The organism is Sphingopyxis sp., assembly GCF_035998905.1.
Lineage (GTDB): Bacteria > Pseudomonadota > Alphaproteobacteria > Sphingomonadales > Sphingomonadaceae > Sphingopyxis.
In genome coordinates this window covers 55,187-380,239 of record NZ_DASYHG010000024.1, presented here as the reverse complement: position 1 = coordinate 380,239, position 325,053 = coordinate 55,187, and the positions used below count along the sequence as shown (strand labels likewise).

The following is a 325,053-nucleotide window of genomic DNA, read 5'->3' as shown; positions in this document are numbered from 1 at the left end:
GCTGCGCGCGCCTCCGGTCGGGCTACGCCCGCCCTCCGCCGCACGCAGCGCAAGGCCATCTTCAACAAACCAACATCATATCCGAAAAGGGGTCCCTCTTCGACGCCGATCGGGGGTCCCTTTTGAACGCCGTTTGACAATTATGTGCGAGATAGCGCGCCAGATGAATTTTCGTCTATTGTCAAATCGGCGGCGTCCGCCTCGTTTCCACGGAAAGAATTATCCATCGACGTGAAGGTTTCTTGCGAAAAAAATCTAAAAAATGTCGAAAAGAGTATCCTCAACCTGACGGCTGTCATGGTCGGGAAAAGGGATGATCAAATCGTCCAAGGAACTAGCGCAATACTGTATAAAATGGATGATAGCGATCCTAAAATTTACAAGGATGATTTGTTTGACGGAGTATTACCCAACGGATCAATTGATATGAATTTGGATCGATTGGGTATTTCTTCAAGTCCACTTCCTGAATATTTGAGTGTTAGGTTTGTGTTGGGAGCAAGCCCTCTGGAGGTCAAAATGGGCGACCTTGATCAACTGTCAAGTCTTCCAAAGATCGATCTGAGAATTCCGGTCAGAAGTTCGAATGTTGGAAAAATCGTCTCTGATTGTTTTCGGAGTTAGGATTTCTGATCCAATGTGTTGGTTTGTCCACCTTCACCACGATTATGGGCAACGGATAATCCGGAACCGCCTGGGGTCTTCACGCGCCGTCAAAAACAAGGACGGAAAGATTCGGAAAGGCAGGGCCGACTTGTCCAAGTTACGCCCTTGAGCCGGTAACGAAAATTGCGCGGTAAAAGCGCGCGATTCGTCTAACGCTGGACTATCGCACAACTGTGTGGCACGAATGGCCGTAGGCCGCAGAAAATCTTGGTTTTTCTGGACTTTGCAATCTCTGAAAAACTGGTCGGGGAGAGAGGATTCGAACCTCCGGCCCCTGCCTCCCGAAGACAGTGCTCTACCAGGCTGAGCTACTCCCCGACCGATCTTTGCACCGGCGGGCCGGTGCGAAGGCAGGGCGGTCCTCTAGACGCGCAATCTGTGAACTTCAAGCGGCAATCGGCACGTCTGATGCGATTGTCCGGGATACCGTCCGGGCTAGATCATTTGGGCCGTTCGAAAGCTGAAATGGCCATCGGTCACGAAAATCAGGTGATCGGCCAGCTCGATACCCATTGTGCGCAGGAAAAGCGCGGCGTCGTGCGTCGTGCGGATGTCGGCATCGCTGGGCCATGGCCTGCCCGAAGGGTGGTTGTGCGCCATCACGACCGCTGCGATGTCGCCGCCCAGCAGAGCGCGCCAGCAACGCGGCGGGATGACACAGCGCCCGGTCGCGTCGCCGTCGGCGCGTTCCAGCCGCACCAGCCGCTCGAACGCGTCGAATCCGGCAAGGAGCAAGGTTTCGCGCTCGTCACCGAAGAGTGGGCGCAGCAAATGGCGCGCGACAAGATCCTCGGCCTCGCGCGGCACGAATCCGGCCAGCGCCGACGGTTCCGGCGCTTTGCCGACGGGTTCGAACAGGGTCATTGCCGGGGCCATGCGCCGCGAGTGCGCGATTCCCAACGCAGGAATGACCCGCATCGGAGGCTTTGCGCGGGTGTTCGCGCGGGCTCCCGCTGCTCCCTTGTCCGCGCGGGGCGCGAGGCCTAGCAACGGAGGGAGAAAATCGGGAGTGTGTCTTGTCTGATTCCATCCATTATGAACTTCAATATCTCGACCTGATGCGCCGTATCTGGGTCGAAGGCGACGAGCGCGTTGACCGGACGGGCGTCGGGACGCGTTCGCTGTTCGGCGAGACGATGCGATTCTCGCTGCGCGACGATGCGATTCCGTTGCTCACGACCAAGCGCGTCTATTGGAAGACCGCGGTGCGCGAACTGCTGTGGTTCCTGACCGGCAACACGAACATCCGTCCCCTCGTCGCGCAGGGTGTCAAAATCTGGACCGACTGGCCGCTCGACAAATATCGGCGTGAAACGGGTGACGCGATGAGTGCCGCCGATTTCGAGGCGCGGATCGTCGCCGACGCGGATTTCGCCGCGCGCTGGGGCGACCTCGGCCCGGTCTACGGCCATCAATGGGTGAATTGGCCGCGCTACGAACCCGCGGGCGAGGGGCTTTATCGGCGCAGCGAGCAGGGGCACGACCAGATATCGGCGCTGATCGCGTCGCTCCGCAACAATCCGGGGTCGCGGCGGCACATCTTTACCGGCTGGAACGTCGCCGACCTCGACCGCATGGCACTGCCGCCCTGCCACATGACCTATCAGTTCCACGTCCGCAGCGATGGCGGCCTGTCGTGCCTCCTGTTCCAGCGTTCGTGCGACCTCGGCCTTGGTTTTGCCTTCAATGTTTTCGAGGCGGCGTTGCTCACCCGCCTAATTGCACAACAATGCGACCTTCATGCACACGAACTGGTGTGGACGGGCGGCGACGTGCATCTCTACCTCAACCACGCGGACCTGGTCGAAGAACAGCTGTCGCGCGTGCCGGACGGCAGCCCCCGGCTGCGGATCCTGCGGCGTCCTGACAGCATTTTCGACTATCGGTTCGAGGATTTCGCGGTCGAGAACTATGCGCCGCAAGCGCATATTTCGGCGCCCGTCGCGGTTTGACCACCGCCGTTGCATTCGTATGGCGACTGTAATATTATGTCGCCACGTTGAAATATAACTAGGCGCCGATTCGCGCCTCGAAGGACGAGGACATGCCCGAGACGCACCCCCCGAAGGATGAGGGGCGCGCGGCGAGCAATCTGCCGCCGCTGTCGCTTCATATCCCCGAACCGCGCTATCGCCCCGGCGATACCCCCGACTTTGGCGATATCGACGTCCCGGCAGTCGAAGCGGCCCCGCGCCCGAGCGAGGCGACGAAGCCCGACGCGATGCGCGAACTCAGCTATGGGCTGGTTCGCGTGCTCGATTTCGACGGGCAGGCGAAGGGGCAGTGGGATCCGAAACTGTCGCCCGAGCGGCTGCGCACGATGCTTCGCTACATGATGCTCACCCGCGCGTTCGACGACCGCATGTTCCGCGCGCAGCGGCAGGGCAAGACCAGCTTCTACATGAAGTGCACCGGCGAGGAGGCGACTTCGGTCGCCTCGACGATGGCGATCGGCCGCGAGGATATGTGTTTTCCGAGCTATCGCCAGCAAGGCATTCTGATCGCGCGTGATTATCCGCTCATCCAGATGATGAACCAGATATATTCGAACCGCGGCGACCACCTGCTCGGCCGCCAGCTGCCGATCATGTATTCGGCGCCAGAGCATGGTTTCTTCAGCGTGTCGGGCAACCTCGCGACGCAATATCCACAGGCAGTGGGCTGGGCGATGGCGTCGGCGTCGAAGGGCGACAGCCGCATCGCGACCGTCTGGTGCGGCGAGGGCTCGTCGGCGGAGGGCGACTTCCACTCGGCGCTGACCTTCGCGACCGTGTATAACGCGCCGGTCATCTTCAACGTCGTCAACAACCAGTGGGCGATCTCCAGCTTCTCGGGCTTTGCCGGCGGCGAACGCACGACCTTTGCCGCGCGCGCCGTGGGCTACGGCATCGCGGGGCTGCGCATCGACGGCAACGATCCGCTCGCGGTCTATGCCGCGACGCAGTGGGCGGCCGACCGCGCCCGCACGAACAATGGCCCGACGCTGATCGAGCATTTCACCTATCGCAGCGAAGGCCACAGTACCTCGGACGATCCGAGCGCCTATCGCGCCGCCGACGAGGCGACCGCCTGGCCGCTCGGCGATCCGATCGCGCGGCTGCGCCAGCATCTCGAAATACTTGGCGAATGGGATACCGAACGTCACGAGGCGCAGGCGAAGGAACTCGACGATCTGGTCAAGACGACCCAGAAGCAGTCGGAAAAGCTCGGCATTCTCGGCCACGGGATGCACCAGCCGTTCGAAACGATGTTCCAGGACGTGTTTGAAGAGATGCCCTGGCACCTCAAGGAACAATGCGATCAGATGCTCGCCGAGCAAGAGGCCAAGTTCGGCCCCAATTGGAAGCCCGAATAATGGCTGAAACCAAAACCATGAACATGATCGAGGCGATCAACAGCGCCATGGACGTCATGCTCGCGCGCGACCCGAACATGGTCGTGATGGGCGAGGACGTCGGCTTTTTCGGCGGCGTGTTCCGCGCGACTGCGGGCTTGCAGAAAAAGCATGGCAAGACCCGCGTCTTCGATACGCCGATCAACGAATGCGGCATCATCGGGGTTGCGGTCGGGATGGGGGCCTATGGCCTGCGCCCGGTCCCCGAAATCCAGTTCGCCGACTATATCTATCCGGGTCTCGACCAGCTGGTCAGCGAGGCAGCGCGGCTGCGCTACCGTTCGGCGAACGATTTCATCTGCCCGATGACGGTGCGCACCCCCTTCGGCGGCGGCATTTTTGGCGGCCAGACGCACAGCCAGTCGCCCGAAAGCATCATGACGCATATCTGCGGCGTGAAGACGGTGATCCCGTCGAACCCCTATGACGCCAAGGGACTGCTGATCGCGGCGATCGAGGATAACGATCCCGTCGTCTTCCTCGAACCCAAGCGTATCTACAACGGGCCGTTCAGCGGCTATTACGACCGCCCGGTCGAACCCTGGTCGAAGCATGACGCGAGCGCGGTTCCCGAGGATTATTACCGCATCGAACTCGGCAAGGCCGCGACGGTGCGTTCGGGCGAAGCGCTAACAATCCTCGCTTATGGTACGATGGTCCATGTGACAAAGACGATCGTCGAGGAAATGGGCGTCGATGCCGAAATCATCGATCTCCGCACGCTGCTCCCGCTCGATATCGACGCGATCGAGGCGTCGGTGAAAAAGACCGGCCGCTGCCTGATCATCCACGAAGCGACGCGCACTTCGGGCTTCGGCGCCGAACTCGCCGCGCTGGTGCAGGAACGCTGCTTCTATCACCTCGAGGCGCCGGTCGAGCGCGTCACCGGTTTCGACACGCCTTATCCGCATAGCCTCGAATGGGCCTATTTCCCCGGCCCGGTGCGCATTGCGACCGCGCTGACCAAGATTTTGAAGGACTGACGCCATGGCCCGTTATTCATTCCGTCTGCCCGACATCGGCGAAGGCATCGCCGAGGCCGAAATCGTCGCGTGGCACGTCAAGATCGGCGAGCGCGTCGAGGAAGACGCGCAGCTTGCCGACATGATGACCGACAAGGCGACCGTCGAAATGGAATCGCCCGTGTCGGGGATCGTCGTCGAACTGGCGGGCGAGGTCGGCGATCTGATCCCGATCGGCTCGACGCTCGCGGTCATCGAAACCGATGGTGACGGTAATGTCGAGGCGTCCCCCGCTGACACACCGGTCGAACAGGAAATCGTGGCGGAAACGCCGGGTGCCGAGGAAGTCTCGGTGGCCGAGGTCGCAGCGCCTGCGCCTGTTGCAGCTCCCGCGCCTACGCCCGCTCCGGTCCCGGCCCCTGCGTCGGTTACCGCGGTCGATCACAGCCGGGCCGTGCTGGCATCGCCGGCCGTGCGTGCGCGCGCCAAGGATCTCGGCGTCGACCTGTCGCAGGTTCAGGCCGAGGGCGACCGCATCCGCCACGCCGATCTCGACGCCTTCCTCCGATACAGCGGCGGGCAGGGCTATCATGCGCCGGGCGCGAGCCGCGCGCGCGCCGACGAGCCGATCAAGGTCATCGGCATGCGCCGCAAGATCGCCGAGAATATGGCGGCGTCGAAGCGCGCGATCCCGCACTTCACCTATGTCGAGGAAATGGACGTCACTGCGCTCGAAGAGATGCGTGCTGATTTGAACGCCAATCGCGGCGGGCGTCCGAAGCTGACGATGCTGCCCTTCCTGATCGTCGCGATCTGCCGCACGATCCCGCAATTCCCGATGATCAACGCGCGCTACGACGATGACGGCGGCGTGGTGACGCGCTATGGCGCCGTACATCTCGGCATGGCGACGCAGACCGACGCCGGGCTGATGGTCCCCGTGATCCGCGACGCGCAGGACAAGAATGTGTGGCAGCTCGCGAGCGAGATCACGCGCCTTGCCGAAGCCGCGCGCACCGGCAAGGCGAAGGTCGAGGAACTCACGGGCGGCACGCTGACCGTCACCTCGCTCGGCCCGCTCGGCGGCATTGCGACGACCCCGGTGATCAACCGGCCCGAGGTCGCGATCATCGGTCCGAACAAGATCGTCGAGCGTCCCGTCTTCGACGGCGACGAAATCCGCCGCGCGAAGCTGATGAACCTTTCGATCAGCTGCGACCACCGTGTGGTCGATGGCTGGGATGCCGCGAGCTATGTGCAGGCGCTCAAGAAGCTGATCGAGACACCGGTCTTGCTGTTCGCCGATTGATAGCGACGAAGCAATCCGGGGCAGTGGACGCGGCGCCCCGGATTGCTTCGCTATGCGCAGGGCGGATTTACAGCCCCAGCCCCGCGAAACTAGTCTGGTCGAACTTCAGCTTGAAGGTCACATAGGCGCCCGAGCGCGAGTAGCACGCATCCTCGAAATCGCGATCGTGGAAGCCGGCGAAATTATAGCCGAAGGTGATGTTCGCATTCTTCATCGGTGCGAGCGTCAACGTCGGGCCGCCGGTCCAGCTCACGGTATCGGCGTCGGTCCCGATGCGCACCGTGCCCGACGCGCCGACGTCGACATGCTCGCCGAGGTTGAAGCGGAAATCGCCGCCGATCAGGTTCGACCATCCCTTGACGTCGTCGGCGCCGAAGCGATCGAAATTATAGCGGGTTCCCCAGAAGACGCCGATTTCGGCGCGCTCGTACCACATGCCATCCGCACCGCGCTCGCCGAGCGGGGTCCAGTTCACCGACAGGCTGTTGAGCAGGCGGCGGCTCGTCGCGTCGCCGTCGATCGTCAGCGCGCCGCCGCCGATCGGGCCCGGCTGACCGGCGACGGCATCGCGGACCTTGTCCGACCGGAATTCGCTCTTGTTGAGCCATGAGATTCGCGAATCCGCGGGGCGGTGCGCCCAGCTCATTTCGAAATTGATCACCTCGGTCGTCGGGGTCGTGCCGCTGCCGCTCGCCTTGGCATAAGTGAACAGCGCGCCGAGTGCGCGGCCTTCGCCGAGCTGGCGGAGGCCGCCGAACGTCAGGCCGTAACGGTTGGCGAGTTTGCCATCGCGATATTCGGCACGGCCGGTGAGCGTCCAGCGGTCGGCGCGGTATGTGGCGCCGGTGCTGATCGCGAGGAAATCCTCGGTCAATGTCCCATTGCCGCCGAGGAAACCGCCCGATGCGACGGGATGTTCGCTGTTGAGAACATCCTTCGCGCGTACGCCGCCGATCGTGCGGTTGCCGTCGACCGACACATCGACCGACCAGCGTGCGCCGAGCTTCAGCGACTGCGACAGGCCATAAGCGGCGAAGCTGCGCGGGCCATATTCGCCGATCTCTTGCTGGTTCGCCGTCGCGAGCAGACGCGCGCCCGACCAGGGCGTCAGATCGAAGCCCAGCCGCGCGGTGCGCGCCTTGATCGTGTCGCCATCGGCGATTTCATAGCTGCCGACGAGATTGACGTCGCGGTTGATCGCAAAACGCGCGCCGAGGCGGTGGCGCGTCGGGAAATCGACGCTCGTGTCCTTGCCGCCGAGCGCAAATTCGGTCTGCGCGTCGAGTTCGAGCCGCTTGCCCATCAAGCGTTGCGTCGCGCCGAGCTGGACGATGTTCGAGCGATTGCGCGTGCCATCGGTCAGGCGATCGTCGGCGTGTGTGAGCCCGGCACGCGCGACGCTGGTGCCATTGTCATATTCGATCAGGGCGCGGGCGGCGCGACGACGTGCGCTCGTTTCGAGATAATCCTCCTGCCAGGCGCTGCCGGTGACCGACAGATTGCGGCTGGTTTTCACGCGCGCGTCGAAGCCGAATTTGCGCGTGCCATTTTCGCCGCTGTTGAGCTGGCCGGTACCGAAGCCCGCTTCGCGCTCGCGAACATATGCGAGGAAGTCGGCGTTGCTGCTGTGATGCTCGGCCTCGATCAGCCATGCCTTTGCGGTGCCGTTGGCGGTCGCACCGCCATTGCTTGACTTCGCATCGCTGACCGCAAGTTCGGCGCGAACCTCGGTTTCGAGCGAAGGGCGATAGCGTGCATCGACCCCGCCGAGATTGGTCTTTGCGTTGCCATCCTCGTCATGGACGAAGGTCGCGCCGACGCGCAATTTCTCGTCGCTCGACTGATAGCTGACGCGGCCGCCGGCGTTGAGCACGCGCTGGCCGACACCGTCGACTTCATATTCGGCGACGATGAACTGCGGATCGAGGTTCGACGTGCGGCTGAGCACCGGCTCGCGGAAACGAAGCGTGCCCGACAGATAGTCGATGTCGTAATCGACATGACGCGACAGACTGACGCTATCGACGATGCGCTCGCTGTGCAGCCGGTCGCGCGTTTCGATGACGATCCGCTCGCTGTTCGGCAGGATATCTTTCGAACCGAGCTGGTACGGGCCGGTCAGGCCATTGCCCTGAATCTCGTCGCGGCGGAAACGGTACGGCGTATCGGCGACGAACGCGGTCGCGGCGACATTACGGCCGCGATACTCGGCCTTGCCACCATTCAGCGCGCGCTGGTAGCGGGCGAGTTCGGGTTCCGAAATCCCCGTCTCGATGTCGCCGAACATCGCATAAAATTGCGGGCGTTCGAGACGGAGATAGAGCTTGCGCACCGATGCCGCGTCATAGCGCGTCTCGTTGCGGTCGGCGTATATGGTGTAATAGGCGCGCGGGTCGATCACGCCGCCGAACCGGGCGTCGTCCTTGTCCTTGTCGCTGTCATACGCCAGCGTCATCAGCCATTTGCCGAGCACGCGGCCTTTCGCGTACAAGGCGAGGCGGGCGTCGGCGTTGAGATCGTCGAGATTTTCCGCCACTGCTTCCATACGATCGTCGAGCGTATTGTAGCCGAGCGTGCCCGCGGCAAAGCCGACGAGGGTCCACGGGCGGTCGCCCGGGTCGAGCCAGGTTTCGATCGTCTGCTGGCGCGTCACCCTGTCGTCGCGGAAAGTGAATTCCATCGCCAGCGTGCCCGACGCCGTCGTCGGTTCGAGTTCGATATAGGCGATGCCGTCGTCGCCATCGATCTTCCACACCGGCTGCGCGCGTTCGAGGCCCGCAAGCTGGCGCGCCTGCTGTGCATCGGCTTCGACCGCGGGGTAATAGGGGGCGGGGACGCTAAAATCGCCCGTCAGTCCGGCGCGGATCGGCTTGCCGTCGCGATCGGTCAGGCGCACCGCGATCACCGGGCGCGTCACCCCGTCGGCGACCAGCACCGACTTTTCGCGGACCAGCGATGCGCGCATCGGGGTGATCGAATAATGGACCGTGCGTTCGAGCGTTGCGACCGTGACGCCGTTCGTGTCGGTCACTTCGGCAACCAGACGGTTTTCGCCTTCGCGGATTTCGAGTCCGCGCCAAAGGCTGACCGCGACGCCGCCGTCGGCCGACTTGCTCACGCCCTCGAACGTCAATGCGTCGGCGGGCTTGCCGTTGACGCGGAGCGTCACTTTCTGCCCCGGCGCGTGCTTGATCGCGGCGCGGATCGCTTTCGCGCGCGGGTTGTGGTCGGCGTCGGGAAAGAGCCAGCCGATGCCCGGCGCCTGACCCGCGGTCCAGTCGCGACCGGCGCCCGCGGCTTCGGGATCGCTCAGCACCTTCGGCGCTTCGATAGCCGCCTTGATCGGCGCGGCGCGCGGCGCGCTCGCGACGGCGCGGAAGTCGGCGCGCTTCAAGGCGCCGCCGCGACCTTCGACAAAGCGCGAGATCGCGCTGCCGGCACTTTGCGTCGAGCGCGCGCAGTCGATCGCTTCACGGTCGAGCGGCAAGGTCGACGGATCGATCTGCACGACGTGCAGGCCGGGGCGCACGCCCTCGAAGTGATAGCGGCCATCCTCGTCGGTGACGGTATAGCTGCCGTCCTGCAACATCACGCGCACGCCCATGATGCCATCGGCCTTCCCCGGATCGACGGCGCAGCTGCCGTCGGTAATCCGGCCAATGATCGTCATCCGGTCGCCGAGCTGGTCGCGTTTGATCGAAATCGTCGCTTCGGCGACGTTACTCGTCGAACCGCGGTTATCGGTCGCGGTGGCGCGGTTGAGCGCGTTACCCGGCTGCGCCGACACGATGACCTCGGCCAGATAGGTGAGCAGGACCGAGCGCGACGCAGCGATGCCGGGCAGGGTGACGGCAAACTCGCGGCCGTTGGTTTCGACAACGGGGGCTATAAGGGTGCCGTCGACACGCACCGTATCGGCGCGCAGACGCATGCCCGCGGGCAGGACGTCGCGTACGGTCACCGCGCCGGTGCTGCGGCGCGTGTCACGATTCGCGACCTCGATGCGATACTGGATCACGTCGCCGGGGACCGCGACCTGCGTCGAGGTCGTTTTGCGCAGGATCAGCGGCAGGCCCGGCTGGTCGACCGGAATGTCGACACGCACGGGGGCGGGGCTGCTCAGCGTGAAGGCGTTGCCATAGCTCGCGCCGGTGATCGTGAACGGCAGGCCATCGTCGGGGCGGCGGAGGCCCGCGAGATCAGCCGCGTTCGATTTCGACGGCGCGGTATAGGGTGCGGGCGGTGCGACGATCAGGCGATAGGTTCCCGGCGCGACAAAGGGGAAACGATAGTCGCCCGGCGGGAAATTATAGGTGGTGCCGCCGGCGTCGGTAACGCTCTGCCCGGTCACGACGCTCGACGGATAGGCCGAAACGCCGTCGTCGCCGAACACCTGCGCGGGCTGGCCGGTCGCGGCATCGACGATCGTCACGCGGCTGCCGGGGACGGGCGCGCCGTCGCCGCTGTCGAACACGATGCCGAAGGGATCGACGAGGAAGTTGATCGTCGCGAGCGCGACGAGATTCGCCGTCGCCTGATCGCTTACGCGCAGCGCCAGCGGTTCGCCGGGATTGACCGACAGACGGCAATCGCCTTGCGCGACCGCGGGCGGAACCCCGACGGTGTTGATGAAGCCGACGAATTCGCCGCTGTTGTTGGCCGTTTCGGTCAGGGTGATCGACTCGCGATCACCATTTTCCAGCTCGAGGATCACCGGCAGGGTATCGCGCTGCTGCGGATCGGCATTCGCCGATGCGAGCGTGACCCCGACGACCAGCACTTCGCCGGCACGAAAATTGTCGGTGCTTTGCAGCGATGCCGGGGCGGTCGAAATGCCTTCGTAGACGCCGCCGAGCGGGATTGTGCTGGTGGCGCTGCGCGCGGCCGGGCGGTTGCACTGGGTCGGTGCGAGCGGCACGGACTTATCGCCGCCGCCGCTCGTCAAGCGGTAGGTCGCGATTGTCGGCGGCGGCGCGGGGCGCGGCGTCACCGTCACGTCGACGCGGTTCGACAGCGCCTGACCGGCTTGCCCGTCATGCGTCCACTGCGCCGAAGCCGTGTTCGTGATCACCTGCGCGCGCGCCGGGGATATCGCAGGCAGCAGGGCTGCCGCGACCAGCGCGGTCATAAGGCCGGAAAATGGGAAGCGGAGTGCCATGCAAGCCCCGAAGGGAGCAGCGGGAGACGGTTTTTGGGCCGCACCCGCTGCTCCGTCCGTTACCCGATCAGTTGACGGTCGCGCGGAAGACGAGCGTGCTGGCGGCGCCCGCGGCGATCGAGGCGATTGTTCCCGACACGTTGGGCGCGGCATAGCTGCCGCCCGCGGCGCCGTTGAAATCGCACGTCCCGCTGGTGACCGTGCCGCCCAGCAGGATCGTCCCCGCGTTGAACGTCAGCTGGCCCGGCACCGGGTCGTTGATCAATACCGATGTCGCCGTCGCGCTGCCGGTGTTGGCAACCGCGATGCAATATTCGATGACCGCGCCCGGAATCAGTTTCGGATTGGTCGTCGAATTGATCGGGTCCGAGATGATGCGGCTGGTCTTGGTCACCGCCAACGTCGCCGTCTGCACGGTATAGTCGTCGTTATCGCTATGCGATCCGTCGCGCGCTGCGTCGCCCGCGACCCCCGGGGTGACGTCCGCGAAAACCGTGTCCTTCACAGCGGTGTTCGCCCCGGTCGTTTCGGTGATCGCAGCGCCTTGCGTACCCGCAAGGCCGCCTTCGCGCGCGGTTGCGCGAAGCGTCACCCCGGCGACGGCGCCGTTGACGACAGCAGGAACGGTGCCCGTCGTCGGGATGTCGGCGACGACGAACAGGCGGATCGCCGTATCGACGACAAGTTCGTCGATATAGTTGGTGATCAGCGTATCGCCGGCGTCCCAGCTGCCCACCGTGCCCGTCACCGTATTATCGCGATAGATACGGATATTGTTGACGTTGAACGTGTCGGTTCCGCCATGCGCAGCGGTGCCGCCCACGATCTGCGATGCCACGAGCGCAAAATCGAGCGTCTCGTTCGAGCTGTTCGTCAGCTGGAAAGTGGTGACGGCATTCGCCTGGCCCGGCACGACGGCGGTCGTGACGGTGCCGACTTCTTCGACGAGCAGGTTGATCTTGCGGTCGACGATGAAACTGTTCGCCGCCTGCTGCTGTCCCTGCGCGACGCCTCCGACCTGATAGTCGACGGTGGCGGTATTGGTGATCGTGGTGCCTGCGGTCGTCCCGGCGGCAAAAGCCGGCGCGGCAGCGACGCTCGAAAGAGCCGCCAGACCGATGGCACCCATATATGTCAGCTTGCTGGTCATAGCTGAGCTCCTGGGCTTTATGCTGGTTGCCGTTTCCCCACCGCTGGCAACCGTTAAGCGGCTTTATTTATTCAGTTATTTTACAACTCCCCGGAACATGAGCTTGCCAGTACCCCCGACCGGGATCGGGTTCTGGAAAGCCCAGCGGATGTGCGTGACGTCGGCCGCCTGCGCCGCGCGGCGCGTGCCGTCGGTCATCGGAACCGAAAGGTCGGCAAGCAGTCCCCACTGCTTGCCGCCATCGACCGAAAAGAGGGGCCGGGTATCGCCAGCGTCGGCGAAACGGACCGCGGCGGGCAACGGGTTGGTGATCACGAACTTGTCGGCCGGCTGCGCGCCGGCATTGCGATAGTTGAGCACGAAGACGAGCCGGTCGCCGGGAACGACCACTTTCGGTTCTTCGAGCAGGATCCGCTGCTTGCCTTGTGCATCGGTCGATACGCGTTCGACGAACACATGGTTGTCGAGTGCGACCTGGTTCGCGGCGAGCGCCTGCCCCGGCATCAGCGCGGCAAGCAAAAGGAAAAACAGGGTGCGCATGCGCATCTCCATCAATCGATCAGGGTCTGGAAGGTGACAGTACGGGTCTGGCCGCCGGCGACCGTGCCGAGCGCGACGTTGATCCGCGTGCCGTTGTAGTCGCCGGCATCGGCGTCGGCGGCGTCGGACAGCGTGCTGCCGCCGAGCCGGATCGAGCCGGGAACATAGCTGGTGTCGGCCGGGATATTGTCGGTGATGGCGAGGCCGCTGACCGAACCGCTGCCCGCGACGGTCGCGACGATCGTATAGGTAATCGTCGCGCCGGGGATCGGGTCGGCCGTGCCAAGCGAATTGGTAACGACCGCCGATTTGACGAGCGTCACCGTCGCGGCGGACACGATGAACGCCCCCACATCCTGCCCGTCGGCGCCGGTCGAGCCGACGACGGCGTCGCCGCCGCCTTCACCCTGTCCCGCGAAGCTGTCGCCCGGATCGCCCGTTCCGGTTTTCGCCGCGGCGACGAGGCTGACGATGCCGCGATTGCCGTCGACAACCGTTCCCGGCGTCGTTGCGAGGACGAAGACGGTGATACTCTGGTCGGGATTGAGCGACGGATCGTTCGCGCCCGGCGTATAAAGCGTGTCCGTACTGGCGTCGAAAAGGCCGTCGCCATTGTCGAGATAGATTTGCGTGACGGCGGGATCATAATTGTCGCCGCCGGCATTGGCGATCGTGCTGAGCCCGAAGGCTTCGACGCCATTGCCGTTATTGGTGACCGAGAAGGTCAGCACCTGGCCCGTTGCGCCCGGCGTGGTCGGCACGTCGGCGGGATTGCTCGAATCGACCGTGACGTCGAGCAATTCGTCGACGAGCAGGTCGACGCGGTTCGAATCGACCGTCGTCGTGCCGCCGCCCGTATCGAAGCTCGCGCTTGCGGTGTTGCTGATTGTCGAGCCGGCGCGTGTACCGGCGGCATGAGCCTGCATCGGCAGCGCGAGCGCAGCCAGCAAGGCGATGGTCGAACAAGAGGGAAGAAGCCGATGCTTCGCGCCCCCCACAGGCGCTATCATCATCACTTTGACTCCGAATAGGTTGGTCCTTGGAGCCTTCAGTCGCCGATAAAGGGTAATTTCTGGTTAAAAAGCAGGTAGAAAGACGTGTTTTGCTCCAAATGGGGACAGGACAGGGCATCGGTTCGTCGCAAAATGGGGCGGCTGGCGCGGCACGCCAAGCGCGCGTAAGGTGCGGCAATCGACGAGGAGAACAGGGGTGGCGGAGGACAGGGGCAGCAAGGAGGGACGGCCGCCGCGCGTCAATCCGCTGCACCAGATCGAGATCGACGATTTCCGCCGCGATCGGCTGCTCGCCGCGCTCGCGCTGATCCTTGGCGCCGCCTTCTGCCTCGGTCTGCCCTTTGCGTTGCAGGCGGGGGCCGAATTCTTCCTGCCGCTCACCGCCGCGATCGTCATCGCAATCGCGCTCGTCCCGCTGCTCGAATGGCTCGAGCGGCGCGGCGTGCCGTCCGCGCTGGCGGCTTTCCTCTCGCTCGCGGCCTTCCTCGCCATCATCAATGCCGCGCTGGCGATCATCGTCGTGCCCGCCACGGGCTGGTTCGCGCGGCTTCCTGATTCGATCCCGCGTATCCAGAGCAACCTTGCGCCGCTGATCGATTTTTATTCGACGCTGCAGCGCTTCGTCGACCGGACATTGATGTCGGTGGCGAGCGGGACCGAGGCGACGGCTCAGGCGGTGGCGGCGACCGCGCCGACCTCGGTCGTCGACTATTTCATCTCGTCGGCGCCCTCGGCGGCAATCCAGCTCTTTTTCGCGGTGCTCGTCATCTTCTTCTTCCTGTCGGGCTGGACGCGGCTGCGCAAAGGCACGATTCGGCGGCGCGGCAGCTTCGACGGCGCGATGCAGACCGCGCGCGTGATCCAGAATGTCGTCGACGCGACCGCCGACTATTTGGCGACGATCACGATGATCAACGCGATTCTCGGCCTGACGGTATCGCTCCTGCTGTGGGCACTCGGCATGCCGTCGCCGTTCATGTGGGGCGGGATCGTCAGCATCTGCAATTTCGTGCCCTATCTGGGGCCGATCGTCGCGGCGGTGCTGCTCGGGCTCGGCGGCTTGATGACCTTCGATGCGGTCGGGCTCGCGCTTCTGCCAGCACTGATCTTCATCGGCGTCCATCTGGTCGAGGCGAATCTGATCACCCCGCTGGTGCTGGGCAAGCGTCTGACGATCAACCCGCTGCTGATTCTCGTGTCGCTGAGCTTCTGGGGATGGGTGTGGGGGACGCCGGGCGCTTTGCTGGCGGTTCCGCTGCTGCTGATCCTGCAGACCGTGCTCGCATCCACCGGAACGCCCGATCTGGCGGGTTTCCTTTTCGAACATGGCACGCTGACCACGACCGACGAGGTGCGCGATCGATTAAATCGCACGCAGGATGAAAGCGACGGTTGACAGGTCGGGGCAGGGGCCATATTGGCGCGGCTCCCAAGCACACGCGGGTGTAGCTCAGTTGGTTAGAGTGCCGGCCTGTCACGCCGGAGGTCGCGGGTTCGAGCCCCGTCACTCGCGCCATTCCTTCCATTTTCGGACGGAATGGCCACCGCAGCTTGGGACCTTCCATCACTGGAAATCGGGAATATGGCGCGGCGCTTCAGCCGCGCCATCTCCCCAGTTCCATCCAGCGCAGCAGCGGCTTGAGCGGAAGGATCCAGACGATCCCCGCCGCCAGATAGAAGATCGCCTGCACCAGCACCGGCCATGTGCCGACCCATGGCGAGACGCTGACCACGATGGCCGTCCACACCGCGATCAGCGCGAGGATCAGGAACATGCCGGCGGGCTTGCGCCAGCTCGGCTGGGGGCCGGGGGGTATTTGGCTCACAAACGGTCTCCACAAAGGATGAATTCTTGTTCGGTCAGGATCGCATCGAGCGTGATGTCGGTCGATTCGCGCGGGACCGTGTCGATTTCCTGCACCGACCAGCCGACGCCGATTCGCAATGCGGCGGGGTGCGCGGCGAAATAGCGGTCATAATGGCCGCCGCCCTGGCCGATCCGGCCGCCACGGCGGTCAAAGCCGACCAGCGGGCAGAAAATGAGGTCGGGGACGGTCGTCGGCGCGCCGTCGGCGGGTTGCCGGGTGCTCCATGGCCCCTTTGCCAGCGATTCGCCCGGCCGCCAGCGGCGAAAGGTCATTTCATCGACCCGCCCGGCATGATGCGGCAGCACGAGCGCGCCGGCTTCGGCGAGGCTCGCGAACATCGGCATGATGTCGGGCTCGTCACCCCACGCGGCATAGGCGCCGACCATCGCGTGGTCGGCGAGGAGGTCGGAAAGCGGTGCGGGCAGGGCGCGAAACGCCGCGAGCTGCGCCATCCCGTCGAGATTCGCGGCAAAATGCTTGCGCCGGAAGCGCAATTTTTCGCGCAGTTTCTGCTTCTGCTGGGCCAGATCGGCGGACAAGTCGGTCATCGCCTCTCCCCGTGAGACCTGGGATATGGACTGGCTATAGGGTTGGCGGGACCGCCGAGGTCGTTTGCTGGAAGATCCTCTGACGCCAGTAACGTCAGGTGGGAACCATGTACGTCGGACCAGGGTCCGGGCAGGGACAGCTCCCTAGGATGATGTATCGCCTCAGGGATTTTCGCAAAAGCTCGTGCCGGGCAGTACCCGCCGCCCCCTATGTAGGGGCGCGGCCGTGCTTGCTCAAGGGAGTTGCTCCACTTTCGCAGCGAGAGCTTCGATCCGGTCGGCAATCTGCAAGAGCGCGCGATCGTGCGCGGGTTTTACGGAAGGCGCCGCGGCCGAGCTTGCCTGCCGCGCGGCCTCCAGTTCCTTGAGTGCCGCCTGTTCGCGCGTCATCGCGGCGCGCAGTTCGTCGCGGGCAGCGGCCTCGCGGCTTTCGGCGAGCGCGACGGCGGCGCGAAGCGAATCGGATTGCGGTTCGGATTTCTCGATCTTGCCCTTCGCGTCCTGCGCATCGTCGGCGAGCATCAGCGCGGCGAAAAGAAGCTGGCGAACCTCGGTCCCGCCTGCCATCGCGCGCGCCTTTTCGTCGACGACGGCGGCGAGCTGGAGCAGCTGCGCTTCCTGCCCGTCCTCGCAATGGAGGTCATAGGGGCGGCCTGCGATGGTCAGTTTGACGTCAGCCACGGTCGGCCTCCGCGATCAGCCGGTCGAGCTCGCCGATCACCGCAGCAACCTCGGCCTTGAGAGCCGACTGGTCGGCTGTCGGGGGCTGGACGGCTGCGGCGGGCCGGTTCGCGCGGTCGGTCAGGGCTTTTTCGATACGACTCAATGCGCGTTCGATACGGCCGATGGCCAGGCTGGATTCGTCGAGATCGAGTTCCATGTCCAAGGGTTAGCAGCGGCGGGGAGGCCGTGCAATTGTCCTCTCGGCCGAAAATGCGCGGATTTTCCGCTACGGGCGGTTGACTCCTGTCCCCGCCGCCGCAAAGGGCTGTCCGCATCCAGTCCGGGCCCCCAGAGTCTCTTCGGGTCCGGCACCAGCCCAGCCATTTCCGGGGGACAAATGACACTGCCCGAACGTCAGCTCGCCAATGCCATCCGCGCGCTCGCGATGGATGCCGTACAGGCCGCAAACAGCGGCCATCCGGGGATGCCGATGGGCATGGCCGACGTCGCCACTGTCCTTTATTCGGACTATCTGAAGTTCGATGCGACCGACCCGCATTGGGCCGATCGCGACCGATTCGTCCTGTCGGCGGGTCACGGCTCGATGCTTGCCTACGCGACGCTGCATCTTGCCGGTTATGCGCGCCCGACGCTCGACGATATCCGCAATTTCCGCCAGCTCCACAGTCCGTGTGCGGGCCACCCGGAAAATTTCGAGCTCGCGGGCGTCGAGACGACGACCGGCCCGCTGGGGCAGGGGCTTGCGACCTCGGTTGGCATGGCGATCGCCGAGCGCCACCTCAATGCACTCTATGGCGACGACCTCGTCGATCACCGCACTTGGGTGATCGCGGGCGACGGCTGCCTGATGGAAGGCATCAACCACGAAGCCATCGGGCTTGCCGGCCACCTCGGCCTCGGCCGCCTGACCGTGCTGTGGGACGATAACAAGATCACCATCGACGGGTCGACCGACCTGTCGACGAGCGAAGACATTCCGGCGCGCTATGCGGCGACCGGCTGGCATGTCGAAAGCTGCGATGGCCACGATCCCGCCGACATCCGCCGCGCGATCGACGCCGCGCTCGCCGATCCGCGCCCGTCGCTGATCGCGTGCCGGACGATCATCGGCTTCGGCGCACCGAACAAGCAGGGCACCTCTGCGACGCACGGCGCCCCGCTCGGCGCCGACGAGATCGCCGCGGCGCGTAAGGAACTGGGCTGGACCGCCGAACCCTTCATCATTCCCGCGGACATCGCATCGGCCTGGGCGGCGTTCGGCGAGAAGGGCAAGAAGCTTCATTCGGAATGGAATGATCGCCTTGCAAGCAGCGAAAAGAAAAAGGAATTTGAAGATCGCCTGAGCGGCAAGGTCGTTCCTGGCGATGCCTTCAAGGCCTATCTCGATGGCCTCGTTGCCGAACCCCCGAAGGTGGCAACGCGCAAGGCGTCGGAGAACACGCTCGGCGCACTCACGGCCGATATCGCATCGCTGATTGGCGGCAGCGCCGACCTTACGGGTTCGAACAACACGAAAACATCGTCGACCAAGCCGCTGACTAAAGACGATTATTCGGGCCGTTATATCTATTATGGCATCCGTGAATTCGGCATGGCCGCCGCGATGAACGGCATGGCGCTGCACGGCGGCGTCGTGCCCTACGGCGGCACCTTCCTCGTCTTTGCCGACTATTGCCGCGCCGCGATCCGCCTGTCGGCGCTCCAGCAGCAGCGCGTCGTCTATGTGATGACGCACGACAGTATCGGCCTCGGCGAAGACGGCCCGACGCACCAGCCGATCGAGCACCTCCAGTCGCTGCGCGCGATGCCGAACCTGCTCGTGATGCGTCCCGCCGACGCGGTCGAGACCGCCGAATGCTGGGCGCTCGCGCTCGCGCAGGAAGACCGGCCGTCGCTGCTCGCGCTCACCCGCCAGAACCTCCCGCCGCTGCGTCATGACGTCACCGAAAATCTTTGCGCGAAAGGCGGTTACCGCCTTCGCGATGCTTCGGCTGCGCGCAAGGTCGTCCTCGTTGCAACGGGTTCCGAAGTGTCGCTCGCGATGGAAGTCGCCGACAAGCTCGAGGCCGCCGGCCACGGCGCCGACGTCGTCTCGATGGTCTCGACCGAGCTTTTCGACGAACAGGCGGCAGCTTATCAGGCCGATATCCTGCCCGACGATGCGTTGATCGTATCGATCGAGGCGGGCACGACCTTCGGCTGGGAGCGTTATACGGGCCGCCACGGCCTGCGCTTCGGTATCGACAGCTTCGGCGCTTCGGCTCCGATCGAAGACCTATTCAAGCATTTCGGCCTGACCGCAGATGCTATCACCCCCCAGATCCTGGCACGGCTCGGCGCATAAGGACCGACGGCCCATTACGCAGAAAGGTTATTTCGACATGGCAGTGAAAGTCGCAATCAACGGTTTCGGACGCATCGGTCGCAATGTCGCGCGCGCCATCCTGGAGCGTACCGACCATGACCTCGAACTGGTGTCGATCAACGACCTTGGCGATGCGAAGGCGAATGCCCGCCTGCTCCGCCATGACTCGGTCCACGGCGCGTTCAACGGCACCGTCGAAATCGACGGCAGCGACCTGATCGTCAACGGCAAGCGCATCCAGGTTACTGCCGAGCGCGACCCCGCCGCACTGCCGCACGCCGCGAACGGCATCGACATCGTGATGGAATGCACCGGCTTCTTCACCAACAAGGCCGGCGGCCAGAAGCATCTCGACGCCGGCGCGAAGCGCGTGCTGATCTCGGCCCCCGCCAAGGAGGTCGACCTGACCGTCGTTTACGGCGTCAACGACGACCAGATCACCGCCGATCACCTGATCATCTCGAACGCGTCGTGCACGACCAACTGCCTCGCCCCCTTTGCCAAGGTGCTGCACGAGGCATTCGGTATCGAGCGCGGCCTGATGACGACGATCCACGCCTATACCAACGACCAGAAGATCCTCGACCAGATCCACGACGACCCGCGTCGCGCCCGCGCCGCCGCGATGTCGATGATCCCGACCTCGACCGGTGCGGCGGTGGCCGTCGGTCTCGTTCTGCCCGAACTCAAGGGCAAGCTCGACGGCTCGTCGATCCGCGTTCCGACCCCGAATGTCTCGGTCGTCGACCTGACCTTCACGCCGCTGCGCGAAACGACGAAGGAAGAGGTCAACGCCGTACTCAAGGCCGCAGCCGAAGGCCCGCTGAAGGGCGTGCTGGGCTATACCGAAGAACCGCTGGTTTCGATCGACTTCAACCATAATGCGGCGAGCTCGACGATCGACAGCCTCGAAACGGCGGTGATCGACGGCAAGCTGGTGCGCGTGCTCAGCTGGTACGACAATGAATGGGGCTTCTCGAACCGCATGATCGACACGGCTGGCGTGATCGCCAAGTTCCTTTAATTTGCCTGTGCCCCTGCGAAGGCAGGGGCCCATCTCCCGCCGTATCAATATCAAACTGGCGGCGGCGGAGACGGAGCGCATAGGAGATGGGCCCCTGCCTTCGCAGGGGCACACTCCGGGTACGGAGTGAAAAATATGACCGCGTTCAAAACCCTCGACGATATCGGTGACGTCACCGGCAAGCGCGTCCTCGTGCGCGTCGACCTCAACGTCCCGATGATCGATGGCGCGGTCAGCGACGCGACGCGGATCCAGGCGGCGATGCCGACGATCCGCGAACTGTCGGACAAGGGCGCGATCGTCCTGCTCCTCGCGCATTTCGGACGGCCGAAGGGCGCGAAGAACCCGACCCAGTCGCTGAGCCTCGTCATGGGCGGGGTCGAGGATGTGCTCGGCCATTCGGTCATGTTCATTCCCGAGGCTATTGGCGAGGGTGCGAAGGCGGGCGTCGCGGTGCTCGCCGCCGGCGACGTCGCAGTGCTTGAAAACACGCGCTTCTATCCCGGCGAAGAGAAAAATGATCCGGCCTTTGCCGACGCATTGGCCGAAATCGGCGACATCTATGTCAACGATGCCTTTTCGGCGGCGCACCGCGCGCATGGTTCGACCGAGGGTATCGCGCGCCGCTTGCCGGCCTATGCCGGCCGCGCGATGGAAGCCGAGCTCAAGGCGCTCGACGCCGCGCTCGGCAACCCGGCGCATCCGGTCGCTGCCGTGGTGGGCGGTGCGAAAGTGTCGAGCAAGATCGATGTGCTCCGCAACCTCGTCGGCAAGGTCGATCATCTGATCATCGGCGGCGGCATGGCGAACACTTTCCTCGCCGCGCGCGGGGTCGATGTCGGCAAATCGCTGTGCGAACATGACCTCGTCGATACCGCGAATGCGATTTTCGACGCCGCCGACGCCGCGGGCTGCACGATCCACCTGCCCTATGACGTCGTGGTGGCAAAGGAGTTCGCCCCGAACCCGCCGACGCGCACCGTCAATGTGCACGAGGTCGCTGCCGACGAGATGATCCTCGACGTCGGTCCCGCTGCGGTCGAAGCGCTCGCGGATGTGCTCAAAAATTGCCGCACGCTGGTGTGGAACGGCCCGCTCGGCGCGTTCGAGACCCCGCCGTTCGACACCGCAACCGTCGCGCTTGCCAAGACCGCTGCGGCGCTGACGCGCGAAGGTTCATTGATCTCGGTCGCGGGTGGCGGCGATACCGTCGCCGCGCTCAATCATGCCGGGGTCGGCAAGGATTTCACCTTCGTCTCCACCGCCGGCGGCGCCTTCCTCGAATGGATGGAAGGCAAGCCGCTGCCGGGCGTGGACGCGCTGAAGGCCTAGACTTTCCTGCCGCATTGCATCGCGGCCAAGGGGTCGCTATGCGCACCGCCACATACGTATGCAAACCACCGGAGATCCTATGACCACCGCCAATGCCGCCATGCTCGACCAGATCAAATCGGGGCAGGGCTTTATCGCCGCACTCGACCAGAGCGGCGGTTCGACGCCCAAGGCATTGAAGGGCTATGGCATCGAAGCCGACGCTTTCTCGAACGACGAGGAAATGTTCGGTCTGATCCACGACATGCGCAGCCGCATCGTCACCGCCCCCTGCTTCAATGGCGACAAGGTGATCGGCGCGATCCTGTTCGAGCGCACGATGGACGGCGAAGCCGGCGGCAAGCCGGTCCCGGCATTGCTTTGGGAGCGCGGCGTCGTGCCCTTCCTCAAGGTCGACAAGGGTCTCGAAGACGAAGCCGACGGCGTCCAGCTGATGAAGGCCAACCCCGGCCTCGACGAGCTGTGCGCGCGCGCGGTCGCCAAGGGCGTGTTCGGCACCAAGATGCGCAGCGTAGTCAATCTCGCCAACCCGGCGGGGATCAAAGCGATCGTCGAGCAGCAGTTCGCCGAAGCCGCGCGCATCGCGGCGCACGGCCTCGTCCCGATCATCGAACCCGAAGTGAACATCAAGAGCGCCGAGCGCGATGCGGCCGACCGCCTGCTGCTGAACGAACTGATCGCGGCGCTCGACGCGTGGACCGGCGCCCCGGTGATGCTGAAGCTGTCGCTGCCGACCGAAGCGGGCCTGTTCCAGCCGCTCGTCGATCATCCGAAGGTGCTGCGCGTCGTCGCCCTGTCGGGCGGCTTCGCGCGTCCCGAAGCCTGCGTCGAGCTGGCCAAGAACCCCGGTATCATCGCGAGCTTCAGCCGCGCCTTGCTTGAGGACCTGCGCCACCAGATGAGCGACGACGAGTTCAACAGCTCGCTCGGCGGCGCGATCAACGAAATTCACGCGGCCTCCGTGGCCTGATGTGATGGGAGAGCGGTGGCAAGCCGTCGACGACTATATCGCCGCCAGATTGCTTGGTGACGATGACGCGCTTGCCACCACCCTCGCGAACAACGCCGAACAGGGGCTGCCGCCGATCGACGTGTCGGCAGCGCAGGGCAAGATACTCTGCCTGCTCGCCCAGATGGCCGGCGCCAAACGCATCCTCGAAATCGGAACGCTCGGCGGCTATTCGACGATCTGGCTGGCGCGCGCGCTGCCTGATGACGGCGCACTCGTAACGCTCGAACTCGAAGCGCATCACGCGCGCGTCGCGCAAGCGAATCTGGAAAACGCCGGACTGGCGAGCAAGGTCGATATCCGTGTCGGACCCGCGGTCGACAGCCTTACCGCGATGGACGGCGAAGCGCCCTTCGATTTCGTCTTCATCGACGCCGACAAGCAAAGCAATACCGCATACGTCGAAGCGGCGATCCGCCTTGGCCGTCCCGGCACAACGATCATCGTCGACAATGTCGTGCGCGAAGGCAGCGTGCTCGACGCCGGCAGCACCGACGAACGCATCGTCGGCACACGCGCGCTGTTCGACATGCTTGGTGCGAACCCTCGCCTCGACGCAACCGCGATCCAGACGGTCGGCGCCAAGGGCTGGGACGGGTTCGTGCTGGCGCGGGTGCTCTAGAGCCCGCCCGCGAAGCGGAGCGAGAAGCGATAGTCGCCGGGCTTGATCGTCACATCGGTGCGCTTTTCAGGCCGGACCGATTCGAGCGTGAAATGCCCGTCGGCGAGCTGGACGGGTTCACCCAGTGTCGCCTCGAACGGCTGTTTCTCGCCATTGCCGCGAATCCACACCATCTTCACCCGTACGCGGCCCGCCCAGACGCAGCGCGCATTCATCGGGCAGCGGCTGTCCTCCAGCACCTCGACCGGCTGGACGATCGGGCCGTCGACATAGGCCCTCTGGCCGAGCGCGACGTCGCGGCCGTCGGCAAGCGGCGCGCCGGGCGTCGTGGCGCAGGCGGAAAGGGCCACTGCAGCGGGGAGGGCAAGGATCGCGAGGCGGCATATGTTCTGCATTTGCCCGTCTGTGACCTCGCCGCTATGAACGCGCCATGAAAGCACCAACCTGCCAACTTTACCTGATTTCACCGCTCGATGTCGGCGGCGATTTTCCGGCCCAGCTCGCCGAAGCGCTGGGCGCCGGACCCGTTGCGGCGTTCCAGTTTCGCGTCAAGGGTCTCGACCAGCATGAGGCGGCACGGCTTGCCGAACCGCTACAGGCGATCTGCACCGCGCACGACGTGGCGTTCATCGTCAACGACGATGTGGCGCTCGCGAAGCGCCTCGACGCCGACGGCGTGCATCTGGGGCAGGGCGACGGCGATCCCAAGGAGGCGCGGCGTGTCCTCGGTCCCGATGCGCAGATCGGGGTGACGTGTCATGCGAGTCGCCACCTCGCGATGGAGGCCGGCGAAGCGGGCGCGGATTACGTCGCCTTCGGCGCCTTTTTCCCGACCACGACCAAGACGGTCGAGCATCACGCCGATCCCGAGATCCTCACATGGTGGCAGGGCATGTTCGAGCTGCCCTGCGTTGCGATCGGCGGGATCACTGTCGATAACGCGCCGACGCTGATCGAGGCCGGAGCCGACTTCCTGGCCGTATCCGGCGGGGTTTGGGCGCACTCCGAAGGGCCGGGCGCAGCGGTGCGCGCCTTTGCCTCGCTCCTCGGCGATCAGCCCGCCGGATAATCGCGTCCCGGCATTTTCGGCGCATTTTGGGGCGCACGCGGCTCCGCGGCCGCATCCTTGCGCCAGCCAAAAAGGCCGGCGCAAGGCGCCCTGCGCGACGAAGGTGCTGCGTTACCGCGCGGGGACGGCGGGGTGAGGTCGGAAAGATCGATACTCATCATGGGCGCCGATTTCGCATCGATGTCCCGTCACTTATTGGATCGATGCGTCAAAAGAATATCGGCCCGTCGCTTTTGGCGTTTCGGTCCAACGGGCTTCGGTTCATGGCTTTTCTCTTGCGCTCGGCGCGGCGCCCCGCAAGACAGCGGGCGGGGAGATATTTTGATGACCGACACGACAAAGGCTACGCCCCGCGGGCGCGAACTCACCATCCGCGCGATCCTGCTCGGCGGCTTGCTGACTTTGATGTTCACCGCGGCGAACGTCTATCTGGGGCTGAAGGTCGGATTGACCTTTGCGACCTCGATCCCGGCGGCGGTCATCTCGATGGCGTTGCTGCGCTATATGGCCGGCTCGACGATCCTCGAGAATAATATCGTCCAGACGATCGCGAGCGCCGCGGGGACGCTGGCGGCGATCATCTTCGTCCTCCCCGGTCTCGTCATGGTCGGTTACTGGCAGGGCTTCCCGCTACTCGAAACCACCGCGATCACGATGCTCGGCGGCATATTGGGCGTGCTCTTTTCGGTGCCGCTGCGCCGTGCACTCGTCGTCGACTCGGACCTCCCCTATCCCGAAGGCCGCGCCGCCGCCGAGGTGCTGCAGGTCGGCGCGGCGAGCGCCGAGGGGGCTGTCGAAAACAAGGCGGGCCTGTCGGCGCTGCTGTGGAACAGCCTTGTCGCTGCGGGCTTTACCCTGCTCACACAGATGAAGCTCGCCGGAGCAGAGGTCGCGCGCTGGTTCACCGTCGGCAGCGGTGCCACCGGGATCTCGGGCGGGCTTGCCTTTGCCCTCTTCGGGGTCGGGCATCTCGTGGGTCTGTCGGTCGGCATGGCGCAGCTTGTCGGTATGGTGACGGGCTGGTGGGTGCTGCTGCCGATCCTGACGCAAGGCGGGGCAGGCGATGCCGAGACGCTGGCGAATACGGTATTCCGCGCCGACGTTCGTTTCTTTGGCGCGGGCGTGATCGCCATCGCCGCCATCTGGACGCTGATCAAGATTGCCGGCCCGGTCCTCGGAGGCATCCGTTCCGCTATGGCGGCGAGCCGCGCACGGCAGGGCGGGCATGTGCTCGCGGTCGAAGAACAGGATATGTCGATCAACTGGGTGTTCGGCGGATCGCTGGCACTCATGTTGCCGATCGGCTGGCTGCTCTGGTCCGAGCTTGCCGGCGGCCCCCTCGCGGGCGCGTCGTTCGCACTGATCGCCGGCGCGATCCTCTTTATCATCATCGTCGGGCTGATGATCGCCTCGGTCACCGGCTATATGGCGGGTCTGATCGGCGCATCGAATTCGCCTGTATCGGGCATCGGCATCCTCGCGATCATCGCCTCGTCGCTGCTGCTCCTCGGCCTGCTCGGCCGCGGCGGGGGAGAGGCCGAAGTCAATGCGATGGTCGCCTACGCGCTGATCGTCACGGGCCTCGTCTTCGGTATCGCGACGATTTCGAACGACAATTTGCAGGATCTCAAGACCGGCCAGTTGGTCGGCGCGACGCCGTGGAAGCAGCAGGTCGCGCTGATCATTGGCGTGATCTTCGGCTCGCTCGTCGTGCCGCCGGTGCTCAACGTGCTCAACGAAACGCTCGGCTTCGTCGGCGCACCGGGGGCGGGCCCGAACGCGCTTGCGGCGCCGCAGGCGGGGCTCATCTCGTCGCTCGCGCAGGGCGTGCTTGGCGGCGACCTCAACTGGACGATGCTGACCTATGGCGCGCTCGCGGGAGTGGGCTTCATCATCGTCGATGCGCTGCTCGGCCGCGCGGGCAAGCTGCGCCTGCCGCCGCTGGCGATCGGCATCGGCATCTATTTGCCGATGGCGGTGATCCTGCCGGTCGTCATTGGCGCGGTCGGTGGCTGGTTCTACGATCGCTGGGCCTCGAAACGCCCGAACGCGAGCTTTGCGCATCGCATGGGCGTGCTCACCGCGACGGGGATGATCGTCGGCGAAAGCCTGTTCGGGGTGCTCTATGCGGGTATCGTCGCGGGCAGCGGCAGCGATGCGCCGCTGGCGGTCGTCGGCGAGGGCTATGCACCCTATGCGCCGTGGGTCGGCCTGATCCTGTTCGTGGGTCTCGTCTGGCTCAGCTACAAGCGTACGCGCGCGATGGTCGTTGCGACGCCCTGACACGCGGCTTGCCCTTCGGCGCTGGCGCGGCTAAAGGCGCGCACCTGATACCGGTGCCCGCGGGGCGCCGGCCTGCTCTTTCCATCCTTGAACTGTGAGTGTGCGCGATGAAGATCACCGGCGTTGAAATCCGTCCCGGCAATATTATCGAATATGAAGGTGGCATCTGGAAGGTCACCAAGATCCAGCACACCCAGCCGGGCAAGGGCGGCGCCTATATGCAGGTCGAAGCCAAGAATCTGATCGACGGGCGCAAGCTCAACAACCGTTTCCGCAGCGCCGACACGGTCGAAAAGGTCCGCCTCGACACCAAGGATTTCCAGTTCCTCTATGCCGAGGGCGACGATCTGGTCTTCATGGACAAGGACACGTTCGAACAGATCAACATCGGCAAGGATGTCGTCGGCGAAGCGCATGAATTCCTGCAGGACGGCATGGACGTCGTGCTCGAGCTTTGGGAAGAGCGCCCGATCTCGGTCGAACTCCCCGAAACGATCGAAGCGACGATCGTCGAGGCCGACGCGGTTGTGAAGGGCCAGACGGCCTCGTCGTCGTACAAGCCCGCGATCCTCGACAATGGCGTGCGCGTGATGGTGCCGCCGCACATCACGAGCGGAACCAAGATCGTTGTGCATGTGTACGACCGCGAATATGTCCGCCGCGCCGACTGATTGAGCAGTTGTCCGGAGCGCCGCGCCCGTCAGAATTTGTCGACAGCTTTCTGAGTGGGGAGCTGTCGACAGAGAAGTTTGAGCGGAATTTTGTCGATGGCTGGCTCGATTTTGGCCCGGTTGGCAACGGATTTGAAGACCGCGCTATCGCGCTTCTAACGCGAGGCGAGGGCGGTGAGCGCTGGCACGACGGCGCGCTGCTTCGAGATTTGAAGAACTTGGCCAACGACATGGCCAACGCAGGATTGTAGACATGGCCGTATCTGGCATCATCACCGTCATGGAACGCGCCGCGCGCAAGGCCGGCACGAAGCTGCGCCGCGACTTCGGCGAGATCGAGCATCTGCAGGTCTCGCAAAAGGGACCCGCGGACTTCGTGTCGAAAGCCGACCAGGCGGCCGAGCGCACGCTGTACGACGAGCTCGGCCGCGACCGTCCGGGCTGGGGCTTTGTGCTCGAAGAGGGCGGTATCATCGAAGGCGAGCCCGGCAAGCCGCGCTTCATCATCGATCCGCTCGACGGCACCTCGAACTTCCTCCACGCGATCCCGCATTTCGCGATTTCGATCGCGGTGCAGGAACCGAAGCCCGGCGGCGGCTGGGGCGACGTCACCGCGGCGCTCGTCTATCAGCCGATCACCGACGAAAGCTATTGGGCCGAACGCGGCCGCGGGGCGTGGCTCCACGACCGGCGCCTGCGCGTCGCATCGCGCCGCCACCTCAACGAGTGCCTGATCTCGACCGGCATTCCGTATATGGGCCACGGCAATATGGCGCAGTGGAGCCGCATTTTCGGTGCGGTGGCGCCCGAAGTCGCCGGTATCCGCCGCTTCGGCGCCGCCAGCCTCGACCTCGCATGGGTCGCGGCGGGTCGCTACGACGGTTTCTGGGAAAGCGACCTGCAGGTCTGGGATGTCGCGGCGGGCATGTTGCTCGTGCGCGAGGCTGGCGGTTTCGTCAGCGATTTTCGCGGCGGCGATCGCGCGATCGAACGCAGCGAATTCATCGCCGGCAGCGCCGCGGTGCATTCGAAGCTGCAGAAGCTCGTCGCGGGCGCGCTCCGCAACGCCTGACAATCTTGCGCCCTCCCCGTGAAGGGGAGGGCGGCAAGACTATTTTTCGAAAACATACTCGCGAAAGCTGTCCATCAGCGACGACCAGGTGTTGAAGGTTTCGCCGACATTCTCGCGCGGGATGCCCGCGAAATCGAGGTCGACGTCCATTTCGAGTACCGGATCACCCTCGTCATCCTTGTAGGCGCGGGCGAAACGCTTGTCCTTGTTCCACTTGTTGAGCTTGTCGAGCGTGACGCCCTTCGCGTCGCTGAATCCCATATAATATTGCAGCGTCTTGCACTTCTTCCCCTCGTCGCAGTTCATGAACAGGACGAGGAACTTCAGGCCGTTGCGAGTGCTCTCGATATAGGGGTCATCGCCGTCCTTGGCCACGATTGTCGCGGGCCAGCCCTGCGACTCGACGATCGCCTTGATCGTTGCCGGATTCGCCGCGTTGATCAGTTCGGCGTGCGCCGGAGTCGCCGAAAAAAGCGCAGCGGCTCCCAGCGCCAGCGCGGCGCGAACGGTAATTGGTCCCATATATGCTCCCTTCGTCGAAACTGCGCCTGAAAAGCGCGGCACTGCGGCCCTTTTCGGCTGGCGTATCACAGCGATAGGCCCGCTCGCCAGCGCGCATTATGCTTTTGGTCACACGGGATACGAAAATCCTGCCCGCAGCGCTTGCGAGGCGCGGCGTGCTGGCCTAAAGCGCCCGCAACAAAGGGTGCAGGACACCCCAAAATATGAACCACTGAACTGCGAGCTCCCATGGTCGATCTGACGCAATATTTGCCGATTCTGATCTTTCTGGTCATCGCCGTCGGCCTGTCTTCCGCCTTCGTATTCCTTCCGATGGGCGTCGCGCGGCTGACCGGGGCGCACAAGCCCGATCCGGCGAAGCTGACCGAATATGAATGCGGCTTTCCGGCATTCGAGGACGCGCGCAGCCAGTTCGACGTGCGTTTCTACCTCGTCGCCATCCTCTTCATCATCTTCGATCTCGAAGCCGCCTTCCTGTTTCCCTGGGCCGTGAGCCTCGAGAATATCGGCTGGGCCGGCTGGGCGACGATGATGGTTTTCCTCGCCGAACTCACGCTCGGCCTTGTGTACGCGTGGAAAAAAGGCGCGTTGGATTGGGAATGAGCACTTCCAGCATCATCATGCCCGGCCAGATGCCGGTCGCCCCGGGGACGAACCCGGATCAGAGCTTTTTCGACGACCTCAACAGCGAAGTCGGCGACAAGGGCTTCCTCGTCACCTCGACCGAGGACCTGTTCAACTGGGCGCGTACGGGCTCGCTCTGGTGGATGACCTTCGGTCTCGCTTGCTGCGCGGTCGAGATGATCCACGTCAACATGCCGCGGTATGACATGGAACGCTTCGGTGCCGCACCGCGCGCATCCCCGCGCCAGTCCGACGTGATGATCGTCGCGGGTACGCTCTGCAACAAGATGGCGCCCGCGCTGCGCCGCGTCTACGACCAGATGTCGAACCCGAAGTACGTCATCTCGATGGGTAGCTGCGCCAATGGCGGCGGCTATTATCACTACAGCTATTCGGTCGTTCGCGGCTGCGATCGCATCGTGCCCGTCGACATCTATGTGCCGGGTTGCCCGCCGACCGCCGAAGCCTTGCTTTATGGCGTGATGCAATTGCAGCGGAAGATCCGCCGCACGGGGACGATCGAACGCTGATGGCCAGTCCCGCTCCCCTCGTTGCGCCGCAGCCGGCGCTGGCGGCCGCGCTCAAGAAATTGATCGGCACCGACCTTATCGCGCACGATTTCCTCGTCGGCGAAGACAGCATCACCGTGGCGCGCGAAGCCGTCGCCGGGGTGATGGTCAGCCTGCGCGACAATCTGGAATACCAGCAGCTGATGGAGATCGCCGGGGTCGATTATCCCGACCGCGCCGAGCGGTTCGAGGTCGTCTATCACCTGCTCAGCGTCACGAAGAACCACCGTCTGCGCGTGCGCGTTTCGACCGACGAAGCGACGCCGGTGCCGACGATCGTTCCGGTGTGGCCGAACGCCGGCTGGCTCGAACGCGAAGTGTTCGACATGTACGGCGTGCTGTTCGCCGGCAACACCGACCTGCGCCGCATCCTGACCGACTATGGTTTCCAGGGGCATCCGCAGCGCAAGGACTTCCCGCTGACCGGCTATACCGAGCTGCGCTATTCCGAAGAGGACAAGCGCGTCGTCTATGAACCGGTGCGGCTCGCGCAGGATTTCCGCAATTTCGACTTCCTCTCACCCTGGGAAGGCGCCGATTATGTGCTGCCCGGTGATGAAAAGGCCGGTGGCACGGGCGAAGGCCCGGGCAAGGGCGCTCCGTCGCCGATGACCGCGGAAGCAGTCAAGAAGGCCGACGATAAGGCGGAGAAAGACAAGGCGCCGCCGCCGCCGACCCCGAAGACGACCGAAAAGCCCGAGCAGACCGGCGCGGGCGCCAAGACCAATATCAAGGCTGCCAAGACGAGCCGCGACGGCGCGAAGGCGACTGCGACCGCAAAGGCGAAGACCCCGGCAACCAAGAAGGCCGAAAAGGCTCCCGCCAAGCCGCGCGCGCCGCGCAAACCTAAAGGAGGCGACGCATGACCGACTCCCCCCAGGTCAAGCACCATGGCAGCGACATGTTCGAAGGCTATCCGGTCGACACCGCCGATACTGCGGGCGATCAGGTCGTCACCAACTATACGATCAACTTCGGTCCGCAGCATCCCGCGGCGCACGGCGTGCTCCGCATGGTGATGGAGCTCGACGGCGAAATCATCGAGCGCGTCGATCCGCACGTCGGGCTGCTCCACCGCGGCACCGAAAAGCTGATCGAGTATAAGACCTATCTGCAGGCTTTGCCCTATTTCGACCGGCTCGACTATTGCTCGCCGCTTGGGATGGAGCACTCTTACGTGCTGGCCATCGAAAAGCTGCTTGATCTCGAAGTCCCGGCACGCGCGCAATATCTCCGCACGCTGTTCGCCGAGCTGACGCGCATCTGCAATCACATGCTCAACATCGGGTCGCACGTCATGGACGTCGGCGCGATGACGCCGAACCTCTGGGTGTTCGAGCTGCGCGAGGATTGCCTGAACTTCTTCGAGCGCGCGTCGGGCGCGCGCATGCACTCGGCCTATTTCCGTCCCGGTGGCGTCCATCAGGACGTCCCCGAACGGCTGCTCTACGACATCGGCGAATGGTGCGAAAAGCGCCTGCCGAAGCTGTTCGGCGACGCGATGAGCCTCGTCATCGACAACCGCATCTTCAAACAGCGCAACGTCGACATCGCGACGGTGTCGAAGGAAGACGCGCTGGCATGGGGCTTTTCGGGCCCGATGATCCGCGGCAGCGGCATCGCATGGGATTTGCGTAAGTCGCAGCCCTATGACGCCTATGCCAAGATGGAATTCGACATTCCCGTCGGCACGCGCGGTGACTGCTACGACCGCTTCATGGTCCGCGTGCAGGAAGTCTATCAGTCGGCGCGCATCATCCTCCAGTGTCTGCGCGACATGCCGACTGGCCCGATCGCCAGCCTCGACCGCAAGGTCGTGCCGCCGAAGCGCGGCGAGATGAAGCAGTCGATGGAATCGCTGATCCACCACTTCAAGCTCTATACCGAGGGTTTCCACGTCCCCGCGGGCGAAGTCTATGTCGCGACCGAAAGCCCCAAGGGCGAATTCGGCGTCTATCTGGTCAGCGACGGCACCAACAAGCCGTATCGCTGCAAGATCCGCCCGACGGCGTTTTCGCACCTGCAGGCAATGGACATGATGTCGAAGGGCCACATGCTCGCCGATACCACTGCGATCATCGGCGCGATCGACGTCGTGTTCGGGGAGTGCGACCGGTGATGCGGGAGCTTGCAATTCTCATACTCGCGCTCGCGGGATTTGCGTCCGCCGTTGCGGCCTATCTTGCCGCTTTTCATGGCGAAGCGCCGATAAAGGAAATCGTCTCTACGGCCGTTGCGGCGACGCTCGGCATGTATGTCGGACGATATATTGAACGAGGTTTGGCCCGTGGCTGACGCACCCCAAATTCCCGACGAAGCCGAAACCCGCGCGCGCTGGGGCGCTTTTGCGTGGACGGCGGAGAATGCCGAGAAGGCGAAAGCGGTCATCGCGCGCTATCCTGCGGGACGCCAGCGTTCGGCGGTGATGCCGCTGCTCGACCTTGCCCAGCGTCAGGTCGGCGCCGAGACGCAGACGCAGGGCTGGCTGCCGGTGCCGGTGATCGAATATGTCGCGGCCCAGCTCGATATGCCGTTCATCCGCGCCTATGAGGTCGCGACCTTCTACACGATGTACAATCTCGTTCCCGTCGGCCGCTATCATGTGCAGGTCTGCGGCACGACGCCGTGCCTGCTGCGCGGGTCGGACGATGTGATGGCCGCGTGCAAGAATCGCGGCATGGTCAAGGGCAAGACGACCCCTGACGGCCTGTTCACGCTGACCGAGGTCGAGTGCATGGGCACCTGCACCAACGCGCCGATGGTCCAGATCAACGACGATAATTATGAAGACCTCGATTTCGACAGCATGGCGCGCATTCTCGACGACCTTGCTGCGGGCAAGTCGCCCAAGGCGGGGACCCAGAATCCGAAGCGTCATACGAGCGAGCCCGAAGGCGGCCCGACGACGCTGAAGGACATGGTCAAGGCCAACCACGATTATCGGAAGGAGTGGTAAGCCATGCTCGCCGATAAGGATCGCATCTTTACCAACATCTACGGCTTCCAGCCGTGGAACCTCAAATCAGCGCAGATGCGCGGCGATTGGGACAATACCAAGGATCTGATGAAGCGCGGCCAGGACGCGATCATCGAGGAGATCAAGGCGTCGGGGCTGCGCGGCCGCGGCGGTGCGGGCTTCCCCACGGGGCTCAAATGGTCCTTCATGCCGAAGGAGCCGCGCGCCGACCGCCCGAGCTTCCTCGTCATCAACGCCGACGAATCCGAGCCCGGTTCGTGCAAGGACCGCGAAATCATCCGCCACGATCCGCACAAGCTGATCGAGGGCGCGCTGATCGCGGGCTTCGCGATGCGCGCACGCGCGGCCTACATCTATATCCGCGGTGAGTTCATCCGCGAGGCCGAGACGCTCTTCGCCGCGGTGCAGGAAGCGTATGACGCCGGCCTGCTCGGCAAGAATGCGGCGAAGTCGGGTTATGATTTCGACGTCTTCGTCCATCGCGGCGCCGGCGCGTACATCTGCGGCGAAGAGACCGCGATGATCGAAAGCCTCGAGGGTAAGAAGGGCCAGCCGCGCCTCAAGCCGCCGTTCCCGGCGGGTGCGGGCCTCTATGGCTGCCCGACGACGGTCAACAATGTCGAAAGCATCGCGGTTGTCCCGACGATCCTGCGCCGCGGCGCGACATGGTTTTCGTCTTTCGGGCGTGAAAATAACAAGGGTACCAAGCTCTTCCAGATCAGCGGCCATGTGAACACGCCGTGCGTCGTCGAGGAAGAGATGAGCATCCCGTTCCGCGAGCTGATCGACAAGCATTGCGGCGGCATCCGCGGCGGCTGGGACAACCTCCTCGCCGTGATCCCCGGCGGTTCGTCGGTTCCGCTGGTTCCGGCGGCCGAGATCATGGACTGCCCGATGGATTTCGACGGGCTGAAAGCCGTCGGATCGGGTCTCGGCACCGCCGCCGCGATCGTGATGGACAAGTCGACCGACGTCGTTCAGGCGATCAGCCGCATCAGCTATTTCTACAAGCATGAAAGCTGCGGCCAGTGCACGCCGTGCCGCGAAGGCACCGGCTGGATGTGGCGCGTGATGGAGCGGCTGCGCACCGGCGACGCCGACATCAGCGAGATCGACACGCTGTACGACGTGACGAAGCAGGTCGAAGGCCACACCATCTGCGCGCTCGGCGATGCCGCGGCGTGGCCGATCCAGGGCCTGATCAAGCATTTCCGCCCCGAAATCGAGCGCCGCATCCGCGAGAATGGCGGCGCGCTGGAGGCAGCCGAATAATGCCTAAAGTTACTGTAGATGGCGTAGAACTCGACGTCCCGCAGGGCGCGACCGTTCTGCAGGCGTGTGAGATGGCGGGGAAGGAAATTCCGCGCTTCTGCTACCACGAACGCCTGTCGATTGCCGGCAATTGCCGTATGTGCCTTGTCGAAGTGTCGCCCGGTCCGCCGAAGCCGCAGGCAAGCTGCGCGCTGCCGACCGCCGAGGGGCAGGTGATCAAGACTGACAGTCCGATGGTCAAGAAGGCCCGCGAAGGGGTGATGGAGTTCCTACTCATCAACCACCCGCTCGACTGCCCGATCTGCGACCAGGGCGGCGAATGCGACCTGCAGGACCAGTCGGTCGCCTATGGGCGCGGCGCGACGCGCTATGACGAGAACAAGCGCGCGGTCACCGAAAAATATATGGGCCCCATCGTCAAGACGGTGATGACCCGCTGCATCCAGTGCACGCGCTGCGTCCGCTTTGCGGAGGAAGTCGCGGGCGTGGAAGACATCGGCGCGATCTATCGCGGCGAGAATATGCAGATCACCTCGTATCTCGAACGCGCCGTCGCGAGCGAGCTGTCGGGCAATGTCGTCGACCTGTGCCCGGTCGGCGCGCTGACCAGCAAGCCCTACGCGTTCGAAGCGCGTCCGTGGGAACTGACCAAGACGCTCGGCATCGACATGATGGACGCGGTCGGCACCAATGTGCGCATCGACGCGCGCGGCCGTCAGGTCCTGCGCGTGCTGCCGCGCGTCAACGATGACGTGAACGAGGAATGGGCGAACGACAAGACGCGCCACCATGTCGACGGCCTGACCCGTCGTCGCCTCGACCAGCCTTATGTCCGCGTCAACGGCGCGCTTCAGCCCGCAAGCTGGGCCGAAGCCTTTGCGGCGATCAAGGCCGTCAATGCCGGTTCGTCGGTTGCCGCGATTGCGGGCGATCTTGCCGATTGCGAGACGATGTTCGCCGCGAAGGCGCTGGTGACTGCGCTCGGCGGCAGCCTGCTTGAAGGCCGCCAGACGGGGCTCGACTATGACGTCACCAGCCTGTCGGCGGTCAATTTCAACACCGGTATCGCCGAGGCCGAGAACGCCGACGTGATCCTGCTCGTCGGCACCAACCTTCGCTGGGAAGCGCCGCTGATCAACACGCGTATCCGCAAGGCGGTGTGGAAGAAGGGCGCGAAGGTTTTCGCCATCGGGCCCGAAACCGACCTCACCTACAAGACCGAGTGGCTCGGCGACGACGCGTCGCTCGTCACGAAGCTGCCGAAGCATGTCACCGACGCGCTGAAGGGCGCCGAACGGCCGATGCTGGTCTTCGGCGGCGGCGCGCTGTCGGTTCCCGGCGTCCACGGCGCGGGCCTTGCGCTAGCCAAGGCGGTCGACGCGGTCAAGGATGGCTGGAACGGCTACAACGTCGTGCATTTCTCGGCCGCGCGCATGGGCTCGCTCATGCTCGGCTACGGCCTGCCCGGCGGCATCAAGGACGTCATCGCGGCGAAGCCGAAGCTCGCGTTCTTCCTCGGCGCCGACGAGGTCGATTTCGCCGCGCTGCCCGATACGTTCAAAGTCTATGTCGGCCATCATGGCGACAAGGGCGCGCATGCGGCCGACGTCATCCTGCCCGCCGCGGCGTGGACCGAAAAGGACTTCACCACGGTCAACACCGAAGGCCGCGTCCAGCGCAGCGAGAAGGCGGTGTTCGCTCCCGGCGACGCGCGCGAGGACTGGAGCATTTTCCGCGCGCTCGCCGATGCGCTCGGTGTCTCGCTCGGCTTCGACAGCTTTGCGCAGTGCCGCGCGGCGATGATCGCTGCGGTGCCGGCGCTCGGCGTCGAAGGCCTCGCCGACTATGGCTGGACGGTGCCCAAGCTGCCCGCAAAGCCCGAGGCGCGCGCGATCCCGTCGCCGATCAAGGATTTCTACCTCACCAACGCCATCTGCCGCGCGTCGCCGACGATGCAGCGCTGCTCGGAAGAGCTGATCCATGGCGCAGACTTTGCGGAGGCCGCGGAATGACCCCGGTGCATGCGATTGCCAGCATCCTGCTGGTCGGGATGGGCTATTCGGTCTGGCGCGGGTTCAATCCCAAGAGCAAGGCGGACAAGCCCGGCCCGCATAATGGCTGGCGCAACCAGGACGGGACCGGAAAATGACCGAGACCTTCATCTCCTGGGGCATGGACCCGAACTGGGCGTGGGGCGTCGCGACGATTTGCGGCATCCTGCTCATCGCGCTGCCGCTGATGCTCGCGGTCGCTATGATCATCTATGCCGACCGCAAGATCTGGGCGGCGATCGCGCTGCGCCGCGGCCCGAACGTCGTCGGTCCCTTCGGCCTGCTCCAGTCGTTCGCCGACGGTCTGAAAGTGTTCCTGCAGGAAACGATCATCCCGTCGGGTGCCAATCGTGGCCTGTTCCTGATCGCGCCGATCATCACCTTCACCGTTGCGCTGCTCGCATGGGCTGTGATCCCGTTCAATTCGGGCGCGGTGCTCGCCGACATCAACGTTGGTCTGCTCTACATCCTCGCGATTTCGTCGCTCGGCGTGTACGGCGTGATCCTGTCGGGCTGGGCGTCGAACTCGAAATATCCCTTCTTCTCGGCGATGCGCGCTTCGGCGCAGATGATCTCCTACGAAGTCTCGATCGGGTTCATCCTGATCGGCGTCGTGCTCTTCGCCGACAGCTTCAACATGAACGAGATCGTCAAGGCGCAGCAGGGCCACGGGCTCGGTATCGTCAACGCCTTCGGCTTCAACCTGCTGCTCTTCCCGCTCGCGGTGATGTTCCTGATCTCGTCGCTCGCAGAAACCGCGCGCGCGCCGTTCGATCTGACCGAAGCGGAAAGCGAACTCGTCGCGGGTTACCAGACCGAATATTCGTCGATGAGCTTCGCGCTCTTCTGGCTTGGCGAATATGCCAACGTTCTGCTCATGTGCACGCTCAACGCCGTGCTCTTCTGGGGCGGCTGGTTGCCGCCGATCGACTGGGCGCCGCTCTATGCCGTTCCGGGCATTATCTGGCTGTTCGCGAAGATCCTGTTCTTCTTCTTCGTCTTCAGCTGGGTCAAGGCGACCGTCCCGCGCTACCGCTATGACCAGCTGATGCGGCTGGGCTGGAAAGTCTTCCTGCCGATCTCGCTTCTCTGGATCTTCCTGATCTCCGGCTATCTGATGCTGACGAGGTATTCATGAGTACCATTGCCCACCTCATCAAAAGCTTCACGCTGTGGGAGTTTGTGAAGGCGCACGCCCTCACGCTGAAATATTTCTTCAAGCCGAAGGCGACGATCAACTATCCGTTCGAGAAGAACCCGCTGTCGCCGCGCTTCCGCGGCGAGCATGCGCTGCGCCGTTATCCGAACGGCGAGGAACGCTGCATCGCGTGCAAGCTGTGCGAAGCGGTGTGCCCGGCGCAGGCGATCACGATCGAGGCCGAGCCGCGCGAAGACGGCTCGCGCCGCACGACGCGCTACGACATCGACATGACCAAGTGCATCTATTGCGGCTTCTGCCAGGAAGCGTGCCCGGTCGATGCCGTGGTCGAAGGGCCGAACTTCGAATTCGCGACCGAAACGCGCGAGGAACTGCTCTATGACAAGGCCAAGCTGCTCGCCAATGGCGACAAATGGGAACGCGCGATCGCGGCGAATCTTGCCGCCGACGCGCCCTATCGGTAAGGGCGCGCGCACATGATCCAGCTTATCGCCTTTTACCTGTTCGCGACGATCGTCATCGCCTCCGCGGCCATGGTGATTTTCGCGCGCAACCCGGTCCACAGCGTCATGTGGCTGATCCTCGCCTTCTTCAATGCGGCGGGTCTGATGCTGCTAGCAGGCGCCGAATTCATCGCGATGCTGCTCGTCATCGTCTATGTCGGCGCGGTCGCAGTTTTGTTTCTCTTCGTCGTGATGATGCTCGACATCGATTTTGCGGAATTGCGTGCGGGTTTCGTGCGCTACCTGCCGCTTGGTGCACTCGTCGCGATTATCCTCGCCGCCGAACTCGTATTCGCGGTCGGCGCATGGAGCGCGGGCGGGGTCGACCTTGCCGCGCGCGCTGCTCCGGTCGTCAGCGACAAGAGCAATATCCAGCAGATCGGTGAGCTGCTCTACACGAAGTATATCTTCCTGTTCGAAGCGGCGGGCATCGTCCTCCTCGTTGCGATGATCGGTGCGATCGTGCTGACGCATCGCCAGCGTGGCGGGGTGCGCACCCAGAATATTTCGGCGCAGAACCGGCGCCGTCCGCAGGATGCGACGCGTCTCGTCGATCCGGGCGTCGGGCAGGGGATGGAACTGTGATTTCGGTCGGCCATTATCTCGCCGTTTCGGCGGTGCTCTTCACGCTCGGCGTGCTCGGCATCTTCATCAACCGCAAGAATATCATCGTCATCCTGATGGCGATCGAACTCATCTTGCTGGCGGTGAACATCAACCTCGTCGCGTTCAGCGCCGCGCTCGGCGACCTCGTCGGGCAGGTCTTCTCGATGTTCGTGCTGACCGTTGCCGCTGGCGAAGCGGCGATCGGTCTTGCCATTCTCGTTATCTACTTCCGCGGCCGCGGCACCATTGCCGTCGACGATGCCAACCGGATGAAGGGGTGAACCGGTGATCCAGGCGATCGTTTTCCTGCCGCTCTTGGCGGCGCTTGTCGCAGGCCTCGGGCAGCGCGTGATCGGCAATGTGCCGTCGAAAATCATAACCACGGGCGCGCTGTTCATCAGCTGCGCGCTCAGCTGGCCGATCTTCCTGTCGTTCGTGACGGGCAGCGGCGAAGCGAGCGTTGTGCCCGTGCTGCACTGGGTTTCGTCGGGCGCGCTCCAGTTCAACTGGGAATTGCGCGTCGATACGCTGACCGCGGTGATGCTCGTCGTGATCACGACGGTGTCGGCGCTCGTCCACCTCTATAGCTGGGGCTATATGGAGGAGGACCCGGACCAGCCGCGCTTCTTCGCTTACCTGTCGCTCTTCACCTTCGCGATGCTGATGCTCGTGACCGCGAACAACCTCGTCCAGATGTTCTTCGGCTGGGAAGGCGTCGGTCTCGCATCCTATCTGCTCATCGGTTTCTGGTACAAGAAGCCGAGCGCCAATGCCGCGGCGATCAAGGCGTTCGTCGTCAACCGCGTCGGCGACCTTGGCTTCATGCTCGGCATCTTCGGCACCTTCCTCGTCTTCGGCACCGTCTCGATCCCCGAGATATTGGCCGCGGCCCCGGGAATGGCGGGCTCGACGATCAGCTTCATGGGCATGCGTCTCGATACGATGACGATCCTCTGCCTGCTGTTGTTCATCGGCGCGATGGGCAAGTCGGCGCAGCTTGGCCTGCACACCTGGCTTCCCGACGCGATGGAGGGCCCGACCCCGGTGTCGGCGCTGATCCACGCCGCGACGATGGTCACCGCGGGCGTCTTCATGGTCTGCCGCCTGTCGCCGATGTTCGAAACCTCGGACGTCGCACAGGGCGTCGTGATGTTCGTCGGCGCCGCGACCTGCTTCTTCGCCGCGACCGTCGCGACGACGCAGTGGGACATCAAGCGCGTCATCGCCTATTCGACCTGTTCGCAGCTCGGCTACATGTTCTTCGCCGCCGGCGCGGGCGCCTATGGCGCCGCGATGTTCCACCTGTTCACGCACGCCTTCTTCAAGGCTTTGCTGTTCCTCGGTGCCGGTTCGGTCATCCATGCGATGCACCATGAACAGGACATGCGCTATTACGGCAATCTGCGGAAATCGATCCCGATCACCTATTGGGCGATGATGCTCGGCACGCTGGCGATCACCGGTGTCGGTATTGCGGGCGTCGCGGGCTTTGCCGGCTTCTATTCGAAGGACGGCATCCTCGAGGCCGCTTATGCGAGCGGCGGCGGCGGTGTGATTGCCTTCTGGGTCGGCATTTTCGTGGCCTTCCTCACCAGCTTCTATTCGTGGCGCCTCGTCTTCCTGACCTTCTATGGCAAGCCGCGCTGGGAACAGAGCGAGCATATCCAGCACGCGGTCCACGACGAGCATGGCCATGGTCATGACGATCATGCGCACGCCGCGCACGACGATCACCACCACCATGATGCGCGCCATGGGGTTTCGGGCGACGGCACCGCGGGCTACCACCCGCACGAAAGCCCGCTTTCGATGCTCATCCCGCTGGTCGTGCTGTCGATCGGTGCGGTGTTCGCCGGCATCGCGTTCCACCACCAGTTCATCTACCCCGAAGAGGGCATGGCGTTCTGGAAGGGCAGCCTCGCGTTCGACGAGCATCTGATGCACGCCGCGCACGAAGTCCCGCTGTGGGTGAAATGGACGCCGTTCACGGTGATGGCGATCGGCCTGTTCCTCGCGTGGAACAGCTATATCCGCAACACCACGCTGCCGGCGCGTTTCGTGGCGCAGTTCAAGCTGCTCCACCAGTTCCTGTACAACAAATGGTATTTCGACGAGCTCTACAACATCGTCTTCGTGAAGCCTGCCTTCGCGATCGGCCGCTTCTTCTGGAAGCGCGGCGATGAGCAGACCATCGACCGCTTCGGTCCCGATGGTGCGGCGGCGCTCGTCGCTGGGGGGACCCGTCTCGCGGTCCGGCTGCAATCGGGTTATGTTTATGGATATGCGTTTGTGATGCTGCTCGGTCTTGTCGGCCTCGCCAGCTGGGCCATGGTGAATTTCCTGTGAGCGGCTTTCCCATCCTTTCGCTGATGCTGGCGGTCCCCGCGGTCGCCTCCATCCTCTGCCTGTTCACCGGCGACAAGACGGCGCGCTGGGTCGCGCTCGGCGCAACGCTGGTGACCTTCGTCCTCGGCTGCATCCTGTGGGCGAATTTCGATATCGGCGGTGCGCAGTGGCAGTTCACCGAACGCGCTGACCTGTTCGGCCGTTTCCAGTGGGCGCTGGGCATCGACGGAATGGCGCTGATGCTGATCATGCTCAGCGTGTTCCTGATGCCGCTGTGCATCCTCGCTAGCTGGGAATCGATCAAGCAGCGCGTCGGTCTCTACATGTCGATGTTCCTGATCATGGAAGTCGTGATGATCGGCGTCTTCATGGCGCAGGACCTGCTGCTCTTTTACATCTTCTTCGAAGCCGGCCTGATCCCAATGTATTTCATCATCGGCATCTGGGGCGGTGCGAACCGCAAATATGCGGCGTTCAAATTCTTCCTCTACACGCTGCTCGGCTCGGTGCTGATGCTGATCGCGATGATCGCGATGATCGCGGAGGCCGGAACCACCGACATCCCGACGCTGCTGGTCTATAATTTCCCGCCGGAAATGCAGACATGGCTGTGGCTCGCCTTCTTCGCCAGCCTTGCGGTCAAGATGCCGATGTGGCCCGTCCACACCTGGCTTCCCGATGCGCACGTGCAGGCGCCGACCGCGGGCTCGATGATCCTGGCCGGCGTGCTCTTGAAGCTCGGCGCCTATGGCTTCATCCGCTTCATGATGCCGATGTTCCCCGATGCCTCCGCGCAGCTGATGTGGATCGTGTTCGGCCTGTCGATGATCGCGGTGGTCTACACCAGCCTCGTCGCGCTGGTGCAGAGCGATATGAAGAAGCTGATCGCTTACTCGTCGGTCGCGCACATGGCGATCGTCACCGCGGGCCTGTTCGCGTTCAACCAGCAGGGTATCGAAGGCGCGCTGATCATCATGCTCAGCCATGGTGTCGTGTCCGCGGCGCTCTTCTTCTGCGTCGGGGTGATCTATGACCGGCTCCACACGCGCGAGATCGACCGTTACGGCGGCCTTGCGGTGAACATGCCGGCCTATGCGCTGTTCTTCATGCTGTTCACCATGGCCTCGATCGGCCTGCCGGGGACCAGCGGCTTCGTCGGCGAGTTCCTGAGCCTCGCGGGCATCTACGAAGCCTCGAGCTGGGTCGCCTTCGTGTGCACCACCGGGATCATCCTCGGCGCCGCCTATATGCTTTATCTCTACCGCCGGATCGTGTTCGGCGAACTCACCAAGGACGATGTGAAGGCGATGCCCGATCTCAACCCCCGCGAATGGGCGATCCTCGCACCGCTCGCTGCCGTGGCGCTGTGGATGGGTGTCTATCCCGAAAGCTTCCTCGCGCCGATGCGCGGCGATGTGACCACCGTGGTTGCGCGGCTTGCCCCGGCGAAGCCTGCGGGTGACGCACATCTCGCCGCCGGCAAGCCGAAGCCCGCGAAGGCGCACGGTGAAACCGCCCACGGCTCGGCGCATGCAGGAGGCGCCCAATGACCGCCGACCTGATGCTCATCTGGCCCGAACTGATCCTGACGATCGGCGGGCTGATCACCCTGATGCTCGGCACCTTCCTCGGTGACCGGCAGGTCGGCCTGTACCAGCTCAGCGCCTTGCTGACGCTCGCCGCCGCCGCGGCGGCCGTCGTCGCGCTGTTCGGTGTTGAGACGACAGTCTTTTCGGGCACGCTCTCGGTCGATGGTTTCGGCGGTTTTGCCAAGCTCCTGATCTATGCCGCGAGCTTTATCAGCATCCTCATCGCGCCGCGCTTTTTCAGCGGTACGATGCGCGCCGAATATCCGGTACTGATCCTGTTCGCCGCGCTCGGTATGGGCATCATGGCCTCGTCGCGCGACCTGATGACGCTTTATGTCGGGCTCGAGCTCAACAGCCTTGCCGCCTATGTGCTCGCAAGCTTCATGCGCACCGACGACCGGTCGAGCGAAGCCGGCCTCAAATATTTCGTTCTCGGCGCGCTCGCGTCGGGGATGCTGCTCTACGGCATTTCGCTGCTCTACGGCTTCACCGGGACGACCGACTTTGCTGGCATCGCAAAGGTGCTCGGCGGCGAGCTCAATATCGGGCTGATCTTCGGTATCGTCTTCGTGCTCGCCGGCCTTGGCTTCAAGGTCAGCGCCGTGCCGTTCCACATGTGGACGCCCGACGTCTATGAAGGCGCGCCGACCCCGGTGACGACCTTCTTCGCCAGCGCGCCCAAGGTCGCGGCGATGGCGCTGATGACGCGCGTCGTGATCGACGCGATGGGTCCGGCGGTGGGCGCGTGGCAGCAGATCATCATCTTCCTCGCGCTCGCATCGATCATCCTCGGTGCGGTCGGCGCGATCGGGCAGAAGAATATCAAGCGCCTGCTGGCCTATTCGTCGATCAACAATGTCGGCTTCATGCTGATCGGCCTCGCCGCGGGAACGCAGCAGGGCGTCGAGGGCGTGCTGACTTATCTGCTCGTCTATGTCGTGACGACGCTCGGTACCTTCCTCGTCGTGCTGCAACTGCGCGACGCGAGCGGCAACCAGATCGAGAGCATCCCGGCACTCGCCGGCCTGTCGCAGCGCCGCCCGGGCCTCGCTGCGGCGATGGCGGTGTTCATGTTCAGCCTCGCCGGCATCCCGCCGCTCTTCGGTTTCTGGCCGAAGTATCTGGTGTTCGAGGCCGCGGTGAACGCGAACCTCGTGCCGCTGGCGGTCGCGGGCATCGTCGCATCGGTGATCGGCGCGTTCTACTACATCGCGATCATCAAGATGATGTATTTCGATGACAAGTCGGACACCGAGATCCCCGGGGGCGGCGGCGTGATCGTCGAGGATGCGGTCATCACCGCGAGCGCGCTGTGGCTTTCGGTCATCGGTTACCTCTTCATCCCCGTGCTGGCGGTCGTTTCGGCCAGCGCCGCCGCGGTGCTGTTCTGATCCCGCCGATAGAGCGGATCGCGCAGACAGGTTCGACCAACGCCGACCTGCTGGCGCGGCTGGCAGGCGGCGAGCATGTCGGCGAAGGGCATTGGCTCGTCGCCGACCGGCAAACCGCCGGACGCGGACGCCTTGGCCGCGCATGGGGCGACGGGCTCGGCAATTTCATGGGATCGACCGTCGTTCACCTGACCGCGGGCGACCCGTCGCCGGCGGGCCTGTCGCTCGTCGCCGGTGTCGCGCTGGCAAGGGCCGTCGCGACCCTCGCGCCGGGTGTCGATGCGCGCCTTAAATGGCCGAACGACCTGCTGATCGAGGGCGTGAAATGCACCGGCATCCTGCTCGAACGCGCAGGGGACAGCATCGTCATCGGTATGGGGGTCAACCTGGTTTCGGCACCCGAGCTGCCCGACCGGCCCACCGTCGGCTTTGCCGACAAGGGCGTGACGATCGACCGCGACCGCTTTGCCGAGGTACTCGCGGTCGCGCTGACCGACGCGTTGTGGACCTGGCGGCACGAAGGCATCGACCGCATCACCGCCGCGTGGACCGCGCAGGCGCACCCGATCGGGACGCCGCTGCGCGTGTCCGAACAGGGTATCGACGGGACATTCGACGGCCTCGCGCCCGACGGGGCGCTGCGCTTGCGCCGTGCGAGCGGAGAGGTCATGCTGATCCATGCGGGCGATGTCGAATTGCAGCGCCCCGTGAAGGAGGGGAATTGACCGTGCTGCTCGCGATCGATGTCGGCAACACCAACGCCAAATTCGCGCTGTTCCGCGGCGCGGAGTTGCTTGCGCGCTGGCGCATTGCGACCGACGACCGCCGCACCGCGGACGAATATATGGTGTGGCTCGACCAGCTGATGCGGATCGAGGGGCATGATCGCGCCGATGTCGAGGCGGTGATCATCTCGACCGTCGTCCCGCGCGCGCTCCACAACCTCCAGCTGCTGGCGCACAAATATTTCGGCGTCGATGCGCTCGTCGCCGGGCGCGAGCCCGTGACCTGGGGCATCGCGCTCAAGGTCGACGAGCCGCAGTCGGTGGGCGCCGACCGCGCGGTCAACGCAATCTCGGCGCAGGCGGTCGAACCCGGCAAGGACAAGCTCGTCATCAGCTTCGGCACCGCGACGACGCTCGACCATATCGGCCCCGACGGTGCCTATCTGGGCGGGATCATCGCCCCCGGCGTCAACCTGTCATTGGAGGCATTGGTCGCCGCCGCGGCGAAGCTGCCGCGCATCGCGATCGAGGCGCCCGCCACGACGAGCGTGATCGGCCGCACAACCGAAAGCCAGATGCTCATCGGCGTCTATTGGGGCTATGTCTCGATGATGGAAGGGCTGATCGCGCGCATGAAGGCCGAGATCGGCAAGCCGCTCACCGTCATCGCAACCGGCGGCCTCGCAACACTTTTTCAGGAACAGGCGCACCTGTTCGATCGTATCGAACCCGACCTGACACTCAACGGGTTGATGCACCTCTATAATCAACGGAACCCAAATATATGACGACTCCGGGCAAGGAGCTGCTTTTCCTCGCATTGGGAGGATCGGGCGAGATCGGCATGAACGCCAATCTTTACGGCTGCGACGGCAAATGGATCATGGCCGACCTCGGCGTGACCTTTGGCAGCCACGATTATCCCGGCATCGACATCGTCATGCCCGACCTTGAATTCATCGAGGATCGCAAGAAGGACCTGCTCGGCATCATCCTCACGCACGGGCACGAGGATCATATCGGCGCGCTGCCCTATCTCGCCGCCGACCTCGGCGTGCCGCTCTATGCCAACCGCTTCACCGCGGGGCTGATCGCGCACAAGCTCGCCGAAGAGGGGCTGGAGAAGGACGTCGACCTGCGGACCGTCGATATCGACGACAATTTCCAGCTCGGCCCCTTCGGTATCCGGCTGATCCCGCTCGCGCACTCGATCCTCGAAATGAGCGCGGTGGTGATCGACACGCCTTACGGCCGCGTGTTCCACACCGGCGACTGGAAGCTCGACGAGGAACCGATCCTTGGGCAGCCCGCGACCGCCGCGGCGCTGACCGCGATCGGCGATGAAGGCGTCGACGTTCTCGTCTGCGATTCGACCAACGCCTTCAATCCGGAAGCCTCCGGCAGCGAGGGCGGATTGCGCAAGGGGCTGGAGCAGGCGGTCGGTGCGGCAAAGGGACGGGTGGTCGTCACGACCTTCGCGTCGAACGCTGCGCGCCTTGCCACATTGGGCGCGGTGGCGAAGGCGACCGGGCGCAGCCTGTGCGTCGCGGGCCGCTCGCTCGACCGCATCCTCGGCGTCGCACGCTCGGTCGGCTACCTCAAGGATTTCCCGCCGACGGTCGACTTCGACGAAGCGATGCGGCTGCCGCGCGACAAGGTGATGGTGATCGCGACGGGCGGGCAGGGCGAACCCCGCGCCGCGCTCGCGCGGATGGCGGCCGACATCCACCAGATCAAGCTCGAGGCGGACGACACCGTCGTCTTTTCGTCGAAACAGATCCCGGGGAACGAGGTCGCGATCGGACGGATCATGAACCAGCTCGCCGCCAAGGACGTGCTGACGGTCACCGAAAAGCAGGCGCATATCCACGTCAGCGGCCACCCGGGGCAGCCCGAACTCGCAGCGCTCTATGGCTGGCTGCGGCCGAAACTCGTCCTCCCAGTCCATGGCGAAATCCGCCACATGCACGAACAGGCCCGCTTTGCGCTCGAAACGGGCGTGCCGCACGCGCTGGTGCAGGAAAATGGCGACCTGGTGAAACTGGCGCCGGGCGCGGCGAAGATCGTCGAGCGCGTCCATGCGGGGCGGCTGATCCTCGACGGCGATGTCATCCTGCCCGCCGATGGCGAGACGATCAACGAACGCCGCAAGCTTTCGCTCAACGGCCACATCACCGTCGCGGTGATCTTCTCCGACAAGCGCTTCGTCGAAAGCGCGGTCAGCTATCGCGGTGTGCCGGTCGAGGATGAGCGCGAAGCCTTCATCGACGAGATGCGCGAAGCCGCCGAACAGGCCGCCACCGGACCCGCGCGCGACGAGGAGCGGCTGCGCGAGGCGATCCGTCTCGGCGTGCGCCGCGTCGCCACCGACTGGACGGGGAAAAAACCCGTCGTCGATGTGATGCTCGTCGAAATCTGATCGGGGAACGACTGCGATGAAATGGACTTCGGCGCTCGCCATCTACCTGCTGTTCTGGGCATTCAGCGCCTTTTTCGTGCTGCCCTTCCATGGCCGGCGCGCGAGCGATGATGCGACGCCGCTGGTGCGCGGACAGGAACCGGGTGCGCCCGCAACCTTTCGCCCCGGCCGCATCCTGCTGCAGATGACGATCGCCGCGACGGTCACCTTCGTCCTCTATTACGTCGCCTATGTGAACGGCTGGGCCGACCCTGACGTGCTGACCGGGCGGGCGTAGCGCCCCGCAACGGTCCTTTTCGTCTGCGTCGGGGTAAGTTTTCGGTGCCAATGTTGGAACAGATGCTCATGTCCGACCATTCTCCAGCCTCGATAGAATCTGCCATCCATGACTATCTTGCCCTGTTCAAGGACAAGCCTGACGAGGATGGCGTTAGGCTCTCCCGACTGTGCGAGGCTTTAGACCGCCTCGTGATCGAATATCACCGCTCGCCAGAAGTTGAACCTGGTACCGAAGATGAAGCTCCATCGGTGCCTTACGAGCCGTTGGCGGCGCGTGCTTCTGCTTCATTCCCGGAACTCGGCCTTTATGCGCACGCCGAACCGATGGAGGGCTTAGACCAACAACTTACCCAAGGCGATGCCATTGACGACCTTGCCGACATAGCGCGCGACCTGTCTGGCGTTCTTTGGCTAATCAAACACGGTGCAGTCGACGATGCCATTTGGGAGTTTCGCTTCGGCTACCAGTCCCACTGGGGAATGCATCTTCATCAGCTGAGACGTTACCTATATTCGGTTATGCACTGACCTGCGAGAATGTCCGCAATCGATTGATCCCGACCGTTCAACCGTCCACCAGCGCCACCGCACGGATCCAGCCCGCGCTCGCGCGCTCGATCTTCACGGGGAAGCAGCTGAAGGTGAACCCCGTCGCGGGGATCGCGGCAAGGTTGGTCAGCTTCTCGATCTGGTAATAGGGGCGGATGCGCCCGGCCTTGTGCCCTTCCCAGATGATCGACGGGTCGCGCGTCTCGGCCCAGCGCTTCGCGGTATGGCTGAACGGTGCGTCCCAGCTCCACGCGTCGGTGCCGACCACCTGCACGCCGCGCTCGGTCAGGTAGAGCGTCGCGTCGGCGCCCATGCCACAGCCCTGATCGGTGAAATTGTCGGTGCCATAGACCGCGCCCGACTGGACGAGCACGATGTCGAATGGCTGGAGGTCGTGCCCGATCCGCGCGAGTTCGGCCTCGACTTCGGCGCCGCTGATAACATGGCCGTGTGGCCGATCCGAAAAGTCGAGCTTGACGCCCGGACGAAAGAAGAGGTCGAGGGGCGCTTCGTCGATCGATGGGGCGGGCGATGCGCCGCTGTCGGTGGTCGAATGATAATGCCAGGGCGCGTCCATATGCGTGCCGTTATGCGTGCTCAGCGACAGCATCTCGACCGCCCAGCCTTCGCCGTCGGGCAAATCCACGCGCGTCAGTCCGGGGAAGAACATCGCGATCTGCTCCCACGTATTTTCGTGGGTCATATAGGTGATGTTCGGGCGCATCACCGGCGGGTCGGAGACGACGTCGTTGGTGATCGGGATCGAAAGGTCGATGAACTGCATGGGCGCCATCCTGCCACCGCTTTGACGCTACGCCAAGAAGGCTTGCGCGGTGGCGCTTGCCCGGTAGAGAAGGGCGAAAGCCCCATGCAAAAGGCGATGGGGCGGGGGAGAGTATATGACCGAAAGTGCCGCCGCCGGACCCGGCGCCGTTTACGAACCGACCGCGAAAGATATTCGCATGGTCATCGCCGCTTCGTCGGCGGGTACGGTGTTCGAATGGTATGATTTCTTCATCTACGGCACGCTCGCGGCGATCATCGGCAAGGCATTCTTTCCCAGCGACAATGCGACGCTCGAAACGCTGCTGGTGTGGGCCGGCTTCGCAGTCGGTTTCGGTTTTCGTCCCCTCGGCGCGGTCTTGTTCGGTTTCCTCGGCGACCGGTTAGGCCGCAAATATACTTTCCTCGTCACCGTCACATTGATGGGCATCGCCACCGCCGGTGTCGGGCTGATCCCGTCGGCCGCGACGATCGGGATCGCCGCGCCGATCATCGTGATCCTGCTCCGCGTGTTGCAGGGCCTCGCACTCGGCGGCGAATATGGCGGCGCTGCTGTCTATGTCGCCGAACATTCGCCGCCCGGAAAGCGGGGTTTTTATACCAGTTTCATCCAGGCGAGCGTCGTCGGCGGTTTCGTGCTCAGCCTGATCGTCGTGCTCGGCTGCAAGGCGCTGATGCCCGATGCCGTGTGGGAAAGCTGGGGCTGGCGCGTGCCCTTCCTGCTCTCGATCATCCTGCTCGCGATTTCGCTGTGGATGCGCCTCAAACTGTCCGAAAGCCCGGTGTTCCAGGCGATGAAGGCGGAGGGCGAGCTCGCGAAGAATCCGCTCAAGGAAAGCTTCACCTATCCGGGCAACCCGCGCCGCATCTTCATCGCGCTGTTCGGCATCGCCGCCGGGCTGACGGTGATTTGGTATACCGCGATGTTCTCGGGTCTCTCCTTCCTCAAAGGACCGATGAAGGTCGAGGATACCGCCGCCGAAATCATCGTCGGCTGTGCGGCTGCGGTCGGCATGGGCTTTTTCATCTGGGCTGGCCGCCTGTCCGATCGTGTCGGGCGCAAGAAACCGATCGTCTGGGGTTATGCCGCGACGCTCGTTCTGCTCTTCCCGCTCTTCTGGTGGATGGGCAGCGTCGGCAATCCCGCGCTGACCGCCGCCGCCGAACGCGCACCCGTGACGGTGACCGGGTCGCAGTGCAGCTTCGATCCGTTTGCGCAGAAGCAGGCAACGGCGTGCGGGCGCACGCTGGGCGAGCTGACCAAGCTCGGCGTGCCCTACACGGTGGTCGCGACCGACAGCGGTTTCGACAGCGTGAAGATCCGGATCGGCGACCGCGAGGTTGCAAGCGAGGATCCCGCGCTGTTGCAGCCCGCGCTCGAAGCGATGGGGTATGACTTCGCGAAGCAGGTCCCCGGCGCGGGCAGCATCGCGATCATCTTCCTCGCGCTGCTCGGCCTCAGCGCGCTGTCGGGTTTCACCTACGGCCCCGTCGCGGCGCTGCTGTCCGAAATGTTTCCGCCGCACGTCCGCTATTCGTCGCTGTCGATCCCTTACCACCTCGGCACCGGCTATTTTGGCGGGTTCCTGCCGCTGATCGCCAGCTTCATCATCGCAAAGACCGGCAATGCCTATGCGGGCCTGTGGTACACATGGGGCGTGGTGCTCGTCGCGTTCCTCGTGACGGCTTTCATGCTCAAGGACCCGGTCGAGGGGCAGTGGGACAAAGCGGCTCCGGGGACGACACCCGCGGCCTGATCACCCCATTGGCGCGGCCTGCGAACCCGTATAGTGGCGGGGGATGATCGAAGTATCGTCGCCCCTTCGCCTTCGCCTCGACCGCGAAGCCCTCGTCGCCAACTGGCGCTGGCTTGCCGCCCGAAGCGGTGCCGCGGCGTGCGGGGCGGCGGTGAAGGCCGATGGCTATGGTCTCGGTGCGCGGGCGGTGATGCACCATCTCGCGGCGGCGGGATGCCGCGACTTCTTCGTCGCAACCTGGGCCGAGGCCGCCGCGCTGATGCCCTTGCCCGAAGGCGTGTCGCTCTCGGTGCTCCACGGTGTTGGTGCGAGCGATATGGTCGCTGCACGCACGCTCCCCGTGCGCCCGGTGCTCGCCAGCCTCGCGCAGGTCGCGCGCTGGCGTGAGGCGGGGGAAGGGCGACCGTGCGACGTGATGGTCGATACCGGGATGAACCGCCTTGGGCTCCGTGTCGAAGAGGCGATGTCCGGCGCACTCGACGGCCTTCGCATCGAAACCTTGCTGAGCCATCTCGCTTCGGCCGATGAGGATAGCGACCAGAATGCCGGGCAACTCGCGGCCTTCCGTGCCGTTCGCGAAGCGGTTTCCGCGCGGCGCTACAGCCTCGCCAACAGCGCGGGGATCTGTCTCGGCGCCGATTATGCCTTCGACCTGACGCGTCCCGGCATTGCCCTTTATGGCGGTATGCCGCGGGTTGAGGCGGAGGGGCATATCCGCCAAGTCGCCTATCCCGAAACGCGCATATTGCAGGTACGGGACGTGCCCGCGGGCGAGGGCGTCGGTTATGGCGCGACATGGACCGCCCCGCGCGCCTCGCGCGTCGCCATTGCGAACATGGGCTATGCCGACGGCTTCCTGCGCTGCCACGCCGCGACGGGCGCCGGTGCAAGCTGGCAGGGGCATGTGCTGCCGTTGATCGGCCGCGTGTCGATGGATTTGATTGCGTTCGACGCGAGCGACGCGGGTGCGATCGGCGAAGGCGACTGGCTAACGCTCGACTACGACCTGCCGGGAACTGCCGTGCGTAGCGGACTGTCGCAATATGAATTGCTGACCGGGCTGGGCGCGCGGTTCGAGCGTATCTGGATCTAGCGCCCTGCCGCGCCGAACGGCGCCAAAACACCGACAATAGCTGTCTCTGGGCTGCTGCTAGCGACCTGCGCCGCGCGCTCGTTGCCTCTGGCGCGTCCAGCCAAAGAAAAGGGGGACGAGAGCAAGCTCTCGTCCCCCGAATTCTGTTAAAGGTTGTGCGATCAGAAGCGAGCGCGGGCACCTGCATAGAAGCTGCGACCACGGAAGCTGTAGATCGCGCTGCCAGCGCCGGTTGCGGTCGAGCCGTACGGCGGCATCTTGTCGAGGACGTTGTCGACACCAGCATAGAAGTTGATGTTCGGACCGCCCGACGACTTGTTGACGTCCCATTCGAAACGCAGGTCGTGGTAGAACACCCGCGGGTACTTATCGACATCGGCATAGTCGATGTTCTGCGGCGGAAGGCCGTTCAGCTCGTTAAGATCCTCATAGGTGTTGAGGTACATCGGGCCGATGTAGCGCATCCGGTAACCGAAGGTGAACGGACCGACGCCCAGGTCGACGTCCCAGCGGAACTCGTCCTTCGGATCGCCCAGTTCGCCGAGAATGCGGTTCTCGAAGTCGGGGTTGATCGAGTCCTGATAGTTGCTGATCTTCAGGTTGTGCGTGTAGATCAGGTTCGTGTTCAGGCTTACATCGTCGGTCAGGGCCGTGCGATACGACAGATTGACGTCGATGCCCTTGCGTTCGCGGCTAGCGAAGTTCAGCGGCGCCACGATCAGCGAGTTGGTCACAATACGACCAGGCTGATCGCCGTTGACCGGAGCGTTGGTCAGGTTGCGGCTGAACTGACGGCAGAACACGTTGTCGAGCGACGCCGAGTCATAGCAGCTGTTGAGGATCTGCTGCGCGGTCAGCGACGTGATGATGCCGTTCACCGTGATGTCGTAATAGTCGACCGACAGGTTCAGACCCGGAATGAAGCGGGGCTGGATGACCACGCCATAGGTGTAGGAATCCGAGGTTTCCGCGACCAGGTTCGGGTTGCTGCCGCTGACGATGCCGAGCGACTGGTTGACGTCGGTGAGCAGGCCAAGCTGCGCGCCCAGAGCGGTTGCGCAGTTCGTTGCACGGATGCCCGTACCGCGCTGCCCCGGGTTGCAGGGATCGGTGATCGTCTGGAAGTTCGGAACCAGCGGGAATGCCGTTTCCGAAACGTTCGGAGCGCGAACCGCGCGGCTGTAGTTGGCGCGGAAGCGAACGTCTTCGACCGGCGCATAGTCGATGCCGGCATTGTACGAATAAACCGTACCGACATTGCCCTGATACTTCGCGACACGACCTGCGCCGCTGAGCGTCAGTTCATATGCGAAAGGCACTTCCTTCAGCAGCGGAAGCTGGATTTCGCCATAGGCTTCCTTCACTTCGAACGGCTTCGGACGGAACGACGGGATCGAAACGCCATTGGTGTAGCCACCCGTGACGAACGGATCCTGTTCGTAGAACGCCCGCTCGTTGCGGTATTCGGCGCCGATCGCGAAGCGGACCGGACCGCCCGGCAGGTTGAAGAACCCGCTGGTGTCACCCGCGACAAAGCCCGACGCAATGAACTGCGACAGCCCCGACGAAGCGGTGAAGGTGCGGCTGAAATAATCGATCGCCGCGCTGTTATCCAGGCCGCCGAACGGATTATAGGGCACGCAAGCCGCGATATCGGCCGCAAGGCGGTTTTGGTTGACGGCCGGATCGCCGAAACCAGCGTTCTGGAACCGGACAGCCGAAGCGGGGTCGAACTGCGAACGGCACTGGATCGCGCCGGTGACCGGGTTACGGCCCGCGTCCAGCGAGAGCATGAACCGCTGGCGATCGATGAAGCCCGTGGTGGTCACGTCTTCACGGAACTTGCCGTAGTTCATCGACAGTTCGTAGTTCCAGTCATCGTTGAACGTCCCGCGCAGGCCGCCAACAACGCGCCAGGTGTCACGCTGGAACTTTTCGTCGCGAATGCCGACGTCGAGCAGCGAGCGTGCGACGACGAAGCGGTACGAGCCATCCGCGATCGCCGCGCGATCCGCTGCGGTCAGGTTCCCGCCGGCAGGGCAGGTGACCAGAAGGTCAGGCCGGCAGCCCGAGTTCAGGATCAGGTTGGAAAGCAGTGTGCGGTCCGCCGGATTCAGGAACGGGTTATCGATGCGCGTGCGCTCACGATAGTCGAACTGCTGCAGCGTACCCTGGATGCCTGCCGGACCGGCGTTGTTGCCGAGCGCGTTGACGCGGTTCCACTTGGCTTCGAGGAACAGTTCCGACTGCTCGTTGACTTCGAACCGCGCCAGCATGTTGAAGTTATAGCGTTCGGTGAACGGAAGCACCGAAAGCAGCTTGCCTTCACGGCCCGTCTGGCCGTTGCCTCCGGCGATGCCGCCGAGAATACCCGCACCGTAGCGCGAGCCCGTCTGCGGGACGAGGCGGCCTTCGTTGGTGAAGATATAGGTGCAGTTGTACGGCGTGCCGAGGCTGTTCGGGCCGCCGTTGTTGGCGAGCGTGCCGTTGCCGCAGGCAGCGCCCGCTGCGTTGCGCTGGTTGATCGGCACGAGACCGTTGAAGTGGATCGTCGAGCTGCGGATATCGCGGATGAAAACGCGATCCGGGAAGCCGTCGCCGCCATTGACGATTCCGGCGCCGGCGTCGCTGTCGATCACGCCAAAGGCATCCTGGCGCTGGAACGCCGGGATGTCCGACGCGAACACGCGATCCTGGCGCGAATATTCGCCATGCAGAGTGACGTTACCGCGGCCTTCGGCGAAATTCTTGCCGTACATGGCCGAGAAATACTGGTTGCCGCCAAAGCCTTCTTCGGTGATGCCGCCCTGGGCGCGAAGCTGGAGGCCGTCATAGTCACGGCGAAGGATGAAGTTGACGACGCCTGCGATCGCGTCCGAACCGTAAATCGCCGAGTTGCCGCCGGTGACGATGTCAACGCGTTCGATCAGGTCGTTCGGGATGGTGTTGATGTCGGGCGACACGGCGTTCGACAAGATGTCGGCAGGGACGTGACGACGGCCGTTGACCAGAACGAGCGTGCGCTGCGTGCCAAGGCCGCGAAGGTCGAGCAGGTTGAGGCCCGCGATACCGATGCCGAGGCCCGGGTTCTGCTGTGCAAAGGTGCTGCGCAGCTGCGGCAGGTCGTTCAGCGTATCGCCGATGTTCGTCTGACCCTGCTGGAAAAAGCTTTCGCCGGTGATCGACGTGATCGGCACGGTCGATTCGAGGTTCGGGCGGCGAATGCGCGAGCCGGTCACGACGATCGTGCCTTCGGCAGCTTCCGCTGCGTCGTCGGCCGGGACGCTGGCTTCCTGAGCCATCGTCGGCATTGCACTGAACAAAGCAAGCGTCAGGGCAGAGCCCCGCACTAGCAGGCTAGTTTTCTTCATGATGTATTCCCCGGTTAGCCGTTCAAAGAGTGGGATGAACGGATTACCCTCCAGAAAGACAGAAAATTTCGAAGGCACAAGCCCTTGATGAATTTTTTCTGACGGTCTTGAGACTCTGGTGCGGCGCTGTTGCAATTTCGCAACAGGTGCGGCGCGCCGATGTTCGGCCGCGCGTGGAATCAAAGTTCCGCCGCGCGAAAGGAACGGCCTTGCGCGGCGCTTTCACGCGATGGAAATACCAGAAATCTGATATCTTTTGAAACTAAGTTGCGTTGGTCGTCTTCCCGCTTTTTCCCGCTTGGCCTATGCCCACCGGGCTGGAGGTCGCCTCGACGAGCGGCATTGCAAAGTTGGCCGTGGCGAATCATCTCTTCGCGATGGCGGTCCGTGCGCGGCGTATGTTGCGACGCATCATGGATTGATGCTAATGCGGCGGCCATCAAATATCCGGCGCGACGGGTCGTCGAAACCGGAATGCAGGAGCGCGGGTCAAGATGGCGAAGTCCAAGGGGGCGACGGAGGATGACGTCGTCACGATCAAGAAATACGCCAACCGGCGGCTCTACGATACCGAGCGCAGCTGCTACATCACTCTCGAGGATCTTGGCACGATGGTCCGCGACGGCCGCGATTTCCGCGTCGTCGATGCCAAGAGCGGCGAGGATATCACGCACAATGTCCTCACCCAGATCATCATGGACGAGGAAACGCGCGGCGAAACCTTGCTTCCGGTCAATTTCCTGCGCCACCTGATCGGCATGTATGGCGACAAGATGCAGTCGATGGTGCCGCAATATCTCGAAGCCTCGATGACCGCGTTCCGCAAGAACCAGCAGGATGTCCGCTCGGCGCTCGAAGGCGCGCTCGGCTCCAACCCGCTTGCCGAACTGACGCGCCGCAACATGGAGATGTTCCAGCAAGCGGCGGGCGCTTTCATGCCAGGCGCCGGCAAAACGAAGGATGCCGAGATCGAGGCGCTCAAGGCCGAGATCGCCGAGCTCAAGTCCGAGCTCGCCAAAAAGAAATAATCGGGCCGCCACGGCGCCCCAGCTACGGAAAATACAAACTATCATGGTCAAACATGCGCTCAGCGTAACCCGGCAGGCCGACTTCGCGGCCTGGTATCAGGATGTCATTGCCGAAGCCGACCTCGCCGAGGAATCGGGCGTTCGCGGCTGCATGGTGATCAAGCCGTGGGGCTACGGCATCTGGGAACGCATCCAAAAGGTGATGGATACCGCGATAAAGGATGCGGGGGTCCAGAACGCCTATTTCCCGCTGTTTATTCCCTTGAGCTTCTTTGAGAAGGAAGCCGACCATGTCGATGGTTTTGCAAAGGAAATGGCGGTCGTCACTCATCACCGCCTGATCGCCGACGGCAAGGGCAAGCTCGTCCCCGATCCCGAGGCGAAGCTGGAAGAGCCGCTGATCGTTCGCCCGACGTCGGAAACGGTGATCGGCTCGGCGATGAGCCGCTGGGTGCAGAGCTGGCGCGACCTGCCTTTGAAGGTCAACCAGTGGGCGAACGTCGTGCGCTGGGAAATGCGTACGCGCATGTTCCTGCGCACCAGCGAATTTCTGTGGCAGGAAGGCCATACCGCGCACGCCGATCGCGACGACGCGATGGCCGAGACGCTGCGCGCGCTCGAAATGTACCGCGCCTTCGCCGAGGACGTCCTTGCGATGCCGGTGGTCGCGGGTGAAAAGCCCGAGCATGAGCGCTTTCCGGGCGCCGTCGCGACCTATTCGATCGAGGCGATGATGCAGGACGGCAAGGCCCTGCAGGCCGGCACCTCGCACTATCTCGGCACCGGCTTCGCCGAGGCGGCGAACATCCGCTACCAGGACAAGGACGGCGGTCACAGCCTGTGCCACACGACGAGTTGGGGTACGTCGACGCGGATGATCGGCGGCGTCATCATGACGCATGGCGACGACGACGGGCTGCGCTGTCCGCCGCGCATCGCGCCGCACCAGATCGTGATCGTGCCGATGCTGCGCGACAATGAGGAGGATCAGGCGATCCTCGATTATTGCCGCGATCTCGAAGCGCAGCTCAAGGCGCTCGACGCCTTCCGCGAGCCCGTCCGCGTGCTGCTCGATACCGGCGCGAACAAGGCGCAGACCAAGCGCTGGGGCTGGGTCAAGAAGGGCGCGCCGGTCATTGTCGAGGTCGGCCCGCGCGACGTCGCTGGCGGCAATGTCGCGGTGATCCGCCGTGATCGGCTGTACAAGGATGATGGCAAGCTCAATTCGGCGTTCATCGCCAAGGGCGACTTTGTGGCCGACGCGGTCGCGACCCTCACGGATATCCAGACGAGCCTTCATGGCGAGGCGCACGCGCGGCTCCACGCCAATATCCGCCGCGACGTCACCGACCTCAAGGCGCATTTCGCCGGCGACGACAAGTTCGTCGGCTGGGTCGAAGTGCAATGGTCGCGTCCGACCGGCGCTGCGCTCGACAAGGTCGTCGAACAATTGAAGGCGCTCAAACTGACGATGCGCAACACGCCGCTCGACGCGGCGCCCGCCGACGGCGCCTGCTTCTTTACCGGCGACCCCGCGGTCGAACGCGTGCTGATCGGGCGGACCTACTGACGAAAATTGCAGGCAGTCCGGCGACGAAACCGGTTCGGCCCCTGTCATAAATCTGATAGGATAGCACCCGCAAGGCACGGGCGATGCACCCGGCCGCGGTGGGGCGCATCTCTATTCCAGGCGTTTTGACAGGGGAAAAGGTCATGAAGAGACAAATTGCCGGTTCGACGATCATCGCAGCAATGCTTGTGGCAAGCATTGGCCCTGCCGCCGCGAAGCCGCCGTCGGACGTCTCCGACCTCGTCGGCGCCCGCGCAGCAGGGGCGGAAACCGCTATGGAATCGCGTGGCTACGAGATGGCGAAGACCAGCGGGGGTGCTCAATATTGGTGGAACCGCGGCACGAACACCTGCGTCAGCGTGGTCGTTTCCAACGGACGCTATGCCAGCGTCAACAAGGCCGATTCGAGCAGTTGCGGCCATGGCGGTGGCGGCGATGCCGCCGCAGCGGTCGGTGCGATCGCCGCCGTCGGCCTGATCGCTGCGCTCGCCAGCCATAAGAAGAAGCATGGCGACCATGGCGACGCTAATCATGATGGTGACTATTCGCGCGGCTATAACGACGGTCTCTACGGCGCCCAATATGATCGCAACGACAGCGAGGGTTATCACGACGGTTTCATGGCGGGCGAACAGGAAGCATCGAACCGCCGTATGGCAAATCGCAATTATGCGCGCGGTGGGCCCGATGCGGCCCGCGCAGCATGCGAACGCCGCGCCGATCAATATCAGAACGCTCCCTGGGGTAGCAGCGTCGCGGTCAGCCAGCGCACCACGGGCGGCGGCAACTATGAGTTCACGATGGCGACCGGCCATTACCGCTCGACCTGTAAGGCAAGCCCTTCGGGTCAGGTCATCGACATTTCGCCCTATTGATCCGGATGGGGGTGACGGGCCGCCCGTTACCCCCTATCCGCGGGTGATGGCCCGCAAACAACACACCGGATTGCCGACGCCCCAGCAGATCCTTCGCTTCATCGAAGAGAGCAAGGACGCGGTCGGTAAACGCGAGATCGCGAAGCATTTCGCGCTCCACGGCAACGACAAGATCGCGCTGAAGGCGCTGCTCAAGGACATGACCGACGAGGGGCTGGTCGACCTTGCCCCCGGCCGCGCGTTCCACAAACATGGCGGACTACCGCGCGTCACCGTGCTGCGCGTCGCGGCGATCGAGGGGAGTAATGTCTGGGCGGTGCCCGAACGCTGGGAAGCCGCCGGACCCGCACCGCGGCTGCGCGTGATGGAGCAGGGCCGAAAAGGTGCACTCGGCGTCGGCGACCGTATCCTCGCGCGCACCGAGGAGCGCGGCAACGGCCATGTCGCGCACCCGATGAAGCGCCTCGCGGCGAGCGCCGAGATGGTGATCGGGGTTCTCGTCGAAGATATGGGCCCCGGCGGCAAGCCGATGATCTGGCTGCGCCCCGCCGACAAGCGCGCGCGCTATGACTTTGCCGTCGCCGACAAGGGTAGCGCCGATATCGGCGATCTTGTGCGTGCGGAGCTGACGGGACGGGGACCCGCGATCAAGGCGAAGGTCGTCGACCGCATCGGCGACCCGTTCGCGCCCAAATCGCTGAGCATGATCGCGATCGCGCGACACGAAATCCCGCATGTCTTTGGCGCCGAAACGCTTGCCGAGGCCGAAAAGGCGGCGAAACTGCCGCTTACCGCCGACGGGCGCGAGGATCTGCGCGATGTGCCGATCGTTGCGATCGACCCGATCGACGCGCGCGACCATGACGATGCCGTCTGGGTGGTCCCCGACGACGAGCCGGGCAACAAGGGCGGTTTCCGCGCGATCGTCGCGATCGCCGACGTCAGCTATTATGTCCGCCCCGACGGCGAACTCGACCGCGAGGCGCGGCGGCGCGGCAACAGCGTCTATTTTCCCGACCAAGTTGTCCCGATGCTTCCCGAAACGCTGTCGGCGGGCGTTTGTTCGCTGAAAGCGGGGCAGGACCGTGCGGCGATGGCGTGCCATCTCGTGATCGACAAGCATGGCAAGGTGACGTCATGGCGCTTCAACCGCGCGCTGGTGCGGCTTCGCGCCAACATCGCCTATGAACATGCGCAGGCGGCCTATGACGCCGACGCGCCGCGCGACGAATGGGACGCCGATGTGCTCCCGACGCTCCGGAACCTGTGGGCCTGCTGGGCGCTCCTCGCCAAGGCGCGCGCCGCCCGCGCCCCGCTCGACCTCGACCTTCCTGAACGCCAGGTGATCCTCGACGAGGCGGGGAGCATCGCCGAAATCCGCGTCCGCGACCGGCTCGATTCGATGCGGTTGATCGAGGATTATATGATCGCGGCGAACGTCGCGGCGGCGAAGGCGCTCGAGGCGAAGAAGTCGCCCGTGATGTACCGCATCCACGAACCGCCGAGCCGCGAAAAGCTCGTTGGGCTGAAAGATTATCTTGAAACCTTCGAGCAGAGTTTTGCGCTGGGGCAGGTGATTACCCCCGCCGTGTTCAACCGCCTGATCGACGGTTTTTCCGAAGACGACCGGTTGCCCGAGATCATGCAGGCGATCCTGCGCAGCCAGACGCAGGCCTATTATGGTCCAGCCAACGCCGGGCATTTCGGCCTTGCGCTCGGCAGCTATGCGCATTTCACCTCGCCGATCCGCCGCTACGCCGACCTGATCGTGCATCGCGCGCTGGTCGATTCATACAAGCTCGAGGTACCCGGAAAGCCCAAGGACCTGCCGACGCGCACCGGGCTGGGTGAGGCCGACGCGAAAGGGCTGTCGCGGATCGGCGAGGCGATCAGCGCGCTCGAACGCCGCGCGATGGAGGCCGAGCGCGAGACGGTCGACCGCTATGTCGCGGCCTATCTTGCGAGCAAGGCCGGAGAGATTGTCGCGGCGCGGATCACCGGGGTTCAGCCCTTCGGCTTCTTCGCCACCGTCGACGGGCTTGGTGGAGACGGGCTGGTGCCGGTGTCGACCTTGGGCAGCGAACGCTTCTTCTATGACGAAGCCGCGCGCAGCCTCGACAGCGAGCATGGCCGCGTGAGCTACACCGTCGGGCAGCGGCTGGACCTCCGGCTGATGGATGCCAATCCGGTCAGCGGCGCGCTGCGCTTCGAACTGCCCGACGCCCCCGAAGGCGGCTTCCGCAACCGCCCGCCGCGCCGCGACGGGGTCAAAGGGAAGGCGATGGGGAAGGACAAGGCCGGGAAGCATATGGTCGGCAAACGCGGCCGCCCCGCGAACATCAAGCACAAGGGTAAGCGGCGCTAGGTTGGTTATTGCGTTGCGAGCGCCTGCAACAAGGCCGCGCTTTCGGCATCCGCCGGGAAAAATGCTTCGATCGCCAGTTCGGACAAAGTGATATCGACCGGCGTCCCGAAGATCGTCACCGTCGAAACGAAGCGAATTTGCCCCATCGGCGTCTCGAGGATCAGCGGTACCGCGATGCCGTTCGCTTCGCTTCCGTCGTGCGCGTCGGCGACGGCAGGATAGCCGGCCAATTCTTCGCGCAGCGCGATCAGCCCGGCGTCGGCACTCGCGTCGATCTGGTGGTCAAGCCGTTCGAGCAGGTGCGCGCGCCACTCGCCGCGGTTGACGATATGCGGGGCGAGTCCGTCGGGGTGCAGCGCGATCCGCAGCACATTGACCGGCGGCACGAACAGTTCGGGCGCCGCCAGCCGGACAAGGATTTCGACCGCGGCGTTCGCCGCGACCATGTTCCAGTGCCGGTCGACCGCGAGTGCGGGATAGGGTTCGTGCCCTTTGAGCACATGTTCGACGATCGCTTTCATTCCGGCCATTTCGGCGCTGTCGAGCGGTCGCTCCTGATAGTCGGGGGCATAGCCGCCCGCGAGCAGCAGTGCGTTGCGCGCGCGATGCGGAACCTCGAGGCAGTCGGCGATCCGCTGCAACATCGCCGCGCTCGGCCGCGAACGGCCGGTTTCGATAAAGCTCAGGTGCCGCGTCGAAATCTCGCTGTCGAGCGCGAGGTCCATCTGGCTCATCCGGCGCCGGACGCGCCATTCGCGGAGCTGTTCGCCAAGCGATGCGGGTTTCATCGTCATTCTCCTTCGTAACGCGAGCTATACCCCGGCTTTCGGTTTTTCCATTACCTCAGGCGTAATCGACGGCATTCCTTTTCGGGTTCAATTGGGGCGGGTCGAAAGGAGAACCAACATGTCGATCCTCAATCTCAAGAACATCCTCATCGCCGATGCCATCACCTGCACGGGTGTCTTTGCTATCGGCCTGCTCGCCGCCGCCCCCGTTGGCGCGCTGCTCGGCCTGCCCGCAAACGTCGTCGCCATCGGAGGCTGGATTTGCCTCGCCGCCGCGCTCCTGATGGTCGTTGCGGCGCGGCAGGCCATGCCGAGCGCCGCGCTGGTCAAGCTCATCGCGCTCGGAAACCTCGGCTGGGTGGCGGCGAGTTTTGCGGTCGTCGCGACTTTTGCCGAGCAGATGACCGGTCTCGGCATCGCGGTGGTTATCGCACAGGCTTTCGCCGTGCTTCTCTTCGCGATCCTCGAATGGAAAGACGCCGGCGTGCCGCGCACCCTCGTCGTCTGACGCGACGCGCTAACTCAGCGCGTCGAGGCGGGAGATATCGATCCCGCCCGGCACCAGCATCACCGGACAGGGGAGGGTTCCCGCATCCTGTCCGGTGAAATGCGCAACCAGCGGTCCCGGCGCACCCGAGGCCGCAGTTGCGAGCACCAGCGCCGCAATCTCGTCGCTCGCGCCGATCACTTCGCGCACGACTTCGGCGGGCTTGCCCGCCTTGATCAGGTTCTGCGGGGTGACGCCCTCCTGCATCACGGCATCGGCGGCGGTCGCCACCAGTTCCTCGGCATGTTCGCGCGCCTCGGCCTCGATCGTCGCCTGGACCCCGCCGAACGCGACAAAATCCTGTGGCGGGATGATCGCAAGGATAATCACGCCGCCGCCCGTCCGTGCCGCGCGCCGCGCCGCAAAACGCAGTGCCAGCGACGCCTCCGGACTGTCGTCGATCACCACCAGATATGTCCGCATCGCCCCGACCCCTCGTGTTTTTGCTTGGGGCCAAGACTGCGTCACATTCGTATGAAACGCAAGTTTGGCCCGCTGGACCTTGACCGAAGCAAGGCTTAAGGCGAGGGAACAATCCGTAGCGGCAGGCCGCGCCTGCAAGACTCGCCTTCAAGGTTCAAGAGGGACAAATCCGACGATGCCGATCGAACTCAAAATGCCCGCCCTTTCACCGACGATGGAGGAGGGGACCCTCGCCAAATGGCTGGTGAAGGAAGGCGATACGGTCAAATCGGGCGACTTGCTCGCCGAGATCGAGACCGACAAGGCGACGATGGAGTTCGAAGCGATCGACGAAGGCGTCGTCAGCCAGATTCTCGTCGCCGAAGGCACCGACAATGTGAAGGTCGGCACCGTGATCGCGGTGATCGCGGGCGAGGGTGAGGATGCGTCGAGCGCCAAGGCTGCGCCCGCACCGGCTCCTGCTCCTGCTGCGGAGGCCAAGGCCGAAACCCCGGCACCGGCCCCCGCCGCGGCCCCTGCGCCGACTCCGGCTCCCGCACCGGCTGCTGCGCCCACCGCGTCGGGCGACCGCATCAAGGCAAGCCCCCTCGCGAAGCGCCTTGCCGCCGAGCAGGGCATCGATCTCAAGACGCTGACCGGCACGGGCCCGGGCGGGCGGATCGTCAAGGCCGACCTCGAAGGCGCGGCCGCTGGCGCCGTTGCACCGGCTGCCGTCGCGCCCGCGGCCGCAGCGCCTGCTGCCGCACCAACCGCCGCCCCCGCACCGGCGGCCGCCGGCGCGATCCCCGATTTCGGTATCCCGCACGAGGACGAAAAGCTCAGCGGCATGCGCAAGACGATCGCGCGCCGCCTCAGCCAGTCGATGCAGGAATCGCCGCACATCTACCTCACCGTCGACATACGCCTCGACGCGCTGCTCAAGCTGCGCGGCGAACTCAACGCCAGCCTCGAAAGCCGCGGCGTCAAGCTCAGCGTCAACGACATGCTGATCAAGGCGCTCGCGGTCGCGCTCGAACGCGTTCCCGCGTGCAACGTCAGCTTCGGCGGCGATGTGATGCGCAAATACAGCCGCGCCGACATCTCGGTCGCGGTCAGCATCCCGGGCGGCCTCATCACCCCGATCATCGTCGACGCGGGCAGCAAGTCGATGTCGAAAATCTCGACCGAAATGTCCGAGCTCGCGGCGAAGGCGAAGGAAGGCAAGCTCCAGCCCAGCGAATATCAGGGCGGCACCGCCTCGATCTCGAACATGGGCATGATGGGGATCAAGCAGTTCACCGCGGTGATCAACCCGCCGCAGGCGATGATCATGGCGATCGGCGCGGGCGAAAAGCGTCCCTATGTGGTCGACGACGCGCTGGCGATCGCGACTGTCATGTCGGCGACGGGCAGCTTCGACCATCGCGCGATCGACGGCGCCGACGGTGCGCTGCTCATGAAGACCTTCAAGGAGCTTGTCGAAAGCCCGCTCGGACTGGTGGCGTAACATGGCTGACACCAACTACGACCTCATCGTCCTCGGCTCGGGCCCCGGCGGCTATGTCGCGGCGATCCGCGCGGCCCAATTGGGCCTGAAAACCGCGATCGTCGAGCGCGAGAATCTCGGCGGCATCTGTCTCAACTGGGGCTGTATCCCGACCAAGGCGCTGCTGCGTTCGGCCGAAATCTACCATTATATGCAACATGCCGGCGACTATGGCCTGATCGCGCAGCAGATCAGCGCCGACATCGACGCGGTCGTGAAGCGCAGCCGCGGCGTCGCGAAGCAGCTCAGTCAGGGCGTCGCTTTCCTGATGAAGAAGCACAAGATCACCGTCCATATGGGCGAGGGCAGGCTGACCGCGCCGGGCAAGCTCGAAGTGAAGGGCGAGAAGGGGACCGAAACCCTGACCGCCAAGAATATCATCGTCGCGACCGGCGCGCGCGCGCGCGACCTGCCGTTCGCGCCAGCCGACGGCAAGCGCATCTGGACCTACCGCCACGCGCTCGTCCCGCCCGAAATGCCGAAGAAATTGCTCGTCATCGGATCGGGTGCGATCGGGATCGAATTCGCGAGCTTCTACAAGGACATGGGGTGCGATGTGACCGTCGTCGAGATGCTCGACCGCCTCGTCCCCGTCGAGGATGCCGACGTGTCGGCCTTCCTCGAAAAGGCGCTCAAGAAGCAGGGCATGACGATCTTCACCGGCGCCGGCGTCGAGGAGCTGAAGGCGACCGCCACCGGCGTCACCGCGAAGATCAAGACGAAGGACGGCAAGACGGAAAGCGCCCAGTTCAGCCACGCCATCGTCGCGATCGGCATCGTCCCGAACACCGAGAATATCGGGCTCGAAGCCCTAGGCGTGAAGACGACCAAGGGCCATATCGACACCGACGCGATGTGCCGCACCAACGTCCCCGGCATCTGGGCGATCGGCGACGTCACCGCGCCGCCGTGGCTCGCGCACAAGGCGATGCATGAATCGGTGATTTCGGTCGAGGCGATCGCGGGCAATCACCCGCACGCGATGGACCCGCGCAACATTCCGGGCTGCACCTATTGCCGCCCGCAGATCGCCAGCGTGGGGCTGACCGAGGCCAAGGCCAAGGAACTCGGCTACGAGGTCAAGGCCGGCACCTTCCCCTTTATCGGCAACGGCAAGGCGATTGCGCTGGGCGAGGCCGAGGGCTTCACCAAGACCGTGTTTGACGCGAAGACGGGTGAACTGCTCGGCGCGCACATGATCGGCGCCGAGGTCACCGAGCTTATCCAGGGCTATACGATCGGCAAGACCGCCGAACTGGTCGAGGATGATTTCATCGGCACCGTCTTCCCGCATCCGACGCTGAGCGAAACGATGCACGAAGGCGTGCTCGCGGCATTCGGGCGGCCGCTGCATATCTAGGGCGGGTCGAGGCATCGCCGCTTGAATCCCTCGATCCTTCATTTCGCCAGAACGGGCAGCATCATCAAGATGCTGTTCTTTCTGGGAATGGCGGCGATCGCTTTTGCCGTGGCAGGCCTGATGCATGCTGAGGGCGAGGCGCAGCCCGAAACGCAATATCTGCCCGGCGGGGTCGAACTCCCGGCGCCGGCACCGCGCAAGGACCCGCTGGCGCCCTTCAAGATGCCCTTGCTGGTCGTCGCGGGGGGTGTGGCTCTTTTCTACGCCGGGCGGCACGGCTTGCGCGCGGCCACGCGCGCGGTGGCGGCAAGAACCGAAGGCGGCCGCCTCCATCTTCATTCGAGCTATGGCGGTGAGGTCGATCCGGTGCCGGTCGAGGCGATCACCGACGCTATCTTCGATCGCGCCGACCGTCTGCCGGGGGAAGCTTCCGGATCGGCAAAGCTCGGCGCCCGATTGCGGCACGGTCTCTACCTTCGCTATCGCGCCGGTAACGCAACCCGCGAAATGCGGCTGATCGACAATGATATCGAGGGCGGAACCGACCAGCTACGACGCTTTGCGGCCCATCTCGACGTCTGGCGCCACGCGCGGCGCGACCGGACGGTGGGCGAAGGATGACGGGAACCTCCCGGCTATTGTGGGTATCGGCCGCGTTGATCGTCGCGGTGATCCTGCTGGGCTTCGCAGTGGGCGCGGGCTGGACAGCAGCCGCCGACTGGCAAATCTCGCACATCCTCTCGCTCCGCATCGACGAAAGCGACCCCGCCTTCATCGCCTTCATGCAATGGGCGAGTTGGGTCGGCGGCGGCACGCCGCGCTGGATCATCGTCATCCTACTGTGCGGGCTCGTCTGGCATTGGTGCGGACCTCGCTGTTCGGTCGCGCTCGGCGGCGCATCGCTGCTCGCGAACCTTGCGTCGAGCCTGCTCAAACTCGGCTTCGGCCGCGCGCGCCCCGACCTGATCGAGCACCTCGACCATCAGACGAGCTTTTCCTATCCCAGCGGCCATGCGACGAGCGCGGCGGTTGTCTATCTGCTCCTCGCCTGGCTCGCGCCGCCGCGCTGGCGCTCCTTCGCCTGGGCGCTCGCGGCGGCGATGATTCTCCTCAACGGCTTCTCGCGCATCATGCTCGGTGTCCATTGGGCAAGCGACATAGTGGGCGGCACGATGCTGGGGACGGCTTTCGCCCTGCTCGGTGCATGGTGGGTCACGAAACAAAAGACCATGTCCTGACGCATTTTCCGCTGTCCTAATAAGTCCTGTTTTGCCATCCAGTTCATGGGCACCAACAACAGGCGGGTCAGACATGCAATCGCGAGTGAAGTTCGGCAGTTTTCTGCGGGGAATCGTTTTGGGTTCGACTGCGTTTTTCATCGCGTCGGTCGTCCCTGCGCAGGCGAAGGAAGCACCCGGACAGACGGTGATCACCGCCGCGCGCTATATCGACGTCCTCACCGGAAAGACGGTCGAGTTTCCCGCCATCTTCGTCGGCGCCGACGGCCGCATCACGAACATCGCCGATGCGCGCACGGTGCGCTGGGGATCGAACGTCAAACATGTCGACCTCGGCGACAAGACGCTCGTCCCGGGCCTCATCGACATGCACGTCCATCTCGATGGCCCCGCCGACATCGGCGGCTATCGCGGGCTCGAATTCACTGACAGTTTCTGGGGCATGACCGCGGTCAAAAATGCGAACGACATGCTAGGCGCGGGCTTCACCACGGTGCGCAACGTCGGGTCTGACAACCGCAACGACATCGGGCTCAAGCAGGCGATCGACGCCGGCTACGCGACGGGTCCGCGCATCGTCCCCGCAGGCTATGCGCTCGGCGCGACCGGCGGGCATTGCGACAGCACCTTCCTGCCGCCCAGCCTCGAAAAGAAGGACGGCAAGGAAGAGGGGATCGGCGACACGCCCGATGAGCTGCGCTTCCAGGTCCGCCGCCAGCGCAAATATGGCGCCGAGGTGATCAAGGTCTGCGCGACGGGCGGCGTCTTTTCGCGCAACACCGAACCGGGCCAGTTGCAAGTCTCCGAACGGGAACTTGCCGCGATCGCCGACGAGGCGCATCAATGGGGCCTGCGCGTCGCTGCGCACGCCCACGGCGCGGCGGGCATCCGCGCCGCCATCGCGGCCGGAATAGATACCATCGAGCATGTCAGCCTCGTCGACGACGAGGGCATCCGCATGGCGGTGGCGCGCAAGCAGCCGGTATGGTTCTCGATGGATATCTACAACACCGAATATACGCAGGCCGAAGGCGCCAAGAACGGCGTGCTCGAGGACAACCTTCGCAAGGACCGCGAGATTGCCCAGATCCAGCGCGACAATTTCCGCAAAGCCGTCAAGGCCGGGGTGCGTATGGTATTCGGTTCCGACGCCGGTGTAATGCCGCACGGGCAGGTCGGCGGCCAGTTCCGCGTCATGGTCGAATATGGCATGACCCCGCTGCAGGCGATCCAGGCCGCGACGAAGAACGCCGCCGAGGCGCTCGGCCGCGAGAAGGACGTCGGCGCGATCGCGGTCGGACGCTATGCCGACATCGTCGCGGTCGACGGCAACCCGCTGACCGATGTGCGCCAGCTCGAAAGCGTGGATGCGGTGGTGAAGGGCGGGGTGCTGGTGCGGGGCCAATAGGCCCTTACACCACCAGCCGGTCGACCAGTGCTTCGCGCATGCCGGGGGTGAAGTTCAGCACCGCTTCGGCATAGGTCGGGATGTCGCCATGGTCGCGGCACACCGTCGCGAGCGCCGCGTCGAGATAGGCGGGGTTGACCGACATCAGCGCACGGATTGCATCGTCGTGAATTTCGGCGCCGTATCGCGAGCGGATATGCGCCGCGCCCTGCGCGATCCGCTCCTCGATCTTGCCCGCGGTGTTGGTGAGCAGATAATCCTGCATCAGATCGTCCTCATGCACGCCGAGTAGCCGATGGACGATCGCGACCGCAAAGCCGGTGCGGTCCTTGCCCGCGACGCAATGGACCAGGCTCGGCGCGTCATATTCGGCGAGCGCGGCGAGGTAGAGCCGGAGCGTTGCGACGAGCGCCGGGCGATAGGGCATGCCGGCATAGGTATCGATCATCCGCTCGCGTGCGGTGTCGATGTCGATCGTCCCACCCGCCGCCTGCAGGTGCGGCGCGAGGCCCGCGGTCACGCCGCCCGCGAACAGCACGCGCGCCGAAAAATTGTCCGAGCGGCGGCACGGATGCAGCTCGCGCTCGTCGTCGCCGCGCAGGTCGATCACCGTCTCGAGCCCCAGCGCATCGAGCGCATCGAGATCGTCGTCGGTCGCCGCCTCATGATGCGCCGAACGCCACAGCATCCCGTCGCGCAGTCGCCCGTTACCGTCGACGGCATAGCCGCCATAATCGCGGAAATTGTGAACGCCGGCCAGTGGCAGGACACGCTCGGCAATCATCGTCATTCTCCCGTAAACACCGGCGGGCGCTTCTCGATAAAGGCGTCGATCGCCTCGCGATTGTCGGCCGTTTCGTGCACGATCGCCTGATAGGCGGCGCTGAGCTCCAATATGTCGCTCATCCGGCTGTGCTGCGCTTCGCGAAGCAATCGCTTGGTCAGTCGCAGCGCGCGCGGCGGATTGCACACGATCCGTTCGGCAATCGCGACGGCACGGTCCAGCAGGGCCGCGTCGGGGACGACCTCCGTGACCAGACCATATTCCTTTGCCTGCGCCGCGTCAAAACGGTCACCGGTCAGGAACAGTTCGGCTGCACGCGGATAGCCAAGGATTTTCTGGAGCAGCCACGCCCCACCGTCGCCGGGGACGATCCCGACCTTGACGAAGCTGCACGCGAATTTCGCGCTCTCTGCCGCGATACGGATGTCGCAGGTGCAGGCGAGGTCGGCGCCGAGGCCGATCGCATGGCCGTTGATCGCAGCGATCATCGGGATTTCGCAATCCATCAGCGCGCGGATCACCGCTTGCACCCCCTTGCGATAGTTCGACCGTGTGGAATCGGGCTGGTCGAGTACACCGATACCCGTGCGATCCTTCATGCCTTTCAAATTTCCGCCGGCGCTGAACGCGTTGCCGCTGCCGGTCAGGATGATCGCGCTGACACTCCGGTCTTCGCCAAGGGTGCGCAGCGTGTCGATGATGTCCTGACAATCCCCGTGGGTGCCGATCGCATTCATGCTTTCGGGCTTGATCATCGTCAGGATCGCGATCTTGCCCCGCCGCTCGACACTCAAAAATTCGCCCATCTTCAATAATCCTTTGCTGCCTAACCAAAGCTATTGCATGGCTGGTGCGACATGCAAGACTTTGCGCTCTATCCTTTCGATCCACCCGGCGACATTGCCGCACTGCGCGCCGATTTGCGGGGCTGGCTTGCGGTGAACCAGCCGCAGGGCGGCGTCGTGGCGCGGGCAAATTGCTGGGCAAGTTTCGATGCCGATTTCAGCCGTTCACTCGGCGCAGCCGGCTACGTCGGCATGACGCTGCCGGCGCGCTATGGCGGTGGCGACCGCCACCCGCTCGAACGTTATGTGGTGATCGAGGAACTGCTGGCGGCGGGCGCACCCGTCGGTGCGCACTGGATCGCTGACCGGCAGACCGGCCCGCTCATCCTGCGCTATGGCAGCGAGGAACAGCGCGAGCGTTACCTGCCGGGGATCGCGAAGGGCGAGCTCTATGCCTGTATCGGCCTGTCCGAGCCGGGCGCGGGGTCTGATCTCGCCGCCGTGCGAACGACGGCGCGCGAGACCGCCGAAGGCTGGCGCATCAACGGCCAGAAGATATGGACCACCGGCGCGCATTTCTCGCACATCATGCTCGCGCTCGTCCGCACAGAAGAGGGCAGCGAACGTAACGCGGGGCTCAGCCAGTTGCTGATCGATCTCGACACGCCGGGGATCACGATCCGCCCGATCATCGATATGGCGGGTCATCATGATTTCAACGAAGTCTTCTTCGACGATGTGCTCGTGCCGCATGGCACGCTCGTCGGCGAGCGCGGGCAGGGGTGGAAGCAGGTCACCGCCGAACTCGGTCTCGAACGCTCGGGCCCCGAACGCTATCTGTCGAGCCATGCGCTGCTTGTCGCGTTGATCGATGCGGCCGGCGCCAATCCCGAACCCGCGGTGGCAACGCTTGTCGGCGAACTCACGGCCGAGATGTGGACGCTACGCCAACTCTCGATGTCGACGGCGGCGAAGCTCGCGGCGGGCGAGGACCCTATGGTCGAGGCATCGGTGGTCAAGGAACTGGGTAATGCCTTCGAGCAGGATATGCCGCGCCGCGTGCAGGCGATCATCGACTGCAACTGGGACGATGACACCGATCTGGCGAAACTGCTCCGAGCACTGCTTATCGCATCGCCCAGCTTTTCACTGCGCGGCGGGACGCGCGAGGTGATCCGCGGGATCATCGCGCGCGGGCTAGGCCTCAGATGAGCGCGGCGCGCGACATGCTGTGCGATACGGCGCGCGCGGTCTTTGCCGAGGCGGCGAAGGCGGGGATTGCTCCGGTGGAGGAAGCGGGCTTCGGCTTGCTGCTGGTGCCCGAAGAACAGGGCGGGTTCGGCGGCGATTGGGGCGACGTCAACGCGGTGCTGCAGATCGCCGGGGTGGTCGTCCCCGATCTACCGGTAGCTGAGTTGATCGTCGACGAGGCGCTCCTGCCCGCGGCGACGGTCAGCCTGATGGCGGGCGCGATGGGGCAAGCGCTGGCTCTGTCGATCGACCATGTGAACATGCGCCAGCAGTTCGGCCGTCCGCTCGGCAAGTTCCAGGCGGTGCAGCAATCGCTGGCCGTGATGGCATGCGAGGTGCGCGCTGTCGAGGCCGCCGCGGCGGCGCTGGCGGCGCGGCTCGACGCCGTAGGCCTCGATACGTCGGCCGCCGATTTCGAGATTGCAGCCGCGAAGCTCCGTGCCAATCGCGCTGTCGGTGTCGTGACGTCGATCGCGCACCAGGTGCACGGCGCGATCGGCTTCACCGAGGAATATGACCTCCACCGCGTGACCGTCCCGCTGATGCGCTGGCGCGGCGCGCATGGAAACGATGCCTTTTGGGCGGCGCGGCTGGGCAGTCAGGTCGCTGGTTTCGGCGGGCGCGGCCTCTGGGAAGCAATGACCGCGCGCGGCGCCTGACCTCTTAGCGCAGCGCGCCGCCTTCGCGCAGCGCAGCGATCTTGTCTGCATCATAGCCCAGGCCCGACAGCACGGTATTGCCATCGGCGCCGACCGCGGGCGCCGGGCGCGGCGTGCCATTGACCGTCGCCGAATAGCGCGGTGCGGGAGCGGGCTGGACCGCGCCGCCCACCGTAAGGAAGGTTTCGCGTTCGACATTGTGCGGATGCTGCGGTGCTTCGCCCAGCGACAGGATCGGCGCGAAGCAGACGTCGGTCATTTCCATGATCGCACACCATTCGTCGCGCGTCTTCGTCTTGAACAAGGCGTTGAGCTTTTCTTTCAGCGCGCCCCATTTCGACGGGTCCAACTGCGCGTCGAAATCGGGATCGTCGGTCAGTCCCGTTTTCTCGCGCAGCAATGCATAGAATTGCGGCTCGATCGAGCCGATCGAGACGAACTTGCCATCGGCGCACTCATAGCTGTCATAGAAGTGCGCTGCGCCGTCGAGCATGTTGACCCCGGCTTCGTCCTTGAGCCGGCCTGCGGCGAGGAAACCCCAGGTCATGCCGGCGAGCAAGGCCGAGCCATCGGTCATCGCGCAGTCGATCACCTGGCCTTCGCCGGTTTTCGCGGCATGGACGAGCGCGCTCGACATGCCGAAGGCGAGCATCATGCCGCCGCCGCCGAAATCGCCGACATAGTTGACCGGCGGAACGGGCTTTTCGCCCGCGCGCCCGATACCGTGGAGGACGCCCGACAGCGCGATATAGTTGATGTCGTGCCCCGCCGCCTGTGCATAGGGGCCGAACTGGCCCCAGCCGGTCATGCGGCCGTAAACGAGCTTCGGATTGTCGGCGAGCAGTACATCGGGGCCGAGCCCGAGCCGCTCCATCACGCCGGGACGATAGCCCTCGATGATCCCGTCGGCGCTCTTGCACAGCTCGCGCGCGATGCGGACCGCGTCGGGGTTCTTCATATCGAGCGCGATCGATGTGCGATTGCGGCTCAGCGGGTCGCGCGGGTCCATGAAACCGCCGGGACGATCGATACGGATCACCTCGGCGCCATGGTCGGCGAGCATCATGCCGCAGAAAGGACCGGGACCGATGCCCGCAAATTCGATGATCCTGATTCCTTTCAGCGGCCCGGACATGATGCTCTCCTGTTTCTTCAGATACGTTCGATGATGATCGCGGGCGCCATGCCGCCGGCGGCGCACATGGTGACGAGGCCATAACGGCCACCCGAACGTTCGAGTTCGTCGAGCGCGGTCCCGATCAGGATCGAACCCGTCGCGCCGATCGGATGGCCGAGCGCCATCGCGCCGCCGTTGATGTTCACCTTTTCGCGGTCGAGATCGAGGTCGCGGATGAACTTTTCGGCGACGACCGAAAAGGCTTCGTTGATTTCCCAGACGTCGATGTCGTCCTTCGTCAGACCAGCCTTTTCGAGCACCTTCTTCGCCGCCGGAACCGGGGCGTTGAGCATCAGCGTCGGATCATCGCCGATATTGGCATAGGCGACGACGCGCGCGCGCGGTTTCAGACCATGCTTGTCGGCATAATCCTTCGATGTCAGCAGCAGAGCGGCCGCGCCGTCGACGACGCCCGAGCTGTTGCCGGCATGATGGAAATGCTGGATTTCGAGGTCGGGATAGCGGCGGTTGACCTGCTTGCGGAAGGTGAAGCCGCCACCCATGTCGAAATCGGCGAGGCCGGCAAAGCTGGGCTTCAACGCCGCGAGCCCCTCGGCAGTCGTTTCGGGGCGCGGGAACTCCTCGCGGTCGAGCGCGACGCTGCCGTCGGGATTATGCACAGGCACGACCGACTTGGCGAAGCGGCCTTCCTTGATAGCGCGGTCGGCGCGCTGCTGGCTGACGAGCGCGAGCGCGTCGAGCGCCTCGCGGCTGATGCCTTCGATCGTCGCGATCGCGTCGCCGCAAATGCCCTGGTGCGATTGCGGGTGCAGTTCGTCGAGCGCGTCATGGCCCGAACCCATCAGGCGCGGCGGCAGGCCGGCGTTCGCCTGCTCGGCGGCATAGGCGCTGGTGTAGCTCATCATTTCGGTGCCGCCCGCGATGACGCAATCTTCCATGCCGCTCATCACGCTGGCGGCGGCGAAGTTCACCGAGCTGATGCCGCCGCCGCAGAAACGGTCGAGCGTCGTGCCGCTGGCCTTGGTGTCATAACCCGCCGACAGCGCCGCCATGCGGCCGAGGTCGCCGCCCTGTTTGCCGTTCTGGCTCGACGTCGACCAGACGATGTCGTCGACGGTTGCAGTGTCGAGATTGTTACGGTCGCGGATCGCGGCGAGCACCGTCGCGGCAAGATGCTGCGGGTGGAGGTGCGACAGCGCGCCCTTGCCGGGTTTGCCAACCCCGCGCGGGGTGCGGACTGCGTCGATGATATAGGCTTCGGCCATGGGATTATCCTTTCGGGGAGAGATCAACGGGGGGCCATGCGGATCGCGCCGTCGAGGCGGACCGCCTGGCCATTGAAATAAGTGTTGCGGACCATTTCCATCGCGAGGCTCGCATATTCCTCGGCCTTGCCGAGGCGCTTGGGGAAGGGAACGGAGGCTTCGAGGCTTTCCTTCACCTTCGGGTTCATATTGTTGAGGAGCGGCGTACCGAACACGCCCGGCATGATCGAATTGACGCGAATGCCGAGGTCCATCAGATCGCGCGCCATCGGCAGGACGAGGCCGTTCACGCCGGCCTTTGCCGAACCGTAGATGACCTGGCCGATCTGGCCGTCCTGCGCCGCAACCGAGGCGGTCAGCACGATCGCGCCGCGCTCGCCATCCTCCATTTCGGGCAAGCTGGCCATGCCTTCGGCCGCGATCGACGCGACACGATAGCTCGCGGTCAATATGCCTTCGACGCCAAAGGCATAATCGGCGGTCGGCGTACGGCGATAGCCGCCGGATTCCTTGTCATAGGCCAGCGTCTTGCCGCGACGTGAGGTCATCGCGCAATGGACGCAGACGCGCTCTTGCCCATGCGCCGCGCGCGCCTTGGCGTAGCCGTCGAGCACCGATTGCTCGTCGGTGATGTCGACATGAACGAACAGGCCGCCGATCGACGCCGCGACCTCCTCGCCGAGTGCATCGTTGATGTCGAAGATCGCAACCTTCACGCCCGACGCGGCCAGCGCTTCGGCGGTGGCGCGGCCGAGGCCCGAGGCGCCGCCGGTGACGACGGCGGATATGCTGGAATCGATTTTCATGGGCGCGCCTCCTCAGGCCGGAATCTGGTTGAAGGGAATGCCCTTGTCTGGGCGATGGTCCTGCGGCAGGCCGAGCACCTTCTCCGCAATCGTGTTGAGCAACGTCTCGTCCGACCCGCCCGCGATGCGGCCCGTCGGCGCGTTGATCCAGCTCGACGCCCAGTCCTCCTTTTGCGAGGCATGTTCGTCGAAGAGGAAGGCGTCGCTCCCCTGAAGGTCGAGCGCAAGCTCCGACAATTTCTGGCGCGAACGCACGGCGACGAGCTTGTTGAGCGAGCCTTCGGGTCCCGGCATCATTCCCGCCTGCATCATCAGCCGCGCGCGGACATTGATCGAATCGAGCCCCGCGCGCATTGCATGATTGCGCGCGATCTGCTGGCGGATGCGGCCGTCCTCGATCGCGGGACGACCGTTCAGCTGAACATCCTTCGCCAGCTCGACGAACAGGTCGAGATGCGGGCCGAAGCCCGCGCTGTCGGTCGCGACATAACGTTCGATCATCAGCGTTGCGATGGCGACGGCAAAGCCGCCGCCAACGGGCGACATGCGATGATCGTCGGTGATCTTCACATCGTCGAAGAACACCTCGTTGACGTGGCTGTCGCCGCCCGCAAGCTTGATCGGCCGGACGGTGACGCCCGGCGCCTTCATGTCGACCCAGAAATAGGTGAGACCCTTGTGCTTAGCGACGGTCGGGTCGGTGCGCACGACGATGACGCCATAGTCGCTGTAGTGCGCCCAACTCGTCCAGACCTTCTGGCCGTTGATCTTCCATCCGTTGCCGTCGGGCTCGGCCTTCGTGCGCAGGCCCGCAAGGTCCGACCCGCCGGAGGGCTCGGAGAAAAGCTGGCACCAGATTTCCTCGCCCTGCAGCGCCTTCAGCACGCGTTCCTTGACGAACTCCTTGTCGCTGCCGAATTGCATCAGCACTGGCACGGGCATGCCGAGCGATATGCCGAAATAGAAGCTCGGGAAGCCGTGTTTCATTTCCTCGGCGTCAAAGGTGACCTTTTCGAGATGACCGAGCCCTTGGCCACCATATTCGACCGGCCAGTTGATCCCGGCATAGCCGGCGTCGAACTTGGCTTTCTGGTAACGGCGGCCGAGCGCGAGATCATCGGCTTCGGACAGGCCCTTGCGCGCGTCGCGGCCAAAGGTCGGTGCCACCGACTGAAGCCAGGCCGCGGCCTTGCTACGATAGGCTTCGAGATCGCTCATGCCGCTTCTCCCGCCAACTGGTCGACAAGCACATCTTCCCAGAACAGGCTGCTGCCCTGTTCGATCGCGAGGCTGCGCGCGCGGCGCATGTGGAGGTGGAGGCCGATTTCCCAAGTCACGCCGATGCCGCCATGGATCTGGATGCAATCGCGGGCGGCGGTGTCATAGGCCTCGGTCGCCGACAGGCGCGCGGCCGCGGCGGCGGTGAGGAAATCGGCGGCGCCTTCGCGCGCCGCCGCGTGGATGCAGTTTGCCCGCGCCAGCTCGACAAGGCCGTATAGTTCGGCGATGCGATGCTTCACCGACTGGAAGGCGCCGATCGGCTGGCCGAAGGCGCGGCGAGTGAGGGCATAATCGCGCGCGATTTCCATCAGCACCTCGGCGCCGCCGGTCTGCTCGTGCGCCGTAACGACGCCCTGCAACGCGAGGATATGAAGCGCGGCATCGCGCGCGGTGCTGCCAACTGCGAGCGTTTCGGCCGGCACGCCGGCAAAATGGAGGTCGGCGATCAGGCGGCTGTTGTCGAAGCTGGGAACGGCAGTGCGCTCGACCCCGGCCAGATCGATGAGTGCGAGCACCGGCATCCCCGGTCCGTTCGCAAAGACGATCGCGACATCCGCCGCGAGGCCCGCCGAAACACCGCGAACCGTGCCGTCGAGCCGGTCGCCGGTGAAAGTCACATCGGCGCGCGCGGGCAGCGCATCGGGTCCGGCCGCAAAAGCGATCGCACCGATCGTCTCGCCGCTTGCCAACCCCGGCAGCCAGCGCGCCTTTTGCGCGTCGGATCCGAAAAGCTCGATTGCCTTGGCTGCACCGAAGCTCGACGTCAGGAACGGTGCCCCGCTGATGCTACGCCCCGCCTGGTGCGCGATCAGGCCCAGTTCGATCAGGCCAAGACCTAGCCCGCCATCGGCTTCGGGAAGCGCCAGCGCGGTCCAGCCCTGCTCCTTCGCGGTGTCCCAGAAGGGGCGGTGATATTCGCCGACATTCTCGAGCAGCGGCAGCAGCGCGTCCTTGCCGACGCGCGCTTCCAATACGCGCCGCGACTCGGTCGCGATCGCCTGCTGGCCTTCGTCATAGAGGATCGTCATGCGCGCACCCGTCCTTCTCTCATTATCTTGTCCAGCCAGTGAACCGGACGTTGACGTAAACGTCAAGCGTTTTGACGTTACGCTTTCAGGCCCGCAACTGGCGGTCGTGTCAGGCCAGCGCGGCCTTCCAGTCGCGGCGAATCTTCTTGGCGAGGCTCCATTTGTGGACCTCGGTGGGGCCGTCGTAGATGCGGAAGGCGCGAACCTCGCGGAACACCTGCTCGACGATCGTCCGGTCTGTCACCCCGGTGCCGCCCATCACCTGCACACAGCGGTCAGCGATGCGCATCAGCGCTTCGGACACCGCGACCTTCGCCATCGAGCTTTCGACGGTACCGAGCGACCCGGTGTCGAGCACGCCCGCGCACCAGTCGATCATCAGTTCGGCTTGTTTCAGGTCGATCATATTTTCGGCGAGCATGAAGCCGACGCCTTCATGCTCGATCAGCGGCTTGCCGAACGCCTCGCGGCGGTTGGCGTAGTCGGTCGCGATCTCGTGTGCACGGATGCAGCAGCCAAGCCAGCGCATACAGTGCGACAGACGGGCAGGGGACAGGCGCACCTGCGCGTATCGGAAGCCCTCGCCCGCTTCGCCCAGCATCTGGTCGGCGGGGACGCGCAGATTGTCGATGGTCAGCGTCGCATGGCCTCCGGGCATCGAGCTGTCGATCGTATTGGGCACATGATCGATACGGATCGCGGCGTCGGGCAGGTCGATCAGGAACATGCACGCGCCCTGTTCGGCTTTCGCCATGACAATACCGACCCCCGCGCCCTGTGCGCCGGTGATGAAGGTCTTGCGGCCGTTGATCACCCAATGATTGCCGTCGAGGTGGCACGTTGTCTTCATCATCGACGGATCGGACCCGGCGCCGCCGTCCTCGGCGGGTTCGGTCATGAAGAAGGCCGAACGGACACGCCCCTCGACCATCGGCTTCAGGAACCGTTCCTTGAGCTCGGGGCTGCCCTCCTTGCCGAGAAGATACATATTACCCTCGTCGGGTGCCATCGTGTTGCACGCGAGCGGGCCGAGCGGCGAGAGGCCGCTCTTGATCAACACCACCGCGGTCTCGCGCTGGTTCAGGTGGCTGCCGTCGTCGAAAATATGCGGGGTGAGCACGCCCGCGGCGCGCGCATGCTCGCGCACCTCCATGACCAGCTCGTCGGTCGGTGCACCATGATGATCGCGGCGCGGATCGCTCTCGTAGGGGATGACCGTTTCGCGAACGAACGCTTCGACCTTTGCGGCGATCGCCCGCGCCCGATCCGATATGCCTTCGCCCGCCGTCATTTCGATTCCCTTCGCTATCTAACTATTTTCCTAGTCAACCCGACGTTGACGTAAGCGTCAAGTTATTTCATGGACCGGAACGAAGATGCCGTAAGGGCAGGACCGGACAGGAGAGATCGATATGGCTTTCAAGACACGCATCACCGAAATGCTGGGTATCGAGCATCCGATCGTCCAGGGCGGTATGCAGAGCGTCGGCTATGCCGAACTGGCGAGCGCGGTGTCGAACGCCGGCGGCCTTGGCATCATCACCGCGCTGACGCAGCCGAGCCCCGAAGCATTGCGCGAGGAAATCGAGCGCTGCCGCGCGATGACCGGCAAGCCCTTCGGCGTGAACATGACCGTCTTCCCGACGATCAACGCCCCCGATTACAAGGCCTATGCGCAGGCGATCATCGACGGCGGGGTCAAGATCGTTGAGACCGCGGGCACGCAGGCGGTGCGCGAGATCTGGGAGATGCTGAAACCCCATGGCGTCACGATCCTGCACAAATGCACCGCCGTGCGCCACGCGCTGTCGGCTGAGCGCGCGGGTTGCGACATCATCTCGATCGACGGCTTCGAATGCGCGGGTCATCCGGGCGAGGACGATATCCCCGGCCTGATCCTGATTCCCGCCGCCGCCGACAAGGTGAAAATCCCGATGCTCGCTTCGGGCGGCTTCGGTGACGGCCGCGGGCTCGTCGCAGCGCTGTCGCTCGGTGCCGAGGGCATCAACATGGGCACGCGCTTCTGCGCCACCGTCGAGGCACCGATCCACGACAATGTGAAGCAGGCCTATATCGACAATGACGAACGCGGCAGCTTCCTGATCTTCCGCAGCCTCAAGAACACCGCGCGCGTCGGCAAGAGCGAAGTGAGCGAAGAGGTCGTGCGCCGCCTCTCGGTGCCCGACGCCACCTTCGCCGATGTCGCCGAACTGGTGAACGGCAAGGCGGGCCGCGAACTGCTCGAAACCGGCGACCTCACCAAGGGCGTCTTCTGGGCAGGTATGGTGCAGGGGCTGATCCACGACATCCCGACGTGCCAGCAGTTGATCGACCGCATCATCGCAGAGGCCGACGCGATCGTCGACCAGCGGCTCGCGTCGATGCGCGCCTAATTGGCCCGGCGCGCTGGCGCGGCGCGGCAGCTTTCGATATGATCCGATTCTTCGTAATTTGGTCCTATCGAATGCCGCTGGCGCCCGCGCCCGCCGGCGCGGCAAGGGGGATGTTTGAGCCTCATCGAATATAAGGGTTTCGGCGGCGTTCTCCTGTCGGCCGACATGCTGGGTGACGAAAACGACCCTGCGGTACTGCTTGTTCCCGACCTCGGCCAGGACCGTGCTGCGTGGCGCGACGTGGCCGATGCGCTGGTGCTTTCGGGGCGCCGCGTCGTCAATCTCGACCTGCGCGAAGCCGGTGGAGCGGACGGACTTGCGCCGCATATCGAGGATATGCGTGCGGTCCTCGCGCAAATGGGTTCGCGCCCCGTCGTCGTGACCGCGGGGCGCGGCGGATGGATCGCGACGCGCGCGTTGTCGCTCGATGGCGCCCTGCTCGCGGCGGGCTTGGTCTTGGTCGACATGCCGGTCGACGAGGACGCGATCGCGAACGATGTGCCTGCGCGGCTGGCTGTCCCGGCGCTCGTCGTCCGCGGCGGCTTTTCTCCCGCGCAGTGCAGCGCGGTCAGCGACACCTTCAACGCCGCGCTGCCCATGGGCGAGAGCGCCGACATCAACGAATGCGACCTCGAACTCGCGTCCGACCGCAATGAAGCGCTGCTCGGCCAGTTGCTCGAATTCCTCGAACGGCGCCAGCCGCGCGAGGCGATGGAGTTCAAGGCGGGATCGGACCCGCGGACGCTGCGCGATGCGATGGGCTGTTTTGCGACCGGGATCACGATCGTCACCGCGCTCGATGCAGACGGAACTCCCGTCGGCCTCACCGCGAACAGTTTCACCTCGGTCTCGCTCGACCCGCCGCTGCTGCTCGTTTGCATCGCGAACACCGCGGGAACCGCCCCGGCACTGCGCAATGCCGCGCATTTCGGCGTGAACGTCCTGCAAATCGGCCAGCAGCCGACGTCGAACCGTTTCGCCGCGAAAGGCGAGGACCGCTTCGCGGGCCAGCCATGGGCACCGGGCCAGACCGGCGTGCCATTGCTCGGCAGTTCGCTCGTCTCGTTCGAATGCGAACGCGAATCGCTGCACGAGGCAGGCGACCACTTCATCCTCGTCGGCCGCGTCGTCCGCGCGCAGTTCGAACCGCACCGCGATCCGCTGCTCTATTTCCGCGGAAAATACCGGCGGTTGCATTTCGCCTGATCGTATTGGCGGACAGGGTGGGATTCGAACCCACGGTGAGCTTGCACCCACGGCGGTTTTCAAGACCGCTGCCTTAAACCACTCGGCCACCTGTCCTTGGCTCGCCGCCATAGCGTGCGCGTGCGGTGCGGCAAGCGAAACCTTGCCCGCTCGCTCCACCGCGCGAATGACTCGGCTCGTCCCGCCGCTGCCTAGCCAAGGCGCTCGCATCTATGCGAGACACGCCCTATGGGTGGGGACATCATGCACGCTATACGTTTCAAAATCGGACGCCTTTTCCAGTTTGCCGCTGCCTTTGTGTCGGCCTGGATGCTCACCGCCTCGGCACCGCTCCATGCGCAGAGCGGCGACCCCGGCTTCGACACCTATGTCCAGTCGCTGTGGCCGAAGGCGCAGGCGCGCGGCGTGTCGCGTGCGACCTTCGACCGCGTGACGTCGGGATTGCGCTATAACGCGCGCGTCGTCGCGCTCGATCGCGACAATCTCGGCAGCCCGCCCAGCCCCAACACGCCGATCCCGTCGTTCGCGCCCTATAAGGCCAAGCATGTCGATGCGGCGCGCATCGGTGGCGGGCGCCGCGTCCACGACCGGTTGCTTCCGCTCTTGTCGCGCATCGAACAACGGACCGGTGTTCCGACGAGCATCATGATCGCCATCTACGGCCACGAAACCGCCTATGGCCAGGTCACCGGCAATTTCGACCTGCCCGAAGCGCTCGCAACGCTCGCCTATGAGGGCCGCCGGCGCAGCCTGTTCGAACCCGAACTGATCGCGACGATGGTGATGGTCGAACAGGGCGTTCCGCGTAGCGCGCTCAAGGGCAGCTGGGCCGGAGCATTCGGCTATCCGCAATTCCTTCCGTCGGTCTATCTGCAAGTCGCCGAGGACGGTGACGGCGACGGCGTTGCGCGCATCTGGTCGAGCGAGGCCGACGCGATCGAATCGATCGGTTCCTACCTCCGCCGCGCCGGATGGCGCGCAGGGCAGCCGTGGGGCGTCGCGGTAACCGTGCCGGCGAGCTTCAATCGCGGCGCCGTCGCCAATCGCCTGACGCCGACCCGCTGCCCCCGCGTTTTCGATCGCCACAGCCGCTGGCGCTCGATGGCCGAATGGCGCGCGGCGGGGATCCAGCCGCTCAGCGGGCGCTGGCCCGAGGGCAATATTCAGGCGACCTTGCTCGAACCCGATGGCCCCGGACGGACCGCTTATTTGCTGACCGGTAACTATCGTGCGATATTGGACTATAATTGTTCCAACTTTTACGCACTGTCTGTGGGGTTGCTGGCGGATGAAATCGATCGTTAGATGCGGGGGCCTGATGGCCGGGGCAGCGCTCATGCTCTCCGGTTGCGGCAGTGTCGATGGCAAGCGCGAGGGGCGGCCGATGGCAAGCCCGGCACCCGCCGCGACCGAGACGGGCGTTTCCGACGTCCCGGTAAAGATCGGCGATCCCTACACGATCGGCGGGGTGACCTATACACCCGCCGACGTCCCCGATTATGACGATGTCGGCTATGCGAGCTGGTATGGCGAGGAACTCGCGGGGCAGCCGACCGCGAACGGCGAGACCTTCAATCCGGCCGCCATAAGCGCCGCGCACAAGACGCTGCCCCTGCCGAGCTATGTCGAGGTAACGGCGCTCGACACCGGGCGGACGATCCTCGTGCGCGTCAACGACCGTGGCCCGATGGCGGGTGACCGCTTGATCGACCTGTCGCGCGGCGCCGCGGAGCAATTGGGCCTCACCGAAGGCGTTTCCGCCGTACGCGTCCGCCGCACGAACCCGATCGCCGCCGAACGCGCACAGCTTCGCGCCGGAAAGCCGGTTCCCGAACGGCTCGGGACCCCCGACTCGCTGCTCGCCATCCTGCGCAACAAGGCGAAAAGCCTGCCGATTCCCAAGGGGGTTGCGGCTTCGGCGGTGGCAACCGCGCCGATCGCTTCGGGTGCCGCCAAGCCGGGTGATGATCGTTTCATCGTCGAAGGTCCCGGCACGGTGATGCCGCCGCCCAAACCGGCACCCGCGGCAAAGCCCGCACCGGTGACCAAGCCCGCCGCGACAGCGCCTGCTGGCAATTATGTCGTCCAGGTCGGTGCCTTCAGCACCGAAGCACGCGCCGGTGCCGCGGCGAAGTCGGTCGGAGGTCATGTTGCCAAGGCCGGTAAACTCTGGCGCGTGCGCGTCGGTCCGTTTGCCAGCGACGCCGATGCGCGCGGCGCGCTCGGCAAGGTGAAGGCCAAGGGCTTCCGCGACGCCGTGGTCCAGCGCGACCGTTGACGACACGGCGCGTGGCGAAACCAAGCATCCGGCTAAAGAGCTGCGCCGCGGCGCTCGCGGCCTTCGCGATCACATTGGCCTTTCCCGCCGCAGCCGCGAGCGACGCCCGTCCGAAGAGCGCGCAAACCAGCCGCACTCCCTATGTCACACAGGCGCCGATCGTGATGCTCAAGGATCTCGATTCGGGCGCGATCCTTTTCTCTCGCGGTGCCGAAAAGCGCTTTGCCCCGGCGTCGATGGCGAAGGTGATGACCGCCTATGTCGTGCTCGACCTGATCAAAAAGGGCGAGCTTGCACGCGACAGGCAATTCACCGTCAGCGAAGCGACATGGAAGAAATGGAATAGCAGCACCGGCGGCTCGACAATGTTCCTTAGTCCAAACGAGAAGGTGTCAGTCGACGACCTCCTCAAGGGGCTGATCACCGTTTCGGGCAACGATGCCGCGGCGGTGCTGGCCGTCGGGATCGACGGCAGCGAAGGGGCATTCGTAAAAAGAATGAACGAAGTAGCTAGCAAAATTGGCATGGCATCGAGCCGTTTTGGAACGCCCAGCGGCTGGCCCGATGGCGGAGTCACGCAGGTCAGCGCCGCCGACCTTGTCACGCTCGCCGACCGTCTGATCCGCGATCATCCGGGCGGCTATGCGCGCTATTTCTCTATCCCGAAGCTCCAGCACGGCAAATCGCCCGAGGGCAAGCCGATCATCCAGCCGAACCGCAACCCCATCCTCGGCCGTTTCGAGGGGGCCGACGGGTTGAAAACGGGGCATACTGCCGAGGCGGGCTACTGCTTCCTCGGCTCTGCAAAGCGCAACGGCCGCCGCCTCGTGATGGTCGTCGCCGGCATGGGTAGCGAAAAGGCCCGGCGCGAAGAGGCCGAGCGGTTGATGGAATGGGGCTTCGCGTCGGGCAATGCGCCCGCAATAACGCAAACCGCACCGAAAACCGGGCCAGCCGCTACGCGGAGATGACAAAAGCCATCCGCCGGGCTACCGCCGAACGATGCACGGGCGGCATCCCATCCTTTCGAATTGCACGATAGCGACATGACGCGCGGGCGCTTTATCACGCTCGAAGGCGGCGAAGGCGTCGGCAAATCGACGCAGATCCGCGCGCTCGCTGCCGCACTGGAAGCGTGCGGTGTCGAAGCCGTCGCGACGCGCGAGCCCGGCGGCAGCGCCGGCGCAGAGGCGATCCGCACGCTGCTGATGGAAGGCAGCGACGACCGCTGGGATGCGCGCAGCGAGGCCTTGCTCTTTGCCGCGGCGCGCGCCGATCATGTCGCGCGCCTGATCCGTCCGGCGCTCGAGCGCGGCGCGTGGGTGCTATGCGACCGTTTTGTCGATTCGAGCCGCGCCTATCAGGGCGGCGGCGGCGGGATCACCGACGCAAACCTTCTGACGCTCCATGGCTTTGGTTCGGAAGGACTGCTCCCGGATCGCACCTTCCTGCTCACGGTAAGCCCGGCCGAAACCGCTCGCCGCCTGGCCGAGCGCGGCGGCTCCGATCGCATGGGGAACAAGCCGGCCGACTATCAGGCGCGCCTTGCCGCGCGCTTCGTCGAAATGGCCGAGGCCGAGCCAGTCCGCTGGCGGATCGTCGATGCCGACGTTGCCGCGGGCGACGTCACGGCGGCAATCCTCGCCGATCTCGCGGAATGGCTGCCATGATCGGCCATCACGACGCGGAACAGGCCTTTCTCGAGGCGTGGCAAGGTGGGCGCCTTCACCACGCCTGGCTGCTCGCGGGTCCGCAAGGGATGGGGAAGGGGGCGTTTGCCGAGCGCGTCGCGCGCTTTCTCGTCGCCCACGGCCCGGGCGGTGCCGGCGAGCCACTGACGCTCGACGATCGCGGCGACGACGCGGCAGCGCGTCTTGTCGACGCTGGCAACCATCCCGAAATCCTTCGCCTCGCGCGCCAGCCGAAGGACAAGGCGAAGGAACTCGCGCGCAATATCACGATCGAACAGGTACGCCAGATGATCCGACGGCTGCACTTGTCGCTGTCGCTCGGCGAGTGGCGCGTGATCATCGTCGACGCCGTCGACGATCTCGAGACCGACGGCGCGAACGCGCTGCTCAAGACGCTCGAGGAGCCGCCCGCAAAGACGCTCTTCCTGCTCGTGAGCCACTCGCCTGGGCGGTTGTTGCCGACGATCCGTTCGCGGTGCAGAAGTCTGCGTTTCCAGCCGGTTGACCGTGACGTCATGACAACATGGCTGCACGAGCTGCGCCCGATGCTCGACGCCGCCGAGGTGCGCGCGATCGTCACCGCATCGGGCGGGGTGCCGGGCAAGGCGCTTGCGTTGATCGACAGCGACGTCGCCGTGATGGAGAAGAAGCTGCTCGCGATTGCGACGTCGGGCGACCCCGAGAACCGGCTCCGCGAGGCGCTCGCGCGCGAGGTCGGCGGAACGAGCAATCGCGCGCGGCTCGAACTGGTGATCGATATCGTGCCCGGCCTTCTCGCACGCATCGCGCGCGAGCGCCCGGTTGCCGAGATCGCGCCGATCCTTGCGCAATGGGACCGAGTCCAGCGCACCGTTCGCGATGCGATCCGCGGGTCGTACGACGGGTCCATGGTCGGGTTTGAAATCGGCAATTGCCTCGCCGAACTGGCGCCGCGGCACGGGCAGGCGGCACGCTGACGCTTTCCCTCGCGCGCGCCAGCCGCTAAGGCGCGCGCATGTCCAAAAATAACGAACCTTTCTATATCACCACCGCGATCAGCTATCCCAATGGCCGCCCGCATATCGGCCACGCCTATGAAGCGATCGCGACCGACGTCATGGCCCGCTTCCAGCGCGCGCGGGGCCGCGACGTGCGGCTGATCACCGGCACCGACGAACATGGGCTGAAGATGTTCCAGACCGCGCGCGACCAGGGCCGTGCGACGATCGACCTCGCCGACGAAATGTCGGGATATTTCCGTGAGATGTATGCCAAGCTGAATATCAGCTATGATAATTTCATGCGTACCTCCGACGCCGCGCATCATGCGGCGTCGCAGACGATCTGGAAAGCGATGGAGGCGAACGGCGACCTCTATCTCGACCGCTACGAAGGCTGGTACTCGGTTCGCGACGAGGCCTTCTACGACGAGAGCGAGCTCACCGACGGGGAAGGGGGCGTTCGCTTGTCGCCGCAGGGGACGCCGGTCGAATGGACCGTCGAGGAAAGCTGGTTCTTCCGCCTGTCGGCTTATCAGGACCGGCTGCTTGCGCTCTACAACGACAATCCCGATTTCATCCGCCCCGAAAGCCGCCGTAACGAGGTATTGCGCTTCGTCGAGGGCGGGCTCAAGGACCTCAGCGTTTCGCGCACCAGCTTCGACTGGGGGGTGCCGGTTCCGGGTTCGCCGGGGCATGTGATGTATGTCTGGGTAGACGCGCTGACCACCTATCTCTCGGGCCTCGGCTACCCCGACCCGGACAGCGATTTCGGCAAATTCTGGCCGGCGAATATCCATATGATCGGCAAGGATATCGTTCGTTTTCATACGGTTTACTGGCCGGCCTTTCTGATGAGCGCCAAGCTGCCGCTGCCGAAACAGGTGTTCGGTCACGGTTTCCTGCTCAATCGCGGCGAAAAGATGTCGAAGTCGCTCGGCAATGTCGTCGACCCGATGACGCTCGCCGAACAGTTCGGCGTCGACGCGCTGCGTTATTATCTGCTGCGCGAAGTCAGCTTTGGACAGGACGGCAGCTATTCGGCCGAGGCGATCGTTCGCACCGCGAACGCCGATCTCGCGAACAGCTTCGGCAATCTGGCGCAGCGCAGCTTGTCCATGATTTTCAAGAATTTGGACGGCAAGATTTCCGCGGACTATGTGCGATCGGACGAGGATGCGTCGTTGGAAGGCGATGTACTCGATATGGCACGCGTCCGCCTTCCTCGCGAATTCGAGCAACTCGCTTTCTCGATCGGCATCGACGACTGGATCCGCGCCGTCTTCGCCTGCAACCAATATGTCGACACGCAGGCCCCTTGGGCGCTGCGCAAGACCGATCCCGAACGCATGCGCGCGGTGCTGATGACCCTGTTCCAGGCGGTCCGCACGCTTGCGATCGCGATCCGCCCCGTGGTGCCCGCCGCGGCGGACAAGTTGCTCGACCAGATGGGCATTGCCGAAGATGCGCGCGATTTTGCGGCGCTCGCCGACAAGGACTGGTTCGCAAAACTCGCGGCGAGCGGCTTTGCCGTCGGTCAGCCGGTGCCGATCTTCCCGCGCCTCGAACTTCCTGAGGGAGAAGGGGAAGGGGAGGCCTGATGCTCGTCGATTCGCACTGCCACCTCAACTACAAGGGGCTCGCCGAGCGGCAGGGCGAGGTGCTGGCGCGCGCGCGAGCGAAAGGCGTTACCGCGATGCTCAACATCGCGACGCGCGAAAGCGAGTGGGACGATGTGCTCGCCGCGGCCGAGGCGAACGACGATATCTGGGCGAGCGTGGGCATTCATCCGCACGATGCCGACCATCATCCCGACGTCGATACCGCCAAATTAATAGAACGTGCCGCACATCCGCGCGTGATCGGTATCGGCGAAACGGGGCTCGACTATTATTACGACAAGAGCGATCGCACGCGGCAACAGGACAGTTTCCGTCGTCACATTCACGCGTCGCAGCAAACCGGCCTGCCGATCATCGTGCACACGCGCGATGCCGAGGAAGACACGCTGGCGTTGCTCGGCGAGGAAATGGGCAGGGCGATCTTCCCCGGCGTCATCCATTGCTTCACCGCGAGCGACGATTTCGCGCGCAAGGCGCTCGACCTCGGCCTCTATATCTCGATCTCGGGAATTGTGACGTTCAAGAACGCCGCCGACCTTCAGGCGACCGCAAAGTGGCTGCCGCAGGACCGGCTGCTGATCGAAACCGATTCGCCTTTCCTTGCCCCCGTCCCGCACCGCGGCAAACCCGGCGAGCCGGCTTTCGTCGCCGACACGCTGGCCTTCCTTGCCGATCTTCGCGGCGGAGACAGGGATGTGCTCGCGGCCGCGACAAGCGCCAATTTCTACGCGCTTTTCAACAAGGCGGCGCCATGACGTCACCCGCGCTATGAAGCTCCGGATCCTGGGTTGCGGGACGTCTTCGGGCGTGCCGCGGATCGGCAACGACTGGGGGCAGTGCGACCCCGACAATCCGCGCAATCTGCGCAGCCGTGCATCGATCATGGTGTCACTCGGGGGTTTCCGGATCCTCGTCGACACCAGCCCCGACATGCGCCTGCAACTGCTCGACGCCGGGGTCGGCGAGCTCGACGCCGTCATCTGGACGCACGAACACGCTGACCACACGCATGGTCTCGACGATTTGCGGCAGGTGATGCACCTGCGCCGCTCGGCGGTCCCGGTCTATGCCCGCGACCATGTGCTCGACATCCTCAAATGGCGTTTCACATATGCCTTTGCCGGAAATGCGGGTTATCCGGCGTCGGTCGATCCGATCGACCTGCACGATCATCAATCGATCGGCCCGATCGAAGTGTCGGCGATCGAAATGCCGCACGGCCCGATCAAGGCGACCGGCCTTATCTTCAGCGATGGTGCGCACAAGATTGCCTATGCAACTGATTTTTCTAAATTTACAGATGAGATGGTCGAGTTTTTCCAAGGTGTCGACCTGTTCGTGATCGACGCACTACGCCGCTATCCGCATCCAACGCATCCGCATCTGGCGATGACGCTCGAAGGGCTGGCCAAGGTCGGCAATCCGCGCGCCATCATTACCCATATGGACAATACGATGGATTATGACGACCTTGCGGCCGAATTGCCGCCGGGCATCGAGCCCGGATATGATGGATTGGAGGTTCAGCTATGACCGGTGACACGACCGTCCAGATCCTGTGGTTTGCCGGCGCTTTCGCGCTGGTGCTCAGTTCGTTGCTCGCACGGCGGTTGCCGATGGCCGACTGGATCAAGATGGCGCTCGCATGGGTGGCGATCTTCGGGCTGGTGTTCCTGGTGATCTGGACATGGCAGGCAGTGACGTAGCACCAAGGCTCCGCCTCGCTGCATCGCTAAATTTAACATAATATATATTATCGGATAATCATATGGCCGAAACCACGACGCAGCCCCCCATCGATCGCCTGCTCGCCATCATGCGCCAGCTACGCAATCCCGACGGCGGATGCGAATGGGATCTGGCGCAGAGCTTTACAACGATCGCCCCCTATACGATCGAGGAAGCCTATGAAGTTTCGGACGCCATTGCTGGCGGCGATCCGGCGGCGATTTGCGACGAGCTTGGCGACCTGCTGTTCCAGGTCGTCTTTCACAGCCAGATCGCAACCGACGACGGCCTGTTTGGCTTCGACGATGTCGCGAATGCGATCAGCGACAAGATGGAGCGTCGGCACCCGCACATCTTCGGCGACCGTAAGACCGACGACGTCCGTCAGCAATGGGAACAGATTAAGGCGGCCGAGCGCGCCGCCGACGGTCCGACGAGCGCGCTCGCCGGCGTGGCCTTGACCTTGCCCGCGTTGCTGCGCGCGCAAAAGCTGCAGGGCCGCGCCGCACGCGTCGGTTTCGACTGGCCCGATACTGACGCGCCGCGTGCAAAGATCGACGAAGAGCTGGCCGAGGTTGCCGCGGCGGCCGACGATGCCGAGCGGCACGAAGAAGTCGGCGACCTGCTGTTCGCGGTCGTCAACTATGCCCGCAAGCTCGGGGTCGACGCCGAGGGCGCGCTACGCGATGCCAATCTGAAATTCGCACGGCGCTTTGCCGCCATGGAAGATCGTGCCGGCGGGAGCCTCGCCGGGCTGTCGCTCGACGAGCAGGAAGATCACTGGGTCGCGGTCAAGGTTGCGGAACGTCTCTAGCCGGCCATAGCCGCTCGAACCGCGCGCTGTCGGCTGGATCGAGCCGGACGGTCAGCACATGCCCCTCCTCCTGAGGCTCGTCGGCGAGAACCTCTCCCCGCGCATGGAGCCATGCCGCAGCTTCGCCCTGGCTGTACGACAGGTAGATGCGCTGGACCTTGTGTAGCGCAGTCAATTGCGACGCCATGAGCATCCGTGCCGCCTCGACCCCCTCTCCCGTGACCGCCGAAATCACCGCGACGTCTGGACGCCGCGCCGCCATTTCCTCAATGTCCGCGCGGCGGTCGCTATCGGCCGTGTCAATCTTGTTCCAGATTTCAATCTGCTGGATTGCGGGCGGCGCATCGCCTTCCCCGCCGTCCTGTGGTCCGTTGACGCCGAGCGAGTCCAATATCGCGCGGACATCGTCATACTGGGCTTCGCTGTCGGGATGGACGATGTCGCGGACATGGACGATCAGGTCGGCGGTCGTCACCTCCTCCAACGTCGCGCGAAAGGCGGCGACCAGCTCGGTGGGGAGGTCGGAGACGAAGCCCACCGTGTCCGACAGGATCGCCTTGTCGATACCTGGTAGCCGGATTTCACGCATCGTCGGGTCGAGTGTCGCGAAGAGCATATCTTCCGCCATGACGTCACTGCCCGTCAACCGGTTGAAAAAGGTCGATTTCCCGGCGTTGGTATAGCCGACGAGCGCAACCACGGGCCAAGGCGCGCGCTGGCGCTTTGACCGCTGGAGCTGGCGCGTGCGGCGCGCATCCTCGAGGCTGCGTCGGATGCGCGCCATCCGGTTGCGGATCATCCGCCTGTCGGCCTCGATCTGCGTTTCGCCCGGGCCGCCGAGGAAACCGAAGCCGCCACGCTGGCGTTCGAGGTGGGTCCAGCTGCGCACGAGCCGCCCCGCCTGATAATCGAGATGCGCCAGTTCGACCTGGAGCCGCCCCTCGGCCGTTGCGGCGCGCTCGCCGAAGATTTCGAGGATCAGCCCGGTGCGATCGATGACCTTCGTCCCGAAGGCGGTTTCGAGGTTGCGCTGCTGGATCGGGCTGAGTGCAGCATCGACGACGACGAGTTGGACGCCTTTCGCGGCGATATCGGGCGTGATCGCGTCGATCTGCCCTACCCCGAGCAAGGTCGCGGCGCGGGTCTGGCGCAGGCGCAGCGTGTGCACCGCGACCACGTCGAGCCCGATCGCGAGGGCGAGCCCCTTCGCTTCCTCGGCGCGCGCGTCGAGGTCGCGCGCGAGGCGCTGGCTATGCCACTCGGGCACGACGATAAGCGCGGCGGCGCCGCGCGTTACCTCGTCTTCCGTGTCGATTATCGGGTCGATCAGGCGTCGTCCGCTTCGCCGTCAGCCTCGCCATTGTCGGTCAGGTTGATCGGCCCGTTCGGCTGAACGGTCGAAATGGCGTGCTTGTAAACAAGTTGCACCTGCCGCTCACGCTCGAGTAGCATGCAGAACAGGTCAAAAGCCACGATATCGCCCTGCAGCATCACGCCGTTGACGAGGAACATAGTCACCGATTCATCCGACTTGCGCACCGCGTTCAGGAACACGTCCTGCAGCGCCTTGCCCTTGCTCGCGGGTGCGTCGCGCAGATTGTCGCCGAGCAGCGACAGGTCGAAGTCGTGCGATGGCATGACGGTCGAAATCGCGTGCTTGTAGACGAGCTGCGACTGGCCATCGCGGCGGAGCAGCAACGAGAAATTGTCGAACCAGGTAATGATGCCCTGCAATTTGACGCCTTTGACCAGGAACATGGTCACCGGTGTCTTGCTGCGGCGGAGGGCGTTTAGGAAAATATCCTGGAGATTCTGGTTTTTATCGGACACATTTGCCTCCTGTTTTTGGCGGTAGAACCGCGGGTAAAATGCCGGTTTTCCGGCTCAAAAAAGACCTTCTTCTGATGCCAATATGCGGCAAAGCGCGGGCGAGGTCTAGCGCAAAGCCGCTATCCCTCGCCGTCCGAACTCTCGGTAAGCCCCAAAAGTTTCAGTTTGCGGTGCAATGCCGAGCGCTCCATGCCGATAAAGGTCGCAGTGCGCGAAATATTGCCCGAAAAACGGTTGATCTGGATGCGCAGATACTCGCGCTCGAAATTTTCGCGCGCTTCCTTCAGCGGGATCGCAGTGATCGATTCCGAATTGGGCAGGATATCGGTCCCGCCGCGCACCAGTTCGGCGGGCAGCATGTCGGCGTCGATCCTCGCCAGCCGGTCGCTGGGCGCGAGGATCATCACGCGTTCGATGACGTTGCGCAGTTCACGGACATTGCCGGGCCATTCATGCGCCTGCAGCGCTGCCATCGCTTCCGAGCTGATCTCCGGCGGCGGGACGCGGCGATCGGCGGCGTAGCGGCGGACATAATGGTCGCACAGGCTGGCGATATCGTCGCGGCGCTCGCGCAGCGGGGGGATATGCACGGGCACGACGTTAAGCCGATAATAGAGATCCTCGCGAAAGCGGCTTTCGGCGATTTCGGTCATCAGGTCGCGGGCGGAGCCCGAAATGATGCGCACGTCGACGCGGATCATCGTGCGCCCGCCGACCCGCGCGAAGCTCTGGTCGGTGAGGACGCGCAATATCTTGCCCTGCGTCGTGAGCGGCATGTCGGCGACCTCGTCGAGGAACAGGGTGCCGCCATGCGCCTGTTCGAGTAGCCCGACGCGGATCGAGCCATCTTCGGCTTCGGATCCGAACAATTCGGTTTCGACCGTTTCGGGGTCCATGCGCGCCGAGGAAATCACCCGGAAAGGCGCTGTGTGCCGCCCGCTCCAGCCGTGCAGGACGCGCGCGGCGACTTCCTTGCCGACGCCCGGCGCGCCGGTGATCAGCACGCGGCTCCCCGTCCCCGCCACACGCTTCAACGTCGCGCGGACATTGTTGATTGCGGCGCTTGTCCCCGTGAGTTCGTCCGACGGACCGGCCTTTTCGCGGAGTTGTTCATATTCGAACTTCAGCCGCTCGCTTTCGGTCGCGCGCGCAACGAGATGGAGGAGGCGCGAGGCCTCGAACGGCTTTTCGATGAAATCGAACGCGCCGCGGCGGATCGCCGCGACCGCGGTGTCGAGCCCGCCATGGCCCGAAATGACGATGATCGGCAGCGTCGGATCGAACGCCTTGATCGCCTCGACCAGCCCCAGCCCGTCGAGCCGCGATCCCTGCAACCAGACGTCGATCAGCGCGAGCGAGGGCCGCCGCTGGCGGATCGCTTCCAGCGCCGAATCGCTGTCGGAGGCGGTGCGCGCCTCATAACCTTCGTCTTCCATGACGCCGGCGACGAGGTCGCAGATGTCGCGTTCGTCGTCGACGATCAGAATATCAAGCGCCATGATCTTCTCTGTCCTGCCGGTTCCGCATCCGTCCCGGAACCGATTCTGCCTGCCCCATGCTGCCATCTCCGCCCTTGCCGACTAGCGGCCGCAGGCGGTCGGGGTGCAGCGTCAGCGTGACGCACGTCCCCTGCCCCGCCGGATTGTCGGAAAATTCCAGTTCGCCATAATGTTGCTCGACGATCTTCTTCACGATCGCGAGGCCGAGCCCTGTCCCGCCCTGCCGCGTCGTCATATAGGGTTCAGCGATCGCGTCGCGGGCTTCGGGCAAGCCGATCCCGTCGTCGGTGACGCGAATGACGATCACGCCATCGGCTTCGACCTCGAGTTCGGCCGCGATATGTCCGGTCGCGACGGAATCCGAATTTTTGAATTTCTCTTCAATCGCTTCGACGGCGTTTTTGACGATGTTGGTCAATGCTTGCGAGAGCAGGCGGCGGTCGCAGACGAGCGGATCGATCTCGCCCGGGGTTTTGACGGCGAAGGCGATATCGGGTTTGGCGACCTCGAACAGGAATACCGCCTGGCGGAGGATGTCGCGGACATCCTCGACGCCGAAGGTCGGCTTGGGCATTCGGGCGAAACTCGAAAATTCGTCGACCATCCGCCGCATGTCGTGGACTTGCCGGATGACCGTGTCGGTAAGCTTGCGGAAGGTCGCCGCGTCACCCTCTACCTTGTCACCGAAGCGCCGCTGCAGCCGCTCGGCCGCGAGCTGGATCGGGGTGAGCGGATTCTTGATTTCATGCGCGATCCGGCGCGCGACGTCGGACCAGGCGGCGCGGCGCTGGTCGAGCAATTGCTGGGTGATATCCTCGAAGCTCAGGACGAAGCCGTCGCCCTGTGCGACGGCTTTGGCGGCCAGCGTCGCGGGTTCGGCATCCTTGCGCGAAAGCTGCACGATCGCCTCGCGCTCTTCCCCGGTCAACAGCCGCGCCAGTTCGGGCGCCACATCCGCCAGCGGGCGCCCGGTCAAGCATTCCGCCGACTGGCAGATCAGGCGTTCGGCGGCGGCGTTGGCGAGCAGGATGCGGTGGTCGGCGTCGACCGACACGACCGCCGAGGATACGCCGCTAAGCACGGCTTCGATAAAGCTGCGCCGTGTTTCGAGCTGTTCGTTGACGCTGACCAGCGTTCCGGTCTGGAACTCGAGCTGCTCGGTCATACGGTTGAATGCACGTGTCAGCACCGCAATCTCGTCATCGCGAAGCGGTGGGGTGACGCGAACCGACAAATCGCCTTCGGCCGCAGTACGTGTTGCGCCGATCAGCGTACCCAGCGGGCGCACGATGCGGTCGGCGACGACGATCGCGGCGATCACCGCCAGTGCGAGCAGGAGAAGCGAACCGAGATAGAGCGCGCCGTTGAATTGCAACTGCAGGAGCTGCGACCGTTCGAACAGGCCATTATAGTCGGCAAGCACCGTCCGCGCGCGTTCGGACTGTTTGAACGCGGGGACATTGCCGTCGCGCGACGCATAGACATAGGCACGTCGCTGCCCCGGAAGCCGCGTCGCCGCCTCGATCCGGTCGGGTTGCACGATCACGACGACTTCCTCGCCGGCATCGAGCCGCTTCACCATCGCGGGCGACAGGCGATTTTCGGCCGCGCGGTTATCGGGGTCGATCATCGCCGCGGTGCGCGCGATCCCGTCGTTCCCGATCTCGATAATTGCCGATTCGTTGAGGTTGCGAACGACGACCTGCTGGAAATAATAGTTGGAGAAATCGGGCGCATCGATCGGAACGCGGGCAAGCAGGCCGCCAAGGTCGGTTGCCATTGCGACGGTGTTGGCCCCCACCTCGCGCTGATTGTCCTGGTAATAGCCCTCGGCGAGGCTCGCGGCATTTTCGAACATCCCGCGCGACCGGTCGGAAAACCAGAAATCGACGCCATATTGGAAAAGCAGCGAGGCGAAGATCACGACGAGCAATGTCGGCGCTGCTGCGATCAGCGAGAAGAGCGCGACCAGCCGGACGTGAAGGCGCCCGCGCCCGCCCGCCATCGAATGCACCGCGCGTGCGCGCGCCACGCGGCTGCCGACAAGAACGATCAGCGCCATGGCCGGCACGAGGTTGGCGACCATGATCGTCGCCACGAGCGCGGGGGTAAGCAGCCGTTCGCTCTGCGCATCGCCCGTGATGAAGATATAAGTCGCGATGGCGACGCTGATGATGACCGCCAACGTATAATATTCGGGCGCGGCAAAGCGCCAGATTCCCGAGCGCGCTTCCTCGCCGTCAGAGTCCGCGTCGAACGCCAGGGAGGACGATTGCGTCATTGTGGCCGTGTTACGACAATCCTGTTGCATAGAAAACACACAATTTGCCTGTGTGTCGCCCAATTGCCCCGATTTCGCGACTGTCGCAGCGTTTCAGGGATGCGCCGGGTCGATGTCGAGCTGGCCGAGGCGCTTGCGGAGCGTGTTGCGGTTGATGCCGAGACGGCGCGCCGCTTCGAGCTGGTTACCGCGAACGTCGCGCAAAATGCGCCGGAAGAGCGCAGCTTCGACGATCGCTTCGAGTTGGGCGTGGATTTCACCGTCGCTGCCCATATCTGCCATTTGTTCGCGCGCCCAGTCGTCGACCGCACGCGCGATGAGCGCCGCGGGCTCGACCGCGCCGCCGCCCTCGCCATTTTCGTGGAGCACCGTTTCGACGTCGCGCACGGTGACGACGGTGTCGCGCGACAGCACCGCGAGCCGCTGGACGACGTTGCCGAGTTCGCGGACGTTGCCCGGCCAGTCATAGCGTTCGAGCCATTGCATTGCGGCGGGGGCGAATTGCCGGTCGGGCAAGCCCGAGCTGCGTCCCGCATCGACGAAATGGCGAATGAGCGCGGCGATGTCGCTGCGCCGGTCGCGGAGCGGCGGCAAGGTCACGGGAATGACGTTGAGCCGGTAGAAAAGATCCTCGCGGAAGCGGCCATCGGCGACGAGGGTGCGCATGTCGCGGTGCGTCGCCGCGATAACGCGAACATCGGCGCGCAGTGCCTGATTGCCGCCGACGGTCGAATATTCGTTGCTCTGGAGGACGCGCAGCAGCCGCGTCTGCGCCTCGAGCGGCATGTCGCCGATCTCGTCGAGAAACAGCGTGCCGCCAGCGGCCTGCTCGAAACGCCCGGCGTTGCGGCTGTGTGCGCCGGTGAACGCGCCCTTTTCATGGCCGAACAGCTCGGCCTCAATCAATTCGCGCGGGATGGCGGCCATATTGATCGCAACGAACGGGCCGTTGCGGCGGAGGCCGGTCGCGTGGATCGCGCGCGCGACGACCTCCTTGCCGGTTCCCGACTCGCCAAGGATCAGCACCGCAAGGTCGTTCGACGCGAGCCGCGCGATCGTGCGGTACACCGCCTGCATCGCGGGGGCACGGCCGACGAGGCCATGGCTGTCGGCGGGCGCCGCCGCCTCCCCCGCTGCCGGTTCGGCGCGGCGCTCGAGCGCGGCCCGGACGCTCGCGGTCAACTCGTCGAGGTCGAAGGGCTTGGGCAGATAATCGTAGCTGCCGATCCCTGTCGCGCGCACCGCGGTATCCAGGGTGTTCTGTGCCGACAGCACGATCACCGGCGTCGCCGGATCGACTGTGGCTCGCGACAGCGAATCGATGCCGTCGCCATCGGGCAGGACGACATCGGTAATGATCAGGTCGGGTCGGTTGTCGGCCAGCCAGGCGTTGCGCTCGGCAAGACTCGCGACCGAGGCGAAATGGCCGCATTCGCCGACGAGCGTTTCGCGGATGATCATCGCAATCGCGGGATCGTCCTCGACCAGCAGGATCGTCTTGCCCTGGCTCATGCACCCCGTCCCTTTTGCGCGACCGGAAGGTGGACCCGAAAGCGCGTCCATTCGCCGTCGCGCATGTGCTGGACGGTGCCGCCCATGTCGCGCGCGAGCTTGGCGACGAGCGCGAGCCCGAGCCCCCGTCCCTCGCGCTTCGTCGTCACGAACGGATCGAACAGGTCGCCGCGGATGTCGGCGGGTACGCCGGGGCCGTTGTCGCTGACGCTGACCTCGATCGGTAGCGCGATGCGCCCGCGCCCGTCGCCATTGTCGATCGACAGGCCGTGGCGATAGGCGGTGGTCAGTCGCACGACGCCATCGTCGCGTCCGCCGAGCGCCTCGCAGCCGTTGGTGAGCAGGTTGAGCAATATCTGCACCATGGCGTCATGGTTTCCGTGCACCAGCGGCAGCGACGGGTCGAAATCCTCGGCGAAGCGGACGCCGGGGAACTGCCGCGCACGGGCGGTTTCCATCGCCTGGTGGATCGGCTGGTAGAGGTTAATCGGGCCGCAGGCGATCGGCTGCCCGCGCGAGAAATGCTCCATCTGGTCGATCAGCGTCGCGATCCGGTCGACCTCGGCGCAGATCAGCGTCGTGAAGCGCTCGCCGCCCGCGTCGGTCTTGCGCGCAAGCAATTGCGCCGCGCCCTTGATCCCCGCGAGCGGGTTCTTGATTTCGTGGGCGAGCATCGACGCCGCGGCCCCCGCCGCGCGGCCAGAACGGCCGATCGCGCCGCCCATCAGCTCGGCATCGCTTTGCGACGGCACGAGCGCGAGGATGCGATGGCCGCTGTGGCCATAGGGGACCATCTGCATGTCGACGAAGATCGACTTGCGCCCGCCGAGCGAGATTTCGGCGCGGTGCGCGAACAAGGCCGACGTCGAGGCGTCGTTCATTCGCTGGCGATAGCTGCGATCCATCTCGATGACGTCATAGATGACGCGGCCGACCATCGCCGAGCGGCTGACGTTGCAGAGCTGTTCGGCAGCCGCGTTGACGAACAGCACGACCCCGCCGCCGTCGATCAGCAGCGTGGGAACGGGGTGCGACTGGATCAGCTCGTCATGGTCGAAGCTCGGGATGCTCGACGTGAGCGCGGTCACGCGGCCGCCTTGCTCAGGAACGGCGTGTAGAAGCGTTCGAGCGCGTCGAGCACGTCGCGGCTGCTGGGTATCTGGTTGACCTTGTTGCGAAACTCGGCCGAGCCGTGGAGGCTTTTGACGTACCAGCCGAGATGCTTGCGCGCCATATTGACGCCGGTCACCTCGCCATAATGGTCGATCATCGCGCGGTAATGCGATGTAATGACGTCATATTGCTCGTCGATACCCGGATCGGGACGCTCGGCCTCGCCGCGCAGCGCCGCCATCACCTGCCCGAGCAGCCAGGGGCGACCGTAAGCGCCGCGGCCGATCATGACGCCATCGGCGCCGCTCTGGTCGAGCGCGCTGCGTGCGTCAGCGGCCGAGCAAATGTCGCCATTGACGATGACCGGGATCGACACCGCGTCCTTGACGCTGCGAACGAAGCCCCAGTCGGCCTCTCCGCGGTACATCTGGTTGCGCGTGCGGCCGTGGACGGTGACGAGCTTTGCGCCGAGATCCTCGGCGATATGCGCGAGTTCGGGGGCGTTGAGGCTGTCGTGGCACCAGCCCATGCGCATCTTGACCGTCACCGGCACCGATACCGCCTTCACGCAGCTGTCGATCAGCGCGGCGGCGAGCTTCAAATCGCGCATGAGCGCCGAGCCGGCATCGCCGTTGGTGACCTTGCGCACCGGGCAGCCCATATTGATGTCGATGATCGACGCGCCGCGGTCCTCGTTGAGCTTCGCTGCCTCGCCCATTTCATAAGGGGTGCAGCCGACGAGCTGCATCGACACCGGCTCTTCGACCGGATCCCATGCGGCTTTCTGGATCGACTGGCGCGTTTCGCGGATCGCGGCCTGGCTCGCGATCATTTCGGTAACATTGAGTCCCGAACCATAATAGCGAACGAGCTTGCGGAACGGCAGGTCGGTGACGCCCGTCATCGGCGCGAGGATCACGGGATCCGCGATGGTGATGTTGCCGATCTGGATGGGCCGCAGCGGCGCCATGGCGAAACCTTCGTCGATTGCCTAAAAAATAAGCAGCGCCCCTACACGCTAAGCGGCTTTCCCGCAAGCCGCGGCTGCGCTAACCGCGCGGATGATGAGCGAGTCCGCCCCTCCCCCTTTGCCGCGTGTCGCGGTCGTGCTGCTCGCGGGCGGCCAAGGGACGCGAGCGGGCTTCGACCGCCCGAAACAGTTGGCGATGCTGGGCGGCAAGCCAGTGCTGCGGTGGAGCCTCGACGCCCTTGCCACCCATCCGGCCGTTACGAGCGGCGTGCTGGTCGCCAATAGTGACGCCGTGGCGGCGATCGGTGGCCTTCCGGAAACCTGGATTTCGGCCGATCCCGGCGAGGAGCGCCAGCAATCGGTCGGCAATGCACTCGCGGCGTTGACCGATTGGGACGATGAGGCGCTCGTTCTCGTTCACGATGCGGCGCGACCGGGCGTGACCGTCGAGGTAGTCGACCGCCTGCTCGCAGCACTCGGCGATGCCGAAGCGGCGATCCCGACGCTTCCCGTCCCTGATACGCTTGTCGAACAAGCCGCCCATCTTGCCGGTGACGTGGTCGACCGCAGCGCGCTGGCGCGCGTCCAGACGCCGCAGGCGTTCCGGCTTGGCACATTGCGCCGCGCGCACGCCGAAGCCGTCGAGGCGGCCGCGACCGACGATGCGCAGCTCGTCCGGCGGCTTGGTTTGCCGGTCGTCGCGGTGGACGGCGACGCCCGTCTCCATAAACTGACATATGCCGAGGATATGGCGATCCTGAACGGCTTGCTGGGAATCGATCGAATGACGCGCACCGCCGTCGGCATGGGCTATGATGTTCACCGACTCGTGGCGGACAAGCCGTTGTGGGTCGGGGGAATAGAAATCGCGCATAGTCATGGACTTGAAGGACATAGCGATGCTGACGTCGGGCTTCATGCCCTGACCGATGCGATCCTCGGCGCGCTCGCCGACGGCGACATCGGCGATCATTTTCCGCCAAGCGATCCGCAATGGCGCGGCGCCGCATCACACCGCTTCCTTGCCTTCGCGGCCGATCGTGTCACGGCGCGCGGCGGTCGCATCGATCATGTCGATCTTACGATCATCGCCGAAGCCCCGAAAATCGGCCCGCACCGTGCCGCGATGCGCGCGCGGATCGCCGAAATCCTTGCGATTCCGGTCGAACGGGTTAGTGTGAAGGCAACAACGACCGAGCGGCTGGGTTTTACCGGCCGCCGCGAAGGGATCGCAGCGCAGGCTGCCGCGACCCTGCAACTTCCGGAGAATTGATATCGTGCCGACCGACGCTGAATCGCGCCTCACCGCGCGCGACGAACTTGCCACGAGCGTGCTGGCAGACAATCGCGCCGCGGGCCGCAAGGTCGCCGTTGCCGAAAGCTGCACCGGCGGGATGGTCAGCGCCGCGCTGACCGACATCGCCGGCAGTTCGGATGTGTTTTCGGCGGGCTTCATCACCTATTCGGCGCACGCAAAACGCACCCAGCTCGACGTCAGCAGCGAAATCATCGAAACCTTTGGCGAAGTCTCGCTCGCGACCGCCTGGGCGATGGCTGCGGGGGCGCTCGCGAACAGCGACGCCGATGTCGCGGTCGCGATCACGGGGATCGCTGGCCCGGGGGGCGGATCGGAGAAAAAGCCCGTTGGCCTGATCGTATTTGCCCGCGCGCTGCGGGGGCAGGATCCCGACGATTATTTCACCCAGCGCGTGCAGTTCGAATCGACCGATCGCGCTGCGATCCGCCAAGCGGCGACGCTGTTCGCGCTCGACCTGCTTCAACCCGCCAAGGACGAGCTGCGGCCGTCGGAGGATATCGTCCTTCCCGCCCCGTAAAGTTCGTCGGCGCGTGCTTCGAACGCCGCGATCATCTTGCGCAGCGCCTTGTCGAACATCTGTCCGGCAAGCGCCTCGAACATCCGGCTGCGGAACGAGAAATCGACGAGGAAATCGACGCGGCATCCCCCGCCCTCGGCCGGCTGGAAATGCCATTCGTTGTTCAGATGCTTCATCGGTCCGTCGATGTAGCTCACGCAAACCTCGTGCGGCCGCTCCTTGTGGACGCGGCACGAAAAGCTCTCGCGCAGCCCCTTGAAGCCGACGATCATGTCGGCAACGGCTTCATGCTCGCTGTCGCTCCGCACGCGCAGCGCGATCACCCACGGCAAAAACTCGGGATAGCGCACGATATCGGTGACGAGCGCAAACATCTGCTCGTCGCTATACGGCAGGACGCGGGTTTCGTGATGCCGTGGCAAAGGCTGGTCAGTCCGCCTTGACGCGTGCCAGCTGGGCTTCGCGCGCGGCGCGCATCCGCTCGAAATCGTCGCCAGCATGATAGCTCGAACGCGTGAGCGGTGACGATGCGACCTGCAGGAAGCCCTTAGCGCGCGCGATCTGTGCATAGGCGTCGAACGCCTGTGGCGTCACAAAATCGATCACCTTGGCATGCTTCGGTGTCGGTTGGAGATACTGGCCCATCGTCATGAAATCGATGTCCGCGCTGCGCATGTCGTCCATCACCTGATGGACCTCCATCCGTTCCTCGCCGAGCCCGAGCATGACGCCCGATTTGGTGAAGATCGACGGATCGCGGCGCTTCACGCTTTCGAGCAGGCGCAGCGACGCATAGTAGCGCGCACCCGGACGGATCGTCGGGTAGAGCCGCGGAACGGTTTCGAGATTATGGTTATAGACGTCGGGCCGCGCATCGACGATCGCCGCGACCGCGCTTTCGGGCTTGTTACGAAAGTCCGGCGTCAGGATCTCGATCGTCGTCTGCGGCGTTTCGCGACGCAGCGCGTTGATGACCTTCACGAACTGGCTCGCACCGCCGTCAGGCAGGTCGTCGCGGTCGACCGACGTGATGACGATATGGCTGAGCCCCATCTTCGCCGCCGCGATCGCCGTGTGTTCGGGTTCGAGCAGGTCGACGGGGCGCGGCATCCCGGTCTTGACGTTGCAGAAGGCGCAGGCGCGCGTGCAGGTGTCGCCGAGAATCATCACCGTCGCGTGCTTCTTGGTCCAGCATTCGCCAATGTTCGGGCACGCCGCCTCTTCGCACACCGTATGCAGGTTGAGCTCGCGCATCAGCTTGCGCGTTTCGGCATAGCCGGGGCTGGTCGGCGCCTTGACGCGGATCCAGTCGGGCTTGCGCGCGCGCTGGCTGGGGGTGGTTGCGGGCTGCTGGGCGGGCGATGCGGGAGCGTTCATGCCGCCCACATAGTCGTGCACGCGCCTCTTCTCAACCTCTCTACCTATGCTAAGGGCGGCGCATGACTCACTTTGCAGACATGATCGAGGGATATCGCCGTTTCCGTAACGGTGGTTGGGCGCAGCAACGCGAACGCTGGGAGCAACTCGCCGAGGGCCAATCGCCCAAGGTGATGGTCATCGCCTGTTCGGACAGCCGATCCGAACCGTCGCAGATTTTCGATACCAACCCGGGCGAAATCTTCGTCGTGCGCAACGTCGCCGCGCTCGTTCCGCCGTTCGAAACGACGCCCGGACGTCACGGCGTCTCGGCGGCGCTCGAATTCGCAGTCCAGTTCCTGAAGGTCGAGGAAATCGTCGTGATGGGACACGGCATGTGCGGCGGCTGCCACGCCGCGCTGCATCGTTCGATGGCAGGCGCCGAGCCGGGCCGCGGCGGCTTTATCGCCGACTGGATCGCCATGCTCGACGAGGCGAGCGAGCAGGTGCGCAGCGAACATCCCGCGATTGACAATCGCGAGGCAGGCCGCGCGATGGAGCTTGCGGCGGTGCGCGTAAGCCTTGACAATCTGATGACTTTTCCCTGCATTCAGGAAAAGGTCCGGCGCGGTACGCTGAGGTTGCGCGGCGCGTTCTTCGCGATCAGCGACGGCGTGCTGCATTTGATGGACGAGGCGACGGGAGAATTTTCCCCCGCCTGAGCAGGAGGGCGACATGAGCAAGAATACATTCTGGGTGACCATGATTTTTGTCGCGGCGATCGTCGGGGCATTCCTGGGACCCGCTCTTGCCCAATCGCTTTCCACCGGCGCGATGATGACCTTTTCGATCGTCACGCTGGTCGCGATCGTCGGGCTGATCGTCTGGTCGCTGTCGAGCAACAAGTCGGGCAAGAAAGCCGACACCGCCGCGCTGGCCGACGCCCGCACGATGCGCGCGCCCGAAGGGAAGGCGCGCATCTATGTGACGCGCCGCGGTTTCGTCGCTGCGCTGCAAGGCATGAACGTCACACTCGACGACACCGCCCGGGGCCAGATCAAGTCCGGACAGATGCTGATGGCCGACGTCGAGCCCGGCACCCACCGGCTCCACGCCGCGATGGCGAAGGGCATCATGGCGAACGCCGGGGCGATGGAGATCGCAGTTGCAGCCGGCGAAGTCGCGGTCATCGACGCGATGTTCGAGATGAGCGCGCTGAAAGGCGATGCCAAGCTGACCCGCCTCGATGGCGCGAAGGCGCGCGAGAATGTCGAAGCCACCAAATTGATCCTCTGGGAAGTCGCACCCGCCTGACCGGCGACGAAACGGGGCCTGGCTGCGGGCAGTGGTGAAAGACCGCTGCAACAATCATGCAAATCGCACGTTCTCCCGAAAAAGGAGAATTGGATGGCTCTTCGCCAGACCCTGCTGGCTGCGCCGGCGCTTGCTTCGCGCAGACATGCTTTCGCGTGCGAAGACGAATCATACACCAAAGCTCGCAAATCGCTGCTCGCCGAGGAAATCGACCTGCGCCGGCGGATCGCCCGTGTGGCAGCGCAGCGCCGGGCGCTGCCGCCGGGACCGCTGATGAAGGACTACCGGTTCAGACTGAACGACGGGATCGAACTCGGTCTCGCCGACCTGTTTGGCGGCCGCGATACGCTGGTTGCCTATTTCTGGATGTACGGACCCGAACGCGAACGGCCCTGCCCGATGTGCACCAATTGGCTCGGTTCGGTCGACGGCAATATCAACGACATCAGGCGCCGCGTTGCGTTCCACGTCTTCGGGCGCAGCCCGGTCGAACGCCAGCAGGCATTCGCGGCCGCGCGTGGATGGCAGGCGCTCGATTTCGTGCAACTGGTCGGCGATGACTATACAAGGGATTTCAGGCTTCTGAATACCGACGGGAGCGAAAATCCGATGCTGGCCGTCTTCCGGAAGGACGGCGACGAGGTCCGGCTGTTCTGGAAAAGCGAAATGACGCCCGAAATGGCCGATCCGGGGCAGGATCCGCGCGGCGCGCCCGATATCGCGAGCCTGTGGAATATCCTCGATCTGACGCCCGCAGGCCGCGGGACCGATTGGTATCCCTCGCTGGAATATTAGGGAATCGCGTAGGTCACATTGGCTTGGCCGACCGGCTTGTCGGCATCGTCGGTCCAGATACGCACGTCCATCACCGCAAGGCGTTTGCCGAGGCGCAGCATATAGGCGTCGGCGAACAGCGGCCCCGGGCGGCATGGGCGCAGGAACTGGTAGTTGAGCGCGCTCGTCACCGCCATCGCGACTGGGCCGATATGCGCGAGGACGAGCGCATAGGCCGCCATGTCGGCGAACCCCATCTGCGTCGGGCCCGAGATCAGCCCGCCGGGGCGGAGCGCATTCTCGGTCGGATCGAGCCGCGCCTGAATATGGCCGGGCGCGGCGGAGACGACGTGGCCGCGCGAACCCGGCGCCGAGTGGGGGAAGGCCTCAGCCATGAAGGCGTTGAGCGCGTCCGCGTCCAGGCGGATCGCGCCCGAAGAGATTGGCTCCGAAATCGGCGATTGCCCCTCCCCGCTCATGCCGGTCAGCGCGTCAGCTTCTTGTATGACGTTGCGTGCGGGCGCGTCGCATCGTCGCCGAGGCGGCGGATCTTGTCCTCTTCATAGGATTCGAAATTGCCTTCGAACCATTCGACATGGCTGTCGCCCTCGAACGCGAGGATGTGCGTCGCGAGGCGATCGAGGAAGAAGCGGTCGTGGCTGATGACTACGGCGCAACCCGCGAAATTTTCGAGGGCTTCTTCGAGTGCTGCGAGCGTTTCGGTGTCGAGATCGTTGGTCGGTTCGTCGAGTAGCAGCACGTTGCCGCCCTGCTTCAGCATCTTCGCCATATGGACGCGGTTGCGTTCGCCGCCCGAAAGCTGGCCGACCTTCTTCTGCTGGTCGACGCCCTTGAAGTTGAAGGCGCCGACATAGGCGCGCGTCTGCATTTCGTGCTTGCCGATGTTCATCAGCTCGTGCCCGCCGGAGATTTCCTGCCAGACATTGTTGTCGGGCTTGAGGTCGTCGCGGCTCTGGTCGACGAAGCCGAGGCGGACGGTGTCGCCGATCGTCACCTTGCCGCTGTCCGGGGTTTCCTGTCCGGTGATCAACTTGAACAGCGTCGATTTACCTGCGCCGTTCGGACCGATCACGCCGACGATGCCGCCCGGCGGCAGCGAGAAGCTCAGGTTTTCGAACAGCAGCTTGTCGCCATAGGCTTTCGAGATACCCTCGACCTCGATGACTTTGCCGCCAAGGCGTTCGGGGACCTGGATGACGATCTGCGCCTTGCCGGGGATGCGCTTTTCCTGCGCCTCGACGAGCTGGTCGAAGCTCTTGATACGCGCCTTCGATTTGGCCTGGCGGGCTTTCGGCGACTGGCGGATCCACTCGAGCTCGTCCTTGATCGCCTTCTGGCGACCGGCATCCTCGCGCGCTTCCTGTTCGAGGCGCTTGCCCTTCTTTTCGAGATAGGTCGAATAATTGCCTTCGTAGACAAAATAGCGGCCGCGATCGAGTTCGAGGATCCAGTTCACGACATTGTCGAGGAAGTAGCGATCGTGGGTGACGAGGATGACGTTGCCCGGATAATCGACGAGATGCTTTTCGAGCCAGGCGACGCTTTCGGCGTCCAAATGGTTGGTCGGTTCGTCGAGCAGCAGGATCGACGGCTTTTCGAGCAGCAGGCGGGTGAGCGCGATGCGGCGCTTTTCACCGCCCGACAGATTCTCGACGCTCCAGTCGCCCGGCGGGCAGCGGAGCGCTTCCATCGCGATTTCGAGCTGGTTGTCGAGCGTCCAGCCGTCGACCGCGTCGATCTTTTCCTGCAGGCTGCCCATTTCTTCCATGAGCGCGTCGAAATCGGCGTCGGCGGGCGGATCCGCCATCAGCGTGCTGATCTCGTTGAAGCGGTCCATCATGTCGGCGACGCCGCGCACGCCGTCCATGACGTTTTCCTTGACCGTCTTGGTCGGATCGAGCTCGGGCTCCTGCGCCAGATATCCGACGGTGATCCCCTCGCCCGGCCAGGCTTCGCCGGTGAATTCGGTATCGATGCCCGCCATGATCTTCATCAGCGTCGATTTACCCGTGCCGTTCGGGCCGACGATGCCGATCTTGGCATCGGGATAGAATTGCAGGCTCAGATCCTTGAGCGTCGGCTTTTGCGCGCCGGGATAGGTCTTGTTCAGACCCTTCATCACGAAACTATATTGGGCGGCCATGGGAATATGCTCCGAATGCTGGCTGGGCCGCGCGCGCGGCCGGGAGAGACGAGTTGCGCGCCGGTTAGCGAATGGGCGCGCCCTTGGCAATCATTGGGGCAATCGGCGCTTGCACGCGCGGGGCTCGCCGTTACGAAAGCGGTATGAAAATCCCCCGCACCTGTGCCGGCCTTGCCGGGATCGCCGCTTTCCTTCTCGCTACCTCCAGCGCGTCCGCATCGCCGTCCCCGGCACCGGACGCGGTCGACCTTGCCCAACAGGGTAACGACGTCGCCTGGGCTATTACCCGCGACCTCACGACCGATATAGGTCCGCGAATGGCGGGAACAGAGGCTGAAGCCGCAGCACGCCGCTGGGCCACGACACGCCTTCAGGCGCTCGGCTTTACCAAGGTGCGCGAGGAAGCGTTCGACATGCCCGTGTGGGTCCGCGGCGCCGAAGAGGCATGGCTGAGCGGTCAGCTTTTCAGGCCGCAAAAGCTGGCGATCACGGCGCTCGGCAACAGCGCATCGACCGGAGCCAATGGTATCGAAGGCGAAATCGCCTATTTCGAGAGCTTCGATGCGCTCGTCGCTGCGACCGACACACAGGTGAAGGGCAAGATCGTCTTCATCGATCACAAGATGCAGCCGACGCAGGACGGGAGCGGTTATGGCTATTATGGACGCGGCCGCTTTACGGGACCCAATGTCGCGGCAAAGAAAGGTGCGATAGCGATCGTCATCCGTTCGATCGGTACCGATAATCACCGCAATCCGCACACCGGCGTGACCAATTTCGAAGCCGGCGTGAAGCCGATCCCCGCAGGCGCGATCTCGAACCCCGACGCCGACCAACTCGTCCGGCTATGGCGGCGTCCCATGCCCGTGCGCCCCGACGCGCCGCCGCTGATCAAGATGAAGCTGACGCTGACCCCGCAAAATCTCGGAACGAAGCAATCTGGCAATGTCATCGCCGAAGTGCCGGGCAGCGACCCTGCGGCCAGCCCGATCATCGTCGCCTGCCACCTCGACAGCTGGGACCTCGGCACCGGCGCGATCGATGATGCCGCGGGATGCGGCATCGTCACCGCCGCCGCAAAGCATGTCATGACTGCGGGCCAGCCGCGCCGCACGATCCGCATCCTGTGGGCGGGCGCCGAAGAGGTCGGCGTGTTCGGCGGCAAGGCCTATTTCGACGCGCACGGGAAAGAGAAACATGCCGTCGCGCTCGAATCCGATTTCGGTGCCGACCGGGTGTGGCGGATCGACTTCAAATTGCCCGACAGTGCGAAAGAACTCTCCGACCGGATCGCCGCCGCCGTAATGCCCTTTGGTGTCGTACGCGGGAGGCAGCCGGCGAATGGCGGCGCCGATATTGGTGCGCTCGTGCAGGCGGGCGTTCCGGCGATCGACCTGGCACAGGATGGGACACGTTATTTCGATATCCATCACACCCCCGATGACACTCTGGACAAGGTGGACCCGGCGCAATTGCGGCAGAATGTCGTGGTTTGGACGGCGGTTCTGGCGATTCTCGCCAACAGCAGCGATACCGAGCTTCCATGACTGTTACGGAGAAATGACAGATTTCCGCGCGCGCCGACCATCTCAATTATTTTTGTTGACGATTCATGCGGAACGGCTAAATCCCGCGGCTCGCGGTACGGGAAGTTTTCCCGGACGCGTTAAGGCATTTTAGGGAGCCCACACATCATGAAGAAGTTTGCTGCTATCGCCGTTGCTGCCAGCATGTTCGCCCTCGCCGCTTGCGGTGAAAAGGCTGCTGAAGAAGCCACCACCGAAGCTCCGGCTGCTGAAGCTGTTGCTGAAGAAGGCGCTGACGCCGCTGCTGCTGGCGCCGACGCCGCTGCCGCTGGTGCCGACGCTGCCGCTGCTGGCGCTGAAGCCGCTGCTGCTCCGGCCGACGCCGCTGCTGCTCCGGCCGCTGCTGCTGCTCCGGCTGCTGACGCCAAGGCTGCTGCTGCTGCCCCGGCTGAAGAAAAGAAGTAAGTCGCAGCCCTTCGGGGCGTTGACTGAAACGAGAAACGGGCGGTCTTCCTTCGGGAGGGCCGCCTTTTTCTTTGCCCGCTGTCCGGGCGGGATAGACTTGGGCGCCCGCGCTGTCTAAGGCGCGGGTCCAGTAGTCGGGGAGTAGCGCAGCCCGGTAGCGCGCCTGCTTTGGGAGCAGGATGTCGCAGGTTCGAATCCTGTCTCCCCGACCACTATCTTCCCAACGCGATTACCCGGCCGAGGTCGCGATCAGCCGCGCATAAAAGTCGATCATCCGCTTGAAGCTGTCGATCGCCATATGCTCGTTGGTGCCGTGGATCATCGCCGTTTCCTTCAACGTGAAGTGCATCGGCATGAAGCGGTACACATCCTCGGAAATCGGCGCCATGCTGCGGCTGTCGGTCGCCCCGACGACGAGGAAGGGCGCAACGACGGCATCGGGCGCATCCGCGCGCGCCGCCGCGACGACATATTTCCAGCCTTGCGAACTGGTCGATGACACGGGCGACGGTTCGTTCGGCGGCTTGACCCAGCTGAGCTCGACCGGCGCATCGCCGACTGCAGCCTTCGCCCGCGCCATGACGTCAGCGGAGCTGTTCCATGGCGCGATACGATAGTTGATCAACGCACTCGCCGATTGCGGCAGCACATTTTCTTTCGGACTTCCCTCGAGCATTGTCGGCGCGATCGTTGTGTGAAAGGCCGCAGCCGACGAGGGCGATGCCGAAAGCTGCTTCTTGAGCACCGGGCCGAGCAGCCACTGGTTGGCGACCGCAAGTTTGGTCGTGCCGCCCTTGTGCGCCGCGAGCGCTTCGACCATCGCCGCGCCGGGACCGCGCATCTCGATCGGGAACGGGCTTTCGGTGATCGCAAGCACGGCGCGCGCGAGCGTCGTCACGCCGGTTTCGTCGGGCGGCATCGAACTGTGCCCGCCAGGCGCGTTGGCGGTGACCTTGAGCGTCGCATAGCCCTTTTCGGCGACGCCGATCAGGATCGCGGGGCCATTGATCACCGGGGTGTCGCGCAACACCACGCTGCCTTCGTCGAGCGTATAGAGCGCGCGCACGCCCTCGGCCTTCAGCTTCGCCGCCGCGGCCACGGCGCCCGACCCGCCGGCTTCTTCGTCATGCCCCGACACGAGATAGATGCCGCGCTTGGGCTGGAATCCCTGCACGGCGAGCGCCTCGAGCGCCTCGAACAGCCCGATCAGCGAGCCCTTGTCGTCGACGGTGCCGCGGCCCCATACCGCCTTTTCGGCGATCGTCCCGGCAAAGGGCGGATATTTCCAGTCCGTTTCGGTTCCCTCGGTGACCGGCACGACGTCCTGATGCGCCATGAGGATGATCGGCGCGAGCGAAACGTCGCTGCCCGGCCAGTGATAGATGAGCGTGCGGTTCGGCAGGATCGTCCGCGTCGTCGCGCGGTGCATCGCGGGATAGGTCGTGGCGAGCCAGGCATGGAGCCGGTCCCATTCGGCGACGTCGTTTTCGGCGGGATCCTGGTGCGAGATCGTCCTGATCTGCGCCGCAGCGCTCAGATGCGCGACCGCCGCATCGAGATCATAGGCCGGCGTACCGGCAAGCCGGATATCGCTGCCGTCGGCGATGTCGTCGGGTTCGAAGGTTGCTGTGCGGACCGCCGCCGTCGCTGCCACGATCGCTACAATTGCGAGCCCCCCGATCAGGATCGTCCGCCGTTTCCCCATGTCCCTCTCCTTCTCCGCGCGCAATGAACCGCTATCGGTTTCGATTTGCAAGGAGAATACTTGGAGGGAACGGCACGGAAAATGGTGGGCCCGGCAGGACTCGAACCCGCAACCTAGCCGTTATGAGCGGCCAGCTCTAACCATTGAGCTACAGGCCCCCCTTCCACCCGGCGGGGGATGTGCGGGCGATAGCGGAGGGTGCGCCGGATTGGCAAGCGCCAACGATCAGGAGGCGGGTGTCCGGAGCGCCTCGCGGTCGGCCATCGCGAGTATCTCCGCCGCCGTTGTCGCCTCGACGCCGCGCCGGGCGAGATGGTCGAGGACGATATCCCACCAGCGATAGAAAAGCGCGAGGTCGGCATCGCTGCGGACGTAGGGCGTGTTCCCCGGCTGCAGCGACGGCGAGTGGAAGGAAAAATTCAGCACGGGCAGGCCCTGCTCGATGGCGATGTCAATCGCCCTGCACGCGCGGCTGGCCGGAATGCCTTCGGGGGTCAGTGCGATGCGCTCGACAAGGCCCAGCCGCGCCAGCGCCGCTCCCGCGTGCGTGCCGCGCCGTGCGAGCCGGTGGTACAGGCTGCGTCCCGCCCCGCCGAGCGCGCCGCCGAAGACGGTCGTCACCGGCATTTCAAGGATCGCGCCCTTGGCAGTGTGAACCCACCAGGGGTGGAGCGGCGCCGCGCGATAGTCGGGACCATGCCCGGCGCGATAGTCGAACCCCGACCGGACCGACGTGTCGCAGCGGAACCCGAGTTCGGCGAGCATCGCCGCGGTATCGGGGCCGAGGCCGTAGCGGCCCGCGCGGTAGACGGTGGGCGCTGTGCCGAAACGGTCGCGAATCGCATCGCGCAGCTCCGTCATCTTCGCGCGCTGCAGATCGGCGGGCAGATTGCCCGTATAGCTGTTGTGCGCGTTCACATCCTCGTCGTGCGGCGGCGTGACCCATGGATGGAGCTGCGCGCCGATTTCGCAGGCCCCGGCGTCGTGCGCCGGGCCAAGGATGCCGACCGCGCGGTCATCGGCGACGATCGGCCAGTCGACGAGATAGATGGGCTTCACGCCCCCCTGCTCGAAATAGCGCTGGCAGTCGGCGAGCGCGGGCACCGAAGCCAGCCGGTATCCCGTGCGGGCGAAAGGCGCAGCCCAGTCGAAATCCTCCTCGGTGTCGATCGTGACCCAGAAGCGCGGGCGCGCGCCCGCTTCGAGCCCGATCAGCTCCGCTGCAGCCGGATATGCAAAGAAATTGCCCGCAGGCTGCACCATGTCCCCTTTGCCCCGCCCCCGGGTTATTCGCCTTGCTGGACTTCCAGCTCGACCTCGGCCTTGGAGTTGGCCGAGGGCAGGTGCAAGGTCAAGGCGTTATGCCCGATATCGAGCCGTCCGCCGCTACCACGTGCGAGGCTGTCGACGAGACGCAGCGAAAAGCCGAGGCTGAGCACCGCTGCGCCGGGCGCTTCGCCCTCGGGGCTGAAGCCCGGGTCGAGCAGGTCGGCAGCGGTCGCGAAACGGATCGTCGCCGGACGGACGATACGCAGTTGGAGCATGTCGTCATGGCGCGACTCGGTAACCAGTTGGCCGACCAGGATCGCGCCCGGTTCGGACACATCGATGAGCGCGGTCAACAGGCGGCCGACCATGCGGCGGATATCGGCATCGCTCGCCAGTCCAAGGAACGGCCCGCCAACACGCGAAATGCTGAGGTCGACGCGCTGGTCGGCAAGGAGCGCTGCAAGGTCGCTTTCGACCTGCGTCACGATCGCACCGATATCGACGACTTCCTCGTGCGGCTTCGCGACGACACCCGCGCTGCTTCGCGCCGCGGTCTCGAGGTCGTCGATGATCGACTGAACCGACGCTGCATCGGCAACGATCGTTTCGGCCATCGTGCGATAGCTGTGGCTTACGGGTCCGAACATCTGCCCGGAAATAATCTGGGCGAACCCCGAAATGGCGTTGAGCGGGCTGCGAAGTTCGTGGATCAACTGGCGGATCGAGTCGCCCGAATCTTCGGACACCGTCCGGCCATAGGGGGTTTCGTTGCGTTGCGGACGCCGCGCACTCGCGCGATAGCCGCGAAACTGTCCCGTCGCCGGATCGAACCACGGAAGCGCCGAGAAGCGCCATTCGCCGGCCTCGGCAGGAGTGCCTTCGAGCAACATGCGCGCGTTGATGATTTCGGCGCGCTGACGAAACGCGCCTGCTGCGACGCCGTCGGTGCCCGGTTCGCCGCCGAACGCTGCTTCGGCGATCGACAGGCCGATCACGGCGCCGCGAGTCACGCCATCGACCCAGTGGACGACGCCGTCGGGGCCAGTTTCGAACAGGAATGCGGCACGCGGCGCGCGCGGCGCCTCGGGCTGGCTGCGGGTCGACTGATATTTGTCGATCCGGCGCACGAGCTCGCTGATCTGGCTCGGGCCGCTCTCGGGAGCCGCATCGGGCACGACGGCCATTTCGGCCGCCGGGACGGGCTTTTCGTCGGCCAGCGCCTCGGGCTGCGGCAAGGCGACCGATGCGCTGCCGAGGCTCGCGAGCGCGCGGGTGACGGCCCGCGGCAGGTCGCCGCGCCCCGCAAGCACCGATCGCGCCATCGCGCCCGTCGCGGGCAGCAGTGCGAGCCAGTCGGCTTCGGCAAGCCGCGCCTCACGCAGCATGATCGCCGATACGGCCGGAACATCATTCGCATAGAGCGCAACGAGCGGTGCAAAGCGGCCGTGGCGGGCGATCGCGCGCGCGCAGTCGCGGCGGACGGATTCGGGGACGCGTGGCCGGAGCACAGCGAGTGCATGGAGGCTGCGCCGGATATCGTCATCGGCCAGTTGATTGCCGCGCTGAGCCAGAATATCGGTGAGTTGCCGCCACGCGACAATACTCGCGCGGCGATCCGCCGGCGCCTGACGCAAGATGGTCGCAATCATCGAGTCAGCAGTCACGCGAAGTCAGCCCCACACCTTCGGTCGTTGGTTAGCATATGCTTACCGGCTAGCGTGAATCATCCGGTCATGAAAGTGCCTTCACTCTTCGCGTCACATTGTGGGACAATTGCATTCGCCTGAAATAATATTATGGTCGCCGCAGTTTTGGAAAGCGGATGTTTCAATGATGGCGAGTCAGAAATTCGATCAGATTGATTTGCAGATACTGGGCGAACTGCAAAAAAACGGGCGGATGACGAATGTCGAACTGGCACAGATGGTGGGGCTGACGGCTCCGCCATGCCTCCGCCGCGTGCGGGCTCTGGAGGAGTCCGGGGTCATCCGGTCGTACCATGCCGACCTCGATGCCGCGAAGCTGGGCTATGGCATCACCGTCTTTGCGATGGTCAGCCTGCGCAGCCAGGCCGAATCGGATTTGAAGGCATTCGAGGATTATGTCGGCGGGCTCGCTGAAGTGCGCGAATGCTATATGCTGAACGGCGAGATCGACTTCCTGCTGAAGGTCGTCGCGCGCGACCTCCAGAGCTTCCAGTCCTTCCTGACCGCGCACCTCACCTCCGCGCCGAACGTCACGAGCGTGAAGACGTCGCTCACGATTCGCACCGCGAAGCAGCTTGCGGGAATCCCGGTCGAACCCTGACCTTCAGGGCCGGGTCCGATCCAACAAAAAGGGCGCCGTTCCCATCCGGAACGACGCCCTGATCTTGTGCGTGAACCGAAAGCTTAGCTGCCGGTAGCCGGAGCGGCTGCGGGTGCCGCTGCGGGAGCTGCGCCAGCCTTGGCGCGGATCGTCCAGAGCTGCGCGAGCCGCTGGCGATTACCCTGCACCTTGGCAAAGCTCGCGGCGGCGGCGTCGCCCTGCCCGGCCAGCGCCTGCGCGACGCCCAGGCGGAACTGGGCAAGATTGTCGCCCGGCGCCGCCTTCAGCGCGGCTTCGTAAAGCGGGATCGCCTTCGCCGCGTCGCCGTTGCCGACGAGCGCATCGCCGACCGACCGCGCGACTTTCGCATTGGCGAGCGTCGCCGGCTTGGCGGCGTCGGCCGCCACCGCAGCGGCGTCGGTCGCGGCGCGCGGCCCCTGCGATTCGAGGATCGAACCGAAATGGCTGTCATTCTTCGGGACCGCACCGCTGTTCTGGCCCTGCTTGATGACCGCGACGACTTCGCCCGGGAAACCGGCTTCGGTCGCAAGCGCCGCATATTCCAGATATTCGGGACGCTGGATCATCGAATTGGTCGCGCGCATCAGCCGCAGGATATCGAGATTGAGTTCCTTGTCACCGCCCGACTGCTGCAGCAGGATGTACAGCGTGTTGCGCCAGGTGGCGGCGGTGGGATAATCTTGGACGCGCATTGTCAGCACGTCGAGCATCTCGTTCGTGCGGTTTGCCTTCTGGAATGCCTGCGCCGGACGGACATACAGTTCTTCCGACGGCTTGGCTCCGGCGGCGCGTGCGGTATCGATGCCGGCCTTAGCGATTTCCCAGCCCTTGTCGATTTGTCCACCGTTCAGATAGGCATCCATCAGCATCGGGGCGAGCGCGGCTTCGGTCGAGCCGGCAGCCTTTGCAGCTTCGAGCCGCTGGATCGCCTTGGCGTAGTTCTTCGCGGCATAGGCGAAATTGCCCGAATAGAAATTATAGACGGCGACATTCTCGGGCGGCGTCAGGCCCGAATCGATCATCGCGTCGAGCCCTTGCCCCTGCAGCGCCTGGTCCTTGCCGAGGATGCCGGCTTGCAGCTGATAGAAGGCAACCAGATATTTGTCGTCGGGCGTCGTCGCGGTGGTCTGCCCTTCGGCCAGCGCCGCCTGCAACGCCGCTGCGTCCTTCGCGCCCGTCGCATCGGTCATCTTCTTGAGCGCGGGCGCGAAACCCTTGCTCGCGGACAGGCCCTTGCCCTTCGCCGCCTCTTCCTTTTTCGGCTTTTCTTTCTTTTGCGCGGCGGCCGGCGTCGCGGTCGTCATCAGCGCGCAGCCCAGCACGGCAGCCATCGCCGTTGCGGGCATCGAGCGGAAACGGTTGAACATCGAAATCTCTCCTTTGAACTCGGCCGGCTTCGAGCGCTCATCCAGTCTGGCGCGCGCAGGTCCGGCCGCGCTTCGGTAACGCGGCTAAACCCGTCGCGTTGCCAAGGCAAGACAGCGGATATCGATATTTCATTGGGGTCAAGCGGCTGAACGGGAATTGAACCCGGTTTGCCGGGTCAGGCGAGCGCGTCGATCGCCTTGTTGATCTCGCGCAGGACCGCCGGGTCGCCCGGGGCGCCGGCCATCGCCTCTTCGGCCAGCTCGATCAGCGGGATGATCCCGAAGGTCGCGGCCAGCCCCTTCAAACGCAGCGCCGCGACTTCCCAATTGGCGTCGCAGCGCGCTCGGCGCATCAGGTCGGCGAGGTCGCGCGCGCTGCCGGTAAAGGCCGAACGCAGGTCCATCGCCATCGCGGGATCGTCGCCGAACGCCGCGCTGAGATACCGGTCGAGGGGGCCGCTGTCGAAGGACATTCCACAGGGTTGGCACCCTTGTGGTTAAGTTTCCGTTTCATGGCGGGCATTTGATGCTAAGATGTCCGAATGACGGGGGAAAAGAAAATCGTCGGATTGTGGCGGGATTCCGCGGCAAACCAGGAAGCGGACAGCGCGGCGCCGGCAGAGGCGGCCGCGCCCGAAACCATGGTCACGCCCGAAGCGGCGGCACCTGCCGAACGGGATTGGCTCGACATGTCGTCGCTCAGCGATACCGAAACGATCGAGGATGTACCGCCTGCGCCGTCGGCGTGGCGCGAGCGTGCCGCCCCTGCCCTGCTCGTCTTCCTGGCGATCGGCTGGACCGGTTTTGCGCTCGCCGTCGCGACCGATGGCCTTTCGCGCGGCCCCTCCCTCGCCGACTGGCCTGCGCTGGTCGCGACCATCGCGATGCCGCTGACGCTGCTCGCGGTGCTGTGGATGGTGCTGATGCGCTCGGGGCGGTCCGAACAGGCGCGCTTCACGCGCATCACGGCGGCCCTTCGCGAAGAAAATCTGGCGCTCAACCAGTCGATGCACTCGCTGGGCCTGCATCTCGCCGACGCGCAAAGACAGCTTGGCGAGCAGGCGAAGATCGTCCAGCAGCTCGGTCTCGACACCGTGATGCGGCTCGGCGAAAGCAGCGACAAGCTCGCCAGCAACGCGTCGGTCATCGCCAACGCGCACGACCAGCTCGCACGTTCGGGCGACGTCGCGATGCAGCGGATGGACGGGCTGCTCGCCGGCCTGCCGCGGATCGACGATGTCGCGCAGCGACTGGCGGTCAATTTCCGCGAAGCCGGCCTTGTCGCGCACCAGCAGGGCGCCAACCTCGAAGCGAAACTCGCCGCGCTGGGCGAGGAAGCGTCGAAGACCGCGCACGCAGGTCAGGCGTCGACCGCCGCGATTCTCGAAGCGATCGTTGCGCTCCAGGAACAGACGAAGGAAACCGAAACCGAGCTGCTCGCCGCATCGGCGCAGGTCACCGACGCGCAAGGCGCGGCGCTGGCGCGGCTGACCGGCGTCGCCGCTTCCGCACGCGATGACATGGCGTCGACCGTTGCCGCGATGACGGGCCAGATCGAGGCAAGCTGGCGGCAGTTTCGCGAAGGCGTCGATACCGCCGCCACCGAAATGGACGGCAAGCTCGCCGCGGCGCGCGACGCCGGCGATGCGATGGGTGCGCAGCTTTCAGCGCACGCCGAAGCAAGCGATGCGCTGGCATCGCGGATCACCGCGCATGTCGCCGATGTCGGCCAGCAGCTCGAAATCCTCGATGTCAGTGTCAGCGCGAGCACCGGGGTCATCGGGCGCGCGATCGACGATACCAAGGCACAGCTCGGCGCGTTCATGCAGGAAGTGCAGAGCGGCAACGCATCGGCGCATCAGCTCATCACCCATGCCGAATCGCTGCTGCTAGCGCTCGACGCGGTGACGCGCGAACTCGACGAAACCGTGCCGCATGCGCTCGACCGGATCACCTCGCACGGCAAGACGACGCAGACTGCGCTGTCGCAGCTGCGCCCGATGCTCGAAGCGTCCGAACTCGTCGCGCAATCGACCGCGTCGCACGTCAACGCGGTGCAGGCGACGCTCAAGGCGAACGAGGAACAGATGGCGGGTCATGCAACCAGCCAGCAGGAACTGGTCGATCGCATCAACACCTCGCTCGCCGACGCCGAAGCCGCGCTCGCCAAGCTTCGCGACGGGGCCGACGAATTCGCCGAACAGGGCGGCGCGCGGATGATCGCGACGCTGGGCGAGGTTCGCGCGACCGCCGATTCGGCCGCCGCTGAAGCGCGTCTGACGCTGGAGAAGCTTGTCGCGAGCGCGCGCGAGACGATGCAGGCAACCGCCACCGATGCGATCGACGCCGCGTTCAAGAACGAGGTGATGGCGCAGCTGACCGCGATCGAGGATGCGTCGGCGCGCGCGGTTGCGGCCGCCAACGGCGCCGCCGACCGGCTGATGCGCCAGCTGATCACGATCATGGACACGAGCGCCAGCGTCGAGCAGCGCGTGAGCGAGGCCGAACAGGCGATCGCCGCGTCGGATCGCGATTCGCTTGCCAAGCAGGTTGGGCTACTGACCGAAGCGCTCAAATCGACCGCGATCGACGTGACGAAGATATTGTCGAGCGAAGTCAGCGATACCGCGTGGGACGCCTATCTGAAGGGCGACCGCGGCGTATTCGCCCGGCGCGCGGTGAAGCTGGTCGAGAATAGCGAAGCCAAGGAAATCCTGCGCCTCTATCAGGCCGACGACGGCTTCCACGCATCGGTCAACCAGTTCATCCACGATTTCGAAGCGATGCTGCGCCTGTTGATCGGCGCGCGCGACGGGTCGGCGATCAGCGTCACCCTGCTCTCGTCGGATATCGGCAAGCTCTATGTGGCGCTGGCGCAGGCGATCGACCGCCTGCGGAACTGACGGGGCCGTGAACGACGAACCTGACAAGGTTTCGGCTAGCGATCGAAAGCTGACGTTCGGGTACTTATAACTTCGTCTTTCCCGCGAAAGCGGGAACCCAGTGTGGGGTCAACCTACGCATGCTCTGGGTCCCCGCTTTCGCGGGGATGACGAATATTAGGTGTGGCAGCTTCCCACCTCTAAGCTGACATCGAATTTCCCTAAAACAGCCGCGAGCCGTCGGGGACCTTGCGGTCGGGCGCGAAGAGGATGACCGCGCCCGCCTCGTCGGCGAAGCCCAGGGTCAGCACTTCCGACATGAACTTGCCGATCTGGCGCGGCGGGAAGTTGACGACCGCGGCGACCTGCCGTCCCGCAAGCTCTTCGAGCGTATAGCGGTCAACGATCTGCGCGCTGCTCTTCTTCACCCCGATTGAAGGACCGAAGTCGATCTTCAGCTTGAACGCGGGCTTGCGCGCCTCGGGGAAGGACTCCGCCTCGACGATCGTGCCGATACGGATGTCGACGCGGAGGAAATCGTCGAAGCCGATCGCCTCCGCCGCCGGAGTGTCCTGATCGTGGTTGACGTGCATGGCGTCATTCCATCTCGAGGATCACCGCATCGACCGCGAGGCTGTCGCCTTGCGCCGCGTTGACCGTCTTCACGACCCCCGACTTCTCGGCGCGGAGGATGTTTTCCATCTTCATCGCCTCGACCGTCGCGAGCGGCTGGCCCGCCTCGACCTTGTCGCCTTCGCCGACGTGGAGCGTGACGAGCAGGCCGGGCATCGGGCAGATGAGGAACTTCGACAGATCGGGCGGGACCTTCTCGATCATGTGCGCCGACAGCGGCGCAACATGCCAGGGCAATACGTGTACGTCATGGATGCGGCCGCGCGTCGTCATGCGCCAGCCGGAGCGCGTCTTCGCGACCTTCACCGCGAGTTCGCTGTCGTCGATCTCGGCGACCACCAGCTTGTCGCCCGGCGTATATTCGAGCGCGATGTCGATCGCCTCGCCATCGACCTTGATATGCTTGTGGCCGAGCTTGACCTTGTGCGCGCTGCCGCCAACGGTCACCTGCCATTTGGCGGGCGGATCGAGCCGGTCGCCGAGCTGGCCGTCGGTGCGCCGCGCGCGGTCGGCCTCGGCGCTCGCCATGAAGCCCGCGATCGCGGCAAGTGCGCGAACGACCTCGTCGCCGGCGTCGGCGCCGTGGAAGCCTTCGGGGTATTCCTCGGCGATGAAGCCCGTCGTCAGCTCGCCCGAACGGAAGCGCGGGTGCTGCATGATCGCCGAGACGAAATCGATATTGTGGCCGAGTCCTTCGAGCTCGAAGCGGTCGAGCGCCGCGATCTGCAAATCGGCGGCTTCGTCGCGCGTCTTGCCCCACGTGACCAGCTTCGCGATCATCGGGTCGTAGAAGATCGAGACCTCGCCCCCCTCTTCGACCCCCGCATCGACGCGCACACCGTCGACGCCGCGCTCGTCGCCTTCCCACGCCGGAACGGGGGTGCGGTAACGGACGAGACGCCCGGTCGAGGGCAGGAAGCCGCGGTACGGATCTTCGGCATAGACGCGGTTCTCGATCGCCCAGCCGTCGATCTTGATATCGTCCTGCGTCATTTCGAGCTTTTCGCCCGCGGCGACGCGGATCATCTGCTCGACAAGATCGATGCCGGTGATCGCTTCGGTCACCGGATGTTCGACCTGAAGCCGCGTGTTCATTTCGAGGAAGTAGAAGCTCTCGCCCGTCGGATCGGCGCCCGACACGATCAGCTCGACCGTGCCGGCGCTGTAATAGCCGACCGCCTTCGACAGCGCGACGCATTGCTCGCCCATCGCCTTGCGCATCTTCTCGGTCACAAACGGCGACGGCGCTTCCTCGACGACCTTCTGGTGGCGGCGCTGGATGCTGCACTCGCGTTCGTTCAGATAGAGGACGTTGCCGTGCTGGTCCCCAAGGATCTGGATCTCGATATGGCGCGGGTTCAGGATGAATTTTTCGATGAAGACGCGGTCGTCGCCGAAGCTGTTGAGACCCTCGCGCTTGGTCGCCTCGAAGCCTTCGCGGACGTCCTTTTCGTCATAGGCAAGGCGCATGCCCTTGCCGCCGCCGCCGGCGGACGCCTTCATCATAACCGGATAACCGATCTCGTTCGAAATCTCGACCGCATGCTCGGTGTCGCGGATTTCGCCGACGAAGCCGGGGACGACGTTGACGCCCGCTTCCTTCGCAAGCTTTTTCGACTCGATCTTGTCGCCCATCGCGGCGATCGCGCCGACCGGCGGGCCGATAAAGGCGATATTTTCCTTGGCGAGCGCCTCGGCGAAGCTCGTGCGTTCGGACAGGAAGCCATAGCCCGGATGCACCGCCTCGGCGCCCGTCGCCTTGCACGCCGCGATGATCTTGTCGGCGATGAGATAGGATTCGGACGCGGGCGACGCACCAATATGAACCGCCTCGTCGGCCATCTGCACGAAAGGCGCGCGTGCGTCGGCATCCGAATAGACGGCGACGGTCGCAATGCCCATGCGGCGGGCGGTCTTGATGACGCGGCAGGCGATTTCGCCGCGGTTGGCGATCAGGATCTTCTTGAACATGGCCCTCAATATTCCTCGATCAAATCTTTGAGTTGCTTGGTACGCGCATCGGTCAGCTGGGTCTGGCAACCGCTGATCATCATCGGCTCGGCCGAGCCGCCACGCATCGTGTAGCCCTCGCCCGCGCAATGCTTGTCGCGATAGGTCAGCCAAGCGCGCTGCGCGGCGAGCAGCGTGTCGAAATAGCCGGGCCGGTTGTCCTGCGTGCGGTCGAAGTCGGCGTCGATGGCTTTCATCCGTGCGGCCGTCACCTTCCACTGCGCGTTCATCGCGGCGTCGGCGCGTTCGAACTCCTTGTAGGCACAGGCATTGAGCTCGAACTGCGCCATCGCATTGTCGCAATCGATCTCGGGTTCCTGCGCGGCGGCTGCCAGAGCCAAAAGGGCGGAGAGGATCATTCCGCTGCCTCCATCTGCGCGCTCTGGCGCATCGGCTCTTCGCCCTCCATCGGGCGCAGGCCCAGTTTGGCGAACAGTGCCGCGTCCTTGCTGTCGCCGGCGTTCGCGGTGGTGAGCAGCTTGTCGCCGGTGAAGATACTGTTCGCGCCCGCCATGAAGCAGAGCGCCTGCGTCGCCTCCGACATGCTCTCGCGGCCCGCCGACAGGCGGACCATGCTCATCGGCATGGTAATGCGCGCGACCGCTACCGTGCGAACGAACTCGATATCGTCGATCTTCGCGAGCGGCGTGTCGGCGAGCATGTCGCCGAGCACGGTGCCCTTCACCGGTACCAGCGCGTTTATCGGCACGCTGCCGGGATGTTCGGGCAGCGTTGCCAGCGCGTGAATGAAGCCGACGCGGTCGGCGCGGTTCTCGCCCAGCCCGACGATCCCGCCCGAGCAGACGTTGATCCCGGCGCTGCGCACTTCGTCGAGCGTGTCGAGGCGGTCCTGGAAGGTGCGGGTCGAAATGATATTTCCGTAATTCTCCGGGCTCGTATCGATGTTGTGGTTGTAATAATCGAGCCCCGCGGCACCGAGCTGCTGCGCCTGTTCCTTCGACAGCATCCCAAGCGTCATGCAGGTTTCCATGCCCATCTGGCGCACGCCTTCGATCATCTCGACGATCGCGGGCATGTCGCGGTCCTTGGGGTTGCGCCAGGCGGCGCCCATGCAGAAACGCTTCGAGCCCGAATCCTTCGCCTGCGCTGCCGCCTGCAGCACCGCGCGCACATCCATCAACTTGGTCGCCTTGAGCCCGCTGTCGGCGCTCTTCGACTGCGAGCAATAGCCGCAATCCTCGACGCAGCCGCCGGTCTTGATGCTGAGCAAGGTGCAGAGCTGGATCTCGCCGCGCGCGTGATGGCGGCGGTGGACGCCTTGCGCCTCCCACATCAGCTCGTCGAACGGCAGGTCGAACAATTCGGCGATTTCCTCGCGCGTCCAGTCGGTGCGCGGCTGATCGTCATTCATGGCGGTTTGGGAGAGGTTCATTCGGGTCGACCCTTTGTTGTTATCGGCAAAGCTGCGCGAAACGGCGTCACGCAGCATCCTCCAGCGGCGGCATATTGTGGCCAAGCAGGCGCAGCACATCGGCGGCGCATTCGACCACGTTGGAGCCGGGGCCATAGATGCCCTGCACGCCCGCGTCGCGAAGATATTGATAATCCTGTGGCGGGATCACCCCGCCCGCGATCACCTTGATATCGCCGCGCCCGGCTTCCTTCAATTTGCCGATCAGTTCGGGGATCAGCGTCTTGTGGCCCGCGGCAAGGCTCGATGCGCCGACGACGTCGACACCGCTTTCGAGCGCGAGCACAACGGTTTCATCGGGGGTCTGGAACAGCGGTCCCGAGACGACGTCGAAGCCCATGTCGCCGAACGCCGAGGCGATGACGTTGGCGCCGCGGTCGTGACCGTCCTGCCCCATTTTGGCGACGAGCAATTTGGGTTTGCGCCCCATGCGGCGTTCGACCGCCTTCACCCCGTCGAGCACCTGCTGCCAGCGGTCGTCGCCTTCATAGGGGGCGGCGTAGACGCCCTTCACCGGGGTCGGCTGGGTGCCGTAGCGGTCGAAGCTTTCCTCCATCGCCGACGAGATTTCGCCGAGCGTCGCGCGCGCGCGCGCGGCTTCGACCGCGAGCGCGAGGAGGTTGTTTTCGATGCTCGAGGGCTGCGCGGCGCCATCGCGCAGCGCCTTGAGGGCGGCGATGCATGCCGCCTCATCGCGCGAAGCCTTGATGCGGTTGATCCGTGCGATCTGCCCCTCGCGCACCTTCGCGTTGTCGACCTCGAGCGTTTCGAGCAGGTCCTCGTCCTTCAGGCGATATTTGTTCACGCCGACGATGACGTCGTCGCCGCGGTCGACGCGCGCCTGCCGCGCCGCGGCGGCGGTCTCGATCATCGCCTTGGGCCAGCCGGCTGCCACAGCCTTGGCCATGCCGCCTTCCTTCTCGACGCGCTCGATGATCTCCCACGCCTTGTCGACCAGCTCCTGCGTCAGCGCCTCAACATAATAGGAGCCTCCCAGCGGGTCGACGACCTTGGTCATCCCCGTCTCTTCCTGGATGACGATTTGCGTGTTGCGCGCGATGCGTGCCGAGAAATCGGTCGGCAGCGCGATCGCTTCATCGAGCGCATTGGTGTGGAGGCTCTGGGTCCCGCCGAGCATCGCCGCCATCGCCTCGATCGTCGTGCGCATGACATTGTTGTACGGGTCCTGCTCGGTGAGTGACACGCCCGATGTCTGGCAGTGGGTGCGCAGCATCTTCGACCGCTCGTCTTTCGCGCCGAGGTTGGTCATCACGCGGTGCCAAAGGACGCGCGCGGCGCGCAGCTTCGCGATCTCCATGAAGAAGTTCATGCCGATCGCGAAAAAGAAGGACAGGCGCCCGGCGAACTTGTCGATGTCGAGGCCCGACGCGACGCCGTAGCGCACATATTCGGCGCCATCGGCGATGGTGAACGCCAGCTCCTGCACCTGCGTCGCGCCGGCTTCCTGCATATGGTAGCCGGAAATCGAGATGCTGTTGAACTTCGGCATCTCGCGGCTCGTGTAGCCGAAGATGTCCGAGATGATCCGCATCGAGGGTTCGGGCGGATAGATATAGGTGTTGCGGACCATGAACTCCTTGAGGATGTCGTTCTGGATGGTGCCGTCGAGCAGCTTGCGATCGACCCCCTGCTCCTCGCCCGCGACGATGAAGAAGGCGAGGATCGGGATCACTGCGCCGTTCATCGTCATCGATACCGACATCTGGTCGAGCGGGATGCCGTCGAACAGGATCTTCATATCCTCGACGCTATCGATCGCGACGCCCGCCTTGCCCACGTCGCCGACGACGCGCGGGTGGTCGCTGTCATAGCCGCGGTGCGTCGCAAGGTCGAACGCGACGCTGAGGCCCTTCTGCCCCGCCGCGAGATTGCGGCGATAGAAGGCGTTCGATTCCTCGGCGGTCGAAAAACCCGCATATTGCCGGATCGTCCACGGGCGCCCCGCATACATCGAGGCACGCACGCCGCGGGTGAAGGGCGCGAAGCCGGGCAGACCCGGATCGGCCGTCACGTCTTCGGCGGTGTAGAGCGGCTTAACGTCGATCCCCTCGGGGGTCGCCCAAGTGAGGTCCTTGCCCTTCACTTCCTTGTCGGCGGCGGCAGCCCATTGGTCGATGGTCGGCTTGTCGGTCATATGCGGTCTCTAGGTTGTGATCCCCGGAAAAAGCCGGGGCCTCGTGCAGTCATGGGACCCGGCTTTCGCCGGGGTACACAAATCAATGATTGCCCTTCGGCGTTTCCATAATCTCGGTCAGCACCCCGCCCATATCCTTGGGGTGGAGGAAGAAGATCAGCGTGCCATGCGCGCCGATGCGCGGCTCGCCGAGGACGCGCTTGCCCATCGCCTCGAACTCGGTCTTGGCGGCATGGATGTCGGGCACTTCGTAGCACAGATGATGTTGCCCCCCTGCGGGGTTCTTTTGCAGGAAAGCCGCAATCGACGCATTGCCCGGCAAGGGTTCGATCAGCTCAATTTGTGTGCCGTTCAGGCCGCTGTCGGTCGGGGTGTCGACGAAGCAGACTTTGACCCCCTGTTCGGGCAGGTCGAACGGCTCGTGGATCTGCGTCGCCCCCATCACGTCGCGATAAAAGGCGATGCTGTCGGCGATCGACGGCGTCGCGACGCCGATGTGATTGAGGCGACCCAGTTTCATCTCATTCTCCTCAGCAGCCCGGGATCTGGTCTTTTCCGACCAGCTCGTACTTGCCGTTTTTCAACACATATTGCTGCTTGATTGCGCGCGTCCCCGCATAGGTGACGGTAAAGCTCTTGTCGGGTACGGCCGTGGTGATCTGCCCGTCGAAACCCTGTTCCTTCTGGTTCAGGCCGGCGCCCGAGCTCATACTGTCGGTAAAGCCGCCGCGATCGACGGGGCCGCCCGGTGCAAGCTCGGTTATCGTCGCGCTGCTGATCGCGCAGCCCTGCCACACGCCGCCACCCGACGTGACCAAATAGGGATTCTTGCCCAGTGCATCACTGAAAGCCCAGGCGGTCGCGGCATTGCCGACGCTGCCGACCGAACCCAGGTTCAGCCACTCGCCCTTGCTCTGCCAGCCCGACGGGCCGCCCTGCAAATAATGGATCGCGTTGATCCCGCCTTCGCTGTGCCCCGCGTCATCGAGGCTGCCGAGGCTGAGCAGCACGCCGACATTGTTCGGGAGCAGGTGGATGGCGGCGGGGCGAAAAGTGTAGGTGCGCCCATCGATTTCGCGCGTCGCAGTGGTCTCGGCGCCCTTGGCGAGGCCGAAGGCGGTCTGGAACGCGAGACCGATCGTCGTGTTTTCCTCGCTGCCCAGCGCCACGGGAAAAGCGGGCTGGGCGGCGCCGACCGGCGTATCGGGATCGAACGCCCATGCGGCGGGGGCTGCGGCCAGCAGCGGAAGGATCGACAGGGGGAGAAGAAGCTTACGCATTTTCAAACCTCATTTGGAATCAATGACATCGCGATCATATACTAACCGCCCCCTGTCCTTGCCTCCAGTCCGTTGCAGCAGATGTGCCGGACGTCACATATGGCGACAAAAAACCGCGCCTCCGATCAAAGCGGGATGTTGTCGTGCTTCTTCCACGGGTTTTCGAGTTGCTTGTTCCGCAGCTTCCGGAGCCCCAGTGCGATCCGCTTGCGCGTGTTGTGCGGGTGGATGACCTCGTCGATATAGCCGCGCGACGCCGCGACGAACGGGTTCGCGAAGCGATCCTCATATTCCTTGGTGCGCTGCGCGATCTTTTCGGGATCGCCGATATCACTGCGGAAGATGATCTCGACCGCGCCCTTCGCGCCCATCACCGCGATCTCGGCGGTCGGCCAGGCGTAGTTGAGGTCGCCGCGCAGATGCTTCGACGCCATCACATCGTATGCGCCACCATAGGCCTTGCGCGTGATCACCGTGATTTTCGGCACCGTCGCCTCGGCATAGGCGAAGAGCAGCTTCGCGCCATGCTTGATGATGCCGTTATATTCCTGCGCGGTGCCGGGCAGGAAGCCGGGGACGTCGACGAAGGTGATGATCGGGATCTCGAACGCATCGCAGAAGCGGACGAAGCGCGCGGCCTTCTTCGACGAATTGATGTCGAGCACGCCCGCGAGCACGAGCGGCTGGTTCGCCACGATACCGATCGTACGCCCCTCGATCCGCCCGAAGCCGCAGATGATGTTCGCGGCGTGCGCCGGCTGCACCTCCAAGAAGTCGCCCTCGTCGACGGTCTTCCGGATCAGCTCGTGCATGTCGTACGGCTGGTTCGCATTCGGCGGGATCAGCGTGTCGAGGCTCGGCTCGGCGCGGTCGTAGGGATCGCTCGTCGGACGAACAGGCACGCCGCTGCGGTTGTTCTCGGGCAAATAATCGAAGAAGTCGCGCGCCGCGAGCAGCGCTTCGATGTCATTTTCGAACGCCAGATCGGCGACCGAGCTTTTGGTCGTGTGCGTGATCGCGCCGCCAAGCTCTTCCTGCGTCACCACCTCGTTGGTGACGGTTTTCACGACGTCGGGGCCGGTGACGAACATGTAGCTCGAATCCTTCACCATGAAGATGAAGTCGGTCATCGCGGGGCTGTAGACTGCACCGCCCGCGCACGGCCCCATGATCAGGCTGATCTGCGGAACGACGCCCGAGGCGAGCACATTGCGCTGGAACACCTCGGCATAGCCGCCGAGCGACGCGACCCCCTCCTGGATGCGCGCACCCCCGCTGTCGTTCAGGCCGATGACCGGCGCGCCGACCTTCATCGCATTGTCCATGACCTTCATGATCTTTTCGGCATGGCGCTCGGACAGCGAGCCGCCGAAGACGGTGAAGTCCTGGCTGAAGACATAGACGAGGCGGCCGTTGATCGTGCCCGATCCGGTGACGACGCCGTCGCCAGGGACGATCTGGTCCTGCATGCCGAAATCGGTGCAATTATGTTCGACATAGGTGTCGAGTTCTTCGAACGAGCCTTCGTCGAGAAGCACGTCGAGCCGCTCGCGCGCGGTCAGCTTGCCCTTCGCGTGCTGCGCGTCGATACGCTTTTGCCCGCCCCCCATGGCGGCAGCGGCACGGCGGCGTTCCATTTCGGCGATATTGGCGGACACAGGCTTCTCCATCGATCGGGAGAGCGTCGTCTGCCCGCTTCGCCGCGCAGAGGCAAATGCGAATTTGCAAAGTTGCAAAGTCCAGTTTTGCAAACTAAGTTGTGCGCATGGCTCCTCGCCGCCTCTTTGCTGGCCGCCAGCTTCGCGAGTTGCGCGAAGCGCGCACGCTCAAGCAAGCCGACTTCGCGGCCCGGCTGGGCATATCCGCTTCCTATCTCAGCCAGATCGAGCATGACGATCGCCCGCTGACCCCGGCCTTGCTGGACCGGTTGCAATCCCTGTTCCCGCTCGAATGGGAAGAAGTGACGCATGACGCCGACGACCGCCGTCAGGGCGCGCTGCGCGAGGCGGCCGCCGATCCGCTGTTCGCCGCAACGCCGATCGCGCCCGACCAGCTCGAACGCGCGGCGCTGCAACAACCGCAGCTCGCCGACCAGTTCGTTGCGTTGCACGCCGCCTATCGCCGCGCAGGCCAGCGGCTCCAGATCATCGACGAGGCCCTGACCGGCGGCACTGCCGAGGGGAGCCGCCTGCCGTGGGAAGAGGTGCGCGACTGGTTTCATGACGCGGGCAATTATGTCGACAGCATCGACCGCGCTGCCGAAGCGCTTGCAGAACAGCTCCGGGGGCGCGATCCTTCCCCCCCGATCGAGGCGATCGAACGGCGGCTGCGCGACGCGCTCGGCATTTCGATCGTCTACCAGCAGGCGCAGGCGCTGCGCGATTTCGACGCGACGATGCGCCATCTGGTGATCGACCCGTCGCAGCCCGCCGAGACGCGTCGTTTCCAGCTCGCGCACCAACTGGCGGCGCTCGCGCTCGCCAGGGAAATCGCGACGGTGGTCGAAGCGTCGCCGCTACGCACCGCGGCGGCGCGCCAGCTTCTCCATGTCGGTCTCGCCAACTATGCTGCGGGCGCGGTGCTGATGCCCTATGCGCCCTTCCGCGCCAGCGCGCGCGCGGTGCGGCACGATATCGACCAGCTGCGCCTTGCATATGGGGTCAGCTTCGAACAGGCGTGCCATCGCCTCTCGACGCTCCAGCGCCCCGGTGCGCGCGGTATTCCGATGTTCTTTTGCCGCGTCGACATGGCGGGCAACATCACCAAACGGCACAGCGCAACACGGCTACAATTCGCCCGCTTCGGCGGTGCCTGTCCGCTTTGGATCGTCCACGAAGCTGCGGCGATCCCCGACCGCATATTGTTCCAGCTTGCCGAGACGCCCGACGGACTGCGCTATGTGTCGATGGCGAAGGGACTGGTGAAGCCGTCGGGCAGCTATGCGCGCAGTCCGCGCCGCTACGCGGTCGCGCTCGGGTGTGAGGCGCAATATGCCGCCGAGTTCGTCTATGCCGACGGGGTCGATGTCACCGCGCCGCAAGCCGCGACGCGCATCGGCCTGTCGTGTCGCATCTGCCCGCGCGACGATTGCGACCAGCGCGCCTTCCCGCCGAGCGACCGGCCGATACTCGTTGACCCCGACCGACGCGACGTCGTGCCGTACCGGATCGGCTAGCCTTCGATCACCAGTTCCTCGTCGAGGAAATCGAGGAAGGCGCGGATGCGCGCGGCCGCGCGGTCCTCGGGCGCGTAAAGTGCATGGATATCCTCGCCGTCGCCGGGATTGAAGTCGGGCAGCACTTCGACGAGCCGCCCGGCCGTTAGATCCTTTGCGACATGAAAGCGCCCGTGCCGCGCTATACCGCCGCCCGCGACCGCCATGCGGCGCACCACCTCGCCCGAATTGCCGAAGAAGCTGCCGTGGACGGGGCGCTGGACGATCTTGCCGCCGATGCGAAAAGGCCAGCTGTCGACCGAGCGGCGGAAGCTGAAGCGCAGGCAGTCATGTTTGTCGAGATCGTCGGGGTGATGCGGCGTTCCGCGCCGCGCGAGATAGTCGGGGCTTGCGACCAGTACCATGCGGCTATGGCCAAGCTTCTTGGCGCGCAGGCTCGTGTCGCGGAGCGGACCAATGCGGAACGCGATATCGGCGCGTTCCTCGACCAGATCGACGATAGTATCGGACAGCGCGAGGTCGACGGTGATGTCGGGATAGCGCGCGGTAAAGCGTGGCAGGATCGGCAACAGACCCATCGTGCCGATCGAGGGCGAGGCGTTGATGCGAAGCAGCCCGCGCGGTCCCTGTTGTTCCTGGCCCAATCCCGCTTCGACCGACTGGATATCGGCTAGCAGGACGCTCATCCGGTCGCGATAAGCTTCGCCGTCCGACGTCAGCGCGAGCGAGCGCGTCGTCCGGCGCATCAATGTGACGCCCAGCCGCTGCTCAAGCCGTGCTATGCTGCGGCTGACCGCCGAGGGCGTCAGCCGCAGCGCCTTTGCCGCGGACGCGAGGCTGCCGCCATTTGCCACTGCCAGAAAGGTTTCGATATCGCCAAACCGGTTGTCCATCGCCATTCCTGATTTTGAATCACCACTGAAATGATGAAGCGCATTCTAATCAACAATAGGTCGCGCCGCTATCTTCGGATCATCAAATTGCACCAAGGAAGGATTTCATCATGGACCTCAAACTCAAGGGAAAGACGGCCCTCGTCACCGGATCGACCGCCGGCATCGGTTTTGCGATTGCCAAGCGCCTCGCCGAAGAGGGTGTCGACGTTGTCATCACCGGCCGCAACCAGCAGAAGCTCGATGAGGCCGCGGCCGAATTGGCACGGTCGGGCACGATCCGCGCGGTCCTCGCCGATCCCGCGACGCCCGAAGGCGCCGATGCGTTGATTGCAGCGGTTCCTGCGGTCGATATTCTCGTCAACAATCTCGGCATCTATGAGGCGAAACCCTTTGCCGAAATCAGCGACGCCGACTGGCACAATATCTTTGAGGTCAATGTGGTGAGCGGCGCCCGCCTGTCGCGCCACTATTTCCCCAAGATGCTCGAGAAGGACTGGGGCCGTGTGATCTTCATCGCGAGCGAAAGCGGCCTGCTGCCGCCCGCCGAGATGATCCATTACGGCATGACTAAGACCGCACAGCTCACGATCGCGCGCGGGCTAGCCGAGCAGACCAAGGGCACCGGCGTGACGGTCAATAGCGTGCTGCCCGGGCCGACGCGGTCGGAAGGGATCACCGACTTCATCCGCTCGGTGGTGTCGAACCCCGATGCGCCCGAAGCCGAACGCGAAAAGGCCTTCTTCGAGGAGCTGCGCCCGCTGTCGCTGATCCGCCGCCTGATTGAGGCGGACGAGATCGGCGCGATGGTGACCTATCTGGCGAGCCCGCTCGCGGCGGTCACCAACGGCGCCGCGATCCGCGCCGAAGGCGGGATCGTTCCGACGATCGCTTAAGGGGTGAACCCCGGCGAAAGCCGGGGCTCACTTATTTCACGGCTTCACAATTCCCCGCTCTATCAAGCTATGCGCCGTCGCGAGGATCGCTTCCTCGGGCGTGCGCATCGTCCAGCCGAGCGTCTGCATTGCATGGCTGCTGTCGCCGCCGCGCACATTGCCGAGTTCGGCGACGAGTTGCTTGAGTTCGGGCCGGACGAGCGCGAACAATTTGAGCAGCCAGTCGGGCATCTTGCGCGTCGGCACCTTCTTCGCTTTGTCGCCGAGGTTCGTGGTCAGGACGTTCGCGACGTCTATCATCTTCAGGAACGGCCCCGAACAGGCGTATCGTTCGTCGTGGATGCTTTGTGCTGTCAGCGCACGGTAATGAAGATCGGCAACGTCGCGCACGTCGATGATCCCGAAGCCGATGTCGGGGCACATCGGCACCTTGCCCTCGAGCAATTGTTTCACCAGTTCGATCGAGGTCGAGAGATCATCGCTGAGCAACGGCCCGAACACCGCCGCCGGATTGACCGAGGCAAATTCCATATCGTCGCCCTCGGCCGCGGCCCAGTCGCGCGCCGCACGTTCGGCGACGGTCTTCGAGCGCGGATAGGGCATGACGTCGGGATTATCGAGATTGGTCCAGTCGGCTTCGTTGTAGAGTTCGCGGCCCTTGCCATGGCCATAGGCGATGGCGGCCATCGACGAGGTTAGGACGAAACGCCTGACCCCCGCGGCTTTCGCAAAGCGCAAGGCGCGAAGAGCGCCCTCGCGCGCGGGAATGATGAGTTCGTCGGGATGCTTTGGTACGCCCAGCGGAAACGGCGACGCGACATGCGCGACATGGCTGCACCCCGCCATCGCATCGGCCCAGCCGGCGTCATTTTCGAGGTCGGCGGCGAAGAAGCGCAGCTTGCCGTCATCGACGCCCAGCCAGCCGCGGACTTCGTCCTCGCGCTTCAGGCTGCGAACCGTCGTGTTCACGGTCCAGCCATTTGCGATGAGCTGCCGGATCAGGAAGCCCGCGATATAGCCGCTGCCCCCGGTGACCAGTGCCGTTCCCGCCATGCGCCCCTCCCCTCACTATTTGCAGCGAAGATAGCGCATGCGGGTTACAGGCCGAAACCCTATTTGAGGAGCACCAGTTCCTCGGCCATGCTCGGGTGCAGCGCGACGGTGTTGTCGAAATCGGCCTTGGTCAGCCCCGCTTTCACTGCGATCGCGGCGGCTTGAAGGATTTCGGGCGCGTCGGGGCCGATCATGTGAAGGCCGACGACCTGGTCGGTCGCAGCGTTCACGACCATCTTGTAGAGGGCGCGCTCGTTGCGGCCCGCGAGGACATTCTTCATCGCGCGGAAATCGCTGGTGTAGACGCGGATCGAGCCGAGCTTGTTGCGTGCCTCGGCCTCGGTCATGCCGACCGCGCCGATCGGCGGATGGCTGAACACCGCACTGGGGACATTGGCATAGTCGACCACCGTCGGCTTGTTACCGAAGAAGGTGTCGGCGAACGCCTGCCCCTCGCGGATCGCGACCGGCGTGAGCTGGATGCGGTTGGTCACGTCGCCGACCGCGAAGATGCTCGGCACCGACGACTGGTTGCGCTCGTCGACCTTGATCGCGCCATGCTCGTCGAGTTCGACCCCCGCCTCTTCGAGGCCGAGGCCCTTGCTGTTAGGAACGCGCCCCGCTGCGACGAGCACCGCGTCGGCCTGGATCGCGTCGCAATTTTCGAGATTCACGGTGAGCGACCCGTCGTCATTGCGCTCGATCGATTGGAACGGCGCGTTGAAGCGGAATTCGATGCCCTTGGTCATCGAAATCTGGAGCAGCCGGTCGCGGATCTGTTCGTCATAGCCGCGCAGGATCGTGTCGCCGCGATTGACGATCGTCACCTTGCTACCAAATTCGTTGAAGATTCCGGCAAATTCATTGGCGATATAGCCGCCGCCCGCGATCACGACGCGCTTCGGCAGTTTATCGAGATGAAACACCTCGTTCGAGGTGATCGTATGTTCGCTACCCGGAAATTCGGGGACGTGCGGCCAGCCGCCGGTCGCGATCAGGATCCGTTCGGCGCTGATTTCCTGCCCGTCGGCGAGCCGTACCTTCTGCGGTCCCACGACGGTGGCGCGGGTCTTGAAGACCGTAACCTTGTGATTCTCTAGCGTCTGACCATAGAGGCCTTCGAGCCGGGTGACTTCGGCAAGGACGTTGTCGCGCAGCCGGTCCCAGTCGAACTTGCAATCGGGAACGTCCCAGCCGAACTGGCGTGCATCCTTCAGGTCCTCGGCAAAATGGGCGCCGTAAACGAGAAGCTTCTTGGGGACGCAGCCGCGGATGACGCAGGTGCCGCCGACCCGATGCTCCTCGGCTACTGCCACGCGCGCACCGTGCGATGCGGCGATGCGCGAGGCGCGGACCCCGCCCGACCCGGCGCCGATGACAAACAGGTCGAAGTCGAAATTGCTCATGGGAACCCCTGCTCTGGACGGCCGCATGCTGTTCGCGGCGAGCGCCTATGTGGTTACGCCGCGCCGCGATGCCAATCGATTTTTGCGTTCACAGCAAGCGGCCCGGCCTCAATCTCCCAACGCTGCCTGCATCAGCGCGCGGGTCGCCGGGTCGAACTCGACCGTTCCTTCGGCGAGACCCTTGGCCATTTCCTTGCCCAGCTCGACCCCGAACTGGTCGAACGGGTTGATCCCGAGCAGCACGGCGTTGGCGAACACCCGGTGCTCGTAAAAGGCGATCAGCGCGCCGAGGCTATGCGGTGTCACCTGATCGAGCAGGATCGTCGTCGACGGGCGGTTGCCCGGATAGTTGCGTGCGCCGTCGTCGCTCGCGCGTCCCGTCATCAGCGCCGCACCCTGCGCGATGCAGTTGGAGACAAGCGTTTCGTGGTGGGCGTCGTCGAGCAGGTGATCGGGCTCGCGCGCGACGACGAATTCGACCGGGGTCAGGTGCGTGCCCTGATGGAGCAGCTGGAAAACAGCGTGCTGCGCGTCGGTGCCCACCCCGCCCCAGGTGATCGGCGCGGTCTGCTGCGCCAGCGGCTTGCCGTCGAAGGTCACCGACTTGCCGTTCGATTCCATCTCGAGCTGTTGCAGGTAGTCGGGGAGCAAGCGCAGCCGCTCGTCATAAGCGAACACCGCGCGCGTCTGGCAATCGAGGCGGTTCGCGTAAATCTGGTCGGCGAAGGCCGCAAGCAGGCAGACATTGTCGGCGCCGTCGGCGAGCCGGAAATGACGATCCATCTCGGCCGCGCCCTCCAGGAGGTCGGCAAAGGCGTCCCAGCCGAGCGCGAGCGCCGCCGGAAAGCCGATCGACGACCAGAGCGAATAGCGGCCGCCCACGGTTTCGTTGAACGGAAGGATGCGCGTTTCGTCGACGCCCCATTCGATCGCACGCTCGGGCATCGCCGTCAGCGCAATGACGCGGCCCAGCGGGTCGTCGACCCCGCCTTCCTCCAGCCATTGCAGCGCCGACGCGGCGTTCAGCAGCGTTTCGGTGGTGGTGAAAGTCTTCGACGCAACCGCGACCAGCGTATGTTCGGGGCTGAACTTGCGGAACGCCTCGTCGAGCGCCGCGCCGTCGACGTTCGAGACGACCGCGACATCGTAACGCGAACCTTGCCGACCGAGCGCATCGATGAGCAGGTCCGGGCCGAGCGCCGAACCGCCGATCCCGATGTGCAAAAGGTGCCGGATCTCGCCGAACGCGCCCGCTTCGATCGCGTCGACCAGCATCCGCATCCGCTGATGCAGCGCCTGTGCGGCATGGACCGACTCCGGTGCCCCGTCGCCGCGTTCGGCGCTATGTTCGGCGGCGCGTCCCTCGGTCGGGTTGGCGATACCGCCCGAAAACAGCGTCTTGCGGCGCCCGTCGAAGTCCTGCACCTCGGCAAGGCCCGAGAGAATTGCGATCGCGTCGCCGTCGAGATGCGTCTTGGCGAAATCGAAGCGGATATCGGCAACGTTGCGCACCAGCACCTGGAGCCGGGCTTCGGGATCGGCGGCGACAAGCTCGGTCAGCTTCCGGGGCTGCCATTCGGCGAGGGCTTGCCATGCGTGATCGGCTGTCGTCATCGGAACTTCCTTGGTTTCGGACCGCATCGAGCGGGAGCGGGATATCGGCTCTTCTCTAAGCCCGCCGCCCGCCGCGCGCCAGTGTCGTCCGCCGATATTTGCTTGACGTGGCAACCTATTCATCGCCAATGCCGCGACATGACCAACGCCAGCTTTGCCGCCGATGTGACGCCCCCGACCGGACCCGCACCGTCCGCCCCCACCCCCGCGCCGGTATCGGCGAAAGAAGAGGCGGTCGATAGCGTTCGCTTCCTCGCGCTACTCGCGATCGCGGTGCTGATTTTCCGCAGTTTTTTCCTGTCGCCGTTCAACATCCCTTCCGAATCGATGCAGCCGCGGCTGCTGATCGGCGACTATCTGCTCGTGAACAAGATGGCCTACGGCTATTCGAAATACAGCCTTCCGTTTAGCGTGCCGCTGATCCCGGGCCGTATTTTCGCGCGGACCCCCGAGCGCGGCGACGTTGTCGTGTTCAAGGCGCCGCCGGTTGCCGACAATGATTATATCAAGCGCGTGATCGGGCTGCCCGGCGACAGCGTACAGGTGAAGGACGGCATCGTCTGGCTGAACGGCAAGCCGCTGAAGCGCGAAACCATGCCCGATTTCGTCATTCCGGTGACGCCCAACATGGTCGAAGCGTCGCGCGCCACGGGTACCCTGCCCTGCTACTCGCCCGAGTTCGAGGAAATTGCCGCCGACGGTCAGCGCCAGTGCCGCTACAAGCAGTTCCGCGAGACGCTGCCGAGCGGCAAAAGCTATGCAATCCTCGACATCACGACGATCCCTGAGGACAACACGCCGCTCGTCGTCGTCCCCGAAGGCCATTTGTTCCTGATGGGCGACAACCGCGACCGCAGCGCCGACAGCCGTTTCCCCGCAATGGAAAATCAGGGCATCGGCCTCGTCCCCGAAGAAAATTTGGTCGGCCACGCGCTGGTCGGCATGTTCTCGACCGACGGATCGGCGAGCTGGCTCAATCCGATCAGCTGGTTCACCGCGGCGCGCTGGGAACGCATCGGGGAAGGTTTTTGAACGACCCCCTCGACACCGGGGCGCTCGCCGGGATTATCGGCTGCACCCCGGACGACCCGGCGCTCTACGATCTGGCGCTGACTCATGGCAGCACCGGGCGCGCCGATTACCAGCGGCTCGAGTTTCTCGGCGACCGCGTGCTCGGGCTCGTCATAGCGTCCGAACTCTACACGCGTTTTCCCACGGCGAGCGAAGGCGAGATGTCGTCGTGGCTGCACGTGCTCGCATCGGGCGCGACCTGTGCCGCGATCGCGCAGCGGCTCGACCTCCCCGCGCTGATCCGCTTCGGGGCGCAGGCGCGTAACGACGGCGGACGATACAGCGACAATATCGCCGCCGACGCGATCGAGGCGTTGATCGGCGCGCTCTGGCTCGATCAGGGCGCCGACGCCGCGCGCCGCTTTGTCCTGACCCATTGGGGCGAGATGATCGACGGGCAGCAAGCGGCGCCGAAACATCCGAAGGCCGCGCTGCAGGAATGGGCGCTCGCGCGCAAGCGCCGCCCGCCCGAATATGAAATCGTCGCGCGCGAAGGCCCCGACCATGCGCCGCGCTTTCGCGTCGCAGTGAGTATCGGCAAGCTTGCACGTGCCGAAGCCGAAGGCGCATCAAAACAGGCAGCGGAAAAGGCGGCAGCCGCCGCATTGCTCGCCGAACTCGAAGGATTAAAGGAATGACCCACCGTTGCGGATTTGTCGCCGTCGTCGGCGCGCCCAACGCGGGCAAATCGACGATCGTCAACGCGCTCGTCGGCCAGAAGGTCGCGATCGTCAGCCCGAAGGCGCAGACGACGCGCACGCGGCTGATGGGCGTCGCGATGGAGGGCGAAACGCAGATTGTCCTGATCGATACCCCCGGTATCTTTGCGCCGACGCGCCGGCTCGACCGCGCGATGGTCGCGGCGGCGTGGGGCAGCCTCGAGGAAGCCGAGGCGATCCTTGTGATGGTCGACGCCGCGGCGAAGCTGACGGGCCGCGTCGAGCGCGTTCTCGAAGGCATCGCAAACCGGCCCGAGAAGAAATATCTCGTCCTCAACAAGGTCGACCTGACCAAGAAAGACAAGCTGCTGACGATCGCGACCGAACTCAACGGGCGCGTCGCGTTCGACGAAACCTTCTTTATCTCGGCGAGCAGCGGCGACGGCGTTCCCGAGCTTAAGGCGCATCTCGCGAAGCTGATGCCGGAGGGGCCGTGGCACTTCCCCGAAGACGAGGTCAGCGACGCCCCCGAACGCATGCTAGCGGCCGAAATCACACGCGAGCAGCTCTATCGCCAGCTCCACGAAGAACTGCCGTACCAGTCGACGGTCGAGACCGAGAAGTTCACGAACCGTCCCGACGGCAGCGCCGAAATCCACCAGCAGATCCTCGTCGCGCGCGACAATCAGCGCGCGATCATCCTCGGCCACAAGGGCGAGCGGATCAAGGAAATCGGCAGCCGGGCGCGCGCCGAGTTGACCGAGCTATTGGGACGCAAGGTCCATCTGTTCCTGCACGTCAAGGTCAAGGCGAACTGGGACGAGGACCGCGGCGTCTATCGCGACATGGGGCTCGACTGGGTAGACTAAATCCGCCGGCAATCGTTCGGCGGCGCATTGCCGTCGAACCGCGCGGTGATCCAGCCGATCGTTTCCTGCGCGCTGTCCTTCGCGCTCGCGCCGTGATCGCCGGTCATGTCGATCCAGCGCGTCGGGGTGCCGCGTTTGCACACCGCCTTGGCGAACTTGCGCGTGACTGCCGGCGCGACGATCGTGTCCTTGTTGCTCTGCGCAATCAGCAGCGGCCCCGGGACGCGCGCCGGATTGACGCTGTTGGTCCGCTCGAACGAGGCGAAGGGTTCGATCTTCGCAATATCCTTGTTCTTCGTCGCGCGGGCGATAGTCAGGATGCCGAGGATCGTGCCGAGCTTCGGCTTCGCGTTGAAGCTGACGCAATTATTCTCGCATAGCCGGCGAATGACGCCCTGATTGGTCCGGTTTGTGATGCTGTCGAGCGAGAAGCCGTAGAGCGTCGACCAGCTGTGAAGCGCAAAGGATAGCAACAAAGCGCGCGCATTTTTGTCGCTGCCTTGGCTGAGGTTCGCGGCAAGATCGGTCGGCGGCGCAGCCGCCGCGGTGCCGACGAGCGTCAGGTCGGGGGCGTAGCTGCGCGCCGCGATTGCGGTCCATAGCGCGGCGTGGCCGCCTTGCGATTCTCCCCAGACGGCAAAGCGGCTTCCTGCCGCCGCGCCCGGAATTTCGCGCGCCGCGCGAACCGCGTCGAGAACCGCGTTTGCGGTATCTTGGCCGACAAGAAACGGATGCATCGTCGGGCTGGCAAGACCGATATAGTCGGGCGCAACCACGACATAACCATTGCGCACGGCGTTCATGCCGGCGGAATATTCGAAGAAGTTCGGGCTAAGCGACGGCGCGCATTTCTCCGCGACCCCCCACGCGCCATGCGTCCACGCGATAACGCGGCGCGGACGCGGCGGGATGGCTTCCATCGGCGCCGCGACGATGCCGGTGACCGCGAGACGCTGGCCGGCGCCGTTCGTCGTCCAATATTGCACGCGCCACGCCTGTGTGCCGGGCGGCGTGTCGGTCATCGGCTGCGCCGAGATCAGGTAGCGCGCCTGTTGCGCGGAAGCAGGCAAGGACAGCGCGGACAGGATGGCGAGCAGGATCACGGCATAGAAATGGCGCATCGAAAGACCTCCCGATGCGCCACCCTATCACGGCCCGCTTGCGGCGCAAACGCCGCCCTTAACGCTATTCGGCCGCGGTCTTCTTTTTCGCCGGAGCCTTTTTCTTCGTGGCAGGCTTTTTCGCAGCCGCCTTCTTCGGCGCAGCCTTCTTCTTGCCCTTCGCCGGCCCCTTCGCAGCGCGTGCGTCGATCAGCGCGATCGCCTCCTCGAGTGTCAGCGTCGCGGGATCGGCGCTCTTCGGCAGTGTCGCGTTGGTGGTGCCGTCAGTCACGTACGGACCGAAGCGCCCTTCCATCAGCTTCATCTCGCCGCCGCTCGTCGGATGCGGGCCGAAGGTGTTGAGCGGCTCGGCCTTGGTGCGCCCACGCCCGCCGCCTGCGGCGGCCTCGGCGATCCGCACGACCGCGGCATTCATGCCGATGTCGAAGATTTCGGCCGTGCCCGTCAGCTTGGCATATTTGCCGTCGTGGAGCAGATAGGGACCGTAACGCCCCAGCCCCGCCATGATCGGCTTGCCGCTTTCGGGATGCACGCCGATCTCACGCGGCAGGCTGAGCAGCCGCAGCGCATAATCGAGATCAAAATCCTCGCCCGGGATGTCCTTCGGGATCGACGAACGTTTGGCCTCCTTGCCGTCGCCGAGCTGGATATAGGGACCGAAACGCCCGCTGCGCTTCGTCACTTCCAGCCCGCTCTCGGGGTCGGTGCCCAGCGTCTCGGGCCCGGTGTCGGCTTCGCCATTGCCGCCCGGCTGCGCGAATTTGCGCGTAAATTTGCAGTCGGGATAGTTGCTGCACGCGATGAACGGCCCGAACTTGCCGCCGCGCAGCGCGAGCCGCCCGGTGCCGCAGTTGGGGCAGAGGCGCGGATCGCTGCCATCGCCCTTGTCGGGGAAGAGATAGGGGCCGAGGAACTCGTCGAGCGCCGCGGTGATTTCCGACGGCTTCTGTTCCATGACCTCGCCGGTGCGCGGCTTGAAGTCGCGCCAGAAGCGTTCGAGCACCGCCTGCCACTGCGCGCGGCCGCCCGATACGTCGTCGAGTTCTTCTTCGAGCCCCGCCGTATAGTCATATTCGACATAGCGTTCGAAAAAGCGTTCGAGGAAGGCGGTGAGGAGCCGCCCGCTCTCTTCGGGAATGAAGCGGTTCTTTTCGACCGTCACATAGGCGCGGTCCTTCAGAACCTGCAGGATCGCCGCCCAGGTCGACGGACGCCCGATCCCCAGCTCTTCCATCTTCTTGACCATGCTGGCTTCGGAATAGCGCGGCGGCGGTTGGGTTTCGTGGCTTTCGACCTCCACCCCCGTCTTGGCGGGCGCGTCGCCCTTCGCCATCGCGGGCAGCAGGCGCGCATCCTCATCGTCGTTGCTGTCATCGCGGCCTTCGTCATACAGCGCAAGAAAGCCGGGGAACTTGATCACCTGTCCGGTGGCGCGCATCACCGTCTTGCCGGTGCCGTCGGCGAGGTCGATGCTCGTCCGCTCGAGCCGAGCCGAGGCCATCTGGCTCGCCATCGCGCGCTTCCAGATCAGTTCGTAAAGCCGCGCATGGTCACCGCTGCCCGCCTTGTCCTTCGAAAAATCGGTCGGACGGATCGCTTCGTGCGCCTCCTGCGCGTTTTTGGCCTTGGTTTGATAAAGGCGCGGCTTGTCGGGAACATAGCCCCCGTCATAGCGGTTCGCGATTGCGGCGCGCGCGGCGCTGATCGCGGCGCCGTCCATCTGGACGCCGTCGGTACGCATGTAAGTGATCGCACCGTCCTCGTAGAGGCCCTGCGCGACGCGCATCGTATGGCTGGCCGAGAAGCCGAGCTTGCGCGCGGCTTCCTGTTGCAAGGTCGAGGTCGTGAAGGGCGGCGGGGGATTGCGCGTCAGCGGCTTGGTTTCGACAGCATCGACGGTGAAATGCCCCGCCTTCACATCGGCTTCGGCCGCGCGCGCGTCGGCTTCGCTGGTGATCGACAGCCGTTCTACCTTCTCGCCGCGCCACTGTGAAAGGCGTGCCTTGAAGGGCGTGCCCGACATTTCGAAAAGGCCCGTGATCGACCAATATTGCTGCGCAACAAAGGCTTCGATTTCGCGCTCGCGCTCCACGATCATGCGCAGCGTCACCGACTGGACGCGGCCCGCAGATTTCGCACCGGGCAGCTTGCGCCACAGCACCGGCGACAGGGTGAAGCCGACAAGGTAATCGAGCGCGCGGCGAGCGCGATAGGCGTCGATCAGATCGTCGTCGAGGGCGCGCGGGTGCGCCATTGCGGTGAGCACTGCATCCTTGGTGATCGCGTTGAAGGTCACCCGGTCGACTTCCGCCGGCAGCGCCTTTTTGCTGCGCAGCAATTCCTGCACGTGCCAGCTGATTGCCTCGCCCTCGCGATCAGGGTCGGTCGCGAGGATCAATCGATCGGCGCTCTTTGCCGCGTCCTGGATTTCCTTCATCCGCTTCGTCTTGTCGGGATACAGTTGCCACTGCATCGCAAAGCCGTCGTCGGGATCGACCGACCCGTCCTTGGGCGGCAGGTCGCGGACGTGGCCATAGCTGGCCAAAACCTTGAAATCGCGCCCCAGATATTTCTCGATCGTCTTCGCCTTCGCAGGCGATTCCACAATTACCAATTGCATTAAAAAACTATCCCCGTCACCGGCTCTCACATGTACGCGCGAGGGTGGCGGGGATAGCTTGATTCCGTCAAGCCGGATTTTTCGTTACCCATTCTGCCATTTGAAGTCGGCGGGCAGGACGCATTTCCCGGCGTCATATTTGCCGACGCTGCGGATGATCTCCTGATCCTCAGGCTCGATACGGCGGCCGCTGATCTGGCTGTCGATCACGCGGCGGACAAGCGCGTCGAGTTTGGTCACGAGGTAGCAATCGATCGCCGGCGGCGCGTGCGGATTGCCGACGCCGCTGTCGTCGGTGAGGAACAGGTAACGCGACTGCGTGGCCGCCGCCATCGCGCGCATCGCATATTCGGCCTTGTCGGCGACGCCGGAAGCCGCAACCGGAGTGACATGGATCCGCTTGGCGCGCGCGGCTTCGGCTGCAGCCCAGGTTCGGGCGAACTTGTCGTCATGCGGAGGCGCGTCGGCGACGAGGAGCAGCGACTTCACCGCATCGGGGCGCCAGTCCTGACCGACCGCGCGGATCATCGCCTGATCCATCGCCTCGGGATAGTCGCCGCCGCCATTGGCCTGTTGCTGCGCGAGCGCGCCCTGCACGCGCCCGATGTCGCGGTCGAAAGCGATCGTGCGCGTCACATAATCGTCGCCGAGATCGCGGTAGAAGACGAAGCCGATGCGGATATCGAGGTCGCGGTGCTTCGCGGTGATCGCGCCGATGATCGACCGCAGTTCGGCCTGAAGGTAATTGATCTCGTCGCCCATGCTGCCCGTCGTGTCGACGACAAGCATCAGGTCGAGCTTGGTCACCTTTGCCGCCGCCTGACTGGCCGTCAGGCCGACGAGTTGCCCGCCAGCGGCGTTGCTCACGAGCACGGGCCGCGCGTCGGCGATGGTCCGCCCCGCCTTCCGCGCCGACACGGTAATCCGTTCGCTCAGCCTGTCGAGGCCCGGGAAGAAGACCGCGCTGCCGTCGGCCTGCGTTGCCATCGTGATGCTGTTGCCGTCGCTGCATGTCACGACGACATCGGCAAAGGGGATCGGCTGCCCGCTGCGGTCATTGACCTTCACCGTCACGACCCGCGTCGTGTCGACGCGCGGCAGGCTCTGAACCTCCTGCCCCAGATTGCCGCTGCGGTTGACGTAGGAGGCGTAAAGTTCGGGGTTGAGCAGGTCGTCGTGCTCGCCCGCGGTCAATATGCCCGACTGTGGCTGCGGTTGCGGGCGAGGATAGGGTCGGGGCGGCGGCATCACGCGCGTGTCCGTGGACGTCGCCGAAGGCTCGGCGGATCGTTCTGCCGCCGCATCCTCGGCACCGACCGCCGTCACCGGGCTCGCCGCTTCGAGGTCGGGCCGCGAAATGCGCGACCCCGTGACGATCACCTCGGATGCCTCGCTCATGTCCACATAGGCCGGCGGCGGTGGCGCCATGGGTGCTGGCGGCGGCGGAGGCGGCGGGGGACCGCCATAACGACCGCCCTTGCCCGCCTGCTGCTGCTGCGGCCGAACCTCGGGATCGAGCTTTGGCAGGGGCGCCGCGTTGCGGCAGAAACCCTCGCGGGAAGCAGGCTTCGAATGCGCCATCGCGAGCGGGATCGGGATGGGCGCCGAGGCCAGCACCGCAAACATCGTGACACTCGTCAGCAACCGGCTTCGCATCATCCAAACTCCCCGTCATGTGATACAATATCATCAAACTGCGGGGTCGCCGCTGAACCGTGACTGAACCGCGATGAAGCGTTAGATGGCCGGCAATTGGCTCGCTGTGCGAGCGATCACACGAGCGAAATCTTCGCGCCGGCGTGGCGCTCGACACGGCCGGCGAGTTCGAGTTCGAGCAGCACCAGATGGACCGCCGCCGCCGCCTGTCCCGACTGCCGCACCAGTTCATCGACCGCGACCGGCGTCGGGCCGAGCAGGTCGATCAACGCGCGCCGTTCGCCATCGGTGGCATCCGCCGGCGCCGCGGGAGCCACCAAGCGCTGCGTCGGTTCGCGCACCATCCGGGCGTCGATCGGCCCCACCGCTTCGAGGACGTCGTCGATCGTCTGGATCAGCGTCGCGCCTTCGCGGATCAGCATATTGCAACCCTGCGCGCGCGGGTCGAGCGGCGACCCCGGCACAGCCATCACCTCGCGCCCATAATCCCCTGCGCGGCGCGCAGTAATCAGCGATCCCGATCTGGGCGCCGCCTCGATCACCACCGTTCCGTGCGCAAGTCCCGCAATGATCCGGTTGCGCGACGGAAAATGGCGCGCGAGCGGCTCGGTGCCCGGCGGCTGTTCGGCGACGAGCAACTGGTCGCTGGCGATCTTTTCCTGCAGCGCCGCGTTTTCGGGCGGAAAAGCGATGTCGATCCCGCTTGCAATCACGCCGACGGTTGCTCCGCCCAGCGCACCGACATGCGCGGCGGTGTCGACGCCGCGCGCCAGCCCGCTGACCACCGTCACGCCGCGCGCACCAAGGTCGGCGCCAAGCTGGCGTGCGAAGCGGCACGCAACGGCAGAAGCATTGCGCGCGCCGACGATCGCGACGCACGGCCGCCGCAGCATCGCTGCGTCGCCGCGCATCACGAGCACGGGCGGCGCGCCCTCGACTTCGCGGAGCAACGGCGAATAATCATCCTCATCGACGAAGACATGCCGGGCGCCGAGGCTTGCCACACGATCGAGCTCACGTTCGGCAACGTCGAGGGGCGCGATGCGCGCCTTCCCTGCCCCGCCGCGCAGCACGAGATCGGGCAGCGCCTCCAGCGCCGCCTCGCCCGATCCGAAGCGCAACATCAACTGGTGCCAGCTTACCGGTCCGACGTGCAGCGTGCGGATCAGCCGCAGCCGTGCCAGCCGTTCGGCGTGGGTCACGCGCTTTCTTTCTTTCCGCCGATGCGCGGCTCGGTGCCGGCGCGCAGCCGCGCGATATTCTCGCGGTGGCGCCACAGCACGATCACCGCCAGACCCGTGAGGCCGATCGCATAGACCGGATAGCCGAGCGCGAGCGCGGCGATGGGGGCTGACACCGCGCCCAGCATGCCGCCGAGCGACGAGATACGAAGCAGCAGCACGGCGCCGAGCCACACGACCGCAAAGACCAGCCCGATCGGCCAGGCGAGTGCGAGCGCGAGGCCGAGCAGCGTCGCGACGCCCTTGCCGCCCCGGAAGTTCAGCCAGACGGGATAGCAGTGACCGATCATCGCCGCGGCGCCCGCGATCATCGCGGCGTGGTCGCCGAGTTCGGGTGCGAAATGTCGTGCGAGCAGCACCGCGACGGCGCCCTTCGCACCGTCGAGGATCAGCGTTGCCGCGGCGAGGCCCTTGCGCCCGGTGCGCAGGACGTTGGTCGCGCCGATATTGCCCGACCCGATCTGGCGCAGGTCGCCCGCGCCGAACAGCCGTGTCAGGATGACGCCAAAGGGGATCGATCCGAGAAGATAGCCGGCAGCGACCAGGTAAAATATCGTCATGGCAATCCCCGCTTCGTTCCACGCCTATGTGGCGATGTTACGGGCAGCAATCAACGGATTCGGATGCGATGGGTATCAAAATGGATTTGATAGCGGTCGCTCCCGCCTGCTAGGCGGACGCGATGCACGCCCCATCGCCCGACGCCCCGATCCTTTTCTTCGACAGCGGCCTCGGCGGGCTTACCGTGCTTGGGCCGACGCGTGCGCTGCTGCCGACCGCGCCGATCGTCTATGCCGCCGACTATGCGGGGCTGCCCTATGGCAAGAAAAGCAACGAGGAGCTCGCCGCGCGCGTCCCGGCGCTGCTCGGCCGCCTCGTCGAGCGATATCAGCCGCGCCTCGCGGTGATCGCGTGCAACACCGCGTCGACGATCGCCTTGTCGCACGTCCGTGCCGCGCTCGACGTGCCGATCGTCGGTACCGTCCCCGCGATCAAGCCCGCCGCCGAGATGACGAAAACGGGCGTCATTGGCGTCCTCGGAACCGAAGCAACGGTGCGCCAGCCCTATGTCGACGACCTGAGCGAGCGTTTCGCGCGCGGCAAGACCGTTCTCCGCCACGGCAGCCCCGGCCTCGTCACCGGTGCCGAGGCAAAGCTGCGCGGCGAGAACGTCGATCCTGCGGTCATCACCCGCGCCGTCGCGGGGCTTCGCGACCAGCCGGGCGGAGACGCGATCGACGTCATCGTCCTCGCCTGCACGCACTTCCCGCTCCTGCACGATGAGTTGCAGGCGGCGGTTGGACCCGACGTCCGGTTGATCGACGGCGCCGAGGGCATCGCCCGCCGCGTCGCGCACCTGACCGAAGGCCAGCGCTGGCCCGAAACCGGGGCGCCCGGCCTCGCGGTATTCACGCGCAGCGAAGACCGCCCGCCGCCGCCGCTCGCGGCGCTGGCACCTTATGGCATCGGCGCGATCGAGACGATCTAGCGGCGCTATTCGTTGCCGGCGGCACACGCTGCCAGCCAGGCGCGCTCTTCGGGTTCGGGGCCTTGCTCGCCCAAATCGGCGACCTTCGGCATCCCGACGAGCCGGCTTGCCCCCGCGCAAGGATGGCGATTGCGGCTTCCGAACAGGCGTCCGCTGCACAGACCCAGTCTCCGGTCTGTGGCCTGCCAGCCCACCTTTTCGGCGCCCTCGGGCGCGCGCCCGCTGCAATGGGTGTCGGTTTCCGACCCCGGATCGCCGCAAATCTTCTCGATATGCGCGACATTCGCTTTCACCGTGCCGACGAAACGCTGCTCGTAATAGGCGTTGGTCGCGAAATAGCGCTGGACCCCGCACACGCGGTTCCCGCGCTGGGCAAGCATCTTATATTCGCAGATCTCTGCGCCCTGCCAGGTGTCGCAGGACATCCACGCGCCTTCGAACGGAGCTGGCGTCAACGCCGGCGCAGCGGTTGACGCGGCGATCCCCGCGGTGATCGTCAGGATGACGGCTGTGGCCAGGCGCATATCGATTATTCCTTCCTCTGGAGTTCGGTTTCTCCCTTGCACGCGATGCGTCAAGGGCGCGGTGCGGACGATCACAATGCCCCCGTACAGCGCCAGCCGGTAGGACAATTTGCCCTATAGCTGCGAATCGTTCGCACTGGATTTCGGCCGAATTCGGCGTTATTGGCCCGCATGTTAATAGCCGCCGGAGGGAGCGGCCCAAGAGCCTGGACTGGCACCTGACTGCGGGGCTGAAACGTGAACTATAACGATATTTTCGCACGCGCGATCGACCGGCTGCACGAAGAAGGGCGTTACCGCGTCTTCATCGACATCCTGCGCAACAAGGGCGCCTTTCCCAACGCACGCTGCTTCGCCGGCCACAACGGGCCGAAGCCGATCACCGTGTGGTGCTCGAACGATTATCTCGCGATGGGCCAGCATCCCAAGGTCATCGCCGCGATGGAAGAAGCGCTGCACGACGTCGGCGCGGGTTCGGGCGGCACGCGCAATATCGGCGGCAACACGCACTATCACGTCGATCTCGAACATGAACTCGCCGACCTGCACGGCAAGGAAGGCGCGCTGCTCTTCACCTCGGGCTATATCTCGAACGAGGCGACGCTCGGCACGCTCGGCAAGCTCCTGCCGAACTGCATCATCTATTCGGACGAATTGAACCACGCCTCGATGATCGCGGGCATCCGCAATTCGGGCTGTGAAAAGCGCGTGTGGCGCCACAACGACCTCGAACATCTCGAAGAACTGCTGGCCGCCGACGATCCGGAAGCGGCCAAGCTGATCGCGTTCGAAAGCGTCTATTCGATGGACGGCGACGTCGCCCCGATCCACGCGATCTGCGACCTCGCCGACAAATATAACGCGCTCACCTATTGCGACGAAGTCCATGCCGTCGGGATGTATGGCCCGCGCGGCGGCGGCATCAGCGATCGCGACGAAGCCGCAAGCCGCATCACCATCATCGAAGGCACGCTCGGCAAGGCGTTCGGCGTGATGGGCGGCTATATCGCGGCCGACAAGAATATCATCGACGTGATCCGCAGCTATGCGCCCGGCTTCATCTTCACCACCAGCCTGTCGCCGGTGCTCGTTGCGGGCGTGCTTGCAAGCGTGCGGCACCTGAAGGCGTCGAGCGTCGAACGCGACGCGCAGCAGGAGGCTGCGGCCTACCTCAAGCAATGCTTCCGCGATGCGGGCTTGCCGGTGATGGATTCGACGACGCACATCGTTCCGCTGATGGTCGGCGATCCGGTGCGCGCGAAGAAGATCAGCGACATATTGCTCGCCGAATATGGCGTCTATGTGCAGCCGATCAATTTCCCGACCGTGCCGCGCGGCACCGAACGCCTGCGCTTCACGCCCGGCCCGGCGCATGACGAGGCGATGATGCGCGAGCTGACGCAGGCGCTGGTCGAAATCTGGGACCGCCTCGAACTGCAGCTCCAGAAGGCCGCGTGACGCTCTCTGCCGGTTATGACGAAGTCGTTGTCGGACGCCGCTCGATCCGCGGCTTCCTCGACAAGCCTGTTCCGAAAGCGATTGTCGCTGAAGTGATCGAGGTTGCGATGCGCGCGCCCTCGTCGTTCAATAACCAGTGCTGGAATTTCTCGGTCGTCACCGGGGAACCGCTCGCGGCGATCCGCCGAGGGAACACCGAAGGCATCCTCGCGGGCAAGCCCGACAGCCGCGAGTTCCGCCGCTTCGACGGCATCGCCGACGACCACCGCAGCCGCCAGATCGAGATCGCCAAGCAGCTCTTCGGTGCGATGGGCATTGCGCGCGAAGACAAGGATGCGCGGCAGGATTGGGTGCTGCGCGGTTTTCGCCAGTTCGACGCGCCGGTCAGCATCGTCGTCACCTATGACCGCGTCCTGCTCGGCAGCGACATCGCGCCGTTCGATTGCGGCGCGGTGACCAATGCGCTGGTCAACGCCGCCTGGTCGCGCGGGCTGGGCTGTGTGATCAACAGCCAGGGCATCATGCAAAGCCCCGTCGTGCGCGAACATGCGCGCATCCCCGACGATCAGGTCATCATGATCTGCGTCGCGATGGGCTGGCCCGACGCCGATTTCCCGGCGAATGCGGTGGTATCGAACCGCAAGAGCGTCGATGACGCAGTGCGGTTCGTCGGCTTCGATGACTGAGTCATTTGCTCAATCTACTTGAAATCCTTGGAATCGCGGCTGACGCAGGGAATGGCATTCCCGAAAACCGTCGGGAGCGGGTTGGATGCCTGTTCGCGCTTTCAGTGGTCATACCGGTCGCCGTAATCTTATTCGCCGTCGAATGGATCATTTGATCACGCGCCGCGGCAGGCGTATCGCCCATCTCTTCGACAAGGTCGCGATGATCCGATAGGGTGAATTCCGAATCCGGCGTCCCCATCACGAAAGATTATCATGCCAGCACAGCGTTATAGCTATACCGCCATCACGCTTCACTGGCTGATCGCGCTACTGCTGGCATTCCAGATCGCGCTGGGCTGGGCGCTCGAAGGCAACAACAGCCCCGAACTTTTCGCGCGCTACCAGCTGCACAAGTCGATCGGCATCTCGATTCTGCTGCTCAGCCTCGCCCGCCTCGCGGTGCGCCTGTTCTCGTCGCGTCCTCCGGCGTCTGAGGGACCGGCTTGGACGCGCGCGCTTGCGAGCACCGTACACGGGCTTTTCTATCTTGTGATGATCCTCGGCCCGATCACCGGCTGGCTGCTCGTTTCGACGGCGAAGGTACAGGTCCCGACCTTGCTCTATGGCATCGTCCCTTGGCCGCACCTGCCTGTCGGCCGTGCCTGGCACGAACCCGCCGAAAGCATCCATGGGGCGATGGCGTGGCTCGCGATCGGGCTGTTCGCACTCCACATCGCGGGCGCGCTGCGCCACCAATGGCTGCTCGGTAAACCCGAACTTCAGCGGATGATCCCCTTTGCACGCGGCAAGGCGGTCGGGGTTGCGATCGGGGCGCTGGCGGTGGTCGGCGCAGCCTTCGCTGCGGACAATCTCGTCTATCCCGATCGGCTGCAGCGGGTCGCAGAAAAGCAATCGGCAGCGCCCGCCGCCCAGCCCGGCGCGCCTTCGATTCCTTCACCGAAGGTCGAGGAAACGCCCGAAGTCGAAGCAACCGAAACGACGCCCGAAGAGACTGCGCAGCCGCTTGCCGACTGGACCGTCGCGTCGGGCGGCCGCCTTGGCTTCACCGCGCGCTGGAACGGCGAGGCCGTGAACGGCAGCTTCAGCCGCTGGCGCGCTGCCATCCGTTTCAGCCCCGACGAGCTCGCCAAATCGACGATCCGCGTGACCGTCGACCTCGCATCCGCCGACACCGGCGACGGGCAACGCGACGATTCACTCAAGAGCAGCGATTTCTTCAACGTCCCGGCACAACCGAACGCGGTGTTCAGTGCGCGCGACATACGACACCTCGGCGGCGACCGTTATGAGGCGCGCGGCACGCTCGACCTGCGCAGGGTCAGCAAACCGGCAACGATACGCTTCACGCTGCGTATCGATGGCGACCGCGCGCGCGTCACCGGGACCGCGCGCATCGACCGCACGTCCTTCGGTGTCGGTCAGGGCGAATGGGCGGCAACCGACGCGATCGCAGCGGGCGTGGACATCGCCTTTTCCTTCACTGCGACGCGCCCGGCGTCCTGACACACCCTTCAGGCAGGCGGACGCGTCATGCCCCAGAAATGCGGGCCGCCGCCGGCCACGTCCCATTCGGCCTGTGTGACGAAGCCCAGCCGCTCATAAAGCGGGACATTTGCCGGCGTCGCAGTCTCCAGCCAGCAGGACAGTCCTTCGGCGTCGGCTGCTGCTGTTTGTGCGCGGATGATGCGTCCGCCATGCCCCTTGCCCTGATGTTCGGTACGCACGCCGACATAATGAAGATACCAGAAGCGTCCCTTCGGCCGATGCGCGTCTATGCTCTCTTGCACCTTTAACCCGCGCGGAAGGGTGGTCCCGAAGGTCGCAACGAGCGGGACGACGGTGCGGAGGAATTCGAGTGTTCCGCTATGTGCCTGTCCCGGCGCACGCCAGAGCGCGGCGGCTTCGTCGCCCGCCGCGCGGAGCGCCAGCCCTGCGCGCATATCGGCGGGGACGAGCACGCGAAACAGGCCTCGGAGCGCACGGGTCCGGTGATCGGAGCCGGGCAGGATCCACGACAGCGCGGGATCGGTCTGGAACGCCTGCGCCAGCGTTTCGACAAGCGCGGTCTGGTCCGCTTGGTCAGCCCGAACGATCGCGTTCATTTCACCCCCTCGCCATGCCCGCTTTTACGCTACTAGCGGGATTTCCACCTCCACGGGAATGACGAAGTTAAGGTTCAATCGCGGCAATAGCCCTCGCCCTGTTTGACAATCAGGCATTCCTTCTTGCCCGCCAGATATTTGAGGCCGGTTTCGTCGCCGCTGCCGCGGCGCAGACTCAATTCCTCGCCGCCGCGCTTGAATTTGATGCCATGCTCGCTGTCTTCGCCGTCATAGGTCCCCTTGGTGTCGAGGTCCGACTGCATCTCCAGCTTGTATTTGCCGGGTTCAGCGGTGGTGATCGTGGCGTACATGCCTTCGACCCCGGTCCATTTGCCGGCCCAGCTCGCAAAGCGGTGCGGCGCAGTCGCAGGATCGGTCGCCTCGGCGCCCTCGGGCGGCACGGTTTCGACCGGAACCTCAGTCGTCGTCGCATCTGTCGGCGCGGGCGCAGGCGCTTCCGCCTTCTCGCATCCGCTCAGAACAGCCAGCGCCGCCGCGCCGGCCAGGATCAAGCCCGTTTTCGTCATCATGTCTCTCCTTCCCCGCTTCAACGCGCCGAGGGAAACAAATATCCCGTCATTCGGCAAGAATTTCCGCATAGTGCCTGGGATCGACATTGCCGCCCGACAGGGTAACGAGGGTCGCATCGCCGAGTTCGACCTTGCCCGCGAGCACCGCCGCAAGCGCAGCGGCGCCGCCGGGCTCGACGACCAGATGCAGCTTTTCGAACGCCACGCGCATCGCATGACGCACTTCGTCGCGGGTCACCACGACGCCGCGTACGCCCCGCGCCTGCAGCACCGCGAAATTGATCGGCCAGGTCTGCGGCGTCTGGAGCGCGTCGCATTCGGTAGGATAAGCGAGGTCTTCGACCGACAGGATTTCGCCAGCTTCAAGGCTGCGGGTAACATCGTCCCAGCCCTCGGGTTCGACCGCGACGACTTCGGCATAAGGACACGCAAGCGCGAGCCCCGCAGAAAGGCCGCCGCCACCGCAACAGGCGATGATCCTGTCGGGCCCAGCGATCCCGCGCGCGGCGAGCTGTGCGTGCGCCTCGATGCCGGCGCTTCCCTGCCCTTCGATGATCCACGGGTCGCCATAAGCATGGACCAGCGTCCCGCCACGCTGTTCGAGCAGCTTTGCCGCGACGGCATCGCGCGATTCGGTGACCCGGTCATAAAGAACCACCTCTGCGCCGAGCGCGCGCGTCGCTGCGAGCTTCATCTGCGGCGCGTTGCTCGGCATGACAATCGTCGCCGGTATACCGAGACGTTTCGCCGCCCAGGCGACACCCTGCGCATGATTGCCGCTCGATACGCCGACGACGCCCGCCGCCGCCTGTTCGGGCGTCAGGTCGGTGAGCCGGTGCCACGCCCCGCGAATCTTGAAGGCGCCGACGGGCTGAAGGCATTCGGCCTTGCACCAGATCGTCTTGCCATCGATGTCCATCGGCAGCAGCGGCGTCAGCGGCAGGAGTTCGGCGACCTTGGCCGCGGCGCGTTCGACGCCCGCAAGCGTGGGCGCCCGGTTCGGGTCGAGCAGGGGATCGGGGCTTTGCTGTGTCATGGCTTCGTCCTATAGGGCCGGTCATACAAGACAAGGCGGCAACGGTCCGCGACAGGAGATTTTTCATGAGCAAGGTTCTGGTGATCGGCGCAGGCGGCGTCGGTTCGGTCGCGGTGCACAAGATGGCGATGAACCCCGACATTTTTCCCGACATCACGCTGGCGAGCCGCCGCAAGTTCAAGTGCGACGCGATCGCCGAATCGGTGAAGGCGCGCACCGGCGTCACGATCAAGACCGCCGAAGTCGACGCCGACCACATCGACGCGACCGCCGCGCTGATCCGTTCGATCGGTGCGACGCACGTCGTGAACCTCGCGCTGCCCTATCAGGATCTCACGATCATGGAGGCGTGCCTGTCGACCGGCGCGCATTATCTCGACACCGCCAACTACGAACCGCGCGACGAGGCCAAGTTCGAATATCATTGGCAGTGGGCGTATCAGGATCGCTTCAAGGACGCCGGATTGATGGCGCTGCTCGGCTCGGGCTTCGACCCCGGCGTGACGAGCGTGTTCACGACCTGGCTGAAGAAGCATCATTTCGACCGCATCGACACGCTCGACATTCTCGATTGCAATGGCGGCGATCACGGCCAGCATTTCGCGACCAACTTCAATCCCGAAATCAACATCCGCGAAGTGACCGCGGTCGCGCGCCACTGGGAAAATGGCGACTGGGTCGAAACCCCGCCGATGTCGGTGAAGCAGAAGTTCGACTTCGAAGCGGTGGGCGAGAAGACGATGTACCTCATGTATCATGAGGAAATCGAAAGCCTTAAGACGCACCTGCCCGAGATCAAGCGCATCCGTTTCTGGATGACCTTTGGCGAGGCGTATATCACGCACCTCACCGTGCTGCAGAATGTCGGCATGACGCGTATCGATCCGGTCATCTACGAAGGCCGCGAGATCATCCCGTTGCAGTTCCTCAAAGCCGTGCTCCCCGAACCGTCGAGCCTTGGTGAGACGACGAAGGGCAAGACCAACATCGGCGTCATTGCGACCGGCCTCGGCAAGGACGGCAAGGAAAAGACGCTCTATCTCTACAATATCTGCGATCACGAAGAGGCGTTCGCCGAAACGGGCAACCAGGCGGTGAGCTATACCACCGGCGTTCCCGCGATGATCGGTGCCGCGATGATGGTCACCGGCACGTGGAGCGGCGACGGCGTGTTCAACATGGAGCAGATGGACCCCGATCCCTTCATGGACATGCTGAACAAGCACGGCCTGCCCTGGCAGGTGAAGGAACTCGACGGTCCGCTGAATTTCTGAGTCCATTCCCTTTTTCGTCATTCCTGCGAAAGCGGGAACCCGGTAGCGACGGCAGAACCGGGTCCCCACTTTATCGGGAATGACGAAAGGCTGTTTTCATGACGTTCCGTATCGTGGCATTTGCGCTGCTTGCTGCTCTCGCCACTCCCGCGTTCGCACAACCCGATGACGCCTATGCACCGGCGCGCGCAATCGTTGCCGACATCGGCAAGATCGTCACGCCGAACGGGGTGCAGGAGACGTTTGAGGCTACGCTCGGCGGCGCGCGGCAGGTCGTGAACGTCCGCGGCTCCGATCGCGACAATCCGATCCTGATTTTCGTTCACGGCGGCCCCGGTGCGGTCGAGATGCCCTTCGCCTGGGCTTTCCAGCGCCCGTGGGAGGACGTGTTCACCGTCGTCCAGTACGACCAGCGCGGCGCCGGACGCTCCTACCCGCTCAACAATCCGGCGGCGCTCGCCCCGACGATGACCCCCGATCGCTACCGCGACGACGCCATCGAGCTGATCGAGCTGCTGCAAAAACGGTACGGCAAGCGCAAGGTCGTGCTGATGGGGCACAGCTGGGGGTCGATCGTCGGCCTGTCGGTCGCCATCAAGCGCCCCGACCTCCTCTACGCCTATGTCGGTGTCGGGCAGGGCATCGATTTTCGCGAAGGCGAAAAGGCCGGGATGGCGTGGACGCGGGCGAAGGCCGTGGCGGCCGGGAACAAGGAGGCCGTGGCCGCAATCGATGCGCTCGCCCCATATCCCGACGGTGATTTCACGATCGCCAAGGCCGACGGCTGGCGCAAATATGCGATTCCCTACGGCTCGCTTATGTACGCCAAACCCGACCTCAACCTCTATTTCCAGACCCCGCGCCTCTCGCCCGAATATAGCGAGGCCGACCGGCAGGCATGGGGCAAAGGCAGCCTCTTTTCGGTGATGACCTTGTGGCCGCGGCTTGCCGGTGTCAGCTTCAGGCCGGTGAAGACGATGTACGTCCCGATTGTCTTCCTGCTCGGACGGCATGACTATACTGTGCCATCGCCGGTGGCGGCCGACTGGTTCGCGCAGGTCAAGGCGCCCTCGAAGAAGCTCGTCTGGCTCGAGCATTCGGCGCATATGCCGATGGTCGAGGAGCCGGGGCATTTCTTCGCCGCGCTGCTTCAGGACGTGCTGCCGCTGACGAAAGACAAGAAATGACCGCCTATCTTGCGCCGATCGGGCTTCTGTTCGTCTCGAATATCTTCATGACCTTTGCCTGGTACGGGCAACTCGGCGCGGTATCGCGGCCGATCTGGCTCGCGGTGCTGATCGCGTGGGGAATCGCCTTTTTCGAGTACTGCCTCGTTATCCCCGCAAACCGTATCGGCTATGGCGTTTACAGCGCTGCCGAACTCAAGACCTTGCAGGAAGTCATCACACTGGTCATATTCGCCGGGTTCGCGGTCTTCTGGCTCGGTGAGAAGCTGACGGTGAACCATCTCGTCGGCTTCGGTCTGATTGCGGCGGGGGCGTTCTTCATCTTCAAGGGACCGATTGCGGTCTGACAGGATTTTACAGCGACATGGAAACCCGTGCCGGCGACCCCGGAGCCTTTGCCCGCTTCGACCTCAGCCGCGTCCCCTCGCCCGCCTTCGTCGTCGATGCTGCGAAAATACGAGCGAACCTCGCGCTGCTGCGCCATATCGGCGATGCGTCGGGCGCGCGGGTACTCGCCGCACTCAAGGCGTTTTCGATGTGGCCGCTGGGGCCGACGGTTGCCGGCTATCTCGACGGTGTGTGCGCTTCCGGCCTTTATGAGGCGAAGCTGGGCCGCAGCGAATATGGCGGCGAGGTCGCGACCTATTGCGCGGGCTACAAGGAAGCCGACCTGCCCGAAATCGCGGCGCTGTCGGATCATCTCATCTTCAACTCGCCGGGGCAGATCGCGCGTTTTCGCCCGCTGCTCGACGAGCTACGCGCCGGAGGCGAAAGCTTCGACGTCGGCCTGCGCATCAACCCGATGCACAGCGAGGGCGAGGTCGCAAAATACGACCCCGCAGCGCCATGCAGCCGCCTCGGCTTCCCGATCAGCCAGTTGCTGCCCGAACATATGGAGGGCGTCGACGGCGTCCATATGCACAGCCTCTGCGAGCAGGATTTTCCGCCGCTCGAGCGGACGTGGAACGCGGTGCAGCCGATGCTGCGCCCCTTCTTCAACCAGCTCAAGTGGATCAACTTCGGCGGCGGGCATCACGTCACGCGCGCCGATTATCAGGTCGATGACCTCATCGCCTTCCTGAAGCAGGTGCGCGCCGCGACCGACTGTGACGTGATGATCGAGCCCGGCGAGGCGATCGCGCTCGACGCGGGCATCCTCGTCGGCGAGGTCCTCGACCTGTTCGACAACGGCATGCCGATCGGCATCACCGATATCTCGGCGACCTGCCATATGCCCGACGTGATCGAGGCGCCTTATCGCCCCGCAATGCTGGGTGAAGGCAGCGACGGAATGCCGACGCGCCTCGGTGGTCCGTCGTGTCTCGCGGGCGACGTCATCGGCGATTATCGCCTGCCCGGCGGTGCGCGCATCGGCCAGCGCTTCGCCTTCCTCGATCAGGCGCATTATTCGATGGTCAAGACGAACACCTTCAACGGCGTGCCGCTGCCGTCGATCTGGCTATGGGACAGCGAGACCGACGCGCTCACGCTGATCCGCGAATTCGGCTATGAGGATTTCAAGACGCGGCTGGGCTGATACAGGCAATGCTGGACCCGCTGGACATGACCGGACTCTGGACGGGCCAATATCGTTATCCCGAGCCATGGGTTCCTCCGACGGGATTTGTCGCGACGATCAACGACAACGCAGGTTCGTTGTCGGGTACGACGACAGAAGCCTCCGAATTGATCGACGGGAACGAACGCGCCGACATTCGCGGCACGCGAAACGGCGCTGCGGTAAGCTTTCACAAATATTATGACGGCGACGGGGCCTATGGCCATTCGGTGACCTACGACGGAGTGCTGAGCAGCGACGGGCAGCAGGTCGAGGGCCGCTGGGCAATCGACGACTATTCGGGCACCTTCGTCATGCACCGCAACCTGCAGTCGTTCGAGCGTGAACAGCTCGAGGCGTCCACAAGGGTCGGCATAACCGTCGAGAGATGACCGGGCTAACGCCGGGTCAGAAATGCGATCCGTTGAAGATCAGCGCAACGGCACGGCCACGCGCGTCGACTGCAGCCAGCGCGTTCCAGACATCTTCGCACTCGAACCCGCATGATATCGTGCGCTCTTCGTGGCGCGCGGTAATCTTGTAGCGTCCGGCAGCGGCCTGGCGGCAGCCGTTGGCGGTCCGCGCCTTGGCGAAAGCCGCATTGCGGATGGAATCATTGCCCTTGTACGGGATCGCCTTCACCGCAGTGCGCGCACCATCGATCGACGGGCACTGATAGACCATTCCCATCCCGGCTGGGTCATAATCCAGCACACCGCCGGGAATGAACTCCGACAGCCAGCGCTCATAATCGGTTCGCGGATGCTTGTCGTTGCCAGTTTCATCGACGATCCCGACGACGCGCACACCGCTCGCATTGACGCCGCGATAGACCAGATGCGTCTCGCTGCCCCCCGCAAGCGGCAACCTCCGCCGCGCGATCACCTGTTGGATCGTGATGGTCGATTTGGCGTCCGGGCTGCTCTGCGAACAGCCCGTCGTGGCGAGCCCCTTGAAGAACAGGGCAGTATCGATCGTGTGGTTCCGCGGCGCCGGCTGAACGCCGTAATAACTGCCCAGCATCTCACGCGCGGCGGCCTCGTCCGGGCAGATGACGGTCGAGAAATCGTTCCTGATATCGGTTTTTGCGGGTAGCGGCTCGCTCGATCCCTGCGCCGCCAACATGATTGCAAAAGCTGCAAGGATCATCGACATTCCCTTTTTTATTTCAACGACAGGGGCTTATCGTCCGGAACGGAGCAAGGTCAACCGGCGGGCGGCGCAATCTCCGCCAGCGCCTGATGGATGTCGCTGATCACGACCGAGCCCTCGCCCACCGACGAAGCGACGCGCTTGACCGATCCTTTGCGTACGTCGCCAATGGCGTAGATACGCGGCCAGCTCGTCTCGTAGCGGCTCGGCATACGGTCGAGCGACCAGCCCGCCTTGACGAGTTCGAGCGGCGCGATATCGGCGCCGGTCTTCACGAAGCCTCGCTCGTCGCACACCATCTCCCTCGGCAACCACGTCGTGTTCGGGCTGGCGCCGAGGAAGAGGAACAGGAAGCCGCAATCGCAATGGTCTTCCGCCCCGGTTTCGCGGCAGCGATAGGTCAGCCCCTCGAGCCGGTCCTCGCCGCGCAGCGCGACGACGTCGGTCGACCCGATAATCTCGATGTTCGGATGCTCTTCGAGCCGTTTGACCAGATATTCGGACATGGTTTCGCGCAGGCTCGACCGGCGGAAAATGACGTATACCTTCTTCGCGACACTCGCGAGATAGATCGCGCCCTGCCCCGCCGAATTGCCCGATCCGACGACTGTGACCTCGGCGTCGCCGCACAGCTGCGCCTCCATCGGTGTCGCCCCATAATAGATGCCGCGCCCTTCATAGGCTTCGATGCCGTCGATCGGCAGGCGCTGGTATTGCGCGCCGCTGGCGACGACGACCGCGCGGCTGCGCAGCTTGCGCCCGTCGGCGAGGTGGAGGCAATAGGCGTCGTCGCCGTCACGGCCGATCGAAGCCGCACGCACGGGCGCGACAATCCGCGCCCCGAATTTCTGCGCCTGCACCGTCGCGCGGCGCGCGAGTTCGTTCCCCGAAATGCCCGTCGGGAAACCGAGGTAATTCTCGATCTTCGACGAAGTCCCCGCCTGTCCGCCGGGCGCCAGCGAATCGAGCGCGATCACCGTCAGCCCCTCCGATGCGGCATAGACCGCCGCCGCCAATCCGCCGGGGCCGCTGCCGACAACCAGTACGTCGGCGGTCGCGCCGTCGGGGAGCAGGTCGAGCCCGAGTCCCGCCGCGAGCTGTTCGGGCGTTGGCTGGACCAGCACATCGGCCGCGCCCAGTATCACCGCGGGGAGCTGCTCGCTCGTCAATCCGCGTTCAGCCATCAGATGCGCTGCCACAGGGCCGTCTGCCGGATCGAACCAGCGATGCGCGACACCGTGCTTCATCAACAGGTCGCGCAGCGCATAGACGCTGCGATCCATTGCGGCGCCGATGACGATCGTCACCGCAAAGCCGCGATGATTGCTGAACTCGCGCCGCGCCGAGAGGACGCGGACGAAAATATCCGAATAATGCGAATTGCCCGCGATCAGCCGCTGGAAATCGGGGTGCGCGATGCGAAGAATCTCTCCATCCGCGCCCATTTCGACGCGCGACAGGTGGCGCTGCCCGGTCAGCACCGACAGATCGCCCGCGAACTGGCCGCGCTCCATCCAGCCGACGCGTTTGCGCCCCTCGTCGGTCGACGCGAAGATGTCGGTGTACCCCGACAAGGTGACGATGCAATCGGGCGCCATCGCCCCTTCCTCGACCAGCAGGTCACCGGCCCTGTGCGATTCGACGGTGCCGAAGCTGCGCAGCTCGTCCAGTTCCGCGTCGGTGAAGTTGTGATTGACCTCGGAACGGGAGACCATGCGCGTATATCCTTTCGGGCTCGATGAACGTTCACCTCTAGCGTCGCCGCAGGTCCTTGTCTCGCTTTTGCCCCGCTCGGCGTGGGTTCGCCCCGGTTCGCCCCCAGTGTTACCGCCTTATTACAAAATTGCGCGATAGGGTCTTTACAGGGGGGACCCCCCTGCATATATCGCCCTCCGCTGCCCCAGGGGGACTTCCAATAACCGCAAGGCAGCCTTTGTGTTGAACGTTATTTTTGGGGGTCCCTTGAGTTGCACCAGCATCATAGCGCCCACGGGCTGATTCAGGCACTTTCGCCGGTCGAACCTGTTACGCTTGTCCGCCCGCACGCCGCGCGGCGCGCAGCGCGTTTCTTCATCGAGCGATTTCCCGGCACGACCATGTATGCGGTCAAGGCGAATCCGTCGCCCGACCTCTTGCGCGTGCTTTGGGATTCGGGCGTCACCCATTATGACGTCGCCTCGATCGCCGAGGTGCGCCTCGCCGCGCGCACGCTTCCCGAAGCGACGCTCTGTTTCATGCATCCGGTGAAGGCCGAGGAAGCGATTTCCGAAGCCTATTGGAAGCATGGCGTGCGCACCTTCTCGCTCGACACGATGGACGAACTCGAGAAGATCGTCCGTGCGACCGAAGGTGCCGCCGACCTCAACCTGCTCGTGCGCCTGCGCGTCTCGTCCGACCATTCGAAGCTCAGCCTTGCGGCGAAGTTCGGAGCCGAGGCCGACGAGGTTGTCGAGCTGCTGATGGCGACCCGCCAGGCCGCCGACGCGCTCGGCATCTGCTTCCATGTCGGCAGCCAGGCGATGACGCCGCACGCCTATGCCCAAGCGATGGAGCGCGTCCGCGCCGCGATCGTCGCGGCGTCGGTGACGGTCGACATCATCGATGTCGGCGGCGGCTTTCCCTCGTCCTATCCGGGCATGGAGCCCCCGCCGCTCGACGCCTATTTCGAGACGATCCACCGCAGCTTCGAAAGCCTGCCGATCAGCTATTCCGCCGAACTCTGGTGCGAGCCGGGCCGCGCGCTGTCGGCCGAGTACAGCTCACTGATCGTGCGCGTCGAAAAGCGCCGCGGCGAAGAGCTGTACATCAACGACGGCGCTTATGGCGCGCTGTTCGACGCCGCCCATGTCGGCTGGCGGTTCCCCGTCTCGCTGCTGCGCGACGCGGACAGTGAAGCCGAGATGGTGCCGTTCAGCTTCTATGGCCCGACCTGCGACGATCTCGACCATATGGCGGGGCCGTTCTTCCTGCCGGCGGACATCAAGGCAGGCGATTTCATCGAAATCGGCATGCTCGGCGCCTATGGCTGCGCGATGCGCACCAAGTTCAACGGCTTCGGCGCCGACGAGACGCATGTCGTCAGCGATGAGCCGATGGCAAGCCTCTACACCGGCAGCGAGGCCGAACCCGAGCGCCGCAGCGCGACGGTGACCAAGCTGTTCTGACGAACTGCGACAGATACGAATAGGGAGGGCCGGCGCAGCGATGCGACCGGCCCTTTCCCTTTCGAACCAAGGCGCTAGATTGCGCCGCCCATGCAGCCCTTCCATCATCTCCTTGCCAACAACCTCGTTGCCAACATCACCAACTTCACGGTGTGGTTTGCGCTGACCTTCTGGACTTTTCTCGAAACCCAGTCGGTGTTCGCGACGGGGATGATCGCGGGCATCTATCTCGTGCTCACGGCCGCGCTTGGCATCTGGTTCGGCAGCCTCGTCGATCATCATGGCAAGCGCAACATGATGCTTGTGTCGAGCATCGCCTCGCTGATCCTCTACGCGATCGCGTTCACAGGCTATGCGCTCGATCCCGCCATTCGCGCCGCCGACGTGTCGAGCGCCACGCTCTGGCTGTTCATCCTCGTTTCGATGTTCGCGGTGATCGTCGGCAATATCCGGATGATCGCGCTGCCCACGCTGGTTACGCTGCTGGTGCCCGAGGACCGGCGCGACAAGGCGAACGGGCTTGTCGGGATGGTCAGCGGCATCGGCTTCCTCACGACATCGGCGATCAGCGGCTTTCTCGTCGCATGGGGCGGGATGGTGGCGACACTCGCCTTCGCGGTCGCCTTTTCGCTCGTCGCCATTGTCCACCTCCTCTTCGTCCATGTCGACGAGCCGCGCGATGAGAAAGCGAACGACGCGCCGCATCGCATCGACCTCGCCGGAACGCTGCGCGTGGTACTCGGCATCCCTGGCCTGCTCGCGCTGATCCTGTTTTCCTGCTTCAACAACCTGCTCGGCGGGGTCTTCATGGCGCTGATGGACGCCTATGGCCTGTCGCTGATGAAGGTCGAGCAATGGGGCCTGCTGTGGGCGGTGCTGTCATGCGCCTTCATCCTCAGCGGCATCGTGATTTCGCGGACCGGGCTCGGCAAGAATCCGATCCGGACGCTCCTCTTCGTGTGCCTCGTCGAATGGGCGGTCGCCGCGGTCTTCACGATCCAGTCGTCGATCCCGCTGCTGGCGATCGGCTGCTTCATCTGGATGTTCCTCGGTCCCTATGCCGAAGCGGCCGAACAGACGGCGCTGCAGAAGGTCGTCCCCTTCGAACGCCAGGGCCGCGTCTTCGGTTTCGCCCAGTCGGTCGAGCAGGCCGCCTCGCCGCTCACCGCCTTCCTGATCGCGCCGCTCACCCAGTTCATCTTCGTGCCGTTGATGACCGACGGCGCGGGCGCCGATGCGATCGGCGACTGGTACGGACGCGGTCCCGAACGCGGGATCGCGATCGTCTTCACGATCGCCGGCCTCCTCGGCATCCTCCTGACGCTGGCGGCGTTCGGCTCGCGATCCTACCGCCGGATATCCGCCGCCTATGCTGCCGGAAATGGCAGTAGCGCAGCCACCGCACCTGCTGCTTGAGGAAAGTTGCGGAAGCCTCTTCCGTTTTACTTTGCAATCATTCTATCCTGCGCCGCAAGGAAGAGGAGAAGCTATGCCCATGCTGTCGGGGATCCGCATTATCGATCTGACGACCGTTATTTTCGGCCCCTATGCAACGCAGATGCTCGCCGATCTGGGCGCCGAGGTGATCAAGGTCGAAACCCCCGGCCTTGGCGACATCTCGCGCTATCTGGGCAGCGGTGTTCCCGACCCTACGATGGGGTCGATCCACCTCACGGTGAACCGCGGCAAGCGTTCGATAGCCCTCGACCTCAAGAAGCCCGAAGATGCGGCCGTGCTAAGCGACCTTGTTGCGAGCGCCGACGTCTTTTTCCACAATGTCCGCGGCAAGGCGATCGCGCGGCTCGGTTTCGACTATGATGCGTGCAGGGCGCTGAAACCCGACATCATCTATGTTCACGGCACCGGCTTCGCACAGGACGGTCCCTATGCCGACCTCCAAGCCTATGACGATGTCATCCAGGCCGCGAGCGGCACCACCAGCCTGTTGCCGCGCGTCGACGGCGACGCCCGCCCGCGCTATTTCCCGTCGCTCATCGCCGACAAGGTCGCGGGCCAGTTCGGCGCACAGGCGATCCTCGCCGCGCTCGTCCATAAGCTGCGGACCGGCGAGGGCCAGCATGTCGAAGTGCCGATGTTCGAGTGTTTTTCTTCCTTCATGCTGACCGAGCACCTGCGCGACGCCGCGCTCGACCCGCCGATCGGCCCCGCGGGTTATCCGCGCCAGCTCGACCCGACGCGCCAGCCCTTCCCGACGCGCGACGGCTATCTCGCGATCGTTCCTTACACCCCCGACTCGACCGCGCGGCTGATGGCGCTTCTCGGAAGTGCAGACCTGCTCGAAACGCCGGAATATGAAGCGGCGAAGGCAAAGGGGCAGCATATGCCGATCATCTACAGCGAGATCGCCCGCAAGACGCCGGCAAAGACCAGCGCCGAATGGCTCACACTTTTCGCCGATAACGACATTCCGGCGATGGCGGCGCGCGACCTTCAGGATATCAAAGAGGACCCGCATTTCGTCGCGACCGGCTTTTTCCTCCATCGCACGCACCCCGATGTCGGCGCGTTTCACGAAATGCAGCCGCCGGTGAAGTATGGCGCGATGGCGCCGCGCGACCTCGGTTTCGCGCCGCGGGTCGATGGCGACGGGGCAGCTATCCGCGCGGAACTGGCGACCGGTAGGGCCTGAACGTCTGCCGTTGCATTGTCGGCGATGCCCTCTAGCATCCCCGACTGGAACAAGGGGGGAGCCATTATGCCTGAAAGCCTGCTCGCACCCGGCGCGGTCCTCGCGCTGTGGACACTCATCATGCTCGGCTGGGTCGCCGCGACGCGCTTTCCGGCGCTCGCCAAATCGGGCATCGACCTGAAGGCAGCCCCTCCGGGAGGCCGCGGCGCCGACCTCGAGAATATCCTGCCGCCGCAGGTTAACTGGAAATCGCACAATTATACGCACCTGCTCGAACAGCCGACGCTCTTCTATGCCGTGATCATCTTCCTGCACCTGTCGGGTGGCAGCACCGATCTGACGCGCGGCCTTGCGTGGGCCTATGTCATTTTGCGTATCGTCCACAGCCTGTGGCAGGCGCGCGTGAACCGAGTGCCCATTCGCTTTGCGATCTTCGGGCTGTCGACCTTCTGCCTGCTCGCATTGTCGTTGCTGGCCGTGATCGCCACTTTGGGTTGAGGGGGGAAAGATTATGGATACGAACGCTATATTAGGGCCGGTCGCAACGCTTGCGCTCTGGTCGATGGTCATGTGGGTGTGGATGTACGCCACGCGCATCCCGGCGATGAGCCGCGCGAAGATCGATGCTGCGAAGATGGTGGGCGGCACCGGTAAAGGGCTCGACGACGTGCTGCCGCAGGAAGTGCAGTGGAAAGCGCACAACTACAACCATCTGATGGAACAGCCGACGGTCTTCTACGCCGTGGCGCTCGCGCTTGCGATCGGCGGCATGGGCGGCGGGCTCAACGCACAGATTGCATGGGCCTATGTCGCCCTGCGCATCGTCCACAGCCTGATCCAGGTCACCGTCAACCGCGTGCTATGGCGCTTCGTCGTGTTCGCGCTCGCCAGCCTCGCGCTCCTCGCGCTGTGCATCCACGCCTTCATGGGCTTCGTGCTGTACTGATCTAGCGCGAAAACCGCGCGGCCAGTTCCACATGGGTCGACCAGCGGAACTGGCCGACGGGCTGCACCCAGTCGAGGCTATAGCCGCCCTCGACCAGCATCTTCGCGTCGCGCGCGAAGCTTGCGGGATTGCAACTGACATAGGCGATCACCGGGGATGTTGACCCCGCGAGCTGCTTCACCTGCTCCTCAGCCCCTGCGCGCGGCGGATCGAGGATGACCGCACCGAAGCGATTGAGTTCGGCGGGTACGAGCGGGCGGCGGAACAAGTCGCGGTGCTCGGTCGCGACGAGCGCGCGGGCGCGGTTCGCGGCGCCCGTCAGCGCCGCGATCGCATCGCGCGCGCCTTCGGCGGCATAGACTTTACGCCCGGCCTGTACCGACAGCGCAAAGGTGCCGACGCCTGCGAACAGGTCCGCGACTGCTCCGGCGTCCCCGACTGCCTTCTTGACCGCATCGATCAACGCCGTCTGCCCGGTCGCCGTCGGCTGCAAAAAGGCAAAGGGCGGCACCTCGACCGTGACATCGCCAAAGCGCATCGTCGGCGGTTCGGGCTGCCAGAGGATTTCGAGCCCTTCGCCCTGATCGATCGCAAAGCGCGCCAGTCGATGCGCGCCCGCAAAATCCTGGAGCGCCATCGCCGCATCGAGCCCTTCGGCCTTCACGCCTTCCAGGATCAGTTCGACGCCCTGATCGAGCATCTGCATCTTGACCTTCACGGGCCGGCGCGGCTGCGCGATCATGACCAGCAATTCACGCACAGGCGCGATCAGCGCGAAAAGTTCGGGCAGCAATAGCGGACACATCCGCATATCGACGATCTGGTTGCTCTGCGCAGCGTTGAAGCCGATCGCGACCTGCTTGCCGGTGCGGAGCGCGGTCAGCGCGGCGCGCCGGCGGCTTTGCGGCGGTGACAGGACGGCGGGCAGGACCTCGCCAAAGACTACATCCTGCCCCTCCAGCCCGCCGACCACGCGGTCGCGCACAAAATCGGCGAGTGCGGGTTCGGCGACGTGCTGCAACTGGCAGCCGCCACATTTGCCGAAATGCCGGCACACGGGTTCGGCACGGTTCGGACCCGGGATGATGATCCCGTCGTCGCGAACGCGGTCGCCCGGGACGCCGCCCATGACATGGCGGCCGTCGGCGGTCACGCCATCGCCGCGTGCGGCGATGCGCTCGATCAGCGCAGCTTCGCTCATGTCAGTCCCTTATCAGATCGTCGGCTACAAGGCCGGGGCCTATACGCGCGGCTTGCGCGATATGCCAGCCCACCGCGGCGACCGCGGCATCGAAAGCATCGCCGCCCCGTGCGAGCATCGCTCCGCAAGCGCCCGCGAGCACATCGCCCGTCCCCGCCGTCGCCAGCCAGGGGCTGCCGGGCCAGGCGGCCGCGACCCGGCCATCGGGTGCGGCAATGATCGTGTCGGCGCCCTTGTAGATGACGACGGCCTGCGTGCGGACCGCGGCAGCTTTCGCGCGGTCGATCTTGTTCCCGTAAGCTTGCGGAAAGGCGCGCGCAAACTCGCCTTCGTGGGGCGTCAGAATCGCCTTGCGCGGCGTCTCGGCGAGGCGCGGCAAGGCCGCGTCGATCGCCGCCGCATCGAGAATAAGCGGTTTTCCAGAATCGAGCGCCGCTTCGACATCGAACAGCAATTCGTCGCCCGCCGGAAAGCCCGGCCCGATGACCACCGCCCCGACACGCGGATCGCCAAGCCGCTCGCCGAATTTCTCTTCGCTCTCGGCAATGATCGCGGCGAAGGGTGCATGTGCGCTGCCTTCGAGCACCGCATAGCCCGCCCCCGCGCGCAGCGCCGCTGCGGCCGCCAGCCCGGCGGCCCCGCGCATCGGTCCGGCAAAGACGAGTACCATGCCGCGCGTGAATTTATGCGCCGTCGCGTCGGGTGTGTGCGTTTGCGTCTTCGGCAAGGTCCGCATCGCCTTGCTCGCGGAGATGCCGATCGGTGCAAGCAGGACGCGGCCGCATGCCGGCGCAGTCGGCAACAGCACATGCGCGGGCTTGAGCGCGCCCAGTGCGAGTGTCACATCGGCGGGAAGCGGCGGGATCCAATCCTCGACGCCGTCGCTGTCGACCCCGCTCGGAACGTCGACCGCAAGGATGCGCCGGTCGGAAAAATGCCCGAGGATCGCGGCGAGGTCGTCCACGATCGGCCGCGACAGCCCGACGCCGAACAGCGCGTCGACAACCAGCGGCGCGGGCGAGAGACGGCCATCGAGTTTCTCGACAGGTCCGCTCCAGCCCGCCCTTGCCGCCTTCGCCAGATCGGTCACCGGCTCGCCGAGAGCGGCGACGCGAACCGAAGCTCCGCGCACTGCAAGCTGCCGCGCGGCAACATAGCCATCGCCGCCATTGTTACCGGGACCGCACAGGATCAGGATCGGCGCGCCTGCCGCCATCCGCCAGGCGGTATCGGCGACCGCTGCCCCGGCAAGTTCCATCAGTTCGGATAGCGATGTGCCCTGGATCGCGCACGCCGCCTCGGCTTCACGCATCGCCTTGGCGGTCAGGATCGGGGCGTCGGCGGGGACGGACATGCCTCTGCCCTATCACGAACGCGCGAAGGCGCCTACTTCGCGCCGCCGGTGTTGGCGGGCAGGCGATAGCGGTCGTTGCCAACCGCGACTTCGATGACATTGTCGCCGACGATTGTAACCTTTGCGGGTTCTGCCCCGTCGGCGGACACCACCCCGCGTCCGTCGGTCGTGATCTGAAGCCGGCGGTAACCGACATTGCTGCGGCCGACGACAAGGATCGCCCCGCCCTCGCCGCTCATCTCCTCGACCGTGCAGGTGCGGTCGAACAGCTTCGCGCCCTCGAGTGCGCATTCGATGCGACCATTCTCGGCCGCCGCCTTCGATCCGCGCGCCTCGGCTTCAGCCAGTTCGCCATTGTCGGGCGTGCGGTCGCAGCCCGCAAGCGCGATGAGCGCTACCAACGCCCCCCCAAGTCTTTTCATCCCTTGCCCTTCAGCTGCGACAAGTCGCGCACCGCGCCGCGCGCGGCGCTCGTCGTCATCGCGGCATAAGCCTGAAGTGCTACCGAAACCTTGCGCGGGCGCGGCTTGGCCGGCTGCCATGCCGCATCGCCCTTGGCCTCCATCGTGGCCCGGCGGTCCGCAAGCACGCTGTCGGCCACCGCCAGCGTGATCGTGCGCGACGGGATATCGATGTTGATGAGGTCGCCATTCTCGACCAGTCCGATCGTTCCGCCCTCGGCCGCCTCGGGCGAGACATGGCCGATCGACAGCCCCGATGTGCCGCCCGAGAAGCGCCCGTCGGTGATCAATGCACACGCCGCGCCTAGCCCCTTCGACTTGAGGTAGCTCGTCGGATAGAGCATTTCCTGCATCCCCGGTCCGCCCTTTGGCCCTTCGTAGCGGATGACGACGACGTCACCCGCCTCGACCTGTCCGGTCAGGATGCCCGCGACCGCCGCATCCTGGCTTTCATAAACTTTGGCGGGACCGGAGAATTTCAGGATGCTCTCGTCGACACCCGCGGTCTTCACGATACAGCCGTCGAGCGCGATATTGCCCGACAGTACCGCGAGTCCACCGTCCTTGCTGAACGCATGGTCGGCCGAACGGATCACGCCGGCTTCGCGATCGAGGTCGAGATCGTCCCAGCGCCGGTCCTGGCTGAACGCGGTCTGCGTCGGCACTCCGCCAGGGGCGGCGAGGAAGAATTTCTGCACCTCGGGGTCGTTGGTACGCGAGATATCCCATTTGTTGAGCGCATCGCCCAGCGTCGCGCTGTGCACCGTCGGCAGATGCGCATGGAGCAGCCCCGCGCGTTCGAGCTCACCAAGGATCGCCATGATCCCGCCCGCGCGGTGCACATCCTCCATATGGACGTCGCTCTTCGCCGGCGCGACCTTCGACAGGCATGGCACGCGGCGCGACAGCCGGTCGATGTCCTCCATCGTGAAATCGACCCCCGCCTCGAACGCCGCGGCGAGCAGGTGGAGCACCGTGTTCGTCGACCCGCCCATCGCGATGTCGAGGCTCATCGCATTTTCGAACGCCTCGAAGATCGCGATATTGCGCGGCAAGACGCTGTCGTCGCCTTCCTCATAATGGCGCTTGCACATCTCGACCGCGATCCGGCCCGCGCGCAGGAACAACTGCTTGCGGTCGGCGTGCGTCGCGAGCGTCGATCCGTTGCCCGGCAGCGACAGTCCCAGCGCCTCGGTCAGGCAATTCATCGAGTTGGCGGTGAACATCCCCGAACAGCTTCCGCACGTCGGGCAGGCCGCCTTTTCGATCTCAGACACTTCCGCGTCGCTATATTTCTCGTCGGCAGCGGCGACCATCGCGTCGACGAGGTCGAGCGCGACCTCCTTGCCCTTCAGCACGACCTTGCCCGCTTCCATCGGTCCGCCCGACACGAACACGACGGGGATGTTGATCCGCAGCGCCGCCATCAGCATGCCGGGCGTGATCTTGTCGCAGTTCGAGATGCACACCATCGCGTCGGCGCAATGCGCGTTGACCATATATTCGACGCTGTCGGCGATCAGGTCGCGGCTCGGCAGACTATAGAGCATACCGTCATGCCCCATCGCGATGCCGTCGTCGACCGCGATCGTATTGAATTCCTTGGCAACCCCGCCCGCGGCTTCGATCTCGCGCGCGACCATCTGGCCAAGGTCCTTCAGGTGGACGTGACCGGGCACGAACTGGGTGAAGCTGTTGACCACCGCGATGATCGGCTTGCCGAAATCGCTGTCCTTCATCCCCGTCGCGCGCCACAGGCCGCGCGCGCCCGCCATATTGCGGCCGTGAGTGGTGGTGCGCGAACGATATGAAGGCATTTTCTACAGTCCTGATAATAATATTACAAAAATAAGCGAAGAGACGCGCCTCTACACGCCTATTTGGCCAGATTCAATGCAAGCTTGCTGCACATGCGAGAAAGCCGTTCGGCAAACAGCGCCTGCCCCGCCGCATCGCCGACCAGATCCTGGCGCATCTCGATTCCGACATAGGGAATATCATTGCCCTCGGCATGGCGGTTCATCGTCGCGTTGAGCAGCTTGCCCGAATAGGGCTGCTGGTCGCCGACATTCAGCCCCTCGGCCTCCAGTGCCGCGATTGCCGCGCCGGCAAGCCTCTCGTCCTCGTTATAGAGCACGCCGACATGCCACGGCCGCGCCTGATCGGGGTGCGCCGCGAGCGACGGGGTGAAGCTGTGCAGCGACAGGATCATTGCCGGGCGGTGCGCCGCGATCGTAGCGGCGATATAATCGTGATAGGGTCGGAAAAAGCGCGCCAGCCGGACCTCGCGCGCCGCATCGTCGAGCGCGTTGCCCGGCACCGCATGGCCGTCGCTCGCGATCGGCAGCACCCCCGGCGCATCTTCGTCGCGGTTGCAGTCGACAACGAGCCGCGACACGCCGCCGAGGATCGCCGCATCGACCGCGCCGCTTTCGACCAGCAACGCCGCGACCTCCGCCACGCCGATATCGATCGCAATGTGGTTGACGAGCAGCGCCGGATCGATGCCGAGATCGATATCGTCGGGGACAAGAGCCGACGCATGATCGGCGATCAGCAATATGCCGCCCGTCCGCGCTTCGCCCAACTGCCGCCACGCTTCGCTCACCGCAATACTCCCGTCATCGTCCACCAGCCCGGATGCCGCGCGGTGAGCGCCGCGGCGGCCGCATCGCGCTCCGCCATCGCATCGAACAGCCCAAAACAGGTCGCACCCGATCCCGACATGCGCGCCAGCCAGGGCCGCAGCGCCCCTAATTCGGTGAGTATGTCGACGATCGCTGGGCATTGGGCAATCGCGGGCCGCTGGAGATCGTTGCGCGCGCCGAGCAGTTGCGCACGCCAATCGGGACCGGTGAACAAGGGGCCGCGGTCGATCCCGTCCCACGCGGCGAACACCGGTCCGGTAGAGACCTGCTGGCGCGGATTGACCAGCAGCACCGGCGTCCCGCCCAGCTGCAACTCGGGAACCGGGTTCAATTCCTCGCCGACCCCGACGCCGAGACAGGTCGCGCTCGCGATGCAGGCGGCGATATCGGCGCCGAGCGGACTGACGACGCGCGCCAGCGCCGCATCGCCGAGTTCGGGCAGGAAATGCTGCCGCACGAGCCGCGCCATCGCCGCGGCGTCGGCCGACCCGCCGCCGATCCCCGCCGCGACTGGCAGCGTCTTGGTCAGCACAACCCCAAGCGGCGGCACCCGGTCGGCGCCGTAGCGCGTGCGCAGTAGTGCCAGTACCTTCATCACCAGATTGTCGTCGCCCGCGCTCAATCCTTCGGCGAACGCGCCATCGATCGTCAGCGCATCCTTATCGGCAACCTCCGCCCTGATCGCATCGCCATTGTCGACGAACGCAAACAGCGTCTCGATCTCGTGATAGCCGTCGCTCCGCCGCGCGCGGACGTGCAGCGCGAGGTTGATCTTGGCCCAGCCCGTTTCGTGCAGGGTGCCCGTCATGGCGCGGTGGTGGCGTGGGTCAGCCCGTCGCGCAGCTTCGCCTCCAGCCGCGTCGCCATCTCCGCATCGGCGAGCAATGCAGCGGCGCGCCAGTTGTAGCGCGCCTGAAACTTCTGCCCGGCCTTCCAGTAAGCATCGCCGAGATGCTCGACGATCACCGCATTGCCGGGTTCGCCGCGCTGCGCCTTTTCGAGCAACCCGACCGCATCGTCAGTGCGCCCCGTCAGGAAATAGGCCCAGCCGAGCGAGTCGGTAATGCTCGCATTCTGCGGGTCCTGGCGCCACGCCGCCTCGATCCGCGCGAGCGACTGCTTCACATCCTTGCGTCGTTCCAGCGCTGAATAGCCGGCGAAGTTGAGGATCGCCGCGTCGTCGGGCCGCAGCGCTACCGCCTTTTCCATCAAAGGTGCCGCCGCGTCCCATTTGTCCGCCTGCAGCAGCAATTCCGCCCGGGCGATCAGCAGGGTACCGCGCAGCGACTGATCGCCCTCGCCCTCGCCAAGTGCCCCCTCGAGCCGCTCATACGCCCGCGCCGCCGCGACCGGGTCGCCTGACCTCCGCGCGATGTCGGCCAGCCTGACGAGCAGGCTTCGCGCCGCATCCGCGCCCACCGAAGCCTCGGCCAGCTTCGCCGCACCGGCGAGCTCGCCCGCATCTGCCATCAATTCGGCGCGGCGCATCGCGAGCACCGGCGGCAAGGCAGCGCGCCCCGCGTCGAGCATCGCCAGCGCATCGTCCTGTTGCCCGTTGCGGTCGAGTGCTTCGACCAGCGTCATCCGGACCGCCCAGTCCTGATCGTCGAGCCAATAGGCCGCGCGCGCGAACAACAGCGGCAGTTTCGCGCTGCCACCCGGAGTGCGCGCCAATCCGTCGGCAAGCAGCCCGAGCCACTGCGCCGTTCCCGCGCGCGGGCTGGTAACGGGCTGGTCGGGCAACAACAGCATCGGATCCTCGCGCTGCCCCGACGCGAGCGCGATCCGTGCGCGCAACCGCTCGGCAGCGCCGGCCTCGCCCGCCTTGTCGAGCGTCGCGGCAGTGCGCAGCGCAACGAGCTGGCTTGTCCGGTCGGTGAGCGTGACGCCATCGGTCAGCGTCGCCGCCGCGGCCGCGCGCTTCGTGGCGATCTGGACCATCGCGACCTGAAGCGTCAGCGAGGGTTCGGGGCGCGCGCGATTGTTCGCCGCAATCAGGTGACGCTCGGGCAGTTTTTCGCGCGCACCGACGTCGATCCACGCATTGATCGTCGGCAAGATCAACCGCGCGATCGCGTCGGCGCCCGCCTTGTCGTTTCGGCCGGCCATCGTGTCGCGCGCGGCTTTCCAGTCCGACCGGCGCATCGCATCGACCAGCAGGACGAGCTGCGCGTCGAACCGGCGTTCGCCGCTGCTCCACAAGCTCGATGCCGCAGCCCGCGCTGCCTCGAGATTCCCCGCTTCGATTGCCTGTTCGAGCATCCGCCCGCGCAGGCCGGGAAGGCCGGGCGCAAGGCTCGAGGCCGTGGTGAGCGCCGATAGCGCGGCCGCGGGTTCCCCGCTCTCTTCGGCCAGTCGCGCGCGCACCAGCGCATTCAGCGCCGCGCCGCTGTCGTCGACGGCCTGCGCCGGCACCGCCGCCGCAACGGCGGCGACGATCAGGAGCAGGCGCGCGGGCTTACATATTGGGGTAATTGGGGCCTCCGCCGCCTTCGGGAGTGACCCAGTTGATATTCTGGGTCGGGTCCTTGATATCGCACGTTTTGCAATGGACGCAATTCTGCGCGTTGATCACGAACTTGGGATCGCCCTCGGCTTCGCCGACGATTTCATAGACGCCCGCCGGGCAATAGCGCTGCGCGGGCTCGTCAAAGAGCGGCAGGTTATACGCGACCGGGATCGATGGATCCTTCAGCTGCAGATGGACCGGCTGGTCTTCCTCGTGATTGGTGTTCGAGATGAACACCGATGACAGGCGGTCGAAGGTCAGCACGCCGTCGGGTTTGGGATAATCGGGTTTCGGCATGATGTCGGCCCGGTACAGGCTCTCATTGTCCGGATGATGCTTCATCGTGAAGGGGACTTTGATCTTCAGCGTTTCGAGCCACATCGTGATCCCCGACAGCAATGTCCCCGCCAGATCGCCATATTTCTCGACGAGCGGCAGGACGTTCCGCACGACGCTGAGTTCCTTCTTGACCCAGCTATCGTCAAAAGCGGTTTGATAGGCGTCGAGCGTGTCGCTGCTGCGCCCCGCGGTGACAGCGGCGAATGCGGCCTCGGCCGCCATCATGCCCGATTTCATCGCGGTATGCGTACCCTTGATACGCGGGACGTTCAGGAACCCGGCGGTATCGCCGATCAGGGCGCCGCCCGGGAAAGCGAGCTTGGGCACCGACTGGAGGCCGCCGTCGCTGATCGCGCGTGCGCCGTAGGACACGCGCTTGCCGCCCTTCAGGATCTTCGCGATCTCGGGATGCGTCTTCCACTTCTGCATCTCCTGGAACGGGGAGATGTGTGGGTTGCGATAGTTGAGCCAGGTGACGAAACCGAGCGCGACCTGCCCGTTCGCCTGATGATAGAGGAAACCGCCGCCATTGGCATTTTCGTCGAGCGGCCAGCCCTGCGTGTGGATGACACGGCCCTCTGCATGGTTTGCGGGGTCGATGTCCCACAATTCCTTGACGCCAAGACCGTAAACCTGCGGCTCGCAATCGGCGTCGAGCGCGAACTGCGGCTTGATCATCTTGGTCAGATGGCCGCGCACGCCTTCGGCAAAGAAGGTATATTTGGCGTGGAGTTCGAGGCCCGGGGCATAGTCGCCCTTGTGGCTGCCGTCGCGCGCGACGCCCATGTCGCCCGTCGCGACGCCTTTGACCGAGCCATCCTCATTGTAGAGAATTTCCGCGGCGGGGAAGCCGGGGAAGATCTCGACCCCCAGCCCTTCGGCCTGTTCGGCGAGCCAGCGGCAAAGATTGCCGAGGCTGCCCGTATAGGTACCCTTGTTGTGCATGAAGCCCGGCGAAATGAATTCGGGAAGCGCGAACTTCTTCGCCTTCGTCAGCACCCAGTGCTGGTTGTCGTTCACGGGGACTTCGGCGAGCGGACAGCCTTGCGTCCGCCATTCGGGGAGCAGTTCGTCGAGCGACTTCGGATCGATCACCGCGCCCGACAGGATATGCGCGCCGACCTCGGACCCTTTTTCGAGGATGCAGACCGACAATTCACTGCCCGCTTCATTCGCGAGTTGTTTCAGGCGGATCGCCGCCGATAGCCCCGCCGGCCCCGCGCCGACGATGACCACGTCATAGGGCATCGATTCCCGTTCGCTCACCGCAAATACCTTTCTGCCGTCCCTGCGCCGATCATTCATCGTGTCCGACGCTCATTCTGTCACGAATTGCGATGCCCGCCAATTGACGCGCCCGTCAACTGTCTGTTTCAAACATTTTCATGGGTGGGCGAAACTCTGCGTTGCTGGCGGAAAGCACTTGCGACTGGTGGTCGCTGGCGGGCGTCGATGCGCTCGTCGGCGAGGAACCGGCGGGCTGGCTCGTCACGCCCCCGGCGAATGACGCTGCGGCAACGAAGGCGAAACGCGCGGTGCGCGTCGAACCCGAACCGCTCCCGCTTCCCGCAGCGCTCCAGCGCCAGGAAGCTCCCGAAGCCTCCGCGCCGAAGGGCCCGACCGTCTTTCCCGACGACTGGAACGAATTCCAGCGCTGGCTCACCGAACATGGCGACGTGCCCGGCAGCCAGTGGGACGCACGCCGTGTGCTTCCCGTCGGCGAAGCGGGCGCGCCGCTGATGCTGCTCACCGCCTGGCCCGAAATCGACGACCAGCGCGATGGCGTACTATTCTCCGGGCCGGCGGGGCAGTTGCTCGACGCGATGTTGCGCGCGATCGGCCTGACGCGCGGCGAATGCTATGTCGCCAGCCTCGCGGTGACCCGCCCCGCCGGCGGGCGCTGCGACGGCGACGATGCAGTGGAACTCGACCGCCTGCTGTGGCACCATCTGCGGCTCGCCAGACCGGCACGCCTGCTGCTGATTGGCAGCGACATCCTGCGCATGGCGGCGGCGACGCCGCTGCCCGACGCGCGCGGAAAGTTACTCGATATTAACCAAGATGGCGGCAAGGTGGAGGCGGTAGCAGTCGCGCACCCCGCGATGTTGCTGGCCCGGCCCGCCCAGAAGGCGGCCGCATGGGATAGCCTGAAACTGTTCAACCGGGGACGTTGACGGATGCAGAATATGACCAAAACCCTCGTTTCGTGCGCCGCTCTGGCGCTTTCCATCGGCGCGGTGCCCGCGCTCGCCGCCGACGCGGGCAGCCGGGACCTTGTATCGGCACCGCAAACCGTGCCCAACATCTTGTCGGCGAAGCAGAAGCAGCTTTACACACAGGTGCTCACCGCGATCCGCGGCCAGCGCTGGGCCGAGGCAAAATCCTTGCTCGATGGCGCCGACAACGGCCCGCTCACCGATTTCCTGCGCGCTGAACTGCTCACGGCACCGAACAGCCCGCGCGCCGAAGTTTCGGACATCATGCCGATCCTGTCGCGTTCGCCGCAATTGCCGCAGGCTGAGCAGCTAAGCCGGCTGGCCGCCAAGCGTGGCGCGACCGATCTCCCTACCCTGCCCTCGCAGGCGCGCCTTGCATGGGCGGGCAGCGCTCCGCGCCGGCTCGGCGCCGATGCGGTGGGCGGCGATCCCGTCGCGGCGAGCCTCGCGCGCACGATTCCCGAGCGGATCAAGAATGACGATCCCGCGGGTGCCGAAGCGCTGCTCAACGCTGTCGCCGACCAGCTGACACCGCAGGCCCGCGACGAATGGCGCCAGAAGGTTGCCTGGTCTTATTATATCGAGAATGACGACGCCAACGCGCTTCGGCTTGCGAATGAGTGTAGCGCGGGCAGCGGCGCCTGGTCGACGCAGGGCGCATGGGTCAAAGGCCTCGCCGCGTGGCGCACGCGCGACTATCGCACCGCGTTGATGGCTTTCGACCGCGTCGCGAAGGAAGCGCCCGACAGCGAACTCCGTGCCGCGGCTTATTATTGGGCCGCGCGCGCTGCGGTCGCCGCGGGCGAACCCGCATCGGTCCAGTCGCGCCTCCGCGCCGCCGCGGCCAACGAGGAAACCTTCTACGGCCTGCTCGCGGTCGAAACGCTCGGTGTCGAAACGAACAGCCAGCGCGAACATGTCCGTGCCGACCGCAGCGCCTGGCGCGCACTCGAAGGCCTGCCGAACGTCCGGATCGCGATGGCGCTGTCCGAGATCGGCGAAGACAAATATGCCGGCGACACGCTGCGCCATCAGGCGCGGATCGGCGATGCGCGGCAGCATGAGCAGCTTCTTGCGATCGCGGGCGCCCTCAGCCTGCCCGAAGCGCAGCTCTATCTCGCGCACAACACGCCGCAGGGCCGCAAACCCTCGGCGCAGTCGCGCTATCCGCAGCCTAAATGGGAACCCAATGGCGGCTGGAAGGTCGATCCCGCGCTGGTCTTCGCCCACACGCTGCAGGAATCGCGTTTCCAGCGCGCCGTCGTCAGCCCGGCGGGCGCGCTTGGCTTAATGCAAGTACGCCCCGGCACCGCGCGCGACGTCGCGCGCTGGCGCGGCGACCTCGGAACGGGCGACCTGCGCAGCCCCGCGGTCAACATGGATATGGGGCAAAGCTATCTGCAATATCTAAGCAAGGACCCGTCGACCGGCGGCCTGCTGCCCAAGGTGATCGCTGCCTATAACGCCGGGCCGGCGCCCGTTGCGCGCTGGCAGTCGGAAATTCGCGATAACGGTGACCCGCTGCTTTACATGGAATCGATCCCCTATTGGGAAACGCGCGGCTATGTCGGCATCGTGCTGCGCAACTACTGGATGTACGAAGCGCAGCAGGGCAAGCCGTCGATCAGCCGCGCCGCGCTCGCGCAGGGCAAATGGCCGCGCTTTCCCGACGGGAAGGACCGCACGCGCCTGACCTACGCCGGCGATCTCACGAATGCCGATTGACGAAAGCCTCGTTTTCAAACCCGTTCGCATCGCGTTGCTCACCATTTCGGACAGCCGCAGCGCCGCTGAGGACCGGTCGGGCGACAAGCTTGACGAATTGCTGACCGGCGCGGGGCATATCCTCGCAGCGCGCGCGATCATCCGGGACGAAACCGACCTGATCGTGTCGCGTCTCCATAACTGGATCGACGACCCCGAGGTCGATGTCGTGATCACCACCGGCGGCACCGGGCTGACGGGCCGCGATGTGACGCCCGAGGCGCTGCACCGGCTCGACGGCAAGGATATCCCCGGTTTCGGCGAGCTGTTCCGTTGGCTCAGCTACCAGAAGATCGGTACCTCGACTATCCAGTCGCGCGCCTGTGCCATTGTCGCGCGCGGCACTTACATCTTCGCGCTGCCCGGCTCGACCGGGGCGGTAACCGACGCATGGGAAGGTATCTTGTCGACCCAGCTCGATAGCCGGCACAAGCCCTGCAATTTTGTCGAGCTGATGCCGCGGCTCACCGAATAGACATTTCGTTCTTTCTTTGTTCTCGTTAGCGCGATATCCTGCGCCGATGGAATCAACGAAGCCCCTGCCCCCGATAACGGGCCGCGGCGCACCGACCAATCTGCGCCCTACCCGCACCGGCTCGCTCGACCGCGAGGCCGACGGCGACTGGCTCGATGCCGCGGAGGACATCGACGGCGAGGCGCCAAGGCTGCGCACGACGGTAACCGTCGAGCATCCGAAGACGATCATTTCGCGCAACAAATCGCCCGACATCAGCTTCGACCGCTCGATCAACCCCTATCGCGGCTGCGAGCATGGCTGCATCTATTGCTTCGCTCGCCCGACGCATGCCTTCCACGACCTGTCGCCGGGGCTCGATTTCGAAAGCAGGCTGTTCGCCAAACCCGATGCCGCAAGACTGCTGCGCGCCGAACTCGCAAAACGCGGCTACACGCCGGCTCCGCTCGCGATCGGGACCAACACCGACGGCTACCAGCCGATCGAGCGCGAATGGGGCATCACGCGGTCGGTGATCGAGGTGCTGGCGGAGACGCGGCACCCGCTGATCGTCACGACCAAGTCCGACCGGATATTGCGCGACATCGACCTGCTCGCCGATATGGCGCGCGACCATCTGGTCGGCGTCGCGGTGTCGGTGACAACGCTCGACCCCGCCATCGCCCGGACGCTCGAACCGCGCGCGCCGCATCCCCGCCGCCGCCTCGCCGCGATCCGCAAGCTCATCGACGCCGGCGTGCCGACGCAGGTCAATATCTCGCCGATCATCCCCGCGATCACCGATCATGAGGTCGAGGCGATCATGGCGGCGGCGGCGGAGGCGGGCGCGATCCGTGCTTCGTACATATTGATGCGCTTGCCGTTCGAGGTCGCGCCGCTGTTCCGTGCGTGGCTTGCCGCGCACTACCCCGATCGCGCCGACAAGGTGATGCACATGGTGCAGGAGATCCGCGGCGGCCGCGACAACGACCCCGCCTTCTTTACACGCATGAAGGGTCACGGCGTCTGGGCGCAGCTCATCCGCACGCGCGTTAAGCGCGCGGCGCGCGAACATGGCATGGACCGGAGCTTCCCGCCGATCCGCAGCGACCTGTTCCGCCCGCCCGAACGCGACGGCCATATGGAGCTGTTCTAGGCCTCCGCCAGCGACTTCAGCTGGTAATCCTTGTAATCGTCGCGGATCTGGCGCTTCAAAATCTTGCCCGTCGCCGTATGCGGCAGTTCGTCCACGAAGACGATCTCGTCGGGCAGCCACCATTTCGCGACCTTGTCCTTGAGATAATCGACGATCGCGGCCTCGCTCGCCTCGGCCCCCGGTTTCTTGACGATCAGCAGGATCGGGCGTTCGTCCCATTTGGGATGATAGACGCCGACCGCTGCGGCTTCCTGCACCCCCGGCGCGCCGACGGCGGCATTCTCGAGCTCGATCGAACTGATCCATTCGCCGCCCGATTTGATCACATCCTTCGCGCGATCGGTGATCTGCATGACCCCGTCGGGGTGCAACACCGCGACATCGCCGGTATCGAACCAGCCGTCGGCATCGGCTGCATCGGCATCGGCCTTGAAATAGCGCTGGATGATCCACGGCCCGCGGCACTGCAATCGCCCGCTCGTCACGCCGTCGCGCGGCAGCTCGTTGTCTTCGTCGTCGACGATGCGCAGCTCGACGCCGAACGGCGGGGAGCCCTGACGGCACACGATGTCGACCTGTTCGTCGAAGCTCAGCTCGTCCCAGTTCCACGGGCGCTTGCCCATCGTCCCGATCGGGCTGGTTTCGGTCATCCCCCACGCATGGCCGACCGCGATCCCCGCGCGCATGAAGCGCTCGATCATCGCACGCGGCGCCGCCGAGCCGCCGATGATCACGCGCTCGAGCTTGCCATAGCCGATGCCCGTCGCGTCCATATGTGCGAACATCGCGATCCACACCGTCGGCACGCCCGCGCTGTGCGTCACGCCCTCGTTGTGCATCAGGTCGCACAGGACCTGCGCGTCATTGGTCGCCGAGAACACCAGCTTGGCGCCAACCGTCGCGGCGGCAAAGGGAACGCCCCAGCTGTTGGCGTGGAACATCGGCACGATCGGCAGGATGACGCTGCGGTTCGCGAGGCCGAAAACGTCGGGCTGAATCTCGGTGATCGCGTGGATGACGTTCGAGCGATGCTCGTAAAGCACGCCCTTCGGATTGCCCGTCGTGCCGCTGGTGTAGCAAAGCCCCACCGGATCGCGCTCGTCGAGTTCGACCCATTGAAAGCTGCCATCCTCGGCGTCGATCAGGTCGCGGTACGACGAATAGCCGTCGCGCGCCGGCGCATCGAACAGGACGAAATGCTCGACCGTCGGCAACTGATCCCGCAGCCGCTCGACGATCGGGAGGAACATCGCGTCGAACAGCAGCACGCGGTCTTCGGCATGGTTGATGATGTAGACGAGCTGTTCGTCGAACAGCCGCGGGTTTACCGTGTGGAGCACCCCGCCCATGCCCGCGCTGCCGTACCAGCTGACGAGATGATGGCCATGGTTCATCGCGAGCGTCGCGATGCGGTCGCCCCTCTGGATGCCCAGCTTCGTCATCGCGGCGGCAAAACGGCGTGCATCCGCGCCGACCTCACCCCAAGTCGTCCGCGTCATGCTGCCGTCGGCCCAGCGCGAGACGATCTCGCGCGTCGCATGTTCGCGCGCGGCGTGATCGATCAGACTGGTGACGAGCAGCGGTTGGCCCTGCATTCCCATGATACGGCATCCTCGAATTTATATCGTTGCCGTTCGGGGATAGGGCCGGGAATGCCCGCTATGCAAGGGGTGAAGGGTTCAGCGAACGCGGAACTCGCGCGGCGCGACCAGCGAAAGAGCGGTTTCGGCAACACCGGCAACCATGTCGAGGCGCGAAACCGTGTCCGGTCCCAGCGCGAAGTTGCGGCCCAGTTCGATGCGGATATCCTCATCGGTCAGCGGATCGCGCGTCGCGATCACGACCTTTCCGCGCGCGTCGTCGCGTTTTTCGAGCAGCCGTGCAATCTCGTCGATCGCTTCGGGAAGCTCGACCCGGCACGTCAGTTGAAGTGCCGCGGTCGCGGCGATATCGGCGAGCGACTGCGCCCCGCGTACCGTCACGCGCGGCGTTTCTTCGCCTTCGAGAAGGTCCAGCTCGACCGACAGCATCGCGCAGCCGCCGTCGCTCGCCAGCGTCTCTAGCGTCTTTCCGGCGATCTCGTCGAAGCAACTCGACTGGAACTGCCCGCTGCGATCCGACAGCGTCAGGTTCAGGAAGCGATTGCCGCGCTGCGACACGCGCGGGCGCGCGCTTTCGACCATCGCAGCCATCACCATCGGGATCCGCGTTCCCGGCGTCATTTCGACATTGTCGCAGATGTCGCCATAAGTGCGGGCACCGCGCGCCGAGATGATCGCCTCAAACTGTTCGACGGGGTGCGACGAATAATAGAAACCGAAGGCGTCCTTCTCGCGCGTCATGCGCTCGGCGAGCGTCCACGGCTCGGCCGCGGGCAATTGCAGCGCCGGTGCGATCGCGATGTCGCCGCCGAACAGGCCGCCCTGCCCCGTCGAGCGCTCGTGCGCCGAACTGTTCGCGCAGGCAAGCAGGCTTTCGGCGCCCGCGAAGGCGCGCGGCCGGTCGGGTTCGACGCAATCGAACGCCCCCGCCCCGGCCAAGGCCTCGATCTGGCGCCGGTTGAGCAATTTCGGGTCGATGCGGCTCGCGAAATCGTCGAGCGAGGCGAAATCGCCCTTCACATGCCGTTCGGCGACAAGCGCTTCCATCGCCTTTTCACCGACGCCCTTGAGCGCGCCGAGCGCATAGCGCACCGCGAGCCCCTCGTCGCTCCGTCCGACCGAAAAATCGGCCTCGCTGTCGTTGATCGATGGCGGCGCGACTGCGACGTCGAGCCGCCGCATATCATCGATGAAGATCGACAATTTGTCGGTCTGGTGGCTGTCGAACGACATCGACGCGGCGAAAAATTCGTGCGGATAATGCGCCTTCAGCCACGCTGTCTGGTACGACAGCAGCGCGTAAGCCGCCGCATGGCTCTTGTTGAAGCCATAGCCTGCGAACTTGTCGATCAAGTCGAACAGTTCGTTCGCGGCCTTCGCGTCGATATTGTTATGCTCGCCGCACCCCTTGACGAAGGTGTCGCGCTGCGCGTCCATCTCTGCCTGCACCTTCTTGCCCATCGCGCGGCGCAAGAGGTCGGCACCGCCAAGGCTGTAGCCGGCGAGGATCTGCGCCGCCTGCATCACCTGTTCCTGATAGACGAAGATGCCATAGGTTTCGGCAAGGATGCCTTCGAGCAAAGGGTGCGGATAGGCGATCTTCTCGCGCCCGTTCTTGCGCGCGCCGAACAACGGAATATTGTCCATCGGACCCGGGCGATAGAGCGCGACGAGCGCGATGATGTCGCCGAAATTGGTCGGCTTCACCGCCGACAGCGTGCGCCGCATCCCTTCGGATTCGAGCTGGAACACCCCAACCGTCTCGCCGCGCTGGAGCAGTTCGTAGACCGCGGCATCGTCCCAAGCGAGCGCGTCGAGATCGACGTCGACGCCGCGGAGCGCGAGCAATCGCCGTGCTTCCTTGAGCACCGACAGCGTCTTGAGTCCGAGAAAGTCGAATTTCACGAGGCCCGCGCTTTCGACATATTTCATGTCGAACTGCGTCACGGGCATGTCGGAGCGCGGATCGCGATAGAGCGGGACGAGCTGGTCGAGCGGACGGTCGCCGATGACGACGCCCGCGGCGTGCGTCGAGCTGTGGCGCGGCAGGCCTTCGAGCTGCTTGGCCATGTCGAACAGGCGGCGGACGCCGTCATCCTGCTTATATTCGGTCATCAGCTCGGACACGCCGTTCAGCGCGCGGTCGAGCGTCCATGGGTCCGTCGGATGGTTGGGCACCAGCTTTGCGAGCCGGTCGACCTGGCCATAGCTCATCTGAAGTACGCGGCCGGTGTCCTTGAGCACCGCGCGCGCCTTGAGCTTACCGAAGGTGATGATCTGCGCGACGGTGTCGCGGCCGTATTTCTCCTGCACATAGCGGATCACTTCGCCGCGCCGCGTTTCGCAGAAGTCGATGTCGAAGTCGGGCATCGACACGCGTTCGGGATTGAGGAAGCGTTCGAACAGCAGGCCAAGCTTGAGCGGGTCGAGGTCGGTGATCGTCAGCGCCCAGGCGACGACGCTGCCCGCGCCCGAACCACGCCCCGGACCCACCGGAATGTCGTGCGTCTTCGCCCATTTTATGAAGTCGGCAACGATCAGGAAGTAACCAGGGAAGCCCATCTGGACGATCACCCCGACCTCGAAATCGAGGCGATCGACATAGGTCCGGCGTTCTTCGTCCGAAAGGTCTGGATAATGCGCAAGCCGCGCGGCGAGCCCCGCGTGCGCGTCGGCCTTGAGCTGCGCCGCCTCACCCTCGCGGTCGCCGGCAAGGCTCGGCAGGATCGGCGCACGCTTCGGCGCCATGAACGCGCAGCGCTGCGCAACAACCAGACTGTTGCGGATCGCCTCGGGCAGGTCGGAGAACGCGTCCTCCATCGCCTCGGCGGGCTTCAGCCACGCTTCCGGACAGCTGACCCGCCGATCTTCGCTTTCGACATAGGCCGATTGTGCGATGCACAGCATGGCATCGTGCGCGGGATGGAACTGTGGTTCGACGAAGCTCGCAGGGTTGGTCGCGACGATCGGCAGCGCGCGCGCATAGGCAAGGTCCACCAGTGCCTTTTCGGCTGCCGTCTCCGCTGCGTCGCCGCGCCGCGACAGTTCGATATAAAGACGGTCCGCGAACAGCGCCTCGAGCTGCTCGACATAATCATTCGCCGCTGTCGCCTGTTCGCCCGCGAGCAGGCGCGCCAGCGCGCCCTCGCCGCCGCCGGTCAGGCAGATCAGCCCGTCGGTCTTGCCTGCAAGGTCGGAGAGCAAAACATGCGGTTCCTGTTCGACCGGACGCCCGAGATGCGCCGCCGACACGAGCGCGCAAAGATTGTTATAGCCTATATCGTCCTGCGCGTAGAGCGCGAGCCAGTCGATCAGCGGCGCGCCATTTGCCAGCCGCTGGCCGGGGCGCGCCACGCTGAGCAGCGCGCCGACAATCGGCTGCACGCCCGCTGCCTTGCACGCGTCGCCAAAAGCCATCGCGCCATAGAGCCCGTTGCGGTCGCAGATCGCAATCGCTGGAAAACCGCGGTCGCGCGCCGCCTTCGCAATCGCCTTGGGCTCGATCGCCCCCTCCAGCATGGTAAAGCTGGAAAAGACGCGAAGGGGGACAAAGGGGCTGTAGGCCATCGAATGACGCTACAGTGACAGCACTGATTCTGCCAAGGCTTAACCCAGCAGATCCTCGATCTCTTTGCGCAATTGCTCGGGCTTGGTTGTCGGCGCGTGGCGCGACACGGTCTTGCCATTGCGGTCGACGAGGAACTTGGTGAAATTCCACTTGATCCCGCTACCGAGCAGCCCGGTCTTTTCCTTCTTCAGATGCTTGAAGATCGGGTCGGCATCGTCGCCGTTGACGTCGATCTTTGCCATCAGTGGGAAGGATACATCATAGGTCAGCGAGCAGAAATTCTTGATTTCCTCGGCGTCGCCCGGCTCCTGCGCGCCGAACTGGTTGCACGGAAAGGCGAGTATCTCGAACCCGCGATCCTTGTAATCGCGATAGAGCTCTTCCAGCCCCTCATATTGCGGGGTGAAGCCGCATTTCGAGGCGGTGTTGACGATCAGCAGCACCTTGCCGCGATAGTCAGCCAGCGACTGCGTGCCGCCGCCGGGCAGCTTCGCCGAAAGATCATAAAGCGCCATATTCCGTCCCCTCCTGCCGGCGCGAACCTACGCCTCTATCCGCCCGTCGTGCAAGCGCAGCACGCGGTCCATCCGCGCGGCGAGCCGCTCGTTGTGCGTCGCGACGAGCGCCGCCGAACCATGATCGCGCACGAGCTTCACAAACTGGTCGAACACCCGGTCGGCGGTCGCCTCGTCGAGATTGCCTGTCGGCTCGTCGGCGAGCACGAGCAAGGGCCGGTTCGCCAGCGCGCGCGCGACCGCAACGCGCTGCTGCTCACCGCCCGACAGCTTGCTCGGCTTGTGGTGCAGCCGCTCGCCTAGCCCGAGCCGTCCGAGCAAGTCGGCGGCGCGCTCTTCGGCCTCCGCCTGTGCCGCCCCGCGGATCAGCTGCGGCAGAACGACATTCTCGATCGCGTTGAAATCGGGCAGCAAATGGTGGAACTGATAGACGAATCCGATCTTCTCGCGCCGCGTCTTGGTCCGCTCGCCCTGATCATATCGCGTGACGTCATGGCCATCGATGCTGATCCTCCCATCGAAGCCGCCTTCGAGCAGGCCCACCGCCTGAAGCATCGTCGACTTGCCCGACCCCGACGGGCCGAGCAGCGCAACGATCTCGCCGCGCTCCAGATGCGCATCGACGCCGCGCAGCACGTCGATCGTGACCTCGCCTTGCGTGAAGCTGCGCTTGAGCGCCTTCAGTTCAAGGATGATGTCACTCATAACGCAGCACCTGCACGGGGTCGGTATTCGCGGCCTTGAACGCCGGATAGAGCGTCGCGAGGAAACTGAAAACGACCGCCATCAGCGCGATGACGGTGATTTCGACCGGGTCGGGCTTCGACGGCAATTCGGTCAGGAAGCGGATCGAGGGATCCCAGAGCGGCTGGCCGGTCAGGAACTCGACCCCGCGCAGCACGCCAGCGCGGAAATAGAGGAGACTGAAGCCGAAGATCATGCCGACGACGGTTCCCGCGATGCCGATCGACAGGCCGATCGCCATGAAGATACGCATCACCGAATCGCGCGGCGCGCCCATCGTCCGCAAGATCGCCATGTCGCGCGTCTTCGCGCGCACCAGCATGATCAACGACGAGATAATATTGAACGAGGCGACGAGGATGATGAGCGACAGGATCACGAACATTGCGACGCGCTCGACCGACAGCGCCTCGAACAGGCTCGCATTCATCGACCGCCAGTCGGATATCACGGCCTGCGCAGCGACCTTTTCGCCGAGCGGCCGCAATATTTCGCCGACCTTGTCGGGGTCGGTGGTCTTGATCTCGATCATCCCGACCTGGTCGCCGGTGAGCAGGAGCAGCTGCGCATCCTCCATCGGCATGACGACATAGGCCTTGTCGAAATCATAGACGCCGATCTCGAAAATCGCCGAAATGCGGTAGCTGATCTCGCGCGGGACGGTGCCGAAAGGCGTCGATCGCCCCGCCGGGTTGATAATCGTCAGGTTCGATCCCACCGTCGCGCCGAGATTGCGCGCGAGTTCGCTGCCGATCGCGACATTGCCCGATCCGGGGGTCAGCGTATTAAGGCTGCCCTGCAAAACCTTGCCGTTCAGCGTCTCGTTCTTGCGAATGTCGGACACCAGCATGCCGCGCACCAATATGCCCTCGACGCGCCCGTTGAAGGTACCGAGTAACGGCTGTTCGATCAGCGGCGTCGCCGAAACCACGCCCGGCGTCGCCTTCGCCTGTTTCAGCACATCCTGCCAGTCGTCGAGCCGCCCGCCAAAGCCCTGCACCACCGCGTGGCCGTTCAGGCCGACGATCTTGTCGAACAGGTCGCTGCGCACGCCATTCATCACGCTCATCACGATTATGAGCGCCGCAACGCCGAGCATCACCGCCGTAAAGCTGAACGCCGCGGCGACGAAGATGAACCCTTCGCCGCGCTGCGGAAGCATATAGCGTTTGAAGATGGTGCGTTCGTACGGACGCAGGATCATAAGGCGAGCAGCCGTTGCGGCGTATGGGTAATGACACGCATATCGCCGCTTTAAGCAGGCCCGGCGCCGCTGGCAATGGCCGCCCGCATCGTGCCAGTTCTGCGAATGATTCGCAAAATATGTTGCCCATAGGTCACAGCGGTCGGCAAAAGCGGGGCCAAGTGCCCGTGAGAGGGTGACAAAGCCCCCCCGCCGACCTACCCCAGCGTTTCTGGTTCAACGCGGCCCAAAGGCCCGGCTCCAGGGAGTGCAGACCTTTCGCCAGGTCTGCAACAAAGGGGGATGGCGAGTGTTCGTCACAGGCGCCCGGGTTTCGCAAAGCGAGGCCCGGGCGTTGTGATTCCGGTGCGAAGAGCCGCCCTGTTTATCCCTCGCTTTCGCTGATATCTTCCAGCATATCGGCATCGAGCACGCGCACGCGGCCCTGTTCGAGCGAAATCACACCCGATTCTTCCCAGCTCTTGAGCTGGCGGTTGATATGCTCGCGGCTCATCCCCGCAAAATTGCCGAGTTCGGTCTGACTCAGTTCAACCCGCTGCGACGCCTCGACATCCTTGCGAATCAAGCGTTTCAGATAACGCGCAAGCCGCGGTCCCGACGCGTAGGCGCGGTCGCTCTCGATCGTCTGGTCGGCGGTGCGCAGCCGCCGTGCGAGCTGCTGCATCAGCGACCAGGCGAATTCTGGATGGCTCGCGGCGAAATCCTTGAGCGCATTGCGGCCAAGCTGCAACGCGCTGCCCGCGCTCGTCGCGGTGACCGATGCGGTGCGTTCGCCGCCGTCGAGCAGCGCGATCTCGCCCAATATCGCGCCGGGTTCGGCATAGGCGAGCACGATCTCGCGCCCGCCCGAGGTCAGCATGGAAACGCGCGCCGTGCCTTCGGTCAGGATCAGCATCATGTCGCCCGGGTCGCCCTGGACGAGCAGTTCCTTGCCCTTGACGAAATTGACCTGCACCGCGCGGCTGGCGATTTCGGCCCAATCTTCGACCGAAAGTCCGGAAAAGATGCTGTCGGGGCCCTGCAACTCGGCGAGTTTCGCGTGATCCATGCCCCTGTACCCCTTTTTCGAACCGTTAAACCAGCCGGCTCTGCTTCACCGCCGCTTCGATAAACCCAGCAAACAGCGGATGCGGGTCGAACGGCTTCGACTTGAGCTCGGGATGGAATTGCACCCCGATAAACCACGGATGGTCCGGACGCTCAACGATTTCCGGTAACATGCCGTCGGGCGACATGCCCGAAAAGACCAGACCGCCCTTCTCGAGGCTTTCGCGATAGGCGCCGTTGACCTCGTAACGATGGCGGTGGCGCTCGCTGATCTCGTTTGCGCCATAGACGCTCGCAACATGGCTGTTCGGCGACAGCTTCGCCTCATAGGCGCCAAGCCGCATCGTGCCGCCAAGGTCGGTGTCCGCGCCGCGCTTTTGCAGGCCTTCGTCGCTCATCCATTCGGTGATCATGCCGACGACCGGTTCGTCGGTCGGACCGAATTCGGTGCTCGATGCGTCGGCGATCCCGCTCGTGTTCCGCGCCGCCTCAATGCACGCCATCTGCATGCCGAGGCAGATGCCGAAGAAGGGCACGCCCCGCTCGCGCGCAAAGCGCACGCTCGAAATCTTGCCTTCGGACCCGCGCTCGCCAAACCCGCCGGGGACGAGAATCCCGTGCATCGGTTCGAGATTGGCGGCGAGTTCCTCGTCGCGCTCGAACATCTCGGCGTCTAGCCAGCGGATATTGACCTTGACCCGGTGCGCCATGCCGCCGTGGACGAGCGCTTCGTTGAGCGATTTATAGGCGTCGGGCAGTGACACATATTTGCCGACCACGCCGATCGTGACCTCACCTTCGGGATGCTGCTTGCGGTCCATGATGTCGTACCAGCGCGACAGGTCGGGCGCGGGCGCGTCGTGGATGCCGAACGCACGCAGGACCTCGCTGTCGAGCCCTTCGCCATGATATTGGACGGGAACCGAATAGATGCTGTCGGCGTCGAGCGCGGGGATTACCGCTTCCTTGCGGACGTTGCAGAAGAGTGCGATCTTGGCGCGCTCGCTATCGGGCAGCGGCTTTTCGCAGCGGCAGAGGAGAATGTCGGGCTGGACGCCGAGCGAGGCGAGTTCGCGCACGCTGTGCTGCGTCGGCTTGGTCTTCAGTTCGCCCGCGGCCGCGATATACGGCACCAGCGTGACATGGACCGAGATCGCGTTCTCGCGCCCCTCTTCATTCTTGAGCTGGCGGATAGCTTCGATGAAGGGCAGCGATTCGATGTCGCCAACGGTGCCGCCGATTTCGCACAGCACGAAGTCGAGGTCGTCGGTTTCGGCGCGCGCGAATTCCTTGATCGCGTCGGTGACGTGCGGGACGACCTGCACCGTCGCGCCCAGATAGTCGCCGCGGCGTTCCTTGGCGATGATGCCCTGATAGATGCGGCCCGAAGTGACATTGTCGCTCTGCCGCGCCGCAACGCCGGTAAAGCGTTCATAATGGCCAAGATCGAGGTCGGTCTCCGCCCCGTCGTCGGTCACATAGACCTCGCCGTGCTGATAGGGCGACATCGTGCCCGGATCGACGTTCAGATAGGGATCGAACTTCCGGATGCGAACGCGATAGCCCCGCGCTTGCAACAGAGCCGCGAGGCTAGCCGCCATCAAACCTTTGCCAAGGGAGGAGACCACGCCGCCGGTGATAAAAATGAACCGCGCCATGGGAGGAAAGACTTACTCAACAGGAGGGGGACGGCGCAAGCCGTCGAATCGCATCCGGCGGAAAATATTTCCGCCGGGCGGGGTTATGTTGGAGGCCGAAGCCGCCGGTTATTTCTTGGCGGGCGGCGCCTGCGCGGGAGCCGGAGCGGCTTCCTGGTTCGCGGCCGCAGCAGCGGCGGCTGCCAGCGGATCGTCGCTCGTCGGTGCGGGAGCCGCACCAGCGGGCGCGCCGGCCTGACCACCTTGGGCCGCAGGCTGTGCCGGTCCGGTCAGCGACGATGCCGGAGCCGCGCCGCTGGTCTGCGCCGTTTTCGACAGCGAGGTGTCGATGGTCGAACCGCTACGGCCAACCGAAGCCATCGCCGCGAGTACGATCGAGAGCGCAACGAAAGCCGTCGCGAGGATCGTCGTCGCGCGGGTCATGAAATCCGCCGCGCCACGCGCCGACAGCAGGCCCGCGGGGCTGCCGCCGACGCCCAGGCCGCCACCTTCCGACTTCTGCATCAAAATGACGCCGATCATCACCGCGGCGACGAGCGCCTGCAGGACGAGTATGAAGGTGAAGAGGCTGGACATCATATTTTCCCGAACTTGCACGGCCTCACACGGACCGCGCCCGCGGCGCACATAGAGACGAAGGCGCTTCGCTTCAACCCATACGTCGCCGCCCGGGCGACGGCTATACTACCCCAGCGCTGCCGCTGCCGCGACGATGGGCACGAATTTCGCCGCGGTCAGGCTTGCACCACCGACAAGCGCGCCGTCGACGTCGCCCGCATCGAGCAGTTCGGCGGCGTTCTCGCCGTTGACCGAGCCGCCGTACAATATGCGCATCTCCTCTGCCGCGCCATCGAAGCGCGCTGCGAGCGCGCCGCGGATCGCACCGTGCATCGCCGCGACATCTGCGACGGTCGGGACGAGGCCGGTGCCGATCGCCCAGATCGGCTCATAGGCGATGGCAAGCTGCTGCGGATCGAACTCGTCGGGTACCGATCCGGCGACCTGCGCCAGCACATAATCGATCGCCCCGCCCGATTCGCGCACTTCTCGCGGTTCGCCGACGCACAGGATGACCGACAGGTCGGCGGACAGTCCCGCCTCGGCCTTGGCGCGCACCTCGGCATCGCTTTCGCTAAACCCTTCGCGTCGTTCACTGTGCCCGACGATCACGACGCTCGCGCCGATATCGGCGAGCATCGGCGCCGCGACCGACCCGGTGAAGGCGCCCGAAACCGCACTGTGGCAATCCTGTCCGCCGACGGCCTTCCCCGGAACCGCTGCGACCATTGCGCCGATCAACGTGAAGGGCGGACAGATTGCGACGTCGACCGCTCCATGCCCGTCAGCGGCGGAAAAGATGGCCTGCGCCTCGCCGATCGCGTCCGACATCCCGTTCATTTTCCAGTTGCCGACTACATATTTGCGCCGCGCCATTACCCCGTACCTCCCGCTATTCTTACGATGCCCATGCCCTAGCGGCGGGCGGGTGCGATGCGCAAGCCGCGTCGCACCATTCGAAAACGCCCTTTCCCGCCTTGATGACACGTCGCGGCGCCTCTAAAGCAACGCGCAATCGCGCGCACCCGCGCCCTGCCGGAAAGAATGTACCTTTCATGATTACCGCTATCCGCGCCATGTTCTCCTCAACGATCGGCAAGTTCCTCGCCCTCGCTTTCGTCGCGCTCGTCGGCGTCGCCTTTGCGCTTGGCGACGTGACCGGCAATTCGAGCTTCGGCGGGCTTGGCGGTGCGAATGTCGCGAAGGTCGGTAGTGAAGAGATCGGCGTCGGCGAACTGCGCGATCGCGCCCGGCAGGCGTACAACCAGGCGCGGCAGCAGCAGCCCGGCCTGACGATGGCGGCCTTCGTCGAATCGGGCGGCCTCGACCAGGTGCTCGATCAGCTCGTCGAGGGGCTCGCCTTCGACCAATATGCGACAAAGATGGGTTTTGGCGTCAGCAAGCGGCTGATCGATGGGCGCATCGCCGACCTTCCCGCCTTTGCCGGCGTGTCGGGCAAGTTCGACCAGAAGGTGTTCGAAAATTTCCTCCGCCAGAACGGACTGACCGAAACCCAGCTTCGCCGCGACCTGCGCCAGCAATTGCTGATCGAACAGCTTGCCGCGCCGATCGCGACGATGCCGCGCATCGCGCCGGGCATGGCGCAGCCTTATGCCGCGCTGCTGATGGAGCAGCGCCGCGGTCAGGCGACCTTCATCCCCGCCAGCCCCTTCGCCCCGACCGCCGACCCCGGCGATGCGGCGCTGCAGACCTTCCTGTCGCAGAACAAGGCCAAGTTCACCGTGCCCGAACGCCGCGCGATCCAATATGCGGTGTTCGACCGGACCGCGGTCCCCGTCCCCGCGGTGACCGACGCCGAAATCGCCAAGGTCTATAAGGACAATGCCCCGCAATATGCGGCGAGCGAGACGCGCCGCTTCGCGCAGGTGATCGTGCCCGACCAGGCTGCCGCAACGGCGCTGGCCGCAAAGGTACGCGGCGGAACCTCGCTCGCCGCCGCCGCGCATGCCGCGGGCCTCTCGGCCTCGACCACTGGCGACCTCACCCAGTCGGCCTATGCGGCGACATCGACCGCCGCCGCCGCCAAGACCGCCTTCGCGGCGAAACAGGGCGACCTGGTCGGCCCGACGCAGACAGGGCTTGGCTGGACAGTCGCGCGTGTCGAGAATGTCACCGCCCGTCCCGCGCGGAGCCTTGCCGACGCCAGTGCCGAGATCCGCACCGAACTTGCCAAGAACAAGGCGAACGAGGCGATTGTCGACTATTACAACAAGCTTCAGGACGCCGTGAACGGCGGCGCGTCGATCGAGGAAATCGCCACCGACCGCAAGCTCCAGCTCGTCGAAACCCCGGCCCTGCTCCCCAGCGGCCGCGTACCCTCGCAGCCCGACTATGCGCTCGCCCCCGAACTCGCGCCGCTCGTAGCGCAGGCGTTCCAGGCGGCGGGCGAAGGCGAAGGCCATATCGCGACGCTCGTCGAGAATGAGAAATTCGCCGTCTATGCGGTGAAATCGATCGTCGCCGCCGCGCCTCCACCCTTCGCGCAGATCCGCCCCGCGCTGCTCGGCGAATGGCGCTTTGCCGAGGGCCAGAAGGTCGCACGCGACAAGGCGCGCGCGATCGTCAAGTCGGTCGAAGGCGGCAAGAGCCTCAACGAGGCCGTCGCTGCCGCCGGCCCGAATATCGGCAATGTCCAGACCATCGGCGGCCGCCGCGCCGAACTCGGCGCGGGCGGCAAACCCGTTCCGCCCGAACTCGCACTGCTCTTCTCGATGGCGAAGGACAGCGTCAAGACGCTCGAAATCCCCGGTAACCGCGGCTGGATGGTGATCGCGCTCGACGATGTCCAGCGCCCCGATCCGAAATCGATCGAGCCCGCGCGTGTCGCCGCGATCGCGCAGCCACTCGCGCCCGCCTTCGGCAATGAACTGATCGAGCAGCTCGCCGCCGAAGCAAAGCGCCGCGCCGGCGTCACGATCAACAAGAAGCTCGTCGACCAGCTGCGCGCCGAACTGACCGGCAACGCGCCGGTCGCCGAATAAGGGTGAGCCTCGAAGGCAGGGCCGCCGCGCTCGAGGCGCTGGCGCAGGGCCGCGGCGCGGTCGTCTGGCAGCGGCTGATCGCCGATGTCGAAACCCCGGTGTCGGCGGCGCTCAAGCTGATCGAGCCGGGCCGCGGCGACTGGGTGCTCGAATCGGTCGAAAGCGGCGAAACGCGCGGCCGCTACAGCCTGATTGGCCTCGACCCCGACCTGATGTTCGAGGTCATAGGCGACGCGGCGCGGATCAACCGCGACTGGCGCCGCGACCGCGAGGCGTTCCAGCGGCTTGAAACCCCGGCGCTCCAGGCGCTGCGCGACCTCGTCGCCGAATGCCGCTTCGACGTGCCCGAGGGACTGCCCAAGGCACTTGCGACGCTCGTCGGTTTTTTCGCCTATGAAACGATCGGCCTCGTCGAGCGCATCCCGCGCGCGCCCGGCGCCGGGCTCGGCCTGCCCGACATGGTGTTCGTGCGTCCGACGACGATCCTCGTCTTCGACCGCCTCGCCGACGAACTGTTCCTGATCGCGCCGATCTGGCCCGACGCTAAAGCGCCGATCGACCGCATGATCGATGCCGCGCAGGAACGGCTCGACGATATCGCCGCGCGCCTGTCGAGCGTCAGCGCGCATTCCGATCGTGCCCTGACCGACGCGCTACCCGGTGATATCGTCGCAAACGCCGCCACCTCGCCCGCGGATTTTGCCGCGATGGTCGCGGCTGCGAAGGATTATATCGCTGCGGGCGACATCTTCCAGGTCGTGCTGTCGCAGCGTTTCTCGACGCCGTTCGACCTGCCGCCCTTCGACCTCTACCGCGCGCTCCGGCGGATCAACCCCTCGCCTTTCCTCTATTTCCTCGACCTGCCCGGCTTCGCGCTAATCGGCTCATCGCCCGAGATTCTCGTCCGAGTCCGCGATGAAGAGATCACGATCAGGCCCATCGCCGGTACCCGCCCACGTGGACGCACGAGCGCCGAGGATGCCGAGAACCGCGAAAGCCTGCTCGCCGACCCCAAGGAACGCGCCGAGCATCTGATGCTGCTCGACCTCGGCCGCAACGACGTCGGCCGCGCGGCGGTCGGGGGAAGCGTCACCGTGACCGACAGCTATACCGTCGAATTCTACAGCCACGTCATGCACATCGTCTCGAACGTCATCGGCCGTATCGCCCCCGGCAAGGACGCGATCGACGCGCTGTTCGCGGGCTTCCCGGCGGGGACTGTCAGCGGCGCGCCCAAGGTGCGCGCGTGCCAGATCATCGCCGAGCTCGAAGCCGATGCGCGCGGGCCCTATGCCGGCGGCGTCGGCTATTTCGCGCCCGACGGCAATATGGACAGCTGCATCGTGCTGCGCACCGCGATCGTCAAGGACGGCGAAATGCATGTCCAGGCCGGCGCCGGCATCGTCGCCGACAGCGACCCCGCCTATGAACAGCGCGAGTGCGAAGCGAAGGCCGGCGCGCTCTTCGCCGCGGCGCGCGAGGCGGTGAAGCTCGCCGGTACGCCGGGCTACGGGCAATGACAGGCAGTGTTCTGCCGACTGGCTTGGAATCCATCGAACGAGTCACATTTTTCAAGCGCGACGAGTTGATGGCCGATCTGGTCTGCTGTGAACTCACGTCTCGCGGGCAGATATGGACCCTCCACGAAGAGATGTCCGTTTGGGACGATGCCATCGCAGAATTAGGGACGCTTCCGGGTTTTAGAGACGATTGGTATGCTCATGTTGCCACGCCGCCGTTCGCTGCCAGCCGTTATACGGCTTTTCAGTCCGGGTAATTCGCGCCCCACCGGCCAGCAGGATTTGAACAAATGAAATGTCGCCTGATCGCCCCGCTCGCCCTGCTGCTCACCAGTGCCGTCCCTGCTCATGCCCAGACGGTCGAAGGCGCCGTCGAAGGCGATGCGATCCTTAAGGATTTCTCCTTCGCGAGCGGTGAAAAGCTGCCCGAGCTCAAGATCCACTACACCACGCTCGGCATACCGCAACGCGACGCCAAGGGCCAAGTCACCAACGCGGTGATGATCCTCCACGGCACCGGCGGCACCGGGAAGCAATTCTTCCAGCCGCAGTTTGCCGGCGAACTCTTCGGCCCCGGCCAGCTGCTCGATACGCGGAAATATTACATCATCCTGCCCGACAATATCGGCCATGGCGGATCGTCGAAGCCCAGCGACGGGCTGCGGATGAAATTCCCGCGCTACGACTACGCCGACATGGTCGGCGCCCAGCACCGGATGCTCACCGAAAAGCTCGGCGTGAAGAAGCTGAAGCTCATCCTCGGCACATCGATGGGCTGTATGCATGCCTTCGTCTGGGGCGAAACCTGGCCCGATTTCGCCGAAAAGCTCGCGCCCTTCGCCTGCCTGCCGGTCGAAATCGCGGGACAGAACCGCATGTGGCGCACGCTGTCGATCGACGCGATCAAGGCCGATCCGCTGTGGCAGGACGGCAATTACACCAGCCCGCCCGCCGCAGGCCTGCGCACCGCCGCCTCGCTCAGCATGATCGCGGGCGCCAACCCCTATGCGCTGCAGGCGCAATATCCGACGCGCGAGGCTGCGGAGAAATACAAGGACGAGGCGTTCGCCCGGACCTATGGCCGCAATGACGCGAATGACACGATTTATCAGCTCGATAGTTCGCGAACCTATAATCCCTGGCCAAATCTCGAAAAGATCAGGGTGCCGGTGCTCTGGATCAATTCGGCCGACGATTTTATCAACCCGCCCGCCTATGGCATCACCGAAAAAGCTGCGGCGCGCATGAAGACGACCAGGTTCATCCTGATTCCGGCGAGCCCCGAAACCAAGGGCCACAGCACCCACACGTGGGCGAAATTCTGGAAGGGCGATCTGGCGAAACTGATGGCGGAGTAACGAAGGAAGAGTTGCGCCCCGAAAAGCTTCTATCCCTTCCCCAATCCCCGCAAAATCGTTAGTGCGCCCCCATGATCCTCGTCATCGACAATTATGACAGCTTCACCTTCAACCTCGTTCACTATCTGATCGAGCTGGGGGTCGACGTGCGCGTCGAGCGCAACGACGCGCTGACCGCGGCCGACGCGCTCGCGACCGGCGCCGACGCGATCCTCATCTCGCCCGGTCCATGCACCCCGAACGAAGCGGGAATCAGCCTCGATCTCGTCGCCGCCTGTGCCGAAGCGCGGCGTCCGCTGCTCGGCGTGTGCCTCGGCCATCAGGCGATCGGCCAGCATTTCGGCGGCACCGTCCAGCGCGGCCACTTAATGCACGGCAAGACCTCGCCCGTCTGCCACGACAACAGCGGGCTCTACGCGGGCCTGCCCTCGCCCTTCCAGGCGACGCGCTATCACAGCCTTGAGGTCGTCGATATTCCCGACAGCCTCGCGATCAACGCGACAAGCGACGACGGCGCAGTCATGGGTTTCCGCCACGTCGACCTGCCGATCCACGGCGTCCAGTTCCACCCCGAAAGCATCGCGACCGAGCACGGCCATGCGATGCTCGCCAATTTCCTGAAGATTGCGGGGCTGCCGGTCGGCGAGCGCAAGGCGGCATGAGTCGCTTCGGCCCGTTTCCCGACCCCTCGGTGCTGCTCGATCATGACGAGGCGGCCGACGCCTTCGCGACGATGCTCGACGGTGGCGCGAGCGACGAGCAGGTCACCGAATTCCTGATTGCCCTTTCCGACCGCGGCGAAACGATGGTCGAAATCGCGGCGGCTGCGCAGGCGATGCGCGACCGGCTGATTCCCGTCGCGGCGCCCGCGGGCGCGATCGACGTTTGCGGCACCGGCGGCGACGGCCACCACACGCTCAATGTTTCGACCGCCGTGTCGATCGTCGTTGCGGCGTGTGAAGTTCCAGTCGCAAAGCATGGTAATAGGGCCGCTTCTTCCAAATCGGGCGCGGCCGACACGCTCGAGGCGCTCGGTCTCGATATGGAGCGCGCCGACCGTCAGGCCGAAGAGCAGCTCGCCGACCTCGGCATCTGCTTCCTCTTCGCGGGCACGCGGCATCCGGCAATGAAGCGCATCATGCCGATCCGCAAGGCGATCGGCCGCCGCACGATCTTCAACCTGATGGGCCCGCTCGCCAATCCCGCGCGCGTCACGCGCCAGCTCGTCGGCATCGCGCGCCCCGCTTATGTGCCGGTCTATGCCGAGGCGCTGCACCGGCTCGGTACCGAACATTCGCGTGTGATATCGGGCGACGAAGGCCTAGACGAACTGTCGCTCGCGGGCGGCAATGAGGTTGCGGTGATCACGTCCGAGGGCGTGCGGATGCAGCGCAGCGTCGCGGCCGATGCGGGCCTTCCGACGCGCTCGCTCGCCGAAATCCGCGGCGGCGACGCCGAATATAACGCCAAGGCGCTTCGCCGCCTGCTCGAAGGCGAGCTGGGCGCTTATCGCGACGCGGTGCTCTATAACGCCGCCGAAGCCCTCGTTGTCGCGGGTGCCGCCGATACGCTGATCGAGGGTGTCGAGGAAGCTGCCGAGGCAATCGACAAAGGGCTTGCCAACGCGCTGCTCAATTGCTGGATCGCTTATAAATGAACAAGCTCACCCAAATCCTCGATACCAAGGCCGGTGAAGTCGCCGAGCGCCGCGCGATCCGCTCTTTCTCCGAGCTCGACGCGATCGATTCCGGTCCGGTGCGCGGCTTCGCCGCGGCGCTTCAGGCCAAGATCGATGCAGGGGGCTTCGGCCTGATTGCCGAAATAAAAAAAGCATCGCCATCCAAAGGATTGATTAGACAGGATTTCGACCCCGGCGATCATGCGCGCGCTTATGCCGCGGGAGGCGCTGCCTGTCTGTCGGTCCTGACCGACGCGCCCTATTTTCAGGGGCATGAGGATTATCTCGTCGCGGCGCGCGCGGCGTGCACTCTCCCGGCGCTCCGCAAGGATTTCATGGTCGACCCCTGGCAGGTCGCCGAAGCGCGCGCGATCGGCGCCGACGCGATCCTGATCATCGTCGCGGCGCTCGACAACGGCGTGATGCACGAGATCGAGGCCGCGGCGTTCGAACGCGGCATGGACGTGCTCGTAGAGGTGCACGACGAGGCCGAACTCGACCGCGCACTGACGCAGCTCCGCTCGCGCCTCATCGGCGTCAACAACCGCGACCTCCGCACCTTTGAAACCGACCTCGCGGTCACCGAACGCCTCGCCAAACTTGTTCCGCCCGATACGCTGCTAGTCGGCGAAAGCGGCATCGCGAGCCACGCCGACTGCCAGCGCCTTGCCGAAAGCGGCGTCAAAGCGTTCCTCGTCGGCGAAAGCCTGATGCGTCAGCATGACGTCACGGCGGCAACAAAGGCGCTGCTGGAGGGCTGAACGCGGTAACGCCTGCCCGCCCGGTTCGAAAGCAGCGACGGGCAGGCGTGTCGGTTCCGGCTAGACCTTTCCGTCGATCGCCGCGCGCCAATGATCGTGAAGCGCGCCGACGCCCGCGCTGGTGAGGATCGGCATCGCCTCGCGAAGCTGGTCGTCGGTCCAGCGCCACCATGCGAGTTCGAGCAGCATGGCGATGTCCGCCTCATCGAACCGCTTGCGGATCGTCCGCGCCGGGTTACCCCCGACGATGGCATAGGGTTCCACATCGCGCGTCACGAGGGCGCGTGTCCCGATCACGGCGCCGTCGCCGACCTTGACGCCTGGCATGACGATCGCTTCCGACCCGATCCATACGTCATTACCGATTACGGTATCGCCCGCGCGCTCGAATCCGTTCACTGCACCCTCAAACGCGGGCACTTCGGGCATCCAGAAGAAAGGAAAGGTGCTGATCCAGTCGTTCCGGTGCCCCTGATTGCCGGCCATGATGAAGGCCGCCCCCGATCCGATCGAGCAGAAACTGCCGATAACGAGCCGATCGACACCCGCGTCAGGGAAAAGGAAACGGGCGCAGTCGTCGAAACTGTGGCCGTGGTAATAGCCCGAATAATAGCCGGCCGACGACGATGTTCGGATTCGTGACCTGCCGGTCGAGCGTGACGCCCTTGAAAGGGCTTTCGAAAAAATTGTTCATAGAAATACCATCGAATCTGGGCCGGATTTCCGGCTTCATTTCATGCGTCCGCACATGCGAACGCGGACCGGCACGCTTCACGCATGCCGGCGCGGAGGCTTCTCGCGTCGAAACGCGAAAGCCGATTCAGATGGTACAGTCGGCGGACTTCATACCGCCTCCATGCGCCGGATGTCGGCTCGATTGCAAGGGCTCGACGGAATTTGCCATCGGACCATTGCAGCTCGAACGTCGGCAAGCGGCCAAAGCGTCTTGCCTTTCCGGCCCGCCATTGCTTGGCTTGCGCCATGACGAACAGACCGACTCATCTCGATGAAACAGGCGCGGCCCATATGGTCGATGTCGGCGCCAAGCCCGCCACACAGCGCCGCGCGGTCGCGGGCGGGCGTATCACCATGTCCACCGAGGCGCTCGAAGCGATCCGCAGCGGAAACGCGCCCAAGGGCGACGTCCTGTCGACCGCGCGGATCGCCGGGATCATGGCCGCAAAGCGAACCGCCGACCTCATCCCGCTCTGCCACCCGCTCGCACTGACCAAGGTCGGTATCGATTTTGCATGGGAAGACAATGGTATCGCGGTCAAAGCTGTCGCGCAGACGAGCGGGCCGACGGGCGTCGAGATGGAGGCGCTCACCGCTGCTTCGGTCGCGCTGCTGACGCTGTACGACATGGCGAAGGCGCTCGATCGTGCGATGATCCTCGGCGATATCCGCTTGCTGGAAAAGAGCGGCGGCCGTTCGGGCGACTGGCGCGCAGAATGAGCGGGCTGCTTCCGGTCGAAGACGCGCAGGCGCGCCTGCTCGCACTACGCGAATCGCTTGGAAGTGAAAATATCGCGCTTTCCGAATCGCTTGGAAGATATCTTTCGCACGATGTCCGGGCTTTGCGCGACCAGCCCTCGGCCGCCCTGTCGGCGATGGACGGTTACGCGATCCGGTTCGACGACTTGCCGGGACCCTGGCAGGTCATCGGCGAGGCCGCCGCCGGTTCCGCGCCCGCACTACGCGTCGACGCGGGCCAGGCGATGCGCATCTTCACCGGGGCGTTGGTACCTGAGGGCGCCGACACCGTGATCGTGCAGGAGGATGTCGCGCTGTCGAACGGACGGCTCCTCCTCACCGGTGACGGGCCGGGTTCGCGCGGCCGCCATATCCGCGCGCGCGCGATCGATTTCGCCGTGGGCGATTGCCTGTTGCCGGCGGGAACCCGAATGACTCCCGGTGCGATAGCCGCGGCGGCGATGAGCGGCGCCGGACAACTCGCCGTCGGCACGCGCCCGAGCGTCGCGATCGTGACCACGGGCGACGAACTCGTGCAGCCCGGACGCGCGCTCGCGCCCGGCCAGATCCCCGACAGCAATGGCGCGATGCTCGCGGCGATGCTCGCGGGCGACGTCGCCGATCCGGTCCTGCCGCACCACATTCCCGACGACCGGGAAAAACTCGCTCATGTTCTCAAGGAAATGGCACGACGTCACGACGTCATCGTCACCGTCGGCGGTGCCTCGGTCGGTGACCATGATCATGTCCGCGGCGCGCTCGAACAGGCGGGCGGGAGCCTCGATTTCTGGCGCATCGCGATGCGCCCCGGCAAACCCGTGATCGCCGGCAGGCTCGGCGACGCGATCCTGCTCGGCCTTCCCGGCAACCCCTCGTCGGCGTTCGTCACCGCGACCTTGTTCCTGCTACCGCTCGTCCGGCACCTCGCCGGCGCACGCTATCCGCTACCGGTGGCGCACCGCGCACCGCTCGCCGCCGCCTTGTCCGCCGGCGGCGGACGACGCGATTATCTGCGCGCACGACTCGAAAATGGCGCGCTCTTTCCGCTTTTCGGGCAAGAGAGCGGGCTGACACTGCCGCTCGCGTCGGCGAACGCATTGCTGATCCGCGAGATCGGCGCCGCGGCGCGCGATGCCGGGGAAATGGCGGATTACATCGCCGTCGCTTGACAAGTTCCGCTTTGTTCCACTATCGTTCTCTCTATGTCCGGCCTGGGCGTCATCCAGGCCATCATGGAGAACGACCGATGTTGACCGCAAAGCAGCATGAACTGCTCCACTTCATCCAGGAACGGCTCGACGCCAGCGGCATCTCGCCGTCGTTCGAAGAGATGAAGGAGGCGCTGGGCCTCAAGTCGAAATCGGGCATACATCGTCTGATAAGTGCTTTGGAAGAAAGAGGATTCCTCCGCCGCCTTCCCAACCGAGCGCGCGCGCTCGAAGTGCTCAAGGTTCCCGACGCCGCGAAGCCCGCCGTGCGCGATGATCGCGACAATATCGTCCCGCTCCGCAAACCCGCCCTCACGCCGCGCCCGATCGCTGCGAACGACATCATCGAGGTCCCGCTCCACGGCAAGATCGCCGCGGGCGTGCCGATCGAGGCGTTCGAGGATCACAATAATCTCGCTGTTCCTGCCGCGCTTCTCGGCTCGGGCGAACATTATGCGCTCGAAGTCTCAGGCGATTCCATGGTCGAAGCGGGCATTTTCGACGGCGATTATGCGCTGATCCAGAAGGCGAGCACCGCCCGCGAAGGCGACATCGTCGTCGCGCTCGTCGACGGGCAGGACGCGACGCTCAAATATTTCCGCCGCGAAGGCCGGATGATCCGGCTCGATCCCGCGAACAGCGCCTATGAACCGCAGCGCTACCCCGCCGAGCGCGTTATCGTGCAAGGTCGGCTGTCGGGACTGCTTCGTCGTTACCACTAAGCTGCGGCGGCAAACGCCACGGATGTTCGTCGCCCGCCCTGAGTGTGGCCACGGCTTCGGGCCTTTCGCCCAGATAGAGCGCCAGTCCGCCCGTTTCGGCAAGGCTGTCGCGATCGATCGTCATCCAGCGCGCTACGCATTCGCGCGGTAACCAGCGGTCGCTGATCACGACATCGGCCGCCGCGCAGGCTGCGACCATGTCTGCACCCTCGATCCGGTCGCGGCCGCGCGAGGCGAGAATGATGCGCCGCGCCGCGCCGTCGCCCTGATTCCAGCGGCAGAAATCGCGGTTGCATTCGACATGATCGAGTTCGGCGAGCGCTCCCAGCGGCACATCAACGCCCGCCGCCTCCGCCATCGTATCGCGAATATAGTCCCCGGCGCGATCACGGAGCAGCGCGTAACTGCCATCGGGAAGCGCCGCGGCGATATGGCGACCGTCGCCGGTAACCAGCAGGTCGGGACGCGGCTGCGCGACCAGGGCTGCCACGCCGATGACCAGCGGAAAAACCCCCGCCCGTCGCCAGCCGGTTTGCCATAGCAGGATCCAGAGTCCGCCAAAAACAGCCAGCGCAAAACCCCATGGCGGGAAGCTGGGCAGCATGGCCACCGCGCCGGGTGCGTGTGCGACGGCGTGCGCAAGGCCGAGCAACAGTCGCAGCGCCTGTTCGGCCACCCACCAGAAGGGCGCGCCGAGGCCGACGCTGTCGCATAACAGCGCGAGCGCCTCGGCCGGCATGATCACGAAGGTCGTGAGCGGGATCGCGACGACATTGGCAAGCGCGCCATACAGCCCCGCCTTGTGGAAGTGGAATAGCGCGATCGGCGCGAGCGCGACTTCGACGACAAGACCGGTGATCAGAAGCCCCGCGATGCCGCGCCCCAGCCGAAACAGCCACGACTCTTCGCGTCGCGCTAGGAACGCCCGCATTGCGCGGCTCTCGTGAAGCGCAATGATCGCGGTAACCGCCGCGAAACTGAGCTGAAAGCTTGGCCCAGCGAGCGATTCGGGACGCCAGATCAGGACGATCAGCGCCCCCGCCGCGACGAGCCGCAATGTGAGCGCCTCGCGCCCCATCAGGAAGGCGGCGAGCACGAGGAGTGCCGCGATAAACGACCGCAGCGTCGGAACCTCCGCCCCCGCAAGGAGCGTATACTCCCCTCCCGCAAGCGCACCCGCAGCGGCGGCAAGCGGCAGGACATAGCCCGCGAGCGCGAACCGGCGATTGAGCGCGAGAAGCCGCATCGTCAGCAGCATCGCAAAGCCGACCACCGCGGTCACATGCAGCCCGCTGATCGACAGAAGGTGCGCAAGGCCGCTGCGCCGCATCGCTTCCTCGTCCGCTTCGCTGATCGCACCGCGATCGCCGGTCACGAGCGCCGCCGCGATGCCGCCCGCCGATCCTTCGACCTGGCCATGGATATGCGCGCTCAGTCGCGCGCGCAGCGGCGGCGCCGCGCTTCCACGCCCCGGCGCACGCGAAACCTCCCCGAGCACAGTCCCCACCGCGCCGATGTGATCGAACCACGCACGCTGCGCGAAATCATAACCGCCGGGCAGGCTCGCGGTCGGCGGCGGCATCAACCGGGCACGCACACCGATCGTCTCGCCGTCGACCATATCAACCGCCTGCTCACTGCGCAGCGTGAGCCGCACGCGCGGGGGCAAGTCGCTCCGCCGCTGCGGCAGCGCGAGGATGCGCAGCTGCCCCTTCGCGGGCAGAGGTTCGACGCGCTCGACGATTGCGGAAAACTCGGTCACGACCGGCGCTGCGAGGACGGGCGCGGACACCCAGAGCGCGCGGCCCCAGACGAGCAGCATCCCGGTCGCCATCACGCCGCAGGCGACGGCAACCCCGCGTCCAAGGCGACTCGACCAGCCCAGCAACAACCCGTCAAGCAAACCTCCGGCGAGAAGGAGGAGCAGCCCGATCCAATGCGTCACCGACGGAAGCGCGAACCATGCCGCGATGCCGGCGCCCAACACGATGGGCAGCCACAGCCCGATCCGCTCGCGCTCGGCCTCCAGCCGCATTTCGAGCGCGTCGGCGATCCGATACCGGAGACGGCCCCGATCTCGCACAATGGGCGTTTGAAGCGGCCCTGTCGCCATGCTAGGGGCACCCCCGATCCCGCCCGACTGGGCGGCAAAGTGAGTGAAAGAGGCCGCAGTGGCAACCGAAAACCAAACCAAAGTGGCTGGAGCGACGACCGAAGCGACCGGCACCGACGTGGTGACGCGCTTCGCGCCCTCGCCGACCGGCTATCTGCACATCGGCGGCGCGCGTACCGCGTTGTTCAACTGGCTGTTCGCGCGCCATCACGGCGGCAAATTCCTTCTGCGCATCGAGGATACCGACCGCGCCCGGTCGACCGATGCGGCGATCGACGCGATTCTCGACGGGATGCAGTGGCTCGACCTCGACTGGGACGGCGAAACCGTGTTCCAGTTCGCGCGCGCCCCGCGCCATGCCGAGGTTGCGCACGAGCTGCTCGCGAAGGGCGAAGCCTATCGTTGCTACCTGACACAGGACGAACTGGCCGCGATGCGCGCCGAAGCACAGGAAAAGCGCCTGCCCTTCCGCGTCCGCAGCCCCTGGCGCGACCGCGACGACGGCGACCCGTCGGTTCCGCACGTTATCCGCCTGCGCGCGCCACAGGATGGTGCGGTGACGATCGCTGACAAGGTGCAGGGCGACGTCACCGTCCAGAATGCCGAACTCGACGATTTCATCCTGCTGCGCAGCGACGGGACGCCGACCTATATGCTGAGCGTCGTTGTCGACGACAACGACATGGGCGTGACGCACGTGATCCGCGGCGACGATCATCTCAACAACGCCTTCCGCCAGCTGGCGCTGATCCGCGCGATGGGCTGGCGCGAACCCGTTTATGCGCATGTCCCGCTGATCCACGGGGCCGACGGCGCAAAGCTGTCGAAGCGTCACGGCGCACTCGGCGTCGACGCGTACCGCGACGAAATGGGCTATCTCGCCGAAGCGGTGAACAATTATCTGCTTCGCCTCGGCTGGGGGCACGGCGACGACGAGATCATCAGCCGCGAACAGGCCGTCGAGTGGTTCGAGCTCGACCATGTCGGCCGCTCGCCGTCGCGCTTCGATTTTAAGAAGCTCGAAAATCTCAACGGCCACTATATCCGCGAAGCCGACGATGCGCGCCTCGCTGGCCTCGTCGCCCCGCGCGTCGAGAAACTCGTCGGCCGCGCGCTCGACGATGCCGACCGCGACCTGCTGACGCGCGCAATGGATGCGCTCAAACCGCGCGCCAAGACGCTCGACGAAATCGCCGATGGCGCGACCTTCCTGTTCCAGCCGGACCCGTTGCCGGTGGACGAAAAGGCAATCGAGGTGCTAAAGGCCGCGCCCGAAGGCTTGCTTGCCGCGGTGACAGAGCGACTGCGCGGGCTGAACGACTGGACGACAGAAGAGCTGGACGCCGCCGTACGCGCCGAAACCGAAGCCGCCGAACTGGGGCTCGGTAAATTGGCGCAACCGCTACGCGCTGCACTAACCGGCCGAACCGTTTCCCCGGGAATTTTCGACGTGCTGCTGTTGCTCGGACGAGATGTCAGTCTGGCTCGACTTGACGCAGCGCAACATTATCCGGCAGGGGCGTAGCCACTCTCTCTCCCCGCCGTCAGTACAGGGAATAAAATATGACCGACACCGCGAAAATCACGCTGGGCGACAAGACCGTCGACAGCCCTGTCCTGTCGGGCACCGTCGGCCCCGATGTCGTCGATATCCGCAAATTCTACGCGCAGACCGGTGCGTTCACTTACGATCCGGGCTTCACCTCTACCGCGAGCTGTGAATCGCAGATCACCTATATCGATGGCGATGAAGGTGTCCTGCTCCACCGCGGTTACGCGATCGGCGACCTCGCCGAACATTCGAGCTTCATGGAAACCTGCTACCTGCTGCTCAACGGCGAACTGCCGAATGCACAGGAACTGGCCGACTTCGACAATACGATCACCCGCCACACGATGCTGCACGAGCAGCTCGCAACCTTCTATCGCGGTTTCCGCCGCGACGCGCACCCTATGGCGGTGATGTGCGGCGTCGTCGGCGCACTCAGCGCTTTCTACCACGACTCCACCGAGATCCACGATCCGCACCAGCGGATGATCGCCAGCCACCGCCTGATCGCCAAGATGCCGACGATCGCCGCGATGGCGTATAAATATTCGGTCGGCCAGCCGTTCGTCTATCCCGACAACAAGCTCAGCTACACCGGCAACTTCCTGCGCATGACCTTTGGCGTCCCCGCCGAAGAATATGAAGTTGTTCCCGCCGTCGAGCGCGCGCTCGACCGTATCTTTATCCTCCACGCCGATCACGAGCAGAATGCGTCGACCTCGACCGTTCGCCTCGCGGGTTCGTCGGGCGCCAATCCGTTCGCTTGCATCGCCGCAGGCATCGCCTGCCTGTGGGGCCCTGCGCATGGCGGCGCGAACGAAGCCGCACTCAACATGCTGCGCGAGATCGGCCGTCCGGAACGCATCCCCGAGTATATCGCGCGCGCGAAGGACAAGGACGATCCGTTCCGCCTGATGGGCTTCGGCCACCGCGTGTACAAGAATTACGACCCGCGCGCGACCGTGATGCAGAAGACGGTACGCGAGGTATTCGACGCGCTGAAGGTCAACGACCCCGTATTCGAGGTCGCGCTGCAGCTCGAGGAAATGGCGCTGAGCGACCCCTATTTCGTCGAGAAGAAGCTGTTCCCGAACGTCGACTTCTATTCGGGCGTGATCCTGTCGGCGATCGGTTTCCCGACGACGATGTTCACCGCGTTGTTCGCTCTCGCCCGCACCGTCGGCTGGGTCGCGCAGTGGAACGAAATGATTTCGGACCCCGCGCAGAAGATCGGCCGTCCGCGCCAGCTTTATACCGGCCCGACGCATCGTCCCTTCGTTCCGGTAGACAAGCGCTAAGACCGGTTTCCGGGCATTTTCGAACGGCGGTGCAGGCAACTGCGCCGCCGTTTCGATTCAAGCGTCGCGCGCCGGAAGGCTCAGCGTAAAGCGCGCGCCCTGCCCCGGCGCGCTGTCGACGGTCAGGTCGCCGTCCATCGCGCGCGCGAGGCGGCGGGCGATATAGAGGCCGAGGCCCGAACCCCCGCTGTCGGTGCGACCAAGCCGCTCGAATTTTTCGAACACAACCGCCTGCTGGTCGGCGTCGATGCCCTGCCCCTGGTCGGCAACGGTTACCGTCGCGCGGTCGCCCTCGCGGTCTACGCGAATCCAGATTTGCGAATCGTCGGGCGAATAGCGGATCGCATTGCCGAGCAGGTTGAGCAGGACCTGCAACACGCGGCGGAATTCGCCCGTCGCCGGTGCCCGATCGTCGGTACGCGGTGCATCGATCCGGATGCCCTTCTCCTCAGCCTTCATCCCGAGCAGGCCGACCGCGCGCCGTGCGAGGTCGCCAAGGTCGATTTCGTCACGCGCCGCCTTGAAGCCGGGCCGTTCGATATTCTGCAGGTCGGCGAGGTCGTCGACAAGGCCGAGCAGATGACGCCCGGCATGCGCAATATCGCCAGCGTAACGCGCGTAGTCGGCGCGAATGGGGCCGTCGAACTGGCCCGAAATCGTTTCGGCCGTCGCAATGATGCGGCTCAGCGGCCCGCGCAGCGCGCCGTCGATGCGGCGTCCGAACTGGGGATCGGACAAGGGCAGCGACCCGAAAGCCGGATCGACCAGCGCCGCGCCCGCCTTGGGTTCGGCCGGTGGCTGTTTGTCGGCCACGACAGCCAGGCCGCGAAAGCCGGTGAAGCGGCCAGTAGCGTCGAACAGGGCCTCGCCGGACAGCGTCATTGCCCTGTCGGCCACCCGGACGCGCTGTCCGTCGAAGCGCGATTGCCGCGCCAGCGCACGCAGCACAGGGAAGCGCCCGTCTTCATCGGGCTGGAGTTCGAACAGTTCCGAAAGCGAGCGTGCCTCCCAACCATCGGGGATCGGCGGTGCATCGGTTGCGGCGCGCAGCGCAACGATGCGCAATTGCTGGTCGCATTCCCACGTCCAGCCCTGCGGCGCGGCCGCGCTATCGCCGATCGCCGGAATCTGCGGCTGGGCAAGCGGGCGGGTGCGCCAATCGGTAATCTCGAGGCTCGCACCGTCGGCGTCGGGCGTAATGCGCACGAGCGCGTGGATGTCGCTATGGTCGTCGGCCGCGTAGAGCGGGCGGCTGATGTCGCGGTGCAGCCGCTGCGCCAGAGTCACGAGACGCGCGAGATGCGGCAGCGCCAGTGGCTTATTGAGCCCGGCGCCCGCGCGCTGCTGCAAGCGCAGCAGCGGCGCGTCGGCGCTCACCAGCGCTCCCGTCCGGTCGATCCGGCCCCGAATGACGCGTTCGATCATTGTGCCTGCCCCGGCGCAGGAAAATCACCAAAATCCGCTCCACTTACGGCGCGCGCCGGCAACATAGCGAGCGACGCCTCGAGCGGCGCGAGTGCCGTGTGATCGAGGCGGAGCGGCGCCAGCAGCGACGGCAGTGCGGCGGTTTCGGCCGTCATCAGCGCAATTGCCATATCGTCATAGGCGCGGCGATGCGACGCCGCGGCCAGCGCGATCAGCGTCGGCCAGTCGTGGCGCGCGATCGCGGCAGCCGCCGCATCGGGCCGCGCGACACGCAACGCTTCGCTATAGGCAGCGCCCGCAGCGGTGATCCCCGTTTCATGCCCATGTTGCTCGGTTGCGGCCCGCACCGCCTCACCCAGTTCGCGGGCGCGTTTCGCGTCCTTGCTCACTTCGGCCAGCCGCCAGGCTGCTATGTCGAGCAGGAGCGCACGGAAAATCTCTTCGCCGATGTCGGCGACGGCAAGCGCCGGATTGCCGAGCGCATCGAACCGGCGGCGATCGGCGATCTGAAGCGCCAGATAGGCTCGCTCGACATCAGACAGCGTCTCAATGACCGTTGGCGCCTCGGCGATCGACGCGACCGGTTCGGACAGGATAGGCGGCGGACTCGACCGCTGCGCCGATTGCTCGCGCCAGCGATGCTCTTCGGCACGCGCGAAGCAAATGCCGGCAAGCCGCACCGCGCAAGGCAATCCGCCGCGCAGCCACGCGCTCCACAACCCGGCAGGATCGATTCCGGGATCTAGCCGCGCAGCAACGTCGACGACCAGCCGGCGCGCGATCCCGAGCGACAGCGCACGCTGTTCCTCGGTCAGCCGCCCCCCGGTTGGCGCGGCGAAATAATCCGCCAGCTCGCGCAGGCGCGCCGACAGTGTCGGCGACGGCGGATCGATGCCGGGCGAGAAGACGGATTCACTCATGCGCATCCGCCAATAACAGCATGGCGTTAATAGGCCTTAAACCTTCAAGGCCATTGTTCTAGCGCGCTTCCGGGCGCCGCGCGAGCCGCAGCCAGAGCAGGACCTGGAACAGCGCGAGCAGCGGCAGGATCGCGAACATCAGCGGCGCGAAGCCGAACAGCAATGCAGGCGCCAGCATTATCCACGCCTGATCGGCGTCGGGAAGCAGCCAGTGAAAGCGCCTCTTCTCGCCCGAATCCTCGTAAAGCGCACGCGCCAGCAGGATCGTCGCGGCGAGACATGGCGCCAGCGCGGCTTCCGAAAACGGCGGCATCCTCTGCTCCGGGCCAGCGAGCGACAACAGCCAGGGGAAGATCGCGAGCAATACCCATGCAAAGCCCCGAATCACATCGCGCGCGCGGTCCTGCGCCGCGCTTTCGGCGCGAAAGGATGACAGGAAGCGCATCGCGGCCAGCCCCAGCCCGCCCAGGATCGCCATCAGAGCACCCGCCGCCGCCAGCCCGCTCGCGGCGAGCAAGCCGACCGCGACCCACAAAATGGCCGTGACATAGGGCAAAAAGCGCGCCGTTCTCGGCGACTTGACGATCAGCGGCCCCGCGAGCCGGATCAGCGGCATCATGATTGCCGATCGCCCGAGCCCCATGCCGCCATATTCGACCTGTTGCAGGCTCGATTGCTCGATCAGCGCCGCGGTCGGACGGTCGGTAACGATCGCAATCTCGCCCTGCTCGAACAGCGCCGGTTCGCAATAGAGCCGCCGCGCGCCCGATTGCACCGCGAGCCGCAGCAGGGTGAGCATCATGTCCCACTCGCCGGGCATCGCCGCGAGTTCGGCAACCATCGTATCCGAAATACACGCAAGCCCGCCCCAGCGGCGCGTCGCGTCGATCCGCTCGAATGCCTGCGTCAGCGGGGTGTCGCCGGTCACAAGGATCGCGGGCGATCCGGGCCGGGCAATCGCAGCATAATGCGTTCCCCCCGCACGCAGCCCGTCGGCGACAAGGATGATCCGGTCGTCACCCTCTACCAGCCCCATCAGGTCGGGTGCGGCACGAACGGGGGTCACCTTGACACCGCGGCGCCGAATGCGATCGCAGGTCGCCAGCAACTCCGCGGGAACCGCACCCACCGCCACGGCGATATGCGTCACACCGACGTCCGAAAGGCGCGCGGCTTGCCGCTCGATCAGCGTTTCGCCCGCGACCGTGACGAGCGCGCGGAGCGACCCGTCGGGCAGCGTTTCGCTGGCGCCGACCAGCGCAATCAGAGCCATCGGCGCAACGGTTTTTCAGCAGCGGTCATCGCAGCGCAGCTTTACGGCCCAACGGGCGATTGGCAAGCCCCGCGGCGACGCGCGATGACGCCACGGCTTCACCCTGTTTTCCTCTACTTTTCCTGCCTTTTCAGCCCGCAAAAATTTGGTCGGAAAATGACCGAATCGCTGGTCTTTCCACCCATCATCGGCTAGGCCAAATCCATCTCCCGAAAGAGCAGAAAAAGGCCGGGTCTTGACCGAAGAAAATACGCCTATGCAGCCGTCCGAGGACGGCGTGTCGTCGATCAACATCGTCGATGAAATGAAGACGTCCTATCTCGATTACGCGATGAGCGTGATCGTCAGCCGCGCGCTCCCCGACGTGCGCGACGGTTTGAAGCCGGTACACCGCCGCATCCTCTATTCGGCGTTCGAAAGCGGCTATGTCGCCGGACGGCCATATCGCAAGTCGGCACGCATCGTCGGCGACGTGATGGGTAAATATCACCCGCACGGCGACAGCTCGATTTACGAAGCGCTGGCGCGCATGACGCAGGACTGGTCGATGAGCGTGCCGCTCGTCGACGGCCAGGGCAATTTCGGGTCGATGGACCCCGATCCGCCGGCGGCGATGCGCTACACCGAATCGCGCCTCGCAAAGGTCGCGAACACGCTGCTCGGCGATCTCGACAAGGACACGGTCGACTTCCAGCCGAACTACGACGGGTCGGAATCCGAACCGACGGTGCTTCCGGCGCGCTATCCCAATCTGCTCGTCAACGGAGCTGGCGGCATCGCGGTCGGCATGGCGACCAATATTCCACCGCATAACCTCGGCGAAGTGATCAACGCGACGCTCGCCACGATCGACAATCCCGAAATCACCCTCGACGACCTGATGGCGATCATCCCGGGCCCCGATTTCCCGACTGGCGCGACGATGCTCGGTCAGGGCGGCGCCCGCAACGCCTATGCCACGGGGCGTGGCTCGATCATGATGCGGTCGACCTATGTCATCGAGGAGGGCCGCGGTGATCGCCAGTCGATCGTGCTGACGTCGATCCCCTTCCAGGTCGGCAAGTCGGGTCTCGTCGAAAAGATCGCCGAGGCGGCACGCGACAAGCGCATCGAAGGCGTCGCCGACATCCGCGACGAATCGAACCGCGAAGGCGTGCGCGTCGTCATCGAACTGAAGCGCGACGCGACCGCCGAAGTCGTGCTCAACCAGCTGTGGCGCCACACGCCCGCGCAGTCGAGCTTCCCCGCCAATATGCTCGCGATCCGCGGCGGACGCCCCGAAATGATGGGGCTGAAGACGATCCTCGAGGCATTTGTCGCCTTCCGCGAAGAGGTCATCACCCGCCGCTGCAAGTTCGAACTCGCAAAGGCGCGCGACCGTGCGCATATCTTGCTCGGTCTCGTCGTCGCGGTCAGCAATCTCGACGAAGTCGTCCGCATCATCCGCGGTTCGTCGAGCCCCGCGGCGGCGCGCGACGCGTTGCTGGCGCGCGAATGGCCGATCGGCGACATCGCCCCCTACATCCGCCTCGTCGAAGCGATCGACGGCGAAATGGACGATAGTTCGAGCTATCGCCTGTCGGAAATCCAGGTGAAGGCGATCCTCGACCTGCGCCTGCACCGCCTGACCGCGCTCGGCCGTGACGATATCGGCAACGAACTCAAGGAACTGGCAAGCGAGATTGAGGAACTTCTTTCGATCCTCGCCGATCGCGAGAAACTCTATGCCGTGATGCGCGAAGAGCTGGTCGCGGTGCGCGACGAGTTTGCCAAACCGCGCCGCACGCTGCTCGCGCCCGCCGCCGACGGTATCGACGACGAGGATCTGATCGAGCGCGAAGAGATGGTCGTCACCGTCACCCTCGATGGCTATATCAAGCGTACCCCGCTCGACACCTTCCGCGCGCAGCGCCGCGGCGGCAAGGGCCGCGCCGGCATGGCGACGAAGGACGAGGATGTCGTTACCGAACTGTTCGTCACCTCGACACACACGCCGGTGCTCTTCTTCTCGACCCTCGGCAAGGTCTACCGCATGAAGGTGTGGCGCCTGCCCGAGGGCGGGCCGGCGACGCGCGGCCGTCCGATGATCAACCTGCTGCCGCTCGGCAAGGACGAGACGATCTCGACCGTGTTGCCGCTGCCCGAGGATGAGGCCGAATGGGGCAAGCTGCACGTCATGTTCGCAACAGCGAAGGGCAATGTGCGTCGTAACAGCATGGACGCCTTCACCAACGTGCCCTCGAACGGCAAGATCGCGATGAAGTTCGAAGGTGAGGACGAGGACGACCGCCTGATCGGTGTCGCGCTCCTCGACGAAAGCGACGATGTGCTGCTCGCGACGCGTCAGGGCAAGGCGATCCGCTTCGCCGGCGACGACGTTCGTGAATTCCAGAGCCGCAACTCGACCGGCGTGCGCGGGATGCGCCTTTCCGATGGCGACGAGGTCATTTCTCTGTCGATCCTGCACAAGGTCGGAACGACGAGCGAGGAGCGCGAAGCCTATCTCCGCGCCGCACCGTGGAAGGACAATGAAAACGAACCGACGCTCGATGGCGACCGCATGGCCGAACTCGCCGCGCGCGAAGAGTTCATCCTGACGGTCTGCGCCAATGGTTATGGCAAATTGTCGTCGGCGTACGAATATCGCCGCACCGGTCGCGGCGGTCAGGGGATCACCAACATCGACAATATCGGCCGCAACGGCCCGGTCGTCGCGAGCTTCCCTGCCACCAAGGTGCATCAGCTGATGCTGGTCACCGACCAGGCCAAGCTGATCCGCATGGGCCTCGATTCGATGCGCGTCATCGGCCGCGGCTCGGCGGGCGTGCGCCTGTTCGACGTCGCCAAGGACGAACATGTCGTCTCGGCGGCGCTCATCGAGGAAAGCGACGAGGAAGAGGTCGAAGGCGTGGAAGCGGTCGAAGGCGACGCGCCCGCAGCCGAAACGCCGACCGAGGCAGCGCCGGAGTGACCGCCTCGACGGCCTTCAAGGTGCTGACCCAGCAGCAATGGGCCGATTTCGAGCGCGAACGCGTGTTCCGCGGCGCACCGGTGGATATCGCCGACGGCTATATCCACCTGTCGACCGCCGAACAGCTCGAAGAGACGATCGCAAAATATTTCGCAGGCCAGAGCTGCCTGATGATCGCCGAGGTGGACCTGCTCCTCCTCGGCGACGCGATCCGCTGGGAGCCCGCGCGCGGCGGCGAGCTGTTTCCGCACATTTATGCGGAACTGCCGATTCATGCGGTGGTGAGTCTGCAACGCCGCGACTGACGTCAGATCGGCCGCAACCGCCGTCGATCCTCGCTACTAACGGAGCGTTGCCCTCCACGCGCGGACCGCCGCCATCGTCTTTTCGATATGCGCCTGCGGCTTCGGATCGGTGTAGCTCATCAGGATCGTGCCATTGGGTGCGATGACATAGGACGTCCGGTTGGAGAGCATGGTCCCGTCGGGGCGCCGCATCGTCGAGTCATATTGCGCCGCGACCTTCGCGCCGGGGTCGGCCGCGACCGCGAACTTGTCGCGGCATTCCGATTTCGAAAATTCGGCGACGCGCTCGATGTTGCCCGCCGTCACGCCGATGACACGCGCGCCCTGCCGGTTGAAGTCGTCGCTCGCTTCGGCGAACAGATGCGCCTCGACCGTGCAGCCGGGCGTGAAGGCGGCGGGAAAGAAATAGAGCACGACCGGCCCGTTGCGGAGCGTCTGCTTCAGCGACAGGGTGAACGGCTTACCCCCTTGCGCGGCCTTCAGCGTGAAATCGGGTGCCTTTGCGCCTTGCTGGAGCGCGGCGATGCCCGAGGCCGGAACGACGGCCAGCGACAGGCCGAGACCCGTCACCATCGCGAATTTCATCAGGCTTTTCATCTGCGGCCTCCACATCGGCGGCAGGAAAGCTCCTGCCATGATGTGCACTCTACCGTGATATTCGGCGAGGGCAATCGGGCCGATATCGGCCGGTCGACGCCGCGCCATGCGGACCTTCGACCCGCACAGCACAAGTGTCTGACAGAATCAGCAGCGACGGCCGCCGCGGTCGATCTCGCGGCCGATCAACGCGCCCGCCGCACCGCCGATAATCGTGCCGGGCAGGCGGTCACCGTAACGGTCGACCTCGCGACCGAGCAACGCGCCGGCGGCACCGCCGACGATCAGCCCGGTGGTTCCGCTGCCGCGCTTGCAATAATAGCGGCGGTCCCCGCGATAATGATTGCGCCGATAGTCGCGGCGGTAATCGCGCCGATAATCGCGATACCGGTCATGATCACGATCGCTGTAATAGCTATGGCGGTGGTGGCGGTCGCGCGCCTCCGCCTCTGCAGGCAGCGCCGCCACGGTGCTGGCACCGATCAGCGCGGTCAACGCCAGTCTTTTTAGCAAGAACATCTGTCTTCTCCGTCTTGCCCCCCGCAATCGAAACTAGAGAGAGAAAGATGGCGCTTGGCTGAACTGCCGCGGTCATCCGGTGCCAGGCCTATCGGTTCGGCGACGTTTCGGGGCGGTCTGGCGCGCCCGATTGACCGTGCGATACAAAGGGCGCAGCATCGCGCCATGACGCTCACCATCACCCCCAGCGGCCAGGCCTGCGGCGCGCGCATCACCGGTGTCGACCTGACCCAGCCGCTCACGCCCGAAACCGTCGCCGAAATCCGCGCCGCGTGGCTCGACCATCACGTCCTCGCCTTTCCCGACCAGCCGATGAGCGAGGACGACCTCGAGCGTTTCACCGGATATTTCGGCGATTTCGGCGACGATCCGTTTATCCGCCCGATCCCGGGCCACGAGCACATCATCGCGGTGAAGCGCAAGGCGGACGAGACCGCGCCGCTCTTCGCCGAAAACTGGCACAGCGACTGGAGTTTCCAGGCGCGTCCGCCGGCCGGCACCTGCCTCTTCGGAATCACGATTCCCCCGGTCGGCGGCAACACCGAATTTGCGAACCAGCACGCCGCGCTCGACGCGATGCCCGCCGGGTTGCGAGCCCGGGTCGAGGGATTGAACGCTATCCACAGCGCGCGTGCCGGCTATGCGCCGCAAGGCATGTATGGCGCGAACGACAAGGACCGCAGCATGGATATCCGCTCGGGGGACGAAGCGCTCGAAACACAGCTCCATCCCTTCGTCCGCGAACATCCCGAAACGGGGCGCCCCGGCCTGTTCGGCTGCGCGGGTTACATCATCGGCTTCGACGGGCTCGATGATAGCGAGGGACTCCCGCTCCTCTACGAGCTCATCCAGTGGCAAGGACGCGAGGAGTTCCGCTACAGCCACGAATGGGAACCCGACATGCTGGTCATGTGGGACAATCGCTCGGTCCTTCACCGTGCAACCGGCGGTTACGATGGCTATGATCGCCTGCTTCACCGCACGACGATCGCCGCGTGGGACGGATAGCGAAACTCGAGCGCCCCGCCATGCGTTGCTCCGGGCAGAAGGAGCAAGATCATGACCCTCCCCAGCAACGCCCTCGTCCTCGTCGCCGACGGCCGCAAGGCTCTATTCCTGCGCAATCAGGGCAACGATCGCCAGATCGACTTGCGCACCACCTCGCATCAGGAGCGCGAGGATCGCAAGGATAGCGATATCAAGACCGATGCGTCGGGACAGTCGCCCGCCCCCGCCGGCACCGGCCTTCCGGGCGGCACGATGGGCGAAGCCGATTTCCACCAGCAGGAAGAATACCGTTTCGCGCGCGAGCTCGCCGAAAAGATCAACGCAATGGCGCTCGCGGGCAAGTTCGACGCGCTGGTCGTCGTCGCCCCCGCGCGCACCATGGGCGAGCTTCGCCCGCTCTGGCACAAGGAAACCAGCACCCGGATCGTCGGCGAGCATGTCAAGGAGATGACCGACCGGCCGATCTCCGACATCGAGGCGCTCCTCGTCGGCGAGGGCGCCCATCCCTCCTGATCAGGCGCGTGCCTCTTTCGACAGCGTGCTCACCACGCCCCACGCAATCAACGCCTGGCCCGCGAAATAGAGCGGCCAGACCAGCCATATCCGGGCGTCCTTCGAAATCACGTCGCCCTCGCCCGCAAAGATGAACAGGTCGCTAGCGAGGAACAGCATCGCGCCGATCCCGGTGCGGTAGCGCGGAAAGCGGCTGGTCCATGCAGCGCCCGCCATCGCGGCGACGAACAGCGAATAGACGGCGGCGTGCCACCAACCCGGCGCCGGACTCAGCATCGCCCAGACGATCGCCAGCGTCGCCGGCATCGCCAGCCAGCCGAGCAGTCGCTGCGACGGGGTCGTCTGCGACCGTCGGTTGGTGAGGTACAGAATGATTGCGATGACATGCCCGACCACGAACGCGACCGCGCCGACCTCAAGCCCCTTCGCATCGAGCAGATAATCGCCGAGCGCCCCGAAACCGAGCGCTGCCGCGATCAGCCAGCCGTTCCGCTCGCGCGCATTCGCCGCGGCCCACAGCGCCAGCAATCCGACTCCGCTCGTCTTCCACGCCCAGATCGCCGGGCCGTCGAGCCGCTGATACACCGCGAAGAAGAAGCTGATCCCGCCAGCCAGCGCCAGCCACCACAGCCATCGCGCCCGATCCCAATCCTGCTTGCCGCCCATCCTCCGCCCCTTTGCATCTTGCCTTCAATGGGCCTAGTGCGCGGCAACTGCCGCGCAAGTCAACCAGCGCGCGCGGTTCCACAAGTACAAGTCAACGGATAGCGTAAAATGGGTCACGACATTCACATCATCGGCGGCGGCCTCGCCGGATCCGAAGCCGCATGGCAACTCGCCGAGGCCGGCTATCGCGTTCGCCTCTCCGAAATGCGCGGCGGCGGCGACATGACCCCGGCGCATCAGGGCGATGCACTTGCCGAGATGGTGTGCTCGAACAGCTTTCGCAGCGACGACGGCGACAGCAATGCCGTCGGTCTCCTCCATCGCGAGATGCGCACGCTGGGTTCGATCATCATGCGCGAGGCCGACGTGCACAAGGTCCCCGCGGGCTCGGCGCTCGCGGTCGATCGCGACCTCTTCTCGGGCGGCGTCACGCGCGCGCTCGAAGAGCATCCGAATATCACCATCGTTCGCGAACGTATCGACACCTTACCGTCGGAAGGGCTGACCATCGTCGCCACCGGCCCGCTCACGGCAGCGGGCCTCGCCTCCAGCATCGGTGCCGCTACGGGCAAGGATGCACTCGCCTTCTTCGACGCAATCGCTCCCATCGTCTACCGCGACAGCATCGACATGGATGTCGCGTGGATGGCGAGCCGCTGGGATAAGGTCGGACCGATCGGCGACGGCAAGGATTATATCAACTGCCCGATGGACAAGGACCAGTATCACGCCTTCGTCCAGGGACTCGTCGACGGCGACAAGACCGAGTTCAAGGACTGGGAAAAGGACACGCCCTATTTCGAGGGCTGCATGCCGATCGAGGTGATGGCCGAACGCGGTCCCGAAACCTTGCGCTTCGGCCCCATGAAAGGCGTCGGGCTCGACAATCCGCGCACGGGGCGCTGGCCCTATGCCGTCGTCCAGCTACGGCAGGACAATGCGCTCGGCACGCTGTGGAATATGGTCGGCTTCCAGACCAAGCTGAAGCACGCTGCGCAAGTCGAGCTGTTCCGCACCATCCCCGGCCTCGAAAAGGCCGAATTCGCGCGTTTGGGCGGGCTTCATCGCAACAGCTTCATCCGCTCGCCCGAACTCCTCGACAGCCAGCTCCGCCTCAAATCGGCGCCGCACATCCGCTTCGCGGGGCAGATCACGGGCTGCGAGGGCTATGTCGAAAGCGCCGCGATCGGCCTCGTCGCCGCACGCTTTGCAATTGCCGAGCTCGGCGGTCGTGATTTGTCCCCGCCGCCGCCCGAAACCGCGCTCGGCGCGCTGCTTGGCCATATCACCGGCGGCGCCGATGCCGCGAGCTACCAGCCGATGAACGTCAATTTCGGGCTCTTTCCGCCGCTCGCCGAGGATGTCCGCAAGAAGGACCGCAAGCTCGGCTATACGCAGCGTGCAGGGACGGCGTTGGCCGCATGGGTCAAAGCCGCCGACGGGGTCGCCGCTTAGCAGCTACATTTCGGCTTGGCCGCACGCTTGGGCGCCGTCGTCGCGAACTCGACCCGCGTGAGGTCGCCCGACTTGTCGCGGTCGGCACCCGCAAAGCGTTCGCCAGTCGCGGCAGCCCATTCCTCGAAGGTCAGCAGGTTATTGCCGTCCTTGTCGAGCTTGCGGAATGCCGCGGTGCGCGACGACATCAACTCCACCCGGCTGATCTTGTCATTGCGGTCGCGGTCGAAGCGGTTGAAGCGCCGCTCTTCGCGCGACGCTTCCTTGGCGGCGGGCAGCGCCGGCGGCGCGGGGCCGCGCTTGGGGGCATTGGCGGCGGCCACGGGGATCGCGGGCAAATTCGGCGGCGGGTCGGGCAAGACCTCTTCCTCGGCGATCTGTGTATAGCCCTTCCACATGAACAGGCCGCCGGTGAGCAAGAGCGCGCTCGCCACGCCGCCGATCAGAAAACGGGAAACCGCCATACCGCCCCTCCGCGCCGGTTGATCGCCCTTGCTATCACGGCTCGCCGGGAGCCGACAATAATCACCACCACAATGGCCACGAATTTTGATCGACAAACCTGTTCAAAAACAGAGCATCGATTGCTACATTCGATCAATGCACAACTACCTCCCCTCGCTGAAGCAGATGCAATATCTCGTCGCACTGCACGAGCACGGCCATTTCGGCCGCGCCGCCGACGCGTGCAACGTCACGCAATCGACGCTGTCGGCGGGCATTCGCGAACTTGAAACCTTGCTTGGACAGACGCTCGTCGAACGCACTCGCCGCGTCGTGCGCTTCACCGGGCTCGGCAACGCGATCGTCGAAAAGGCACACCGCGTGTTGCGCGAGGCTGAGGAACTCGCCGACATGGCCGCCGCCGCGGCAGCACCGCTCGTCGGTGAGTTGCGTATGAGCGTCATCCCAACGATCGCGCCCTTCCTCCTTCCCGGACTGCTCCCGCGTCTTCGCAAGGAGCGCCCGTCGCTGAAGCTCTTCCTTCGCGAAGAACCGAGCGCGCAGGCGTGCGAGTCGCTCCACCACGGCACCGTCGACTGCGTCCTGCTCGCCCTCCCCTATGCGTGCGGCGACGTCGAAGCCGAAAATCTGTTCGACGACGCGCTGTTCGTCGCCTTCCCCGGCGACCAGTCCGAGGACCTCCCCGCGATGGTCAGCGCCGATCAGCTCGACCCGGCGCAGATGCTGATGCTCGAGGACGGACATTGCCTGAAAGACCATGTCCTCGCCGCGTGCAACCGCCCCGAACTGCGCGCCGGCGCGCGGATGATGGGGACATCGCTGCACACGCTGGTACAGATGGTCGACAACGGCCTTGGCATCACGATGCTTCCCCAAATGGCGATTGAGGCGGGCATTCTCGATCACACCGACATCGACACGCGGCCGCTCGATTCGGAACATGACTGGCGAACGATCGCGCTCGTATGGCGTAAGGGCAGCCCGCGCGCCGACGAGTTCCGAATGCTCGCGGATATTTTCCGTAAACATCAGGTGACGAACTAGGCCGGGTCCCAGCGCTCCGCGCGGCTGTGATCGCCTTCGCGCTGCTCGACCCATTGCACGCGCCCGTCGGCGAACGTCTCGCGCTTCCACAGCATGACGTCGGTTTTCAGCCGATCGATCAGAAATTCGCACGCCGCGAGCGCTTCGGCGCGGTGCGGGCTACTCGCGAGGACAAGGACGATCGTGTCGCCCGGCTCCATCGCGCCGACGCGGTGGATCAGCGTCAGCGCCGAAAGCCGCCAGCGGTCGGTGGCGGCGTGGGCCAGGTCCGCCAGCCCCGCTTCGGTCATCACCGGATGATGTTCGAGGAACAGCTCGACAAGATCGCCTTCGCCGCGCACCCGGCCGATGAAACTCGCGCTCGCGCCATGCCCGCCGGCATCGTGAAGGTCGAGTTCGGCGGCCACATCGACCGCCGCGGGCTGGACCAGGACGCGGATCATCCGCCCGTCACCGGCGGAAACAACGCAACTTCGCGGGCGCCCGAAAGCGGCGCGTCAGGCCCCATCATCACCCCGTCGACCGCAGCCCGGATTCGCCGAGGTTCGGCAAAGGCGATCGCGCCCCGCGCGTCGCGCGCCGCGAGCCACGCAACCAGCGCGCCGACATCGGCTATGCTCGCCGGAACCTCGACGACCTCTTCAGCGATCCCCATCCGCTCACGGACCCAGGCAAAATAGGCAATGTGCAACGCCATCGCGCTCAATCCATATGCTTCAGGCCGACGCGCAGATAATCCCAACCGGTAATCAGCGTCAGCACGGCTGCGCCCCAGAGCGAGGCCAGCCCGACGGTCTTGATCCACGCCATCGCCGGAAGCGCGCCCGCAAGGATCAGCGCGCCGAAGGCGACGAGCTGGAAGGTCGTCTTCCACTTCGCCAGCTGCGTGACGGGCATCGACACCTGCAGCGTCGCGAGGAATTCGCGCAAACCGGATACGATGATCTCGCGCAGGAGGATCATCAGCGCGGCGATGACATGGTAGCCGGCAATATCGCGCGTGAAGACGAGCAGCAGGATCACCGCCGCGATCATGATCTTGTCGGCGATCGGGTCGAGGAAGGCGCCGAGCCGCGACACGATCCCGCGCGAGCGTGCAACATAGCCGTCAAAATAATCGGTAATGCCCATCAGGCAGTAGAGGCCAAAGGCAAGCGCATAGTCGATCGGCTTGGGCTGGTGCGATCCTTCGACCACGCCGGGCCACAACAGGAAAAGCAATATGGGCACCGCCAGGATGCGCGACAATGTCAGGATGTTCGGAAGACTGAGCATGGTCCCTGATTCCAGCGCGCGCGTTACGTTCCGCCCAAAATGGGCTTTGACCCCGCTTCCCCTAACCGATAAGCCCGCTGGGCGACAACCATATTGCCTCTTGGGGCGGGCGTTGTCCGAATGTCGGGGTACAAAAGTGGATTTTCAATGACCGGTTCCTTTGCGCTGATGAAGCAACGCCGGTTCCTGCCACTGTTCGCGACACAGTTCCTCAACGCCTTCAACGACAATTTCTACAAGATGGCGATGGTGATCCTCGTCACCTTCACCATCTACAAGGATCCCGAGACCGAGGCGTGGTTCAACGCGCTCGCAGGGGGGCTTTTCATCCTGCCCTTCTTCCTTTTTTCCGCGCTCGCCGGGCAACTCGCCGACAGCACCGACAAGACGCGGATGATCCGCGCCATCAAGACGGCCGAAATCTTTATCATGATCGTCGGCGCGATCGGCATCTGGTTTCATCTGGTGCCCGTGATGCTGCTCGCGCTGTTCGCAATGGGCATGCACTCGACCTTCTTCGGTCCGATCAAATATGCGATCCTGCCGCAGCATCTGCACGAGGACGAAGTACTGGCGGGAACCGGCTGGGTCGAGGCGGGCACCTATATCGCGATCCTCGGCGGCACAATCGTCGGCGGTCTTACCCCGCCGCACATCGCCATCCCAGGCATCATCCTCGTCGCGATCATCGGACGCCTGACCGCGACCTATGTGCCTTCGGCACCGCCCGAGAAGGAAGCGGCGGGCATGGTCATCGACCGGAATGTGCTTCGCTCGTCGTGGCAGATCGTCAATTCGACGATGCATATCCCGCGGCTGTTTCTTGCGATCCTCTCCATCAGCTTCTTCTGGGCGATCGGTGCGATCCTCGCCGCGCAGTTCCCACCGCTGGTGAAAAACGCGTTGGGCGCCGACAACACCGTCGCGACCCTGTTTACTGCGATTTTCTCGGTTGGTGTCGCGATCGGTTCGATCGTCGTCAACCGCCTGCTCAAAGGGCATGTTTCGGCGCGCTATTCGCCGGGATCGGTGATCGTGATGGGGCTGTTCGTGCTCGACCTGTGGTGGAATGTGAAGGGGTGGAGCCACCATGGCGCGACGCTGATGAACTGGCGCGACTTCCTCGCGCTCACCGCGGGCGATCGCATCATCCTCGACCTGCTCGGCATCGCAATCGCAGGCGGCATGTTTGTCGTGCCGCTCTATGCGTTCCTGACGACGACGGTCGCCAAGTCACAGACCGCACGCACCGTCGCCGCAAACAATATCGTCAATTCGGGCTTCATGGTTGCCGCGACGCTGTTGCTCAGTGTGCTGATCGGTATCGGCCTGACAATCGACGACACGCTGCTGATGGTCGCGGCGATGTGCCTCGTGTCGGCGATGCTGGCGTGGCGCCTGCACAAGGCCTGCGATGGAGTCCCGCAATTGCGGCCTGATTAGATCAGGAACATCATCGTCGCGGTAAAGAAAATAGCGAAGCTCTGCAGGAACAGCCGGAAATCGTTGTTCGAAAAGATCGTGACCGGCTCGCGATGCGCAGCGAGCGCCCTTCGCAATTCACTCTGCCAGTCCGCCGGCGCGCTCAACCGTGCGATCGTCAGCTGCCGTGCCCCATGTTCGCGAACCAGGGTGCGAATATCGATATGATCGTCCGAGTCCATGCAGCCGAGGCTAGGACGATGTTAACGAGTCGATAAGGTTAAAAGAGTGTTAACGCCGCAACGTCCTGATGTGGGACGCTCTGCGGCGGACGCCTTAAGATGCCGGCATCGGCTTGATGCGGACTGGACGGTTGTCGCCGACCCCCGACTGGAAAGGCTTGCAACGCGCCGGTTTCATTCGCGCGCCCAGACACAGGCGCACCTCGCTGAGCCACCCCTTCCGGTCGAGCGAGACGGCGATCATCGGCGGCGTCACGCCGCGATTGACCGCGGCAAAGGCCCTCCGGATACTGCCCGCCGTCTGGGGTTCCGCCACAAGCTTCTTCATGTCGGGAAAGCGTACCGCGCGGAACAATATATCTGCCGACCGGAAATAGGCGGCGGGATTGGGGCTCATACACGTCCCATGCTTCGCCCATTCATGCTGGAGGAGCTGCGCCGACGGCGTCATGCACATATGCTTCTTCAGCACCGGCTGCGGCACGATCTTCGCCGGGCGGCACCATTGCGGATAACCGGGGGCATCGGTTTCGGGCCATAGCCCGTGGAGCACCCAGCCGAAACGCCCGCCCTCACCCGAGCATTGGAAACGGTCACGCGCATCGCGCGGATTGCGTGCGTTGGCACAGTGTTGCGGCGACCAGCTCATGCTGAGCAGATAGCCCGTCGTCTTGGGATTACGGACGGGTTCGCCGCGCTTGGGCTGCTCGAGGCGCGGCACCGCGATGCGGTCGGGCGCCGAGCAAGCCAGCGATTGCGCCTGCGCCGCGACCGGTATCAGCGCCAGCGCAACCGCGCTAAGCCAGCGCAAAATCGAGCCCGATGTCCGCCGCCGGCGCCGACTGCGTCAGCCGCCCGACCGAAACAAAGGTTACGCCCGTCGCACCGATGTCGCGGATCGTATCGAGCCGGACCCCGCCCGACGCCTCGGTCGGCACCTTACCACCAACCAAAGCGACGCATTCGCGCAATTCGGCGATGTCCATATTGTCGAGCAGCAGGTGCGTCGCACCGGCGGCCAGCGCAGGTTCGACCTGCGCGACGCGGTCGACTTCGACGATGATGCTTGCGATCCCCGCCGTAACCGCGCGCCGCACGGCTTCCTCGACCGATCCGGCGACCGCGACATGATTGTCCTTGATCATCGCCGCGTCCCACAGGCCCATGCGGTGATTGGTCGCGCCGCCCATCCGCGTCGCATATTTCTCGAGCACGCGAAGGCCCGGAATCGTCTTGCGCGTATCGAGCAAGGTCGCGCCGGTTCCGGCGAGCGCATCCACATATTGGCGCGTCATCGTTGCGATGCCCGACAGATGCTGCACCGTATTGAGCGCCGATCGCTCGGCGGTCAGCATCGCGCGGGCATTGCCCGACAGCCGCATCAGGTCGCTGCCCGGCGCAACCTGCGTGCCCTCTTCGACCAGTATCTCGATCTCCATTGCGGGGTCGAGGGCACAAAAGAATCGCTCGGCGATCGGCAGGCCCGCGACGGTGATCGCATCGCGGCTGTCCATCACGCCGCCGAAGCGCGCATCGGCGGGGATCGTCGCCATCGAGGTGATGTCGCCCCCTGCCCCCAGGTCCTCGGCCAAAGTGGCGCGAACGAAGGCATCGAGGTCGAAATCGGGCAAAGAGAATTGGGTCATGCCGCCTGCGATAATCGCACCGCCTAGCAAATCAACTTGACGTTTACGTCAACTGGCGCTGACATGGGTGCAAATAGACAAACAGGAGAGGCCCCATGCAATCCCCCATCTGCGCGATGCTCGGTATCGAATTCCCGCTCCTTGCCTTTTCGCATTGCCGCGACGTCGTCGTTGCCGTGTCGAAGGCCGGGGGAATGGGCGTCTTCGGCGCCGCCGCGCTGCCGCCTGAACGGCTCGAGGAAGAGCTGCAGTGGATCGACGCCCATATCGGCGGCCTCCCCTATGGCGTCGACCTGATCGTCCCCAACAGCTTCGTCGGCAAGGGCGAGGCCCCGTCGTCGGGCGCCGCGAAGATACCCGAAACGCACCTGCAGTTCGCCGCCGACCTGCTCGGTAAGTTCGACGTCGATGCCGCGGGACTCGAAGCCGCGATGGACGCCCGGCAAAGCTTTGGCGACAATATGCACGAGGATGGCGCCGCCAGGCTGCTCGAAGTCGCATTCCGTCATCCGATCAAGTTGATCGCCAATGCGCTGGGCGTTCCGCCGCCGCGGATGCTCGAACTCGGCAAGCGCCACAACGTCCCCGTCGCGGCGCTGGTCGGCACGCGCGACCATGCGCTGGCGCAGGTCCGTGCTGGAGTCGATATCCTTGTTGTCGCGGGCGGCGAAGCGGGCGGCCATTGCGGCGAGGTCGCGACGATGGTGCTGGTGCCCGAAGTTGCCGCGGCAGTCGAGGCCGTCGGTGCGAATACCCCAATCCTCGCGGCGGGCGGGATCGTCACCGGTCGCCAGATGGCCGCGGCGATGGCGATGGGCGCGCACGGTGCGTGGACGGGATCGGTCTGGCTGACGACAGCGGAGGCCGAAACCAATCCGATCGTGAAGGAAAAGATGCTCGCAGCATCATCGCGCGACACGGTGCGGTCGAAGAGCCGCACCGGCAAGCCGTCGCGCCAGCTCCGTTCGCCGTGGACCGATGCGTGGGAGGCCGATGGCGCGCCCAAGCCGCTCCCGATGCCGCTGCAATCGCTGGTCAGCGAACCCGCGCTGCGCAAGGTCGATAAATTATCCGAAGGCGGCCACGAAGGCGCGAAGGCGCTCGCAACCTATTGGGTCGGCCAGGGCGTCGGCTTGATGAACGAAGCGATGGGCGCCGGGCAGGTCGTGCAGGAATTCAAGGAAGACTGGATCGCCGCCTGCGAACGGCTCAACGGCTTTATCGGCGACTAGGCAAAAAAGTCCCCGCCGAAGCGGGGACTTTGTAATTCAGCTGACGGTCGCCTTGACGATCTTGCCGGGCTCGCGCGGCGGCTCGCCCTTGGGCAGCGCGTCGACATTGTCCATGCCTTCGATCACCTCGCCCCAAACGGTGTACTGGTTGTCGAGGAAGCGTGCGTCGTCGAAGCAGATGAAGAACTGGCTGTTCGCGCTGTTCGGATTCTGCGCGCGCGCCATCGAGCAGACACCGCGGACGTGCGGCTCGCTGTTGAATTCCTGCGGCAGGTCGGGAAGCTCGCTGCCGCCCATACCGGTGCCGGTCGGATCGCCGCCCTGTGCCATGAAGCCCGGAATCACGCGGTGGAACACGACACCGTCGTAAAAGCCTTCCTTGGCGAGCGACGAGATGCGCTCGACATGCAGCGGCGCGAGGTCGGGGCGAAGGCGGATGACGACATCGCCGGTCGACAGCGAAAGGGTAAGCGTTTCTGACATGGTTGAACTCCTGCGGTCTGCGTTGGCGGTCCCATAACCGCCGCCGCCGTCAAAGCCACGCACTAAATGCGCAAAAGGCGTTCGCGGCGTTGCCATCGGCGGGTGGCGGCACTAGGGGAAAGCTCGCACGCCGCAATTGTCAGGGAGGACCGCGCGATGGACAAACGCGAAGATTCCCTGCCGCCGGAAGAAATCGTCATCACCGACGAGCGTGAACGCGACCCGCCGCCGCGCGAAGCCGAAACCGAACTCGATGAGGACGACCGGCTGAAGCCCGAATTCGTCCGCGACGTCATCGATCTTGCCGAAGCCGGCGAGAGCGAAGCTGCGCGCGAGCGGGTCGGCCGCCTCCATCCCGCCGACATCGCCGACCTGTTCGAACTCGCGCGTTCCGACGAGCGCCCGATGCTGGCCGCGGTGCTCGGCGACATGCTGTCCGCCGATGTGCTGGCGGAAATGAACGATTATGTCCGCGAGGAACTGATCGACCTGCTCGCGCCCGAGCAAGTTGCCGAACTCGCGTCCGAACTCGATACCGACGATGCCGTCGCGATCATCGAGGACATGGAAGAGGACGAGCAGCAGGCCGTCCTTCAGGCGATGGAACCCGAAGATCGTGCCGCGATCGAGGATGCCCTCTCCTTCCCCGAGGAATCGGCCGGGCGCCTGATGCAGCGCGACCTGGTCGCGGTTCCCGAACATGTGACCGTCGGCGATGTGATCGACCGACTGCGCGAAGACACCGACCTTGCCAGCGACTTCTGGGAAATCTTCGTCGTCGATCCGATGCACCGCCCCGTCGGCACCTGCCAGTTGAGCTGGATTCTGCGCACCCCGCGCGACATCGCAATCAGCGATGTGATGAAGCGCGAACAGACGCTGATCCCTATCGACATGGATCAGGAAGAGGTCGCGCTGCGATTCCAGAAATATGCGCTGATTTCGGCCGCGGTCGTCGACAAGGGTGGGCGGCTGGTCGGCATGATCACGGTCGACGACATCGTCCACATCATTCAGGAAGAAGCGGGCGAGGATATCCTGCGCCTGTCGGGCGCGGGCGACGGTGACATCAACGAACCGATCCGCGAAACCTACAGCGCGCGCGTGCGCTGGCTGATTGCCAATCTTGGTACCGCGCTCGTTGCGTCGACGATCGTCGGTTTCTTCGGCGGCGCGATCGAACATATGGTCGCGCTCGCCGCGCTGATGCCGATCGTCGCGGGGGTTGGCGGCAATGCGGGCACGCAGACGCTCGCTGTGACGGTACGTGCGCTTGCGATGAACCAGCTCACCGATTCGAACAGCTGGCGCGCGATCTGGCGCGAGATGAAGATCGCACTGCTCAATGGCGGGACGATCGCGCTCATTGCCGGGACCGCGACCGCTTTGTGGTTCGGCAATCCACAGCTTGGCGGCGTTATCGCCGCAGCGATGATCGTGAACATATTCGTGGCGGGGGTTGCGGGGGTCGCGATCCCGCTGCTGCTCGACCGGCTCGATCAGGACCCCGCGGTCGCAAGTTCGATCTTCGTCACGATGACGACCGATTCCATGGGATTTTTGGCGTTCCTCGGCCTCGCCGTGCTCAGCGGCCTGACCGCACTCTAACGGCAAGATACTGGAATCCGGGAAGTTCGGAACGATCCGAAAAAAATTTCATCAACATGATTTTTTTTGGGAACCTATCCGGCTCGTCCGTCGTTTCCATTTCGAGCAGCGGTCATCGCCCCCCCGCAGCGCTGCTCAGCAACATTGGCCCGGCCCGCATTTCCCTCCCCCCCTCGAAAGCGTGCCGGGCCATTTTGCACCACATCCTGAGAGGTAGAAATATGACGAGTTACCGCGCAATCCTTCTCGCCCTGATGGCAAGCTTTCTGGTCGCTGGCTGTAACACGGTAAAGGGTGCCGGTCGCGATATCGAATCTGTCGGCCAGGCCGGCAGCGATGCCATCAACTGATCGGGGAATTGAGTAACTTACCCTAAGCCTCTTCGAGAGGCTCGACAGGCGCCTCTTCGGCGCCTGTTTTGCGTCGGCGCTGGGTAAACCAGATCGCGAAGAGCGACATTTCATAGAGGAATACCAGCGGCACTGCGAGCAGGAGCTGGCTGAGGATATCGGGCGGTGTGAACACCGCAGCGATCGCAAAGGCCGCAACGATCATATAGCGGCGCGCCGAAACCAGCTGCTCGCGCGTCACCAGTCCCGAGCGCTCGATGAGCATCAGCAGGATGGGGAGCAGGAAGGCGATGCCGAACGCCATGATAAACTGCATCGTGAAGCTGAGGTAATTGCCGACCGAAGGCAGCGCTTCCTGTGTGATCCCCCCGATATCGCCCTGGTACCCGAGCAGGAATTTGAGCGCGATCGGGATGGTGATAAAGTAGGCGAAGCTCGCGCCGATCGCGAAAAGGACCGGTGTCGCGAGCAGGAACGGCAGCAACGCCCGCTTTTCCTTGCGATAGAGCCCCGGCGCAACGAACTTCCAAAGCTGGTTGGCGATCACCGGAAAGGCGATCATCGTCGCGGCGAACAGCGCCACCTTGATCTCGACGAAAAACGCCTCGAACAATTGCGTATAGATGAGCTTTCCCTGCCCCGCGCGGACAAGGGGCTGGACCAGAATGCCGAAAATCGGCTTCGCATAATATAGGCACACGCCAAAGGCGACGCCGATCGCCAGCAGCGATTTCAGCAGGCGCGAGCGCAGCTCGATCAAGTGGTCGAGCAGCGGCATCTTGCCGCCGGCGCCGTCATCGTCACCAGTCGTCACGGGCGCTTCTTCGGCGCTCATGGCAGTGGCCCGTCCTTCGGCGGGATCGCATGCGTTTCGGGCGGACTCGCGGCCGCCGCCTCGTCGGCCTCCGCTTCGGTTGCGGGTCCGGATCCGGCAGTGGGTGCCGATGCGGCTGGCGACGGCGTGTTCACATCGTCGATGCGCGGGAATTCCCGCATGATCGCGTCATTCTGTTCGCGCCATTGCTTTTCGAGCTCTTCGAGCTCGGCCTCGCGCATCATCGTGTCGAGCCCGGCACGGAAATGGCGCGCCATGCCACGCGCCTTCCCCATCCATTTGCCGACAAAGCGCATTGCCTTGGGGAGGTCCTTGGGGCCGATAACGACCAAGGCCACCACCACGACGAGCAACAACTCGGTGGGCGCAACGTCAAACATGAACTAACACTTCCCCCGCAAGCGGACGGCAATCAGAGCTTGTCGTGCTCGGCAGTCGGGGTCGAAACCGGGGTGGCATCGGGCGCGCGCTGGCCTTCGATGTGCTTGGGTGCGGGCGTCGGCGCATCATCGTCGGCCATGCCCTTCTTGAAGCTTTTGATGCCCTTGGCGACATCGCCCATCATGTCCGAAAAACGGCCCTTGCCGAACAGCAGCAGGACGAGAATCCCGACCACGAGCCAGTGCCAGATGCTGAAGCTACCCATCTCAAATTCTCCTTGAGGCCGCTATCTAGGCTTCCTCGCCGTCTTTTACTAGGTCCAGTTCGCCCATCGCTTCCTCGAAAGCGAGATCGACCGGGTCGAGTAGTCCCGCCGCGCGCAAATCCTCCACGCCCGGCAGGTCCTTGCGGCTCGTGAGGCCGAAATGTTGCAGAAACGCGTCGGTCGTCTTGTAAATCAGTGGACGCCCCGGCACCTCGCGGCGGCCCGCGGGGGCAATCCACTCAGCCTCCATCAGCACGTCGAGCGTCCCCTTGGATGTCTGGACCCCACGGATCGCCTCGATTTCCGCGCGGCTGACGGGTTCGTGATAGGCGACGATGGCCAGCACTTCGGCGGCGGCGCGCGACAGCTTGCGCGGATCGTCGCGCTCGCGGCGGAGCAGGTGCGCAAGGTCGGAGGGGGTCTGGAAATGCCAATGCCCGCCGCGCTCGACCAGTTCGATCCCGCTGCCCGCATGCCGCGCGGCGATCGCCTGGATGATCGCGCGAACGTCACCCGGCGTCATCTCTCCGCCCAGCCGATTCGCGACCTGCCGTGCGTCGAGCGCTTCGTCGCTGGCGAAAAGCATCGCCTCTATCGCGCGTTCGAGATCGTCGATCATGCCCCTTGTCCCATTGCGGCTGCCTTCAGATAAAGCGGTTCGAACGCGCCCTCCTGCTTCAACTCGACGCGGCCCTGTCGCGCCAGTTCGAGGGCAGCGACGAAGCTCGATGCGATTGCGGAACGACGGAGCGGACCGTCATAGTCGGCCGGAAGGAAATCGGAGAGTTCGGCCCAGTCGAGCTTTACTCCCAGCATCCGCTGCAGATGCTGCAGGGCGGCGTCGAGTGTAACCACCGGGCGGCGCGAGACCGTGTGCACGACCGGCTCGGACCGGAGCTTGACCTGCCCATAGGCCGAAAGCAGGTCGTAAAGGCTCGCGTCCCAGCGCCGGACCCGGACGTCGCGCAGCCCTTCCGGCTTGGCGCGCAGGAAGACATCGCGGCCGACGCGGTCGCGCGCGAGCAGCCGCGCCGCCGCATCGCGCATCGCCGCGAGCCGTTGAAGCCGCAGTTGCAGGCGCAGCGCCAGTTCGTCGGGCGACGGATCCTCCAGCGGGTCCTTGGGGAGCAGCAACGCCGATTTGAGATAGGCGAGCCACGCCGCCATCACGAGATAGTCGGCGGCGACCTCCAGCTTCAGCTCGCGCGCTTCGGCGATGAACGAGAGATATTGTTCGACCAGCGCGAGGATCGAAATCTGCTTGAGGTCGACCTTCTGGTTACGCGCCAGCGCCAGCAAGAGGTCGAGCGGGCCTTCCCAGCTTTCGAGCGAAAGCTGCAGGGCGTCTTCGCGTTCGGGCGCTGCCGGCGCGATCTCGAAATCGAGCGGCAGTTCGTCCATCAGCCGGTCAGGCCATCGCCAGCAGCGCGTCACGCTGGTCGACCAGCGTCGCAAAGGCCCGGTCGTCGCCGACCCCCAAAACACGGTCCATCGCGCCTTCGAGGCGCGCGCGCGAGACGGTGCTGATCGGATCGAGCGCATTCGCGATCCCGACCATGTCGTCCATCTTGCCCCAGCAATTGAGCGCGATGTCGCAGCCCGCAGCAACGGCGTCGGCCGCGCGCGAAGGGACGTCGCCCGACAGCGCTTCCATATCGAGATCGTCGCTGAGCAGCAGGCCATGAAAGCCAATGCGCTGGCGGATCACGCTGTCGATGACGAGCGGGGACAGCGTCGCGGGCCGGTCCGGGTCCCAGGCGGTGAAGACGACATGGCAGGTCATCGCCATCGCCGCGTCGCGGAGCGCCGCGAAGGGCGCCAGATCGGTCTGGAGATCGCGGTCGGGCGCGGTGACGATGGGCAGTTCCTTGTGCGAATCGAGCAGGGCGCGGCCATGGCCGGGGATATGTTTGACGATCCCGACGACACCCCCATCCTGCAGCCCGCTCAGGATCGCGCGCCCGAGCGCGGCGACGCGCATCGGTTCGCTGCCGAGCGCACGGTCGCCGATGACGTCACTGGCGCCCGGCTGGCGGACGTCGAGCAATGGCAGGCAATCGACCGTGATGCCGACCTCCGACAGCATGGCGGCGAGCGCCATCGCGTTGAGCCGCGCCGCCTCGATCGCGCTCGCGGGCGCCCGTTCGTACAGCGCATCGAACGCCGCACCGCTTGGGAAAGCGGGCCATTCGGGCGATTTCATGCGCGCGACGCGGCCGCCCTCCTGATCGATCAGGATCGGCAGATTGGCGCGCCCATCGAGCGCGCGCAGTTCGTCGGTCAGGCGGCGTACCTGCTCGCGGTTTTCGATGTTGCGCCCGAACAGGATATAGCCCGCGGGGTCGCTGTCGCGAAAGAAAGCGCGTTCGTCGTCGGTGAGGGTCAGGCCCGACAGGCCAAAAATCGCGGGTATCATCGTACGTCAAACTCCATCGGTCGCCGTCCCCTCAGACAGCGACCAAGCGATGATCATGCCATAGTGGGAGCATTGCACCAACGGAGTCTGCGGCCAAACGGGCCGAATCAGCGAACGACGACGCAATTTTCACCCGCGACACGCAATTTTCCGCACAAATTCGCGGCGTTGGCGGCCGTACCCGCCGAGACGCGCAAACGATAGACGGTCCCATCGCCGACCTTTGCGGGCGACACCGATTTGTTGAGTTCGGCGAGATACGCAAAACGCTTCGACAAATTGGTCCACGCCTTGGCGGCCGCGGCATCGCTGCTGAATGCGCCGAGCTGGATCATTGCCCCGTTCGAAACCGGCGCGGGCTTTGCAGCAAATTCGGCCGTCTTCACCGGGGCGGCAGCGGGCTTGCCCTTGTCCGCAGGGGCGGCCTTGGCCGCCGCAGCCTTTGTCGCGGCAGCCTTGTCCGCAGCGACCTTCTTCGCCGCCGCCTCACGTTCCTGCGGGGTCACCGCAGGCTCTTCGGGCATCCGCGTCGGATCGACCTTGCCCGCCGGCTCGGCGCCTTCGCTGGCCGAGAAGCTGGCATCGCCCTCGCCGTCGAACGTCTTTGCGCCGTCATTCTTGGGTGCGACCTTATAGTCACCCTGCTGCGCGGCGATCAGCTCGCCCTTGCCGCGTGCGCCGCCGTTCTGGACCCACCATAGGCCGCCGAGCACCGCACCGATCAGGAGCAGCCCGCCGAGCACCATCACCAGCAGCCGCGCAGGCGACACTTCGCCGTCTTCCTCGAACCCGTCGGCCGCTTCGAGCCAGGGGAGACGATCATCGTCTTCCAGACCCAGCCCCGCATCCGCCTGCCCGGCGCCCTTGTTCTCGGCCATCAAACCATCTCCTCGAGCGCCTCGACCCCCATCAGGTTCAGCCCGTTGCGGATAACCTGCCCGATTCCATCGGCCAAATAAAGGCGCGTCGCGGTCAGTTCGGGATCATTGTCGAGCACGATGCGTAGGCCCGGGTCGTCGTTGCCCAGATTGTACCAGGCGTGGAACGCCGCTGCGACATCGGCAAGGTAGAAGGCGATCCGGTGCGGCTCGCGCGCCGAGGCCGACGCCTCGACCGTCCGCGGGAACTGTGCAAGCAGCTTGATCAGCCCAAGCTCGTGCGCATTGAGGCGCGCCGGCGCGGGCGCCGGAAGGACGATCCCCGCATCGGACGCCTTCTTGCGTAGCCGCGCGATCCGGGCGTTGGCATATTGCAGATACCAGACCGGGTTGTCGCGCGACGCCTCGACCACCTTGGCGAAATCGAAGTCCATCTGTGCATCGGCCTTGCGCGTCAGCATGGTGAAACGCACGGCATCCTTGCCGACCTCGTCGACGACATCGGCGAGCGTCACGAAATTGCCCGCGCGCTTCGACATCTTGAACGGCTCGCCATTCTTGAGCAGGCGAACCATCTGCACCAGCTTGACGTCGAACCGCGTCTTGCCGCCGGTGAGCGCCGCAACCGCGGCCTTGATCCGCTTGACGGTGCCCGCATGGTCGGCGCCCCAGATATCGATCAATTCGTCGGCATTCTGCGCCTTCTGATAGTGATAGGCGAGGTCGGCGCCGAAATAAGTCCAGCTGCCGTCCGACTTTTTGATCGGGCGATCCTGGTCGTCGCCAAATTGCGTCGAGCGGAAAAGCGGCAGTTCCACCGGCTCCCAATCCTCGGGCGTCTCGCCCTTCGGCGCTTCGAGCTGGCCGTCGTAAACCAGATCATGCTCGCGCAGCCATTTCTCGGCGGCGGCGGGCTTGCCTTCGGCCTGGAGCTCGGCCTCCGACGAGAAGAGGTCGTGATGAATGCCGAGCTTTGCGAGGTCGGCGCGGATCATGTCCATCATCGCGCTGACCGCCTCGGCGCGGAACAGGCCAAGCCAGGCGCTTTCGGGCGCGCCGACGAACCGGTCGCCATATTCGACCGCGAGCTTGTCGGCGACGGGCATCAGATAATCACCGGGATAAAGCCCCTCGGGGATCGCGCCGATCTCTTCGCCGAGCGCTTCGCGATACCGCATGTGCACCGAACGCGCGAGCACATCGACCTGCGCACCCGCGTCGTTGACATAATATTCGCGGATCACCTCATGCCCGGCATATTCGAGCAGCGCGGCGAGCGCGTCGCCGACGACCGCGCCCCGGCAATGCCCGACGTGCATCGGGCCGGTAGGGTTCGCCGAGACATATTCGACGTTGACGCGGCGCCCCTGCCCCATCGTCGACCGGCCATAGTCGCCGCCTTCGCTGAAGATCAGCGCAAGTTCGTCGCGCCAGCTATCGTCGACGAGGCGAAGGTTGATGAAGCCGGGACCAGCGACGCTCGCCTCGGTCACCTCATCGAGCGCGCCCAGTTCGGCGACAAGCAGTTCGGCGAGCGCGCGCGGGTTCATGCCCGCGGGCTTCGCGAGCACCATCGCCGCGTTGGTCGCGACATCGCCATGCGCGGGATCGCGCGGCGGCTCGACGCTGATCGCCGAACGGTCGAGGCCGACGGGCAAGGCGTCGCGGGCGGCAAGCGCGTCGAGCGCGGTGCCGATATGGTCGGAAAAACGGCTGAACAGGGTCACAGGGCTTGGCCTATCTTCGATCGGAAAGTCTTGCGCGCGCCCTATCGCAGCTTGGCGCACGCGAAAAGCCCTGCGTCACCGGGCGGCGCGCAGGGCGTGAAAAAGCGAACGGCGCCGGGGCGCCGCCGCAGGTCCTATCGTCGGACGTTATATTCCAGCTGGTCCTGCGTCAGCTGGAAGCCCACAAGCAGCTCGAAGCTCGCCCGCTGCACCGCGGCGCGCACTTCGGGAAGGCTGAGCGGATCGACCGCCGCGTCCTGGTCGCCCGCCTTGCGCTTGCGCGTGATGCGTTCCTGGATGTCGGCGGGCAACGTCGCCGCGGCGCGATCGACATAGGCCGACGCCTGCGCCCGGCCGGTGCCGCGGACCTGGCCCTCGGCAAAAGTCACCGCCACATTGCCAAGCCGCTTTGCAACGACGGCGGTGCCGCCCTGGAGGACGGTGGCATAATAAGGTAGCGTTACCGTCCGCGCGGGCCCGGCGTCGCGGCGCGTAGCGACGACATCGAAACTCGCGAGCTGATAGACTTTCTCGCCGGCGTCGTTGCACTGCGGCGTCACATTGGTGATCGCAGCAACGACGTCGACCGCGCGCGCGTCGCGGCTTGTTGCCGGGTCGAACAGCGTAATGTCGCCAGTGTGCAGCGGAACCGCCACCGCCGGGCAGGCGCTGCGCGTCGAGGTGATGCCAACACCGCCCGCAAGGTCGATTTCATTATCCTTCGCACAACCCGCCACCATCGCCATGGCCGCCGTGCTGCACAGCACGGTCAGGAATTTACGCGACGGGAACGAAATGGGCATCATGATAATCAGGCTTTCCAAACAGGCGCTTTGACAGGCGTCGGGACGGTCGATCCCGCTTCATGCGCGCCGCTTCTTATCGGTGCGATGAACAAGGCGCAACAAAGAGAACGACAATGAGGCGGGGACGAAGCCGCTTTACCGCAATGCGCCTGCTGCGCTAGAGCGCGCGCATTATGAACGCTCCCCACCCGATGACGCGCCCCGACGGCAATGAAGCGGCAGAACTTAGGGTTTTGATCGCGGCACCGCGCGGCTTTTGCGCCGGCGTCGATCGCGCAATCCGCATCGTCGAACTCGCGCTCCAGAAATATGGCGCGCCGGTTTTCGTCCGGCATGAAATTGTCCACAATCGCTATGTCGTGGACTCATTGAAGGCAAAGGGCGCGGTTTTCGTCGAATCGCTCGACCAGGTTCCCGACGATGTTCCGGTGGTGTTCAGCGCGCACGGCGTGCCCAAGGCGGTGCCGGCCAAGGCCGAGATGCGCGGACTCGACTATATCGACGCGACCTGCCCGCTGGTGTCGAAAGTACACCGTCAGGCCGAACGGGTGTTTGAGGCCGGACGACATATCATCTTCGTGGGTCACGCGGGGCACCCCGAAGTGATCGGTACGCTGGGCCAGCTTCCCGAAGGCGCGATGACGCTGGTCGAATCGGTCGACGATGTTGCCGCGCTGGCGCCGTCCGATCCCGACATGTTGTCGTTCCTGACGCAGACGACGCTGTCGGTCGACGATACGCGTGACATCATCGCGGCGTTGCAGCATCGTTTTCCCAACATCTCCGGGCCGCGTGGCGAGGATATCTGTTACGCGACGTCGAACCGGCAGGACGCGGTCAAGGCAATCGCAGGCGACTGCGACCGCATGATCGTGATCGGCGCACCGAACAGTTCGAACAGCCTGCGCCTTGTCGAGGTTGCCGAACGGCTCGGGACGCCCGCGCATCTTGTCCAACGCGGAACCGATGTTGACCCCGAGTGGCTGCAGGGCATCGCCACGCTAGGCATCACCGCCGGCGCCAGCGCGCCGGAGACGCTGGTACGCGAAGTGATCGACGCCGTCGCATCGGTTCGTCCCATCATCGAAAACATCGTCGTGACCGCCGAGGAGAATATGGTGTTCAAGCTGCCGCGCGGCCTCGAAACAGCCTGATGGCAGTCTATACGCACGTCGAGCCCGACGACCTTGCCGCATTGGTGGCCCGCTACGACATCGGCACCGTCGTCTCGTGCAAGGGGATCGCGGAGGGCGTCGAGAACAGCAATTTCCTGCTCGAAACCACGGGTGGCCGTTTCATCCTGACGCTCTACGAAAAACGCGTCAGCGAGGGCGACCTTCCCTTCTTCGTCGACCTGCTGAACCATCTCGCCAGTCAGGATTGCCCGGTCCCCGCGATGATCCGCGACCGGAGCGGCGTCGCAATTCAGCAGATTTCGGACCGTGCCGCGTGCGTGATCCAGTTCCTGCCCGGAATTTCGCTGACGCAGCCGACGCCCGAGCAGTGCGAAGCGGCTGGCTCCGCGCTCGGCCAGATGCACTGCGCGCTCGAAGGCTATGCGGGTGCGCGAGAGAACAGCATGGGCCACAGGCATTGGCGCGCCGTTGCCGAGGCGACGGGAAATCTCGATGCCGTGCTGCCAGGTCTCCAGTCGATCGTCGACGAGGAACTGGCCTGGCTCGACGCGCACTGGCCCGACGACCTGCCCGCGCATGTCATTCACGCCGACCTTTTTCCCGACAATGTCCTGATGCTCGGCGAGCGCGTCACCGGGCTGATCGACTTCTATTTTGCGGCGACCGATTTTCGGGCCTACGACCTCGTCATCACCCACGCGTCGTGGTGCTTTTCGGCCGACGGAAGGCATTGCGATACGGGACGCGCGCAGGCATTGATGCGGGGTTATGCGCGCGAGATCGCGCTGAGCGAGGCCGAGGTCGCTGCGCTGCCGCTACTTGCCCGCGGCGCATCACTGCGCTTCCTGCTGACCCGCGCGCACGACTGGGTGCACACGCCCGCCGATGCGCTGGTCACGCGCAAGGATCCCTCGCCTTTCCTCGCGCGCCTGCAGCGCTACAGCGCCGCCGACGCGGCAAGCTTGTTCGCCGCAGCATGACGGAGGGTTCGAGCAAGACGGTGATCGTTGCCACCGACGGCGCGTGCAAGGGCAACCCCGGTCCGGGCGGCTGGGGCGCCGTGCTGCGTTGGGGCGACGTCGTAAAAACCTTGTCGGGAGGCGAGCCCGATACGACGAACAACCGCATGGAATTGATGGCGGCGATCGAAGCGCTCGCCGCGCTGAAGCGGAGCTGCAACGTCGAACTGTCGACCGACAGCGTCTATGTCCGCGACGGCATCACCAAATGGGTTTTCGGCTGGCAGAAGAATGGCTGGAAGACCGCGGCGAAAAAGCCGGTGGCCAACGCCGACCTTTGGCAGCGCCTCGTCAAGGAAAACGCCCGGCACAAGGTCGAATGGATCTGGGTGAAAGGCCATGCGGGCCACGGCGACAATGAACTGGCCGACACGCTGGCGAGCGACGCCGCGCTGGAAGTTGCGCGGGCGCACAGAGCGCCCGCGCGCTAAAGATCATTCGGTTTCGCGAACTTCCGCGCCCGGGCCGTTCTTCAGGATCGACTCGATGGCTTTTTTTGCGGAGGCCTTGCTGCTATAGCCTTCGGTCCAGAAGATGGGTTCGCTGTTATATTTGAAATAGGCGACAAACTCGCCGGCCTTGTTCTTCTTGATCTCGAAATAATGGGCCATGCCATCCTCCACAGGTCAGGCTGTGCCGGGGATGGCACTGCCAACATCATGTTAAGCCGGTCGTTTCATCGCGCGCAAGCCGTCAGACGCATTCAGCCGAAACGCGATGGCGCGAACGGTGCCGGGTCGATATCCGCGATAGCGCCCGCCGGAGCCGACGCGCCGAGCTGCGCGGCGAGCAACGCGGCGATCGCGGGCGAGGTCTGGATACCGAACCCGCCCTGCCCCGCGCACCAGATGAAGGCGCGCTCGTGCCGATCGGCGCCAAAGACGGGAAGGCGGTCGGGCGCGAAGCTGCGCAGCCCCGCCCATTTGCGCTCAACCGCAACGACCGGCCAGTCAACGACCGACTGCATCCGATCGATCGCCAGCGCGACGTCGAGTTCCTCGGGTGCCGCATCGTGCGGCGCGGTCGGGGTTTCGTCGTGCGGCGTCAGCCAGACCCGGCCCTCGCTCTGCCCCTTGAAGTAGAATTCTCCGCCGACATGGACGACCAGCGGCAGGTCGGCGGGAACCGGCACGCCGAGCCGGACCTGCATCACCGTTCGGCGATAGGGCTGGATGCCGACCGGCGCGATGCCGCAGGCGGCGGCGACCTCGTCCGCCCACGCCCCCGCCGCGTTGACGATCAGCGCCGCGCGGACGCGTTCGTCACCTAGTTCGACATCCCACCCGTCGCCGACGCGCCGCGCCCGCCGCAATGGCGCGCGCGTGACCAACGTAGCGCCCGCACGCTTCGCTGCGCGAAGATAGGCGGCATGGAGAGCGCCAACGTCGATGTCGCGGCACGCCGCTTCGTAAGCAGCTTCACTCCATTCGGCGCGAAGCCCTGGGATCTTTGCCGCGACAGCCGCGCCCGACATCCGCACGACATCGACGCCCCGCGCAGCGAACTCGGCGGCGAAGGCGTCGACCGCCGCCGCCTCCGACCTTTCGCCCAGCGTCAATGCGCCGCGCGGCAACAGGAAGCCGCGATCCGAAAACTCGGCGGGCGGGTGATCCAGCATCTCCAGCGATGCCCGGGTCAACGGCTGGACCCCTGCCCCGCCATAGCTTTCGTGCCAGAAAGCGGCGGACCGGCCGGTCGCGTGATAGCCCGGCGCATCCTCCGCCTCGACCAGCATGACGCGGCGCGAGGGGGCAAGCGCGGCGGCAAGGCTGGCCCCGGCGATCCCGGCGCCGACAATCAGCACATCGGTGGCGGAGGGCGGCGCGGCGGTCATGCCCGCCGCATATCCGCTGGACCGGGGAATGCAAGCTGCGCGTTCCGGTGCGTATGGTTACCCTTTGGTAAGCCATAATGCGTAGGAGAAAGCCGATGGAAAACGGCGCAATCTCCCTCGGCCTGATGGTCCTGCTCGGCGTGCTGATGATTGCCGCCGCGATCAGCGACCTGCGGTCGCGGACCATTTCGAACGAACTCAACGCCGTGATCGCGCTGCTCGCAATCCCCTTCTGGATCGCGAGCGGCCTCGCGGCATGGCCCGATGTCCCGATCCAGTTCGGAGCCGCGCTGGCCGTGTTCCTCGTCTTTGCCGGACTCTTCGCCATCGGCGCGATGGGCGGCGGTGACGTGAAAATGATCGGCGCCGTGATGCTCTGGATCCCGCTGCCGCTGTTCATGCCCACGCTCACCGTGATGGCCGTCGGGGGCGGAATCCTGTCCGCCATCATGCTTATCTATATGAAATTGCGACCTTCGGAAAAGGCTGCGGAGGTGCCCTATGGGGTGGCCATCGCCGCAGCAGGCCTTTGGGCGCTTCACCAACACTATCTTAACCAGTTTCAGTCTATCGGTTGAAGCTGAGGGCAAGCACCGCCGGTTCTGGTTGGTGTGAGGAGGCGAAAAATCGTCATGGATACGCGAAAGATTATGCTGATCGTCGGCGCGCTGGTGATTGCCATCAGCGCGGCGTTCGGGGTCAACCTGATGATGCGCGGGGCGGCAGCGCCGCAGGCTCGTGCAGCGGCGGCACCGGAAATTACCGGTCCGATGATTTTGGTGGCGACGCGGCAGCTCCCCGTCGGCACGATTATCGGCCCGGACAGCTTCCGGTTTCAGCCCTGGCCGAAGGAATTGGTCGAAAAGGCCTATTTCATGAAAGACAAGACCGACGTGAACACGTTGGTCGGCACCGTCGTGCGCTATCCGATCACCGCCGGCCAGCCGCTGACGCAGGGCGCGCTGGTTCATCCCGACGATCGCGGCTTCCTCGCCGCGGCGCTTGGCCCGGGCATGCGTGCCGTGACGGTCAAGGTCAGCCAGGAACAGGGTGTCGCCGGCTTCGTCTTTCCGGGTGACCGCGTCGACGTGATGCTCGCCCAGACGATCGAAGTCCAGGAAGGCAGCGCCTATCCCGACAAGCAGATTTTCACCGCCGAAACGATCGTTCGCAACGTTCGCGTGCTGGCGACCGACCAGCGTTATGACGCCGAGGATGAAACGGGCAAGACCCCGGTTCGCACCTTCGGCTCGGTAACGCTCGAAGCCACGCCCGAAATCGCCGAAAAGATCGCAGTTGCGCAGGACATGGGGAAATTGTCGCTGGCCCTGCGCCCGCTCGCCGAAAGCACCGGCGACCTCGAAAGCGCCATTGCCTCGGGCGAGATCAACGTTCCCGCCAAGGGTGGCGCGGTCGCCGAGCGCAAGATGCTGGCCGAAGCCGCCGCGCGTCCGACGGCGAGCCGTTCGTCGGCGACGACCGGTGGCGACGTCTCGCGCTTCTGGATCCCGGTTCGCGGCCGCGTGTCGTCGCCGCCGCAGGCGTCGGGCAACACCAATTCCGCTCCGTCCTATGTGGATCGCGGTGGCGCCGCTTCGGCCGGTCCGGTCGTTCGCGTGACCCGCGGCGACAAGATGACCGTCGTTCCGGTTGGGGGTAAGTAAGATGAACAGCAAAGCCAATTTCAAGGCGGTAGCCTTGGCCCGCACGCTGGCGATCGGTCTGGTCGCGACCACCCTGGTCGCCGCACCTTCGGCGCCGGTGCACGCCCAGGCTGTGCAGAACGCCAGCGGCAGCATCGACCTGTCGGTCGGCCGTGGCCGCCTCGTCAGCCTGCCGGCCTCGATGTCGGACATCTTCGTCGCCGACGACAGCGTCGCCGACGTCCAGGTCCGCTCGAACCGCCAGCTCTATATCTTTGCCAAGAAGCCTGGCGAGACCAGCATCTATGCCACCGACGCCAGCGGGCGGGTCGTCTTTTCGACCGTCGCCCGCGTCGGCAACAACATCGAGACGATCGACCAGATGCTGTCGCTGGCCATGCCCGGCGCGAGCATTTCGGCGAACACGATGAATGGCTTTGTCCTGCTGACCGGAACGGTCCAGTCGCCCGACGACGCGGCCGAGGCCGAACGGCTGGTGCAGGCATTTGTCGGCGAACCGACCAAGGTCCTGTCTCGCCTGCGGACGGCAACGCCGTTGCAGGTCAACCTGCAGGTCCGCATCGCCGAAGTTAACCGCTCGCTGGTCAAGGAAATCAGCGGCAACGTCCTGACGCGCGACAGCACCGGGGGCTTCCTCGGCGGCATATTCCGCGGGCGCCAGGCGGGAACCATCACCTATAATCCCGACGGCTCGACAAGCTTCGCCGTCAACACGCCCCCGGGGACGAGCAGCCTCGTGGGTGCGGGCCGCCTGTTCGGCCTCGATCTCATCGCCTCGCTTGACGTGGGTGAGCGGTCGGGCATGGTCGCGACGCTGGCCCAGCCCAACCTGACCGCCATCTCGGGCGAGACTGCAAACTTCCTCGCGGGCGGCGAATTCCCGGTGCCGATTCCCGGAAACTTCGCCGGCACGACGATCGAATATCGTCAATATGGCGTCAGCCTGGCCTATACACCGACGGTCCTGTCGAACGGCCGGATCAGCCTGCGCGTTCGTCCCGAAGTATCGGAGCTTTCGACCGAAGGCGCGATCCAGATGCAGGGCTTTCAGGTCCCCGCACTGACCGTCCGCCGAGCCGAAACGACCGTGGAACTGGGCTCGGGCGAAAGCTTCATGATCGCCGGGCTGCTGAACAATCGCTCTATCGGCGCGATCGACAAGATCCCCGGCCTCGGCGACATCCCCGTGCTGGGAACCCTGTTCAAATCGGACAGCTTCCGCCGCGGCGAGACCGAGTTGGTGATCGTCGTGACTCCCTATCTGGTCCAGCCGGTGTCGGCGAACGAGATCAAGCTGCCGACCGACGCCTTCCAGGATTCGAACGACCTGCAGCGCCTGCTCCTCGGCCAGACGAGCAACGGCGTGACGGGCGGCGACCGCCCCAAGCCGCGGCTCGACACCAGCGTGGGCGACGCCGATCGCCCGCGCGGCGGCGACGCGTCGCCGGGCTTCAGCATCAAGTGACGCGGCGGATTTCAGGAGCAAAGTGATGAAGAAAATCGCAACTTGGACGGTCCTGGCTCTCGCCACGTCGCTCGCTGGCTGCACGGGTGCCGCCTATAGCAACCGCAGCCTCGAATCGGTGCACCAGCCGGTCGTGCGCAACAGCATCTATCAATTCGACGTCGCTGCCGCGAACGGCGAATTGCCGCCCAGCGAACAGGGCCGCCTGCAAGGATGGTTCGATGCGATGGGCGTACGCTACGGCGACCGCGTCGCGATCGAGGACGGGTCGGCATATGGCGCCGGCTCTGCCCAGGCGACCGTCCGTTCGATGGTCGAACGCCGCGGCATGCTGCTCAGCTCCGACGTACCGGTGACCACCGGCGCGGTGCCGCAGGGCTATCTGCGCGTCATCGTCACGCGCGCGACGGCGTCGGTGCCGGGTTGCCCGAACTGGGACAGCAAATCGTCGTTCAATCCCGTCAATGCGACCTCGTCGAATTACGGCTGCGCGGTGAACAGCAACATCGCCTCGATGGTTGCCGATCCCAATGACCTGATCCGCGGCGCCAGCGAAACGGGCAGCGATCCCGCCGCCGCGACGCGCGCGATCAAGACCTATCGCACCAAACCCCAGACCGGTGCCGGCGCATTGCCCGGCGTAGCAACGAGCGGAGGAGGCAGCAAGTGAACGCTCCTTTCAAATCAGCAGGGCTGCGTGATCCCTTCAACGCCTTCGTCTGTGACGACGATACGCTGGAGTTGATCCGCGCCGCGGCCAACGACATGGGCTGGCCGATCGAAAAATGTAACAAGGGCGGCCTGCGCAACGCCGTGCAGTCGCTGTCGGTGTCGGCAAGCCCGAACATCCTGTTCGTCGACATGTCGGAATCGGGCGACCCGATCAACGACATCAACGCCCTTGCCGAGGTCTGCGAACCCGGCACGGTGGTGATCGCGGCTGGTCAGGTGAACGACGTTCGCCTGTACCGCGACCTCCTGTCGAGCGGCATCCAGGATTATCTCCTGAAACCGTTGTCGCTCGAACAGGTGCGCGAATCGCTGACCATGGCCCAGGCCATGCTGACCGCGCCGAAACACAGCGACATGTCGGACGACAAGCCGCATCACATGATGGGCGTCGTCGGCGTGCGCGGCGGTGTCGGCGCGTCGCTCGTGTCGACTTCGCTCGCTTGGGCGATCAGCGAACAGGCGGGCCGCCAGACGGCGCTGCTCGATCTCGACGTCCATTTCGGCACCGGCGCGCTGACGCTCGACCTCGAGCCCGGCCGCGGCCTGATCGACGCGATCGACAATCCCAGCCGCATCGACGGCCTGTTCATCGAACGCGCAATGGTGCGGGCGTCGGACAAGCTCAGCCTGCTGTCGGCCGAAGCCCCGATCCATCAGCCGGTGATGACCGACGGCTCGGCCTTCTTCCAGCTCGAGGAAGAGCTTCGCAATGCGTTCGAGATGACGATCGTCGACATCCCGCGTCAGGTCCTGATCCCCTTCCCGCACCTCGTGTCGGAAGCGGGTACGATCCTCCTCGTCAGCGACGTCACGCTCGCTGCCGCGCGCGACACGATCCGCCTTCTGTCCTGGTTCAAGCAGAATGTTCCTGGCGCGCGGGTGATCCTCGTCGCGAACAAGTTCCAGAACGCTATCGGCGAACTGTCGCGCAAGGAGTTCGAATCGTCCATCGAACGCCAGATCGACATCGTCATCCCGTTCGACCCCAAGATGGTCAGCCAATCCGCCAAGCTCGGAAAATCCTATGCCGAAATCTGCAAGGGCACGAAATCGGCGCAGGTCTGGACCAACTTGACGCGCCTCATTCTCGACGGCGCCGATGTCGAAGCCGAAGAGGCCCAGATCGCGGCGAGCAAAGGCAAGTCGGGCGGCTCGCTGCTCGGCAAGCTCGGCCTGATGACGAAAAAGGGCGCGAAACAGGCGGCATGACGGCGCCCGGCGCGCCGTCACCTCCACCAGCGATAGAAGCGGACATCAGCCAGTCATGAATCTGCCAGTCATCCTTATCATCGCCGGAGCCTTTCTGGCCTTTTCCCTTCTCGTGATCCTGCTCGGCGGGCCGTCGGTCGGCAAGGCAAAGACGCGGCGCCTGGCGTCGGTCAAGGACCGGCACGCCGCATCCACCGAAGCCGTGGTGGCGGCGCAGATGCGCAAGACGATCGCATCGTCGCAGGGCCATTCGACGCTGACGAACCTGATGCCGCGCCGCGAAGAGCTGGAAAAGCGCATACGCCGGACCGGCAAGGGCTGGACCGTTACGCAATATATGTTTGCCTCGATGGCCTTGTTCGTGGCCGTCACGGGCGGCCTGCTGGCCGTGCGCGCGCCAATCCTCATGGCCGGTCTCGTCGGATTGATGATCAGCCTCGGTCTGCCTTACCTGGTTGTCGGCATGGCGATCAAAAAGCGCGTCAAGCAGTTCAACACCCGTTTTCCCGACGCCATCGACCTTCTGGTACGCGGCTTGAAGTCGGGTTTGCCGGTCACCGAGACCTTCCAGGTGGTGAGCCAGGAACTGCCGGGGCCGGTCGGCGAAGAATTCAGGGGCGTCGTCGAACGCATTCGCATCGGCAATACGATGGAAGCCGCGTTGCAGGAATCCGCCGAGATGCTCGGCACGCCCGAGTTCCAGTTTTTCTGCATCACGATCCAGATCCAGCGGGAAACGGGCGGCAACCTCGCCGAGACGCTCGCCAACCTGTCCGAAGTCTTGCGCAAGCGCGCGCAGATGAAGCTGAAGATCAAGGCGATGTCGTCCGAAGCGAAGGCGTCCGCCTATATCGTTGGCGCGCTGCCCTTCTTCGTCTTCGGCGTCGTGTGGTCGATGAACCCCAGCTATCTGGCGGGTTTCTTCACCGAACAGCGTTTGATCGTGACAGGCCTCGGCGGTCTCGTCTGGATGGGCATCGGCGCCGGGATCATGGCCAAGATGATCAGTTTCGAAATCTGAAGGGGCAGACCAAGTGAACAGCAGCCTCCTTCTTTCTTCCGCATTCACCGGCGCGCAGACCGGCCCGATGATACTGGGCGTCGATGTCGTGTGGGCCGGCACCATGTTGGCCGCGGTCGGCGTCTTCGCCGTCCTGTTCGCCATCTACAATGCGCTGACGGTTCGCAATCCGATGACCAAGCGCGTCAAGGCGCTGAATGACCGCCGCGAACAGCTTAAGGCCGGCATCACCGCCTCGACCGCGAAACGCCGGGCGAGGCTGGTTCGGAAGAACCAGCATGCCGACAAGATGCGGACCTTCCTCGGCAAGCTCCAGGTGCTGCAGGAAGAGCAGATCAAGGACGTCCAGCAGAAGCTGGCGCAGGCGGGCATCCGGTCGAAGGACCTGGCGGTTGCCGTGATCTTTGGCCGCATGGTGCTGCCCATCGTTTTCGGCGGGCTTGCGGCTTTCCTGATCTATGGTCTCGACATGTGGCCCGACATGACGCCGTTCAAACGTTCGGCCATCACGATGGGCGCGCTGCTCCTGGGCTACAAGGCGCCCGACCTTTTCGTGCAGAACAAGCGGCAGAAGCGCACCGATGCGATCCGCAAGGGCCTGCCCGACGCGCTCGACCTGCTCGTCATCTGCGCCGAGGCGGGGCTCACCGTCGACTCCGCCTTTTCGCGCGTGTCGAAGGAACTGGGCCGCGCCTATCCCGAACTCGGCGAAGAATTCGCCCTCACCTCGATCGAACTCGGCTTTCTGACCGAACGGCGACAGGCCTTTGAAAACCTCGCCTATCGCGTGAACCTGGAATCGGTGAAGGGCGTCGTCACGACCATGATCCAGACCGAAAAATATGGCACGCCGCTCGCCAGCGCCTTGCGCGTGCTGTCGGCCGAATTCCGTAACGAACGCATGATGCGTGCCGAAGAAAAAGCCGCGCGCCTGCCCGCGATCATGACGGTGCCGCTGATCCTCTTCATCCTGCCGGTGCTGTTCATCGTCATTCTGGGGCCGGCGTCCTGCGCGCTCAGCGACGCGCTCTCGGGCGGCAGCTTCGGCGGCGGCTGATCCGGCGGCGACGAGAAAACAAAAGGGGCGGGAGTGATCCCGCCCCTTTTTTGTTCACCCGACCTGCTGCTCGATCGCGCCGAATATGCTGTGGTGGCGATCGTCATCCATCCAGATGCGGACCGTATCGCCCTTCTGCATGAACGGGGTTTTGGGCTCGCCCTGCTGGATCGTCTCGACTGTCCGCACCTCGGCCAGACAGCTATAGCCAAGGCCGCCCGCGGCGATCGGCTTGCCCGGGCCGCCATCGGCATCGCGGTTCGACACCGTGCCCGACCCGATGATCGTTCCGGCTCCGAGGTCGCGCGTCTTTGCGGCGTGCGCGATCAGCGCGCCGAAATCGAAGGTCATGTCGGCGCCGGCGTCCGCGCGGCCCAGCGGCTCGCCGTTGAGATCGACGCTCAGCGTGCCATGCAGCTTGCCGTCCTTCCAGCGTTCGCCCAGCGCATCGGGCGTCACGAACACCGGCGACATCGCGCTCGACGGCTTCGACTGGAAAAAGCCGAAGCCCTTGGCAAGTTCCGCCGGGATCAGGCCGCGAAGCGACACATCGTTGGTCAGGCCGACGAGCAGGATCTTCTCGCGCGCCGCGACCGGGTCGATGCCCGCCGGAACATCGCCGGTCACGACGACGATTTCGGCCTCCATATCGCATCCCCATGCGGGATCGCCGAGCGGGATCGGATCGCGCGGGCCAAGGAAGGCGTCGCTACCGCCCTGGTACATCAGCGGATCGTGCCAGAAGCTGTCGGGCATTTCGGCGCCCCGCGCCTGCCGCACCAGCGCGACATGGTTCACATAGGCGCTGCCGTCGGCCCATTGATAGGCGCGCGGCAGCGGCGAAGCCGCGTCGCGTTCGTGGAAGCGCTCCTTGGGAATCGCGTCGTGGTTCAAGTCTTCGGCCAGGGCGGCGAGGCGCGGTGCGGCATAGGCCCAATTATCGAGCGCGGCCTGCATGGTCGGGACGATCTGGCCGGCGTCGGCATACCAGGCAAGATCGTCCGAAACGACGACGAGGCGTCCGTCGCGGCCCTTTTTGAGCGATGCTAGTTTCACGAATTTTCCTTTTTCTGACGATGCGGCTGGACCGACATCGCCCGAAAGGAAGCGAAATCAGCGCGACATCGTGATCGAGGCGAAACAGGTAAAGCCGCTCTGCCCCGCCTGCAAGCGCCGGATATATTGGAGGTAGGCCTGCGACTGGTTGTAGGTCGTTCCCGGCAGCGTCTGGCCGCGAAAGGCGCGCTTGACTTCCTCGCCTGTGAACGGACGCGCCGAGCCCGGGAAGGCGCCCTTGGTTCCCGGGGGAACCAGCTTGCCCGCGGTGTCGATATATTTTCCTGCCCCCGTTGGTCCGGGCACCGGGATCTGGCAATTCATCACCGACACGGCGGTCTGTGCGAAGGCCGGACGGATCGTAAGCGCGGCCGACACACCAACGGCGCCGAGCGCCAGCATCCGGCGGCGCGTGGGAACGGATTCACCGGTTTCGGCGGGGTTGTCGCTGGCATCCATGACGCGCGCATAACCCAATGATGGCGCAAGGAAAAGCAAAACACCGCCGCGCCGTCGGCGCTTCCCGCTTTGGGACATTCGCGAGCGGCGCGTTAATTACCGTAAACATCCTTGCCTCTCCGCATCGCTTCGTGCGACGCACCGCCGCGATGCTCGATCGTCTGTCCAGCCTGGTTATCGCCCTGACGCTCGTCGCCATTGCGGCCATTTTTGCGGCGCTGTCCGGCGGCGATCCGCTGTCGATCGCGATCATGCTGCTCGCCGGCTTCATTGCCGCCGCCACCGTTTACAGCGCGCTCCCCACGGCGACGCCCGATGCGCAGGGAACCACTTCGCCGCCAGTCGAAGCGCCCCCGATATCTCTGCTCCGCCATCCGGACTTCGCGCATTGGGTCGATCAGGAAAAGGAGCCGCTACTCGGTACTGCGGACAATATCGTCACGATCGCCAACGATGCCGCAATCCGGCTGCTCGGGCGGCACATCGTCGGCGCCGACGTGCGCACCGCGATCCGCCACCCCGCTGCGACCGACTGGCTTTCGCATATCGACGGCAATGCCCCGCTCGAAACGGTCAGCCTGGTCGATTTTCCCCGCCCGGGACAGCGCTGGACGATGCGGACGGCGGTCCTTTCGGGAAGCGAACGGATCATCTTCCTCTCGGACCGCTCCGCGATCGACGCCGCCGACCGGATGCGGTCGGATTTTGTCGCCAATGCCAGCCACGAACTGCGCACCCCCCTCGCCGCCATCCTCGGCTATGTCGAGACATTGCAGGAAATGAACGGCGAAGCCGATGCGCCGACGCGCAATCGTTTCCTGTCGATCATCGACCGCGAGGCGCGGCGGATGCAGCAGCTCGTCATCGACCTCCTGTCGATCTCGCGGGTCGAGGCCGATCGTTTTCGCCGTCCTACGACGCCCGTCGATCTCGCCAGCATCGTCCAGACGACGATCATGCAATTGCGCGACAGCGAACAGGGGCGCGCGAAGGACATTGTTGCGCGGCTCGGCGATGGCCCGGCGCCTATGCTGGGGGACGAAGCGCAGCTGAAACAGCTCGCGCACAACATCGTGTCGAACGCGATGAAATATGGCCATGCCGATACGCCCGTCACCGTCGAGCTTGTACGCGAAGGCCGCCGCATACGCCTCGCGGTCAGCGACGAGGGCGACGGGATCGCGCCCGATCACCTGCCGCGCCTGACCGAGCGCTTCTACCGCGTCGACGAGGCGCGCAGCCGTTCTGTGGGCGGAACGGGGCTTGGCCTCGCCATCGTCAAGCACATCAGCGAGCGCCATCAGGGCCAGCTCGATATCGAAAGCGAACTGGGCAAAGGCACCCGTGTTTCGGTGACATTCCCGCTGTCCGGCGAGAGCTGAGCGGTGGTCGGCAAAGCGCGAATCCGGCCCTATCCTTGACTTTTGACCCGATAGCGCCCATCTTCCGGTAGCTATCGTCGCCTGCGACGGATTTTTTTGCCTGATCGGCGGACACTTCCATCTTCACGCTACCTGGCGCCATCGGCATCGGCCGGTGGTAACTCCGCTTCCGTGAAAGGAACGACCTATGCCGATCGGCACCGTAAAATTCTTCAACACCGAAAAGGGCTATGGCTTCATCGCCAACGAGGACGGCTCGGGCGACAATTTCGTCCACATTACCGCCCTCGAACGCGCCGGGATGACAACGCAGAACAAGGATCAGCGCGTTTCCTACGATCTGGAAACCGACCAGCGCGGCAAGACCGCCGCTGTCAACATCCAGCAGGCCTGATCGTTTGGCCAAAGAGGAACTACTGACCCTCGACGGCCAGATCGATGAAATCCTTCCCGACGGGCGCTTTGGCGTCATTCTGGAAAATGATCATCGGATCATCGCTTATACGGCAGGCCGGATGCGACGTTTTCGCATCCGGTCGGTCGTCGGCGACGCCGTTCGCGTCGAAATGACGCCCTATGACCTGACCAAGGGCCGCATCGTTTACCGCGATCGCGGTGCCGGTCCGGCCGGAAGCGGCCCTCGCAAGGGCAACCGGCGCTGAACACCTAACCAGAACAAAACAATGATTACAGGATATTATGAACTTTAGTTTGAATGCATTTCCTTCCCTTCTCCGGCCCTATTCCGCGATCAATGCGCGGGCCGACAAGCCAGCGCGGCGATCGCCGACGCTGTCGCGGCGCGAACTTCGCCGCCTGATCGCCCAAATGGTCGACTAACTTTCCAGCAAGCCGGCTTGCAGCCAATCAACCCAAGGATTTCCGCCATGTCGAACACCAGCGATTTCTACCTGATCCAGGCGGATAAATGCGCTGCCGACGCGGCGGAAAGCACGCTGTCGCAGGTTCGCGACCGCAATCTGCGCGCCGAACAGGCGTGGCGCACGATGGCCGAGCGTCTGATCCAGACCGAAGCCACCCGCGCGCGCCAAGTCGCAGCCGCCGCGGCCAAGGCCGAAGCGAAAAGCACCGCGGACTGACCGGTTTCCGGTCAGTCGATACGGCCCAGCAACGCCCCGATCTTCCTGAACATCTCGTCGATCTGCGACTTTTCGACGATCAGCGGCGGCGAAAGCGCAATGATGTCGCCCGTCGCGCGGACGAGCAATCCATCGTCGAAACAGCCATGGAACAATTCCATCGCACGCGCCGTCGGCGCACCCGCACGCGGTTCGAGTTCGATGCCCGCGACGAGGCCGATGGTGCGGATGTCGATGACATGGCGCGTGCCCTTCAGGCTGTGCGCCGCATCCTCCCAATAAGCGCCAAGCTCGTTCGCGCGATCGAACAGGCCCTCGCGCGCATAAAGATCGAGCGTCGCGAGACCCGCGGCGCTCGCGAGCGGATGCCCCGAGTAGGTATAGCCGTGAAACAGCTCGATCCCGCCCGGCACGCTGTCGATCACCGCATCGTGAAGTTCGCGCTTCACCGCCACCGCGCCCATCGGCACCGCGGCGTTGGTCAGGCCCTTCGCCATCGTGATGATGTCGGGCGTCACGCCCCAGGTCCCCGCCGCGGTCGCTCCGCCGACCCGGCCGAATGCCGTGATCACCTCGTCGAAGATCAGGATGATGCCGTGCTTGTCGCAGATGTCGCGCAGGCGCTGGAGATACCCGACGGGCGGAATGAGCACGCCGGTCGAGCCCGCCATCGGTTCGACGATCACGGCCGCGATGGTGTCCGCGCCGTGCAGATCGACCAGGCGCTGGAGATCGTCGGCCAGCTCGGCGCCGTGCTGCGGAAAACCGCGCGTAAAGGCGTTGCGTTCGATATCGTGCGTGTGACGGAGGTGATCGACGCCCGGTAACCCGCCGCCAAAGGCACGGCGATTATTCACGAGCCCGCCCACGCTGATCCCGCCGAAACCGGTGCCATGATAGCCGCGCTCGCGCCCGATCAACCGCGTGCGCGTCCCCTGCCCCTTTGCGCGCTGGATCGCGAGCGCGATCTTTAGCGCAGTATCGACCGATTCCGAACCGCTGTTGGTGAAGAATATCCGGTCGAGCCCTTCGGGCATCAGGTCGGCGAGGCGCTGCGCAAGCTCGAAGGGCAACGGATGCCCGAGCTGGAATGTCGGTGCGAAATCGAGCGTCGCGGCCGCCTTCGCAATCGCGTCGGTGATTTCGGGGCGGCAGTGGCCCGCGTTGCTGCACCACAGCCCCGCGGTGCCGTCGAGGATCGCCCGCCCGTCGCTGCTCCGGTAGTGCATCCCGCTCGCCGACACGAGCTGGCGCGGGTTCGCCTTGTACGAACGATTGGCGGTGAACGGCATCCAGAAGCTTGCCAATTGGTCGTTATCACCCCGCATAGCAGTACATCTCCCTTGCCTCGACGAAGCGCGCAATCTGGCCGGGTGCCGCGCCGCTGGCAATGCCGAAAATGGCCGATAACGGCCCCTCTGGCGCATCGCCGAACCATGCGATACGCTGCCTGCTCCACAACGGGCCGACTCCTCGGCCCAATCGGGGGCGCATGTCAGTCAATCTGGAACAATGGATCAGCGACCATAAGATCGACGAAGTCGAATGTATCGTCCCCGACATCAACGGAGTCCAGCGCGGCAAGGTGCTGCCCGCCAAGAAGTTCCTCTCCTCGGTCAAGGACAAGTCGCTGCGCATCCCGGGCAGCGTCTTCATCTGCACGATCGACGGCCACTATCCCGAAGATATCGACGACATCTGGGACAAGGACCCCGACAAGATATTGATCGCCGATCCGAGCACGATCTGTGTCGCGCCGGGCTTCACTTCGCCGACCGCCTTCGTCATCGCAGACGCCTTCAACGGCGATGGGACCGAGGTCGAGATTGCGCCGCGCACGATCCTGAAAAAGGTGTTGGACCTCTATGCGGAAAAGGGCTGGAAACCGATTATCGCGCCCGAGGTCGAATTCTACCTCGTCTCGCAGAATGCCGACCCCGATTTCCCGCTGACCCCGCCGGTCGGCCAGTCGGGGCGCAGCGAGAGCGCGAGCCAGCCTTACGGGCTGGAGGCGATGAACGAATATGAGGATATCATCGATCATATCTATGACGATTGCGAGCTGATGGGGCTCGATATCGATACGATGATCCACGAGATGGGCGCGGCGCAGCTCGAGGTCAATTTCGAGCATGGCAATCCGCTCCGCCTCGCCGACGAGGTCTTTCTGTTCAAGCGTGTCGTGCGCAACGTCGCGAAGCAGCACGACGTCTATGCGACCTTCATGGCGAACCCGATGGCGGGCCAACCCGGGAGTGCGATGCACATCCACCAGTCGGTCGTCGACGCCGCGACCGGCAAGAATCTCTTCTCGACCGCCAACGGCCGCGATAGCGCGATGTTCCGCAGCTATATCGCGGGACTGGTGCGCTACATGCCGCAAATCTCGCCGTTGTGGGCGCCGAATGTGAACAGCTTCCGCCGCATGCGCCCCGACAGCGCCGCGCCGATCAATGTGCAGTGGGGCGAAGACAACCGCTCGTGCGGGTTCCGCGTGCCGATTTCGGACAAGAACAACCGCCGGGTCGAAAACCGCCTGCCCGGCGCGGACAGCAATCCCTATCTCGCGATCGCCGCGTCGCTGATCTGCGGCTATATCGGCATGGTCGACCGCATGGTGCCCGCCAAGCCGATCACGGGCAGCGCATACAACCGCGCGCGCACCCTGCCCCGTACGCTCGAAGCCGCGCTCGACCGCTTTGCTTCGTGCAAGAAGGTTCGCAACCTGCTCGGCGACGATTTTTTCGAAATCTTCTTCGCGGTGAAGGACTATGAGCTGTTCAATTACCAGTCGGTCGTGTCGAGCTGGGAACGCGAACATCTGTTGATGCGGGTCTGACCCGCACCGCCGCCATGATCGACCCGCTGAATCACAGCTATTATGCCGCGACCGCGAACGAATGGCGGCCACGGGCGTTTGAAGGCGACCTGGAATGCGATGTCGCCGTGCTCGGTGGCGGTTTCACTGGCCTTTCGGCGGCACTCGCCTGTGCCGAACGAGGCTATTCGGTCATCGTCGTCGAAGCAGAGCACATCGGTTTCGGCGCATCGGGCCGCAATGGCGGGCAATTGATCCCCGGCCTCCGCTGGACAGCGTCCGAACTGGAGGCCGAGTTCGGCCGCGAGCGGGCGGACGCACTCTTTGACCTGTGCTGGCGGCAGAACCGGGTGAAGGCGCGGATCGAGAAACACGGCATCGGATGCGATCTCAGGACAGGGCATCTTGAGGCCGCCTGGACGCCCAAGGATTTCGACACGATGAAGCGCGAGGCCGAGTATCTTGCCGCACGCTTCGATTATGCAAGCGATGTCATCGCAAAGGGCGACATGGCAGCGCATATCGCCAGCCCGCTCTATCATGGCGGCCTCCACGACCCACAGGGCGGCCATTTCCATCCGCTGAACTATGCGATCGGACTCGCAAGAGCGGCCGAAGCGGCCGGTGTCCGCATCATGGAGGGCGAGCGCGTCAACCGGATCGCCCTTTTCAACGACGGGTCGAGCGAACTGTTCACACTCAAGACAATCGTCGGCGCGCGCTACGTCATCGATGCGACCGATAGCTGGATCGGCGACGTCGAGCCCGACCTTGGCCGCTACACCGTGCCGATCATGAACTATAATGTTGCAACGGCTCCGCTTGCGGATGCCGATGCGCTGCTCCCCAGCGATGCGGCGGTTGCCGACAGCCGCTTCGTACTCAACTATTTCCGCCTGTCCGCCGACAAGCGCCTCATCTTCGGTGGCGGCGAGCGTTATTCGCAGACCCCGCCGCGCGACATCGCCGCGTTCGTGCGGCCCTTCATGGTCGAAGTGTTCCCCCAGATCGCCGACGCACCCATCGACTATGGCTGGGGCGGCGCGGTTGCCGTGACGATGAACCGCCTGCCGCACATCGGGCGGCGCGGGAACGTCTTTTACGCGCACGGGTTTTCGGGGCATGGCGCGCTGGTGACGACGCTCGCGGGCGAACTGATCGCCGAGGCGATGGCGGGGACCGCCGAACGTTTCGACGTCCTCGCGAACCTACCGTCAAAGCCCTTCCCCGGCGGCAAATGGCTGCGCCGGCCGCTCGCGAAGCTCGGGCTGCTCTGGTATGCGATGCGGGACAAGCTCGGATGATATCCGGCGCCGCAATCGCGCGCGTCGCTAACCGCGAGGCCGAACGCTTCCGCGCTGCGAACCCCCGTGCCTTCGCGCACCATGCGGCCGCGAAGGGCTGGTTTCAGTCGGTCCCGTTCCACTGGATGCGCGACTGGCCGAGCCCAGTGCCGATCGTCGCCTTCTCGGCAAAGGACGCGACGCTGACCAGCATCGACGGTCAGATCTATGACGATTTCTGCCTTGGCGACACCGCGAGCCTGTTCGGCCATTCGCCGCCGGCGCTCGCCGCCGCGCTTTCGGAACGGCTGGCGGCGATGTTCAGCCTTCCGCAATGGCAGGTGACGACCACCGCCAGCGAGGCCAATCGCGCGGTCATCCGCTGGTGCCGCGGGATCAGCGGACGAGCCAAAATCCTGACCTTCAACGGCGCCTATCACGGCGCAGTCGACGATGCCTTCGTCGACCTGAAAGACGGCATGCCGACGATGCGCGCCAGCCTCGTGGGTCAGGTCCATGATTTGCGCACCACCACCACGGTGATCGAGTTCAACGACGAGGAAGCGCTGGCGGCCGAGCTGCGCCGAGGCGACGTCGCCTGCGTGCTGGCCGAGCCGGTGATGACCAATGTCGGCATGGTGCTCGATGCGCCGGGCTTCCTCACGACACTGCGACGACTGTCCGACGAGACCGGCACGCTGCTCATTTTCGACGAAACGCACACCATCTCGTCCGGTTATGGCGGGCACGGCGTCTCCCATGGCCCGAAGCCCGACCTGATGGTCGTCGGAAAGTCGATCGGCGGCGGCGTACCGTGTGCGGTCTATGGATTCAGCACGGACGTCGCCGACCGCATGGCCGCGCTCAACGCCGCACGCCCGTCCGGGCATAGCGGGATCGGCACCACATTGTCGGCCAACGCGCTCGCGATCACCGCGATGGATACCATGTTGTCCGATGTCATCACGCCGGCGGCTTATGACCGGATTCTGCCAGGCGCCGCGCGGCTCGTCGGGGGACTCGAGCAGGTCATCGCGGCTTCCGGCCTCGACTGGCATGTCACACAGGTCGGCGCGCGCGTCGAGTTTCTTACCTGTCCCGCGCCGCCCCGAAACGGCAGCGAAGCGAAAGCCGCGATGCACCCCGAACTCGAAGCGGCAATCCACCTCTTCCTCGCCAATCGCGGGATTCTGCTGGCGCCGTTCCACAATATGATGTTGGTGAGCCCCGTGACCGGCGGCCATCAGATCGACCGGCTGGTCGGCGCCTTTGCCGACTGCGTGCGGGCATTGAAGGAGTAGAGGGGCGATGTCGAAGTCATCGGGCGTGATCGCGCCGCGTTCGGAGGCGGAAGCCTTTTTCAAGGACAATCCCGACGTCGATTCGATCGAGATGATCTACACCGACATGGGCGGCGTCCCGCGCGGCAAGCGCCTGCGCCAGCATGAAGTGCTCGCAGTATACGAAAGCGGCCGCATGTTCCCGGGCTCGATCACCGTCGTCGACATCACCGGACAGGACACGGTCGAGACAGGCCTTGTCTGGGAAGATGGCGACGCCGACCGGTCGATGAAGCCGATCCCCGGCACGCTCGTCCGCACACCGTGGGGCGGCGATCATGCCGCGCAGTTCCTCGTCGATTTCTACGAACTCGACGGCACGCCGCACGACCTCGATCCGCGCCACGTCCTCGGCCGCGTCATCGACCGCTATACCGCCGATGGCCTCACCCCCGTTCTCGCGGTCGAGCTCGAATTCTACCTCGTCGATCCGCGCCGCGCGCGCGACGGCAAGGTACGCCCTGCCCGCCCGGCGTACAGCCGCGACACGCCGCGCAATGTCGAGGTTTACGGCCTGCGCGAACTCGATGATTTCCGCCCTTTCTTCGATGCGCTCTACGCCGCCACCGACATTCAGGGCCTGCCGCTCGAAAGCGCGATCTCCGAATTCGCGCCCGGTCAGTTCGAGCTGACCTTGCGCCACAAGCCCGACGCCCTGCGCGCCTGCGACGACGCGATCATGTACAAGCGCCTCGTCAAGGCGATCGCGCAAGCCCAGGGGCTAGAGGCCACCTTCATGGCCAAGCCCTTCGCCGAACAGGCGGGCAGCGGCATGCACATCCATGTCTCGGTCGACGACGGGGCGGGCAACAATATCTTCGCGAGCGACGACCCCGAAGGCACGCCTGCGCTGCGCCACGCCATCGGCGGGATGATCGGCAGCGTCGGCGACGGTTTCGCGCTCTTCGCCCCGCACGCGAACAGCTATCGCCGCTTCAAGGCGAACAGCTATGCCCCCGTCGCGCCGACCTGGGGGGTCAACAACCGCACGGTATCGTTCCGCATTCCCGCGGGACCGCCACCGAGCCGCCATGTCGAACATCGCGCGTGCGGCGCCGACGCGAACCCCTATCTCGCAGTCGCGGCGGTCCTGGCCGGGATGCACCATGGTATGATGAACAAGGCCGATCCGGGCGCCGCGGTCGTCGGTAACGGCTATGACCGCGACAACAGCGGCGACGACAAGCCGCCGTCGAACTGGTTCGCGGCGGTCGATCGCTTTCACGCGTCGAAGCTGATGCGCGCCTATCTGGGCGACCGCTTCGTCGACATGTTCAGTATCGTGAAGCGGGTGGAGCAGGACAATTATTTCAGCGTCGTCCCGACGCTCGATTACGACTGGTATCTGCGCAACGCCTGATCGCATTGGAACAAAGTTTCAAAGAATCTTGGTGCAGCGCAAAAAAGCTCTTTCCAAGCCGCCCGGATTGAGTCAGCTTGACGTCACATACAGGGAGGCTGCGCCATGGATCCGTTCGAACTGATCAAGCAAACCCGCGGGCGTCGCTCGCTCCTTCAGGCGCTGGGTGTCGCGGCGGTCGGGATCAGCTTCGGCGGTCTCGCGGCGTGCAGCAAGGAGGGCGGCAAGAAGCTCTCCAACGGCGAGGAAGCCAAGCTCAACTTCTATAACTGGGATACCTATATCGGCGAGAATACGCTCGATAATTTCAAGGAAGCGACGGGCGTCGACGTCACGATGGACCTGTTCGACAGCAACGACGTGCTGTTCGCCAAGTTCAAGGCCGGCAATCCGGGCTATGACGTCATCGTGCCGTCGAACGATTTCGTCGAGCGGATGAGCAAGGCCGATATGCTGCTGCCGCTCGACCACGCGCAGATTCCGAACAAGAAGAATATCGACCCCGCCTACATCAACGTCGAATATGACCTGCAGCGCAAATTTTCGATGCCCTATACGTGGCTCGCGCTCGGCATCGGCTATCGCAAGTCGAAGGTGAAGGCGGCGCCCGACAGCTGGAAAGTGCTGTTCGACAGCCCCGAATATGCGGGCCGCATCGCCTGGCTCTCCGAAGCCGGCGACATGTTCCGTCTCTATGGCAAATATCTCGGAAAATCGGTCAACGCGCTGACCCCGGCGGACATCGCGACGATCGAAAAGATGATGATCAAGCAAAAGCCCAATGTGAAGAAATTCCACGAGGACGACGGGCAGGACCTGCTGCTGAAGGGCGACGTCGACGTCGTACTCGAATATAATGGCGACATCGCGCAGGCGATGGTCGAGGACAAGGATATCGATTTCGTCATCCCGAAAGAGGGCAGCCAACTTAATTCGGACAATCTGTGCATCCCGAAGGGCGCGCCGCATCCGAAGAATGCGCACGCCTTCATCAACTATATCCTCGACGCCAATGTCGACAAGGAAATCACCGAGACGATCCTCTACCCGACGCCCAACGCCGCGGCGAAGGCATTGATGCTCGACAGCTACAAGAACAACCCGGTGATCTTCCCGCCCGCCGAGGCGCTGGCGAAATGCGAATATGCGCGCTTCAACCCCGAACTCCAGCCGCTCTACGAAGAAGCCTTCACACGGGTGCGGGCGGCCTGACGGTCTGAAGGGGGCATCGGGGGGTGGCCGAACAGGACTGGAAAACGAACAGACGGGTTTTTGCAGCAGTATCGCTGCCGACCTTGTTCTGGATCATCGTCTTTTTCCTCGTCCCGATGGCGATCGTCTGGCTCTACAGCTTCGGAGAGAATAAGGGCCTGACCGAGATCAGCATCTCGGGCACGCTCGACAATTACAAGCGCGCCACCGAGTGGCTCTACCTTACCATCTTCGGCAAGAGCTTCGCGGTCGCGGCGCTTGTCACGCTGATCTGCCTGATTATCGGCTTTCCGGTCGCGATGGCGATCACCTTCGCCAGTGAGAAATGGCGGCCGTGGCTGCTGCTCGGCATCATGCTGCCCTTCTGGACCAATTTGCTCATCCGCACCTATGCGCTGATGATGCTGCTCGGGACGCAGGGCTTCGCGAACAAGGGCCTCGGCGCGCTCTGGGAAGGGACAAGTTGGATCAAGACGCTCGTCGGGCTCCAGCCGCTCCCGACATGGGAACCGGTGCAGCTGCTCTTCAACAATTTCGCGGTCGTGTTCGGGCTCGTCTATGTCCATCTGCCCTTCATGGTGCTGCCGCTCTACGCCGCGCTCGACCGGCTCGACCGCAGCCTGATCGAGGCGAGCCTCGACCTCGGCGCCGGCCATTTCCGCACGATCATGCGCATCGTCGTTCCGCTCGCCGCGCCGGGCATCGTCGCCGGGGTGATGATCACCCTGATCCCCGCATTGGGCGCCTATCTGACCCCCGATTTGATGGGCGGAACCGACAGCCAGATGATCGCCAATGTCATCGAACGCCAGTTCAAGAAGGCGAACGACTGGCCCTTCGGCGCCGCCCTCTCCTTCTTGCTCATATACGCAATGTTCGCGCTGATCGCGATCCAGTCGATGCGCAGGAAAGTACCCGAGGTCCGCTGATGGCGCTCTTCGCCCGCACACCTGTCGCGCCGCTCGAATACAGCCGCACCTTGTGGATGCGCCTCTGGGTCGGCGCGGTGATGGTCTTCCTCTATGCTCCGCTGATCGTGCTGATGATCTTCAGCTTCAACGACAGCAAACGCAATGTCGTGTGGCGCGGCTTCACCACCAAATATTATGAAAAGGCGCTCAGCAACGATCAGCTCGTCGAGGCCTTGCTCAATTCGCTTACCATCGCGGCGCTCGCGACGATCGTCAGCCTTATGCTCGGCGCGGTCGCGGCGGTGATGCTGTGGCGCTTCCGCTTCCCGCTCAAAAGCGCGGTCGACGGCACGATCTCGCTGCCGATCATCGTCCCCGAAATCTGCCTTGGCGTCGCCTTCCTGATGTTCTTCGCCGCGGTCGACTGGCCGACTGACCTCGTCTGGCCGTTCAACCTCGGCGCGATCACGATCGCCCATATCACCTTTTGCTTCCCTTTCGTGACGATGGTCGTGCGCTCGCGTCTCGCGACCTTCAATCGCGAGCAGGAGGAAGCCGCAAAGGATCTTGGCGCCAGCGAATGGCAGGTTTTCCGCGACGTGCTGATCCCGCACATCAGGCCGGCACTGGTAGCCGGCGCGCTGCTGTCCTTCACTTTGAGCCTCGATGATTTCGTCATCACCTATTTCACCAGCGGCCCCGACACGATCACCTTCCCGGTGAAGGTCTATTCGATGGTGCGCTTCTCGGTGACGCCCGAGGTCAATGCGGCATCGACGTTGCTCATCATCCTGACCGTCATCCTGACCTTCGTCGCGCTGAAGCTTCAGGGCGTGAAAGCCATTGCGGAAACCCACTGACCATGACCGACCCCGCCAAACCGATCATCCAGATCCAGAACGTCTCGAAACGCTTCGGCAAGGTGACCGCGGTCGACAATGTCAGCCTCGACATCAACGCCGGCGAGTTCTTCGTGCTGCTCGGCCCCTCGGGATGCGGCAAGACGACCCTGCTCCGCATGATCGCCGGCTTCGAACTGCCCACCGAGGGCAAGATATTGATCGACGGGCAGGATATGTCAGGAATCCCGCCGAACAAGCGCCCGGTCAACATGGTGTTCCAGAGCTATGCCGTGTTCCCGCATATGAGCGTCGCCGACAATGTCGCCTATGGCCTGAAGATCGCGGGCGTGAAGGGCGGCGAGATCAAGGATCGCGTTGCCGAGGCGCTTGAGCTGGTGAAGCTCGGCGGGTTCGAAACGCGTATGCCCGACCAGATGTCGGGCGGCCAGCGCCAGCGCGTCGCCCTCGCACGCAGCCTCGTGATGCGGCCCAAGGTGCTGCTGCTCGACGAGCCGCTGTCGGCACTCGACGCAAAGCTTCGCGCGCAGATGCAGTTCGAGCTGTCCGAGTTGCAGGAAAAGGTCGGCATCACCTTCGTCACCGTCACCCACGATCAGGACGAGGCGCTGTCGATGGCGTGCCGCATCGGCGTAATCAACAAGGGCGAGGTGGCGCAGCTCGCGACCCCATCCGACCTCTACGAATATCCCGCCAACCGCTTCGTCGCCGATTTCGTCGGGTCGGTGAATATCTTCGAGGGCAAGCTGACGCTCGATGAACCCGACAAGGCCGCAGTCGATTGCCCGGGGCTTGGCAAGGTCTATCTCAATCACGGCGTCACCGGCCCGCACGGCGCCGACGTCTGGGTCGCGTTGCGACCCGAAAAAATCTATCTCCACGTCCCCGGCGCGGGCAAGGCGGTCACGGCCGCCGCGCAGGACGCGCCCGACGGCCACAATTTCGCGCGCGGCAAGATCAAGGGTATGTCCTATCTCGGCGATATCACATTGTTCGAGATCGAGCTGGAAACGGGCGCCCGCATTCGCGTGTCACGCCCGAACCTGTCGCGCCACGACCAGGAGGATTTCACCTGGGACGACAAGGTCAGCATGCACTGGCGCGCCGATAGCCCAGTGGTGTTGCTGGGCTGATCTTTCCAGTCGTCACCCCGGAACCGAATCCGGGGTCCATGACTTCGATGCCGCGATATATCCCGGATCAAGCCCGGGATGACGAGACTAGTGGGTCTTCTTGCCTGGTATCAGGTGTAAGACACCGACGATAACGCCGCCAAGCAACAGGCCAAACACGCCTGCTCCGCCCGCGTTGATGAGCCATTCCCAGACTCCGGCCCCCGGTAGGCCGCCGGCGACCGAGTGTGCGAAATCGTGGAGTCCATGCCCGATATTGCCGATATGATACTCGTCGAGGCCATGCAGGAAAATCTGGCCGCCGACCCACAGCATCGCCGCGGTGCCGATCAGCGCCAGCGCCGACAGCAATTTGGGCATGAAGGACACGAGTCCACGCCCGATCGCCTTGCGCGCCGCATTGCCTTCCTTCGCCATATGCAGACCGATATCATCCATCTTCACGATCAGCCCGACGACGCCGTAAACCGCAATGGTGATCGCGATCGCAACCACTGCGAGCGTCGCGGCGCGCATCGCGAAATGCTCGTCGAGCACTTCGTTGAGCGCGATCACCATGATTTCGGCCGAGAGGATGAAGTCCGTGCGCACCGCGCCCTTCACCATCGCCTCTTCATGGTCCTGATCGGCGACGACCGCGGCATCCTCGGCGAGGCTCGTCTTGTCCTTCTGCAACGAGTGCAGCACCTTTTCGGCGCCCTCGAAGCACAGATAGGCGCCGCCGATCATCAACAGCGGGGTGATCGCCCACTGTGCGACGGCCGACAACAACAGCAGTGCGGGCAGGATCAGCACCAGTTTGTTGAAGATCGACCCCTTGGTGATCCGCCAGATGATCGGCAGTTCGCGGTCGGGCGTAAAGCCGGTGACGTAGCGCGGCGTAACCGCGGTATCGTCGACGACCACGCCCGCGGCCTTCACCCCCGCTTTCGACGCCGCAGCACCGATGTCGTCGATGCTCGCCGCAGCGACCTTGGCGATCGTCGCAATATCGTCGAGCAGGGCAAAAAGGCCGGAGGGCATAGAGGTTTGATCTTTCCTGTTTAAAGCGCGCGGAGTTTCGGCATCACCTCATCGAGAGATTTGCGGATGATGGCAACCATCTCGTCAATCTGTTCTGGGGTGATGATCAACGGCGGGCACATGACCAGACTGTCACGGATGCCGCGGACCATCAGGCCGTTCGCAATGCACGCGTCGCGCGCCATTGGTCCCGCCGTGCCTTCGGCGCCGCCGAAGCGGGCGCGCGTAGCCTTGTCGGCGACGATCTCGACGGCGCCGAGCAGCCCGACCGAGCGCGTCTCGCCAACGAGCGGATGATCGTTCAGCGTCGCCAGCGCCTTGGCGAGATGCGGCCCGGTGACGCCGCCGGTGCGCTCGACAAGGCCTTCGCGCTCGATGATCTCGATATTCTTGAGCGCGACCGCCGCGGCGACCGGATGACCCGAATAAGTGAAGCCATGGACAAAATCGCCGCCGGTCTTGAGCACATCGACGACATGGCTCGCCACTGCGGTCGCCGAAATCGGCAGATAGCCCGACGACAGACCCTTCGCCATCGGCATCAGGTCGGGGGTGAAGCCCATCGTTTCATGCCCCCACATCTTGCCGGTACGCCCGAACCCGCAGATCACCTCGTCGGCGACGACGAGCAGGCCATATTTGCGCGCCACGGCCTCAACCTTAGGCCAATACCCCTTGGGCGGGATAATCACACCGCCCGCGCCCTGCACCGGTTCGCCGATAAATGCGGCGCAATTTTCGGGGCCGACCTCGAGAATCTTGTCTTCGATCGCCTGCACGCACGCGTCGCAGAACTCCTCCTCGCTCATCCCCTGCCCTTCGCCGAAATAATAGGGCTGGCGGACATGCTCGACGCCGGGGATCGGCAGATCGCCCTGTGCGTGCATCGTCTTCATCCCGCCCAGCGAGACACCCGCGACGGTCGAACCATGATAGGCGTTCCAGCGGCTGATAAAGACCGTTCGCTTCGGTTCGCCTTTGAGCTTCCAATAATGGCGGACCATGCGGAACACCGTGTCGTTCGCTTCGCTGCCCGAGGCGTTGAAGAAGATGTGCGGCAGGCGGTTGCCCGTCAGGCTGGCGATCTTTGCCGCAAGCGTCACCGTCGGCGGCGTCGCGGTCTTGAAGAAGGTGTTGTAAAAGGGCAGCTCGCGCATCTGCGCGGCCGCCGCCTCGACCAGTTCCTCGCGGCCATAGCCGATGTTGACGCACCACAGGCCCGCCATGCCGTCAAGGATGCGGTGACCATCGCCGTCGTGGATATAACAACCCTCGGCATGGGTGATGATCCGGCTGCCGCCAAGCTTTTCGATCTCGGCCCAGTCGGCCTGCGCGGGAAGGTGGTGCGCGACGTCGAGGCGGCGCAGTTCGGCGATGTCGTGATTGCGGGGCATGATAAAACTCCTGATTATCTGGAAACGGAAAGAAGCCGGATCCGGAACATCAGGGCGAGAAGCAGAGCCGCGCGAGATAGCGGTCATAGCGAGTAACGCGCCTGTTCACAGCGTACCCCGCAAGGCCTGACCGAGCAGGCGGAAATAGGTCTGGCTCTCTTCGTTGCCGTCGACCGCCCATTCGGGGTGCCATTGAACGGCAAGCAACGGCGCGCCGTTAGGCCGCGCGCTGAACGCCTCGACCAAACCGTCGGGCGCGCGCGCCTCGATCGACAGCCCGTCGGCCAGCCGGCCGACGCCCTGATAATGCACCGAGTTCACGTCGAGCGACGAAGCGCCGTAGGCCGATGCCAGCATCCCGCCCTCGACCAGATCGACATGGTGGCGATGATCGAACATCGCGTCGAACAGCGTGCCGTCGGGCGTATGGTGGCGCAGCAATTCGCCGTTCGTCGCGGTATCGCGGCGCAGCGTCCCGCCGAGCGCGACATTGATATCCTGGAACCCCCGGCATATGCCGAAAAGCGGGCGCTGCGCGGCAATCACCGCCTCGACGAGGTCGCGCATCATGCGGTCGCGATCGGGGTCGAACGGCCCCTCGCCCGCGTCGTCCTCGCCATAACGCGCAGGCTCGACGTTCGACGGCGACCCGGTTAGCAGCACACCGTCGAGCCGACTGACGATCTCGTCGGCGCGCATATAGTCGGGAAGCGACGGGATCAGCAGCGCGGCGCAATCGGCATGGCGCATCGCCGCCTTGGCATAACGGTTCATCACCGCCTGCGCATATTCGGCGCCGACCTGCCGGTTGCAGGCGATGATGCCGAGGACGGGGCGGGCGGACACGGGCGGCGGAATCCTTCAGAAAGCGAGAATAGCTTGCTGCCGATTTTCTCCGGCCGATGCCAGCGATATTTGCGTCAGCCGTGCTGGCGCGCAAAGGCCGCCGCGGCGCCGAACAGCCCGGGCTGCGGGTGGGTGATCAGCTTGACCGGCAGCGCCGACATGAAGCCTTCGAACCGCCCCTTTTCGATAAAGCGTTCGGGGAAGCCCGACCGGACGAGGCTGTCGCGGATGCGCAGTCCCAACCCGCCGGCAATGACCACCCCGCCCGCCCCCTGCGCGAGCGCGAGGTCACCCGACACGCTGCCCAGCGACAGGCAGAAACGGTCGACCGCCGCGGCGGCAAGGCTGTCCTCGCCGCTCAGCGCCTTGGTCCAGATCGCTTTGTCGTCGAGCGGGGTCACCGCACGTCCTTCGAGCATCGCGAGCGTTTCATAGATGTCGACGATGCCGGGTCCCGACACGATGCGTTCGATCGACACCCGCCGGTGCCGCTTGCGCAGCCGCGCAAGGATCGCATCCTCGATGCTGTCGAGCGGCGCGAAATCGATATGCCCGCCCTCGGTCGCCTGGACGCGATAATCGGCGCCGTCGCGCCAGATATGTGCGACGCCCAGGCCGGTTCCGGGACCGATGACGCTGATCGTACCCGTCGCGGGGAGCGGTTCGTCGGGGCCCGTCAACCGCTCGAAATAGCTTGCGTCGGCCTGCGCGACCGCATGGCCCACCGCCTCGAAATCATTGACCAGCACATAGCGGTCGACGTTCAGCTTTTCGCCCACCAGCGCGGGGCGAATGATCCACGGATTGTTGGTGAATCGGATAATCTCGCCGCGCGTCGGTCCCGCAATCGCGATCGCGACTGCGCGCGGCAGCGTGCCGCCCTGCTGGCGCTCGAAATCCTGCCAGGCGGTCTGGAAGCTTGCATGGTCCTTGGTGTGCAGGGTCGTCGCCTCGCCGAGCGACAGGACGCGCCCGCCCTCGACCTCGGCAATCGCGAACCGCGCATGGGTGCCGCCAATGTCCACGGTGACGATCTGTTCGCTCATGACTCTCCCTCGCCGATCCCGATATGGCCGGACTGCGCGTGGAATGTCGCATGGCCCGGTACGATGCAACAAGGCATAGCTATGCGCCGCCCCTTGCCCTTTGCCTGTCACAAGCCTATTTGCGAATCGTTCGCAACAATAGGAAGTGCCGATCGATGTCCGATGCCCAGCCCGCCCCGACCCACGACTGGACCGGCGACAGCGGCGAGCGCTGGGCCGCCAACCTGACACGGCTCGACCTGATGCTCGAGGATTTCGGCAGTGCCGCGATTGCTGCGGCCAAGGCGCAGCCCGGCGAACAGGTCCTCGACATCGGCTGCGGGTCGGGGACAACGAGTTTCACACTGGCGCAGCAGGTCGGGCCGTCGGGACACGTCCTCGGCGTCGATATCTCCGAACAGCTCGTCGAGATCGCGCGCGCCGCCATCCCCGACGGCGCGCCGATCGAGTTTCGCTGCGCCGACGCCGCGACCGCAGCTTTGCCGCACGGGCAGTTCGACCTGCTGTTTTCGCGCTTTGGCGTGATGTTCTTCGACGACCCCGTCGCCGCCTTCGCACATATGCGCAGCGCGCTGAAGCCGGGCGGACGCGCGGCCTTCATATGCTGGCGCGGCGCGCAGGAGAATGACTGGGTCCGCCTGCCTATGGCAGCGATCCGCGACATCGTGCAGCCCGCGCCCGCCAACCCCAATGCGCCCGGCCCCTTCGCCTTTGGCGACCGGCAGCGGCTCGCCGACATCCTCGCCGCGGCAGGGTTCACAGCAATCGACATCGCTCCGTTTGATACCGCCCTCTCCTACGGCCGCGGCGCGAGCCGCGAGGCGGCGGTCGACGATGCGCTCGACATGGCATTCCAGGTCGGCCCGCTGTCGCGCGCGCTCGTCGATCAATCCGACGATATCCGTACTCGCGCGGCGGATGCCGTGCGCGCCGCCTTTGCGAGGCGCCCCGGCAAAACATCGGTGCTGATCGACGGCGCCGCATGGGTCGTGACCGCGCAAAACTAGGGGCGCGCAGCCACGCGCATTTTTTTCCAAGGCTGCGCCGACGCTGCTCCGTCTTGTGATTATCGCCGGAACGATGCTCCGGCCCCGATCACAAGAGGAACCCGATGCGCAAGACCTTGCTGGCCTCCACCTGCCTGGCCACCCTCCTTTCGACCACCGCCCAAGCCGAAACGACGATCACCACCGCGACGACGGCGCCGGTGCGGACATCGACGATCAAATCGGGCGCCCCCGACGATATCAAGATCACTTCGGCGGGGTCGATCAAGCCGACGGCCGCGGGTCCCGCCGTCACGATCGACAGCAATCACAAGGTCGTCAACGAAGGGACGATCGAATTCAGCAACGTCAATGGCGCGACCGGCATTTTCGCCGGCGCCGGAACTTCGGGCGGGATCACCAACGCGGCGACCGGCAAGATCACCATCGACGAAACCTATGCGCCGACCGATATCGACAATGACGGTGACCTCGACGGCGCCTTTGCCATTGGCAGCAATCGCGTCGGCATCGCCACCGGCGGCGCCTTTACCGGCAACGTCGTCAACAGCGGCACGATCGCGATTGAAGGCAATGATTCGGCGGGCATCCGCCTCGGCGGACCGCTGACCGGCAATTTCACCAATGACGGCACCGTCACCGTCCTCGGCGACCGCGCGCTCGGCGTCGGGCTGCAGGATGTGGCGGGCAACGTCCGCCTCGCCGGGACGATCACCGCGACGGGTCTCGATGCGACCGGCGCGCGGCTTGCGGGCAACATTACGGGTGCGCTCGTCGTCCAGGGCAATCTGACCGCCACCGGCTATCGCTTCACCACTCCGCCGGCCGACCCGTCGAAGCTCGACGCCGACGACCTGCTGATCGGCGGCAACGCGCTGTCGGTAGAAGGCAATGTGACGGGCGGCATCGTCCTCGCCGCGGCTCCCAAGGACACCAAGCCTGACGACAAGGACGAAGACAAGGACGGCATCGACGACGACAAGGAAGGCACCGCAGCGGTCCGCTCCTTCGGTTCGGCAGCGGCGGTCCGCATCGGCTCCGCCACCCAGGCCGTCACGATCGGCCCCGTCGCCGGAACCGGAACCGGCCTCGGTCTGATCATCGAAGGGTCGGTCATCGGCAACGGACTGTACACCGGCAAGGACGGCAATGGCATGCAGATCGGCGGCCTTGGCGGCGCGGTCAACATCGCCGGCGGCATCGGCATCAGCACCACGGGCAGCGTGCTGGCGCTGTCGAAGGATACCGCCGCAACGGCGATCCGCATCGGCAGCGGCGCGACCACCCCCGAACTCCGCAATGCGGGCAAGATCGACGCAACGACCGCGGGCAACGCCGCGAATTCGATCGCGACGGCGGTGCTGGTCGAGGCTGGCGGCGACGTGCCTCTGATCCGCAACAGCGGTTCGATCACCGCCAAGACCGGCGGCGACAACGGCACTGCGCGCGCCATCGTCGACCTGTCGGGCAAGGTTGGCACGGTCGAGAACAGCGGCACGATCAGCGCCACTGGCGCCCTTGCATCTTCGGATCGCAACATCGCGATCGACCTGTCGGCGAATAGCAATGGCGCGCTGGTCAAGCAGACCGCAGTGGCCGCAGGCATCACCGCGCCCAGCATCATCGGCGATGTCCGCTTTGGCGGCGGCAACGACGTGTTCGACATCGCCGACGGCTCGGTGAAGGGGAACAGCTTTTTCGGCGGCGGCCATAACCGCCTCGCCCTGTCGGGTGATGCGACCTATGCCGGCAACGCCCGCTTCGGCGCAGGCAATGACACTATGACGCTCGCCGGGACGTCAAAATTCACCGGCCTCGCCGATTTCGGCGGCGGCGGCGATATCCTGACCATCGGCGGCACGTCGATTTTCTCGGGCACGCTCGCCAATTCGCAGGGTCTGGCGGTCTCGGTCTCGGGCGGCACTTTCGATGTCGGCGGCGCGGCAACGATCTCGTCGCTCGCAATCACCGACAAGGGCACGCTGGGCGTGATGCTCGATACGGGCAGCACTGGAACCAACCTCCAGGTCACCGGCAACGCCAGCTTCGGCGCTGAATCGAAACTCGCGCTGAAGCTTTCGAGCATCGAAAAGGCCGAGGGCAAGCATGTCGTGCTGACCGCCGGCAGCCTCACCGGCGCAAACAACCTGACCGCATCGCAGACCTTGCTGCCCTTCCTTTATAAGGGCACGCTGACGTCGAACGCGACGCAATTGATCGTCGACGTGTCGCGCAAGTCGACGACCGAACTCGGACTGAATCGCTCCGAAGCAGGTGCGTTCGATGCGGTGCTCGACGCCGTGATTGCCGACAAGAAGGTCGAAGGCGTCTTCCTCGGCATCACCGATGGCGCCCAATTCCGCGGCCAGCTCGGCCAGATGCTCCCCGAGCATGAAGGCGGCGTCTTTGAAACAGTCACTTCGGGTTCGCGTGCGCTGTCGCGTTACCTGCAGGACCCCAATGCGCCATTCCAGGACGAAGGCAAGTGGGGCTATTGGGTCAACCAGGCCGTCTGGGGCACGTCGAAAAGCGTCGGCGACACCGCGAGCTATGACGTCAGCGGCTGGGGCATTTCGGGCGGCGCCGAAATCAAGACCGATGTCGGCAGTTTCGGTGGCTCGATCGCCTTCCTCAACGGCAAGGACGGCAATGGCAGCAATGCCAACGAAGTCAGCACCAGCCAGTTCGAAGGCGCGCTGCACTGGCGCCTGCGCTCGGACGGCTTCATGGCCAACGCCCGCGTTTCGGGTGCGCCGATCAGCATGAAGGGCACGCGCATCTTCCGCGCCGAAGCCGGCGCCGACGACATCGAAAAGACGATGAAGGGCAAATGGGACGGCACCTTGTGGTCGGCTTCGGGCTCGCTCGCCTATGATGCCCGTGCCGGCGGCCTGACGATCCGCCCGATGGTCGCGGTCGACTACTTCAAGCTGAAGGAAGACGGCTATCAGGAAACCGGCGGCGGCGATGCGCTCGACCTCAAGGTATTGAGCCGCGACAGCGACGAACTCGCCGTGTCGGGGACCGTTGCCATCGGACTCGATTTCGGCGGCGCCGACGAATATGACGGTTGGACCCGCTTCGAACTCGAAGGCGGCCGCCGCCAGATCGTCAGCGGTACGCTGGGCGCGACCACTGCGTCGTTCAAGGACGGCACTCCCTTCACCCTCACCCCTGATGATCGCACGAGCGGCTGGATCGGCCGTTTCCGTGGCATCGCCGGAAACTCGGCCTTCCAGGTCGCCGGCGAAGTGTCCGCGGAAGAACAGCAAAGCCATATCGGCTGGGCTTTCCGTGCGAGTCTGCGGGTCGGCCTCTAGCCCCCCTGGCCGGCCCCGCCCGCGAGGGGGAAGCGTTACCCCTACCCACGCTTCCCCCTTGCCTTGGGACATGAACGAAGAAACCGATGCTTGCACTGGCCATCATCCCCCTCGCTCCGCCGCGGTTGCACCGCAGGCCATTGGCGCTATATGACGGCGCGATCAGGGGGACGTATGGCGCAGCAAGAATGGGCGCTGACCGACAGAAGATGGCGTTCCAAAGCAAGCAATCCATGACCGAGCCGCGTGACCGAACCGACGCCGCCCAAGGCATCGAAGGCGTATTGCTCGCCAACCGGGACCGTATCGTCCGCTTTCTGGAGGTTCGCGGCGCGGGCGACGGTGCCGAAGACCTGTTCCAGGACCTGTGGATGCGGTTGACCGACCGGCGAAGCGGGCCGATTGCCGATCCCCTCCCTTACATCATGCGCGCGGCGAACAACCTGATGCTCGACCGCTATCGCTCGGCGCGGCAGCGCGAGCTACGTGACAAGGCGTGGGGTGAAGCTTCCGCCACGCACGCGCCGTCGAGCGAAACCTCGCTGATCTCGCGCGAGCAACTCGTTCTGGTTGAAAAGGCGATCGCCGCGACCGGCGAGCGGCCGGCGCGCATCTTCCGCCGCTTTCGTGTCGACGGCCTCAACCAGCGCGATATAGCCGGTGAAATGGGGGTCAGCCTGAGTACCGTCGAAGCCGACCTGCGCAAGGTCTATGCCGCGCTCGCCGTGATCCGGAGGCAGTTCGATGCAAGCTGACCCGACGACCACCGAAGCGCGCGCAATCGACTGGCTGATCCGCCAGCGCGATCCCCTGTTCGACGATTGGGACGGCTTCGCCGACTGGCTCGCCGAGGATGCGGATCATGCCGCAATCTATGATGCGGTCGCGAGCCTCGACCGCGATCTCGATACGTTGCCCCCGGTTGGGAAATCTTCGGTGGTGACGCCACCCGACGCCCCGCGCCGTCCGTCGCGACGTGCGTGGTTCGGCGGTGCGATGGCTGCGGCGCTGGTCGGCGCAGTCAGCCTGTCGAGCCTGGGCCCGTTCCGCAGCGCGGACCGGATCGAAACCCTGGCGGGCGAACATCGTACGGTCACGCTCGCCGACGGGTCGAAGATCGAGATCAACGGCGCGTCGGTGGTCGAAATCGACAAGGACCGCCCGCGCTTTGCCCGGCTGGAATCGGGCGAGGCGATGTTCCACGTCGTGCACCGCGACAACGATCCCTTCGTCGTCGAAACGGGCGGCGCCAAGATCGTCGACCTTGGCACTGCCTTCAACGTCGTGCGACGCGATCGCCAGACCTCGGTTGCGGTCTCCGAAGGCATCGTCCTGTACAACCCCGACCGCGACAATGTCCGCCTCGTTGCGGGTAAGGGGATCGAAGCGCGCGATGGCGAGCGTAAGCCACCCGTCGTAAGGGATGTCGATATCGCAAATGTCGGCGGCTGGCGCAGCGGCCTGCTCGTCTATAACGGCACCCCGCTCACCGTCGTCGCCGAGGACCTGAAGCGCACCGCCGGGATGCAGGTCAGCATCGCGCCCGAGGCGAATGACCTGTCGTTCCGCGGCGCGCTGATTATCGACAAAAACCGCAACCGTACGATCGCCGACCTCGCCGCCCTGTCGGGTACCCGGGCCGAGCGCCAAGGCGATGGCTGGATATTGACCCGCTGAACATGCAATCGCGCCTTTGTCTTGCCGCAGCAGCAATTGCGTTGAGCCTGCCCGCGCAGGCTCTGGCGGCGGAGGAACGCGCGTTCGACGTACCCAAAGGTAATCTGTCGAGCGTGTTGCCGGTCATCAGTCGGCAGGCCGGGGTCAGTATCAGCGTCGTCGATGCGAAACTCTGGCAGGCGCGCGTCAAGCCGGTGCGCGGACGGATGAGCGTCGACGAGGCGATCCGCCGCTTGCTGGCCGGGTCCGACGCGCGCGCGGTGCGCGTCAGCGCGACGAGCTGGCGGATCGAGCCGCGCCCCGTTGGACCGCGCGTCGCACGCGCGGCACCACCACTGCGGCAGGCGCCGCAAGCGCGCGCCCGCGAACCATCGCAGGACACGATTGCGTCGGCAGAGGACGAAATCATCGTCACCGCGTCGAAAACCGATCTTCCCTATTCGCACTTTGCGGGCGTCGTCACCCAATTGGATGGCGGCGATTTGACGTTCGGTGGCGAGCGCGGGATGGATTCGATCCTGTCGCGGACGGCAACGGTCTCTTCGACGCACCTCGGTTCGGGGCGCAACAAGCTGTTCATTCGCGGCATTGCCGATTCGAGCTTCACCGGCCCGACGCAGTCGACCGTTGGCCAATATTTCGGCGACATCCGCCTCAGCTACAACGCCCCCGACCCCGATCTTCGGCTTTACGATGTCGACAATGTCGAAATCCTCGAAGGACCGCAGGGGACGCTTTATGGCGCCGGATCACTCGGCGGCATCATCCGCGTCGTGCCCAAGGCCCCCGACCCGCGCACGATGACGATTCAGGCAATCGCGGGCGTCTCGATCACCCAGCATGGCGACCCCGGCGGCGACATCGCCGCGATCGCCAACCTCCCCGTTGGCGAAGACGGCCATGCGCTGCGCCTCGTCGGCTATATGCTGACCGACGGCGGCTATATCGACAATCCGCTGCGCGGGCAGAACGACGTCAACCGCGTCCATGTGCGCGGCGGGCGCGGGACCTTCCGGTTCGAGGCCGGCGACGACTGGACGGTCGATTTCGGCGGCGTCTATCAGGCGATCACGTCGGACGACGCCCAATATGCCGACAAGGACGGCCCGCCGCTGACCCGCAATTCGATGGTCGAGCAGAATGCGACCGCACGTTACGGCATGGGCACGATCGTCGTCATGAAGGACTGGGACGACCTGCACTTCCAGTCGTCGAACGCCTTCATCGATCACCGCCTGTTCGAACGCTTCGACGCCAGCCTTCCCGAGGCGCGGCAAGGGTCCGATATGTCCAACGGCGGCGTGCCTGCCCCGCCTTCGGTTGCAGCGGTGGATGTCGAGCGCCTGTTCGCGCCCATTCAGGTCGTTCCACTGAACAATGTCCCGCGTGTACTCGACCAGCATAATGCGACGCGCATGTTCGTCAGCGAAAACCGCCTGTCGCGCCCTTATCGCGACGGCCTGGGCTGGGTGGTCGGCGCCAGCTTCATCGACAACCGGGCCCGGCAGGACCGCGAATATGGCTATGGCCCGCTTCGCGCGGTCCTGCCCGGTGTAACCAACCGGATCACCGAATTCACAGGCTACGCCGAGGCGACGGTCGAGGTGATGCCGAACATCATCGCCTCTGGCGGCGTTCGCCTGTCGCATGCGCGGCTGGGGGGTGCGGCCGAAGGCGTCTCCTTCGCTCTCTCGCAGGCGGGACGCGCAACAACCGCTTCACGCCACGAAACCGATCTGCTGCCGTCCTTCTCGCTGCTCGCAACGCCGCTGCACAATGTCCGGCTCTATGCGCGCTATCAGGAGGGGTTCCGCCCCGGCGGCCTCGCAGTCGACGGCAATTTCGTGCGGCGCTTCCTCAACGACCAGGTCCGGACGTGGGAAGCCGGAATGCGCTTCGGCGACAAGGGGCAGAGCCTGTTCGACGCCAGCGTCTCGATCTCGCACAGCCGCTGGCGCAACATTCAGGCCGATTTTATCGACAGCACAGGTTTCCCGACCACCGCCAACATCGGCGATGGGCGTATCACCAGCATTTCAGGCGCTCTCGCGATGCGTCCGACCGAGGCACTGACCCTCGAGCTGGGCGCGGTCTATAATCACAGCCGGGTCGACGACCTCGCGCCGCGGATCCTGCCCGTATATGACGCGGCGCCGGGCCGGCTCGGCCGCATTCCCAATGTTGCGAGCCATGCGGTGCGCGGTTCGGTGAACTATGCCACGGTCATCGGCGACGAGGGTTTCCGCCTGAACGGCTGGGCCAATTATATCGGCCCGTCGCGGCTCGGCATCGGGCCGGTGCTCGGCGAAAGCCAGGGCGATTATATCGATACGGGCCTCGCGATGCGCGTCGGCAACGAACGCCGCGGGCTGTCATTAACGCTGACCAATTTGTTCGATTCGCGCGGAAATCGCTTTTCGCTGGGCACGCCCTTCGTCGAGGGCAATGAAGGGTTCCTGACCCCGCTGCGCCCGCGCACGCTCCGGATCGCCGTCGACCTCGCCTATTAGGGCGACGCCGCGGCTCTCCCAACCCGGTCGGCCCCCGACGGCGGGGCCATCAGTCGGCCAGCGTAATCCGTTCGTATCGGTCCATATGATGATCGACGCTGCCGAACTGGCCTTCGATCATCGTTGATCGCTTGAAATAATGGCCGATCGCCAGTTCCTGCGTGATGCCGATGCCGCCGTGCGTCTGGATCGCGTTCTGGCCGACGAAATTGGCGCCGCGTCCGACCTTCGCCTTCGCGGCCGATACTGCCGCCATGCGCTCGTTCGCGGGCAGGCCCAGCTTCAGTGTGCCCATGATCGTCATAGAGCGCGCCTGTTCGACTTCCATGAACATGTCGACCATGCGGTGCTGGAGCACCTGGAACTTCGCGATCGGCACGCCGAACTGCTTGCGCTGCTGTGTATATTCTAGCGTGCCTTCGTGCAGTTTCTGCATCACGCCGGTCGCCTCGGCACACACCGCAACGGTCGCTTCGTCGACGATCTGCTCGATCAGCGACAGCGCAGCCCCCTCGCCGCCAAGCAGCGCATCGCCGGGGATCGCGACATTCTCGAAATAGATTTCCGACGCGCGGCTGCCGTCGACGGTCGGATAGTCGCGGCGAACGATGCCCGGCAGGTTGGCGTCGATCAGGAACAGCGACACGCCATCCTTGTCACGCTGGTTGCCGCCGGTGCGCGCGGTGACGAGCAGGTGCGTCGCCCAAGGCGCGGCATAGACCACACCCTTGTGGCCGTTCAGCACATAGCCCGCGCCGTCCTTCTTCGCGGTGGTGCGCAGATTCGCCAGGTCATAGCGGCCCTGCGGCTCGGCATAGGCGAAGGCAATGATCGCGTTGCCGGCGATGATCTCGGGGATCATCGCATCGGCCCGCGCGCCGCCGACGGCCTTGAGCGCGCCGCCCGCGATCACGACGGTCGGAAGATACGGCTCGATCCCGATGACCTTGCCCAGCTCCTCCATGACGATCGCATTTTCGAGCGCGCCGCCGCCGAGGCCGCCATGTTCTTCGGCAAAGGGCGCGCCGAGCATGCCCAGTTCTTGCGCGAGCGCAGTCCAGATCGCGGGGTCGCGGCCGCTGTCCGAATTGATGAACTTCTGGCGCGTTTCGAAATCATAGGTGTCGCCGAGGAAGCGGGCGAGCGTGTCGCGGATCATGTCCTGCGTTTCGGTGTAGGTGAAATCCATTCTTCTATTCCCTAATTTCACCGTCACCCCGGCGAAGGCCGGGGTCTCAAGGCCGTGGGGCCGAGATTCCGGCTTTCGCCGGAATGACGTGGATTATCTGATCAGAGTCCGAGCACCATCTTCGCGATGATGTTGCGCTGAATCTCATTCGACCCGCCATAGATCGTCGTCTTGCGCGTGTTGAAATAGGTCGGCGCCGCGCGGTGCGCATAGTCCGGACCGATCGGATGTTCGTTGTCGCCCTCTCCGAAACCGCGGAAATAGGGCGCGCCATAATGGCTGACGGCTTCGAGCGTCAGCTCGGTCAACCGCTGCTGGATTTCCGAACCCTTGATCTTGAGCAGGCTCGATTCTGGCCCCGGGCCGCGGTTAGCGTTCGGACCGGCAAGACTGCGCAATTCGGTGAATTCGAGCGCCGCGAGATCGACTTCGAGGTCGGCGACCTTGCGCTTGAAAAAGGCGTTGGCGAGCAGCGGCTTGTCGCCGTCGAGTTCGGTGCGGGCGATCGCCTTCACCTTCTCGATCCCGCGCTTCGACGCCGCGACACCGGCGATACCGGTACGTTCGTGCGCGAGCAGGAACTTGGCGCAGGTCCAGCCCTTATTCTCTTCGTAAACGCGCTGCGATTGCGGCACGCGGACATCCTCGAGCCACACTTCGTTGACCTCATGCTCGCCGCCCAGCGTGATGATCGGGCGCACGGTGATGCCGGGCGATTTCATGTCGATGAGGAGGAAGCTGATGCCTTCCTGCTGCTTTGCGTCCTTGTCGGTGCGGACGAGGAAGAAGCCCCAGTCGGCGTGCTGTGCCAGCGTCGTCCAGGTCTTTTGACCATTGACGATATAATCGTCGCCGTCGGGGACCGCGGCGGTACGCAGCGAAGCGAGGTCGGAGCCCGAGCCGGGTTCCGAATAGCCCTGGCACCACCAATCCTCGCCCGACAGGATGCGCGGCAGGAAATGCGCCTTCTGTTCGGGGGTGCCAAAGGTATAGATAACGGGACCGACCATCGCGAGGCCAAAGGGCATCAGGCGGATACAGTCGGCGCGGGCTGTTTCCTCCGACCAGATGAAACGCTGCGTCGGCGTCCAGCCGGTGCCGCCATATTCGACCGGCCAGGCGGGTGCGATCCAGCCCTTCTTGTGCAGGATCCTGTGCCAGACGAGGAAATCCTCCTTGGACAGCTCCTCGCCCTCATCCTGCTTCCCGCGCAGCTCGGCGGGGTAATTTTCGGCGATGAAGTCGCGCACTTCCTTTTGGAAGGCGAGATCTTCGGGGCTGAATTCCATGTCCATCACGAATCTCCCATCGGGTAATGGCGCCCTTATACTGGGCGCTCACCTTTACGTAAACGGCAAGTTGCGACTTGCAACCTTCCCGCCCCGATGATTGCGCGTAACGGCCACGCTTGTCCAGCGCGGCCGCCATTGCCGATACAGGAATGCCGCCTAACCGGTAGCCCGCGGGGTCGCGAGGATGACCGCCCCGTCGCTCGCATAGGCGCCGCGAACTTCGGCGATCGACAGGGTGACGGGCAGGATCGCGCCGTCGCGCGTGATCATCTCTGAACCGATGCGCGCGGGTTCGCCGGTCCGGAACACCGTTTCCAGTGCCTCGACAAAGGCCTGTCGCTGCCCGATCGCGAGCAGGGCCGAAAAGCGCACTCGCCGGATCGCGGCGACATCGACCCCGACCATGGCGGTCAGCGCATCATTCGCGGTCTCGACCGTTTCGCGCACGGTAATGCGGGCGTGGCCGATACTGCCGTCGGCCTCGACAGTCGCAAGCAGCGCACTCCGTGCATCGCCCGCGGCACATTCCTCCATCGTCTCGCTGACATCGCGCAAGATGATCGCGCCGCCCACCGGCACGGGTACCAGGTCGACGCGCAGCCATTGGCGCGGGCGCAGGATAGCGGGCATGTCGCCCGAAAAGCGTTCGCGATAATCAATGAGCCGGCTCAGCCGATGCGATAGCAGGCTGCCGTCGAGCCCCGGCAAGGCGTCCACCAGGTCGCCGCCGATCAGCGCGGCGGCTGCGGTGCCCAGCATGTCGCTCGCCGCGGGATTAACCGCCGCGATACGCCACCCCCGGTCGATCGCGATCACACCATCGCGGACCGCCTCGACCAGTCCTGCGAGCGAGGCTTGCAGCTGGTTCGTTCCCGAAGCGACCTCGGTCGCACCATCGCGGTCGAGGCGCCGGTAATCGTCGAGCGAGATCAGCACATGCGCATCCTTGCCATGATGTGTGACGACCACGGGCTTGCGCGCCGACTGCAACCGCCAATTGGCAAAGCCCCGGATGAAATCCGCCGCCGATACACGCTGTGGTTCATGCGCCGTCGCCATCTTCGCCCTCCCCGATTTCCGGTGCAACTCCTCCCTTATGGGTTGTGCCGGGCGATACTGGTCACAAAGCGCATCCGCCCCGGCACCGTTATGAACCGATCAGACCAGCCGCGCTTTTCCGCAGCGCAGCGCGTTGACTCGCGCATCGGCCTGGCCGATGCCGACGCCGAGCAGGCCGGTAAGGTCCGACAGCACACCGTCGAGAACCGGCGCAGCAAGCGCGACGGCTCCGCCGACGGTCGCCGTCAGCGCCTTCAGGTTGAGTCCGAGACCGAGGACATTGACGTGCAGCTCCATCCGGTCCGACAGCGATTTCGCCGCACCAGCGACCAGCCCGGTGCTCGACACGGTCTTCACCTGCCCCTCGTCGATCGCTGTGCGCGAAAAGGCGACCTTCTTCTGCGCGAGATCCGACAGCACCAGCTCGGCTTCGGCATCGACAGTGACGAGCGGCAATTTCACCACGCGCGCCACCTTCGGGTCGAGTGGGCGCTCCATGTCCCGAAAATCGCCGTCGTCGACCGTCCCGATGGCAAGCATCGCGGGCGACGTCACGACGCCAAGCGACACCGCCTCGCTGCTGTTGGGGCGGCAGTCGATATCGGTGATCCGCGCCGACGCCGACCCGAGTTCGGCGAGGACCGGCAGATGGGCGCTAGCGACCGGTGTCGCGATCCGCGTGTCGAGTTTCAGCCGCACCTGCGCGGTGCGGACGACCACATCGTTGGTGTCGGTGACTGCAATCAGCGGGGAGTTTGCCGGCGGTTCGCCGATCATCAGCGCGATGTCGATCCCCGACCCGCCTGGCAGGTTGCTCGCCACCGACAGGTCAACCTGACGGTTCGCATTGCCGAGCAGTAGCATCGCACGGAGCAGGCTGAGCGCGTTGACATTCACCGGATTTGCCGGGTCGACACGGATGCTCGACGATCGCGGGCCGAGGTCGATCGCACGCGACGGCAGCAAGCTTCGTGGCAGCGCCCGGTCGGCGATATGCTCGAGCGCCGTCGCGGCGCGGCCGTCCGACGCCTTCGCCAGCGCCGACACGACCTGCGGCATCGTCACCTGCGTATCGAGCGTCTGCCCGAAGGTTAGCACGTCGGCGTTGAGCTCGGTGCGCAGCGCCTCCGAAAAGGCGAGCAGGTCGACATCGGTACTCGCGAGCGCCTCATAATCCATCAGCGAAAGGCTGAGCTGGCTTCCCGTCAGGCTCGACAGGAGCGCGTTGGGCAGCCCCCCGTTCACGGCGGCGACGCGCGATCCGAGCGAAAAGGCGGCATAGCCGCGCCGTGCTCCGGTCGCGGTCGCGCGGATGATGCTGTCCTGCCGACCGGTCAGGAAGCTGCCGAAGAACAGCGGGCGGTCGCGCGCCAGCGTAATCCGCACGGCGTTCGGCGAGCTGCCCCCGCTCGAAAAGCGCTGTTCGGCCTGAACGCCCGGGTCTGCCGCATAGGTTCCGCGAGTCAGCACCGCGATGCGGATGCCGCAATCGCAGTTTGCCGCGATGATCCGCTGCGCCGCTGCCTGCTCTTCGCCGGGGCGGCCCGCTGCTGCCATCGCGGCGGCGTCGGCGATCCCCTGCAACTTGCGTCGATCGAGATAGAGCGAGCCGAGGTCGACGGCGAACGCCGCCGCGCCGATCAGCATCGTCGTCGCGAAGGCCGTGGTAATGCTGATGCTGGCGCGGCGGCTGCGAACAAGCGCACGAAGGAGAGTGAGCGCCGTCATGATCAATCGACCGGCAATTCAAAGGTCGCCTCGGCGCGGATGATATTGCCCGGCGACGGGACGAAGCCCGACCGCAGGAAGCTGTCCTGCGGCACGGTAAAGGCCACCCTGACGGTGATCGCTTCGGTCGTTTCGGACACCGTGATGCTGTGCGTGCCGCCAATCGCATGCAGGCTTCGCGCGACCGCGCGACCGGCGACCGCCCGCCGGTCGGGGGCGTCGAGGCCGATGATCGAGGCGCGGGCGCCATCGTTCGCCGCCTGCTGCACATTGTGCGCGAGCATGAAATATTGGCCATAGACGAGGATGCCCATCAGCAACGCGAGGAGCAGCGGCAGCACCAGCGCCATTTCGACGATGGCAGCGCCGCGCTCCCCGCGCGCGAGGGTCGCACCAGTCAGGGCGAGTTTGCGGACGTGCCGCGAAAGTCGGGTCGAGCCTGTCATGCCGCAAGCATCGCGGGGACGAATGAAGGCGGCGTCGAGAGCACCCGACGCCGCATTTGCGTATTTTACGTTGTTTCGCGGCCCCGCGACGGGGCCGAACGGGCCGCGCTGCGCCTATCGTTGCAAAGCCGTTACCAGCGGCGATGAGTCCCCGCGCGGAAGATATGGATTATTCCGCAGCTTCCAGCTTGTCCTGCGTGCGAAGGTCGAAGTCCGATGCATCGTGCCGCTCGTGGAGCTGGCTCGCCGGATCGCCCATCACGCGGTTGACCATCCGTCCGCGTTTGACCGCCGGGCGCGCGGCAATCTGGTCGGTCCAGCGTTGGACATGCTTGTAATCGTCGACCTGCAGGAACTCGCCCGCATCATAGACGAGCCCCTTCACGAGCGCGCCATACCACGGCCAGATCGCCATATCCGCGACAGTATAGTCGGCGCCGGCGATAAATTCATGGTCCGCAAGGCGGCGGTCGAGCACGTCGAGCTGGCGCTTCACCTCCATCGCATAGCGGTTGATCGGATATTCCTGCTTGAAAGGCGCATAGGCATAAAAATGACCGAAGCCGCCGCCGAGGAAGGGCGCGCTGCCCATCTGCCACATCAGCCAGGACAGGGTTTCGGCGCGCTTCGCGGTTTCGGTCGGCAGGAATTCGCCGAACTTCTCGGCGAGGTGGATCAGGATCGCGCCCGATTCGAACACGCGGATCGGCTCCGGGCCGCTGCGGTCGACAAGTGCGGGGATCTTGCTGTTCGGATTGGCGTCGACAAAGCCGCTCGAAAACTGGTCGCCGTCGCCGATCTTGATCAGCCAGGCGTCATATTCGGCGCCGCTGTGCCCTGCGGCCAGCAGCTCCTCGAGCATCACGGTGACCTTCACGCCGTTCGGCGTGCCGAGCGAATAGAGCTGGAGCGGATGCTTGCCGACCGGCAGGTCCTTGTCGTGCGTCGGCCCCGCGATCGGACGGTTGATATTGGCGAAACGCCCGCCGCTTTCCTTGTCCCACGTCCAGATCTTCGGCGGCACATACTCGCTGTTATCGGTCATCGGAAGCTCCTGGGCTGATTTTTATACTGACCGGTAACTTAATTGGCGATTGGCGTTTGTCCACCCTCGCCCGATCAAATAATCCTTGCTGCCCGTAAAGCCGAGATGGCTTCGGCATCATAGCCGAGTTCAGCGAGGATCGCGTCGCTGTGCTCGCCCACCTGCGGGGCACGGGCCGGGTTGACCTTGTCGCTGGCCGAAAGGTGGATCGGCGCGCGGATCACCGGAATTGTGCCCAGCGCACCCGGATATCCGACCGGCTCGACCAGTCCCATCGCCGTGACCTGCGGCTGCGCCAGCGCCTCACCGGCGCGGAGCACCGGCGCGGCTGGAACGCGCGCGGCCGCGAGTTCGGCGATCGCGTCGGCGCTCGTCCTCTCGATGCACCAGCGCTGCATGATCGCGCTCAGCTCTGCGCCATTGTCGCCGCGCAATATGTCGCTGGCGTAAAGCGGGTCGTCGACAAGCTCCGGGCGTTCGACGAGCGCGGCCCAGCGCGCGAAGATCGGCGCGCCGACGATCTGGGTGAGGATCCATCCGTCGCGCGTCCGGAACACATCGGTCGGCGCCGAACTGAAGGCACGATTGCCAATCGGTTGCCGGTCGATGCCGTTCAGCGCGTGGTCGATCGTCAGCGCGTTCGACATCGCGAGCGCGGTGCCGAGCAGCGATCCCGACACGCATTGCCCCTTCCCCGTCGCCTCGCGCTCGCGCAGCGCCAGCATGACGCCGAAGGCGCAGTGGAGCGCGGTGCCGAAATCGACATAATTGACCTGCGCGCGGTACGGCTGGTCGGCCGTGCCGGTCAGGTGTACGGTGCCCGACATCGCCTGCCCGACCGCGTCGAACCCGACGCGGCTGGCGAGCGGACCGTCGCTGCCGAACGCCGACGCCGTCGCGAGGATGACGCGCGGGTTGATCGCCGACAGGCTGTCATAATCGAGCCCGAGCTTCACCAAAGCGTCGTAGGGCATGTTGGCGATCACGACATCGGCCGTTTCGACGAGGCGGCGGACGATCTCGCGCCCTTCGACGCTGCCGGGTTTCAACGCCAGGCACCGCTTCGCGCGGCTCATCTGCATGAACATCGCGCCCGATCCGTCGTCGGCAACCGGGACCGTATAGCGGTCGTCGTTGCCGCCCGGCGCCTCGATCCGGATCACGTCGGCGCCATAATCGGCGAGCAATGCCGCACAATAGGGGCCTGCAATATAGCGGCCGAAATCGAGTACCCGGATTCCCTTCAACGGCACGCTTTGCTCTCCCCGATGCTGTTCTGCCGACCGGGCTAGCAGCCGCTCGTCGACGCTGCCAGTTCTTCGTCGAAACCTGTCCCTTGCATGTTCGCGCCCGAACCATATGGTCGGCACATAATTTCAAACGGGGATAATTTCATGGCGCGTATCGCTCTCGCCCTCGCGGCGACTCTGGCTTGTTCCACCTCGGTATGGGCGCAAGGCGTGCCGGCACCGGCAGCACCCCCCGCCGATGCGAAACCCGACAAATGGGACGTCAACGCGCCGCCGGGCATGGCGACGCGCAAGGTTCAGCTCGCGGTCGACGAAGGCAGCTGGATGAATGTCGACGTCGCCCCCGATGGCCGCACGATCGCGTTCGACCTGCTCGGCGACATCTATACGATGCCGATCGAGGGCGGCACGCCGACGCGTATCGCCGAGGGCCTCGCCTATGAGCACCAGCCGCGCTTCTCGCCCGACGGCAGGCGCATCGCCTTTGTTTCCGACCGTGCGGGCGGCGACAATATCTGGCTGATGAACCGCGACGGCAGCGACAAAAGGCAAATCTCGAAAGAAGATTTTCGCCTGCTGAACCAGCCGAGTTGGAGTCCCGACGGCCAGTTCATCGTCGCGAAGAAACATTTCACGACCGGCCGCTCGCTCGGCACCGGCGAGGTGTGGATGTACCATGTGTCGGGCGGCGCGGGCGTACCGCTCGTCAAGAAGCCCAACGAACGCCATCAGAAGGAACTCGGCGAACCGACCTTCGCGCCCGACGGCAAAGGCGTTTATTACACGCGCAACGTCACGCCGGGGCCGATTTTCGAATATGCACAGGACAGCAACACCGACCTGTTCCATATCGAGCGCTACGACCTGAATGACGGTGAGGTCACGACCGTCGCCGCGGGTGCAGGCGGCGCGGTCCGGCCGTCGCCCTCGCCCGACGGCAAGAAACTTGCATTCGTCCGCCGCGAGGGCACGCAGTCGAAGCTGTATGTGAAGGATCTTTCCTCGGGCACCGAGAAAAAGGTCTATGACGCGCTCGACCAGGACGTGCAGGAAACCTGGGCGGTCACCGGCGTCTATCCCAATATGGGCTGGACACCCGACAGCAACGACATCGTCTTCTGGGCCGGCGGCAAGCTGCGTCGCGTGAGCGCCGCCGGCGGCGAAGCGCGGATCATCCCCTTCAGCGTCAGCGACGATCGCGTGATCGTCGATGCGACGCACCCGACAGTCGAGGTCGCGCCCGACAGCTTTGCAACGCAGATGCCGCGCTGGGCCGAAGTATCGCCCGACGGCCGCTCGGTCGTGTTCGAAACGCTCGGCAAGCTGTGGGTGAAGCCCGCATCTGGCGGCGCGGCGCGGCGCCTCACCGCGGCGAAGGACAATGGCTTCGAATTGTGGCCGAGCTGGTCGCGCGACGGCCGCTCGATCGTCTTCGTGCGCTGGACCGACGCCGGGCTCGGCGAAGTCCATGTCGTCGGCGCCGGGGGCGGAACCTCGCGCAAGGTCACCGGGGTGCCCGGCCATTATGCCGAACCCCGCTTCTCGCCCGACGGCAAGACGATCGCCTTCGAACGGCGCACGGGCGGCGGCCTGCGCTCGGCGCGATGGGGAGAGAATCCCGGCATCTACCGTATTCCCGCGGCCGGCGGCACCCCCGAGCGGGTCAGCGACAATGGCGCCAAGCCGCAATTCGGCGCGGGGAACGACCGTATCTTCATGGTCACCGCCGCCGACGGCAAGAGCCAGCTCGTCAGCACCGACATCCATGGGCAGGACAAGCGAGTCCATGCCAATGGCGAACTCGTCAGCGATTATGAAATCTCGCCCGACGGCCGCACCCTCGCCTTCCGTCAGAATTACGACGCCTATGTAACCCCGCTGATGCCCGGTGGGCAGGATGTCTCGCTCGGTACGAAAAGCGGCGCGCTGCCCGTCACGCGGGTCAGCGGCAGCGGCGCCGAATATATCCATTGGTCGGACGGCGGGCGCCGCCTTCACTGGAGCCGCGGCGCGACCTTGTTCGGCGCCGACCTCGCGAGCTTCTTCACCAACGCGCCCGCCGACGAAAAGGCGCCGAAATTCGTCCCGCCGACCGAAGGCGTGTCGCTGTCGATGCCGCAAGCGGCGTCAAAGCATAAGGGCGTCGTCGTCGTCACCGGCGCAAAGATCGTGACGATGGCCGACAAGGACGGCGGCGTGATTGAGAATGGCGCGATCGTCATCGACGGCGACCGCATCACTGCGGTCGGCCCGGCGGGCGCGATCACCGTTCCCGCAGGCGCGGTGACGGTCGACGCGACCGGCAAGACGATCGTCCCGGGCTTCGTCGACGCGCACGCGCATGGGTCGCACGGCGATGACGAGCTGGTGCCGCAGCAGAACTGGTCCGAAATCGTTAACCTCGCGATGGGGACGACGACAAGCCACAATCCCTCGTCGCGCGCGTCGGAAATCTTCGTCTCGTCGGAAATGCAGCGTGCCGGGCTGATCCTCGCGCCGCGCATCTTTTCGACAGGGGAGATCATCTATGGTGCGAAGGCGGCGGGCGTTTATGCCGAGATCAACGGCTATGATGACGCGCTCGCCCACGTCCGCCGATTGAAGGCGCAGGGTGCGCATAGCGTCAAGAATTACAACCAGCCGCGCCGCGACCAGCGTCAGATGGTGGTGAAGGCCGCGCAGGCTGAAGGCTTGACCGTCGTCCCCGAGGGCGGCTCGCTGTTCACGCAGGACGTCACACTGATCCAGGACGGCAACTCGACCGTCGAACACAACATCCCGCTCCACATCTTCTACAAGGATCTGGTGCAGCTCTGGGGGCAGACGCAGGTCGACTACACCCCCACGCTTGTGGTGACCTATGGCGGCCCCGCCGGCGATCCCTATTGGCGCGCCCATACCAATGTGTGGGAACATCCGATCCTGTCGCGCCATGCGCCGCCGGCCGAACTCGCCGCGAATAACAAGCGCCGCGTGATCGCGCCCGAAAGCGATTATGTCGACGATGATTCGGCACGCGAGGCGGGCAAGATCGCCGCGGCAGGCCGCATGGTGTCGATCGGCGCGCACGGCCAGCAGTCGGGGCTCGGCGCGCATTGGGAAATCTGGTCGTTCGTGCGCGGCGGCTGGAGCAATATCGATGCGCTGCGCGCCGCGACGATCATGCCCGCAACGTCGCTCGGCTATGCGAAGGATGTCGGCTCGCTCGAAGCGGGCAAGCTCGCCGACCTCCTGATTCTCGACGCCGATCCGACCGAAAACATCCGCAATACCGACCGAATCCACCGCGTGATGCTCGGCGGACGGCTCTACGATCCGCTGACGATGAACGAGGCCGAGACGGGGAATCGCAGGCGCGAAGCCTATTGGTGGGAGGCCGACAAGCCCTGATAGGACGACGAAATCCAGCGGCGGATCGCCTTTTTGTGACGAGAGGGTTGCAAGACGTCCGGACCGCCGCTAGGGGCGTCTCCTCTCAGCGAGGAGAGTTGGCTGAGTGGTCGAAAGCGTCGCACTCGAAATGCGAAGTGCCGGCAACGGTACCGAGGGTTCGAATCCCTCACTCTCCTCCATTTTCTCCCCTTAGCGGGGCTGAAATGACTGGCCTTTTCGACCGGGGCCGCAAACATCCATCAGCCATCGACGCGAGCCTCGCGCGCGAATTCATGGCTCAATCGGCGAAGTCCCCTTGACCAGCGCCCCTGCGCCCACGCACTGGAACCGGGCGGCGCCGGACGAGACGGCCTTGCCCACGACGGCGGGCCAAGCGGGTTCGGTCGAAGTCTTCCCACCGACGATACATTTATAGGCATAGCCATTGTCGACGGTCGGCAAAATATACTGGCCCTTGTCATATTTTGCGGCCGAAACGAAGGTGAAGCCGAGGATGCCGGCGCGCGCGCATAGGTTATATTCATAGCCGCCAGCGGCTGGATCGCGGTCTATTTTGAGCCCGGCCGGCAGCCAGCGCCCGTTCTGTCCGTTCGCGTCACGCGGGGTAAAACCGCGAAATCGTGCGCCATTCGATACCGTGACCTGCGGGGTTTCCAAAGGACCATCCCACACATCGCACTCCGAGTTGAAACGGACATAGCCGCCGAGCGCGATCGTTGAATTGATGTAATTTCCAACGGATAACACGCGCGTGACGCCAGTCACTTCGATCGGCTGGTTCACGACATTGCCACGCAGGTGGATCTGCCCCTGATCGTTCGTTGCCGAATATATGAGAAACTTGCCTGCGGGCCCTTCGCTCTGGCAACTTTCGATGATCACCGGATCGGGGCCGTCGCCGCTGATCTCGAACATTCTGGACGTCTCGTATCGAAGGCCCGCAGCGCATTGGCTGATCCGCATGAAGCCGGGGGTGATCAATTTGAAGGCGACGCCCTGCAACTGGTCAAATCCGATGCGCTCGATGACCGAGAAATCCGCTGCATTGGTCGCATCGATCACAAAGCCGTTCACGCAGGTGTGGAATGTGCTGTCCCGGAAGCTGATCTCGTCGCATTGCTCCAGCGGCGCCCTTTTGCTGCTGTCACCCCATTGCACCGCGGTTCCGGCGCCGAATATGAGAAGGTCCTGAAAGACCAACCCCTTGGTCGCCGGCTTGTTGTCGGAACCGATGCTGATTGCACGGGTATGCGCAACCGCATTGCAGTCGATGCCGAGGCGGGAGAGGCGGCAGGTCTGGACCGACCCATAGCGAATGGCAGGCGACGCGGCAGGCCCGCGATATCGGATCCACGTTCCTTCAAAAATATTGCCATTGTCATAGCGATAGCAGGCGCCTTGGCCTTCGAGCGAAATACCGCTGGGTATGACAAGCGTCGAATCGATACGGAAGCGACCGTTCAGCCGGACCGTGCCGATGCCATTCGCATGGGCAAAATCGATCGCTGCCTTGATCGCCGGCGCGGCATCGGCCTTTCCGGTCGGGTCTGCATTATAGGGCGCATCGGTGACCCAGATTTCCTGCGCAAGGCGTCGGCCGACGCTATTTCCTTCATTTTTCGCGTCATGCGAAAAGCCCACCATCTGCCCGCCGGTGGTCGAACGGAGATGGTCGATATAATCCTGGACGCTGCCCCCGCCGTCGACCGCGACATAGTGCGCCGCCGATGGCGCACCTTTTGCCGGGGCAGCCTGGGGCGCCGCGCCTTCAGCCGCGCCGAGCTTCTTCGAAGAGTCCCAAACGGCCCAAGAACCGGCCACTGCCAGCATACCCCGCCGCCCGATCTTTCCACCGCGATATTCCATAATGCCTCCGTCCATCAGGCGGATATCTGGAAGCCACGGCAGCGCAAGGCCTATACATCCTCGCCTCCTCCCGTTTTTCTTTCCTTCCGACGTCGGACAGGCGGGCGCCCCGACCGCGGTCGGGACGGCCCTGCCCGCTTTTAGCCGCGAATGCTGAGCAGCGACGGCGCCGTCAACGAGGCGACCACCGCACCGACGATCAGGAACAGCACGATCGCGACGATAACGACGACCGCCGTATAGCCGATCGCCTTGTCCTGCGGCGCCTTCATCAGCACCGGCAGGCCGAGATAGAGCAGGTACAGGCCGTAGAGGCCCAGCAAGGCGCCGATCAGCCCCAGCGCGGGAACGAGTCCGAAAATACCGCCCACCCAGCCCGCGGTCGCCGAATAGGCAGCGACCTTGAGCGCCTGGACCTGGTCCTTCTGGCCGCCGAAATTCGGGGCTAGCCCGTCGATGACGAGCGCAAGGAGGAACACCGTTGCCAGCGTCAGGCCATAGGACAGGATCGCCGACACCAGCGCGCTGGCGATCGGCGGGTGATAGGTCACGCCGAACGCGGTAAATCCGAACACCTGCCCGCCGATGAATTGCGCAACCGGCCCGATCGCGGCGAGCGCGACCACATAGGGCACATAGATCGACTGCGTCGTGGCGGGTTCGGCCGCGATAACGGGCCAGGTCTCCTTCGGCTTGAAAAGGATGTCCTTTGCGCGCTGGACAATGCCCGACGCCGGGCTGCTGTTCTTTGGTGGTAGGTCGGCCATCATGCGTCTCCCCTGATCGTAGCGGCCCGCGGAATGCAATGGCCAGAGGAGAGTCGTAGCCCGAATAGCCAGCGTATCTGTAACCTCGATCACAGCCCGATTCGGCAAACCGCAGCCGGGTTGAATGTAACGGACTTGAAACGTGCGTAAACCGCCATAGATTGAGTGGATGACGCTCGAATCCCCTTCCGAACTTCCCCCAACGGTTACGGCCCCGTTGATCGGCCGCGCACGTTTCGCCCCGGGCGATATTGTCCGCCATCGCATGTTCGATTTTCGCGGCGTCGTGTTCGACATCGACCCGGTCTTCGCAAACAGCGACGAATGGTATGAGGCGATCCCCGAGGAAATCCGCCCGGCGAAAGAGCAGCCTTATTATCATTTGTTCGCCGAAAACGGCGATTCATCGTACATCGCCTATGTCAGCCAGCAGAATCTGGTCGCCGATGGCGATGGCGGGCCGATCGACCATCCGCAGATCGACGCGATGTTCGACGGGCTGGACCACGGCCGCTACCGCGTCCGCGCCATCCACCGCCACTAGGCGAATATCAGGCCTTCAGCTTCCACCCCGTGGCCAGCAGGCGATAGGTCAGCAGGCCCAATCCGATATTCACCGCGACCAGCACCAGCGCGGCGGTCAGCACCGGGTTCGCGATCGTCGAATCGACGGTACCGATGAAGCCGTAGCGAAAGCCCATGATCGCGTAATAGACCGGATTGCCGTGCGCGATCGTCTGGAACCAGGGCGCGAGCTTGTCGACCGAGTAGAAGGTGCCCGAAAGGAGCGCGAGCGGGGTCACCACGAAATTGGTCACCGCGGCGGCATGGTCGAACTTTTCCGCCCAGATCGACGTCATCAACCCCAGAAAAGCCAGCATCATCGCGCCAAGCACGCCGAAGACCGCGACTGCCCACAGATGATCGGTGCCGACATGGACACCGGGCCAGAGCAGCATCGCGAGCCAGAGCGCGAGGCCCACGAGGATCGCGCGCGTGACCGCCGCGCCGACCAGCGCGATGATCAGCTCACCGACCGCGAGCGGCGGCATCAGATAATCGACGATCGTTCCCTGGATCTTGCCGACCAGCAGCGAGAAGCTGGAATTGGCGAAACTGTTCTGCAGCATCGCCATCATGATCAGGCCCGGCGCGATGAAATCGGCGAAGGGAACGCCGATGACCATGCGTCCCGCGCCGCCCAGCGCGACGGTGAAAATGACGAGGAACAAAAGCGTGGTAATCGCCGGCGCCCAGATTGTTTGCAGCTGGACCTTGAAAAACCGCCGCACCTCCTTGACATATAGCGCCTGCATGCCGGGAACGTTCAGCGTCCGGATATGCGGTACACCGGGTTCCGCGAACGGCGGGCTCCCGGCGAAATTGCTCGAGTCGGGGCGCGAAATTTGGGGCTGGTCGTTCATGGCGTTCTCGCCTATCGCCTCCCCGATCTTACCGCAAGCTGGGCAGCGACTGGTGCCGGTCCCGAAGGGATCGGCAAGGCGGATCGTCTAACCGCCCGCGGCGTGGAATGATAAGGAATTGAACATGTCATGGACCGATGAGCGCATCGAAAGCCTGCGCACCATGCGGGAAAAGGGGCTGACCGCCAGCCAGATCGCCGACGAGCTTGGCGGCGTGAGCCGCAACGCGGTGATCGGCAAGGCGCATCGCCTCGGCCTGAAATCGCGCCCCTCGCCCGTCAAAGCGACCGAAAAGGTTGCCAAGCCGGCCAAGGCGCCCGCGCCTGCTGCGCCGCGCCCGGCTGCGCCTGCCGCCGCGCCGCGTGCTGCGGCGCCGGTGGCCCCGCGCCCCGTCGCCCCGCTCCGGCCCGAGCCGAAGCCACCGGTGGACGCCCCCGAAGCGGACGCTGCGTCGGGTGACGCGCCGCCGAAGGCCGACACCCCGCGCATCGTTTCGATCGGCCCGGGCGGCTTTATCCGTCAGGGACCCGGCGACCAGCAGGCGCCGATCCCCCCCGCGCCGCCGCGCCGGCTGGTGCCCGCGAAGCCTAGCCCCGAAATCGCCGACAAGACGACTTTGCTCGACCTCAACGACCGCATCTGCCGCTGGCCGATGGGGCATCCGGGCGAGCCCGATTTCCATTTTTGCGGCGAAGCCGTGAATCCGGGCTTCCCCTATTGCGTCGAGCATTGCGGCCGCGCCTATCAGGCCCAGCTACCCCGCGGCACGCGCCGTCCGCCCCCGCCCCCGCCGTTCGGTGGTCCCCGAGTTCGTTAAGACGCACTCGGTGAGGCCTTTCAGCCAGGATTTCCAGTTCGCGCGCGCCCTAGGCCTACAAATGGTCGAGCGCGGCGACGGGCGTTGCACGATGGCGATCGACATCGAACGCGAGCGCCATTTCAACCCGAACGGCGTCGCACATGGCGGCGTAGCCTATTCGCTCGCGGACACAACCATGGGCGGCGCGCTGATGAGCCTGCTCGGCGAGGGGCTGGTCTGCGCGACGCTGGAGATCAAGTTCAACTATCATGTCGGCGTGCGCGAAGGCCCGCTAACCTGCGAGGCTACCGTGCTTCATCAGGGCAAACGGATTGCCAATATTGATGCACGCCTCTTTCAGGATGGCCGCCTCGTCGGCAGCGCGAACGGCAATTTCGCGATTTTTCCGATACCGTCGGCCCAATAGGCGAAAGGCGCCGGGTCCTTCGACCCGACGCCTCCCGTGCCCGCTCCCAAGAGGTCAGAAGCGGAGACTCAGCGAACCGCGCACACTGTGCGTGCGGAAATGGGGATTGCTGCGCTGGATGTCCGTCCCGCCGCCATTGAGCAGGAACGGGTTGGTCGGCGGCGCGGTGCCGGGACCGACGTTGACGACATAGTCCTTGTCCTTGAGGTCGGTGTAAAGATACTCGAGGCCGACCGAGATATTGTTCGTCACCATCAATTCGGCACCACCGCCCGCGGCATAGCCCCAGCCGTTGGTCTTGCCATTGTCCGAAAAGCTGTTGGCGGTGTTGCTCGTCGTGAACTTATTGTCGAGCCGCGCATAGGCGCCGCCACCCGTCACATAGAAAAGCGCGCCGCCGCCGGGGGTGTAACCCGCACGCAAGCGGGCGCCCGCCTGATAATCGGCCTCGCGGCTCATCGTATAGCTGGCCGGCGTGGTCGAAAAGCCGCTGACGCTGTCTCGCGCATGGCTGCGCCCGCCTTCCAGCACCGCGCCGATGACGAAATTCCCCATGCGCTTGTCGTAGCCGAGCCGCGCATAATATTCGGGGCCATCCTTGTCGTTCTTGCACCCTAGATTGGCGGTGCCCGTCGCAGCGCCGTTACAGAATCCGGGCGAGAAGGCATTGGCGCCACCCGAAGTGGTCACCTGATCGCCATAGGTGCCGTCGCGGTTGGTGTCGAAGACGAGCGTTTCACCGCGGTCGCTGCCTTGCAGCGTGCCGCCACCGGCGATGCTGATATAGGGTCCGTTGAAGTCCTGCGAGGTGTCGCGGCCTTCCTGCGCCATCGCGGGCATGGCTGCCCCGGCGGCCGCAAGCGCGGCGAGGAGAGAGAGGTTTTTCATTTTTTACTCCACTTTTTGAGTGACTTTGCAGTCGGCACCTCAACCCGCAGGCTTCGTCCAAAGTTCCCTCCTGCCACGAAAACGGGACGAGCCGAGCCGCCAGCAGCCGCCGAAAAGCGCCTTGCCAGCCGCCTTGGCGCCCCACTATAGCTGGGTCATGAGTCACGATTTGTTCGACGCCGCAAACCCCGCCACCGACAGCTATAACGCTTCGCAGATCGAGGTGCTGGAGGGGCTCGAACCCGTCCGCCGGCGCCCTGGCATGTATATCGGCGGCACCGACGAACGTGCGCTGCATCATCTCGCCGCCGAAGTCATCGACAACAGTATGGACGAAGCCGTCGCCGGTCACGCGACGCGGATCGAGATATCGCTCGATGTCGGCAACCGGCTGACCGTCGTCGACAACGGCCGCGGCATGCCGGTCGATCCGCACCCCAAATTCCCGGGCAAGTCCGCGCTGGAAGTCATCATGACGATGCTCCATTCGGGCGGCAAGTTCGAGGGCAAGGCCTATGCAACCTCGGGCGGTCTCCACGGCGTCGGCGTCAGCGTGGTCAACGCGCTGTCGACCGAAACCGTCATCGAAGTCGCACGAAACAAGCTCCTCTATCGCCAGCGTTTTTCGCGTGGCACCCCGCTCGGCGGGCTTGAGGAGCTGGGTCCCACGCCCAATCGCCGCGGCACCAGCGTCTCCTTCATTCCCGACCCCGAAATCTTTGGCGAGCATGGCCGTTTCAAGCCGCAGCGTCTCTATCGCATGGCACGCTCGAAGGCCTATCTGTTCGCGGGCGTCGAAATCCGCTGGAAATGCGCGCCCGAACTGATCGGCGACGACACCCCCGCCGAGGCGGTGTTCCAATTCCCCGGCGGCCTCGCCGACCATCTGAAGGAACAGATCGGCACGCGCGAATGCGCGACCGCCGAGCCTTTCGTCGGGCGGCAGGAATTCCCGGGCGATCAGGGGCGCGCCGAATGGGCGATCGCCTGGCCCTTATGGTCCGACGGATCGTATAGCTGGTATTGCAACACCATCCCGACCCCGGCCGGCGGAACGCACGAGGCCGGTCTGCGCGCCGCGCTGACCAAGGGATTGCGCGCGTTCGGCGAGTTGATCGGGCAGAAAAAGGCGGCGCAGATCACCGCCGAAGACGTGTTCAACGGCGGCGAGATGATGCTGTCGGTGTTCATCCGCGATCCGCAGTTCCAGAGCCAGACGAAGGACCGGCTGTCGAGCCCCGAGGCCGCGCGTTTCACTGAAAATGCCGTGCGCGACCATTTCGACCATTTCCTGTCGGACAATATGGACCGTGGCCGCGCACTGCTCGGCCTCGTCCTCGACCGGATGGACGAGCGGCTGAAGCGCAAGGCCGAACGCGAGGTCAAACGCAAGACCGCGACGAGCGGGCGCAAGCTGCGCTTGCCGGGCAAGCTGACGGACTGTGCGAACGACGGTCCCGAAGGCACGGAATTGTTTATTGTCGAAGGCGACAGCGCAGGCGGCAGCGCCAAGCAGGCGCGCGACCGCAAGACGCAGGCGATCCTGCCGATCCGCGGCAAGATTTTGAACGTTGCGAGCGCCAGCGCCGACAAGATCCGCGCCAATCAGGAAATCGCCGACCTGGCGCTCGCCCTCGGCTGCGGGATGCGCAAGGATTGCGACGCCGATCGTCTGCGCTACGAAAAGATCGTGATCATGACCGACGCCGACGTCGACGGCGCACATATCGCGACGCTGCTGATGACTTTCTTCTTTCAGGAAATGCCCGACATCGTGCGCGAGGGGCATGTGTACCTGGCACAGCCGCCGCTCTATCGCCTCACCGCGGGCAATATGTCGGCTTATGCCCGCGACGACGCGCACCGCGCCGAACTCGAAGCGACGCAGTTCAAAGGCAAGAAGGTCGAAGTAGGCCGCTTCAAGGGTTTGGGAGAAATGAACCCCAACCAGCTGAAAGAAACGACGATGGATCCCGCAACGCGGTCGATGCTGCGCGTCACCCTGCCGCAGGAATATGAAGAGCGGCACCAGGTCAAGGATCTGGTCGACCGGCTGATGGGCAAGCATCCGGAGCATCGTTTCCAGTTCATCCAGGCGAATGCCGCGACGCTCGACGAGGCGGCGATCGACGCCTGAGGAGGCTTTCATGGCGAGATTTCGGTCGGGGGCGATAGCGGCAGCGATGCTGGCGGCGTCCTCACCCGCAATCGCCATGGCGCAGACCGCAGCCACCGCCGCACCGGCGGCGCAAACCGCTTTCGATCGCCGCGCAGCGCAACTGGTCGACCTGTTCGCCGGAAACATCGCCTATGCGGACTATTTCGATCCGCATTTCCAGACCGCCGTCCCCGAGCCGCAGTTCAAATCCTTCAGCGCGGGTTTGATCGCGCAATATGGCAAGCCGGTCGCAATCGACCGCGCCACGCGGACGCACGGCCGCTCGGGCACCGTCCTGCTCCGCTTCGAAAGAGGGGTCGCAACCGTATTGCTCGACGTCGGCGCAGCCACCGACGCGCGCGTAACGGGGCTGCGTGTCACCGGCGTCACGGTGGCCAATGACAGCTTCGACAAGGTCGCGGCCGAGATCGCGGCGCTGCCGGGTCAAACCGGCTTTCTCGTTGCTGAGCTTGACGGCACAACCATCCGCCCGCTCGCCTCGGCGGCCCCCGACCGGCAATTCGCCGTCGGTTCAACGATCAAGCTCTACATCCTCGACGAACTTGCCGCGCAGGTCGCCGCGGGCAAGCGGCGCTGGTCCGACGTCGTGCCGCTGTCGCACCTCAGCTTTTCGTCGGCGGCAACCGCCAACTGGCCCGTCGGCACGCCGGTGACGCTGCAGACCCTCGCGAACTGGATGATTTCGGTCAGCGACAATGGCGCGACCGACACGCTGATCCACCTCATCGGGCGCGAGCCGATCGAGGCACGGATGCGCGCCGCGGGGCATAAAGATCCGTCGCGCAACATCCCTCTGCTTACGACGGTCGAAGCCTTCGCGCTGAAAGGCGATAATTTCGCCGACCTTCGCCTGCTTTTTCTGCGCGGCGACGATACGGCGCAGCGCCGGTTGATCGAGGACAACCGGAAGCGGCTGATCCTCGCCAACGTCGACGGCGTCAGCTTCACCGAAGGTCCGCGTTTCATCGACAGTCTAGGATGGTTTGCGAGCCCGAACGATATCGCCCGGCTGATGGCCGACCTGCGCGCACGCGGATCGAAGCCCCTGCTCGCCGCGATGGCGATCAACAACGGCGTCGGTCCGGTGGCGGCCGCGGACTGGAGCTATCTGGGCTACAAGGGCGGGTCCGAAAACGGCGTGTTGTCGATGAGCCTGCTCGGCCAGCGCAAATCCGACGGCAAATGGTTCGTCGTGACCGCGAGCTGGAACAATCCGGCGGCGAATGTCGAGGCCGAGCCACTGGTGGGACAGGTTGCGCGCCTGCTTGCCCTCGCTGCAAAATGATTGCGCTCAGACGCGGAAACCGGCGGTGCCCTGACGCAACCCGTGACCCGCGTGTAGTGTCAGTGCGAGGCAACCGGCAAGCAGGACGGCGTCCTTGAACAGGAATTGCGCGGTCGATCCCATGAAAGGGAAACCATAGCCTTCCTGCCATAACGGCACGCCGAAGCTGAAGCTCAGCGTGACGAGGAAGGTGGCCATCCCCATCAGCCCGCCAAGCAGCCCGGAGCGGTGCGACCATGCCCCCGATGCGATCAACGCACCCGTGGCCAGCTCGATCGTCCCGATGACATTGCTCGTCCCCTGAACCCCGATCAGCGGGTACATCCACGCGAACAGCGGATAATGCATGGCAATTTCGGCGACACCCTCCGCCTCGTAGGCTGCAAATTTCGCGACCCCGAAAAATGCGAAGATAACCACCAGCGACCAGCGGAGCGCACCGATCGCGAATGTTTGAGGCGGAAGCCTGTCCAGAATTTTGAGCATGTGAATATCCCCGAATGACGATTTCGAGGGGTATTCGGGCGGCCAGACGGCCGGGTTACATCAGGCGGCAACCAAAGCCGCGACCAGCGCCTTGACCTTCGCCTGCCGCCATTGCGGCGTCGGCGCGACCAGCCAATAACCCTGCTTCACGGCGAAAGCGTCCCCTACCAGCCGCACGCGTCCTGCCGCGATGTCGGCTTCGGCCAGCATCGCCGGGACGTTCGCCTGCCCCAGCCCGTTGGCAGCCGCGTCGATCGCAAGGCCCGCATCGCCAAGCCGCAACGCGGGCTCTCCGTCGGCGACGGGGCAACCGGGCCAGGCGATGCGCGTGTCGCTGCCCGCCCCCGGCCCCGCGACGGTGACCATCAACGCGTCGGCGAGCGCCACGCCCTCATGCTCACCCGCCCCGTCGGTCCAGAAGATCGCGAGGTCGAGGTTCGCTTCGGTGAAGTCGATACCGCTGTCGGCCGACACCAAAGTGAAGCGCACGTCGGGCGCCTGCTGGCTATACCGCGCAAGCCGCGGCGCCAGCCATTTGGCGGTCAGGTCGCGCGGCGCAGCGATCGTCAGCGACTGCGACGATTGCCCCGCCTGCATCGCGCGCACCGATTCCTCGAACTGCAGGAAACCCTGCCGCAACGCGTCGAGCCCCGCATCGGCCTCGCCCGTCAGTTCCAGCCCCTTGGGCGTGCGGCGGAACAGCACGACGCCCAGCATATCCTCGAGCGCGCGGATCTGCTGTCCGACCGCGGCAGGCGTCACCGCGAGCTCGTCGGCGGCGCGCGTAAAGCTCAAATGCCGGGCAGCGGCATCGAACACGCGCAGGGCGTTGAGCGGCAGGTGCGTGCGCTTCATGACGCGGTCGCAGGTGCCACGAGCGGGAAATGCGGGATCGCGACGAGCATCTGCGATCCGTCGACCAATTCCATCGCATAGCTTCCGACCATCGACCCTTCGGGGGTCGGCAGCGGGCAGCCCGAAACATAGTCATAGGCGCCGCCCGGCGCGATCAACGGCTGTTCGCCGACGACACCCTCGCCCTCGACTTCGCTGATCTGGCCGCGCCCGTCGGCAATCCGCCAATGACGGCTGATCAACTGAACTGCGGTCTCGCCATGGTTTTCGACGCGGACATGATAGGCCCAGAACCAGCGGCCAAGTGCCGGATGCGATTGTTCGGGCAAATAGCTGACCGCCACGCGCACGGTGATCGCCCCGGTGGTCGCCGCGAAGGGGAAGAAGGAGTCGATCATCGTGGTCATGACGCCAGCGTCGCTCAAAGCCCGACTTTGGTCAATGCCTGGTCCAGGTCGGCGATCACGTCGCGCGGATCCTCAAGGCCGATGTTGATGCGCAGCATCCCCTCGACGACGCCCATGTCGATCCGCGCGTCTTCGCTCACGCCAAAATGCGTCGTCGTCCAAGGGTGGCAGCAGAGGCTGCGCGAATCGCCGATATTGTTGCTGATATCGACGAGTTCGAGCGCGTTGAGGAATGCCATCGCCTGCTCGCGTCCGCCATCGAGCACGAAGGAGAAGATCGGGCCGCACGCGCTCGACTGGCTCATCGCCAGATTATGCTGCGGATGGCTCGCCAGCCCCGGATGAAGGATACGCGCAACGCGGCCTTCGATCGCCTTGCCGACCGCGAGCGCATTTTCAGACTGGCGCCGCGCGCGCAGGTCGAGTGTCTCAAGCCCTTTCAGCACCACCCACGCGTTGAACGGCGACAGGTTCGGCCCGGTGTTGCGCTGAAACGGCAGCAGCACGTCGTTGATGAACTTTTCGGTCCCGCACACCGCACCCGCGAGCACGCGCCCCTGCCCTTCCATCAGCTTCGTCGCCGAGTAGGCGACGACGTCGGCGCCGAAATCCATCGGGCGCTGGAGCGCCGCGGTCGCGAAAGCATTGTCGACGACAGTGGTGATGCCATGCGCCTTCGCGAGGCCGCACACATGTTTCATGTCGACGATGTCCATCGTCGGGTTCGCCGGGGTTTCGAAGAAGAAGACCTTGGTGTTCGGCTTGATCGCCTTTTCCCACGCATCGTTGTCGCGCCCGTCGACGACGGTCGTCTCGATGCCGAAACGCGGGCAGAGATGGTCTACGAGCCAGCGGCACGACCCGAAAGCGGCCTTCGCCGCGACAATATGGTCGCCCGCCGACAGCTGGCAAAGCAACGCGGTGGTCATCGCGGCCATGCCGGTCGCCTGCGTGCGGCACGCTTCGGCGCCTTCCATCAGCGCGATACGTTCCTCGAGCATCGAAACGGTCGGGTTCTGGAGGCGCGAATAGGTCATGCCCTGTTCTTCGCCGGCAAAGCGCGCCGCGACTTCCTCGGCGCTGTCATAGGTGTAGCCCGAGGTCAGGAAGAGCGCTTCGGACGTTTCGCCATGCTCGCTACGCCAGGTGCCGCCGCGTACCGCCTGCGTCGCGGGGTGCCAGTTCTTCGTCTTGCTGCGATCGAAACCCGTCGTCTTTTTCATCTTCTTATCCGTTCAAAACCGAAACCACCGCATCGCCCAATGCCGCCGTTCCCATATTGCCCCCCAGATCGGCGCCGCGGCAACCATCGGCGAGAACCTTCGCGACCGCCGCCTCGATCCGCGCCGCGCTCGCCTCGTCGTCGCCCGAATGGCGCAGCAGCATCGCGAGGCTCAGGATCATCGCGAGCGGGTTGGCAACGCCCTTGCCGGCAATGTCGGGCGCGCTGCCATGGATCGGCTCGTACAATCCCAGCTTGCCGTCGCTCAGCGAGGCCGAGGCGAGCAACCCGATCGACCCGACGCACATCGACGCCTGATCGGACAATATGTCGCCAAAAAGGTTGCCTGTGACGACCACGTCGAACTGTCCCGGATTGCGCACGAGCTGCATTGCGGCGTTGTCGACATACATGTGGGTCAGCGCGACGTCGGGATAGTCGGCGGAGACCTCGATCACCACATCGCGCCACAGCTGCGAGGTTTCGAGCACATTCGCCTTGTCGACCGAGCAGAGACGCTTCGCACGCCCCTGTGCCGCGCGGAACGCGACATGCGCGATGCGGCGCACCTCATTCTCGCTGTACGACATGACGTCATAGCCTTCGCGCTGCCCGTCTGCGGTCGTGCGCGTACCCTTTTCACCGAAATAGACGTCGCCGTTGAGTTCGCGCACGATCAGCAGATCGATCGCCGATGCGACCTCCGGACGCAGCGCCGAACTGTCTTCGAGCCCCGCAAACAGCTTGGCCGGGCGCAGATTGGCGAAGAGGCCGAGTTCCGAGCGCAGACCGAGGATCGCCTGTTCGGGGCGCAGATGGCGTTCGACATTATCGAAACGCGGATCGCCAACGGCACCGAAGAGGATCGCGTCCGTCCCCTTCGCCTTGGCCAGCGCCTCGGGCGGCAGCGGGTGGCCGGTCGCTTCATAGGCGGCTCCGCCGACGAGCGCGCGGTCGAGCGTCACGGGAAGCGCAAGCGCGTCGAGAACCCTTTCGGCCTCCGCCATGATTTCCGGACCGATACCATCGCCAGCCAGCAGCAGGATTTTCAACGTGTCGCCCTTTCGTGTCTCGCCAGCCGCTTAGACAGCGGCGGCGGATCACGCAACCGCCCTGCCCAGCCGGGCGGTCAATCTTTCCCTTACGGTCAGCAAGTCGCGGTTGCGTCCGTCGAGGACGTCGCGGTCGAGGAAATGCCCGGTGATGATCAAACCGTCGAGTATGTCGTCCATCGGCGGGTTCGCATCCTGCCCGCGCAAGAAAGGCGGCAAGCGGAACAGACGCTCTTCATAACCCGCTGCGGCGCCGACGCTGACCGCGCCGCCCGATTTGGGGCTGACGAACGCCAGATCGGTCGAAAATCCCGTCACCACGCATTCTTCGAGGTTGAGGCCGAAGCCGAGTTCGGCGAGCAGGAGCAACTCGTAGCGCGCCAGCGCCGCCGCCCATTGCCGCGCGGACGAGGCGACCCCGATCGCGTCCAGAACAGCCGACAGCGCGGAATAGAGCGCCGGATAAGGCTGGCTTTCGGGAAGTGTCGCTGCGGTCAGGCTCGTCACCCAGTCGAGCGCTGCCGCAGCCAGCGGTTCTGCGAGGAGCTGCGCACGACTCTCCAGCAATTCGATCGTTGCGCCGCCAAGCTGCTCCTCGGTACGCCCACGCAATTCGAGCGCCACCAGATTGCCCGGCACAAGGAGCGGCCGCAGGCGCCGCGAGCGTCCGCCGCGCACATAGCCCGCGACCAGCCCCGCCTCTTTGGTCAGCGCGCGCAAAATCGCGCCATGCTCGCCATGCGTGCGCACCGCGCAGATGATCGCTTCGGCGCTCAGGCTGGTCAAAGCACCATCTGCGTCTGCGTCACCAGCGCGACCTCGGCGCCCTCCTCTGTACGGATGCGAGTCTGCCATACCGACAGGCGCTTGCCGATCTTCACCGGGGTCGCCTCGCCGACCAGCACCGATCCGACCGGGCCGGCGCCGAGGAAGTTGGTCTTGCTCTCGATCGTCGTCGTGCCGGTCGCGCCTTCGGGCAAGGTCAGGAAGGCACCGACCGCGCCGAGGCAGTCGGCAAAGGCCATGATCGCGCCGCCATGGACGATCCCGCCCGCGGTGCAGATTTCGGGCCGAACGGGCAGCTTGCCCACGACGCGATCCTTGTTGCCTTCATGAATGGTGATGCCCAGCGTTCCCGCCAGCGGCATGGCTGCTGCAAAATCCATAACCCTCCCTCTCACCGTCCCGAATGATAGAAATCATGCACAGCCTGCGCGACCGCGGCGCTGACGCCCGGTGCTTTCCGCAAATCCTCGAGGCTCGCGCCGCGGACTGCGCGCGCGGTTCCGAAATGCATCAGCAACGCCCGCTTGCGCGCCGGGCCGATCCCCGGCACCTCATCGAGCGGCGACGTGCCCATCGCCTTCGCGCGCTTTTGCCGGTGCGCGCCGATCGCAAAGCGATGCGCCTCGTCGCGCAGACGCTGGATGTAGAAGAGCACGGCATTGTTCGGCGGCAGCGTGAATTCGCGCCCGTCGGGATGGTAGAAGGTCTCGCGTCCTGCATTGCGGTCGGGCCCTTTGGCCACCCCGACGAAGGTCAGGTCGTCAATCCCCAGTTCGGCAAACACCGATGCAACCGCCGACACCTGGCCCTTGCCGCCATCGATCAGCACGAGGTCGGGCCATTCGCCCTTGGTCCGTTCGGGGTCTTCCTCGATCGCGCGCGCGAAACGGCGTTCGAACACCTCGCGCATCATCGCGAAATCATCGCCCGGCTGCGTCTCGGCGCGTTTGATGTTGAACTTGCGATACGCACCCTTGATCCAGCCCTCGGGGCCCGCGACAACCATTGCGCCGAGCGCGTTGGTGCCCTGGATATGGCTGTTATCGTAGATTTCGATGCGCTGCGGCGGGTTTTCGAGATCGAAAAGGTCGGCGAGTTCACGCCCGAGTTTCGCCTGGCTGCTGCTTTCTGCGAGCCGCCGGTCTAGCTCTTCGCCCGCATTGCGCACCGCCTGTTCGAGCAGACGGCGGCGGTTGCCGCGCTGCGGCACGCTGATCTCGATCTTGCGGCTGCCGCTCTCGCCGAGCGCTTCGGCGAGCAACGCGCATTCCTCAGGCTCGCGGTCGACGAGGATCAGTTTCGGCGGCGGCACGCCTTCGTAGAATTGCATCAGGAAGCTCGCCATGACCTCGGCCTCGGGCACCCCCGACACGTGGGCCGGGAAGAAGCTGCGATGCCCCCAATTCTGCCCCCCGCGAATGAAGAAGCCCGCGATGCACAGCTGCCCACCCTTCGCCGCGAGCGCAAACACGTCCGCATCGCCCAGCCCGTCCGCATGGACCGATTGGCTGCCTTGGATAAAAGTCAGCGATTTCAACCGGTCGCGGATCACCGCGGCCTGCTCATAGTCCATCGCCTCGGCCGCCCTGGTCATCGCATCCCCGAGCCGTTTCTGGACCGCGGTCGACCGGCCTTCGAGGAAGTCCTGCGCGTCGCCGACCAGCCCGGTATAATCCTCCTTCGAGATGCGGTCGACGCACGGTGCGCTGCACCGCTTGATCTGGTACAGCAAGCACGGCCGCGACCGGTTGGAAAAGAAGCTGTCCGTGCAGCTGCGCAGCAGGAAGGTCTTTTGCAGCGCGTTGAGCGTCTGGTTCACCGACCCCGCACTCGCGAAGGGGCCATAATAGCGCCCCTTGGCGCGCCGCGCGCCGCGATGCTTCTGCACGCGCGGGAAATCATGGTCGGCGCGCAGCAGGATGAAGGGGAAACTTTTGTCGTCGCGCAGAAGGACGTTGTAGGGCGGGCGGTAGCGTTTGATGAGTTGCGCCTCGAGCAGCAGCGCCTCGGCTTCGCTCGTCGTCGTGACGATCTCCATCGCGCGCGTCTGCGCCACCATGCGCTGAAGCCGCTGCGGCAGTCGCGCGACCTGTGTGTAATTGGTCACGCGGTTCTTCAGCGCGCGCGCCTTGCCCACATAGAGCACATCGCCGCGCGCATCGAGCATCCGGTACACGCCCGGGCGCGTCGGCAGTTTGCGCACGACGCTACGGATCGCCTCGGCGCCGCGTTCGAGGTCAGGCTGGTCGCCCTCCCCGTCGCCGCCGCGCATCACATACGTCGCTTTTTCTTCGTTGAATCGGTCTGGAGCGTTCGGGCGGGCCATGATTTTGCATGTAGGCGATGGTGATGCGACCCGCCATAGTGTGCGGGGTAAAACATAGGAGGGGTCTTATGGAAATTCGCGGCAAATTGGCATTGGTGACCGGCGGCAGCGACGGGATCGGGCGCGAGATCGCGCTGCAATTGCAGGGCGCGGGCGCGAGCGTCATCGTCACGGGCCGCTCGGCCGAGAAATTGCAGGCGATGGCGGCGCTCGGCTTCGGCACCATCGCCAGCGACCTGTCGACCCCGGCAGGCATCGACGCGGTCGTCGAAGGCGTCGCGGGGAAACCGCTCGCCCTGCTCGTCAACAATGCCGGAGTCGGCAGCGCCTATGACCTCGACAAGCCCGAAACACTGGAGAGCGCGGCGCACTGCATCCGCACCAACCTCGACGCGCCGATCGCGCTCTGCACGCGGCTGCTGCCGGCGCTTCGCGCCCAGCCGGAAGCCACGATCGTCAACGTCACCTCCGGCCTGGCGATCGCACCCAGCACCGGCGCTGTCTATTGCGCGACCAAGGCGGCCTTGCGCAGCTACACCCAGTCGATCTGCGCGTTGCTGAAGGGCACAAATGTCCACGTGATCGAAGCGCTGCCCCCCGTGGTCGAGACGAACATGACCACGGCCCGCGCGGGTAAGAAGATGAGCGCGCACGACTGCGCCGCCGAAATCGTTGCCGGCATCCGCACCGGCAAGCGTGAGGTCAATGCTGGAATGGTGAAGCTGCTCCAACTCGTCTACAGCATCTCGCCCGCGCTGGCGCGGCGGATCATGATCCGGTTCTGAGGAGACAGTTATGATCACCCTTTACGGCGAAGGCCGCGGCTTTCGCGTGGCGTGGCTGCTCGAAGAAATGGGGCGCCCCTATCATATGCGGCCGGTCGATCTGCTCGGTGGCCTCGAGAAGGACAGCGAATTCCGCGCGATCAATCCGGCGGGCTTCATCCCCGCGATCGTCGATGGCGATACGGTGATGGTCGAATCGATCGCGATCATGGAATATCTGCTCGCGCGTTACGGGCCGACCCCGTTCGCACCGACGCCTGACGACCCGGCCTTCCCGACCTATCAGCAGTTCCTCCATATGGGCGAAGCGGGTCTCGCGGGTCCGATCAACGCCATTGTCGCGACGCACATCCTCGCACCCGAAAATCAGCGGGAAAACCGGACGACGGAGTGGGCGCTCGACATCTTCAGGAGCCGCCTCGGCCTCGTGCGCCGCCAGCTCGCGCGCACGCCCTTCATCGCGAGCGATGACTTCACCGCCGCCGATATCTCGGTGACCTACGCCCTCCAATTTGCCCAGCGCACGATCGGATTTGCCTTCGACGCGACCGAACTGGACTATATCGAACGAACCACGGCGCGCGCCGGATATCAGGGCGCGATGGACAATTTCCCGGCAACCAAAGCGTGGGTCGCGGGGCTGGCTAAAACCAACTAGCTCCCGAAAGCAAAACGCCCGCGGAAATCCGCGGGCGCTCTGTTTTCAGCGGTGTCGAAGGACTCAGCCCTTGGCGACGCCCGCGATCGCCTGATCGACAAGCGCCTTGTCAGCGGCGGCATCATGCTTGTCGGCGATCAGCTTCGCCGCTGCATCGGTCGCCGCCTTGGCGGCCGCCGTGCGGACTTCGGCGAGCGCACCGGCTTCGGCCGCGGCAATGCGGTCTTCGGCCATCTGCTTGCGGCGCGCGATCAGCGCCGTCGCATCGGCCTTCGCCTTGGTGACGAGCGCTTCGGCTTCGGCGTCGGCGCGGGCGCGCATTTCGTCGGCTTCCTTTGCCGCATCGGCGAGCTTGGCTTCATATTCGGCCTTCAGCGATTCGGCGTCGAGACGCAGCGCTTCGGCTTCCTTGAGCTGCTTCGAAATCTCGGCAATCTTGTTGTCGAGCATGCCCGCGACCATCGCCGGCACCTTCTTCCACAAGAGGATCGCGATGAAGATCGCCATCGCGATCGACACCCAAACGGTCGCGTCGATGAAACCGAAGGACGCCGGCTCGGCATGCACTTCGCCCGCGGCTTCGGACAGGATGGTCAGAAAATTAGCCATGGAGCACCGCCTTCACCGCTGCCTTGGCATCTGCCGCAGCGACCTTCACGCCCGACAGCTTGGCAACGAGGTCGCCCGCCGCTTCGGCCGCAACCGATTCGATTTCGGCCATCGCCGAGCTGCGCGCTGCGCTGACGTCCGCTTCGGCTGCCGACAGCTTGTCGGCGAGTTCGGCGTCGACCTTGGCCAGACGCTTTTCGGCGTCCTTCGCGGCCTTGTCCTTGGCGTCCGTTACCGCCTTCTGCGCAGCGGCGCGGCTGGCGTCGCTCTGCTGGCGATAGCTTTCTTCCAGCGCATCGGCGGCAGCATGCGCCGCCTTCGCCGCGGCCAGATCATCGGCCACCTTGCGGTCGCGCGCGTCCACAGTCGCCTCGATCTTCGGCAGCATGCCGCGGCCGATGACGAAAAAGACGAAGCCAAAGGTCAGCAGCACCCAGAAAATCTGCGATGCGGCATACCAGTTTTCAGCGAATTGGCTGATTTGAGGCATGGATACTCTCGACCGACAAGGAAAAATTCATTCGCGGGGCCGTACCCGAACGGCCGGCCCCGCAAACGGGATCAGGCTGCCTTCAGGTACAGCAGGATCGCGATAAGGAACGACAGCAGGCCGAGAAGTTCGGCAGCCGCGAAGCCGATGAACAGGCGGCCCTGCTGGCCGTCGGCAGCAGCCGGGTTACGCAGCGCGCTTTCGAGGAAGCTACCGAAGACGTTGCCCACACCGATGGCGGCCATACCGGCACCGATAGCGGCCAGACCGGCGCCGATGAGCGAAGCAGCTTGAACGTCCATTTTATACTCCTTGGGAAAAACGTTGATTATACAGTTGAAATATCAGTGCAGATTGATCGCGTCGTTCAGATAGAGCGACGTGAGCAGCGCAAACACATAAGCCTGGATACCCGCGACCAGCAGTTCGAGCCCGCTGATGCCGACCATCAGCGCCATGCTGGGGATGCCGACACCGAGCCCGACGGCGGGACCGGCAGCGATGCCGTCGATGATGAACGAAGCGAACACCTTCATCAGCACGTGGCCCGCGGTCATCGCGACGAAGAGTCGCAGCGCGAGGCTGAACGGGCGGACAAGGAACGACACGAGTTCGATCACCGGGATCAGCCACAGCAGCCACCAGGGCGTACCATGCGGCACGAACAGCGAGAAGAAATGCAGGCCGTGGCGCCAGAAACCGACGATCAGCACGATCGAGAAGCTCAGGATCGCGAGGAAACCGGTGATCGCGAAGTGGCTCGTCACGGTGAAAGGGTGCAGGCCGAACAGGCCGAACGGCATCAGGCCGATCACGTTCAGCATCAGGATGAACATGAAGAGCGAGAAGACATAGGGCGTATATTTGCGGCCTTCGGGACCGATATTGGCGTTCATCATGCCCGAAATGAAGCCGGTGAAGCCTTCGACGGCGACCTGCCAGCGGCCGGGAACGAGCTGGCGCTTCATCCCGCCGATCATGAAGACCCAGAGGAGAAGGCCGGCAATGACCATCCACATCGCGCTCGTCGTAAAGGCAACCTCGTGATTGCCGACATGGAACATGTCGAACATCTTCTGCACCTCGAACTGGTGCATCGGGTCCACTTTGCCTTGATCCGCCACGCGATACCTCGCCTTAAATCCCCGTCAGTCCGGCTTTGTCGGCCGGACGTTCGCAATCCGAAATATGTTCCTGAAGGCGACGACTATTCCGAGGAACAGTACCGCCAACAGGCCCCAGGGCGCCGTGCCCGCAAAATGGTCGATCGTCCAACCAACCAGCGCGCCGCCACCGATCCCGCCCAGCAGCTCGGCCAGAACGCGGTTACCGAGCTTGTAATTCGCATCGGTCTCCGGTCCGGCGTTCACTGCGGTCCGTTTCGCTTCTGCGGCTTCGGCCCGGTCCAATCGCTCTTCGAGCGAGACCAGGCGCGAATCCTCCGAAGCTGGTTCCGGATCGCTGCCGTTCCCCGTCATTTGCGCCATCCTCCTGAAACAGAGCCGATATCCATCGATTCCGCCTGCGAAAAAAGGCCCGAAAATTCGGGGGACCCCTAAGGCGCGGTCCGTTTAGGAACGACGCCCGATGAAGTCAATGCTTGTGCGCAGGTGCACAAAATTGACGCAGCTCGGGCACGCAAAAATGCCGCCGCGTTTAGGGGCGCGGCGGCATCTGAGGGCCCTCGGGCCCCATTATGCGGTTCGGCGGTTTACGGGCAGCGCGCGTCGCGTTCGGGCGGGCCGCTGTCGCGGGTTTTCCAGGCACCACCGGGAGTCTGGTATTTCTCGCCCGGCTTGGTCTGCGCGATCAGGTTGCAACCGCTGGTGAATGCGAATTGCTGCACCGTGCTGCCGGTCGACTGCGCGCTCGCGGTGTAGGCCGCCTTGCGCTTGATGTTCAGATCCTCGACCAGCGCGCGGATCGCCGGGGTCGGCGTCGTTGCAAAGCCGAGATAGCCGTCGACCTGCTCGCCGATCTGCCCCGCGGCGCGCGCAGCGGCATAGGCGGGATCGCGCTGCGCCATCGCCGACGGCACAGCCAGCGCAACGGCCGCGGTTGCCGCAATCGCGGCAAGAGCCAGTCCGGTCGGTTTCCACTTCGTCATACGCATCTTGTCATTCCCCATCAGAATATCTCGCTATTCTGCTCGATGAGCTTCTTGGCATCGCCATCCAGCCTGTACACCACTTCCTGCCGGATGTTGATGTTCAGGTTGATCTCGATCGGCTTGTCGGGCGTTTCGATCTGGACGCAGCCCGCAAGGGCCGACATTCCCGTCATCAGTGCCAGACAGCGACCGCTTATGGCCAGCCTCCTTGCTCCAGTCTTGGTGTTCTTCATCGCATGGGCTCGCTTTCTGGAGGCTGAACGGGTGGTGGTGCGCCTTTTGCGGCGGCTTCGGCTTCTTCCTGCGCGCGCATCAACGCGGGCAGATTCTGTTCGATCAACAGCGAAGGGTCGTAAAAACCCTTCGCCGAGGTGAGCAACTGGCGGAACGGCGCCTTGATCTTCACATTGAAGACTAGCGGCAGTTTCGCAACCTGGTTGGTCAGGAAGTTGCGCGTCGCGCCCGCCCCCTGCCCCACGCCGCCAAAACGGATATCGGTCACCATTTCGCCGTCGAGGTCGCCGTTGAGGATGATCGTGAGGTCGTCATATTTGAGGCTGCGCAGCGCGCCAAAGGCAAAATTGGCGATCGCACCGAGGTTGCGGTTCGACAATTCGCCAACATAGGCCAGCGTGCCACCGCCCGCGCGCGAATCGATGCGCCCGCCCACGATGCGCCCGCCCAGCCCGTCGAACTCGACCGGCAGCGTCCCGTCGAACACGCCGGTCGCGTTGATATTTTCGAAGCCGAAGCTTTGCAGGAAGACCGCAGCGTCGACCCCGACGATATCGAACGACAACCGCCGCGCGTTTTCGGCGCTGAAATCGAGCGTCGTTGGATGGAGCAGCAGCTTTCCCCCGGCGAAGGGCCAGCTGCCGCCCTCGACCCGCACGCGGTTGTCGCCGAGCAATCGATATTCGATCTCGCCGTCGAGCACCGGGATGCCGGGGTTGATCTCCTTGATCTTCGCGATCTGCCCCGGCACCGACTTGAGCCCGATCAGGTCGTCGAAGCTGAGCGTCGTGGTCAGACCGGTCACCGGGCCGAACGCCGCGGCAAGGCTGGCGTTGGCGGTGGCAAAGGTGCCGCGGCTGGTGACGCCGTCGGCGGTCCATTCGATCCGCCCGTCGCCGACCACCGACCCGCGGACATTGGCGACGACGCCGAGCGCGAGGCTGGTCAGCTGGTCGGGCTGGAACGCTTCGTCGAATCGCAGCTCGCGGACAACAAGATCGGCCGAGCCGCTGCTGTCCGCCAGCCGGTGGCGGATCAGCGTGTCGAGAATTTTCGTCCCCGTCTTCCGCTCGTTGAAACCCGCCTTCGCTTCGATGACCCCGTTCGCAAAGCGCAGGCTCGCATCGTTACTGACGAGCGGAAAGAAGCGCGGATCGGGCGCGGCGTCGGTGAGTTGCAGCCCGCCGTCGAGCGTCAGCGCGCCATTTGCAAAGCGCCACGTCCCGGCGATCTCGCTCATATCGAGCGGCACGGCGCCGATCTTTCCGTTCGCGCCGCGCAGTTCGCCCGCCATGCCCGGCGGCGCCCTGCGCCCGCTCAGGCTGTCGGCCGCGAAACGCGTCACGCTCTCGCCCTCGCCGAGCCGGATATCGGCGCGCGCGAGTGACCAGCGCATCGCCGACAGGTCGATGTTGGCAGGGCCGCTTTTCAGGCTGAATGGCGAACTGCCGCTTGTACCGCGCAGCGATATGGCGGGAATGCGGATATTGCCGCGCAGTCCCTTCGGCCCCGCGCTCAGCAGCGGCGCACCCGGCTGGCCGCACAGGTCGAACGCGCTGCGGCCGAGGCGGAAACCGCCGACCTCGATCCGGTCGGCGCCGACGCGGCTGCATCCGCCGTCGAACGCCAGCGCGCCCGTCGGCGCGAGGAAGCCGTTCAGCGGCACGGTCAGCCGCTCGACGCGCCCGCCCGCGAGGGGCCCCGACAGCGCAGCCGTCGTCGCAAAGCGAAGCAAGCCGCCCGCACCGCCCGAAAAACGCACCGGCGTCAGCGCCAGCCGCGCACCTTCGGCCATATAGGGATCGAAGCTGGCAAGGCCGGTCACCTTCCCTTCGGCGCTGCGGTCGAGGCTCAGCGTTCCGGTGGGCAGGTCGCCGCCGGCAATGCTCCAGCGTCCCGTCGCGATCACGGCGGGCGCGTCCGCGCCATAAAGATAGCCGATGCGGCTGTCCGCACTGCCGACGAAGCGTGCGCCGCTGGCGCTCGTCAGGACCGGCGCGATCAGGTCGACACGCGCCGTCGGCCCCTCCCCCGCCAGCGCGAAACCCGCGCTACCGCTCGCATCGGCGAGCACGCGGCTGAGCGCGCCGACGGCCTTCGCCGCCAGCGGCCCCACCGGCGAACCCGCCAGCCCGCGCGCGCTTTCGGCGAGCGAGCGGCGCAAGTCGGCGCTGCCGCTTGCGCGGGCAAAGCGGACCTGCCCGTCGAACTTCGGCGCCGCACTACCGACGCTGCCCTTCGCGTCGAGATTGACCGTCTCGGCCGCGAAATCGGCGCCGCGCAGCCGCGCCATGTCGGCGTCGATGTCGAGCTTTGTCAGCACCGCGGTGCCGTCGAAGCGCGCGCGCAGGCCCATCCGATCGGCCGCGACGGGCCCCGCGACAAGCTGCGCGATGCTGGCGTCGGCTTTGCCCTTCCAGCTTTGCAGATTCTCCGACAGCGAAAGGTCGAGCGCGACTTGCGGCGACGCGGCAGTGACACGCCCGTCGGCGCAGCGAAGGGCGCCGCCACGCAAGGGACCGACGAGCTGCGGGCGGACGTCGCGGACGAGAACGGCGCCGTAGAAGCTGATATCGTCGCCGCTGCACCCCGCCGCCGCGATGCGCGGGGCAACAAGCGCGAGCTTGCCGGTGAAGTCGCGGCGCAGATTACCGCCGCCGTTGAGTGCCGCACCGACATCGCCCCATGGCGTTTCGACCCGCGCCCTCGCATCGCGCAGCACGACCGACAGGTCGGGGAGCGCAAAGGGATCGGTGCTCGTGGGATCGCGAAACTTGTCGAGCGCGCCGAAAGAGAGGCGGTCGTCGACGAAGCGGCCGTAGAGCCGAACGCCTTCGGCCCGGATTTCCGACACATAGGGCCCCCGCCAGCCATAACCGAGCAGCACTTCGACCTTCTTCGCGGTCAGGTCGGGGCGCTTCGGGTCGCCGATGACGATGTCGGACAATATCTCGCTGCGGAAACCGATCCGGTCGATCGTGTAGCGCGCGGGGACGCCGCGGCTTTCGAGCTGGTCGGCGATGAATTCGTCGGCGATCGGCTCGCGCGCGATCCACACCCCCGCGACAAGGATGATGACTGCGCCAGCGGTCAGCCAGCGCTTCTTGAACAGCACAGTCCGGTACTTCCACCGCGGCTCCGCGCCGTCTTCCACATCACTCATAGAAGTTGGCCGATGACGTCATGGCGGCAAAATCTCGTCCCTCGACCCGAACCCCGTTCAAGGCAGAAACGCCGGAAATTCCGTTTCGATGCAGGAAATTGATCCGGTTCGCCATCTTCCTTTTCCTATGACCGTTGAGTGCGCCTCACAAGGCGGTTATTCCCGCGTCATGGGGGAGAGCGAAACGCCCGATCATCTGGGACATCGCGCGCGGTTGCGCGCGCGCCTGCTGGACGACGCCGACGGCCTCGCCGATTACGAGCTGGTCGAATATCTCCTCGCGCTCGCGATCCCGCGCCGCGACACCAAGCCGCTGGCGAAAACGCTCCTGCGCGAATTCGGATCGCTGGCACAGCTTGTCAGTGCCGATCCCGAATCGCTTCGCCGCATCGACGGGCTGGGCGACACCGGCATCGCCGCGCTCAAGATCGTCCAGGCGACCGGACTGCGCCTGCTGAAGGGGGAGTTTCGCGACAAGCCCTTGCTTTCCAGCTGGGATGCGCTGCTCGACTGGCTGCGTGCCGACATGGGACCGATCGATGTCGAGCGCGTCCGCGTCCTCTATCTCAACGCGCGCAATATGCTGATCCGCGACGAAGTCGCGAGCGAAGGATCGATCGACCAATCGGCGATCTATGTTCGCGAGGTGATCAAGCGCGCGCTCGAACTCGGCGCCTCGGCGATCATCCTGGTCCACAACCACCCGAGCGGCAGCCCCGAACCGAGCCGCCAGGATATCGCCATCACCAAGGAGATCGCGAGCGCCGCGGCGAAACTCGGGATCGCGCTGCATGACCATATCATCATAGGCGGTTCCGATCATCGCAGCTTTCGCGCGATGGGCCTTCTTTAGCGGCTGCCTCGCGGCTCGGGCGGCGTTTGACTTCCGCCCGCCCCTGCCTCATCATCCGGCCATGCAGATTCGACGCGGCCTTCTCCGCTTCCGTTTCCACGGGGGACAGCTTCTCGCGGGCTTTTAGCCCCGGGTTCCGGCGCGATTGCCCCGAACCCGGGGCAAATTTCCGTCCAATACAGCCACGCTCGGCAAACCGCCGCGCGTCAGCCGGAAAGTCCGCGCCATGACCAAGAAGAAAAAGGGGGCCGCGATGCCCCCGATCCGCATGATCGACAGCGAAGCCGATGCGCTCACCGAAATGACGCTGCACCAGCAACGCGATTCGGTCCGTTTCTATGAATTACTGCTCGGCGAGATCGATCGCGCCGCCATCTGCGACCGCTCGAAGATCCCGGCCGACGTGGTGACGATGGGATCGAAGGTTACTTTCAGTGACGAGAAAAACGGCACCGAACGCACGGTGCACCTCGTATATCCCGCCGAAGCCGATATTTCGGCGGGCCGCATGTCGATCCTGACCCCGGTAGGCGCCGGGCTGATTGGATTGAGCGTCGGCCAGTCGATCAACTGGCCCGACCGCGGCGGAATCGAACATCGCCTGACGATTGTCGCGGTCGAACAACCGGGCTGATTTGCGTTGCACAGCGATGCAGCCGCCGGATCGCTCCGACGGCTGCACCACCCCGCGGGACGCCGTTAAGCGCCGCGCGACAGGAAACCGGTCAGTTCGGTCTTGTTCACACCGCCCGACTTGTCGCCGTCGGCCGATGCAAAGGCCTGTCCGATCCAGCTTTTCACCTCGGCCGATTCGACGTCGGCGCTGGGGTCGGTGGCGGCGCGCAGCTTTTTCATCCATGCGCCGAATTCAGCTTCGTTCAGATCGCCGTTCTTGTCCCCGTCATATGTCGGGAATTCCTGCTCGACGATCTGGGCGATCTGGGTCGGCGTGGCCGCAGCACCCGACGGGGCGGGCTGGCTCGAAGCTGGCGGCGTTGTCGAGGCGTCCGGGGCCGGCGCCGGGCTCGCCGTATCCGGAGCCGGCGCGGGTTCGGTAGCCGTCGGCGGATTTGCGGGGTCCGACGCGGGCGCGGTGGTTTGCGCGAGAGCCGGGAAGCTGAGGGCGGCTGCGCCGACCAGAAGCATCTGCTTCAACATGATCTATCTCCTGATTAAGGGGTTACTGCGGTTCGGATTCGGGCTTTTCCTCGGAATCCGGTGCGGGCTGGTCCGCTGGAGGGGTCGGTTCAGCCGCAGGGGGCGTGTCGCTCGGTGCTGCGTCCTCGGTCGGGGCCTGATCGGTCGGTTTGGTTTCGTCCGTCGGCTTCTTCTCGGGTTCGGGGGTCGTCGTGTCGGTCGGCGCCGGCTGCGACTGCGTGCTCGGGGCAGGTTCGTCGGCCGGAGCGGTCGTCTGGGCCAGAGCGGGGAAGCTGATGGCCGCGGCGCCGATCAAAAGCACTTGTTTCAACACATTTATTCTCCTGTAGCGACGACTTCGGCGGTCGGTGCGACCTGTCGCCTTTCTGATGGGGCATGAAGGCAACCCATCGTGTTTGCGCAAAGTTGCGGCTGTTCGGCATTTGGCGAAACGCCCCGTCCCTGCTACGGGGCGCCCCGTCGTGGTTCCGCAGGGTTTCCGCGATGAGGCGCCCAAAAAGGAAGGAAATTCAATGGTTCCGCGTTACGCACGGCCGGAAATGACCGCGATCTGGTCGGCCGAGAATCGCTTTCGCATCTGGTTCGAGATCGAAGCGCACGCGACCGACGCCCTTGCCGAACTGGGCACCGTACCGAAATCCGCCGCCAAGGCGCTGTGGGACTGGTGGGCGACGAACCCCGCGATCGACGTCGCCGCGATCGACGCGATCGAGGCGGTCACCAAGCATGACGTCATCGCTTTCCTGACGTGGGTGGCCGAAAATGTCGGCGACGAGGCGCGCTTCATGCACCAGGGCATGACGTCAAGCGACGTGCTCGACACTTGCCTCGCGGTCCAGCTCAGCCAGGCCGCCGACATATTGCTCGCCGACCTCGATGCGCTGCTCGAAGCGATCAAGCGCCGCGCCTATGAGCACAAGCTGACCCCGACCATCGGCCGCAGCCACGGCATCCACGCGGAACCGGTGACCTTCGGGCTCAAGCTCGCCGAAGCCTATGCCGAATTCTCGCGCTGCAAGATCCGCCTGCAAGCCGCGCGCGCCGAAATCGCGACCTGCGCCATCTCGGGCGCGGTCGGCACCTTTGCGAACATCGATCCGCGCGTCGAAGCGCATGTCGCCGCGAAGCTCGGCCTCGCGATCGAGCCTGTCTCTACCCAAGTCATCCCGCGCGATCGCCACGCGATGTTCTTCGCGGTGCTCGGCGTCATCGCCTCGTCGATCGAGCGCCTGTCGGTCGAGGTCCGCCACCTCCAGCGCACCGAAGTGCTCGAAGCCGAGGAATATTTCTCGCCCGGGCAGAAGGGTTCGTCGGCGATGCCGCACAAGCGCAACCCGGTGCTGACCGAGAATCTGACCGGCCTCGCGCGCATGGTGCGCAGCGCCGCCATCCCTGCGATGGAAAATGTCGCGCTGTGGCACGAACGCGACATCAGCCACTCGTCGGTGGAACGCTTCATCGGTCCCGATGCGACGATCACGCTCGACTTCGCACTCGCGCGCCTGACCGGGGTCGTCGACAAGCTGCTCGTCTATCCTGCCCGGATGCAGAAGAATCTCGATCGCATGGGCGGGCTCGTCCATTCGCAGCGCGTGCTGCTCGCGCTGACGCAGGCGGGTGCAAGCCGCGAGGAAAGCTATGTCCTCGTCCAGCGCAACGCGATGAAGGTGTGGGATTCGGACGGTCAGCTTTCGCTGCTCGACCTGCTGAAGGCCGATACCGACGTCACCGCGAAGCTGTCGGCCGATGAACTGACCGCGCTCTTCGACCTCGGCTATCATATGAAGCATGTCGACACGATCTTCGACCGGGTGTTCGGGGCGGCATAGCCCCGGACTGGAATCGCGCGGCAATCTGTCATAGGGTCGACGCCGGACCGACAGAGGAGCAAGACGAAGTGGGAATCCTGCGCACGATCATCTGGGTCTTGTTGACCGCCATCCTCGTCATTTTCGCGATGGCAAACTGGATTCCCGTCACCGTGACGATCTGGCCCGGTCAGGTGCTCGACACCAAATTGCCCGTCCTGATCCTCGCCGCATTCCTGATCGGCAGCGTGCCGATGTGGATCGCGCTGCGCACGACGCGCTGGTCGATGAAGCGCCGCCTCGACGCGAGCGAGCGGCAGGCGGCCGACCTGCGTGCGCTTGCCAACCGGCCCGTCGAGGTCACGCCCCCGACGCCGGTCAACGACGTCCCGCCCGCCCCAACCGATCTTTTCTCAACGGACAAGCCATGACCTCACCGCTTTATCTCGCCATCGACACGACGCACCTCGACGCCGCGCTGACGCTGGCGCAGAAGGTGCGGCGCCATGTCGGCGGGTTGAAGCTGGGTCTCGAATTCTTCTGTGCCAACGGCCACCACGGCGTGCATGAAATGGCGAAGCTCGGCCTGCCGATCTTCCTCGACCTCAAGCTGCACGATATACCGAACACGGTGGCGAAGGCGATCCAGGCGCTGCGCACCCTCGAACCTGCCGTGCTGACAGTCCACGCCGCAGGCGGCCGCGCGATGCTCGAAGAGGCGAAAGCGGCGGCGGGTCTCAATACCAAGGTCGTTGCGGTCACCGTGCTCACCAGCCTCGATGCGCCCGATCTCAACGACATCGGCGTCGGCGGCACCCCGCACGATCAGGTCGTGCGCCTTGCCGCGCTCGCGCGCGAATCCGGCCTCGACGGTATCGTCTGTTCGGGACAGGAAGTGAAAGCGGCCCGCAAGGCGTGGCCGGGCGGCTTTTACGTCGTCCCCGGCGTGCGTCCCGCAAACGGCAAGATCGGCGACCAGAAGCGTGTCGTCACCCCGGCGCAGGCGATGGCCGACGGCGCCTCGATCCTTGTCGTCGGCCGCCCGATCAGCCAGTCGGCGGATCCAGACCTCGCAGCGCGCGAGATCGAAGCGACGCTTTAAACCCGTTTCCCATTCCCGTTCGTGTCGAGCGAAGTCGAGACACCCATCGGAGCAGAAGAAGATCGAGGGGCATCTCGACTTCGCTCGATGCGAACGGACAAATAGAGTCTGACCATGCCCCCACTCGTCAAAATCTGCGGCCTCAAGACGATCGAGGAAGTCGACGCCGCCATCCGCCACGGCGCGACGCATATCGGCCTCAATCATTACGAGCCGAGCCCGCGCTATATCGACCTCAAGACCGCGGCCGAGTTGCGCAAGCGCGCAGGCGCCGGAAACGTCAAGGTCGCGTTGCTGCTGGTCAACGCATCGCAACAGCTCACGGGCGATGCGCTCGGCATGATCCGCCCCGACATCATCCAGTTCCACGGCAACGAGACGGCCGAATGGCTGGGCGTGGTAAAGCGGCTGACGCCCGCTGAAGTCTGGAAGGCCGTCGGCCTGAAGGACGCCGACACACTCGTGCGGATGCAGAAATATCAGGGTGTGGCCGACCGTATCTTGTTCGACGCCCCCGCCGCCGCCATGCCCGGCGGAACGGGTACGCGTTTCGACTGGTCGCTGCTCAAGAACCATCGCCACAGCATGGACTGGGGCATCGCGGGCGGCCTCACCCCCGGCAATGTAGCCGAAGCGATCACCGAAACCGGCGCGCCGCTGGTCGACGTCTCCTCGGGCGTCGAAAGCGCGCCGGGCGTCAAGGATGTGGACAAGATCGCGGCTTTCCTTAAAGCGGCGGGTCGATGACCCAGCTTCCCAACAGTCTTCGCACCGGCCCCGATGAACGCGGCCACTTTGGCCAGTTCGGCGGGCGTTATGTCGCCGAAACGCTGATGCCGCTGATCCTCGACCTCGAGCGTCACTATCGCGCCGCGCAGCAGGACAACAGCTTCAAGGCCGAGTTCGATTATCTGCTCAAAAACTATGTCGGTCGCCCAAGCCCGCTGTGGTTCGCCGAGCGGCTGACCGAGCACCTCGGCGGCGCGAAAATCTACCTGAAGCGCGAAGATCTCAACCACACCGGCGCGCACAAGATCAACAATTGCATCGGGCAGATCCTGCTCGCCAAGCGAATGGGCAAGACGAAGATCATCGCCGAAACCGGCGCGGGCCAGCATGGCGTCGCGACTGCGACCGTCGCCGCGCTCTTCGGCCTGCCCTGCACCATTTTCATGGGCGCGGTCGACGTCGCGCGGCAGCAGCCGAACGTGTTCCGCATGAAGTTGCTCGGTGCCGAAGTCGTCGCGGTCGAGAGCGGCGCAAAGACGCTGAAGGACGCGATGAACGAGGCGCTGCGCCATTGGGTCGCGAACGTCCACGACACTTTCTACATCATCGGCACGGTGGCGGGGCCGCACCCCTATCCCGAGCTCGTCCGCGACTTCCAGTCGGTGATCGGCGACGAGGCGCGCGAGCAAATCCTTGAGGCCGAAGGGCGCCTCCCCGATATGCTGATCGCCCCCGTCGGCGGCGGATCGAATGCAATCGGGCTGTTCCACCCCTTCCTCGACGACGCGGCGGTCGAGATCGTCGGCGTCGAAGCCGCGGGCGAAGGCCTCGACGGCAAACATGCCGCCAGCTTGGCGGGCGGGCGTCCCGGCATCCTCCACGGCAACAAGACCTATCTGCTGCAGGACGAGGACGGCCAGATCACCGAGGCGCACAGCATCTCCGCCGGGCTAGATTATCCGGGCATCGGCCCCGAACATAGCTGGCTCCACGACATCGGCCGCGTCCGCTATGAACCCGTCACCGACGCCGAGGCGCTGGCGAGCTTCCAGAAGCTTACCAAACTCGAAGGCATCATCCCCGCGCTCGAAAGCGCGCACGCGATCGCTGCTGCCGAACGCATCGCGCCAACACTGGGCAAGGACAAGATCATCATCGTCAACTGCTCAGGCCGCGGCGACAAGGACATCTTCACCGTGGCCGATGCACTGGGAGTCGCCCTGTGACGCCCGCCCAACGTCGTTCGATCATCGTCTTTCTGATCGCCGCCGCCGTTCAGGCACTCGGATTTCCATTGATCAGCAAGATATTCAACCTGGGCGACCGCTTTCAATCGCCGTCATGGGTTGTCGTCGTCCTTGTGTCGCTGATGTTCGTGTGGATCGACAAAGCTGCAAATCGTAAAAAGTCTGCCGAATGACCCGCTTCGCTACCACCTTCACCAAGCCGCGGCCCGCGCTTGTCGCTTTCATTACCGCCGGTGACGGCGACACCGCCGCGAACCTCGACGCGCTCGTCGCGGGCGGTGCCGATGTGATCGAGCTCGGCATGCCCTTCACCGATCCGATGGCCGACGGCCCGGCGATCCAGGCCGCTAATTTACGCAGCCTCGCGAAGGGCACGACGACCGCCGACATCTTTGCGATCGCTTCGGCCTTTCGCGCGCGCCATCCCGGCACGCCGCTCGTCCTGATGGGCTATGCCAATCCGATGACGATCCGCGGGCCTGAATGGTTCGCTACCGAATGCAAAAAGGCCGGCGTCGACGGCATCATCTGCGTTGATATTCCTTCCGAAGAGGATGCGGAGCTCGGCCCGAGCCTCCGTGCTGCGGGCGTCGATCTGATCCGCCTTGCAACGCCCACCACCGATCCCGCGCGTCTGCCCGCCGTGCTCGATGGCGCGGGCGGCTTCCTCTATTATGTCTCGGTTGCCGGGATCACCGGGTTGCAGCAGGCCGCGCAGGCCAGCATCGACGACGCCGTTGCGCGCCTCAAGGCCGCGACCGACCTGCCCGTCGCGGTCGGCTTCGGTGTCCGCACCCCCGCACAGGCCGCAGAGATCGCGAAGGTCGCCGACGGCGTTGTCGTCGGTTCGGCCTTCATCGACATCATTGCCGAGCATGGCGACGCCGCGGCGGCGCATGTCGAGGCTTTTACCCGTACCCTCGCCGATGCTATTCACGGCGCAAAGGAGATCGCCGCATGAGCTGGCTCGACCGCGTTCGCAACGCCCTGCCCTTCGGCGCCAAGCGCGACACCGCCGACAACCTCTGGCACAAATGCCGCCAGTGCCAGCAGATGGTGTTCGTCAAGGAATGGGAAGACAATCTGAACGTCTGCCCGCGCTGCGACCATCATGACCGCATCGGCGCGCAGGAGCGTTTTGCGCAGTTGTTCGATGGCGGGCTCCACGAGCTGATCGCTGCGCCAGCGGCGCCCGAAGATCCGCTGAAGTTCCGCGACACCAAGAAATATGTCGACCGCATCAAGGCGGCGCGGGCGCAAACGGGCGACCGCGATGCCTATCAGAATGCCGCAGGCAAGATCGACGGCAAGCCCGTCGTGATCGGCGTCCAGGATTTCGCCTTCATGGGCGGGTCGATGGGCGTGGCGGTCGGCGAAGCCTTTGTCGCGGGCGTCGAGGACGCGATCCGCCGCGGCTGTCCCTATATCTCGATCACCGCCGCCGGCGGCGCCCGGATGCAGGAAGGCACGCTGTCGCTGATGCAGATGCCGCGCGCCACGGTGGCGCTCGCCCGCCTGCGCCGTGCGGGCCTGCCCTATATCGTGTTGCTCACCGACCCGACGACGGGCGGCGTCACCGCCAGCTATGCGATGCTCGGCGATATCCAGATCAGCGAGCCCAAGGCGCTCATCGGTTTCGCGGGCCAGCGCGTGATCGAGAATACGATCCGCGAGAAGCTGCCCGAAGGCTTTCAGCGCGCCGAATATCTGCTCGACCACGGGATGATCGACATGGTCGTGCACCGCAAGGAGCTGCCTGAAACGCTGGGGCGCCTGATCGGCTATCTGGCGCCCGAGAAGGCTGCCTGAACCGAGACAAAGCGCCGCCATGGCCGACCACGCCCATAGCTCCGACCCTGCGGTGCAGGCCCAGCTCGACCGGCTCGCCGCGCTGTCGCCGGGCCGCGATATCCTCGGGCTCGAACGCGTCGCCGAACTGTGCGCGCGCCTCGGCAATCCGCAACTCCAGCTGCCGCGGACCTTTCATGTCGCGGGCACCAACGGCAAGGGATCGACCTGCGCCTATCTCCGCGCGATCCTCGAAGCGCAAGGGCGCCGCGTCCATGCCTACACCAGTCCGCACCTCGTCCGCTTCAACGAGCGCATCCGGCTCGCGGGCACGCTGATCGACGACGCGCTGCTTGCCGCGCTCCTCGAAGAAGTGCTCGACGAAGCGGCCGACCTGCAGGCGAGCTTCTTCGAGGTCACCACCGCCGCCGCCTTCCTCGCCTTCGCGCGCATCCCGGCCGACGATTGCATCATTGAGGTCGGACTCGGCGGGCGGCTCGACGCGACCAATATCATTCCGCCCCCCGCGGTCGCCGGGATCGCCTCGCTCGGCATCGACCACGAGGCCTTCCTGCTCGCGCCCGAAGCCGGGACGCCCGGCAATCCGGCGGCGCGCATCGCGTGGGAAAAGGCGGGCATTATCAAGGCCGACACGCCCGTTGCCACCCTCGCCTATCCACCCCATATCCGCGACACCATCGCCGCGAAGGTCGCCGATGTCGGCGCGACGCTCTTTCCAGAGGGCGAAGGCTGGGCGGTCGAGGTCGACGGCGAGGCCTTCCGCTGGCATTCGAAACTGGGTTCGGTGGAAGGACCGCTGCGCCCGCGCATGACCGGTACGCACCAGATGCGCAACGCCGGGCTGGCCATCGCGATGCTCCGCCTGGCGCCCGATCCGCAACCGACCGACGGACAGATCGCGCGGGGCATCGCCGACGCTTTCTGGCCCGGCCGCATGCAGCGCCTCGGTGCCGGACCGCTCACTGAGCTTCTGCCGGACGACACCGAAGCCTGGCTCGACGGCGGACACAATCCCGACGCCGGCAGCGCGCTCGCGAATGCGCTTAGCGACCGCGAGCCGCTCCACATCATATGCGGCCTTCTGAAGAACAAGGATGCGGTGGGTTTCCTTCGCCCGTTCGCCGATCGCATCGCCTCGTTTCAGGCGGTCCCGATTCCGGGGCACGAGCACCATGATCCCAAGGATCTTTGCCATTGGGTCCAGAGCGATCTCGGCATCGCCGATGTGCAACCCTGCGACGATGTAACCGTGGCACTGGGCCATATAGCCGATCATCGCCCACGCGGTGATGTGCTGATCTGCGGCTCGCTCTACCTCGCCGGCGTCGTCCTCGATCTCAACGGGGAATGGCCCGCCTAGCGCAGGTCGGCGAGCGTCCGCTTCACCCAATCATACATTTCGGCCTCGGCCTTCAACGTCACGGGCGGCGTGCGCTTCATGCGCTGTTCGACTTCCTTCAGCACCGCTTTCGCCCCGGCCTTGTCGCCCCTGCCAATCAATATGCCGGCGATCCGGCAACGGATCTCGTCGCCCGGGACGCGGCCCACGATATCCCGGTAGATCGCAAGCGCGTCCGCCGTCCGTCCATCGGCTTCGGCAACCTTTGCCTTCAACAGCGCACGCCGGTCGTTTTCGGTACGCGAGATCGTCTCGGGCAGCGCGTCGATCGCAGCCAGTGCCTCGACATAGCGCCCTGCCTCATACGCCGCTTCGGCGATCCGCATCCCGATCGTCCGGTCGGCGTGTGGCGACAGGCGCTCGGCAGCCCGAAACTGGTCAAGCGCCTCGGCATGACGCCCACGTTCCATCAGGGCGTCCCCATATTCGATCCGGTTCCCTGCGGTATCGCTGAACTCGGCCGCGTCGCGCGCTTCGCGGATGCGACGTTCGGGATCCATCTTGTCCGCAATCTTCGTTTGCGCTTCACGCACGCGCCGATCGCGCGAGAGTCCGGGAAGGATTTCGACGATGAAATAGGCAAGGATACCGACCATCGGCAGGAAAGCGATCGCCATGATCCATGCCGTATTCCGCCCCGTACGGAATACATGGACGATGCACAGCAGCTGAAGCGCGATCGAGATGAGGAAGAAGTGCACCGGCTATGCTACCGCTGCCGAAGACTTGCCTTTCCAAGCGAGCAACATGCCGACGACGAAAGCGACAAGCGAGGCGATGAGGATATGGGTGCCGAGCTGAAGTTGCTGGTAAAGGAGGACGCCAACCAGCCCCGCGACGATCGCTGCGAAGCCGACGATGCGCCAAGCGCCCACCGGTTGCCGCAACTGACGCTCGTCGACGCCGTCGGTCTGGCGGATGCCGGCACCGACATAACCCTTGCTCCACAGGACCCAGAGCAGCAGCATTCCCGGAATCGCGGCGACGACGGTGAAGCCCCAGAAGCCGACCCAGCCGAGTTTCTCGGCAACGATCCCCGCAGGTCCCGCCATGAACGTGCGGCCGACCCCGGCGAAGGACGACAGCAACGCGAACTGCGTCGCGGTATAGGCGATGCTCGACAGCCCTGAGAGATAGGTCGCGAACACCGTCAGCCCGATCCCGCTCGTCAGATTCTCGGTGACGATCGCGGCAACCAGCATCCAGTAATTATTGCCCGTCGCCGCGAGGATCATGAACATGACGTTCGAGAACATCATCATCAGTCCCGAAATCAGCAGTGCGCGGCCCATGCCCAGCCACAGCAGGAAGGGCGCGCCGAGCGCCGATCCGACGATCAGCGCACCGAAGCCCCACAGCTTGTTGGCGGAGATATAATCGAGGTCGGGAAAGCCGAGGTCGACGATCATCGGCCCGAGCATCGTCTGCCCCATCGCGTCGCCGACCTTGTAGACGAGGACGAAGCCGAGGATCAGGAAAGCGCCGTGGCGCGTCAGGAATTCGCGGAACGGGTTCACGACGGCTTCGGTCAGCCACTGGCCGACCTTCATCCCCGCAGTATGCTCGAACCGGTCGACGAACTTGCCCGGCCCGGCCCACAGCGCGCCGAGGATCGCCGGAACGATGCAGAAGGCGGTCAGGCCATAGGCGGTCGCCCAGCCCAGCCCCAACCCCTCGTTCGACGCGAAATAGATCGTGCCCGCGCCCGCGATCAGATTGCCCGTCCGGTATCCGAACTGGTTCGTCGCAGTGCCGTGCGCGAACTCCTCCTCTTCGAGGATTTCGATGCGATAGGCGTCGATGACGATATCCTGCGTCGCCGAAAGGAAGGCAGTAATCAGCGCCCACACCGCGAAGGTCCCCATCTGGCCAGGCTGCGGATCGCTCGCCCCCAATTGCCAGATCGCGACAAACAACAAGGCCTGGATGAAGAAGAGCCAGCCGCGCCGCTGGCCGAATGTCTTTGTCAGGAACGGCAGCGGCAGCTTGTCGACAAGCGGCGCCCACAGGAATTTGATCGTATAGGGAATGCCCAGCGCGACCGCGAAGCCGATCGTCGCGGTATCGATCCCCACCTTAGCCAACCAGAAGGTCATCGTCGCGATCAGAAGCGTCAGCGGAAAACCGCTCGATATGCCGAGCAGGAAGGTGATCAGCGGATTTTTGCGCAGATAGGGGCGAAACGCCGGGATCGACAGCGCGACCACCGCCAGCCCGCCAAGGATCGCCACAAAAATGATAAACCGGATCAGATCAACCGACATGCACACGCTCCCCGTGCATCCGGCCGGCGGATGCAATTGTCTCTTGGGAAACGGCCTAAAGGCTCGGCATCAAATTGGAAGCGGCTATTTATCGGCTGGTCGCGCTCAGGCCGCAGCGGGGCGCCAATAGGTTTGCAGCCCGTTCACCTTGCGCGGCGCCTGATTTTTGCACGTCATCGTCTCGACCGCGCGCAGCGCCGCGATGAGCGCCGACGGGCTGTGCGGTTTGCCAAGGCAGGCGACGGCAATGTCGGCGGCATCCTCGGGGCATTGCCCGGTCACCAGCAGCACCGCGATACCGCGGTCGCGCGCCAGCCGGGCGACTTCGCGTCCGGTCATATGTCCCGCAAGGCCGAGATCGAGGACGAGTGCGTCGATCGGTTCGGCGGCGATGATCGGCACCGCGGCTTCGCCCGAATCGACCGTCGCGACGATCTCGTACCCGCTATGTTTCAGCGTGTGTTCGTTATCGAACGCGGTCAGCGGATCATCCTCGATGATCAGCAGCCGCTTGATGCAGGTCGGGCGATGGACGAAGAGCATGATGACTCCCTTTAACGTCGCCATGACCCGCTCCGCGCCGTCCTGCAAGATTGCTTCTGCTTCCCATCGACGAAGCGAGTCTTTTCCGGCTATGAGCGTGATTACAACGCAACACTATTTCCCCTCGAAAACGACAAGAAAGCCGCATCCGTTCCGATGACGACACGCCGTCCACCCCGCCCCGCGCCCCGCTCGGCGCCGAAACCCGCTGGCGATCGCGACGCGCCCAAGGGACGCCGCGCCGCTCGCGGTGCTGCATCGGCCCTCAAATCGAAGCCCGCCGAGGCCGAACGCGAGGACGGTCCGCAGCGGATCGCCAAGCTGCTGGCGCGCGCCGGGGTCGGATCGCGCCGCGACGTCGAGCGGATGATCGAGGAAGGGCGCATCGCGCTGAACGGTCAGGTCATCGTCCAGCCCGCGCCTCTGCTCGCGTCGCTCGAAGGGCTGACGGTCGACGGCAATCCCGTCGCCAAGCCCGTCTCGACGCGCCTCTACCGCTTCCACAAGCCCGCAGGCTGCATCACTGCGGCGCGCGACCCCAAGGGGCGCAAGACGATCTATGACCTGCTGCCCAAGGATTTGCCGCGCCTGATGCCCGTCGGCCGTCTCGACTATAATACCGAAGGGCTGCTGCTGCTCACCAACGACGGCGAGTTCAAGCGCCAGCTCGAACTGCCGGCGAGCGGGGTCGAGCGCACCTATCGCGCCCGTGCCTTCGGCGACATCAGCCAGACGCAGCTCGAGGAACTGGCGCTGGGGATCGAGATCGACGGCGTCCGCTATGGCAAGATCGACGCCAATCTCGAACGCCGCACGGGGCGGAACCAGTGGGTCGAGATGACGCTGACCGAAGGCAAGAACCGCGAAGTGCGCAAGGTGCTCGAACATTTCGGATTGCAGGTCAGCCGCCTGATCCGCACGCGCTATGGGGCGTTCGAGCTGGGCGACATGCCGCTCGGCGCGGTCGATGTCGTCCCACGCGACGAATTGTTCAAATTCCGGCGGCAGATGGGCTGATGCGCGTCATTTCGGGTGAATGGCGCGGCCGCAAGCTGCTCGCGCCGAAGAATGACGCGACGCGTCCGACCGCGGACCGCACGCGCGAAACGCTCTTCTCGATGCTGACCAGCCGCGTCGGCAGTTTCGAAGGCCTCCACGTAGCGGATTTGTTCGCCGGATCGGGCGCGCTTGGCATCGAGGCGCTGTCACGCGGGGCCGAGCAATGCCTGTTCGCCGAACAGGACCGCGACGCGATCGACGTGCTGCGCAAGAATCTGGGAGCGCTCAGCGCCACGCCGCGCGCGGACATCCGCGCCGGGTCGGTGCTCGCGCTCGGGCCAGCCCGGCGTACGTACGACCTGCTGATGCTCGACGCGCCCTATGACACCGGCGCGGGTAGCGTCGCGCTCGACAAGCTCAATCGCCTCGGCTGGATCGGACCCGACAGCTGGATTTCGATCGAGACGGCGCACAACGAAAATGTCGATGTCCCGGGCTTCGAAATCGATGCGACACGCAAGGTCGGCAAGGCGAAGCTGACGCTGCTCAGGCTTGCCTGATCATCTGCCTCCGCACCATCAGCAGACCCAGCCAGCTCACCACACCCGCCAGCGCCAGATAATAACCGACCGTTTCGGTTCCGCCCCGCTCCGCCAGCGCCTGCGCGATGATCGGCGCCATCGCGCCGCCCAATATGCCGCCCGCATTGAACGCGATCGACGCGCCCGTATAGCGCACGCGTACGGGGAACAGCGCGGTGAGCCAGCTGCCGAGCGGGCCGTAGACCAGCCCCATCACGAACAGCGCGGCCGCAAGCCCGAGGAAGGTCGTCAGCCAGCTTCCCGATGCCAGCGACGGGCCAAAGACGAAACCGACGAGCACCGTCGCGCCGCAGCCCCATGTCAGCACGCGCTGCGCGCTCGACGCATCGCTCATATAGCCGGCGAAGACGATCCCTACCGCCATGAACAGGATCGCGCCGAGCTGGATGAGCAGGAACTGCTCCTTCGGATAGCCGAGCGCCGTCGTCCCATGCGCCAGCGCGAAGCTGGTCGCGAGATAGAAGATCGCGAAACAGGCGACGACCGCAAAGGTCCCCGCGAGCGTCGCGACCAGATGGTGGCGGAACAATTCGCCGAGCGGCACGCCGACCGGCGCTTCTTTCTCCAGCGCTTCCTTGAAATCGGGCGTCTCGCCGATCTTCAGCCGCACCCATAGCCCCAGCCCGACGAGCAGCGCCGAGAAGAGGAACGGGATACGCCAGCCCCACGCCGCAAAATCAGCGTCGCTGAGCCCCAGCCCGAGCAGCAGGAACAGCCCGTTCGCCGCGATGAACCCGACGGGCGCGCCGAGCTGAGGAAACATGCCGAAGCGCGATTTCCATCCCGGCGGAGCATTCTCGACCGCGAGCAGGGCGGCCCCGCCCCACTCGCCGCCGAGCCCGAAACCCTGCCCGAAACGCAATATGCAGAGCAAGAGCGGCGCAACCCAGCCGACCATGGCATAGGTCGGCAGGAAGGCGATCAGCAAAGTCGAGGCGCCCATCAGCATCAGCGAGGCGACAAGCGTCGACTTGCGCCCGATCCGGTCGCCATAATGGCCGAAGACGATCGCGCCGACGGGCCGCGCAAAGAAGGCAAGTCCGAAGCTCATGAAGCTGAGCATCAATTGCGCCGACGGCGATTCCGACGGAAAGAAGAGCGGCCCGAACACCAGCGCCGCGGCGGTGCCATAGATATAGAAATCATAGAA

General features: G+C 64.8%; 310 protein-coding genes, 6 tRNA genes and 1 pseudogene (1 of these 317 running past the window's edge). 167 read left to right on the top strand and 150 right to left on the bottom strand.

The genetic code is table 11. The features are described from left to right. Positions 1–144 precede the first annotated feature (144 nt). On the top strand, positions 145–624 hold the full coding sequence (locus VGN62_RS14355) for a hypothetical protein (RefSeq protein ID WP_327455009.1): 480 nt from the start codon (positions 145–147) through the stop codon (positions 622–624). A 283-nt stretch (positions 625–907) separates the two neighbouring features. Here the strand turns inward: VGN62_RS14355 and VGN62_RS14350 are convergent. Beyond that, positions 908–984: transfer RNA gene (locus tag VGN62_RS14350), tRNA-Pro, on the bottom strand. A gap of 117 nt (positions 985–1,101) precedes the next feature. Next, on the bottom strand, positions 1,102–1,530 hold the full coding sequence (locus tag VGN62_RS14345) for a JAB domain-containing protein (RefSeq protein WP_327455007.1): 429 nt from the start codon (positions 1,528–1,530) through the stop codon (positions 1,102–1,104). A gap of 152 nt (positions 1,531–1,682) precedes the next feature. Between VGN62_RS14345 and thyA the strand changes: the two genes are divergently transcribed. From thyA to VGN62_RS14325, 4 genes are all read left to right on the top strand, one after another. Continuing rightward, entirely contained in the window at positions 1,683–2,618 is a 936-nt protein-coding gene (gene thyA, locus VGN62_RS14340) for a thymidylate synthase (RefSeq protein WP_327455005.1), read from the top strand. Between the two features lie 92 nt (positions 2,619–2,710). After that, a complete protein-coding gene (locus VGN62_RS14335) occupies positions 2,711–4,021 on the top strand; it encodes a 3-methyl-2-oxobutanoate dehydrogenase (2-methylpropanoyl-transferring) subunit alpha (RefSeq protein ID WP_327455003.1) in 1,311 nt (436 codons plus the stop codon). A gap of 17 nt (positions 4,022–4,038) precedes the next feature. Further along, a complete protein-coding gene (locus VGN62_RS14330; RefSeq protein ID WP_327455035.1) occupies positions 4,039–5,043 on the top strand; it encodes an alpha-ketoacid dehydrogenase subunit beta in 1,005 nt (334 codons plus the stop codon). 4 nt (positions 5,044–5,047) lie between these two features. Then, positions 5,048–6,331, top strand: a complete 1,284-nt coding sequence (locus VGN62_RS14325) for a dihydrolipoamide acetyltransferase family protein (protein WP_327455001.1) — start codon at positions 5,048–5,050, stop codon at positions 6,329–6,331. A 67-nt stretch (positions 6,332–6,398) separates the two neighbouring features. On the opposite strand, the gene VGN62_RS14320 is transcribed toward VGN62_RS14325, so the two are convergent. From VGN62_RS14320 to VGN62_RS14305, 4 genes are all read right to left on the bottom strand, one after another. Beyond that, positions 6,399–11,489: a hypothetical protein gene (locus tag VGN62_RS14320; RefSeq protein WP_327454999.1), complete on the bottom strand. Its 5,091-nt coding sequence runs from the start codon at positions 11,487–11,489 to the stop codon at positions 6,399–6,401. Positions 11,490–11,556: 67 nt separating this feature from the next. Beyond that, positions 11,557–12,639, bottom strand: a complete 1,083-nt coding sequence (locus VGN62_RS14315; protein ID WP_327454997.1) for a hypothetical protein — start codon at positions 12,637–12,639, stop codon at positions 11,557–11,559. 75 nt (positions 12,640–12,714) lie between these two features. Beyond that, complete coding sequence (locus VGN62_RS14310; protein ID WP_327454995.1) at positions 12,715–13,179, bottom strand: hypothetical protein; 465 nt, start codon at positions 13,177–13,179, stop codon at positions 12,715–12,717. A gap of 11 nt (positions 13,180–13,190) precedes the next feature. Then, complete coding sequence (locus VGN62_RS14305; protein ID WP_327454993.1) at positions 13,191–14,192, bottom strand: hypothetical protein; 1,002 nt, start codon at positions 14,190–14,192, stop codon at positions 13,191–13,193. Positions 14,193–14,388: 196 nt separating this feature from the next. Here VGN62_RS14305 and VGN62_RS14300 point away from each other — a divergent pair, with 196 nt between their 5' ends. Together VGN62_RS14300 and VGN62_RS14295 are read left to right on the top strand one after the other, a co-directional pair. Further along, positions 14,389–15,588, top strand: a complete 1,200-nt coding sequence (locus tag VGN62_RS14300) for an AI-2E family transporter (RefSeq protein WP_327454991.1) — start codon at positions 14,389–14,391, stop codon at positions 15,586–15,588. Positions 15,589–15,631: 43 nt separating this feature from the next. Continuing rightward, positions 15,632–15,708 (top strand) — tRNA-Asp (locus VGN62_RS14295). A 79-nt stretch (positions 15,709–15,787) separates the two neighbouring features. Here VGN62_RS14295 and VGN62_RS14290 read toward each other — a convergent pair. The 4 genes from VGN62_RS14290 to VGN62_RS14275 form a co-directional block, all read right to left on the bottom strand. Further along, positions 15,788–16,018 (bottom strand): DUF2842 domain-containing protein, encoded by a 231-nt coding sequence (locus tag VGN62_RS14290; protein WP_327454989.1) that lies wholly within the window; start codon positions 16,016–16,018, stop codon positions 15,788–15,790. Then, positions 16,015–16,608 (bottom strand): 5-formyltetrahydrofolate cyclo-ligase, encoded by a 594-nt coding sequence (locus tag VGN62_RS14285; RefSeq protein WP_327454987.1) that lies wholly within the window; start codon positions 16,606–16,608, stop codon positions 16,015–16,017. The genes VGN62_RS14290 and VGN62_RS14285 overlap by 4 nt, the downstream gene beginning before the upstream one ends. A gap of 234 nt (positions 16,609–16,842) precedes the next feature. Beyond that, positions 16,843–17,289, bottom strand: a complete 447-nt coding sequence (locus VGN62_RS14280; protein WP_327454985.1) for a cell division protein ZapA — start codon at positions 17,287–17,289, stop codon at positions 16,843–16,845. Next, the gene (locus VGN62_RS14275; protein WP_327454983.1) at positions 17,282–17,488 is read right to left on the bottom strand and encodes a hypothetical protein; all 207 of its coding nucleotides are present in this window, start codon (positions 17,486–17,488) and stop codon (positions 17,282–17,284) included. The genes VGN62_RS14280 and VGN62_RS14275 overlap by 8 nt, the downstream gene beginning before the upstream one ends. Before the next feature lie 180 nt (positions 17,489–17,668). On the opposite strand from VGN62_RS14275, the gene tkt reads away from it, so the two are divergent. The 5 genes from tkt (at position 17,669) to VGN62_RS14250 (ending at position 23,644) form a co-directional block, all read left to right on the top strand. Next, positions 17,669–19,636 (top strand): transketolase, encoded by a 1,968-nt coding sequence (gene tkt, locus VGN62_RS14270; protein ID WP_327454981.1) that lies wholly within the window; start codon positions 17,669–17,671, stop codon positions 19,634–19,636. Positions 19,637–19,673: 37 nt separating this feature from the next. After that, on the top strand, positions 19,674–20,681 hold the full coding sequence (gene gap, locus VGN62_RS14265; protein ID WP_327454979.1) for a type I glyceraldehyde-3-phosphate dehydrogenase: 1,008 nt from the start codon (positions 19,674–19,676) through the stop codon (positions 20,679–20,681). 135 nt (positions 20,682–20,816) lie between these two features. Next, entirely contained in the window at positions 20,817–22,013 is a 1,197-nt protein-coding gene (locus VGN62_RS14260; RefSeq protein ID WP_327454977.1) for a phosphoglycerate kinase, read from the top strand. A 100-nt stretch (positions 22,014–22,113) separates the two neighbouring features. Continuing rightward, complete coding sequence (locus VGN62_RS14255; protein ID WP_414713284.1) at positions 22,114–22,983, top strand: fructose bisphosphate aldolase; 870 nt, start codon at positions 22,114–22,116, stop codon at positions 22,981–22,983. 4 nt (positions 22,984–22,987) lie between these two features. After that, positions 22,988–23,644, top strand: coding sequence for an O-methyltransferase (locus tag VGN62_RS14250; protein ID WP_327454973.1), 657 nt, complete (start codon positions 22,988–22,990; stop codon positions 23,642–23,644). Here the strand turns inward: VGN62_RS14250 and VGN62_RS14245 are convergent. Then, positions 23,641–24,039, bottom strand: a complete 399-nt coding sequence (locus VGN62_RS14245) for a hypothetical protein (RefSeq protein WP_327454971.1) — start codon at positions 24,037–24,039, stop codon at positions 23,641–23,643. The two genes, VGN62_RS14250 and VGN62_RS14245, sit on opposite strands and share 4 nt — an antisense overlap. A 35-nt stretch (positions 24,040–24,074) precedes the next feature. On the opposite strand from VGN62_RS14245, the gene thiE reads away from it, so the two are divergent. The 5 genes from thiE (at position 24,075) to VGN62_RS14220 (ending at position 28,739) form a co-directional block, all read left to right on the top strand. Next, entirely contained in the window at positions 24,075–24,713 is a 639-nt protein-coding gene (gene thiE / locus VGN62_RS14240) for a thiamine phosphate synthase (protein WP_327454969.1), read from the top strand. Positions 24,714–25,037: 324 nt separating this feature from the next. Continuing rightward, a complete protein-coding gene (locus VGN62_RS14235; protein ID WP_327454967.1) occupies positions 25,038–26,996 on the top strand; it encodes an OPT family oligopeptide transporter in 1,959 nt (652 codons plus the stop codon). A 107-nt stretch (positions 26,997–27,103) separates the two neighbouring features. Then, complete coding sequence (gene efp, locus VGN62_RS14230) at positions 27,104–27,667, top strand: elongation factor P (RefSeq protein ID WP_327454965.1); 564 nt, start codon at positions 27,104–27,106, stop codon at positions 27,665–27,667. Between the two features lie 8 nt (positions 27,668–27,675). Further along, positions 27,676–27,918: a hypothetical protein gene (locus VGN62_RS14225; RefSeq protein ID WP_327454963.1), complete on the top strand. Its 243-nt coding sequence runs from the start codon at positions 27,676–27,678 to the stop codon at positions 27,916–27,918. A 2-nt stretch (positions 27,919–27,920) separates the two neighbouring features. Next, on the top strand, positions 27,921–28,739 hold the full coding sequence (locus tag VGN62_RS14220) for an inositol monophosphatase family protein (protein WP_225940624.1): 819 nt from the start codon (positions 27,921–27,923) through the stop codon (positions 28,737–28,739). A gap of 39 nt (positions 28,740–28,778) precedes the next feature. On the opposite strand, the gene VGN62_RS14215 is transcribed toward VGN62_RS14220, so the two are convergent. After that, a complete protein-coding gene (locus VGN62_RS14215) occupies positions 28,779–29,261 on the bottom strand; it encodes a YbjN domain-containing protein (protein WP_327454959.1) in 483 nt (160 codons plus the stop codon). A 228-nt stretch (positions 29,262–29,489) separates the two neighbouring features. On the opposite strand from VGN62_RS14215, the gene VGN62_RS14210 reads away from it, so the two are divergent. The 21 genes from VGN62_RS14210 to VGN62_RS14110 all read left to right on the top strand — a co-directional run bounded on the left by VGN62_RS14210 (position 29,490) and on the right by VGN62_RS14110 (position 48,299). After that, positions 29,490–29,864, top strand: coding sequence for an NADH-quinone oxidoreductase subunit A (locus VGN62_RS14210; protein WP_327454957.1), 375 nt, complete (start codon positions 29,490–29,492; stop codon positions 29,862–29,864). Further along, positions 29,861–30,415, top strand: a complete 555-nt coding sequence (locus VGN62_RS14205; protein ID WP_037510811.1) for a NuoB/complex I 20 kDa subunit family protein — start codon at positions 29,861–29,863, stop codon at positions 30,413–30,415. The genes VGN62_RS14210 and VGN62_RS14205 overlap by 4 nt, the downstream gene beginning before the upstream one ends. Beyond that, a complete protein-coding gene (locus VGN62_RS14200) occupies positions 30,415–31,320 on the top strand; it encodes an NADH-quinone oxidoreductase subunit C (protein WP_327454954.1) in 906 nt (301 codons plus the stop codon). Before VGN62_RS14205 ends, VGN62_RS14200 begins: the two co-directional genes overlap by 1 nt. A gap of 35 nt (positions 31,321–31,355) precedes the next feature. After that, positions 31,356–32,573, top strand: coding sequence for an NADH-quinone oxidoreductase subunit D (locus VGN62_RS14195; protein WP_327455033.1), 1,218 nt, complete (start codon positions 31,356–31,358; stop codon positions 32,571–32,573). Further along, positions 32,570–32,749, top strand: coding sequence for a hypothetical protein (locus VGN62_RS14190; RefSeq protein ID WP_327454952.1), 180 nt, complete (start codon positions 32,570–32,572; stop codon positions 32,747–32,749). Before VGN62_RS14195 ends, VGN62_RS14190 begins: the two co-directional genes overlap by 4 nt. Beyond that, positions 32,742–33,410 carry an NAD(P)H-dependent oxidoreductase subunit E gene (locus VGN62_RS14185; RefSeq protein WP_327454950.1) on the top strand — a complete coding sequence of 223 codons (669 nt, stop codon included), beginning with the start codon at positions 32,742–32,744 and terminating at the stop codon, positions 33,408–33,410. The genes VGN62_RS14190 and VGN62_RS14185 overlap by 8 nt, the downstream gene beginning before the upstream one ends. Positions 33,411–33,413: 3 nt before the next feature. Continuing rightward, positions 33,414–34,703 (top strand): NADH-quinone oxidoreductase subunit NuoF, encoded by a 1,290-nt coding sequence (gene nuoF / locus VGN62_RS14180; protein ID WP_327454948.1) that lies wholly within the window; start codon positions 33,414–33,416, stop codon positions 34,701–34,703. Further along, the gene (nuoG, locus tag VGN62_RS14175; RefSeq protein WP_327454946.1) at positions 34,703–36,715 is read left to right on the top strand and encodes an NADH-quinone oxidoreductase subunit NuoG; all 2,013 of its coding nucleotides are present in this window, start codon (positions 34,703–34,705) and stop codon (positions 36,713–36,715) included. The genes nuoF and nuoG overlap by 1 nt, the downstream gene beginning before the upstream one ends. Then, positions 36,712–36,852, top strand: coding sequence for a hypothetical protein (locus VGN62_RS14170; RefSeq protein WP_327454944.1), 141 nt, complete (start codon positions 36,712–36,714; stop codon positions 36,850–36,852). The genes nuoG and VGN62_RS14170 overlap by 4 nt, the downstream gene beginning before the upstream one ends. Continuing rightward, complete coding sequence (nuoH, locus tag VGN62_RS14165) at positions 36,849–37,892, top strand: NADH-quinone oxidoreductase subunit NuoH (protein ID WP_327454942.1); 1,044 nt, start codon at positions 36,849–36,851, stop codon at positions 37,890–37,892. The genes VGN62_RS14170 and nuoH overlap by 4 nt, the downstream gene beginning before the upstream one ends. Then, positions 37,889–38,377 carry an NADH-quinone oxidoreductase subunit NuoI gene (gene nuoI, locus VGN62_RS14160; protein ID WP_037510831.1) on the top strand — a complete coding sequence of 163 codons (489 nt, stop codon included), beginning with the start codon at positions 37,889–37,891 and terminating at the stop codon, positions 38,375–38,377. Before nuoH ends, nuoI begins: the two co-directional genes overlap by 4 nt. A gap of 12 nt (positions 38,378–38,389) precedes the next feature. Then, a complete protein-coding gene (locus VGN62_RS14155; protein ID WP_287407386.1) occupies positions 38,390–39,001 on the top strand; it encodes an NADH-quinone oxidoreductase subunit J in 612 nt (203 codons plus the stop codon). Beyond that, positions 38,998–39,303 carry an NADH-quinone oxidoreductase subunit NuoK gene (nuoK, locus tag VGN62_RS14150; RefSeq protein ID WP_003051614.1) on the top strand — a complete coding sequence of 102 codons (306 nt, stop codon included), beginning with the start codon at positions 38,998–39,000 and terminating at the stop codon, positions 39,301–39,303. Before VGN62_RS14155 ends, nuoK begins: the two co-directional genes overlap by 4 nt. A gap of 4 nt (positions 39,304–39,307) precedes the next feature. Further along, positions 39,308–41,368 carry an NADH-quinone oxidoreductase subunit L gene (gene nuoL, locus VGN62_RS14145; protein ID WP_327454934.1) on the top strand — a complete coding sequence of 687 codons (2,061 nt, stop codon included), beginning with the start codon at positions 39,308–39,310 and terminating at the stop codon, positions 41,366–41,368. After that, entirely contained in the window at positions 41,365–42,918 is a 1,554-nt protein-coding gene (locus tag VGN62_RS14140) for an NADH-quinone oxidoreductase subunit M (RefSeq protein WP_327454932.1), read from the top strand. Before nuoL ends, VGN62_RS14140 begins: the two co-directional genes overlap by 4 nt. Then, entirely contained in the window at positions 42,915–44,348 is a 1,434-nt protein-coding gene (gene nuoN / locus VGN62_RS14135) for an NADH-quinone oxidoreductase subunit NuoN (RefSeq protein ID WP_327454930.1), read from the top strand. Before VGN62_RS14140 ends, nuoN begins: the two co-directional genes overlap by 4 nt. Beyond that, entirely contained in the window at positions 44,270–45,073 is an 804-nt protein-coding gene (locus VGN62_RS14130; RefSeq protein ID WP_327454928.1) for a biotin--[acetyl-CoA-carboxylase] ligase, read from the top strand. Before nuoN ends, VGN62_RS14130 begins: the two co-directional genes overlap by 79 nt. A gap of 2 nt (positions 45,074–45,075) precedes the next feature. After that, positions 45,076–45,861, top strand: a complete 786-nt coding sequence (locus VGN62_RS14125) for a type III pantothenate kinase (RefSeq protein WP_327455031.1) — start codon at positions 45,076–45,078, stop codon at positions 45,859–45,861. Continuing rightward, positions 45,858–47,492 (top strand): ribonuclease J, encoded by a 1,635-nt coding sequence (locus VGN62_RS14120; RefSeq protein ID WP_327454926.1) that lies wholly within the window; start codon positions 45,858–45,860, stop codon positions 47,490–47,492. The genes VGN62_RS14125 and VGN62_RS14120 overlap by 4 nt, the downstream gene beginning before the upstream one ends. 16 nt (positions 47,493–47,508) lie before the next feature. Next, the gene (locus VGN62_RS14115) at positions 47,509–47,769 is read left to right on the top strand and encodes a DUF1467 family protein (protein ID WP_327454924.1); all 261 of its coding nucleotides are present in this window, start codon (positions 47,509–47,511) and stop codon (positions 47,767–47,769) included. A 68-nt stretch (positions 47,770–47,837) separates the two neighbouring features. Further along, the gene (locus VGN62_RS14110; protein ID WP_327454922.1) at positions 47,838–48,299 is read left to right on the top strand and encodes a DUF5063 domain-containing protein; all 462 of its coding nucleotides are present in this window, start codon (positions 47,838–47,840) and stop codon (positions 48,297–48,299) included. A gap of 37 nt (positions 48,300–48,336) precedes the next feature. Here the strand turns inward: VGN62_RS14110 and VGN62_RS14105 are convergent, their stop codons facing one another. Then, entirely contained in the window at positions 48,337–49,104 is a 768-nt protein-coding gene (locus VGN62_RS14105; protein ID WP_327454920.1) for a cyclase family protein, read from the bottom strand. Between the two features lie 115 nt (positions 49,105–49,219). Here VGN62_RS14105 and VGN62_RS14100 point away from each other — a divergent pair, with 115 nt between their 5' ends. Next, positions 49,220–50,860: an MFS transporter gene (locus VGN62_RS14100; protein WP_327454918.1), complete on the top strand. Its 1,641-nt coding sequence runs from the start codon at positions 49,220–49,222 to the stop codon at positions 50,858–50,860. A gap of 43 nt (positions 50,861–50,903) precedes the next feature. Next, positions 50,904–51,953, top strand: coding sequence for an alanine racemase (gene alr / locus VGN62_RS14095; RefSeq protein ID WP_327454916.1), 1,050 nt, complete (start codon positions 50,904–50,906; stop codon positions 51,951–51,953). 161 nt (positions 51,954–52,114) lie between these two features. Here the strand turns inward: alr and VGN62_RS14090 are convergent, their stop codons facing one another. Beyond that, entirely contained in the window at positions 52,115–55,324 is a 3,210-nt protein-coding gene (locus VGN62_RS14090) for a TonB-dependent receptor domain-containing protein (RefSeq protein ID WP_327454913.1), read from the bottom strand. Between the two features lie 494 nt (positions 55,325–55,818). Between VGN62_RS14090 and phaR the strand changes: the two genes are divergently transcribed. The 4 genes from phaR to VGN62_RS14070 all read left to right on the top strand — a co-directional run bounded on the left by phaR (position 55,819) and on the right by VGN62_RS14070 (position 61,162). After that, entirely contained in the window at positions 55,819–56,352 is a 534-nt protein-coding gene (gene phaR, locus VGN62_RS14085) for a polyhydroxyalkanoate synthesis repressor PhaR (RefSeq protein WP_327454911.1), read from the top strand. 43 nt (positions 56,353–56,395) lie between these two features. Then, on the top strand, positions 56,396–57,922 hold the full coding sequence (proS, locus tag VGN62_RS14080; RefSeq protein WP_327454909.1) for a proline--tRNA ligase: 1,527 nt from the start codon (positions 56,396–56,398) through the stop codon (positions 57,920–57,922). A gap of 143 nt (positions 57,923–58,065) precedes the next feature. Next, complete coding sequence (locus VGN62_RS14075; protein WP_327454907.1) at positions 58,066–58,797, top strand: hypothetical protein; 732 nt, start codon at positions 58,066–58,068, stop codon at positions 58,795–58,797. A 46-nt stretch (positions 58,798–58,843) separates the two neighbouring features. Next, the gene (locus VGN62_RS14070) at positions 58,844–61,162 is read left to right on the top strand and encodes a VacB/RNase II family 3'-5' exoribonuclease (protein WP_327454905.1); all 2,319 of its coding nucleotides are present in this window, start codon (positions 58,844–58,846) and stop codon (positions 61,160–61,162) included. Between the two features lie 5 nt (positions 61,163–61,167). On the opposite strand, the gene VGN62_RS14065 is transcribed toward VGN62_RS14070, so the two are convergent. Then, a complete protein-coding gene (locus VGN62_RS14065) occupies positions 61,168–61,950 on the bottom strand; it encodes a helix-turn-helix transcriptional regulator (protein WP_327454903.1) in 783 nt (260 codons plus the stop codon). Positions 61,951–62,068: 118 nt separating this feature from the next. On the opposite strand from VGN62_RS14065, the gene VGN62_RS14060 reads away from it, so the two are divergent. Continuing rightward, positions 62,069–62,458, top strand: a complete 390-nt coding sequence (locus VGN62_RS14060; RefSeq protein WP_327454901.1) for a hypothetical protein — start codon at positions 62,069–62,071, stop codon at positions 62,456–62,458. Between the two features lie 9 nt (positions 62,459–62,467). Here VGN62_RS14060 and VGN62_RS14055 read toward each other — a convergent pair whose 3' ends face one another. After that, positions 62,468–62,920 (bottom strand): universal stress protein, encoded by a 453-nt coding sequence (locus tag VGN62_RS14055; protein ID WP_327454899.1) that lies wholly within the window; start codon positions 62,918–62,920, stop codon positions 62,468–62,470. Between the two features lie 175 nt (positions 62,921–63,095). Between VGN62_RS14055 and VGN62_RS14050 the strand changes: the two genes are divergently transcribed. From VGN62_RS14050 to VGN62_RS14030, 5 genes are all read left to right on the top strand, one after another. Continuing rightward, the gene (locus VGN62_RS14050) at positions 63,096–64,406 is read left to right on the top strand and encodes a pyruvate dehydrogenase complex dihydrolipoamide acetyltransferase (RefSeq protein WP_327454896.1); all 1,311 of its coding nucleotides are present in this window, start codon (positions 63,096–63,098) and stop codon (positions 64,404–64,406) included. Between the two features lies 1 nt (position 64,407). Next, positions 64,408–65,805, top strand: coding sequence for a dihydrolipoyl dehydrogenase (gene lpdA, locus VGN62_RS14045; protein WP_327454894.1), 1,398 nt, complete (start codon positions 64,408–64,410; stop codon positions 65,803–65,805). A 21-nt stretch (positions 65,806–65,826) separates the two neighbouring features. Continuing rightward, the gene (locus VGN62_RS14040) at positions 65,827–66,426 is read left to right on the top strand and encodes a hypothetical protein (protein WP_327454892.1); all 600 of its coding nucleotides are present in this window, start codon (positions 65,827–65,829) and stop codon (positions 66,424–66,426) included. After that, positions 66,423–67,043 (top strand): phosphatase PAP2 family protein, encoded by a 621-nt coding sequence (locus VGN62_RS14035; RefSeq protein WP_327454890.1) that lies wholly within the window; start codon positions 66,423–66,425, stop codon positions 67,041–67,043. Before VGN62_RS14040 ends, VGN62_RS14035 begins: the two co-directional genes overlap by 4 nt. Before the next feature lie 73 nt (positions 67,044–67,116). Further along, positions 67,117–68,451, top strand: coding sequence for a metal-dependent hydrolase family protein (locus VGN62_RS14030; RefSeq protein WP_327454888.1), 1,335 nt, complete (start codon positions 67,117–67,119; stop codon positions 68,449–68,451). A gap of 4 nt (positions 68,452–68,455) precedes the next feature. On the opposite strand, the gene VGN62_RS14025 is transcribed toward VGN62_RS14030, so the two are convergent. Both VGN62_RS14025 and VGN62_RS14020 read right to left on the bottom strand, forming a co-directional pair. After that, complete coding sequence (locus tag VGN62_RS14025; RefSeq protein WP_327454886.1) at positions 68,456–69,235, bottom strand: tyrosine-protein phosphatase; 780 nt, start codon at positions 69,233–69,235, stop codon at positions 68,456–68,458. A gap of 2 nt (positions 69,236–69,237) precedes the next feature. Next, positions 69,238–70,041, bottom strand: a complete 804-nt coding sequence (locus tag VGN62_RS14020; protein ID WP_327454883.1) for a crotonase/enoyl-CoA hydratase family protein — start codon at positions 70,039–70,041, stop codon at positions 69,238–69,240. 51 nt (positions 70,042–70,092) lie between these two features. Here VGN62_RS14020 and VGN62_RS14015 point away from each other — a divergent pair, with 51 nt between their 5' ends. Beyond that, positions 70,093–71,232, top strand: a complete 1,140-nt coding sequence (locus tag VGN62_RS14015) for an acyl-CoA dehydrogenase family protein (protein ID WP_327454881.1) — start codon at positions 70,093–70,095, stop codon at positions 71,230–71,232. Further along, a complete protein-coding gene (locus VGN62_RS14010) occupies positions 71,229–71,930 on the top strand; it encodes an acyl-CoA dehydrogenase family protein (RefSeq protein WP_327454879.1) in 702 nt (233 codons plus the stop codon). Before VGN62_RS14015 ends, VGN62_RS14010 begins: the two co-directional genes overlap by 4 nt. Before the next feature lie 4 nt (positions 71,931–71,934). On the opposite strand, the gene VGN62_RS14005 is transcribed toward VGN62_RS14010, so the two are convergent. The 6 genes from VGN62_RS14005 to VGN62_RS13980 all read right to left on the bottom strand — a co-directional run bounded on the left by VGN62_RS14005 (position 71,935) and on the right by VGN62_RS13980 (position 78,739). Continuing rightward, a complete protein-coding gene (locus VGN62_RS14005) occupies positions 71,935–73,065 on the bottom strand; it encodes a CaiB/BaiF CoA-transferase family protein (protein ID WP_327454876.1) in 1,131 nt (376 codons plus the stop codon). A gap of 17 nt (positions 73,066–73,082) precedes the next feature. Next, on the bottom strand, positions 73,083–74,333 hold the full coding sequence (locus tag VGN62_RS14000; RefSeq protein ID WP_327454874.1) for an acetyl-CoA C-acetyltransferase: 1,251 nt from the start codon (positions 74,331–74,333) through the stop codon (positions 73,083–73,085). 23 nt (positions 74,334–74,356) lie between these two features. Then, on the bottom strand, positions 74,357–75,139 hold the full coding sequence (locus VGN62_RS13995) for an SDR family NAD(P)-dependent oxidoreductase (protein ID WP_327454872.1): 783 nt from the start codon (positions 75,137–75,139) through the stop codon (positions 74,357–74,359). Positions 75,140–75,151: 12 nt separating this feature from the next. Continuing rightward, positions 75,152–76,357 carry an acyl-CoA dehydrogenase family protein gene (locus VGN62_RS13990; protein ID WP_327454870.1) on the bottom strand — a complete coding sequence of 402 codons (1,206 nt, stop codon included), beginning with the start codon at positions 76,355–76,357 and terminating at the stop codon, positions 75,152–75,154. After that, complete coding sequence (locus VGN62_RS13985) at positions 76,354–77,448, bottom strand: acyl-CoA dehydrogenase family protein (RefSeq protein ID WP_327454868.1); 1,095 nt, start codon at positions 77,446–77,448, stop codon at positions 76,354–76,356. Before VGN62_RS13985 ends, VGN62_RS13990 begins: the two co-directional genes overlap by 4 nt. A 109-nt stretch (positions 77,449–77,557) precedes the next feature. Beyond that, complete coding sequence (locus VGN62_RS13980) at positions 77,558–78,739, bottom strand: acyl-CoA dehydrogenase (RefSeq protein ID WP_327454866.1); 1,182 nt, start codon at positions 78,737–78,739, stop codon at positions 77,558–77,560. A 121-nt stretch (positions 78,740–78,860) separates the two neighbouring features. On the opposite strand from VGN62_RS13980, the gene VGN62_RS13975 reads away from it, so the two are divergent. Next, positions 78,861–79,841 carry a nitronate monooxygenase family protein gene (locus VGN62_RS13975; RefSeq protein WP_327454864.1) on the top strand — a complete coding sequence of 327 codons (981 nt, stop codon included), beginning with the start codon at positions 78,861–78,863 and terminating at the stop codon, positions 79,839–79,841. Between the two features lie 114 nt (positions 79,842–79,955). Continuing rightward, positions 79,956–81,047, top strand: coding sequence for a flavin reductase (locus VGN62_RS13970; RefSeq protein ID WP_327454862.1), 1,092 nt, complete (start codon positions 79,956–79,958; stop codon positions 81,045–81,047). Positions 81,048–81,053: 6 nt separating this feature from the next. Here the strand turns inward: VGN62_RS13970 and VGN62_RS13965 are convergent. Beyond that, positions 81,054–81,143: transfer RNA gene (locus tag VGN62_RS13965), tRNA-Ser, on the bottom strand. Between the two features lie 147 nt (positions 81,144–81,290). Between VGN62_RS13965 and VGN62_RS13960 the strand changes: the two genes are divergently transcribed. The 10 genes from VGN62_RS13960 to mazG all read left to right on the top strand — a co-directional run bounded on the left by VGN62_RS13960 (position 81,291) and on the right by mazG (position 90,157). Beyond that, positions 81,291–82,352 (top strand): lytic murein transglycosylase, encoded by a 1,062-nt coding sequence (locus VGN62_RS13960; RefSeq protein WP_414713283.1) that lies wholly within the window; start codon positions 81,291–81,293, stop codon positions 82,350–82,352. A gap of 13 nt (positions 82,353–82,365) precedes the next feature. Then, complete coding sequence (locus tag VGN62_RS13955; RefSeq protein ID WP_327454859.1) at positions 82,366–83,325, top strand: septal ring lytic transglycosylase RlpA family protein; 960 nt, start codon at positions 82,366–82,368, stop codon at positions 83,323–83,325. An 11-nt stretch (positions 83,326–83,336) separates the two neighbouring features. Beyond that, positions 83,337–84,296, top strand: coding sequence for a D-alanyl-D-alanine carboxypeptidase family protein (locus tag VGN62_RS13950; protein ID WP_327454857.1), 960 nt, complete (start codon positions 83,337–83,339; stop codon positions 84,294–84,296). Between the two features lie 75 nt (positions 84,297–84,371). After that, positions 84,372–84,995, top strand: coding sequence for a dTMP kinase (gene tmk, locus VGN62_RS13945; RefSeq protein ID WP_327454855.1), 624 nt, complete (start codon positions 84,372–84,374; stop codon positions 84,993–84,995). Beyond that, positions 84,992–85,972 (top strand): DNA polymerase III subunit delta', encoded by a 981-nt coding sequence (locus tag VGN62_RS13940; protein WP_327454853.1) that lies wholly within the window; start codon positions 84,992–84,994, stop codon positions 85,970–85,972. The genes tmk and VGN62_RS13940 overlap by 4 nt, the downstream gene beginning before the upstream one ends. Positions 85,973–86,010: 38 nt before the next feature. After that, positions 86,011–87,594 carry a methionine--tRNA ligase gene (metG, locus tag VGN62_RS13935; RefSeq protein ID WP_327454851.1) on the top strand — a complete coding sequence of 528 codons (1,584 nt, stop codon included), beginning with the start codon at positions 86,011–86,013 and terminating at the stop codon, positions 87,592–87,594. Continuing rightward, positions 87,594–88,370, top strand: coding sequence for a TatD family hydrolase (locus VGN62_RS13930; RefSeq protein ID WP_327454848.1), 777 nt, complete (start codon positions 87,594–87,596; stop codon positions 88,368–88,370). The genes metG and VGN62_RS13930 overlap by 1 nt, the downstream gene beginning before the upstream one ends. A gap of 13 nt (positions 88,371–88,383) precedes the next feature. Continuing rightward, positions 88,384–89,148, top strand: a complete 765-nt coding sequence (locus VGN62_RS13925; RefSeq protein WP_327454846.1) for an MBL fold metallo-hydrolase — start codon at positions 88,384–88,386, stop codon at positions 89,146–89,148. Beyond that, the gene (locus VGN62_RS13920) at positions 89,145–89,321 is read left to right on the top strand and encodes a hypothetical protein (RefSeq protein WP_327454844.1); all 177 of its coding nucleotides are present in this window, start codon (positions 89,145–89,147) and stop codon (positions 89,319–89,321) included. Before VGN62_RS13925 ends, VGN62_RS13920 begins: the two co-directional genes overlap by 4 nt. A 62-nt stretch (positions 89,322–89,383) precedes the next feature. After that, positions 89,384–90,157: a nucleoside triphosphate pyrophosphohydrolase gene (gene mazG / locus VGN62_RS13915; RefSeq protein WP_327454842.1), complete on the top strand. Its 774-nt coding sequence runs from the start codon at positions 89,384–89,386 to the stop codon at positions 90,155–90,157. Here the strand turns inward: mazG and hflX are convergent. From hflX to dusB, 7 genes are all read right to left on the bottom strand, one after another. After that, entirely contained in the window at positions 90,135–91,424 is a 1,290-nt protein-coding gene (gene hflX, locus VGN62_RS13910) for a GTPase HflX (RefSeq protein WP_414713282.1), read from the bottom strand. The genes mazG and hflX overlap by 23 nt on opposite strands. Before the next feature lie 59 nt (positions 91,425–91,483). Beyond that, positions 91,484–91,987 (bottom strand): RNA chaperone Hfq, encoded by a 504-nt coding sequence (gene hfq, locus VGN62_RS13905; protein WP_414713281.1) that lies wholly within the window; start codon positions 91,985–91,987, stop codon positions 91,484–91,486. 119 nt (positions 91,988–92,106) lie between these two features. Next, complete coding sequence (locus VGN62_RS13900) at positions 92,107–93,486, bottom strand: sigma-54 dependent transcriptional regulator (protein WP_327454840.1); 1,380 nt, start codon at positions 93,484–93,486, stop codon at positions 92,107–92,109. Further along, the gene (locus tag VGN62_RS13895) at positions 93,476–95,767 is read right to left on the bottom strand and encodes a sensor histidine kinase (RefSeq protein WP_327454838.1); all 2,292 of its coding nucleotides are present in this window, start codon (positions 95,765–95,767) and stop codon (positions 93,476–93,478) included. Before VGN62_RS13895 ends, VGN62_RS13900 begins: the two co-directional genes overlap by 11 nt. 93 nt (positions 95,768–95,860) lie before the next feature. Then, positions 95,861–97,279, bottom strand: a complete 1,419-nt coding sequence (gene ntrC, locus VGN62_RS13890; protein WP_327454835.1) for a nitrogen regulation protein NR(I) — start codon at positions 97,277–97,279, stop codon at positions 95,861–95,863. Beyond that, positions 97,276–98,367, bottom strand: coding sequence for a two-component system sensor histidine kinase NtrB (locus VGN62_RS13885; RefSeq protein ID WP_327454833.1), 1,092 nt, complete (start codon positions 98,365–98,367; stop codon positions 97,276–97,278). The genes ntrC and VGN62_RS13885 overlap by 4 nt, the downstream gene beginning before the upstream one ends. Then, on the bottom strand, positions 98,364–99,362 hold the full coding sequence (dusB, locus tag VGN62_RS13880; protein ID WP_327454831.1) for a tRNA dihydrouridine synthase DusB: 999 nt from the start codon (positions 99,360–99,362) through the stop codon (positions 98,364–98,366). The genes VGN62_RS13885 and dusB overlap by 4 nt, the downstream gene beginning before the upstream one ends. Before the next feature lie 94 nt (positions 99,363–99,456). On the opposite strand from dusB, the gene VGN62_RS13875 reads away from it, so the two are divergent. Together VGN62_RS13875 and VGN62_RS13870 are read left to right on the top strand one after the other, a co-directional pair. Beyond that, entirely contained in the window at positions 99,457–100,635 is a 1,179-nt protein-coding gene (locus VGN62_RS13875) for a bifunctional 2-C-methyl-D-erythritol 4-phosphate cytidylyltransferase/2-C-methyl-D-erythritol 2,4-cyclodiphosphate synthase (protein WP_327454828.1), read from the top strand. A 4-nt stretch (positions 100,636–100,639) separates the two neighbouring features. Next, entirely contained in the window at positions 100,640–101,197 is a 558-nt protein-coding gene (locus VGN62_RS13870) for a CinA family protein (protein WP_327454826.1), read from the top strand. Here the strand turns inward: VGN62_RS13870 and VGN62_RS13865 are convergent. Both VGN62_RS13865 and lipA read right to left on the bottom strand, forming a co-directional pair. Further along, positions 101,140–101,619, bottom strand: coding sequence for a type II toxin-antitoxin system RatA family toxin (locus VGN62_RS13865; protein WP_327454824.1), 480 nt, complete (start codon positions 101,617–101,619; stop codon positions 101,140–101,142). The two genes, VGN62_RS13870 and VGN62_RS13865, sit on opposite strands and share 58 nt — an antisense overlap. Before the next feature lie 7 nt (positions 101,620–101,626). Beyond that, a complete protein-coding gene (lipA, locus tag VGN62_RS13860) occupies positions 101,627–102,574 on the bottom strand; it encodes a lipoyl synthase (RefSeq protein WP_327455025.1) in 948 nt (315 codons plus the stop codon). A 62-nt stretch (positions 102,575–102,636) separates the two neighbouring features. Here lipA and VGN62_RS13855 point away from each other — a divergent pair, with 62 nt between their 5' ends. From VGN62_RS13855 to VGN62_RS13845, 3 genes are all read left to right on the top strand, one after another. Beyond that, the gene (locus VGN62_RS13855; protein ID WP_327454822.1) at positions 102,637–103,275 is read left to right on the top strand and encodes a carbonic anhydrase; all 639 of its coding nucleotides are present in this window, start codon (positions 102,637–102,639) and stop codon (positions 103,273–103,275) included. 13 nt (positions 103,276–103,288) lie between these two features. Then, entirely contained in the window at positions 103,289–103,867 is a 579-nt protein-coding gene (locus VGN62_RS13850; protein ID WP_327454820.1) for a hypothetical protein, read from the top strand. 93 nt (positions 103,868–103,960) lie between these two features. Continuing rightward, positions 103,961–104,662 carry a DUF899 family protein gene (locus VGN62_RS13845; protein ID WP_327454818.1) on the top strand — a complete coding sequence of 234 codons (702 nt, stop codon included), beginning with the start codon at positions 103,961–103,963 and terminating at the stop codon, positions 104,660–104,662. Here the strand turns inward: VGN62_RS13845 and VGN62_RS13840 are convergent. Next, positions 104,659–105,036 carry a PaaI family thioesterase gene (locus tag VGN62_RS13840; protein ID WP_327454816.1) on the bottom strand — a complete coding sequence of 126 codons (378 nt, stop codon included), beginning with the start codon at positions 105,034–105,036 and terminating at the stop codon, positions 104,659–104,661. The two genes, VGN62_RS13845 and VGN62_RS13840, sit on opposite strands and share 4 nt — an antisense overlap. Positions 105,037–105,125: 89 nt before the next feature. After that, positions 105,126–106,805 carry an energy-dependent translational throttle protein EttA gene (ettA, locus tag VGN62_RS13835; protein ID WP_327454815.1) on the bottom strand — a complete coding sequence of 560 codons (1,680 nt, stop codon included), beginning with the start codon at positions 106,803–106,805 and terminating at the stop codon, positions 105,126–105,128. A 143-nt stretch (positions 106,806–106,948) separates the two neighbouring features. Here ettA and VGN62_RS13830 point away from each other — a divergent pair, with 143 nt between their 5' ends. The 3 genes from VGN62_RS13830 to VGN62_RS13820 all read left to right on the top strand — a co-directional run bounded on the left by VGN62_RS13830 (position 106,949) and on the right by VGN62_RS13820 (position 109,008). Further along, on the top strand, positions 106,949–108,352 hold the full coding sequence (locus tag VGN62_RS13830) for a M28 family peptidase (protein WP_327454814.1): 1,404 nt from the start codon (positions 106,949–106,951) through the stop codon (positions 108,350–108,352). Positions 108,353–108,557: 205 nt separating this feature from the next. Then, positions 108,558–108,914: a hypothetical protein gene (locus tag VGN62_RS13825; RefSeq protein ID WP_327454813.1), complete on the top strand. Its 357-nt coding sequence runs from the start codon at positions 108,558–108,560 to the stop codon at positions 108,912–108,914. Between the two features lie 17 nt (positions 108,915–108,931). After that, positions 108,932–109,008, top strand: a tRNA-Pro gene (locus VGN62_RS13820). 17 nt (positions 109,009–109,025) lie between these two features. On the opposite strand, the gene VGN62_RS13815 is transcribed toward VGN62_RS13820, so the two are convergent. The 4 genes from VGN62_RS13815 to VGN62_RS13800 all read right to left on the bottom strand — a co-directional run bounded on the left by VGN62_RS13815 (position 109,026) and on the right by VGN62_RS13800 (position 113,434). Further along, complete coding sequence (locus tag VGN62_RS13815) at positions 109,026–110,501, bottom strand: M20 family peptidase (protein ID WP_327454812.1); 1,476 nt, start codon at positions 110,499–110,501, stop codon at positions 109,026–109,028. Between the two features lie 82 nt (positions 110,502–110,583). Continuing rightward, a tRNA-Ile gene (locus VGN62_RS13810) sits at positions 110,584–110,659 on the bottom strand. A gap of 67 nt (positions 110,660–110,726) precedes the next feature. Next, the gene (locus tag VGN62_RS13805; protein WP_327454810.1) at positions 110,727–111,764 is read right to left on the bottom strand and encodes a polysaccharide deacetylase family protein; all 1,038 of its coding nucleotides are present in this window, start codon (positions 111,762–111,764) and stop codon (positions 110,727–110,729) included. A gap of 23 nt (positions 111,765–111,787) precedes the next feature. After that, on the bottom strand, positions 111,788–113,434 hold the full coding sequence (locus VGN62_RS13800) for a HAMP domain-containing sensor histidine kinase (protein ID WP_327454808.1): 1,647 nt from the start codon (positions 113,432–113,434) through the stop codon (positions 111,788–111,790). A gap of 169 nt (positions 113,435–113,603) precedes the next feature. Between VGN62_RS13800 and VGN62_RS13795 the strand changes: the two genes are divergently transcribed. After that, positions 113,604–114,077 (top strand): Lrp/AsnC family transcriptional regulator, encoded by a 474-nt coding sequence (locus VGN62_RS13795; protein ID WP_192645538.1) that lies wholly within the window; start codon positions 113,604–113,606, stop codon positions 114,075–114,077. Positions 114,078–114,160: 83 nt separating this feature from the next. Here VGN62_RS13795 and VGN62_RS13790 read toward each other — a convergent pair whose 3' ends face one another. After that, positions 114,161–115,465 carry a tetratricopeptide repeat protein gene (locus VGN62_RS13790; RefSeq protein WP_327454801.1) on the bottom strand — a complete coding sequence of 435 codons (1,305 nt, stop codon included), beginning with the start codon at positions 115,463–115,465 and terminating at the stop codon, positions 114,161–114,163. 176 nt (positions 115,466–115,641) lie between these two features. After that, a complete protein-coding gene (locus tag VGN62_RS13785; RefSeq protein WP_327454799.1) occupies positions 115,642–115,938 on the bottom strand; it encodes an Hpt domain-containing protein in 297 nt (98 codons plus the stop codon). Positions 115,939–116,007: 69 nt separating this feature from the next. Here VGN62_RS13785 and VGN62_RS13780 point away from each other — a divergent pair, with 69 nt between their 5' ends. Continuing rightward, entirely contained in the window at positions 116,008–118,368 is a 2,361-nt protein-coding gene (locus VGN62_RS13780; RefSeq protein WP_327454797.1) for a hypothetical protein, read from the top strand. A 200-nt stretch (positions 118,369–118,568) separates the two neighbouring features. Here VGN62_RS13780 and VGN62_RS13775 read toward each other — a convergent pair whose 3' ends face one another. The 8 genes from VGN62_RS13775 to VGN62_RS13740 all read right to left on the bottom strand — a co-directional run bounded on the left by VGN62_RS13775 (position 118,569) and on the right by VGN62_RS13740 (position 127,515). Continuing rightward, positions 118,569–118,940, bottom strand: a complete 372-nt coding sequence (locus VGN62_RS13775; RefSeq protein WP_327454795.1) for a tRNA-binding protein — start codon at positions 118,938–118,940, stop codon at positions 118,569–118,571. 4 nt (positions 118,941–118,944) lie between these two features. Further along, positions 118,945–120,951, bottom strand: coding sequence for an acetyl/propionyl/methylcrotonyl-CoA carboxylase subunit alpha (locus VGN62_RS13770; RefSeq protein ID WP_327454792.1), 2,007 nt, complete (start codon positions 120,949–120,951; stop codon positions 118,945–118,947). A 5-nt stretch (positions 120,952–120,956) separates the two neighbouring features. Beyond that, entirely contained in the window at positions 120,957–121,349 is a 393-nt protein-coding gene (locus VGN62_RS13765; RefSeq protein WP_327454790.1) for a lysozyme inhibitor LprI family protein, read from the bottom strand. Then, entirely contained in the window at positions 121,346–122,383 is a 1,038-nt protein-coding gene (gene bioB, locus VGN62_RS13760; RefSeq protein ID WP_327454788.1) for a biotin synthase BioB, read from the bottom strand. The genes VGN62_RS13765 and bioB overlap by 4 nt, the downstream gene beginning before the upstream one ends. A 46-nt stretch (positions 122,384–122,429) precedes the next feature. Continuing rightward, entirely contained in the window at positions 122,430–124,577 is a 2,148-nt protein-coding gene (gene scpA, locus VGN62_RS13755; RefSeq protein ID WP_327454786.1) for a methylmalonyl-CoA mutase, read from the bottom strand. Between the two features lie 82 nt (positions 124,578–124,659). Then, a complete protein-coding gene (gene mce / locus VGN62_RS13750; RefSeq protein WP_327454784.1) occupies positions 124,660–125,097 on the bottom strand; it encodes a methylmalonyl-CoA epimerase in 438 nt (145 codons plus the stop codon). 10 nt (positions 125,098–125,107) lie between these two features. Then, complete coding sequence (locus VGN62_RS13745) at positions 125,108–125,857, bottom strand: hypothetical protein (protein WP_327454782.1); 750 nt, start codon at positions 125,855–125,857, stop codon at positions 125,108–125,110. 125 nt (positions 125,858–125,982) lie between these two features. Beyond that, entirely contained in the window at positions 125,983–127,515 is a 1,533-nt protein-coding gene (locus VGN62_RS13740) for an acyl-CoA carboxylase subunit beta (RefSeq protein ID WP_327454780.1), read from the bottom strand. A gap of 107 nt (positions 127,516–127,622) precedes the next feature. On the opposite strand from VGN62_RS13740, the gene VGN62_RS13735 reads away from it, so the two are divergent. Then, positions 127,623–129,032, top strand: a complete 1,410-nt coding sequence (locus VGN62_RS13735) for a helix-turn-helix domain-containing protein (protein WP_327454778.1) — start codon at positions 127,623–127,625, stop codon at positions 129,030–129,032. Here the strand turns inward: VGN62_RS13735 and VGN62_RS13730 are convergent. Then, positions 129,029–129,925, bottom strand: a complete 897-nt coding sequence (locus VGN62_RS13730; protein ID WP_327454776.1) for a LysR family transcriptional regulator — start codon at positions 129,923–129,925, stop codon at positions 129,029–129,031. The two genes, VGN62_RS13735 and VGN62_RS13730, sit on opposite strands and share 4 nt — an antisense overlap. Positions 129,926–130,035: 110 nt before the next feature. Here VGN62_RS13730 and VGN62_RS13725 point away from each other — a divergent pair, with 110 nt between their 5' ends. After that, positions 130,036–130,821: an SDR family oxidoreductase gene (locus VGN62_RS13725; RefSeq protein WP_327454774.1), complete on the top strand. Its 786-nt coding sequence runs from the start codon at positions 130,036–130,038 to the stop codon at positions 130,819–130,821. Positions 130,822–130,857: 36 nt separating this feature from the next. Here the strand turns inward: VGN62_RS13725 and VGN62_RS13720 are convergent, their stop codons facing one another. From VGN62_RS13720 to pgi, 3 genes are all read right to left on the bottom strand, one after another. Beyond that, positions 130,858–131,874 (bottom strand): NAD-dependent epimerase/dehydratase family protein, encoded by a 1,017-nt coding sequence (locus VGN62_RS13720; protein ID WP_327454771.1) that lies wholly within the window; start codon positions 131,872–131,874, stop codon positions 130,858–130,860. Between the two features lie 59 nt (positions 131,875–131,933). Next, positions 131,934–133,280, bottom strand: coding sequence for a glutathione-disulfide reductase (gene gor / locus VGN62_RS13715; protein ID WP_327454769.1), 1,347 nt, complete (start codon positions 133,278–133,280; stop codon positions 131,934–131,936). A gap of 108 nt (positions 133,281–133,388) precedes the next feature. Beyond that, positions 133,389–134,894 (bottom strand): glucose-6-phosphate isomerase, encoded by a 1,506-nt coding sequence (gene pgi, locus VGN62_RS13710; protein WP_327454767.1) that lies wholly within the window; start codon positions 134,892–134,894, stop codon positions 133,389–133,391. A gap of 138 nt (positions 134,895–135,032) precedes the next feature. On the opposite strand from pgi, the gene lepB reads away from it, so the two are divergent. From lepB to era, 3 genes are read left to right on the top strand one after another with little or no spacing between them, the layout of a single operon-like run. Beyond that, on the top strand, positions 135,033–135,926 hold the full coding sequence (gene lepB, locus VGN62_RS13705) for a signal peptidase I (protein ID WP_327454765.1): 894 nt from the start codon (positions 135,033–135,035) through the stop codon (positions 135,924–135,926). After that, positions 135,923–136,603 carry a ribonuclease III gene (gene rnc / locus VGN62_RS13700; protein WP_327454763.1) on the top strand — a complete coding sequence of 227 codons (681 nt, stop codon included), beginning with the start codon at positions 135,923–135,925 and terminating at the stop codon, positions 136,601–136,603. The genes lepB and rnc overlap by 4 nt, the downstream gene beginning before the upstream one ends. Then, a complete protein-coding gene (gene era, locus VGN62_RS13695; RefSeq protein ID WP_327454761.1) occupies positions 136,600–137,493 on the top strand; it encodes a GTPase Era in 894 nt (297 codons plus the stop codon). The genes rnc and era overlap by 4 nt, the downstream gene beginning before the upstream one ends. On the opposite strand, the gene VGN62_RS13690 is transcribed toward era, so the two are convergent. The 5 genes from VGN62_RS13690 to plsY all read right to left on the bottom strand — a co-directional run bounded on the left by VGN62_RS13690 (position 137,490) and on the right by plsY (position 144,691). Then, positions 137,490–138,614: a lipase family protein gene (locus VGN62_RS13690; RefSeq protein ID WP_327454759.1), complete on the bottom strand. Its 1,125-nt coding sequence runs from the start codon at positions 138,612–138,614 to the stop codon at positions 137,490–137,492. The genes era and VGN62_RS13690 overlap by 4 nt on opposite strands. 64 nt (positions 138,615–138,678) lie before the next feature. Beyond that, positions 138,679–141,234 carry a type I DNA topoisomerase gene (gene topA / locus VGN62_RS13685; RefSeq protein ID WP_327454757.1) on the bottom strand — a complete coding sequence of 852 codons (2,556 nt, stop codon included), beginning with the start codon at positions 141,232–141,234 and terminating at the stop codon, positions 138,679–138,681. 84 nt (positions 141,235–141,318) lie between these two features. Then, positions 141,319–142,890, bottom strand: a complete 1,572-nt coding sequence (locus tag VGN62_RS13680; protein WP_327454755.1) for a vWA domain-containing protein — start codon at positions 142,888–142,890, stop codon at positions 141,319–141,321. Between the two features lie 116 nt (positions 142,891–143,006). Further along, entirely contained in the window at positions 143,007–144,092 is a 1,086-nt protein-coding gene (dprA, locus tag VGN62_RS13675; RefSeq protein ID WP_327454753.1) for a DNA-processing protein DprA, read from the bottom strand. Beyond that, entirely contained in the window at positions 144,089–144,691 is a 603-nt protein-coding gene (plsY, locus tag VGN62_RS13670; protein ID WP_327454751.1) for a glycerol-3-phosphate 1-O-acyltransferase PlsY, read from the bottom strand. The genes dprA and plsY overlap by 4 nt, the downstream gene beginning before the upstream one ends. A 122-nt stretch (positions 144,692–144,813) precedes the next feature. On the opposite strand from plsY, the gene murI reads away from it, so the two are divergent. Beyond that, on the top strand, positions 144,814–145,620 hold the full coding sequence (murI, locus tag VGN62_RS13665; protein ID WP_327454749.1) for a glutamate racemase: 807 nt from the start codon (positions 144,814–144,816) through the stop codon (positions 145,618–145,620). Positions 145,621–145,625: 5 nt separating this feature from the next. Here murI and VGN62_RS13660 read toward each other — a convergent pair whose 3' ends face one another. Continuing rightward, the gene (locus tag VGN62_RS13660) at positions 145,626–146,144 is read right to left on the bottom strand and encodes a hypothetical protein (RefSeq protein WP_327454747.1); all 519 of its coding nucleotides are present in this window, start codon (positions 146,142–146,144) and stop codon (positions 145,626–145,628) included. Positions 146,145–146,381: 237 nt separating this feature from the next. Here VGN62_RS13660 and hemA point away from each other — a divergent pair, with 237 nt between their 5' ends. The 3 genes from hemA (at position 146,382) to VGN62_RS13645 (ending at position 149,794) form a co-directional block, all read left to right on the top strand. Next, positions 146,382–147,602, top strand: coding sequence for a 5-aminolevulinate synthase (hemA, locus tag VGN62_RS13655; protein WP_327454745.1), 1,221 nt, complete (start codon positions 146,382–146,384; stop codon positions 147,600–147,602). Beyond that, a complete protein-coding gene (locus VGN62_RS13650; protein ID WP_327454743.1) occupies positions 147,599–148,288 on the top strand; it encodes a nitroreductase in 690 nt (229 codons plus the stop codon). The genes hemA and VGN62_RS13650 overlap by 4 nt, the downstream gene beginning before the upstream one ends. A gap of 255 nt (positions 148,289–148,543) precedes the next feature. Next, entirely contained in the window at positions 148,544–149,794 is a 1,251-nt protein-coding gene (locus tag VGN62_RS13645; protein ID WP_327454741.1) for a cytochrome b/b6 domain-containing protein, read from the top strand. Between the two features lie 8 nt (positions 149,795–149,802). Here the strand turns inward: VGN62_RS13645 and VGN62_RS13640 are convergent, their stop codons facing one another. The 3 genes from VGN62_RS13640 to VGN62_RS13630 form a co-directional block, all read right to left on the bottom strand. Next, positions 149,803–150,393, bottom strand: a complete 591-nt coding sequence (locus VGN62_RS13640; protein ID WP_327454738.1) for a GNAT family N-acetyltransferase — start codon at positions 150,391–150,393, stop codon at positions 149,803–149,805. Positions 150,394–150,467: 74 nt separating this feature from the next. Further along, positions 150,468–150,920, bottom strand: a complete 453-nt coding sequence (locus tag VGN62_RS13635; RefSeq protein ID WP_327454736.1) for a hypothetical protein — start codon at positions 150,918–150,920, stop codon at positions 150,468–150,470. Between the two features lie 49 nt (positions 150,921–150,969). Continuing rightward, positions 150,970–151,959, bottom strand: a complete 990-nt coding sequence (locus VGN62_RS13630) for a threonine ammonia-lyase (protein WP_327454734.1) — start codon at positions 151,957–151,959, stop codon at positions 150,970–150,972. A 65-nt stretch (positions 151,960–152,024) separates the two neighbouring features. Between VGN62_RS13630 and VGN62_RS13625 the strand changes: the two genes are divergently transcribed. From VGN62_RS13625 to VGN62_RS13605, 5 genes are all read left to right on the top strand, one after another. Next, positions 152,025–153,233, top strand: a complete 1,209-nt coding sequence (locus tag VGN62_RS13625; RefSeq protein ID WP_327454732.1) for a saccharopine dehydrogenase family protein — start codon at positions 152,025–152,027, stop codon at positions 153,231–153,233. Between the two features lie 98 nt (positions 153,234–153,331). Continuing rightward, complete coding sequence (locus VGN62_RS13620; protein WP_327454730.1) at positions 153,332–154,420, top strand: alpha/beta hydrolase; 1,089 nt, start codon at positions 153,332–153,334, stop codon at positions 154,418–154,420. Beyond that, positions 154,417–154,767, top strand: coding sequence for a DMT family protein (locus VGN62_RS13615; protein ID WP_327454728.1), 351 nt, complete (start codon positions 154,417–154,419; stop codon positions 154,765–154,767). The genes VGN62_RS13620 and VGN62_RS13615 overlap by 4 nt, the downstream gene beginning before the upstream one ends. 17 nt (positions 154,768–154,784) lie before the next feature. Next, the gene (locus tag VGN62_RS13610) at positions 154,785–155,957 is read left to right on the top strand and encodes a carboxynorspermidine decarboxylase (RefSeq protein WP_327454726.1); all 1,173 of its coding nucleotides are present in this window, start codon (positions 154,785–154,787) and stop codon (positions 155,955–155,957) included. An 8-nt stretch (positions 155,958–155,965) separates the two neighbouring features. Further along, positions 155,966–156,370 (top strand): hypothetical protein, encoded by a 405-nt coding sequence (locus tag VGN62_RS13605; protein ID WP_327454724.1) that lies wholly within the window; start codon positions 155,966–155,968, stop codon positions 156,368–156,370. 16 nt (positions 156,371–156,386) lie between these two features. On the opposite strand, the gene VGN62_RS13600 is transcribed toward VGN62_RS13605, so the two are convergent. Both VGN62_RS13600 and VGN62_RS13595 read right to left on the bottom strand, forming a co-directional pair. Beyond that, the gene (locus VGN62_RS13600) at positions 156,387–157,127 is read right to left on the bottom strand and encodes a hypothetical protein (protein ID WP_327454722.1); all 741 of its coding nucleotides are present in this window, start codon (positions 157,125–157,127) and stop codon (positions 156,387–156,389) included. Positions 157,128–157,183: 56 nt separating this feature from the next. Next, positions 157,184–158,845, bottom strand: coding sequence for an FAD-dependent oxidoreductase (locus tag VGN62_RS13595; RefSeq protein ID WP_327454720.1), 1,662 nt, complete (start codon positions 158,843–158,845; stop codon positions 157,184–157,186). Positions 158,846–159,097: 252 nt separating this feature from the next. On the opposite strand from VGN62_RS13595, the gene VGN62_RS13590 reads away from it, so the two are divergent. The 5 genes from VGN62_RS13590 to VGN62_RS13570 all read left to right on the top strand — a co-directional run bounded on the left by VGN62_RS13590 (position 159,098) and on the right by VGN62_RS13570 (position 163,890). Continuing rightward, complete coding sequence (locus VGN62_RS13590) at positions 159,098–160,294, top strand: type III PLP-dependent enzyme (RefSeq protein ID WP_327454718.1); 1,197 nt, start codon at positions 159,098–159,100, stop codon at positions 160,292–160,294. 90 nt (positions 160,295–160,384) lie between these two features. Then, entirely contained in the window at positions 160,385–161,710 is a 1,326-nt protein-coding gene (locus tag VGN62_RS13585; protein ID WP_327454717.1) for an MFS transporter, read from the top strand. Positions 161,711–161,783: 73 nt separating this feature from the next. Continuing rightward, positions 161,784–162,944: a CoA transferase gene (locus VGN62_RS13580; RefSeq protein WP_327454716.1), complete on the top strand. Its 1,161-nt coding sequence runs from the start codon at positions 161,784–161,786 to the stop codon at positions 162,942–162,944. A 66-nt stretch (positions 162,945–163,010) separates the two neighbouring features. Then, a complete protein-coding gene (locus VGN62_RS13575; protein WP_327454714.1) occupies positions 163,011–163,442 on the top strand; it encodes an MAPEG family protein in 432 nt (143 codons plus the stop codon). A 13-nt stretch (positions 163,443–163,455) separates the two neighbouring features. Next, positions 163,456–163,890: an MAPEG family protein gene (locus tag VGN62_RS13570; protein ID WP_327454712.1), complete on the top strand. Its 435-nt coding sequence runs from the start codon at positions 163,456–163,458 to the stop codon at positions 163,888–163,890. 1 nt (position 163,891) lies between these two features. Here VGN62_RS13570 and VGN62_RS13565 read toward each other — a convergent pair whose 3' ends face one another. The 8 genes from VGN62_RS13565 to VGN62_RS13530 are packed head-to-tail and all read right to left on the bottom strand — an operon-like array spanning position 163,892 to position 173,668. Beyond that, positions 163,892–165,091 carry a class I SAM-dependent RNA methyltransferase gene (locus VGN62_RS13565; protein WP_327454710.1) on the bottom strand — a complete coding sequence of 400 codons (1,200 nt, stop codon included), beginning with the start codon at positions 165,089–165,091 and terminating at the stop codon, positions 163,892–163,894. A gap of 1 nt (position 165,092) precedes the next feature. Next, positions 165,093–166,445: an NAD(P)H-hydrate dehydratase gene (locus VGN62_RS13560; protein WP_327454707.1), complete on the bottom strand. Its 1,353-nt coding sequence runs from the start codon at positions 166,443–166,445 to the stop codon at positions 165,093–165,095. A 32-nt stretch (positions 166,446–166,477) separates the two neighbouring features. Continuing rightward, positions 166,478–166,867 (bottom strand): hypothetical protein, encoded by a 390-nt coding sequence (locus VGN62_RS13555; RefSeq protein WP_327454705.1) that lies wholly within the window; start codon positions 166,865–166,867, stop codon positions 166,478–166,480. Next, positions 166,864–168,723, bottom strand: a complete 1,860-nt coding sequence (gene ilvD, locus VGN62_RS13550) for a dihydroxy-acid dehydratase (RefSeq protein WP_327454703.1) — start codon at positions 168,721–168,723, stop codon at positions 166,864–166,866. The genes VGN62_RS13555 and ilvD overlap by 4 nt, the downstream gene beginning before the upstream one ends. A gap of 59 nt (positions 168,724–168,782) precedes the next feature. Next, positions 168,783–169,514: an N-formylglutamate amidohydrolase gene (locus VGN62_RS13545; protein ID WP_327454701.1), complete on the bottom strand. Its 732-nt coding sequence runs from the start codon at positions 169,512–169,514 to the stop codon at positions 168,783–168,785. After that, entirely contained in the window at positions 169,511–170,362 is an 852-nt protein-coding gene (locus tag VGN62_RS13540; protein WP_327454699.1) for a 4-(cytidine 5'-diphospho)-2-C-methyl-D-erythritol kinase, read from the bottom strand. The genes VGN62_RS13545 and VGN62_RS13540 overlap by 4 nt, the downstream gene beginning before the upstream one ends. Beyond that, on the bottom strand, positions 170,359–171,969 hold the full coding sequence (locus tag VGN62_RS13535; protein WP_327454697.1) for a hypothetical protein: 1,611 nt from the start codon (positions 171,967–171,969) through the stop codon (positions 170,359–170,361). Before VGN62_RS13535 ends, VGN62_RS13540 begins: the two co-directional genes overlap by 4 nt. Before the next feature lie 43 nt (positions 171,970–172,012). Continuing rightward, a complete protein-coding gene (locus VGN62_RS13530) occupies positions 172,013–173,668 on the bottom strand; it encodes an electron transfer flavoprotein-ubiquinone oxidoreductase (protein ID WP_327454696.1) in 1,656 nt (551 codons plus the stop codon). A 140-nt stretch (positions 173,669–173,808) separates the two neighbouring features. Here VGN62_RS13530 and VGN62_RS13525 point away from each other — a divergent pair, with 140 nt between their 5' ends. From VGN62_RS13525 to VGN62_RS13510, 4 genes are read left to right on the top strand one after another with little or no spacing between them, the layout of a single operon-like run. Then, complete coding sequence (locus tag VGN62_RS13525; protein WP_327454695.1) at positions 173,809–174,576, top strand: uracil-DNA glycosylase family protein; 768 nt, start codon at positions 173,809–173,811, stop codon at positions 174,574–174,576. A gap of 12 nt (positions 174,577–174,588) precedes the next feature. After that, positions 174,589–176,343 (top strand): lytic transglycosylase domain-containing protein, encoded by a 1,755-nt coding sequence (locus VGN62_RS13520; RefSeq protein WP_327454694.1) that lies wholly within the window; start codon positions 174,589–174,591, stop codon positions 176,341–176,343. After that, positions 176,333–176,857 carry a molybdenum cofactor biosynthesis protein B gene (moaB, locus tag VGN62_RS13515; protein ID WP_327454692.1) on the top strand — a complete coding sequence of 175 codons (525 nt, stop codon included), beginning with the start codon at positions 176,333–176,335 and terminating at the stop codon, positions 176,855–176,857. Before VGN62_RS13520 ends, moaB begins: the two co-directional genes overlap by 11 nt. A 46-nt stretch (positions 176,858–176,903) precedes the next feature. After that, positions 176,904–177,992, top strand: coding sequence for a PA0069 family radical SAM protein (locus VGN62_RS13510; RefSeq protein WP_327454690.1), 1,089 nt, complete (start codon positions 176,904–176,906; stop codon positions 177,990–177,992). Here the strand turns inward: VGN62_RS13510 and VGN62_RS13505 are convergent. The 9 genes from VGN62_RS13505 to tpiA all read right to left on the bottom strand — a co-directional run bounded on the left by VGN62_RS13505 (position 177,989) and on the right by tpiA (position 189,763). Next, complete coding sequence (locus VGN62_RS13505) at positions 177,989–179,593, bottom strand: long-chain fatty acid--CoA ligase (RefSeq protein ID WP_327454687.1); 1,605 nt, start codon at positions 179,591–179,593, stop codon at positions 177,989–177,991. The genes VGN62_RS13510 and VGN62_RS13505 overlap by 4 nt on opposite strands. A 78-nt stretch (positions 179,594–179,671) precedes the next feature. Then, a complete protein-coding gene (gene dnaE, locus VGN62_RS13500; RefSeq protein ID WP_327454685.1) occupies positions 179,672–183,160 on the bottom strand; it encodes a DNA polymerase III subunit alpha in 3,489 nt (1,162 codons plus the stop codon). Between the two features lie 39 nt (positions 183,161–183,199). Continuing rightward, entirely contained in the window at positions 183,200–183,676 is a 477-nt protein-coding gene (locus VGN62_RS13495) for a glutathione peroxidase (protein WP_327454683.1), read from the bottom strand. A 27-nt stretch (positions 183,677–183,703) separates the two neighbouring features. Next, positions 183,704–184,381 carry an ABC transporter ATP-binding protein gene (locus VGN62_RS13490; protein WP_327454681.1) on the bottom strand — a complete coding sequence of 226 codons (678 nt, stop codon included), beginning with the start codon at positions 184,379–184,381 and terminating at the stop codon, positions 183,704–183,706. Further along, complete coding sequence (locus VGN62_RS13485) at positions 184,374–185,624, bottom strand: lipoprotein-releasing ABC transporter permease subunit (RefSeq protein WP_327454678.1); 1,251 nt, start codon at positions 185,622–185,624, stop codon at positions 184,374–184,376. Before VGN62_RS13485 ends, VGN62_RS13490 begins: the two co-directional genes overlap by 8 nt. A gap of 364 nt (positions 185,625–185,988) precedes the next feature. Further along, entirely contained in the window at positions 185,989–186,672 is a 684-nt protein-coding gene (locus tag VGN62_RS13480; RefSeq protein WP_137888318.1) for a Crp/Fnr family transcriptional regulator, read from the bottom strand. Positions 186,673–186,697: 25 nt separating this feature from the next. Continuing rightward, on the bottom strand, positions 186,698–188,329 hold the full coding sequence (locus tag VGN62_RS13475; RefSeq protein ID WP_327454670.1) for a CTP synthase: 1,632 nt from the start codon (positions 188,327–188,329) through the stop codon (positions 186,698–186,700). Between the two features lie 108 nt (positions 188,330–188,437). Next, complete coding sequence (secG, locus tag VGN62_RS13470; RefSeq protein ID WP_327454668.1) at positions 188,438–188,908, bottom strand: preprotein translocase subunit SecG; 471 nt, start codon at positions 188,906–188,908, stop codon at positions 188,438–188,440. Positions 188,909–189,013: 105 nt separating this feature from the next. Beyond that, positions 189,014–189,763 carry a triose-phosphate isomerase gene (gene tpiA, locus VGN62_RS13465; protein ID WP_327454666.1) on the bottom strand — a complete coding sequence of 250 codons (750 nt, stop codon included), beginning with the start codon at positions 189,761–189,763 and terminating at the stop codon, positions 189,014–189,016. A gap of 179 nt (positions 189,764–189,942) precedes the next feature. Here tpiA and VGN62_RS13460 point away from each other — a divergent pair, with 179 nt between their 5' ends. The 6 genes from VGN62_RS13460 to trpC all read left to right on the top strand — a co-directional run bounded on the left by VGN62_RS13460 (position 189,943) and on the right by trpC (position 197,206). Next, entirely contained in the window at positions 189,943–191,889 is a 1,947-nt protein-coding gene (locus VGN62_RS13460) for a peptidylprolyl isomerase (RefSeq protein ID WP_327454664.1), read from the top strand. A 2-nt stretch (positions 191,890–191,891) separates the two neighbouring features. Further along, positions 191,892–193,409, top strand: coding sequence for an anthranilate synthase component I (gene trpE, locus VGN62_RS13455; RefSeq protein ID WP_327454662.1), 1,518 nt, complete (start codon positions 191,892–191,894; stop codon positions 193,407–193,409). A 290-nt stretch (positions 193,410–193,699) separates the two neighbouring features. Continuing rightward, the gene (locus VGN62_RS13450) at positions 193,700–194,767 is read left to right on the top strand and encodes an alpha/beta fold hydrolase (protein ID WP_327454660.1); all 1,068 of its coding nucleotides are present in this window, start codon (positions 193,700–193,702) and stop codon (positions 194,765–194,767) included. A 71-nt stretch (positions 194,768–194,838) separates the two neighbouring features. Then, positions 194,839–195,429: an aminodeoxychorismate/anthranilate synthase component II gene (locus VGN62_RS13445; protein ID WP_327454658.1), complete on the top strand. Its 591-nt coding sequence runs from the start codon at positions 194,839–194,841 to the stop codon at positions 195,427–195,429. Then, a complete protein-coding gene (gene trpD, locus VGN62_RS13440) occupies positions 195,426–196,424 on the top strand; it encodes an anthranilate phosphoribosyltransferase (protein WP_327454657.1) in 999 nt (332 codons plus the stop codon). The genes VGN62_RS13445 and trpD overlap by 4 nt, the downstream gene beginning before the upstream one ends. Continuing rightward, positions 196,421–197,206 (top strand): indole-3-glycerol phosphate synthase TrpC, encoded by a 786-nt coding sequence (trpC, locus tag VGN62_RS13435; protein WP_327454655.1) that lies wholly within the window; start codon positions 196,421–196,423, stop codon positions 197,204–197,206. Before trpD ends, trpC begins: the two co-directional genes overlap by 4 nt. Positions 197,207–197,266: 60 nt before the next feature. On the opposite strand, the pseudogene catB reads toward trpC, so the two are convergent. Continuing rightward, positions 197,267–197,900 (bottom strand): annotated as a pseudogene (catB, locus tag VGN62_RS13430) (type B chloramphenicol O-acetyltransferase). A 287-nt stretch (positions 197,901–198,187) separates the two neighbouring features. On the opposite strand from catB, the gene moaC reads away from it, so the two are divergent. From moaC to lexA, 3 genes are all read left to right on the top strand, one after another. Beyond that, entirely contained in the window at positions 198,188–198,661 is a 474-nt protein-coding gene (gene moaC, locus VGN62_RS13425; protein WP_327454653.1) for a cyclic pyranopterin monophosphate synthase MoaC, read from the top strand. After that, positions 198,658–199,848 (top strand): gephyrin-like molybdotransferase Glp, encoded by a 1,191-nt coding sequence (gene glp / locus VGN62_RS13420; RefSeq protein WP_327454651.1) that lies wholly within the window; start codon positions 198,658–198,660, stop codon positions 199,846–199,848. Before moaC ends, glp begins: the two co-directional genes overlap by 4 nt. Positions 199,849–199,925: 77 nt before the next feature. Next, complete coding sequence (gene lexA, locus VGN62_RS13415) at positions 199,926–200,609, top strand: transcriptional repressor LexA (protein WP_327454649.1); 684 nt, start codon at positions 199,926–199,928, stop codon at positions 200,607–200,609. Here lexA and VGN62_RS13410 read toward each other — a convergent pair. Beyond that, the gene (locus VGN62_RS13410; RefSeq protein ID WP_327454647.1) at positions 200,563–202,644 is read right to left on the bottom strand and encodes a ComEC/Rec2 family competence protein; all 2,082 of its coding nucleotides are present in this window, start codon (positions 202,642–202,644) and stop codon (positions 200,563–200,565) included. The genes lexA and VGN62_RS13410 overlap by 47 nt on opposite strands. 136 nt (positions 202,645–202,780) lie before the next feature. Between VGN62_RS13410 and gltX the strand changes: the two genes are divergently transcribed. After that, a complete protein-coding gene (gltX, locus tag VGN62_RS13405) occupies positions 202,781–204,247 on the top strand; it encodes a glutamate--tRNA ligase (protein ID WP_327454645.1) in 1,467 nt (488 codons plus the stop codon). Between the two features lie 38 nt (positions 204,248–204,285). Further along, positions 204,286–205,569 (top strand): citrate synthase, encoded by a 1,284-nt coding sequence (locus tag VGN62_RS13400; RefSeq protein ID WP_327454643.1) that lies wholly within the window; start codon positions 204,286–204,288, stop codon positions 205,567–205,569. A 57-nt stretch (positions 205,570–205,626) separates the two neighbouring features. On the opposite strand, the gene VGN62_RS13395 is transcribed toward VGN62_RS13400, so the two are convergent. From VGN62_RS13395 to VGN62_RS13385, 3 genes are read right to left on the bottom strand one after another with little or no spacing between them, the layout of a single operon-like run. After that, positions 205,627–206,994 carry a HAMP domain-containing sensor histidine kinase gene (locus VGN62_RS13395; RefSeq protein WP_327454641.1) on the bottom strand — a complete coding sequence of 456 codons (1,368 nt, stop codon included), beginning with the start codon at positions 206,992–206,994 and terminating at the stop codon, positions 205,627–205,629. Continuing rightward, entirely contained in the window at positions 206,991–207,914 is a 924-nt protein-coding gene (locus VGN62_RS13390) for a hypothetical protein (protein WP_327454639.1), read from the bottom strand. Before VGN62_RS13390 ends, VGN62_RS13395 begins: the two co-directional genes overlap by 4 nt. Before the next feature lie 58 nt (positions 207,915–207,972). Then, positions 207,973–209,187: a hypothetical protein gene (locus VGN62_RS13385; protein WP_327454637.1), complete on the bottom strand. Its 1,215-nt coding sequence runs from the start codon at positions 209,185–209,187 to the stop codon at positions 207,973–207,975. Positions 209,188–209,443: 256 nt separating this feature from the next. Here VGN62_RS13385 and gyrA point away from each other — a divergent pair, with 256 nt between their 5' ends. Together gyrA and VGN62_RS13375 are read left to right on the top strand one after the other, a co-directional pair. Then, positions 209,444–212,158, top strand: coding sequence for a DNA gyrase subunit A (gene gyrA / locus VGN62_RS13380; RefSeq protein WP_327455023.1), 2,715 nt, complete (start codon positions 209,444–209,446; stop codon positions 212,156–212,158). Beyond that, positions 212,155–212,463, top strand: coding sequence for a DUF952 domain-containing protein (locus tag VGN62_RS13375; protein ID WP_327454635.1), 309 nt, complete (start codon positions 212,155–212,157; stop codon positions 212,461–212,463). Before gyrA ends, VGN62_RS13375 begins: the two co-directional genes overlap by 4 nt. Before the next feature lie 36 nt (positions 212,464–212,499). Here VGN62_RS13375 and VGN62_RS13370 read toward each other — a convergent pair whose 3' ends face one another. Next, a complete protein-coding gene (locus VGN62_RS13370) occupies positions 212,500–213,060 on the bottom strand; it encodes a peroxiredoxin (RefSeq protein ID WP_327454633.1) in 561 nt (186 codons plus the stop codon). Positions 213,061–213,207: 147 nt separating this feature from the next. Continuing rightward, positions 213,208–213,579 carry a glycine zipper 2TM domain-containing protein gene (locus VGN62_RS13365; RefSeq protein ID WP_327454631.1) on the bottom strand — a complete coding sequence of 124 codons (372 nt, stop codon included), beginning with the start codon at positions 213,577–213,579 and terminating at the stop codon, positions 213,208–213,210. A 165-nt stretch (positions 213,580–213,744) separates the two neighbouring features. On the opposite strand from VGN62_RS13365, the gene VGN62_RS13360 reads away from it, so the two are divergent. Continuing rightward, positions 213,745–214,587 (top strand): TauD/TfdA family dioxygenase, encoded by an 843-nt coding sequence (locus VGN62_RS13360; protein WP_327454629.1) that lies wholly within the window; start codon positions 213,745–213,747, stop codon positions 214,585–214,587. Between the two features lie 51 nt (positions 214,588–214,638). Beyond that, complete coding sequence (locus VGN62_RS13355) at positions 214,639–215,100, top strand: host attachment family protein (RefSeq protein ID WP_327454627.1); 462 nt, start codon at positions 214,639–214,641, stop codon at positions 215,098–215,100. Here VGN62_RS13355 and VGN62_RS13350 read toward each other — a convergent pair whose 3' ends face one another. Next, a complete protein-coding gene (locus tag VGN62_RS13350) occupies positions 215,101–215,766 on the bottom strand; it encodes a lysoplasmalogenase (RefSeq protein ID WP_327454625.1) in 666 nt (221 codons plus the stop codon). A gap of 108 nt (positions 215,767–215,874) precedes the next feature. Here VGN62_RS13350 and trmFO point away from each other — a divergent pair, with 108 nt between their 5' ends. Further along, entirely contained in the window at positions 215,875–217,221 is a 1,347-nt protein-coding gene (gene trmFO / locus VGN62_RS13345; protein WP_327454623.1) for a methylenetetrahydrofolate--tRNA-(uracil(54)-C(5))-methyltransferase (FADH(2)-oxidizing) TrmFO, read from the top strand. Here the strand turns inward: trmFO and VGN62_RS13340 are convergent. Beyond that, positions 217,218–217,685, bottom strand: a complete 468-nt coding sequence (locus VGN62_RS13340; RefSeq protein ID WP_327454621.1) for an EF-hand domain-containing protein — start codon at positions 217,683–217,685, stop codon at positions 217,218–217,220. The genes trmFO and VGN62_RS13340 overlap by 4 nt on opposite strands. Before the next feature lie 136 nt (positions 217,686–217,821). On the opposite strand from VGN62_RS13340, the gene VGN62_RS13335 reads away from it, so the two are divergent. Next, positions 217,822–218,730 (top strand): hydrogen peroxide-inducible genes activator, encoded by a 909-nt coding sequence (locus VGN62_RS13335; protein WP_327454619.1) that lies wholly within the window; start codon positions 217,822–217,824, stop codon positions 218,728–218,730. On the opposite strand, the gene VGN62_RS13330 is transcribed toward VGN62_RS13335, so the two are convergent. Genes VGN62_RS13330 through pgsA form a run of 3 tightly spaced genes read right to left on the bottom strand, consistent with a single transcriptional unit; the run spans position 218,727 to position 220,005 of the window. Continuing rightward, positions 218,727–219,173: a molybdenum cofactor biosynthesis protein MoaE gene (locus tag VGN62_RS13330; protein ID WP_327454617.1), complete on the bottom strand. Its 447-nt coding sequence runs from the start codon at positions 219,171–219,173 to the stop codon at positions 218,727–218,729. The genes VGN62_RS13335 and VGN62_RS13330 overlap by 4 nt on opposite strands. Then, positions 219,170–219,427, bottom strand: coding sequence for a molybdopterin converting factor subunit 1 (gene moaD, locus VGN62_RS13325; RefSeq protein ID WP_327454615.1), 258 nt, complete (start codon positions 219,425–219,427; stop codon positions 219,170–219,172). The genes VGN62_RS13330 and moaD overlap by 4 nt, the downstream gene beginning before the upstream one ends. A gap of 5 nt (positions 219,428–219,432) precedes the next feature. Continuing rightward, positions 219,433–220,005: a CDP-diacylglycerol--glycerol-3-phosphate 3-phosphatidyltransferase gene (gene pgsA / locus VGN62_RS13320; protein WP_327454613.1), complete on the bottom strand. Its 573-nt coding sequence runs from the start codon at positions 220,003–220,005 to the stop codon at positions 219,433–219,435. A gap of 147 nt (positions 220,006–220,152) precedes the next feature. Here pgsA and VGN62_RS13315 point away from each other — a divergent pair, with 147 nt between their 5' ends. Beyond that, positions 220,153–221,448 carry an MFS transporter gene (locus VGN62_RS13315; protein WP_327454611.1) on the top strand — a complete coding sequence of 432 codons (1,296 nt, stop codon included), beginning with the start codon at positions 220,153–220,155 and terminating at the stop codon, positions 221,446–221,448. Here VGN62_RS13315 and VGN62_RS13310 read toward each other — a convergent pair. The 3 genes from VGN62_RS13310 to nadC form a co-directional block, all read right to left on the bottom strand. Next, the gene (locus VGN62_RS13310) at positions 221,445–221,669 is read right to left on the bottom strand and encodes a hypothetical protein (RefSeq protein WP_327454609.1); all 225 of its coding nucleotides are present in this window, start codon (positions 221,667–221,669) and stop codon (positions 221,445–221,447) included. The two genes, VGN62_RS13315 and VGN62_RS13310, sit on opposite strands and share 4 nt — an antisense overlap. A gap of 94 nt (positions 221,670–221,763) precedes the next feature. Further along, positions 221,764–222,480, bottom strand: a complete 717-nt coding sequence (locus VGN62_RS13305; RefSeq protein ID WP_327454607.1) for a ribonuclease T2 family protein — start codon at positions 222,478–222,480, stop codon at positions 221,764–221,766. Beyond that, entirely contained in the window at positions 222,467–223,315 is an 849-nt protein-coding gene (nadC, locus tag VGN62_RS13300) for a carboxylating nicotinate-nucleotide diphosphorylase (RefSeq protein WP_327454605.1), read from the bottom strand. The genes VGN62_RS13305 and nadC overlap by 14 nt, the downstream gene beginning before the upstream one ends. Positions 223,316–223,410: 95 nt before the next feature. Between nadC and VGN62_RS13295 the strand changes: the two genes are divergently transcribed. Then, on the top strand, positions 223,411–224,547 hold the full coding sequence (locus VGN62_RS13295) for a nitronate monooxygenase (RefSeq protein WP_327454603.1): 1,137 nt from the start codon (positions 223,411–223,413) through the stop codon (positions 224,545–224,547). 36 nt (positions 224,548–224,583) lie between these two features. Here the strand turns inward: VGN62_RS13295 and VGN62_RS13290 are convergent, their stop codons facing one another. Then, positions 224,584–225,030: a peptidylprolyl isomerase gene (locus VGN62_RS13290; RefSeq protein WP_327454601.1), complete on the bottom strand. Its 447-nt coding sequence runs from the start codon at positions 225,028–225,030 to the stop codon at positions 224,584–224,586. A gap of 156 nt (positions 225,031–225,186) precedes the next feature. On the opposite strand from VGN62_RS13290, the gene mgtE reads away from it, so the two are divergent. After that, the gene (gene mgtE / locus VGN62_RS13285) at positions 225,187–226,638 is read left to right on the top strand and encodes a magnesium transporter (RefSeq protein ID WP_327454599.1); all 1,452 of its coding nucleotides are present in this window, start codon (positions 225,187–225,189) and stop codon (positions 226,636–226,638) included. A 221-nt stretch (positions 226,639–226,859) separates the two neighbouring features. After that, the gene (locus tag VGN62_RS13280; RefSeq protein ID WP_327454597.1) at positions 226,860–226,988 is read left to right on the top strand and encodes an entericidin A/B family lipoprotein; all 129 of its coding nucleotides are present in this window, start codon (positions 226,860–226,862) and stop codon (positions 226,986–226,988) included. A gap of 22 nt (positions 226,989–227,010) precedes the next feature. Here the strand turns inward: VGN62_RS13280 and tatC are convergent, their stop codons facing one another. The 9 genes from tatC to VGN62_RS13235 form a co-directional block, all read right to left on the bottom strand. After that, entirely contained in the window at positions 227,011–227,823 is an 813-nt protein-coding gene (gene tatC / locus VGN62_RS13275) for a twin-arginine translocase subunit TatC (RefSeq protein WP_327454595.1), read from the bottom strand. After that, positions 227,820–228,203, bottom strand: a complete 384-nt coding sequence (gene tatB / locus VGN62_RS13270; protein WP_327454593.1) for a Sec-independent protein translocase protein TatB — start codon at positions 228,201–228,203, stop codon at positions 227,820–227,822. Before tatB ends, tatC begins: the two co-directional genes overlap by 4 nt. 32 nt (positions 228,204–228,235) lie before the next feature. Next, the gene (locus VGN62_RS13265; RefSeq protein WP_327454591.1) at positions 228,236–228,469 is read right to left on the bottom strand and encodes a twin-arginine translocase TatA/TatE family subunit; all 234 of its coding nucleotides are present in this window, start codon (positions 228,467–228,469) and stop codon (positions 228,236–228,238) included. 25 nt (positions 228,470–228,494) lie between these two features. Next, on the bottom strand, positions 228,495–229,088 hold the full coding sequence (scpB, locus tag VGN62_RS13260) for an SMC-Scp complex subunit ScpB (protein ID WP_327454589.1): 594 nt from the start codon (positions 229,086–229,088) through the stop codon (positions 228,495–228,497). After that, entirely contained in the window at positions 229,085–229,870 is a 786-nt protein-coding gene (locus VGN62_RS13255) for a ScpA family protein (RefSeq protein ID WP_327454587.1), read from the bottom strand. Before VGN62_RS13255 ends, scpB begins: the two co-directional genes overlap by 4 nt. A gap of 7 nt (positions 229,871–229,877) precedes the next feature. Then, positions 229,878–230,885 (bottom strand): beta-N-acetylhexosaminidase, encoded by a 1,008-nt coding sequence (gene nagZ, locus VGN62_RS13250; protein ID WP_327454585.1) that lies wholly within the window; start codon positions 230,883–230,885, stop codon positions 229,878–229,880. 107 nt (positions 230,886–230,992) lie between these two features. After that, complete coding sequence (locus VGN62_RS13245; RefSeq protein WP_327454583.1) at positions 230,993–231,763, bottom strand: SPOR domain-containing protein; 771 nt, start codon at positions 231,761–231,763, stop codon at positions 230,993–230,995. Continuing rightward, positions 231,763–233,490 carry an arginine--tRNA ligase gene (argS, locus tag VGN62_RS13240; protein WP_327454581.1) on the bottom strand — a complete coding sequence of 576 codons (1,728 nt, stop codon included), beginning with the start codon at positions 233,488–233,490 and terminating at the stop codon, positions 231,763–231,765. The genes VGN62_RS13245 and argS overlap by 1 nt, the downstream gene beginning before the upstream one ends. Positions 233,491–233,624: 134 nt before the next feature. Continuing rightward, the gene (locus tag VGN62_RS13235) at positions 233,625–234,296 is read right to left on the bottom strand and encodes a hypothetical protein (RefSeq protein ID WP_327454580.1); all 672 of its coding nucleotides are present in this window, start codon (positions 234,294–234,296) and stop codon (positions 233,625–233,627) included. Between the two features lie 173 nt (positions 234,297–234,469). On the opposite strand from VGN62_RS13235, the gene ispH reads away from it, so the two are divergent. Genes ispH through rnhA form a run of 3 tightly spaced genes read left to right on the top strand, consistent with a single transcriptional unit; the run spans position 234,470 to position 236,882 of the window. Beyond that, positions 234,470–235,450: a 4-hydroxy-3-methylbut-2-enyl diphosphate reductase gene (gene ispH / locus VGN62_RS13230; RefSeq protein ID WP_327454579.1), complete on the top strand. Its 981-nt coding sequence runs from the start codon at positions 234,470–234,472 to the stop codon at positions 235,448–235,450. Further along, entirely contained in the window at positions 235,450–236,412 is a 963-nt protein-coding gene (gene thrB, locus VGN62_RS13225) for a homoserine kinase (protein ID WP_327454577.1), read from the top strand. Before ispH ends, thrB begins: the two co-directional genes overlap by 1 nt. Continuing rightward, positions 236,409–236,882: a ribonuclease HI gene (gene rnhA, locus VGN62_RS13220; protein ID WP_327454575.1), complete on the top strand. Its 474-nt coding sequence runs from the start codon at positions 236,409–236,411 to the stop codon at positions 236,880–236,882. The genes thrB and rnhA overlap by 4 nt, the downstream gene beginning before the upstream one ends. 3 nt (positions 236,883–236,885) lie before the next feature. Here the strand turns inward: rnhA and VGN62_RS13215 are convergent, their stop codons facing one another. Continuing rightward, positions 236,886–237,062, bottom strand: coding sequence for a YegP family protein (locus VGN62_RS13215; RefSeq protein WP_327454573.1), 177 nt, complete (start codon positions 237,060–237,062; stop codon positions 236,886–236,888). A gap of 92 nt (positions 237,063–237,154) precedes the next feature. Next, on the bottom strand, positions 237,155–238,285 hold the full coding sequence (locus VGN62_RS13210) for an FAD-dependent oxidoreductase (RefSeq protein WP_327454572.1): 1,131 nt from the start codon (positions 238,283–238,285) through the stop codon (positions 237,155–237,157). A 95-nt stretch (positions 238,286–238,380) separates the two neighbouring features. On the opposite strand from VGN62_RS13210, the gene VGN62_RS13205 reads away from it, so the two are divergent. The 7 genes from VGN62_RS13205 to VGN62_RS13175 all read left to right on the top strand — a co-directional run bounded on the left by VGN62_RS13205 (position 238,381) and on the right by VGN62_RS13175 (position 245,433). After that, a complete protein-coding gene (locus VGN62_RS13205; RefSeq protein WP_327454570.1) occupies positions 238,381–238,863 on the top strand; it encodes an A24 family peptidase in 483 nt (160 codons plus the stop codon). Positions 238,864–238,917: 54 nt separating this feature from the next. After that, positions 238,918–239,949: a Flp pilus assembly protein CpaB gene (gene cpaB / locus VGN62_RS13200; protein ID WP_327454568.1), complete on the top strand. Its 1,032-nt coding sequence runs from the start codon at positions 238,918–238,920 to the stop codon at positions 239,947–239,949. A 1-nt stretch (position 239,950) separates the two neighbouring features. After that, positions 239,951–241,414, top strand: a complete 1,464-nt coding sequence (locus VGN62_RS13195) for a type II and III secretion system protein family protein (RefSeq protein WP_327454566.1) — start codon at positions 239,951–239,953, stop codon at positions 241,412–241,414. A gap of 25 nt (positions 241,415–241,439) precedes the next feature. Then, positions 241,440–242,084: a CpaD family pilus assembly protein gene (locus VGN62_RS13190; RefSeq protein WP_327454564.1), complete on the top strand. Its 645-nt coding sequence runs from the start codon at positions 241,440–241,442 to the stop codon at positions 242,082–242,084. Then, complete coding sequence (locus tag VGN62_RS13185) at positions 242,081–243,355, top strand: pilus assembly protein CpaE (protein WP_327454562.1); 1,275 nt, start codon at positions 242,081–242,083, stop codon at positions 243,353–243,355. The genes VGN62_RS13190 and VGN62_RS13185 overlap by 4 nt, the downstream gene beginning before the upstream one ends. A 55-nt stretch (positions 243,356–243,410) precedes the next feature. After that, positions 243,411–244,376: a type II secretion system F family protein gene (locus VGN62_RS13180; protein WP_327454560.1), complete on the top strand. Its 966-nt coding sequence runs from the start codon at positions 243,411–243,413 to the stop codon at positions 244,374–244,376. 67 nt (positions 244,377–244,443) lie between these two features. After that, entirely contained in the window at positions 244,444–245,433 is a 990-nt protein-coding gene (locus VGN62_RS13175) for a type II secretion system F family protein (protein ID WP_327455021.1), read from the top strand. A 54-nt stretch (positions 245,434–245,487) separates the two neighbouring features. Here the strand turns inward: VGN62_RS13175 and VGN62_RS13170 are convergent, their stop codons facing one another. Together VGN62_RS13170 and VGN62_RS13165 are read right to left on the bottom strand one after the other, a co-directional pair. After that, positions 245,488–246,489: a fumarylacetoacetate hydrolase family protein gene (locus VGN62_RS13170; RefSeq protein WP_327454558.1), complete on the bottom strand. Its 1,002-nt coding sequence runs from the start codon at positions 246,487–246,489 to the stop codon at positions 245,488–245,490. Between the two features lie 57 nt (positions 246,490–246,546). Continuing rightward, positions 246,547–246,948 (bottom strand): hypothetical protein, encoded by a 402-nt coding sequence (locus tag VGN62_RS13165; RefSeq protein WP_327454556.1) that lies wholly within the window; start codon positions 246,946–246,948, stop codon positions 246,547–246,549. A gap of 131 nt (positions 246,949–247,079) precedes the next feature. Between VGN62_RS13165 and VGN62_RS13160 the strand changes: the two genes are divergently transcribed. The 4 genes from VGN62_RS13160 (at position 247,080) to VGN62_RS13145 (ending at position 249,430) form a co-directional block, all read left to right on the top strand. Further along, on the top strand, positions 247,080–248,330 hold the full coding sequence (locus VGN62_RS13160; protein ID WP_327454554.1) for a sensor histidine kinase: 1,251 nt from the start codon (positions 247,080–247,082) through the stop codon (positions 248,328–248,330). A 187-nt stretch (positions 248,331–248,517) separates the two neighbouring features. Next, positions 248,518–248,724 carry a cold-shock protein gene (locus tag VGN62_RS13155; protein WP_327454552.1) on the top strand — a complete coding sequence of 69 codons (207 nt, stop codon included), beginning with the start codon at positions 248,518–248,520 and terminating at the stop codon, positions 248,722–248,724. A 4-nt stretch (positions 248,725–248,728) separates the two neighbouring features. After that, positions 248,729–248,992: a translation initiation factor IF-1 gene (infA, locus tag VGN62_RS13150; RefSeq protein ID WP_327454550.1), complete on the top strand. Its 264-nt coding sequence runs from the start codon at positions 248,729–248,731 to the stop codon at positions 248,990–248,992. 225 nt (positions 248,993–249,217) lie between these two features. Next, positions 249,218–249,430, top strand: coding sequence for a hypothetical protein (locus tag VGN62_RS13145; protein ID WP_327454548.1), 213 nt, complete (start codon positions 249,218–249,220; stop codon positions 249,428–249,430). Positions 249,431–249,441: 11 nt separating this feature from the next. Here the strand turns inward: VGN62_RS13145 and VGN62_RS13140 are convergent, their stop codons facing one another. Then, positions 249,442–250,758, bottom strand: coding sequence for an aspartate aminotransferase family protein (locus tag VGN62_RS13140; RefSeq protein ID WP_327454546.1), 1,317 nt, complete (start codon positions 250,756–250,758; stop codon positions 249,442–249,444). A gap of 164 nt (positions 250,759–250,922) precedes the next feature. Between VGN62_RS13140 and VGN62_RS13135 the strand changes: the two genes are divergently transcribed. The 8 genes from VGN62_RS13135 to VGN62_RS13100 all read left to right on the top strand — a co-directional run bounded on the left by VGN62_RS13135 (position 250,923) and on the right by VGN62_RS13100 (position 260,347). Continuing rightward, positions 250,923–252,269, top strand: coding sequence for a glutamine synthetase family protein (locus VGN62_RS13135; protein ID WP_327454544.1), 1,347 nt, complete (start codon positions 250,923–250,925; stop codon positions 252,267–252,269). Positions 252,270–252,283: 14 nt separating this feature from the next. Further along, complete coding sequence (locus VGN62_RS13130; protein ID WP_327454542.1) at positions 252,284–253,552, top strand: FAD-binding oxidoreductase; 1,269 nt, start codon at positions 252,284–252,286, stop codon at positions 253,550–253,552. After that, positions 253,549–254,832 carry an aspartate aminotransferase family protein gene (locus VGN62_RS13125; protein ID WP_327454540.1) on the top strand — a complete coding sequence of 428 codons (1,284 nt, stop codon included), beginning with the start codon at positions 253,549–253,551 and terminating at the stop codon, positions 254,830–254,832. Before VGN62_RS13130 ends, VGN62_RS13125 begins: the two co-directional genes overlap by 4 nt. A 7-nt stretch (positions 254,833–254,839) precedes the next feature. Further along, positions 254,840–256,231 (top strand): glutamine synthetase family protein, encoded by a 1,392-nt coding sequence (locus VGN62_RS13120; protein WP_327454538.1) that lies wholly within the window; start codon positions 254,840–254,842, stop codon positions 256,229–256,231. Positions 256,232–256,336: 105 nt separating this feature from the next. Further along, positions 256,337–257,443 carry a spermidine/putrescine ABC transporter substrate-binding protein gene (locus VGN62_RS13115; protein WP_327454536.1) on the top strand — a complete coding sequence of 369 codons (1,107 nt, stop codon included), beginning with the start codon at positions 256,337–256,339 and terminating at the stop codon, positions 257,441–257,443. Between the two features lie 23 nt (positions 257,444–257,466). Further along, a complete protein-coding gene (locus VGN62_RS13110; protein ID WP_327454534.1) occupies positions 257,467–258,372 on the top strand; it encodes an ABC transporter permease in 906 nt (301 codons plus the stop codon). Then, positions 258,372–259,214 (top strand): ABC transporter permease, encoded by an 843-nt coding sequence (locus VGN62_RS13105; protein WP_327454532.1) that lies wholly within the window; start codon positions 258,372–258,374, stop codon positions 259,212–259,214. The genes VGN62_RS13110 and VGN62_RS13105 overlap by 1 nt, the downstream gene beginning before the upstream one ends. A gap of 2 nt (positions 259,215–259,216) precedes the next feature. Beyond that, positions 259,217–260,347, top strand: coding sequence for an ABC transporter ATP-binding protein (locus VGN62_RS13100; RefSeq protein ID WP_327454530.1), 1,131 nt, complete (start codon positions 259,217–259,219; stop codon positions 260,345–260,347). A gap of 87 nt (positions 260,348–260,434) precedes the next feature. Here VGN62_RS13100 and VGN62_RS13095 read toward each other — a convergent pair whose 3' ends face one another. From VGN62_RS13095 to VGN62_RS13080, 4 genes are all read right to left on the bottom strand, one after another. Further along, positions 260,435–261,370, bottom strand: a complete 936-nt coding sequence (locus tag VGN62_RS13095) for a DUF808 domain-containing protein (RefSeq protein ID WP_327454528.1) — start codon at positions 261,368–261,370, stop codon at positions 260,435–260,437. 20 nt (positions 261,371–261,390) lie between these two features. Then, a complete protein-coding gene (locus VGN62_RS13090; protein ID WP_327454526.1) occupies positions 261,391–262,764 on the bottom strand; it encodes an aspartate aminotransferase family protein in 1,374 nt (457 codons plus the stop codon). A 105-nt stretch (positions 262,765–262,869) separates the two neighbouring features. Beyond that, positions 262,870–263,610 carry a gamma-glutamyl-gamma-aminobutyrate hydrolase family protein gene (locus VGN62_RS13085; RefSeq protein WP_327454524.1) on the bottom strand — a complete coding sequence of 247 codons (741 nt, stop codon included), beginning with the start codon at positions 263,608–263,610 and terminating at the stop codon, positions 262,870–262,872. A gap of 74 nt (positions 263,611–263,684) precedes the next feature. Next, positions 263,685–264,656 carry a glucokinase gene (locus tag VGN62_RS13080; RefSeq protein WP_327454522.1) on the bottom strand — a complete coding sequence of 324 codons (972 nt, stop codon included), beginning with the start codon at positions 264,654–264,656 and terminating at the stop codon, positions 263,685–263,687. A gap of 155 nt (positions 264,657–264,811) precedes the next feature. On the opposite strand from VGN62_RS13080, the gene VGN62_RS13075 reads away from it, so the two are divergent. From VGN62_RS13075 to VGN62_RS13055, 5 genes are all read left to right on the top strand, one after another. Next, complete coding sequence (locus VGN62_RS13075; RefSeq protein ID WP_327454520.1) at positions 264,812–265,663, top strand: class I SAM-dependent methyltransferase; 852 nt, start codon at positions 264,812–264,814, stop codon at positions 265,661–265,663. A gap of 104 nt (positions 265,664–265,767) precedes the next feature. Next, complete coding sequence (locus VGN62_RS13070; RefSeq protein WP_327454518.1) at positions 265,768–268,983, top strand: autotransporter outer membrane beta-barrel domain-containing protein; 3,216 nt, start codon at positions 265,768–265,770, stop codon at positions 268,981–268,983. A 233-nt stretch (positions 268,984–269,216) separates the two neighbouring features. Next, positions 269,217–269,738, top strand: a complete 522-nt coding sequence (locus tag VGN62_RS13065) for a sigma-70 family RNA polymerase sigma factor (protein WP_327454516.1) — start codon at positions 269,217–269,219, stop codon at positions 269,736–269,738. Next, complete coding sequence (locus VGN62_RS13060) at positions 269,728–270,660, top strand: FecR family protein (protein WP_327454514.1); 933 nt, start codon at positions 269,728–269,730, stop codon at positions 270,658–270,660. The genes VGN62_RS13065 and VGN62_RS13060 overlap by 11 nt, the downstream gene beginning before the upstream one ends. Before the next feature lie 2 nt (positions 270,661–270,662). Further along, on the top strand, positions 270,663–273,170 hold the full coding sequence (locus VGN62_RS13055) for a TonB-dependent receptor domain-containing protein (RefSeq protein ID WP_414713280.1): 2,508 nt from the start codon (positions 270,663–270,665) through the stop codon (positions 273,168–273,170). 49 nt (positions 273,171–273,219) lie between these two features. Here the strand turns inward: VGN62_RS13055 and VGN62_RS13050 are convergent, their stop codons facing one another. From VGN62_RS13050 to VGN62_RS13020, 7 genes are all read right to left on the bottom strand, one after another. Further along, positions 273,220–274,359 (bottom strand): acyl-CoA dehydrogenase family protein, encoded by a 1,140-nt coding sequence (locus VGN62_RS13050; RefSeq protein WP_327454510.1) that lies wholly within the window; start codon positions 274,357–274,359, stop codon positions 273,220–273,222. Positions 274,360–274,460: 101 nt separating this feature from the next. Next, on the bottom strand, positions 274,461–275,654 hold the full coding sequence (locus VGN62_RS13045; RefSeq protein WP_327454508.1) for an acyl-CoA dehydrogenase family protein: 1,194 nt from the start codon (positions 275,652–275,654) through the stop codon (positions 274,461–274,463). Positions 275,655–275,807: 153 nt separating this feature from the next. Further along, positions 275,808–276,710, bottom strand: a complete 903-nt coding sequence (locus VGN62_RS13040; protein WP_327454506.1) for a PAS domain-containing protein — start codon at positions 276,708–276,710, stop codon at positions 275,808–275,810. Between the two features lie 99 nt (positions 276,711–276,809). Next, a complete protein-coding gene (locus VGN62_RS13035) occupies positions 276,810–278,438 on the bottom strand; it encodes a TadG family pilus assembly protein (RefSeq protein ID WP_327454504.1) in 1,629 nt (542 codons plus the stop codon). A gap of 2 nt (positions 278,439–278,440) precedes the next feature. Then, positions 278,441–278,884 carry a TadE/TadG family type IV pilus assembly protein gene (locus VGN62_RS13030; protein ID WP_327454502.1) on the bottom strand — a complete coding sequence of 148 codons (444 nt, stop codon included), beginning with the start codon at positions 278,882–278,884 and terminating at the stop codon, positions 278,441–278,443. 169 nt (positions 278,885–279,053) lie between these two features. After that, positions 279,054–279,929 (bottom strand): glutathione-dependent disulfide-bond oxidoreductase, encoded by an 876-nt coding sequence (gene yghU, locus VGN62_RS13025; protein ID WP_327454500.1) that lies wholly within the window; start codon positions 279,927–279,929, stop codon positions 279,054–279,056. Positions 279,930–280,003: 74 nt separating this feature from the next. Continuing rightward, positions 280,004–281,182 carry a CoA transferase gene (locus VGN62_RS13020; protein ID WP_327454498.1) on the bottom strand — a complete coding sequence of 393 codons (1,179 nt, stop codon included), beginning with the start codon at positions 281,180–281,182 and terminating at the stop codon, positions 280,004–280,006. Positions 281,183–281,323: 141 nt separating this feature from the next. Between VGN62_RS13020 and VGN62_RS13015 the strand changes: the two genes are divergently transcribed. Both VGN62_RS13015 and VGN62_RS13010 read left to right on the top strand, forming a co-directional pair. After that, positions 281,324–284,569 (top strand): amidohydrolase family protein, encoded by a 3,246-nt coding sequence (locus VGN62_RS13015; protein WP_327454496.1) that lies wholly within the window; start codon positions 281,324–281,326, stop codon positions 284,567–284,569. 92 nt (positions 284,570–284,661) lie between these two features. Continuing rightward, positions 284,662–284,751, top strand: a tRNA-Ser gene (locus VGN62_RS13010). Positions 284,752–284,842: 91 nt separating this feature from the next. Here the strand turns inward: VGN62_RS13010 and VGN62_RS13005 are convergent. Both VGN62_RS13005 and VGN62_RS13000 read right to left on the bottom strand, forming a co-directional pair. After that, the gene (locus VGN62_RS13005; RefSeq protein WP_327454493.1) at positions 284,843–286,393 is read right to left on the bottom strand and encodes a hypothetical protein; all 1,551 of its coding nucleotides are present in this window, start codon (positions 286,391–286,393) and stop codon (positions 284,843–284,845) included. A 185-nt stretch (positions 286,394–286,578) separates the two neighbouring features. Continuing rightward, entirely contained in the window at positions 286,579–287,205 is a 627-nt protein-coding gene (locus VGN62_RS13000; RefSeq protein ID WP_327454491.1) for a Yip1 family protein, read from the bottom strand. A 169-nt stretch (positions 287,206–287,374) separates the two neighbouring features. Between VGN62_RS13000 and hspQ the strand changes: the two genes are divergently transcribed. Next, complete coding sequence (gene hspQ, locus VGN62_RS12995; RefSeq protein ID WP_327454489.1) at positions 287,375–287,749, top strand: heat shock protein HspQ; 375 nt, start codon at positions 287,375–287,377, stop codon at positions 287,747–287,749. 7 nt (positions 287,750–287,756) lie between these two features. Here the strand turns inward: hspQ and VGN62_RS12990 are convergent, their stop codons facing one another. Continuing rightward, positions 287,757–288,629 carry an ABC transporter permease gene (locus tag VGN62_RS12990; protein WP_327454487.1) on the bottom strand — a complete coding sequence of 291 codons (873 nt, stop codon included), beginning with the start codon at positions 288,627–288,629 and terminating at the stop codon, positions 287,757–287,759. A gap of 124 nt (positions 288,630–288,753) precedes the next feature. On the opposite strand from VGN62_RS12990, the gene VGN62_RS12985 reads away from it, so the two are divergent. Further along, positions 288,754–289,446, top strand: coding sequence for a GcrA family cell cycle regulator (locus tag VGN62_RS12985; protein ID WP_327454485.1), 693 nt, complete (start codon positions 288,754–288,756; stop codon positions 289,444–289,446). Next, on the top strand, positions 289,427–289,855 hold the full coding sequence (locus tag VGN62_RS12980; protein ID WP_327454483.1) for a PaaI family thioesterase: 429 nt from the start codon (positions 289,427–289,429) through the stop codon (positions 289,853–289,855). Before VGN62_RS12985 ends, VGN62_RS12980 begins: the two co-directional genes overlap by 20 nt. Positions 289,856–289,909: 54 nt before the next feature. On the opposite strand, the gene VGN62_RS12975 is transcribed toward VGN62_RS12980, so the two are convergent. After that, complete coding sequence (locus tag VGN62_RS12975) at positions 289,910–290,743, bottom strand: outer membrane protein (RefSeq protein ID WP_327454481.1); 834 nt, start codon at positions 290,741–290,743, stop codon at positions 289,910–289,912. Between the two features lie 157 nt (positions 290,744–290,900). Here VGN62_RS12975 and parE point away from each other — a divergent pair, with 157 nt between their 5' ends. Together parE and VGN62_RS12965 are read left to right on the top strand one after the other, a co-directional pair. Continuing rightward, on the top strand, positions 290,901–292,880 hold the full coding sequence (gene parE / locus VGN62_RS12970; protein WP_327454479.1) for a DNA topoisomerase IV subunit B: 1,980 nt from the start codon (positions 290,901–290,903) through the stop codon (positions 292,878–292,880). A gap of 10 nt (positions 292,881–292,890) precedes the next feature. Continuing rightward, a complete protein-coding gene (locus VGN62_RS12965) occupies positions 292,891–294,207 on the top strand; it encodes a serine hydrolase (RefSeq protein WP_327454478.1) in 1,317 nt (438 codons plus the stop codon). Positions 294,208–294,213: 6 nt separating this feature from the next. Here VGN62_RS12965 and VGN62_RS12960 read toward each other — a convergent pair whose 3' ends face one another. From VGN62_RS12960 to uvrC, 8 genes are read right to left on the bottom strand one after another with little or no spacing between them, the layout of a single operon-like run. Further along, positions 294,214–294,693: a YkgB family protein gene (locus VGN62_RS12960; RefSeq protein WP_327454476.1), complete on the bottom strand. Its 480-nt coding sequence runs from the start codon at positions 294,691–294,693 to the stop codon at positions 294,214–294,216. Between the two features lie 60 nt (positions 294,694–294,753). Then, a complete protein-coding gene (locus VGN62_RS12955; protein ID WP_327454474.1) occupies positions 294,754–295,548 on the bottom strand; it encodes a LysR family transcriptional regulator in 795 nt (264 codons plus the stop codon). Next, positions 295,545–295,946, bottom strand: a complete 402-nt coding sequence (gene apaG, locus VGN62_RS12950) for a Co2+/Mg2+ efflux protein ApaG (RefSeq protein ID WP_327455019.1) — start codon at positions 295,944–295,946, stop codon at positions 295,545–295,547. Before apaG ends, VGN62_RS12955 begins: the two co-directional genes overlap by 4 nt. A 23-nt stretch (positions 295,947–295,969) precedes the next feature. Next, positions 295,970–297,178 (bottom strand): trans-sulfuration enzyme family protein, encoded by a 1,209-nt coding sequence (locus VGN62_RS12945; RefSeq protein ID WP_327454472.1) that lies wholly within the window; start codon positions 297,176–297,178, stop codon positions 295,970–295,972. Positions 297,179–297,182: 4 nt separating this feature from the next. Continuing rightward, positions 297,183–298,229, bottom strand: coding sequence for a 3-isopropylmalate dehydrogenase (leuB, locus tag VGN62_RS12940; protein WP_327454470.1), 1,047 nt, complete (start codon positions 298,227–298,229; stop codon positions 297,183–297,185). Between the two features lie 48 nt (positions 298,230–298,277). After that, positions 298,278–299,015 (bottom strand): DNA repair protein RecO, encoded by a 738-nt coding sequence (gene recO, locus VGN62_RS12935; RefSeq protein ID WP_327454468.1) that lies wholly within the window; start codon positions 299,013–299,015, stop codon positions 298,278–298,280. Further along, a complete protein-coding gene (locus tag VGN62_RS12930; RefSeq protein WP_327454466.1) occupies positions 299,012–299,395 on the bottom strand; it encodes a PaaI family thioesterase in 384 nt (127 codons plus the stop codon). The genes recO and VGN62_RS12930 overlap by 4 nt, the downstream gene beginning before the upstream one ends. Before the next feature lie 11 nt (positions 299,396–299,406). Beyond that, positions 299,407–301,341, bottom strand: a complete 1,935-nt coding sequence (uvrC, locus tag VGN62_RS12925) for an excinuclease ABC subunit UvrC (protein WP_327454464.1) — start codon at positions 301,339–301,341, stop codon at positions 299,407–299,409. Positions 301,342–301,409: 68 nt separating this feature from the next. Between uvrC and VGN62_RS12920 the strand changes: the two genes are divergently transcribed. Beyond that, the gene (locus tag VGN62_RS12920) at positions 301,410–302,126 is read left to right on the top strand and encodes an SDR family oxidoreductase (RefSeq protein WP_327454462.1); all 717 of its coding nucleotides are present in this window, start codon (positions 301,410–301,412) and stop codon (positions 302,124–302,126) included. Between the two features lie 10 nt (positions 302,127–302,136). Beyond that, positions 302,137–302,784, top strand: a complete 648-nt coding sequence (locus VGN62_RS12915; protein ID WP_327454460.1) for a glutathione S-transferase family protein — start codon at positions 302,137–302,139, stop codon at positions 302,782–302,784. Positions 302,785–302,847: 63 nt separating this feature from the next. On the opposite strand, the gene VGN62_RS12910 is transcribed toward VGN62_RS12915, so the two are convergent. The 9 genes from VGN62_RS12910 to VGN62_RS12870 form a co-directional block, all read right to left on the bottom strand. Beyond that, positions 302,848–303,393, bottom strand: a complete 546-nt coding sequence (locus VGN62_RS12910; RefSeq protein ID WP_327454458.1) for a F0F1 ATP synthase subunit B — start codon at positions 303,391–303,393, stop codon at positions 302,848–302,850. Continuing rightward, positions 303,386–303,883: an ATPase gene (locus VGN62_RS12905; protein ID WP_327454456.1), complete on the bottom strand. Its 498-nt coding sequence runs from the start codon at positions 303,881–303,883 to the stop codon at positions 303,386–303,388. Before VGN62_RS12905 ends, VGN62_RS12910 begins: the two co-directional genes overlap by 8 nt. A gap of 71 nt (positions 303,884–303,954) precedes the next feature. Then, positions 303,955–304,185, bottom strand: a complete 231-nt coding sequence (locus VGN62_RS12900; RefSeq protein WP_037515205.1) for a F0F1 ATP synthase subunit C — start codon at positions 304,183–304,185, stop codon at positions 303,955–303,957. 42 nt (positions 304,186–304,227) lie between these two features. Continuing rightward, positions 304,228–304,980 carry a F0F1 ATP synthase subunit A gene (locus VGN62_RS12895; protein WP_327455017.1) on the bottom strand — a complete coding sequence of 251 codons (753 nt, stop codon included), beginning with the start codon at positions 304,978–304,980 and terminating at the stop codon, positions 304,228–304,230. 51 nt (positions 304,981–305,031) lie between these two features. Then, positions 305,032–305,361: an AtpZ/AtpI family protein gene (locus VGN62_RS12890; protein ID WP_327454453.1), complete on the bottom strand. Its 330-nt coding sequence runs from the start codon at positions 305,359–305,361 to the stop codon at positions 305,032–305,034. Positions 305,362–305,594: 233 nt separating this feature from the next. Further along, complete coding sequence (locus VGN62_RS12885) at positions 305,595–305,996, bottom strand: YdbL family protein (protein ID WP_414713279.1); 402 nt, start codon at positions 305,994–305,996, stop codon at positions 305,595–305,597. Between the two features lie 14 nt (positions 305,997–306,010). Further along, on the bottom strand, positions 306,011–306,226 hold the full coding sequence (locus VGN62_RS12880) for a YnbE family lipoprotein (RefSeq protein WP_327454451.1): 216 nt from the start codon (positions 306,224–306,226) through the stop codon (positions 306,011–306,013). Further along, positions 306,223–309,390 carry a YdbH domain-containing protein gene (locus VGN62_RS12875; protein WP_327454449.1) on the bottom strand — a complete coding sequence of 1,056 codons (3,168 nt, stop codon included), beginning with the start codon at positions 309,388–309,390 and terminating at the stop codon, positions 306,223–306,225. The genes VGN62_RS12880 and VGN62_RS12875 overlap by 4 nt, the downstream gene beginning before the upstream one ends. Further along, positions 309,383–309,505, bottom strand: a complete 123-nt coding sequence (locus VGN62_RS12870) for a hypothetical protein (protein WP_327454447.1) — start codon at positions 309,503–309,505, stop codon at positions 309,383–309,385. The genes VGN62_RS12875 and VGN62_RS12870 overlap by 8 nt, the downstream gene beginning before the upstream one ends. A gap of 54 nt (positions 309,506–309,559) precedes the next feature. On the opposite strand from VGN62_RS12870, the gene radC reads away from it, so the two are divergent. Further along, positions 309,560–310,243: a RadC family protein gene (gene radC / locus VGN62_RS12865; protein ID WP_327454445.1), complete on the top strand. Its 684-nt coding sequence runs from the start codon at positions 309,560–309,562 to the stop codon at positions 310,241–310,243. A 226-nt stretch (positions 310,244–310,469) separates the two neighbouring features. After that, positions 310,470–310,877 (top strand): nucleoside diphosphate kinase regulator, encoded by a 408-nt coding sequence (gene rnk, locus VGN62_RS12860; RefSeq protein WP_327454443.1) that lies wholly within the window; start codon positions 310,470–310,472, stop codon positions 310,875–310,877. A gap of 65 nt (positions 310,878–310,942) precedes the next feature. On the opposite strand, the gene VGN62_RS12855 is transcribed toward rnk, so the two are convergent. Further along, positions 310,943–311,401, bottom strand: a complete 459-nt coding sequence (locus tag VGN62_RS12855; RefSeq protein WP_327454441.1) for a calcium-binding protein — start codon at positions 311,399–311,401, stop codon at positions 310,943–310,945. Between the two features lie 22 nt (positions 311,402–311,423). Next, positions 311,424–311,714: a hypothetical protein gene (locus tag VGN62_RS12850; RefSeq protein ID WP_327454439.1), complete on the bottom strand. Its 291-nt coding sequence runs from the start codon at positions 311,712–311,714 to the stop codon at positions 311,424–311,426. 199 nt (positions 311,715–311,913) lie between these two features. On the opposite strand from VGN62_RS12850, the gene purB reads away from it, so the two are divergent. From purB to VGN62_RS12805, 9 genes are all read left to right on the top strand, one after another. After that, positions 311,914–313,230, top strand: a complete 1,317-nt coding sequence (gene purB, locus VGN62_RS12845) for an adenylosuccinate lyase (protein ID WP_327454437.1) — start codon at positions 311,914–311,916, stop codon at positions 313,228–313,230. Positions 313,231–313,298: 68 nt separating this feature from the next. Continuing rightward, complete coding sequence (locus tag VGN62_RS12840) at positions 313,299–313,640, top strand: LapA family protein (RefSeq protein WP_327454435.1); 342 nt, start codon at positions 313,299–313,301, stop codon at positions 313,638–313,640. Next, the gene (pyrF, locus tag VGN62_RS12835; protein ID WP_327454433.1) at positions 313,637–314,311 is read left to right on the top strand and encodes an orotidine-5'-phosphate decarboxylase; all 675 of its coding nucleotides are present in this window, start codon (positions 313,637–313,639) and stop codon (positions 314,309–314,311) included. The genes VGN62_RS12840 and pyrF overlap by 4 nt, the downstream gene beginning before the upstream one ends. 114 nt (positions 314,312–314,425) lie before the next feature. Beyond that, positions 314,426–315,058 carry a phosphoribosylanthranilate isomerase gene (locus tag VGN62_RS12830; RefSeq protein WP_327454431.1) on the top strand — a complete coding sequence of 211 codons (633 nt, stop codon included), beginning with the start codon at positions 314,426–314,428 and terminating at the stop codon, positions 315,056–315,058. Further along, positions 315,055–316,266, top strand: a complete 1,212-nt coding sequence (gene trpB / locus VGN62_RS12825) for a tryptophan synthase subunit beta (RefSeq protein WP_327454429.1) — start codon at positions 315,055–315,057, stop codon at positions 316,264–316,266. Before VGN62_RS12830 ends, trpB begins: the two co-directional genes overlap by 4 nt. Further along, positions 316,263–316,460, top strand: coding sequence for a hypothetical protein (locus VGN62_RS12820; RefSeq protein ID WP_327454427.1), 198 nt, complete (start codon positions 316,263–316,265; stop codon positions 316,458–316,460). Before trpB ends, VGN62_RS12820 begins: the two co-directional genes overlap by 4 nt. Next, a complete protein-coding gene (gene trpA, locus VGN62_RS12815; RefSeq protein ID WP_327454425.1) occupies positions 316,457–317,248 on the top strand; it encodes a tryptophan synthase subunit alpha in 792 nt (263 codons plus the stop codon). The genes VGN62_RS12820 and trpA overlap by 4 nt, the downstream gene beginning before the upstream one ends. Beyond that, positions 317,245–318,096 (top strand): acetyl-CoA carboxylase, carboxyltransferase subunit beta, encoded by an 852-nt coding sequence (accD, locus tag VGN62_RS12810; protein WP_327454422.1) that lies wholly within the window; start codon positions 317,245–317,247, stop codon positions 318,094–318,096. Before trpA ends, accD begins: the two co-directional genes overlap by 4 nt. Before the next feature lie 19 nt (positions 318,097–318,115). After that, complete coding sequence (locus VGN62_RS12805) at positions 318,116–319,456, top strand: folylpolyglutamate synthase/dihydrofolate synthase family protein (RefSeq protein WP_327454420.1); 1,341 nt, start codon at positions 318,116–318,118, stop codon at positions 319,454–319,456. Here the strand turns inward: VGN62_RS12805 and VGN62_RS12800 are convergent. The 3 genes from VGN62_RS12800 to VGN62_RS12790 form a co-directional block, all read right to left on the bottom strand. Beyond that, positions 319,453–320,196, bottom strand: a complete 744-nt coding sequence (locus VGN62_RS12800; protein WP_327454418.1) for a tetratricopeptide repeat protein — start codon at positions 320,194–320,196, stop codon at positions 319,453–319,455. The two genes, VGN62_RS12805 and VGN62_RS12800, sit on opposite strands and share 4 nt — an antisense overlap. A 3-nt stretch (positions 320,197–320,199) precedes the next feature. Further along, positions 320,200–321,759: an AmpG family muropeptide MFS transporter gene (locus tag VGN62_RS12795; protein ID WP_327454416.1), complete on the bottom strand. Its 1,560-nt coding sequence runs from the start codon at positions 321,757–321,759 to the stop codon at positions 320,200–320,202. Positions 321,760–321,864: 105 nt separating this feature from the next. Beyond that, a complete protein-coding gene (locus VGN62_RS12790; RefSeq protein ID WP_327454414.1) occupies positions 321,865–322,326 on the bottom strand; it encodes a response regulator transcription factor in 462 nt (153 codons plus the stop codon). Positions 322,327–322,458: 132 nt separating this feature from the next. Here VGN62_RS12790 and VGN62_RS12785 point away from each other — a divergent pair, with 132 nt between their 5' ends. Then, complete coding sequence (locus tag VGN62_RS12785; RefSeq protein WP_327454413.1) at positions 322,459–323,319, top strand: pseudouridine synthase; 861 nt, start codon at positions 322,459–322,461, stop codon at positions 323,317–323,319. Continuing rightward, on the top strand, positions 323,319–323,861 hold the full coding sequence (rsmD, locus tag VGN62_RS12780; RefSeq protein WP_327454412.1) for a 16S rRNA (guanine(966)-N(2))-methyltransferase RsmD: 543 nt from the start codon (positions 323,319–323,321) through the stop codon (positions 323,859–323,861). Before VGN62_RS12785 ends, rsmD begins: the two co-directional genes overlap by 1 nt. Here rsmD and VGN62_RS12775 read toward each other — a convergent pair. Continuing rightward, positions 323,848–325,053: the 3' portion of an MFS transporter gene (locus tag VGN62_RS12775; protein ID WP_327455013.1), read on the bottom strand. The gene runs 63 nt beyond the window's last position; 1,206 of the gene's 1,269 nt are visible here — the last part of the coding sequence; its start codon lies beyond the right edge, outside the window — the gene reads right to left on this strand; its stop codon occupies positions 323,848–323,850. The two genes, rsmD and VGN62_RS12775, sit on opposite strands and share 14 nt — an antisense overlap.

What these genes read in the sequence shown, in the direction of transcription:
- VGN62_RS14345 (WP_327455007.1), bottom strand. Translation starts at nt 1,530, where the DNA reads ATGACCCTGTTCGAACCCGTCGGCAAAGCGCCGGAACCGTCGGCGCTG.
- VGN62_RS14335 (WP_327455003.1), top strand. Translation starts at nt 2,711, where the DNA reads ATGCCCGAGACGCACCCCCCGAAGGATGAGGGGCGCGCGGCGAGCAAT.
- VGN62_RS14330 (WP_327455035.1), top strand. Translation starts at nt 4,039, where the DNA reads ATGAACATGATCGAGGCGATCAACAGCGCCATGGACGTCATGCTCGCG.
- VGN62_RS14325 (WP_327455001.1), top strand. Translation starts at nt 5,048, where the DNA reads ATGGCCCGTTATTCATTCCGTCTGCCCGACATCGGCGAAGGCATCGCC.
- VGN62_RS14320 (WP_327454999.1), bottom strand. Translation starts at nt 11,489, where the DNA reads ATGGCACTCCGCTTCCCATTTTCCGGCCTTATGACCGCGCTGGTCGCG.
- VGN62_RS14315 (WP_327454997.1), bottom strand. Translation starts at nt 12,639, where the DNA reads ATGACCAGCAAGCTGACATATATGGGTGCCATCGGTCTGGCGGCTCTT.
- VGN62_RS14310 (WP_327454995.1), bottom strand. Translation starts at nt 13,179, where the DNA reads ATGCGCACCCTGTTTTTCCTTTTGCTTGCCGCGCTGATGCCGGGGCAG.
- VGN62_RS14305 (WP_327454993.1), bottom strand. Translation starts at nt 14,192, where the DNA reads ATGATGATAGCGCCTGTGGGGGGCGCGAAGCATCGGCTTCTTCCCTCT.
- VGN62_RS14285 (WP_327454987.1), bottom strand. Translation starts at nt 16,608, where the DNA reads ATGACCGACTTGTCCGCCGATCTGGCCCAGCAGAAGCAGAAACTGCGC.
- VGN62_RS14275 (WP_327454983.1), bottom strand. Translation starts at nt 17,488, where the DNA reads ATGGAACTCGATCTCGACGAATCCAGCCTGGCCATCGGCCGTATCGAA.
- tkt (WP_327454981.1), top strand. Translation starts at nt 17,669, where the DNA reads ATGACACTGCCCGAACGTCAGCTCGCCAATGCCATCCGCGCGCTCGCG.
- gap (WP_327454979.1), top strand. Translation starts at nt 19,674, where the DNA reads ATGGCAGTGAAAGTCGCAATCAACGGTTTCGGACGCATCGGTCGCAAT.
- VGN62_RS14260 (WP_327454977.1), top strand. Translation starts at nt 20,817, where the DNA reads ATGACCGCGTTCAAAACCCTCGACGATATCGGTGACGTCACCGGCAAG.
- VGN62_RS14255 (WP_414713284.1), top strand. Translation starts at nt 22,114, where the DNA reads ATGCTCGACCAGATCAAATCGGGGCAGGGCTTTATCGCCGCACTCGAC.
- VGN62_RS14250 (WP_327454973.1), top strand. Translation starts at nt 22,988, where the DNA reads ATGGGAGAGCGGTGGCAAGCCGTCGACGACTATATCGCCGCCAGATTG.
- VGN62_RS14245 (WP_327454971.1), bottom strand. Translation starts at nt 24,039, where the DNA reads ATGCAGAACATATGCCGCCTCGCGATCCTTGCCCTCCCCGCTGCAGTG.
- thiE (WP_327454969.1), top strand. Translation starts at nt 24,075, where the DNA reads ATGAAAGCACCAACCTGCCAACTTTACCTGATTTCACCGCTCGATGTC.
- VGN62_RS14235 (WP_327454967.1), top strand. Translation starts at nt 25,038, where the DNA reads ATGACCGACACGACAAAGGCTACGCCCCGCGGGCGCGAACTCACCATC.
- efp (WP_327454965.1), top strand. Translation starts at nt 27,104, where the DNA reads ATGAAGATCACCGGCGTTGAAATCCGTCCCGGCAATATTATCGAATAT.
- VGN62_RS14220 (WP_225940624.1), top strand. Translation starts at nt 27,921, where the DNA reads ATGGCCGTATCTGGCATCATCACCGTCATGGAACGCGCCGCGCGCAAG.
- VGN62_RS14215 (WP_327454959.1), bottom strand. Translation starts at nt 29,261, where the DNA reads ATGGGACCAATTACCGTTCGCGCCGCGCTGGCGCTGGGAGCCGCTGCG.
- VGN62_RS14210 (WP_327454957.1), top strand. Translation starts at nt 29,490, where the DNA reads ATGGTCGATCTGACGCAATATTTGCCGATTCTGATCTTTCTGGTCATC.
- VGN62_RS14205 (WP_037510811.1), top strand. Translation starts at nt 29,861, where the DNA reads ATGAGCACTTCCAGCATCATCATGCCCGGCCAGATGCCGGTCGCCCCG.
- VGN62_RS14200 (WP_327454954.1), top strand. Translation starts at nt 30,415, where the DNA reads ATGGCCAGTCCCGCTCCCCTCGTTGCGCCGCAGCCGGCGCTGGCGGCC.
- VGN62_RS14195 (WP_327455033.1), top strand. Translation starts at nt 31,356, where the DNA reads ATGTTCGAAGGCTATCCGGTCGACACCGCCGATACTGCGGGCGATCAG.
- nuoF (WP_327454948.1), top strand. Translation starts at nt 33,414, where the DNA reads ATGCTCGCCGATAAGGATCGCATCTTTACCAACATCTACGGCTTCCAG.
- nuoG (WP_327454946.1), top strand. Translation starts at nt 34,703, where the DNA reads ATGCCTAAAGTTACTGTAGATGGCGTAGAACTCGACGTCCCGCAGGGC.
- VGN62_RS14170 (WP_327454944.1), top strand. Translation starts at nt 36,712, where the DNA reads ATGACCCCGGTGCATGCGATTGCCAGCATCCTGCTGGTCGGGATGGGC.
- nuoH (WP_327454942.1), top strand. Translation starts at nt 36,849, where the DNA reads ATGACCGAGACCTTCATCTCCTGGGGCATGGACCCGAACTGGGCGTGG.
- nuoI (WP_037510831.1), top strand. Translation starts at nt 37,889, where the DNA reads ATGAGTACCATTGCCCACCTCATCAAAAGCTTCACGCTGTGGGAGTTT.
- VGN62_RS14155 (WP_287407386.1), top strand. Translation starts at nt 38,390, where the DNA reads ATGATCCAGCTTATCGCCTTTTACCTGTTCGCGACGATCGTCATCGCC.
- nuoN (WP_327454930.1), top strand. Translation starts at nt 42,915, where the DNA reads ATGACCGCCGACCTGATGCTCATCTGGCCCGAACTGATCCTGACGATC.
- VGN62_RS14120 (WP_327454926.1), top strand. Translation starts at nt 45,858, where the DNA reads ATGACGACTCCGGGCAAGGAGCTGCTTTTCCTCGCATTGGGAGGATCG.
- VGN62_RS14115 (WP_327454924.1), top strand. Translation starts at nt 47,509, where the DNA reads ATGAAATGGACTTCGGCGCTCGCCATCTACCTGCTGTTCTGGGCATTC.
- VGN62_RS14110 (WP_327454922.1), top strand. Translation starts at nt 47,838, where the DNA reads ATGTCCGACCATTCTCCAGCCTCGATAGAATCTGCCATCCATGACTAT.
- VGN62_RS14105 (WP_327454920.1), bottom strand. Translation starts at nt 49,104, where the DNA reads ATGCAGTTCATCGACCTTTCGATCCCGATCACCAACGACGTCGTCTCC.
- VGN62_RS14100 (WP_327454918.1), top strand. Translation starts at nt 49,220, where the DNA reads ATGACCGAAAGTGCCGCCGCCGGACCCGGCGCCGTTTACGAACCGACC.
- alr (WP_327454916.1), top strand. Translation starts at nt 50,904, where the DNA reads ATGATCGAAGTATCGTCGCCCCTTCGCCTTCGCCTCGACCGCGAAGCC.
- VGN62_RS14090 (WP_327454913.1), bottom strand. Translation starts at nt 55,324, where the DNA reads ATGAAGAAAACTAGCCTGCTAGTGCGGGGCTCTGCCCTGACGCTTGCT.
- phaR (WP_327454911.1), top strand. Translation starts at nt 55,819, where the DNA reads ATGGCGAAGTCCAAGGGGGCGACGGAGGATGACGTCGTCACGATCAAG.
- proS (WP_327454909.1), top strand. Translation starts at nt 56,396, where the DNA reads ATGGTCAAACATGCGCTCAGCGTAACCCGGCAGGCCGACTTCGCGGCC.
- VGN62_RS14075 (WP_327454907.1), top strand. Translation starts at nt 58,066, where the DNA reads ATGAAGAGACAAATTGCCGGTTCGACGATCATCGCAGCAATGCTTGTG.
- VGN62_RS14070 (WP_327454905.1), top strand. Translation starts at nt 58,844, where the DNA reads ATGGCCCGCAAACAACACACCGGATTGCCGACGCCCCAGCAGATCCTT.
- VGN62_RS14065 (WP_327454903.1), bottom strand. Translation starts at nt 61,950, where the DNA reads ATGAAACCCGCATCGCTTGGCGAACAGCTCCGCGAATGGCGCGTCCGG.
- VGN62_RS14060 (WP_327454901.1), top strand. Translation starts at nt 62,069, where the DNA reads ATGTCGATCCTCAATCTCAAGAACATCCTCATCGCCGATGCCATCACC.
- VGN62_RS14055 (WP_327454899.1), bottom strand. Translation starts at nt 62,920, where the DNA reads ATGCGGACATATCTGGTGGTGATCGACGACAGTCCGGAGGCGTCGCTG.
- VGN62_RS14050 (WP_327454896.1), top strand. Translation starts at nt 63,096, where the DNA reads ATGCCGATCGAACTCAAAATGCCCGCCCTTTCACCGACGATGGAGGAG.
- lpdA (WP_327454894.1), top strand. Translation starts at nt 64,408, where the DNA reads ATGGCTGACACCAACTACGACCTCATCGTCCTCGGCTCGGGCCCCGGC.
- VGN62_RS14035 (WP_327454890.1), top strand. Translation starts at nt 66,423, where the DNA reads ATGACGGGAACCTCCCGGCTATTGTGGGTATCGGCCGCGTTGATCGTC.
- VGN62_RS14030 (WP_327454888.1), top strand. Translation starts at nt 67,117, where the DNA reads ATGCAATCGCGAGTGAAGTTCGGCAGTTTTCTGCGGGGAATCGTTTTG.
- VGN62_RS14025 (WP_327454886.1), bottom strand. Translation starts at nt 69,235, where the DNA reads ATGATTGCCGAGCGTGTCCTGCCACTGGCCGGCGTTCACAATTTCCGC.
- VGN62_RS14020 (WP_327454883.1), bottom strand. Translation starts at nt 70,041, where the DNA reads ATGGGCGAATTTTTGAGTGTCGAGCGGCGGGGCAAGATCGCGATCCTG.
- VGN62_RS14015 (WP_327454881.1), top strand. Translation starts at nt 70,093, where the DNA reads ATGCAAGACTTTGCGCTCTATCCTTTCGATCCACCCGGCGACATTGCC.
- VGN62_RS14010 (WP_327454879.1), top strand. Translation starts at nt 71,229, where the DNA reads ATGAGCGCGGCGCGCGACATGCTGTGCGATACGGCGCGCGCGGTCTTT.
- VGN62_RS14005 (WP_327454876.1), bottom strand. Translation starts at nt 73,065, where the DNA reads ATGTCCGGGCCGCTGAAAGGAATCAGGATCATCGAATTTGCGGGCATC.
- VGN62_RS14000 (WP_327454874.1), bottom strand. Translation starts at nt 74,333, where the DNA reads ATGGCCGAAGCCTATATCATCGACGCAGTCCGCACCCCGCGCGGGGTT.
- VGN62_RS13995 (WP_327454872.1), bottom strand. Translation starts at nt 75,139, where the DNA reads ATGAAAATCGATTCCAGCATATCCGCCGTCGTCACCGGCGGCGCCTCG.
- VGN62_RS13990 (WP_327454870.1), bottom strand. Translation starts at nt 76,357, where the DNA reads ATGAGCGATCTCGAAGCCTATCGTAGCAAGGCCGCGGCCTGGCTTCAG.
- VGN62_RS13985 (WP_327454868.1), bottom strand. Translation starts at nt 77,448, where the DNA reads ATGACGATCCTCTATGACGAAGGCCAGCAGGCGATCGCGACCGAGTCG.
- VGN62_RS13980 (WP_327454866.1), bottom strand. Translation starts at nt 78,739, where the DNA reads ATGACGGCGGGCGAAGGCATATCGGATCGGGCGCGGGCGATCGCCGCA.
- VGN62_RS13975 (WP_327454864.1), top strand. Translation starts at nt 78,861, where the DNA reads ATGGCTTTCAAGACACGCATCACCGAAATGCTGGGTATCGAGCATCCG.
- VGN62_RS13960 (WP_414713283.1), top strand. Translation starts at nt 81,291, where the DNA reads ATGCACGCTATACGTTTCAAAATCGGACGCCTTTTCCAGTTTGCCGCT.
- VGN62_RS13955 (WP_327454859.1), top strand. Translation starts at nt 82,366, where the DNA reads ATGGCCGGGGCAGCGCTCATGCTCTCCGGTTGCGGCAGTGTCGATGGC.
- tmk (WP_327454855.1), top strand. Translation starts at nt 84,372, where the DNA reads ATGACGCGCGGGCGCTTTATCACGCTCGAAGGCGGCGAAGGCGTCGGC.
- VGN62_RS13940 (WP_327454853.1), top strand. Translation starts at nt 84,992, where the DNA reads ATGATCGGCCATCACGACGCGGAACAGGCCTTTCTCGAGGCGTGGCAA.
- metG (WP_327454851.1), top strand. Translation starts at nt 86,011, where the DNA reads ATGTCCAAAAATAACGAACCTTTCTATATCACCACCGCGATCAGCTAT.
- VGN62_RS13930 (WP_327454848.1), top strand. Translation starts at nt 87,594, where the DNA reads ATGCTCGTCGATTCGCACTGCCACCTCAACTACAAGGGGCTCGCCGAG.
- VGN62_RS13925 (WP_327454846.1), top strand. Translation starts at nt 88,384, where the DNA reads ATGAAGCTCCGGATCCTGGGTTGCGGGACGTCTTCGGGCGTGCCGCGG.
- VGN62_RS13920 (WP_327454844.1), top strand. Translation starts at nt 89,145, where the DNA reads ATGACCGGTGACACGACCGTCCAGATCCTGTGGTTTGCCGGCGCTTTC.
- mazG (WP_327454842.1), top strand. Translation starts at nt 89,384, where the DNA reads ATGGCCGAAACCACGACGCAGCCCCCCATCGATCGCCTGCTCGCCATC.
- VGN62_RS13900 (WP_327454840.1), bottom strand. Translation starts at nt 93,486, where the DNA reads ATGGCGCTTGATATTCTGATCGTCGACGACGAACGCGACATCTGCGAC.
- VGN62_RS13895 (WP_327454838.1), bottom strand. Translation starts at nt 95,767, where the DNA reads ATGACGCAATCGTCCTCCCTGGCGTTCGACGCGGACTCTGACGGCGAG.
- ntrC (WP_327454835.1), bottom strand. Translation starts at nt 97,279, where the DNA reads ATGAGCCAGGGCAAGACGATCCTGCTGGTCGAGGACGATCCCGCGATT.
- dusB (WP_327454831.1), bottom strand. Translation starts at nt 99,362, where the DNA reads ATGGCGCCGCTGCGGCCCATCCAGATCGGCAACATCACCATCGCGGAT.
- VGN62_RS13875 (WP_327454828.1), top strand. Translation starts at nt 99,457, where the DNA reads ATGAGCGAGTCCGCCCCTCCCCCTTTGCCGCGTGTCGCGGTCGTGCTG.
- lipA (WP_327455025.1), bottom strand. Translation starts at nt 102,574, where the DNA reads ATGAACGCTCCCGCATCGCCCGCCCAGCAGCCCGCAACCACCCCCAGC.
- VGN62_RS13855 (WP_327454822.1), top strand. Translation starts at nt 102,637, where the DNA reads ATGACTCACTTTGCAGACATGATCGAGGGATATCGCCGTTTCCGTAAC.
- VGN62_RS13850 (WP_327454820.1), top strand. Translation starts at nt 103,289, where the DNA reads ATGAGCAAGAATACATTCTGGGTGACCATGATTTTTGTCGCGGCGATC.
- VGN62_RS13845 (WP_327454818.1), top strand. Translation starts at nt 103,961, where the DNA reads ATGGCTCTTCGCCAGACCCTGCTGGCTGCGCCGGCGCTTGCTTCGCGC.
- VGN62_RS13840 (WP_327454816.1), bottom strand. Translation starts at nt 105,036, where the DNA reads ATGGCTGAGGCCTTCCCCCACTCGGCGCCGGGTTCGCGCGGCCACGTC.
- ettA (WP_327454815.1), bottom strand. Translation starts at nt 106,805, where the DNA reads ATGGCCGCCCAATATAGTTTCGTGATGAAGGGTCTGAACAAGACCTAT.
- VGN62_RS13830 (WP_327454814.1), top strand. Translation starts at nt 106,949, where the DNA reads ATGAAAATCCCCCGCACCTGTGCCGGCCTTGCCGGGATCGCCGCTTTC.
- VGN62_RS13815 (WP_327454812.1), bottom strand. Translation starts at nt 110,501, where the DNA reads ATGGGGAAACGGCGGACGATCCTGATCGGGGGGCTCGCAATTGTAGCG.
- VGN62_RS13805 (WP_327454810.1), bottom strand. Translation starts at nt 111,764, where the DNA reads ATGGTGCAGCCTGCGGGCAATTTCTTTGCATATCCGGCTGCAGCGGAG.
- VGN62_RS13795 (WP_192645538.1), top strand. Translation starts at nt 113,604, where the DNA reads ATGGCGAGTCAGAAATTCGATCAGATTGATTTGCAGATACTGGGCGAA.
- VGN62_RS13790 (WP_327454801.1), bottom strand. Translation starts at nt 115,465, where the DNA reads ATGTTCAACCGTTTCCGCTCGATGCCCGCAACGGCGATGGCTGCCGTG.
- VGN62_RS13785 (WP_327454799.1), bottom strand. Translation starts at nt 115,938, where the DNA reads ATGTCCTTCGACAGCGGCCCCCTCGACCGGTATCTCAGCGCGGCGTTC.
- VGN62_RS13780 (WP_327454797.1), top strand. Translation starts at nt 116,008, where the DNA reads ATGACGGGGGAAAAGAAAATCGTCGGATTGTGGCGGGATTCCGCGGCA.
- VGN62_RS13775 (WP_327454795.1), bottom strand. Translation starts at nt 118,940, where the DNA reads ATGCACGTCAACCACGATCAGGACACTCCGGCGGCGGAGGCGATCGGC.
- VGN62_RS13770 (WP_327454792.1), bottom strand. Translation starts at nt 120,951, where the DNA reads ATGTTCAAGAAGATCCTGATCGCCAACCGCGGCGAAATCGCCTGCCGC.
- VGN62_RS13765 (WP_327454790.1), bottom strand. Translation starts at nt 121,349, where the DNA reads ATGATCCTCTCCGCCCTTTTGGCTCTGGCAGCCGCCGCGCAGGAACCC.
- bioB (WP_327454788.1), bottom strand. Translation starts at nt 122,383, where the DNA reads ATGAACCTCTCCCAAACCGCCATGAATGACGATCAGCCGCGCACCGAC.
- scpA (WP_327454786.1), bottom strand. Translation starts at nt 124,577, where the DNA reads ATGACCGACAAGCCGACCATCGACCAATGGGCTGCCGCCGCCGACAAG.
- mce (WP_327454784.1), bottom strand. Translation starts at nt 125,097, where the DNA reads ATGAAACTGGGTCGCCTCAATCACATCGGCGTCGCGACGCCGTCGATC.
- VGN62_RS13745 (WP_327454782.1), bottom strand. Translation starts at nt 125,857, where the DNA reads ATGCGTAAGCTTCTTCTCCCCCTGTCGATCCTTCCGCTGCTGGCCGCA.
- VGN62_RS13735 (WP_327454778.1), top strand. Translation starts at nt 127,623, where the DNA reads ATGGCTCCTCGCCGCCTCTTTGCTGGCCGCCAGCTTCGCGAGTTGCGC.
- VGN62_RS13730 (WP_327454776.1), bottom strand. Translation starts at nt 129,925, where the DNA reads ATGGACAACCGGTTTGGCGATATCGAAACCTTTCTGGCAGTGGCAAAT.
- VGN62_RS13725 (WP_327454774.1), top strand. Translation starts at nt 130,036, where the DNA reads ATGGACCTCAAACTCAAGGGAAAGACGGCCCTCGTCACCGGATCGACC.
- VGN62_RS13720 (WP_327454771.1), bottom strand. Translation starts at nt 131,874, where the DNA reads ATGGCGGGAACGGCACTGGTCACCGGGGGCAGCGGCTATATCGCGGGC.
- gor (WP_327454769.1), bottom strand. Translation starts at nt 133,280, where the DNA reads ATGAGCAATTTCGACTTCGACCTGTTTGTCATCGGCGCCGGGTCGGGC.
- pgi (WP_327454767.1), bottom strand. Translation starts at nt 134,894, where the DNA reads ATGACGACAGCCGATCACGCATGGCAAGCCCTCGCCGAATGGCAGCCC.
- lepB (WP_327454765.1), top strand. Translation starts at nt 135,033, where the DNA reads ATGACCAACGCCAGCTTTGCCGCCGATGTGACGCCCCCGACCGGACCC.
- era (WP_327454761.1), top strand. Translation starts at nt 136,600, where the DNA reads ATGACCCACCGTTGCGGATTTGTCGCCGTCGTCGGCGCGCCCAACGCG.
- VGN62_RS13690 (WP_327454759.1), bottom strand. Translation starts at nt 138,614, where the DNA reads ATGCGCCATTTCTATGCCGTGATCCTGCTCGCCATCCTGTCCGCGCTG.
- topA (WP_327454757.1), bottom strand. Translation starts at nt 141,234, where the DNA reads ATGCAATTGGTAATTGTGGAATCGCCTGCGAAGGCGAAGACGATCGAG.
- VGN62_RS13680 (WP_327454755.1), bottom strand. Translation starts at nt 142,890, where the DNA reads ATGCGAAGCCGGTTGCTGACGAGTGTCACGATGTTTGCGGTGCTGGCC.
- plsY (WP_327454751.1), bottom strand. Translation starts at nt 144,691, where the DNA reads ATGACGATATTTTACCTGGTCGCTGCCGGCTATCTTCTCGGATCGATC.
- murI (WP_327454749.1), top strand. Translation starts at nt 144,814, where the DNA reads ATGCACGCCCCATCGCCCGACGCCCCGATCCTTTTCTTCGACAGCGGC.
- VGN62_RS13660 (WP_327454747.1), bottom strand. Translation starts at nt 146,144, where the DNA reads ATGCGCCTGGCCACAGCCGTCATCCTGACGATCACCGCGGGGATCGCC.
- VGN62_RS13645 (WP_327454741.1), top strand. Translation starts at nt 148,544, where the DNA reads ATGCCAGCACAGCGTTATAGCTATACCGCCATCACGCTTCACTGGCTG.
- VGN62_RS13640 (WP_327454738.1), bottom strand. Translation starts at nt 150,393, where the DNA reads ATGAACGCGATCGTTCGGGCTGACCAAGCGGACCAGACCGCGCTTGTC.
- VGN62_RS13635 (WP_327454736.1), bottom strand. Translation starts at nt 150,920, where the DNA reads ATGACGAAAACGGGCTTGATCCTGGCCGGCGCGGCGGCGCTGGCTGTT.
- VGN62_RS13630 (WP_327454734.1), bottom strand. Translation starts at nt 151,959, where the DNA reads ATGACACAGCAAAGCCCCGATCCCCTGCTCGACCCGAACCGGGCGCCC.
- VGN62_RS13625 (WP_327454732.1), top strand. Translation starts at nt 152,025, where the DNA reads ATGAGCAAGGTTCTGGTGATCGGCGCAGGCGGCGTCGGTTCGGTCGCG.
- VGN62_RS13620 (WP_327454730.1), top strand. Translation starts at nt 153,332, where the DNA reads ATGACGTTCCGTATCGTGGCATTTGCGCTGCTTGCTGCTCTCGCCACT.
- VGN62_RS13615 (WP_327454728.1), top strand. Translation starts at nt 154,417, where the DNA reads ATGACCGCCTATCTTGCGCCGATCGGGCTTCTGTTCGTCTCGAATATC.
- VGN62_RS13610 (WP_327454726.1), top strand. Translation starts at nt 154,785, where the DNA reads ATGGAAACCCGTGCCGGCGACCCCGGAGCCTTTGCCCGCTTCGACCTC.
- VGN62_RS13605 (WP_327454724.1), top strand. Translation starts at nt 155,966, where the DNA reads ATGCTGGACCCGCTGGACATGACCGGACTCTGGACGGGCCAATATCGT.
- VGN62_RS13600 (WP_327454722.1), bottom strand. Translation starts at nt 157,127, where the DNA reads ATGATCCTTGCAGCTTTTGCAATCATGTTGGCGGCGCAGGGATCGAGC.
- VGN62_RS13595 (WP_327454720.1), bottom strand. Translation starts at nt 158,845, where the DNA reads ATGGTCTCCCGTTCCGAGGTCAATCACAACTTCACCGACGCGGAACTG.
- VGN62_RS13585 (WP_327454717.1), top strand. Translation starts at nt 160,385, where the DNA reads ATGCAGCCCTTCCATCATCTCCTTGCCAACAACCTCGTTGCCAACATC.
- VGN62_RS13580 (WP_327454716.1), top strand. Translation starts at nt 161,784, where the DNA reads ATGCCCATGCTGTCGGGGATCCGCATTATCGATCTGACGACCGTTATT.
- VGN62_RS13575 (WP_327454714.1), top strand. Translation starts at nt 163,011, where the DNA reads ATGCCTGAAAGCCTGCTCGCACCCGGCGCGGTCCTCGCGCTGTGGACA.
- VGN62_RS13570 (WP_327454712.1), top strand. Translation starts at nt 163,456, where the DNA reads ATGGATACGAACGCTATATTAGGGCCGGTCGCAACGCTTGCGCTCTGG.
- VGN62_RS13565 (WP_327454710.1), bottom strand. Translation starts at nt 165,091, where the DNA reads ATGAGCGAAGCTGCGCTGATCGAGCGCATCGCCGCACGCGGCGATGGC.
- VGN62_RS13560 (WP_327454707.1), bottom strand. Translation starts at nt 166,445, where the DNA reads ATGTCCGTCCCCGCCGACGCCCCGATCCTGACCGCCAAGGCGATGCGT.
- VGN62_RS13555 (WP_327454705.1), bottom strand. Translation starts at nt 166,867, where the DNA reads ATGAAAAGACTTGGGGGGGCGTTGGTAGCGCTCATCGCGCTTGCGGGC.
- ilvD (WP_327454703.1), bottom strand. Translation starts at nt 168,723, where the DNA reads ATGCCTTCATATCGTTCGCGCACCACCACTCACGGCCGCAATATGGCG.
- VGN62_RS13540 (WP_327454699.1), bottom strand. Translation starts at nt 170,362, where the DNA reads ATGACGGGCACCCTGCACGAAACGGGCTGGGCCAAGATCAACCTCGCG.
- VGN62_RS13520 (WP_327454694.1), top strand. Translation starts at nt 174,589, where the DNA reads ATGACCAAAACCCTCGTTTCGTGCGCCGCTCTGGCGCTTTCCATCGGC.
- moaB (WP_327454692.1), top strand. Translation starts at nt 176,333, where the DNA reads ATGCCGATTGACGAAAGCCTCGTTTTCAAACCCGTTCGCATCGCGTTG.
- VGN62_RS13510 (WP_327454690.1), top strand. Translation starts at nt 176,904, where the DNA reads ATGGAATCAACGAAGCCCCTGCCCCCGATAACGGGCCGCGGCGCACCG.
- VGN62_RS13505 (WP_327454687.1), bottom strand. Translation starts at nt 179,593, where the DNA reads ATGGGAATGCAGGGCCAACCGCTGCTCGTCACCAGTCTGATCGATCAC.
- dnaE (WP_327454685.1), bottom strand. Translation starts at nt 183,160, where the DNA reads ATGGCCTACAGCCCCTTTGTCCCCCTTCGCGTCTTTTCCAGCTTTACC.
- VGN62_RS13495 (WP_327454683.1), bottom strand. Translation starts at nt 183,676, where the DNA reads ATGGCGCTTTATGATCTTTCGGCGAAGCTGCCCGGCGGCGGCACGCAG.
- VGN62_RS13490 (WP_327454681.1), bottom strand. Translation starts at nt 184,381, where the DNA reads ATGAGTGACATCATCCTTGAACTGAAGGCGCTCAAGCGCAGCTTCACG.
- VGN62_RS13485 (WP_327454678.1), bottom strand. Translation starts at nt 185,624, where the DNA reads ATGATCCTGCGTCCGTACGAACGCACCATCTTCAAACGCTATATGCTT.
- VGN62_RS13480 (WP_137888318.1), bottom strand. Translation starts at nt 186,672, where the DNA reads ATGGATCACGCGAAACTCGCCGAGTTGCAGGGCCCCGACAGCATCTTT.
- VGN62_RS13475 (WP_327454670.1), bottom strand. Translation starts at nt 188,329, where the DNA reads ATGGCGCGGTTCATTTTTATCACCGGCGGCGTGGTCTCCTCCCTTGGC.
- secG (WP_327454668.1), bottom strand. Translation starts at nt 188,908, where the DNA reads ATGATGTCCAGCCTCTTCACCTTCATACTCGTCCTGCAGGCGCTCGTC.
- tpiA (WP_327454666.1), bottom strand. Translation starts at nt 189,763, where the DNA reads ATGGCGCGGCGCAAATATGTAGTCGGCAACTGGAAAATGAACGGGATG.
- VGN62_RS13460 (WP_327454664.1), top strand. Translation starts at nt 189,943, where the DNA reads ATGATTACCGCTATCCGCGCCATGTTCTCCTCAACGATCGGCAAGTTC.
- VGN62_RS13450 (WP_327454660.1), top strand. Translation starts at nt 193,700, where the DNA reads ATGAAATGTCGCCTGATCGCCCCGCTCGCCCTGCTGCTCACCAGTGCC.
- VGN62_RS13445 (WP_327454658.1), top strand. Translation starts at nt 194,839, where the DNA reads ATGATCCTCGTCATCGACAATTATGACAGCTTCACCTTCAACCTCGTT.
- trpD (WP_327454657.1), top strand. Translation starts at nt 195,426, where the DNA reads ATGAGTCGCTTCGGCCCGTTTCCCGACCCCTCGGTGCTGCTCGATCAT.
- trpC (WP_327454655.1), top strand. Translation starts at nt 196,421, where the DNA reads ATGAACAAGCTCACCCAAATCCTCGATACCAAGGCCGGTGAAGTCGCC.
- moaC (WP_327454653.1), top strand. Translation starts at nt 198,188, where the DNA reads ATGACGAACAGACCGACTCATCTCGATGAAACAGGCGCGGCCCATATG.
- glp (WP_327454651.1), top strand. Translation starts at nt 198,658, where the DNA reads ATGAGCGGGCTGCTTCCGGTCGAAGACGCGCAGGCGCGCCTGCTCGCA.
- lexA (WP_327454649.1), top strand. Translation starts at nt 199,926, where the DNA reads ATGTTGACCGCAAAGCAGCATGAACTGCTCCACTTCATCCAGGAACGG.
- VGN62_RS13410 (WP_327454647.1), bottom strand. Translation starts at nt 202,644, where the DNA reads ATGCGGCTGGAGGCCGAGCGCGAGCGGATCGGGCTGTGGCTGCCCATC.
- VGN62_RS13400 (WP_327454643.1), top strand. Translation starts at nt 204,286, where the DNA reads ATGACCGACACCGCGAAAATCACGCTGGGCGACAAGACCGTCGACAGC.
- VGN62_RS13395 (WP_327454641.1), bottom strand. Translation starts at nt 206,994, where the DNA reads ATGATCGAACGCGTCATTCGGGGCCGGATCGACCGGACGGGAGCGCTG.
- VGN62_RS13390 (WP_327454639.1), bottom strand. Translation starts at nt 207,914, where the DNA reads ATGAGTGAATCCGTCTTCTCGCCCGGCATCGATCCGCCGTCGCCGACA.
- VGN62_RS13385 (WP_327454637.1), bottom strand. Translation starts at nt 209,187, where the DNA reads ATGGCTCTGATTGCGCTGGTCGGCGCCAGCGAAACGCTGCCCGACGGG.
- gyrA (WP_327455023.1), top strand. Translation starts at nt 209,444, where the DNA reads ATGCAGCCGTCCGAGGACGGCGTGTCGTCGATCAACATCGTCGATGAA.
- VGN62_RS13370 (WP_327454633.1), bottom strand. Translation starts at nt 213,060, where the DNA reads ATGAAAAGCCTGATGAAATTCGCGATGGTGACGGGTCTCGGCCTGTCG.
- VGN62_RS13365 (WP_327454631.1), bottom strand. Translation starts at nt 213,579, where the DNA reads ATGTTCTTGCTAAAAAGACTGGCGTTGACCGCGCTGATCGGTGCCAGC.
- VGN62_RS13360 (WP_327454629.1), top strand. Translation starts at nt 213,745, where the DNA reads ATGACGCTCACCATCACCCCCAGCGGCCAGGCCTGCGGCGCGCGCATC.
- VGN62_RS13355 (WP_327454627.1), top strand. Translation starts at nt 214,639, where the DNA reads ATGACCCTCCCCAGCAACGCCCTCGTCCTCGTCGCCGACGGCCGCAAG.
- VGN62_RS13350 (WP_327454625.1), bottom strand. Translation starts at nt 215,766, where the DNA reads ATGGGCGGCAAGCAGGATTGGGATCGGGCGCGATGGCTGTGGTGGCTG.
- trmFO (WP_327454623.1), top strand. Translation starts at nt 215,875, where the DNA reads ATGGGTCACGACATTCACATCATCGGCGGCGGCCTCGCCGGATCCGAA.
- VGN62_RS13340 (WP_327454621.1), bottom strand. Translation starts at nt 217,685, where the DNA reads ATGGCGGTTTCCCGTTTTCTGATCGGCGGCGTGGCGAGCGCGCTCTTG.
- VGN62_RS13335 (WP_327454619.1), top strand. Translation starts at nt 217,822, where the DNA reads ATGCACAACTACCTCCCCTCGCTGAAGCAGATGCAATATCTCGTCGCA.
- VGN62_RS13330 (WP_327454617.1), bottom strand. Translation starts at nt 219,173, where the DNA reads ATGATCCGCGTCCTGGTCCAGCCCGCGGCGGTCGATGTGGCCGCCGAA.
- moaD (WP_327454615.1), bottom strand. Translation starts at nt 219,427, where the DNA reads ATGGCGTTGCACATTGCCTATTTTGCCTGGGTCCGTGAGCGGATGGGG.
- pgsA (WP_327454613.1), bottom strand. Translation starts at nt 220,005, where the DNA reads ATGCTCAGTCTTCCGAACATCCTGACATTGTCGCGCATCCTGGCGGTG.
- VGN62_RS13315 (WP_327454611.1), top strand. Translation starts at nt 220,153, where the DNA reads ATGACCGGTTCCTTTGCGCTGATGAAGCAACGCCGGTTCCTGCCACTG.
- VGN62_RS13310 (WP_327454609.1), bottom strand. Translation starts at nt 221,669, where the DNA reads ATGGACTCGGACGATCATATCGATATTCGCACCCTGGTTCGCGAACAT.
- nadC (WP_327454605.1), bottom strand. Translation starts at nt 223,315, where the DNA reads ATGACCCAATTCTCTTTGCCCGATTTCGACCTCGATGCCTTCGTTCGC.
- VGN62_RS13295 (WP_327454603.1), top strand. Translation starts at nt 223,411, where the DNA reads ATGCAATCCCCCATCTGCGCGATGCTCGGTATCGAATTCCCGCTCCTT.
- VGN62_RS13290 (WP_327454601.1), bottom strand. Translation starts at nt 225,030, where the DNA reads ATGTCAGAAACGCTTACCCTTTCGCTGTCGACCGGCGATGTCGTCATC.
- mgtE (WP_327454599.1), top strand. Translation starts at nt 225,187, where the DNA reads ATGGACAAACGCGAAGATTCCCTGCCGCCGGAAGAAATCGTCATCACC.
- VGN62_RS13280 (WP_327454597.1), top strand. Translation starts at nt 226,860, where the DNA reads ATGACGAGTTACCGCGCAATCCTTCTCGCCCTGATGGCAAGCTTTCTG.
- tatC (WP_327454595.1), bottom strand. Translation starts at nt 227,823, where the DNA reads ATGAGCGCCGAAGAAGCGCCCGTGACGACTGGTGACGATGACGGCGCC.
- tatB (WP_327454593.1), bottom strand. Translation starts at nt 228,203, where the DNA reads ATGTTTGACGTTGCGCCCACCGAGTTGTTGCTCGTCGTGGTGGTGGCC.
- VGN62_RS13265 (WP_327454591.1), bottom strand. Translation starts at nt 228,469, where the DNA reads ATGGGTAGCTTCAGCATCTGGCACTGGCTCGTGGTCGGGATTCTCGTC.
- scpB (WP_327454589.1), bottom strand. Translation starts at nt 229,088, where the DNA reads ATGATCGACGATCTCGAACGCGCGATAGAGGCGATGCTTTTCGCCAGC.
- VGN62_RS13255 (WP_327454587.1), bottom strand. Translation starts at nt 229,870, where the DNA reads ATGGACGAACTGCCGCTCGATTTCGAGATCGCGCCGGCAGCGCCCGAA.
- nagZ (WP_327454585.1), bottom strand. Translation starts at nt 230,885, where the DNA reads ATGATACCCGCGATTTTTGGCCTGTCGGGCCTGACCCTCACCGACGAC.
- VGN62_RS13245 (WP_327454583.1), bottom strand. Translation starts at nt 231,763, where the DNA reads ATGGCCGAGAACAAGGGCGCCGGGCAGGCGGATGCGGGGCTGGGTCTG.
- VGN62_RS13235 (WP_327454580.1), bottom strand. Translation starts at nt 234,296, where the DNA reads ATGATGCCCATTTCGTTCCCGTCGCGTAAATTCCTGACCGTGCTGTGC.
- ispH (WP_327454579.1), top strand. Translation starts at nt 234,470, where the DNA reads ATGAACGCTCCCCACCCGATGACGCGCCCCGACGGCAATGAAGCGGCA.
- thrB (WP_327454577.1), top strand. Translation starts at nt 235,450, where the DNA reads ATGGCAGTCTATACGCACGTCGAGCCCGACGACCTTGCCGCATTGGTG.
- rnhA (WP_327454575.1), top strand. Translation starts at nt 236,409, where the DNA reads ATGACGGAGGGTTCGAGCAAGACGGTGATCGTTGCCACCGACGGCGCG.
- VGN62_RS13215 (WP_327454573.1), bottom strand. Translation starts at nt 237,062, where the DNA reads ATGGCCCATTATTTCGAGATCAAGAAGAACAAGGCCGGCGAGTTTGTC.
- VGN62_RS13210 (WP_327454572.1), bottom strand. Translation starts at nt 238,285, where the DNA reads ATGACCGCCGCGCCGCCCTCCGCCACCGATGTGCTGATTGTCGGCGCC.
- VGN62_RS13205 (WP_327454570.1), top strand. Translation starts at nt 238,381, where the DNA reads ATGGAAAACGGCGCAATCTCCCTCGGCCTGATGGTCCTGCTCGGCGTG.
- cpaB (WP_327454568.1), top strand. Translation starts at nt 238,918, where the DNA reads ATGGATACGCGAAAGATTATGCTGATCGTCGGCGCGCTGGTGATTGCC.
- VGN62_RS13195 (WP_327454566.1), top strand. Translation starts at nt 239,951, where the DNA reads ATGAACAGCAAAGCCAATTTCAAGGCGGTAGCCTTGGCCCGCACGCTG.
- VGN62_RS13190 (WP_327454564.1), top strand. Translation starts at nt 241,440, where the DNA reads ATGAAGAAAATCGCAACTTGGACGGTCCTGGCTCTCGCCACGTCGCTC.
- VGN62_RS13180 (WP_327454560.1), top strand. Translation starts at nt 243,411, where the DNA reads ATGAATCTGCCAGTCATCCTTATCATCGCCGGAGCCTTTCTGGCCTTT.
- VGN62_RS13175 (WP_327455021.1), top strand. Translation starts at nt 244,444, where the DNA reads ATGATACTGGGCGTCGATGTCGTGTGGGCCGGCACCATGTTGGCCGCG.
- VGN62_RS13165 (WP_327454556.1), bottom strand. Translation starts at nt 246,948, where the DNA reads ATGGATGCCAGCGACAACCCCGCCGAAACCGGTGAATCCGTTCCCACG.
- VGN62_RS13155 (WP_327454552.1), top strand. Translation starts at nt 248,518, where the DNA reads ATGCCGATCGGCACCGTAAAATTCTTCAACACCGAAAAGGGCTATGGC.
- VGN62_RS13145 (WP_327454548.1), top strand. Translation starts at nt 249,218, where the DNA reads ATGTCGAACACCAGCGATTTCTACCTGATCCAGGCGGATAAATGCGCT.
- VGN62_RS13140 (WP_327454546.1), bottom strand. Translation starts at nt 250,758, where the DNA reads ATGCGGGGTGATAACGACCAATTGGCAAGCTTCTGGATGCCGTTCACC.
- VGN62_RS13135 (WP_327454544.1), top strand. Translation starts at nt 250,923, where the DNA reads ATGTCAGTCAATCTGGAACAATGGATCAGCGACCATAAGATCGACGAA.
- VGN62_RS13130 (WP_327454542.1), top strand. Translation starts at nt 252,284, where the DNA reads ATGATCGACCCGCTGAATCACAGCTATTATGCCGCGACCGCGAACGAA.
- VGN62_RS13125 (WP_327454540.1), top strand. Translation starts at nt 253,549, where the DNA reads ATGATATCCGGCGCCGCAATCGCGCGCGTCGCTAACCGCGAGGCCGAA.
- VGN62_RS13120 (WP_327454538.1), top strand. Translation starts at nt 254,840, where the DNA reads ATGTCGAAGTCATCGGGCGTGATCGCGCCGCGTTCGGAGGCGGAAGCC.
- VGN62_RS13115 (WP_327454536.1), top strand. Translation starts at nt 256,337, where the DNA reads ATGGATCCGTTCGAACTGATCAAGCAAACCCGCGGGCGTCGCTCGCTC.
- VGN62_RS13105 (WP_327454532.1), top strand. Translation starts at nt 258,372, where the DNA reads ATGGCGCTCTTCGCCCGCACACCTGTCGCGCCGCTCGAATACAGCCGC.
- VGN62_RS13100 (WP_327454530.1), top strand. Translation starts at nt 259,217, where the DNA reads ATGACCGACCCCGCCAAACCGATCATCCAGATCCAGAACGTCTCGAAA.
- VGN62_RS13095 (WP_327454528.1), bottom strand. Translation starts at nt 261,370, where the DNA reads ATGCCCTCCGGCCTTTTTGCCCTGCTCGACGATATTGCGACGATCGCC.
- VGN62_RS13090 (WP_327454526.1), bottom strand. Translation starts at nt 262,764, where the DNA reads ATGCCCCGCAATCACGACATCGCCGAACTGCGCCGCCTCGACGTCGCG.
- VGN62_RS13080 (WP_327454522.1), bottom strand. Translation starts at nt 264,656, where the DNA reads ATGAGCGAACAGATCGTCACCGTGGACATTGGCGGCACCCATGCGCGG.
- VGN62_RS13075 (WP_327454520.1), top strand. Translation starts at nt 264,812, where the DNA reads ATGTCCGATGCCCAGCCCGCCCCGACCCACGACTGGACCGGCGACAGC.
- VGN62_RS13070 (WP_327454518.1), top strand. Translation starts at nt 265,768, where the DNA reads ATGCGCAAGACCTTGCTGGCCTCCACCTGCCTGGCCACCCTCCTTTCG.
- VGN62_RS13065 (WP_327454516.1), top strand. Translation starts at nt 269,217, where the DNA reads ATGACCGAGCCGCGTGACCGAACCGACGCCGCCCAAGGCATCGAAGGC.
- VGN62_RS13060 (WP_327454514.1), top strand. Translation starts at nt 269,728, where the DNA reads ATGCAAGCTGACCCGACGACCACCGAAGCGCGCGCAATCGACTGGCTG.
- VGN62_RS13055 (WP_414713280.1), top strand. Translation starts at nt 270,663, where the DNA reads ATGCAATCGCGCCTTTGTCTTGCCGCAGCAGCAATTGCGTTGAGCCTG.
- VGN62_RS13050 (WP_327454510.1), bottom strand. Translation starts at nt 274,359, where the DNA reads ATGGATTTCACCTACACCGAAACGCAGGACATGATCCGCGACACGCTC.
- VGN62_RS13045 (WP_327454508.1), bottom strand. Translation starts at nt 275,654, where the DNA reads ATGGACATGGAATTCAGCCCCGAAGATCTCGCCTTCCAAAAGGAAGTG.
- VGN62_RS13040 (WP_327454506.1), bottom strand. Translation starts at nt 276,710, where the DNA reads ATGGCGACGGCGCATGAACCACAGCGTGTATCGGCGGCGGATTTCATC.
- VGN62_RS13035 (WP_327454504.1), bottom strand. Translation starts at nt 278,438, where the DNA reads ATGACGGCGCTCACTCTCCTTCGTGCGCTTGTTCGCAGCCGCCGCGCC.
- VGN62_RS13030 (WP_327454502.1), bottom strand. Translation starts at nt 278,884, where the DNA reads ATGACAGGCTCGACCCGACTTTCGCGGCACGTCCGCAAACTCGCCCTG.
- yghU (WP_327454500.1), bottom strand. Translation starts at nt 279,929, where the DNA reads ATGACCGATAACAGCGAGTATGTGCCGCCGAAGATCTGGACGTGGGAC.
- VGN62_RS13015 (WP_327454496.1), top strand. Translation starts at nt 281,324, where the DNA reads ATGGCGCGTATCGCTCTCGCCCTCGCGGCGACTCTGGCTTGTTCCACC.
- VGN62_RS13000 (WP_327454491.1), bottom strand. Translation starts at nt 287,205, where the DNA reads ATGGCCGACCTACCACCAAAGAACAGCAGCCCGGCGTCGGGCATTGTC.
- hspQ (WP_327454489.1), top strand. Translation starts at nt 287,375, where the DNA reads ATGACGCTCGAATCCCCTTCCGAACTTCCCCCAACGGTTACGGCCCCG.
- VGN62_RS12990 (WP_327454487.1), bottom strand. Translation starts at nt 288,629, where the DNA reads ATGAACGACCAGCCCCAAATTTCGCGCCCCGACTCGAGCAATTTCGCC.
- VGN62_RS12985 (WP_327454485.1), top strand. Translation starts at nt 288,754, where the DNA reads ATGTCATGGACCGATGAGCGCATCGAAAGCCTGCGCACCATGCGGGAA.
- VGN62_RS12975 (WP_327454481.1), bottom strand. Translation starts at nt 290,743, where the DNA reads ATGAAAAACCTCTCTCTCCTCGCCGCGCTTGCGGCCGCCGGGGCAGCC.
- parE (WP_327454479.1), top strand. Translation starts at nt 290,901, where the DNA reads ATGAGTCACGATTTGTTCGACGCCGCAAACCCCGCCACCGACAGCTAT.
- VGN62_RS12965 (WP_327454478.1), top strand. Translation starts at nt 292,891, where the DNA reads ATGGCGAGATTTCGGTCGGGGGCGATAGCGGCAGCGATGCTGGCGGCG.
- VGN62_RS12960 (WP_327454476.1), bottom strand. Translation starts at nt 294,693, where the DNA reads ATGCTCAAAATTCTGGACAGGCTTCCGCCTCAAACATTCGCGATCGGT.
- VGN62_RS12955 (WP_327454474.1), bottom strand. Translation starts at nt 295,548, where the DNA reads ATGAAGCGCACGCACCTGCCGCTCAACGCCCTGCGCGTGTTCGATGCC.
- apaG (WP_327455019.1), bottom strand. Translation starts at nt 295,946, where the DNA reads ATGATCGACTCCTTCTTCCCCTTCGCGGCGACCACCGGGGCGATCACC.
- VGN62_RS12945 (WP_327454472.1), bottom strand. Translation starts at nt 297,178, where the DNA reads ATGAAAAAGACGACGGGTTTCGATCGCAGCAAGACGAAGAACTGGCAC.
- VGN62_RS12930 (WP_327454466.1), bottom strand. Translation starts at nt 299,395, where the DNA reads ATGGATTTTGCAGCAGCCATGCCGCTGGCGGGAACGCTGGGCATCACC.
- uvrC (WP_327454464.1), bottom strand. Translation starts at nt 301,341, where the DNA reads ATGGCCCGCCCGAACGCTCCAGACCGATTCAACGAAGAAAAAGCGACG.
- VGN62_RS12920 (WP_327454462.1), top strand. Translation starts at nt 301,410, where the DNA reads ATGGAAATTCGCGGCAAATTGGCATTGGTGACCGGCGGCAGCGACGGG.
- VGN62_RS12915 (WP_327454460.1), top strand. Translation starts at nt 302,137, where the DNA reads ATGATCACCCTTTACGGCGAAGGCCGCGGCTTTCGCGTGGCGTGGCTG.
- VGN62_RS12910 (WP_327454458.1), bottom strand. Translation starts at nt 303,393, where the DNA reads ATGGCTAATTTTCTGACCATCCTGTCCGAAGCCGCGGGCGAAGTGCAT.
- VGN62_RS12905 (WP_327454456.1), bottom strand. Translation starts at nt 303,883, where the DNA reads ATGCCTCAAATCAGCCAATTCGCTGAAAACTGGTATGCCGCATCGCAG.
- VGN62_RS12900 (WP_037515205.1), bottom strand. Translation starts at nt 304,185, where the DNA reads ATGGACGTTCAAGCTGCTTCGCTCATCGGCGCCGGTCTGGCCGCTATC.
- VGN62_RS12895 (WP_327455017.1), bottom strand. Translation starts at nt 304,980, where the DNA reads ATGCACCAGTTCGAGGTGCAGAAGATGTTCGACATGTTCCATGTCGGC.
- VGN62_RS12890 (WP_327454453.1), bottom strand. Translation starts at nt 305,361, where the DNA reads ATGACGGGGAACGGCAGCGATCCGGAACCAGCTTCGGAGGATTCGCGC.
- VGN62_RS12885 (WP_414713279.1), bottom strand. Translation starts at nt 305,996, where the DNA reads ATGCGTATGACGAAGTGGAAACCGACCGGACTGGCTCTTGCCGCGATT.
- VGN62_RS12880 (WP_327454451.1), bottom strand. Translation starts at nt 306,226, where the DNA reads ATGAAGAACACCAAGACTGGAGCAAGGAGGCTGGCCATAAGCGGTCGC.
- VGN62_RS12875 (WP_327454449.1), bottom strand. Translation starts at nt 309,390, where the DNA reads ATGAGTGATGTGGAAGACGGCGCGGAGCCGCGGTGGAAGTACCGGACT.
- VGN62_RS12870 (WP_327454447.1), bottom strand. Translation starts at nt 309,505, where the DNA reads ATGGCGAACCGGATCAATTTCCTGCATCGAAACGGAATTTCCGGCGTT.
- radC (WP_327454445.1), top strand. Translation starts at nt 309,560, where the DNA reads ATGGGGGAGAGCGAAACGCCCGATCATCTGGGACATCGCGCGCGGTTG.
- rnk (WP_327454443.1), top strand. Translation starts at nt 310,470, where the DNA reads ATGACCAAGAAGAAAAAGGGGGCCGCGATGCCCCCGATCCGCATGATC.
- VGN62_RS12855 (WP_327454441.1), bottom strand. Translation starts at nt 311,401, where the DNA reads ATGTTGAAGCAGATGCTTCTGGTCGGCGCAGCCGCCCTCAGCTTCCCG.
- purB (WP_327454437.1), top strand. Translation starts at nt 311,914, where the DNA reads ATGGTTCCGCGTTACGCACGGCCGGAAATGACCGCGATCTGGTCGGCC.
- pyrF (WP_327454433.1), top strand. Translation starts at nt 313,637, where the DNA reads ATGACCTCACCGCTTTATCTCGCCATCGACACGACGCACCTCGACGCC.
- VGN62_RS12830 (WP_327454431.1), top strand. Translation starts at nt 314,426, where the DNA reads ATGCCCCCACTCGTCAAAATCTGCGGCCTCAAGACGATCGAGGAAGTC.
- trpB (WP_327454429.1), top strand. Translation starts at nt 315,055, where the DNA reads ATGACCCAGCTTCCCAACAGTCTTCGCACCGGCCCCGATGAACGCGGC.
- trpA (WP_327454425.1), top strand. Translation starts at nt 316,457, where the DNA reads ATGACCCGCTTCGCTACCACCTTCACCAAGCCGCGGCCCGCGCTTGTC.
- accD (WP_327454422.1), top strand. Translation starts at nt 317,245, where the DNA reads ATGAGCTGGCTCGACCGCGTTCGCAACGCCCTGCCCTTCGGCGCCAAG.
- VGN62_RS12805 (WP_327454420.1), top strand. Translation starts at nt 318,116, where the DNA reads ATGGCCGACCACGCCCATAGCTCCGACCCTGCGGTGCAGGCCCAGCTC.
- VGN62_RS12795 (WP_327454416.1), bottom strand. Translation starts at nt 321,759, where the DNA reads ATGTCGGTTGATCTGATCCGGTTTATCATTTTTGTGGCGATCCTTGGC.
- VGN62_RS12790 (WP_327454414.1), bottom strand. Translation starts at nt 322,326, where the DNA reads ATGGCGACGTTAAAGGGAGTCATCATGCTCTTCGTCCATCGCCCGACC.
- VGN62_RS12785 (WP_327454413.1), top strand. Translation starts at nt 322,459, where the DNA reads ATGACGACACGCCGTCCACCCCGCCCCGCGCCCCGCTCGGCGCCGAAA.
- rsmD (WP_327454412.1), top strand. Translation starts at nt 323,319, where the DNA reads ATGCGCGTCATTTCGGGTGAATGGCGCGGCCGCAAGCTGCTCGCGCCG.